We start from the raw sequence: 461373 nt of genomic DNA, 5'->3' as shown, positions 1-461373 counted from the left end.
CGGCCTGCACCTGCTGAACTGGCTGGCGCACGAAAGCGTCCTCTGCCAGGGACCCCGCCACGGCAAGCAGCCCACATTCGTGCTGATGGATGCGTGGGTGCCGCCCAGCGCACCGCTCGGCCGCGACGAAGCGCTGCACCGGCTCGCGCTGCGCTATCTGCAGGGCCACGGGCCCGCGACCGTGGCCGACCTGGCATGGTGGTCCGGACTGACGCAGAAGGATGCATTGCATGCGTTGAATCTGGCCGCACCGGAGCTGGGACACGAGATCCGGGACGGCGCGACATGGTGGTGGCGGGCCGATGCACCGGCCAAGTCGCGCTCGCGCGCCTTCCACCTGCTGCCGGCATTCGACGAATACCTGATCGGTTACCGCAACCGCACCCCGGTGCTGGATGCCGCGCACACCCGGCGCGTGTTCGGCGTCAACGGGCTCGTCGCCGCCACGGCGATCGTCAGGGGCCGCGTGGCGGCGACCTGGAAGCGCGAGGCCGACGGCGGCGTGGCACTCGACCCCTTGCGCACACTGGAAGATGCCGAGCATGCGGGCATCCAGCGCGCGGCGCAGCGCTGGCAACGCTTCCTCGCCGGCTGACGACACGACACGGACCGTCATTGCCGCACCGCGACCGGACCGATATCGTTTCCGTCTTCCTCGCAGGATCCCGACCATGCGCCACCGACGCTCGACGACCGCCCTCGCCCTGGGCATCGCCCTGTCCCTGCCCGCCCACGCCGACGAAGGCATGTGGATGCCGTCGCAATTGCCTGCGCTGTCGAAGACGTTGCGCGAGGCCGGCTTCAAGGGCGATCCGAAGACGCTGGCCGACGTCACTGCCGCGCCGCTGAGCGCCGTCGTGCGCGCGGGCGGCGGTACCGGCGCGTTCGTGTCGCCTGACGGCCTGATCCTGACCAACCACCACGTCGCCTACGGCGTGATCCAGTACAACAGCAAGCCCGGGCACAACCTGATCGACGACGGTTTCATCGCCGCCGACCGCGCAGGCGAACTGCCGGCGAACCCGGATTTCCGCGTGCTGGTGACGGTGGGCTACGACAAGGTCACCGACACCGTGCTGAAGGAGACGGCCGGCAAGACCGGACGCGACTACTTCGATGCGGTGGACCGCGCCAGCAAGGCCATCGTCGCCGAATGCGAAGCCGGCGGCGGCGTGCGCTGCAGCGTCGCCAACATGTACTACGGCACCGACTTCTACCGCATCACCCAGCTGGAACTGCGCGACATCCGCCTGGCCTACGCACCGCCGCGTGCGATCGGGAACTACGGCGACGAGATCGACAACTTCATGTGGCCGCGCCACACCGGCGACTTCACCCTGCTGCGCGCGTATGTCGGCAAGGACGGCAAGCCGGCCGCCTACAGTCCCGACAACGTGCCGTACACGGCGCCCGCGCACCTGAGGCTGGCCAAGGACGGGCCGAAGGCCGGCGACTACGCCATGCTCGCCGGCTATCCGGGCATCACCTTCCGCCACCGCACCGCCGCCGAGTTCGACGGGCAGGTCAACTGGACCCTGCCCACGCGCGTGGCGGTGTTCGACGAACTGATCGATGTGGTGGAGGCCGCCGGCGCGAAGGATGCCGATGCGAAAACCCGCTACGCCGCGCAGCTGCAGTCGCTGAAGAACAACCGCAAGCGCGCCGCCGGCGAACTGGAAGGCCTGCGCCGCAGCGATGCGGTGCGCGTGCGTGCCGATGACGAGCGCGGCATGCTGGCCACCGATGCGGCGGCCAGGGAACGCGCCGAAATCGACGCGCTCGCCGCCTCGATCGCCAGCGGCACGGCGGTACGCGAGCGCGAGCTTCTGCTGTCGTTGTTAGGTGCGCAGTCCCAGCTGATGCGCGCGGCGATCACGCTGGAACGGCTGCGCCTGGAATCGGCCAAGCCGGATGCGGAGCGCGAGAGCGGCTATCAGGCGCGCGACCACGCGCTGATCGAAGGCGTGCTGAAGCAGGTGCAGCGCCGCTATGCGCCGGAGGTGGAGAAAGCCCTGCTCACCGCGCTGCTGGTCCGCTACCAGCAGTTGCCGGACGCGCAGCGCCTGCCTGGCTTCGATGCCGCGTTCGGTCGTACGCCCGCGGCACTGAAGCAGGCCCTCGACACCCTGTACGGCGGCACGAAGCTGGGCGACGAAGCCGAACGCCTGTCGCGCTTCGCTGCCGCACGCGAGGGCAAGCCGCTCGCCGCCGATCCCCTGATCGACCTGGCGGTGACGCTGGTGCCCGAACAACTGGCGCTGGAACAGGAGCGCAAGACCCGCGAAGGCGAGCAGCTGCGCCTGCGCCCGGCCTACATGCGCGCCTTGTTCGCCTGGCGCACGCAGCAGGGGCGCGCCCTCTATCCCGATGCCAACGGCACGCTGCGCGTCAGCTTCGGCAAGGTCGACGGCTTCTCCCCGCGCGACGGCGTGCGCTACACGCCGGTGACGACGGTGGCCGGCATCGTCGAGAAGAACACCGGCACGGTGCCGTACGATGCGCCCACGCCCTTGCTCGACGCCATCGCCCGCGGCGACTTCGCCGGTACCGAAGATCCGGCGCTGAAGACGCAGACCGTCAACTTCCTCACCAACCTCGATACCACCGGCGGCAACTCCGGTTCGCCCGTGCTCAACGCGCGCGGCGAGCTGATCGGCCTGAATTTCGACAGCAACTGGGAATCGGTCAGCGCCAGCTGGATGTTCGACCCGCGCTACAAGCGCGCCGTGCACGTCGACATGCGCTACCTGTGCTGGCTCATGGGCAAGGTCTATCCGGCGCCGCACCTCTTGAAGGAGATGGGCGCACCGTGACGCCCGACGACGACCCGCGCCCCCTCGCCCCCGAGCCCCCGCTACCCAGCGACTGCTGCAACAGCGGCTGCCCGATCTGCGTGCACGACCTGTACGCGGAGCAGCTGCAGCACTACCGCGAACAGCTGGCGGCGTGGGAGCAACGACATCCATCCGCCGAGTGAACACTCTCTTGTGGGAGCGACGTGAGTCGCGATACCCGCCTCATGCAGCCGCCTCCCGATAGCCGGAACGCTGACACTCCCCTTCGCGACTTACGTCGCTCCCACAACAGCGCGGCGCTTACGCCACCCGCGTACGCCGCGCTCGCTCCAGATGCACCAGCAGCAGCGAGATGGCGGCCGGGGTCATGCCGGGGATGCGCTGGGCCTGGCCGATGGTCTCGGGCTGTACGCGTTCGAGCTTCTGCTGCACTTCGGCCGACAGGCCGCGCACGCCGGCGAAATCGAAGCCGGCCGGGATGGGCGTGGATTCGTTGCGCTGCTGGCGTTCGATCTCATCGCGCTGGCGGTCGAGGTAGCCGGCGTACTTCACGCCGATTTCCACCTGCTCGGCCACCTGCGCATCGTCCACGCCAGGGCCGATCGACGGCACGGCGACCAGCGTGGCGTAGTCCAGTTCCGGGCGCTTGATCAGGTCGAGCACGTTGGTCTCGCGACTGACCTGCACGCCGAGCGTATCGGCGACCTCGCGGCCCAGCGCATTCGCCGGCGTGGCCCACAGCGCGCGCAGGCGGCCGGTTTCGCGTGCGATGGCTTCACGCTTTTCTTCGAAGCGCTGCCAGCGCGCATCGTCGACCAGGCCCAGCGTGCGGCCGGTTTCAGTCAGGCGCAGGTCGGCATTGTCCTCGCGCAGCTGCAGCCGGTACTCGGCGCGGCTGGTGAACATGCGGTACGGCTCCTTGGTGCCGTGCGTGATCAGGTCGTCGACCAGCACGCCCAGGTAGGCCTCGTCGCGGCGCGGCGACCAGGCGTCCTTCTGTTGCACGAAACGCGCGGCATTGAGGCCGGCGAGCAGGCCCTGCGCCGCGGCTTCCTCGTAGCCGGTGGTGCCGTTGATCTGGCCGGCGAAGAACAGGCCCGCGACCGCCTTCGTCTCCAGCGAAGCCTTCAGCCCGCGCGGATCGAAGAAATCGTATTCGATGGCGTAGCCCGGTCGCGTGATGTGCGCGTGCTCCATGCCGCGGATGCTGCGCACCAGCGCCAGCTGCACGTCGAACGGCAGCGAGGTGGAGATGCCGTTCGGATAGATTTCGACGACGTCGAGGCCTTCCGGTTCGACGAAGATCTGGTGGCTGGCCTTCTCGGCGAAGCGCACCACCTTGTCCTCGATCGACGGGCAGTAGCGCGGACCGATGCCTTCGATCTGGCCGGAGTACATGGGCGAGCGATGCAGCGCGCCGCGGATGATCTCGTGCGTCTGCTCGCTGGTATGGGTGATCCAGCACGACACCTGGCGCGGATGGTCGGCGACGTGGCCCATGAACGACATCACCGGCAGCGGATCGTCGCCGGGCTGCTCTTCCATCACGGAATAATCGAGCGAGCGGCCGTCGATGCGCGGCGGCGTGCCGGTCTTCAGCCGATCGACGACGAAGGCGCCTTCGCGCAACCGCTGCGCCAGCGCGGTGGCCGGCGGATCGCCGGCGCGCCCGGCGGCGTACTGCGTTTCGCCGACATGGATCTTGCCGGCGAGGAAGGTACCCGCCGTCAGCACGACCGCGGGCGCATGGAAGGTCAGTCCCGTCTGCGTGACCGCGCCACGCACGGTGCCGTTCTCGATGACCAGATCATCGACCGCCGCCTGGAACAGCGTCAGGTTCTGCTGCGCTTCCACCGCGCGGCGGATCGCACTGCGGTACAGCGCGCGGTCGGCCTGGCAACGCGTCGCACGCACGGCCGGCCCCTTCGAGGCGTTGAGCGTGCGCCACTGGATGCCGGCGCGGTCGGCCGCCCACGCCATCACGCCGCCCAGTGCGTCGATCTCCTTCACCAGATGCCCCTTGCCGATGCCGCCGATGGCGGGGTTGCAGCTCATCGCGCCCACCGTCTCCACGTTGTGCGTCAGCAGCAGCGTGCGCGCGCCGGCCCGCGCCGACGCCAACGCGGCCTCGGTGCCGGCATGGCCGCCGCCGATGATGATGACGTCGTAGTGGTGGAAGCTCGGGCTCATGGGACGGGTTCGGTGGCGAAGACGGGAAGGCGTGGGATCGGGGGTGGCACCCGCACACGGCGGCGGGGAAGTTGGCACGCTTCCTGCTGTATCCCCCTGCACCCGTCGTGGCAAGCGACCAGGGGCGCCGGGCTGGTAATTGGAACAGGGGCCAGCCATGCGCACGCCGGGGATGCCGAGGGGCCGGTAGTCGGGGGACTGCCGGCCCCTTTTTTATGCGCGCAGGATACCAGAGCAAGAAAAAAGCCCGGCAAAGCCGGGCTTTTTGTTAGGCGCCGACGCCCGATGGGGCCGGAACAGGGGGGATCCAGATTTCCCCACCGGACGTCGACATTGAACCTTTAATTGCCGCTTACGTCAGAAAGCGACGCTACCGGTCAACTCAGGCTCGAAATCGCGTCAACGGCAGGGGAAAGGCGACGGACGGCGGTCAGCGGGCCCGGATCACCGTTCCAGCTGGCGGGTGCCGCCATCGTCGCGCGGGGCCGGACGGGAGGGCGGCGCGGGCCGTTCCATCCGCGGCGGCGGGGCGCGATGTTCGACGCGCGGCGGCGGGGCGCGATGTTCGACGCGCGGCGGCGGGGCGGCCCGCTCCATGCTGCGCGGCCGTTCGGCCGAGCGCGGCATCGAAGGGGACGGCATCACGCGCGGGGGTCGATACCCGCCTTCGCTCACACGGGGCTGGCTCGGCGACGGCGTGACCTGGCCGGGGCGCCCGGGGATCATCGGCTGCGCCCCGCCCTCGCGCCAGCGACCGGTCGGGTCGCGCCACGGCGGCGGACGATTGCCACCGCCACTGGTCGGCGGCGGACGGGGCGGCGGGTTGTGGTCGTCGGGACGCGGCGGGCGCGGCGGACGGGGTGGGTAGTAGGGATAGTGCGAACCGTAGTACCCGTAGTACGGATAACCGTAATAGCGGTCATAGCGGTAGGGACCGCCGTAGCCGCCATACGTGCCGTACACGCTGCCACCGTAGTAGCCGCCGTACGGATCGTAGTACTGCGTGCTGGGCCGGCCATGGTAGTAGCCGCCGGGCGCGGTATCGCCGACATAGTCGTACGTGGCGCAACCACCCAGGGTGAGGCTGGCGAAGGCGATGGTCAGAACAGCTGAGCGCTTCATGGCGGAACCCCGGTTACTTTGCTAAGGCAGCATCGGCCCGCTGCTTTGAATCCGTGCTTAACCCTGCCGCTCTGGGCCGCAACCACAAGCGGAGGTTCATCGCGGGACGATGCGCTAACCTTTCCCCATGCCGATGCTCCTGCCCACCTTCGACGACGTCCTCGCCGCCGCTGCCCGTATCGCCCCGCACGCCCATGCCACGCCCGTCCTGCGCTCCCGCGCCCTCGACGCGCTGGCCGGCTGCCAGCTCCACTTCAAGGCGGAGCCGCTGCAGCGGACCGGCGCGTTCAAATTCCGCGGGGCCTGCAACGCGGTGTGGGCACTGGATGAAGCCCTCGCCGCACGTGGCGTGGTGACCCACTCCTCGGGCAACCATGGTGCGGCCCTGGCGCTGGCCGCGCAGACGCGGGGCATCGCCTGCCACGTGGTCGTGCCCGAGGGCGCGAATGCGGCCAAGCTCGCCAACATCGCCCGTTACGGCGCCCACCTGCATACCTGTGCCGCCACCATCGACGCCCGCGAGACTGCCGCGGCCCGCGTGCAGGCCGACACCGGTGCCACCCTGATCCATCCGTACACCCATCCGCACGTGATCGCCGGCCAGGGCACGGCGGCGCTCGAACTGCTGAACGCGCAGGGCCCCCTCGACACCGTCGTCGCCCCGGTCGGCGGCGGCGGCCTGCTGTCGGGCACCGCGATCGCCGCAGCGGCCACCGCGCCGGGCTGCCGCATCGTCGGTGCCGAGCCGGAGGGCGCTGCCGACACCGCCAACTCCCTGGCGGCAGGCGAGCGTCGTATCGACTTCGTGCCCGACACTGTCTGCGACGGCCTGCGCGGCACACTGGGCGAACCGAACTTCGCCCTGCTGCGTGCGCATGGCGTGGAGGTGGTGACCGTCTCCGACGCCGACACGCTGGCTGCCATGCGCCTGCTGTGGCAATGCCTGAAGTTGCTGGTGGAGCCGTCCTCGGCGATCGCGCTGGCGGCGATCCTGCAACAGCCGGCACGCTTCGCCGGGCAACAGGTCGGCGTGCTGCTCTCCGGCGGCAATGTCGATCTGGCGGCGTTGCCATGGGAGCGCGCCGCATGAGCGCGCGGCGACGGAAGTCGGGGCGGGGCGTGGTCGGCTGGGCTTGGCGCCTGCTGCTGCTCGCGCTGGTCTGGCTGGTGGGCGTGGCGGCCTACATCATCTGGGTGGGACAGCGCGACGACGCCGCGCCGGCCGACGCCATCATCGTGCTGGGTGCCGCCGCCTACGACGCCAAGCCATCCCCGGTGTTCGAGGAGCGCATCCGCCACGGCATCGACCTGTACAAGCGCGGGCTGGCGCCGACGCTGATCTTCACCGGTGGCTACGGCGGCGTGGGCGCGCGCTTCTCCGAATCGCAGGTGGCGCGTCGCTACGCGCTGCGCCAGGGCGTGCCGGAGAAGGCGATCCTGATCGAATCGCTGTCGCGCAACACCCACGACAACCTGCGGCAGGCCCGCACGCTGATGCAGCAGCACCAGCTGCACTCGGTCATCATCGTCAGCGACCCGCTGCACATGGCGCGCGCGCTGCGGATCAGCCGCGACCTCGGCATCCGCTCGGTCGGCTCGCCCACGCCCACCAGCCGCTTCCGCAGTTTCGCCACACGCTGGCGTTTCCTGCTGCAGGAAGTCTATTTCTTCCACCGGGATCGACTTCCGCGTTGAGGGTGCGGCGTATCATCCGCCTGCCACCCACCCCACCGGATTCCACCATGAAGATCGACGGCACGCGCCGGCAGGACCGCGCCACCGAACTCGTCCTCAGCTACTACGCGGCCTTCAATCGCGGGGACTGGGAAGGCATGCTGGCCATGCTGACCGACGACGTGGTGCACGACCTGAACCAGGGCGCGCGCGAAACCGGACGCGAGGCCTTCGCGGCCTTCCTCGGCCGCATGAACGCCAGCTACCGCGAACAGCTCCGCGACATCGTCGTCATGGTCACCCAGGATGGCCAGCACGCGGCCGCCGAGTACATCGTGCAGGGCGAATACCACCACACCGACGAAGGCCTGCCGCCGGCGAACGGCCAGACCTACGTGCTGCCGGGCGGCGCCTTTTTCGACATCCGCGACGACCGCATCGCGCGCGTCACCAACTACTACAACCTGCAGGACTGGGTGCGGCAGGTGCGCCGCGATAGTCCCTGAGCCGGCGCCAAGCATCACGAGCCGCAGCGAGCCCGGGTGGCGAACAACCTGTTCTGCGCTATTCGCCTTTCCGCCTGATCGGAATCTTCGCCAGCGGCACGGTCGCGATGTCCTCGCCCTGTCCGCGGATGGGTGCCCCCGGCTGCGGTGCCCAGGCGTGCGCGTAGATGACGTCCCACGTGCTGGGCAGCTTGCCGTCCGCGCGCCGCAGGGGCTCGTACGCGGCCGCCGCGGCGGCGAAGCGCGCCCGCCCGGTCAGCGTGTGCCGGCGTCGCTGCAGTGCATTGGTCGCGCCCATCGCGCGCAGTTCGCGCATCAGCGCGGGCAGGTCGTCGTAGGTCAGGGTGAAGCGGTCGCGGTCGAGTACCGGGTCGCGGAAGCCGGCCAGCATCAGCGCATCGCCGAACTGGGCGATCGGGGGGAACGGACTGACATGTGGCGTGTCGTCGGCCTGTGCGAAGGCCTCGCGCAGTTCCAGCAGCGTCTCTGGGCCGAAGGTCGAACACACCAGCAGGCCGCCGGGCTTCAGCACGCGGCGGAAGCCATTGAACGCGGCGGGCAGGTCATCCACCCATTGCAGGCTCAGGTTGCAGAACAGCACGTCGACGCTGGCTTCCGTCAGTGGCAACGCACGCAAGTCGGCGCAGACGCGCTGGAACGGTTTCCACCAGCCGGCCTGCTTCTTCGCTTCGCGCAGCATTGGCAACGCCAGGTCCAGCGCGATCACCTGCGCCTTCGGCCAGCGCTTGCGCATGGCGGCCGCGGCGTGCGCGGGGCCGCAGCCGACGTCGAGCACCACCTTCGGATCGGCGGCGTCATCGCCCTGCCGCAAGCGGAAGTAATCCAGCGATTCCAGCAGGCGTTTCTCCACTTCGTGCTGCAACGCCGCCGCCGCGTCGTAGCCCGCTGCCGAACGCGAGAACGCGCGACGGATATGGCGCTGGTCGAAGGTGCTCATGCCAGCGCGTCCTGCGGCAGCGACTGCAGGAAGCGATCCACGTCCACCGCCACGCGATCGGCGTGGCCGAGGAACGGCGCATGGCCACCGCCGGCGATCTCGACGAAGTTCGCCTGCGGCGCGATCTCTGCCGCCGCACGCATCGCCTTCGACGGCACCAGCAGGTCGCGGCGTCCGCCCAGCCAGAGGCTCGGCACCGGCAGCGTGGACAGCGTCGCGCGCAGGTCGGTGTGTTCGAGCAGGTGCAGGCCGCGTTGCAGGGCGGCCGGTGCGGGCTCGCCGCGCGCGTACAGGTCGTGCTTCAGCGTGCGCAGTTCGCTGCGGGCGTGTTCGGACCCCATCGTATCCAGGGCGAGGAAACGCTCGAGCGTGCCCGCGTAGTCGTCGCGGAGATCGTCGCCGAACTGCGCGAACACGCGGGCCTCCACGGCATGCGGCCAGTCCGCGTCGCGCACGAAGCGCGGCGTGGCGGCGATCATCGCCAGGCCGCGCACCTGCGGCGACGAGGCTGCCGCGTGCAGGGCGAACAGGCCACCCAGCGACCAGGCCAGCCACGCGGCCGGCGGCGTGCGCGCGAGGATGGCGCCGACCGTGGCCTCCAGGGTCAGCGCGACCGCGCTGTCACGGCTGTGGCCATGCCCGGGCAGGTCGACGAGATGGAGTGTGTAGCGGTCGGACAGTCGCTGTACCAGCGGCGCGAACACGCCACCATGCAGCGCCCAACCATGCAGCAGCACCAGGGAAGGGCCGCTGCCGAGGGTTTCGATATGCATGCCGCGTATTGTCGCCGATCCCGCGCGGTCCGGAACCGCGGGCGTCGCCCTCAGGCCACGGCGCCATGCACGCGCTGCACCGCTTCCCACGAGCACGCCAGCGTCGTCACCAGTCCGTCCACCTCCTGCAGCGAATGCAGGGCCGACAGCGTCACCCGCAACCGCGCCTTGCCGTCCGGCACGGTCGGCGGGCGGATCGCCGGCACCAGGTAACCGGCGCTGTCCAGCGCAGCGGACAGCGCCAGCGCGGTGGCATCGCTGCCGCACAGCACCGGCTGGATCGGCGAATCGGACGCCATCAGCTGCAGGCCCGCGCGCTGGGCACCGCTGCGGAAGCGGTCCACCAGCGATTGCAGCTTGTCGCGGCGCCACTGGTCGCGACGCGCATGCTTCACGGCGGTGCGCGTGGCCGTGGCGAGCGCGGGCGGCATGGCGGTGGTGTAGATGTACGGCCGCGCGGTTTCGGTGAGGTGCTGGATCAGCGTGTCGTCGCCGACCACCACGGCGCCGTAGCCGCCCAGCGCCTTGCCCAGGGTGACCAGCTGCAGCGGCACGTCCGCCACGCCCATGCGCGCTTCGGCCACGCTGCCGCGGCCCTCGGGACCGCGCACGCCCACGCCGTGCGCGTCGTCGACGAAGAACAGCGCCTGCTGCATGCGCGCCACCAGGCTGAGCGCGCGTAGCGGCGCGGTGTCGCCATCCATGCTGAAGACACCGTCGGTGGCCAGCATCGCCGCGCCTTCGGGCTGCAGCTTCAGCTGGCGCAACGCGCCTTCGGGATCGAGGTGCGGGTAGCGGCGCAGCTTCGCACCGGCCAGGCGGGTGGCATCGAGCAGGCTGGCGTGATTGAGCCGGTCCTGCACGCAGACGTCGCCGTCTTCCAGCAGCGCCTGCTGCACGGCGAGGTTGGCGAGGAAGCCGCTGCCGAACAGCAGGGCGCGCGGGTAGCCCAGCCAGTCGGCGATGTCGCGCTCCAACGCTTCATGCGCCGCGTGGTGGCCGCTGACCAGGTGCGACGCGCCGGCGCCGGCGCCTTCGCGCGCGGCCGCGTCCTGCAGCGCATTGGTCACTTCGAACTGCTGCGCCAGGCCCAGGTAGTCGTTGCTGCTGAACTCGGTCAGCCAGCGGCCATTGACCTCGACGCGCACGCCGTCGCGGCGGGTGATGGTGCGGCGCGTCCGCTGCCGGCCCAACGCGATGCGCTGCTGGCGCTGGGCAAGGATGCGATCGTGCAGGTCGGTGCGGGTCATGTCGACGGGCCTGGCATGGGAGGGCGCCGGGGCGCATGGCGGGCAGCGACGACGACACGCCGGCCCGCGTTTCCGCGCCAGCGTGCTGCGTCCGCTACTGCCCCCTGTTGCCCCGACTTACGCCGCCCGGCCGCAGGACGGCTCGGAACGGGTGATGTCGGCATGCACCGTACCGCTGCCCGGGGCATCGGTTCTGTGATGGTCGTGCACGTTTTCCACCTGCACCGCCATCGGCCGCAGCCCCAGGCGGGCGAACAGCGCCTGGTCGCGCGCGGTATCCGGGTTGCCGGTGGTCAGCAGCTTCTCGCCGTAGAAGATCGAGTTGGCCCCGGCCAGGAAGCACAGCGCCTGCAGTTCGTCGCTCATCGCCTCGCGGCCCGCGGACAGCCGCACCATCGAGGCCGGCATGACGATGCGGGCGACGGCGATGGTGCGGACGAACTCGAACGGGTCCAGCTCGGCGGTGCCGTGCAGCGGCGTACCGGCCACCTGCACCAGCCGGTTGATCGGCACCGAATCCGGATGCGCGGGCAGGTTGGCCAGCGCCTGCAGCAGGCCGGCGCGCTGGTCGCGCGATTCGCCCATGCCGACGATGCCGCCGCAGCAGGTCTTCATGCCGGCGTCGCGCACGCGCGACAGCGTGTCCAGGCGATCCTGGTACTCGCGCGTGCGGATCACGTCGCCGTAGAACTCCGGCGCCGTGTCCAGGTTGTGGTTGTAGTAGTCCAGCCCGGCGTCCTTCAGCGCCTGCGCCTGCGGCCCGCTGAGCATGCCGAGCGTGGCGCAGGTTTCCAGCCCCAGCGCTTTGACGCCGCGGATCATCTCGGCGACCTTGGGGATGTCGCGGTCCTTCGGCGAACGCCATGCCGCCCCCATGCAGAAGCGTGAGGCGCCGGCGGCCTTGGCCTGAGCGGCCCTGGCCAGCACCTCGTCGGCATTCATCAGCTTCTGCGCATTCACGCCGGTGTCGTAGCGCTGCGCCTGCGGGCAGTAGGCGCAGTCTTCCGGGCAGCCGCCGGTCTTGACCGACAGCAGGGTCGAGACCTGGACCTCCGCCGGATCGAAATGGGCGCGATGCACCGTCGAGGCCCGATGCAGCAACGCGGGAAACGGCAGGTCGAACAAGGCCAGCAGCTCGTCGCGCCGCCAGTCATGGCGCACGACCGGCGGATCGGTGGAAATGTGTGCGGACATCGTGGCCTCGGCGGAATACAGTCGGGGAAGTCTGGAAACCGGGCCCTGCCCTGTCAACCGCATGGATGCATCGAGAGTTGACGGCGGATGGCGTCGTGCCATCCGCCTGCTGTTCCCGCCCCGCTGCCTGATCTGCCGCGAAACCGGCAGCAACGGCGCCGATCTGTGCCGTTCCTGCACCGAACGGCTGCCCTGGAATGCGAGTGCGTGCCCGCGCTGCGGGGTGCCGATGGCGGCCGCCGGCGACTGCGGCGATTGCCTGCGCAAGCCCCCGGTGTTGACGCGGACGCAGGCGGTCTTCGTTTACGGGTTCCCGCTGGACCGGCTGGTGCCGCGCTTCAAGTTCCATCGCGACCTGGCCGCCGGGCGGCTGATGGCCGAACTGATGGCGGGCACGCTGTCTTCGGCGCCGCGGCCGGACGCGATCGTGCCGGTGCCACTGCACGCCCGCCGCGTGCGCGAGCGAGGCTACGACCAGGCGCTGGAACTGGCCCGTCCGCTGGCGGCCCGGCTCGCCCTGCCGCTGCGGCCGGAGCTGCTGCAGCGCGTGCAACCGACCGCGCCGCAGTCCGAGCTCGACGCCGTACAGCGGCAACGCAATGTCGCTCGCGCTTTCGCGGTCCCGCCGCAGAGCGCGCCGCCGGGCCACATCGTGCTACTCGACGACGTCATGACCACCGGCGCCACCCTGCACGCGGCTGCCCGCGCCTTGCTGGGTGCGGGCGCGACACGCGTGGATGCCTGGGTCTGCGCGCGCGTGCCCTGAGGGCACGCACTACTTCAGGGAGTCAGACCGCTCGCGGTGACCCGGCACTGCAGCGTCAGCACGACCTGTCCGCCCGCGGGGAATGTCGGAATGCCCACGCCGGCGGATCCGGTCAGATTCGCCACCGGGACCGTGGCCCCCGGGCAACTCGCCCCGCCCGAGGCGGCACACACCGCCGTGGTCGCGGGATCGGCGCAATCCAGGCCGGTACCCGGCGTGTCGCGGATGATCGTTCCGTTGGCGGCGCTGGGGCCGGGATTGCTGGCAGTGAGGGTGTAGGTCACCACGCTGCCGGACCGGGCCGTCGTGGGACTGGCGGCCTTGACGATGGACACGTCGGTGCGCGGAATGCGCACGTTGCGGAAGACGCAGCTGAGCTGGTCGCCCGCCACCGGCGAAAAAGTGAAGGAGGTGGCGCTGCCGCTGGGTGCGGACCCGCCAGTGCGCGCGTTGCTGCAGGTGTAGGTCGTCGTGTAGTCGGCCAGGTTGGCGACGCCGGCCCCGGTTTCGGAAAAGGTATAGCTGGCGCCCGCCGTCGCCGGGCTGACGATGGCAGTCTGTGTCGGCGTGTTGGTGGCGCCCGTGGTCGTCACCGAAGCGCTGGCGCCTGCGCCGCTACCGGCGATGGCGAGCGTGAACTGGTCCGTGGCCAGCAGGCGGCCGTCGGGCAGTTCCTTGCTGAGCCGCAGGATCGGGCGCGCGGTATTGGTGATGGTGCAGACGATCTGGTCGTTGGCGGCCGGCGTGACGCTCCAGGTGGGCGATGCGCCGGCCGGCGTGAACGCCGTGCCATTGCGCGTGCAGCCGATCGACGCGGTGTACGCACCGGCCAGCGTCGACGCACTGCCGGTCGCCATGGTGTCGCGCAGGTAGTAGGTCGTCCCGGTGGTTACCGCCAGGGCCCCCGTGCTGGCCTGCTGGCCGACGCCGGCGCCGGATGTGGTGGCTTCACGCAGCGTGCCGCCCGTCGTCGTGGTGCCGATCTGTACGGTGAACTGGTCGCTGGCGGCGGCGCGCGGCGCGCCCAGCGCCTTGTTCAGCGTGAGGGTGGTGCCGTTGCCGGTGATGGAACCGTTGCAGCCGTTGGCGCTGGCAGCGGCGGCGGGATCGCGGAACGCGCTGGCCGGGATGATGACCGGGGTGGCGCTGCCGGGCGGCGTCCACCGCAACCGGGCGAAGTTGATGCCCCCGTGGTTCAGCCAGTACACGCGCACCAGCGCGCAGCTGTTGGCATTGGCGGCGGTGAAGTTCCCGAGGCTGACGTAGGTATTCTCGTTCGCCGTGTAGTCGTTGACCGTGCCGACGGGTACGTCGTAAGACGCGCTGCGGTAGGAGGTGTTGGCGTAGTCGCTGGAAAAGCCGACTTCCACATTGTCGTCGTTGGCGATGCTGACGTTGTAGGCGCCCGCGAGCGGGAACTGGATCAGCGCATACGACACGCGCCCCATCGCCTGCAGGCTGCAGGACGCGACGCTGGCGGCCGGCGAATCCATGTTGCAGAGATGGTTGGCGGCCTGCCGGTAGTTGATGTCCGCCGCCGTGCCGGTCCGCACGGCATTGGCCGGATTGCTGGCGATGGCCCGCAAGGCATCCAGCCGTGCCGCGCCGGTGCCGGTGTTGTTGGCGAACGTCGGCGCGCCTGCCGGGCCGGTGTACACCGCGCCGACACGGCTATCTCCCCGGTAGTCCTCCCACCGCACGGTCTGGGCAGCCGCGTTGAGCACGCACATCGCCAGCATCGCGCCGATCCACCAACGGCCGCCCCCGATCGAAGGGAATACGGCGATTCCCACGCCCCTGTCTTGTTTTGTCATGCCGTGCGATACGCGATGTCACATCAATAGTGTGAACGGTATCACACTCTTGCGCGGCCGCCATGAACGCGGCCGACCGCTCAGCGGGCGAGATCCCACGCCAGTCCGGCGAACACCGCCGCACCGATCCAGTTGTTGTGCAGGAAGGCGCGGAAGCACGCCTGACGCTCGCGATGACGCGCCATGACGAACTCCCACGCGGCCAGCATCGCCGCCACACACAGGCCCGCCCAGTAGTACGCGCCCAGGCCGGCCTGATCGCCGACCAGATACAGCGCCACCAGCACCAGCGCGTATAGCACGCCCTGGATCGCCAGGTCGAGATCGCCGAACAGGATGGCGGTGGATTTCGACCCGGCGCGGATGTCGTCCTCGCGGTCGACCATCGCGTACCAGGTGTCGTAAGCGGTCGCCCACAGGATGTTGGCGCCATACAGCACCCAGGCCACCGTCGGCACCTCGCCCTGCACGGCGGCGAACGCCATCGGGATGCCCCAGCCGAATGCCAGCCCCAGGTAGACCTGCGGCAGGTAGGTATGGCGTTTCAGGTAGGGGTAGCTGGCCGCCAGGAACAGGCCTACGACGCTCAGCCACATGGTCAGCCGGTTCATCGTCAGCACCAGCGCGAACGCCGCCAGCATCAACACCGCGAACACCGCCAATGCTTCGCGCCCGGAGACAGCGCCGGTCGCCAGCGGACGCCCGCGCGTGCGCTCCACCTGCGGATCCAGCCAGCGATCCGCGTAGTCGTTGATCACGCATCCCGCCGATCGCGTCAGCCACACGCCGGCGGTGAACACGAACAGCGTCCACGCCGGCGGCACGCCATCGGCCGCCAACCACAACGCCCACCACGTGGGCCACAGCAGCAGCAGCACGCCGATCGGCCGGTCGCCGCGCACCAGCTTCCAGTACTGGCCCAGCCGCTCCCGCCAGCGCGGCGCACCCTTCTCTTCAAAACGCTCGAGGTCCATGCGGGAAAGGGTAGCAGGCCGGTCCGCTGGCCCGGATCCTCGTGCGTGCGGGTGGAACTGGGCCATCCGCACCGGTTTGCGGCTAGAATGCCCGTCCCGTGCGCCTGTAGCTCAGCCGGATAGAGTAGTGGCTTCCGAAGCCATTGGTCGGGGGTTCGAATCCCTCCAGGCGCGCCACCCCTCCCCGATCTCCGCCACGGCGCGAAGCGCGATACCCTCACGGCGCAAGGCCATGCGGCCTCGCTGCCGGCATGTGTGACATCCCGCTTTCCACCGACCGTCGACGATGTCCGAACTGGAAGTCCGTGCGTTAGCGCTGTTCGACGAGTTCGCCGAGCTTGCGCCGCCGCAACGATCCATCGCACTCAAGCGCCTGCAGGCACACGAGCCCGCGCTCCACGACGCGCTGCTCAGGCTGCTGGCGGCGGATGCCGTGGCGCATCCGCTTGAGGACGTTGCCTTTGATGCGCTGCTGGAGTCGCCGACCGACGCCGACGCAGCGACAGACCGCATCGGCAACCGTCTCGGCCCATGGCGGATCGTCCGCGTGCTGGAGTCCGGCGGCATGGGAACGGTTTACGAGGCCAGCCGGGCCGATGGCCAGTACGAAAAACAGGTCGCGCTGAAGTGCATGCGCGCCGAGATGTCCACGCCGGCGCTGATCGAGGCCTTCACCCGCGAGCGCCACCACCTGGCCCAGCTGGACCACCCGCACATCGCCGCGCTGCTGGATGGCGGCATTGAGGACGATGGCCGGCCCTGGTTCGCCATGCGCCTGGTGCACGGTACGGCGATGGACGCGTATGCCAACCAGCAGCGCCTCCCGCTGGCCGCGCGCGTCCGCCTGCTGTTGCAGGCCTGCCAGGCGCTGCAGTACGCGCACGGCCGGCGCGTGCTGCACCAGGACATCAAGCCAAGCAATCTGCTGGTGTCCGCCGATGGCCGCGTGCACCTGATCGACTTCGGGCTGTCGGCGATGATCGATGGCCTGGATCGCGAGCACGTGCCGCGCCTCGCCATCACCAACGGCTACACGGCACCTGAAGTGCTCGCGGGCGGCATCGCCACGGCCACCAGCGACATCTATTCGATCGGCGTGGTGCTGTACCAGTTGCTGGTCGGGGACTGGCCGCGCCCGCTGCAACCGCTGCATGCCGGCCTGCTCGGCCGCCCGGCCCCTGCACTGGCCAGGGCACCCTCGGCGCTGGCGTCGACGGCCTCGGCCGATACTGCATGGCAACGCGCCCTGCGCAGCCCGCGCCGGCTCCAGGCGCGCCTGCGCGGCGACCTGGACGCCATTGCGCTGACGGCCGTGGCGCATGCCCCTGCGGACCGCTATGCCAGCGTCGATGCGCTGATCGATGATCTCCAACACTGGCTGGCACGACGCCCGGTGATGGCCCGCGGCGGCGGTCGTGCCTACGTGGCCGGGCGCTTCGTGCAACGCAATGCACTGGCCTGCATGCTCGCCGGTGGCGTGGTCCTGGTGGCGACCGGGGGCGCCAGCGTGGTCGGCTGGTCCTACGTCCGCGACCGCCAGGAGCTGCGCGACATGCAGGCCGTGTCGGCCGTGTTCGAGCAGACGCTGGGTGCGGTGACGCTGTCGGGCCTGGCCGATGCGCGCCCGTCCTCGCGCCACATGCTGCAACTCACCGAGCAGCAGCTGCGCGACCTGCCGCTGCGCTCCAACCCGGCGATCAAGGCACGGGCGATGGCATCCCTGGCGCGCAGCTATGCGGCGCTCGGCGACTACGCCCATGCCCTCGCGCTGGCCGGCGAAGCCCATCGCCTGCTGGCGGACGATCCCGCGGCATCCGCCGAAACCCAGGCCATGCTGGCGGTGCTGCTCAACCTCCAGGCCCGGCATGCGGAGGCGCGCGACATCGCCACGCGCGGCCTGGCGCAGTCGGCCGGAGCGCAATCGGCCGCCGACCCGGCCACGCTCGGCCTGCTGGTCGAGCTGGCCCGCGCGCACTGGGGGCTGGCCGAGTACGACACCGCCTTCAACACGCTCGCCTTCGCGCAGGAAAACACCGACGGCGCGTCGTCGCAAAGCGTGCTGGCAGCCCGCGCCACGCTGCTCCTGCTGCGCGCCCAGTGGCATCTGCAGCTGCTCGATCTGGCCGCCGCCGAGCGCGACCTGCAGGACGCCGCCGCCGCCGCGCCGCGGGAGGCGTCCCTCCTGGCCGACGACATCGACGAGGCACGCCTGTCGCTGTTGCTCCTGCAGCAGCGACCGCCGCAAGCCGCGCGCCTGGCCGCGTCATTGCTCGCCGACCGCCGCCAGCGCCTTGGCGCGACGCACCCCGACACCGCACGCAGCCTGCGCCTGCAGCTGGAGGCCGCTGAGCTGGGACCCGACCCCGAAGCGGTTAGCGACGCCGCACTGCAGGCGGCACGCCAAACCATCGCGCAGGCCTACGGCACCGGCCACCCCGAATACGCGCAGCACCTTTGGCTGGAGGCTCGCATGGCCATGCGCCGCGACGCACGCGAGGGCCTCGCGCTGGCCACGCAGGCGGTCACGCTGCTTGAGCGGACGCTGGGCCCGCGCCATCCCGCCACGCTCGGCGCCAAGGAAACACGGGCGCGCGCGCTGCTGGCCCTGGCCAACACGGCCACGGCAGATGGAGCACGCGCATTGCGGGAGGACGCCATCGGCCTGCTGCGGGAATCCGTGCATGCCGCGCGGCAGCGCCAGTGGCCCGCGCCCAGCGCCCGGTTCTGGCTGGCGCTGGCGTTGCTGGATCGCGCCGGATCCGTTCCGGCTACCGACCGGCGCCAGGCGGAAACCCTGCTGCAGGACGCGTTAGTGGAAGCCCGTCGCCAATTGGGTGCCGAGCACGCCACCACCGTGATGATCCGCGACGCGCTGATCCGCCATTACCAGCCGCCGGCAATGACGCCGGCCACAGCATCGCCAGGCGCATCACCGCCCTCATCGTCCTGACGCGAGGGCCGGCGTCGGCGCCGGCCGCGACACGGGCGGGATTACCCGCCCGCGGTGAACCTGTCAGTAGGTGCCGACCAGGTTGAGGAACCAGCCCTTGTGGTCGTAATCGAAGTCGGTCAGGTCGTCGCTGAACTCGGTGAAGTTGTAGCCCACGCCGATGCGGAAGTTCTTGCCGAGGTCGCGATCGACGCCCACCAGGAAACCCTGGCGCGTACCGCCATCGTCGACATCGAGCCAGCGGTATTCCGCCAGCGCGTGCCACTTCGTGCGCAGGTCGTAGCGCACCTGGGCTGCACCGAAGGTGGTGGCCGAATCCAGCCACACGCCGGTGCCGCGCCCCAGGCGCACTTCGCCTTCGCGACGCGCCAGCTTGCCGGCGAACTCCCAGCGCTGGTCCAGCTTGTACACGCCCTCGAACGAGAGGATCTGTGACTTCTGGTCGTAATCCGCGCCGCCCACCTGACCCAGCGTGGCCAGGTCGTACAGATAGGTGTAGCGACCGTACAGGCCCCAGCGCTGGTTGTTCCAGGGACGGTAGGCGAAGCCCACGTTGCCCTCGATGAAACGCGCGCTGGCCAGCGGATCGAGTTCGTCCTCGGTGTCGGCGTAATTCAGGCGCGCCGCGATGCGCCAGCTTTCGTTGATCTTGTGCGTCAGGCGGTGGGTGCTGACCCACTGCTCGCGCTGCTCGGCGCCCTGGTCTTCGCGCCATTCCAGCTTGCTCTGCCAGTCGGTGTCCGGTGAGGTGCGGCCGCCGGAGATGCTGATCGCGCGCCGGTCGATGGTGCCGCCGGCGGTGTTGGTGAGCTCGCCATCGGACAGCGTGAAGCCCAGGTTCCAACCCTGCGCGGGATAGAAATCCATGCCGAACGTGTGCGCCAGCCCCGACTCGTTGCGCTCCTTCAGGAACTGGCTTTCGTTGTACAGGTTGACCTGGTTGGACAGGCGCCAGCGCTGGCCCAGCGTCCAGCCGTTCTGCGCGCTGCGGTTGAACAGCGACTCGTAATCGGTGGTGTCGGTGGAGTAGGTGTAGGCGCCGTAGACCGAGTGCTCCGCGGTCAGGCGATGCTCGGCATTGACAGTGGCGCCTTCGCCGCGATCGCCGGTGGTGACTTCCGCACCCACCGACGACTGATTGCCATACAAGTACTTGCCGCCGAGCGTCAGCGCGTTGTTGTCGGCGTACTGGCCGCCGTCGTCGTCCAGCGTCACCTGCCCGATGCCATACAGTTCCAGCGCGCTGCCGAAGCGGTGCAGGTACTTCAGCGCGCCCAGCGTGCCGGCGGCATCGGCCAAGGTGCCTTCCTGGTCCACACGGCGCAGCTCGGCACTGAACGTGCTGGCGTCGTTGACGCGCCACTCCAGCGTGGCCTGTGCCTGCGCCAGCGATTCCGCACCGCTCTCGGCGCGGGTGTAACGCGTGTACAGGCCCAGGTTGGGCGTGAACTGGCCCAGCAGCTCGGCGCCGTACTCGGTCACCGGCCGGCCGGTGTCGTAGCGGGAGATGGAATAGCCGGCGCTGGTGTTGCGCCACCAGGCGCCCACGCTCCAGTCCTGCTCGGTCCAGCCCAGTTCCTTGAAGTTGGCGCGCGCTTCCAGCGACTTGGCCTCGCCCTCGCGGAACAGCGCGGTGTCGTTCTGCTGGATGAAGCTCAGGCCGCCGTTGTCGGAGAAGAACACCGGGGCGCCGAACGATTCGGTCTGCGCGTATTCGGCCTTGACGTAGGTGCCCTTGCCCGCCTGCAGCGTCAGGTCGCCGGCGGCCAGCGTGTAGTCCTCGCCCGCGCGGTTCTCCTGCACGTAGGTCGCGCCGACGCCGACATGGTTGCCGAACCAGTGCTTGCCGCGGAAGCCCGCGCTGACATCGTCGGCATCGAAGCCGGACGGCACCCATTCGTAGTCCACGATCAGCCGCTGCTCGAAGCCGTCCAGCGGCGCGTCGCGCGTCAGCGTGGGGATGTTCTCGCGGGTGATCTGCGCCAGCGGACGGGTCAGCAGCACACGCCCCTGCAGCTCGTCGATCTCGTAATCCGTACCGCGCTGCAGGACCACGCGGTTCTCGGTGCGGCCAGTGGTCAGGTCACGAATTTCCAGCGTCACCACGTCCGAGCCCGGCAGCAGGTCGGTATGGCGCAGGTAGTACAGGCTGCCGCCGGTGCCGATGAACTCGTTGTGGCCCGGTGCGGTTTCCGCCTGCGAGCCGAACACGCGCAGCTCGCTGCCCGGATCGCCCCAGCGGTTGGTCGCATTGGAGCGCCAGTTCAGCGCCGCACCGTACAGCGAGCGCTGGTACTGCGCGTACTCGGTGCCGGTGATGCCGGTGCTGTAATTGCCCCACAGCGCCTGGTTCTTGTCCCAGTCCACGCGCAGGTAGAAGCGACCCATGGTGTCCACGTCGCGGTACGTCGTGGAATCGTCGCCGTAGACCGGATAGTAGAGATCCGGGTCGAGGCGGCGGAAGATGTCCTGCGGATCGGCCTCGGTGAAGCCGTCGAACAGGCGCTCCAGGTCGCGCTGGGTGGTGTCGGCCTGGGCCGTGACCAGGTACTTGCCGGCGTACTTGGCCTTGCCGTAGAACGCCAGGCGGCCGTCGCTGATGACGTCGTCCTGGTACCGGGTGTCGTTGGCGAACGCGGCGCCCGAGCCGCTGACCTTGTTCTGCGCGATGGTCACGTCGGCCAGGCCCACGCCGAAGAAGTAGCGCCCGGTGACGTCGACGTCCAGCGTGTACCCAGGCGTGGCCGACGGCGCACCTTCGCCGCCGCCCACGCCGATGTCGAAGCGGTGCCGGCCGACCGGGACCAGATACTCGGCCACGAACTTGCGCTCCAGGTCGACCGGATAGCTTTCGCCATTGATCGTCAGCTGGTCACGCTCGGGAATGTTGCGACCCTGGATGCGGATGCGCGAGCCGTACAGCGGGATGTTCTGCTGGCGCAGGCCGTTGTCGGCAAACACATTGTCCAGCAGGCTCTGCGCCTGTGCCTGTTCACCGCTCAGCGCGGTGCCCAGCGAGCGCTCAACGCTGCCACGAAGCAGGTCGGTGCCGCGCTCGGCCTCTTCCGGCGACACCAACTGCAGCGTGCGCGGATAGGTCTCGTCGAAGCTGCCGCCTTCGCCATAGGCGCGCAGCACGTAGACCAGTTCATCGCCCTTGCGGAACGGGTACTTCGACGGCAGCGCACCGTCCCAGTCCGCATGGCTGACCGCCGCAACGTCCATCGGCACGGTGGCGATGGGCTCGATCAGGTCGGCGTCGCTGCTGCGGTAGAGCGAGATCTCCAGGCGCTGGATGAAGGCCGGATAGTTGCCGCGCACATAGAACTGCACCGGCTTGGTGATGCGCTGCCCATCGAAGGCGACCATCGTGGGTGCGGACACCGACAGCTCGGACTGGCCCAGCGTGGGATCTTCCGTCGCCCAGATGACACCGCCGCCCGGCAGGTCGATGGAGAACTTGCCCATCGCCGTCGCCTTGCCCGGCTGCTCGGTCGCCACGGTCACGCGACGATCGGGCTGCAGGGCGTCGGAAGACGATCCCGCATCGGTTCCCTGCGTTACCGGTTTGTCGTAGCTGCGCGTGCGCAGGCGGAACAGCAGCCCTTCCGCGCTGCTGCAACCCTCATCCTGGCAGTCGACCGACTTTGCGGCAGTGCCGCCGCCCTGCGCGGGCGGCGCCGACGTCTGCGCCGCGGCAAGGGGCGCGGTACCGGCAAGCAGGCCGATCAGCGTGTAGTCCAGCAGCTTCATCTTCATACGCTTCTTCATGATCGGCCCCCTCACTTGCGCACGCCGACAGGGGCGGTCGGATCGTTGCTGGCGTCCACGCGCACCTTGGCGCGCACCTCCGGGCTCAGACGCGTGGCGATGGCGTCGTAGACGGCCTTGGCGCGACGCATGCCCAGCGCCGTGTTGTACGCGTGGGAACCACGCAGGTCGGTGTGGCCGACGATGGCGATGCTGCCGCCACCGCGCTTCTCGAGCGACGCCGCGATCTTGTCGAGGAGGGGCGTGAACTCGGGACGGATCACCGCCTTGTCGGTGTCGAACAGCACGGTGCCCAGCAGGGCACCGCCCTCGTCGACGCCCACGACCAGCGAGCCCGGGTCGTCGACGTTGCCGCGTGCACTGACCACCAGCGCCTTCGCGGCCTGGTCGTCCAGCTTGGCCAGCAGCGCCGTCTTGACCGCTTCGGCACGCTGGAAGGCCAGGCCTTCGCTGTCGCCGTTGGCGTTGATCACCACTTCACCGCCCCGGTGCTTGCGCACCTGCGCGGCCATCGCGTCGATGACCGGCAGGTATTGCGCACGCACCTCGGCGCTGCCAGGGGCGAAGAACACGTCGCCCAGCTCCAGCTCCACCTGCTCGACGCCGCCTTCGATCACCTGCTCCGGCAACTTCACGCCGAAATCGAAGCGGACCGGCACACCGGGGGTGATCCGGCGCAGCAGCGGGTTGTCGGTGGTGAACTCGGCACCGGCCGGCAACGTGGACGGATCGACCTTCAGGATGAAGTTGCGACCGCGCTCCCACGCGCCGCCCGACATGCCGGCCAGGTGGTAGCGGCCGTACTGGTCGGTTTCGATCAGCAGGCCTTCCACCGAGGCGATGCGCACGCCGGGGATGCCGCGCTCGTCGATGCCGGTGTTGCGGATGATGTAGTCGACCACATAGCCACCCTCACCCTGCGACACGCGGCGCTCGACCGTCGGCGTGGCGGCATTCAGGCCCTTGGCCGCATCGCCGGACTGCTCGACGCGGGTATTGCCTGCCGCATCCATGCGCACGGTGACGCCCTGGTCGCTGGTCAGCACGAAGTCGTCGGTGAAGCTGGCCTCGCTCAGGCGCTGGCGGATCACCACGTCCTGCGCGTCGGCCGGCTCGGCCACCGACTGGCGGCCCGCAATCGCACCCACCGCGATGCCATGCAGCATCGGCGAGCTGGCATCCGGCTCCGGCTGCGGGCCGGCGCCACGGTCCACCGTGGTGGAGTTGGCGATGTAGGCGCCCGGCGCGAAGCCACCCTGCACCTTGACGCCACTCAACGCAGCGCTGTCCTGCCAACCGTCGCCATCGCGGTCGTTGAAGACCGTACCCATCAGCAGGCTGTCGTCGATCAGCGAATCCGCCGTCAGCACGACTTCCGCCGTGGCCACGTTGGAGACCGGATCATCAGTGCCCGAACGCGCCTGCGCCTGGTTGACGTGCGTGCCCGGGCGGACACCGGCACCGACGCGCATCACGTAGACCAGCGTGGCGGTTTCGCCCGCCCGCACGTCCACGCCTTCGATGCGGATCGGCTGGCTGCCCGACACCGTCGCCATGCGGTCGGCATCGCCGGCCACCAGCGAGCCTTCGACATAGCTGAAGCCTGCCGGCGGCGTGTCGGTGATGCGGCCGCCGACCAGGTCGGTACTGCCCACGTTCTCGACGGTCAGCGTGTAGCGGACGAGGTCGCCGATCTTCACTTCGCGCGCACCCGCCGTCTTGCTGAGGCGGATCTCGGGCAGGTCGACCTGGTGCTCGGTGCTGCAGCTCTGGCAGGTCGGCGGATCGCCGGTCGGGTCACCGCTGCTCGCCACGACCACGTTCGACACGCGACCGTTGGCCGAGGCATCGACGGTTGCGGTGTAGGTGAACGTATGCATGCCCACCGCAGTACCGGCCGGCAAGGTGCAGGTCAGCGTGGTGCCGCTGTACGCGCAGCCCGCAGGCATCGCGCCCAGCGTCAGGCCCGTGCCGGGAGTATCGACTAGCGTTACCGCCGCGCGGGTGGCCGCCTGGCCAACCTGGACGGACAGCACGTAGGTGATCACTTGGCCCGGTTCGACGGTGGTGCCATTGGCCGGATCGGCGCTCTTGTTGACCGTGATGATCGGCGCCGCGACTGGCGTCTCGACATCGCAATCCGTCGCACAGACCGGATTGTCGTCGCTGGTGCCCACCACGGCGTTACGGACCACGCCGGAGGCCTGTGGCGTCACTGTCGCGGTATAGGTCACCTCGTAGACGCCCGGTGCCGTGCCCGTCGGCAGCGTGCAGACCAGCGGCTGGGTGCCCGTGCACGCATAGGCCCCTGCGTTCGTCACTGCCCCCAGCACCAGGCCGTTGCCCAGCGTGTCGGTCAGCGTCAGCACGCCCGAGGTCGGCGCGGCCGCCACCGTCGTGGTCAGCGTGTAGGTCAGCACATCGCCCGCCACGACCTGGGTGCGACCTGCCGGTAACGTCACGGACTTGCCGTAGCTGATGATCGCCGGCAGCGGCTCGGTCACGATGGTGTCGGTCTGGCAGGTGCCCTGGCAGGTCGGCGCATCGTCGCCCGTCGCGACCACGGTGTTGCGCACGAAGCCCGTGGCCAGATCGTTGACGATCGCGGTGTAGGTGACCGCGTAGGTGCCCGGCACCGTACCGGCCGGCAGCGTGCAGACCAGCGGACTGCCCGCGCCACAGCTGAACGCGCCTGCGTTCACCGCACCCGGCGTGAGCCCCTGACCCATGGTATCGGTCAGTGTGACCGGCGCCGTCGTCGCCGCATCGGCCACCACCACCTGCAGCGTGTAGGTCAGCGTGTCGCCCACCGAGACTTCGGTCTGGCCTACCGGCAGGGTGACGGATTTGCTGTAGGACACGACAGGGTTGTCGACCGGAGTATCGATTGTCGTGATGCACGCCGGATCCGTGCTGCCCGCCGGGCAGATCGGAGTCGTCGCGAACGCGGTATTGCGGATGGTGCCCGCGTCGGCATCGGCCTGGGTCACGGTATACGTGCCGACCAGCTGGCAGGTCGCGCCCGACGCCACACTCGCGCAGGTAACGCTGCTCGGCGTGGTCAGCGGATCGTTCACCGTCACGTTGGTCAGGGTGGTGTTGCCGGTGTTGCTCAGCGTCACCGTGTAGGTCAGCACGTCGCCCACCGCGACTTCACCGCCCGTGCTGTCGCCGGTCAGTTCCTTCACCAGGGTCTGCGACGGGGTCTGCGCGATCGGCGTGCTCGTCGTGTCCGGCGGCGAGGTCACCGACGGACCCGTCGGCGGCGTGCCCGTCGCCGTCGCACTGTTGTTCACCACACCGGCATTNGCGATCGGCGTGCTCGTCGTGTCCGGCGGCGAGGTCACCGACGGACCCGTCGGCGGCGTGCCCGTCGCCGTCGCACTGTTGTTCACCACACCGGCATTCACTTCCGCCTGCGTGATCGTGTGCGTGCCCGTGCAGCTCGTGTTCTCACCCGGGGCCAGCGTCGTCACCGCGCACACGGCCGCCGCGTCAAGCTGCGCGTCGTCCACCACCACGCCCGTGATCGTCACGTTGCCCGTGTTGGTCACCACGAAGCTGTAGGCGATCGTGCTGCCCGCCGTGCTGCCCGACGGCGTACCGGCCGTCTTCTCGATCGTCAGACCAGGCGCCGAGGCGATCTTGGTCACCACGAAGCTGTAGGCGATCGTGCTGCCCGCCGTGCTGCCCGACGGCGTACCGGCCGTCTTCTCGATCGTCAGACCAGGCGCCGAGGCGATGATGACCGTCGCGATGGCGCTATCGCATGTCGGGGGCGTCGTGGCCGGGCTGGTGCAGATCTGGTACGGATAGCCGTAGGTGCCTGCGGTGGTGTTCGGCGCCACGCTGATGGTGCCATTGGCATTCATCGCGATGCTGCCGGCCGACGGCGTCGGCGCGGTGCCCGGCGTCAAGGTGACGTTGGTGCCGATGACGGCGGCTACATTGTTGGTGGTGTCGTTGACGATGACACTGGTTGTGGTACCGCCGGTGGCGGCCACGTTGTAGCTGTCGGCGATCGCATTGATGACCGGCTGGACAGGCGTCTGGACCGAACTCGTGCAGCGGGTGCTGGCCGGGCACGTCGGATCGCCACCTCCGGTAACGGTTGCGGTGTTCGTCAGACCGGGGGCCGGCGCTGGTGCCGTCGGCGTCACCGGAATCACGAAACTCCTGCTGGCATTGGCGGCCAAGCCCGCCGCCACGGTGCAGGTCACGGTCTGGCCGGATGCTGTACAGCCGGCCGGCAGCGTGCCAATGGTCAGGCCAGTGGGAACCGCATCGGTGATCGTCGCAACGGCTGTCGTGGCCGCAGTGCCCGTGTTGGACACCTGCAGCGTGTAGCTGGCTGCCACCTCAACCGTGAAGCTGGCGCTGCTCGCCGTCTTGGCCAGCGTCAGCTGCGGGCGGTTCACCGCATTGGTGACCGTGCTCGTGCAGCGCGCATTGGCAGGACAGGTGCTGTCGCCGCCGCCACTTATCGTGGCCGTGTTGGTAACGTTGGCGGCAGCTGCCGTGGTCGGCGTCACCGGAATCACGAAGCTGGTCGTGGCGTTGATCGCCAAGCCGGCGGCCACAGTACAGGTCACCGTCTGGCCCGAGGCCGTGCAGCCAGCCGGCAGCGTGCCGATCGTCAGGCCTGTCGGGATCGTATCGGTAATCGTGGCCACCGCCGTCGTGGCGGCCGTGCCCGTGTTTCGGACCGCCAGCGTGTAGCTGGCCGCGGCGCCCACCGTGAAGGCACCCGCACCCACACTCGCCGTCTTGGTCAGCGTCAGCTGCGGCGCCACCACGGGCGTGGGGCCGACACTGCTCGTGCAACGTGCCGCGGCCGGGCAGGTGCTGTCACCGCCTCCGGATACCGTGGCCGTGTTGGTCAGCGACGTGCCGTTCAAGCTGGCCTGCGGCGTCACCGGGATCACGAAGCTGGTGCTGCCACCGGCGGCCAAGCCGCTGGCCACCGTACATGTCACCGTCTGGCCCGAGGCCGTGCATCCGGCCGGTAACGTACCAATTGTCAGACCTGTAGGGATCGTGTCGGTGATCGTCGCCACGGCCGTCGTGGCCGAGGTGCCCGTGTTGGACACCTGAAGCGTGTAGCTGGCCGCCACGCCCGCCGTGAAGCTAGCGCTGCTGGCGGTCTTGGCGATCTGAAGCCGCGGCGCCACCACGGCGACATTGACGGTCGAGGTGTTGTTGGTCGTGTTGGTATCCACCACCGTCGCGGGCAGCGTCACGGTGGCGGTGTTGGTGACCTGGGTTTGCGCGAGGGACGGTGCCGCGAACGCGCCACAGAGAGTCAGTGCCCCCACAACAAGGGCAGAGCGGCTCTTCTGGGCCAAACGACGAAATGGAGTCGAGACGTACACGGTGGTCCCTTACGCTGGATCGGGAGTGAGGCCAGCCGGGACTGCCTCCCCCAAGGCTGTCTTGAAAGTCGTATCGCTCGCGGGCAGGCATCTAGGACCTGTCTGCGCGGGCATACGTCACAAATCGCGCTTCATTCCCTGAAGCGGACATCTCTCACACAAAAATGAGACGCCTATTACACATTCACTTTAATTTAACGTCAACTCGTTGGCGTCAAGAGGTAAACGCGTGAACTTCATCACAGAAGATCCGGACGTTGACGCCAGAATCCCGCCAGTCCCGACAAAAGGACCCTGACGACGGACCGGCGGCGCCCCTGATCGCGCATGACAAAGGGCACCCCGCCGGTCCGGATCAGGACAGGCAGGGGGCGGGAAGGGCGGAAATTGCCGGCCTGGCCGGCGAGGGATCAGTCGCTCTGCAGTTCGGCGACGAAGTCGTAGGCGTCGCCGCGGTAATACGACCGGGTGGATTCCACGACGCGGCCGTCCTCGAGGAAGGCCCGGCGCTCGACCAGCAGACCGGGCGCCCCGACCGGCAGGTCCAGATGGCGGGCCGCCTCTTCATCCAGGGCCACGGCACGCAAGCGCTGCAGGGCGCGACGCGGGCGGTGCCCGTGCGCATCCAGCGCTTCATATAAAGATGTGGTGACGCTCTCGGGGTCCGGCAGCAGGGCATAGGGCACGAGCGTGCGCTCGATGGCGATCGGGGCGCCGTCCACATGACGGAGGCGGTACATGCGCACCACCCCGCTGCCCGGCGACAGGTTCAGGGCCATCGATTCTTCGGGGGTGACTTCGCCGACCGAGCGCTCCAGGAACTTCACCTGCGGGTTCAGGCCGCGCTCGCGCAGGTCGTCGGTGAAGCTGGTCAGGCGCGAGAACTGCCGCAGGATGCGCTCGGCGACGAACGTGCCCGCGCCCTGGCGCTGCACCAGCAGACCACTTTCGATCAGCCCGGCCAGCGCCTTGCGGATCGTCACCCGCGACAGATCAAGCAGCTGGGCCAGGTCGCGCTCGCTCGGCAGCGCCTGTCCGGGCCGCAGCACGCCCGCATCCATCAGGTTTTGCAGCGCGCGACGCAGGCGCAGGTAGGCCACGGCGCGAGTGGACTCGCCCGTCTGCAGCCGCTGGTATTCCTCGAGCAGGTTCGTTTGCATGCGAATCAAGATACCAGTGAGGTACCAATGTCGCAACAATTCCTTTAGAACACCGGACCTGTTGGCATCGCCTGGTAACGCGGTGGTATTGTTGTCGCCTCACTCCTGCTGCACCGAGACGCCCGTGACCGCGAAGACCCTGCCCGTCGACACCTTCGATCTCGTCATTTTCGGTGGCACCGGCGACCTGGCGCTGCGCAAACTGCTGCCGGGCCTGTTGCGGCGCTACGCCGACGGCCAGATTCCCGAGGACAGCCGCATCCTCGGCGTGGCCCGCGACAAGCAGGGCGATGCCGAATACCAGGCCAAGGTCGGCGAAGCCCTGGCCCGCCTCGCCGCCAGCGACGAGACCCTCAAGGCCAAGCTGCCCGCCTTCCTGCAGAAGCTCGGCTACCTGGCGCTGGATGCCACCAAGGACGAAGGCTGGGACGATTTCGCCGCCCGCCTGCAGACCACCGGCGAGCGCATCCGCGTGTTCTACCTGTCCACCAGTCCCACCCTGTTCGTCGCGATCTGCGACCGCCTGCGCGCGCATGGCCTGAATACCGGCAACGCGCGCGTGGTGATCGAGAAGCCGATCGGCCACGACTCGGCCAGCGCCGCGGTCATCAACGACGCCGTCGGTAGCGCCTTCGCGGAGAACCAGATCTTCCGCATCGACCATTACCTGGGCAAGGAGACGGTGCAGAACCTGCTGGCGCTGCGCTTCGCCAACATCCTGTTCGAGCCGCTGTGGAACGCCAGCCGCATCGACCACGTGCAGATCACGGTGGCCGAGACCGTCGGCCTGGAGAAGCGCGCCGGCTATTACGACACCTCCGGCGCGTTGCGCGACATGGTGCAGAACCACCTGCTGCAGCTGCTGTGCATGGTGGCGATGGAACCGCCGGCCGCCCTGCAGGCCGATGCCGTGCGCGACGAGAAACTCAAGGTGCTGCGCTCGCTCAAGCCGATCCGCGGCGAGGACGTCGCCCACCTGTCCGTGCGCGGCCAGTACCGCGCCGGCGCCAGCAGCGGCGCCGCCGTGCCCGGCTATCTGGACGAACTGGGCAAGCCCGATTCGCGCACCGAGACCTTCGTGGCGCTGAAAGCCGAAGTCGACAACTGGCGCTGGGCCGGCGTGCCGTTCTACCTGCGCACCGGCAAACGACTGGCCGAGCGCGTGTCGGAGATCGTCATCGCCTTCAAGCAGATCCCGCACTCCATCTTCGAAGACAGCGCCGGCCCGGTGATGGGCAACAAGCTGGTGCTGCGCCTGCAGCCGGACGAGGGCGTGAAGCTGTGGATCATGATCAAGGATCCCGGCCCGGGCGGCCTGCGCCTGCAGCACGTACCGCTGGACATGAGCTTTGCCGAAGCCTTCGGCGTGCACCAGCCGGAAGCCTACGAGCGCCTGCTGATGGACGTGGTGCGCGGCAACCAGACCCTCTTCATGCGCCGCGACGAAGTGGAAGCCGCGTGGGCGTGGATCGACCCGATCCTGGCCGCGTGGGAGACCCAGCGCGACGCCCCCAAGACGTACACCGCCGGCTCGTGGGGGCCCAGCGCCGCCGTGGCCCTGGTCGAACGCGACGGCCGCACCTGGCACGAAGACACCGTCTGACGTTGCCGGCCCCGCCCTGCGGGGCCTTCATCCGGCACCCCGCGCCGGCCTGCCTTCCCCCGGGAAGCCCCCACTCCCGAGACCTGCCATGCCCCCCACCGATCTCTCGCTGCAGATCCAGCTGCACCCGTTCCCGGACGGCGACACCGTTGCCTCCGCGCTGGCGCAGGCGGTGGCCGACGACCTGCGCGCCGCGCTCGCCGAACGCGGCCACGCCAGCGTCGCGCTGTCCGGCGGCACCACCCCGCGCCGCTTCCTGCAGGCGCTCTCGCAGCAGCCACTGGACTGGCCGAACGTCACCGTCACCCTGGTCGACGAACGCTGGGTACCGGACGACCACGACCGTTCCAACGCACGCCTGGTGAAGGACCACCTGCTGCAGCATGCGGCCTCCGAAGCCCGCTTCGTCCCGCTCCATCGCGCCACCGCCACCCCGGACGAGGCCCTCGCGGACGTGGCGGCGGACCTGCCGCCGACACTGGATGTGGTCGTGCTGGGCATGGGCGGCGACGGCCATACCGCGTCGTTCTTCCCCGGCGGCGACCGGCTGGCCGAGGCGATGGACCCGGCCACCCCCGCCACCGTCCTGCCGATGCGCGCGCCCGGTGCCGGCGAACCGCGCATCACCCTGACCCTGCCGGTGCTGCGCGATGCCGGCCACCTCTACCTGCACATCGAAGGCGGCGAGAAGCGGCAGGTCCTGCAGCAGGCGCTGTCGGGCCAGGGCAAGGGCGCCGGCTATCCCGTCCGCGGCGTGCTGCAGGCCCTGCGCGCGCCACTGCAGGTCTATCTGGCGCAGTGACCGCCACGCCCCGGTGTTGAGGCAAAGACGGCCTCACTGCTTATAATGCGCCCTTGCCCGCGGCGTCCCGGCGCCCGGTCCCGCCCGGATCGCGCAGCGCGTTGTCCGTCGGCCCCCGTTTTCGTAGCCATGCACGGCCCCGCGGCCGTGCTGCCAAAGGTGGAAAGTGCGTAACTACGACCTGGAATTCCTCAAGCATTTCTCGATGGTGATCGGCTTCCTGATGCTGGTCACTGCCGGCCTGATCGTCGGTGCGTACTTCCTGCATGACAGCATTCCGCCGGAAGTGAACCCCAAGACCGTGCAGATCACCGAGGCGCGCATCGCCCCGGCCGGTTCGGTCTATGCCGGTGAAACCGGTGCCGCCGCACAGGCCGCCGCAGCGGCCGCCGCCGCTGCCGCTGCCGCCTCCCAGGTCGCCTACGGCGGCACGCTGGACGGTGGCGAGATCTACAAGAACCTCTGCGGCGCCTGCCACACCAACGGCGTGGGCAAGGCGCCGATGCTGACGGCCGCCGGCATGGGCGCACGCGCCAGCAAGGGTGTCGAGACGCTGTACAAGCACGCCATCGAAGGCTTCACCGGTCCGGACGGCGGCATCATGCCTCCGAAGGGCGGCAACCCGGCGCTCACCGACGAACAGGTGCAGGTCACCGTCGACTGGATGCTGGCCAACAGCAAGTAAGGCTTCCGGCCTTCGACGAAACGCCGCCTCCGGGCGGCGTTTTTGTTTACGCCTCTCCGTAATCCATCCGGTTTACCCTTGCTGCCTTGCTTCAACGGTCGCCCCACGATGACGTCCTCCCGCTCGCTGCTCACCCTCGCCCTGCTCGCCTCCCTCGCGCTACCTGCCTGCGCGGCCACGCCGAAGGAACGCGTTATCCCCATCGGCCGAGTACAGGGCGAAGGCGCGCGCAGCGCCCTCGATGGCCAAACCGTCACCGTCGAAGGCGTGGTCACCGGCGCCTTCATCGAAGGCCTCGGCGGGTTCTTCCTGCAGGACAGCGGCGACGGCAATCCGAAGACCTCCGACGCGCTCTTCATCGCGCTGGAAGAAGGCGCAACCCCGCCCACCCTCACCGCAGGCGATCGCGCCCGCGTCCGCGGCATCGTCGGCGAACGCAAGGCAGGCGGCGACGCCACATTGACCGCGCTGCATGCCCCCGTCATCCATGCACGCGGCAAGGGCAACGTCGCACCGACCGTGCTGACCGCACCGCCCACCGATTGGAAAGCACTGGAAGGCATGCACGTGCGCATCGACGCCCCGCTGACGCTCAGCGGCACGCACACGCTGGAGCGCTTCGGGGAGCTGATCGCCAGTTTCGATGGACGCCTCTGGCAGCCGAGCGAACTCGCCGCGCCCGGGAGTGAGAAAGCGAAGCGACTCGCCGCCGACAACGCGCGCCGCACCCTGCTGCTGGACGACGGCAGCACGCAGCGCGATCCCGCCACCGTCTGGTACGTGCAGAACGGCCAGCCTCTGCGCACCGGCACCGTACTGATCGGCGTGCAGGGCATCGTCGACCAACGCCCCGGCGGCTGGCGGCTGCAGCTCACCGCCGCGCCGAGGATCGCCGCGCCGCAACGCCCGGCCGCACCGCAGGTCGCCGGCAACGTCCGCGTGGCGGCGTTCAACCTGGAAAACCTGTTCAACGGCGACGGCAAGGGCGGCGGCTTCCCCACCGAGCGCGGCGCGAAGACACCCGAGCAGTTGAAAGCGCAGCTGGCCAAGCTCACCGCCACCATCCGCGGCCTCGATCCCGACATCGCCGCGCTGATGGAGCTGGAGAACGACGGCTACGGCGCCGACTCCAGCCTGGCGCAGCTGGTCGCCGCCCTCAATGCTGGCGGCGGCACCTGGCGTTTCGTCGATGCAAAGCGGGGTCCGGGCCCGGACAGCATCCGCGTGGGCCTCATCTACCGCAGCGACAAGGTCAAACCCACCGGCAAGCCCGCCACGCTGCAGGAAGGTCCGTTCGGCGAACGCAGCCGCAGTCCGCTGGCGCAGGCGTTCGTGCGCGGCAATGGCAAGCCGTTCGTGGTGGTCGCGAACCACCTGAAGTCGAAAGGCTGCTCGGAAGCCACGGGCCTGGATGCCGACCAGAAGGACGGCGCCGGTTGCTGGAATGCGCTGCGGCTGGATTCGGCCAGGCGCCTGGACGCATGGCTGAAGACCGACCCCACCCGCACGCGCAGCGACCGCGTGGTGATGCTGGGCGACTTCAACACCTATGCGATGGAAGATCCGATGCGCTGGCTGCGGGATGACGCCGGCTGGGTGGATGCATTCACGCAAGCGGGCGCCGAACAGCCCTACAGCTATGTGTACAGCGGCCTGAGCGGTCGCCTCGACCACGCCCTGCTCAGTCCGTCATTGGCCAAGCAGCTGCGTGGCGCGGCCGAATGGCATATCAATGCCGACGAACAGGACGCACAGGGCTACGCCGACGGCGATGCGTCCACGCCCTACCGCAGCTCCGACCACGATCCGCTGCTGCTGGGATTCGATCTCTAGGCATTACAGCAGCCGGCAATCTTGCCTGTAGGAGCGACGTCAGTCGCGATGAACCACCGCGGAGGGGTCTTCGCGACTGACGTCGCTCCCACAAGACAGCAAAGGTGGGCCGAGGCCCACCCTACGCACGCACTAACGCTGCCCCTCCTCCACCAGCGCCTGCAGCTTCTGCACGGTGGCCCAGTTGCGCGTGGTCGCCGCCTTCCCGACCTTGCCCAGCAACGCCTCCGCCGCCTTACTTTCCAGGATGCCGCTGGCGCAATGCAGGTAGGCGGCCTGCGAACCGATGTGGAACTGTTCCGGTGCCATGACGTGCGGCGTGATCGCCGACATCGCCGCGAGGACACTGGCGTCCGCCACGAAGGCCACCAGCAGGCGCGAGGGATCGTCTGCCGAAGCGAACGGATTTTCCCGGGCAATCAACGCCAGCGCCTTGGCCGACACCACGATGACGGGAACCTCGATACCCAGCCGCGACGCGATGGCGGCCGATATGTCGGTAGCCAGCTTCTTCGGTGTGCCCTTGCTTGCCTTGAAGACGACGTTCCCGCTGTTGAGCAGCGTAGCGACGTCGGTGTAACCCAATCCTTCCAGCAGCGCGCGAAGATCCGCCATCGCAATGCGCTTGGCCTTGCCGACGTTGATGCCGCGGAGCAGGGCGATGTAGGTGGTCATGTCGATGCCTTGGCTCTATCCATGTAATCGCGCGTGAGACATCGGAGCATCAAGAGTCCGACGAAAAATGTGCACGGACCACTTTCTCGGTCTCGGGACCCCATATGCGGCTCGCCGTGCACAGTCCGTAACGAGCCGGGCCACTCGATTCGGCGACCACCAGGATCGTATCGCCAGGCATCAATGTTGTGAGTTCGGAAAACTCCACGCGCCCCGTAGCTTTAGGATCGTTGTACTGCCAGGTGGAAAGCACGGCGCCCACGGTCAATGGATCGCCTTTGAACACGATCTCCGGCTGCAACGTGTGGCGCACTACGGCCAGGCATCGACGCTCGTGTGGATTCTCTGTGTTTCGGAGCTCATCCAGAGAGGGAATCAGCGCGGACTTCACCACCGTCCCAACGTACACCGTCTCAGCCACCAGCAACTTGGGCTCCAGCGGCTCGATGACGCAGACTGCACCGGCCGCCATCGGCAGCAAGGCCATGCAAGCACCCGCGATGGCGAGAAGTTTCATGCCGACTCTACCGGCGCGAACCGCCTCACCGCGCGCCCCTCCACCATCACGTCCTCGCAGAACATCGCGTAAGGCCGCACCCACAACCCGCCTTCGCCATACAGCGCGCGATACACCACCACCGGCTCCAGCGTCTCGCTGTGTCGTGCCACCGCGACGACTTCGTAGTCGTTGCCCTTGTAGTGGCGATAGAGGCCTGGGGGGAGTGCCGGGAGTGTGTCCATGATGATCTCGTCGATCCGTAGGGTGGGCCTTGGCCCACCGATGCGGACATTGTCCACGAACAAATGCGTAGGATGGGAGGAGCCGCAGGCGGCTTTCAACGGCGAAGCCGGTCTGCCCATCGCCACATGCTTGCAGATCACGTGATGGGTAGACCGGGTCCGCCGTTGGAAACCGCTTCGCTCAACCCATCCTACGGACTACGCGCCTCAACACGTCCAGTAGATCTTCCGCTGCAGATCGACGACTTCCGGGCCATCACTGCAGCCGCCCACCTCGATGGCGGTTGCGTCCGCCGGTTGCGCCGCGATGATCCATTGCCTGCTCGCCGCGTGCCACGCGACCCTGCCTTCCGCGATCACGCCCCGGGGGAATACATCATCGCGATCATGGTTAGTCAGTGTGATGCGCTCACCCTCGATGCGGGCCTCGAGCCGGATGCTGGGCAGGTCAGGATGTTCCGCGAACCGATGCTGGAAGGCATAAATGCCCGGCGGCAACGGCATCGCCGGCTCGGACGCCGACGCGGTGGGCATCGCGCCAAGTATCCCGGCCAACGAGACGATCAGCCTTCCCACGATCCGGACACGCATTCCGTTCTCCTGCGTGTGGCAACCTCGTCCATCGCATCGCACTGCGGCGACTCCCGGGGCTCCACTGCGTTCTTCGCGATAGGTTGGGGTGAGGTCACGCACCCCAATCTGTGGACCCCTCAGCATCACGGGCGTTGGGGTTCACTCCGTTCCCCTAAACCTATAAAAACACTCGCGCAACCGCTCAATACCCCGCCGCCTGCCCATCCTTGCGGCTCTCGCTGGCGCCGTAATACACCCCCGTCTTCGGGTCGCGCATGATCGCCTGGTAGCCGCCGTACGGGCCGAGTGCCCATTCCACGTGGTGGCCCTTGTCCATCAGCGCGCGCACGGTCTCGTACGGGAAGCCGGACTCCAGCTGCACCACGCCGCCGTCGGTCATCGCCTTCGCGCTGCCGACCGGTTCGGTGGAGCCGTCGTGCTGCACGCGCGGGGCGTCGCCGGCTTCCTGCAGTGTCATGCCGAAGTCGACCAGGTTCATCACGATCTGCACGTGGCCCTGCGGCTGCATGGCGCCGCCCATCACACCGAAGCTGACCCACGGCTTGCCGTCCTTGGTGATGAAGGCCGGGATGATGGTCTGGAACGGGCGCTTGCCCGGCGCGTAGCAGTTGGGATGCGGCGTGGCACCGTCGCAACCGTTGAGCACGAACATCTCGCCACGGTCCTGCAGGATGAAGCCCAGGCCGGTCGGCGCCATGCCGCTGCCCATGCCGCGGTAGTTGGACTGGATCAGCGACACCATCATGCCGTCCTTGTCGGCGACGGTCATGTAGATGGTGTCGCCCTCGTCCAGCTCCTTCGGCGTGCCGGGCTGCACTTCGCGCAGCACCTTGTCGGGCGAGATCAGTTTCGCTCGGTCGCGTGCGTACGGCTTGGAGATCAGCCGCGCGACCGGTGCAGGCTGGAAGGCGGGATCGGCATACCAGCGCGCGCGGTCGGCGAAGGCGAGCTTCTTGGCTTCCACCAGCAGGTGCACATGCTCGGGGCTGCCGAAGGGAATCCTGCTGAAGTCGTAGCCTTCCAGCACGTTGAGCATCTGCAGCGCGGCGATGCCCTGCCCGTTCGGCGGCAGTTCCCACACGTCGACGCCGCGATAGTTCGTGCTGACGGGCGTGACCCACTCGCCCTGGTGCGCGGCCATGTCCTCGTACGCCAGGAAGCCGCCGTTGGCCTTGAAGTACGCGTCGATCGTGCGCGCGATATCACCCTTGTAGAACGCGTCGCGGCCGCCGTCGGCGATTTTCTGCAATGTGTCGGCGAGGTACGGATTCTTCCACATCTCGCCGGTGCGCGGCGCGCGGCCATCGCTGGTGAACTGCTCCTTGAAGCCGGGGAACTTCGACAGCCGCGGCACCGATCGCTCCCAGTAGTAGGCGATGGTCTGGTGGACCGGGTGGCCTTCGCGCGCGTAGCGGATGGTGGGCGCCAGCACATCGCGCATCGGCAGCTTGCCGAAGCGACCGTGCAGCGCGAACCAGCCATCGACCGTGCCCGGCACGCTGACCGGCAGCGGACCGTGCGCGGGAATGTCGGTAATGCCCTGCTGCTTGAAATGCTCCAGGGTCAGCGACTTCGGCGAACGGCCGGAGCCGTTGTAGCCATGCAGCTGTTTCGTCTTCGGGTCCCAGACGATCGCGAACAGGTCGCCGCCGATGCCGTTGCCGGTAGGTTCCATCAAGCCGAGCGCGGCGTTGGCGGCGATGGCCGCATCCATCGCGGTGCCGCCCTGCTTCATCACGTCCAGCGCGATCTGCGTGGCCAGCGGGTGCGAGGTGGCCGCCATCGCGTGCGGGGCGATGACATCCGAGCGGGTGGCGAAGGCGCGACCGGTGATGCGGTCGGCGGCGGAAGCGGGAATACCGGCGGCGGCGGTCAACGCCGTCGCCAGGCACAGCGAAGCAAGGGTGCGCATCGTGGACAGGGAATGGCGCGCGGTGCGCGCCTTCACCCGCCGATATTACGCGTTACGGCCAGACCGGCGGATTCGTCTGCCAGGCGCCGAGCACTTCGGCCAGCGTGTCGCGGTCTTCCTGACGCCACCCGGGCAGCAACGTGGCGTAGTTGCGTGCGTCGGTCCACAGCAGGGGCTCGGTACGCACGGCCGCGCCGTACCACTGTACGGCCTCGTCCTTGCGCCCCATCTTCCACAACACCAGTGCCAGCGTCGGCGGCACCCACGAGGCCCCGCCCACCACCGCGATCAACGGCGTCCACTGCTGCAGCGCGGCCGGGTATTCGCCCAGGCGATACAGGTCCCACCCATAGTTCCAACTGACCGAACGCCACTGGGTGCCGCCGGTCTGGGCGCTGCCCAGCGCCTGCTGGTAGAGCTGGCGGCCAAGATCGACGCGACCATCGGTCAGCGCGATGTGCGCCAGCTGCGCGGTCGCTTCGATGGTCTTGCGACCCCGTTCGCGCGCCTTCACCAACTGGTCGACCAGGGCATCGCCCTCGACCCCGCTCACGGCGACCACGGGCACGGCCGCGCGGTCCTCGTCGAAATAGAACTCCTTGGGCTTCGGCACAGTCTGCGCCTGCGCGGAAAACACCACGGATGCCAGCACAGCGGCCAGCAGCATGCACTTACCGGATTTCACGTACGTCCCCCAGACTACCGATAACCCCCGGCGCCCATCCTAACCGCTGCAACGCACAACGGCGGAGTGATGACGGTCACAGAAAAAGCCGCTGTTACAATGCGCGCCTTCACGCCCGAGGGGTTTTCGGGCCACGCCAGCCGCTTTGGGCCCGCCATGACCAGCACCGCCGAACTCACCTCGCCCTCTTCCGCCAACATGCCGCAGATCGGGGTGATCGACAGCGACTACACGCTGGAACACAAATACACCCGCACCGACGGCCGCATCTACCTCAGCGGCGTGCAGGCGCTGGTGCGGTTGCCGCTGATGCAGCGCCTGCGCGACCAGGCCGCAGGCCTCAACACCGCCGGCTTCATCAGCGGCTACCGCGGCTCGCCGCTGGGCGGCTTCGACCTGGAGCTGTGGCGCGCACGCAAGCATCTCGAGTCGGCGGGCGTGAAGTTCACCCCGGGCCTCAACGAGGACCTGGGCGCGACCATGGTGTGGGGCACGCAGCAGACCAACCTCTTTCCCGGCGCCAAGGTCGATGGCGTGTATTCCATGTGGTACGGCAAGGGTCCCGGCGTGGACCGCTGCGGCGACGTGTTCAAGCACGGCAACGCGGCCGGCACCTCGAAGTTCGGCGGCGTGCTGGCGCTGGCGGCGGACGACCACAACTGCCGCAGCTCGACGCTGCCGCATGGCTCGGAAGACGAATTCGTCAGCGCGATGATGCCGGTGCTGAACCCGGCCGGCGTGCAGGACATCCTCGACCTGGGCCTGGTGGGCTGGGCGATGAGCCGCTACACCGGCCGATGGATCGGCTTCAAGACGATCGCCGAGACGGTGGAGTCGTCGGCGTCCGTGCAGGTGGATCCGTTCGCGCGGCAGATCGTGATGCCGGAAGATTTCGCCATGCCGGCCGGCGGCCTCAACATCCGCTGGCCGAATCCGCCGCTCGACCAGGAAATGCGCCTGCACAAATACGCGGTGGCGGCGGCGCAGGCGTTTGCGCGCGCCAACGGCGTTGACCGGATCGTGCTGGATTCGCCGCGTGCACGGCTGGGTATCGTCACCACCGGCAAGAGCTATCTGGACGTGCTGCAGGCGCTGGAATACCTGGGCCTGGACGAACAGGCCTGCGCCGACATCGGCATCCGCGTCTACAAGGTGGGCATGACCTGGCCGCTGGAACCGGTGGGCATCACCGAGTTCGCCAAGGGCCTGGAAGACATCGTCGTGGTGGAGGAGAAGCGGGCCTTCATCGAGCGGCAGATGAAGGAGTACTTCTACAACTGGCCGGCGAATGCGGGCACGCGCCCGTCCATCGTCGGCAAGTACGACGAGGCCGGCGAGTGGATCCTGCCGTCCACCGGCGAGCTGACCCCGGCGACGATCGCCGGCGTGATCGGGCGCCGCATCCAGCGCTTCTTCACGACGGAATCCATCGAACAGCGCCTGCGCTGGATGGAGGAGAAGGAAGCCGAAATGGCGCTGCCGCGCGCCAACTTCCCGCGCGTGCCGCACTACTGCAGCGGCTGCCCGCACAACACCTCAACGGTGGTGCCGGAAGGTTCGCGCGCGCTCGGCGGCATCGGTTGCCACTACATGGTCACGTGGATGGACCGCAACACCGACACCTTCACCCACATGGGCGGCGAAGGCGTGACGTGGTCGGGGCAGGCACCGTTCACCGAGACCGAACACGTCTTCCAGAACCTGGGCGACGGCACGTTCTTCCACTCGGGCTCGCTGGCGGTGCGCCAGTCGGTGGCCACCGGGGTGAACATCACCTACAAGATCCTCTACAACGACGCGGTGGCGATGACCGGCGGCCAGCCGGTGGACGGTACGCTGTCGGTGCCGCAGATCGCGCACATGATGCGGTCGGAAGGCGTGGACACGATCGTCGTGGTCAGCGACGACGTGCGCAAGTGGAGCAAGCGCGAGCTGTTCCCCAGCGGCGTGGAATTCTTCGACCGCGCAGAGCTGGACGACGTGCAGCGCCGCCTGCGCGAGGTGAGGGGCGTCTCCATCCTGATCTACGACCAGGTCTGCGCCACCGAGAAGCGCCGCCGCCGCAAGCGCGGCAAGCTGCCGGATCCGGCCAAGCGCACGATGGTCAACACGCTGGTCTGCGAAGGCTGCGGCGACTGCGGCGTGAAGAGCTTCTGCGTGTCGGTGCTGCCGAAGGAAACCGAGTTCGGCCGCAAGCGCGAGATCGACCAGTCGAACTGCAACAAGGACTTCCGCTGCGTCGACGGCTTCTGCCCCAGCTTCGTCACCGTGCACGGCGGCACGCCGCGCAAGGGCAAGAAGGCGAACGCCGCCGACCTGCTGGCCGCGCTGCCGGCGCCGACGTTCAAGTCCAACCTCGACCAGCCCTGGAACATCCTGATCACCGGCGTCGGCGGTACCGGCGTGGTGACCATCGGCGCGCTGCTCGGCATGGCTGGCCACCTGGAGGGCAAGGGCGCCAGCGTGCTCGACCAGACCGGCCTGGCGCAGAAGGGCGGCGCGGTGACCACGCACATCCGCATCGCGCGCACGCCGGAAGACATCCACGCCGTGCGCATCGCCGCCGGCGAGGCCGACCTGGTGCTGGGCTGCGACATGGTGGTGGTCAACGACTACTGGGTGCTGTCGAAGGTGCGCGGCGAGCGCTCGCAGGTGGTGCTGAACACCTACGAGGCCATGCCGGGCACGTTCACCACCCATCCGGACATGCAGTTCCCGGCCAACGACATCGTCGCCGGCGTGAAGGTCGCCCTCGGCGGCCGCGAACCGATGCTGGTCGACGCCACCCAGGTGGCGACCGCGCTGATGGGCGACGCGATCGCCAGCAACCTCTTCATGCTCGGCTACGCCTGGCAGCAGGGCCTGGTACCGATCTCCTACGACGCCATCATGCGCGCGGTCGAGCTCAACGGCGCCGCCATCGAGATGAACAAGACCGCCTTCGCCTGGGGTCGTCTGGCGGTGGTGAATCCGCTCGCCGTGCAGGAGGCCGCCGGCCTGATCCACAACACGCAGACCGAGAGCGAGCGCACCCCGGGCACCCTGCAGATCCTGCCGCCGGGCGAGTGGGAAAGCACCGAGTGGGGCGCCAATGCCGCGCCGCGCAACCCGGGCAACGAGAGCGAGCTGCGCGGCCTGCCGGACAACGGTGCGGGCAGCGGCGACAACGTCGCCTTCCTGCCACTGGACGACCTGCGGCTGTCGCGCTCGCTGGACGAACTGGTCGCGCGCCGCTCGGCCTTCCTCACCGAGTACCAGGACGCCGCCTACGCGCGCCGCTACACCGACCTGGTGGCGAAGGTGCGCTCGGCCGAGAACATCAAGGCACCCGGCTCGACCGCCCTGACCGAGGCGGTGGCCCGCTACTTCTTCAAGCTGATGGCGTACAAGGACGAGTACGAAGTGGCGCGCCTGTACACCAGCGGCGACTTCCAGCGCCGCCTGCAGCAGCAGTTCGACGGCGACTACCAGGTGCACTTCCACTTGGCACCGCCGCTGTTCGCCAAGAAGGACGCGCACGGCCGCCTGATGAAGAAGGAATACGGCCCGTGGATGTTCAAGGCCTTCGGCCTGCTGGCGAAGCTGCGCTTCCTGCGCGGCGGCACCTTCGACGTGTTCGGCTACACCGACGAGCGTAAGGGCGAGCGCCAGCTGATCGCCGACTACGCCAACACCATCGATGAGCTGCTGGCCGCGCTGGATGCGGACAAGCTGGGTCTGGCGGTGGAGATCGCCAGCATCCCCGAGCATATCCGCGGCTACGGCCACGTCAAGGAGAAGCACCTGCACGCCGCCAAGGCGCGCGAGGCGGAACTGCTCGGTCTGTGGCGCAACCCGAAGTCGCTGCACATCGTGCAGGCGGCATAACAACAAAACCCCGCTCCGGCGGGGTTTTTGTTTGCGTAGCGTGCGCCATGCGCACAATGCCCAGACACTTTCTGGAGTCCGTGGGAGCGACGTCAGTCGCGAACGCTACCCTGCAGAAACCTTTCGACACGGATCAGAGCGGACAAATGCCGATCAAGCACGTTGAGTGCGTTCGTTTTCGATCCGCTTCTTTCGCCTTTATTCGTGTCGAATGAAGGCGTCCGATCCGCGGTCGCGACTCACCTCGCTCCTACAGGAATTTCCGCCGGCGCCAGACCAGACAGCGGTTGTTGGCCGGCATGGCGTTGTCCTCGACGAGCACCAGGCCGATCTCGCGCGCCAGCGCATCGACGGCCTCGACGTCGCGGATGCCCGACGCAGGATCGCGGTCTTTCAGCCACTGCTCGAAGGCGCGGTTGCTGTCGCTGGTGAAGTCGCCGCCGTAGTTGAAGGGGCCGTAGACGATCAGCGGGCCGTCTTCCTGGAGCACCTTGCCGACGCCGGCGAAGAACGCCTCGACCTGCGGCCAGCCCATGATGTGCAGGCTGTTGGCGGTGAAGACGGTATCGAAGGTCGCGGCGGGCCAGCGGCCGTCGACATCCAGTTCCAGGGCGGCCGGCGTATTCCCCAACGCGGCTTCGTCGAGCCACAGCGCGATGCCGGGCAGGTTGTCCGCCCGGTCGCTGCACTGCCAGATCAGCCACGGCATCGCCACGGCGAAGTGCACCGCATGCTGGCCGGTGCCGCTGCCGACTTCGAGCACGCGCCGGCTGTCGCCGACGTGGCGTTGCAACACCTCCAGGATCGGTCCCTGGTTGCGCTCGCAGGACGGCGCGAACGGCTTGCTCATGCGACGTAGCGTGCGCCGCGCGCACGACCTCTCGATTCTTCCGGCACCCCGGTGTCGTGCGCGTGGCGCACGCTACGCGGCCCGTACATAGAAGCGCTTCGCGCCGCCCTCGCCCGCCCGCTCCTCGACGGTGAAGTGGCGCGGATGCGCCTTCATCAGGTCGCTGAGCTTCTTGTGGCCGTACAGCCGGGTGTCGAAATCGGGACGCACCTTGCTGAGATAGCTGCCGACGCTGCCCAGGAAGGCCCAGCCCTGGTCATCGCTGGCCTCCTCGATGGCCTGACGGATCAGCCGCAGCGGCAGCGATTCGTGCTTGCCCTGCTCCACCACCGGCGCGGCGGTCGGCTCGGCCTGTGCGGCCGGCTTCTTCGCTGCGGGCCTGGCCGTCTTCTTCGCCGGTTTCTGCGGCGGGGGCGGCGCAGACGATGCCGGCACTTCGCTGCGCAGCACTTCCACATAGATGAACTTGTCGCAGGCCTGCACGAAGGCATCCGGCGTCTTGCGCTCGCCGAAGCCGTAGACGGTCAGCCCCTCCTCGCGCAGGCGCTGGGCCAGGCGGGTGAAATCGCTGTCGCTGGAGACCAGGCAGACGCCATCGAAGCGGCGCGTGTACATCAGGTCCATCGCATCGATGATCAGCGAACTGTCGGTGGCGTTCTTGCCGCTGGTGTAGGCGAACTGCTGCACCGGGTTGATCGAATGCTTCAGCAGCGCCTGCTTCCACTGCGTCATGCGGGTGCTGGTGAAGTCGCCGTAGATACGCTTGACGCTGGCCACGCCGTACTTGGCCACCTCCGCCAGCAGGCCTTCGATGACGGCCGGCTGGGCGTTGTCGGCATCGATCAGCACCGCCAGCCGTGGCTGCTCTTCGTCGTTCTCAGGCCGTCCGAGCGGGCGCGATTTCATGCGGGGCGATTCCTGTGCGGGAAGAGCCGCATTGTGCACCACGTCTCCATGGCATGACCGGCGTCACTTGACCTTGCGGCGCGTGCCGACGACAGTCCGGGGGCTTCCGTTTCCGGACCCGATCCATGCAGCGACGCGACTTCCTTGCCTTCGGCGGCCTGACTATCGCCGGGCTGGCCCTGCCCGGCACGCGCGTGATCGCCGCCGAGGCCCTGCTGGAACCGGGTGACGCGGCAAAGAAGAAGCGTCTGGCCGACGCCGCGCTCGCCGCCGCAACGGCCGCGGGCGCGACCTACGCCGACGTGCGCATCGGCCGCTACCTGCGGCAGTCGCTGATCACGCGCGAGGACAAGGTGCAGAACGTGGTGAACACCGAATCCTCCGGCGTCGGCGTGCGCGTGATCGCACAGGGCGCGTGGGGCTTCGCGGCGACCCACGAGCAGACGCCCGACGGCGTGGCCGCGGCGGCACGCCAGGCCGTGGCCATCGCCCGCGCCAATGCGCGCATCCAGGGCAAGCCGGTACAGCTGGCGCCCTTGAAGGGCGTGGGCGAGGTAGCGTGGCGCACCCCGATCGTGAAGAACGCGATGGCGGTGCCGGTGGAGGAGAAGGTGGACTTGCTGCTGGGCGCCAACGCCACCGCGTTGTCGGCCGGCGCCAGCTTCGCCGCCTCGCGCATGTTCGTCATCAACGAGCAGAAGTATTTCGCCAGCACCGACGGCTCCTACATCGACCAGGACGTGCACCGCATCTGGGTGCCCTTCACGGTGACGGTGGTGGACAAGGCGACCGGCAAGTTCAAGACCCGCGATGGCCTGTCCGCGCCGATGGGCATGGGCTACGAGTACCTGGACGCGAATCCCGCCGACAAGATCGCGCTGCCCGGCGGCGTGGTCGCGTACGGCGCGTCGTACGACCTGCGCGAGGACATCGTGGCGGCGGCCAGGCAGGCGCGCGCCAAGCTGACCGCGCCGTCGGTCAAACCCGGCAAGTGCGACCTGGTGCTGGACCCGTCCAACCTGTTCCTGACCATCCACGAGAACGTCGGCCATCCGCTGGAGCTGGACCGCGTGCTCGGCTACGAGGCCAACTACGCCGGCACCAGCTTCGCCACGCTGGACAAGCGCGAGCAGCGCTTCCAGTGGGGCAGCCCGATCGTCACCTTCACCGCCGACAAGATCGAGCCGCGCAGTCTCGGTGCCGTCGGCTACGACGACGAAGGCGTGAAGACCCGCCGCTGGGACCTGGTGAAGGACGGCGTGCTGGTCAACTACCAGGCCACGCGCGACGAGGTGCATCTCCTCGGAGAAGACGCCTCGCACGGCTGCAGCTACGCCGATTCGTGGAGCAGCGTGCAGTTCCAGCGCATGGCCAACGTGTCGCTGGCGCCGGGTAAGACGCCGCTGACCGTGGCGGAAATGGTGAAGGACGTGGAGAACGGCCTCTACATCCACGGTCGCGGTTCGTATTCCATCGACCAGCAGCGCTACAACGCCCAGTTCGGCGGCCAGCTGTACTTCGAGATCAGGAACGGCGCAGTGACCCGCCAGGTCGAGGACGCCGCCTACCAGATCCGCACGCCGGAGTTCTGGAACGCCTGCACCGCCATCTGCGATGCGCGCGACTTCCGCCTGGGCGGCTCGTTCTTCGACGGCAAGGGCCAGCCCAGCCAGGTCTCGGCAGTCTCGCACGGGTCGGCGACCACGCGCTTCAACGGCATCAACATCATCAATACGGCGCGATCGCTGGGGTGATGGGTTGCCGTCATCCCAGCGTGGGCTGGGATCCATCTTGCTCTTTGCTCCGAATCAGACTGGAAGATCAAACCCAAATGGATCCCAGCGTGCGCTGGGATGACGGTTCGAGGTGCGCGCGCGAACCCAGGAGGGTGCGTTCGATCACGTTGACGGGCTTCATCTATGCCTAAAGTCATTTGACGCTGTCTCCACCCCGGCGCAAGAATCGGGGCTGACCCGCGCGGTGGACATGGCGCGGGGCTCAACGCGTCCGTCGCAGTCCCCGCCTGCCTGCGCAGGCCCCATGGTGGAGAACAGCCTTGCAACGTCGTGACTTCCTGGCCCTGACCGGCCTGACCGTGGGCGGCCTGATGGTGCCGTCCTACTTCGGCAAGGCGATCGCCGCCGAGCAACTCCAGTCCACCCTCGATGTCGCGCTGAAGAAGCGCCTGGCCGACGCCGCGCTGGCCGCGGCCAAGCAGGCCGGGGCGACCTACTGCGACGTGCGCATCGGCCGCTACCTGCGCCAGTTCGTGATCACCCGCGAGGACAAGGTGCAGAACGTGGTGAACACCGAGTCCGCCGGCGCCGGCATCCGCGTGATCGCCAACGGCGCCTGGGGCTTCGCCGCCACCAACACGCTGACCGCCGAAGGCGTGGCCAGTGCCGCGCGCCAGGCCGCCGCCATCGCCAAGGCCAACAGCAAGACCCAGACCGCGCCGGTGCAGCTGGCCAAGGCGCCGGGCTTCGGCGAGGTGGCGTGGAAGACGCCGATCAAGAAGAACGCGATGGAGGTGCCGATCAAGGACAAGGTCGACCTGCTGCTGGGCGTCAACGCCGCCGCGATCAACGCCGGGGCCGACTTCGTCAACTCGATGATGTTCCTGGTGAACGAGCAGAAGTACTTTGCCAGCACCGACGGCTCCTACATCGACCAGGACGTGCACCGCCTCTGGGTGCCGATGACGGTCACCGCGATCGACAAGGCGACGGGCAAGTTCCGCACCCGCGACGGCCTGTCCTCGCCGGTCGGCATGGGTTACGAGTATCTCGATGGCGATGCCTCGCAGAAGTACACCACGCCGAATGGGGTCATCAATTACGGCCTGTCCTACGACATGAAGGAGGACGCCATCGCGTCCGCCAAGCAGGCGCGCGCCAAGCTGACCGCGCCGTCGGTCAAGCCGGGCAAGTACGACCTGGTCCTGGATCCGTCGCACACCTGGCTGACCATCCACGAAAACGTCGGCCATCCGCTGGAGCTGGACCGCGTGCTCGGCTACGAGGCCAACTACGCCGGCACCAGCTTCGCCACGCTGGACAAGCGCAACGAGGCATTCCAGTACGGCAGCGGCATCGTCAACCTGTTTGCCGACAAGGTGCAGCCGGGCAGCCTGGGCGCGGTGGGCTACGACGACGAAGGTGTCAAGACCAAGCGCTGGGACCTGGTGAAGGAAGGCAAGCTGGTCGACTACCAGACCATCCGCGACCAGGCCCACATCCTGGGCAAGGACGCCTCCGACGGCTGCTGCTACGCCGATTCGTGGAGCAGCGTGCAATTCCAGCGCATGGCCAACGTGTCGCTGGCGCCCGGCAAGGACAAGCTGTCGGTGGCCGACATGATCAAGGACGTCGAGAACGGCATCTACATCATCGGCGACGGTTCGTTCTCGATCGACCAGCAGCGCTACAACGCCCAGTTCGGCGGCCAGCTGTTCTACGAGATCAAGAACGGCAAGATCACCCAGCAGCTCGAGGACGTGGCCTACCAGATCCGCACGCCGGAATTCTGGAACGCCTGCACCGCGATCTGCGACGAGAGCGACTACCGCCTGGGCGGCTCGTTCTTCGACGGCAAGGGCCAGCCCGGCCAGGTGTCCGCGGTCTCGCACGGGTCGTCCACCGCGCGCTTCAACGGCATGAACGTCATCAACACCGCCCGCTCGCTCGGCTGACCGGCGCTTAAGGAGATCACCAGAACATGAGCATCCTCACCGAAGCGCAGGCCAAGGCCATCCTCGACAAGGTCCTGGCGCTGTCCAAGGCCGACGAGTGCACCGCGTCCCTCACCGGCTCCGTCGACGGCAACATCCGTTTCGCGCTGAACAACGTCTCCACCAGCGGCATCGTCAGCAACACCGACCTGGCCGTGCAGGTGGCCTTCGGCAAGCGCACCGGCGTGGCGACCATCAACGAGTTCGACGACGCCGCGCTGGAGCGCGTGGTCCGCCGCGCCGAAGACCTCGCCCGCCTGGCGCCGGAAAACCCCGAGTTCATGCCGGCCGTCGAGAAGCAGACCTACAAGCCCTCGCCCACCTTCAGCGAATCGACCGCCGCCATCACGCCGGAATTCCGTGCGCAGGTCGCGGCCGATTCCATCGCGCCCTGCAAGGCCGAGAAGCTGATCGCCGCCGGCTTCCTGGAAGACGGCCAGAGCTTCGTCGCCTTCGCCAACAGCAAGGGCAACTTCGGCTACCAGAAGGCCACCGCGTTCAACTACACCTGCACCGTGCGCACCGAAGACGGCCGCGGTTCCGGCTGGGTCGGCCGCAACCTGAAGGATGCCAACGCGTTCAAGGCCGACAGCGATATCCGCACCGCGATGCGCAAGGCCAGCGAATCGGCCGAAGCCAAGGCGCTGGAGCCGGGCAAGTACACGGTCATCCTGGAACCGGCCGCAGCCGCGGGCCTGATCTCGTTCATGATGAACTTCTTCGACGCGCGCCAGGCCGACGAAGGCCGCAGCTTCCTGTCCAAGAAGGGCGGCGGCAACAAGCTGGGCGAGCAGGTCTACGATCCGCGCGTCAACATCAGCGCCGACCCGTGGCACCCCGGCGCGGAAGTGATGCCGTGGGACAACGAAGGCCTGCCGCGCGAGAAGATGGCCATCGTCGAGAACGGCAAGGTGGTCAACCTGGAGTACTCGCGCTTCTGGGCGCAGAAGCAGGGCAAGCGCGCGGTCGGTTCGCCGGGCAACCTGCTGGTCGCCGGCGGCACCAAGTCCACCGCCGAGCTGGTCGCCGGCACGCAGAAGGGCATCCTGGTCACCCGCACCTGGTACATCCGCATGGTCGATCCGCAGACCGTGCTGCTGACCGGCCTGACCCGCGACGGCACGTTCTACATCGAGAACGGCCAGATCAAGTACCCGGTGAAGAACTTCCGCTTCAACGAGTCGCCGGTGATCATGCTCAACAACATCGAGGAACTGGGCCGGCCGGTGCGCGTGGCCGGCGACGAGTCCAGCTTCGTGATGATGATCCCGCCGATGAAACTGCGCGATTTCACCTTCACCTCGCTGTCGGACGCGGTGTAACGGCGAGAAGCGAGTGGAGAGGAGTGAGGAGTGAGTAGAAGCGAGATGGATCGTGGGGCGGTGGGGGCAGCGCTCACTCCTCACTCCTCTTACCTCACTCCTCCCCCATGACCCGCGCCGAGTTCCTGAAGCTCATGGCCGGCGGCCTCGCCGGCGCGCTGCTGGCCGGCGCATCGCGCAGCGCACGTGCGGCGGGCAACTACGACTTCCGCTTCACCCGCCTGAAGTACGACTCCGGCGACTGGGACGTGGACGCGCGCATGCCGTCCAACCTCATCACCTCGCTGATCGACTACACCAGCCTGCGCGTGGACCCGAAGGAACACGTGCTGGCGCTGGCCGACCCGCGCATGCTAGCCGCGCCGTTCTGCTACCTGGCGGGGCACAAGCTGGTGGATTTCAACCCGGCGGAGAAGCGCAACTTCGAGCGCTACGTGCGCAACGGCGGCTTCGTCTTCGTCGACGACTGCAACCACGACATCGACGGCCTGTTCGCCAAGTCGTTCGAGGCGCAGATGGCCGCGATCTTCGGCGCAAAGACAATGAAGAAGCTGCCCAACACGCACGCGATCTACTCCTCGTTCTTCACGTTCGACGGTCCGCCCGCCACCAGCTTCGAGCTCAACGGCTGGGGCGACGACCTGGTGCACGAGTACCTGCAGGGCATCGAGATCAACGGCCGCCTCGGTGTGCTCTACAGCAACAAGGACTACGGCTGCGAGTGGGACTACGACTGGCGCAACAAGCGCTTCCTGGCCGAGGACAACACGAAGTTCGGTGTCAACCTCGTGATCTATGCGTTGACGACATGACCCTGTTCGCCCACCGCACTGTTTCCGGCGTCATCCCAGCGAACGCTGGGATGACGTTGCTCCTCACTGCAACCCGCTGCATTGAAAGCAGCAAGGAAACCCCATGACCGCCGCCCTCACCGAATCCGACCTCCAGCAGCAACTCGCGAAACTCGGCGAACTCCGCGCCGCCATCGGCCAGGCCATCGTCGGGCAGCAGGATGTCGTCGAGCAACTGCTGATCGGCCTGCTCGCCGGCGGCCACTGCCTGCTCGAAGGCGTGCCCGGGCTCGGCAAGACGCTGCTGGTGCGCTCGCTGGGCCAGGCGCTGCACCTGCAGTTCCGCCGCGTGCAGTTCACGCCCGACCTGATGCCCAGCGACATCCTGGGCACCGAACTGCTGGAGGAGGACCATGGCACCGGCCACCGCCACTTCCGCTTCCAGCCCGGGCCGATCTTCACCCACCTGCTGCTCGCCGACGAACTGAACCGCACGCCGCCGAAGACGCAGGCCGCGCTGCTGGAAGCGATGCAGGAGCGCACCGTCAGCTATGCCGGCACCACGCATGAACTGCCCTCGCCGTTCTTCGTGCTGGCCACGCAGAATCCGCTGGAACAGGCCGGCACCTACCCGTTGCCGGAAGCGCAGCTGGACCGCTTCCTGCTGCACATCCGCGTGGAGTACCCGAGCGAGCAGGAAGAACACGACATCCTGGCGCAGACCACCGGCCGTGCCGGCGGCGACGTGCCGCGGGTGATGGAGGGCGAGGCCGTGCTCGCGCTGCAGAAGCATGTCCGCGACGTGCACGTCAGCGACGACCTGTTGCGCTGGATCACCCGGCTGGTGCGCGCCAGCCGGCCCGGCGACGGCGTGCCCGACGAGGTCCGCAAGTACGTGCGCTGGGGCGCAGGTCCGCGCGCCGGCCAGTCGCTGGTGCTCGCCGCCAAGGCGCGCGCGCTGCTGCACGGCCGCCTGGCCGCCACGCGCGAGGACATCATCGCCCTGGCGCAGCCGGTGATGCGGCACCGCCTGCTGCTGTCGTTCGCGGCCGAAGCCGAACAGGTCAGTGCCGACGATGTGATCGCCGCGCTGCTGCGCGGCGTGCCGCTCGCCGCCTGATCGGGCTTCCATGGCGCACGACCTGATCCCCGCCGACGTCCGCAGCCGGTTGAAGGAGCTGCGGCTGACCGCGCGCCGCGCGATCGGCGCGCAGGGGATCGGCGTGCACCACAGCCGCAGCCGCGGTGCCGGGCTGGAGTTCGCGCAGTACCGCGCCTACGAACCGGGCGACGAGCTGCGCCAGATCGACTGGAAGCTGTACGCACGCTCGGACCGCTTCTTCGTGCGTGAGGCCGAACGCGAGAGTCCGCTGACGGTGTGGATTGTGCTGGACGCGACCGCCTCGATGACGCAACGCGATGGCGAACGCGGCACCCGCTTCGATGCCGCGCGGCGACTGGCCGCCTGCATCGCCGAGCTGGCGCTGCGCCAGGGCGACCGCTTCGGCCTGCTCGTGTTGCACGGCGATGGCGTGCGCCTGGTGTCCCCGGGCAATGGCGCGCGCCAGCGCGACCAGCTGCTGCTGGCGCTGCACGGGCTGAGCGCGGGCGGGACGTTTCCCGCGGCCGACAACCTCGCGCCGGTGTGGGAACGGATCGGTGCCGGCGATCTGGTGATGGCGCTGAGCGATGGGTTCGACGAGGCGATGATCGCGCTGATCGAACGCCTGGCCGCCGCCCGCCGCGAGGTGCTGGCGATCCAGCTGCTGACGGCGGACGAGCGCGACTTCCCGTTCACCGGCGGCCATCGCTTCCGCGATCCGGAGACCGCCGAGGAACTGCTGGGCGATGCCGCCGCGCTGCGCGCCGACTATCTGCAGCGTTTCGCCGAGGCGCAGCGCCTGCTCGATGCGCGACTGGATGCCAGCGGCATCCGCCATGCGCGCTACTACACCGATCAGCCGCTGGACCTGCCGCTGCGGCGGCTGTTCGGCGCGCGCGACGCGGCGGAGTACGCATGAGCCTGTCACTGCTGCTGCCCGCCGGACTGGCCGCGCTCGCCGCGTTGCTGCTGCCATTGCTCCTGCACCTGGCGCGCCGCCACGAACAGACGCCGACCGACTTCGCTGCGCTGCGCTGGCTGCGGCAGAAACCCAAGCCCCGCCACCGCATCCGCTTCGACGAATGGCCGCTGCTGCTGGTGCGCCTGCTGCTGCTGACACTGCTGGCGCTGTGGTTGGCCAAGCCCGTGCTGTCCGGCGCGGACGACACGCGTCCATGGATCATAGCTATCCCTGGCGTGGACGTTGCGGGCGTGCGCAGGCAGGCACCCGATGCCGAGGCCCGCCTGCACTGGTTGGCGCCCGGCTTTCCTTCGCTGGAGCAAGCCGCACCCGCCGGCACGCCCGCCATCGGCAGCCTGTTGCGCCAACTGGATGCAGAGCTGCCGCCGGGGGCGCCGCTGACCGTCATCGTGCCGGCGACGCTGCAAGGCGCGGACGCGGAACGCCCGCTGCTGTCGCGCGCAGTGACCTGGACCGTGGTCGAGGGCGCAATGGCGGCACCCCCCGCGTTCGTCTCGCCGCCGCCCACGCTCGCGGTGCGCCACACGGCAGGCAACGACACGGGGCTGCGCTATCTGCGCGCCGCTGCGCTGGCCTGGCAACCCGCGTCCTCGACGTCGTCGTCGCTGCAGGTCGGAACGGCTGACGAACCCCTGCCTGCCACCACGATGCCGCTGGTCTGGCTGGTACCCGGCCCGGTGCCGGCAACCGTCGTGCAGTGGATCGTGTCCGGCGGCACGTTGCTGCTGGCGAACGACAGCGCGCTCGACGGTTTCACCGCCGACACGACGCCGTGGCGCGATGCCGATGGCGCCGCGCTGGTCGAAGCGGCCAGACGCGGCAAGGGCCGCGTGCTGCGCTTCACCCGTCCGCTGCGGGCGGATGCGATGCCTGAACTGGTCGAGGCCGACTTCCCGCAACACCTGCGCGCGTTGTTCCATGCGCCTGGCGCTGCCCCAACTCGCGTGCTGGCGACCGACTACGCGCCGGCGACCGGGGGCGCGACGTATCCGGTCGCACCGCGCGACCTGCAGCCATGGCTGGCGCTGCTGATCGTCCTGCTGGTGCTGGTGGAGCGCTGGATGGCGACGCGCCGCATACGAGGCGTGGCGCCATGACGCCGTCCGCAAGCGACCGTCTGGGGCAGGCGCGCCGGCATGCGCTGCTAGGCCAGCTGCTGCTGGGCGCGGCGATCCCGGTGGCGGTGGGCGGTGTGCTGTGGCGGCTAACGTCGCCGGGCCTCGCGATGATGATCGCCGTCATCGGTTTCTCGCTGCTCGCGATCCTCGCGTGGCGACGGACGCGTGCGTTCGACACGCGCTGGCTGGTGCGGCAACTGGATGCGCGGCGCGCCGATCTCGACGACAGCACCGACCTGCTGCTGACGCCACCCGCGTCGTTGACGCCCCTGCAGCAGTTGCAGCAGGCGCGCGTGCGCGAACGCCTGCGCGCGCAGCCCGCGCCGGACCTTCGCACGCCGTGGCCGTGGGCACGCATCGTCGCACTGTGGATCGCGGCCGCCGTCGTGATGGCGACGGCGCTGTTATGGCCCGGTCGCGCGACCGGACCCGGCGCGCTCCAGCCTTCCGACGAGCCGGTCCCCACCGCGCCCGGCATCCCGCACCTCGTCGCGCAACGCCTGCACGTGGTGCCGCCCGCCTACACCGGCCTCGCCGCGCGCGACGAGGCCTCGCTCGACACCAAGGCGCCCGCCGGCTCGCGGCTGGCATGGACGCTGCGCTTCGAGCCGCAACCGTCCACGGCGGCGCTGGTCTTCCACGACGGCCAGCGCATCGGACTGCGCCGCACGGGCGACACCTGGCAGGCGACGCACGTGCTGGCGAAGTCGACGCTGTACCGCGTGGTCGCGGCCGGCACCGAAGGCCAGCCGCCGACGAAGCTGCGCCGGCTGGATGCGATTCCCGACCGTGTGCCGGAGGTGAAGGTCCTCGCGCCGGACCGCGGTCTCAGTCTGGTGACGGTCGGGCAGACGCGGTGGCCGCTGGCCTTCGAGGCGCGCGACGACTACGGCATCGCGCCGAGCGCGACGCTGAAGCTGACGCTCGCGCAGGGCAGCGGCGAGAACATCGCCTTCAAGGAACAGGTGATGACGCTGCGTGGCACCGGTCCGGCGACGGCACGCCGCTTCACCGCCTCGCTGGACCTGAAGGCGCTGGGCATGGCGGTGGGGGACGACCTGATCGCGCAGCTCACCGTGCAGGACACGCGTTCGCCCGCGCCGCAGCGCGCGCAGAGTCCCGGCCTGATCCTGCGCTGGCCGGCCGACCTTGGCCAGGAGAGCACAGGGCTGGAAGGGATGGTGAAGAAGGTGATGCCGGCCTACTTCCGCAGCCAGCGCCAGATCATCATCGACGCCGAAGCGCTGCAGAAGCAGAAGCGCAGCCTGGCAGCCGATACGTTCGTCACCCGCTCGGATGCGATCGGCGTGGACCAGCGCATCCTGCGCCTGCGTTACGGCCAGTTCCTCGGCGAGGAAGCCGAAGGCGAGCCGCAACCGCCGCCGACGAATGATGCCGAGGAAGCGCATGCGGACGGCGACGGCCACGACCACGCTGGCGAATCCGCACAGGCCGACGACGGCCACGGGCATGGCGAGGTCACCAGCGCGACCGGCGCCAGCTTCGGCCGCGAAGCCGACGTGCTGGAGGCGTACGGCCACACCCACGACCATGCCGAAGCCGCGACCCTGCTCGATCCGGAGACGCGCGCCACCCTGAAGAAGGCGCTGGACCAGATGTGGCAATCGGAACTTCACCTGCGCCAGGGCCATCCGGACCAGGCGCTGCCGTTCGCCTACAAGGCGCTGGAGTACATCAAGCAGGTACAGCAGGCGACCCGCATCTACCTGGCGCGGGTGGGGCCGGAACTGCCGCCGATCGACGAGACGCGCAGGATGGGTGGCGACCGCACCGGCATCGCGCCGCGCGCGCTGGGACCGCTCGCGCGCCAGCAGGACGACGATGCACCGGCACCCGCGCGTGCCTGGGCCGCGCTCGCGAACGACCGCGTGCCCGCGGATGCCGCCGACCTTGACGCGTTGCAGGCCTGGCTGCGCAACAACGAAGCGCGCGTGCCGGATGCGCTGGACCTGTTCGCGGCCATCGACGAAGTGCGTGGCGATCCGGATTGCGCGCCCTGCCGGCAGCGGCTGCGGTCGCTGCTGTGGTCCGCCTCGGCACAGCCGCCCGCGCAGGTGCCGCGACGCGGCGCGACCGACGACGTGGGGCGTCGCTACCTGGATGCCCTGCGGCAGGAGCCGGCGCGATGAACGCCATGTCCCTGTCGCTGCTGCTGGCCGGTCTGCTGACGCTGGCCGTCGTGATGGCGTGGCTGCGCCTCGCGTTGTGGCGTCACGGCGCACCGCATGACCGTCGCGGTTCGCCGACGCGCTTCGCGTTGCTGTGCCTGCTGCAACCCGTGGTCGCGCTGCTGCTCTACGTCACCCTGCTGCCGCCACGACAGACCACGACCACCGGCACGCTGGTGGTGATGACCGCACAGGCGGATCGCGTCGCTCTGCCCGCATCGCTGGACGGCCAGCCGCGCGTCGCGCTGCCGGAAGCACCGGCCGGTCTCGACGCCGAACGCGTCCCCGACCTCGGCACCGCACTGCGCCGTCGTCCGGAGGTCCGTGCGCTGTACATCGTCGGCGCCGGCCTGGAGCCGCGCGACCGCGATGCGGTGGATGGACGCGCACTGGCCTTCTCCGCGGCGCCGTTGCCGCGCGGCATCGTGCAGCTCTCACCCATCGCACCGGTCGCGACGGGCGCCGGCTTCGTCGCCAGCGGCCGCGTGCACGGCATTCCGCAGGCGACGGTGGTCCTGCGCGATCCGGCCGGCCAGCGGGTCGATGCGACGACGGTCGATGCGCAGGGGGGCTTTCGCCTCGACGGGCTGAGCCGTTTGTCGGGGCCAGCGCAGTTCCGCATCGAGGTGTTGGATGCGAAGCGTGCGGTCATCGACACCGCCACCGTGCCGGTATGGACCCAGCCCGCCTCGGCGCCGCGCGTCTGGGCCTTGGCCGGCGCACCGAACGCGGAATGGAAGTACCTGCGCCGCTGGGCCGCCGACGCCGGCATTCCGCTGCATCTGCAGATCAGCCTGGGCGGCGGCCTGCAGCTGGGCGATGCGCCGCTGCCGATGACGGCCGACACGCTGCGCCGCTTCGACCTGGTGCTGCTGGACGCGCGCAGCGCCGCCGCGCTCGGTGACGGACAACGTGCAGCCCTCGTGGCGGCGGTCCGTGACGGCCTCGGCGTGCTGGTGCGTGCCGATGGCGCACTGGCACCAGGCGTGCAACGCATGCTCGGCCTGGCGCTGACCGGCCGCGATGACGCGGAATTCCAGCTGCCGCGTCCTGCGCCCGACGACGACGCCTGGCGCGCTCGCCGCGGCGCCGGCACGGCGGACGCACCGGTCGATGCCGATGCGATACCGGCCGGCCTGTCGACGCTGACGCGACAGGCGCTGCGCACGACATCGCCGGACGCGATCCCGCTGCTGCGCGCGGCCGACGGCACGGCGGTCGCGTGGTGGCGTGCGGAAGGGCGCGGCCGCATCGGCGCGTGGACGCCGACCGACACCTACACCCTGGCCCTGACCGGCCATGCCGATACGCATGCCGTGCTGTGGTCTCAGGCGCTGGGAACGCTGTCCCGGACGGGCACAGAGATGGCGCTGTCGGCACCTGACGACGCCCGCGTCCCGCAGCGCGTGGCGCTGTGCGCTCTCGCCGGCGGCGCGCAGGTGAGCGCACCGGATGGCACTGTCACCCGCCTGCAGCGCGACCCGGCCACCGGCGCCGCGGGCTGTGGCGGCTTCTGGCCACGCATGGCCGGCTGGCACCAGCTGACCCTGGGCGATGCGACCGCACCGTTCCACGTGCGCGCGGCGGACGATGCACCCCAGCTGCATGCGATGGCGGTACGCGAACACACACGGCAACTGGCATCGCGCGCGCCGTCCAGCGTCGCGGCCTCGTCGAGAACGGAAGGCGCTCGCGGGCCGGCATGGCCCTGGTTCCTCGGCTGGCTGTTCGCAAGCGGCCTGCTTTGGTGGCTGGAGCGGCGGCGTCCCGCGGCGGGCTGAAAAGGTCCGAGGTTCCGGTCCGCTCGTAAGGTGTCCACGGCCGATCGACGGAACCGCTCGGACCGTGCTTAACGACTAGCGAATGTCGTATGCGTAATCTCTCCTTCAGACCCATTCTCCGGAGCTCCGCATGATCCGAACGGCGATCCCCGCCCTGCTGCTGACCCTCTCGCTGGCCGCGTGCAGCGCGCCCGAATCCGACGAGCAGACCGCCGCCGCCGAGCAGTCCCAGGCCGCCGCCAGCGAAGCCGCGGAGCCGGCGCCCGCGCAACCTGCACCCACGGAACTCGCCGGCACCTGCGACGACACCCAGGCGCAGTGGATCATCGGCAAGACGCCGACCGACCAGGAGATCGAGCAGGCCAAGACCGACAGCAAGTCGGAGGCCGTGCGCGCGCTCAAGCCCGGCGATGCCGCGACGATGGACTTCAACCCGAACCGCCTGAACATCATCCTCGACGACAAGGGCGCGGCGACCTCGGTCAACTGCGGCTGAGATTCCCAGCGACGCGTTTGGCCGGCGAGCCGCCTGTGTCCGCACAGGCGGCTTTTTCATGCGCGATGAACACGCTTGCACGTCCAGCAAAAAGTTGCCGTTGCAACCAACAAGTGGTGTGTCAGAGGTGTTGTTGCGGCATCGCAACAACTGTGATTTAGTCGGGTTTCCGGTGACATTTCGAAGTGCCGCTGCGCGGGCAGGGCACGGTGTCGCCGTCACTCCGGTTTGAGGCAACACATGGCCCCTCGCAATCGCCAAGGCGGCTTCGACCACGGTCTGTACGACCCGAACGACGAGCGCGATGCCTGCGGCTTCGGCATGATCGCGCAACTCGACGATCAGCCCTCGCGTGCGCTGGTGGATACCGCCATCGCCGCGCTGTCGCGCATGACCCATCGTGGCGGCGTCGCCGCCGACGGGCTGACCGGCGACGGCTGCGGCCTGCTGATCCGCAAACCGGACGCTTTCCTGCGCGCGCTGGCGAGCGAAGCCGGCATCGCGCTGGGCGCGCGCTTCGCGTCCGGCCTGGTGTTCCTGCCGCACGACGACGCGCAGGCCGCACAGTGCCGCGCCACGCTGGAAGCCGAACTGTTCCGTGCCGGCGTGGCGGTGAAGGGCTGGCGCGTGCCGCCGACCAACGACAGCGTCTGCGGCCAGCTGGCGAAGGACACGCTGCCGCGCATCGAGCAGCTCTACGTCGAGGCCGACGACGGCCAGAAGGACGAAGCGTTCTCGCTGGCGCTGTTCCTCGCGCGCCGCCGCGCCGAACAGCAGCTGCGCACGGCCGTGTCCGATTTCTACGTGGTCACGCTGTCGCCGCATGCCATCGGCTACAAGGGCATGGTGCTGCCGGACAAGCTGGCCGCGTTCTACCCGGACCTGCGACGCGCGGAACTGGCCAGCAGCGCGGTGGTGTTCCACCAGCGCTTCTCCACCAACACGCTGCCGCGCTGGCCGCTGGCGCATCCGTTCCGCCTGCTGGCGCACAACGGCGAGATCAACACCATCGAGGGCAACCGCCGCTGGGCGCAGGCGCGCAGCAAGGTGTGGAAGACGCCGTGGTTCGACATCGGCGAGTTCGACCCCGTCATCTCCATGCACGGCTCCGACTCGCAGAGCCTGGACAACATGCTGGAGCTGCTGGTCGCCGGCGGCATGGAGCTGATCCAGGCGCTGCGCATCCTGGTACCGCCGGCCACGCAGTCGCTGGAGTTCAAGGACGCCGACCTCGCCGCGTTCTACGAGTTCTACGGCCTGAACACCGAACCGTGGGACGGGCCGGCCGGCATCGTCTCGATGGACGCGCGCTACGCCGCCTGCACGCTGGACCGCAACGGCCTGCGACCGGCGCGCTGGATGCTGACCAGCGACCGCCACTTCATCGTCGCCAGCGAAGCCGGCGTGTGGGAAGTGCCGGCCGAGCGCGTCACCCGCAAGGGCAAGCTGGGCCCGGGCGAGATGATGGCCATCGACCTGCGCCGCGGCGACCTGCTCGACAGCGAAGCGGTGGACCGCATCAATCGCGGTCGCGCCCCGTACAAGCAGTGGCTGCAGCAGGGCGTCACCTACCTGCAGACCGAGCTGATCGATCCGTCGCTGGTCGAGGAGCCGTTCGATGAGAAGACGCTGCGCGGCTACCACAAGCTGTTCCAGCTGACCTCGGAGGAAGTCGAAGGCGTACTGCGCCCGCTCGCCGAAACCGAGCAGGAAGCCACCGGCTCGATGGGCGACGACACGCCGATGGCCGTGTTGAGCCGGCAGACGCGGCCGCTGTACGACTACTTCCGCCAGGCGTTCGCGCAGGTCACCAATCCGCCGATCGATCCGCTGCGAGAAGACTGCGTGATGTCGCTGACCACCCAGCTGGGCCGGGAGACCAACATCTTCCACGCCGGCGCGGAGACGGTGAACCACGTCATCCTCAATTCCCCGGTGCTGAGCCAGCGCAAGCTGCGGCAGCTGCTGAAGATGCCGCAATACGTCGAGAAGAACCGCCTGATCGACCTGTCGTACTCACCCGAGGAAGGCCTGAAGGCCGGACTGGAACGGATCTGCCGCGAAGCCGAGCAGGCCGCGCGCGACGGCGACATCATGCTGCTGTTGTCGGACCGCTATCCGCAGCCTGGCAGGCCGATGGCGCATGCGCTGCTCGCCACCGGCGCGGTGCATCACCACCTCTGTCGCGTGGGTCTGCGCTGCGATGCCAACCTGATCGTCGAAACCGGCACCGCGCGCGATCCGCACCACATGGCCTGCCTGATCGGCGTGGGTGCCACCGCGGTCTATCCGTACCTGGCCTACCAGACGCTGTTCGACCTGGGCCGACGCGGCATCCTGCAGATCAAGAAGGGCGGCGAGCAGGCGCAGATCGGCCGCAGCTACCGCAAGGGCGTCTACAAGGGCCTGTCCAAGATCATCTCGAAGATGGGCATCTGCACGATCAGCAGCTATCGCGGCGCGCAGCTGTTCGAGATCGTCGGCCTGGATCCGGACGTGGTGGACCTGTGCTTCGCCGAAACGCCTTCGCGCATCGGCGGCGTCGGCTTCGAGCGGCTCGACCTGGAAGCGCGCCAGCTCGACGCGCGCGCGTGGAACGACCGCGAATCGCCCGAGGTCGGCGGCCTGTTGAAGTACGTGCACGGTGGCGAATACCACATGTACAACCCGGATGTGGTGATGACGCTGCAACGTGCCACGCGCACCGGCGACGCCCGCGACTGGCAGGCGTATGCGGATGCGGTGAACACGCGTCCGCCCTCCGCGCTGCGCGACCTGCTGCAGCTGAAGAAGGCCGATACGGCGACGCCGATGGACGAGGTCGCCGGTGCGTCCGACCTGCTGCGCCGGTTCGACACCGCAGCGATCAGTCTCGGTGCGCTGTCGCCGGAAGCGCACGAAGCGTTGGCCATCGCGATGAACCGCCTGGGCGGCCGCAGCAACTCCGGCGAAGGCGGCGAAGATCCCGCCCGCTACGGCACCGAGAAGCGCAGCAAGATCAAGCAGGTCGCGTCCGGCCGCTTCGGCGTGACCCCGGAATACCTGGTCAATGCCGAAGTGCTGCAGATCAAGGTCGCGCAGGGCGCCAAGCCCGGCGAAGGAGGCCAGCTGCCCGGCCACAAGGTCAACGAACTGATCGCGCGGCTGCGCTACGCCCGGCCCGGCATCGGCCTGATCTCGCCGCCGCCGCACCACGACATCTATTCCATCGAAGACCTCGCGCAGCTGATCTACGACCTCAAGCAGGTCAACCCGACCGCGCTGGTGTCGGTGAAGCTGGTCAGCCATGCCGGCGTGGGCACCATCGCCGCGGGCGTGGTGAAGGCCGGCGCGGACCTGATCACCATCTCCGGCCACGACGGCGGCACCGGCGCCAGCCCGGTCAGTTCGATCCGCTACGCCGGCGTACCGTGGGAACTCGGCGTGGCCGAGGCGCATCACGCACTGGTGGTCAACCAGCTGCGCGACCGCACCGTGCTGCAGACCGACGGCGGCCTGAAGACCGGCCTGGACGTGGTGAAGGCGGCGCTGCTCGGTGCCGACAGCTTCGGCTTCGGCACCGGCCCGATGATCGTACTGGGCTGCAAGTACCTGCGCATCTGCCACCTCAACAACTGCGCCACCGGTGTAGCCACGCAGGACGAGCGCCTGCGCACGCAGTACTTCACCGGCCTGCCCGAGCGCGTGGAGAACTTCTTCCGCCTGCTCAGCGAAGAAGTGCGGCAGTGGCTGTCGTATCTGGGCGCGCGTTCGCTGGACGAGATCGTCGGCCGCACCGACCTGCTGCAACAGATCGAGGCGGCGCCGCGCGAGGGCGTGAACATCGACCTGTCGCGCCTGCTGAAGGGCGCGCAGGTCGACAACGGCAGCTGCGCGGCGCAGCGCCTGTATGAATCGCCGGACAGCCTGGCGACCCAGCTCGACGGCCTGCTGGCCGAGCCGATCCGCAGGAAGCGCGGCGGCGACCATCGCTTCCTGATCCACAACACCGACCGCAGCATCGGGACGCGCTTGTCCGGCACCATCGCCCGCGTGCATGGCAACCACGGCATGGCCGACGCGCCGATCACGCTCCGCTTCCGCGGTACCGCCGGACAGAGCTTCGGTGCGTTCAACGCCGGTGGCCTGCAGATGGAACTGGAAGGCGAAGCCAACGACTACGTGGGCAAGGGCATGGCCGGCGGCCGGCTGGTGGTGCGTCCGCCGCGCGGTGCGCGCTTCGAGGCACGCAACACGCCGATCATCGGCAACACCTGCCTGTACGGCGCGACGGGTGGCGAGCTGTTCGCCGCGGGACGCGCGGGCGAGCGCTTCGGCGTGCGCAACTCCGGCGCACTGGCCGTCATCGAAGGCGCCGGCGACCACTGCTGCGAGTACATGACCGACGGCATCGTGCTGGTGCTGGGCAAGGTGGGCCTGAACTTCGGTGCCGGCTTCACCGGCGGCCTGGCCTACGTGCTCGACCTGGACCGCGACTTCGTCGACCGCTACAACCACGAACTGATCGACATCCACCGCATCAGTCCCGAAGGCTTCGAGAGCCACCGCCAGCATCTGCACACCCTGGTCAGCCGCCACCGCGAACTGACCGGCAGCATCTGGGCGCAGCAGATCCTCGACGAGTTCCGCGACTACGTGGGCAAGTTCTGGCTGGTGAAGCCGAAGGCCGCGAGCATCGATTCGCTGACCGAGACTCTGCGGAGGGCTGCGTGATGGGCCCAGGGCCGTCATTCCGGCGAAAGCCGGAATCCATGTTGCTGTTGCATGTGACGGCGGCAGATGGAAGCAGGATGGATCCCAGCGTGCGCTGGGATGACGACGGGTATATCGCGATGAAGAGCCGCACCCCATGAGCAAGAAGCAGGTATTCCAGTTCCTCGACCTGCCGCGGACCATGCCGCAGCGGATTCCGCTGGAACTGCGCACGGGCGGCGACTGGGGCGAGCTGTACGGCAGGTTCGGCAAGGAGGAAGCGCAGTACCAGGCCGGCCGTTGCCTGGACTGCGGCAATCCCTACTGCAGCTGGAAGTGCCCGGTGCACAACGCCATCCCGCAGTGGCTGCAGCTGCTGCAGGAGAACCGCATCGAGGAAGCCGCCGAGCTCTGCCATTCCACCAATCCGCTGCCCGAGGTCTGCGGTCGCGTGTGTCCGCAGGACCGTCTGTGCGAGGGCAGCTGCACGCTGGAGGAATTCGGCGCGGTCACCATCGGTGCGGCGGAGAAGTACATCGTCGACACCGCGCTGGCCAACGGCTGGCGACCCGACCTGAGCGACGTGCAGCCGACCGGCAAGCGGGTGGCGGTGATCGGCGCAGGACCGGCGGGCCTCGGTTGCGCGGATCGTCTGGCGCGCGCCGGCATCCAGGCGGTCGTGTATGACCGCTACGAACAGATCGGCGGCCTGCTGCAGTTCGGCATTCCCAGCTTCAAGCTCGACAAAAGCGTCATCGCCACCCGCCGCGAGGTGCTGGAGGGCATGGGCGTGGAGTTCCGCCTGGGCGTGGACGTCGGTCGCGACGTCGCCCTGGCGCAGTTGTTGGACGACTACGACGCCGTCTTCCTCGGCACCGGCGCCTATCGCTACACCGATGGCGGGCTGCCGGGCCAGGACCTGGACGGCGTGCTGCCTGCCCTGCCCTTCCTGGTGCAGAACGGCCGCATCGTCGGCGGCAGCGATCCGTGGGGTCGACCGATCGCCGGCTGGGAAGACAAGTTGGCCTTGCCCGACCTGCACGGCAAGCGCGTGGTCGTTCTGGGCGGTGGCGACACCGGCATGGACTGCGTGCGCAGTGCGATCCGCCTGGGCGCGGCGAAGGTCACCTGCGCGTATCGGCGCGACGAAGCCAACATGCCCGGTTCCGCGCGCGAAGTCGCCAATGCGCGCGAGGAAGGCGTGCGCTTCCTGTTCAACCGCCAGCCGCTCGCCATCGTGGCGGGCGACGACGGCCGCGTGGCCGGCGTGCAGGTGGTGGAAACGACGCTCGGCGAGCCGGATGAGCGCGGCCGCCAAAGCGCGGTGCCGATCGAAGGCAGCGAGTCGCTGCTGGACGCGGACGTGGTGATCATCGCGTTCGGCTTCTCGCCCAGCGTGCCTGCGTGGCTGGCCGAGCTCGGCGTGGAAGGTACGCCGAACGGCCGCATCGTGGTCGGTGGCGGCGACCGCCTCGCCTTCCAGACGACCCACCCCAGGCTGTTCGCCGGCGGCGACGCGGTGCGGGGTGCGGATCTCGTCGTCACCGCGGTGGCGGAAGGCCGCGACGCCGCGGGCAGCATCGCGACGCTGTTGTTGCCGTAGAGCGGAGCTTGCTCCGCTGCGTTTGATTCGGCGATCCCCACGAGCCGAGCGAGCTCGGCTCTACGCTAGACTCGTCGCTCCGCCCTCATCCGATCGAACATGCGCCTCGGTCTTGCCGCCAACCGCCTGCACCACCACACCGAGGACGCTGCGTTGTTCCGCTGGCTGCGTGCCAGCGAACCCGGTATACGCGAGCTGGGCCTGGGACTGCACGTGGTGGGCCGCACGCACGACGCCATTGCCGCGGCCGGCATGCTGCGCGGCTACGCGGCGCTGAAACGCTATCCCTACGGCCGCGATGGCGGACTGATGAAGCTGGTGGCGGAAGTCGTCGGCCTGGAAGGCGCCGAACGTCACCTCGACGGCGCGATCTATTTCATCGATCCCGTCGATCCGTCCTCGATCTTTCCCGAAGCCATCGCGCTGAAGCGGCAGTGCGTGATCCACGGCAAGCCGTTCCTGTCCACGGTGGCCTCGGCGCGCGACTGGATCGAGATGGAACGCATCCACGCCGGTTTCGCACCGGACCGCGGTGCGGACCGTTTCCATGACCTGGCATCGCAGACGCTGGCGCTGATCGCACACGATGCGATGAAACCGCAGATGCTCGCCTTCGCCGATACGTACTTCGATGTGCTGTCGCGCTTCGGCCACCGCATGGCCACCGGCACCACCGGCCAGCGTCTCAACGAACTGGCATGGAGCCGCGGCTGGCCGCAGGACACGCCGTGGGTGGAGCGCTTCCAGAGCGGCCCGCTCGGCGGCGACGCGCAGATCGCCGACCGCGTGCTGGAGCGCCGCTGCCAGCGGGTGATCTTCTTCGAGGACCCGCACGTCGCGCGCCAGCACGAGGCCGACATCCAGCTGCTGGAGCGCGCAGTGACCACCGTCACCGATGAAGCGGTGTGCACCACCTCGCTGACGGTAGCCAAGCGGTGGTGCGAGGCGGTGACGAAGCGCCGACTCGCTGTTGTGGGAGCGACGTAAGTCGCGAAAGCACGAGGCAAGTCGGTGTCCACATGTAGTGCATCGTGGGAATGACGATCGGTGTTGGTTGAGAAAGCGTTCGCGACTTACGTCGCTCCCACATGAGGAACGGCTCCATGGACTCCACCCCACCCCGCCACCTGCTGAAAGACCTCTCCCTCTCCGCCATCGCCGCCGGCTTCGTCACCGTGCTGGTCGGTTTCGCGAGTTCGGCGGTGATCGTGTTCCAGGCGGCGCAATCGCTGGGTGCGTCGCCGGCGGAAATCAGTTCGTGGATGTGGGCGCTCGGCCTGGGCATGGGCCTGACCTGCATCGGGCTGTCGCTGCGCTACCGCATGCCGGTGGTGACGGCGTGGTCCACGCCTGGCGCCGCCATGCTGATCAGCAGCGCCGCCGGCTTGCCGCTGTCCGATGCGATCGGTGCGTTCCTGCTGTCGGCGCTGCTGATCGCGGTGTGCGGCTTTTCCGGTTTCTTCGAGCGGATGATCAGCCGCATCCCGGTGTCGCTGGCGTCGGGCATGCTGGCGGGCGTGCTGCTGCGTTTCGGCATCGATGCGTTCGCGGCGATGAAGACACAGCTGGGCATGGTGCTGACGATGTTCGCCGTCTACCTGCTCGCGCGTCGCCTGCTGCCGCGCTACGCGGTGATCCTCACGCTGCTGGTCGGCATCGCCTTCGCCGCGGGCCTTGGCCTGCTGCACGTGGATGGGCTGTCGCTGCAGCTGGCGACGCCGATCTTCATCGCACCGACGTTCTCGTTCGCGGCCGTGGTCGGTATCGCGCTGCCGTTGTTCATCGTGACCATGGCGTCGCAGAACGTGCCCGGCGTGGCGGTGATCCGCGCCTCCGGCTATCCAATCCCGATCTCGCCGGTGGTGGGCTGGACCGGCGTCGCCAACCTGCTGCTCGCACCGTTCGGTGCATTCGCGTTGAACCTCGCCGCGATCACCGCAGCGATCTGCATGGGCCGCGAGGCGCATGAGGACGCGTCGCGCCGCTACGTCGCCGCCATCGCCGCCGGCGTGTTCTATGTGGTGGTCGGCCTGTTCGGTGCGACGGTGGCGGCGCTGTTCGCGGCATTTCCGAAGGAACTGATCCTGGCCATTGCCGGCATTGCCCTGCTCGGCACGATCGGCAACAGTCTTGCCGCTGCGCTGCGCGAAGAAGGCGATCGCGAGCCGGCCCTGGTGACGTTCCTGGTGACGGCCTCGGGATTGTCGCTGGGCGGCATCGGTGCCGCGTTCTGGGGTCTGGTGGCGGGCGTGGTCACGCTGCTGGTACTGCGCCGTCGCTGAGCCGCGTTCGCGTTCGGCTCATGCAGGTGAACGTGGCGTGGAGTGTTCAGTTCCGCGGTGTCGAATTCACCTGCGGCTGATGCGGGCGTGGGCAGGATCTCCGCTCCATCCTTTCAGGAGATTCCCATGCGGACCATCCACCTTCGCCATCGTCTGTTGACCCTCGCCAGCTTGGCCGCCCTGTCGGGCGCCGCGTTCGCCCAGGCGCCCGCACCCACCGCCGGCAAGGATGCGATGAAGGAACCGCAGGTGCGCGCGCTGCTGACCGAGAAGGGCTACACCAACATCGATGACCTCGACTTCGAGGACGGCCAGTGGGAAACCGACGCCACCAGCGCCAACGGCGACCGCGTCGATGTGCGCATCAACCCAGCGTCCGGTGACGTGGTCGCCGAGAAGCTGGTGTCCAACCTCAGCGAGAACGACGTCAAGGCCAAGCTGGCCGCCGCCGGTTATTCCAAGATCCACGACGTCGACTTCGACGACGGCGTCTGGAAGGCCGAGGCCGAACGCGCCGACGGCAACGATGTGGAAATCCACCTGGCCGCCAACACCGGCGAGATCATCCACGTCGAGAACGATTGACCGGCACCCGCCATCGCCATGAAGAAGGCCGCCCTCGGGCGGCCTTCTCTTGTCAGGGTGTCGCCGACCGCGCCGGGCGGGCGAAGCGCCAGCCCACCAGCATGGCGCAGGCCAGCAGCGCGGCGGCCAGATACCAGGGCGCGCCCGGAATATGCGCCGGCGCGTCCGCACCGATGAAGACTGCGAAGGTGCCGGCGAACAGCAGCGGTCCGATCACGCCCGCCAGGCTGGCCAGACTCATCAGCGCGCCCTGCATGCGTCCCTGTTCGCGCTCGTCCACTTCACGGGTGATCAGCGCCTGCGTGGCCGGCGTTGCCAGCGCCCACAGCGCGCTGATCGGCAATCCGATCAGGAACGCCGCACCCACCGGTGCCCACCCATAGACGACGAAGCCAAGGGCGCCGCACGCCAGCCCGAGCAGCAGGGTGCGGCGTTCGCCGAGCCTCCTGACCACGCGCCCGACCAGCAGGGCATTGACGATCACGCTCAGCACACCCACCGCCGCCAGCACCCAGCCCACTTCCTTCGGTCCCCACTGGAAGCGGTAGCCGGCGAACAGCACGAACACGCTGGGATAGACGAAGTGCGCCAGATTGGCGATGAACACCACCGCGACCAGGCCAAGCACCTGCGGGTAGCGTTTCAACAGCACCAGTGAACCGAACGGGTTGGCATGCCGCCAGTCGATGCGGACGGTCCGCTTCTCCGGTGCCAAGGATTCCGGCAACACGAACCAGCCGTAGAGGAAGTTCAGCAGCGCCAGTGCCGCCGAGAACCAGAAGGGCAGACGCAGATCGATTTCGCCCAGCGCGCCGCCGATCAGCGGCCCGATCACGAAGCCCACGCCGAACGCGGCGCCGATCATGCCGAACGCCTGCGCGCGCTTCTCCGGGGGCGTGACGTCGGCGATGTAGGCATTGGCCGTGGTGAAGCTGGCCGAGAACATGCCCGAGAACACCCGCGCGAGCAGCAGCAACGGCAGCGTCCCGGCGACCGCCATCAGCACGAAGTCCACGCCCAGGCCCAGGCAGGAGAATAGGATCACCGGCCTGCGCCCGTAGCGATCCGACAGCGCACCCTGGATCGGCGAGCTGATGAACTGGATGGCATAGAAGACGGTGCCGAACACGCCCACCCACAGCGCCGCGCGGGCCGCATCGCCGCCGGTGAACTGCTTCACCAGGTCCGGCAACACCGGAATGATCACCCCGAACGACAGGATGTCGATCAGCACCGTAATGAAGATGAAGATCAGGGCGGCACGACGGCCGGCGTGGGCAGGAGCTTCGGCGTTCACGGACGGCACCGGCGAGAGGTGCGCAAGTGTAGGGCATGCCACCGGCCGTGGTGGAGGCTTCTTGTGGGAGCGACGTCAGTCGCGATCGCAACCCATGGCCGTCCCTGACGGCCGATTTCTGGAAGCCCTATCTCATCGTTGGCGACGTGCATAGCGGTGAGCATTCAATCGCGACTGACGTCGCTCCCACAGGTCGGTTCTACAGGACGGCCGCCGAGATCACGTGGCTCAGGCGATGGCGCTGGCCCGGCTCCAGTTCGATCGCATCGCTGCTGGCATTCGCGGCTTCCAGGCAGACGAAGCTGCGCCAGCCATCGTCCGGCATGTCGGCGATGGCGCGTGCGCCGGCGTCGCCCGGATTCCAGACCACCAGCGAGCGGCTGCCGAAGGTATCCAGCCGGATGCGGCGGCCACCGGCGGGATCGAGCAGGTCGAAGCGGTGGCCGGTGCCGGCATAGATGCGGTCGCTGCGGCCGGGGTCGCGCGGATCGTGCAGCGACCAGTCCCCCGCCTGCAGGTGCGTGCCGCCATCGTACTTGTCGTCGTAACGCAGGCCATCGAGTCCGGTAACCGTCACCTGCGCCGCATCGGCCACGCGGAAGTACGTATGCAGCGCCTGCGTCAGCCGATAAGGCGCATCGCCGCGATGCAGGGTGTCGATGCTCTGCCGCAGCTCGCGTCCGACATGGACCGACATCTGCAGTTCCAGCGGCACGCCATCGCGCAGCGGCAGCGCGAGCTTCAGCACGACAACGCCGTCCGTCTCGCGCTTCACCTCGGTCAACGGCCAGCGCGAGATGCGTGCATGGCCATGCTGGACCGCGTCGTCCACCTGTCCCTGCCTGCCGAAGTACGGCCAGCACACCGGCACGCCGCCGCGGATCGCCTTCGGCGGCAACGCGGTGTTGGGAGACACCCACAACAGATCGTCGAAGCCGGTCGGCACGAACGACAGCAGCTGTCCGCCGTGCAGGCTGATGCGCGCCACGGAGAACGGCGTCTCCACGCGCAGTACGTCGAGGTCGCGCCAGGTCTCGCGGGTCACGCCTTCGGGAAGGGCGTTCATGGCGGCGACGTCTCCGGCAACGCGACCGGCGGGCCGTCGGCCTTCAGCGCCGCCAGGATCTTCGTGCCCGCCCGACCGTCCGCCGGCTGCAGGCCCAGGCGCTGCTGTTCGATGACGATGGCGCGCCGCGTCTGCGTGCCGATCATGCCATCCACGGCGCCGATGGCATGGCCGCGCGCGAGCAGCAGCGTCTGCAGCTCACGCCGTTGCGGTCGGCCGATCCCCGGATCGTCGGTCGGCCAGCGGGCCACCAGTCCGCTGCCGCCGCGCAGGCGATCGGCCAGCAGCGCGATGGCCAGCGCGTAGCTTTCCGCGGCGTTGTACGAATAGATCGCGTCGTAGTTCTTGAACACGACGAAGGCCGGGCCCGCGGCGCCGGTCGGCACGAGCACGGCGGCGTTGCGGTCGTCGGCCGGCAACGGCTGGCCATCGATGCGGGCAATGCCCTGCGCCACCCACTGCGTCAGCGGTTTGCGGTTCGTACGGCCGGCCTGGGCAAGGTCGAAGCTGGCCGGCAGCGTCACTTCGTAGCCCCACGGCTCGCCGGTGCGCCAGCCGGACTTCACCAGGTAGTTTGCCGTGGACGCCAACGCGTCCGGGATGCTGTCGATCAGGTTGCGCCGGCCGTCGCCATCGAAGTCGACCGCAATGCGTTCGTAGGTGCTGGGCATGAACTGCGTATGCCCGAACGCGCCGGCCCAGGAGCCGTTCAATCCGTCGACCCGCACGTCGCCGGCCTGCAGCAGTTTCAGCGTGGTCAGGAATTCGCCACGGAAGAACGCCTGCCGCCGGCCGAAGCACGACAGCGTGGACAGCGACACCAGCAGCGGGCGCTTGCCGAACACGCGGCCGTAGTCACTTTCCACGCCCCACACGGCGACGACAGTGGCGGGGTCCACGCCATAGGCCTGCGACACGCGGCCCAGCAGTTCCGCATGCGTCGCCAGCATCGCCTGCCCGTCCGCCACGCGCTGGTCGTCGACCAACGCGGCCAGGTAGTCCCACAACGGCGTGGTGAACTCCGGCTGCGCATCCAGCAGGTCGAGCACGCTCATGTCGGCGGCCAGGTCGTTCGTGTAGGTATCGAAGCTGGCCGTCGTGATGCCCTGCTTCTCGGCAGCGCTGCGCAGGCTGCTCATGCAGGTGGTGAAGACGGGGTTGGCCCTAGGCGCCGTCGCCTCGGCGACTGGAACGGACACAGGGGGTTCCGTCGTCTGCGCGACAGCCGGCAAGGCCATCGCCATGGAGAACAACAGGGACAACGGACTGAGCCTCATCGCGGGCTCCTTGACTGTGGGGAAGCACCACTTTGCCCCGAGCCGACGAGGAAGCCAAGCCAGAATCAACGCGCCGAATCCGCGCCACGCGGAGCACCCTCGCGTAAAGACGGAGCGTCCGCCCATGATCAGCGAGGAGGGAGACTCCAGTAGATCTCCGTTTCCGGGGAGCAATAGAAGCCCTCCAGCACTTCATGCACCTTCAGATCGTGCAAGGTTTCCGTCGACGAACAGAGGAGCGTGAAATGGCTATCCCAGTGGACCGTCCACAGCAGGCTCCGGTCGGGCGTGTGGATGTTGCAGTGGGAGGGCAGCCTCGCCTTGCCGGCAAGCAGTTCACTGATCGTGCAAGTCTTGGACTCCTCCCCGAACTCATCCGTCACTACGACAACCGGGGACCCCGCCTTGTCTTCGAACATCCGCATTACCGTCGCGAACATGAGCTCGGGGTGATGTCCCTCGGCAGGAGGGACGATGCCGGCATCCTCAACGCAGGATGCCAGTTTTTGCGCCAGGTCCTTCCTCAGAAGGTGATCGCGAAGGCCAAGAATGGATGTCCTCAGCGCAATGTCGATCTCCTCGATCGACGCAAAGCCTCCAAGCTTCTGGACCTCGGCCCACGTGACCGGTGCGCACGCTGCCACAATCGTCGGGTGGTCCGGATAAGTCTCCGGACAGAACAGCTCAAGGGAGATGGACACCGGCCTGATGAAGGGCGAAAGCGCGACGTACACCGCCTCGTACTCGCCAGCATAGTGTTCGAGGATTCTTCCGTCCTGGGGGCACCACACTGACGAGTGAGAAATCATCGAGCGACTCATCCGACCACCTTGCCGTTCCGCAACAGGCTGGCCATGGCAACGGCCCGCAGGTTCATTCGACCACGACAACGTATTCCACCACCTCCACCGGCGGCACCGTCTCCCACGGCCGCCGGTAGACCATCCGCACGGTGGCCTCGCCCGGCTTCTCCGCGCGCAGCCACCAGCGCGCGAGCGCGGGCGCTCCGGGCATCGGCGGTTGCGTGTCCATCGGCGGCGGCGTGGCCGGGCCGGTGGTCCGGGCCAGCACGGGTGCCCCGTCCGACGTGAATTCCCACTGGTAGCCGGTGCTGGCATTGGCCATCAGGGCAATCTCGAACACCTGGCCCACCCGCATCGACACCGGGGCGTCTCCTTGTGGACGGACCAGCCCGTCATCCGGCAGCGCACCCGGCGGCGGACCGCTGCCGATGGCGGGCCCACTGGCGCAGGCGCACAGCAGCACGCACAGGCCGGTCAGCAGCAGTGATCGCATGGTCGTGTCCTTTCGGGAAACGCCGCCGTTATACACCTCGGCTTTAGGGCCCGTCCGTAAAATGACCGCATGAACAACACCCCCCAGGATTCCTCGCTGGGTCGCGAAGTCGCGTATCCCGCGCACTACGACCCCACCCTGCTGTTCTCGATCCCGCGCCAGGCCGCGCGGGACGAGATCGGCATCACCGCCGACGCCTTGCCCTTCGTCGGCCACGACCGCTGGCATGGCTACGAACTCAGCTGGCTCGATGCCCGCGGCAAGCCGCGCGTCGCCACGGCCACCTTGACCGTGCCGTGCACATCGCCGTGCCTGATCGAATCGAAGTCGCTCAAGCTTTACCTCAACTCGCTCAACAGCACCCGCTTCAACAGTGATGCCGCCGTGCTGGAACGCATCGCCACCGACCTGTCCGCGCGCGCGGGGGCGGACGTGCAGGTGGTGTCCGGACTTCCCCCGATGGCCAATGCGCCGGAGGGCGAATCGATCGATGGACTGGATGTCGAGATCGATCATTACGGTCCGCCGCGCGCCGAGTTCCTGGCCGCGGATCCAGAGGTGCAGGTCGAGGAAACGCTGTCGTCCGAACTGCTGAAGTCGAACTGCCCGGTCACCGGCCAGCCCGACTGGGCCACGGTGGTGATCCGTTATCGCGGCCCACGCATCGACCGTGTCGAACTGCTGCGTTACCTGGTGAGCTTCCGCGACCACGCCGAGTTCCACGAGCAGTGCGTCGAACGGATTTTTCACGACGTGCTGGCGCACTGCCGTCCCGCGTCGCTGTCGGTCGAAGCGCGTTACACACGCCGCGGCGGTCTGGACATCAATCCGTGGCGCGCGACGGCGGATCTGGAAGCGCCGCCGATGCAGCGCGACCTACGACAGTAAAGTTACTCACGTAACAATAGAGCTGTTTTCACATTCGCGCTATGGATTCTTAACAGAGCGCGTGCAAGGCTTGCGCATCCTACAGCCCGCCAGGAAGGGTGGTTGCAATGAGCACAGAAAAGAAGGCCGACTTCTCTGGCGTCACCGCCGGTGTGGACAGCACGGCTCCACAAGTTGAGAAAGCTGATTTCTCCGGCGTAACGGCTCGCGTGGACAGCACTGCCGAAATCGTGGGGGAGCAGACCTACACCATCGAGAAAGGCGACACGCTCTCCAAGATCGCGAAGGAACATCTCGGCAGCGCGAATGCGTGGAAGCAGATCTTCGAAGCCAACCGCGACACCATCGAGGATCCGGACCGCATTTTCCCCGGACAGGTCATCAAGCTGCCGCCCAAGCCCGCCGAAGCCTGATCGCCACTCCCCTTCATCCACAAGGATCGAACCCATGAAGCAGACCCGTATTTCCTACGCCCTGGCCATCGCGCTGGTCGGCACCATCGCCGTCGCCGGCTGCAAGAAGAAGGAAGAACCCGTCGTCGCGCCGCCGGCCGCTGTCGAGCCCGCTCCGGCACCGGCCGAGCCCGCTCCCGCCCCGATGCCGGTCAGCGCCACCAGCGTCACCGTCGGCAACACCGCTGCCGCGGACAAGTCGGTCGCCGCCGTTGGCATGTTTGGCGTGAAGGACAAGATCATCGTGTCGGTGAAGACCGATGCGGCGACGCCGGCCAACGCTGCGATCGACGCAAAGTTGACGTTCCAGGACGGTCAGGTGGCCGGCCAGCAGACGGCCACTGTCGTGGCAGGTGGCGTGGACACGACCAACATCGAATTCTCCAACACCAATGCCTGGCCCGCCGGCAAGTACAAGGTCGACGTGACCTTGAACGGTCAGCCGGTCGGTATGACCCAGGAAATCGAGGTCAAGTAATCGCGGTATCCGTCTCTCTCCCACGTGTGTGTGGGGCAAGCTCGGGCGTGGAGAAATCCACGCCCGCTTTTTTTGCGCGTCATCCGCGGGCGGGCCACTCCGTCCACGCGCGCCGCAGGCCCGCCGCGGCTGTCCCGGGACACGCATGGCGCCAGCGCCGGCATCCATACCCCTTCGTTTTGCCCTGCGTGCGATGGCGCGCGACAATGGCGCGCTGAATTCCCCGTCGCCCCTTGTCGAGAGTCCTGATCCCCATGTCGGATACGCCCCGCATCATCTACACCCTCACCGATGAAGCCCCGTTCCTCGCCACCCAGTCGCTGCTGCCGATCGTCGAGGCGTTCACCGCCCCCGCCGGCATCGCCGTGGAGACCCGCGACATCTCGCTGGCCGGCCGCCTGCTGTCGCAGTTCCCCGAATACCTGAGCGACGCGCAGAAGATCAGCGACGACTTGGCCGAGCTGGGCCAGCTGGCCACGCAGCCGGAAGCCAACATCATCAAGCTGCCCAACATCAGCGCCTCGGTGCCGCAGCTGAAGGGCGCGATCAAGGAACTGCAGTCGCAGGGCTATCCGCTGCCGGACTATCCCGACGAGCCGAAGGACGACAAGGAAAAGGACGCCAAGGCGCGCTACGACAAGGTCAAGGGCAGCGCGGTGAACCCCGTGCTGCGCGAGGGCAACTCGGACCGCCGCGCGCCGCTGTCGGTGAAGAACTTCGCCCGCAAGCACCCGCACCGCATGGGCGCGTGGAGCGCCGATTCGAAGTCGCACGTCGCGCACATGACGGCCGGCGACTTCTTCGGCAGCGAGCAGTCCGCCACGCTGGCCGCCGATGGCGCGCTGAAGATCGAACTGGTCGCCACCGACGGCACGGTGACCGTGCTGAAGGACAAGGTGAAGGTGAAGGCCGGCGAGATCGTCGATGCCGCGTCGATGAGCCGCAAGGCGCTGGCCACGTTCGTCGCCGCCGAGATCGCCGATGCCAAGGCCAAGGGCGTGCTGTTCTCGCTGCACCTCAAGGCCACGATGATGAAGGTCTCCGACCCCATCATGTTCGGCGTGGTGGTCAACGAGTTCTACAAGGCCGCGCTGGCCAAGCATGCCGCGGTGCTGGATCAGATCGGCTTCGACGCCAACAACGGCATCGGCGACCTGTACGCGCGCCTGGGTACGCTGCCCGCCGACCAGCAGGAGGCGATCAGGGCCGACCTGCAGGCCGTCTATGCCGACAGCGCCGCGCTGGCGATGGTGAACTCCGACAAGGGGATCACCAACCTGCACGTGCCCAGCGACGTGATCGTCGACGCCTCGATGCCGGCGATGATCCGCGACTCCGGCAAGATGTGGAACGCCGACGGCAAGCTGCAGGACACCAAGGCGGTGATCCCGGACCGCTGCTACGCCGGCATCTACCAGGCCGTCATCGACGACTGCCGTGCCCACGGCGCGTTCGACCCCGCCACGATGGGCAGCGTGCCCAACGTCGGCCTGATGGCGCAGAAGGCCGAGGAATACGGCAGCCACGACAAGACGTTCCAGATTCCCGCCGACGGCCGCGTGCGCGTTACCGACGACGCCGGCAAGGTGGTGTTCGACATGAAGGTGGACGCGGGCGACATCTGGCGCATGTGCCAGACCAAGGACGCGCCGATCCAGGACTGGGTGAAGCTGGCCGTCGGTCGCGCGCGTCTGAGCAAGACCCCCGCGATCTTCTGGCTGGACAAGGACCGCGCGCACGACGCGCAGGTGATCGCCAAGGTCGAGCAGTACCTGAAGGACTACACCATCGACACGCTCGACATCCGCATCCTGCCGCCGGTCGAGGCCATGAAGGTGTCGCTGGAGCGCACGCGCAAGGGCGAGGACACCATCTCGGTGACCGGCAACGTGCTGCGCGACTACCTGACCGACCTGTTCCCGATCATGGAGCTGGGCACCAGCGCCAAGATGCTCTCGATCGTGCCGCTGATGGCCGGGGGCGGCCTGTTCGAGACCGGCGCCGGCGGCTCCGCGCCGAAGCACGTGCAGCAGTTCGTGGAAGAGGACTACCTGCGCTGGGACTCGCTGGGCGAGTTCCTGGCGCTGGCGGCGTCGCTGGAACACCTGGGCCAGCGCTACCTCAACACGCCGGCCAAGGTGCTGGCCAACGCGCTGGACGTGGCCAACGGCCGCATCCTCGACGAGAACCGCTCGCCCGCGCGCAAGGTCGGCGAACTCGACAACCGCGGCAGCCACTTCTACCTGGCCCTGTACTGGGCGCAGGCGCTGGCCGCGCAGGACGAGAACGCCGAACTGAAGGCGACGTTCGCCCCGCTCGCGCAGGCGCTGGCCGACAACGAAGCGACCATCCTCGCCGAGTTGAACGGCGCGCAGGGCAAGGCGATCGACATTGGCGGCTATTACCATCCGGACCTGGCGAAGACCGCCGCCGCGATGCGTCCCAGCGAGACGTTCAACGACGCACTCGCGACGCTGTCGGCCTGACGCCAGGCGCACGGCGGCGGCATCCGACGCCCGGCACTTCGCCGGGCGTCGTGTTTCCGCCCCCCCCTTGTTAGGCACCGGTATCGACACGATGGACGACACCCGCGACATCCTGCTGTTCTCCTACGGCACCTTGCAGCTGGAGAGTGTGCAGCTGTCCTCGTTCGGCCGTCGCCTCGACGGCGAGCCGGATGCGATGACGGGCTATGCGCGGACGATGGTGGAGATCACCGATCCGGCCGTGCTGGCAGCAAGCGGCGAGCGCTTCCATCCCATCGTCAGCCCCAGCGGGAATCCGGCCGATGACGTCGCCGGCACGGTCTTCCGCATCAGCGCCGATGAACTCGCCGCCGCCGATCGTTACGAGGTCGCGGATTACCGGCGCGTGCAGGTGCGCCTGAAGTCCGGCCGTGATGCCTGGGCCTACGTGAAGGCGTGAGTGCTACATGGCAATCGGTGTGGGAGCGACGTCAGTCGCGATGGAACGTCGCGGTAGCCCATCGCGACTGACGTCGCTCCCACAAGAGAATACGCTCAGCGGAACAGCGACAGCGAGGTCATCGCGCGCAGGCGCCGCGCGGTCAGCCGCTGGAGAGCTTCGCGATGCCTTGCCTGACCTGCCGCGTCGTGCACGTGGTGCCGGGGCGCGGAGGCCGGCGGCGGCGAATCCGTCGGGACGACATGCCCCTGCAAAAACAGCATGCCCTGACTCATGCCGCCCAGCTGCTGCCACCACTGCTTTTTCGTATCCGACTGCATGACATCGCTCCGAGTCGCCGGTCTCCGGCTTGAAGGCTTACCAAGCTAGGCGCATGATCGGTCCCGAAAAAGCGAAAGCTCCGCAACCCAGCCTTGAGGGAGATTCAAGATGAGCAGGCTGCCCCTGGACCAGGTGGAGGCCTTCGTCACCGCCGCCCGCCTGCGCAACCTGACCCGCGCGGCGGAAGCCATGCACCTGACCGTCAGCGCGCTGAGCCATCGCATGCGGCTGCTGGAACAGCGGCTGGGCCACAAGCTGCTGGCACGTGGGCCACGCGGCGTGGAGCTGACGCCGGACGGTCAACGGCTGTTCGATGCGATCTCCGGCCCGCTCGACACCATCGACCATGCCCTGCGTCGCGCGACGCTGCGCAACGACCACACCGTCACGCTCAGCCTGATCCCGTCGATGGCCACCGCGTGGCTGGTGCCACGCCTGCCCGCCTTCCTCGCCGCGCATCCGGAACTCGGGCTCAACCTGCAGTCGAGCACGCACGTGGTCGATTTCGAGCGCGAACCCGTCGACCTTGCGCTTCGCCTCGGCAACGGCCGCTGGCCGACCGTGCACGCCGAGTTCCTGTTCCACGAATGGATCACGCCGGTGGCCAGCCCGGCGCTGGCCAGGAAGCACGGCAAGCCGGCGCCTGACCAGATGGCGAAGCTGCCGCTGCTCGGCGATCCGGCCAACCGCTGGAAGGACTGGTTCGAGCATTTCGGCGGGCAGCCGCCCACGCGCTACGTGGCGCAGTTCGACGACACCGAGACGTTGCACCAGGCCGCGGCGCAAGGGGTCGGCGTGGCGCTGGCGCGCTGGACATTGGCCGAGCCGCTGGTGAAGGCGGGCCGGCTGGTGACGCTGACGAAGAAGCGGCTGCAGGCGGACTTCGCGCATTACCTGGTCTATCCGGAGCGCAGCCTGGCGCATCCGGGCTTCCGCAAGGTGCGCGGCTGGCTGCTGGAGCAGGCGGGCATTGCGGTGGAGCGATGACTCCAGCGGGCGCCGGCTAACATCGCACGCATGGTCCACGACGATGCCATCGCCCGCCTGATCCACGACGCGTTCGCGGACTACCACGCGCGGTTCGCGGCGATCACCCGGCGCGCGAAAATCCGGTTCGAGACGATGGACTGGGCCGGCGCGCGCGCCGATGCGGTCGAACGCATCGAACTGTACGACCAGTGCATTGCCGAGTGTGCGTTGCGGCTGCAGTCCACGCTGCTGGGACGCGCGCACGAGCGCACGCCCTGGATCGCGGCGCGCGCCGCTTTCGAGCGGATGGTCGCCGGCCAGATCGACCGCGAGCTCTACAAGACCTTCTACAACACGCTGAGCCGGCGGTTCTTCCGCACGCGCGGCGTCGATCCGTCGCTGGAGTTCGTGGCGCTGGACGTGGAGCCGACCGACGCCATCACCCATCCGGTCGCGCGCCACAGTTATGCCGTGTCCGAACAACGGCCGACCGATACGTTCGCGCGCGTGCTCGGCGACTACGGGTTCGACGTGCCCTACGCCCACCGCACGCGCTGCGCTGCGGCGATTGCCGTGCGCCTGCAGGACGACCTGGCGCACTGGGGCGCCCATCCCGTGCGTGGCATCGAGCTGCTGGACACCGTGTTCTACCGCGAACGGCGCGCCTACCTGGTCGGTCGCGTCTACGGCGAACACCGCTTCTCGCCCTGTGTCATTGCGCTGGTCAACGACGGCGGGCAGCTGAAGGCCGAGGCCGTGCTGACCCATCGCGGCGACGTGGCGCACCTGTTCGGCACGTCGCGCAGCTACTTCCATGCCGACCTGGCAACGGTCGGCGATGCGGTGGTGTTCCTGCGTTCGCTGCTGCCGGGCAAGCCGATCGACGAGATCTACACCGTGCTCGGCCGCGCCAAGCAGGGCAAGACCGAGCGCTACCGCACCTTCTTCCACCACTTCGCCGCGCACCCGGACGAGCGCCTGGTGCATGCCGAAGGCACGCCCGGCATGGTGATGGCCGTGTTCACGCTGCCCAGCTATCCGCTGGTATTCAAGGTGATCCGCGACCGCTTCGCCTATCCCAAGGCGATGAGCCGGCAGGACGTGGAGGACAAGTACGACCTGGTGTTCCACCTCGACCGCGTGGGCCGGCTGCTGGACACGCAGGCGTTCCGCTTCCTGCGCTTCCCGCGCGCGCGCTTCGCGCCGGAACTCCTGCATGAGCTGCGCGAAAGCTGCGGCCAGAGCCTCAGCGAGGACGGCGAGGACCTGGTCATCCACCTGTGCTACGTGCAGCGCCGGCTGCGGCCGCTGAACCTGTACCTGCGCGAGCAGAAGGCCGACGCCGCCCGCACCGCCGCGCTCGACTACGGCCAGGCCATCAAGGACATGGCGCGCAACAACATCTTTCCCGGCGACATGCTGCTGAAGAACTTCGGCGTATCGCGGCATGGGCGCGTGGTGTTCTACGACTACGACGAACTGCGGCTGGTGACCGACTGCCGCTTCCGCGACTGGCCGCAGGCGACGACGTACGAGGAACAGATGGCGGATGGCCCGTGGTTCCACGTCGATGCCGGCGATGTCTTTCCCGAGCGCTTTCCGCAATTCCTCGGCCTGCCGGAGGCGCAGGCGAAGGCGTTGAAGGCCGCGCATGGCGAACTGTTCCGTCCGGCGTGGTGGCGCGACCTCCAGTCGCATCTCGCCGCCGGCGATTATCCGGATACTGCGCCGTACCCGGACGCCTTGAAGCTGGCGTGACCCCCCGCACGCGCGCGCAACACGCTCCGCGCTACCCTTGACGGCACCCGGAGAACGCCGTCCCGCCATGAGCACCTACCGCCTCGATTCGATCTTCCGACCGCGCGCCGTGGCGGTGGTGGGCAGCCAGTCGCGGCCGCGCTCGGTGGGCCGTGCGGTGATCGAGAACCTGCGCGCCGGTGGCTTCGAGGGCCAGATCGGGCTGGTGAACAAGCATCCGACGCCGATGGAGGGCGTGGCGACGGTGCGACATCTGCGCGACCTGCCGTGGACGCCGGACCTGGTAGTGATTGCCACGCCGGCGGCAACGGTGCCGCAACTGGCAGCCGAGGCGGCGGAGAAAGGTGCCGGTGCGGTGGTGGTGCTGACCGCGGCGATGGGCAGCGGACCCGGCTCGCCCGCCGGGCAGCTCGAAGCGCTCACGCGCGAGAAAGGCTTGCGCGTGCTCGGCCCGAACTGCCTGGGCGTGATCGCGCCGCACGCGCGCCTCAACGCCAGTCTGGCCAGCCGCTTCCCGAAGGCCGGCGACCTCGCGCTGATTTCGCAATCGGGTGCGATCTCCGGTGGGCTGGTCGAGTGGAGCATGAGCCAGCCGGTCGGCTTCTCCGCCGTGGTGTCGCTGGGCGATGCGCTGGACGTGGACTTCGCCGACCTGCTGGACTACTTCGCCACCGATCACCGTACCCGCGCGATCCTGCTGTACGTGGAAGCGATCCGCGACGCGCGCAAGTTCATGTCGGCCGCGCGCGCCGCCGCGCGTACCAAACCGGTCGTCGTGGTGAAGTCCGGGCACAGCGGCCGCGCCCAGGTCACGCCCGCCGGCAGCACGCATACGCAGAACCTGGCACGCCCGAATGCGGTGTACGGCGCCGCGTTCCGCCGTGCCGGCCTGCTGCGCGTGCGCTCGCTGCACGAACTGTTCGCCGCCGCGCGCACGCTGGGGCAGGTGCGTCCGTTCCGCGGCCGCCGGCTGGCGATCCTGACCAACGGCGGCGGCGTGGGCGCGCTGTCGGTCGATCATCTGTACGAACAGGGCGGCACGCTGGCCACGCTGTCCGATGCCACGCGCGATGCGCTCGACCGCATCCTGCCCGTCGGCTGGTCGCGCACCAATCCGGTCGACCTGCTGACCGACATCGATGCCGACCGCTACGCCGCCACGATCGAGGCGCTGATCGCCGACCCGGAAAACGATGCGCTGCTCGCGGTCAACGTGCCGACCGTGCTGTCGTCATCGTCTGAGGCCGCGCATGCGGTCACCCGCGTGCTGTCGCAGCGTCCGGCACAGGGCCCGCACAAACCGGTGTTCACCGTCTGGCTGGGCAACGACCCGCAGGCCGAAGCGCTGCTCGATGCCGCGCAGATCCCGCGCTATCCGAACGAGTCGGATGCCGTGGCCGGCTTCATGCACCTGGTGCGCCACCGCGAGGTGCAGGCGGCATTGATGGAAACGCCGCCCAGCCTGCCGGAGGATTTCAGCCCCGATGTCGGCGCTGCTCGCGCGCTCGTCGATACCGCACTGGATGCCGGCCAGGCCTGGCTGGATCCGCTCGCGACCACGCAGCTGCTCGCCGCCTACGGCATCCCGATGGCGCCCGTCTGGCGCGCGACCGATGCGGAGGACGCGGCCCGTATCGCGGCGCCATTGCTGGCGGAGGGGGTCACCGTGGCGGTGAAGATCCTGTCGCCCGACATTCCGCACAAGTCCGACGTCGACGGCGTGCGCCTCAATCTTCCCCATGCGAATGCCGTGCGCGAAGCGGCGGCCGGCATCCTGCAGCGCGCGCGCGAACGCCGACCGGACGCGCGGATCGAGGGCGTAATGGTGCAGCCCACGGTGCTGCGGCCGAAAGCGCGCGAACTGATCGCCGGCATCGCCGACGATCCGGTGTTCGGGCCGGTCATCGCCTTCGGTCGTGGCGGCACAGCGGTGGAAGTGATCAACGACCAGGCGGTCGCCTTGCCGCCGCTGGACCTGCGCCTGGCGCACGAACTGATCGCACGCACCCGCGTGTCGCGCGTGCTGAAGGCCTACCGCGACGTGCCGGCCGCCGACGAGCGCGCCGTCGCCCTGGTGCTGGTGAAACTGGCGCAGCTGGCCGCCGACATCCCCGAGATCCACCAGCTCGACATCAACCCGCTGCTGGCCGACCGCGACGGCGTGGTCGCCGTGGACGCACGCATCGCGGTGGCGCGCGGCCGTGCGCTGCACAAGGGTCGCGGCCATCCGCGCTTCGCGATCTTCCCGTATCCGACCGAATGGGAACGCACGATCCCGCTCGCCGATGGCCGGGCTGCGCTGGTACGGCCGGTGCGGCCGGAAGACGATGCGATGTTCCGCGCCTTCTTCACCCACGTCACCGATGAAGACCTGCGTCTGCGGTTCTTCCAGTCGGTGCGCCACTTCAGCCATGAATTCATCGCCCGCCTGACCCAGCTGGACTACGCCCGCTCGATCGCGCTGGTGGCGATCCATCCCGACACGCACGAGATGCTCGGCGCGGTGCGCCTGCACGCCGACGCCAACTACGAGAAGGGGGAGTACGGCATCCTCGTGCGCTCGGACCTCAAGGGCCACGGCATCGGCTGGAAGCTGATGCAGATCATGATCGAGTACGCGCAGTGGCAGGGCCTGAAGCTCATCGAAGGCCAGGTGCTGCGCGAGAACCGCACCATGCTGGCCATGTGCGAAAGCCTGGGCTTTCGCGTGAAGCTGGACCCGGAGGATCCCACGCTGATGCTTGTCAGCCTGCCGGTGCCGGCATGACGCGCCGTGCCACGCTCGTTGCGGTATCGGTGGCGCTGCTGGCGCTGGCTATCGGGATCAGCGTATGGCAGCGCACGCGTCCCGCGCCCCGCGTCTTGTCCGCCCCCGTACCGGCTGCGCGTATTCCGGAAGCGTCGACGCTGCTGCAGACGCCGCATTACCGTGTCCATAGCACCGCTACGCCAGCGCAGACGCAGCAGGTGGCGGAAGCGGTCGAGAGTTTGCATGCGGCATACATGGCACTGTTCGGCGACCATGTCCGCGCCTCGACTCGACCACTCACGCTCGTGCTGTACGCCGATCGCGAGGAGTTCCAGCGCAACAATCGCAGCCGGCCCTGGGCCGAGGCCTACTATCTGCGGCCGGCCTGCTACGCCTATTACGGTGGCGGCAGGGAGAACCCGCATCACTGGATGCTGCATGAGGCGGTGCATCAGTTGAACACCGAGGTCGCCGGCTGGCGGCTGCCCGCGTGGGCCAACGAAGGTGTCGCCGGCTACCTGGGCGCGAGCTGGCTGGAGGACGGCGTGCTGACGCCGGGTCGCAGCGATCCGGCGACCTATCCGATCTGGTGGCTGTCGCGCATGGGACTGACGGGAAGCCTGCAGGAGGATGCGGCCGCCGCCCGCTTCATTCGGTTGCGCGACCTGCTGGAGGGTCGGGGCCCGGGCATCGACCGGCACGTCAATCTGTACTACCTCCACTACTGGGACCTGACGCACTTCCTCTTCCACTACGAGAACGGCAGGTATGCAGCCGCCTACAAGCAACTGCTCGCTCGCGGCGCGTCGACACCCGACTTCGAGCGCCTGATCGGACCGATCGAAGAAATCGAAGAAGCCTGGTACGCGTACATGCTGGATGCCATCGCGACGATGCAGACCTACGAGGCCGATAACGGCATCGAGCGCTGAGTCGCAGCGCGCTACAGCTTCACCACCACCTTGCCGAAATTCTCGCCACGCAGCAGGCCGATCAGCGCACGCGGTGCGTTTTCCAGGCCCTCCACGATGTCCTCGCGGTAGCGGATCTTTCCTTCGGTGAGCCAGCCACCCATCTCGCGCAGGAACTGCGGGTACAGCGCGATGAAGTCGTGCTGGATGAAGCCGCGCACGGTCAGGTGGCGGGTGAGGATGTGGCTCATCAGCATCGGCATGCGGTCGGGCCCGGCCGGCAGCGCGGTGTCGTTGTAATGCGCGACCAGTCCGCAGACCGGGATGCGGGCGAAATCGTTGAGCAGTGGCAGGACGGCGTCGAACACCGCACCGCCGACGTTCTCGAAGTACACATCGATGCCGTCCGGACACGCGGCGCGCAGCTGGTCGGCGAAGTCGGGCGCGCGATGGTCGAGCGCGACGTCGAAGCCGAGTTCGTCGCGCAGGTAGACGCGCTTGGCCTCGCCTCCGGCGATGCCCACCGCACGCGCGCCCTGCAGCTTCGCGATCTGGCCGACGGTGGCGCCGACCGGGCCGCTGGCAGCGGCGACCACAACGGTCTCGCCGGGCTGCGGCTTGCCGATTTCGTGCAGGCCGACGTACGCGGTGAAGCCCGGCATGCCGTAGACACCCAGCGCGGTGGTCAGTGGCGCGACCTTAGCGTCCAGCTTTCGCTTCAGCAGCTTGCCGTCGGCCACTGCGTGCGTTTGCCAACCCCCGTGCGCCAGCACCATGTCGCCGACATGCAGATCGGGATGCCGCGAGGCGATGACCTCCGATACCGTGCCGCCGTCCATCACCTCGCCGATCTCGACCGGCTTGGCGTACGAGCGCCCGGCATTCATCCGCCCGCGCATGTAGGGGTCCAGCGACAGGTAGTGGTTGCGCAGCAGCACCTGACCTTCTGCAGGCTCGGGCAGGGGCGCGTGTTCGAGGCGGAAGTCGTCCGCGATCGGCTCGCCCCGCGGGCGCGCGGCCAGCACGATGCGGGTGTTGCGGTCAGCCTCGTGGTCGGCCATGTCGCGGCTCCGGTATCGACGATGCCTGCAGTCTAGCGACCGCGCGTGCGGATGCGATGAAGCGTGCGCGGCGTGCGGTGACCGCCATGCCCCCTGAACATGCTGCGTGCTAGGCTCCGCCCACCTTTCTGGAGGGCTGACGCATGACGATCCGCATTGTTCCGCTGTCCCTGGCGCTGATGGCTGCATTCGCTGCCGCCACGCCTTCGTTCGCCGCCTCGCCTGCCAAACCGGCCGGCACCGCTCACGCACTGACCGCGGCGGACGCCGCCGCACTCGATGCCGCCCTGAAAGGCGACTGGCGCGATCCGAAGAACGCAGCGCGCGATATGTACCGCCATCCGAAGGAGACCCTGTCGTTTTTCGGTGTGACGCCCACGCAGACGGTGGTCGAGATCACCCCCGGCGGTGGCTGGTATTCCGAAGTGCTCGCGCCCTATCTGAAGAACGGCGGCCAGTACGTGGCCGCGGTGGTGGATCCGGCGTCCGCGTCGGAGAAGAGCCGCGGCTACTACCAGCGCGGACTGGATGGTCTGCAGAAGAAGTTCGCCGACGCTCCCGCACAGTTCGACAAGGCCTCCGTGGTGAAGTACAACCCGACGAAGCCGGAGTTCGGTGCAGCCAACTCCGCCGACGTCGTGCTGACCTTCCGCAACGTGCACAACTGGCGCAGCGCCGGCCAGGCCGAGGGCATGTTCAAGGGCTTCTTCACCGCCCTCAAGCCGGGCGGCGTACTGGGCGTGGTGGAACACCGCGCGAACCAGGATGTGCCGGCCGACGACAAGAGCGGCTACATCAGCGAGGCGCAGGTGATCGCGCTGGCGGAAGCCGCCGGTTTCCGCCTCGACGCCAAGAGCGAGGTCAACGCCAATCCGAAGGACACCAAGGACCATCCGAACGGCGTGTGGACGCTGCCGCCATCCAACAACCATCCGGAAGCCGACCGCGCGAAGTACCAGGCCATCGGTGAGAGCGACCGCATGACGCTGCGGTTCGTGAAGCCGCGTTGAGTCCCGGCGGGTGCGGCCCGACCGGGGCCGCACCTGCGATCACCCGTTTTCCAGCAGGCGCGGCAGCGCGCGCGCCGCAGCGTCGGCGGCGTCGCTGACCAGGGCGAAGCTGGTGTCGCGATGCGACCAGTACTGCGCCAGCAGATCGCCATCGCGGCGTTGCCCGTCGCGCGCCAGACGGCCACGCGGCCGCAGGTAGAACCCCACCCGAGCACCCGACCCGTCCTGGTAGACCAGCATGGCGGCGGCGCCCTGTTCGGTGGACAGCAGGCGGCCGCCCATCAACCGGTAACCTGCCTGGCTGAGATCGGGCACCCGTCCTGCCTCGCCGAAGTGGCGCCGCAGCCAGCGTTGCAGGTCGTCCGCGCGGGCCGTATCGAATTCCATCGGCGGCGCATCGGCCTCGGCGAACTGGCGGTAGGCGGCCACGGCATCCGCCATCGGCAGCGCCGACGGCGCGGGGCGCAGCTCGCGCAGCTGCCAGCCGGCACCGCCGCCGATCACGAAGGCGAACACCCAGGAGGCGGCGATGCCCAGACGCCGGCGCCGGCGCGCCTGCAGGCCGCGCCGGACCTGTGCTGGCGCCAGCGTCGCGTTCGCCGGCCAGCGCTCGGGATTCGCGGCCAGCGCACGCAGGCGTTCGGCATCGCGCTTCCAGCCTTCCACCTGGGCCGCCTGTTCGGGATGCGCCTCCAGCCACGCGGCAACCGCGGCGCGGCGCGCGGGATCGAGCCGGCCGTCGACATAGGCGTGCAGTTCGTCGTCCGCAGGTGCTTCGCGCAGGAGCTTGATGTTCATCGGAAGGCCTTCAGGGTGGACGTGGGCGGCGTGTCCTCCTGCCTCGCGCGCAACGCTTGGCGCGCGCGCGACAGGCGCGACATCACCGTGCCCACCGGGATGCCCAGCGCGTCGGCGGCCTCGCGATAGGCCAGCCCCTCCACGCTCACCAGCATCAGCAGCGCGCGCTGCTCGGACGTCAGGCAGGCGAAGCCGGCCAACGAGGTGCGCGCGTCGAACACCTGGTCGGGCGTCGGCGGAGACGCGTCGTCCTCGGCCAAGAACAGCCGCGCGATGCGCTTCCAGCGTGCCGCGCGCCGATGTTCGTCCACGAAAGCGCGGTACAGCACAGAGAACAGCCAGGCCTGCAGCGCCGCGGGATCGCGCACCTCGGTGCCTCGCATCAGCGCGCGCTCCAGCGTGGCCTGGACCAGGTCGTCGGCGGCGGACGCATCGGACGCCAGCGAGCGCGCAAACCGGCGCAGGCGCGGGATCACCGCGTGCAGGGTCTCGTCATCCAGCGGAGGGGGGCGGGCGGGCATGGGCCGGTCTTGGCGGGGATAAGGGTGTGACGCGCGAACGCGGGGATTATTCCCCGTCGCGGCCCTCCGCCGGAGGGATCCGCGCGACGCGGGAATAAATCCGGCGTCCGGGCGTCCCACCGGCATCCACGACGCAGGAACCCGCCATGCCGACCCTCCCCGACGATCCATCTCCGCCCGCGCCCCGTCCCTGGCGCCCCTTGGCCACCATCGCCTGCCTGGTGTTGGCCGCGGGCCTGGCCTTCGCCTGGACGGCGGGATGGATCGGTCCGGCGGGGCGACTCACCGCACCGCGGCTGGTCGATGACATCGAGAACGGCAAGCCCTATCCGGGGTTCCGCCGTGCGCATAGCAAAGGTGTCTGCGTGGCCGGCCATTTCGCGCCCACTGCGCAGGGCGCAGCGCTGTCGCGTGCACAGGTGTTCCGGCAGGCCAGCACGCCGGTGCTGGGACGGTTGTCGATCGGCGGCGCCGACCCGTTCGGTGCCGAGGCGCAGGCGCGCGTGCGCAGCCTGGCGCTGTCGCTGCGCACGGACGACGGGCAGGAGTGGCGGATGGCGATGAACAGTTTCCCGTTCTTCGCCGTCGCCACGACGGCGGGTTTCCACGCGCAGATGCTGGCCTCGCGCCCGGACCCGGCCACCGGCAAGCCCGACCCGGCGAAGATGGCGGCGTTCCTGGCGCAGTATCCGGAAGCGGCTCGCTTCCAGGCCTGGGCGAAATCCGCGCCGTGGTCGAACAGCTGGGCCAACACCGAGTACAACGGCGTGAACACGTTCCGCTTCATCGATGCGCAGGGCCGGTCGCGGTTCGTGCGCTGGTCGATGCGACCTCAGGCGCCGTTCCAGCCGCTGCCGGAGGCCACGCGCCAGCAGGCCGAGGCGGACTATCTGCAAGAGGAGGTACGGCAACGGCTCGCGCAGGGCCCGCTGCGCTGGGACCTGGTGGTCACCGAGGCGGTCGAGGGCGATCCGGTCGATGATCCGTCGCAGCCGTGGCCGGCGGAGCGCCCGCAGCATGTCGTCGGCACGTTGGTGATCGAGCGCAGCGAGGCGCAGGCTACCGGCGCCTGCCGGGACGTGAACTACGATCCCACGGTGGTGCCGGACGGCGTCGCGCTGTCCAACGATCCCATCCTGGCGGCGCGCGCGGCGGCCTACAGCGTCTCGTTCAACCGGCGCGAGCGCGAGACCGCGCGCGGCGACATCGCGTCTCCCGCCACGCCGTCGGGACAGGAGGCAAAACGATGAACCGGCACGGCCATTTCGATGCGTTCGCCCGCGCACTGCACTGGAGCATGGCGATCCTGATCCTGGCGATGCTGTTCGTCGGCGTGGGCATGGTGGCGTCGCTGTCGCTGCGCCCGGTGCTGATCGACCTGCACCGCCCGCTTGGCATGGCGCTGCTGGTGCTGGCGGTGATCCGCCTGCTGCACCGCTGGCGCAGCCCGCCTCCGCCGCTGCCCGCGTCGCTGCCGCGTGCGCAGGCGTTCGCGGCCAAGGCCTCGCACGTGGCGCTGTATGCCGCCCTGCTGGCGATGCCGCTGCTCGGCTGGGCGATGCTGTCGGCGGGCGGTTATCCGGTGCGCATGACCTCGACGTTCTCGCTGCCGCCGCTCCTGCCGCAGGATCCCGCGCTGTACAGCCTGTTGCGGCAGGCGCACGGGTGGGTGGGCTATGCGCTGTTCGCGCTGATCCTGCTGCACGCGGCGGCGGCGCTGCATCATGCCTGGGTGCGGCGCGACGGCGTGTTCGAGGCGATGGCACGAGGACGGTCCGGCACGACGATGACGACGGCCGAGCCGGATCCCGGCACGCCACCGGAATCCTGACGGGAAACATGCGCTGGACGCGGCACGCCGATGCGGTTGCAATGCGGCCTGCCGACCTTGCGGACGTTCCCTGTGCTGATTGCGTTCAACAAGCCCTTCAACGTGCTCTGCCAGTTCACCGACCGCAGCGATCCACCGCGGCGGACGCTGGCGGAATTCGGGCTGCCGCCCGCCGTGTACGCCGCGGGCCGGCTGGACTACGACAGCGAGGGGCTGTTGCTGCTGACGGATGACGGCGCGCTGGCGAACCGGCTGACCGATCCGCGCCACAAGCAGCCGAAGACCTACTGGGTGCAGGTGGAAGGCACGCCGGCGGAAGAGCAGCTGGAGGCGCTGCGGCGCGGCGTGGTGTTGAACGATGGACCGACGCGGCCGGCGCGGGTCGAAAGGCTCGATCCGGCGCCGACGCTATGGCCGCGCGATCCGCCGGTGCGCGTCCGCAAGACGGTGCCCGACGCCTGGCTGTCGGTGACGATCACCGAAGGCCGCAACCGTCAGGTCCGCCGCATGACCGCCGCCGTCGGACTTCCGACCCTGCGGCTGGTGCGTGCCGCCATGGGCGACACACCGCTGGGCGATCTGGCGCCCGGCGCGTGGCGGGCGCTCTGAGGCGACGCGGGACCCGGGAAATCAGCTTTCGGTGGAGCGCGTGGTGCTGCGCGGCTTGCGCGGCGCACCGGTCTTGCGTGCGGTCGAGGTTTTGGCCGAACCGTTGACCTTGCGCGCTTCGACACGGCGCGACTTGCCTTCGATGGCACCCGTGGCCTGGTCCTGCTTGCGCTTGCGGTAGGCCACCAGCGCGAGCAGGCCGACGCCGATGCCCGTGGCCACGGCGACCGCAGGATTGCGGCGCACGAAGCTCACTGCCAACCTGCCGCCCGTCTTGGCGACGCCCAGTGCCGCGCCCGTCTGCAGCAACTTGTCCGCGCTCGGCACGGCATGCTTGAGGCTGGTGCCCGCCTGGCTGGCCAGCTCGAGGGCGCGGTCGGTGATGGTGGTCAGCTTGCTCATGGAATCTTCCCTGGTTGGAGATGGGTAGGAAGTCAGTGTCCGGCCGTGGATGTTTACGTGGCGTTAGTTCGGCCGCCGCCGCCTGAACGGAGACGTAGCGTGCGCCATGCGCACGACCGCGCGATGTGGATCCGGGCGACCTGCCGATGGACGCGCGGGACGGCGTCATGCGGTCTTGCGCACAGCGCACGCTACGTACCGCGCGGCTTGGCCCGATGCGTCGCCTGTGCACTCCACGGGTCGTCCGGCCACGGATGCTTCGGGTACCGCCCCTTCATCTCCTTCTTCACCTCGGCGTAGGTGGCGTTCCAGAAGTTGCGCAGGTCGGCGGTGACCTGCAGCGGTTTGCCGCCGGGCGACAGCAGGTGCAGCAGCAGCGGCACGCGGCCGTTGGCCACGCGCGGGGTGTCGGCCAGGCCGAACAGCTCCTGCAGCTTCACCGCCAGTACGGGTGGCTGACCGTACGTGTATTCGATGCGGCGCTCCATCCCGGACGGCACGGTGATGCGCACGGGCGCGAGCTGGTCGATGCGCTGCCGCAGCGACCAGTCCATGCCGGACTTCAGCGCATGCGCCAGCTCGTCCTCGCCCAGCGCATCGAGCCGCGTCTTGCCCGCGAACGCAGGCGTCAGCCAGTCGTCCAGCGTGGCCATCAGTGCGTCGTCAGACAGGTCGGGCAGGCCGAGGTCCGGCATCCACTCGCGCAGGCAGCGCACGCGTTCGCGCCACTGCTGCAGCGACTCCGGCCACGACAGCGCGTCCAGGCCGAGATCACGGACCGCGTCGGTCAACGCAGCGGCGGCGAGCGCGGGATCGACGCGGCCGGCGGGGCGGGCATCGAACACGATCTGGTCGAAGCGCGATTCCCGCTGCGCAGCCAGCGCGCGACGCGCGGCATCCCAGCGCACCGTGTCTTCGGTGACGAAGCGGTCGGCGAAATCGCGACGCAGACGCTGCTCGTCCACCGGCGCGCCACGCTGCACCAGGGCATCGCGGTTCTCATGGCGCAACTCGCTGACCACGATCCACGGTTCGCCGACCAGCGCGCTGTCATCGAAAAGCCGCGCACTGCGCCCGTTCGCCAGCAGATAGCGCCGCGCGTCCTGCGGATGCCGGAAGCCGATCCGGTCGGGGAAGGCATGCATCAGCACATCGCCCAGGCAGTGGGCTTCGACCGACGACGGCGGCGACGCGTTCTCGCGCAGGCGGCGACGCCATTGCTTCGCCGCGGCGTCGATGGCCGCCAAGCCGGAACGGTTGGCGTCGCCCGGTGCGCGCCCGGTGCGGAACGCGGCCAGTGCACGCCAGCGCGCGGCCAGTGCATCGCCGCCCATGCGCAGCGGATCGCGCGCTTCGACCAGCGCGGCGAGGTCGCACGCCAGCGGGCGATCCTCACCCCCGCCCGCCGACAACAGCATCGCCGCCAGCCGCGGATGCGTGCCCAACGCCAGCATGCGCTTGCCCAGCGGCGTGATCGCGTTCGACGAGGTCAAAGCGCCCAGCCGGCGCAGCAGGTCGCGCGCGGCATTCATCGCGCCGGGCGGTGGCGCATCGACGAAGCGCAGCGCCTCGCTGCCCCACGCCGCCAGTTCCAGCGCCAGCGCGCCCAGTTCGACCAGCGCGATCTCCGGGCGTCGCTGCGGATCCAGCCGCTGCGATTGCGGCCACAAGCGGTACGCCCATCCCTCGGCGACGCGGCCGGCACGCCCCGCGCGCTGGTCGGCGGACGCCTGCGAGATGGTGGTGACCTCCAGCCGCGAGAAGCCGCTGTTGGGATCGTACGACGGCTCGCGCGCCAAGCCGCTGTCGATCACCACGCGCACGCCGGGCAAGGTCACCGACGACTCGGCCACGTTGGTCGCCAGCACGACACGACGCCGGCCTTGCGGATCGGGCTGCAGGGCTTCGGACTGCTTCTCGACCGGCAGTTCACCGTGCAGCGCCAGCACGATGACATCGTCTTTCCCTTCTCCCCTCGGGAGAAGGGGCCCGGCGCGCCCTTCGACAGGCTCAGGGCGTGGGGGGCGCGCAGCTGCGTTGCCGGAAACCTCATTGCCCTCGTTGGCCCTCTCCCCAATGCCTCTCCCGGCGGGAGAGGGGCTCAGCATCGTCTGCACCCGCGCGATCTCGCGCTGGCCAGGGAGGAACACCAGCACGTCGCCGGGATGCGACTGGACCGCCTGTTCGACGGCGCGGCGCACCTGGCTTTCGAGCGACTCATCGCGACGGGCCGCGAAGTGCGCCACGTCCACCGGAAAGCCACGACCTTCGCTGCTCAACCGTGGCGCATCCAGGAAGCGCGCCAGCTTCTCGCCATCGAGCGTGGCCGACATCACCACCAGGCGCAGGTCTTCGCGCAGCTGCGCCTGGACGTCGAGCGCCAGCGCGAGGCCGAGGTCGCCGGCGAGGTGGCGCTCGTGGAATTCGTCGAACAGGATCGCGCCGATGTCTTCCAGCATAGGATCGTCCTGGATCATGCGCGTCAGGATGCCTTCGGTGACCACTTCGATCCGCGTATCGGGACCGACCTTGTTCTCGAAGCGGATGCGGTAGCCGACCGTGCCGCCCACCGCTTCGCCGTGCTGCTTCGCCATGAAACCGGCGGCGGCGCGCGCGGCCACGCGCCGCGGTTCCAGCATCACGATCTTGCGACCCTGCAACCACGGCTCATCCAGCAGCGCCAGCGGCACCTGCGTGGTCTTGCCCGCGCCGGGCGGCGCTTCCAGCACCAGGCGCGGGTGCTCGGACAGGCTGCGGAGGATGTCCGGCAGCAGCGGCGTGATGGGGAAGGTGGGCGACGGCATGCGGCGGAGAGGATAAGGCTTTCCCGCCCGAATCACTGAGGCTGTTCTGTGGGAGCGACGTAAGTCGCGATGGCTTTTACCGGGGGGCCTATCGCGACTTACGTCGCTCCCACAACCACAACGCATCGCTTCCACCGACTAAAATACCCGCCATGGACCTCATCGACATCGGCGCCAACCTCACCCACGAGAGCTTCGACCACGACCGCAACGCGGTGCTGCAGCGTGCGCGCCAGGCCGGCGTGGTGCAGCAGGTGGTTACCGGCGCCAGCCGCGAGCATTCGCCGACCGCGCTGCGCCTGGCGCAGGCGCATCCGGGCGAGCTGTTCGCCACCGCCGGCGTGCATCCGCACCACGCCAGCGAGTACACGGACGAATGCGATGCCGAGATGCGTGCCCTGCATGCACACCCGGAGGTGGTGGCGGTAGGCGAATGCGGGCTGGATTACTTCCGCGATTTTTCGCCGCGCCCGGCCCAGCGCAAGGCGTTCGAGCGCCAGTTGCAGATCGCCGTCGACACCGGCAAGCCGCTGTTCCTTCACCAGCGCGACGCGCACGACGACTTCGTCGCGATGATGAAGAACTTCGACGGCAAGCTCGGTCCGGCGGTGGTGCACTGCTTCACCGGCACCCGGAAGGAGCTGTTCGACTGCCTGGACCAGGACTGGCATATCGGCATCACCGGCTGGCTGTGCGACGAGCGCCGCGGCCTGCACCTGCGCGAGCTGGTGAAGAACATCCCGGCCGACCGGCTGATGATCGAGACCGATGCGCCCTACCTGCTGCCGCGCACGGTGAAGCCGCAACCCTCGCACCGTCGCAACGAACCGATGTATCTCGCCCACATCGTCGCCGAGCTGGCGCGCGACCGTGGCGAGGACATCGAACTAACCGCTGCCACGACGACGGCGACGGCACGGGCGTTCTTCCGGTTGCCGGAGACGGCACGTGGCTGAGTCAGGCGCTGCGGCTGCGACCTTCGCCGGCCTGCCAGAGCGCTTCCAGCCCTTGGCGGTAGTCCGGATAACGGGGCTGCCAGTGCAGGGCCTCATAGGTCGCGCATGCGTCGATGCGCTTGCAGCTGCCGTAGAAGCGCCGTTGCGCCGGTGACGCATGCGCAGGGTCATACGCTTCAGCGGGTGGCAGCGGCAGACCACTGACGGCTGCAGCGTGGCCCAGCACCTCCTGCGGAGGCGCCGGCTGCGTGTCGGCCACCAGGTAGATCGCATCGGAGGCGCGCGTCCGATGCAGCGAAGCGACCACCGCATCGCAGGCATCGTCGACGTGGATGCGGTTGAACACCAGGCCCGGCCTCACCACGTGGCGCGCCGTGCCTTCGGCCAGCTGTCGCAGCAGGTTGCGGCCCGGCCCGTAGATGCCCGCCAACCGGAACACGCCGCAGGCGATGCCGCGATGCTGGGCCAGCGCGTGCCACTGCGCCTCCGCCCGGCGTCGCGCCGCGGCGGTCGGGTCGATTCCGTCCGCGGGGGACGCCGCGTCCACCACGCCCCCTTGGCGGTCCGCGTAGACGCCCGTGGAAGAGAGATAGCCGAGCCAGCGCATCGGCGACGGTACGCAGCGCGGGATCGCCTTCCGCATCCGGCGGAACGGAGCCCAGGATCGCATCCGCCTGCGCAAGCGCCGTGTGCAATGGCGGATTGAGTAGCGCGTCGGCGGTGAAGCGGAGCCGCGTCGCGTCGCCCGCCTCCGCCGTGCGCGACGTGCCGATGCACTCCACGCCGTGCACGCGCAGGCGCTCGACCAGACGGGTCCCGGTGTAGCCCATGCCCAGCACGACCAGCCGCCGCAGCCACGGCGGAGGCGCGGGAGGCATCATGAGGTGCGCAGTCGCTCGTAGGCCTGCAGGTGCACCCATGCGGTGTGCAGGCGGGGAGCGGCGATGCCGTACAGGCCGGCGCGATGGACCATGTCGCCGACGATGTGCGCGGCTTCGACGCGTTGCCCGGCTTCCAGGTCGCGCAGCATGGAGGCTTTCATCGGCGAGCCGGCGGCGGTCAGGGTCTCGCGTGCGGTCGCTTGCGCAGACGCCGGCACCGGCTGGCCGCACGCGGCCGCTACGGCCAGGCATTCCTCATGCAACGCCGCCATGAAATCCACGCCGCCCTCGCCCGCCACGATGGTGCCGATCGGCGCACGCATCACGCATGTGCCGGCAGCCAGCGCGGTGAGGAAGCTGTACTTCGCCCACTGCGCCTGGGCGATGTCCGGCGTGTGCGCGTGGTCGATGCCGGCCTGCGCGCACGCGGCGGCGAGCGCCTGCAGGCGGCTGTCCGGCGCCTGGCCTGCGCGTTCGCCGAACGTCATCGATGCCGGCTTGCCCAGATGCAGGACCTCGCCATCGTCGCCCAGCGTTGCGCTGATGAAGCACAGGCCGCCCAGGACGCGCCCGAAGCCGAAATGCGCATCCAGTGCTGCGTAATGCCGCAGGCCGTTGAGCAGCGGCAGCACGCGGGCGCCTGCATCGACCGCGGGCGCGATGGCGTCCATCGCGCTGTCCAGGTCGTAGGCCTTGCAGCTGAGCAGCACCAGGTCGAACGGCGCGGCCTCCGCCAACGCGTCCGCCGTCAGCACCTGCACGGGCACGTCGGCATCGCCCAGCGGGCTGCGGATGCGCAGACCGCGCTCGCGCAACAGCGCTGCGCGTGCAGGCCGCACCAGGAAACTCACGTCGATGCCCGCCTGTGCGAGCCGACCCCCGAAATAACCGCCGGTCCCGCCGGCGCCCAGCACGAGCAACCGCATCAGCTGCGCAGCCCCACGCCCTTCTTCAGCAACCACAGGCCGAGCGCGGCCAGGCCGACCACGAACGCCAGCATCAGCGCGTAGGCGATCCACAGGGGCACGTCGCTGGTGCCGAGCAGGCCGTAGCGGAACGCGTTGACCATGTAGAAGATCGGGTTGGCGTGGGTCAGCGCTTCGGCCCAGGGCGGCAGCAGCTTGACCGAGTAGAACACGCCGCCCAGGTAAGTCAGCGGGGTGAGGATGAAGGTCGGCACGATGGCGATGTCGTCGAACTTCTTCGCATACGCCGCGTTGACGAACCCGGCCAGGGAGAAGATCGTCGCGCCCAGCAGCACGGTAGTGATGGTGACCAGCGGATGCGGCACCCGCACCTTCGTGAAGAACATCGCGATGATCAGCACGATGGCACCGACCATCAGGCCGCGCAGCACCGCACCGGCGACGTAGCCGAGCAGGATCACCCAGTTCGGCATCGGGCTGACCAGCAGTTCCTCCACGTGGCGTCCGAACTTGGCGCCGAAGAAACTGGAGCTGATGTTGCCGTAGCTGTTCTGGATGATGCTCATCATCACCAGGCCCGGCACGATGAACTCCATGTAGCTGTAGCCGCCCATGTCGCCGATGCGGCTGCCGATCAGGCCGCCGAAGATCAGGAAGTACAGCGTCATGGTGATGGCCGGCGGCACCAGGGTCTGGCCCCAGATGCGCAGGATGCGGTTCACTTCGCGGCGGACGATGGTGCCCAGCGCCACCAGGTTCTTGCGGAACGGCGTGCTGTCGGCGGCTGGCGGCATCTCGGTGGCGCTCATGCGGCCTGCTCCCGCTTGGCGGCGGCTTCGTCGCCGGTCAGGCGCACGAACAGCTCCTCCAGCCGGTTGCTCTTGGTGCGCATGGAGCGCACGCGGATGCCGGCGTCGCCCAGCGCGGTGAAGACACGGTTGAGGTCCATCGCGCGCGGCATGTCCAGGTCCAGGGTGTGGCTGTCGGTGGCGGACAGCGTGGTGCCTTCGATCACCGGCAGTTGCGCCGGCAGTTCGCCGTCGATGTCGAACAGGAAGCCCTCCACGTCCAGCTTGGCCAGCAGGGCGCGCATCGGTCCCTGCTCGACGATGACGCCGCGGTCGATGATGGCGAGGTTGCGGCAGAGGCTCTCGGCCTCTTCCAGGTAGTGCGTGGTCAGGATGATGGTGGTGCCGGCCTCGTTGATGTCCTTCAGCGTCTTCCACATGCCGCGGCGGATCTCGATGTCGACGCCGGCGGTGGGTTCGTCGAGGATCAGCAGCCTGGGCCGGGTCATCATGGCGCGGGCGATCATCAGCCGGCGCTTCATGCCGCCGGACAGCGTGCGGCTCATGACGTGGGCCTTCTCCCACAGCTGCGCGCGCTTGAGTTCCTCCTCGGCACGCACCAGCGCCTCGGCGCGCGGGATACCGTAGAAGCCGGCGTAGTTCACGCAGATGTCCAGCGGCTTCTCGAACATGTTGAAGTTGATTTCCTGCGGCACCAGGCCCAGCAGGCGCATGGCGCCGTCGCGGTCGCGATCGATGTCCACGCCGAACACGCCGACCTGGCCGCTGCTCTTGTTGACCAGCGAACTGACCACGCCGATCAGCGTGGACTTGCCGGCGCCGTTGGGCCCGAGCAGGGCGAAGAAATCGCCGGGCTCGACCTGCAGCGACACGCCCTTGAGGGCCTGCACGCCGGTGTCGTAGACCTTGCGCAGGTCGGTGATGGCCAGCGCGGGAACTGCCGCGGGAGCCGTTGTCGTGGAGGCCATGGGATACCTTGTGGCGCGGCGACGGCGCCTGGGGGGATGCGAGCGCTTATTATAGGCGTCCCGCCGGGGCCGCCCCGGGCCACACAGTGTTCCAGCCGCCTTGGCGATCGCGCATTTCCCGTTGAAGCTCGTCGGACGCCGCATGCTGGCGCCCAGCGTGGGCCACTACAGCTTCGTCCGCGACGACGGGCTGCCGCTGGATTTCATCCCCGGCCAGTTCATCCAGGTGCATTTCCACTACGCCGACGGCACCGCCACCAAGCGCAGCTATTCGCTGGCGACCATCCATGACCATGCGATCGGCCCGGGCGAAGCGGTGGAGATCGCGGTCAGCTACGTGCCCGGTGGCGCGGCGACCGCGCTGTTCGAGGGCCTGCCGGAGGGCGGTCACGTCGAGGCCAGCGGACCGTTCGGCCGCTTCTGCCTGATGCCCGGCGACCACAATGCGCGCTATCTGCTGATCGCCACCGGTACCGGCGTGACGCCCTACCGCTCGATGCTGCCGCAGCTGGAAGCGCTGATGGCCGAACGTGGCGTGGAGGTCGTGCTGTTGCAGGGCGCGCGCACGCCGGCCGAGCTGCTGTACGGCGACGACTTCCGCGCCTTCGCCGACGCGCACCCCGGTTTCCGCTACGTGCCCTGCCTGTCGCGCGAGCTGCCGGCCGAGCCGCATGCCGACGTGCGCCAGGGCTACGTGCAGCAGCACCTGGCCGAGTTCGCACCCGACGCCGCGCGCGACATCGCCTACCTGTGCGGCAATCCGGACATGGTCGATGCCTGCTTCGAGGCGCTGAAGGGACACGGCCTGCCGATCCCGCAGATACGGCGCGAGAAGTACGTCAGCAGCAAATAGGGCCGACGCCCGCCCGTCCCGTCCGTTGGTCACATCCGTCCCGCCGCAGCGTCATGGCATGCTGGGACCCGCCTCCAACGGAACTGATACATGGCACTTCTTCATCGATCACTCGCCCTCGCCTTGGCTGGCGCGCTGCTGGCCGGCTGCAGCGGCAGCGCTGCCGGCCCCGACCAGCAGGCCGTGCGCCACTACGGCGACATCGCCTTCAAGCCCTGCACCCTGACCGCGCCCTACCTGACCACCACGGTGGAAGCGCAATGCGCGACCTACGAGGTGGCCGAGGACCCGGCCAAGCCGGAAGGCCGCAAGGTGGCGTTGAACATCGCGTGGCTGCCCGCGACCAACGAAGGCGCGGCGACGGACGATCCGGTGTTCTTCCTCGCCGGCGGCCCCGGACAGTCGGCGGTGCAGGTGTGGCCGGCCATCGACGCCGCCTTCCGCGATGTGCGCAAGTCGCGGCACATCGTGCTGGTCGACCAGCGCGGCACCGGCAAGTCCAATCCGCTGGCCTGCAAGGACGGCGAGGGTCGCAACGCCTACACCGATCCGGACGACCTGAGCGACGCGGCGGCCATCGCCTTCGCCCGCGCCTGCGCGGCATCGCTGCAGGCCGATCCGCGCTTCTACACCACCACCGACGCTGTGCGCGACCTGGACAGCGTGCGCAAGGCGCTGGGCGCGGCCAGGATCAACCTGGTCGGCGGCTCCTACGGCACGCGCGTGGCGCAGCAGTACGCCATGCGCCACCCCGACAGCACGCGCAGCGTGGTGATCGACGGCGTGGTGCCGAACGACCTGGTGCTGGGCAGCGAACACGCACGCAACCTGGACGCGGCACTGGCGCTGCAGTTCCAGCGCTGCCAGGCCACGCCGACCTGCAAGGACCGTTTCGGCGACGACCTGCGCGGCCAGTTGCGTACGTTGATGACGCGGCTCGCGGCCACACCGGTGAGCACCGAGTATCGCGATCCGTCGACCGGCGAACTGGTCACCGGCGAGGTCACCGCCGGCACCGTCGCCGGCATCACCCGCATGTACTCGTACTACCCGCAGGGCGCCGCTCTGCTGCCGCTGGTGTTGAACGAGGCGCAGCAGGGCCGCTACGGCTCGCTGATGTCGCTGTCGAAACTGCTGGAAAGCCAGGTCGGCGACCAGTTCATGCACGGCATGCAGCTGTCGGTGATCTGCGCCGAAGATGCGGACCTGCTGAAGGCCGACCCGGCCGACGCCGATACCGTGCTGGGCAGCCTGCTGGGCGACACGCTGAAGACGCAGTGCACGGCATGGCCCACGGGCAAGCGGCCGGCCGACTTCCACACCGCCTGGACGTCCGACATTCCCACGCTGATCACCTCCGGCGAACTGGACCCGGTCACCCCGCCGCGCTACGGCGAGCAGGTGCTGCGCACGTTGTCGAACGGCCGCCATCTGACGCTGAAGGGCCAGGGCCACGGCACGTTCGCCGTCGGCTGCATGCCCAAGCTGCTGGGACGTTTCCTGGAAACGGCGAATGCCAAGGACTTGGACGCCACCTGCCTGGACAGCCTGGACTACGTGCCGCCCTTCACCAGCTTCAACGGCTGGGAGCCGTGAGCCGCGCCTTGTGCGCCCGCCACCTTCAATGGACATGACCGAATGATCATCGCCAACGACCTGCACAAATCCTTCAAGACCAAGACCGGCACGGTCACCGCCGTGGACGGCGTCAGCTTCACCGCCCACGACGGCCAGATCACCGGCCTGCTCGGCCCCAACGGCGCCGGCAAGACCACCACCATGCGAATGCTGTACACGCTGATGACGCCCGACCGCGGCGAAGTGAAGGTGGACGGCATCGACACCGCGCGCGATCCCGTCACGGTACGCCGCGCGCTGGGCGTGCTGCCCGACGCCCGCGGCGTGTACAAGCGCCTGACCGCGCGCGAGAACATCGCCTACTTCGGCGAGCTGCACGGGCTGTCGTCGAAGCAGATCGCCGAGCGCACGAAGGCGCTGTCCGAAGCGCTGGACATGGGCGACATTCTCGACCGCCAGACCGAGGGCTTCAGCCAGGGCCAGCGCACCAAGACCGCGATCGCGCGTGCGCTGGTGCACGACCCGCGCAATGTCATCCTCGACGAGCCCACCAACGGCCTGGACGTGATGACCACGCGCGCGATGCGCGGCTTCCTGCGCCAGCTGCGCGACGAGGGACGCTGCGTGATCTTCTCCAGCCACATCATGCAGGAGGTCGCCGCGCTCTGCGACCGCATCGTCATCATCGCCAAGGGCACGGTGGTCGCCGCTGGCACCGCCGACGAACTGCGCGCGCAGGCCGGCGAGGACAACCTGGAGGATGCGTTCGTCAAAGTGATCGGTTCGGAGGAGGGCCTGCTGGCATGAACATGTTCCGTACCGTCTTTACGGTGATGCGCAAGGAACTGCGCGACCTCTCGCGCGACCGCCGCACGCTGGCGCTGGCGCTGTTCCTCGGCCCGCTGCTGTATCCCGCACTGATGCTGGGCATGGGCTACCTGACCGAGAACCGCATCCGCACCCAGGTCGACAAGACCCTGGAGATTCCGATGGTGGGTGCGGAACACGCGCCCAACCTGGTGAAGTTCCTCGCCACCAACGGCATCACCGCCGGCAAGGCACCGGCCAACCTCGACACTGCGATCCGCACGCAGGAGATCGACGTGGCACTGCGCATCAGTCCCGACTACGCGGAGGACTGGCGCAACGGTCGTCCCGCGCTAGTGGAGATCATCCGCGACAGCACGCGACGCGACGCGGATATCCCCACCCAGCGCGTCAACGCCGCGCTCTCCGCGTACAGCCAGCAGGTCGGCGCCCTCCGCCTGCTCGCGCGCGGCGTGGATGCGTCGGTCGCGCGGCCGGTGAACGTCGGCATGCAGGACCTGGCCACGCCCGAGGCCAAGCAGGGCATGCTGCTGTCGGTGCTGCTGCCCTACCTGCTGATCCTCACCTCGTTCATCGGTGGCGCTTACCTGATCCTCGATGCCACCGCCGGCGAACGCGAACGGCAATCGCTGGAGCCGCTGCTGGCCACGCCGGCACCACGCAGCGCGGTGGTCAGCGGCAAGATCGCCGCCGCCTGCGTGATCGGCCTGACCACCCTGCTGCTCACGCTGCTGGCGTTCAAGTTCAGCGCGCAGTTCGCCGGCACGCTGGGACGGCAGTTGAACGTGTCGTTCCTGTCGATGGGCAAGATGCTGCTGATCCTGCTGCCGATGCTGTTCATCGGCACGTCGCTGCTGACCTATCTCGCTGCGTCGGCCAAGAGCATGAAGGAAGCGCAGAGCCACATGACCTGGCTGATGCTGCTCCCCATGATCCCGACGTTCGCGCTGATGGCCAATCCGCTGAAGAGCCAGCCGTGGCAGTTCGCCGTGCCGTTCCTGGCGCAGAACCAGTTGCTGCTGAAGGTCATCCGCAACGAGTACATCGGACCGCAGACCTGGGGCATCTACATCGCTGCGGCGTTCGGCGTGGCGGCGCTGCTGTGGTACGCGGCGGTACGCCGCTACCATCAGGAGAAGCTGGCCATCGCCGGCTGACGCAGGCGATGCATTGAAACGGAAACGGCCACCTCGCGGTGGCCGTTCTTCTTGCGGAACTCAGAAGCGGTATTCGTAGCCCAGCGTCAGCGTCTGCGCGGTGACATCGGCGTTGAACAGGTCGCCCTTGTTGTAGTCGTAGTTCAGGCTGAGGCCGTTGTTGTGGTCGAAGTCGTAGCCCACGCCCACGCCCACATACGGCTTGGTGGAACGCTCGCGCAGCGAAAGACCTTCGGTCGAGAGCTTGCTGTTGACGCTCTGCACGCCCGCGCGTCCGGCGATGAAGAAGCCGGTGTTGTCGGCGCCGAACGCCTTCTTGCCCACGACGCCCGCACCCACCGCATCCACGTCGAACGAAACGCCCTCGATGGAGCGGTCGCCGAGAATTGAATAGAAGCCTTCGACCGCGAAGTTCGGAGTGAAGTAGTGGCCGATGCGCAGGCCGTAGGCCGTGTCGGTGTCGTCGGCGCTCAGGTCGTCGACCTCGAGCTCCAGCTCGCTGTGTCCGATCTCGAGGCGTCCGTACCACTGGCCGGCCTGCGTGGCGGCGGCGGTGGAGGAGAGGGTGAGGCACGCCAGCGCAACCGCGCCGGCAACAGTGAATCGCTTCATGGAATCCTTCCGTGTTGTTGTGATGTTCGCCCGTCATGCGGGCGGCGGCACAGTAAGCGTCGCCCCTGCTTCCGTCCAGTGCTGATCGTCTTTTGTTAGACGAGAAGAGCGCGCACACGAAAACGCCGGCACGCGGCCGGCGTTTCGCTGGGTGCCGAGGTGGCGTCGATCAGCCCGGGCTGAAGCCGATCGTGCGACGCGTGGTGACCGGTGCATCGACCGGTTCGAAGCGCCAGCGGCGCACGGCGTTGAGCGCTTCGCGATCGAACACGCGCGCCGGCGTGGCGCGTACCACGCGGGCGTTGGTCACCGAGCCGTCGGTGCCCACGGTGATCTCCACCAGCACTTCGCCGCTGGTGCCCGAACGCAGCGCTTCCGGCGGGTAGCGCGGGGCCGGCGTGCTGACCGCGCGCAACGATTGCGCCTGCGCGGCGGCGGGAACCGCGGCACGGGCCGCCGCCGACTGGCGCTCGGCGGCTTCGCGCTGGGCCGCGGCCTGGCGCTCGGTTTCCTGGCGGGCCGCTTCGGCGCGGGCCGCTTCCTGCTGCTGGGCCAGCTGCTGGGCAGCCGCGGCCTCGTTGGCGCGCTGCTGCTCGGCCTGCTGGGTCAGGCGCTGCTGTTCCCTAAGGCGGGCGTCTTCTTCGGCCTTGGTCTTGGTGGCCTCGTCGGTGACGGCACGCTGGGCGACCGCCTGCTGGGCCGCGGCGATGCTCTGCTGCAGACGTGGCAGTGCGGGCGCCTTCGGATCGGCCTTCTCGATGATCGCCGACAGGCGCTGCGCTTCGGTGAACTCTTCGCGCGCGATGCTCTGCTCGGCGGCGATCAGCGTGTACGGCATCAGGTCGGTCAGCGCGCTGGTCACGCCCGGGTCGTTGGGCAGCTTGTCGCGCAGGGCCAGGTAGTACTCCATGGCGTTGTCGCCGCCGGGCGCGTAGATGCGGTTCTCGCGCAGCGCCTTGGTGGCGGATTCGCGCAGCGTGTCGGCGTCCATCGCCTGGACCTGCGCGGACACCGCCGGCGGCGGCGGTGCGGCGGGCGCGGCGGCCGGTGTCGCCGCCGGTGCGGCGGCCTCGTCCTGCTTGGAGCACGCCGCCAGCGCGACGATGAGCAGCAGCGGCGCGGCGTAGCGCAGGCGCCCGGTGGTCTGGATCAAGGACATCGTTTCAACTCCCCCAATACGTTTCTAATGGTGTCGACACGGCCGGCGACCCGCGCAGGAACGCAGAGCCGGAGGTCGCGAATCAGCGCGGGCCCGCCATCGTCCGGGCCCGTATGGGCCGGCAACGGCACGAAGCCATCCGGGTACCCCTACCCGGACGCCAGAGTACGTCGGCGCATCGAATGCAACACTTGATGGCGGTCACATTTTTGGCGGGCTGCGACCCGGTGCGGTCATTTGCCGATGCAGAACGTCGAAAAGATGTGGCCCAGCATGGCGTCGGCACTGACACGGCCGGTGATGTCGCCGAGCGCATCGTGGGCCAGACGCAGCTCCTCCGCGGCCAGTTCCAGCTGCTCGTGCCGCAGTTGATCGGCCGCGGCGGCGGCATGGGTGGCCGCACGCAGCAGCGCCTCCACGTGGCGCGCGCGGGCCGAAAACTCGCCGTCGCCACCCTCGCTGGCCGGTCCACCGGCGAGCGCTCGCAGGCGCACGTGCAGCCGCTCAAGGCCGATGCCCTGCGCAGCGGATACGAACACGCGATCGCCGTCATCCGGCGGCACGCTGGCCAGCAGGTCGGCCTTGTTGTGGATCCACAGCACGGTGGCGACAGCGTCGATGCTGTCGGCGATCGCCGCGCGGCCGGCGTCGGGTTCGCGCGCATCGATCACCGCCAGCGCCACATCGGCGCGCGCGAGTTCCGCGCGTGCGCGGCGCATGCCTTCGCGTTCGATCGCATCGCCGCCGTCGCGAAGACCGGCGGTGTCCACCAGGTGCAGTTCCAGTCCGTCGAGGCGGATCGTCTCGCGCAGCGTATCGCGGGTGGTGCCGGCGACATCGGTGACGATGGCGCGGTCGCTGCCGGCCAGCGCATTGAGCAGCGAACTCTTGCCGGCGTTCGGCGGCCCGACGATCACCGCATGCACGCCGTCGCGCAGCTTGCGTCCGCGTTCGGCGTCGGAGATCAGCGCCTCCAGCTGCTGCCGCGCCTTGCCCAGGCGCGCGCGGACCTGGTCACCGCCCAGGGTATCGATGGATTCGTCGGCGAAGTCGATGGCGGCTTCCACATGCACGCGCAACGCCAGCAGCGACTGGCCGATGTCGTCGACACGTTGGGAGAACACACCGTCGAGCGAACGCCGCGCCGCGCGGGCGGCGCGCGCATCGGCGGCGGCGATCAGGTCGGCGATGGCTTCGGCCTGGGCAAGGTCGAGCTTGTGGTTGAGGAAGGCGCGTTCGGAGAATTCGCCGGGACGCGCCATCCGCGCTCCCAGCACGCAGGCGCGCGCGACCAGTTGCTGCAGCACCACGGGACTGCCGTGCGCCTGCAGTTCCACCACATCCTCGCCGGTGAAACTCGCCGGACCGGGAAACGACAGCGCGATGCCGTCGTCGAGCGTGCTGCCGTCGGCGTCGCGGAAGCGCACGTGATGGGCGCGGCGCGGCGACAGCACGCGTGCGCAGAGGTTCTTCGCGATCGCCTGCGACGCCGGCCCCGACAGGCGCACGATGCCCACGCCGCCCGCACCGGGGGCCGTGGCGATGGCGACGATGGTGTCCTGGGTGTGCGTCATGCGGCGGACTCGGCGGATGAGGTTTCAGCGTAGCGGAAACACGAAGCCCGCCGGAGGGCGGGCTTCGTGGCGTCGCGGCGGGCGCGGATTACTTGGCGACGGCGGTCTTCGGCGGCGTGGCCGACTCGCCGTGGCGCTTGGTCATCCACCACTGCTGCAGCAGGCCCAGCGCGCCGTTGGTGACCCAGTACAGCACCAGGCCGGACGGGAAGAAGGCCATCATCACGCCGAACACCAGCGGCATGAACTGCATCATCTTCTGCTGCATCGGGTCCATGCCCGGCGCCGGCGTCAGCTTCTGCGTCAGCCACATCACCAGCATGTTGAGTACCGGCAGGATGAAGTACGGGTCGCGTGCGGTCAGGTCCTGGATCCAGGCGAACCACGGCGCCTGGCGCAGCTCGACGGTTTCCACCAGCACCCAGTACAGCGCCAGGAACACCGGCATCTGCACGAGGATCGGCAGGCAGCCGCCCATCGGATTGATCTTCTCTTTCTTGTACAGCTCCATCATGGCGACCTGGAACTTCTGCTTGTCGTCGCCGTAGCGCTCCTTCAGCTGCTGGATGCGCGGCTGGAACTTGCGCATCTTGGCGAAGCTCTTGTACTGCGCGGCGGACAGGGGATAAAGCGCCAGCTTGACCAGGATCACCAGGCCGATGATCGACCAGCCCCAGTTGCCGATGAAGCCGTGCAGGAAGTTCAGCACCCAGAACAGCCCCTGGCCGAGCATGGCAAGGATGAGGAACTGGCTGTAGTCGACCACACGGTCGATACCCTGAGCGTTGATCGCGTGGATCTTGTCGACCAGCTTTGGGCCCACCCACAGGCGCGCGGTGGTGGTGGCCTGCTGGCCGGGACCGACGTTGACGCCCGGGCCCATTTCGCGGATCAGCGCGCGCGTGCCGTTGTCGGGATTGTCGAGCGAGATGGTGGTGGTGTCGTCCGCCTGCGGGATCCACGCACTGAAGAAGTGGTGCTGCGGGATGGCGATCCAGCCGCCCTTCACCTGCGCGTTGACGCGGCCGTCTTCCAGGTAGTCCTCGTCGAACTTGCGGCGCTGGTAGCTGCCGTCCCACCAGGTGGCGCCGTTGAAGCTGAAGGACTCCGGATTGGTCATGCCACTCTTGACCACCGGCGGCGTGCGCAGCAACTGCCGGTAGACCGTGCCCTGCCACGTACCGGCGCCGGCATTGATGACCTGGTCGCGCACGTCGATTTCGTAGCTGGCGCGCTTGAAGGTGTAGGTACGGCGGATGGTCACGCCGTCCGGACCCTGCCAGATGAAGGGCACGCTGACGCTGTCGGCGCCGGTGGCCAGGGCCACCGCACCGGTGCCGTTCTCCGGCACGAAGGCGTGGTGGTCGGGCGCTTTCGATCCGCTGCTCACCCAGCCGCTTTCGGCGGTATAGAAGTGCTGCGGTTCCTGGCTGAAGAGGCGGACCGGGCCACTGCCCGGGGTCTTGCTCTGCGGGTAGTGCAGCAGGTCGGCTTCCAGCACGCTGCCGCCATCCAGCACCAGGCGCAGCACATCGGTGCTCACGGTGACCCGAGGTGCGGCCGCACCCGTGGCGCTGGCGGCCGGCATGGGGGCGACGGTCGGCGCACTGGGCACCGTGCCGGAGGTCGTGGCGCTCGGCGCGATCGCGGCGGGCACGGTGCTGCCGGGCGCGGTCGTCGTGTGCGCGGCAACGGCGGGGACGGCGGGGGCTGCCTTGTCCTTGCTCCATTCCAGCCATAGCAGGGTCGCCACCATCAGCCAGGCGAAGATCAGGAATACACGGGTCTGGTTCATCAGGCAGGCAGTCTCAACCGGCGTCGGAAACCGGTTTGGTCGGAGAAGAAGGAGTGGGAGGCGGCGCGGGGGAATTCAAGCCCGGCGGCATTGTGCCGCCCGCTGCCGGTGCCGGCAATGCGCCGGCCCGCGTCAGCACGCGCTCGAAGGTCGCGCGCAACTGGCCGGGATCGGCTTTCGCCGCAGGCGGACGGGCGACCACGACATAGTCGCCACCCGGGAGTGCGCCGCGGAGACGACGGAAATGTTCGCGCAGCTGGCGCTTGATGCGATTGCGGCCGACGGCCCGCGTATCGACCTTGCGCGACACCGCCAGGCCCAGGCGCGCGGCGCCCTCGCCCGGCAACCAGTGCAGGCTCATCAGCGGATCGGAGGTGCGGCGTGCCTGCTCGAACACGCGCGCGTATTCGGCGCTGGCGCGTACCCGCGCGCTGCGCGGGAAACTCGTGGTCATATCAGCAAGAAGCCCGCTCGTGGACGGGCGGGCTCCTTTTGATGCAGGGACAGCATGGGTGCCGGCCGTCGAGCGACGGCCAAGCCATCAGGCGGTCAGGCGCTTGCGGCCCTTGGCGCGGCGACGGGCCAGGATCTTGCGGCCATCGGCCGTGGCCATACGGGCCCGGAAGCCATGGTCGCGCTTGCGCTTGAGGTTGCTGGGTTGGTAAGTGCGCTTGGTGGCCATGGGGCCCTCGTGCGTGTTCGGGTGGAAAGAACCGGAAATTCTATAGGAACCGCCGGCTTACGGTCAACTCCCTTCATGCTTTCGATGGACGTGGCGTGTCAGGATCGCGGTCCCGGCGTCCGTTCGTTCCTTCATCCACATCTTATGCACAGGATCGTTGGCGGGTTCCGGCGCCGGTGGTAGTCTGGCCGACCCCATGGATTCCGCCCCGCGCTGCCCCCGGCAACGCGGGCTGGCCTGTTCCGCCCCCACTCGCGAGTTGTTCCACCTGATGGATGCCTGGCCCCGTTGCCTCGAACGCCTGGAAGCCGAACTGCCGGCCGAGGATGTACACACCTGGCTGAAGCCCTTGCAGGCCGAGCAGCGCAGCAACGCCATGGTGCTGTACGCACCCAATGCCTTCATCGTGGAACAGGTCCGCGAACGTTATCTGGGCCGCATCCGCGAGCTGCTGGACTACTTCGCCGGCCACGACGACGTGTCGCTGGAAATCGGTTCGCGCAGCCGGGTGGCGGACATGCCGGCGGCGATGCCGTCTCTGGGCAGCACCCACGCGGCAGCGGCGGTCGAACCGTTCGCCGGCAACATGGACCTGCACTACACATTCGACAACTTCGTCGAAGGGCGCAGCAACCAGCTCGGCCGCGCCGCCGCTTGGCAGGCCGCGCAGAAGCCGGGCGACCGCGCCCATAACCCCCTGCTGCTCTACGGCGGCACCGGCCTGGGCAAGACCCACCTGATGTTCGCCGCCGGCAACGAGATGCGCCGGCAGAGTCCGAATGCGCGCGTGCTGTACCTGCGCAGCGAGCAGTTCTTCAGCGCCATGACCAAGGCGTTGATCGAAAAGTCGATGGACCAGTTCAAGCGCCGCTTCCAGCAGGTCGACGCGCTGCTGATCGACGACATCCAGTTCTTCGCCGGCAAGGACCGCACGCAGGAAGAGTTCTTCCACACCTTCAACGCGCTGTTCGACGGCCGCCAGCAGATCATCCTCACCTGCGACCGGTATCCGCGCGAGGTGGAAGGCCTGGAGCCGCGCCTGAAATCGCGGCTGGCGTGGGGCCTGAGCGTGGCCATCGACCCGCCGGACTTCGAGACGCGTGCGGCGATCGTGCTGGCCAAGGCCCATGAGCGTGGCGCGCAGATCCCCGACGACGTGGCGTTCCTGCTGGCCAAGAAGATGCGCAGCAACGTGCGCGACCTGGAAGGCGCGCTCAACACCCTGGCCGCACGCGCCAACTTCACCGGCCGCGCCATCACCACCGAGTTCGCCCAGGAAACCCTGCGCGACCTGCTGCGCGCGCAGCAGCAGGCCATCAGCATCCCCAATATCCAGAAGACCGTGGCAGACTACTACGGTCTGCAAATCAAGGACCTGCTGTCCAAGCGGCGCACGCGTTCACTCGCGCGCCCGCGGCAGGTGGCGATGGCCTTGGCCAAGGAACTGACCGAACACAGCCTGCCGGAAATCGGCGACGCGTTCGCCGGTCGCGACCACACGACCGTGCTGCACGCCTGCCGACAGATCCGCACCCTGATGGAAGCGGACGGCAAGCTGCGCGAGGACTGGGACAAGCTGATCCGCAAGCTCAGCGAGTGAAGGCAACATCTCCGTCGCACGCAAGCACGAATGGCGGCGACGGTTGCGGGTCGGGCGTAAGCAGTGGCGGTGTCGGGATCGGAGGGGCTGGGCGGCGGGTCGTCGTGGAGGCGGGTGATCCTGTCAATGCGGGCGCCACGAGCCATCACCTCCCGGCGTGGCTGGCACTGTAAGCAAGGCGGAAACGGCCAGCAACGGACAACGTGGTGGGCAAGTGGGCGGGGCATCTGTGGATAAGATGTGCATGGATTCCCGGCCAAAAGTTGTCCACAGGTTCCACCACAGGCGCAGGCACCCCTGTCCACCGGGTTGCAGGAACAAAAAACAGAATATATTCATGGGGTTAGGTAGGTTTTCCCGGCTTTTCAGGCCTACCACCACCACCAGCTTTTAAGCTTTTAGTCTTAAAAATCCAAAGCGAAGGGGCTCCAACACTCATGCGTTTCAGTCTGCAGCGCGAAGCATTCCTCAAGCCCTTGGCCCAGGTGGTCAACGTGGTCGAACGCCGGCAGACGCTGCCGGTCCTGGCTAATTTCCTGGTGCAGGTACAGAACGGCCAGCTGTCGCTGACGGGTACCGATCTGGAAGTGGAGATGATTTCCCGCAGTGCCGTCGATGACGCGCAGGACGGCGAGACCACCATTCCGGCCCGCAAGCTGTTCGACATCATTCGCGCCCTCCCCGACGGCAGCAAGGTGACCGTCAGCCAGACCGGCGACAAGGTCACTGTGCAGGCCGGGCGCAGCCGCTTCACGCTCGCCACTCTGCCCGCGAACGATTTCCCGTCGGTGGACGAGGTCGAGGCGACCGAGCGGATCGAGGTGCCGGAAGCGACGCTGAAGGAGCTCATCGAACGGACTTCGTTCGCCATGGCCCAGCAGGACGTGCGCTATTACCTCAACGGCCTGCTGTTCGACCTCAGCGAGCGGACCCTGCGTTGCGTGGCCACTGACGGACATCGTCTGGCCATGTGCGAGTCGCAGCTGGAAGGCGCTGCGGTGGGCAAGCGCCAAATCATCGTTCCGCGCAAGGGCGTGACCGAGCTGCAACGCCTGCTGGAAGGCGGCGACCGGTCGCTGGAACTGGAAGTCGGCCGCAGCCATATCCGCGTGAAGCGCGACGATGTCACCTTCACCTCCAAGCTGATCGACGGCCGCTTCCCGGATTACGCAGCGGTGATTCCGATCGGCGCCGACCGCGAAGTGCTGCTGGACCGCGAAGTGCTGCGGGCCGCGCTGCAGCGTGCCGCCATCCTGTCCAACGAGAAGTACCGCGGCGTGCGCGTCGAAGTGTCGCCCGGCCAGCTGAAGATCAGCGCACACAATCCCGAGCAGGAAGAAGCCCAGGAAGAGATCGAGGCCGACACCAAGGTCGATGGCCTGGCGATCGGCTTCAACGTCAACTATCTGCTGGACGCGCTGTCGGCATTGCGCGACGAGCACATCGTCCTGCAGCTGCGCGACGCCAATTCGTCGGCCCTGGTCCGCGAAGCCAGCAGCGAGAAGTCTCGCCACGTGGTGATGCCGCTGCGCCTCTGACCGATCCTGTTCCACGTGGAACACGACCATCGCCCGGCCCCGAGCCGGGCGATGTCGTTTGTGGACACCGATAGTGCGCGAGAAGCCATGATTTCGAGCCTGCCCGTCTGCCCGCAAGCGTGCCGCAACGGACGGATCGGGCGCCTGGCCGCCGCAAGCTACAATGACCCCATGCCCACCCTCTTCTCAGGCTCCGCCGTCCGTCATCCGCTTCCGGTCGCCGGTTCCGGGGCCATCGAACCGGCGGCGGTGGCGCCCCGATGCAGGTGACCCGACTCGAGGCCAGCGGCCTCAGGCGTTTCGAGCATGTGGCGCTGGCGCCGGAACCCGGCCTCAACCTGATCACGGGCGACAACGGCGCGGGCAAGACCAGCCTGCTGGAGGCGCTGCACCTGATGGCCTATGGCCGCAGTTTCCGGGGCCGTGTGCGCGATGGACTCGTGCGGACCCGTTCCGATGCCGTGGAAGTCTTCGTCGAATGGCGGGAAGCGGCCCAGTCGCGCGTGCGCCGCGCGGGACTGCGGCACACCGGACAAGCGTGGACCGGACGCCTGGATGGCGAGAACGTTGCCCAGCTGGGTGATCTGTGCGCCGCACTGGCCGTGGTCAGCTTCGAGCCGGGCAGCCACGCGTTGGTGACCGGTGGCGGTGAGCCCCGGCGGCGTTTCATGGATTGGGGCTTGTTCCACGTGGAACAGGGACGCGACGGAGGGTTCCTCCCCTTGTGGCGCCGTTATGCCCGCGCCCTCAAGCAGCGCAATGCCTTGCTGAAGGCCGGTATGGCGGGTGCGCAGCTGGACGCCTGGGATCATGAGCTCGCCGATGCGGGCGAGCCCCTCACCGACCATCGCCAGCGTTATCTCGACGCCCTGCAGCAGGATCTTGCCGACGTGGTGGCCGAGCTGGCGCCGTCGCTGGGCGCCGCCACGCTGGTGTTCCTCCCCGGCTGGCGCCGGCAGGAGCTGTCGCTCGGCGATGCGTTGCTGCTGGCACGGGACCGGGATCGCGCAGCGGGGTACACCACCGTGGGACCGCACCGGGCGGACTGGCGGATCGAATACTCCCAGTTCCCCGACCGCGAAACCCTGTCCCGCGGCCAAGCCAAGCTCACCGCGTTGTCCTGCCTGCTGGCGCAGGCGCAGGACTTTGCCCGTCGGCGCGGGGAATGGCCGGTGGTGGGGCTGGATGACCTGGCCTCGGAGCTGGACCGTCATCACCAACGGCGCCTGCTGGATCGCCTGCTCGCCAGTGGCGCGCAGGTCTTCATCACCGGCACGGAACTCCCGGTTGGCCTGCAGGAAGGCACCCACCCAGGCACGCGGTTCCACGTGGAACACGGTGCCGTGCAGCCTGCCCCGATGCCTTGAGCCGAGGCTAAGTGCGCACCAGTGCTATAATTCCGCATTGATCCCTTGGCCCGCGCATTGCGCCCACCGACCCGGTGGCGCGGCGCCGGCCTTGCAGCCGACACGAAGCGAATGACCGACGAAACGACCTCTTCTGCACCGAACGGCAACACGTACGACGCCAACAGCATCACCGCACTGGAAGGTCTGGAAGCGGTCCGCAAGCGCCCCGGCATGTACATCGGCGACGTGCACGACGGCACGGGCCTGCACCACATGGTGTTCGAAGTCGTCGACAACTCCATCGACGAGGCGCTGGCCGGCCATGCCGACCACGTGGCGGTCACGATCCATGAAGATGGCTCGGTCTCGGTGTCCGACAACGGCCGCGGCATTCCGGTCGGCAAGCATGCGCAGATGAGCGCCAAGCTGGGGCGCGAGGTCTCGGCGGCCGAAGTCGTCATGACCGTCCTCCACGCAGGCGGCAAGTTCGACGACAACAGCTACAAAGTGTCCGGCGGCCTGCACGGCGTGGGTGTCAGCGTGGTCAACGCCCTGTCCGAGAAGCTGCAGCTGGACATCTTCCAGGGCGGTGCCCACTACCGCCAGGAATACAGCAACGGTGCGGCCCTGGTGCCGCTGACCCAGATCGAAAGCTCCACCAAGCGCGGCACCACGCTGCGCTTCTGGCCGTCGGTGACCGCGTTCCACGGGAATGTCGAGTTCCACTACGACATCCTGGCCCGCCGCCTGCGCGAGCTGTCGTTCCTCAATTCCGGCGTCAAGATCGTGCTGCTCGACGAGCGGGGCGAAGGCCGTCGCGACGATTTCCACTACGAGGGCGGCATCCGCAGCTTCGTGGAGCATCTGGCGCACCTGAAGACGCCGCTGCATCCGAACGTGATCTCGGTAAGCGGCGAGCAGAACGGCATCACGGTCGAGGTCGCCCTGCAGTGGACCGACGCCTATCAGGAAACGATGTTCTGCTTCACCAACAACATCCCGCAGAAGGACGGCGGCACTCACCTGATCGGCTTCCGTGCGGCGCTGACCCGCACGCTGACCAATTACATCGAACAGAACGGCATCGCCAAACAGGCCAAGGTCAATCTGTCCGGCGACGACATGCGCGAAGGCATGATCGCCGTGCTGTCGGTGAAGGTGCCGGATCCCAGTTTCTCCTCGCAGACCAAGGAGAAGCTGGTCAGTTCCGACGTTAGGCCGGTTGTTGAGAGCACGTTCGGCGCACGTTTGGAGGAGTTCCTGCAGGAACACCCCAACGAGGCCCGCGCCATCGCCGGCAAGATCGTCGACGCCGCCCGCGCCCGCGAAGCCGCGCGCAAGGCCCGCGACCTGACCCGTCGCAAGGGCGCGCTGGATATCGCCGGCCTGCCCGGCAAGCTGGCCGACTGCCAGGAGAAGGATCCGGCGCTGTCCGAGCTCTTCATCGTCGAGGGCGACTCGGCCGGCGGCTCGGCCAAGCAGGGCCGCAACCGCAAGAACCAGGCCGTGCTGCCGTTGCGCGGCAAGATCCTCAACGTGGAACGCGCGCGCTTCGACCGCATGCTCGCCAGCGCCGAAGTCGGCACGCTGATCACCGCGCTCGGCACCGGCATCGGCAAGGACGAGTACAACCCGGACAAGCTGCGCTACCACCGCATCATCATCATGACCGACGCCGACGTCGACGGTTCGCACATCCGCACGCTGCTGCTGACGTTCTTCTACCGGCAGATGCCGGAGCTGATCGAGCGCGGCCACATCTACATCGGCCTGCCGCCGCTGTACAAGCTCAAGCAGGGCAAGCAGGAGCTGTACCTGAAGGACGACGCGGCGCTCAACGTGTACCTGGCGAACAACGCCGTGGAAGGCGCCTCGCTGATTCCCGCCGATGGCGAGCCGCCGATTTCCGGCGAAGCGCTGGAGAAACTGCTGCTCGTGTTCACCACGGCGCGCGATGCGATCGCACGCAACGCGCATCGCTACGATCCGGTGCTGCTGGAGTCGTTGATCGACTTCACCCCGCTGGATGCCGCGCACCTGCAGCAAAATATCGACGAGCGCCACGAGCTCGACGCGCTGGAAGCCAAGCTCAACCGCGGCAGCATCGGCAGTGCGCGCTATGCGTTGACGCTGCAGCCGGCCACCGAGCAGCGGCCGGCCGCGCTGCTGTCCACGCGCCGGCACATGGGTGAGGAACTGTTGCAGGTGTTGTCGCTGTCGGCGTTCGAAACCGGCGAACTGCGTCCGCTGCGTGAAGCCGCCGCGCTGCTGCATGGGCTGGTGCGCGAGGGTGCGCAGGTGGTCCGCGGCAACAAGGCGCAGCCGGTGGCCACGTTCGCCGACGCGCAGGCGTGGTTGCTGGAAGAAGCCAAGAAGGGCCGCAGCATCCAGCGCTTCAAGGGCCTGGGTGAAATGAACCCGGAGCAGCTGTGGGACACCACGGTCAATCCCGAAACGCGCCGCCTGTTGCAGGTGCGCATCGAAGACGCGGTCGCGGCCGACCAGATCTTCAGCACGTTGATGGGTGACGTGGTCGAGCCGCGCCGCGAGTTCATCGAAGACAACGCGCTGAAGGTCGCCAACCTCGACGTCTGAGGCGGTGCGAGTGAGCGACGTGCGCACCCTGCCCGATCCCACGGCATCGACGCCGCCCGCCCTGCCCTTGCGCCGCGTGCTGCCGGCGTTCGTGCTCGACGTGGTGCTCGCCGTCACGCTGTCGTTTTCCACGCTGATGCTCGGCCTGTTCGGCTGGGCGGCGTGGCGCGGCGTCCAGCTGGCACAGCAGTCTGGCGGGACGCTGGATGCGGCGGCAGTACAGGCCCGGCTCGGCACGCCGCCGGTCCTTTTCCTGATCGTGATGACGCTGGTCGGCACGGGCGGAACGGCGCTGGTGTTGTACCTGTGGCGACGCCGTGCGGCGCCCGCCGAACGACGTGCATCCCTCGATCGCCTGCGCCTGCCCCGCACGTGGGGCTGGGCGCTGGTGGCGGGACTGGCGACGTTTCTGTTCAGCACCCTGATGAGTGCGGGTGGTCGCGCGCTGGGGCTGGACCTGCAGCCCAGCAACCTTGACCTGATCAAGGACGGATTCGCCCGGTTTCCGGTGTTTCTGACGCTGTTTGCCGTCGTGCTGGCGCCGCTGTACGAAGAGCTGCTGTTCCGGCGCGTGCTGTTCGGACGCCTGTGGGAGGCGGGCTGGCCGGTGCTGGGCCTGATCCTCAGCAGCATGGTGTTCGCACTGGTGCACGAACTGCCCGGGCTCAATGGCAAGCCGGCGGACAGCACCTTGTTCCTGATCCTGGTCTACACCGGCATGGGCGGGATCTTCGCCTGGGTCTACCGCCGGACCGGGACGCTGTGGGCGCCGATCGCAGCCCACATCCTGAACAATGCGATAGCGCTGGCGGTGATGCAGGTGTACGGCGACGTATCGGCTTAATGTGATTGACGAAAGTTTAAGACGCGCTTGCCCAGACTCGGGTGTCACGTAATGTTGCAGGGGGCGAGCATGAAACTCCGGATCCTCGGAACCGCCATGGTGTTGGGGCTGACCGCCTGCGCCACCACCACCTCGCCCACCGGGCGCACCCAGATGGTGGGCGGCGTCTCGCAGGCGCAGCTGGACCAGCTGGGCGCGCAGGCCTTCGCTGAGACCAAGGCCAAGGAAACCCTCAACCGCGATGCGCGGCAGAACGCCTATGTCACCTGCGTGGTCAACGCGCTGGTGCGGCAGCTTCCGCCGGCGCAACGCGGCGTGGCCTGGGAAACGGCGGTCTTCACCGACAAGGAACCGAACGCGTTCGCGCTGCCGGGTGGCAAGGTGGGCGTGAACACCGGGATTTTCACCGTTGCCAAGAACCAGGATCAGCTGGCGGCGGTGCTCGGGCACGAGATCGGCCATGTGATCGCGCGGCATCATGAAGAGCGCATCACGCGGCAGATGGGCGCGCAGACGGGAGTCGGCCTGGTAAGCGCACTGTTGGGCGCACGCTATGGTCAAGGCGCAGCCAATACGGCAAGTCAGATCGGTGGAATGACCGCACAAACCGTGTTCCTGCTCCCGGGCTCGCGCGAACAGGAAAGCGAAGCCGATGTCGTCGGCCAGCGCCTGATGGCGCAGGCGGGCTTCGATCCGCGCCAGGCCGTCGGCCTGTGGCAGAACATGATGGCGGCCAGCGGCGGCCGTTCGCCGCAGTGGTTGTCCACCCACCCCGATCCCGCCAACCGCATCCGCGAGTTGGAACGCGATGCACCGTCCCTCGTCCCCACGTACGAGGCGGCCAGGAAGGCCGGAAACGCGCCGAAATGCGGCTGACACACGCTCCGGTATTGCTGCTCCGCAACACCTGAAACGGTATCCGCCCTCCCCCGGTTTCTGATAGCTTTGCCGGCCCCGCACGCAGACGGTACGGATCATTCCTCCGCTGCATGGCCCCACGAGGTTTAGACATGAAGCAACGCACGTCCAAGAAAACCCTTCTCAGCCTGATGCTGCTGGCAGCGTTCGGCGGCGCCGTGGTGGCCGATGCCGTGGCGTACGACGCCCGCTCCGCCGATCGCGGTGGCCGCAAGAGCAGCGCCAAGCCCGAAGTGCGTTACCCCGACGCCACGCGTGAGGAGCCGAAGGTCAAGGCGTCCAGCAAGATGCAGGGCAAGCTGAGCAAGCTCTTCAAGGCCTACGAGAAAGAAGACAACGACGCCGAGACGCTGGCCCTGGCCAAGGAGCTGCTGGCCGAGCCGAACGCGAACGAGTACGACAAGGCGATGGCCGCGCAACTGGGCGGGCAGGCTGCATACAACCTCGACGACATGGCGACGGCCAAGCAGCTGCTGCAGCAAGTGGTCGACCTCAATGCACTGGACAACAACAGCCACTACCAGTCGCTGCTGATGCTCGCGCAGCTGCAGCTGCAGGACGACGAGTTCGAACCCGGCATGGCCAATCTCGACCGTTACCTGGCCGAGACCAAGTCCAACCGTCCGGAAGATCTGATCCAGAAGGGCCAGGCGCTGTACCAGATGGAGAAGTACGCCGACGCCATCCCGGTGCTGGAGAAGGCCATCGCCGCGACGCCGGAGCCCAAGGACAGCTGGTACAGCCTGCTGCTGGCCTCGCTGGTCGGCGCCGACCGCCCGGCCGACGCGGTGAAGATCGCCGAGCAGATGGCCGCCAAGGCGCCGACGGACAAGAAGGCCCAGCTCAACCTGGTCGCCACCTACCAGCAGGCCGACCAGTTCGACAAGGCCGCTGCGGCGCTCGAGAAGATGCGCGCTGCCGGCCAGCTCACCGAAGATAAGGAATACCGCCAGCTCTACGTGACCTACGCCAACATGGACGGTCGCGAGAAGGACGTCATTTCCGTCGTCAACGAGGGCCTGCAGAAGGGCGCGCTGAAGCCGGACTACCAGACCCAGCTGGCCTTGGCGCAGGCGTACTACTACTCGGAGCAGATTCCGCAGGCCATCGAGGCCTGGCAGAAGGCCGCTCCGCTGGCGCCCAACGGCGACACCTACCTGAACCTCGCGCGCGTGCTGTGGCAGGAGGACCGCATCCCGGAAGCCAAGACCGCCGCGCGCGCCGCGCTGGAGAAGGGTTTGAAGAAGCCGGAAGACGCGAAGAAGATCATTGCGCTGCCGTAACGGGATCGACTGACACCGAAGGCCAATAATCCATACGGATGATGGCACCGGAGCGTCGGATTGGTATAAGCTGGGGGTTCCGCCGGTGAAAATCACTGGCAGGGCCCAGAATCAACGAGGCGCCTCGGTGCCCGTATCAACCTTGAGTTAATTGGCGCATGGCTGAACAACTGGTCATCAACAGGTACCGGGAAGAGGAAGAGGACAACAGCCTCAACTGGCCCCGTATCATCGGCATTGCCTTCGTGATCGCATTGCATGCAGCGGCCCTGCTTGCGCTGTTGATTCCGGCGGTCGCCCCGCCGGCGGAGAAGGACAAGGAGCGCCGCACGTCGGTCGTGATCGTCGACGCCCCGCCGCCGCCTCCCCCGCCGCCGCCGCCGCCGCCGCCGCAGGATACGCCGCCGCCGCCGGTCAAGAACCTGGCGCCGCCGAAGACCACGCCGCTGCCGCCGCCGCCCGAGGCGCCGCCGGTCGATATCGCCGAGCCGCGTCCGACCGACATCGTGACGCCGCCGTCGCCGCCGGCCCCGCCGGCGCCGACGCCGGACATCGGCGCCAGCGTCGATATCTCGTCGAAGAACATGAACCCGCCGCGTTACCCGCCCGCCGCCGCGCGTGCCGGTATCGAAGGCACGGTCATCCTGATCATCGACGTCGATGCGAACGGCAACGTGACCAACGTGTCGGTGGAGAAGTCCAGCCGCAACCGCGATCTCGATCGCGCCGCCATGGACGCCGCACGCAAGTGGCGCTTCAATGCTTCCGTCGTCAATGGCCAGAAGGCTGCAGGCCGCGTCCGCGTGCCGGTGGACTTCAACATGGGCGGCTGATGCCATCGGGCATCGACAAAGTTCAACGTAACCCGCAACACTCTCAATCAACACTTATATAAAGGTAAGCGTCATGCTGCAGGAAACCCTTTTCGCCGCCGCCGCCGGGGGCAACAACGCCGCGAATGCCCTGTCGCAGATGGGCTTCGAGCACATGATCTCCGAGATGGTCAGCAAGCCTGGCGAGTTCATCGTCTCCTGGGTCGTGCTGCTCACCCTGGTCATCATGTCGGCCATGTCCTGGTACTGGACCGTCATCAACGTGCTGCGCAGCGGCCGCCTCAAGGGTCAGGCCGACCGCGTCACCAGCGCCTTCTGGGAAACCCCGAACGCGCAGGACGCCATCCGCCTGATGGAAGAACAGCCGAAGAACGAGCCGTTCTCCAAGATCGCGCTCGACGCCGCCCAGGCCGCCGCCCACCACCAGCGTTCGGAAGGTTCGGGCGAAACCCTGAGCCGCTCGGAGTTCGTGGACCGCGCCCTGCGCCAGGCCGTGACCCGCGAAAGCACCAACCTGCAGGGCGGCATGACGCTGCTCGCCACCGTCGGTGCGACCGCGCCGTTCGTGGGTCTGCTGGGTACGGTGTGGGGCATCTACGGCGCCCTGATCCGCATCGGTGCGACCGGCCAGGCGTCGATCGACGCGGTTGCCGGCCCGGTGGGTGAGGCGCTGATCATGACCGCCATCGGTCTGTTCGTCGCCATCCCGGCCGTGTTCGCCTACAACTTCTTCAGCAAGACGAACGCCGCGGTCATCGCCAAGTTCGACACGTTCGCGCACGACCTGCACGACTTCTTCGCCACCGGCTCGCGCGTTCGCTGAGCCGGCGGTACAAGCAGTCAACGCAACGTTCTAGACGGAGCCCGTCATGGCTTTCAGTAGTGGTAATAGCGGTGGCCCCATGGCCGAGATCAACGTCACGCCCCTCGTGGACGTGATGTTGGTGCTGCTGATCATCTTCATCATCACGGCGCCGCTGATGTCGCACAAGGTGAAGATCGACCTGCCCGAAACTCCCCAGATCGCGAAGGACGACGAGGACGGTCCGAAGACCCCGCCGATCACCATCTCCGTGAAAGAAAACGGTGACCTGTACTGGGGCGACGAGCCGGTCAGCAAGGAAATCCTCGAGTCGCGCCTGTCCAGCGCCGCCCAGCTGCAGCCGCAGCCGAAGCTCAACCTGCGTGGCGACAAGACGACCAAGATGGGCGTCATTGCCGACGTCACCAAGATCGCGCAGGGTCAGGGCATGCTGGACATCGGCTACGTGGCCACGAAAGAGAAGGGGCAGTAAGCCATGGCATTCAGCAGTGGTGGAAGCAAGGGCCCCATGGCCGACATCAACGTCACGCCCCTGGTGGACGTGATGCTGGTGCTCCTGATCATCTTCATCGTGACCGCCCCGATCATGACGTACCCGATCGAAGTGGCTCTGCCGCAGCGTGTGATCAACCCGCCGCCGCAGATCAAGGAACCGCCGCCGCCGATCGACCTGCGGATCAACGCCGACGGCACGATCTACTGGAACAACAGTCCGGTGAACGTGGCGGACCTGCAGACCCGCATGGAAAACGAAGTCCAGCGTGATCCGACCAACCAGCCCGAGCTGCGCATCGAAGCCAACTCGGAAGCGCACTACGAAGTGATGGCCAGGGTCCTGGCCGCCGCCAAGAATGCGCAGATGCTGAAGATCGGTTTCGTGCAGTAATCCTGACGCGCAACGCAGTTTTGAACGCCGCCCTTCGGGGCGGCTTTTTTGTTTGGTCGAAGCGAAACCCTCTTGCGGCGTTCCGGCGACGGGCGTAGCGTCCGGCTTACGGTCCCGACAGAAGGAGGTGTGCCATGGCGTTCTCCGCTCCCGCAAGCCGTTCCGAACTGGCCGAGATCAACATCACCCCGTTGGTGGACGTGATGCTGGTCCTCCTGGTGATATTCATGGTCACCGCGCCCATGCTGTCGCGGCCGATTGAGGCGATGCTGCCGCAGGCCACACCACCGGTGACGCGGATCGAGCCGCCCAACGACCTGGTGCTCGAGGTCGGCATGGCCGGCCACTACACGCTGGACGACCGGCCGGTGACGCTGTCGGAACTGCGCGTGCGGCTGGAGGATGCCCGCATCGCCGATCCCCGCACCGTGCTGCAGGTGGAAGCGGCCGATGACGCCGACTACCAGCAGCTGGTCAGTGCCTTGGCCCAGGCCGAAGCCAGCGGGATCGGCAACATCGCCATGAGGAACTGAGCCGCCCGCGACGCCGGGACCGGCGTCAGTGCCGGCCGGCAGCGGTGTCCAAGATGGACAGGTAACGGTGCACCGTCGCGTCCAGGCCGGCGTAAAGCGCCTCGCCGATCAGGGCATGGCCGATGGACACTTCCAGCACGTCGGGTACCGAGGCCAGGAAACGGCCCAGGTTTTCCTGGCTCAGATCGTGTCCGGCATTGACGCCCAGGCCCAGCGCCTGCGCCTGGCGCGCAGTGGCGACACAGCGGTCGAGTTCCCCGGCGGGCTCGCCCCGTACGGCCGCTTCGGCGTAGGGGCCGGTGTAGATCTCGATGCGGTCCGCCCCGAGCTGTGCCGCCTGCTCCAGCCCTTCGCAGCCGGCGTCGACGAACAGACTGACCCGGCATCCCATGGCCTTCAGGCCAGCCACCAGCGGGCGCAGGCGCTCGCTGTCGCGGGCGAAGTCGAAGCCGTGGTCGGACGTGATCTGCCCGTCGCCGTCCGGCACCAGAGTCGCCTGTGCCGGCCGCACCTCGTCGCAGAGGGCGAGGAAGCCGGGATAGCCCGCTCTCGGCGGCGCGAACGGATTGCCTTCGATATTCAGTTCCACACCTTGCGCGCGGGTCAGTAGCGACAGGGCGCGGACATCGTCGGGGCGGATGTGGCGCTGGTCCGGCCGCGGATGCACGGTGATGCCGTGCGCGCCGGCCGCCAGGCAGGTGCGTGCGGCGCGGACCACGTCCGGCTCGCTGCCGCCGCGGGAATTCCGGAGTACCGCGATTTTGTTGACGTTGACGCTGAGCAGGGTCACGGGGCCGGCGGCTCCGTCGGTGGCGGCGCCTGGCGGCGCGCCTCGGCCAGCTCGCGCAGGCGGCGCAGTTCGACTGGGTCGATCATCATCGACGGGTCGCGGCTGGTCTCGCCCAGGCGACGCGCATGCCGGCCCAGGATCCATGCGACGAACAGGCCGAGCGACACCAGCATCAGCACGACCATCAGCGGCATCGACGTGGTGCGCACGGCCATGAACATGCAGCCGATGGCCATCAACAGGAAAAGCCAGTGCATCATCCACCCCCGCAGCTTGGTGGCCGCATCTTACCGCTTCCCTCCGGCATCAAAAACGGCCGTGCTTCACAGCAGCGGCGACATCAGCCGGGCCAGTGCCTCGGGCAGCCGGTGCCGCCAGAGCGCGCGGCCACGCTGCATCCGCACGACCTGGCTGGCCGCGATCTCGCCTTCCATCCATTGCGCCAGGGTGCCGGCGACGCCGCGGTCGCGGAACATCATGGAGATCTCGAAGTTGAGCCGGAAACTGCGGTGGTCGAAATTGGCGCTGCCGACGATCGCCAGCGCGTCGTCGCACAGCAATGCCTTGCTGTGCATCATCCGCGGACCGTACTCGTAGACCTTCACGCCGGCCGCCAGCAGCTCGTCGAAGTAGGAACGCGCCGCCAGCGTGGCCAGCCGTGAATCGCTGACCTTGGGTACCACCAGGCGCACGTCCAGGCCGCCGAGCGCCGCCGAGGTCAGCGCCATGCGCGCCGCTTCGCCGGGCACGAAGTAGGGCGTCACCAGCCACACGCGCTGTTTCGCTTCGTGGATCGCGGCCACCTTGGCACGATGGATCGGCTCCCATGCCGAGTCCGGGCCGGAGACCAGCGCCTGCACCGCAATGCCGCCGCGCACGTTCGCGTCCTCCGCGCTCCACAGGCGCGTGCCCTGGAAGTCCTTGCGCTGCTGCCCCGTCGCATACACCCAGTCCTCGACGAACACCTGCTGGATGCTGCGCACGATCTCGCCTTCCAGGCGCAGGTGCAGATCGCGGAAGGCGTCGTCGCGCAGCGACTCGTCTTCCTCGTCGGTGACGTTGATGCCACCGGTGAACGCGATGCGTCCGTCCACCACCACGATCTTGCGGTGCGTACGCAGGTTCAGCCAGGGACGGGTGAAGGGTCGGAAGCGCGTGGGATGGAACCAGGCGTGCTCGCCGCCCGCGTCGATCAGCGCACGCAGCGCCCGGCTCTTCAACCGGTTCGAGCCCACGGCGTCCAGCAGCAGCCGCACCTTCACCCCCTCGCGCGCCTTCACCGCGAGCGCTTCGAGGATGCGCTGGCCGGTGCGGTCGCCGTTGAAGATGTAGTACTCCAGATGGATGTGGTTCTCGGCCAGCGCGATGGCGTCGAGGATGGCGCGGTAGGTGGCACAGCCGTCGACCAGTTGCTGTACCGACGTGGCGGTGGCGGGCGGCAGCCCGGTCGTCTTCTGCGCCAGCATCGGCAGCTCGGCGCTGTTGCCGTCGCTGGGCGCGAACACCTCGTAACTCTCCACGCCCTCGCGTGAGCGCGTGCGGCGCAGCTGGTGGCGCTTGATGCGCTGCGGGCCGAGCAGGAAATAGATCAGGTAGCCCACGTAGGGCAGCAGCGCCAGCGACAACAGCCAGCTGAGGGTGGCCACCGGCTCGCGTTTCTGCAGGACGATCCATGCGCACAGCGGCACCAGATACAGCAGCCACGCCAAGGTCACCCACGCCGCGAGATGGGGTAGGGAGGAAAAGTAGTCGCGCAAGGCGCCGAGCATGTCGTACATGGGAGGATTCTATGCGCTGTCGCGTCACCTGCGACGGACGCGGCGTATGCTCCCCGCATGACGACGAAGGGGCGAGCCGGCATCAAGGGACGCGGGTCCACCGGCTACCTGCCGGGCCGGTTCGCCGTGACCACGCCGGATGCGATCGACGATGGCTGGCACGACGCCGACACCGAGGGCGACATTGCGTCCGCGCCGCACACGCAGGTGATCGAGGAGTTCGCGCGCAGCGTCATCACCCGCAACCAGTCGCCGGACATTCCGTTCGACCAGTCGTTGAATCCCTACCGGGGGTGCGAGCACGGTATGGTTCTCTACTGAAATGTTCAGTCAATACTGTACTACTTAATCAATACGTCATCGCCTAATTGGTACATTCTTGACAGAATGAGGCTGAACAAAATAGCTTCCCGCCCTGCTTCTCGTTCGAACGTGTTCACTTCGCAGCTTTAGACCATCGCTGCGAATTGCACCCGACAACGAGCTGTGATTTTTTCCATCACGGTCGTAATCAGGGACACCACTTGGACATCTACCAACCGAAGGTCATCAAGGCCATTCCTATTCACGGAAAAGGCCAAGCAGCCCAGCTACTCGGAAAGTCCGCAATCCTCCCCGCGGGCTTTCACTTCATAGTCGACCGACGAACTCTTGAGCCGATACAAGACGCCTTTGACTTCCTGCTGGCAGAAAGCGTCAGCCCAATCGGCAAGCCACAGCTCCGCAATCAAGAGACCACCAGCAAGGCCAATGCTGAAGATCTCGTGGACCTGCTGCTCTACGCCAACAGCATTCGCGTTCCTCTTACGGACTTTACAGAGGAATTGATCCAGGGTTACGCCGACAGCATGTCGGAAACCATCAGTCCTCAGACTCAGAAGGTCTACTCAGCCGCGACCATTCTCAAGCGCGTTTCAACCGCCAAGAGATCCTTGGAGTACCTCCAGAACCAAGGGAGATTGAAGAACCGCATCGAAGTGCGGCACGTCGTAGTGAAGGCCGGATCCCAGTTGCTATTTGCTCCACGTGTGAAGTTGCCCAAAGCACCCGCCGTCGATGCCTTGGTGAAGCACATTCCGCCAGCCCTATTTGACGAAATGGCAGTGACGCTGGGGCGCATGCCGAGCGAGGAGGGTAATGGACTGAGTAGGGACAGGCTTCTCTTCACCTATCTCGCCAACACGGGTTGTCGCATCAGCGAAGGCTTGGCCGGCAGATGCAGTGACCTTCCCCTGTGGCAAATTGGAAAGAAGGATCCGCTCACGGCTTCCTTTATCAAGGTCAAAGCAAAGGGCGGCCATCAGCGCAACGTACGGCTGCCGATCTGGCTGCTGGAAGAGCTAGATCTCTACATAAGGACCGAGCGAGCGGCAGCCGTCGCGAAGCTTCCACCGGATCAAGTTCACGACAGGATATTCGTGAATCACCAGCATGCCCATCGCGGTGCGGGTTCTCCTCTGTCTGCCGCAAATTTCAGAAAGATCTTTCGACGTGCTGCGCTAAAGGCGGCAAAGCGGTTGGGCAGCCAATCTGTCCCGAGTCCGCACAGCTGCAGGCATTCGTTTGCGTTGTTCAACTACGCGGCGGAGAAGCTCAACGGTAATCCGGATCCCGGCAAGACCGTCCAGGCACTGCTTGGCCACCGAGACAAGGCAACCACAGACAAGATCTACCTCAACGCAAGCGTCGTCCTCGAAGAGGCGCTCTCCGAAGCAGACCAAAGCCACCTCACGAAAATCCTTAGCGAGCGTGGACTGTGAGGAAGAGCAGGTTCGACAACACCTCGGGCGGCAGTGAGGGTGGACAAAGCGCACCCCCGGAAGAGGGAAAGCTCAAGGTTACCTTCATCCGCCAGCCGCGACGCGGAAAAATTTACCTAAGGTCTGAGAATCCTAACCCTGAAGACGACAGGTGGTATCTGCTTGATCCTTGGTTGAGCCTGCCGGCACTCGGCGAGCAGCTCACCGAGGCGACCGTTGCGGTGATGTCCAGCGAGAAACAGACGACCAGGACCGCAACTCATCGTGACTTGCGCTACGGCTTTATTGCCTTTCTCAATGAGGTGAAACCCCAGGCTGAACTCAAGGATCTCTGTGCAGAGCTGTTTCGCGACTTCGTGAAGTGGCTTGATTCGCCCGGTCCCGACGGAAAACCAAAGCGCAGCTACTTCGACAAGCTGCACAAGCTGAGCTCACTCAAGAAGCTGATCGGGCGCCTCTCGCCAAAGCTCTCCGCGCTAGGAGTAGATCACGAGATTCCGGTGAACTCATGGTCGGGGCAAAACACACAACGAGGCAAGGGAAAAGAAACCATTCCGTTCGAGCAGTTTGTGGACCTGCTCGCGGCGGCCATCAAAGCCTACGAGGAGCAGGTCAAGGAGATCGATCCCCTACTCACAAAGGTAGACAAGAAGGTCGCCGCGCTTCTCGAAACAGGGCAGAAGGAGTTCGATACGGTCGAAGGGCTGTCCGCCGTGATAATCGAGCGCTATGACGGCATGCTCCCGGAGAGGGAGTGGTTGAAGAAGAAAGACAACAAGCTATTCGAAGCGATTGAAGGGTTCGGCTATACCGGCTTCGCACGCATCATCAATCCTCAGGTGAATGATCTCATTCCGGCATTCATCATTCTGCAGTGCTTCACGCACTGGAACGAGCAGCCCTTGTGCTGCCTGAGGATCACCGACATCGACAAGAATGCCGGAGTGCTTCACAACAAGTACAAGCTCTCATCGCACAAAGTACGTGCGAACAAGATGGTCTTCCGATCCTTTGCAAAGGGCGATGAGGTCTTCAATCCTTGCAATGTCGTCGACTTCATTGAGCGCTGGACAAAGCACATGCGACGGTCTGCTCCGGAGCGCATCAAACACGACCTCTTCCTCTATGCAAGCAAATTTAAGAACAGGAAGGTAGAGGCGGTCAGATCGTTGGCGCAACCATTGGGAGCACTGTACACCCTATCGCTTGACCGCAAGCTCAAGTTCTTCCAAGAACGTGGACTTGAGCCGGCGGGTGCCAATGCGCTGAGGCAAGCTGGTTCTGACCACCTGAGGGACCTTCTGAAGGACTCAGAGAAGGTGAGGATCTTGCTTAGCCACAGCAGTGTGACTACGACGGACGGGAACTACCGATCCAGTGAGGCGCAGCGCCATGACGAAGTGGCCTTGGCCGGTGCTATGGCGATGAAGGAACGCCATCAGGACAGCGCCGGCAAGATCGACCCTCGAGGTCACTATGAAGATCGCTCTGCCGCTACACCTGGTTACGACTGTCTGGATCCGTTTCAGAGTCCAATTGTTGGACAAGTTCCTGGCCGGATGTGCACCGCTTATGGGTTCTGTCCGGTCTGCCCAACAAAAGTGATGCGGCTGGATGATGTGTCTTGGGCCCGGAGGATCCAGCTCCAGCAAAGGTACAAGCAGGCCGCACTGACAATGGGCTCCGCGCGCTTCAACCAACGCTACGGTCCGGCATCCGAGGCACTCAACGCTTCGTTACTGCGTCTCACCGACTCCGACTTGGCCCGCATTGGCCGCCTCAACCTAAACCCTATCCCCGAGCTGGAGTGAGCTGTGGCCAAGAAGGCTGAGAACAATGCTTCCCTGAAGTTTGCTGAAGTCGACTTCGACGCAGACACATGGGTGATCAAGAACGAAACGCCAGGCCAGGTGAAGCCATACGCGACAATTCAGTGGGCGAAGCCGCTGAGCAATGGAGAGTCACTTACCAACCTGCAGCACAGGGCACTCCAATTCTCCCTCAAGTGCTTTGTCTGGTCGCTGGTATACGACCCACAGGAGTCAGCTGCAACTACGGCTGGAGGAATTGGTTCACTTTCGGCGGCGATTCGTGATCTTGCCTGCTTCCTCACGGATCAGGGAATCGAAGACCTCGACGATATTCAACCTAATGACACGTGGGCGTTTGCAGAGCAGGTGGTGGAGCTTCATCAGGAGGGTAGTAGAGATGGTGATCATGCAGGTCGAACACGTGCACCCACTCATGCCGGCGTCATTCGCTCGGTCAACATCCTGACCCTGATCTATCGGCAGCGGCGGGCTATAGCGAAGTTGGGTGGCAAGTCGTTGAAGATGGCTCCCTATGGTGGGGACAAGCCATTCAGTGTCGTCACTAAAGACCTTGGCCTCAAGCGAAGCTCCACTACCATCTCGCCGATTCCTGACCAGGTCGCCATTCCTATCCTCAATACCGCCATCAGAATGATCGACGAGTCTGCCGATGGTCTGATTACGGCTATGGAAGCACTGCTGGCGATCCGCGGCTTTGCCAAGGATTGGGAACAAATCAGGCCGGCAGATCGAATGGCTTTGTATGCCGAGCTCAACGAGCTCGCAACAAAGCTGAGCGTGCCGATGCCCAATGGTGTTGAAGCCGAGTTTCCTTTGAGTCAGCAAGTCACAAAAGTAGACGCTGACGGTCGTGAGTTCGTCCTGGATAGTCCGCTAGTGGTCCTTCGGTACTTGCTTACATCGTGTGTGGCGGCATGTTCTATCGTCCTTCAGGCAGGAACAGGCCTGAGGAGCCATGAACTCTTGAGCCTGAAAGCACTGCCCGTCAAGGACGACGGTTGGCCATCCTGCCTCTCAAGAAGAGTGAGCCGTGATGGGATGATCGAGCTCTTCTATGTGGAGGCCGTCACCTCAAAGCGCGGCAAGCCACGTACGGCCGAATGGATTGTGGGCGCACGTCCCGTTGGATCCAGTTACCTGCCACCGACGGTACGTGCAGTTCTCGCGGTAACGCGGCTCCTGGCAATGTTCCGTGAGCTCGGTGAGATCAGTGACCTGTTTGTCGTACTTAAGACTAACGGCGGACTGCCTGCCGCAGGGACTTCAGTCACTCCCATGACCAACGGATACCTCGCTCGGTTTCAGCGTGCCTTCGTGCTGAACTGGGTGGATCTCAGTGAGCTGAGCTCACCGGACCACGAAGGCTACAAGCAGGGCAAGCTCAGGCCCCACCAGTGGCGTCCGACCTTTGCCACGTTTGTATTTCGAACCAATCCCACGATGCTCAAGGCCATCAGTGAGCATTTCAAGCACGTGAGTGATGCGATTACCTCCAAGTACTATATCGGCAACGATCCGACATTTCTGGCCGCCTGTGACGATGCTCAGACCATGGCAGCCGTCCAGGTTCTACGATCAATCACCTTCAAAGGCGCGCCTGTGGTAGGCGGCTTTTCTCGTTACGTCGATGAGATGAGGAAAGAGCTCAAGCTTCATCTGGTGGATGAGCAAGCTAAGTTCGACGAGCAGGGGGCCCTTCGTTATGTGAGCGAAGAGGAGATTGTGATTTGGAACACGTCATACGGGAGGTGCTGGTCGTCCCAGCTGCCGACCAAGAGTCTATGCAACCAACGGGCAGGAGCCTCGGTCTTGGCATCGACCAGTCCAAATCTGGCCATTGCCCATGTCGAACTTTGTGCCGGCTGCAGTTGCCTTGAGATCAGTACCGAACACGCGGCGTACTGGATCGAGAGGCGCGATCAGAATGCGCTTCTAGTGGAGCAGGCGAAGCGTGCCAACGACCAGACGACGCTCGCAATTGTTCAAAAGAGACAAAGACAGGCCGAAGCCATGGTCAAGCATTTGGCTTCTTAGGGGGCCGCGCACGGAAGTTGACTCCTATCCGTTTGACGGTCGGATCGCCACCCAAATCGACCAATCGCGCCTTGGCGCGATCGAGCTCAGTCCGCAATGAAGCGCACACCGTGATCAGCTGGGCCTGTGTGTTCTTCAGCTCGGCAATCTCTCGCCTGAGCGCGCGGACCGTCTCGGCAGCCGGAGAGGCCTTCTTGGCCTTGAGGATCGCGTTGCGCACTTTAGGGTAGGCACAGTCGACGTGCCCGATCAGGGTGCGGCTGACACCAGCCTCCAAAGCGACGTTGGAGAAGGACACCAAGCCGTAGGGCTTGCCCGCAGCCTGCCGCTTCTCAAGCTTCGCGCGAACCTTTGGATGGGTGGGAGAGCCCTCGATGAGCCTCTGCAGGGCCTGAGAGAGCTTCTTTTCGGTCGGATCGCTCACACGTCGTCTGAACCTTGCGGACCAAGGCGCATCATCCCACGCGCACCCAATAGGGGCCCATTAGAGGGATCACACAGCCATCCTCTGTTAGTATTAATGCTAACAGAGGATGGAGCTTGCTGTGACTTGGGATAGCGAGGAGTCCAATGCCCTGAGGCCGACCGCCCCCATAAAAGGAAGGGGCGCCGCGTCCTATGTAACCGGACGCTTTGCATCGACAGCGGCGGTGGGTGTGGACGATGGCTGGGGTTCGGTCTACGAGGACCAGCCAGGGCGTCCACAGACCACGGTGACCGAGGAGCGGGCTAGAACCATCATCAGCCGGAACGATTCGCCTGATATTGGCTTTTCCCAATCAGTGAACCCCTACAAAGGCTGTGAGCACGGGTGCGTTTACTGCTTCGCCCGTCCGTCCCATGCGTACCTGGATCTCTCCCCAGGCTTGGACTTCGAGACCAAGATCTTCGCTAAGCCCAACGCGGCCGAACTCCTTCGAGCCGAGCTGTCCAAGCGGTCCTACCAATGCTCCCCGATTGCCTTGGGGATCAATACCGATGCCTATCAGCCGACAGAGCGGCGCTATGGCATCTCCAGGGCATGTCTGGAGTTGCTAGCGGAAACCAAGCACCCGGTCAGCGTAGTGACCAAGTCGGCGCTGATCGAGCGCGACCTGGATATCTATCAAGAAATGGCAAAGGAAGGTCTGGTGTCGGTGCACTTCTCGGTCACCACGCTCGACAATCATCTCTCGGCCAAGATGGAGCCGCGGGCCGCCGCCCCTCATGCCCGCCTACGCGCCATGAAAGCGCTTAGCAACGCTGGCGTGCCGGTAGGGGTGCTGGTGGCCCCGGTTATCCCCATGATCAACGATCACGAACTGGAGCAGATCCTACAAGCTGCGCGAGAGCAAGGTGCACAATCTGCTGGATTCGTTCTGCTGCGGCTACCGCATGAACTGACCCAGATCTGGCGGGAGTGGCTTGAGCTGCACTATCCCGATCGGGCCAAACACGTCATGAGCTTGATACAGCAAATGCGTGGGGGAAAGGATTACGACAGTCGGTTTGGCGCGAGAATGAGAGGGGAAGGGTCCTTCGCTATGCTCATACAGGCGCGATTTGAAAAGGCCCATCGACGACTTGACTATGGCCGAATGCCCGCGCTGGACTGCAGTCGCTTCATCCGGCCGGTAGTTGGTTCCCCGCAGGGTTCACTCTTCTAGGAGCGGCTCCGCAGGAAAGCGCGGCGAAGGCGTAGAAGCATTACTCTAGCGTTGCCTAACAAGGAATTACTGGCGTGTCTACTGATAAAACTGGCCCCTCTAAACCTCGAGCCAATAGCGGAGGGGCTGCAGCTGCAGCGGGCATTGTCTTTCAACAGCACGTAGGTGCTCTGGTCTCAACCTGGATGCTCTCGGGCGCCCCTCTCGATCGCATCTACGAGCTAGGAAATGCCCGCCCAATCTGGCTGAGGTTCGAAACCGAGGCACCTGTTGACGACATTCTGGTCGCAACCTCAGACGGTGGATACCTGGCATTTCAGGTTAAGACGACCCTTTCATCATCTTCCGAGCCAAGCACCACCTACGCAAAGACGGTGGATCAGCTAGTTAGGCATTGGCTCGCATGCCGCGATGGCGATGGGAGCATGGAGTGGAATCGTCCTCTGGATCCCAGTAAGGACCGACTCGTCATCGCTGTTGGGACGAAGGCTTCAGAGAAAGTACGCGTCGATCTCCCGAATGCGCTTCGGTCGCTATCGACTGGAGGAGGTGGCCCGAAGAACAGTGGGCAGCGAGCAGCTCTCGACGACTTCGAAGTGTGCGTTAGGCGCTCTTGGAGCAATGCAAGAACCGAACAGCTTCCTGAGCGTCTACTCGGTGAGCTCTCGGAGCTCATATCGGTCGTCACGGTCGACCCAAGCGAAAAGGAGGTCGTGAGCAATCTCGCGGCATTCACCAACCGCACAAACGCACTGAACCTTTCAGCCATCCTCGAAGTCTACTGCGGCGAAGAAATGTCGAAGCGGGGAGGCTTCGACAATAGTCTATTGAGACGCGCGCTCATTACTCGCGGTGCTGATCTCCCATCGGCCCCCGAGTTCCGATCAGATATCGCAAAGCTCCGGGCACATAGCTCAGCGGTACGCACTCAACTTGAGCGATATGAAAGGATCAAGTCAGGCGATGGAAAGCTCGTTGCCATTCGGCGGGACTGCCAGGCCAGAGTTGAAGCGGCAGCAGAGTCCGGCTCACTGCTCATAATCGGAGAACCCGGCGCTGGAAAAAGCGGTGTGCTTAATGCACTAGCACGGAGTCTAGCCAACAAAGGCGGGGACGTAATTGAGCTCGCAGTGGATCAGTTCTCCGTAGAGACGCTTGAAGGCATTGCATCTGAGTTGGGCTTGAGTCACGCACTCTTGGACGTGATCGCAGCCTGGGATGGGGCAGAACCAGGATGGCTAGTAGTAGATGCACTCGACGCCACAAGGGGCGGAAAAGGGGAGGGAGCATTCAGAACCCTCATAGAACGCGTAGTAGCCCTGGACGGCCGCTGGAGGGTTGTTGCTTCGATCCGTACTTTTGACTTAAGAATGGGTCGCACGTTTCGCGAGATCTTCAAGGGCGCCCCTCCCTCAGCGGATCTAAGTGAGCCCGAGTTTCGCGGAGTTAGGCATCTAAGAGTGCCGCCTTGGTCTGAGAATGAGTTGGAGGACTTGCTTGAGCAAGCACCGCCCATCAAGGCGCTTCTAGCACATGCCTCTACTCGCCTTCGAGAGCTGGCAGTTGTGCCATTCAATACGCGGCTTATTGGTGAGCTGCTCGAGGACGGGATATTCAGCGCCGAACTGTCGGAAGTTCAGACGCAAGCGCAACTTCTAGGTGTGTACTGGGATCACCGCATATCACGTCACGGCTACGAAGCCGAAGCCTGCCTGAAACGCGTTGTTGGGCAGATGATGGAGGCCCGGGCGTTGCGCGCTTCGAGACTAGATCTCATTGACGCCCATCCTCAGGCGCTGCAGTTGTTGGTCCAAGAAGGTGTTCTGATCGAGACCGAGTCCGAACGCTGGATACAATTCAGGCACCACCTGTTGTTCGACTATGTGACTAGTCGTGTGTACCTGAGACCGCTCTTGTCCAGTCACGACAATGCCGCCAAGGGACTGCAGGGGCTCGGTCTGATGCTCGCTCCGGCAGTGTCCTTCTGTCTACAGGAGCTGTGGTCGACGGAGGCCAATCGGCAGGAATTCTGGAACGTCGTGACACGCCTGGTAGCCGATGAGGAGACAGACCCCGTTATCAGAAGTGTGGCCAGTTGGATGCCAACAGAGCTGGCAGCCTCAAAACAAGACGTGGCAACAATCGGAAAGATGCTTGCCTTGGGCGAAGCCAATTCCGAGAAGGCGGTTCAGCACTTCGTCGGGGCGTTAGCCGTTCGCCTTGATGATAAAGAGATCGTATCGGTAGATCCCTGGATCTCCATATCTCTCGCCATCTCTTCACGGCTACCGAACCTAGCGCGTGTGGCTCGACTCCTGTGCGATCTCCTGATCAGCCGCACTGACTCACCTGAAGGACGTAGCGACTTAGGGGAAGTGTCGCGAAAGCTGCTTGGCTTCTCCCTTTCTCCGCGTTCGGACGAGTACCTGATCGAATCTTCGATCGGCTTCGTAATAGACACCTATGACACCAACCCAGAAGAGTCTCGAGATCTCATCCTGAAACTCTTCAGTCCGGCCAACTTCGGCGCGACGGGATGGAGCAGCGTGCCGGCAGTAGCGAGAAAGATCGAAACTCTCACAAAAAGCGACCCGGAGCTCGCCCGCTTCGTCTACGAGCAAACATACAAAAGAGACGTAGAGAGGGATCACGCTACAAACATTGGTAATAGCCAGATTCTTCCGCTTCGCTCGAGTGCAAGGCAAGACTATGAGCTTGCTCGATATGGTTTGGCTCAGTTCTTTCCCAAGTTCCTCCGAGCCCAACCTGATGTGGCGGCAAGTGCCCTCTCTAGTGCGCTTGAGGGTTTCGTTGCGCGCGAACACGCGACATCAACAGAGTTGGTACCTCATGAGATGGTTGTCAACGGCCAACTGGTGCGACTTCAGGAGGATTACAGCCACATCTGGGCCCATGATCCAGAAGGAAAGCACGCTCAAGATGCGGACTCACTGGTAGCGAAGCTCCTGCCCTATCTCCGAGAGGCATCGCAGGAAGATGCCATGTTGGTCATCAATGAGCTGTTGAGCGTCAGTAGCCTCGCTCTGCTATGGGCCAGAATGTTCATGATTGCCGCAGAGCGAAAGGACGCGGTTGCGCACCTACTCTGGCCGTTCGCTACCGAAGAGGCCTTCATCCTCGCGAGTGAGACCAGGAAGGATGCTGTAGATCTGATCTCGTCAATCTATCGGGAGCGGTCAACGACTGAAAGAATCGAGTTCGAGCACAGGGCTTTGAGCATTCGATTCTCCAAGTTCTCCGATTCAACGGCGGCACGCGCCACCATCCTCGCGCGGCTCTTCGGTGCTATCGGTAAAGAGAATCTCCTAACTCAAGAAGCTAGGGAAGCCTTGGGAGCGAAAGCCACAGGCCCCGAACAGGAGTCCAATGCGCGACTATTCTCAACAATGGCGACTTGGGCTAAGCCGTCGCCATATCATTGGCTAGAAGACCTAGAACAGGCTAGCCCAGCCAATGCCGCCCTAATCACGGCCATTGAAGCATTCAAGTCAGCTTTTGGGCTGGATCGCGGCAGTACCGCCACTGATGGCCTCACGTTGAGTGAAGGTGTTCGTCAGATTCACGTCCTTCGAGAGCTGGTCGACTCATCAGCTGATGCTCACCAAGGTCTCAAGCAGCATGCAACGGGTACTGTTGGCGAGGCGATAGCCAAGCTGGCAGAACGTGCGAGCAAGACCTCGGATGAAGAGGCAGCCTCCCAAGCACTACTAGATCTGATCGTATGGATTGCCGGCTCACCTTATCCAGAGTCGGACGAGGACACTGAGAAACAGTTTGCGGAGTCTGCCGCATGGGGATCACCAGCTCCACGCGTTGATGCGGCAGTGGCTATCTTTGATCTGATAGAGGGCTATCCTGCTCTCTATCAACGGCTACGCGCGCACATCGAGATCTTGCTCGGTGATAGGCATCCCGCTGTCCGTCTCCAGGCCATCGGGCGTCTTACAAACCTCTGGAGCATCGATCGTGATGCGATGTGGAGTCTGTTGCGTGACCGGGTAGACCGTGAGCGAAACCCAACGGTGATCCGTCAAGGTGTTTGCGATGTACTTACTCGTGTGCTTAATGCAGACGTTGCGCTCACGGAGGAGCTCGCCCTCCGCCTGCTTGCCCGCTACCAGGATGAATCAAACAGTGACGCAAAGGTCAGGGAGTCAGTGGCTACAGTACTCACCCACGCTTGGGTGGGCTATGGCCGACTCGAAGCTCAACAAGTCATTAGAGGTTGGATCCAGCGTCCCGAAGAGAATCGAAAAGAGCTCCGCACTGCCATCACAGACCTTCGGCAGATCTACGTATACGGATTGGACGGGCAGGGAGAGGAGAACGCATTAGAGATTAGACACCGCGCGCAGGCCCTGCTCCATGAGATCGTTGGACACCTACATTCCTTGGTGATTGAAGCTCTAGCATCACCTGAGCCTTCGGAGCTACACGAAACAGTCGGCAGGTACATTCGCATCATCGATTGCGCCTGCATGCAGCTGTACTTTGCAGCGGAATCTCTTGGCGAAGATGGTGCAAGTTCTGTGTCTCTGGACACTCTCTTGGATGAGATCCAGGAGACTCTGAGTCTCATTGGAGAGGTAGGGACCCCACATACCATCTACTACCTATTGCAGCTGTTGGAGAAGTTCATCCCGTTCGACGCTGGAAGAGTGTTCGATCTCATAGCAGCCTCACTGCTCGCGGGCGGTCGTCGCTTCGGATACCAGTATGAGCCGATGGGGGCAGATCTTCTGGTTCGTCTGATTGGTGTGTACTTAGCCGACTATAAGGAAGTCTTCGAGGACGAACGTCGCCGGCTTGCACTCGTACAGTGTCTCGAGGTCTTCATGGAAGCTGGCTGGCCCTCCGCGCGCCGGCTGCTATACCGCCTTCCTGAACTAGTCCAATGAACGGCTCAAGAGAGAGGTCGGACTTTCGAAACGCTCTCGCGGCCCTTCTTGACAACATGGAGGACGAGACGTCGGATCGTGGCACAAATTCCTACGACGGAGCGGCAGAGCCTGGCGTTCTTGAACATGTGACGCGAAGACTGTTCCTCGACGGCCTGTTGACAGAGCTTGGGTGGAGTCTGGGAGTCAGAGGAGATATGCCTGAGGAGGCGCGGGTACGCGCTGACACCACCCTCTACATCGACTACATGGGCGTGCATCCTGACGTCAGGACTCCGCTACTGGTTGTGGAAGCAAAGGCTTGGGACGTGCCGCTCATCAGTAGTCGAGGTCCAGGTCGCGTCGTCAGGCGCGAAGTCGATCTCGTGATACTCACTATTGAGCATTTCAAAGCCGGCAGCGCAAGAGAAGACTGCCCCGCAGCACTGGCTTGGTACGACTTTGTGGAACAGATTGCCGGATATGTCCGTGAGTTGAGAGATCGCCACGGGCACGACGTTCCGCGAGTCGTACTCACCAGCGGTCAGTGGATGGTGATATTCGTCTGCCCTACCAAGACGTTTCTGGGCCCCGCGGCCGTGGACGAAGAACAGATCATTGTTCTGAGGAAGGAAGACTACCTCGCAGAAGCGAGGACGATACTGGATTTGCTTGCACGGCGAGTGCTTGCCGGAGACAGTCAGTCCTTTCTTAGGCCAAGCCAGCTCCGTGGTTACATCGGGCCCGATACGTTGTCAGCAGCATTTCACGCGATACACGTGAAATACGAAGCGGCCGGATCATCTAGGTTTGCGCCAAAGCCGCGAATACTCGTCTATCCGGTGGTAGTCCTCCAGCGAACAGACAACACACTGCTACTGGCAATTGAGGATGCTGAGGTTCCACTCGACGAGCGCCAGGACTCGATCGTAGATCACTTAGGCGAAGTGAGTGACGCTGCTGAGCAGCTACTTCATCGATGCGGGGAAATGCTCGGACTCGAGCTCCAGGCCGCACCCCTAACTCAGTTTCCAGGCTTTCCAGTAAGACCTCGAAGGGTAGAAGTTGCGGCGCCTGATCGCGTGCTAGTAAACGATCTTCCAGAGCCGAATGAGTGGGTAATGGTGACCGGCAGCTCAAGGCACTACCTACGTCCAACGCCCGCCCAAGAGTGCAGATTTCATGCTTGGAGCGCATGCCACCAAGTAGGACAAGGATGTGGCGCCAACTCGATCGCGTCCAGGGTTGCAACATCGCCCAGATCCTTCTTCACCGACAACCAGCCGCACCACTGCGCGCATCAACATGTCATCGATGTGAGGGACGAGCGTTGTCACATAGCCGCGATCGATAGCAGAACCTGCTGTCAGGCATGTCACTACAGCCCAATCTGCTGGAGTCAGTCCGAGATGGCGGCGCTCCCATGTGGAACTTGAGCGCATCTCGCCCGGTGGGCAGGAGCTTTATTCCCGGTTGAGCAGACTACGTACGATCACCTGTCGTCCGCTATCAGTCGAGTAATGTCCGAATGCGAGGCTATTGGTACTAGTGACCCAATCGCCTGCCGAAGGGTCGCCAAGCTGGCTCCGTCACTTTCGATTGCTATAAAGAACTCGTGTGAGAGCTCAGCGCTCATTTGGTTGATGCTGGCTAGGGATAGCGGGGTAGTCTCTCGCGAACGGCGAGCTAAAACACAGCGAGTCGGTGAGATCGGTAGGTAGATCATTGACCTATCGACACCTTCCTCGATCGCACCTAGAGCAAGTCGCGACTTACCATCACTGAAGGTAGCGACCGGACCGCAATCGCCAAGGATAAAACGTTCATCCGGTCCGGACTCTAAGACCTCGAAAGTCATCTCAGCCATCATCTTCTGAACCCTCAATGGGCTTTCGGGGCCCTTCGACAGAGCTCCGAGAAAGGCTTTGCTCGCTATCTTCTCTGACTCGGACTCAAGTCGATCCATAAAGAGCTCGAGTAGGTGCTCTGCCTCCTCGATGAACTTATGCTCCTGTTCAAGAACAAAGGATTTCCATCTAGGAACCATCTGCGAATAGAGCCTTGCCTGCAGTTCCCGACTCAGATGACCATGATCCTTGCGAAGCTTCTCGTAGATTAGTTGCCGACGCTTCGCTGGGTCATGGAGGCTCCTGATAAGTTCACGTTGGACATACCTTTCCTTCTGAATTTTGGCCCGAATGCCCGCAATGAGTGCAGGAACCATTGTTGTGAGCGCCGATCTCATCGCCTTCGTGCGAATGCCAAGAGCACATACAAGCGTTGCCATCTCCGCGGAAGTGACTTGCTCGCCCTGATTGAGCTTATTGACCGTTATCGAAAGCTGTCTTTCACCTGCCGTTATCTTGTCATCCAATGACGGATCGTCGGGGCCTCCGTAGAAGTCGACCTCCTGGCCAAGCTCCATCACATTGGTTCCAAAGCTGCCGTGGGTCCTATGGTGGGCGTGGACGTAGAAATGCTTTCCCTTCTGATGAAAAGCGAACGGCCGCTGCAGGAAGCGAGGCAAGTAGTGATGTCGACGTCCGGCCATGATCCAGGTCCATTTGGCTTAGCGCTGACTATAGCGATGCTCACCAGCATGGGCGCACAAGCTGGCGTTCGGCTAAGCTTGGCGGAGTGGCAATAGCTGGTTCACTCCGTCGCGGCAAGCTTACGTGTTAGATCTCACAAGGAGACTTCATGAGTGACCTGATAGCTGCAGCATCTACCGCGATTCAACTAGTTGGCCGTCTGCGCGAGATCAACAAGAACGTAGAAAATGCCGAGTTTTCAAACGCTCTAGCTGACCTCGCTATTGAGCTATCAGAACTCAAGATCAAGGTCGCTGGTCTCCTTGGGGAGAACGACCAACTTAGGCGGCAACTCGCGCAGAGGCAAGCCATCGCCCTGGAGTTCAAGGACTTCGCCTACTACTCTGAGTCGGGTGATGGGCCGTTTTGCCCTGGCTGCTACGACGGCGCGACCAAGACCATTCGCCTCACCAAGCTCACGGAAGGGTTCACCGTATTCGGGAGCCATAGCTGCCCGGCATGCAAAGAGACTTTTGGCGAAGCCTAACAGTGGATCCAAGCCAGACCCGCTTCTAGGATCGAACTAGCTCGGAGTCAGCTAACCGAGGCATGGCGGGGGCGTGGCCTCGATGCGGACATCCAGATCGGCACCCTCCACGTCGTATCGGTCTATGAACTCAAACAGATAGGCGTGCACAACCGCGGCACTCTCTGGATTCTGTATTCGGCTGATCAGGCTTTGGAGTTCGTCATCGAGCCAGTCCAATTGCTCCCGCCGCGGCTTGCCGACCCACTCCTTCGAATGCAGCCTCGCCTTGATCGGCTCGAACACCTCAGTGATAGCCTCGGACACCTGGTAGTCGGCGGGGAGCTGGGCATACAGCTCGTCCATGGTCGTGTCACGGGAGTAGCTAGGGCCGTGCGAAATTCGACGCCACGGCTTGTCCTGGCTTTCTAGGAACTGGCCCATGTCGATGGATTCACCGAGGCTGTTGAGGGCATCGCTCAGGTCTTGCGGACAGTCCTCATGCTCGGTGGCATTGAGGAAGGCCTCAAGCTCAGGATCCTGTGCCGCGTAGTCGGCGTGGAACTGAGCGAAGGTGTTTGAGCGCGGGTAAAGGCACACCCACCGATCAAGCGCATGAATCCGGTCAATCGCCTCATCCATATTCATCATGCTGCCTTCGCCACTTGGTGTTCGTAATAGGCCTGCGGTCGGTCATCGAGAATTGCCTGTAGCTCTTCAGCGGATCGGCCCTCAGGAGTCAGCCAGGCCTCAATGTGCTCAGGCTTGATCTGGATGATGGTGCGATCATGACCCGCGGCGGCAACCTCGGGAGCAGGGTCATCGGTGATGGCAGCGAACGACAACAGCGCCTCATCTCCGTCAGGCGACTCGTTCCACAGGCAGGCAATCACCATGTCTTGCTCGGGCTTCGGCCGAAACTCCAGCACCACGTTCTCCGACTTCTCGCCCTCTGCTAGCGCGCGGTGCTCCATGTTGTGGCGCTCGACGTTCTCGTAGAACGCGCTGACCACGATGACTGCATGGCGATGCCCGAAGAGCGCTTGCCAGCTTGTCTCAATCTTGTCTCTGCGAGCGTTGTAGGTCGTGTCGTACTTCCGCTCGACTTCGGCAGTCCAGCCAGGGAGTCTGCATCGATACCGCATCGGCTTGATCACCTTTCTCCCGTTCTCCATGACGATGACAGGCGCATAGTTGCCGGGATAGAAGCGCCTATCACGCGCCAGCGGCTCGACTCGCTGCAGGTCATCTAGGTCCAACTTGAGCTTGCTGATCTTGTCCGTCGATATGCGCAAGTCCTCCTGCGCCTTCTTGGTGACCTTGGTCTGCAGGGCGCGCTCGGCATCGGCCTGGCGCTTCTTCTGCTTGAACAGCTCCTGCTGCAGCTCTGTCTCGCGCTCGGCGCGCTGGTGCTGGATCTCGTGCCAGATCTCCTGCGCCTTCGGGTCCCCCAAGTTGCGGAACCAGTCCTCCATGGCCTTCGGCCGGCGCCTCTTCTTCGCCCGATCGGGTGCCGACCACACGTTCATGACGAAGTCCTCGAGGCTCATCGTCGCGCCGTAGTGACGAACATACTTCTCGTAGTCGGCCTGGATCATCGCGGAGTAGCACATAGGCACAGTCCTCGGCAGTCGGCCCGAATATACCGCCGACCCTGTTAGCCGTTTGCAGCCAGCGGACGCTCAAAGCCACCGGTCAGCAGGACGATCGACTCCAGGCGTTCGAACAGCGCCATGTGGTGCTGGGGCTCCACCAGCTCCAGGATGGCATTCGCCTCCGCGGCGAATGCCTCCTGCCTATCAGATGGCGCGATCGTGGCGTACATGCCGGGAAGGCTGGCCTGAATGGCGTCGACCAGGACGTTGGCTTCGGAGGGCGTCAGGTAGGTAGGCATGGGCCCCATTCTTCGGCCGGCCGTCTCACCGGCTGCGACACGACCGGCGGTCTCAATCCGTGGGATGGCGGCTCGTACGATGGCTGCATGCCCCTCCCCGATGCCTATCGATGGTCCGACAGCGCAGATGGCAGCAGCCAGCTGTACTGGAACTACGGTTTCGTGGCGAGCATTGCTGCAGACGGGTCGACCCGGATCAAGCTCTGGGACAAGCGAGAGATCCACTCGAAGGCGGCGAGCGTTGCGCAGGGTAAGCGCTTATGTCGAACGATGGCTGCTAGCCCAGTCCAGCGAGCGGGCCCGCGAGTGCGCGCGATTGCGGGCGCGCTCCCGTGCAGCGTCCGCTCCTCAGTCCAAGAAGGCCGATGACGCCGCCCGCCTTCTGTGGCAGCAGACTCGGCCGGCGGGCGGGGGTCTTTCCTCCAGGATCATCAAGGTGGACAACGTCCTGCCCGACGACTTCGATTCCATCGCGGACGTAGGGGAACCCCTACAAGCATTCGCGCCACACGCCGACTATTCGCGGATCAGGCGCCGGCGCATGCTGGTCATGCCCAGCATGGGCTAGTACAGCACTCGTCCCGCCACGTTAAGCGCCATCCCTGGGATTGGTGGCACCGGGCATCGCCGGTGGGTGTGCTGTGCACAGCGCCACCCACCGGCACCTTCTCCGCACTTCCGTCTGATTGACTGCTGAAGGGTAGTGTCTGCGACCCAGAGCGGACACTGGAGAACGTGCGCTCTGATGGCTAGGAGAGTTGCTCCTGGGGCCCATTCAGGCCAGCGTACTGCCGTCAGCATTGTCGCTGGGGCCGGCTAAACGTCGGCTTGTTAGCCGGACCCAGCCACCCTAAGATCGAGCCGTCTCAAGGGGATAGTCGGCCCTACGGCGGACTTGGATTAGTCGTATAGGTGGGCCCATGGGTCCGGCTACTAGTTAGCTGGGCCCATCTTGGTCGATGCAAGGAGATGTCGTGCAGAACCCACATAACTTCAACGTCATATGCTCATGTGGATTTGAGATGTTGGAGCACAATCAATTTGTCGCTGCGGCAATCAATCTAGGTGTGAACCTTGAGATCCTGGACCAAATGGATCGGTACGAGGCTCAGTCGTACGAGATTGACGAGGACGCCATCCCTACGACAGTTGCAATCTGTGCGAAATCAGCCGGCACGTATCTTTCAATTGCACAGATTAGATTCTTAATTGATGTTGTTTGCCCACGTATCAAGGGTAAAGATTTCATAGTACTTGGATTCTTTGGGCCGCACGCGACAATCGATGAAGCACCAGCGCTAGCGATCAATTCAAACTCTGTCAGTGCAGGAATCTTTGGTGAACTCAAGAAACTAGCTAGCGTTGAGCTCAATCTCTTTATGCTCGAAGGGGCGCTTTCATAGGCCTAACAACTCATTCAAGCCGGCGCCGAATCACGGCGCGGCTTAGTTCAGGCGTTAGGTCTACCAGGAGAGTTCTTTGGATCTTTCTGCAATCACAAGCGCATATACCGCTCTCCAGTTCATGCGGGACTCAATGTCCCTAGCCTTGAACGCCAAGATCGATGAGGAAGCTCGAGCAAAAATCCATGCGGCAATGGATCAGATCACGCAACTTCAAGATGGCTTGTTCCATACGCAGCAGCAGCTACTTGCTCTGCAGCAGACAAATGAGGCCTTGCGCAAAGAGCTTGCTGCGACTTCCGCTTGGGAGGATCGCGCCTGCGAGTACAAGCTGGTGCAAGCTCCGGGAAGAGCTGTTGTGTATCAGTACTCTGGAGAACCACGGCACTACGCCTGTCCAACATGTTATGAGAGCCGCAAGATTTCTCCGCTTCAGGATATGAAACAGCCAAACGGGGACTTCTGGTGCGCGGCCTGCAACAAAAATTTCCCTGTAGATCCGGTTCGCGGCAGGGGCTATCGTGGGTAGCTCAAACAACTCACTCAAACCGACGCCGCTTCGCAGCGCGGACTAATTCAGGCGGAAGGTGCCACATGAAGCGTCTCGTAGCTCTATCAGCAGCCTGCCTGACCTTCACTGCCACCGCTGCGACCCCGTATCACTCCGAGAGCGTCATGCTGCTCCAGCCGGACTCAGTTCTCCAAGAACCAGTTCCCTCGGTGGATGCGCTAGCCAACTACATCAAGGCGGTTCAGGCCACTTCTGACCAGGCTCTGTCGGGGCAGGCACCAAGTCCAACCGGTGGCTATCTTGTGCTGGCCGTCCGTCCCGGCGGCCAATCGATGGTCTGGCTGGACTTCAAGCCTGCGCTGCCTGCCCCAACTGCAGCCAAGCTGCGCGCCGCCATCTTGGCCGTTCCGGCTTTTGAGGCACAGAACGGCGTGGTTGTTATTGCGCTCAACTCATCTCTTTGGGGAGGCCCCGCATCATCTACTTTCACCAGCCCGCAAGAGTGGACAGACGCCATGCAAGGGCATGACGGGCCGATGGAGGTTGGAGAGCTTGTCGATAAGGTGTGGCCCGGTCGGCCGGGCACTTAGCAAATCATTCAAGCCGAACCCGCTCGGCGGATCGGCCAAGTTTAGGCGTGATACGGCATTCGGAGTGCTCAATGACTCTTTGCATCGCATGGAAGCAGGACAATGCAATTCACTTAGCTGCGGACTCGCGGCTGACGATCGCTACAAATTCTTACGCTGACGTTGGCATCAAGGTACTAGCCCTTCCCTACAGAATCCTTCAGCCGGCACATCCGGATCCGTCAAGAGCTAGGAATGTGGCTTACCAGGGGCGGCTCGGGATGTGCTTTGCCGGTAGCGCGGTAAATTCGCTGATGATCAAAGAGTCCGTTGCCGCAGTGCTGCAGGATCTTCAGTATGCGCCAGGCTACACGGACGTGAGTCTGAAGGGGATATGCGAGTTCATCTTCAAAGCTTACAAACTAATCTCCATTGAGATCTGCAAAACCGCAGCAGGCCCTAAAGGAATCGCAAGCTTCATTGTGTGTGGTCAATGTCCATCCACCAGCCTGCTGAGAGCGTTCAAGTTCTCGACCAACAGCAACAATGTGCACTCGCTTGATGAGGTGCTCGTTTCGTCAAATCACGAGTTCCTAGGATCTGGAGCAGCACACGTGGATCCGAAGGCCGCCCTAGTTCGGAACAGAGACTATCTCTCGGTACTTCGCGACATGATCGATGATGAGTCGATAGAATCGGTTGGGGGAAACATCCAGTACGGAACGCTTCACAACAACGATTTCACCGTGTATGGAATCATCGAGTTCAAGGACGGCGTTCACCATTGGCGAGGCGCACTTGACATGAACAGCGACTACTTCATGTCCGCGCAATCCGATCTGATCTCGGGCATCTCCTACATTGACCCCTTCAACACCTTCGGGAGGTCGAGTGCGGTCTAACAATTCATACGAGCCGACGACGCTTCACGGCGCGTTTCAATTCAGGCGTTTGCGCCCATGACCAATGACTCCCTATTTGCATTGATACTTTCGCTGCCTATCGGCATCGTCAGCGGGCTGTATTCCAGCCTAATTGTGACCAAGTATGCGAGGTTCTCTGAGCTTCGCAGAGAAGCACTTCGGATCGTTAGGTCGATCAGCTACATCGGCGACGACATGCAGATGACGGTGCAGGAACCAGCCAATCTGAGCTCCTTGGCGCTAATCGCGAGTGACCTCTATGGACTCGGCCACCGGTCGGCTGGCGATACGGTCAACTCTTTGTATGACGCCATTCTTGGCGCCAACAGGGCGGTTATGTCCGGGGCAATAGACCCGAGAACTTACATGTCTCAGCACGATGATTGGCAGCGTCAAGCTAGAGAGGTCGACCCCGACAAGCGGATCTACTTGCCATGGGGATGGCCGTGAGAATGCGCTGCCTACGCGCCTAAAATTCATTCAAGCCAAAGCCGCTTCGTACCTCGGCCTAACTCTGGGTGTCCTAGATTGTTGTTCCAGCTAACAGTTTGGAGGCCGTTGTGCGAGACGCCGAGGGATTAGACATCTACCTGCAGTTGGCCGCTCACGACCGGGACTACGACCGAGACGTTCTGTTGCTTGCCCGTCTGTCCCAACTCGCTCGTGAAACAGAGCCTAATGGCGAATCGGGTCAGTACGGCACCATCGATATCGACAATAGCCTCCATGCCATCGTGCAGTCGCCCCTGCTGTTCCCCACCGCGCTTTCGCGCTGGCTGACGACCGACGCTGATGTCCGACTGGGCAAGGCGCTCTTAAACCATGCAAACATCACCCATCTCGATCAGCATTTTCCCCAGCCATACGACCTGACCCGGGTGCCGGAGGACGATGCAATTACAACGGCAAGGCGCTTATGCGCGCTAACAGCCGCACCTTCGGTGTCGCTCGGATGGACATTAAGCATGGCGCGTGACTTTCCCGACAGTACTGAAGTTCGCAATCGCGCGATTGAGCTGCTCAACTACCACGTGGAACAGTTGCTGGTCAGCACGGTTGAGCTTCTGGCCGCCGAAGAATCGAGCTTCCTGGACCTTGATGTCTCAACTGAGGCGCTTCGTAAGGCGCGCGACATGCAGCGGGTCCTAGATGACCTACCGCGACTTCGGGAACTGGAGATGACGGCGGACATGCGTCTCTTGCATTCTTCGCTCAAGCGAAGTGAGCACCGAGAAATCCATCGCCGTGCAGAGGAATCCTCTGCATTTCGCGGACTGTTGCATGAAGTGAGGCTCAAGTACGCTACTCGACCCGTCATTGAAGTCCGGAACGAGTTCGGTACGGAAGAGATGGCTTTGCCCATGTCATCGCACGAGCTTAGGGTCGAGCTTCCGCTTTCTGAGCTTACGGATCCCGTACTCGGACTCGTACGGCGCAACCAACTTTGGCGGAGTACCAGTCCATGAGCCTGCAGCTCGTCCTCCAGAACTACATAAGCAGTCTGAGAGAGCGGAACGAGCTAGACGCTCTTCTACCAGAGCTACTAACTGCGATGGGTCATTCGGTACTAAGTCGTCCGCAGACCGGTGTTCCGCAGGCAGGGGTCGACGTTCTGTCGAGCTTTCGAAATTCTGAAGGTAGGGAAGAGCTGTACCTGTTCATCATCAAGTTCGGTGACATCCGTCGAGAAGATCTCTTCACCGGCCAACAGGCCATCGAGCCATCCGCGCGTGAGGCGTGCACCGACTTCGCGCGCAATCGCCTAACAGAGGCTCAACGAGCGCTGACCAAGCACGTTGTGGTCGTCTCAAGTGGGGTCGTTAAGCAAGAGGCTGCAACTGGATTCGCGGGACTCGCGGACGAGGTCAATGCCCGTCCCGGCTTTACCTTTGGCTTCTGGGGTATTGACCAGCTCACGCCCCTGATTGAGAAGCACGTTTTCGACGAGTCACTGCTTCTGGGGCACGCACAGTCCGATCTCCGCGCGGCCCTGGCTGGGCTGAGTGACTCGAGTGCTTCGATCCAGCGCTTCGTACACTTCATTGAGAAGGTCATGACCGCGCCTGCGAATGAGGCTGACGATAGCCCAGCGCCAGCGCGCCGCAAATTCCTACGTCGTTGTGCAGCTGCGGCCATGGGCCATGGTGTGCTGGTGGTGTGGGGTGGCGCAGAGAACAACTTGAAGCCGGCTGTCGTGGCGGGCGAGTACCTTGCGCTAAGGATGTGGTCCGCATCGGTCAGCCTTGGGTTAACGGGTGATTCCGAGTTTCTGCGACGTCTGAATGCAACGATCGAACTTCACGTTCACACCTTGTCGACCTATTTCGACAAGACACTGCCAGCCCTAGGAAACGCACGAGCAATCGCACGGCACCGACCCAACCCAGTTTTCTATGCGGATCTCGTCTTCGATGAGCTGGGCCGGCTTGCGACACTGCTACTGCTTCTCCAGCGCGTCGAAGGGGCTGAAGATAGACGGCGCCAGGTGCATCAGGACATCGTGAAGGTAATCAATGCCAATAGCATTGTTGCAAGGCCCTTGTTGGACGGTCAGGGCATCGACCTGAGTCTTGTGTTTACGGCACTGTTGAAAGAAGGCGCTATCCAGTCTGTGCAGAATCTGGCAATGGGGGTTACGCAGCTCTTGAAGCGGTCCTTGACGACGAATGAGCGCTTGCCGGTCGATACAGATTTGCTTGAAGACGCCGTGGCGGTGCATTTCACCCGCGACGCGGGTGACCGCGACTTCTTCAAGACGACGACGCTCGTGCCCTTGCTGGCGACCATCTTTTCGGTAATGCAAGACGAAGCAGGATTGACGCTTCTGCGAAGTCTCACGCCCCACCTGTCCGGAGTTACCCTTGAGCGCTGGTACCACACCTCTGGCATTGAGACCTTTACCGGCTCAAACCGCGGTCTAGATGCGATTAGCGTCTCGAGGGTGATTGCAGGGTTAGGAGAAGATACTTCTTCGGAGCTTCAGGCATCTCTACGCATTCCAGAGGGTGCAGCAGACCCAACACAACTAGGTTGGTATGCGCAGCCCTGGAGCGTGCTTACTGCTCTGTCGGCGCGATTGCACCGCCACCCCCTGCCGACTTGGTACCTTGCCAGATGAGTTTGAACGAGCCTACGCGCACAGCTAGCGTGATCTCGACCAGAAAGCTGGTTCGATAAGAGTGCTGCCCAGCGCAGCCGACAGGCTAGGGTTCGTCACGGTCTGCTTCAACAATGCCGAGGGCAGAATCAGAGCCTAATGTGTTGGCCGACATCGCCGATACCTTTGAAGATCGCAACGCAAAGGAGCACTCGATGACCTTCAGAAGGGAAGCGGTACACGTAGGTGGGGCGCTAGGGCTGGCTTTGATCATTCTGGGTGTAGTGATCGTGGAGTCCATCATGGCTCCAGTGATCCGCGGAGTCCTGGACGGCGCATTTTGGTGCTGCATGTTCGCCCTAGCCGTCTCGATGCTGGTGCTCACCCTGATGTACCTCAAGCAGATCGGTACGACCAAGCGCATGCGTGTGGTCTTCAGCCTGTCCGTCATCGTGATGAGCATCCTCACGCACTCACTCTTTGGCCTCGTGATCAAGACGTTCGCACTCTATGATCCCGCTGCCAGTTCAGCACTAGTGATGTTCATCTACTCGCTTCTGGCGCAGCTCGTTGAGGCCTCGCAGCTCGTTGCTACCTTGGTAATGGCTGGACTGGCCGTCGGCCTGCTGATCAATACGTTTCCTGGTGTATCAGACGGTCCGTCGGAGTCAGCAGTGGCCACGGGTAGCTGATAGTCCATGTCTCAAGCGCACGATCCCGGCTCAGCTCGCCCTCCAAGCCCATAGCGGATTCGTAGGCCTAGACCCCGGAAGCGAACACCGGCATGGCACCAATCTCATCCAAAAAGCCCGGCTTGGCCTGCGCGATGTCAAACACCGCCACGTCGACAATGTCCTCTGGCCGTGGATCCAATGCCTGAACAACAGAGACAAGATGCCGTGCTCCGCGCTCCATCTGGCGAGCTTCCACGCCCGCATAGATGAGCAGACTTGGTCGGCTTGACCTCCCATCCACTGCGCGCTTCTCAAGGAGATAGATCTCCCTGATGAAGGGAGGCAAAGGTACGTTCCCGTCTAGCGCTCTGATCAAGTTGTCAGGCGCGGACGTGGCGGGGCGTACATCAACGGGCCCCTCGCCCAAACTGACTTTTTCGAACGTCTCTAGCGTCCCTGACTGCAGCAACGTGGCCACCTCCTCGGGAAACAGCACAGCGCCACCGTCGTTAGGGTTGACCATCAAGGTGGCCCCTCGCGTCTGCTCAAACAGCGTTGTGCAAGGAAGCCTGATAGTCCGCAAGCCATTGAAGCTAGATCGCGCGGCGCGTTGAGCCGAGGTGAAGAAGGGAATCGCGTCGTAGCCATCCGGGTGCCGAAACTGGATCAGCCTCACATTCTTGGAGTCATCGGAGACGGGCACATAGGCGTAAACCATGGCGCGAATGAGGCAAGAGAAGAAGCGCGACTCGTTGGTATAGCTCTGCATCCCTTGCTCGAACCAGTGTTCCAGCTCGCCCTCGCTTACGGTGGACATCTCTTAACCCCCAACGTGTGGACCATGCGTATAGCCGCGCAGCCATTCCGGATCGAACTCGGTCACAAGTAGGTTCGGACGAAGCGGTGACTTAGTGACCTCCTGCAAGCGTGCCTCGTTGGCGGCGATCGCTTCAACATCCGATATCGACGGGAAGTGTCTGAGCAATCGATACGCTTCCGTGCGTACCTGCTTGGGAAGGGCCATGTTGGCGGCAAGGTCGCGAAGAAAAGCACCTGTTTGGATGAGGTGTCGGGTTCGTTCAATTGGCATGGTCATAGAGATCTCTTCCGCACTTGGAAGCGCAGTGGAAACAGCCGAAAAGGGTCGCCTTCTGCAAGCATGCTTAGCGATATCGCGAGGCGGCCGGCGTCAGGCCTTGCCTGCCGCTTTGCTTTGTCCCAGTGCATCAGCTGATCGTCCAGGCCGGTCTGTCCAGTAGGAGAATCCGACAGGCAATAGGGATGAGAGGAAAACGTTCAAGAGGATAGGCTTCTTCCACTGAGGATCAGGTACAAACTGGTACTCCTCGGCAGACAGCTCATTGTTGGCCGACCTGGAGGCAAGCCAGCGCGATCGACGACGCATCTCCTCAAGCATTGCGGCGCGAGCCGCATCCTGGTCCATCCCAGTGCGAAGAAGGGTTGAGGCCGCGCCGCGCGCCGCATGCCAAGCCAGGTAGCGCTTACGAGCCAAACTCAAATCCGACCAGTCATCTTCAAGGGCATGCACGATGAAGGGGGCGCTTGCCGGATCCAAGGTGTGGCGACGTAGCAGGTGCGCTAGGTATGTCTCAATCTCGGCCGCTGACAATGCTTCCCAGAGCTCAAGGGTCGGTCGCACAGAGTCCTGATGGGATGCCAGATCTAGCATCACTGTCTGCAGCGTGGCTTGGAGATGGTTTCGCTCACCCCAATCGGTGAGGTAGCACCATCCCAGGGGTTCATAGAGCGCGCGACGGATGCCGGACTCCTGTCCTGACGCAGGACGCAGAACCTGACTTTCCTCCAACAGCCGGAAGAGCTTCTGGCTTAGCGCCGTCCCAGTGCTGAAAGGAGCCTCGACTGTCGTCGATAGCTCAAGCGCGTACCACGCACCAAGCCGCAGCAATCCTAGCGACTGTGCAAATGGCACGAGGTCGCGAGCGGCGGGCAGCAGAGTCGATTGGGTGCGGACACATGCCATTGCACCTCTCGCGGGTAGTCGGGGAGCTTATCAGTGGGCGGGCGAGTTTTCTACACAATTTTCATGTAATCGGTAGGTGCGCCATAGATTCCCCAGTCGTCCAGGACTGGCGGCGACCATGGCATCAAAGACAATCTATCGGGAGGAGTATCGACGGCTGGTCGAGAGTCTGAGAGGGCGCCGCGAGGAGCTGGGGCTGTCGCAGGGCGAGCTAGCTCGCCAGCTGGGGTGGCCCCAGCAGCGGATCTCTGCCGTCGAGGCGGGGGCCCGCAGGCTGGACGTGATCGAGTTCTTCGAGCTCACTTCAGCGCTCGGGTTTAGCCCAGCCCGTGCAATGAAGCTGGTGCTTCCAGCCGGTCAAGGATGACCTCCTACCAGCAGGCTCGGATGACGGCGCTGAAGTTCAATAAACACGCAGTGGGATGCAAAAGCGTCATTGGCGGCGTAGACAAGTTGGGCTGGTCTAAGGGGCCGCGCGCTCCAATTGGACAGTTGAACGGACTTGGATTTCCCAAGGCGTTGTCCCAAGACGATAGCCACGGAGGCCTGAAGGCCCACGCGCTGTCGGTAGCCAAGCTTGCGCACGACGGGAGCAAGATCTAAGGACCCCCTTAGCTTGATCTTGTACTTACCGTAGAGCGGCCTCCGATCATTTGCTAGGCCAAATCCAACTTTGAGAATGCCTTCGGACTCAAGGAGTGGCGCCAAAAGCTCCCTCGTCCACACGCCCTCCGCAGGAATGCAGTAGGCGCTATCGGAAGTGGCAAGTTGGATCAGGTGAGGTCCAGTCCTGACTTCACCGGCCACAAAGGTCGGCTTAGTCTCCGTGTCGAACCCGAGCGTTCGTTCAAGCTTGAGGACTTGGAGCGCGGCTGCAGCAGCCTGCTCGCTTTCAATCCAATGGACACTCCCTGCGTCCAGCCCGGCGAAGGGCGGTAGGGAAGCCATGAACTCGCGAGTCGGGTGAGCGAGCTTCGGTCTTGGCAGGTCTTGCATTGCTAGATCAGTGCGGCTGGTGGGAGTTTCCATTCTGCCGAGGTTTCGTGTGGCCATCCCACTGTTCATGTGCCGCGCGATGGCTAGGTAATCATGGCCTAGGCCTGGCCGTTGCCTAGAGACAATGCGGCTACCTCATCAGAAACCTGCTTTTCGCAAGTGCAGCTGATTCATCCGGCCGCAGCTTCGGGGCAATCTCAAATCCCCCCCCAACCTACCTTACGCGTCCCCCATGGGACCTCTAGGCTAGCCGCAAGCTCGGCCAATCTCGCGCACTTTGACCGAATGGCACTCCAGATCCCCGTTCCAGGCTCCCTCGAGCAAGTGAACAAAATTTGGAGGTTCCATAAAATGCTGGTGCAGTTACTGCTTCGCCCGTCCGTCGCACGCCTACCTCGATCTCTCGCCCGGGCTGGACTTCGAAACGAAGATCTTCGCCAAGACCAATGCACCGGAGATCCTGCGGCGTGAGCTGGCCAAGCGCGGTTACGAACCGCGTCCGATCTCGCTGGGCATCAATACCGATGCCTACCAGCCGGCCGAACGGAAACTGCAGCTGACCCGCCGCATCATCGAGGTGCTGGCGGAAACGAAGCATCCCTTTTCGCTGATCACCAAGAACGCGCTGGTCGAGCGCGACCTGGACCTGCTGGCGCCGATGGCGCGCGAGCGGCTGGTGCACGTGTACTTCTCGATCACCACGCTGGACAACACGCTGTCCTCGCGGCTGGAACCGCGCGCGTCCGCGCCTCACAGCCGGCTGCGGGCGGTGAAGCGGCTCAGCGAAGCGGGCGTGCCGGTCGGCGTGATGTTCGCGCCGGTGATTCCGTGGGTGAACGACCATGAACTGGAAGCCGTGCTCGAGGCGGCGCGCGAGGCCGGCGCGACCGCCGCCGGCTACGTGCTGCTGCGCCTGCCGCATGAAGTGGCGCCGCTGTTCCGCGATTGGCTGCAGACGCACCTTCCGGATCGTGCGGCGCACGTGATGAGCACGGTCCAGCAATTGCGCGGCGGCAAGGATTACGACAGTCGCTTCGGCACGCGGCTGCGCGGCGAAGGTGTCTATGCCGACCTGCTGGCGCGACGCTTCGCGCTGGCGCTGAAGCGGTATGGCTTCGCGGGGCGGCGGCATCCGCCGTTCGACGTGACGCGCTTCGTGCCGCCGCGCGCACCCTCGCCGCAGGGCGAACTGTTCTGACGCGCGTGCGGCTCAGCGACCTACCGCCGCCAACCCGCTTCAGCCGCCGCCGTACAGCCGTTCCGCGCGCTGGAACAGCACCCAGCTGGTGGCGATGTACTTGTCGCCGCCGAGCGGACGGTTGCCGCGGTGCGTGTGGGTGAAGGCGGTCGGCGCGATCAGCAGGCTGCCGGTGCGCGGCACGATCTTGCGGCCTTGGTGGAAGAACTCGGTTTCACCGGCCTCGAAGCCATCGTTGAGATAGAGCGTCCACAGCACATGGCGATGCAGCGTCTCGGCATCGGCGGCCTTCGGAAACAGCTCGCAGTGCCAGTACGGATAACCGCCTTCGCCGGCGGCATAGCGTTGCAGGTTGATCTTTCCCGGGACGAACACCTTCATCACCAGCTTCATCAGCGCGGCATCGTCCATGCCCGCAATGTCGTCGTGGCGCAGCCGCCGCAGCGTGCCGTCCGCATCCGGCTGCTGCAGCATCAGCGGTGCGATCAGACTGAAGGGGTAGTTGCGCAGGTACTGCTGCAGCCCGGCCAGCACTGCCAGGTTGAGGCGCTGTTCCACGTCGCGCCACTCGGCGACACCGCTGATGCTGATGTCGCGGCTATGTTTCAGGTCCGGATAGAGGCCGCCGCCGACCCGCCCCGGCTGGTCCTGCCCGCTGGCGTCGAAACGCGCCACGATGGCGCGGCAGGTGTCCGCGTCCAGCGCGTCGGGGTAGACCTCGATGAAGTCGGACGGATCGGGGCTTGGCGTCATGCCCGGATTCTAGCCGCCGCCCCGCGCATTGCCGTCACGCCGCCGCCGCGTCGTGCGCCCGGTGATAGCCGACGGCCGCTTCGACCTCCTGCTTCGAGCCCAGGAATACCGGCACGCGCTGGTGCAATTGCGTGGGTTGCAGCGACAGGATGTCCTCGCGCCCGGTGCTGGCGGCGCCGCCGGCCTGTTCGACCAGCATGCCCATCGGGTTGGCCTCGTACATCAGGCGCAGCTTGCCGGCCTTGCCCGGCTCCTTGCGGTCCCAGGGATAGATGAAGATGCCGCCGCGGGTCAGGATGCGGTGCACGTCGGCCACCATGCTGGCGATCCAGCGCATGTTGAAGTCCTTGCCGCGCGGGCCGTCCCTGCCGGCGAGCAGGTCGCTGACGTAGCCCTGCATCGGGGTTTCCCAGTGGCGCTGGTTGGACAGGTTGATGGCGAACTCCTTCGTCTCCTCCGGGATGCGCATGTCGCGCTGGGTCAGCACGAACGCGCCCTGTTCGCGGTCCAGGGTGAAGGCGTGCGTGCCGTTGCCGGTGGTCAGCACCAGCATCGTGCTGGGCCCGTAGATGCAGTAGCCGGCGGCGACCTGCTCGCGGCCGGGCTGCAGGAAGTGCTCGTCGCCCGGGGTGGTCACGCCGTCCGGACAGCGCAGTACCGAGAAGATGGTGCCGACCGAGACGTTGACGTCGATATTGGAGCTGCCGTCCAGCGGATCGAACAGCAGCAGGAAGCCGCCGCGCGGGTAGGCGTCCGGGATCGGCTGGCTGTGGTCCATTTCCTCCGACGCGCACGCAGCCAGGTGGCCGCCCCAGGCATTGGCCTCCAGCAGGATGTCGTTGCTCAGCACATCCAGCTTCTTCTGCGCCTCGCCCTGCACGTTGCCGGTGCCGGCGTCGCCCAGCACGCCGCCCAGCGCACCCTTGCTGACCGCGATGGAGATGCTGGTGCAGGCGCGGGCGACCACCGCGATGAGCTGGCGCAGGTCGGCGCTGATGCGGCCGGCGCGCTGCTCCTCGATCAGGTAGCGGCTCAGTGAGACGGCGGACGGAGCGGGAGCGGGCATGATGGGGTCCACGGCGAAGGTGCGCGCATTGTCCGGGTTGACGAGACCAATGCAAGACCACTCGCTATGCTGGCGGCCCTGGACGAGGAAGGCAGGATGGACGAAGCGACTCCCGGCACCTGGCTGGCCCTGTCCTCGGCGCTCGGGCTGGGCCTGTTGATCGGGCTGGTGCGCGAGCGCAGCCCCGGTCGTGCGCACGGCATTGCCGGGTTGCGCACGCATGCGCTGGTGGCACTGGGTGCCGCCGTCGCTGCATCGCTCGGGCAGCCGGTGGTGCTGGTCGCCCTGGCGGTGACCGGTCTGCTGGCGGCCATGGGCTACCGTGCGACCCGCCGCGACGACCCGGGTCTGACCAGCGAGGTGACGCTGGTGGTGACCTTCCTGCTCGGCGCCCTGGCGATGCGCACACCGGCGCTGGCGACCGCGCTCGCGGTGGTCGTCGCCGTGCTGCTGTACGCCAAGCAGCCGCTGCACGAACTCACCCGCGACACCTTCAGCGAGCGCGAGGTCTTCGACGGCCTGCTGCTGCTGGCGTCGGCCCTGGTGATCCTGCCGATCCTGCCGGACCGCCCGATCGGTCCGTTCGACGCGATCAACCTGGCGACGATCTGGACGCTGGTGGTGCTGGTGATGGCGGTCAGCGCGCTGGGCCATATCGTGCTGCGGCTGGTCGGCAATCGCTGGGGACTGGCGGCCGCCGGCTTCTTCGCCGGCTACGTGTCGTCGACCGCGGCGACCATCGGCTTCGGGCAACGTGCGAAGGAGACGCCGGCGCTGCTGCGCTCGGCGGTGGCGGCCGCGCTGCTGTCCAACCTCGCCTCGCTGACGCTGTGCGTGCCGATCCTGTGGACGGTGTCGCCGCCGCTGGTGCGCGACCTGCTGCCGGAACTGGGCGCGATCGGCGCGGTGCTGCTGGCCGGCGGCCTGCTGGGCCTGCATCGCAGCGAAGACGACGCGGTGAAGCCACCGACGTCGGAAAGCCGCATGTTCCGCTTCGGCCAGGCGCTGGGGTTCGCGCTGCTGGTGGCGGCGCTGACCTTCGTCGCGGCGGCACTAGCCGCCTGGATCGGCCCGCGCGGTGCGATGGCCGCAGCCGCGATGTCGGCGATGGCGGAGCTGCACGCCGCGGTGGCCACGCTGGCCACCCAGTTCGCACGGGGCGGACTCGCAGCGGACGAGGCGCGCTGGTGGATGCTGGCGTTGCTGGCGGCGAGCCTGATCGCCAAGTCGGTGATCGCCTGGGTCAGTGGCGGCGCGGCGTACGGCATGCGTGTCTCCGCAGGCCTGATGGCCGCGCTGGCGGCGGGTGCGGCGATGGTGTGGGTGTTCTAGGGTGCGGGTGATGGTGGGTGTGGGAGCGACGTCAGTCGCGATCAGCCATCCGCTGGAAAAGCATCGCGACCGACGTCGCTCCCACAGGAGGCATCAAGAACCCACAGCAGGCACCCCGAAGCCGGCGCCCTCAGATGATCCGCAGCGTGATCGCCTTCAGCACGGCGCGGGTGCGGTCGCGGGTGCCGAGCTTGTCGAGGATGGTGGAGACGTAGTTCTTCACCGTGCCTTCGGCGAGGAACAGCGTGCGGGCGATTTCCTTGTTCGAGTAACCGCCGGCGAGCAGGCGCAGGATCGCAACCTCGCGCTCGCTGAAGGTGTCGGTGGGCGCGGCCTCGTCGTGGAAGCGGTAGCGCGCGCGGACCGGATCGGTGCTGACCGGCTGCAGCAGCGTGTCGCCGGCGGCCACGCGCCGGATGGCGTCGTGCAGGTCTTCCGGCGCGGCGTCCTTCAGCAGGAAGCCCTGCGCACCCGCTTCGGTGGCCCGGAGCAGCAGGTCGCTGTCGTCGAAGGTGGTGAGCAGCAGCACCGGCGTGCGGTCGCCGCGTTCGCGCAGCGTGATCAGGGCATCGATGCCGTCCACGCCGGGCATGCGGATGTCGCTGAGCACCACGTCCACCGGTTGCGATGCCAGCTTTGCCAGCAGGTCGGCGCCGTCATCGGCTTCGAACACCACCTCCACCTGTTGCGCCTTCAGCAGCGCGCGCAGGCCGGCGCGCACCAGCGCCTGGTCGTCCGCCAGGGCGACGCGCACGCTCATACGGGCAGCCTCACGTCCAGGCGCAGGCCGCCGCTCGCGCTGCTGCCGAACTGCAGCTCACCACCCAGCCCAGCAACGCGTTCGCGGATGCCCGACACGCCATTGCCTTCGCGCATGCAGCCTTTCATGCGGCCATCGTCTTCGATCTGCAGGTGCATGCCTGCGTTCTCCTTCTTCAATGACACGGTCAGCGTCTGCGCACCGGCATGGCGTGCCGCGTTCGTCAGGCACTCCTGCACGATGCGCAACAGCGTTTCGGCAACGGCGGGGTCATCGACCTTCACGCCTTCCTGGATGTTCAACGCCAGCGCGGGGCGCGGCAACGGCGCTGCCAACGCGCGGATCGCCGTCTGCAGGTCCAGCCCGCGCGCATCGCGCAGGGCCTGCACCACGTTGCGGATGTCGTCCAGCAGTTCGGTGGACAGTTGCTGGGCCACGCGGACCTCGTCGCGCGCGGCGAACACGGGGTCGCTGGCCAGCGCGCGCAGGTTGAGTTTCATCGCAGTGAGCTTGTGGCCGGCCACGTCGTGCAGTTCGCGCGCCACGCGCAGTCGCTCGGCATCGCGCGCGCTGTCGGCCAGCAGGGCGCGCGTGGCCAGCAGGTCCGCGTTGACGCGGGCGAGTGCATCCCGGGAATCCTCCGCACGGCGCGCATAATGCACGCACAGCCCGGCGAGCGCCTGGAAACCCATGTTGATCAGTGTCACCGTCAGCGGCGCACCGAAATCGTTCTGCGCCATGAGCAGGTAGAACGCCAGGTTCAACACCAGCGTCGCGCCGATCACCCAGCGCGGCCCCAGCAGGTTCACGGCGCACGCAACCCAGATGACCAGCAGCACCTGGGCCGTGCCGATGCGCGGCGTCAGCGCGGCCAGCGACAGCGCCAGCAGCGCCATCACGCACAGCGATGCCAGCTTGGCGGGGCGCCATGCCTCCGGCCCGGTGGCCAGGAACAGGAATGCGGCGGCATAACCCGCCCACGCCGCCACCGCGAGCGGCAGCACGTCGTCCGGCATGAAGCGCAGTCCCAAGGCAACGGCCGCGAGCGTGAACACGCCGGCGAGCGTCATGGGTTCGCGAAGTCGGGTCAGGGCGGTCCACATGCGCCCATGCTGTCGCCTGCCCCGCGCCGAGGCAATGGCTTCGCCGCAAGTGGTGACTTCCGGCAGGTCAGCTGGATGTCGTCAGAACGCGTCGCCCGGCACGCGCACGGTGCCTTCCATCAACACGCGCGCGCTGCGGCTCATCACCGCCTTGGTCACCACCCAGGTGCCGTCCACCTGCTTGACGTCGGCACCGACGCGCAGCGTGCCGGAGGGATGCCCGAACACCAGCACCTCGCGCGTGCCGCCACCGGCCGCGGCATTGACCACGGTGCCCGGCACGGCGGCGGCGGTCGCGATGGCCACCGAGGCCGTACCCATCATCGCGTGGTGCAGCTTGCCCATCGACATCGCGCGCGCCAGCAGATCGATGTCCGCCGCGTGCACGGGCTTGCCGCTCGACGACACGTAGTCCTTCGGCGGTGCGACGAAGGCAACCTTCGGCGTCAGCGGACGCTTGGCCGCGGCCGCGACATCGGCGACCAAGCCCATGCGGACCGCACCCTGCGCGCGGATCGCGTCGAGCTTCTCCAGCGCCGCTTTGTCCTCGTTGATCGCGCCCTGCAGCTCAGTGCCGTCGTAGCCCAGCGCCGCCGCCTCGACGAACACCACCGGTACGCCGGCATTGATCATCGTGGCCTTGAACACGCCCACGCCGGGCACGTGAAGATCGTCGACAAGGTTTCCGGTCGGGAACATCGCGCCACCGCCGTCGCCATCGCCCTCGTCTGCCGGATCGATGAATTCCAGCTGCACTTCCGCGGCGGGGAAGGTCACGCCGTCCAGCTCGAAGTCGCCGGTTTCCTGCACTTCCCGGTTCGTCACCGGGACATGGGCGACGATGGTCTTGCGGATGTTGGCCTGCCAAATGCGGACGGTCACCACGCCGTTGTCGGGAATGCGCGCCGCGTCGATGAAGCCGTTGGCGATCGCGAACGGGCCCACCGCCGACGACAGGTTGCCGCAGTTGCCGCTCCAGTCGATGAAGGCCTGGTCGATCGGCACCTGCCCGTACAGATAATCCACGTCATGCCCGGGCTGCGAGCTGGCCGAGATGATGACCACCTTGCTGGTGCTCGATGTCGCCCCGCCCATGCCGTCGGTGTGTTTGCCATAGGGATCGGGTGAACCGATCACGCGGCACAGCAGCGCATCGCGCGCCGGTCCCGGCACCTGCGCGCGTTCGGGCAGGTCCTGCAGGCGGAAGAACACGCCTTTCGACGTGCCGCCGCGCAGGTAGGTGGCGGGGATGCGGATCTGGGACTTGGACGACATAGGAATCTTCCGTTCTCTGCTTAGGATGGCTGATCAAAACAGCAGTGGTTGCGTAACCGGCGGATCAAGTTCTGGCAGTAATGGCCAGCGCCCGATGACTTCGTAACCGTAGGGATCGCCGCCGCCTATCACGAGGCATAACTCATCAATCGTCCACGGGATAGTGGGATCAACGAGCGTGTTGGAAAAGGAGCGATCGGCGTTGTAACTCAAGGTGATGTGGGGTGTCACCCCGGTCGCAATCTGACCTAAGTCGTTAGAGACCAGCTGATTCTTCACCTGCAGTAACAGACGAGAGAAACCCTTGGGCGTCCCGAAAGCCCGCAACGTGCAATGTTTCCTGCCTACTGCGAGATCCGGACCTTCCACTCGATTGAAATCCAGCGTGCATGCATGTGCCGAGAGCTGATCACCCACTCTAAGAAGCGCGTCGCACTCGTCCTGCGTCGGATCGAAAAACCTTTCCGAGAGAGATTGATGCCAGTTTCCGGGACGGAACAGCCTGCTGCCCAACTTGTCAGTGACACCGAGCTGGTCGAGCTTAGCAAGTGCATGCTTCCGCCACGCTAGTGACGGAAGAGACGCGAGGAAAAGGCGCGGTTGTGCAGGTTTCTTCATGGGAGAAGGATCAAGTCCCGTCAGGAATCTCCGGCTCCACCAGCTTCGCCAGCAGCTCCAGCGACTCTTGCCAGCCCTGGTAGCAGAAGTCGACCGGGATGGCGGCGGGGATACCTTCCTGCATGACGTTAAGCTCGGTGCCGACGACGCTCTGCGTCAGCGTGACCGTGACCTGCATCTGGCCCGGCAGGCCGGGGTTGTCGAACTGATCGGTGTAGCGCAGCAGTTCGTTCTCCACCAGCTCCACGTAGGTGCCGCCGAAGGAGTGGCTGGAACCGGTGCCGAAGTTGGTGAACGACATGGTGTAGCCGCCGCCCACGCGGGCGTCCATCGAATGGACCTTGCCGGTGAAGCCGTGCGGCGGCAGCCACTTCACCATCGCGTCCGGGTCGAGGAAGGCGCGGTAGACGCGCGACGGGGGCGCGCGCAGCACGCGATGCAGGCGGACGGTACCTGGGGCGTTCTCGGACATGATCGGACTCCTGTTCGTGGATGTACCGGTACGACGAACGGGTCAGGCCGCTTTCGACGCGTCGAGGAAATCCTGCGCGAACCGCTGCAGGACGCCGCCCGCCTCGTAGATCGACACTTCCTCGTCCGAGTCCAGCCGGCAGGTCACCGGCACCTGCACGGTCTCGCCGTTGGCGCGGTGGATCACCACCGTCAGCTCGGCGCGTGGCCTGCGCTCGCCGACCACATCGACGGTCTCGGTGCCGTCGATCCCGTAGGTCTTGCGCGTCTCGCCAGCCTTGAACTCCAGCGGCAGCACGCCCATGCCGATCAGGTTGGTGCGGTGGATGCGCTCGAAGCCCTCGGCGACGATCGCTTCCACGCCGGCCAGCCGCACGCCCTTCGCCGCCCAGTCGCGCGAGCTGCCCTGACCGTAGTCGGCGCCGGCGATGATCACCAGCGGCTGCTTGCGCTCCATGTACGTCTCGATGGCTTCCCACATGCGCACCACCTGCCCGTCAGGTTCGATGCGCGCCAGCGAGCCTTTCTTGACCTCGCCGTCGATCACCGCCATCTCGTTGACGAGCTGCGGATTCGCGAAGGTCGCACGCTGCGCGGTCAGATGGTCGCCGCGGTGCGTGGCGTAGGAATTGAAGTCCTCTTCCGGCAGGCCCATCTTCGCCAGATACTCGCCGGCCGCGCTGGACGCGAGGATCGCGTTGGACGGCGACAGATGGTCAGTGGTGATGTTGTCGCCCAGCACCGCCAGCGGCCGCATGCCGCGCAGCGTGCGTTCACCGGCCAGCGCGCCTTCCCAATACGGCGGACGGCGGATGTAGGTGCTCTGCGGACGCCATGCGTACAGCGGCTCGACCTTCCCGCCATGTTCGACGCGGACGTTGAACATGGGGTTGTAGACGGCGCGGTACTGCTCCGGCTTGACGCTGGCCTTGACCACGGCGTCGATCTCCTCGTCGCTCGGCCAGAGGTCCTTCAGCGTGATCGCGTTGCCATCGGCATCGAAGCCCAGTGCATCCTTCTCGATGTCGAAACGCACGGTGCCGGCGATGGCGTAGGCGATCACCAGCGGCGGCGACGCAAGGAACGCCTGCTTTGCATACGGGTGGATGCGGCCGTCGAAGTTGCGGTTGCCCGACAGCACGGCGGTGGCGTACAGGTCGCGGTCGATGATTTCCTGCTGGATCTTCGGATCCAGCGCGCCGCTCATGCCGTTGCAGGTGGTGCACGCGAACGCGACGATGCCGAAGCCCAGCGTCTCCAGCTCGGGCAGCAGGCCCGACTCTTCGAGGTACAGCTGCACGGCCTTGGAGCCCGGTGCGAGCGAGCTCTTCACCCACGGCTTGCGCACCAGGCCCTTCGTATTGGCGTTGCGCGCCAGCAGCGCGGCGGCGATGACGTTGCGAGGATTGCTGGTATTGGTGCACGAGGTGATCGCAGCGATGATCACCGCGCCGTCCGGCATCAGGCCCTGCGCTTCTTCCACCCGACCCGAGGCCAGTTTGGTCTCGTCGGCGATGCCGCGTTCGGCCAGTGCGCTGGTCGGCAGACGCTTGTGCGGGTTGGACGGGCCGGCCATGTTGCGCACGACGGTGGACAGGTCGAAGTGCAGGGTGCGTTCGTACTGCGCGGTCGTCAGGTCGTCGGCCCACAGACCGGCGGTCTTCGCATAGGTTTCGACCAGCGCGACCTGTTCGTCGCTGCGACCGGTCAGGCGCAGGTAGTCCAGCGTGTTGTCGTCGATGAAGAACATCGCGGCGGTCGCGCCGTACTCCGGCGCCATGTTCGAGATGGTCGCGCGGTCGCCGATGGTCAGTGCCGCTGCGCCTTCGCCACGGAATTCGAGATAGGCACCGACCACCTTCGACTGGCGCAGGAATTCGGTCAGCGCCAGCACCACGTCGGTCGCGGTGATGCCGGGCTGCGGTCGGCCGCTGAGTTCGACGCCCACGATGTCCGGCGTGCGCATCCACGAGGCGCGGCCAAGCATCACGTTCTCCGCTTCCAGGCCGCCCACGCCGACGGCGATGACGCCCAGCGCGTCGACATGCGGCGTGTGGCTGTCGGTGCCGACGCAGGTGTCGGGGAAGGCCACGCCGTCCTGCACGTAGACGACCGGCGACATCTTCTCCAAGTTGATCTGGTGCATGATCCCGTTGCCCGGCGGAATCACGTCGACGTTCTTGAACGCCTGCTTGGTCCAGTCGATGAAATGGAAGCGGTCCTCGTTGCGACGGTCCTCGATGGCGCGGTTCTTCGCAAACGCATCCGGATCGTAGCCGCCGCACTCCACCGCCAGCGAGTGGTCGACGATCAGCTGCACCGGCACCACCGGATTCACCTGCGCCGGATCGCCGCCCATGTCGGCGATCGCGTCGCGCAGGCCAGCCAGGTCCACCAGCGCCGTCTGCCCGAGGATGTCGTGGCAGACCACACGCACCGGGAACCACGGGAAATCCAGGTCGCGGCGGCACTCGATGAGCTGGCGCAGATAGTCGTCGCGGCGCGCGGGATCGGCGCGGCGCACGATGTTCTCGGCATGCACGCGCGCCGTGTACGACAGCGTGGCCCAGGCGCCGGCCTGCAGGGCATCGACGGCGGCGCGCGCGTCGTAGTAGTCGAGCGTCGTGCCCGGGAGCGGGGTGCGGTAGTCGGTATTCATGGCGTGCCGTCGGCTGTGAACAGGGTGCGCGCGATGCAGGCCTGGCGCATGCCGACATGCTACCGGAGGCACGTGACCGCGACCGCGAGAGGCGCGCGCCGCTGGGCAGAAACCGGCGAAGCGTTGACGGAGACCATCAACATGCTCCGTTCACTCGACGATGAGCTTGCCCTTCATCATGTTCCAGTGGCCGGGGAACGAGCAGAAGAAGGTGTAGTCGCCGCCCTTGCGCAGGCGCGACATCGGCAACACCACCTCGGTCGTCTGCCCGCCGCCGATCACCGGCGTATGGGCCAGCACGCGCACACCGTTGCGCGGCACGTAAGCGTCGGCCAGCGTCATTCGCCCACCGGCCAGCCCGACCTCGCGGTGGTGGCGCGTCTCTGTCAGCACCCAGTTGTGCCCCATCGCTTGCGCCGGCATGCGACCCGTGTGCTTCAGCACCACCCGCAGTTGAGCACAGTCGCCGGGCACGCGGATGGTCTTCAGGTCGAAGGTCATCATGTCCGTCGCCTCGATCGTCACCACGCAGTTGCGGGCGAGAGCCGGGACAGTCACGAACGAGAACGCCAGCAGGGCGAAAAACGAAAGCGCTCGGGGCATGGCAGGACGTGCGAAGGAGGGACGGCGGATTGTAGAGCCGAGCCTGCTCGGCTGCGCTTCCATCCCGGGCCATGAGGGTGAATCCCTTCCGGAATCGATCACGCTCGAGGCAGCGGGCAGAAGCAGCGGAGCAAGCTCCGCTCTACGATGGCACACCCGTCAGACGTCGCCGCCCTCGGCCCAGCCCTCGCCGGTGCCGCGGGTGTAGACCGTGTCGCCCTGGAGCACGTTGCCGGCGGGAATCGCGTCCTGGCTTTCCAGGCGCGCATAGATGGGCGTGAAGTCCGGCGCGGTGGCGTTCATCAACTGCTCGAAGCTGTCGATGACGAAGTAGGTCTTCTGGAAGGTATCGATGCGGTAGCGCGTGCGCATGATCCGCTCCAGGTCGAAGCCGACGCGGTTGGGTGCGTCCGATTCCAGCGAGTACAGCGATTCGCCTTTGGAGGACACGATGCCGGCGCCGTAGATGCGCAGGCCGTCGGGCGTATCGATCAGGCCGAACTCCACCGTGTACCAGTACAGACGGGTCAGGTGCTGCAACGCCTCGGGGCCGATGCCGTGCGCCTTCACTCCGCCCTTGCCGTAGGCCTCCATGTAGTCGGCGAACACCGGATTCATCAGCAGCGGCACGTGGCCGAACAGGTCGTGGAACAGGTCCGGTTCGGCGATGTAGTCGATCTGGTCGGGGCGGCGGATCCACCAGGTCACCGGAAAGCGGCGGTTGGCCAGATGGTCGAAGAACTCCAGCTCCGGCAGCAGGCCTTCCACGCCCACCAGCGTCCAGCCCGTGGTGGCGCGCAGCACCTCGTTCAGCGCATCGAAGCGCGGGATGCGGTCCGGCGTCATGCCCATGGCGTCCTGCGCCCGCAGGAACTCGTCGCAGGCGCGACCCACCAGCAGCGCGCGCTGGCGTTCGTACAGCGCCCCCCAGGTGGCATGGTCGTCGGCCGGGTAATCCGCCGGCTGGTCGACGATCGCGGTCGTGTAGACCGGCACGTAGCCCTTGTCGGTCTGCTGGTGCTCGACGCGGCGCGGCTCGTTCATGGCGGTTCCCCCGGACGGACTGGTGAAGCAACGATGCTAGCGCCACTGCCGCGCAACAGGCTTGCAAAATTGCGCCTGTGCCGGCTGATGGCGCAATGATCGTGCATGAACAGGTTATCCTGCGCAGCAAATGGCCGAATCGACCGCCCTCGACCGTACCGACCTGCGCCTGCTGGCCCTGCTGCAGCGCGACGGCCGCGCCACCAACGCCGACATCGCCGCCCAGGTGAACCTGTCGCCGTCGGCCTGCCTGCGCCGCATCCAGCGGCTGGAGGCGACCGGCGTGATTGCCGGCTATGCGGCCCGCGTCGACCCCCAGGCCATCGGCATGGGCCTGCAGGCCTTCGTCCGCGTGCAGCTGGAGAAGCACGACCCGGCCAGCGTCCAGCACTTCGGCGACAGCGTGCGGGCCTGGGACGAGGTGGTTGCGTGCTACGCCCTGACCGGCGACATGGACTACCTGCTGCACGTGGTGGTGCAGGACCTGGAGCACTTCTCGCGCTTCCTGCTGGACAACCTGCTCAACGCCAGCGGCGTGGCCGACGTGAACTCCAGCTTCGTGCTGCGCGCGGTCAAGACCGACGCCGGTCTGCCGCTGCCGAAGGCCTGACGCGGACACCGGCTGTCCGCAACGCGTGCTACAACGCGTCCGCCCCTTTCGGAGATCCCCCATGTACGGACTGATCGGCAAGATGCGCGCCACGCCCGGCCAGCGCGACGCCCTGCTCGCGATCCTGCTGGACGGCACCGACGCCATGCCCGGCTGCCTGAGCTACGTCATCGCGCAGGACCCCGCGGACGCCGACGCGATCTGGATCACCGAAGTCTGGACCGATGCCGCCAGCCACAAGGCCTCGCTGTCGCTGCCCGCCGTGCAGCAGGCCATCGCGAAGGCACGGCCGATGATCGCCGGCTTCGATAGCCACATCGAGACCGTACCGGTGGGCGGGCAGGGGCTGCAGTCTCCGCAGTGAGAGGACGCAGCGTCGTTGTGGGAGCGACGTCAGTCGCGATGAACCATCGCGGATCTGTTTTCGCGACTGACGTCGCTCCCACAAACGCCATTTGTGCCGCGCTCGGCCTAGACTGCCGCATGGATCTTCTCTCACGCTCCTGGCAACGCGCATGGACCGGCATCGGCGCGGTGGGCGAGGGCAACGCATTGTTCGCGCGGCTGATGGCGGCGTATGCCGAGCCGCAGCGCCACTACCACACGCAGCAGCACCTCGGTGAATGCCTGTCGGCGTTTGACGCTGCGCGGGCGCTGGCCGAGCGCCCGGACGAAGTCGAAGTCGCGCTGTGGTTCCACGATGCGATCTACGACATCAAAGGACATGACAACGAGCAGCGTAGTGCCGACTTGGCGCGCACCGCGCTGGTCGACGCCGGCGTTGTGGCGGACATCGCCGATCGCGTGCACGCGCTGGTGATGGCCACGCGGCATACCGCCGTGCCCGCGGGTCGCGACGAGCAACTGCTGGTCGATGTCGACCTGTCCATCCTCGGTGCGGAGCGGGCCCGTTTCGATGAGTACGAACAGCAGATCCGGAAGGAGTACGCGTACGTGCCTGGCTTCCTGTTCCGACGCAAGCGGCGCGAGATATTGAAGGGCTTCCTCGACCGGCCCGCGATCTACTGCACACCGCACTTCCACGACGCGCTGGAGGCCAGGGCACGCAACAACCTGCACCGGGTAACGGCATGACGCGGGGCGATGGGATGGCCCTCGCGGTGCAGGGCGCGGGTGCGCTGGTGCTCGGGGCTTGGGCAGGGCATGCATCCGCGCCCGGGCTGGAAGGGGCGGCGGTTTATGGCGCCTGCCTGCTGCTCGCGGCGGTGGCCTGCGGACATGCCGCTGCGCGCGTTGTCGCGATGACGGTCCTGGCGCCCGTCGCGGCCGTGCAGCTGGTCCAGCGCATGCGCGAACCGCGGAACGATCCCGCTCCGACCACGCGTGGCGAGCGTGCCGTGGGCCTCGTGACCACGCTCGCCGCAGCAGGCGGACTGTTGGCCGCCGCGATCGCGGCAGCGGCCGTGCTCTGGCTGTTAGGCGACGCCTCGCTCATTGGCGCGTGCCTGCGTTTCGGCTTGGCCGCCGTCCTGCTGTTGCCGACGATGCCGCGCGCGCTGCGGGCGCTTGGCTGAAACGGATCAGCGCGACTTCACCGGCTGCCCGGCCGCGTCGCACTTCACGTCGCGGCCGAACAGACGGCCCAGCCGCGAGGGTTCTTCCAGGCAGCGCGGGTCCGGCTTCGGCGGTGCGTGCTTCGCCGCATGCGCGGCGGTGCGGGTGCGTTGCAGCTCGGCCATCTTCGCCTTGATCTGCGGCATCGCCGCCAGCGCGGCGCGCTCGCCTTCGAGGATGGCGGTGTTCTTCTGCTCGAAGTCGGCCGGGCCGATGTCGTTGACCCTCGGGCGGATGACGATGTCGGCGCGCGCCAGTTCCTGTTCGCCCAGCCGCTGGCCCATGATGCCGATGGACTGGTTGACGATACCGAGCATGCTGCCGGGCTTGGTGCCTGGCGCCTTGGTGGAGATGTCCACCGCGATGACGAAATCCGCGCCCAGCTGGCGCGCCGCATCCACCGGTACCGGGCTGACCACCCCGCCGTCCACGTAGCTGGCCTTGCCGATGACGACGGGCTCGAACACGCCCGGGATGCTGCTCGATGCGCGTACCGCCTGGCCGGTGTTGCCGCGCACGAACACCGTGCGCTCGCCGTTCTCCAGTTGCGTGGATACCGCGGCGAACGGCTTCTTCAATTGCTGGATGGTGCGCTTGCCGACAAGATCGTTGACGTAGTCCTGCAGCTTCTGGCCCTGCACCAGGCCGCCGGAGAACAGGCGCACATCGCGGATCTTCGCCTCGTCCAGCGCGAACGCCTGCTTCTGCATCTGGAACGGGTCCATGCCGCTGGCGTACAGCGCGCCGACCACGCTGCCGGCGCTGGTGCCGGAGACGACGACCGGTTCGATACCGTTGGCTTCCAGCATCTTGATCACGCCGATATGCGCGAAGCCCTTCGCCGCACCGCCACCCAGCGCAATGCCGACCTTCAGTTTGGGCGCGGGCGGCAACGTCGCGACCGCGACCGGCGGCGGCGCGGGCCTGACGTTGTCGCCGCCACACGCGGCCAGCAGCACGGCACAGCAGGCGAACAGGAAGGGACGCGAACGACGGATCAGGCGCATGGGGACGAGGCAGGGGAGGGCAACGAGCGGCGGAGCATACCGTGCGCGGTCGCAACCAGCGCCAACCGCGGCCACTGCCCAAGGCGCTCCGGTGCCGCGCGGCCGGCGCCACGTCCCCCGCGCCGAACGTACCCGGGAGGCCGCGGCCGTATGGAAAACCGCGGTTGCAGGGCGACTTCCCCGGCCTTCGTCGGAAGCGGGACTTCCGGCCATTGCTCCCCCTCTTGCTGTAATGCAACATTCGCGTGCTAGCGCCGCCCGGCGCCCGACTCCCACCCACTCGGAAAGCCACCACCATGTCTCCAGTCCGCCCGGCCGCCGTCCGGCCGCATCGCCTCGCCTTTGCCATCGCCGCGCTGCTGCCCTTCGGCACCGCCTTCGCCCAGGATGCCGCCACCTCGGCCGAGAAGGACGCCGCCACGCTCGACACCGTGCAGGTCACCGCGCAGCGCAAGGTCGAGAACATCCAGGACGTGCCGGTGTCGATCAGCACGATCAACGGCGAGCAGCTTGGCGTGCTGGCCTCAGGCGGCACCGACATCCGCTTCCTGTCCGGCCGCGTGCCCAGCCTGAACATCGAATCCTCGTTCGGCCGCGCGTTCCCGCGCTTCTACATCCGCGGCTACGGCAACACCGACTTCCGCCTCAACACCTCGCAGCCGGTCTCGCTGGTGTACGACGACGTGGTGCAGGAAAACCCCATCCTGAAGGGCTTCCCGCTGTTCGACCTGGAGCAGGTCGAAGTGCTGCGTGGCCCGCAGGGCTCGCTGTTCGGCCGCAATACGCCCGCCGGCGTGGTGAAGTTCGAGTCGGCCAAGCCGTCGCAGGAAACCAGCGGCTACGGCAAGGTCGGCGTCGGCAGCGACAACATGTGGAACGTCGAAGGTGCCGTCGGTGGCGCGCTGAGCGCGAACTGGTCCGCCCGCGCGTCGGTGCTCTACCAGCGCCGCGACGACTGGGTGGAAAACACCTATCCCGGCCCGAACGATGGCTTCGAGGGATACGACGAATCGGCCGGCCGCGTGCAGTTCCTGTACGAGGGCGACGGCTTCGAGGCGCTGCTCAATGCGCATGCACGCAAGCTCAACGGCACCGCGCGCCTGTTCCGCGCCAACATCATCGACCCGGGCACCAACAACTTCGTCCCCGGCTTCGACGAGGACAAGGTCTCGCAGGATGGCCTGAACTATTCCGAGCTGGAGTCGCAGGGTGCCAGCGCGCGGCTCAACTGGGACGTCGGCGACTACAAGCTGTACTCGATCACTGGCTACGAGAGCGTCGAGACGATCAACCGCGGCGACATCGACGGTGGCTACGGCGCGGTCTTCCTGCCGGACTCCGGCCCGGGCGTCATCCCGTTCGCCTCCGAGACCGCCGACGGCATTCCCGACCATTCGCAGTGGACGCAGGAATTCCGCATCGAATCCGAATACGCCGGTCCGTGGAACTGGCAGGCGGGCGTGTTCTATTTCAAGGAAGACTACCGCGTCGAAAGCTTCAGCTACGACTCGCTCGCCAACAGCGCGCAGGACGGCTACCAGCGCATCCGCCAGACCAACGATGCGTGGGCGGTGTTCGGCGCGGCGACCTGGCAGGCGACCGACAAGCTGGAACTGCGCGCGGGGCTTCGCTACACGGTCGACGAGAAGAAGCTGACGGTCGAGGACTACTGGAACACTGGCTTCGCCGCCTGCGTGCTGGCGAGCAAGTGCACGCTGGCGCAGCTGGCCGCGCTGGAACCCGATGGCGATCTTTCCGCATCTCCGGAAGACAAGAAATTCAACTGGGACCTGTCCGCCACGTATGCGGTCAGCGACGACGTGAACCTGTACGCGCGCGCCGCGACCGGCTTCCGTGGCAGCAGCATCCAGAGTGCGGGCGCGTTCAACGCCAAGTCCGTCGCCGGTCCGGAAACCGTCACCTCGGTCGAGACCGGCGTCAAGGCGGATTTCTGGGACAAGCGCGCCCGCCTGAGCGCCGGCGTGTACTACTACCGCGTCAAGGACCAGCAGCTGACCGCTGTCGGTGGCGCCGCCAACGCGAACATCCTGCTCAATGCCGAGAAGTCGGTGGGCAAGGGCTTCGAGCTTGATATGCAGGCGTACGTGCTCGACAACCTGCTGCTCACGCTGGGCAGCAGCTACAACGACACCGAGATCCAGGACAACGACCTGGCCGTCGCGGTCTGCGCCGCGTGCACCGTCACCGATCCGCGCAACACCGGCGGCCTGGCGCTGATCGACGGCAACCAGCTGCCGCAGGCGCCGAAGTGGGTGCACAACCTGACCGCCCGCTACAGCGTCGGCCTGGGCGATGGCAGCGAACTGTATGTCTATACCGACTGGGCCTATCGCAGCGAAGTGAACTTCTTCCTGTACGACTCCGTCGAGTTCACCGGCAAGTCGTCGCTGGAAGGTGGCCTGCGCGTCGGCTACGGCTGGGGCTACGGCGATTACGAAGTGGCCCTGTTCGGCCGCAACATCACCGACCAGCGCCGCATCGTGGGCGGCATCGACTTCAACAACCTGACCGGCTTCATCAACGAGCCGCGCACGGTGGGCGTGGAGTTCAGCGCGAAGTTCTGACGCACGACGCTCCTGTGGGAGCGACGTAAGTCGCGACAGGGGCATACATCATCCGGACAAAGAAAGGCAGGCCATGACGGCCTGCCTTTTCTTTTTTGTCCTCGATGCACCGGCATCCCGTCGCGACTGACGTCGCTCCCACAGGAATGCTCATGACGTCGGTGGCTCGCGAGGAGGGAATCGCAGCACCACGCCACGCTGCTCTTCTTCCGGCGATTCCGGCCGCACCCACAGCAGTGGGACTTCACGCGGCGCCGGCAGTTCGAGCTCGTCGTCGCTGCGCGCGGCGGCTTCCTCTTCCTCGATCTCCCAGCTGTATTTCTTTTTCGGCAACGCCGGGTCCAAACGACGGAACAGGAACGCTGCGATCAGTCCCGCCACCGCGCCGCCCAGGTGCGCCTGCCACGACACGCCGGCTTCGCGCGGCAGGATGGTCAGCACCATGCCGCCGTAGAACAGGAAGGCGATCATGCCGGCCGCGATCGCCGCGCGGTCGCGGCGCAGCAGGCCCAGCATGAAGATCATGAACATCAGGCCGTGGGTCAGGCCGCTGGCACCGAGCGTGTGCGTGCCCGGATCGGCCAGCAGCCACGGGCCGAGGCCCGCCCCCAGCCACACCAATGGGATCGCCCACAGCGTCGCTCTTGGATAGACCGCGCCGGCCAGCGTGCCGAGGATCAGCAGCGCCGATGCGTTGGCGGCGATGTGTTCCAGCGAGCCGTGCAGCAGCGGTGCGGTGAGGATGCCGAGCAGGCCCTCCACCGACAGCGGTGCGATGGTGAACGCCCGCACGTCGAAACTGTTCTGCGCGGAGTACACCATCGCCAGCACCAGCACGAAGGCCAGGCTCAGGTTGAGCGCGCGCAGCAGGCGCTGGCGGTCGTAGCGCTGCTGGGTGTCCGGGTCGAACGCCGGGTCGTCGGGGTGCAGGTCCATGGTCCAGTTCTGGCGACGCCCGGCGCGAATGCAAGTCCGGGCCACGATGGACAGACCATCCCGTGGGCGGGATGGTCTGCCGGTATCGCGTCAGGCGGCCGGGTCGGCCTTCTGCGGCCGCGCCAGGCTCAGCGCGACGGTGATGCCCAGGATCGCCGCCACCGTACCCAGCGCCCACGGCACCGGGATCTTGTACACGTCGATCAGCAGCATCTTTGTGCCGATGAAGCCCAGCACCACCGCCAGGCCGTACGGCAGCAGGTGGAAGCGGTCGGCCATGCCGGCCAGCAGGAAGAACATGGCGCGCAGGCCCAGCACCGCGAACACGTTGGAGGTCAGCACGATGAACGGGTCCGAGGTGATCGCGAAGATCGCCGGGATGCTGTCCACCGCGAAGATAACGTCGGTCACGCCGATCAGCACCAGCACCACGAACAGCGGGGTGAACCAGCGCACGCCGTTCTCGCGCACGCTCAGCTTGTCGCCGCGGTAACCATCGGTCAGCTTCAGGTGGTTGCGCATCCAGCGCAGCGCGGGGTTCTTCTCCAGGTCCGGCTCCTTGCCGGCGGCGAACCACATCTTGATGCCGGTCAGCAGCAGGAATGCACCGAAGAAATAGAGCAGCCAGTGGAACTTCGCCAGCAGCGCCGCACCGGCGAAGATCAGGATGCTGCGCAGGACGATGGCACCCAGGATGCCGATCACCAGCACGCGCTGGCGCTGTTCCTCCGGCACCGCGAAGTAGGTCATCACCATCAGGAACACGAAGATGTTGTCGACCGCCAGCGCCTTCTCGACCAGGTAGCCGGTCAGGAACTCCAGGCCCACGCGGTTGGCCTCGACCAGCCCCGCCGTCTCGTTGACGTACCACCAAAGCGCGCCATTGAAGACCATCGCCAGCGCGATCCAGCCCAGGCTCCACCAGGTCGCTTCCTTGAACGTCACCTTGTGCGCGCCGCCGTGGCGCATCAGCACCAGGTCGACCAGCAGCGCGATTACCACCAGGCCGCCGAAGCCGGCCCACAACCAAGGGTTGCCTATCGTTTCCATCGAGATTCCCGAAAAAAAGTGGAGGACAGCCGCGGGCGCGGACATCTCGGAACCGGGAAACGGGGATCCGGGGTATGCCTTCGCCATCGCGGCGAAGGTCTCGCTCACAGCCCGTCGGGCTGCCGTGGGACCGGAGCATCGCTGCTCGAAATGACGGCCGGCACGTTGGGAGCTACTCCCCTTCTGCGGCGAATTGTCCGGGCGGCGCCCGGCGCGGTCAACCGGGCAGGTAAAATGCCGTTCATGAATACGCCCAACCCGACCGTACGCCTGAAGAACGCCTGGCGTTCCAGCCACCCGTGGATCTTCCAGAAACTGGTCGAGAAGCCCGCCGCCAAACCCAAGCCGGGGACGGTGGTCGAGGTGGTCGGCGTGGATGGCGAGTGGATCGGCCGCGGCTTCTACAACGGCCATTCGCGCATCGCCGTGCGCATCCTGGAGACCCACCCGGACATCCCGGTCGACGCCGGCTGGTTCTCACGCAAGATCGCCGCCGCCGTCTCGCTGCGCCGCGACGTGCTGAAGCTGGACGCCATCAGCGATGCCTGGCGCGTGGTGCATGCCGAAGGCGACGGCCTGTCCGGCCTGGTCGTCGACCGCTACGGCGACCTGATCGTGGTGGAGTTCTTCGCTGCCGGCATGTTCCGCCATCGCGAATGGATCTACGAGGCGCTGCGCGAGCAGTTCCCCGGTTGCCGCTTCCACAGCTTCGCCGATGAGCACGTGCAGAAGCAGGAGAGCTTCGAGTTCCACGGCAACACCACGACCGAAGCGTCGGTGATCACCGAGTACGGCGTGAAGTTCCGCGCCGACCCGGCCGGCGCGCACAAGACGGGTTTCTTCGCCGACCAGCGCGAGAACCGCGAGTGGCTCAGCCGCCAGGTCGAGGGCAAGAGCGTGCTCGACCTGTGCTGCAACACCGGCGGCTTCGCGGTGTATGCCGCGGCGCGCGGCGCGGCCGAGGTGGTCGGCGTGGACATCGACCAGGACGTCATCCAGATCGCCAAGGGCAACGCCAAGCTCAACAACGCGCGGCCCAAGTTCGTCCAGGCCGACATCTTCCCGTACCTGCGCGACGCGGCGAACCGCGGCGAGCAGTACGACGTGGTGATCCTCGATCCGGCCAAGATGACGCGCGACCGCGAGCAGGTGATCGCCGCGCTGAAGAAATACCTGGACATGAACAAGCTGGCGCTCGGCGTGGTGAAGCCGGGTGGCCTGTTCGCCACGTTCTCGTGCACCGGCCTGGTCAGCGAGGAGCAGTTCCTCGACATGCTGCGCCGCGCCGCCTACTTCTCCGGTCGCACGATCCAGATCCTCAAGGTCGCCGGTGCCGGTCCCGACCACCCGTTCATGGCGCACGTGCAGGAATCGCGCTATCTGAAGGCGGTGTTCTGCCGCGTGGTGGACTGAGCATGCGCGGCCGGCGGATCGCATCGATCCTGCTGGCCGCACTGCTATCCGGCTGTGCCTCCACGCCGGCCGCCCCGTGGCAGTCGCTTGCGGATGCCGCGCAATGGCGCAGCGTCGGCGCATCCACGCTGGATGCGCGCTGGCAGGCGAGCGGCGGCGAGCTCGCGCTGACGACGGCCGGCGGTGGCGACATCATCAGCGTCGCGGCCTATGACGACTTCGAACTGGAACTGGAATGGCGCCTGCCTGCAGGCGGCAACAGTGGCCTGTTCTATCGCGCCGTCGATGCGTCACCGGTGTGGGCGCGCGCGGTGGAATACCAACTGCTCGACGACCGGGAAGCCGAGGACCGCGTCATCCCCAGCCATCGGACCGGTGCCGTGTACGACCTGATCGCACCGGCGCGCGACGTGTTGCGTCCGATCGATGAGTACAACGAAACGCGCATCGTCGCCTGCGGTCCGCGCGTGGAGCACTGGCTCAACGGCGTGCGCGTGGCGGCTTACGATCTGGACAGCGACGACTGGCGCCGGCGCGTGGCGGCGAGCAAGTTCGCCGACCAGCCGGAATTCGCCAAGGCGCGGCGCGGGCATCTCGCCGTGCAGGACCATGGCAACCCCGTGCACCTGCGCAAGATGCGTATCCGCGCGTTGGACCCAAAGTGCTCGTAGGCTTTACTGTGGGAGCGACGTAAGTCGCGAAGAAGTGTTCAAGATGTGCCATCGCGACTTACGTCGCTCCCACATGCGAGAGCAACGAAAAAAGGCGGGCCGAAGCCCGCCCTTTCCATGCGCCATGCGAAGAGCTCAGCTCTCCGGCGACAGTTCGATGCAGTCGAACTTCACGTCCGGGTCGACGTCGGCGTCGTAGTCCACGTCGCTGCGCTCGAAGCCGAACAGCTTGAGGAACTCGTGCTTGTAGTTTGCGTAGTCGGTCAGCTGGAACAGGTTCTCGCTGGTGACCTGCGGCCACAGCGCCTTGGCCTTCTCTTGCACTTCGGGCTTCAGTTCCCAGTCGTCCAAGCGCAGGCGGTTCTCGTCGTCGGTCTCGGCCGGCGCACCGTCGGCGCGGTACATGCGCTCGCGGTACAGGCGGTCCAGCTGTTCGATGGTGCCTTCGTGTAGGCCCAGTTCCTTCATCACCTTGAAGACGATGCTGATGTACAGCGGCATCACCGGGATTGCGGAGCTGGCCTGCGTCACCACCGACTTCAGCACGGCGACATTCGCGGTGCCGCCGGTCTTCTTGAGACGTGCATCCAGGCGCTGTGCGGTCTGGTCCAGGTCCACCTTGGCGCGGCCCAGCGCGCCGTGCCAGTAGATCGGCCAAGTGATGTCGGTGCCGATGTAGCTGAAGGCCACCGTGCGTGCGCCGTCGGCCAGCACGCCGGCCTGGTCCAGCGCATCGATCCACAGTTCCCAGTCCTGCCCGCCCATCACGGTGACGGTGTCGGCGATCTCCTGCTCGGTCGCCGGTTCGATCGTGGCCTGGGTGATCTGGTCCTTGTTGGTGTCGATGGCGGTGGACGTGTACGGCGCACCGATCGGCTTCAGCGCCGAGCGCTTCACTTCACCGGTCGACGGCAGCTTGCGCACCGGCGAGGCCAGTGAATAGACCACCAGGTCGACCTGGCCGCCCATCTCGTTCTTGATCAGCTCGATGACCTTGGCGCGTGCTTCGTCGGAGAACGCATCGCCGTTGATCGACTTGCTGTAGAGGCCGGCGTCCTTCGCGAACTTGTCGAACGCGGCCGAGTTGTACCAGCCGGCCGTGCCCGGCTTCTTCTCGCTGCCGGGCTTCTCGAAGAACACGCCCAGCGTATCCGCGCCGAAGCCGAACGCCGCGCTGATGCGCGCCGCCAGGCCGTAGCCGCTGGATGCGCCGATCACCAGCACCTTCTTCGGCCCGTCGCTGCGCACGCCCTGCGCGCGCGTGGCGGCGATCTGGTCACGCACGTTGAGCTCGCACCCGAGCGGATGAGTGGTAGTGCAGATGAAGCCGCGGACTTTGGGATGGATGATCAACGTGGTAACCCGGGGGATGGTGTGCCTGCGCGGCATCTTAGTGCCGCGGGCGCCGGGAATGAAGCACCGCGCCTGCACACGCAGGCGTATGGACGCGTAGCGTGCGCCACGCGCACGACCCGGATCGAATGAAGATCCCGAGGTCGTGCGCGCAGCGCACGCTACGCGATCAGGCGTCGCCGCCCTTGGCGAGCATGCTGTTGCGGCGGCTGTAGGCCAGGTAGACGATGATGCCGACCACGTTCCACACCAGGAACCACAGTTGCGTGCGGTGCGGCAGGCTCCAGAACAGGTACAGGCAGCCGAGGATCGCCACCGGCCCGACCACCCACGCCAGCGGCGTGCGGAACACGCGCGGACGGTTGGGCTCGCGGGTACGCAGCACCAGCAGGCAGACGCCGACCGCGACGAACGCCGCCAGCGTGCCGGCATTGGCGAGCGCAGCGATTTCGTCCAGCCGCGCCACGCCCGCGAGCGCCGCCACCAGCACGGCGGTGAACACGGTGATCGCCACCGGTGTGCCGGTGCGCGGATTGACCTTCGACAGGCTGCGCGGCAGCAGGCCGTCGCGCGACATCACGAAGAAGATGCGGCTCTGCCCGTAGAAGAACGCCAGCAGCACCGTCGGCAGCGCGACGATCGCCACGATGCCGATCACCAGCGCGGCGGTGCCATGGCCCAGTTCGCGCATGATCAACGCCAGCGGCTCGGCGCTCTGGCCGAACACGGTGTAGCTCAGCGCACCGACCGCCGCCACCGCGACCACCAGATAGATCAGCGTGCAGCCGACCATCGAGCCGATGATGCCGATGGACAGGTCGCGGCCGGGATTCTTCGTTTCCTCGGCGGCGGTGGAGATCGCATCGAAGCCGTAGAAGGCGAAGAAGATGATCGCCGCCGCCGCCATCACGCCGCGTTCGACGCCATCGGGTCCGATCGACTTCGGGAAGCCGTACGGCATGAACGGCTGCAGGTTGTCCGGGTTGAAGGCCGGCAGTGCGACCGCGATGAACACCGCCAGGGCGATCAGCTTGAGCACCACCAGGACGGCATTGAGCGTGGCGCTCTCGCGCGTACCGGCGATCAGCATGCCGGCGACGAGGAAGGTGATGACGATGGCGGGCAGGTTGATCACGCCGCCGGCATGCGGTCCGGCCGACAGCGCCGCGGGCAGGGTGACGTTCCAGCCGAAGTTCTGTTGCACCCATTCGAGGAAGCCGACGAAGTACCCCGACCAGCCGACCGCCACCGTGCTGACGACCAGCGAGTATTCGAGGATCAGGCTCCAGCCCACGATCCAGGCAATCGCTTCGCCCAGCACGCCATAGCTGTAGGTGTAGGCGCTGCCGGCGGCCGGCATCATCGTCGACAGCTCGGCATAGGCCAGCGCTGCGCAGGCACAGACCACGCCGGCGACGACGAAGGAGATCAGCACCGCCGGGCCGGCCTTCTCGGCGCCCACGCCGATCAGCGTGTAGATGCCGGTGCCGACGATCGCACCGATGCCCAGCGCCACCAGGTGCGGCCAGCTCAGCGTGGGGACCAGTCGACGGCCTTCTTCGTGCTCGGTGATCCGGTCGATGGATTTGCGCCGTAGCCAGGTCATGGAAACTCCTCGGGGTGCGTCAACGGAACTGCGCGCGGGCGGGGTGCCAGCGCTGGCGGGTCGGGGGATGGTCGGCGGCGTGTCGCCCGCGACCGCCCGCAGCCTAAGCGGCCCGGGCCGGCGCTGGCAATCGGCGGCGCACCACGCCGCGCCGGTGCGACTCAGAGATACGACGCGCGCGCAGGATCGAACACCGGCGGGTAGCGGTGCACGTCGAGCAGGTCGAGGAACACGTCCAGCCCTTCGTCCGAACGCACCAGGTCGTACTCGGCATCCGACAGCAGGTGCACCACCAGCGCTTCCACACCATGGCCGTGCAGGTGGAGGTTGTCGAACAGGTGCCGGTCGCTGGCCAGCGCGGGCGGCAGCAGCAGGAAGGTCGAGAACGGCGAGCCGTCCAGCGGCGGTGCCGGCAGCGGCACGGTGTGCCCGTAGCCCAGCCAGCTGCCTTCGGCGAACGGCAGTTTCGCCAGCCAGCGCAGCCGCTCGATGAAGGCCGGATGCGGTTCGCGCACGTACCAGAACAGCTCGCGCGCGGCCGACTCGTCGCCGTCGTAGCGGGCCGGCAGCGTCATCAGACGGTCGCTCATACCGCTGGTGGCCAGCACGTAGCCCTCGCCATCGCCTTCCGGGAACGCACGCGGGTACACATGCACGTCGACGCGGTGCTGGCGATCGCGGTCATGGTCGATGCGTTCGGGTTCGCCCCATGCGTCGCGCAAGGCGGCCGCACGCGCCGCCGCAAGGGCAGGCAACGGATCGGGCGCGGCGCCCATCAGTGTGCGGAGGCGTTGCAGCATGCCGGCTTTCCCCAAGCGGTCAGTGCGCCGCGACTGTGCGCTGGCGGAACCGGCGGGTCAATGCGCACCTGTGCATCCCGTGACGGTGCGCGCGCTTCCGTTGCGACGCCCTCGCCGCGGCCCCTGGCGCAGGCGGTGAGACGGCAGCGGCTACACTGTCGGCATGGATTCCCAGACCCTGCTCATCCTCCTGCTGGTCCTTGTCGCCGTCGCCGTGCTGCTGCTGGCGGTGCTGGTGCTGCGCCGCCCGGAAGCGCGCATCGGCGACCTGCTGGAGCGCGCGCTGCGCGACGAACAACGCGAAGGCCGCGGCGAGCTGCGCGAGCAGCTGGAAGGCCTGTCGCGCGCGCAGGAAGCGCGCATCGACGGTTTCGCCCGCAACCTGGCCGACCTGAGCACCCGCACCGACCAGCGCCTGGACGTGCTGCGCGATACCTTGACCGAAGACGCGCGCAAGGGCCGCCTGGAAGCGTCCGAGTCGCAGCAGCGCTTCGCCGATACGCTGGGCCAGCGGCTCAACGAACTGACCCAGCGCAACGAGCAGCGCATCGGCGAGATGCGCGCCACGCTGGAGGATCGCCTGAAGGAACTGCAGGCCGACAACGCGCAGAAGCTCGAGCAGATGCGTGCGACGGTGGATGAGAAGCTGCACGCGACGCTGGAAACCCGGCTGACGGAAAGTTTCGGCAACGTCACCCGCATGCTGGCGCAGGTGCACCAGGGTCTGGGCGACATGAACAAGCTGGCAGCCGATGTCGGTGGCCTGCAACGCGTGCTGACCAACGTGAAGAGTCGCGGCGTGTTCGGCGAAGTGCAGTTGGCGGGCCTGCTGGAACAGGTGTTCGCGCCCGACCAGTACGCCGGCAATGTGGCCACCGTGCCCGGCAGCGGCGAGCGCGTGGAGTTCGCCGTGCGGTTCCCCGGTTCCACTGGCGATGCGGTGGTGTGGCTGCCGATCGACGCCAAGTTCCCGCGCGAGGACTACGAGCGCCTGCTCGATGCGCAGGAGCGTGCGGACGCCGATGCCGTCAAGCAGGCCAGCGACGCGCTGGAGCGCGCCGTGCGCAAGCAGGCGCAGGAGATCCGCAAGTACATCTCGGTGCCGCACACCACCGAGTTCGCGATCATGTTCCTGCCCACCGAGGGCCTGTACGCCGAAGTGCTGCGCCGTCCGGGCCTGTTCGAGGCGATCCAACGCGACCTGCGCATCACCATCGCCGGACCCACCACGCTGCTGGCCCTGCTGACCAGCTTGCAGGTGGGGTTCCGCACCGTGGCCATCGAGAAGCGTTCGGCGGAGGTCTGGAACATCCTGGCCAACGCCAAGCGCGAGTTCGGCAAGTTCGGTGACGTGATGGATTCGGTGAAGACCAAGCTCGACCAGGCCAGCAAGCAGATCGACCAGACCGGCGTGCGTACGCGCGCCATCGAGCGCAGCCTGCGCGAGGTGGAATCGCTGCCCAGCGGCGATGGCACGAAGCTGCTGGGTGAAGACGAAGCCGAGTGAACCGAGTGATGTGGGAGCGACGTGAGTCGCGAGCTTTTCCTTGGGGCAAGCGCAAAGCATCGCGACTGACGTCGCTCCCACAACAGCCAAAGCAGAACGGCGCCCTGGGGCGCCGTTCCGTTGTCTGTCCGAAGTACCGCCTCAACCGCCGCCGCTGATCTCCGGCATCGGCATGGCATCCACCGGGACGGTCGGGTTGATCTCGTCGTCGCGCAGGTATTCCGGCAGCTCCTCGTCCGGCTGCTGCTGCGTGCGGTGGCTTTCGATCTGGTAGTTGCGGCGCTGCAGCCACGAGTCGCGGACCAGCGCGTAATCGTCCACCGCGCCTTCGCGCAGGCTGTCCAGAGACAGCAGCTGCGCACGGGTGTCCACCAGGTTCAGGCCCTGCAGGAAGATGCGGGTCTTGTCCTCTTCCACGTACCGGGTCGGACTGAGCGGCATGTCGCCGGCCAGGCCGAGCACGTCGCGCACGGTGCGCGGGCCGAAGAATGGCAGCTCCACGTAGCGCGAACGCTTCCAGCCCCAGGTACCGAGCGTCTGCCCGAAATCCTCGCTGCGGCGCTTCATCTTCAGGTCGCTGGCGGGGTCGAAGATGCCGCCGATGCCGATCGTGGAGTTCAGCAGGAAGCGGCCGAACGTCTGCGTGGCATCGCGCGGACGCCCCTGCAGCAACTGGTTCACCATCGTCAGCGGCTGGCGCAGGTTGTCGAAGAAGTTGCCCACGCCCAAGCGCACCGGTCGCGGCACTGCCGCCACGTAGGCACGGGCCAGGGGGCGTGCGACCGCGCGGTCGACGACGTTGTTGAACGCATGCACCTTGCGGTTGAACTTCTCCCACGGGTCGTACGAGGTCGGCAGCTGGGCGGGTGCAGGCAGGGTGGGGTCGGCGACCGGGTCGTAGGCGCCCTGGCCATAGATCGCCGCGAAGTCGTCTTCGGCGCCGGCCGCGGTTGCATCGATAGCGGGGGCGGCGTCAATCGTGGCGGGGTCGATCGGCGGCTCGGGCGGCAGCGAGGCTGCCGCGGTGGCCGTGCTGTCGACCACCACCGCCTCGGCGGGCGCATTCGCCGACGGTGACGGGGCCGAGGCGCATGCGGTCGTCAGGGCGGCCAGCAGGACCACGGTGCTGAGGCGGAACAGAGTCATCCTGATTCCTGGGAAACGGCGGGGAGGGGTCAGGCCGGGAAATCCAGTTCCGGCGTCAAACGGTAAGCGGCCTGCAGGTCGGCGAGACCCGCGGGCTGTCCTTCGAAACGCGGCGCGCTGCCGCCGGCGCGCAGCCGGGCGGCGAGCTCGGCCAACAGTGCCAGCCCGGCGCTGTCCACGGTAGTGACGTTGGTCAGGACAATGCGTTGCACGCCGGCCAGCTGCGCCGAGGCCTGCGGCCACAGCGTGGCGGCGGCGCTGCGGTCCAGCGCGCCCGTGAACACGAGCGCGTCGCCGTCGCGGCGGAGGCCGGCGTCAGTTGCCGCCGGCACTGCCGTTGACCTGCAGCCTGCCGGACTTCAGGTCCGCCGCCACCTGGGCGATGGACTTCTGCCGCAGCGGCGTGTCGAACTGGGTCTTGAACGTCTGCACGAAGGACACGCCTTCCGGCAGCACGTCGAACACCTTCCACTGGCCGCCGACATTGCGCGCGTAGAAGGTGATCGGGGTGACGGTCTGGTCGGGCTGCACGAATTCGGTGTCGACCTTCACGCCGCGGCCGCCGGGCAGCGGCGACTCCGACTTCACCCGCACTTTCAACCGCGCGTTGAAGTCCGAGAGGCGCGCGCCGTAGGCCGACAGCAGGCGCTCGGTCAGGGCCTGGCCGAACAGCTTCACGTCGGCCTCGGACGCACCGCGGCCGTGCACACCCAGCACCAGGCGGGCGGCGTAGTCGCCGTCGAACAGCGTGTTGAACTCGCTGGTGACGAACTGGCGCAGCGCGGCGGGATTGGACTTGAACTCGGCGCGGCGCTGCTCCAGCGTGGTCAGGATGCGCGTGCTGCTGCCCAGTACCACCTGGCTGGCGCTGGCCTGCCGGGTGGCGGCCGCCGGTGCGGCGGTCTGCGCCGACACGGCGACCGGCGCGGCGGCCAGCAGCGCGGCCGACAGCACGACGGACAGGAGGGAGGGCTTGATCGGGTTCTTCATGGCGTGGGTTCTTCCGTAACGGGGGGCGCGGCAGGTTCGCCGCTGGCCGGGGATTCCCCGGAGCCTGCGTCGGCATTGTTGGCGCCGCCGCTGAACATGTACTTGCCGGCCAGCTGCAGCAGGTCCACCGCTGGCTGGGTGAAGGCGATCTCCGCGCCGGGCTTCAGCACCTCCGGGTCACCGCCCGGCGAGAGGCCAATGTAGTTCTCGCCCAGCAGGCCGCTGGTGAAGATGCCGGCGGCGGTGTCGGCCGGCAGGTCCTTGTACTGGCTGTCGATCGACAGGGTCACCAGGGAATCGAACTTGACCGGGTCCAGCCGGATGTCGGCCACCTGGCCGATGACCACGCCACCGATCTTCACCGGCGCCTGCTTGCGCAGCTGTCCCAGGTTGGAGAAGCGCGCGGTCAGCTCGTAGCTGCCGCCGCCCACGCCGAAGCGCTTGTTGGTGGATGCCAGCGCCAGCACCAGCAGCGAGGCCAGGGCCAGCAGCAGGAAGGCGCCGACGGCGAACTCAAGACGGGGTCCACGGACGGACATGGGGTCAGCTCCTGAACAGCAATGCAGACATGACGAAATTGAACATCAGCACCAGCAGCGAGGCGTTCACCACCGCGCGGGTGGTGGCCACCGACGTGCCCTCGATGGTCGGTTCGGCGTGGAAACCCACGTACGCGGCGACCAGCGCGGCGGTGCCGCCGAACACGGCCGACTTCAGCAAGGCCACGCCGAAGTCGTCCCAGAAATCCACGCTGTTCTGCAGTGCCGACCAGAACGTGCCGTTGTCGAGGCCGAGCACGTGCACGGCTTCGAAGTAGCTGGCGCTGATCGCCAGCGAGCAGAAGAAGCCGGTCAGCAGCGGCACCGTCAGCACCGCCGCCCAGAAGCGCGGGGCCACCGCCTTGGCGACCGGATCGATAGCCATCAGTTCCAGCGCCTTGATCTGGTCGGTGGCGCGCATCAGGCCCAGCTCGGCGGCGATCGAACTGCCGGCGCGGCCGATGAACAGCAGCGCGGTCAGCACCGGGCCGAGTTCCCGGTACAGCGACAGGCCCAGCAGCGTGGACAGCGCATCGCTGGCGCCGAACGTGGTCAGCGTGCGGTAGCCTTGCAGGGTCAGCACCAGGCCCACGAACGCGCCGCCCACGGCGATTATGGGCAGCGAGCGCCCACCGATCTTGTAGATCTCGCGGGTCAGCTCGGCGAAGAAGTCGCGGGTCGGCTTCGAGGCGCGGAACACCGACAGCGAAAACAGGCCGGCGCGGCCGAGCGAGCGGGTGGCGGCGACGAAGGGCATCAGCACACCTCCCCAACCGCGCTTGGGCCGTCATTCCGGCGAAAGCCGGAATCCATAGTGCTCTTGCGATTGCTCCGGGCCTTGCGAGCGACATCAAGATGGATCCCGGCGTTCGCCGGGATGACGAGCGGGATGAACCGGGGCGCGCAAGACAGCATCACGCCGCCTCCCCGCGCTTCACCGTATCGAACGCGATCGGCCCATCCGGTTCGCCGCGCAGGAACTGCTTCACCAGCGGATCCGAGCTGGCTTCCAGTTCGGCCGGGGTGCCGGAGAACACCAGCCCGCCATTGGCGATCACCACCGCCTGGTCGGCGATCGGCAGGGTTTCGTGCACATGGTGGGTCACGATGATGCTGGTCAGCCCCAGGGTGTCGTTGAGGCGCTGGATCAGGCTCATGATCACGCCGCTGGCGATCGGGTCCAGCCCGGTCAGTGGTTCGTCGTAGATCATCAGCGGCGGGTCCAGCGCCAGCGCGCGGGCCAGTGCCACGCGGCGGGCCATGCCGCCGGACAGCTCGCGCGGATAGGCGTCGGCGGCGGCGCGCAGGCCGACCGCGTTCAACTTGAAGTCGACCAGCCGGCGGATCAGTGCGTCGGGCAGCTTCGTGTGCGTGCGCAGCGGCAGCGCCACGTTGTCGGCCACGGTCAGGTCGGTCAGCAGGCCGTTTCCCTGCAGCAGCACGCCGATGCCCTTGCGCATGTCCAGCAACGCGCGGCTGCGGTGCGGCACAGGTTGGCCGAAGATCTCGACCGTGCCCGCCGTCGGCGGCAGCTCGCCGGTCAGCGCGGCGAGCATCGTCGACTTACCGCTGCCGGACGGACCGAGCACCGCGGCGATGCTGCCGCGCGGCACGGTCAGGTCGATGCCGCGCAGGATCGTGCGGCCGCCGCGATCAAGGCGGAGGCCGGACAGGTGCACGGCAGGGGCGTCGGCGGGCGTCATGGGCGTCGTCGGCAGACCAGCAAGGAAGTTAACGGAAAAACAACGACGTAGCTTCGCGGCCAGCGGCTGAACATAAACCGTACCGCGCAGTTTGATTATTGTGGCATCGCACGGAGGCGTCGCGCATGCGCGTGCGCAGATCCGTCGACCGGTGCCGGGCTTCCCTGGCCCGCGATGCCACCGGTGCATGCTGGACCGACCACTTTAAGAAGGTCTTAAGCCCGCCGCCGCGTCGCCGATGTCTCGGCATTCGCGACAGGGCTGCGGCAAGATGGCGTGATGCCTGCCGCCTCCACGCCCGACTTCCGCCTGTATCCGTCCAACGTGCTGGGGCTGCTGGCGGCGCTGCTGGCCGATGAGTTGCGGCGACCGGTGCCGGGCCAATCGCCGCTGGCGCCGGATCTGGTGCTGATTCCGCAGGTCGCCATGCGCCGCTGGCTGCAGGCCACGCTGGCGGCCGAATACGGCATCGCCGCCAATCTGGAATTCCTCACCCCTGGCGAATTCGTCGCCCGCGCGCTCGAGGCCAACCTCGGGCCGGCCGGCGACGACGATCTCGATGCCGCCTCGCTGCAATGGCGACTTTATGGCGCGCTGGACGCACCGGCCCTGCGCCGCGATCCCGCCCTGGCCACGCTCGATGATTGGATGGCCGATGGCGATCCGCTGAAGCCCTGGCGGCTGGCCGGCGAGCTGGCCGGCGTCTACGAGAAGTACCAGGCGTGGCGCCGCGACTGGCTGCTGCGCTGGGAGGCCGGTGCCGACCGCGACGATCCGCAGGCGCGGCTGTGGCGCACCGTCGCTGCCGGCCGCGATTACCGTGCGCGCCGCATCGATGCCTACCTCGCGCGCTTCGGCCGCGACGACGGACCGCTGCCGCAGGGCCTGCCGCCGCGGCTGCTGGTGTTCGCCACGCTCAACATCTCGCCCGACGTGCTGCGCGTGCTGGCCACCCAGGCTCGCGTGGGTACGTTGCACTTCTACCTGCCCACGCCGGCGCGCGGCTACTGGGGCGACCTGCAGACCCTGCGCGAGCGCCGCCGGGAAGGCGAAACCGGCCTGTTCGCCGACGAAGTGCAGGAGAACCCGCTGCTGCAGGCCTGGGGCGCCGCCGGCCGCGACTTCATGTCGTTGCTCGGCGATTACGAAGTGGTGCATCCGCGCGCCGAGATCGACGTCTACGCCGATCCGCTCGGCGCCGACGGCGCGGATACCCTGCTGCGCCGGCTGCAGTCGGACCTGTTCCACCGTCGCGCGCCTGCCTTGCCGCCGCCGCGCGCTGTCGTCGACTTGGCCGATCCCAGCCTGCAGATCCACGCCTGCCACACGCGCCTGCGCGAACTGCAGGTGCTGCACGACCAGCTGCGCGCGCTGCTGGAGGATCCGCGCTTCGATCCGCCGCTGCAGCCGCGCGAGATCGCCGTGCTCGCGCCCGACATCGATCCCTACGTGCCGTATCTGGATGCCGTGTTCGGCGGCAGCGGACACGACGATGCCTTGCCGTGGGCGCTGGCCGACACCAGTCCGCTGGCGAGCGAGCCGTTGGCCGAGGTGTTCCTGCGCCTGCTGGACCTGCCGCTGTCGCGCTTCGGCCTGGACGAAGTGCTGGATCTGATCGCCAGTGCGCCGGTGATGGAAACGACGGGCCTCGACACCGATGCGATCGATCGCCTGCATGGCTGGCTGCGCGAGGCCGGCGCGCGCTGGGGACTGGATGCCGGCCACCGGGCCGCCTCCGGGGCGCCGGCCGACTATGCCTATACCTGGCAGTTCGCGCTCGATCGCCTGCTGCTGGGCCACGCCAGCGGTGCGGACGAGATGATCGGCGGCGTCGCGCCGTGGCCGGATCTGGAAGGCGGCGCCCTCGACGCGCTGGACACGCTGGTGCGCCTGCTGCGCGAACTCGCCCGCCAGCGCCGCGTGCTCGGCGAGGCGGCCACGCCCGCGCAATGGCGCGAACGGCTGCTGCACCTGCTCGCCGTGCTGCTGCCGGAACAGCCCGGCGCCCCGCGCGCGCAGCGCGCACTGGACCGCCTGCGCACGCTGATCGACCGCTTCGCCCGCGACGCGGCAACGGCTGGCTATGAGGGCGTCGTCCCGCCCGAGGTCGTGCGTGCGCACTTCGCCGATCAGCTGTCGCAGGCCGACACCCGCGCGCCTTTGCTGACCGGCGGCATCAGCGTGGGCCGGATGGTGCCGATGCGGTTGCTGCCGTTCCGCGCCATCTGCCTGCTCGGCATGAACGACGGCGATTTCCCGCGCCGCGATCCGGCCGCCGGCCTCAACAAGCTGACTGCGGAGCTGCACGCCGGCCGACGCAAGGCCGGCGACCGTTCCACCCGCGAAGACGACCGCTTCCTGTTCCTGCAGCTGTTCGCCGCCGCGCAGGACGTGTTCTACCTCAGCTACCTCGGCGCCGATCCGCGCGACGGCAGCGTGCGCGAGCCGTCCGTGCTGGTGAGCGAGCTGCTCGATGTCGCCGCGCGCTACCACGCCGATCCGGAAGCGAAGTCGCGACTGGTCGTGCGCCACACGTTGCAGCCGTTCGCGCCGGCGGCGTTCGGCAGCACCGACGAGCCGCGGCGTTTCAGCTATCGCGCCGCCTGGCGTCCGGCGGCCGACCGCGTCGACGCTGCACGTGGCGCCCTGCCACCATGGGCACCCGCGCCCCTGCCGGCGCCGGTCGAAGACGAGCGCGACGTGCCGCTGGAGGCGCTGCGCCGCTTCCTGCTCGATCCTGCGGGCGCCTTCCTCGCTTACCGCCCCGGCCTGCGCCTGCCCGAAGCGATCGAGACCGTCGAAGATGTGGAACCGCTGGCCGCCTCGTTGCGTGGCCGCGAGCGCGCACGGCTGCAGCGCGAGGTGTTCGACTGGCTGCTCCACCACGCGCCTGCGCCGCCTGCGCAAACGGCGGACGCGCTGTACGCACGTCTGCGGGCCCGCGGCCATGTACCGAGCGGTCCGCTGGGCGAACATGCCACGGCACGTGCCCTGGCCGATGTGGCGCCGTATGCGCAGGCATTCGCCGACGGGATCGGGAATACCGTGCCCCTGGAGGCGGCCGCAGCGCGCCACGAGGTGATGCTCGACGGCGTGCGTGTCCATGGCCGCATCGCGGACCTCCATCCCCATGGGCTGGTACGTGTGCACCTCGGTGCGCTCAACGGGCCTGCCGCGATCCGCCATGGCCTGGATGCGCTGCTGCTCAACGCCAGCGGCGTCCCGGTTCCGCTGGTGCAGATCCACGACGGCGAGGACGGCATCCGTGCCTACCTCACGCCTCCGCGTCCGGCCGACGAGGCGCGGGACGCACTGCGTGTGTTGCTGGGCCTTCGCCGTGACGGACTGCGCGCGCCGCTGCCGTTCGCGCCGCATACCGGATGGGCCATCCACACGGCCGAGCCGGATGCGCGCGCGGCCGCCGCACGCGAGGCCTGGTATCCGGGCGATTACCGCTGGGGCGAGAGTACCGGCGACGCGATCCAGCTCGCCTTCCGCGGCCGCGATCCGCTCGCCGACGCGGCCGGCATGCAGGACTTCATCGACACCAGCCTGCGCGTGTACGCGGCCGTGGTCGGCATCGGTCCGGAGGATGCCGCATGAGCGCGTTCGATCCTGCCCGCGAGCCGTACCTGGCGCGCGCCCTCGATGGCGTGCAACTGATCGAGGCCAGCGCCGGTACCGGCAAGACTTACACCCTCGCCACGCTGTTCACCCGCCTGATCGTCGAACAGCGCCTGCGCATGGGCCAGGTGCTGGCGGTGACCTATACCGAGGCCGCGACGCAGGAACTGCGCAAGCGCATCCGCGAGCGGCTGGCCCTGGCCGCCGACCTGGTCGGCACGCCAGCGCGCGAGGACGAGAAGCACGAAGCCGCACTGACACGCTTCCTGATCGAGCGCCAGCTCGCGCAAGGCGGCGAAACGGCGGCGCAGCTGGCGCGCCGCCTGCGCATCGCTGCCGAGGAAACGGACCTCGCTGCCATCTTCACCATCCACGGCTTCTGCATGCGCGTGCTGCGCGAACATGCGCTCGACGCCGGGCAGGGTTTCGACGCGGGCGAGCTGCTCGGCAATACGCGCGCGCTGCATGCGGAACTCGCCGCGGACCTGTGGCGCCGGTATGCGGCCGATCCCGCGACCGTCGATGCGCTGGTGGGCATGTGGAGCAGCCCCGATGCGCTGGCGGAAGACCTGCCTGCGCTGTGCGGTCCGTTGCCGCTGCTGCCGCCGGCGCCGTCCGGCGACGACAGCGAGCGTCAGGTCGCCGTGCAGGCCACGCGCACTGGTCGCGCCGCGCATCTGGTGGAGACGATCGGCCTGCACCTGGCCGACGCGCAGGCGGCGATCGCCGCTGCGTTCGACCACAAGGTCTTCGACGGTCGTCGCGCGCGGCGCCCCAGTTTCGACAAGGCGTTCGAGGAACTGCAGGCCGGTGCCGCGCTGGCCGAGTGGCCGCGCACCGACAAGACGCATGTGCAGAAACTGTTGCCGGACGCGCTGCGCGGCTTCTGCAAGGACACGGGCGATGCCCGTGTGCCCGCCTCGCCGCTGTTCGACGCCTGGCGCGACTGGTGCGAAGCCGACGATGCCTGGCAGCAGCTGCAACTACGCTTGCGCGCCGCTCTGCTGCACTGCCTGCGCGATGAAGCGCGCCGCCGGCTCGACGACCTCAAGCGCACGCGCCGCGTGCAGACCTACGACGACCTGATCGAACGCGTCGCCGTCGCACTCGACGGCCCGCGCCGGCAGACGTTGGTGGCGGCCCTGCGCGCGCAATACCGCGTCGCGCTGGTCGACGAATTCCAGGACACCGACGAACGCCAGTGGCGGATCTTCGCGCGCGTGTTCGGCGATTCCGACGAGGTCCGCGCGCTGGGCGAGACGCCCGCGCTGTTCCTGATCGGTGACCCCAAGCAGGCGATCTACGGGTTCCGCGGCGGCGATGTCGCCACTTATCTGCTCGCCCGGCGCGCGGCGGACGAAGCGCCGCGGCTGGCGCACAACTTCCGCTCGCGCCCGACCGTGCTGCGCGCGGTGCGCGCCCTGTACGACGGTGCCGCAGCGGCGGGACAGGAGGCGTTCGCGCATCCCGACATCCGCTTCGAGCCGGTCGAACCCGGGGGCAAGCGCGGCGACGACGATTACCGCCACGGCGACACGGTCGCGCCCGCGCTCACCCTGCGCCTGCTGCGCAGCGACGATGGCGCGCCGCTCGATGCCGATGGCTCGCGCGAGGCTGCGACCGCCGCCTGCGTGGCCGACATCCATCGCGTGCTCCGCGACGCGCGTGCGGGTCGCGCACGGATCGACGGGCATCCTGTCCGACCCGGCGACATCGCCGTGCTGGTGCGCAACCACAAGGAAGCCACTCGCGTGCAACAGGCTCTTGCGCGTGCCGGCGTGCCGGCTGTGGCCGCCGGCAAGCAGAGCCTGTTCGCCAGTACCGAAGCAGGCGAACTGCGCACGCTGCTGCTGGCGTTGCTGCATCCGTCCGACAACGGGCGCCTGCGCGCCGCGCTCGCCACCGTGCTGCTCGGCGAAGACGCCGGCACGCTCGCCGCGCTGGACGAAGACGGCGAGGCCCAGCGCCAGCACCAGGCGCGGCTGCTGCACTGGCGCGAACGCTGGCAGCGCAGCGGACCGTTCGCGCTGGTGTCCGAACTGTGCGCCGGGCAGGCCGAACGCCTGCTCGGGCTGCTCGACGGCGAGCGCCGCCTGACCAACTACCTGCAACTCGGCGAACACCTGCAGGAAGCCAGCGCGCAGACGCTGGGCCTGCACGGCCTGCTGGACTGGCTGCAGGCCCGCATGGCCGAGGCCGATGCGAACGATGAAACACAGCTGCTGCGGCTGGAATCCGACGCGCTGCGCGTGCAGATCGTGACCCTGCACAAGAGCAAGGGACTGGAGTATCCGCTGGTCTACCTGCCGTTCGCGGGCCTGGGCACCTCGCGTCCCGACAGCGGCCGCCATCGCGTGGTCCACGACGGCACGCAGCGCGTGCTGCAGTGGAAGCTCGACAAGGACGATCCGGCCTGGAAGGCCGCCGGCGACGCCATACGCCGCGAGGCCATCGCCGAAGATGCACGCCTGCTTTACGTCGGCCTGACCCGCGCCGAACACGCGCTGTGGATCGCCGCCGGCGACGTGGCCGACCTCGCCAGGAGCCGGCTCGCGCCGCTCATCGCCGACCTCGCGGTGCTGGGTACGCATGCCGACGTGCGCATCGTCGAAGGCCCGCCCGAACCCCCGCCGTCGCGGCTGCCACCGGAACGCGCCTCCGCTGTCGCTCCCGCGCGCATCGCCACGCGCCGCATCGCGCCCGACTGGTGGGTGTACAGCTTCACCCAGCTCGCGCATGCGGACGGCGGCGGTGATCCGCTGGCGGCCTCGACCCAGGCCGATCCCGGCGGCGAGGATGAAGCGCCGGCGTCCGACGTCGATGCGTTGCCGGACGACATCACCGTGCCTGCCGCCACCGTCGATCCGCGCTTCGCCGGCAGCCGCTTCGGCGTGGTGATGCATGCCGCGCTGGAACACGCCGACTTCGCCGCCTGGCGCGACTGGCGTCCCGGCGACGCCGCGCCAGAGGGACAGGACGCCGTCATCGCCGAGGCCTTGCGCGAGGGTGGTTATGCCGAAGCCGAAGTCACCGAGGGTCTGGCCGTGCTGGTGCCGCTGGTCGGCCACACGCTGGGTACCGCGATGCCCGAGGGCCTCCGCCTGGCCGAGCTGCCGGTCGAGCAGCGCCGTGCGGAAATCGAATTCCATTTCGCCATGCAGCCCACCCGCGTGTCCGACCTGCTCACGCTGCTGCACCGCCACGGCCTGCTGCGCCAGCGCACCGCCTTCGGTGCGCGCCAGCGGCTGGAAGGGCTGATGACCGGCCTGATCGATCTCACCTACGTCCACGACGGCCGCTGGTACGTGCTCGACTATAAGTCCAACCAGTTGCACGGCTACGACGTTGCGGCCATGCAGCAGGCGATGGCGCACAGCGAATACGACCTGCAGGCGCTCATCTACACGCTCGCCCTGCACCGCTGGCTGCGCTTCCGCCTGGGCGAGGCCTACGACTACGCGCGCGACGTCGGCGGCATCCGCTACCTGTTCTGCCGTGGCCTGGACCTGACGCGCCAGCCCTCGCCCGGCGTGCACGCGCAGCGCTTTTCGCCCGGACTGGTGCATGCGCTGGATGCGCTGTTCGCCGGCGCATCGTCGGGGGCCGCCGCATGAGCCTGCTCGATGCGCTCTACAAGGGCGGCCACCTGCGCACGCTCGACCATGCGCTGGCGCAGAGCCTGCGCCGGCTGGACCGCGACACGCCCGACGCCGTGCTCGCCGCGGCCGCACTGGCCTCGCTGGCGGTGGCCGAGGGACACGCCGGGGTCGCACTGTCGGCGCCATGGCAGCTGCTCGAGGGTGGCGCCGAACTTCCCTGGCCTGCCGAGGAGGCATGGCGCGCGCAGCTCGCGGCATCGCGCTGGGTCGGTACGCCGCGCGACGCCGTGGCGGCATCCGAACCGCAAGCGCCGCTGGTGCTGGAAGGCGACCTGCTCTACCTGCGCCGCTATCGCGAGTACGAACGCGCGCTGGCACTGGGCCTGCATCGCATCGCCACGCGCGCGCCCGTGGCGGGCGACATGGACGCCCTGGCGCCGCTGTTCGCCAGGCTCTTTCCGCAGGGCGGCCACGACGACCACCAGGCGCGCGCCGCCGCGCTCGCGCTGCGCCATGCCCTGTTGCTGGTTACCGGCGGTCCCGGCACCGGCAAGACCACCACCACCGCGCGCCTGCTGGTGCTGCTGGCGGCGCAGGCCGCGCAGGCGGGCGCCGCCGCGCCGCGCATCGCGCTGGCCGCGCCGACCGGTCGCGCCGCCGAGCGCATGGCCGAAAGCGTGCGCCATGCGGTACGGGCGCTGGCGACCGCCGGTGTGGATGCGTCGTTGCTGGCGGCGCTGCCGACCACCGGCACCACCCTGCATCGTCTGCTCGGTACGATTTCCGACTCGCCGCGCTTCCGCCACGACCACGACAACCCGTTGCCGTTCGACGTGGTGGTGGTCGACGAAGCCTCGATGATCGACCTGCCGTTGATGGCCAAGCTGGTCGACGCCATCGCCGACGGCACGCGGCTGGTGCTGCTGGGCGATCCCGACCAGCTGCCCTCGGTGGAAGCCGGCGACGTGCTGGCAGCGATCCTCGGCGCCGCCGGCGAAGACGATACGCTGTCGCAGGACGATGCGACGGCGCTGCGCCCGCTGCTCGGTGAATCCCCCGGCCGTCATCCCCGCGAAGGCGGGGACCCGGTGACGCTGCTCCCGACGTTCTCCGGCGTGCGCGTGCATCTGCAACGCGGCTGGCGCCAGAGCGAAGCCCTGCAACTCGCCCCGCTCGCCGCCGCCGTGCGCCAGGGCGAGGCCGACACGGCACTGGACCTGCTCCGCGGCAGCACGCTGTCGAACGTGCATTTCCACGAAGGCCTGGCAGACCCGCTCGACGCGCACCGCGAGGCCTTGCTCGCACACTGGCGCGCACTCGCCCATGCCGCAACCCCGGCCGAGGCGCTAGCGCAGTCCACGCGCCTGCGCCTGCTCACGGCAGTGCGCGAAGGCCCGCAGGGTGCGCGCACCTTGAACGCCCGCATCGAACGCCTGCTGGTCGATACCGGGGCCGGTACGCCACGCGGCAGTGGCGGCCGCTTCCACGGCCAGCTGCTGATCGTCACCGAGAACAGCTATCGCCACCGCCTGTTCAACGGCGACATCGGTATCTGCCTGCGCGACGACCGTGGTGCGCTGGTGGCGTGGTTCCCCGGCGAAGATCCCGCCCAGCCGCGCGCGTTCCATCCGGCCGCCCTGCCGGCGCACGAATCGGCCTTCGCCATGACCGTGCACAAGGCCCAGGGCTCCGAGTTCGACACGGTCTGGCTGCTGCTGCCCGCCCGCGGCAACCGCGTGCTCTCGCGCGAACTGGTCTACACCGGCATCACCCGCGCGCGCCGCGAACTGCACGTGGCCGGCAGCGACGCGGTCATCCGCGAAGCACTGGCCTGGCACGCGAGCCGCTGGTCGGGGCTGGGGTGGCGGTTGCGCGCGGGTGTATTGCGCTGAACCAGGCGGTACATCGCGCGACGTCTGCGGTCACGAGGCCTCCGACCATGCTCGCTACGCCGCAAGAATGGTCGATCTCGAGATGTCACCTCAAGCGGAAATGGAATCGGGTGTCCAGGACCCTCCCGGGTGCGCACGCGTTTGCGATAACCCCCCCAACCGCGTATACCTGTCCAGGCTGACTGGCAGTCGCCTCCGCCGCCTCCTGCGGGCTGACCTCTCTCCCTCTCGGCCTGACGACGCGATCGCGCGCGTGCCGACGAGGTGCATGTGTCCCACCAGCAGGTCCAGGTTTTCATTCTCCATCTCGGGCAGCAGCAATCCATCGGTCCGGACGATCTGCGGGTGATGTGGGCGACCGCGTGCGAGTCGATGGACATCGCCGTCTCGCGACGTCCCCCGGCTCACGGGCACCACGCCAGCGGCCGGCCGTGCTTCGGGTTGTGGGCGGGCCGGCAGTTCCATCGCGTCCCGGCGGAGAAGCGCATGCGCAGCCTGCTGGAAGCACGCGGTTTCCATTTCACGTTGACGCATACCGCCCTGTAGGAGGGTGCATGACTTTTGATGTCGGGATCGGCAAGTGCCGGTCGGTGCAATCGGATTCGGTGGATGTCTGGGTGGACGGCTCCATCGTCCGGCGCCTGGCACCTGAAACGAAGTGGCAGCGCGATGGCATCAGCGTGTTGCAGGTGCCGGTGAAGGTGTGCAGTGCGCGCCACCGCGTGGCGGTCGGCGAAGAGGTCTTCCTCGACACCGCCCTCATCAATCCCAACAGCGCCGGCAAGCTGGATGTCGAGGGCAGCGGCGACTACGCCAAGGCGCGTCTGTCGCTGCTGGTGCCCACCATCGATCCCGCCCCCACGCCGCCCACACCGTCGCGCAAGGCCAGCTGGCGCTGAGGCGTTCCGCGCGCTGCGCGATGCCGCAAAAAAAGAGAGCCCCTTGCGGGGCTCTCCTGCCGGTTCCTTCTGGCTCAGCGTTTCTGCTGGTCCTGCGCACGCTTGGCCGGTGCCGGCTCGCGCTCGGCGTCCTTCTTCTGGCTGGCATCCTTCGGCTTGCCCTGCTGGCCCTGCTGATCCTTCTGCGCATTGCGCGGCGGCTGCTTCTGGTCGGAGGTATTGCCCATCTGAATTTCTCCCACTCGACCGAATGCCGAGGTGGGACCACGCTGCGCTTTCATGCGTGAGTGTCATGTCCGTTTCGTCCTCGCGTGTCGCTCATGTGCGTGAACGCCGCGGGTACGCCCGTCACGCCGCCCGCACGACGCGTGTGCGAGGTTGAACCTCTTATTCGCCGGGGCATACCGTGAACACACGCATTTCCGCGCCGCTGCCGGAGGGATTCAGCTGGGATATCGGCGAGCGAACGCGCACGTTGGTCTGCCACGGCGTGCCGATCCTGGAGATCGGCCCTGAGCGCGAAGGCTGGATGGCGAAGATCCTGATCAGCGGCAAGGGCGTGCGCCAGGAGCAGATCGCCGTGCGGTCGCTGGACGCGGGTGCCGGGTGGGCCACGCGCTGGATGCTGGAACGCCAGGCCGCGCTGATCCGCGTGGTGGCCGAGCAGACGCCGCTGGCGTCGTGAGGGGGCGCCGGCCGGATGCCGGCGCTTCTGCTCAGGCGTCGGGCCGATAGCCGCCCGCCAGGAGCGCACGCACGATGGAATGCCTGCGTGTCTCCATGATCGTCGTTCCAGGCGCGGCGACGTGACCCGCACCGCACCCCCGTTCGCCCACGGCACGCTTCAGTGGCACGCCACCCTGGACCTGCGTGAGCTGTGCGAGGATGCATGCCGCGATATCCGGGATGCCTCGAACTGACGGCGACCACGACCTCCCCTCTGCCATCGGATCGAACATGCGCCTGCTGGCCGGATGCGAACTGACTGTCGAATCCATCGAGGACTGTGCGGTGGTCGCCATGCTGCGGCCGCGCAGCGGCGAAGCGCAGTGGCTGATCAGCGAAAGCTATGCCTTCGACCCGCACGTCCGGCCGACCGAGTTCGTCGACGTGTTCGGCAACCTGTGCCAGCGTTTCGTGGTGCGGCGTGGACGCATGCGGATCCGCGCCGAGCTCGAGGTCGAGACCGAGCGCGACATCGCCCTTGCGCCGTGGGTCGCGCCGGTGCCGGCCGCGCTGCTGCCTGATCACACGCTGCAGTACCTGCTGCCGAGTCGCTACTGCCCGAGCGATCGCACGTTCGACCAGGCACAGGCGATCATCGATGCGGCCGATCCCCGCAGCGGCCAGGTCGGGGCGATCGTGGAATGGATCCGCACCCATATCGCGTACCGGTACGGCGTGAGCGACGCCACCACGGATGCGCTCGGCACCATGGAGGCCGGGGCAGGCGTCTGCCGCGACTACGCGCATGTCGGCATCACGCTGTGCAGGAGCCTGCGCATTCCCGCCCGCATGGTGGTGGGCTATCTGTACGGACTGGAGCCCATGGACCTGCATGCCTGGTTCGAAGCGTATCTGGACGGACGCTGGTACACCTTCGATCCCACGCAGTCCGCACCCCGTGGCGGCCGCATCGTGGTCGCCTACGGGCGCGATGCGGCCGACGTGGCGTTCCTGACCAATCATGGTTGGCTGCAGACGTTGGACATGCAGGTGTGGGTCGGCGAGCGGATGGACGAAATGCCGCGTTGATCCACCGAGGGACGTCAACATCCGTCGAGCGGTTTTCCAACAGGTTTCACGCTTTCTGCCGCTGCATCAGGCGATTTCTTTCTGACGGACGGCCGACGCGTGAACATCATCTTCACAGTGTCTCTACGTACGCCAATTCCAGCTGAAGGCGGTTGGTGGCGACAACGAAAAGGCCGCTATATTCCGGTTCCCCCAGACGAAGGAGGATTGGAATGTTTCAGAACAAACAACACCTGACACTCGCCGTGGCACTGCTTGCCACGCTCGCCTTTTCCGGTTGCGCCACGTACGACGACGAGTTCGCCGGCATCAACTCGCGCCTCGACCAGCTCGACACCAAGGTGCAGGGCGCGGCCCAGAGCGCCGAGTCCGCCAACCAGTCCGCGCAGCAGGCCAACCAGCGGCTGGATCAGATCGAAGGCCGCGTCCAGCGTCTCGAAACGGCCCCGCGCCGCGTGCCGCGCGGTTAACCGCGCTCAGCGCAGGCCGCGACAGGCGGCCTGAGCCGGGACCCGGTGGCGTTGCCGCCACCGGACTCCCTGTCTTCACCACGTTTCGAAGGAACCGCCCCATCCTTACGCACAAGCACACTGCGATCCGAAAGGCATCCATCGCGCTGGCGCTCGCGCTTGCGTGCAGCAGCATCGGCGTGGCCAGCGCCAGGGACAAGAAGGTCGACGCGCCGCCCGTCGCGTCCGTCGACGAACTTCCGCAAGGGCAGGAGGTGTCGCCCACGGTGATCGAACTCGCCGGCTGGGTGGTCGCCGCCAAGGACACCCAAGGCTATCCGTTCGCGGTCATCGACAAGGCTGCCGCGCAGATCCTGGTGTTTGGCGGTGACGGACGGCTGCGCGGTGCGGCACCCGGGCTCTTCGGCTCGGCAAAGGGCGATCACACCGCCCCCGGCGTCGCCGGCCTCGCGCTGCGCGAGATTCCCGGGCGTGATCGCACCACACCCGCAGGCCGCTTCGTTGGCGGTTACGGCCCGTCGATCGATGCAGGACGCGTGCTGTGGGTGGACTACGAGTCGGCAGTTTCCATCCACCCGACCGCGACCGGCGTCCCGGCCGAGAAACGCGCCGAGCGCCTTGCGTCGGCGACACCGGACGACAACCGCGTCACTCACGGCTGCATCAATGTGTCGCCGACGTTCTACGAGCAGATCATCCGTCCGACGTTCGAGCGTGGCGGCGTGTTCTACATCCTGCCCGACGAGGACTCGATGGCAGAGACCTTCCCGGAGTTCGCGCAGGGCCGCGCGACAACGCAAGGCAACGACACCGGACGCGCACGATCCGCCCGTCGATAACGGGCGCGCAGGCAGGTTGCCTCGGCGTGTGACGCGGCGCAGCGGATCACGTTGCGCACGACCAGCCAGACGAACAGGCGAACGGTCACCAGAACATCCGTACGTGCGACGGCTCCATGTTCAGTCGCCGCGGCACAGATGCTGCTCTCGTCCTGACGGCGTGTCCACGCCGCCGCATCTGCTCGGCCAACCGCCCGCACGTCCTCAAAGATCGCGATCCAGCAGGCAGTCGATGAACGCACGGAGCGCCGGCAGCATGTAGCGCCGGCTCGAGTAGTAGAGGAAGAGGCCAGGCACGGTCGGCGACCAATCGGCGAGGACGCGCTTGAGGCGTCCGTCGCGCAACGCGTCGGCGATGTCACTGTCGTTGTACGCGTACAGGATGCCCAGTCCTTGCAGCGCAGCGGGCACGATGATGTCCTGGTGGTTCGAGATCACTCTGCCCTCGCCGAAGAACTCGACCGCCTTGTCCTTCTTCGCGAACGGCCAGCCCGCGATCTTGCCGCTGCCGGGAAAGCGCCAGTTGATGCAGGCATGACGCCCCAGATCGTCGGGCGTCCTCGGTTCGCCATGCCGGGCAAGGTAGTCGGGCGATGCGACAGCGAGCAGTTCGAAGTCCGGCGTGAGCCGGACCGCGACCATGTCTTTCTGCAGTCGGCCGCCCACCCGGATGCCGGCATCGAATCCCTCGCCGGCGATGTCGCTCAAGCCGTCCTCGATGACGATGTCGAGCACCACGTCGGGATGCGCGTGGGCGAACCGTCCCAGTCGGGGGGCGATCACTTTCTTCGCCGCCATGCTGAGCGTGTTGATCCGCAGCGTCCCCGCGGCACGCGCACTCGTCCCCGCGGCCTGCGCGACGGCCTCGTCCATGTCGCGGAGCAGCGGGGCCATGCGCGCGTGCAACTGCCGTCCCGGCTCGGTCGGCGACACGCTGCGCGTGGTCCGGTTCAACAGGCGCACGCCCAGTCGTGATTCCAGTTGCCGAATGGTCTGGCTGAGCGCCGACCGCGACAGCCCCAGGTGGTCGGCGGCGCGGGCGAAGCTGGCCCGGTCGACCACCGCCACGAAGGCCTTGAGTTCGGCGAATTCGGAGCCGCGCATTGTGTACTGATTCCTGCATAGCCTGATCGGATCATAGGTGATTCTCTAACCTGACAGAACGCTTCAAGCTGGCTCCACACCCCCAACCGGAGCATCGCAATGAACGCGCTGGACCTGCCCGAGCCGATCGCGGCCTACTTCGACGCCGATCGCCACGACGGCCAAGCCGTCGCCCGCTGCTTTACCCGGGACGGTGTCGTCCTGGACGAAGGCCACACCCATTCCGGTCTCGCCGCCATCGAGGCCTGGAAAACCGACGCGGCGTCCAAGTACACGTACACCGCAACCCCCCAGACGCTGGAGACGCAGGGACGCAGCTACATCGTGACCAGCCGGGTGTCGGGCGACTTCCCGGGCAGCCCGCTCGACCTGCGTTATCGCTTCACGCTGGAACGCGGCAAGATCGCCTCGCTGGAGATCGCGCCATGAGCTTCGACCTCCAGCTGGCGGGCAAGCGTGTTCTGGTCACGGGCGGTACGCGGGGAGTGGGTGCGGCCGTCGTCGACCTGCTGTCCCGGCTCGATGCACGGGTGGTGGCGACCGCGCGCTCGACGCCGGAACAGTCCACCGGGAATGTCCACTACGTGGCGGCCGACCTGGCCACCGCCGACGGGGTGCGCAAAGCGGTGGAGGCGGCTCGGCACCGGCTCGGCGGGATCGACATCCTGATCAACGTGGTCGGCGGCTCGTCCGCCCCCGCAGGCGGCTTCGCCGTGCTGGACGATGCGGAGTGGGCGAAGGCGCTCGACGTGAACCTGATGTCGGCCGTGCGGATGGATCGCGCACTGCTGCCCGCGATGATCGCGCAGGGATCCGGCGTGATCCTGCACGTGACGTCGATCCAGCGCGTGCTGCCGCTGCACGACGCCACGATCGCCTATGCCGCGGCCAAGGCCGCGCTGTCGACCTACAGCAAGGCGCTCTCGAAGGAAGTCACGCCCAAGGGCGTGCGTGTGGTCCGCGTCTCGCCGGGCTGGGTCGAGACGGAAGCCGCGGTCGATTTCCTCGGCGGCATCGCGGCCAATGCGGGCACCGATTACGAAGGCGCCAAACAGATGGTCATGGAGGCGCTGGGTGGCATTCCGCTGGGACGGCCTGCCCAGCCGAGCGAGGTCGCCGACCTCATCGCGTTCCTGGTGTCGCCGCGGGCGGCGTCCGTCTCGGGGTCGGAACACGTGATCGACGGCGGCACCGTGCCGACTGCGTAAGCCCCGCCCTCCGCGGACCTGTCTGCCCGCCGTTCATCCGGCGGGCAGCGCGCCCGGCAAGCACCGGCGGGAAAGTACGTTCAGTCAAGTTATCAGGACTATTCGTGACCGAAAGTTCCTGATGCGCCTGCAAAGTATCCCTGCCGGCCAACGCCGCACTCCGCACGCCGCCCACCACCTTCCCGAGGACACGACCATGTTCAAGCTCATCCCCGCCCTGCTCGCCGCCGCCCTGGCCACCAGCCTGTCCCCCTCCGCCCATGCCGACGATGCCGGCCGCGACAGCGGTCGGGTGAAGAACGTCGTGCTGGTGCATGGCGCCTTCGCCGACGGATCCGGCTGGCGCCCGGTCTACGACGACCTCACCGCGCGCGGTTACCGCGTGTCGATCGTGCAGAACCCGCTGACCTCCTTGGCCGACGATGTGAACGCGACGAAGCGCGTCCTCGACCGCCAGGACGGCCCGGCCATCCTGGTGGGACATTCCTGGGGCGGCACGGTCATCACCGAAGCCGGCGTGCACGACAAGGTGGCCGGCCTGGTCTATGTGTCGGCGCTCGCACCGGATGCCGGTGAAACCACGGCGCAGCAGTACACCGGGTTCGCACCGACGCCCGAGTTCGTGATCGAGACCAGCGCCGACGGTTTCGGCTTCATCAGCCCGGCCAAGTTCAAGGCGGGCTTCGCCCACGACACCACCGATGCCGATGCGGCGTTCCTGCGCGATTCGCAGGTGCCGATCAACATGTCGGCCTTCGGCACTACGCTGACGCACGCGGCCTGGCGCAGCAAGCCCAGCTGGGCGGTGATCGCGACCGAAGACAAGGCCTTCGACCAGGCCATGCTCATCCACATGGCCGAGCGCATCGAAGCCCGCATCACCAAGGTGTCTGCCAGCCACGCGGTCTTCATGACACAGCCGAAGGTCGTGGCCGACACGATCGATCGCGCCGCCAAGGAAGCCGGCCAGCCGGCCCGGTAAGCCTCGCCCGCGGACGTGCCTCTCCGGCGCGTCCGCAGGTTTCCGCTTCGCATCTTCTCCCCCACGACGGGCGGCCACCCCGGGCCGCCCGGCCGTCCCCCTGCGCCCGGAGTCCCTGCCGCCATGTCCCGTTCTCACCGTCCATTTCCTGTTTCCCATGCAAGCGATGCCCGCCCCCCGGGGCGCTACGACTTCATCGTCTGCGGCGCCGGTCCGGCCGGCTGCGCGCTGGCCGGCCGGCTGGCCGAGAATCCCGCCGTCCGCGTGCTGCTGATCGAGGCGGGCGGCCCGGATGAAGTGCCCGAGGTCCTGGAACCGACGCAGTGGCCGCTCAACCTCGGCTCCGATCGCGACTGGGCCTTCGTGGCCGAGCGCAATCCGCATCTCAACCACCGCGCCATTCCACTGAACATGGGCAAGGTGCTCGGCGGCAGTTCCAGCATCAACGTGATGGTGTGGGCGCGCGGCCACCAGGCCGACTGGGACCACATTGCCGAAGAAGCCGGCGATGACGCCTGGGGCTACCGCGCGGTGCTGGACATCTACCGTCGCATCGAAGACTGGCGCGGTCTCCCCGACGCCGGCCGTCGCGGCAGGGGCGGACCGGTGCACGTGGAAACGCCAGCGCATCCCCAGCCGGTGGCGATCGCCATGGTCGAGGCGGCGAAAGCCCTCGGCATGCCGACGTTCGACAGTCCCAACGGCGCCATGATGGAAGGCCGAGGCGGCGTCGCGCTCAACGACCTGATCGTGAAGGCGGGACGGCGCTCATCGCTGTTCCGCTCGTACATCTTCCCCAAGCTGGGGCAGCCCAACCTGACGGTGATGACCCACGCGCAGGTCAGCCGACTGCTGTTCACCGGGACCACCGTCACCGGCGTCGAAATCATCCGGGGCGGACAGCGCACGCGCATTCTGGCCGACCGCGAAGTGATCCTGTCGATGGGCGCGATCAATACGCCCAAGGTGCTGATGCAGTCCGGTATCGGCCCGGAAGAGGAACTGGCGCCGCATGGCATCCCGGTGATCCAAGCCTTGCCCGGCGTCGGGCGCAACCACCAGGACCACGTGTCCTTCGGCTGCCTGTTCGAGGCGCACGCACCGGTCGCCGTCGGCAACGGGGGCTCGGAGGCCACGCTGTACTGGAAGACCGATCCCGCGCTGGCCGCGCCCGATGTCTTCCACTGCCAGCTCGAGTTCCCGGTGCCCACCCCGGAAACCGCGCATCGCGGGGTGCCGGAGCATGGCTGGATGACCTTCGCCGGGCTGTCGCATCCCAAGAGCCGAGGCTCGGTGCACCTGACCGGCGCCGATGCCGACGCGCCCGTCCGCATCCAAGCCAACACGCTGTCGCATCCCGACGACGTGCGCGGTGCCATGGCGACCATCGCCCTGGCCCGCGAGATGGCGCACGCCTCACCCTTCAGGAAGCTGCTGAAGCGCGAAGCGATGCCGGGAAACCTGGGCCCGACCGAGATGGACGCCTACCTCCGCGACGCCGCGGTGACCTTCTGGCACCAGGCCTGCACGGCGAAGATGGGACGCGACGCCATGTCGGTGGTCGACGCCCACCTGCGGGTCTACGGCATCGACCGCCTGCGTATCGCCGATGCCTCCATCCTGCCGAACGTCCCGAGCGGCAACACGATGGCGCCGTGCGTCGTCGTCGGCGAACGCGCGGCGGACATCATCAGGCGTGCCCACCGACTCTGACGCACGCGTCCACCGGGTCACCGTGGCGGCGGTCGCTTCCCCGTCCTGGCCCAGTCGGTGAGCACGCGGAATGCGTCCCTGACCTGGTCTTCGGAAAACCGGCAGTGGTCGCCAGGCACGTCCGGCAGCGTCAGCGGCGCAACCGCTGCGCCCTGCGCCTTCCGCGCATACACCGGGCGGAAGCGAGGGCTGATCGTCGGGTCATCGGCGTTGTACTGCAGCACCAGTGGCTTCTGCGGTCGGCCCGACAATGCCGGCGACGACGCCACGTACTCCATCGCCGCCACATCGCCGGCATAGCGGGGTACGCGGCGGTTGAATGCCGCGTCGTCGCCGAAGCCGGTGTACTGCACCAACCGGTTGTCCACCGGCATGCCGCCGCTGCGCGTCATCAGGTCGCGGATCACCAAGTAGTGCAGGCCGAGCGTACCGGGCAGCGCGTCGACGGACACCTCCAGGTGGGCGGCCAGTCGCCGCGCCGCTGCGGGATCGCGCGGCAGGGCCACATCGATCCGCCCCATCACCGCGCCCTGCTCCAGGACCGGCGCGGCGGGATCGGACAGGCGGGACGCGGCTTCGTCCTCGCGCGGCGGGAACAGCGCATCGAACGCAACCAACGAGGTGAACAATGCGTTGGCGAGCACGTCACCCGGCAGGTTCGCGCCGCACAGCGACAGCGCGCCGTCGTAGTACGCGGCCTGCTGCTCCAGGGTGGCGATGGCGATGCCGCCGCCCATCGAGAAGCCCACCATCCACGTCTTTTCCGGTTGCCCATGCCGTTGCACGAAATGCGCGCGCAGGCGTTCGCTGTCCGCGATGGCGTCGCGCACCGCCCAGCCCTGCGTGGCGTAGCCGCTCTGCGCCACCGCATAGCGCGCCGAGGTGAACATGGACGTGGCGGGATCGGCCGGCCAGGGCGTTTCGCGCGGCACGCCGACCGGTTCGAAGCCGTGCGCCAGCATGACCAGCTCGCCGTTCCAGTCTGCCGGAATGTCGATGCGGTACGGCGCGTCGGCCAGCGTGCCGGTGTCTTCCACCGGTGGCGCTACCGCAGTGGAGACCTCCTGCGCAAAGGCGGACGACGCCAGAAGGGACAACATGAGCGACAGGCAGGTCAGGCGCATGCAATCTCCGTGGACGGCGAGGCGGTGGCGGTCGGCCTAGCCTACCGCGCCGTGCGTGCGCACCAGCCATGGATCATCCCGGCCTGGTGGAAGCGCAGCGGCGGCAGGAAGCCACCGGCCTGCGCGAGTGCGGCGACGCGGTCGGGCGGCAGGATGGCGACATCACGGGCGTAGTTGGCGCGGATCTGTTCCAGCGCGTCGGCATCGAGGCCGGCGCCGGACATGGTTTCCATCCACAGTTTCAGCATCGCCGGATAGTCGGGCGCGTCGGTGTCCCAGGCCAGGTCGGCCCAGGCCAGGGTGCCGCCCGCATGCAGGCGGCGTGCGATGGAGGCGAAGAAGGCAGTGCGTTCGAGCGGATCGAGCAGGAACTGCGAGACCAGCAGGCAGGTGGCGCCATCGAAGGCCGGCGCGTCCGGCAAGGTGTCGATCACGCCGGCATGGAATCCGCAGCGGTCGGCGAAGCCCTCGCGCTCGGCGCGCGCGCGGCAGGCGGCGATCATCTGCGTGGACGGGTCCAGCGCGAGGAAGCGCCAGCGCGGGAAACGCCGTGCCAGGTGCGCGATCTCCGCACCCGTTCCCGCGCCAACGCACAGCAGGCGAGCGTCCTCCGGCAGGTCCGCGAACACGGTTTCGATCAGGAACAGCAGGCTCTCGCGGATCGGCGACATGCGCACCCAACGTGCGTCGTAGCCGGCGGCCTGGCGGTCGAAGAGGGCATCGAGTTCGTGCTGCTGCATGGCGGTCTCCGCAGGGCTCTCATTCCACCCTACAGGCGCCGTCAAGCCCGGCCCGGCGGCCGGCCGTCACCACATCAGGTCGTCGGGGACCTTGAACTGGGCGTAGTAGTCGTCGTCCTCGGAGGTGGACGCAGTGGCGTCGGTCCCTTGACCATGGTCGAGCACGATCATGGCGGCGTCGCGCTCGCGCACCTTGTCGGCGGCCACGCGCGGCAGCAGTTCGTAGCGGTCGTCGATGTGCGCGATCACCAGCGTGCCCGCGGCCAGCTTCTTCTTCAGGTCCTCGTTGACCAGCAGGGTGCGGATGGCGCCGTTCGCGGTGAAGCGGTACTCCAGCTCGCCGCTGCGCGGCACCTTGCGGTCGGCGATGATCTGCCGCGCCTGTGCGCGCAGTTCGGCGCTGCGTGCCTGCGCCTTGCGCTCGGCTTCCAGCGCGCGGTCGCGCTCGGCCTTCTCGGCGCGTGCGCGTTCGGCTTCGCGCTGGATCTCGTTGGGTGCGGCCGCGCCCTTGGCGTGCCGGGCCTTGTTCTGCTCGCGCGCCACTTCGGCCAGCTTGGACTTTTTGACCAGGCCGGCCTTGAGCAGCTGTTCCTGCAGCGGATTTCCCTTTGCCATGTCGCGGTTTCTTGATCGGGTCTGACGGTCCATCATACCCGCCGTCCCCGACCCTCCGCGTCCGCGCAGCGCCCCATGGAACCCCTGAAGTACCTCGCCGGCTATCCGCAGGAACTGCAGGCCCGCGTCCGCGCACTGATCGCGCAGGACGGGCTGGGCCCGATGCTGGCGAAGAAGTACCCACAGCCGCACGCGGTACGCAGCGACGGCCAGCTGTACGACTACGTACAGGCGCTGAAGGAGCAGTACCTGCGGCGCTCGGTGCCGCTCGGCAAGGTGGTCTACGACAGCACGCTGCAGGTGATGAAGCACGCGCTGGGCACGCACACCGCGATCTCCCGCGTGCACGGCGGCAGGCTCAAGGCCAGCCGCGAGATCCGCATCGCCACCGTGTTCCGCGACGCCCCGGCCGACTTTCTGAAGATGATCGCCGTGCACGAACTCGCGCACATCAAGGAAGCCGAGCACAACAAGGCCTTCTACCAGCTCTGCACGCACATGGAGCCGGACTACCACCAGTTGGAGTTCGATCTGCGGCTGTACCTGACGCACCAGGAGAGGGTGCTACGAAGCAGGCCTTAGCCCGGGTACGGCCCACGGCCGCATCCGAGGGCTCGGACACCTTCCGTCGAAAGCCATCCCGGGTTTGCTGCACGGGCCCGGGCTACGGGTCCCGGACGTGTGCGGGGGTCGGCGCGCATTGACGGCCCCTGCACGCGCGGCGGTCGATGCTGCACGCCTCATCGGCTTCCGATCGGCGACATCATGAAATCCCGGCATCTCCGCATGGGCATCGGCTTTCTTCCGCTGTTCGAGGCGAACGGCGTGCAGGCGGCGCAGATGGTCATCGCGCCGGGCGACAGCGAAGGCGGACCGGACAACCGTCATCGCGGTGCGGACCAGTGGCTGTTCGTCGCCGAGGGGACGGGCATCGCCATCGTGGACGGTGCGCGTCGCGCGCTGAGGCCCGGCAGCCTGCTGCTGATCGAGCGGGGCGAACGCCACGAGATCCGCGCCACCGGCCGCACGCCGTTGAAGACGGTGAACTTCTACGCGCCGCCTGCCTACACCGCCGACGGCGATGAGCGGCCCGCCGGCAAGCCCTGAATGCAGACGAGGTGGCGATGATGGACGGTGTGGTGCGCAGCCTGTTCGAATTGGGAATGCCGTGGTGGGAGTTCGTACTGCGGGCCGTGGCGGTGTACGTCGTGGTGCTGGTGATGGTGCGGCTGAGCGGCAAGCGCACGGTCGGCCAGTTCACCCCGTTCGACCTGCTGGTGGTGGTGCTGCTGGGCACGGCGGTGCAGAACTCGCTGATCGGCGAGGACACCTCGTTGCTGGGCGGGCTGATCCTGGCGGCGACGCTGCTGGGCCTGAACTGGGGCGTCGGCAAACTGTCGTCGCGCTCCCGACGCTTCGACGAAGTGGTCGAAGGCAAGCCGGTCATCCTGGTGCGCCATGGCCATCTGTTCCGCGATGAACTGGCGCGGCAGTCGCTGAGCGAACACGACTTCGCCATCGCGCGGCGTTCGGCCGGTTACGCCACGCTCGGCGAGATCGCGCTGGCGGTGCTGGAGTCGTCCGGCGAGATCACCTTCATCCGCCGCAAGGACAGGGACGCGCCCGACGATCAGTGAACCAGCCGCGCGGCGACGCTTTCCAGATCGTAGGCGAAGCCACCATCGGCGCGCTGCACGATGTCCGCGCCGGCCGCCGCCTGCAGGAACGCGGGGGTGATGTGGTAGCCCGAGCCCGCCACGGCGACGTGACCGGCGATGCGGTGGTCGTGTTCGGCCTGGCCGATCAGTTCGCCGAATGCGACCACGCGCAGCACCAGCGCCGCTTCTTCCTGCGGCGTCAGTCCGTGACCGCTGACCTGCCGGGTGATTGCATTCATGCCCAGGCACGGCAGGTCGTCGCCGTCGTACTCGGCCACCGGCATGGCACCGGTCATCACCGCCTGGAAAACATCGATCCCGAAGGTCAGCAGGGCGGGATCGACGGGCGGCACATCGGTGGCGCGGTGCATGCCGGTGGCGGATGCATCGGGGCGTGGCATCGTGCGGCCGTCAGTGCTTGCGGCCCAGCATCTGATCGCGCGCCTGCTCGGCCCGCGAAGCGCCGATGGCGGTTTCGACCTGCTTGACCTCTTCCGGCGGCGGCAGCACGGCCGGCATGCCGAGCGATTGGATCCACAGTTCCCGACACCAGCCCATCGTGTGGTAGAGGTGGTGATCCTCGTCGCTTTCGACCGCCTTGTAGGCCGGTTCCAGCACCTTCGCCAGCTCGCCACCCTGTTCGGCGATCTTGCCGATCAGTTCCCAGTTCTGGTGGTCCTTGGTCTCGGCCAGCACCACGCACTCGGCGGCGACCAGTTCGGCCGCTTCGGGTGTACCGTGCTTCATGGCCATCTCGATGGCTTCCACCAGCGACGCGCCCTGGTGTGCGACGACGGCACGGCCAGGGGATGCCTCTTCGGTATCCATGCCGAGCTGCTCGAACACGCGCGTGAGCACCTGCTCATGGGTGCGGGTTTCGTCGAGATACTCGCCCCACTCTTTCTTCAGGTCCTTGTTCACCGCCGCCTTGATTGCGGTGGTGTAGATCTGGATGCCGCCGCGCTCGGTCTCGAGCGCCTGCAGCAGCAGTTCATGGACTTGCGCCTTGTTGACGTGGCCGGAACGTGCCATGGCTGGACTCCGTGATGGAAAAGAGCCTTGTTTTTAGGCGCACGGGAGGAAACACGAGGTGACGAACGTGCATGCACGACGTTCACAAGGTGGAACGGGCGCGGCGACGATCACGGCGCTGCGTGCACGCTTCAACGCCGCGCGCTAGCCGACGATCTACATGAACGAACACGTCGCGCGCTGGCAGGGCGGCTTCGACGATCTGCTGGCGGCCTGCCATGAAGCCGGCGGTGCGTCGGCCGCCATCGTGCGGCGCTTGCCGCCGCGCCCGCACGACGACCACGTGCTGAAGCCGAAGCGTTCCGGTTTCCTCGCCACGCCGTTGCCGATCCTGCTGGACAAGCTCGGCGTACGCCGGCGGGTGCTGACCGGGGTGTCGGCCGATTCATGCGTGCTGGCCACGGCGCAGGACGCCAACATGCGCGAGTTCGCGCTGTGCGTGCCGCAGGACGCGGTTGCCGCGATCAGTCCGGCGCGACGGCGTACGGCACTGGCGCTGCTGGCGCAGACGCTGGGCGCCAGCGTACGGTCGGTGCGCGCGCTGGAGGGCGTGTTCCCCGGAGCATAATGAAGACGGGCCGTGCGCAGCCGCCCTCCGTCGTCCAGCGCTACCATCACGCCATGACCCCGACCGCATCCATTCGTTTCACGGCGGTGCTGCATCGCCCCGCCGAACCGGATAACGCCACCTGGACCTTCCTGGTGCTGCCGAAGGCGGCCAGCGCGAAGTTGCCCGCGCGCAGCATGACGACGGTGGAGGGCACGTTCGCGGGCGCGCCGTTCCAGGCCACGCTGGAACCCGATGGCGAAGGCAGCCACTGGCTGAAGGTGGATAAGACACTGCGCGAGGCCGCCGGTGTCGCGGCCGGCGACAAGGTCGCCCTGGTGATCGCGCCGGTGAAGGAAGAACCCGAGCCGGCGGTGCCGCCCGACCTGCACAAGGCGCTCGCTGCCTCGCCCGCCGCCAAGGCGGTGTGGACCAGCCTGACGCCGGTGGCGCGTCGCGACTGGATCCACTGGATCACCTCGGGCAAGAAGGCCGAGACGCGCACCAAGCGCATCGCCACCGCCTGCGACATGCTCGCGTCCGGCAAGCGCCGCGCCTGCTGCTTCGACCGCTCGGGCATGTACAGCAAGGGCACCATGGGCGCGCCGGTCGCGGCGGAGTGAGTTGCCCCGCGACCGCTCAGCGGGCCTGCAGCAGATCCACCTGGCGATCGGCCAGCAGCGGCAGGATCCGTTCCACCACCAGCGCCCGGTAATGCGCCGACTGGCGATGCGCGTCCAGCGCGTCGGCGTCGCGATAGCGTTCGACCAGCAGCAGCGTGTCGGCCGCGTCCAGGGAGCGGAAGACCGCGTAGTGCAGGCAGCCCGGTTCGGCCAGCGACGCGGTGCGCAGCCCGGCGACGTGCGCGAGCACGTCGTCGAGGCGGCCTTCCTGCACGCGCCACTGCGCGAGCACGGTGATCGTGGTAGCCGTGTCCATCAGCGCCCGCTCCGCAGTGCCGCGACGATGGCTTCGCCGACCAGCGTGCCCGAGGCGGGATTCTGTCCCGTGATCAGGCGGCCATCGACCTTGAGGTGCGGCTGCCACGGGGTGGCGGCCTCGTAGACGGCGCCTTCCTCGCGCAGCGCGCTTTCCAGGTCGAACGGCACGTCGGCGCGCGCGTAGCCATCTTCTTCGGCGGTGGAGAACCCGGTGACCTGGCGACCACGCACCAGCGGCGTGCCGTCGGCGAGCGTGACGCCGAGCAGCGCCGCCGGGCCGTGGCAGACGGCAGCGACGATCTTGCCGGCGTCCCAGGCGCGGCGGACCAGCGCCTGCACCTCCGGATTGCCGGTGATGTCGACCATCGGGCCGAGGCCGCCGGGGAAGAACACCGCGTCATAGTCCAGCACGTCCACCTCGGACAGTCGGCGGCTGCGGTTGAGGCGGCGGAACGCGGCGCTGTCCAGGAACGTGGCTTGCGCCGGGTCGCTGCCGTCGAAGCCATCGTGTGGGGTCTGGCCGCCCTGCGGCGAGGCGAATTCGACCGCGATGCCGGCCCGGTCCAGCACCTCGAACGGGTGGGCGATCTCGGGGAAGAAGAAGCCGGTCGGGCGCTCGTGCGGCCCGATCTTGCCGGCGTTTGTCACAACAAACAGGACATGCTTGACACTCATGACACGCTCCTTGGGGTTCGATAGGCCCGGGGTTTCCGGGTGAAACGAACAGTAGGCGCATGCCGGCGGTGCCGGTAGCACCGCCGCGATTGACGCATTGTCACATCAGATAAGACAATCCCGCCGTGAGTCATCATCCGTCCCCGATCCTCGACGAACTGCGGGCCATGGCGGTCTTCGCCACCGTCGTGCGCAGCGGCAGCTTCGCCGCGGGTGCCCGCGCGCTGGGGCTGACCCGCGCGGTGGTCAGCCACCACATCCGCGTGCTCGAAACCAAACTCGGCGTGCCGCTGGCGCAGCGGAGCACGCGCAGCTTCAGCCTGACGCCGGCGGGCGAGGCCTTCCGCGTGCATTGCGAGCGCCTGCTCGACGAGGCGCACGACGGTATCCGCGGGATGGAGTTGCTGCGCGCCGAACCACGCGGCGAAGTGCGCATCACCTGTTCGCACCACTTCGGCAACAAGCGCATCCTGCCGGCGCTGCTGGAATTCCGACGCCGCTATCCGGCCATCCGCCTGCACGTGGCGATGAACGACGCCAACGTGGACCTGGTGCAGCAGGGCATCGAGCTGGCGGTGCGGGCCGGCCCGCTCGCCGATTCCGACCTGGTCGCACGTCGCCTGGTGCGCGAGCCGACCCTGCTGTGCGCTGCGCCGGCCTACCTGCGCCGTTACCGCGCACCGGCCACGGTGGCGGAGCTGGACCAGCACCGTTGGGTGATCTATCCGCCCAGCCTGCGCTCGGTGACGGTGCGCGAGAACGGCCACGCCGTCGATGTGCCGGTGCAGGGCGACCTGGTCACCGACAGCGCGGCGTCGCGGTTGGCCTTCGTGCTGGCCGGGGAAGGCATCGCGCGCTTGCCCGCCTACGATGCCGCCGCACCGCTGGCGTCCGGCGAACTGGTCCGCGTGCTGCCCGAGGTGGAGACCGCGCCGCTCGAGATCTTTCTGGTGCACGGCCGCCGCATCGGCCCCAGTGCGCGGCTGTTGCGCGATTTCCTGCTGGAAGATGCAGGTGAGAACGAGGCGGCGGTCTGAGCCCGCTCAGCGCCGCGTCGCGTAGCGCTCCACCAGGCGCACAGCGGTCGTGCAGCCGTCTTCGTGCTGCATGGCCTGGCCGATCGCCTTCGCGCTGTTACGCGCGGTTTCGCTGCCGGCGTAGGCAAGCGCGGCGCCCAGCGCATCGGCGGTGATCGTGGCGCCCTTCAGTGCGTGGTGCATCACGCCGGCAGCGCGCAGGCGCGCGTTCCAGAAGAACTGGTCGCCGGCGAACGGCACGATCACCGAGGGAATGCCGGCGCGGCAGGCGGAATGCGTGGTGCCGGAGCCGCCGTGATGGATGGCCAGCGCGCAGCGTGCCAGCAGCCAGTCGTGCGGCACGTGGCCGACGGCATGGACGTTGGCGGGCAACCGCGTCGTGTCGATGCCGCTCCAGCCCGCGTTGAACAGCGCGCGCCGGTCACCGACGGCGCCGGTCACAGCTTTCATCAGCCGCGTGTTGTCGAAGCCGGCCATGCTGCCGAAGCCGATGTAAACCGGCGGTTCGCCGGCATCGAGGAAGGCGCGCAGGTCATCGGGTGGCGTGAAGGTCGACGCCAGCGGCGGCACCCACTGCCCGCAGACGTGCGCGTTGTCCGGCCAGTCGACAGGGCGCGGCACCAGCGCGGGCGAGACACCGTAGAGCATCGGATGGTCGGTCCACAGTGACCGCCGCGGCGGCAGACCCGCCTGCGCACGTGCCCGGTTGGTCGCGGTGCGGAACACGCGCCAGCTGAGTTCGCCGAACAGGTGATGGCTGGCGCGATTGAACAGGCGCGGCGGCGTGAGCGGCAGGAACGGCGAGGCGAACGCAGCGGTCGGCGAGATCGGGATCAGCATCGCGCCGATCGCCGGCACGCGCAGCGCTTCCGCCGCCGACAGGCCGACCAAGCCCGCCAGTCCGGAAACGATGATCGCGTCGCATCCCCGGCCGGCCTCGATGGCCTGGCCCAGCCAGTCGCCACTGTGCGCGATGGTGAGGCGGGCGAGGTTGCGCGTGATGTCGCGCATCGCCCCGTCGGCGGCGATCGTCGCGCGGATGTCGCCGGCCACTGCGCGAGCCGGTATGTCCAGCGTTTGCGCGACGCCGAGCGTGCTGGCATCGCCGAGCAGGTCGACCTGATGCCCTGCCTGCATCAGCGCATGTCCCAGCGCCGCCAGCGGACGCGTATCGCCCTCGGTACCGTAGGTGATGATCAGCAGCTTCATGCGTGCAGGATACGCATCGCTGCATCCACGCTGCGTCGACACCTCGGATGCCGTTACGGAACGAGGGACTCCACGCCGTCGGCATGGATCACGATCAGACGTCTGCCATCGAGCGGCACGCGGACCTCCGTCGTGCGCCCGTCGCCGAGGCGCGTCCCCTTCGCCATCGTGATGCAGTCGCCGCGGATGGGGCAGCGGTCGATCACGACCTGCAGTTCATCGCGCCTCGCCCGGTAGGACACGCCGGCCGCGTAGTACAGGCTTTCCGGCGGCGAGGCGAAGCGGATGCGTGCCTCGCCGTCAGCGGCTGCCTGCACGACCACAGGCTGTACGGCCTCCCGGGCGTAGTCCGGTTCCAAGGCCTTGTCCGCGCAAGCGGTGAGTGTGGAAAGCACGAGCGCCATCAGGCTGCCTGGCAGACGATGATGAGGCACGTGCAGGCTGCTGGTTGATGCGTCCGTCATCACGTGATCCTTGGACAAGCACGGCTATCCGATGCCGCCGCACTCTAGTGCGTACACCCGTGTACGACAAACCATCCGTCCTCACTGAGGTGAATGCCTGTCGGCAAACAGAAAGCCCGCTTTCGCGGGCCTTCTCCGATATTGCGATTGCGGCGTGGTGCTACTTCAACCCGCGATGCTCCAGCAGCGGTTCGACGCTGGGGTCCTTGCCGCGGAAGTCGCGGTAGGCCGCAGCCAGGTCGCGCGAGTGGCCGATCGACAGCACCTTGTCGCGGAAGACTTGGCCGTTCTCGCGGGTCAGCCCACCGTGCTCGCGGAACCACTGGAAGGCGTCGTGGTCGAGCACTTCCGCGCCGAAGTAGGCGTAGTAGCCGGCCGCGTAGCCGCCGCCCCAGATGTGGCTGAAGTAGCTGGTGCGGTAGCGCGGTGGCACCGCCGCGATGTCCACCCTGTACTTCGCCAGCGCTTGCGTCTCGAACGCATCCACGTCCTGCTTGCCGGCGCCGGGCGGTTGCAGATGCCAGGCGAGATCCAGCAGCGCGGCCGACAGGTATTCCGTGGTGGCGTAGCCCTGGTTGAAGGTGCGCGCCTTGACGATCTTGTCGACCAGCGCCTGCGGCATCGCCTCGCCGGTCTGGTGGTGCTTGGCGTAGTGGGCGAACACCTTGGGGTCCAGCGCCCAGTGCTCGTTGAACTGCGACGGGAACTCGACGAAGTCGCGCGGCACGTTGGTGCCGGCCACGCTGGGATACTGGGTCTTCGAGAAGAAGCCGTGCAGCGCATGGCCGAACTCATGGAACAGCGTGGTGACGTCGTCGAAGCTGAGCAGCGCGGGCTGGCCGGCGGCGGGCTTGGTGAAATTCTCCACGTTGTAGACCACCGGGATGTCGCCGGTCAGGCCGTTCTGCTCGACGAAGTTCCCCATCCACGCGCCGCCCTGCTTGCTCTCGCGCTTGAACGGATCCAGGTAGAACAGCGCCAGCTGCTTGCCGTCGGCGTCGATGATGTCGAATACGCGCACATCCGGGTGGTAGACCGGGATGTCCTTGCGCTCCTTCGCGGTGATGCCGTACAGCTCGTGCGCGGCGAAGAACACGCCGTCCTTCAGCACGCGGTCCAGCTCGAAGTACGGCTTGATCTGCGATTCGTCCAGGTCGAACTCGGCCTTGCGGACCTGCTCGGCATAGAAATCCCAGTCGGCCGCGCCGGCGGTGAAGCCGCCCCGCTGCGCGTCGACCACGCCCTGGATCTTGGCCAGTTCCGCACGCGCACGCGCGGTGGCCGCGGGCACGGTGTCGGTCAGCAGCTTCAGCGCGACCTCGGGCGTGCCGGCCATCTGGTCGGCGATGCTGTAGGCGGTGTAGTTCGGGAAGCCCAGCAGCTGCGCCTTGCGCGCGCGCAGTTCGGCCAGGCGCTGGATGGTCGCGCGGGTGTCGTTGCCGTCGCCCTTCTCGGCGCGGCCCAGCGAGGCGGCCATCACCTGCTCGCGCAGCGCGCGGTCCTTCAGCGAGGCCAGCACCGGCTGCTGGGTGGTGTTCTGCAGGCTCAGCAGCCACTGGCCGTCCTTGCCCGCGGCCTTGGCCGCATCGGCCGCGGCGGCGATCGCGCCCTCGTCCATGCCATCGAGCTTCGCCTTGTCGCTAACGAACACGCCGCCCGCATTGCCCGCGGCCAGCAGCTTGGTGCCGGACGCCGTGGTCAGCGAGGATTCCTCGCTGTTGAGCTTGCGCAGCTCGGCCTTGTCGGCATCGGACAGCTGTGCGCCGGCACGCACGAAGCCGTCATAGGTGTGCTCGACCACGGTCTTCTGCTCGGGCGTCAGGCCGAGCGTGTCGCGGGCGTCGTAGACCGACTTCACGCGGGCGAAGAGCGTGGGATCGAGGTGGATGGCGTCGCTGTGCTCGGCCAGCTGGGGCGCCAGCGCCTCCTCGGCGGCCTGCAGCGTGGGATTGGTGTGGGCGCCCGTCATCGCGAAGAACACGCTGCTCGCACGCGTCAGCAGCATGCCGCTCTGTTCCAGCGCGAGGAAGGTGTTGGCGAACGTGGCTGGCTCGGGGTTGTCGGCGATCTTGCGTACCTCGGCCAGATGTCGCCGCATGCCTTCTTCAATCGCGGGCTGGTAGTGGGCGTCCTTGATCCTGTCGAACGGCGGCGCCTGGAACGGCAGGGCACTGGCGACGTAAAGGGGATTGTGGTCTTGGATAGCGGTGTCGGCGGGCATGGCGGATTCGGCAGCGGGGCGGTCGCCGCAGGCGGACAGGGCGACGGCGATGGCGGAGGAGAGCAACAGCGTACGCAGCATGGAGTGACTCCGGAACAGGCAGTGGAAAACGACGGGTGCACCCGTCGCGGTGGCCTGTCTAGCTTGCGCCGCCGTGCCCGGCTTGGCGAGTGCCGCGGCGGCGCGGGAGGCGCGGCCGCGCATCCCGCCACGTTGCGCAACGTGCGCGGACTGCATCCAGTCCTGCGGCGGCGCCGTAAGGGCTCGGCGAGACAGATGCGTTATCCTCCACGCCCCCCGCAGGAATCCACGCGATGAGCCAGTCCGACGACAAATCCGCCAAGGTGAGCCAGGCGCAGGCCGAGGACGCCGTGCGCGTGCTGCTCGAATGGGCGGGCGAGGATCCCACGCGCGAGGGTCTGCTGGACACGCCCAAGCGCGTGGCCAAGGCCTACCGCGACTGGTTCAGCGGTTACCAGATCGATCCGCGCGAGTACCTGGCGCGCACCTTCGAGGAAGTCGCCGGTTACGACGAGATGATCGTGCTGCGCGACATCGAGTTCGAGAGCCACTGCGAGCACCACATGGCGCCGATCATCGGCCGCGCCCACGTGGGCTACCTGCCCGACGGCAAGGTGGTGGGCATCAGCAAGCTGGCCCGCGTGGTGGACGTGTATGCGCGCCGCTTCCAGGTGCAGGAGAAGATGACCGCGCAGATCGCGCAGTGCATCCAGGACGTGCTGCACCCGCGCGGCGTGGCGGTCGTGGTCGACGGCGCGCACGAATGCATGACCACCCGCGGCGTGCACAAGCGCGGCGTCAGCATGGTGACCAGCAAGATGCTGGGCACCTTCCGCGAGGATGCGCGCACGCGGGCGGAATTCCTGCGCTTCATCGAGACGGGCAACGGAAGGCGTTGAGCAACGCGGTCGTGGGAGCGACGTAAGTCGCGATGAACGGCCGCGGCGGCGCCTTTGCGACTTACGTCGCTCCCACGAGAAGCAACCCCGCCATGAACCCCTGTCCCTGCGGCCCCGGTCGCGACTACGCCGCCTGCTGTGGCCGGTACCACGCCGGTGAGCCCGCGCCCGATGCCGAAGCGCTGATGCGCTCGCGCTACAGCGCCTACGTCCTCGGCGATGCCGCCTACCTGCGCGCCAGCTGGCATCCGGACACGCGTCCGGAGGAACTCGGCCTGGACACGCCGGGGTCGGCGAAAACCACCTGGCTGGGCCTGGCCGTGAAGGTGCATCGCGTCACCGGCACGGACACGGCCGAGGTGGAATTCGTGGCGCGCTATCGCATCGGCGGCGGCAGTGCGGTGCGCATGCAGGAGCGCAGCCGTTTCGTGCGGGTGGAGGGTCGCTGGTACTACCTCGACGGCGATCAAGCGTAAGCGGGTGCCCACGCTAGTTCAGCAGCGCGAAGGTGCCGGTTTCGCCCATCGCCTTTAGCGCATTGCGTGTCCTGACGGTACCGACGTGGTCGGGGCCGAAGGTGGACTCCATGTGCGCGACGGCCAGGGTGAGAAGTTCGTTCGCCGCCATCTTGTCGCCGCCATCGAGTGCGATCCGCGCGCGCAGCATCAGCACGTCGCGCAATATGAAGCGGTTGTTGGTGCTGTCCAGGTGCAGCCGCATTGGCGCGACCATGCCGGCCAGCAGGGTGTCGGCACGCGTGGTGTCACCTTCCACGTAAGCGGCCCGCGCCAGCAGGTAGCGGTTGTAGAAGGTCATGCTGTAGGCCGGAGGATAGGCACGCAGTGCGTGTTCGTTCTGTTCCAGCAGCTGCTGTGCTCGTGCCTGGTCGCCTTCGCCACCGCGGCGCGTCAGCGCCTGGGCCAATGTAATGCGGTGCAACGGCTGCAGCGGCAGGTGGCCCTCGGTATGGGCTGCGTGCACCGACTGCATCAGTGCGATGGCTTCATCCAGGGCCGCCCTATGCGATGCCGCATCGTGCTGGAAGATAAGGCGCCGGGCGAGCATCGTGCGGATGCGCGACACGGTTTCGTGCCGCTCTGGATAGCTGGCAGTGAGAAGCGCCTCCGCGCGGCGCACCAGCGTGATGCCCTCATCTGCCCTAGCCTGGCCGAACACACCCAGCAGCGAACGCACGCGGAGCACGTCGGCGAACTCAGGGTGCGTCTCACCGTAGTGGAGACGGACAATCCGTTCGGCCTGGGCGATGGATGCCGCGCAGGCATCGAGTTCTCCACCCGAGCACTGCAGGTTGGCGACCACCCGCCATGCACGGCCTACCAGCGGATGCGAATCGCCCAGCCGACGGCGGTAATCGGCGAGCAGGTCACTGGCGACCCGAGTGCCATCCTTGATGCGCTCCTGCAGCAGCAGGTTCTGTGCCCGGATGTGGCGTGCCTCGTTCGCGACCAGCGGAGACACCCGCAAGGTCAGGGCGATCGCGCGCTGCAGGTCGGCGTCGGCGTCGGCGAACTGAGCCAAACGTGTGCGCCAGTACCCACGCAGGATCAGCAGTTCGGCCTGTGCGATCGGAAGTGCGCTACGTTCGGCAAGCATCAGTGCCCTGTCCAGCGTACGCCGCGCGGTCTCCGGGTCGCCCAGGTCCCAATGGCTGCGCGCCAGTTCGGTCAGCAGCTGGAGGCGTGTGGCGGTGTCGTCCACGCCGCCCGGCGCGGCGAGGCCCTCGCGCGCCGCGGACTGCGCGTCGCGCGACTTGCCCTGCAGGTTGAGCAGCGCGGCCAGCGTGGCCTGTGCGCTGGCCTGCGCCAGCGCGTCCTCGCCTTGCAGTACGGTGGCCTCGTGCGCGAGCCGGGTCGCTTGCTGGTAGTCCCCGAGTACGCTGTAGTTGCGAGCCAGCATCGACAGGCCGCGGGCAAGTACGACAGGATGCTCGTCCAGCGGCAGGGAACGGACCTGGCGCTCGGTGTCCTGCAGCAGCGAGCGCGAGGACATCGGGGTATCGCCGAGGCCGGACAGTGTGGCGGTGCCCAGCATGTGTTCGAACACCTGCGACAGCGCGAGACTGGACGCGGTCTCCCGCGCCGCGCGGCGCTCCTGCCAAAACAGCACACCCAGGCTGCTTGCCAGCACTACGAGCGTCAACGCTCCCAGTGAGGCGACCAGCCGATGACGCGCCAGCAGGCGCGCGCTGCGGTAGAGCACGCCTCCGTTGCGCGCCTTTACCGGTCGGGTGTGCAGCCATGCCAGCAGGTCTTCGCGCAACGCGGCGACTGAGGAATAACGCGCATCGGGCGCCAAGGCGACGCTGCGGGCGACGATGGCATCGAGGTCGCCTGACAGCGCGCGCGCGAGCGTCTCGGCATGGTCGAACCCGCGCAGATGCGCCTCGGTCGCCGTGCCCCGCGCGGCGAGGTTCGACATGTACGGCGGTCCGTCTCCTTGCTCGCGCTCCAGTACGGTCGACAGCAAAGGGGAAGACACGCGTGGCAGCACGCCACTGAGCAGGCGGTACGCCAGCATGCCCAGGGACCAGACATCCATGGTTACCGCGGGCATGGCCCCGGCAAGGGCTTCGGGCGCCGTATAGCCATCGGAGGCGGCCAGGCGCGGCTGGCTTTCCCCGGCGACGAGCGATGCGGTCAGGCCGAAGTCGAGCACCTGCACCTGGCCGGTGTCGTTGACCATCAGGTTGGAAGGCTTGATATCCTGGTGCAGCACCTGTCGCTGATGCGCATAAACGAGGGCGTCACAGACCTGCACCAGCAACTCCACGCGTTGGCGCAGACCTGCCTTGCGGGTGTCGCACCAGGTATCGAGCTGCTCGCCCTGCACATAGCGCATGGCAAACCAAGGTTGGCCGTCGGGCTCAATGCCGCCGTCGAACAGCGTCGCGATGCCGGGATGGTCCAATGCAGCCAAGGTCTCGCGTTCGCGGCGGAAGCCCTCGACCAGGCGCGGCGAGGTCAGTTCAGTGCGGATGCACTTCAGTGCGACGCGCTGCTGGTACTGGCCATCGTCGCGCCAGGCTTCATACACCGTGCCCATACCACCGGAACTCAACATCCGCTTGATCCGCCAGGGGCCTAGCCGGCTGCCGACGCGCGCGTCAGCAGGGCCGTCGCCGCCGTCGGCCGTCATGGCGAAGGACCGACCGGGCAGGGCGTCGAAGTCCGCACGAGGTAGCAGGTCGTGTTCCCCCGCCCTCTGCAGGGCATCGTCCGACGCCAGCAGGCTCAGCAGCGCACGATGCGTGTCGGGGTCCTGGTGGGCGAGTTCGGCCAGCAGGACGCTCCGCTCCGCGGGCGACATCGCCACGCAGTCGTCGAACAGTGCCAACGCGCGGGTGAGGGCCGGGCTCATGTGAGGCGGGAAGTGAGGGGGCTGGGCGCGGCATTGTCGCCGCGCGCCTTGCTTGCGGCAACGGGGAGGGTCAGCCGTGCGATGCTCTCAAATAGTCCAGCGTCACCTGCAGCAGCGACCGCAGGCCGATGTCGAGCGAGCCCTCGTCCAGCATGAACTCCGGCGAATGGTTGCTCGGCGCGGTCACCGGATCCGTGCCCTTGGCCGTGCTGCCGACGAAGAAGAACATCGACGGCACTTCGCGCGCATAGAACGAGAAGTCCTCCGCGCCCATCTGCAGCGGCGGGGTGATGACGTTGTCGGCGCCGACCACGGCCTGCAGGCTGGGCAGCATGCGCGCGGTGAGTTCCGGGTTGTTGACGGTGACGGGATTGCCGTCGTTGTCCGGCACGCTGGCCTCCACCTTCGCACCGTGCGCGGCGCTGACGTGGCTGGCGACATTCTTCAGGTCGGCGAAGATCTTCTGCCGCATGCCTTCGTCGAAGGTGCGGATGGTGCCGACCACTTCCACGTCGTCGGGGATGATGTTGTAACGGATGCCGCCCTTGATGGCGCCGAAGCTGACCACCGCCGGCAGCTTGGAGATGTCGGTGCGGCGGCTGACGATGGTCTGGGTCGTGCCGATCACGTCGGCCATTGCGACGATGGGATCCACGCCGCCCCACGGGCGCGAGCCGTGCGTCTGCCGGCCGATGACCTTCAGCGTGAAGCTGTCCGACGCGGCCATCAGCGGCCCCTGACGCACGCCGATCTGGCCGACCGGGATCGACGAGAACACGTGCAGGCCGAACACCGCTTCCGGTTTGAAGTCCTTGAACACGCCTTCGGCCAGCATCAGCGACGCACCGCCCTCTTCGCCGGCCGGCGCGCCTTCCTCGGCGGGCTGGAACACCAGCAGCACTTCGCCCGGCAAGGTGTCCTTCATCCCGACCAGCGCCTTCGCCACGCCCAGCAGGATGCCGGTGTGCGCATCGTGGCCGCAGGCGTGCATCACGCCGACCGTTTCACCGCGGTACGTGGCGGTGGCCTTCGATGCGAACGGCAGCTCGTTGCGCTCGGTCACCGGCAGAGCATCCATGTCCGCACGCAGCGCGATGCGCGGGCCGGGCTTGCCGCCCTTGATCACCGCGGTGACGCCATGCCGGGCGATGCCGGTGCGCGGCTGCAGGCCCAGCTTTCGCAGCTCCTCGGCCACGCGCTTGGCGGTCTGCTCTTCGCGGTTGGACAGCTCCGGGTACTGGTGGAAGTGCCGGCGCCAGTCGATCACCTGCTGCTGCACGGCCTTGCCGGCGGCGGCGACTTCGGGACGCTGCGTGGTTGCGCCGTCCTGTGCGGCGGCAGGAAGGGCAGCCGCCAGTGCGGTGGTCAGCAGGGAAGCGGCAAACAGGCGTGCGTGGCGCATCGTGTCGGACTCCGGACGGGATAGGGCGATGCTAACCGCATTGGCCCTGTGGGGTTGGGACGTACATCGATGCTCGCGACCGGACACGAACGACCGCGTCGGCCAACGCGCCTGGATTCCGTTCGTGGTGAGCCTGTCGAACCACGCTGCTTGCTTTGAATCGAGGCACCAGAACGACCCGCTTTTCCGCGCGAGGCGTGGCTTGACAGGTTCACCACGAACGGAGCCCGAAGCTCACCACGAACGACGCCCGCGGTTCCGGTCTCCACTAGAATGAGCGCGCGTCGTGCCCGTCGGTCGTTGGGTGGACACGCATCGTCACCGCCCCGGAACCCCCATGCCCGACCTCGCCCTGCAGGTGCTCCTGCTGCTGTTCCTCGCCGCGATGCTGGCGGGCTTCATCGATGCCATCGCCGGTGGCGGCGGCATGGTGACTATTCCCGCCATGCTGCTGGCCGGCATTCCGCCGCTGCAGGTGCTGGGCACCAACAAACTGCAGTCGCTGTTCGGTTCCGGGTCCGCGAGTTGGGCCTATGCCCGGCACGGCCATGTCGATCTCAAGGGCCAGCTGCCGATGGTGCTGACCGCGGCGCTCGGTGCCGTTGGCGGCGCGCTGCTGGCGACGGTGATTCCGGTCGAATGGCTGAAGTGGGCGCTGCCGTTCCTGCTGGTCGGCATCGCCCTCTATTTCGGATTCAAGCCCGACATCGGCCACGTCGATCGGCACCAGCGCATGCGCCCGCAGGTGTTCGCGCTGACCTTCGTGCCGGCGATCGGCTTCTACGACGGCGTGTTCGGGCCCGGTACCGGCTCGTTCCTGATGCTGGGCTTCGTGGCGCTGGCCGGCTTCGGCATCCTCAAGGCCACCGCGCACACCAAGTTCCTCAACTTCGGCTCCAACCTCGGTGCATTCGCGGTGTTCCTCGCCCACGGCGCGGTGCTGTGGAAGATCGGCCTGCTGATGGGCGCAGGCCAGTTCCTCGGCGCGCAACTCGGCTCGCGCTTCGCGATGAAGCAGGGCGCCCGCATCATCAAGCCACTGCTGGTGACCGTCTCCATCGCGTTGGCGATCCGCCTGCTGGCGGATCCGCAGCATCCGCTGCGGGTGTCGCTCGGTCTTTGATCGGTTGTTGTGGGAGCGACGTGAGTCGCGATGCTTTTTCCCTTGCCCGAAGGAAAAGCTCGCGACTCACGTCGCTCCCACAACCAGCCTGGATCAAGGGGTGCGCAGGTAATCCAGCGCCACCTGCAGCATCGCCTTGCTGCCGGTTTCCAGCGCCTGTTCGTCGAGCAGGAACTGCGGCGAGTGGTTGATCGGCGCGGTGGCCGGATCGATGCCCTTGGACGTGGAACCGACGAAGAAGTAGAAGCCTGGCACAGTATTGGCGAACTGCGAGAAATCCTCCGCCACCGTCACCAGCGGCATCTCCACCACGTTCGCCGCACCGACCGCCTTCTCGAGCGACGGCCGCACGCGCTGCGTCAGGGCAGGCTGGTTGATCGTCGCCGGTGCGTTGTTGACCACCTGCAGTTCCGCGGTGCCCTCGCTGGCGTGCGCGTAGTCGGTGGCGATGCGCCGGAAACGCGCGATCACGTCCTCGCGCACCGCTGGATCGAAGGTGCGCAGCGTGCCCACGAGCTTCGCCTCGTCCGGAATGATGTTGAAGCGCACGCCGGCCTGGAACTGGCCCGCGGTCAGCACCACGGGGCTGGTGGCAATGTTGATCTGGCGCGCGATCATGCTCTGCGTGCCCAGCAGGATCTGCGCGCCCAAGGTGATCGGGTCCACGCCGTCCCACGGCCGCGAACCGTGCGTCTGCTTGCCGCGCACGGTCAGCGACCATTCGTCCGCTGCCGCCATCAGCGGGCCGCTGCGGTAGCCCACGCTGCCGACCGGCAGGCCCGCCCATACATGCAGGCCGAACACGGCGTCCGGCGTGAAGTCCTTGAACACGCCTTCCTTCAGCATCAGCGCCGCACCGAACACCTCGCCGGCGACCGGCGGACCTTCTTCGGCCGGCTGGAACACGAACATCACCTCGCCCGGCAGGTCGTCCTTCGCCGCGACCAGCGCCTGCGCCACGCCCATCAGGATGGCGACGTGCGCGTCGTGGCCGCAGGCGTGCATCACGCCGACCGGCTGGCCGCGGTACTCGGCCTTGACCTTGGACGCGAACGGCAGGCCGGTCTGCTCGGTGACGGGCAGTGCATCCATGTCGGCACGCAGCGCGATCCGCGGGCCGGGCTTGGCGCCTTTCAGCACCGCGATCACGCCGGTCTTGCCGACGCCGGTGCGCACGGTGAGGCCGAGCGAACGCAGGTGATCGGCCACGAGCTTCGCCGTGCGCGTTTCCTGTTCGCCGAGTTCCGGATGCTGGTGGATGTCGCGGCGCCACTGCACGAGGTTGGGCTGTGCCTGCTCCAGCGCTGCAACGGCGGTCGACTCTGCGGCATGGCCGGCCGGCGCCAGCAGCGTGGAGAGCGCGAGCAGGCAGGCCGCCTGCAGGGAACGTCGGTGGCAATGGGACATGGCAAGGGACGCAGCGTGGGCGGAGCCCGATGCTAGCCCGGGCGGCGCGCGCGTCCAATGGCGAATCGCCATGAGCGCATGCGGGCGCGCGGCTCGCATTCGACGCGTGCGCGTGGCAGGCTCGCAGGCCGCCGACCACCCCGCACGCCCATGACCCGCGACGCCGATCCCGCTCCCTCCCGCCCACTGCAGGGTGATGCCGCCTTGCTGCGCGCGGTCGGCAGCCTGGCGCTGGCGGCGGCGGTCATCAACATCATCGTCGGCGGCGGCATCTTCAAGATGCCGGCCGCGCTGTCGGCGCAGGTCGGTGCGGCCGCACCGCTGGCGTTGCTGGCCGGCGCGCTGGTGATGGTGCCGGTGGCGCTGTGCTTCGCCGCCATCGGCAGCCGCGCTTCCGCGACCGGCGGGCCGTACACCTACGTCAGCGCGGTGTTCGGCACGCTGCCGGGTTTCCTGGCCGGCGCGTTGATGTGGATCTGCAACGTAGCGTCCAGTGCCGGCGTCGCCGCCGCGCTGTCGCTGCAGGTCGCCAGCCTGTGGCCCGTGTTCGATGCGCCGCTGCCGCGCGCGCTGTTGCTGCTGGGCGTGTACGCGGCGATCTACGCGCTCAATGCCTTCGGCGTGAAGCTGGGCGCACGCGCGGTGATGGCGCTGGCCACATTGAAGCTGGTGCCGCTGTTCCTGCTGGTGGTCGTGGGGCTGGCCTTCGTCGACACCACGCAGATCAGCTTCGCGTTCGCCGATGTGCCGTCATGGACGGCGCTGGGCGCGGCGATGGTGATGGTGGTATTCGCCTACTCGGGCGTGGAAACGGCGCTGATTCCCGGCGGCGAAGTGCGCGATCCCTCGCGCAGCGTGCCGCGCGCCGCGCTCAGTGCGATCCTGCTGGTGGTGCTGCTGTACCTCGGCCTGCAGATCGTCTGCCAGGGCGTGCTGGGGCCGGCGCTGGCCAGCAGCAGCGTGCCGATCGCCGAGGCGGCAGGGAAGTTGTGGGATCCGGCGCGCATCGCCCTGCTGGTGACCGCCTGCGTGTCGATGGCCGGTTTCCTGCTCGGCAATCTGCTGGGCTCGTCGCGGCTGCTGTTCGCACTGGGACGCGATGGTTACCTGCCGCAGGCCTTTGGCCGGGTCAGCGCCGCCCACCGCGTGCCGCTGCTGGCGCTGGCCGCGCATGCCGGCATCGCCTGCGTGCTGGCGGTGCTGGGCAACTTCGAAGCGCTGGTGCTGATCTCCGGCGGCGCGGTCTGCCTGGTGTACGTGATGGTGGGCATCGCCGCCTGGCGCGCCCAGCGCACCGACCTGCGCGAGCGCGGCGAGCCGTTCGTGCTGCGCGGCGGTCCGCTGGTCCCCGGCCTAGCGGTGTTCGGCATGCTCGCCATCCTCACCACGCTGAGCGCACGCGAGTGGACGGCGATCGGCGTGGCCGTCGTGGTGCTGGCGGTGGTGTACGCGGTGCTGGTGGGGCTGCGGCGGCGCGTGGGGGCCTGAGCGGCAGGAATGGTGGGACAGCCAGTGGTGGGAGCGACGTAAGTCGCGAGCTTTTGGTGTTGCCAGAGGAAGAGCTCGCGACTTACGTCGCTCCCACAGGAAGCGGCCACGGCGCTCAGCGGAACACCACCGTCCGGTGCCCGTTCAACAGGATGCGGTGCTCCACATGGCGACGTACGGCGCGCGCCAGCACCAGCGATTCGATGTCGCTGCCCATCCGCACCAGTTCCTTCGGCGTCATCGCGTGGTCCACGCGGGCCACGTCCTGTTCGATGATCGGGCCTTCATCCAGGTCGCGGGTCACGTAGTGCGCGGTGGCACCGATGATCTTGACCCCGCGCTGGTGCGCCTGGTGGTAAGGCCTGGCGCCCTTGAAGCTGGGCAGGAAGCTGTGGTGGATGTTGATGGCGCGGCCGGCCAGCGCATCGCACAGGGCGGGCGAGAGGATCTGCATGTAGCGCGCCAGCACCACCAGGTCGATCTGCTCGCGTTCCACCAAGTCGACGATCTGCCGTTCCTGCGCGGCGCGGTTGTCGGCCGTCACCGGCAGGTGGTGGAACGCCACGCCGTACGACTGCGCCAACGCCGCGAAGTCGGCATGGTTGGAGGCGATGCAGGCGATCTCCACCGGCAGCTGCCGGCTGTGCACGCGGAACAGCAGGTCGTTGAGGCAATGGCCCTGCTTGCTGACCAGCACCATCAGCCGGGCCTTGCGGCGGGCGTCGTGGATGCGCCAGTCCATGCCGAACATCGCCGCCAGCGAGGCGAAGCCTTCGTGCAGCACGTCGATCTCGGTCGCGCCCGGCACGTCGAAATGCACGCGCAGGAAGAACCGTCCCGACTCCTCGTCGCCGAACTGCTGCGCGTCCAGGATGTTGCAGCCCGACGCGTACAGCAGGCCGGTGACGCGGTAGACGATGCCGGTGGTGTCCGGGCAGGAGAGGGTCAGGATGTGGTCGTGGCGCATTGGGGCGGCGTGGATTATTCGCAACGGGCGGCAGTGATGCGGTTCTGCGCGTCGATGTACACGCGCAGGCGGTCGGTCCGCGAGTCGTGCCTGACGGCGGTGGACGGTGCGATCGGATTCACCAGTCCTGCGCCGCTTTCACGCGACAGGCGCTTGAGCGTGGCCTCGTCCGCCGGCTGCCCGACCGCCCACCCCAGCGTCGCATCGCTGCACCGGCCGTCGCCGGCGACCTGCGGGCCCGGTGTGCTGACGCAGGCGGACACGCCCAGGGCGCCGGCGATCACGCCAAGGCCACGGAGGGATGAGCGACGGAACGAACGGGGGAAGGTCATGGCAGCGTCTCCGGTGCGGTGAGGATCGCTGTTTAGCACATCGCCGGTCCGCGTGGGCCGACGGCCGTGCCTACAGGTCGAACGCCAGCAGGTCGTGCCCGGTGGCCGCGCGCACTACGCGCCGGTACAGCACGTTGCCGCTGCCGCCGTTGGTCAGCGCCACCAGCGCGCGCTGGCCACGGGCGTCGCCCAGCGCGAAGTTCTTGAAGATGCCGCCGTTGCTGCCCGAGTGGTAGAAGACCGGCCCGCGCGGCGTGGATTCCAGATTCCAGCCCAGGCCCTTGTCGGTCCAGCGCCCGGGCACGTCGATCTGCCGCGTCAGCATCGCGGTGCGCGTGGCTTCGGTGATCTGCCAGGGCTCGCGCGGCACGCGCACCATCAGCGCCATGAAGCGGGCGTAGTCGGTCGGCGTGGTACGCAGGCTGGCCGCGGCGTTGGCGAGGACATCGCCGGGCCAGTTCACCAGCCCCTTCGGCGTGATCGCCTGCACCTCGGGCAGGGCGCGCTCGGCATCGGCATAACGCCATGACGAGAGCGGCTTGTTCCAGCGATCGGCGATCGTCTGTGCGGCGTTCCAGGTATCGCGCAGCATTTGCGGCGGCATGGCGGGGTCATCGTCGTCGACCGCACGGTGCCCGTATACCGAACGCGCGGCGAGCTCCCGGCTCCATGTATAGCTGCTGTCGCGCATGCCGGCCGGCCCGAACAGCAGGCGCTGCATGGATTCATCCAGGCTCTCGCCGGTCAGCGTCTCCACCACCAGCTGCAGCCAGAAGATCGCCTCGCCGGAATAGTCGATCCGCGTGCCCGGCTTCACTGCGGGCACCAGTGTTTCGTTCGCCGGATCCCTGCGCCAGTTCGGCAGGCCGGTGGAATGGCGCAGCACGTCGCGTGCCGTGACCAGATCCACCCACGGATGGCCGGCCAGGTAGTCCATCCGGCGATAGCGCACCAATGGCGCATCCAGATCGATCACGCCCTGGTCCGCCAGCTGCAGCACCAGATAGGCGAACACCGGCTTGCTCAGCGAGGCATCCTCGAACAGCGTGTCCTCCGCCACCGGCGCGCGCGTCTCCGCATTCAGCACGCCGAGGTTGCGCGACCACACCACCTCGCCCCGTTCCACCACCGCCATGCCGATCGCCGGCACGCTCAGCGCCTGCATCAGCCGCGGCAGATCGGCGAGGAAGGCGTCGGGCGGGATCCAGCCCGCGGCATCGTCGCAGGCGGCGGCGGACGTGAGGCGTGGCCAGGCACTGGCGGCCAGCGGCGTTGCAGCGAGCGCGGTCAACCAGCGGCGGCGGTGGGGGCAACGTGGAGCGGCTTCAGGCGTCATGGGGGCTGCACGAAGAGGGAGCTTGCAGAAGCATGACGAACGACCACGCCGAACCCCGCGCCGAGTCCGGAGCGATCTTCGATGCGATCGCGTTTAGCGCCTTTTCGCGCCATGGCCTGCTCCGGGACATGCACGGTGTCGTGGCGGCGGGCCCAGGCCCGCTCTACGTTTCCTTCGGTGCGAGCGGCGGCGCCTGGGTGGGCCGGCCCAGCGGGTCGAGTGCGATCATCACGAAGTGCCCGCGCGTACACAGCTTGCGCTCGCCGGTCAGCAGGTTCTCGGTGATGACTTCGACGTCGACGTTCATCGAGCTGCGCCCGACCTTGACCACGCGCGCCACCACTTCCACCAGGTCGCCCTTGTGGATGGGCTGGTTGAAGTCGACCTGCTCCGAGCGCGCGGTGACCACGGTGGTGCGCGCATAGCGCGAGGCGGCGATGAAGGCCGACATGTCCATCCACGCCAGCGCCTGGCCGCCGAACAGCGTGCCCAGGTGGTTGGTGTGGTCGGGGAAGACCATGTGCAGCAGGCGGGCCTCGACGGGGCGCGCTTCGGCGGTGGCCAGTTCGGTCATGGTGATGCTCCGGTGTGCGTGCTCCCGGCGGCAGCATAGCGCGCCGGGATGTCGGGCCGTCGTGAGGCTCGCGGAGCCCGATGTGGGAGCGACGTGAGTCGCGAACGCAGGAATGAAGAGTCCGGCCAGTCGCTGGGCCAAGGGCACCGCAGCCCTCGTCCTCAACATGGCATGCGACGCTGCAGCACCACGAGGCGCTAATCGCCGCGATCGCGACTTACGTCGCTCCCACATGTGTATCGTCAGCGACCCGATGTCTCAGAACGCGTGGTCGAAGCCCACTTCGCCCTGCACGCCCAGCTGGTAGGCGGAGACGCGGCGCTCGAAGAAGTTGGTCAATTCCTGCACGTCCTGCAGTTCCATGAAAGGCAGCGGATTACGCACGTCGTAGCGCTTGGGCATGCCGAGCTTGGCGAAATGCTGGTCGGCGCAGTGCTGCAGGTACTGCCGCATGTCGCGCGTCGAGATGCCGGCCACGCCGCCGGACAGCACATCCTCCGCGAACTGCACTTCGCACTCGATGGCCTCCTCCAGCATGTCGTAGACCTGCTGCTGCATGCGTTCGTCGAACAGGTCCGGCTCCTCCTCGCGCACGGTGCGTACGCACTCGAACGCGAACTCCATGTGGCAGCTCTCGTCGCGGAACACCCAGTTGGTGCCGCTGGCCAGACCCGGCAGCAGGCCGCGCGAGCGAAAGTAGTACACGTAGGCGAAGGCGGCGAAGAAGAACAGGCCCTCGATGCAGGCGGCGAAGCAGATCTGGTTGAGCAGGAACTGGCGGCGCTGGTCGCGCGTCTCGATCCGCTTCATGTCCTGGATGCTGTCGATCCACTTGAAGCAGAAGTCGGCCTTCTTCTTGATCGCGGGGATGTTCTCGACCGCGGCGAACGCCTTGAAGCGCTCCGACGGGTCGGGCAGGTAGTTGTCCAGCAGGGTCAGGTAGAACTGCACGTGCAGCGCTTCCTCGTACAGCTGGCGCGACAGGTACATGCGCGCTTCCGGCGCGTTGAGGTGCTGGTACAGGTTCAGCACCAGGTTGTTCGAGACGATCGAATCGCCGGTGGCGAAGAACGCGACCAGCCGGTGGATCAGGTGGCGATCGGCCGGCGTCATCTTCGCATGCAGGTCGGTGATGTCGATCTGGAAGTTGATCTCCTCCACCGTCCAGGTGTTCTTGATCGCGTCGCGGTACATGTCATAGAACTGCGGATAGCGCATCGGGCGCAACGTCAGTTCGAAACCAGGGTCGAGCAACATTTGTTTTGGTTGTGCAGACATGTATTGGATCTTCTTCTGTTTTCTTCCAAGTATTGGAAGATTGACTGATGTTTGACTTGGCGAGGTCGGCACGTCCTTGTGCCAAATCGCTTCCCTACTATTAGTGCTCGCGGTCTCGCGGTGGATTCGGATCGTTACCCGGAGAGATGGTGTCCTTGCTTCGGATCCTTCCGTCCACTCCCTTAGTGGTCAACTCACCGCCACCCTGATTGCCGAGCATTTGGCGGGCTGATTGCTCCGCCGCTTTCTGCGTGGAATGAACGCTGGAAGCTCTATCCGAATCATTCCTCTTGTTTGCCCAATTTCCGTCATCTCGGCGGAACACCGTGCGATCTCTACCCTTACTCATGGCTACCTCTGCTGATGAAGTGAGCGCTTGAGCTAAAACTTTGACCGGCTAGCAGCAATTTCACCTATAGAAGGTTATAGTTGCCGTACTTCTTAGCCGAAGTGCCGATCAAAGACATCCCGCTCAAGCTGTTTGGATGTTTTGGTGAAGCAACCAAGGGGCCGACCTGCAAGTCGGCCCCTTTTCTTTTTTACTGGCACGCCTCGCACGCTTCCGGATTTTCCAGCGAGCAGGCGATGGCTTCGGTCGGCGTGTACTCGCGCTGCGGCGCGGTGACCGCTGCGCTGCTGACCGTGGTCTTGGCGATGCGGGTGGCCGGGCGCGAGCGCAGGTAGTAGGTGGTCTTGATGCCCTGTTTCCACGCGTACATGTACATGGACGACATCGCGCCGATGTTCGGGCTTTCCATGAACAGGTTGAGCGAGGCCGACTGGTCGATGAAGGCGCCTCGGCCGGCGGCCATGTCGATCAGCGAACGCATCGGGATTTCCCACGCCGTGCGGTAGATCTGCTGCAGCGCGTCCGGCACCTGCGCCAGGCCCTGTACCGAGCCTTCGGACAGCTTGATCGCATCGCGCGTCTCCGCCGTCCACAGGCCCAGCTTCTTCAGTTCGTCCACCAGGTAGCGGTTGACCTGCAGGAAGTCGCCCGACAGCGTCTCGCGCTTGAACAGGTTGGACACCTGCGGCTCCACGCATTCGTAGCAGCCGGCGATCGAGGCGATGGTCGCGGTCGGCGCGATGGCGATCAGCAGTGAGTTGCGCAAGCCGTGTTCCTTGATGCGCGCGCGCAGCGCATCCCAGCGCTCCACGTTTTCCGGCACCACGTTCCAGGCATCGAACTGCAGTTCGCCGTTCGCCGCACGGGTGTCGGCGAAGGACGGATGGCGACCGCGTTCCTGCGCCAGTTCCACCGACGTCTCCAGCGCGTGGAAGTAGATGGTCTCGGCGATCTTCGCCGACAGCGTGCGCGCCTCGGCGCTGTCGAACGGCAGGCGCAGCTTGAAGAACACATCCTGCAGGCCCATGCAGCCCAGGCCGACCGGGCGCCAGCGCAGGTTGCCGCGGCGCGCGGTCTCGATGGGATAGAAGTTCAGGTCGATCACGCGATCCAGCTGGCGCACGGCCAGACGGACGGTTTCGGCCAGCTTGTCGAAATCGAACCAGACGCGGCCGGTGTCGGGGTCGCTGTCGAAATGGCGGGCCAGGTTGATCGAGCCGAGGTTGCACACCGCTGTTTCCTCGGCCGAGGTGACCTCGAGGATCTCGGTGCACAGGTTCGACAGGTGGATCACGTTGCCGGCGCGCAGGGTCTGGTTGCTGGCGGCGTTGCACTTGTCCTTGAACGTCATCCAGCCGTTGCCGGTCTCGGCCAGCGTGCGCATCATGCGGCCGTACAGCTTGCGGGCGGAGATGGTCTTCATCGCCTTGCCCTGCGTCTCGGCCTGCGTATACGCCAGCTCGAACGCGGCGCCGTACAGGTCGGTCAGCTCCGGCACCACGCGAGGATCGAACAGCGACCAGTCCTGGTCCGCTTCGACGCGTTTCATGAACAGGTCCGGCACCCAGTTGGCGAGGTTGAGGTTGTGCGTGCGGCGCGCTTCGTCGCCGGTGTTGTCGCGCAGCTCCAGGAAGTCCTCGATGTCGGCGTGCCAGGTTTCCAGGTACACGCAGGCCGCGCCTTTGCGCTTGCCGCCCTGGTTGACCGCCGCGACCGAGGAATCCAGCGTCTTCAGCCACGGCACGATGCCGTTGCTGTGGCCGTTGGTGGACTTGATCAGCGACCCGCGCGAACGCACGCGCGTATAGCTCACGCCGATGCCGCCGCTGAATTTGCTCAGCTGGGCGATGTCGCCGTACTTGGCATAGATCGATTCCAGCGTGTCCTGCGGCGAATCCAGCAGGAAGCACGAGGACAGCTGCTCGTGCGTAGTGCCGCTGTTGAACAGCGTGGGCGAGCTGGGCAGGTAGTCCAGATTGCCCATGCGGCGGTACAGCGCCAGCGCTTCCGGCACGTCCTCGCTCAGCGCGCAGGCGATGCGCAGGAAGAACTGCTGCGGCGTCTCGATCACCTTGCGGGTGTGCGGGTGGCGCAGCAGGTAGCGGTCGTACAGCGTGCGCAGGCCGAAGTAGTCGAAGTGCAGGTCCAGCGAGGCATCCAGCGCGTCGTTGAGCTTGCGCGCGTTGGTCTGCACGAAGTTCAGCAGGCGGTCGTTGATCAGGCCGACCTCGTGGCCGCGCGTCACCGACTGCGAGAACGCATGGATCTCCTGGCCGGTGACTTCCTTGGTGATGTAGCCGGCCAGCAGGCGTGCGGCCAGGCGGCTGTATTCGGGTTCCTCGCCGGTCAGCAGCGCGGCGGTGCGGATCGACAGTTCGTCCAGTTCGCGCGTGCTGGCGCCGTCGTACAGGCCGGAGATGGTGCGCGTGGCCACGCGCATCGGGTCGATGGCGTGCAGGCCTTCGCAGTTGCGCTGCACCGCGCGCACGATCTTGTTGAGGTCCACCGGCTCGCGGCCGCCATTGCGCTTGGTCACGCTCATCGCAGTGGCGGTGGGCGGCGGGGTCAGGGCGAACGCGTCCTTCTGGGACGGGGTGGTGCCGGCGTCGGCGACGACGGGGTCGGTCTGGGTCACGAGAGTCCTCCATGCGTGGTGCACGCGGCGGCCCGTCCCTCGCAGGGCTGCGCAAGGCCGGATGGAGGATCACAGTGGGGAAGCGGCGTCGCAGGAGACGCGACCACGCAGACGGACTGCGGGCGCCCTGCTTCGCCAGCCATCTCCCCCCGGAGAATCCGCGGCCGGCACCGCGCGGTGTGCATCGCGCGGCTGTCGGCAGGTCTTCGGACTCATGGGCTTGGGGCGAGGAGTGAGGGAAGAGGAGTGAGCGGAAGCCCCGTCCGGCTTCTCCTCACTCCTCACTTCTCCCCACTCACTCCTGCTCCACCTACATCCGCCGCTTCCCAAGGCATGGCGCCTCAGTGCTGGTGGCGGGGTCGTTCCCAATTACCGCTGCGGGGCAGTGCCGGAGTGGCGCGAACGCGTCACCGGCTTCCCTTTTCATCCGGAGGCTAGCCACCACCGGAACCGACGGCCACAAGATAGTGGGGGTGTCGGGAAGCGTCAACACCAAATGTTGTGTGGAACCGCGGATGTCGGTGCGAAGCGGGTTTCACGGATTCCAGCGGGGTAGAAGTGAGCGGGCAGGAGTGAGGAGTGAGGAAAAGCGCCTTTGCTCACTCCTCACTCCTACCCACTCACTCCTGCCGTCACGCGCGCAACGCGGTGATCGACGCGTCCTGCGCCCGCTGGTACAGCGCAAACGGGTCATGGATCGCCTTGCCCAGCGCGGCCTCGAACGCGTCCTGGTTGGCATGCGCGTCGTAGGCGCGCTGTTCGCCGCCGCCGAGGTTGGACTGGAAGATGCCCGCCGCGCTGACCGGCAGGAAGTCCTCGTAGACGATGGGATCGGCGGTGGCATGGCCGCCATCGACCAGCGCGTCAGGCGTCATCGCCGCGCGCTCGGCGGCCGGCAGTGCGGCACCCGCATCCGTCAGGCGATAACGGAAGTAGCCCAGGCCTTCGCGGCGCAGCGTGTCTTCGTCATCCGGAAACGCCGCGAACGTCTCGGCCAGCCGCTGCGGATAGTCCGCCGCGGTGTTGCCTGCCCCGCCGGCCTGGCGCACCTGCGCCAGCAGACGGTCGTAGAGTTCGCGACCGGCCGGCGTCAGCGCCATGCCGCGCTGTTCGATCTCGCCGAAGCGCGCGCTGTGGCTGCCGGGCACCAGCGTGCCGTTGGCATCGGGGAAGGCGACTTCCTCTTCCAGCGCCTTGAAGCTGGTCTGCCGCAGCAGGATGGGCACCGCGCGGCGCGGCGGGCCTTCGATCAGCGCCTTGGCCTGCAGGCCACGCGCCAGCATCGCCGCCTGCGCGGCGTCGATGTCCAGCGTGCGCGGGGTCAGGTGGTTGATGTGCGGGCCGCGGAAGCTGACCACGTCGGCGACCAGCCGGTGCAGACCGTGCAGCGCGCGGTAGGTCTCCCGCGGCACGGTCGCATCGCCATGCCAGCGGAACGTTTCCAGTACTTCCGCGACAAAGCGCTGCGCATCGGCCTCGTCCAGGCCGCCGTCGCGTTCGGCCTGCGCCTCCAGCGCGCGCGCGCCGGCGGTGAAGATGTCGCGCTTGGCCAGGATCGCTTCCGCTTCCGCGCCCAGCGCGGCATCGGCGATCAATTCCAGCCGCAGCAGTGAGGTGAAGATGCGGAACGGGTTGGCGGCCAGCGCCTCCTCGCTCAGCGGACGGAAGGCGGTGGCGTGCACCGGCACGCCGGCTACGGTCAGGTCGTAGTAGCCCACCGGGTGCATGCCCATCAGCGCGAACACGCGGCCCAGCATCGCCAGTTCGGCCGGCGTGCCGACGCGGATCGCGCCATGGCGCTCCAGGTCCAGCCGTTCGGTCTCGCCGCCACGCTGCAGGCGCTCGGCTAGCGCGGGATCGCGGCGCAGCGTCTCGGCGTTGATGTCGCCGACCAGTTCGATCAGATCGCCGTACAGCGGTACCTCGGCGCGGTACATGTCGGACATGGCCTGGGCGAACAGGCTGCGGATGCGGTCGGGCGTAACGAAAGCGGTCATGGGACTCGATGGACGGGCGGCGTGGGGCCGCGAGGGGCGCGTATTGTCGCCGGCCGCGCCGGCCCGGGCCACTCTCAACCCTTCGGACGACCGTCGTCCGTGCCGCCGGGTACATACCCGGGCGGGCCGAACAGGGTCATGCCCACCTGCCGCAGGCCACGCGCGCGCCGCAGGTCGCGCAGCAGCTTCACCCACGCGTGGAAGGCGATCTTCACCGGGTTGTAGCTGCGCACCGGATCCACCAGTCCGTAGCGGATCGGAACGCCGGGGCGTTCCTCGCGGCAGGTATCGAACAGGCGGTCGAACACGATCAGCACGCCGCCGTAGTTGCAGTCCAGGTACTCGGGATTGCTGGCGTGGTGCACGCGGTGGTGCGCCGGCGTGTTGAACACGAACTCGATGGGGCGTGGCAGGCGCGGCACCAGTTCCGTGTGCAGCCAGTACTGGTACAGCAGGTTCAGCGCCAGCGCGCCGACCACGTACGGCACCGGGAAGCCCAGCCAGACCAGTGGGCCGAAGAACACTGCCGCGCCGGTCAGCTTGCCGGTCCAGCCGAGGCGGTACGCCGTGGACAGGTTGTACTGCTCGGCCGAGTGATGCACCGAATGGTTCAGCCAGAACCAGCGCACGCGATGATCGGCCCGGTGCATCCCGTAGTAGCAGAACTCCTGGCCCAGGAAGAGCGCCAGCCAGTGCCACGGCTGGTCCATCGCGATCGTGGTCAGGCGGAACTCCCAGATCGCGAACAGCAGCACGCCGACAATGCCGCCATGGATCAGCAGGCCCGTCAGGGCGCGGCCGGCGGCGTCGCCGAAGGACGCCCAGTACGCCTTCCAGTCGTAGCGCACGCCGCGCCGTACGAGGCACGCGGCTTCCACCGCCGCGATCAGCGCGAACAGCAGCAGTGGCAGGCCGACGAAAGCACGCATGCCCTCCATGGCGCGGCCTTACCGCCCACGCCGCTCGGCCAGCTTTTGGCCTGCTGCGCGCATTTCGTCGGGTGAAAGCCTGCCGTCGCCGTTCGTATCCAGGGTGTCGAACCGCTTGGCGATGCGCGGCAGCTTCGCTTCGGCCTCGGCCTTGTCGATCAGGCCGTCGCCATTGGCGTCGGCGGCCTTCAGGCGTTCCTGCAACGTGGCTTTCTGCTCATCGGTCAGCGTGCGCTGCTGTGCGTGGGCGGGCGCCACCAGCGAAAACACGGACAGGACGGTGGCGAAGGGAAGCAGGACGGTTCGGGACATGGCGTTCTCCAGAAAGTGAAGGAAGGTGCAGGCGCGACAGGTGGGAGGGCGTCCATGCGGCATAGGGGGTGCCTGCCGTCGCGCCTGCGGAAAGGAGCGGTCGTCAGTGGCCGCGCGGGCAGGCGATGGTTTCGCCGCCGGCGTTGGTGCAGGTGCCGGTGTGCGAAACCGTGCCGCCGGACACCGTCGTGCTGCCGGTGTAGCCGTTGCCGCTCGCGCCGGTGGCGGTGGTGCTGCGTGCACCGGTCACGTTGCCGTCCGCGTCGCGGCTGATGCCGCCGCTGGTGCTGGCGGTCCCGCCGTTCGGTCCGTTGGCGTAGGCGCTGCCCTGGCGACCGGCGCTGCCGTCGGCGTTGCGGTAGGCGCTGCGGTCGTAGCCGGCATTGCCGCCGTTCGCGCCGCTGATGGCGCCGCTGCGCGCGGCGCTCGCATTGCCCTGGCCGTCGGCCTGCCAGCTGCGCTGGCGCTGGCTGTCATAGCGCGCATTGCTGCGCTCGACCGCCACGTTGCCACCCTGCGCGGTGCGCTGCACGGCGCGGCTGCGCTCGCGGGCTTCGGCGTGGGCGGCGAACAGGGTGGTGGCGCAGAGGGCGAAGGCGGTGGCGATCAGGAACGGGGTCTTGCTCATGGCGGAATCCTCGTCGGAGTGTGGGATGGCCGCACAGGGGAAGCGGCGGCAGGACCACGGTAGGGCGGGCAACGCCGGCAGGTGTGTCGCGGTTGACAGCAGATGTGTCTGCGGGCGGCGCGGGAAACATCTGCTTACAAAGGGGCCGCCGGCGGGGTTTGCCGGCCGTCGCGGCGGCGGGCGATAGTGGCTCCATGGAAGACGCCCTGCCCCGTGTACTGCTGGTCGACGACGACGTGCGGCTGCGCGAGCTGCTGCAGCGCTACCTGCAGTCGCAGGGCTTCGACGTGCGCGGCGTGGGCGATGGCGTGCAGCTGCGGCAGGCGCTGGACCGCGGCCACTTCGACCTGATCGTGCTGGACCTGATGCTCCCCGGCGAGAACGGCCTGGACATCTGCCGCCGCCTGCGTGGCCAGGGCGACGCCACGCCCATCGTCATGCTCACGGCGAAGGGCGACGAGATCGACCGCATCGTCGGGCTGGAGATCGGCGCCGACGACTACGTGCCCAAGCCGGTCAATCCGCGCGAACTGTTGGCGCGCATCCGCTCGGTGCTGCGGCGCACGCGTCCAACGCCCGGCGCACCGCAGGCTGACGGTGGCGAGGTGGTGTTCGGACCGTTCACCCTCGACCTCGGGCGGCGCGAACTCACCCGCGACGGCGCGCTGCTGCGGCTCACCAGCGGCGAGTTCGCCGTGCTGGCGGTGCTGCTGCGGCATCCGCGCCAGCCGCTGAGCCGCGATCGCCTGATGAGCCTGGCCCGCGGCCGCGAACACGAAGCCTTCGAGCGCAGCATGGATGTGACCGTTGCCAGGCTGCGCCGCCTGCTGGAAGAAGACCCGCGCCAGCCGCGCCTGATCCAGACCGTCTGGGGCGTGGGTTATGTGTTCGTGCCGCCGGAGGCCGCGGCATGAGGTCGCCGCTGCCGCGCAGCGTGTTCGGCCAACTGGTGCTGGTGATCGCGCTGGTGCTGATCGGCGCGGGCGTGCTGATGCTGCTATTGGGGCGCGAACTGGCCACGCGGCCGGCGGCGGACCAGTTGCTGCGCGCGATGCAGGGGTTCGCCGCCGTCGTCGAAGCGCTCGATCAACACCAGCCGCATGCGCGCACCGTCGAGCAGCTGCGTGAGGCCGGGCTGGAGGTACGCAGCACGCCGCCGGCCGACGCCCGACCGCGCTTCGCGCCGTTGCTGCGGGAACTGCGCGAACAGGCGGCGGACACGCTGGGCAGCGGGCGCGAGCTGCGGATGGAAGCCGGTCGCGGATTGCGGGTGATCTGGCTGAAACCGGCCACGCGCGAACCGCTGTGGGTGTCGTTCGCCTACGAGCGCCCGGGTACCGGCATGCGCCGGTTCTCGGTGTTCATGCTGATCGGCTGCGTGGTGCTCGTGTGGCTGGCCGCGGCGTACTTCGCCCGTCGCCTGGTGCAGCCGCTGCGCCAGCTCGCCGCGGCCGCGCCGACCATCGTGCGCGGCGATGCGCCACCGCCGGTGCATGCGCGTGGCCCGCGTGAGGTCGCCGACCTGGCGCAGGCGCTGGGCGATGCCAGCCGCGATGTCCGTGCCGCGGCGGATGAGCGCGCGCTGCTGCTCGCGGGCATCTCGCACGATCTGCGCACGCCCTTGACGCGCCTGCAGTTCGCGCTGGAGATGGTCCCCGATACCGATCCGGACCTGACCCGCAGCATGCATCGCGACATCGCCGAGATGGACGCCATCCTCGGCCAGTTCATCGCCTTCGCACGCGACGGGCGCGACGAAGGCAGCGAGACCGTCGACCTGGCCGCGATCTGCCGCCATGCCGTGGCCGCGTCCACGAAGGACTGGCGGGTGCAACTTCCCGACCACGCGCTGCTGCCCGGCAAGCCGATGGCGCTGTTGCGTGCGGTGGAAAACCTGCTGGTCAACGCCGAGCGGCATGGTGCGTTGCCGTTGTCGCTGCAGCTGTGGGCCGAAGGACCGGCCTGGGTGGTCGAGGTCGCCGATGGCGGCACCGGCCTGTCCGCTGAAGCTGCCGAACGTGCACGCCAGCCCTTCGTCCACGACCAGGCGCAGGGCGGCAGCGGCCTGGGTCTGCCGATCGTCGAGCGCGTGGCCCGCCAGCACGGCGGCGAGCTGCGGCTGCTGCCGAACACGCCGCACGGCCTGCGTGCGCAACTGGTGTTGCGCGCCGTCTGAACCGGATGTCCCCCCGAGGTGATGCGATGAAGATGCTGTTCCGAGCCGGCCTGCTCGCCGTCGGCCTGACCGTGATGCTGCCGCCGCTGGCGGCGCAGACCTTCCGCGAACGCCTGCAGCAGGCGCGCGAGGCCTCGCGCCAGCCCGCCGCACGTGCGCCGACGCTCCCTGCAGGCGCAAGCGCGCTGCGCGATGTCGCCTACGGCGACGATCCGCGCCAGCGCTTCGACGTCTACCTGCCGGCGCAACCGCGCAATGCGCCGATCCTGCTCTTCGTCCATGGCGGCGGCTGGGCCAACGGCAACAAGGACAATCCCGGCGTGGTCGAGAACAAGGCCGCGTACTGGCTGCCGAAGGGCTACATCCTGGTGTCCACCAACTACCGCATGCGGCCCGACACCGCGCCCTTGGATCAGGCGCGCGATGTTGCCCGCGCGCTGGCCGACGTACAGCGACGCGCACCGGAGTGGAACGGCGATGCATCGCGCGTGCTGCTGATGGGCCACTCCGCCGGCGCGCATCTCGCAGCGCTGGTCGGCGCCTCGTCCGCGCTGTGGCGCGAGGCCGGCGCCAAGGAGCCGCGCGGCGTGGTGTCGCTGGACAGCGGCGCGCTGGATGTCCCGCTGACGATGGAGAACCCCCCGCTGCGGCGCCTCTACGACACCGCCTTCGGCAGGAACCCAACCGACTGGGTCGCCGCCTCGCCGTACCACCAGCTCACGCGCGACGCGGTGTCGATGCTGTTCGTCTGCTCCTCACGCCGCAGGGACGCCTGTCCGCAGGGCCGCGCGATGGTGGAGAAGGCGAGGACGCTGGGCGTGGCGATGGAGGTGCTGCCGCAGGATCTCTCGCACGCCGAAGTGAATCGCGAGCTCGGGTTGCCGTCCGACTACACGAAAGCAGTGGATGCGTTCGTGCGACGCTACCTGCAGTAACCAACGCATCTTTGTGGGAGCGACGTGAGTCGCGATGGGCCATCGGTAACGCCTCATCGCGACTCACGTCGCTCCCACGCCCGCTTTGATCGCGCATCTTCGATTCCAAGCGCTCCTCCGCTGCGCGGAAGAAGGGGAAGCGCTCAATGCATGATCCGAACGGCGCTGAGGAGCTCTTGCAAGTACGCATGGACGTTCGCCTTCGCGCATCGAAATGAGCGTCCGCTCGAATCAAGGCTGCGCCGCTAAGCAGGGCCGTATCGAGGGCGCTGTCAGGCCTTGGCAAAGGGTGAACTCCCCTCTCCCTGCGTCAGCGGGGAGAGGGTGCCGAGGGCGGGTGAGGGGCGAACGGAGTCGCGTTGCTTGTGCGCCGCTACCGTCGCACCAGGCATGACGGTGAACCTCAGAGCTACGTATCCACCCACACCGTGCTCGCCCTCTTGCGCATCCCGCTGAACAACGCGGTGGGTTTGCATCCCTAGCGGGCCAACAAAGGCAACGCCACTGCCGCCGTCGCGCGCCACACATGGTCGGCGTCCGCGGACAACGCGGTCGGTTCCGGATTGATCTCGATGACGATGGCGCCCTGACGTCGTGCGACAGCGGGCAACCCCGCCGCCGGATACACCAGTCCCGAGGTACCCACCACCAGCATCAGCGTGCAGCGCGTCGCGGCTTCCGTGGCGGCGTCCCACGCATCGTCCGGCAGCGCTTCGCCGAACCACACCACGCCCGGGCGGATGCGGTCGCCGCAGGTGACGCACCGCATCGGTTCGACCCGCTGCATCCCGTCCACGTAATCGTCGAGCGGGCCGTCATGCGCGCGCCCGCAGGCGAAGCAGCGCAGGGCGAACAGGCTGCCGTGCACGTGCGCGTCGACGACGCTGCCGGCGCGCTCGTGCAGGTCGTCCACGTTCTGGGTGACCAGCGACAGCGGGATGCGCTGCGCGAGATCGGCCAGTGCGCGGTGCCCCGCATTCGGTTGTGCATCACGAACCAACTGCATCCGCCAGCGGTACCAGCCCCACACGAGCGCAGGATCCTCGCGCCACGCCTCGGCGGTCGCCAGCCGCATCGGGTCGAAGCGCGACCACAGGCTGTCGTGGGTGCCGCGGAAGGTGGGGATGCCGCTTTCGGCCGACATGCCGGCGCCGGTTAGCACGCAGACTTTGCCACCCTCGTCGATGGTCCGCTGCAGTGCGTCGGCGATCGCGGCGGGTACGCGCTGCATGGCTCAGGCCTTGTGCGGCGTGGCCAGGTACTCGGCGCTCTGCATCTCGATCAGGCGCGACGCCGTGCGCTCGAACGCGCCCTGCAGCCGCGTGCCGTCGTACAGCGCGGTCGGCGCGGCGGCGGCAGTGCAGACCAGGTTGACGTGGCGGTCGTACAGCTCGTCGATCAGGTTGACGAAGCGGCGCGCCGCGTCCTCGTTCATGCGGTCGAACGTCGGAATGCCGCCCAGCAACACGGTGTTGAACTCGTGCGCGACCTCGATGTAGTCCGTCGTCCCGCGCGGTCCCTCGCACAACGCGGCGAAATCGAACCACGCGATGCTCTTGCCGCGGCCGCGCACCGGGATCTTGCGGCTGTCGATCTCGATATTGCCGCCGTGCGCCGCTTCGCCACCGCTGAGTTCGCGCCAGCGCATCGCCAGCCAGTCGTCGGCCGCGCCGTCCAGCGGTGTGCGGTAGACCGGCGAGCGGGTGAGCGCGCGCAGGCGGTAATCCTCCTGCCCGTCCGAGCGCAGCACCACGCAGTGCTGCTGCAGCAGCTCGATGGCCGGCAGGAAGCCCGCGCGTTGCAGGCCGTCCTTGTACAGGTTCTCCGGCGCGGTGTTCGACGTGGTCACCAGCGCGATGCCCTCGGCGAACATGCGTTCCAGCAGCCGCGCCAGCAGCATCGCATCGCCGATGTCGGTGACGAAGAATTCGTCCAGCACCAGCACGCGCAGCTTGCCGCGCGCCTCGCGCACGATCTTCGCCAGCGGATCGCTCTCGCCCGCATGCAGGCGCAGGCGCTCGTGCACGCCGCGCATGAAGCGGTGGAAGTGCGTGCGGTACTTGCCGCCGCCTTCGCCATGCGCCTTGTTCTGCGACACCGAATAGGTGGGCAGCGGCAGGTTGTCGTAGAACAGGTCCACCAGGAAGGTCTTGCCGCGTCCCACCTCGCCCCAGTAGTACAGGCCCTTCACCGTTTCCGGCGGCTTGCCAAACAACCGGCCGAACAGGCCAGGCGTGCCGTCGTCCGCCAGCAGCGCCGCGTGGATGCGGTCCAGCTCCGCCAGCGCCGGATGCTGCGCGGGATCGTCCTGCCACTGGCCCTGCGCAGCGCCGCGCGCGTACACCTGCGACGGCGTCGGCGCCGTGCTGTTCGCTTCGTCCGCCATCACGCCGGCACGTAGCCTTTCATCGCGTGCTTGATGGCGCCGCGCAGGTCCATCAGCTTGCGGTGGAAGAAGTGGCTGGTCTCCGGCATGCGGATCAGTTCCGGCGGCTGCTTCAGGCTGTCGATCCAGTCATAGACCGCCTGCGGTTCGACGATCTCGTCCTGCTCGCCCTGGATCACCAGCCACGGACAGGTCGGTGCGGTGATCGCGGCGAAATCCCAGCGGCCGGCGGGCGGGGCGATCGACAGCAGCGCATCGGGCTGCAGCGATTCAGTCGCGCGCAGCGACACGTAGGCGCCGAAGCTGAAGCCGGCCAGCCACAGCTGCGTGCCGGGCCGTTGTTCGCGCACCCACTGCACCACCGCGCGCAGGTCGTCCACTTCGCCATCGCCATGGTCGAACAGGCCGCCCGATGCGCCCGTGCCGCGGAAGTTGAAGCGCACCGTCACCGCGCCAAGCTCGCGCAGGCTGCGCGCGGCCATCACCACGACCTTGTTGTGCATCGTGCCGCCTTCGGTGGGCAGCGGATGGCAGACCACGGCGGTCAGCGGCGCGACCGGCTCACCGTCTTCCGGCCAGTCGACATGCGCTTCCAGCGGGCCGTCGGGACCGTCGAGGGTGATCGGGGCGGACGCGGTGGGGAAGGCGGGATGGGTCATGGCGACATGATAAGCCCTGGGTGCGAAAGAGAATGTCGGCCCCCACGTTCCGTCATTCCGGCGGCTCGCAACAGCCGAACGGCGGGTCATCCCGCGATGGTTACCCATGGAGCGAGAAGAGCCACTGGGCCCCGGCCTGCGCCGGGGTGACGAGTAAGGAATGACGGTGTTGATCGCCTGCGACGAAGGTCCGACGGCGCGTCGCGCACCGCTATGCGATCCTGCCCTCCCCACGCCGCGCCCGCCGCACCATGGCATTCGATGCCTTCGCCCTGATCCTGACCCTGCTGCTGCTCGGCATGCTGTTCGCGCGCCTGCGCGTGTTTCCGGACAATGCCGCCGACGTGCTCAACCGCGTGGTGCTGTACGTCTGCCTGCCGGCGGCGGTGCTGACCTATGTGCCGCGGCTGCGGCTGGACATCTCGCTCACCGGCGTGATCGTCACCCCATGGCTGCTGACCGTGGCCACCGTCGCGCTGGTCGCGCTGGCCACGCGCGTGCTGAAGTTCCGTCGCGACGAGCACGCCGTGCTGCTGCTGTGCGTGGCCTTGTGCAACAGCAGTTTCATCGGCTACCCGATGGTGCGCGCGCTGCTCGGCGAGCAGGCGCTGCCCTATGCGGTGGTGTACGACCAGTTCGGCACCTTCATCCTGCTGTCGACGTTCGGCTTGTACGTGCTGGCCCGTTATGGCGGCGATGCGCCACCGACGGCACGCGAGATCGGGCTGCGCATCCTGAAGTTTCCGCCGGTGTGGGCGCTGCTGTTCGGCCTGACGCTGATGCCGGAACAGCCGCCGGCATGGATCGGCTCGGCGCTGCAGAAACTCGCCGATGCGATGCTGCCACTGGTGATGCTGGCGGTCGGCCTGACCCTGCAGCTGAAGCTCCCGCGCGATGAACTCAAGCCGCTCGCCATCGGCCTGCTGCTGCGCCTGCTGGTGATGCCCGCGCTCGCGGTGCCGCTGTCGCTGGCATTCGGCATGAGCGGGGAGATGCTGCAGGCGAACGTGCTGGAATCGGCCATGCCGCCGATGATCACCGCCGCCGCGCTGGCCATCGCGCACCAGCTCGCACCGCGGCTGGCCGCCGCCCTGGTCGGCTACGGCATCTTGCTGTCGCTGGTGACGCTGCCGCTGTGGGCGTGGGTAGTGGGACGGCTGGTGCTCTAGCGACGGCCCCAACAACCTCCGTCGTCCCCGCGGCTTTCACCAGACGCACGTCTGGTCAGGCGGGAAACGCGTCCCAACGGCCGAATGGCCGGTCACCCAGCGACTTTATGCCACGGCAAGCGGGGGACATCGGCTCACTGGCCATTCGGCCGCTGAGAAGCGCTTCACGTCTTCGCGGGAATGCCAGAGGCAGAGGTCGCTGGCGCAGGGCGCGGCGTTCGTGCGAACGTGGCCGCGGTTCCCGACAGGAGTGGGCAATGCGCAAGGCAATGCAGATCGGTGCGTGGCTGGTGGTGATGGCGTCGGTGTGGGTGGCATCGCCGTCCATCGCGCAGGAAGGTCCGCCACCGGAGGTGCCGGGACGGGTCGAATCCGATCCGCAGCTCGCGGCGGCCAGCCAGGCCTGGCACGACGCCTGGCGTGCGAATGTCGAAGCGCACCTGCGCACCGTCGCCGCGCGCGGCACGCCGCGTGACCTGCTGGTCGCTGGCTGGTTGTGGCCGCGGAGTGGCGACGATGTGGACATCCAGGCACGCGCCTGGGCCCAGTCCGGTGCATGGATCGAGGCCGCCTACGCCGCGTCCACCGGCGAAGATCCGCTTGTCGATTGGGCGCTGCTCAATGCCTGCCCGAAGAACGGCGTCCGCTGCGACCGCGGACGGCTGCTGCAACGCCTGATGACCGCCGATCCCGGCAACGCCGAAGTCCTGCTCGCCGCCTATCACGACGCCGTCGAACGCAAGGACACAGACGCCGCCGAGCGGTACTGGCAGGCCGCCGCCAACGCCACCCACTACCGCGGGCACTTCAGTGATGTCGGCCTGTTGATGGCCACCACACTGCGACAGGTGCGGGTTCCGCCGCTGGATCCCGCGTTGGCAGCCGCGATGGGCGAGGACTTCAGGATCGGCCGGGCCGCCACGCCGCAGGACCTTGCCGGCATGGCGGTGATGGGCATCAATGCGGCCATCGCCATCCCGAGTCTGTCGCCGATCACGCAGCGATGCCGGCCGCAGCTCGCTGAATTGCCGGCCGATGCGCGATCCACCTGCAAGCGCATCTACACGCTGATGGCTGACGACACGTCCATCGTGATCACGCCTGCCGTCGCGCTGCCGCAACTGGTGCAGTGGGCCGATACCGATGCCGAACGCGCGGCTGCCCGCGAGCGCCTGCGCCAGTTCGCCTGGGTGTACGAGAACGTCATGCAGCTGTACCAGCGCCCTGCGGATGCACGGCGCCTGCCGGACGATCATGTCGACGTATTCCTGCGCGAGGGCGAACTCGCCGCCATGCGCCACCAGTTGCAGGCTAACGGCATCGCCCTCGAACCGCCCGCTGGCTGGCAACCGGAAAACCCGCGCTATCGCGCCCTGCTGACCGGCACCCCGCCCACCGCCCCCTGACCACCTTCGCATCGCGTTGACCGCGCCGGTGGAAGCATCGGCGGCGGAGGTCACGCCATGTTCGAGGGATGGGAATCGCAGCTGTGGGTGGTCGCGCGCATCGCCTTCGCGATGCTGCTGGGCGGCCTGATCGGCCTGGAACGCGAGATCAAGGACCGGCCCGCCGGCTTCCGCACGCATACGCTGGTCGCCGCGGCCGCCGCCATGCTCACCGGCATGGGCGAGATGATGCTGGCGCAGGCGCAGCACAACGAAGATCGCGTGCAGATCGATCCGTTCCGGCTGGTCGAAGCGGTGATCGCCGGCGTCGCCTTCATCGGCGCCGGCACCATGATCGCGCAGCGCGGCCGCACCATCGCCGGCATCACCACCGCCGCCTCGCTGTTGATGGTGGCGGTGATCGGCGTGGCGGTCGGCTTCGGCCATGGCTGGCTGGCCCTGTTCGCCACGCTGCTGACGCTGGCCGTGCTGTCGGTGCTGGCGTGGATGGAGCGGCGCATGTCGCGAGGCAAGGCGCGCGCGGACGTGTCCGACGACTGAGCGACCGGCCGCGACAACGCCACGCCGCCGGCATCACGCGATCAGCCGCGTTCCGCGTCGCGGCGACGTGCCGGCATCGTGCGGGCGTGCCGACCACGTCTCCGCCATCACGCGCACCGCCTGCACCAGCTGCTCCTCCGGTCGCGCGAACGGAATGCGCAGCCACTGGTCCGCACCGCCCTCGACGCTGAAGACCGGTCCCGGCGCCAGCATCACGCCGTGGCGTTCCGCGTCCACGGCCAGTTGCGTCGCGCTGCCGTGCGGCATCCGCACCCACAGCGACATGCCGCCCTCGGGCAGGCGGAAACGCCAGTCGGGCAGGTGGTCGCGCAGGGCGCCGGCCAGTGCGTCGCGGCGTTGTCGCAGCTGCTCGCGGCGCGCGCACAGCACGTCGTCGGCATCCAGCATCTCGGTCACCACCAGCTGGTCGAACAGCGAGCTGCCCAGGTCCATCTGCACGCGCGCGGCGATCAGCCGGTCCACCGCCTCGCGCGGTGCGCGGATCCAGCCCACGCGCAGACCGCCCCAGCACAGCTTCGAGGCGCTGCCGACGGTATAGGTGCCTGGCGCATGCGACGCGAACGGCGCCGGCATGGCCGCGTCGCTCAGCCCGGTGGACTGCAGCGTCTCGTCGACGATCGCCACCGTGCGCGTGGCATGCAGCGCGGCGGCATAGCGCGCGCGTTGCGCGTCGTCCATCAGGAACCCGGTGGGGTTCTGGAAATCCGGAATCAGGTAGGCGATGCGCGGCGCGGTCTGCCGCAGCGTCGCCTCGATCGCCGCCAGGTCCCAGCCTTCGTCGCCCAGCGCATCGGCCAGCGGCGCACTGACGAGGCGTCCGCCGCCGAGCCGCAGCGCTTCGATCGCGTTCGAGTACACCGGCGATTCGATCATCACGCGGTCGCCCGGCCGGGTCAGCGCACGCGCGAGGATCGCCGTCGCCGACAGCGCGCCCGTGGTGATGACGATCTGTTCCGGCATGGTGGGCAGGCCGCGCTGCGTGTAGCCCGCGGCGACGCGTGCGCGCAGCGCCGGCAGTCCCGAAGGCAGGTAGCCGTCGCTGGCCAGGTAGGCGGGCAACGCCTCCATCGCGCGCGCATAGGCCGCCGCGACGCCGGGCGTAGCCGCACCGGCCGCGCAGTTGAGGTCGATCACCCCTTCCGCCGTTTGCGCGCTGTCGACGCTGTGCAGTGCATGGTCGTGCGCGCGGCGGCGGTCGATGGGCACGGTGGCGTAGGTGCCGGCGCCCTGTCGCGCGGTGGCGAAGCCGGCGGCCACCAGGTCCGCGTAGGCGCGGGTCACGGTGTTGCGCGACACGCCCAGGGCCCGGGTAACCGCGCGCTCGCTGGGCAGTCGCGTGCCCAGGGGAATGCGGCCGTCGCCGATCAGTTCCTGCAGCGCCTGGCGCAGGCCGCGATAGGCGGGCGAGCGGGGGAAGTCGCCGACCAGCGTGGCGAGGCGGTCAGGGGCCAATGAGCGTTCCATGGGGCCACTATCGCAGGATTGGCTCTGGAGAAAAGGGCCAATGTTGGTGATCGTGGCCCCATGAAACCACTCACCCCGCCCAACGGCCTCGCCAATCTCGGTCCCCTCGCCCAACTGAAAGCCGGCCGCCTGCCGGAACGCCTGCTGCGCCTGCTCGTCGGCCTGTGGCTGTACGGCCTGGCCATCGCGCTGATGATCGAAGGCGCGGTCGGCGCCTCGCCGTGGGACGTCTTCCACCTGGGCGTGTCGCGGCACGTGCCGCTGTCGTTCGGCATGGTGATGGTGCTCACCGCCGTGGGCGTGTTGCTGGCGTGGATTCCGCTGCGGCAGATGCCGGGCGTGGGCACGCTCGCCAACACGCTGCTGCTGGGTCCGTTCGCCGACCTCAACCTGGCTCTGCTGGGCACGCCGGAGGGCCTGCCGTTGCGCAGCGCCTACCTGGTCGCCGGCGTGGTGCTGTGCGCGATCGCCACGGCGATGTACATCGGCGCGCAGCTGGGGCCGGGTCCGCGCGATGGATTGATGACGGGCCTCGCGCGCCGCACCGGCTGGTCGATCCGCCGCATCCGCACGCTGATCGAAGTCACCGTGCTGATCATCGGCATGCTGCTCGGTGGCGTGGCCGGTGTCGGCACCGTGCTGTTCGCGTTCGGCGTGGGCCCGCTGACGCAGTTCTTCCTGCGCTATCTGGTGGTGCGCCTCGATCCGCCGGTGGCGGTCGCCGGAGAAACCCCATGACCGCTGCCGTGCTGCGCTACAGCGCCTTCACCACCGACCCGCAGGGCGGCAATCCCGCCGGCGTGGTGCTGGATGCGCGTGGCCTGTCGGCCGATGCCATGCAGCGCATCGCCGCCGAGGTGGGCTATTCGGAAACCGCGTTCCTGTCGCCGCGCACGGACGGCGATCTCGATGTGCGCTACTTCAGTCCACTGGCCGAAGTGAATTTCTGCGGGCACGCGACCATCGCGTCGATGGTCGCCCGGGCACATGCGCATGGCCCCGGCGATGTGCTGCTGCACACGCAGGCCGGACCCGTGTGGGTGACCATCGATGCCGGTTTCACCGCCACGCTGACCAGCGTCGCGCCACGCGTCGATGCGTTGTCGTCCGCCGATCTCGATGCAGTGCTCGCGACGCTCGGTTGGCGCCACGACGATCTCGATCCCGCACTGCCGCCCGCGCTGGCGTATGCGGGCGCATGGCATCCGGTCATCGCCGCCGCCTCGCGCGCGCGTCTCGCCGACCTGCACTACGACTTCGATGCGCTCGCCGCGCTGATGGCCGCACGCGGCTGGACCACCATCAACCTGGTGTGGCGCGAAGACGCGCACACCCTGCACGCACGCAATCCCTTCCCGCCCGGCGGCGTGGTGGAAGATCCGGCCACCGGCGCCGCGGCCGCCGCGCTGGGTGCGTATCTGGCATCGCAGGACCGGTTGACCGACGACCGCAGGTTCACCATCCACCAGGGGCACGATCTCGGGCGGCCGAGTGTGTTGCGGGTGGAGGTGCCGGTCGATGTAAGCGAGGGAGTGCGGGTGAGCGGGACGGCGGTGGAGATTGGGGTGGGGGATTGAGGTGAGCGTTGCCCTGGGTCGGAGGTAATTGCCTCCGGGCGAAGTATGTCGATGACGCTCGCGCGTCCCATGTGCCGCTAAATCTCCAGGACCCTGTGCGGTAATGCATCGTCTGCCTTGACGCGTGCTGGGCGAAACTCGAACATTCGTGTTACCACCACGGGGATGGGGTCTACTGGGCGTCAGGGCCCAAGACCGAACAGAATGGCTACTTCAAGAACGGTCGGCCCAATTCACTTCGAGGATCTGGAGCCAAAGCGCTTTGAAGATCTAGTTCGCCAACTCGCTTACGACTTCAAGGTCTGGCGAAGACTTGAGGCAACTGGTCGTGCCGGTAGCGATGATGGATTTGATGCTCGCGGCTACGAAATTGTTGCCGTTGAAGAATCTGCAGACAATGAAACAGAGGACGAGATTGCACCGCAGCAGGCAGATCGCCTGTGGCTAATTCAATGCAAGAGAGAAAAGATCATCTCACCGAAGAAGTTATCTACTTATCTTGACCAAGTGAGCCTTAAAGACTCCGAGTCCCTGCATGGATTGATCTTTGTCGCGGCTTGTGATTTCTCAAAAAAGTCGAGAGATGAGTTTCGACAGAAGTGTGAGAGTCTCGGGATTCAGGAGTGGCATCTCTGGGGAAAAGCGGAGCTTGAAGACCAACTCTTCCTCCCAAAAAACGACAATCTTCTTTTTGCATACTTTGGCATCTCGCTTAGCATCCGCCGAAGAAGCCGGAAAAGCGTACTGGGCCAGCTACTTGCCACAAAGCGTAAGGCGCATCGCTCCCTTAGCGGAAAGACACATGCCAACCTACTCCTGCGCGATGCAAGTGAAGATAGCTACCCGGACCCCCCTGAAGACCACAAAGAACGCCCACGATGGCTAACAGCGCGATTCCGCGAGTTCCACGCACGCGGACTGATTTTCCAATTTAATCGCTACTTCGCCTACCTCTCAAGAGACCCGCTCCAGTGGGACGCCGCGCTGTCTTTCAACGACGCACCTGACCACCATGACTATTGGAGCGACAGAAGCGACAGATTTGAGGTTAGAAGAAAGATATTTGACTTCTGGAGCACTCTCCCGGAAGAGAATCAAGCGTGGCTTGATGTGATGGCTCTCGTCCCTTACGAGAGCATCATCGCCATCGATGAGCTAGGGGACAACTATCATTCTGAGCCACATGTTTACGTTGACTTCGACCAGCATCTTGGTCCCTTCGCTGGTTACGCGGTAAATATTTCTGCGGGCGGACGTTGGAACAAGTTTGAGTTTTCCCCTGATTCATTGGGTGACCACCGGACTTCAATGTTTCCTGCCGAAATGAGGTCTGACATTGACGCCCACCCATACTCCCCCAAAAGGCTTCTTGGGCCCTGACATTTCATTCAAGCCGACGCTACTTCGCGGTGCGTCTTAACTCAGGCGTTAGACCTCTTATTCAACCTTCAAGGCGACTCGGTGGACATTGAAGACGAAATGTTGAAGTGGTCTCAAACTGTCTATGGGATCGCCCACTCATTGCACATCGCAGACTCTATAAAATTCGGAAATCTGACGACTCTAGTCACGAGCCTCAATGCAGCGGAGGGCTGGAACAGATCTGACCCAGGATTTACTTCAAATCTCCCGGTCAAACAGTTCAAGGATGGTTCAATTAACCTTGATGGCAAGGACTACAACGAGATCTTTCAGAGGTTGTCCGAGAACATTGTTAGGATGCTTTTTGTCAATCTCGCCGTTCTTGCGGACGAGTGCTTGGGGCAGCTAATTTTCAATGCTGGCGTGCAGCCACCCAACTACCTGACGAACAAAGTTGAGTGGGCAAAGGCAAGAATTGACGCAAAGTACGATTGGGCGACCAACGGGATGCTTGAACTGTGTGCTCTTCGCAACGCGCTCGTCCATAACGGTGGCCGCCTCAATGATTCAACAGTTTCCATACTTGAATCAGCAGGCGTTACAGACGCCGCCTCAGGCCATGAGGTTTCACTATCGTTTGGCGACCTGTTCCGGTACCGACGCGCACTTCGAACAACAATTGGTGAGCTACAGAAACTTCACGTGCGCGTAGGATAGGTTGAGCCGTAGGCGATACCCATCACCTTCGTTCCCATTCGTGGGAATGCATATTGGAACGGCGAAATCCTGGAGACCTCGTTCCTGCTGGGCTTCCAAGACTGCACGTAATGGGTATCGCCTGCGGCTCAACCCATCCTACAAATGCCGCGCCTCAGTCGTGCCGCAACGCCGCGGTGGGATCGAGAACCGTAGCCCGGATAAGCGCAGCGCATCCGGGGTCCGCGACGGGAGCGCATGCACCCCGGGTGCGGCTTTCAGCCTTACCCGGTCTACCTTCCCGACGGATGCGTTGCCTCAGTCATGCCGCAACGCCGCGATCGGGTCCAGCTGCGCGGCCTGCCGTGCGGGGTACACGCCGAAGCCCAGGCCGACCACGGCGCAGAAGCCGGCCGACAGCAGGATCGGCAGCGGCGCCCACGCGACCTGCCAGCCGGCGAAGGTGGCGATCAGGTAGGCCAGTACGCCGCCGAACACCAGGCCCAGCAGTGCGCCGGTGATGCAGATGACCGTGGCCTCGCGCAGGAACTGCGCGATCACGTCCCGCCGCCGCGCGCCGAGCGCACGCAGCAGGCCGATCTCGCGGCGCCGCTCCAGCACGTTGGCCAGCATGATGTTCATGATGCCGATGCCGCCGACCAGCAGGCTGACGCCGGCGATCGCGCCCATCACGATCTGAAAGATGCGCTGCGTCTGCTGGTGCTGCTGGAACAGCTGCTGCGGCACGATCAACTGGTAGTCCGCCATACCGGCGTGGCGCTGGTCCAGCACCGCCGACAGCACGCCGGCCCCGGCGGCCAGGCGCTGCGGATCGTCGAGGCGCAGCAGGAAGCGGTCCACCTCGTCTTCCTGCGGCTGGAAGCGGAAGCGCGCGCGCACGCTGGCCAGCGGCGCGTAGATGCGGTTGCTCTCCGAGCCCAGCTGCACGCCTTCGAAATCGTCCTGGCCCAAGTCGCGGTCGGCCAGCACGCCGATCACTTCCAGCCACACATGATTGACCTTGATCAATCCGCCCACCGCATCGCCTTTCGGAAACAGGTCGGCCGCCGCCTGATGGCCCAGCACCGCCACCGCCGCCAGCGCGGCCTCATCGTCGGCGGTGAACGCGCGACCCTGGGCGATCTTCAGCGAGGACAGTTCAAACCAGGTGGCGCTGACGCCGCTGGCCTGCGCATCGCTGCGGCCGGTATCGCTGAACACCGTGTGCGTGCGCACCTGCTTCTCGGCGGCGTGGCGTTCCGCGCCGGGCACCACGCTCAGTGCCGCATCCGCATCGGCGACGGTCAGGCCCAGGCTGCGCTCGCGGGTTTCCTTCAGCGTGTCCTCGTCCTGCGCCTTGGCCTCGGCGATCAGGTTGTGCAGGCCCAGGCCTTCGACCAGCCGCAGCGCCTCGCGCCGGCTGCCTTCGCCCACCGCCTGCATCGCCACGATGGCGCCCACGCCGAAGATCATGCCCAGCAGCGTCAGCAGCGTGCGCAGGCGGCGCCGCCACAGTTCCTCCACCGCTTCGCGCCAGACCGTGGGCAGGCGGTTGAACAGGCCGGTCATGCGGTCTTTCCTTCTGCGTCATCGGTGGCGGCGTCTTCGCCGTCGGTCGCGTCCTTGTCCTTCGCGTTGCCGTCGTCACCGGGCGCGGGCACCTCGACCTGCGACAGCCGCACCTGGTCGCCGGGCTTGAGGCCCGACAGCACCTGCGAACGCGCGGTGCCGCGCACGCCGAGCTTCACTTCGCGCGCCACGTAGTCGTTGCCCTGCTTCACCTGCACCCAGTGGCGGTCGTCGCGCTGTTCGATGGCCACGTTCGGTACCGCCATCGCGTCCTTGGCATCGAGCAGCACCACCGAGGCGGCGAAGCGCTGGCCCGGGATCAGCCGGTAGCGCTCGATCGCGTCGGCCGGAATCGGCGCGCGCATCGACAGGAACTTCACCGGGCTTTCGCGGTTGCGCACCTTGGCGGCGCTGGCCACCCACGAGAGCGTGCTGTCGATGCGCTGGTCCGGGCGGCCCAGCGGATGCAGCACCACCGCATCGCCGGCCTGCACGCCCTGCGCCTCGATCTGCGGCAGGTCGATCTCCACTTCCATCGCCGAGGTGTCCGGCAGGCTGCCGAACTCGAAGCCCGCGCGCAGGTTGGCGCCGACCGTGGGCTTGTCGCCCGACCAGTTGGCCGCCAGCAGCAGCACGCCGTCGTTGGGGGCGCGCAGTTCCAGCGCTTCCAGGTCGTCCTTGCGCGTTTTCGCGTTCATGTCGAAGGTGGCGCGCTGCGCGTCCAGCACCGCCAGTTCGGCGCCGCCGCGCACGCCGGACTGGTCGCGCTGCCATTGCAGCACGCCCTGCCGCACTTGCAGGTATTCCTTGTCCTCGATCGCATCCAGCACCTGGTTGCGCGCCACCGTGCTGAGGTCGGCATCGGCGTAGCGCTGGGCGATGCCCAGCTGCACGGCCACCCGCGACAGGTCCACTTCCACCCGGCCCTGGGCCGAATCCAGCCCGCTCTCCTTGGCCGCGCGCGCCAGCGCGTTGCGCTGCAGGTCGATCATCGCCTGCGCCAGCTGCTGCTCGCCCTCGGGCGAGACGAAGCGGGCCAGCACGTCGCCCTTCTTCACCAGGCTGCCTTCCGGCAGCATCCATTCGACCTGTCGCTGCGCCCAGTTCTTGCCGGGCACGTTCAACGGCGTGGGCTTGGCCGAACGCAGTTCGCCTTCGCCGCGCACATGGATCGTCACGGGTCCCTTCGCCACGGTCTCGCTGGCCACCGGCATCTCGTCGCTGCCGCAGGCGGCCAGCAGCAGGCCGACGCTCAGCAGCGCGGTGCATCGCATCCGCTGGATCATTTCGCACCTCCGGCGATATCGGGCACGGTCAGTTCCACGCGCACCGCCTGGCCAGGACGCAGCTTGGCCTTGGCGTCGTCCAAGCGGATCTCCAGGTCGAGCACCGGCACCGGCTGCACCTGCGACTTGCTGCGCACCGCGCGGCCGATGCCGGCCACCTTGCCGTGATACGCGCTGCCGCCGCCGCCTTCCACCACGATGCGCGCACGCACGCCTTCCTTCACCCGCTGCAGGTCGCGCTCGGGCAACTGCGCGCGTACCGCGAGGGTCGCGGGGTCGGGGATCTCGGCCACGGTCTGGCCGCGCCAGACCTGCGAGCCGACATCGAACTTCTCGCCGTTCCAGTTGCTCTTGTGCATGATCACGCCGTCGCGCGGCGCGGGCAGCGTGAGCGCGGCGATCGAGGTCTGCAGGCGGGTGACGTCGGCCTGCGCCTGTTGCAGTTCCGCGGTCACCAGGCGCAGTTCCTGCCGGCGCTGCTCGGCGGCGGCGCGCTCGGCCTGCTGCGCCAGCACGGCCAGGCGCTCGGTGCGGCGACGGTCCTCCACCAGCTTGTCGTAGTCCAGCGCGGCGATCAGCTCGCGCGGCTGCTGGGTCTTGCGCGCGGCCTTGTCGCGCTCGGCCTCGGCCTCGGCGGTGGCCAGGCGCTGGCTGCGCTCGCGCTCGGCCACGTCCAGGGTCAGGTTTTCCAGCTCGCGCTTCTTTTCCTGCAGCAGGCTCTGCTTCTCGGCCAGCTGGCGCACCAGTTCGTTGGTGTCGAAGGCGACCACGATCTCGCCCTTCTTCACCGTGCTGCCGTCGGGCGCCAGTTGGGTCAGGTTGAACTGCCACAGGCGGTCCACCGCCGGCGGCACCAGCTGCGCGCTGCGCTGCGCGTACACCTCGCCATCCACGCGCAGGGTGGCGGCGTGGGCCGCCGGCAGGACCGCCAGCAGCGCCAGTGAAAGCATGCAGACACGCGGGTTCATGGCGCCTTCCCCTGGCCGGCCGGCGTGTGTGCCGGGGGCGCGATCACGCGCACGCTCATGCCCGGCATCAATGCCAGCGTGTGCGCGTCGAGGGTGATGTCGAGGGTGAAGTAGCGGCCTTCGCCCCATTCCGGGCGACGCTCGGGCGCGCCGGAGATGAAGGCGATGCGGCCGCTCACCTTGCGTCCCGGCACCGCATCGAACGCCAGCGTCACCGGCTGGCCGACGGCCAGGCCGCGGCGGTCGGGCTCCAGCGCCCAGGCGCGCACGTTCATGCGGCCGCTGCTGACCACCTCGCCGGCCTTGCTGCCGGGCATGGTGGAGGAGCCCTCGTCGATGCGCCCGCCGATCCAGTTGTTGTTGAAGCCGTGCACCACCACGCCGTCGCGGTCGGCGACCACTTCCGAGGTGCGCACGAGGGCGGCGTGGTAGTCGCGTTGCAGCACCAGCTTCTCGATCTGCAGGCGGCCGTCCTGGACGCGCCGCTGCACGGCGGCGTTGGCGGCGGCCAGGTCCTTGCGCTTCAGCGCGACCTCACGGGTGGTGCGGTCCAGTTCGCCCTGGTGGCGGTCGTAGTCCAGGCCGGAGATCAGGTCGCGCGGAATGGTGGCGTCCAGTTTGGCGGCGGCCAGCTCCGCTTCGGCTTCCACCAGCGCCATCTCGGCCTGCACCGCCTTGACCTGCAGTTCGGCCACGTCCTTGGCGTCCTTGGCGCGGCCCTGTTCGATCTGCGCCTCCAGGTCGGGAATGCGGCTGGCGGACTGGCCGGGGTCGATGCGCAGTACCACCTCGCCCTTCTTCACCCGTTCGCCCTCGGGCACGTAGTAGCGGATCACCACCGGCGCGCTGTTCGACTGCGGGGTGAGGATCTGCTGCGCGTCGATCGCGCGCACTTCGCCGGTCAGCACCACCGCGTGCGCGGGAGCGGCGGCCAGGACCAGGGCCATCAGGACGGACTTACTGGAGCGCATCGGATTCCACCTTGCCGTCGCGCAGCTTCACCTGGCGCGGCGCGCGCCCGGCGATGTCGTTGTCGTGGGTCACCAGCACCACGGTCTGGCCGCCGGCGTGCACTTCGTCGATCAGCGCCAGCACGTCGGCGGCGCTCTTCGAGTCGAGGTTGCCGGTGGGCTCGTCGGCCAGCAGCAGCGCCGGTTGCAGCAGCAGGGCGCGGGCGATGGCGGCGCGCTGCATCTGCCCGCCGGAGAGTTCGCTGGGGCGGTGGTCGCGACGTTCGGCCAGGCCGACGCGGTCGAGCAGGGCGAGCGCGCGCTCGTGCGTGCCCGGCGGTGGCTGGCGGTGGAAGCGCAGCGGCAGCATCACGTTCTCCAGCACGGTCAGCCGCGGCAGCAGGTGGAAGCTCTGGAACACGAAGCCGATGCGACGGTTGCGCAGGTCGCTGCTGGCCTCGTCGTCGAAGGTGGCCACGTCGCGGCCCTCGAACCGGTAGGTGCCGGTGCTGGGACGGTCCAGGCAGCCCAGGATGTTCAGCAGGCTGGACTTGCCCGAGCCCGAGGCGCCGGTGATGGCGACGAATTCGCCCTGTCCGATGTGCAGGTCCACTCCGGCCAGGGCCCGCACGGTCTGTCCACTCATGGCGTAGTGCCGCTGTACGCCCTGCAACTCGATCATCGTGTCCCCTTCGTTCCTTCGTGGCTGTCGACCGCCCCGGTCCGCCAAGGTTCCCGACCGGTGGGTCGGGACGCGGGCGGCGGTCGAGTGTCCTGTGCGTCGAACCGAGAGCATCCCAGATGCCTGCGCGGGCGTGCAACCGCGGACGGTCGGGTGTGACGGTGCTGCGACCGGGTTCGGTGCGCGGCGCACCGGGTCGGTGTGCCGACACGCCGCGTGTTCGTCTGCAGGCATCGGGTCTTCTTCTCCGCATGCCGTGTCGCCAACGTGTCGCGCGGCGTTGCGCACCCGGCACGCGAGGGTGTCGAGCCGGGGTGCGGGGCAGTGAAGGCGGCGCTGCGGGTCGGGGACGCGAGGCGTGGGGTTCTGGCGTTGACGGTGCGTGTTCGGGACGTGGACGTTCGGGGTGTGCACGCGGAGGGCCGTGTTCGGAACCCGGTCCGTGATGCGATGAACGCGGCGTTCCGGGTTCTGAACTCGGCACGTGGTCCTGTGGACGCGGCGGATCGTGTCGGGAGCATCCCCTGTGACGCTCGCAACACGCACCTCCGTTTTCGTGACACGACGCGCCGTGTTTGAGAGGCCGACGCCGCGGCCTCGCGCGCGGCGCTCTCACATTATTGCGGCGCACACGCATCACCGCGCACCAGGCGTTAGCCTGTGCACGCCGCAGGACCGCGGCGGACCCTGACAGGGAATCAAGGAGCGACGATGCGTCAGAACCTGGTGGACATCCACTTCGCGGCCGAGGCCGTGGCCGATATCGAACGCGCGCTGGACACGCTGGATGCGCGCCTGACCGAACTGATCGCACTCACGCCCCGGCAGCGCCAGCGCATCACCAAGATGGGCAACAGCTCGCGGGGGTTCTGTGAGCGGGCGTTGCAGGCGGCGCAGCAGCACGCCGGCCTGATGCCGCGCGACTTCGACATCGATGGTTGCGTCCGTGATCTGGAAGCGATGGACCAGTTGTTCCGGTGGCGCCTGCGCATCGCCCACCTGCACCAGCGCCTGACCGACACCCAGACCGCCCTCGGCAGCGACGTGATGACCACCACCCTGGCGATCTACGCCGTACTCAAAGCGGTGGGCGCGCGCGAAGGCGTGGATGGGGAGATGAAGGAGTTGGGATCGCGGTTTGCGCGGCCGTCGCGCAGACGGACTGCAAAAGCAACGGAGCCGGCAGGAGAGGAGTAGCGAAACGGCGGTGCTGCGTTGTCGCTCGGGTGGGAGCAACACAGAAAGGCAGGATGCAAGTGACGCTGGGCTACCCCTTCAACATGGTGTGTTCCTGAGCCCATTGCGGCGAAGACTCGCATTGGCCTTGACGTCATTTAGCCTGAACACGAACATCCGCGCTACCGGCCCGGGTATGGGGTCTACTCGGCGTTAGGCCTTATGAAAGCTCGATCGCAAGAACTAGTGGACAAGAGCATCGCAGCAATGATTTCGGCGATTGAGATTTATAACAAACCCGACTTTAAGTACCGGGAAGAAACATTTTCCATTCTAGCCATCAATGCGTGGGAACTTCTCCTGAAAGCGAAATGGCTCAGAGACAACAACAACGCGATCCGTTCGCTCTACGTAACCGAGAAACGCCTGAGGCCCAATGGCAAGCCTTACAAGCATGCCAAGGTGAAAATGACCGGGTCAGGGAATCCCTTTACGCACAGCCTCGATTACTTGGCCAAGAAAATGACCGAGAAGAAGGCGCTGGCCGATGCCGCACATAAAAACATCATTGCTCTGTGCGAGATCAGGGACTCTTCCGTTCATTTCTACAACAAGAGCGGCGTCTTTGCTATCAGGCTTCAGGAGGTGGGAAGTGCTTCTGTTAAGAACTATGCGAAAGCCGCAAATTCATGGTTCGGTGTCGGCTTCTCGCAGTACAACTTCTACCTAATGCCTCTTGCTTTCGTTGCCCATCAGCAACCTGCCGATGCGTTTCTCCTGAGCAAAGAAGAGAAGAACGTTGCGTCCTTTATATCCTCGCTTGAGGCTGCAAACGACCCAAACGCTGACTATGCAGTGTCAGTGAACGTAGAACTTAAGTTCCTTAAATCAAAGGCCGATGATGCAATCAAGGTGCAAGTGACAAATGACCCAAACGCTCCGAAAGTGCAGCTCACAGAAGAGCACTTGAAAGACAAGTACCCCTTCAATTATGCGACGCTGACAGCTGCGTGTACTGCCCGTTACTCGAACTTCGTACAGAACAAGAAATACCATGACATACGCAATCCGCTAAAAGCAGATAAGCGCTACTGCCACGTCAAGAAGCTCGACCCAGATAATCCAAAGAGCGTCAAGCAGGAGTGGTATAGCCAAGCTGTTTTCAACGTGCTGGATAAGCACTACGTAGCTAAGGGCTAACAATTCGTTTAAGCCGAGACTATTTCGTGGCTCGGCTTAGGCGGTAAGCGCGTAACTCCGGTCACCGCCGTCGAGAGCCATGTTTGAGAGATGCAGCGCAGGACGCTTCGTTCTTGGCTTTTTTCTTCCGCGTGATGGGTAAACCGGCTTCGCCGTTGAAAGCCGCCTGCGGCTCAACCATCCTACTTGCTTCATATGCTGCGGTGCGCGCTAGCGTGATGCCGGGTGATCGATGAGGCGCCCCGGAACCAGCATGCAAACCTAAAGACTTGAGGCGACAAGGGAGAACAGGTGGACTTCAGCGATCTCGAAAAATCGGCACTGCAGTTGAACGCGCTGTACGAGCAGCTCGAGACGCTGCGGTATGGCCGGGTGTGGACGACGCAGGAACTCGCGCTGGGCTTCGTGGGGGATGTGGGCGATCTGGCCAAGCTCATCCAGGCCGAGGCGGGCGTCCGGACCATCGACGACCACAAGGCGAAGCTCGGCCATGAACTGTCGGACTGCCTGTGGTCGATTCTGGTCCTCGCCAACAAATGCGGCATCGACCTGGAGGCGGAGTTCGTAAAGAACACCCGGGAGATCGCGGCGCATGTGGCGGGCGAGCTCGAAGGTCAGACCAGCACCGGCTGACCATTCGCGCACACCGGCGTCGCTTGAAAGCCGGGCCTGGATCGCCGCATTCTGCAACCTCCATCCAGCACCACGCCACAGGGGGCACCAGCATGGCCAGGGAAGATCTCGTTGCCGTAGCCGTACGCATTTTCGCGGTGTTCCTGCTGGTGACCGTGGTGCGCTCGTTTCCGAGCGCGATGGCGCTGCTCGATCAGCCGGAGTCGCGACCCTCGCTGGTGCTGGTCGGCGTGGTGCTGATGGGCAGCCTGTCAGTGTGCGCGGTGCTCTGGTTCTTCCCGCTCACCATCGCCAGAAAGCTGCTGCCTGCCATGCGCGAGCCGCGCTCCGAGACCGCGATGAGCGGCTCGGTGGCGCTCTCTGTCGGGCTGACCCTGCTGGGCGTCTGGGTGTTGGCCTATGCACTGCCGGACGCGCTGTACTGGGCCACCCTGTTCCTGCTTTCCCGCCAGGTGGGCGCGGCGTACGTTCCGTGGGGTTACGAGCAGATCGCCAGTGTCGTCACCACGGTAGCGGAGCTGTCGCTCGCGGCCTGGCTGATCTTCGGCAGTTCGGGTATCAAGCGGCTCCTCCTCCGGTACCGTCAGGGGCCTCTTGCGGATGTGGCCTGATCGCCCGCCATGTATCCGCTGCCGGAGTCAGACCGCATGGCGGAATGCCATCATCGGGAAGAGAGATAAGCTGATCCCGGTCTCGGTAACGAGCGCGTAGGGCCGTTTGATGGAGCCACGATTCTCATGAAGATCATCTCAGCACTCTTCTACGTTGCGCTTGCCACGGGGCAACAGGCGGCCGACAAGGCGCCGCTCGAGCCTTCGCTCAGGGACGAGCTCCTTGCGATGCGAGCCGCGGATCAGGAAGCCCGGACACAGTCGTCGGTTACGGCGGAGGCAGGCGCGATGGTGGATAGACGCAATACCGCCCGCTTGAAGGAGATTGTCGATCGCCATGGTTGGCCGACATATTCGCTCGTCGGGAGGGATGGCGCAGACGCCGCCTTCTTGCTGGCACAGCATGCCGACATGGACCCTGCGTTCCAGAAGCGGGCGTTGAGTTTGATGGAGCCTCTGGTGGCTTCGGGCGAAGCGACCGCTTCCAACTACGCTTACCTGTGGGACAGGACGCATGCTCCGCAGCGATTTGGTACGCAAGGCCGATGCGTCGGTAAATCCGAATGGGCGCCACGGGAGATAGAGCAACCTGAGGAGGTCGATGTCCGCCGTGCCAGCGTCGGCCTTCCTCCCATGCATGAGTACGTCACCGTGGTATCGCAGTTCTGTGTCCGTTCCGAAGAATGATGTTTAGGGGCCTGGAATGGATCCTTCTGGTCACCGGATCAGGTTGTTCAAAGCACCTCTCGCCTTCGCGGGAATGCCGAACAGAAGCTGCGTTGTTTAAAGGATTCCCAAGACACCATGATCGCGATCTTGCTGCTGGTACTGCTGATCGGCCTCGGCGTCATGACGCTGATCTTCCTGCTTGCTGCGCGCGGCGCAACAAGGAAGGGCAAGTGGCTGGGCCTGGCGGCGATTATCCTGGCCGCGCCGTTCTTCTTCTGGCTCGGCGCGTTTTCCGAGCAGTTCACGGCGGGACAGTGCTATTCCAGCGCCATCCACGCGATCGCCAATGCCGTCGCCGCCACGGATGAACCGGCGGCGCTTGCGGAGAAGATCAGGGCGTTGCCCCTTCATGGTTATGAAACATCGTGTGTGCAGGTCGAGGCGGCCGCAGTGAAGCTTCCTCGCGCGGGCGTGCGCTGACGGCGTGCGGTCGCGACTGACGTCGCTCCTACCAAAGGGCGCAGACGTACCTGCCGATCAGCGGCGCGGCGTGCGCTTGCTCAGGCGGCGGTGGTTGGCCACGGCGATGCGACGGTAGGGCTGTACGCCGGCGGAGGCCATCGAGATCAGCGCGTCCTCGGCGGACGGCAGCGGCTTGGCGGCGAAGGCCCACGGCATCCAGAACGCCATCGCGGCCTGCGTGGCCGCGGTGTTCAGTGTCATCGCGTAACCGGCCATCGCACCCCACGACTCCCACGCCGCGGACACCTTCTCGCTGGACATGCGTTTGAACTCGCGGCGGTCGCGTGCGGAGGGGGTGGCGCCGGCGGTGGCCATCTGCATCAGGCGCCGCGATATGACGGGCGCGGACGCGGCTCCCAGATCGATCAATTGCGTGCCCAGGACACGTGAGGGGCTGCGCTTGCGGGGCATGGCGGTGTCTCGGTGGGAACGCCAGCATGCGCCGCTCACCGTATGCGGTGGGTGAAGTGGGTAGGATCCGTCACGACGGTCGATGGGATGGAAAGCGAGGACCCGGCATGGACAAGCGGCAGGCGTTGAGGTTCGGGGGACGATGGGGTGGCGTCATGTGCGTTGCCATGCTCGTTCTGGCGGGCTGTGGCGCGCGTCATCAAATCGCCGCGCATCCCGCGTGCGACGTCTCTTGGATCAAGGAGGACGGCAGGCTGTCTCCACAGCGGGTCTGCGAGCTGAGAGCGCTGTCCCTGCGGTGCGCAGTGTCCGATCAGTGTCAGATATCGTGCGAAGCGAACGGAGGTCTGCCCCATGTCGGAGGCGGCTGCGCCCACGTTTGCCAAGGTGGCGGGGCCGGCCAGACGGACGAGGATATAAGGCGTAACGGCGGCCCTTACGACACGGACGCGTCGACCGCCTGTTACAACCGCGCGCGCTGAACCGCGACGTCAAAAGCTCGCGACTTACGTCGCTCCCACACCAGGGATGGGGAGGGGCCGCTGGCCTTAGTCGGCGGGTACGGTGCGCTCCTGCGCCCAGTCGCGCAGGGCTTGCACCTGTTCGGCCATCAGCACGGACAGGGGGCGGGTGGTGCGGATCTCGTGCATGACCAGGTCGGTGTCGAGCGGTTTCTGTTCGGCGTGGGCGGCGTACAGGGCCGAGACGATGGCCTGTTCCAATTCGGCGCCGGAGAAGCCGTTGGCCGCGGCGGCCAGTGCGGGCAGGTTGAAGGCGTCCGGGTCCAACTGTCGGCGCGACAAGTGGACGCGCAGCACCTCGACGCGGGCGTCGGGCGAGGGCAGGTCGACGAAGAAGATCTCGTCGAAGCGGCCCTTGCGCAGCAGTTCCGGCGGCAGGTCCTGCACCTGGTTGGCGGTGGCGACCAGGAACACTTGTCCACTGCTGGCACCGGCCTTGCGCTCGGCCATCCAGGTGAGCAGGTAGCCGAGCACGCGGCGCGACACGCCGCCGTCCTCGCTGCCGCCGCTGGCCAGGCCTTTCTCGATCTCGTCGATCCACAGCACGCACGGCGCCAGCTGTTCGGCCGAGGCCAGCGCGGCGCGCAGGTTCTTCTCGGTTTCGCCATGGTACTTGTCGTACAGCGTGCCGAAGTCCAGCCGCAGCAGCGGCACGCCGAAGCCGGCGGCGGTGGCCTTGGCCAGCATCGACTTGCCGCAGCCCTGCACGCCGAGCAGCAGCACACCCTTGGGCAGGTCCAGGCCGGGTGGCGGATTGCCGGAGACGAACACCGCGCGGCGCTGCTCGATCCAGCGCTTGAGGCGTGAGGCGCCGGCGACGTCGGCGAACTTCGCGGTGTCGTATTCGTAATGCAGGTGGCCGCTGCGGTTGAGCAGCTCGAACTTCAGCTTGTTCAGCGCCGGCAGGTCACTGGCGGTCAGCGCGCCGTCGGCGAAGATCAGCTGGCGGGCGATGCGGCGCGCGTCGACCAGGCTCAGGCCCTGCAGGTTGCGCACGATCTGCTTGACTGCCTCGCCGTCGGCTTCCATGCGGCGGCCGCCGTGCTCGCGGGCGTAATGTTCGGCCTCTTCGCGCACCATCTTCAGCAGCGCGGCGCCGTCGGGCAGGCGCGGGTTGAAGCGCACGGCGAGGGCGTCCAGTTCGGCCGGCAGTTCGATCTTCGCCCCGACCAGCACCACCACGTGCGGCAGGCTGTGGCGGCGCTGCAGAATGTCGCGCAGCTGGCGCTGGCTGCTGGCGTAGCCCAGGTAGGGGTGGAAGTCGAGCAGCAGGTAGATGCCGCGCTGCTCGGCCTGCTTGATGGCCTGCAGGGCGGCGCTGGCGTCGGGCGGGCCGACGGCGTCGTCCTCGCGGTCCATGTCCAGCCGGCGCAGGCCCTCGGTGATGCTCCAGCGGAACAGCGCCCGCCACACCTGGCCCAGGGCCTGTCGGAACAGCTCCACCACACGGCCCTCGTCCTGGGTCTCGATGACGATCAGCGGGGTGTTGGCGCGGATCAGCGCGGTGAGGTCCTGCAGCTCGTTCATGGGGCATCCGGTCCGTGGGGACGGGAAAGATAGCAGGGGCGGGAATGGGGAATGGGGAATGGGGAATGGGGAAACGGGGATCGTGGCCTCAGCGGGAGCGAGCACGTGCCAGGACGAACGACGCTCATCGGGCGACCTAATCGGCAGGTCCACGCAGCTACCGGCCCCTGAACAATTCATTCCCTATTCCCCATTCCCCATTCCCGGTTTCCGCTTCACCGCCCCCGGTGTACCCTCCGGGTTCTCCAGCAACGAGGTGCGCGCATGAAGACGATTCTGGTCGCCAGCTCCAAGGGCGGCGCGGGCAAGACCACCCTGGCGACCAATCTGGCGGCGTATTTCGCACTGGATGGCAAACGTACCGTGCTGGTGGACGTGGATCCCCAGCATTCCTCCACCCGCTGGGCCGAGCGCCGGGCGGAACTGGAAACCGCCGTGCTGCCGATCGACGCCAGCGGCAAGCGCGCCTGGAAGGCCTGGCTGCCGGAAGACGCCGAGCGCGTGGTGATCGATGCCCCGGCCGGCGCCATGGCCGACGACCTGGAGAGCTTCCTGGAACAGGCCGACGCGGTGGTGGTGCCGGTGCTGCCGTCGGCGCTGGACATCGAGGCCACGGTCGGCTTCCTCAACACCATGGCCAAGGTGCCGCGCGTGCACAAGCGCAAGCTGCCGGTGGGGCTGGTGGTCAATCGCAGCAAGCCGTGGACCAACGCCTCGCAGCAGGCGGTGGAGATGCTGAATACCTGGCCCTACCCGGTCATCACCCAGCTGCGCGACACCCAGGCCTATGTGGTGATGGCCGGCCTGGGCCGCAGCCTGTTCGATTACCGCTCGGCCCAGGTGCGCGAGCACCAGGCCGACTGGGAACCGTTGCTGAAATGGATCAAGAAGGCCTGAGGCCTAAGGAGTCGTTGTCCCATGCGTGAACTGATCCTGCTGCGCCATGCCCATGCCGAGCCCGTCACCCCGGGGCAGTCGGACCTGGACCGTCCCCTGTCGCCGCAAGGCCTGGCCGAGGCGGAAGCCGCCGCACGCTGGCTGCTGGACAAGGGCCTGGTGCCGGATCGGGTGCTGTGCTCGCCCGCGCGCCGTGCCCGCGAAACCCTGGAGGCGGTGCTGGGCGCCGTGGGCTACGTGGAGCAGCGGCTGGAAGAGCGCATCTACGAAGCCACGCCCGGCACGCTGGCCGACCTGGCCGACCAGCACCGCGAGGCCGAGCGTCTGCTGATGGTGGGGCACAACCCGGGCTTCGAGCAGCTGGCGGCGCTGATGTATTCCGGTGTGACCAGCGAGTACCGCGGCATGCCGCCGGCCGGCGTGGTGGTGCTGACGCTGCCGGTGGACGCGGCGATCGAGCCGGGAGTGGCGCAGCTCTCCGCCTTCTGGTGGCCATGACGCCGTTCTTCCCCGGCGTGGTGCGGCTTGCCGTGCTGGGGGTGGGCGCGCTGCTGGCGGCGCCGGCCCTGGCGGACGGACGCAACGATTTCGATCCCGCGCACACGCGGCTGGGATTCGAGCTGCGCACGCGCTGGGGCCAGGTACTGGATGGCCTGTTCCCGCGCTACGAAGGCTCGGTGGAGCACCTGCCCGATGGCCGCCAGCAGGTGCGCCTGCGCATGTACACGCGCGAGGTGGAGATCGACGGGCACCCGCGCTACAGCGAGTGGGCGCGCGGTGGGCAGTTCTTCGACGCCGACCGCTATCCGGTGGTCACCTTTACCTCCAAACCCTATGACCCGATGCTGCTGTACGACGGCGGCACGCTGGAGGGCGACCTGAGCATCAAGGGCATCAGCCGGCCGCGCAGCCTGCAGGTGGCGCCGGCGGAATGTTCGCTGCCCGCGATCGGCTGCGACGTGGTGGCCACCGGCGCGGTGCGCCGCAGCGACTACGACATGGACGACTGGATGCTGGCCGTCAGCGACCGCGTGGTCTTCGTGCTGCGTGCACGCGTCCGGAGCGCCAAGACCCCGTGAAGCCCGATTTCCCCAAGCTGGCCGCGCGCTGCGTGGTGCTCTGCCTTGCGCTGCTGGGCACGGCCTGCGCCAGCCTGTCCGACCGCCAGCGCGAGCGCGCCGCCGGCATCGCCGCCGCCGCCCGCTCCACCGTGGTGGAGTGCACGCAGGCCGATGCCTGCGCGCTGCCGTCGCCGCTGTACGACCTGGCCGGCCAGGCCGAGGCCAGCTCCACGCCCACGGCGCCGCGCCACTACGCGGTGATCCTGGACCAGGGCTCGGACGCGCTGCTGGCGCGCCTGAACCTGATCCGCAGCGCGCGCCAGCGCATCGACCTGCAGACCTACATCTTCGACAAGGACGACAGTGCGCGGCTGGTGCTGGACGAACTGCTGGCGGCGGCGCGGCGCGGCGTGCAGGTGCGCGTGCTGATCGACCAGCTGTCGGCGATCGCCGACCTGGAGATCCTGGCCGCGCTGTCCGGATCGCACCGCAACTTTTCCATCCGCATCTACAACCCCAGCTTCGGCAAGGCCAAGCTGAACTACTTCGACTACGCGGGCAGCGTGCTGTGTTGCTTCCGCCGCTTCAACCAGCGCATGCACACCAAGTTGCTGCTGGTGGACGACCGCATCGGCATCAGCGGCGGGCGCAACTACCAGGACGACTATTTCGACTGGGACGCGGAGTACAACTTCCGCGACCGCGACGTGCTGGTCGCCGGGCCGGAAGCGGCGGCGATGGCGGTGAATTTCCAGGCGTTCTGGGATGCGCGGCGCAGCGTGCCGGCCGAACGCCTGAACGATGTCGGCCGGACGCTGTTGAAGACCGGCGTGCCGGCGATGCCGGTGCCGCGCTACCTGCGGCCCGAGCGGGTGCAGGCGGCGCGCGTGGAGGCGGGCGATCCCGAGGTGATGCGGACGCGCTTCGTCGAACCGGCGTTCGCGCTCGGGGCGGTGCGCTACATCGCCGACCTGCCGCAGAAGCACCGGCGCGAGCGGCGCGAAGACGATGCGCCGGCGGCGCCGGAGCTGGAGGCGCTGATCCGAAGCGCCCGGGACGAAGTGCTGCTGCAGACGCCGTACCTGGTCATGTCGAAGCAGGCGCAGGCGATGTTCCGCGACATGCGCCAGCGCCAGCCGCCGCCGCAGGTGATCGTGTCGACCAACAGCCTGGCCGCGACCGACAACCCGATCGTTTATTCGATGTCGTTCAAGTACAAGCGCCGCTACCTGCGCGAGTTCGGCTTCCGGATCCACGAGTACAAGCCGTTCCCGGAGGACGCACCGGTCGATTACGCCGCGCTGATGCCGGAAGGCCCGCCGGTGGCGTCGCCCGGTGATGGCGGGCGCGGCGGCAGTGGCGGTCTCCGCGGTCCGTCGGGCTCGATCGGACCGTCTTCCGGCGGGTCCTCCGGCACCGGCGGCGGCGAGACCACGCGTCGCCTGCAGCGTACCGAATCGCGACCGTCGTTCTTCAGCAGCGGCGCGGCGGCCGAGCCGTTGCCGCTGAAGCGCGCCGGCGTGCGCATGGGCTTGCATGCGAAGTCGATGGTGATCGATGGCCGGATCGCGGTGATCGGCACCCACAACTTCGACCCGCGCTCGGAGAACTACAACACCGAGGCGGCGGTGGTGATCGAGGATCCCGTGTTCGCACAGGCGCTGGCCGGCAGCATCCGCCGCGACATGGCGCCGGAAAACGCCTGGGTGATCGCGCCGCGCGCCAAGCCGCCGGTGTTCTCCGGTCTGGACTACAGCCTGGGCAAGGTGTCCGAGGCATTGCCGATCTTCGACATCTGGCCGTGGCGCTACGCCACCAGTTACGAGTTCCGGCCCGGTCCCGACTGCCCGCTGCCGGTGGGCCCGAAGGACCCCGCGTTCCATCGCTGCTACGTGGCGGTCGGCGACTTCCCCGAGGTCAACGTCGGGCCGAAGTGGCTGTACACGCGCGTGCTGACCGCGTTCGGCGCGGGGCTCGTACCGATTCTGTAAGGCAGGAGTGAGGGGAGAGGAGTGAGGAGTGAGCGAAGCTCGCACCCCTCCTCCTCACGCCTCACTCCTCTCCACTCACTCCTCGCTCCCAGAGAACCGCCATGGCCTTCCGCGCTCCCGTCGATCTCGCCGCCATCAACGCCCACGCCGCCGACACGCTGGTGTCCCACCTCGGCATCGTCATGACCGAGGCCGGGGACGACTGGCTGCGCGGCACCATGCCGGTGGATGTGCGCACCGTGCAGCCGTACGGGATCCTGCACGGCGGCGCATCGGTGGCGCTGGCCGAGACGCTGGGCAGCGTGGCCGGCAACCTGTGCGTGGACATCACGAAGGAGATGGTGGTGGGCCTGGAGATCAACGCCAACCACGTGCGCGCGATGCGCGGTGGCGTGGTCACCGGCACGGCGCGGGCGCTGCACGTGGGCCGCAGCACGCAGCTGTGGGAGATCCGCATCGAGAACGACGACGGCAAGCTGGTCTGCGTGTCGCGACTGACCCTGGCCGTCGTACCCAGGAGCTAGCGGGGAGCGGAGAGGAGTGAGGAGTGAGCGAAGCCAGAGCCTTTGCCTTCGCTCACTCCTCACTCCTCTCCCCTCACTCCTGTTATCTTGATGGCATGACGCCGCCCCCTGTTCATGTTGCTGGCGGCAGCGGCGTGGCGCGGGTATTCCGCTACGCGTACCGCGTGCCGTTGCTGCTCATCCACCTGCTGCTCTTCCTGCCGATCACCCTGCTGTGCCTGTCGCCGCTGCTGGTGTGGATGCGCGTGGGCGACGAAAGCCTGGGCGACGTGGCCGTGCGCCGGTGGTCCAGCGGGCTGATGCGCATCTTCGGCTTCCGCCTGCGCCGGGTGGGCACGCCGCTGCCGGGCGCCACGATGTTCGTGGCCAACCACGTGAGCTGGATCGACATCGAGGCGCTGCACAGCCAGCGCATGATGGGCTTCGTGGCCAAGCAGGAGATCCGCGGCTGGCCGGTGGTGGGCTGGCTGGCGGCGCAGGGGCAGACCATCTTCCACCAGCGCGGCAGCCAGGAATCGCTGGGCGGCGTGCTGCAGGCGATGATGCGGCGCCTGCGCGAGGGCCGCTCGGTCGGCGTGTTCCCGGAGGGCCGGACCCGCGACGGCCATGCGGTCGGGCCGTTCCATGCGCGCATCTTCCTGGCTGCGGTCGAAGCCGGCGTGCCGGTGCAGCCGGTGGCGCTGCGCTACGGCGCGAAGGGCAGCGCGCAGCCGGTGGTGGCGTTCGGGCCGAAGGAAAGCTTCTTCGCCAACTTCATGCGCCTGCTCGGCGAACCGGCGCGCACGGCCGACATCTGTTTCCTGGAACCGATCCGCGTGGCCGACGTCGAAGGCCGCCGGCGCATCGCCGAGCTGTCGCGCGAACGCATCGTGCAGGCGATGGCCGATGCCTGAGCGGCCGGCATGACGGCCTTGCGACGTATTGGAGGGAATACTCGGCCCGCCGGTGCCACCCTCGTGCCGACGCTGCCGCGATGACCCCATGATCACTGCCGCCGATTTCCGACCCCCGCGCTGGCTTCGCAACCCCCACCTGCAATCGGTGCTGGGGTCCAGTGCGCTGCGCCGCCGGCGTGCGCTGCGCGCGCTGGCGGGCAGCGGCGCGGTGACGCTGGAGCACATCGTGGACGGCGGCGATGGCGTGCGCCTGCAGGGCTTCCACAGCCAGGTGCCCGGCCGCGATGCGCGCGGGCTGGTGATGCTGCTGCACGGCTGGGAAGGCAGTGCCGATTCCAACTACATGCGGCTGACCGCCGCGCAACTGCTCACGCGCGGCTTCGACGTGTTCCGGCTGAATTTCCGCGACCACGGCGACACCCATCACCTCAACGAGGACCTGTTCCACTCCAACCGGCTCGACGAAGTGGTGCACGCGGCCCTCGACGTGTCGCGGCGGTTCGCCGGCGAGGCGCCGATGCGGGTGGCGGGGTATTCGCTGGGCGGCAACTTCGCGCTGCGGCTGGCGCTGCGCGCGCCGCAGGCCGGGCTGGCGCTGGCGCACGTGGCGGCGGTCTGCCCGCTGCTGGACCCGGCCATCACCATGGACCGCATCGAGAGCGGCCTGCCGTTCTATGACTGGTATTTCTCCCGCAAGTGGCGCCGCTCGCTGGAGCGCAAGCGCCGCCTGTTCCCACAGCGGCACGACTTCGACGACACCGTGCTGGCGCTGGACATCCGCGCGCTGACCGACTGGCTGGTGCAGCGGCATACCGCGTTCGGCACGCTGGACGCGTACTTCGACGGCTATGCGATCTCGGGCGACCGGCTGGCCGGCCTGACCGTGCCGGCGCACATCCTGATGGCCGAGGACGACCCGGTCATTCCCTTCGACACCTTCCGCGACTGGGTGCTGCCGACGCAGGCCACGCTGGAGATCGCGCCATGGGGCGGCCACTGCGCCTTCATCGAGAACGCCGCCGGCGACGGTTACGCCGAGCGCTGGGTGGCCGAGCGGCTGGCCGGCGGCGCCGCCTGAGCCGGTAAGCCCCGCTACAATCGGCGTTTGACCGAACGCTGGTAACCGCAATGTACGACCCGATTCTGGACGCCCTGCGCCGTGGCGCCGTGGCCGAGGCCCTGACCGCCGCCGACGCCCTGGTGGCCGAGCGCCCCGACGACCCACAGGCGCTGCGCTGGCTGTCCACGTCGCAGATGCAGGGCGGCCAGCCCGAGGCCGCGCTGGCGACCATCGACCGCGCCATCGCGCTGGCGCCGGACAACGCCGACCTGCACCTGGCCCGCGCCGGCGTGCTGGTGGGCAGCCGCCGCAACGAGGACGCGCAGGCGGCGCTGAGCCAGGCCACCGTGCTGGACCCCAACCAGTTCACCGCGTACGTGATCCAGGGCCAGTTGGCGCTCGGCCGCGGCGACCTGGACGAAGCCGAGCGCCTCAGCCGCCTGGCCGGGCGTGTGGCGCCGGACCATCCGCAGCTGGCCGCCATCGACGGCATGGTCGCCCTGCGCCGGGGCAACGCCAACGATGCGCTGAAGATCGTCTCGGCCGCGCTGCAGCAGGCGCCGGACGACGTGCAGCTGCGCTATGCGCTGGGCTTCATCCACATGGCGCTGGGCCACTGGGCATTCGCCGAGCAGGCCTTCCGCGGCGTGATCGAGAAGGTGCCCGGCTCGGACAACCTGCGCAGCCTGATTGCCGACCTGATCCGCCGGCAGGGCCGCCCCGCCGACGCGGCAGACGAGCTGGTGCCGCTGGTCGCGATCAACAACGCGCCGGCCCTGCACCGCTATATCGGCCATCTGCGCCTGGCCGCCGGCCAGAACGAGGAAGCGCTGGCGGCCCTGCGCATCGCCCTGGCCGGCCAGCCGCGCGACCGCGACACCGTGCTCGCCATCATCGAGGCCTGGCGCCGCCTGGGTGCGCAGGACGACGCCCGCAACACGCTCGACGCCGCCTTGGCCACCACCGCCGACGCGCACGACCTGTGGCTGGCCCGCCTGCTGTTCGAGGCTGTCGGCAGCGCCGAAGCCCGCGCGGTGGTCGAACGCTGGGTGGCGGCGATGCCGCAGCACGTGCCCGCGCTGGAAGCGCAGATGTCGGTGCTGGATGCTGCCGGCGACGACGATGCTGCCGAAGCCATCGCACGCCGGATCGTGGAACTGGACCCGGGCCGCGCCAGCGGCGAACAGCGCATCGTCGAAGGCCTGCTGCGGCGCGACCCGATGGCGGCGATCGCCCGTGTCGGCGAGCTGGCGAACAAGGCGACCGACAGCGACCAGCAGCGCAGCCTGCGTGGCTGGCAGGCGTTCGTGCGCGATCGCGCCGGCCGCCATGCCGAAGCGCTCAACAGCTGGGCCGCGCTGGCCCACGAACTGGCGCCGTCGCGCCTGCCCCTGTGGACCCAGACCGGCGCGACCGGTCCGTGGCCCGACCTGGGCGAGGTCGCCGCCTCGTCGCAGCCGCGCCCGATCCTGCTGTGGGGCCCGCCGGGTACGGTGGTCGAATCGCTCGCCGGTGTACTCGGGTTCGTCAGCGACCGCCTGCGCGGCGACCGCTTCCTGCCCGAGCCGCCGAAGGACGGCTTCCAGAGCTACTTCACCCCGGCACGCCTGCTGTCGGGCGAGCTGGCGGGCGAGGCCCTGATCGCCGAATGGCGCGGCATGCTGGCGCAGCGTTCCGTCGACACCGGCGTGATCGACTGGCTGATCTCGTGGGACAACGCGCTGCTGCATGCGCTGCGCCCGCACCTGCCGGAAGCGCTGCTGATCGTGGCGGTGCGCGATCCGCGCGATGCGCTGATCGACTGGCTGGCGTTCGGTTCGCCGGCGCCGCTGGCGCTGGACGACCTGGAGACCGGTGCGGCATGGCTGGCCGGCCTGTTCGCCCAGATCGCCGACCTGCACGAGCAGGATCTGTATCCGAGCCGCCTGATCAGGATGGACGCGATCAAGGACGACGCGGGTGCGGTGTCGCAGGTGCTGGGCCAGGCCCTGGGGGTGCAGTTGCCGGTGCCGCCGTCGTCCGGCGCGCGCCGCTTCCCCGAAGGCCACTGGCGCCACTACGCGCAGGCCTTGGCCGGCCCGTTCGCCGCGCTGACCCCGGTGGCGGTGCGCCTGGGTTATCCGGCCACCTGATTCCTCCCCCTTCTTGCAGGAGCGACCCATGCGTCTGTGGAGCGACAGTTTCGAGAACACCAAGCCCATCCCGGCGGAATTCGCGATGGGCCAGCCGGACGGCTTTGCCGCCAACCGCAACCCGCACCTGGCGTGGGATGAGGTGCCGGACGGGACGAAGTCCTTCGCCCTGCTGTGCATCGATCCCGATGCGCCGACCGTGCCCGAGACCGTCGGCCGTGACGACCTGCAGATCCCGGTCGAACAGCCGCGCGCGCACTTCATCCACTGGGCGATGGCCGACATCGCACCCGATGTGCGCGAGATCGCCGCCGGCAGCTGCAGCGACGGCGTCACCGCCAAGGGCAAGCAGCAGCCGGCCGGACCGTCCGGCGCGCGGCAGGGATTGAACGGCTACACCGGCTGGTTCGCCGGCGACGCGCAGATGGGCGGCGAGTACTACGGGTACGACGGCCCGTATCCGCCGTTCAACGACCTGCGCGTGCACCGCTACTTCTTCCGCCTGTTCGCGCTGGACGTGGCCACGCTAGCCCTGGCGGCGCGCTTCACCGCCGCCGATGTGGAGCGCGCGATGCAGGGGCATGTGCTGGGTGAGGCGCTGGTGCACGGCACCTACACGCTCAACGCGGCACTGCGTGATTGAACCCCATGGGGGGAGACAACCCGTACGAAAGCCCGCGCAGCGTCATCGACGAGCCGGTGGGCGAGCCGGTGGCGTTGACGCAGGCTACGAAGCTGCGCCGCTTCGTCCACTGGATGATTGACCGCGTCATCGTGCTTGGCCTCCTCTTCCTGGCGTTGGTGGTCGCAGCCATCGTCGGCGGCGACGAGGTGCTGGACTGGGCCGAACGCCTGGCGTGGTGGCAGGAACAGCTGATCACCTTCGCCCTGATCATCGTCTACTACACGCTGATGGAAGGCGCCACGGGCACCACGATCGGCAAGCTGGTGACCGGCACGCGCGTGGTCGACGAGGCCGGTCGCGGGATCACCTTCGGCCAGGCGCTGCTGCGCAGTGTCAGTCGCGTGGTGCCGTTCGAGGCCTTCTCGGTACTGCTCGCCGACGATGACGATCCACGCGGCTGGCACGATCGCTGGCCGCGCACGCGCGTGGTGCTGAAGCGTCGTCCGGCGGCGGTGCAGGAATGATGCGCAGGCGGCGGATCACTCCGCGGCGTGCCGCCAGCGCCAGCGTCCATCGGCCTCGATGACCAGGCAGGGGCCCGAGGACGGGCACTCCCGTGCCACGTGGATCTGCTCCGGCGGAAGGCCAAGTCGCCACGCCAGTCCCATCTGGCCGATGGCGTAGAAGCGCTGCTCGTCCGCGACGCTGACGTGCAGCGGCGTGGCGATGCGCTGCGGCTCCAGTGCCTGCAACGTCGCTTCCGCCCACTGCGCGCGGCCGATCAGGCCGGGATGGTCGAGCCGGCGCGTGCCTTCCACCGCGATCCATGACGACACCGCGATCAGTGCGGCGACCACGAGTGCAGCCTTGTCGGACGCGACGCAACGTGCCAGCACGACCACCGGCAGGATCACGGCGATGGCCGCGTAGTACTCGTAGCTGTTCCAGGCGAACAGGAAGTAGGGCGCGTACGCCAGCACGGCAAACGCGGCGATGCACAGCCATTGCCACCGTGTCAGCAGCGTGCGGCCGCGCCCGCCGGCGATCGCCCACGCGGCCAGCATGGGCAGTGCGGTAGCGGCGATCCAGGCCAGGCCGTGGAGCCGTTCACCTGCCACCGCCATGCGCATCGCCTCGCGCGGCACGTTCAGCAGCCATGCCCCGAAAGAGGCGGCGTTGCGCACCACATTGCTGCCCAGTGTCAGCTCATAGGAGGCGTCGGTGTTGGCGGTGAAGCGTGCACGCAGCACCAGCCACAGAGCGACAACGGCGACGCAGGCCAGCCAGGCGAACAGCTCGCCACGGTCCAGCCGGCGGACGGCGACGAAGGCGGCGACCACCAGCATCAGCGCCGGTGTCAGCGCCGCGGATTCCTTGCTCAGCAAGGCCAGCGCCAGCACCACCGGCAGCGATGCCAGCAACGCCGGGCGCAGGAGCGGCCTGGCGTCGCGCGCGCTGACCCAGGCGGCCAGCAGCAGCGTGGTGAACAACGTCAACATGGCGTTGTTGGCCGCCGCCGCCCAATGCACGGGCAACAGGTGCATCGTCAGTCCGCCGTACACGGCGCCGGCGAGCGCGGCGATACGGCCAGCGTGCGACCAGCGGCAGGCACGCGCCAGGCGGAACGCGAACAGGGCGACCCCGAGCGCGGCCAGCACGTGCAGCAGCAGGCTCATCGCGTGCGCGGCATGGGCGCTGCCGCCGAGCGAGGCGTCGATCCAGCGCCAGTAGCCCTCCTGCGACAGCGGCCGCCAGAAGCGCGGTGGCGACGAGGGCCAGACATCCGACCACCACGGCGCGCCGGTCGCGTTGGTCGCATGCGCGGCGTGCAGGAACGCGTAGTCGTCGCCCCAGAACGGCGTGGTCAGCGCCGGCCACCACATCAGCAGCGACGACACCACCAGCAGGGCGGTGGCGATCCAGAAGAAAGGCGTGGCGTTCCTTGCGGCGTGGGTCATCGATTGCGCGTCGAAACCGGTGGCGCGCCACTATAGCGGCTGGCCTGCCGCATCGATGCGCGCCGCGGTGCCCCGGCGCGCATCGCGTGACCGTTCGTTACGGCGTCTCGTTCGCCGACTCCACCACCATGTCCAGCACGTACGCCTGCGGCGACGCATCGGCGGGCGGGTTCTTCACCGTGTAGCGGTCCACGCGCAGCACGTTGCGGATGCCGGGCTGGTGCGTGTAGCCCTCGATGCTGTCGTGGAAGGGCTGGAACTCGCCGGGCGTGCCGACTTTCAGGCCCTTGTCGTCGTACGCGATCTCGCGCACCTGCAGGCACTGCTTGTCGGGGATCAGTGGGTGGCTGCAGGGTTTGGTCTCGGCGGCGACTTCCAGGAACACGCGTTCGCTGGGGCCGCCGTAGCGGGTTTCGGCGGTCGGGTTGCCGGCGAACACGAGGGTGTCGCCGGTCGCCGTGGTGAGCTTCAGCTGGGCGACGCCGTCCTGGGTGGCGGCGATCTTCAGCGTGCCTTCCAGCCGCTTGCCCGCTTCCTGGTCCAGCGCCATCAATGCGGTGTCGGTGCAGGCCATCATGGTGGACGTCAGGCGGCCGATGGTGAGGCTGGCGTCCGACAGCGTGTAGGTGCCGCCCATCCGGTTGCAGGTATTGGCCACACCCAGGCGGCCGTCCTTGAAGTCGAGCTGCAATGGCTTGTCGGCACGTGCGAACAGGGCATCGATGCGCTTGCCCTGCGCGTCGGTCGCGTCCATGAGCTGCCAGTGGTACTGCGGGAGCAGCGTCGCAGCATCCGCGGACGGGGTCGCAGGCGCTTCCGGGGCGGCGGTCGTCACCGGCGCAGGCGCGTCGGTCTGTTCGGCCGGCTTGGGGCAGCCGGCCAGCGCCAGCGGCAGGGCGAGCAGCAGCAGTCGTTTCATGGCGTTCTCCATCAGGGTGGCGGTATGCAAACGCGTGGCGGGTTGGAACGGGGTGAAGGCCTGACATTGCGCTTGTCGCAGGAGCGACGTCAGTCGCGACCGCACGGCCAGCATCAACGCGGAAAGCCGGTCGTTCTGCGTGTGGGCGCACTGCGGCGCGGTTTGATCTCGCAGAGGGGACGGCTGTGGGGGCGCGGTCGCGACTGACGTCGCTCCTACAGGGAGCAGAGACGGGGCGGGTCAGCTCCCCGCCGGCATCAGCAACAGCAACAACGCGCCCAGCACGATCCGGTAGATCGCGAAGCCGGTGAAGCGGTGCGCCTTGATGAAACCGAGCAGCCACTTCACCACCACGAAGCCGGTGGCGGTGGCGGCGGCGAAGGCCAGCGCCACTTCGCCCCAGTTCTCCGAGCCGAGCGCATCGTCCTGGACCAGCTCCAGGAAGGCGTAGCCGCTGGCCGCGAACATGGTGGGGATGCCGAGCAGGAACACGAATTCCGCCGCCGACGAGCGCCGGCTGGTGCCGGCCAGCATCGCCATGAAGATGGCCGCCGCCGAGCGCGAGGTGCCGGGGAACACGCCGGCCACCACCTGCGCCAGGCCCACCAGGATGGCCACCTTCCAGGTGATCGTGGCGACATCGCCGCGCTTCTCGGCGACATGTTCGGCGAAAAGCATCCACACGCCGCCGAGGATCAGCGCCCAGGCGATGGGGGTGACGGTTTCCGGCAGCTCCCAGCCGGCCAGGCGTACCGGCAGGCCGACCAGCGCGGTGACCAGGAAGGCGGCGGCCAGCTTCATGGCGTAGTCGCGGGCTTCGGCATCGCGCCAGCAGCCGGTCGTCAGTTCCCAGATCCGGCGGCGGAACACCAGCGTGGTGGCGAGGATGGCGCCGGCCTGGATGACGATGTTGAAGAAGTCCGAGCGCTCGCCCAGCCAGTGCTGCGCGATCAGCAGGTGGCCGGTGCTGGAGATCGGCAGGAATTCGGTCAGGCCTTCGAGGATGCCGAGCAGCAGCGCGGCGAGCAGGTCGGTCATGGGGCTCGCGTGAGGGGCGGCGGAGAGCGGCAAGGATAGTGGAAAGCCGGATGCGCCGTAATGGTGCGAGATGCGTGAATTACGCCCCATCGTGGTGCAGATACGTGAGAGCTGCGTGATGGAGATGCTTGAAAATCAACGGCTTGCGGCCCAGGAAAGGTTGGCACGACGATTGCTGTAACCCGTCACACACTTATCCAACCCGAGGTTCCGAGATGTCCCTGGACAACGTTGAGAAGCTGATCAAGGAGCACAAGGTCGAGTTCGTCGACCTGCGCTTCGTCGACATGCGTGGTGTCGAACAGCACGTCACCTTCCCCGTCAGCATCGTCGATGCGTCGCTGTTCGAAGACGGCAAGATGTTCGATGGCTCGTCGATCTCGGGCTGGAAGGGCATCAACGAGTCGGACATGGTGCTGCTGCCCGACCCGACCACGGCCTATCTCGATCCGTTCTACGCCGACCCGACCCTGGTGCTGGTCTGCGACATCCTCGACCCGGCCACCATGCAGGGCTACACCCGCGATCCGCGCGGCATCGCCAAGCGTGCGGAAGCCCACCTGAAGGCCAGCGGCGTGGCCGATGTGGCGTTCTTCGGTCCGGAACCCGAGTTCTTCATCTTCGACTCGGTGCAGTTCGCCAACGACATGGGCAACACCTTCTTCAAGATCAATTCCGAAGAAGGCGCCTGGAACAGCGGCAAGAGCTACGACGGCGCCAACAGCGGCTACCGCCCGGGCATCAAGGGCGGTTACTTCCCGGTGCCGCCGACCGATTCGCTGCACGACCTGCGCGCCGAGATGTGCAAGACGCTGGAACAGGTCGGCATCGAAGTCGAAGTGCACCACCACGAAGTCGCCACCGCCGGCCAGTGCGAGATCGGCGCCAAGTTCAACACGCTGGTGCAGAAGGCCGACGAGCTGCAGCGCATGAAGTACGTGGTGCGCAACGTCGCCCACCGCAACGGCAAGACGGCGACCTTCATGCCCAAGCCGATCGTCGGCGACAACGGCAGCGGCATGCACGTGCACCAGTCGCTGGCCAAGGGCGGCCAGAACCTGTTCTCCGGCGACGGCTACGGCGGCCTGTCGCAGATGGCGCTGTGGTACATCGGCGGCATCTTCAAGCACGCCAAGGCGATCAATGCGTTCGCCAACTCCGGCACCAACAGCTACAAGCGCCTGGTGCCGGGCTTCGAGGCGCCGGTGATGCTGGCCTACTCGGCGCGCAACCGGTCGGCGTCGTGCCGCATTCCGTGGGTGGCCAATCCGAAGGCGCGCCGCATCGAGATCCGCTTCCCCGATCCGCTGCAGTCCGGCTACCTGACCTTCACCGCGCTGATGATGGCCGGCCTGGACGGCATCAAGAACCAGATCGATCCGGGCGCGCCGAGCGACAAGGACCTGTACGACCTGCCGCCGGAAGAAGAGAAGAACATCCCGCAGGTCTGCTCCAGCCTGGACCAGGCGCTGGACGCGCTGGACAAGGACCGCGACTTCCTCAAGGCCGGCGGCGTGATGACCGACGACTTCATCGATGCCTACATAGCGCTGAAGATGCAGGAAGTGACCAAGTTCCGCGCGGCCACGCACCCGCTGGAATACCAGCTGTACTACGCCAACTGATGCCGGCGTACGCGCACATCGCGATGCATGCGGAGGGCCGGGTAACGGTCCTCCGCGACGCAGCGGGCGCGCACTGAGTTATCGCGGCGATGGCGACGGATCTCCCCTCCCACCCGTCGCCATCGCCGCACCTTACTGGACGCATCGCCCTGCGCTGCGTCCGACCGGTTGGGGAACCGGGGCACCACCCGTCTTCGATTTCCGGAGATCGCCGCAACGCTGTACCAGGGGAAACACAGGAGAGGTCCATGAACCGCAGCTCCCTCCCACGTCATCCGCTCCTGCCGCATGTGATCGCGGCAGGCACGGATGCGGTTCATGCATCGCTCCACACCGATCACGTGCGCGCGGCCAGGGGGTTGCGTGCGCCGGTGACCTGAAACCGCCGGCCGGCTCCGGTCGGCCGGTTCCATCCACCATCGGGGTATGCGCATGAAACTGATCACCGCCATCATCCGGCCGTTCAAGCTCGACGAGGTCCGAGAGTCCTTGTCGCAAGCGGGCGTGTCCGGCATCACCGTGACCGAAGTGAAAGGCTTCGGCCGGCAGAAGGGCCACACCGAGCTGTACCGCGGCGCCGAGTACGTCGTCGATTTCCTGCCCAAGATCAAGATCGAAACCGTCGTCACCGACGAGCGACTGGAGGCCGTCATCGAGGCCATCCAGCAGGCCGCCGGCACCGGCAAGATCGGCGACGGCAAGATCTTCGTCACCACCATCGACCAGGTCATCCGCATCCGCACCGGCGAAGTCGGCGCGGACGCGCTCTAACACTCGGAGCCCCCACATGAAGACTCGACTGTTGTCCGGGTGGAAGACCCGTGCGCACGTACTCTGCCTGGCCGCGCTGTGCGGCGTGATGACGGCGGGCGTCACCGCCACCGCGTTCGCTGCGCAGGACGCTGCAGCGCCGACCACCGAAGCTCCCGTTGCCGACACCGCGCCCGCGCCGGTCGAGGCTGCCGCTGTCCCGGCGGAGGCCACGGCGGCGTCTGCTGAAGCCGTCGCTGCGCCCGCCGAAGAAGCCCCGGCCGAGGAAGCCCCGGCACCGACGATCAGCAAGCCCGATACCGTCTGGGTGCTGGTCTCTGCCGTCCTGGTGATCTTCATGACGCTGCCCGGCCTGGCGCTCTTCTACGGCGGCCTGGTGCGTTCGAAGAACGTGCTGTCGATCCTGATCCAGAACCTGGCCGTGTTCTCGCTGGTAGCGGTGCTGTGGGCGCTGTACGGCTACAGCTTCGCGTTCACCGAGGGCAATCCGTTCATCGGCGGCACCGACCGGCTGTTCGCAGCGGGCCTGGATGCGTCCTCGATCGGCGCCACGTTCACCAAGGGCGTCTACATCCCGGAACTGGCGTTCTTCGTGTTCCAGGGCGCGTTCGCCTGCATCACCTGCGCGCTGATCGTCGGCGCCTTCGCCGAGCGCGTGAAGTTCGCCGGCGTGATGCTGTTCACCGTGCTGTGGTTCACCTTCGCCTACCTGCCGATGGCGCACATGGTGTGGTTCTTCCCCGGCCCGGATGCGTTCACCAGCACCGATGCGGTGGACGGCGTGCTGGCCAAGTCCGGCTACCTGTGGGCCAAGGGCGCGCTGGACTTCGCGGGCGGCACCGTCGTGCACATCAATGCCGCTATCGCCGGCCTGGTGGGCGCCTACGTGATCGGCAAGCGCACGGGCTACGGACGCGAAGCCATCAAGCCGCACAACCTGACCCTGACCATGGTCGGCGCGTCCATCCTGTGGGTGGGCTGGTTCGGCTTCAACGCCGGTTCGGCGCTGGAAGCCGGCGGCGTGGCCGCGATCGCCTTCGTCAACACCTTCCTGGCCACGGCCGCGGCGGTAGTGGCGTGGCTGCTGGTGGAGTGGGTCACCAAGGGCAAGCCCTCGTTGCTGGGTGCGGCGTCGGGTGCGGTGGCCGGCTTGGTCGCCATCACCCCGGCGGCTGGCCTGGTGGGCCTGAACGGCGCGCTGGCCATCGGCGCCATCGCGGGCGTGCTGTGCCTGTGGGGCGTCAGCGGGCTGAAGAAGCTGCTGGGCGCGGATGACAGCCTGGACGTGTTCGGCGTGCACGGCGTCGGTGGCATCACCGGTGCGCTCCTGACCGGCGTCTTCGCCGCGCCCTCGCTGGGCGGCGCGGGCATCTGGGACTACGTCACCGAGACCGCTGTGGCTGAGTATTCCATCGGCTCGCAGGTGTGGATCCAGGCGCAGGGCGTGCTGATCACGGTGGTGCTGTCCAGCGTGGTGGCCCTGATCTCCTTCCTGATCGTGAAGTACACGGTCGGCCTGCGCGTCTCCGAAGACGCGGAGCGCGAGGGGCTGGACATCACCTCGCACGGCGAATCGGCCTACGAGGCCTGAGGGCATGCCGGGAACGGCTTTGCACTAAACTGGTGCAATGTCGTTCCCGGTCCCATCCCCCATGCCATCCGAGCCCACCACCGACGCGCTGAGCACGCCGGTGGCCTGGGCGGACGCGGGCGGCCTGATCCGTGGCGTCAACCCGGCCTTCGCCCGTTGGCTGGGCGTCAGTACCCGCCGCCTGATCGGGCAACCGCTGGCGGCCCTGGAGATCGAAGGCGACGCCATGGCGCGGTTCCTGGACAACACCGACCGCGACGTTCTGCGGCTGCACCGCATGGCGCTGGGCATGCCCGGCGAGTCGCCGTGCTTTGCCGAGGGTTGGCTGTCGCGGCTGGAGGGCGGTGGCTGGCTGCTGGAGGCTCACCCGGTCGACGAATTCCCCGCGCTGGACCCCACCCACGTGCTGCCGAATGCCTTGAGCGCGGCGCTGAAGGGGTTGGCGCACGAGCTGCGCAATCCGCTGGCGGGACTGAAGGGCGCCGCCCAGCTGCTGGCCCGCCGGGCCGCGCACCGCAACGACAATGACGACGAGCGCGAACTGATCGAACTGATCGAATCCGAGATCAACCGCCTCAACACCCTGCTCGAACAACTGCTGTCGCCCTCGCCGCAGCGGCCGCACGCGGCGCTGAACATCCACACCGTGCTGGAACGCGTGCTGCGCCTGGCCGAAAACGAGGGCGGCTGGTCGGTGCGCCTGCAGCGCGACTACGACCCCAGCCTGCCGGAACTATCCGGCGACGCCGACCGCCTGACCCAGGCGGTCTGGAACTTGGTCCGCAACGCCCTGCAAGCGGGTGCGGCCAACATCATCCTGCGCACCCGGGTCGAACACGGGTCGCGCATCCACGACCACCTGCACGCGATGGCGCTGCGGGTGGAGATCGTCGACGACGGCCGCGGCGTGCCCGAAGCGCTCGCCGAGCACCTGTTCCTGCCGCTGGTCAGTGGCCGCGCCGAAGGCAGCGGTCTGGGCCTGGCGCTGTCGCAGCAGGTGGCGCGCGAACACCGGGGGTCGCTGACCTACCGCTCGCGCCCCGGCCACACGGTCTTCACCCTTTTGCTGCCGCAATCGCCGCACGACTCCGACGAGGAACGTCATGTCCATTGACCGCCTGGCGGCCACCGCCGCCGACGCACGCCGCATCTGGGTGGTCGATGACGACCGCTCGGTGCGCTTCGTGCTGGCCACCGCCCTGCGTGACGCGGGCTATGCGGTGGACGGCTTCGACAGCGCGGCCGCCGCCCTGAGCGCGCTGGGCGCCCGCGGCGCGCCCGACCTGCTGTTCACCGATGTCCGCATGCCGGGCGACGACGGCCTGGTGCTGCTCGACCGGCTGAAGGCCACGCATCCGCAGCTGCCTGTCATCGTGATGTCGGCCTACACCGATGTCGCCAGCACCGCCGGCGCCTTCCGCGGCGGCGCGCACGAATTCCTGTCCAAGCCGTTCGACCTGGACGACGCGGTGGCCCTGGCCGCGCGCACCTTGCCCGATGCGGAAGAAGCGGCGGACGCGGTGCCGGAGGGCGAGGCGGCCACGCCCACGCCGCAACTGATCGGCGACACGCCGGCGATGCGCGCGCTGTTCCGCGCGATCGGCCGGCTGGCGCAGGCGCCGCTGTCGGTGCTGATCACCGGCGAGACCGGCACCGGCAAGGAACTGGTCGCGCACGCGCTGCACCACGAGTCGCCGCGCTCGCGCAAACCGTTCGTGGCGTTGAATACCGCGGCCATCCCGTCGGAACTGCTGGAGAGCGAGCTGTTCGGCCACGAGGCGGGCGCGTTCACCGGCGCGCAGAAGCGCCACATCGGCCGCTTCGAACAGGCCGATGGCGGCACGCTGTTCCTCGACGAAATCGGCGACATGCCGCTGCCGCTGCAGACGCGCCTGCTGCGCGTGCTGGCCGAAGGCGAATTCTTCCGCGTCGGCGGGCGCGAGCTGATCCGCGTGGACGTGCGTGTGATCGCCGCCACCCACCAAGACCTCGATGGCCTGGTGGCCGAAGGCCGCTTCCGCGCCGACCTGCTGCATCGGCTCAACGTGGTGCGCCTGCAACTGCCGCCGCTGCGCGAGCGCCGCGCGGACGTGCCGCAACTGGCCGAAAACTTCCTCGCCATGGCCACGCGCAAGCTGGACATCGCGCCCAAGCGTTTCAGCAACCCCGCGCTGGACCTGCTGCAGGCCCACGACTGGCCCGGCAACGTGCGCGAGCTGGAAAACGTCTGCTGGCGGCTGGCCGCGCTGGCGCCGGCCGACGTCATCAACACCACCGACCTGCAGGGCGCGCTGTCGCATGCCCCCATCGCCGGCGGACGCGGCGAATGGGACCACGCGCTGGGCGAATGGGCACGCCGCCGCCTGCTGGAAGGCGCCGAGTCGCTGCATGCCGAAGCACGCGAGCGGCTCGACCGCACCTTGCTGGAAGTCGCGCTGGAACTGACCCACGGCCGCCGTGCCGAAGCCGCGGCGAAACTGGGCGTGGGCCGCAATACGGTGACACGCAAGCTGGGGCCTGGCCGCAAGCGCGGATGAGCGACCGCCGCTTTCATTGAACGTGAAGGTAGCGCTGGTTACGGTAGCGGGCCACGACCTGCACCCGGAGCTTCCCCATGCGCATTGCCCTGCTGGCCGCCGCGACCGTCACTGCCCTCACGCTCACCGCGTGCGGCACCACGTCCTCGCCCTCTTCGTCGCCGACGTCCGCTACGCCGGTCGTACCCACCACCAGCACCGCCAAGCAGGCGGTCGCCGTGCTGGCATCGGCCTCGGGTAGCCTGGTCAGCGGCAGCGTCACCCTCACGCCGATGGGCAAGGGCCTGCACCTGACCGGTGAAGTCGGTGGCCTGCCCGCCAACGGCACGCACGCCTTCCACATCCACGAGAAGGGCGACTGCAGCGCCGCCGACGCCAGCAGCGCCGGTCCGCATTTCAATCCGTTCAATGCCGCCCACGGCAAGGCCGGCGGTGGCGCGCACCACGCCGGCGACATGAACAACCTGACCGCCAACGCCGAGGGCGTGGCCAAGGTGGATGCGCATATCGAAGGCGTCACCCTGGGCGGCGCCGCGATCAACGATGTCGCCGGCCGCGCCCTGATCGTGCACGCCGCCCCGGACGACTACGCCAGCCAGCCCGCCGGCAACGCCGGCGCCCGCGTGGCGTGCGGCATCATCAAGGTCACCCAGTAACAACGACCCTGTGCGTAACGTGCGCTATGCGCACGACCGCACGACCGCACGATCCGTACTTCCTCGTGGTCGTGCGCGTGGCGCACGCTACGACTGCAGGGTTTCCCGTGCGTCGGTCTTGCCCGGGCAATGCGCGAAGGTCACCGGGATGCCGTGCGCCTCCAGCACGGCGGCGATCTGCTGCTGGCGGGCCTGGAAGTGCTGGTAGGTGCGTTCCAGGCGTTCGTCGGTGGCTTCATGCGGCGCATAGCGTGCGCGCCATGCCAGCGGCTCGAACAGCGCGATGTGGACTTCGCCGTTCGCATAGCGCAGCAACGGTTCCGGCGGCGCGTCCAGCCATTGTTCCTCCGTAGGCGCCATCAGCGCGGTCTCGATCACCGGCCACAACGCACCCAGGCCGCCATGCTCGTACTGCATGGCGGTCATCGCCGCCAGGTCGTGCAGGGTCATGTAGCGCGCGTGCTCGATCTGCGCACCGAACGCGGTCTGCGCGAGCAGCGCGGTGTCGGCCTGGGCCATGCCGGTTTCCAGCAGCACGCTTTCCAGCCGTTCGCCCACGGCAGCGACCGTAGGGTCATCGCCGCTGAGCAGGAAGGGCACCACGCGCAGCAGGCCGCCGCGCAGGCCATCGTCGGCCCGCAGCGGCATCGGGATGTCACCGGTTTCATCGGCCCCGAAGGCGATCAGGCGCGCGCCTTCGCCGCGGCCCGGCGCGCGCTGGTGCAGTTCGCGCAGGCGCTGGTGCAGCGACCAGCCGGGTCGCAGCGCCTCCGCCGGGTCGAAGTGTGCCGCTGCAAGGACGAGATCCAGGTCACGGACCTGCGGGGCGTGCGCGGCGAGATCGCGACCCAGCTTCTCCGCCAGCTCACTGGCCTCGGCGGCCGCCAGCGCCGCGCGCTGCGGCGGATGGCCGGCAGCGAGCTCCAGGGCGATCACGCCCATGACGACGGGGCCGGTTGGGGATCGAGTCATGTCAGCGGTTGGAGGCGATGGAGGGGCGCATTACACTCCCCCATTATGCCTGCCGTACGCAGGCGCATCTTCACCCACCCATCATCGCCATCCGCACCGAGGTCCCCATGCCCGCTCCCCGTCCCGTCGCCATCCTCGGCGGCGTCCGCATTCCGTTCTGTCGCCAGAACACGGCCTACGCGGATGTGGGGAACCTGGGCATGTCGGTGCGCACGCTGGGCGCGCTGGTCGAGCGCTTCGGCCTGCACGGCCAGCAGCTGGGCGAAGTGGCGATGGGCGCGGTGATCAAGCATTCGTCCGACTGGAACCTGGGCCGCGAAGCCGCGCTGTCGTCCGGCCTGTCGCCGCTGACGCCGGGCATCACCCTGCAGCGCGCCTGCGGCACCAGCCTCGACACCATCATCCACATCGGCAACAAGATCGCGCTGGGCCAGATCGAGTCCGGTATCGGCGGCGGTTCCGACACCACGTCCGAAGTGCCGATCGTCTACGGCAAGAAGTTGCGCGCACGCCTGCTCGCCGCCAATCGCGCCAAGACCACGCAGGACAAGATCAAGGCGCTGGTCAGCGGCTTCAAGCTCGGCGAGCTCAAGCCCGAGTTCCCCGGCGTGGCCGAGCCGCGCACCGGCAAGAGCATGGGCGAGCACTGCGAGGACATGGCGAAGGAGTGGAGCATCTCGCGCGATTCGCAGGACGAGCTGGCGGTCGCCTCGCACAAGAAGCTGGCCGCGGCCTACGAGCGTGGCTTCTTCGACGACCTGATCGCCCCGTTCCGCGGGCTGGAGCGCGACAACATCCTGCGCCCCGACACCTCGCTGGAAAAGCTGGCCACGCTGAAGCCGGCGTTCGACAAGACCTCCGGCCGCGGCACGCTGACCGCCGCCAACTCCACGCCGCTGACCGATGGCGCGGCTGCCGTGCTGCTGGCCAGCGACGAGTGGGCGAAGGCGCACGGCCATGAGCCGCTGGCGTACCTGAAGGATGCGCAGGTGTCCGCCGTCGATTTCGTCCATGGCGAAGGCCTGCTGATGGCGCCGACGGTGGCCGTGCCCGAGATGCTCAAGCGCCACGGACTGACGCTGCAGGATTTCGACATCTACGAGATCCACGAAGCCTTCGCCGCGCAGGTGCTGTGCACGCTGCGCGCGTGGGAGAGCGAGGACTACTGCCGCAACCGTCTGGGCCTGGATGCGCCGCTGGGCAGGATCGATCCCGCCAAGATGAACCCCAACGGCTCCTCGCTGGCGACCGGCCACCCCTTCGCCGCCACCGGCGCGCGCATCGTCGCCACCGTGGCCAAGGAACTGCAGCAGCGCGGCGGCGGCCGCGCGCTGGTCTCCATCTGCACCGCGGGCGGCATGGGCGTAGTGGCGATCATCGAGCGTTGAAGTTCGTTCGGCTGTTTGGCAAGGAGGCTGCATGACAGTTCCGACCTACGATCAATTGATGCTGCCTCTTCTGAGGCTGGCGGGTGCTCGACTCGCAAACGATCTTCCAACAGCCGAGAAGCTGTTAGGCGATGAGTTTGGACTGACGTTGGACGAGCGCACGACAATGCTGCCAAGTGGGCAGCAAACGGCTCTCAGAAACAGAACCGGCTGGGCCAGCTTCTATCTGATGAAGGCGGGCTTGCTGGCGAAGCCGAAACGAGGGTACTTCGAGATCACTGAGCGGGGTCGAGAGGTACTCAAGGCACCACCCGCCAGTATCGACAAGACCTTCCTCGCAAGCTTTCCGGAGTTCAGAGAGTTCCTGATGGGCTCGCCCGGAGATTCGTCTGAGAACGTCACTCAAGTGCTGGCCCAATCCACGGCACCAGACCAGGTGACGCCCGACGAGGCGTTGCAGGGTGCCTACCAGCAGTTGCGTAGTGAACTCGCATCGCAAGTGCTTGAGCGGCTGCTGCAAGTAAGTCCGGAGTTCTTTGAGCAGATCGTCGTAGAGCTGCTGGTCGCCATGGGGTATGGCGGATCCAGGCGAGACGCAGGGGAGCGTATTGGGCGATCCGGTGATGGCGGAATCGACGGCATCATCAAGGAAGACCGTCTTGGTTTGGATGTTATCTATATCCAGGCAAAGCGCTGGCAAGGAACCGTGGGTCGTCCGGAAATCCAGAAGTTCGTCGGTGCGCTGCACGGTCAGCGTGCGCGTAAAGGTGTGTTCATCACGACCAGCGCTTTCTCTGCTGAAGCAAGGGACTACGTCTCGCACATCGATGTCAAAGTTGTGCTCCTGGACGGCATCCAGATCGCCAGCTTGATGATTGACCATGGCGTAGGCGTGACACCCGTGGCGACATACGTGGTCAAGCGGCTCGACTCGGACTATTTCGAAGAAATCTAGATCACCGGCGTTGCGGGGCCTATTCGGCTACTTCGACGTTGAGCAATCGAGACTCTACCCGCGCCGGTCACCGAGCAGGCTTCTGCACCTGCGCACTTCCCACGCCATGCCGGTGGCCTTCGCTCACCGCTGTCACCGTGCCGTCCGCATTGAACACCAGCGCGTTCGCCGCGCCGATTTCCTCTGCCTGCGCTGACCAACGCTGCCCGCGATCCGTCAGCGCCTTCGCCTGCCCGCTGTCCGCATAGCCCGGCTCGATGTCCGTCGTGGCGCCGTTGCGCTGCGACAGGCGCGGGGCGTCGATGGCCTGGTCCATCGGCATGCCGAGGTCGATGTGGTTGACGATGGTCTGCAGCACCGTGGTGATGATGGTCGATCCGCCGGGACTGCCGATCGAGAACGCCGGCCTGCCATCCTTCAGCGCGATGGTCGGCGTCATGCTGCTGCGCGGACGCTTGCCGGCTTCGGGAATGTTCGGGTGAGGCGGAATGAAATCGAAGTCGGTCAGTTCGTTGTTCAGCAGGAAGCCGTAGCCCGGCACCACCATGCCGCTGCCGCCCCAGTCCTCGATGGTGAAGGTGTAGGCGACGACGTTGCCGTCCTTGTCGGACACGGTGAGGTGCGTGGTATGCGCGCTTTCCGGCTGCAGCGTGCGCGGCGCCGGACGCACTGGAGGGCTGGGATCGTGCTGGAACGGGTAGGGATCGCCGGCCGCGACAGCGCCCGTCGCGGCGCGCTCCGGATCGATCAATCCACGGCGCCGTGCCGCGTAGTCCTTGCTGAGCAGACCCGCGACGGGCGCGTCGACATATTCGGGATCGGCCAGGTAGGCGTCGCGGTCGGCGAAGGCGAGGCGGCTGGCTTCCAGGTACAGGTGCTCGACCTCCGCGCGGGACATCGAGCCGAGCTCGTAGCCTTCCAGCATGTTCAGTGCCTCGAACACGGTCACGCCGCCGCTGCTCGGCAACGGCATGCCGTAGAGGTCGTAGCCGCGATAGGTCGAATGCACCGGCAGGCGCACGCGCACTTCGTAGTTCGCCAGGTCCGCCAGCGTCATGCGGCTGCCGTGCACCGATACGCCGGGTGCGGTCGGCGGCCGGTTGACCGTATCGACAATCGCGCGCGCCATCGGTCCGGCATAGAACGCATCCACGCCGCCATCGGCCAGTGCGCGATAACTGCGGGCCAGGTCGGGGTTGCGCAGCGTCGTGCCGGACGGAAGCGCCTTGCCATTGCGAAGGTACAGCGCGGCCGTGGCGGGGAAGCGGTTGAACTTGCCCTCGTTGCGCGCGACCAGCTGCGAGAAGTTGGCGTCCACCACGAAGCCCTGTTCGGCCACCGCAATGGCAGGCGCCAGCACCTGCGCAAACGACATCGTGCCGTAGCGCTGCAGCGCCTCATGCCAGCCGCGGACGGTGCCGGGCACGCCGACAGACAGTCCACTGGCGACGGCGGTATCGACATCCATCGCCTTGCCGTCCTCGACGAACAAGGTCGGCGGTGTGGCCGCCGGCGCGGTCTCGCGATGATCGAGGGTGATCACGCGTTTGTCCTTCGCCAGGTACACCACCATGAAGCCGCCGCCGCCGATGCCGCAGCTGAAAGGGTCGGTGACGCCGAGCGTGGCGGCAGCCGCGACGGCGGCATCGACGGCATTGCCGCCCTGGTCCAGGATCGCGATCGCGGACTGCGTGGCCTGCTCGCTGATCGTCGCGGCGGCGCCTCCGGTGCCCCGGGCGACCGGCGTTTTCGCCTGCGCGATCGGCGCGACCAGGAGGAAGACCAGCAGCGAAACGCGAAGGAGTCGGTTCATTCGGGGTCACCGCGTGGCAGTCCGGCGGATTGTCACACGAGTGCGGGCAGCCGATGACGGCCTGTCGGACGTTGCCCGGTCATGGAATGATGCTGGCCAACCCCGGACGACGGTGCCGCGCGTTGGATGTCGGACCGGCCGCCCGGCCACCGTCTTCCCGCCCGGAGTTTCCATGCGCATGCACAGGACATATCGCGTCGTTTCCTTGTTGGCTCTGCTGTTCCTGATCGCGTCCTGCAGCAAGCGGGAGATGTCGTCGCACGAGGCGGAGGTCGCCGCCGCCGCCCCCGCGATGGATGAAGCCGCCGATGCGGCGGCGGCACCCGCACCCGCGGAGAGTCAGGAAACGTCCGCGCTGCAGGCCCCCGGCGTCACCGCCGCGCAACTGGCATCCGACGTGGTGGTGCAGACCGACCCGCAGCGCCGCTTCATCCGCACCGCGCAGGCGGATTTCCAGGTCAAGGACGTGTACCGCACGGCGCTGGCGATCGAGGACGAGGTCGCGAAACAAGGCGGTTTCGTCGTCGACAACGACATCCAGTCGCAGGTGCAGCGCGTGCAGAGCCGGCCGCTCGGCAACGGCAAGCGGCTGGAGCTGGCCGAATACCGTCTGCAGGGTGCGCTGACGGTGCGCGTGCCGAGCGAGCGCACGCAGGTGTTCCTGCGCGCCATCGCGTCGCAGATGGAGTTCCTGGATCGTCGCCACTTCACCGCCCGTGACGCGCAGTTCGACCTGTTGCGGCAGCAGCTGGCGCGGCAGCGTGCGCAGGACGAACAGCAGGAACTCGGCGATGCCGTGCAGGGCGGCGGCAAGCTGGGCGACAAGGCCGATGCCATCCACGCACGCGCCGAAGCGCGGACGAGCCGCGACGAGGCCGTGATTGCGCAGAAGGAATTCGAGGACCGCGTGGCATTCAGCACCATCACGCTGTCGCTGAATCAGGACGTGCAGGTACGCCGCAGCGAGCGCGTCGACGTGGATGCGGTGTTCCGCGACAACGGTCCCGGCTTCTTCCGCCAGCTGGGCGATGCGCTGGCGGTCGGCTGGCGTGGTGGTCTGCAGGCGGTGGTGGCGCTGGCCACGCTGTGGCCGCTGTGGCTGGTCGTGCTGGCGATGGTGATCGGCTGGCGGCGCTGGCGCAGGAAGCCGGCCGCCCGCTGAGCTCAGTCCCGCAGGCGCGGCAATCCGTGCGCGTCGCGCTCCTCGACGACGGCGGCGTCATGGATTTCCTGCCGCATGTCGCGCGCCGGCAATGTCACCGGCGTTTCGCCGCGCGCCGCCTTGACCGCGTTGGCGTGGCATTGCTGCGCCGAGGCGGTGTCGCCGGCTTCGTTGAAGCCGGTCGCCAGTTCCTCCCACGCCTCCGCGCCCGCGCCCTGGGCGACGGCGCGATGCAGGAACTCCTGTGCCGCCGTCCACTGGCCCTGCTGGCGCGCGAGCCGTCCCAGTGTCACCAGCAAGGCCGGGCTGGCGGGATGGGCGTGCAGCCAGTGCTGGGCACTGGCACGGCGCGAATCCAGCTTGCCCACCGGCAGCCGCCCATACAGCGCCACCAGGCTTTCGTCCCAGCGCGATTCCAGCGCCTGCTCGATGCTGCGCGTCGCCGCGTCTTCCCAGCGCAGCGCGGCGGCGCGTTCGGCATAGGCCGCCACGACCGACGGTTGCAGGCGCAGCGGTTTGGTCAGCGCTTCCCAGCGCTCGGCCAGCACGTTGGGATCGGTAGCCTCGCGCAACGATTGCGTTGCCAGCCGGATCTCCAGCGCCTCGAACGCGGCGGGCGCCAGGGCCTGCTGCTGCTTCAGCGCGCCCAGCAGTCCGTAGGCCTCGCCTGCGCGTGCGCTGCCGGCGAGGGCGTCGGCGCGCAGCGCCAGGCCGCGCGGCGGCAGCGGCTGCGCCTCGGCCGCATCCAGCACGGTCAGCGCCTCCTGCGGCCGGCCGGCATCGAGTGCGATCTGCGCCGCGGTGATCGCATGGGCCTGGGCGGAGCGTTCGCGCAGGGCGAGCAGATGGCGCTGCACCGCCGCGTCGTCGTCACGCGCCTGGGCGGCGCGCACGGCGGCGACACGCGCGATGGTGCCGACCTCGGTGTCCTCCGACGCGCGCTCCAGCAGTTTTTCGGCCTTCTGCCAGTGCCCGGCGTGCAGCGCATCCAGACCGTCGATGAGCCTTGCCCGCGCCTGCTTGCGACGATGGCGACCCCACGCGCGGAACGGCAGGCTGAGCAGGCGCCAGGCAACCCAGAACAGCGCCACGACCAGCAGCAGCGAAAGCAGGGCGCGCGGCACGTTGGTGTGCAGGTCGTAACCGGCGAACCGGATGAAGACCTCGCCCAGATCGCGCGTGGTGGTGGCCATCCACTGCGATGCCAGCACGCCGGCGAGCAGCAGCACCAACAGCACCACGACAGTACGGAACGGCTTCATGGCGTGACCTCCGGCGTCTCCAAGGATGGCGTCGGCGCCTGCAGTCGCAGGCCGGCGCTGCGCAACATGCGCAGCTGTTGGAGTGTGCTGCCCAGCTCCGTGGGACGAGGCGGTGCCGACATCGTCTGCAATGTGCGCACCTGCGCGTGAACCTGCCGTCGTTCGGGTGAATCCGGCCACAACCGCGGCAACCAGCCATCGATGCGCGCCAGCGCGGCGCGCCAAGCCGCCTCGTCGCGGCGCTCCAGCGCGGCGCGCGCCAGGCTGATCTCGATCTGCAGCGCCGCGTCGGCGGTGGTACGTTCGTCCGGCGCCACCAGGGTGGTGTCGCGTGTGGGGCGGACATCGACCAGCGGCGCCAGCCAGCGCTGCCAGGTCGGGCGTGGCGAGGCGCCGACCGGCTCGCCCGGTTCGCGCGGCAGGCCGGGCAGTGCGGCGACGATCGCCTCCAGGCGCTTCGATGCATCGGCCTGCGGACCGTCACCCAGGGCATCCAGCGCCGTCCGTTCCTGCGCCAGCGCCTGTTTCAGGTTGAGCAGGCGATGGTCGTCGATGCCGTCGAGCGCGCCGGCCGCCAGGGCATACGCGCGCCGCGCGCCGGCGAGGTCGTGGGCGATGTCCAGCCGCTGCGCGGCCTGCGAGAGCAGCAGTTCCACCTCGTCCAGACGCAGCGCCTGCGCGCCATGCCGGGTGGGATCGGTGAGCTTGGCGACGCTCTCTTCCAGCAGTGCGCCGCGCTGGCCGAGACCGAGGACTTCGTCGCGCAGCACGCGGTTGGTGGCTGCGACATCGAGCAGGCGCTGCGCCTGCGCGCGCTGGTCGCGGCGCAGCCCGTCGGTGCGGGACTCCAGTGCCTCCAGGCGCAGCTCGGTCGCCGACTGTTCCGTCTGCGCGTGCGCACTGCGCGCTTGCCACCACGCCCAGCCACGCCAGGCGCCGATGCCGACGACGATCACCGCCAGCGCGACGGCCACGAGTCGTGCCCCAGGGCCGGGGCGGGGCGAAGCAGAGGGCTGGTCGTTCACAGGCTTCCTTGGCTGCAGGCAAAACGTGATGGGCGCCGCAGATGCTACCGGATGCCCGTGGGTCCGATCGTGCACGCCGCCTTCATCAGTTGCGCGGGGCGCGGGCCGTCGGCGAGGACGACACGCGCAAAGCCGGCCTCTTCCGCCGCCCGCGCCAGGCGTTCGCTGGCGGCCACGACCGGCATCGCCCTGAACCGTCCGGCCAGCGGCGGCGGCAGCTGCGCCAGTACCTCCTGCAAGGCGCCGCCGCTGCTGAGCAGCAGGCAGGCCGGTGCCTGCAGCGCGGCCAACCCCTCGAGGGCGCGCGCCGTCAAGGGAAGGGATTGGCGTCGGTACACCTCGGCGCGATCCACCGTCGCGCCGCGGGCTTCCAGCGTGGGCACCAGCAGATTGCGTCCGTCCGGTGCGGTGATGAAACCGAGCCGCCTGCCGCGCAGGTCGGCCAGCCCGGGCAGGGCGAGCAGCCCCTCGCTGTCCATGCGGGCGGGGAACTCGACCTGGTCCACGCCGGCCCGCCGCAACGCCGCCGCCGTGCCGCTGCCGACCGCCAGCCAGTGCTGTCCCGCACGCGCCGCCAGCGGCTGCAGCGCCCGGGCCGCGGCGACGGCGGCGGGGCTGGTGACGACGACGATGTCGCAGTCCAGTGCGGCACGCAGGGCGGCGCGCGTGGCATCGTCGTCGCAGTGGCGGATGCGCCATGGCGAGAGCGCCAACAGGCCCGCACCGTGTCGACGCGCGGCACGCCTCAACGCATCGTGGCCGCCCTGGGGCCGCAGCGAGATGACGTACCATGCCGGCGGCGTTGGATGTCCCATGCATGGATTATGAGTGATGCGTCCGGAAGAAGCCCTGCAGGAACTGCGTGAGTACTGTCGCGGCATGCCGCCCGTGGCGGCGATGGGCGTGGAGGTCGACGGCTTCCACGACGAGGTCCTGCGGCTGACCGCGCCGCTGTCGGCCAACGTCAACGACAAGGGCAACGCGTTCGGCGGCAGCCTGACCTCGCTGATGACGGTGGCCGGCTGGGGCCTGGTGACGCTGAAGCTGCGCCTCGCCGGGCTGAAGGCGGAGGTGTACGTGGCCGACAGCCAGATCCGCTATCTCGCCCCGCTGTACGGCGACTTGGTGGCCGACGCGTCCTTCGCCGATGGCCAGTCGCCGGAGACCTTCGTCGACACGCTGGTGCAGCGCGGCCGCGCACGCATCCAGGTGGAGGCCTGCATCCGGCTGCCTGAAGGCGGCATGGCGACCACGCTGAGCGGGCGCTTCGTCGCCATCGCGAAGCGGTAGCATGTGGCCATGACGAAGGGGACGGGCATGCATCGGATCGGGAAGTGGCTGCTGGCGATGGCTCTGTTGTCGGTGCTGGTACCGGCCGCCGCGCAGAGCCGGCTGCAGCGCGGCAAGCTGCAGCCGTTGCAGGATGCCTACGCCGCGGCGATCCGCTGGGGCGATTTCGAGACCGCCTGGCAGCTGGTCGATCCCGCCTACCAGGCCGAGCACCCGATGACCGAGCTGGAGTTCGAGCGCTACCAGCAGGTGCAGATCTCCGGCTACCGCGACCTCACCACCAGCGGCGGCCCGGACGGCACCGTCGAGCGGGTCGTCGAACTGCGCGTCATCAACAAGCACACCATGGCCGAGCGCACGATGCGCTACCGCGAGCGCTGGCGCTGGGACCCGGAAGCCAAGCGCTGGTGGCTGGTCGTGGGCCTGCCGGACCTGTGGAACGGCGAGTAGCCGTCCGGCGCCGCGTCGGCGTCCTGTGCGACAATCGCGGCCCGCTCGAAGATCGCCAACCCTGTGAATTTCGAAGAAGTCCTGGCCTTCGCCACCCGTTCTCCCTACAACCAGATCCTGTCGCTCGGCCTGGTGGCCCTGACGATCGGCCTCGTCTACACCGAAGTCGCGCGCCTGTTCCGTGGGTACAAGGCGCTGCGCCCGGCCGAGCTGACCCATCTGATCAACAGCGAAAACGCGCTGGTCATCGACCTGTCGGCGAGCAACGACTTCGAAAAGGGCCACATCGCCGGCAGCCGCAACGTGCTGCCCAGCGCCTTCGACCCCGAGAGCAAGCTGCTGGCCGGGGCCAAGTCCCAGCCGGTGGTGCTGGTCTGCCGTACCGGGCAGGCCTCCGGCGCCGCCGCCAATCGGCTGAAGAAGGCCGGCTTCGAAAAGGTTTACGTGCTGGAAGGCGGCATCGCCGCCTGGCAGCAGGCCGACCTGCCGCTGATCAAGGGCCGCTGAGCCCCCGGGTGGCCGCGGACCCGCCCTTGAAGCGGGCCACGCGTGTCGCCATGACATACTTTCCATTCACCGCCGCAATCCAGATTCCGGAGTCAAAGAAATGTCCGACGAGACCACCAACGGCGCGGTTGCGCCTGCCGCCGAAGCCGCTGGCCCCGCTTTCACTGTCGAGAAGATCTACGTCAAGGACGTTTCCTTCGAAGCCCCGGGCGCGCCGGCCGTGTTCGCCGAGAACGTGCAGCCGGAACTGCAGCTCAACCTCAACCAGCGCGTGCAGCGCCTGGGCGAGAACGCCTTCGAAGTCGTGCTGGGCGTGACCCTGACCTGCAAGGCCGGCGACAAGACCGCCTACGTGGCGGAAGTGCAGCAGGCGGGCATCTTCGGCCTGATCGGGCTGGAAGCGCAGGCCGTGGACGTGCTGCTCGGCACGCAGTGCCCGAACATCCTGTTCCCGTACGTGCGCCAGCTGGTCAGCGACCTGGTGCAGGCCGGCGGCTTCCCGCCGTTCTTCCTGCAGCCGATCAACTTCGAGGCGCTGTACGCCGAATCGCTGCGCCAGCGCGCCGCGCAGGGAGGCGACGCCGCCCTCGCCAACTCGGAACCGGTCGGCAACGCCTGATCGCCGGTGCACGGTCCCGTCAGGGCGGCACTGCCGCACACAGGGGTGACGGATGTCTGAAGACCTGAAATCCGCCGACGTGCTGAAGATCGCGGTGCTGGGCGCCGGATCCTGGGGTACCGCCCTGGCCGCGCTGATGGCGCGGCACGGGCACCACGTGACGCTGTGGGGTCGCGACCCGGTGGTCGCGGCCGCCATCGACGGCCAGCACGAGAACACCCGCTACTTGCCCGGCATCGCCTTGCCGGACACCTTGCGCGCCACCACCGACCTGGTGGCGGCACTTGTCGATGCCGACCAGGTGCTGGTGGTCGTGCCGTCGCACGCCTTCACCGAAACCCTCCGCACGCTGGCGCCGTTGCGCCCCGCCAAGGCGGGCGTGGCGTGGGCGACCAAGGGCTTCGAGACCGGCTCAGGCCGTTTCCTGCACGAGGTCGCCGAAGAAGTCCTCGGCCCCGACGTGCCGGTCGCGGTCGTCACCGGCCCGTCGTTCGCCAAGGAAGTCGCGCTGGGCCTGCCCACCGCCGTCACCGTGCACGGTGCCGATCCGGTGTTCGCGCAGGCGGTGGCCGACGTGATGCATGGTCCGGCATTCCGCGCCTACACCGGCGACGACATGGTCGGTGCCGAACTCGGCGGCGCGATGAAGAACGTGCTCGCCGTGGCCACCGGCGTCTCCGATGGCATGCAGCTGGGCCTCAACGCCCGCGCCGGCCTGATCACGCGCGGACTCAACGAAATGCTGCGCCTGTCCGCCGCCATCGGCGCCAAACCGGAAACGCTGATGGGCCTGGCCGGCTTGGGCGACCTGGTGCTGACCTGCACCGGCGACCTGTCGCGCAACCGCCGCCTGGGCCTGGCGCTCGGCCGCGGGCAGTCGCTGCAGGATGCGGTGCGCGAAATCGGCCAGGTGGTCGAGTCGGTGCAGACCGCCGACGAAGTCATGCGCCAGGCGGAACGCCATGGCATCGACCTGCCCATCTCCAGTGCGGTGCGTGCGGTCCTGCACGGCGACCTGACCCCGCGCGATGGCCTGCAGCATCTGCTGTCGCGCGAACAGAAGCCGGAGTATCCGGAAACGCTGTTCAAGTAGGACGGTCCGCCCGCCATCACGACAAAGCCCGGCTTCGCGTCGGGTTTTTTCTTTGCGGCGCCCGTGCAGCGGGCAAAGAAAAGCCCGGCCTTGGGGCCGGGCTTTGGGGTGCGACGCGGGGAGAGAGGGGGACGCGTCGCGGGGAACGCTGTTGCGGATTACCAGCTGAAACGCGGACCCACGAACCACTGGGTGTCGCCGTCCACCAGCTTGACGTCGGCCGAGGCGCTCCAGTTCGGGGTGAACTTCACTTGCGCGCCGAGACGGCCGTAGAACTCGCCATCGTAGTCGTCGCCATCTTCATAGCCGGCCAGTGCATAGCCGTTGAGGCGGCTGGTCAGCGCGCTGTTCACGCCGACTTCCACGCTGTAGCCATCCGCGCTGAAGCTGGGCACGCGCACACCGGACGGCGTGCTGAAGCTGTCGGTCTTGGCCTTCTCGTAAGCCACGCGGGTCAGCAAGTCCACGCGCTGCGACAGTTCGTGGTTGTAGCCGAGGCCGACGCGCCACTGGTCGAAATCGACGTTGACGTCGTCGACTTCCTGCGAGCTGTAGTCGGCGAAGACGTGGAAGTTCGGGTGGACAGCCACGGAGCCCTTCAGCGCCCAACCATCAGCGTCGGGACCTTCGATGTTCGTCGCGGTGTAACCGCCTTCCACGTAGTTGTAGGAAACGCCCTCGGCGGCCGAAGCAGCGAACGGGGCGGCAGCCAGCAGGGTCAGGGCAAGCAAGGACTTCTTCATGGGACGTCTTTCTCTCTTGTTGTTGTGTGTCCGCAGCCTCGGGGAAGCGGCGGTGGGCGAAGTATCCGCCTCAGCTCACAACAACTCCTGAATACCAAACTGACCAGTACATAAATTGGCCGGACGTGATGGGAACTTCTGGCACAGGCGTGATCGCGGACATGGTCAACGCATGACCGATGTCCGCTTTCTCCGCCGCGCGGCGATGCAAGCAACAAAGCGGATGGATTTCGCAGCGCGTGGATACGCGCAGGTTTTTTCCGGGCGTCAGGAGATACGCGATGATGGAAGAACGGAGCTGGGAGCAGGGGGTCGTTGCCGCCGAAGCGGAGATGGTCGATGCGTTCGCGGCGGTGCAGCTGGACCAGGCGCGCTGGGACGCGATCGTCGCGACGCTGCCGCCGCTCGTGCGTGCGCGTGCCGTCAACGGTGAGCGAACACGGGCCTTTCTCGAAGCGGTGCTGTGGGTGGCCGTTACCCGGCAACCCTGGGGGCGTCTGCCGCGGATGTGGGGGCCATGGCACAGCGTCTACGTCCGCTTCACGCGATGGGCGCAGGAAGGCATCTGGGACGAAGTGATCGCGTCGCTGCACGCGCATGCGGACATCGCCGATCCGCTGCAGCGGCTTGTCGCCACCTATCTGGATTCGCGGCACCCTGCCTCGGTCGCCCGACGCGAAGGGCCTCGATTCACTCCGTTCTGAGGATCAAGCCCTGTTGGGTTATGCGGTCAATCGACCCGATTGCTGCTGATCGGCGTGCGAAATTGTCGTGCTCAGCCAATCGGTGGGCGCATCCGATCGTGGGCACACCACATCTTGCGCGAGCAGTAGGTCGGCACTCGATACATCGTGGTTCGCGTTGACGCGTTGCGCGCCGTCGCAACACCAGGCCGCGACGGATCAAGTGCCGACGATCAGTCGCAAACCGGTACGCCGATGCCGCCGGCGCTCACCCGGCGTCTCCATCGCCATCGCGTGCATCCGGCGACTGGCGCGCGACGATGCTGGTGGCGGTGAGATCGCCGGTGACGTTGCCGGTGGTGGCGAACACATCGGGAATGGTGTCCACCGCCAGCAGCAGGCCCAGCGGTTCGATGGGCAGGCCCATCGACTGCGTCACCGGCATCACCGTGGCCATGAAACTCACCTGCCCCGGCAAGCCGATCGAGCCCAAGCTGATCACCACCGCCAGCGCCGCACCGGCGGCCAGCGTCACCGCGTTCACGTCGATGCCGTACGCCCACGCCACGAAACAGGCGGCGACGATGTACTGGATCGGGCTGGTGATGCGAAACAGCGTCACCGCCATCGGCAGCACCAGTGCCGCAACGGCGCGCGGATGACCCAGGCGGAAGCGTGCGCTTTCCACCATCGCCGGCAACGACGCCAGCGAAGACTGCGTGCTCGCGGCGACCACCTGTGCCGGCAGGATGGCTTTGGCGAAGGCGAGCGGCGACTGCCGCGCGAACACGGCCACCAGCACGTAGCAGATCAGCGTCGCGCCCAGGTACATGCCGCATTGCAGGGCGATGTAGCCCGCAAGCGCACCGATCACCCCGATGCCGGCCTGCGCGCACACGGCGAGCACGAGTGCGAACACGCCGATCGGCGCGGCCAGCAGCATCCAGCGCACGATCACGATCATGGTGTCGGCGATGCCGTGGCAGAAGCCGATGACCTGCGCGTGGCGATCCTCCTGCACGCGCGTGAGTGCGAAGCCGAAGAACAGGGCGAACACCACCACCGGCAGCATCGCGCCCTGCGCCGCCGCCATGATGGCGTTGCTCGGCACGATGGAGCCGATCCAGTCGGCAAGTCCCGGTGCGGCCACGTCACCCGCGGCCGGCAGCGTGCCGTGCAGGGTGGCCTTCAGCGCTTCGCTGGGCGGCACCATCGCCAGCACCAGCGGCGCCACGATGGCCGCATAGGCGGCGAACAGCGACAGCAGCGCAATGAACACCACCATCGCCCGCCGCGCCACGCGTCCGGAGGCGGCGGCATCGCTGGCGGTCGCCACACCCAGGATCACCAGCGACAGCACCAGCGGCACGACCGTCATCTGCAGCCCGCTGAGCCACAGCTTGCCGATCGGCTGGGCAATGGAAACGGCAGTCGCGGCCGAGCCCGGCGACCCCTGCGCCAGCGACAGGCCGACGACGGCGCCGGCCGCGAGACCCAGCAGTACGCGCGCGGTGGCGCCCGGCCACCTCATCGAGCCGCCTCCGGCAACTGCCACTCACGGGCAAGGCGGGCGTACTCGGTGCGCGGCAGCAGCACGAAGACCGGACGCGCGTCCGGACGCAGCCACGCCAGCACACCGTCCATGGTGTCAGCCGCCATCGCCGTGCAGCCGGCGGTCGGCTCGCCCGGCGTGCGCCACAGGTGCGCGAAGATGCAGCTGCCGGCGCGCGGCGTCGCGGTCGGGTTGTGGCCGATCACCAGGCCTTCGCGGTAACGGACATCGCCGTTGTTGTGGAGATCCAGGCGCATGGGTTCGGTCGATCCCTTCGCGGCGGCCTCGCCTTCCGTGCGTGTGTCGATGATGCGGTTGTAGAGCGGCGAGTCGGGCACGTCGATGCAGTAGCTGGTCGCCTGCATCGGGCGGTAGGGCATGGCGGTATCGGCCTTGTCCGCGTAGCCGAACGCCTCGCCCAGCGTGAACACACCTGCCGGCGCGCGGCCATCGCCCTCCTGCTTCTGCGGACCCTGCGGCTGTGCCGCATGCAAGCCCAGGCCCCATGCCGCGCCGTTGCGTCCCACCGAGACCGGCGCCGCCGTCGATGCGGCCTGCCAGTGTCCGTCGCGCATCTCGAAGCGCTGCAGGGTGCCGGCCGTGGCATCCCAGTTCTCGGTCACCACCAGCACCAGTTGTCGCGCGTCGCGCCAGGGGTGCGGCTTCGGCGGTTCGAGCGCCTGTGCGTTGATGCCGCAGGCGAGCATCACGGTGGCGAGGGCGAACGAGCGCAGCGGGACGCGCGTAAACAACGGTGTGGACATCACGACTCCAGCAGGTGATGGATGCGCTCGAGGTTGATGGCGAGCTGGCGGTTACGGTCCGGATTGGTGTGGCATAGCAGGACGAAGACGAAATCCAGCAACGACTGCAGCGAGGAGCGGTACAGCAGCTGCTCCACGTGCGGCGCGGGATCGTGCGCCGAAATCACCAGCGCGGCGTCGGCATGCGCGCGCAGCGGATTGGCGGTGTGCCGGGTGATCGAGATGACCTTGCCTTCGCAGGCCTGGAACTGGCGGCTGACCTGCGACAGCTCGGGCAGCTTGCCGAACTCGGAGAACATCAGCAGCACGTCGCCGGGTCGCGTGGCCGACAGGTTGGCCATCATCAGTATCGGGTCGGTATGGTGCACCGTCAGCACGCCCAGCAGCGAAAGCCGCATGGCGAACTCGCGCGCGAACAGGCCATCGTCGCCCAGGCCGCAGACGAACACCTTGTCGGCCCGGTCGATCAGCTCGACGATCGGCTCGATATGCGTGCGCGGGTTAAGGCTGCGGGTTTCCTCCTCAGCGGCCATCTTGCTGCGACGCAGACCGTCCTGCAGCTGCTGGTAGGCATCGCCGGCCTCCTCCTTCTCCGCATCCGGCGGTCGCGTATGGCCGTTGCCGTTGCGGGCGACCGCCTCGCCGATCGTGTACTTGAGGTCCGGATAACCCTTGAAGCCGAACTTCTGCGCGAACTTCACCACGCTCGACTGGCTGATGCCCAGCGCGCTAGCCAGCTGCTGCGAGGAGTAGTCGCGCAGCAGGTGCGCGTTGTCGAGGATGAAGTCGGCGATGCGGCGCTCGATGGCCGACATCTGGTCGCGTTCGGAACGGATCTTCACCAAGGGTGCTGTCATGGCATGAGTGTGATGGCGGTGGACGGGACTGACAACGGGCCATCGCCACCGGGCTCAGCCCGGCAGCATCTCCAGGCCGCGGATCTCGCGGATGCCCAGGCCGGGGGCGTCGGTAATGGTGATTTCCGACTCGTTGAAGATCACACCGCCCTCGACCGGGTTGAACTGGCCCAGCGACGGCCCGTCCAGGTCCACCTTGGTGATGACGTTGGCTTTCGCCGCCGCCACATGCACGGCGGCGGCCACGCTGATGCTGGTTTCGATCATGCAGCCGATCATGCATTCCACGCCATACAGCGACGCGATGTCGGCGATGCGGATGGCGTTGGAGATGCCGCCGGTCTTCATCAGCTTGATGTTGATGATGTCGGCCGCGCGCATCTTGATCAGGTCAATGACCTCGGTCGGCCCGAACACGCTCTCGTCCGCCATCACCGGCGTATGCACGCGGTCGGTGACGTACTTCAGGCCGTCCAGATCGCGCGCCTTGACTGGCTGCTCCAGCAGTTCCAGCACTACGCCGGCGTCTTCCAGGTGCTGCATGGCGAAGACGGCCTGCTTGGCGGTCCAGCCCTGGTTGGCGTCCAGCCGCAGCAGCGCGCGGCCTTCCACCGCGGAATAGATGGCCTTGACGCGTTCGATGTCCAGACCGATGTCCTTGCCCACCTTGATCTTCAGCGACTCGAAGCCGCGCTCCACCGCGCTGATCGAGTCGGCCACCATCTTGTCGATGTAGTCCACGCTGATGGTGATGTCGGTGGTGATGACCGGGTCGCCGCCGCCCAGCATCTTGTACAGGGGCGCGTCGTACAGCTGCGCCCACAGGTCGTAGACCGCGATCTCGACCGCTGCCTTGGCGCTGGTATTGCGCTCCAGTGCGGTCTGCACCAGCTCGGTGATGTGGTTGAGGTTCGCGACGTCCTGGCCGATCAGCCGCGGACGGATGAACTTGCCGATCGCCTCGATGATCGAGCCGTGGGTGTCGCCGGTGATCACCGCCGTGGCGGGCGCTTCGCCGTAGCCGACATGGCCGGTGTCGGTGTGCACGATCACCACGATGTCCTCCACCGTATCGACGGTGCGCAGCGCGGTCTTGAACGGGGTCTTCAGCGGCACGCGCAGCATGCCGAATTTGATGTCGGTGATCTTCATGGTGCCCCTTGGGGACGGATGCGCTGGATGGCGGTGATGCGGTCGACGGTGGACTGCTCGCTGTTGAACAGCAAGGGTTCCAGTGGCGTGACGGCGACCGAGTTGAGGGTGGTCCGCACGGCCTTGCCGTCCGTGCCCCGGTAGGTGATGCCGGTGGTGTCGTGGATGGTGTAGGTGATGCCGTTGTCGTGGCCGATCACCATCATCACGTGGCCGGGAATATAGACCAGGTCGCCGACCTGCAGGGTCTGCAGCACGGCGAGCCGCTTCTCGTGGCTGTCGCCCGGCGCGAAACCGATCCGTTCCAGCGCCGGACTCACCGCCTGCGCGCTCGTGTTACGCGGCAGCACGATGCCCATGCTGCGATACACCTCGGACACGAAGCCGCTGCAGTCGCGGCTGTCGTAGCTGTGCCCCCAGCCGTAGCGCTCGCCCAGGAACTTGAAGCTCTGGCGTAGCAGGTTGGCGGGCGTGTACGGCAGGTAGTCGGGTGCGACATCGGCGGTGCGCGGCAGCAGCGCCGGCAGCAGCGCGAGCGCACCATCGGCACGGCGCACCGGCAGCTGGATGACGTGCGAGGTGTAAGGATGCTGCCCGTTCACCGGTTTGTCGGCCGGCCAGTCGGCCAGCACGGGCACCCGCACGCCCATGTCCAGCTGCAGCGCGGACAGGCCCGGTTCCTCGGGGTTGTAGACGGTCCTGGCGGTGGCGCCGGTCACCACCAGCGACGGAGAAGCGTGCCCATAACCGAAGACCGTGTCATGCGTACCCAGGGCGACAGCATCTCTTTCGATCCAGGCCGAGTAGAGCGCGCTCACTACGAAATACCACGCGCCATCCGCGCTGACGTGCGTGATCACGACGGCGGTGCCGGGGAACAGTGCGCTCTCCTGGAAGCGATCTATATCGCTGTCGTCCAGGTTGCTGAAGACGCGCTGGCGGGTCGGGAACGTGCGCAGGTCGGCCCGCCGCACAACCAGCGCCGGACGCGCCATCACCTGCGCGGGCACAGCCTCGATGGCCACGTTCGCTGCGAGCGCGGCAAGACGGTCCTTGCCGATGACCTCGCCTTGTTCGTCATACAGCGTGCGGGACGGTGTCACCGAAAGCTTGGCAATCACGTCGCGGACCCATGTTCCTTCGAGCCGGGATGGCAATGCGGCCGGGTCCTGCACCTGCGGGTCCAACCTCAGCATGCGCGCGTTCTGCGCGGCGACGGCAGGCGCATCGAGCAGCGGCTTGCCGGCAGCCGGGAGCCTATCGATCCAGTACTGCGCGGCGAGATGCCGTGGCTCGATGCCGACCACCCCATGTCCCGCGGCCGCGGCCGCGGCCTCGTGGACTGCCTCGCGCGCAACGGCGGTGGAGGCGACAAAGGCGAACAGGCACAGCGCGAACAGCCGCAGCCGCAGCCGCAAGCGGCGCCGCTGGCATGGTGTGCGTGATCTCATCCCTCTCCCTCCGCGTGGCGGCGTCACCATGCGCTAACGGGGAATATTTATTTCTAATAGCAAAAAAAGCAAGAATAAATTATTGACCGCTATTTGCCGCCATGGTACACAGGCCCACGGGTCGGCTTGGGGCGCATGACGTGGGACGCAACCTTACGAACGCGGTAGGCACGCGGGGTCTCCCATCCCGCAAGGGCGAACGCCATCGCCCCGTCAACGGAGGGCTTCCGCGACAAACCCTGATCCGCCTGATGCTGGCGTGTGCTGTCCTCCTGCTCGGCGCCTGCGCCCATTCCGGTCCGCGCAATCCGCTCGCCACCTGGGTGCCGTCGAAGAACTTCGACGAGCGGCGTCCGGTGGTCATCGTGCTGCATTACACCGAGCAGGACTCGGTGGAGCAGTCGCTGGATACGTTGCGCAGCCGCAACAGCGGCGGACGCGTCAGTTCACACTATCTGTTGGGCAAGGACGGCAAGGTCTACCAGCTGGTCAGCGATTCGCGGCGCGCCTGGCATGCCGGTGCCGGTCGCTGGGGTGCGATCACCGACGTCAACAATGCGTCCATCGGTATCGAGATCGACAACGACGGCAAGAGCCCGTTCCCTGACGCGCAGATCGACAGCCTGATCGTGCTGCTGCGCGACCTGACGCAGCGCCTGCGCATCCCGCCGACGCAGATCATCGGCCATTCCGACCTCGCGCCGTCGCGCAAGATCGACCCGGGTCCGCTGTTCCCGTGGAAGCGCCTGGCCGACTCCGGTTTTGGCCTGTGGCCGCGCGAGGGCATGGGCGAGCCGCCACCCGGTTTCGATCCGTGGCTGGCGCTGCAGGCCCTCGGCTATTCCACCGACAACCGGGCCGACACCGTGCGCGCCTTCCATCACCGCTTCCGCGGCAGGGAAGGCACCGAACTGGATGCGGAAGACCTGCGCATCCTGCATGCGTTGACGGCGCCCGCGACCGCAACACCGCGATGAACAGGAATATTCAAGTCGATTTTTTTACGACGCAAGAATAATTTATTGACTGCGGTCATGGTGCGTGCTACACCGCCATGACAGGGGTTTGGCCGGCAGGGGTGCCGGTGTGGTTCCGTTTCAACAGGCAATCTGTGGTGCGCATCCGGGATGGAATGCGCAGCAAGGCGCGAATGGGGAGCCATCCGGGCCGGGGATCGACGAACGATAGCGACGCCGTCCTGCGCAAGCGAAGGTGTCGCACCCGGAACGGCGCGTCGAGCGCATCGCAGTGCAGTACATCCGTCGCGCGCACCGCGCGTTCCAGACTTCAGAGGAGATCCGCATGTCCGCTCGACGCCGTTCGCCCAGGCCCACCCATCTCGCCACCGCCATCCTGCTGGGACTGGCCATTCCGGGCGTGGTGTTCGCGCAGGAAGAGGCCCCGGCCACCGGCGCCCGCACCCTGGACACGGTGACCGTCACCGGCTCGCGCATCAAGCGCACCGACGTGGAAGCGGCGCTGCCGATCACCATCATCCAGAAGGCCGAGATCGAAGCGCAGGGCATCACCTCGGCCGAGCAACTGCTGCAGTTCCTGAACATCGCCAGCAACGGCTCGGACAGCCTGGCCTCCAATGCCGGCATCGCGCCGGCGGACCTGCGCGGCAACAACGGCGTGTCCGGCGCCAATCTGCGCGGCCAAGGCGCCGATGCCACGCTGGTGCTGCTCAATGGTCGTCGCGTCGCCACCCATGGCCTGCGTGGCCAGGCGGTCGACCTGAACTCGATCCCGTTCGCCGCCATCGACCGCGTCGAAGTGCTGCGTGACGGCGCCTCGGCGGTGTACGGCACCGACGCCATCGGTGGCGTGATCAACTTCATCACCCGCAGCGACTACCAGGGCATCACCGTCAACGCCGGTTTCGACATCACCCAGGAAGGTGGCGGCAACATCTACACCTACAGCGTGCTGGGTGGCATGGGCGACATCGACACGGACGGCTGGAACGTCTGGGGCACGATGAACTATCGCGAGAACGAGATCCTGCTGGGCACGGATCGCGACTTCTCCAACACCTTCCAGCCCGAGCGTGGCCTGTCGCCGGATACGCGCGGCACGCCGTTCGCCACCGTCACCAACATCGCTGGTGGCATCATTACCGGCAGCCTCGTGGACCCGGCCGGCGGCGGCAACCAGGGACTCATCAACATCCTGAACCTGCCGGGCGCGGCCGGCTGCGAAGCCGGCGGCGACCTGATGGGCCCGTATGCCTACCGCCTGTGGGGCGTGGCGAATTCCAAGTACGCCTGCGCCTGGGACTACCCGGCCGCGCAGGTCATGCAGCAGCCGCAGGAAAGCATGCAGGCGCTGGGTCGTGCCACCTTCAAGATCAGCGACAACCACCGCTTCTACGCCGAAGCGATGGCGTCGCGCTCCGAGTCCAACCGCCAGTTCGAGGCGCAGCAGATCACGTCGAGCACATCGACAGCGGCATCGGCGCTGGGACCGAGCACGTGGTACCCGTTGAACGGGAACACCACCGCGACCTACAACATGATCTACAACGCGCTGGCCAGTTACTTCGGTCCTGCCAACCTGGTCTATGGCCGCCCGATTCCCTACCGCTGGCGGTGCGAGGTCTGCGGTCCACGCCAGATCGAGACCACCACCAAGGCGTACCGCTTCCTGGTGGGCGTGGACGGCACCATCGGCAGCTGGGACTACGATGTGGGCCTGTCGCGTGCATCGAGCGAGGCCGAGTCGGTGCTGGGCAGCGGCTACTACTTCACGCCCGCCTTCAAGGCGGTGCTGGGCAGCGGTCTGCTCAATCCCTTCCTGATGCCCGGCCAGCAGCATGATCCGGCGGGTGTGGCGGCCTTGCAGGCCGCATCCGCGGCGGGCGTCCGCCTGTACGGCGGCGAATCCACCGTCACCACGCTGGATGCGGCATTCTCCGGCGGCCTGGGTTTCAACCTGTGGGGCGGCGAAGTGATGGCGGCGGTCGGTGTCGACCTGCGTCGCGAAGAGTTCGAGTTCGGTTCGACCGCGGATGGCATCGTGCTGGACAACAGCTACATCTTCGGTGCGCCGTTCGATGCCACCAATAACCTGCCCAAGGTGTCGCGCGACGTCAAGGCGGTCTATGCCGAAGCCTTCCTGCCGGTGTTCGACAGCCTGGAAGTGAGCCTGGCGGTACGCCGCGACGATTACGACGGTTTCGGCAGCACGATCAACCCGAAGTTCTCGTTCAAGTGGCAGCCCATCGATTCGCTGGCCTTCCGTGGCGCCATCAGCGAAGGCTTCAAGGTGCCGGAGTTCACCAAGCTGTTCAGTGGCGTTACGGAAAGTCCGTACACCGGCTTCGACCTGGCCGATCCGGCAACCTGTCCTTCCGGCGCAGCGAACCCCGCCGTGCCGGGCTGCGAAGCCATCCAGCCCGCCATCCTCACCGGCGGCAAGGCCGACCTGCAACCGGAAACGTCGGATCAGAAGAGCTTCGGCGTGGTGTTCGCGCCGAGCGACTGGTTCAACATCAGCCTCGACTGGTGGGAGATCGAGCGGACCAACACCATCCGCACACCCAATCAGGCCACGCTGATCTCCAACTACGACCTCTTCGTCGACAACTGGATCCGCGATGCCAGCGGCGAAGTGGTGGCGATCGACCGTCGCTTCATCAACTCGGGCGGCACCCTGATCAGCGGCGTGGAAGTGGATGCCAACCTCACCGGCGAACTGGCCGGCGGCATGTGGCGCCTCAACCTCAATGGCAGCTACATCGACAGCTTCCAGGAGAAGGCGCTGGAGAGCTCGCCCTACGGCAACAACCTGGTGGGCGAGTACGTGCGCTACTACAGCCTGCCGCTGAAGTGGAAGCACACGCTCGGCTTCAGCTGGGCCAAGGGCGACTGGTCGCACACGCTGACCCAGATCTACCGCGACGGCTACAAGGACGAGCTGCCGGTCAGTGTGCGGAACGGGAGCTTCATTCCGGAAGACTGGAATCCGGATGTGGACGACTACATCACCTACAACTACAGCGTGGGCTGGACCGGCCTGGAGAACGCCAAGTTCACCCTCGTCGTCCGCAATCTGCTCAACGAGGATCCCCCGTTCACCGCCCACCAGAACGACTTCGCCTCGGGCGCGGCGTGGGAACCGCGTGTCGCCGATCCGCGCGGCCGCTCGTTCGCGCTGATGGTCGAGTACAAGTTCGACTGACCTGATCCGCCCTCGGATCGCCCGGACGTCAGGGCCGTCGCCGGCATTCGGCGGCGGCCCTCCTGCTTGCGGGCGCCCGCGCCTGCCGTCGCGCAGAACACCGAGCCATGCCATGAAGCGTCTTCTTGTCCTGCTTGCGCTGTCGTCGCCCACCGCGTACGCGGCGCCCGACACCGACACGTTCGACACGGCCGTGCAGCAGACGTTCGACCGCTACCAGCTGCCCGGTCTGGCGGTGGGCGTCATCCGCGATGGCGAGGTCGTCTACACGCGCACCCTTGGTGAGCTGAAGGCTGGCGGCGGCGACAGGATCGACAACGCCACACTGTTCAAGATCGCCTCCAACAGCAAGGCGATGACCGCAGGCGTGCTGGCGCGCCTGGTCGATGCCGGCAAGCTGAAGTGGGACGACCCGGTCACCAAGCATCTGCCGCAGTTCCGCATGCACGACCCGTGGGTCACCCAGCAGATGCAGGTGCGCGACCTGCTGATCCACAACAGCGGGCTCGGCCTGGGAGCGGGCGACCTGATGCTGTGGCCGGAGCCCAACCGGTTCACCCGCGACGACATCATTGCCGGCCTGCAACACCTCAAGCCTGCCCACAGCTTCCGCTCGACCTATGCCTACGACAACCTGCTGTACGTGGTGGCCGGCGAAGTCGCGGCCGCCGCCGGCGGCGCATCGTACGAGGCGCTGGTGACGCGCGAACTGTTTCAGCCGCTCGGCCTGTCGCGCTGCCAGGTGGGCGAGTGGAAGTCTGCCGAGATCGGCAACGTCGCTCAGCCGCACATGCGAACGCCGCAGGGAAACCACGTCATCCGGGAGGACGGCGAGATCGTTCCCAATGTCACCTCCATGGCGGCCGGCGGCATCCGCTGCAGCCTCGACGACATGCTCGTCTGGATGCGCATGTGGCTGTCGCCGGACGCGTCCCCCGCATGGCTGTCGCCGGCGCAGCGCAAGGCTGTCTGGACGGCCCACATGCCGATGCCGGTGAGCGCGCGGATGCGCGCTTGGGACAACAGCTATTTCTCGGCGTACGGATATGGCTGGCGCCTGTCGGATGTCGACGGCGCATGGAAGGTCGCGCACACAGGCACCCTCGCGGGCATGTACTCGTCGGTCATCCTGTTGCCCGACCAGCGCGCCGGCATCGTCATCCTCATCAATGGCGAAGGCGAAGCCGCGCGCACGGTACTGGGGCAGGTGCTGACCAAGCAGTTCACCGCACCGCAGTCATCGCCCACGGTGGCGCACTACGCCGATCTGCTGGATCGGGAAAACGCTGGCGATCAGGCCGCCAGGCCCAAGCCGGATACGAGCGCCCGCGAAACCGCCAGCGTGCGATCGCTGTCGGGATGGACCGGACACTATCGCGACCCGTGGTTCGGTGACGTGGCGTTGTGTCCCGATGGCGATCGCGTCCGTTTCCTCGCCGCACGCTCGCCGATGCTCAGCGGCACGTTGATGCAGGTAGGCGAGCAGTGGCTGGTGGACTGGGACGATGACAGTGTGGATGCGGAGCCGTGGCTGCACTTCGCGGCGGCGAAGGCGGGCGGCGACGCCGGACTTACACTGTCGCATGTCGATCCCGACGCCGACTTCAGCTACGACTATGCCGACCTCGACTTCCACCGCACGCAGGCCTGCCGCTGACATGCGCGGTGCCTGGCTGCTGTTGGTGTGCGCGTTGCCCTGGCTGGGTGCCTGCGCGTCGTCGCCAGGCGTGCAGGTCTCTCCTGCGCAGGCCGCGGCCGAGGTGGACCTCGTCGACGCCGCCAGCGTCGTGCCGGGATTGAAGCAGGACATCCGCTATGCCGGTGCGGACAACTTCGTCGGCGCGCCCGTCACCGGCTACGAGGCACCGAAATGCCTGTTGCTGGCGCCGGTCGCACAGGCGCTGGCGGGCGTGCAGCAGGACGTGCAGCGCGAGGGTCTGTCGCTGAAGGTGTTCGATTGCTATCGCCCGGTCCGCGCGGTGCAGCACTTCGTCCGCTGGGCGCGCGATCCGGCCGACCAGCGCACCAAGGCCGCGTACTATCCGAACCTCGAAAAGGCGAGCCTGCTGGACGGCTACATCGCCGAGACGTCCGGGCACAGCCGGGGCGCGACGCTGGACGTGACACTGGTGCGTTGCGCCGACGGCGACTGCGTTGAACTGGACATGGGCACGCCATTCGACTTCTTCGATCCGCGCGCCAACACCGCGCATGCGTCCCTCACCGACGAACAGCGGCGCCACCGCGAGCAGCTGGTGCAGGCGATGGCGCGGCACGGTTTCCAGAACTATGCGATGGAATGGTGGCACTTCACCTTTCGTCCCGAACCCACTCCCCGCACCGCCTACGACGTTCCGATCCGATGAGCGCTTCCCCTTCTCCCCTCTCGCCGCGGATCTGCGATGTCGCGGTGATCGGCAGCGGCATCGTCGGTCTGTCGACGGCGCACCACCTGATCGATCGCGGGCTGTCCTGCACGCTGATCGATGCCAAGGGCCCCGCCGGCGAGACCTCGTTCGGCAACGCCGGCTCCATCTCGGTCGGCAACGTGATGCCGCAGTCCACGCCGGGCATCGTCGTGAAGGCGCTGCGCATGCTGGCCAACCCGCTGGCGCCGCTGAAGCTGGACTGGGGCGTCAGCCCGTCGTACGCGCGCTGGCTGCTGCAGTTCCTCAACCAGGGCCGGCTGCAGCATGTGCTGCCGATCATCGATGCGTTGAATGCGATCAACACCGCCTCGCGTGGCGCCTGGCTGGACCTGGGCGAACGGATCGGCGCGAGCGGACTGATCGCACATACCGGGTATCTGCATGTCTACAGCGAGGACGCGACGTTCGCGAAGGGCGAGTGGGAACGCGGACTGATGCGCGAGCGCGGGGTGGCGTTCGACGTGCTGGATGCGGCCCAGCTTCGCGAGCTGGAGCCTGGCATCGGCCAGGGCTTCCAGCGCGCGGTGTTCCAGCGCGAATCGCTGGCGATGCGCGATCCAGGCGCGTTCTGCCGGCGCCTGTTCGATGATCTGGTCGCGCGCGGCGCGGACGCGCTGATCGCGCGCGTGTCGGCGATCGTGCGGCAAGGCGATGGCTATCGGGTGGAGACGGACCGCGGCCCGGTTCACGCCGGTCGCGTCGTCGTGGCCGCCGGAGCATGGAGCAACGCGCTGCTGCGGCCGTTCGGCCTGAAGATCCCGGTGATCCCGGCGCGCGGCTACCACCTGATGTATCCGCACTCCGCGTCCGTGGTGCAGCGCCCCACGCTGTGGGCCGAGCGTTACATGGTGGTGTCGCCGATGCAGACGGGCATCCGCATGACCAGCATCAAGGAACTGACCGCGCTCGGCCGCGATCCGCACTATGCGCTGATCCACCGGCTCGACCCGGAAGCGCGCACGCTGTTTCCCGGCATCACCGGCGAACCCGTCTCCGAGTGGGCCGGCAACCGGCCGTGCACGCCTGACTCGCTGCCGATCATCGATCGTGTGCCGGGTGAAGGCATCTTCGTCGCCACCGGCCACGGCCACTTGGGACTGACGCAGGGGCCGGTGACCGGCAGATTGATCGATCAGATGATGGCGGGCGAGCCGACGGAGATTCCGCTGGCGCCGTACGCGCTGGCGCGGTTCGGGTGAGCGGCGTGGTGATGGGTGTGGGAGCGACGTGAGTCGCGATCGCACGGCTCGGTGATCAGTGCGTCTCGCTCAGGACGGGCGTTCACTGCGATGAGGAAGCCTTCTTCACCCTGATCGGCGCTCAGCCGCTTACACGGCGTCTTCGGGTTCGCGTTCGCGACTGACGTCGCTCCCACAAGGGCGACTGCGCGTCACGCGCCGCCGACGAACCCCGCCTGCCGCCACGCTTCGAACACCACCACGGCGACCGTGTTCGACAGATTGAGGCTGCGGTTGTCCGGGCGCATCGGCAGACGGATGCGCTGGTCGTCCGGCAGGCCGTCCAGCACCTCCTGCGGCAGGCCGCGCGTTTCGGGGCCGAACAGGAAGGCGTCGCCCGGCTGGTAGGCGGGCCGGTCGTGGCGGACGGTGCCGCGGGTGCTGAGGGCGAACACGCGCCGGGGGCGGATGCGCTGCAGGGCCGCATCGAGCGAAGCGTGGACCTGCAGCGTGGCGTATTCGTGGTAATCCAGGCCGGCGCGCTTGAGCTGCTTGTCTTCCAATGCGAACCCGAGCGGTTCGATCAGGTGCAGCCGCGCGCCGGTGTTCGCGCAGAGGCGGATGGCATTGCCGGTATTCGGGGGAATTTCCGGCTGGTACAGCAGGACGTCGATGTCCAGGGTGTCGGTCATGGCGCGCATTCTACGCGGCGCTGCATGGCCTCACGGGCGGGTGATGCGGTGGAACTCCGGCCGCCGCCGGCTTGCGTGACGACGCAGGGGGAACGTGTACCGCCTGCGACTCAGCGCGAAGCCAGCTGGCCGGCCAGCACGCCCGCCTGCACCGCGATCTGCTGCATGTCCTCGGCCGAGGGACGCACGGTGACCACCGGCATGTCGACCACGCGGACCGCCTGCTGGGCGATGAACTGGGCCAGGTCTTCGGCCGCCGGGGTTACGGTGATCGTGGCCAGGTCGACGATCCTGGCGTCCTTGTAGAGGTTGTAGTGGGCCAGGTCCGCGGCGTCCGGCGTCACGGTGACGGTCGGCAGGTCGACGATGCGTTCAGCCTGCGCCACGGCGCCCTGCGGGTTGTCGGCGTGGGTGGCGGAGACGACCATGGCACCGGCGCACAGGGCGAACACGGCGGCGGCGGTCAGCGGGAGGAGGTTCTTGGCGTTCATTGTCATGCCTCTGTAGTGATGTTGTTGGGTGGTGTGGTAGTAAGGTAGTACACCTAAACGCAGTGATCAAGCAAAACCTGCTGTTTTGGTGAGTTGATTCAGGCTTCAGTCAGTTTGAGTGGGGTGCTGCGCGTTCTTGTTATGGGTTACGCAGAAACCGTGCCAGTCTTAAGTAGTTGATTCGCTTGTGTTTCGTGGTGCTTCCTGCGTGTCCGCTGTCCGGGGTCGCTGTCCGTACGGCTGTCCGTCCTGCGTGAACCGGGACGTGCCGGGGCATCCGATGTGACCTCGAACACGCCGCTTCGCCCCACGTCCGGTCATTCCGGTACGTAGGGGTTTGGATGCCGTTCAACTCGGAAGCGTTGCGCTGCGCAGGGAGAGGCGCAGCGAACGTTCAGCTTCACCAGGGCAGCGGGTCGCCCTGCCAGTCGAGGAAGCGCCCGCTGTCCGCAGGCGTCAGGTGGTCGATCACCCGCAGCAGGCCGCTGACGGATTCCGCCACGGAGAGGGCGGCGTTGTCGCCGCCCATGTCGGTGCGCACCCAGCCGGGATGCAGGGCCACGACCTTGATGCCTCGCGATGCCAGCGCCTGCGACAGCAGCGAGGTCACCATGTTCTGTGCCGCCTTGCCGATGGCATAGCTGGGTGTGCGGAATTCCTGCCGCAAGGCGATCGAGCCGATCTCGGAGGAGATGTTGGCCACCACGGCGCTATCGGCAAGCTGGGGCGCCAGTGACTGCGTCAGCAGGAACGGTCCTGCGGCGTGGGTGTGGAAACTGCCGTCGAGGTCGGCGGCGGCGACCTGGCCGAAGCGTTCGCCCCCGCGCAGTACGCCGGCATTGTTCACCAGCAAGTGCAGCGGCTGCTCATCGGTGACCAGGGGCAGCTCGCGCAGCAACGCATCGCGGCTGCGGGCATCGGCCACGTCCAGTGGCAGCACGTGCAGGCGGCCCGGGTGTTCGGCGGCCAGCCGGTTCAGCGCCGTCGCCTTGCCGGGATGGCGGCAGGTCGCCACCACATGCCACCGGCGGGCCAGCAGCTGCGAGGCCAGTTCCAGGCCCAGGCCGCGATTGGCCCCGGTCACCAGGCAGTGCTTGCGGTCCATGTTCGCCTCCACGCAGGGGTCGGGGGCATCGGCACGGCGGCGCCCATGCCGTCGGTCATGCCTTGTGGCCTAGTGTAATGACCACCGGCGGCGGCTAGGATCGGGGGTTCTGCAGGCCCATTCAGTATCAAGGAGTGTCCATGTCCGTTTCCCGCCGGCCCCGCGCCGCCCTGCTCGCTGTCGCCCTGTCCGCCGCCCTCGGGGGCCTGGCGTACGCCCCGGCTTCCACGTATGCGAAGCCGGCCGCCGGTGCGGACATCGTGATCCCGTATGAAGAGTTCACCCTGCCCAACGGCTTGCGGGTGATCGTGCACACCGACCGCAAGGCGCCGATCGTGGCGGTCAATATCTGGTACCACGTGGGCAGCAAGAACGAGACCCCGGGCCGTACCGGCTTCGCCCACCTGTTCGAACACCTGATGTTCCAGGGCAGCGAAAACCACGACGGCGAGTTCTTCACCCCGTTCGAGCTGGTCGGCGCCACCGACCAGAACGGCACCACCAACCAGGACCGCACCAACTACTTCCAGAACGTGCCCACCACGGCGCTGGACATGGCGCTGTGGATGGAGTCCGACCGCATGGGCCACCTGCTGGGCGCGATCGACCAGAAGGCGCTCGACGAGCAGCGCGGCGTAGTCCAGAACGAGAAGCGCCAGGGCGAGAACCAGCCCTACGGCCGCCGCATCAGCGCGCGCATGTTCGAGGCGCTGTATCCGGCCGGACATCCTTACAGCTGGCAGACCATCGGCTCGATGGCCGACCTCGACGCCGCCACGCTGGACGACGTGAAGACCTGGTTCCGCAGCTGGTACGGCCCCAACAATGCGGTGCTGGTGCTGGCCGGCGACATCGACGTCGCCACCGCCAAGGAGAAGGTCGCCCGCTACTTCGGCGACATCCCGGCCAGCGCCACGCTGGCGGACATGAAGACGAACATCCCGACGCACGCCAAGGACACCCGCGAAACCATCCCCGACCGCGTGCCGCAGGTGCGGGTCTACCGCGCTTGGCCGGTGGCCGAAATGGGCACCAAGGACGCCACGCTGCTGGACCTGTTCGCGCAGGTGCTCGGTGGCAGCGCGGCCTCGCGCTTCGACACGCGGCTGGTGCACGGGGACAAGATCGCCGACCAGGCGACCGCCTACCAGTGGAGCAGCGAGATCAGCGGTACGTTCTTCCTGATGTCCACGGTCAAGGAAGGCGTCGACCCGGCCAAGGTCGAGGCCGCGCTGGACGAAGAGCTGAAGCGCCTGATCACGCAGGGCCCGACGGCCGAGGAGCTGGAGCGCGCCCGTGTTTCGGGCGTGGCCGGTTTCGTGCGCGGCATCGAGCGCATCGGCGGCTTCGGCGGCAAGTCCGACGTGCTGGCCTCGTGCGCCGTCTACCAGAGCAAGCCGGATTGCTACAAGGACGACCTGGCCATCTACGCCAGCGCCACGCCGGCCGAGGTGCAGGCGGCGGCGAAGAAGTGGCTGAGCGGCGGGTCGCACACCATCCTGGTGCAGCCGAGCGAGACCCCGGCGTCGGCATTGCCGGAAACCGTGTTCGCAGCACCGGCCACCACGCCGGCCGCTACCCCGAAGGTGGATCCGAAGTTCAAGACGATCGCCAGCACGGTCGACCGCAGCGCCGGCGTGCCGAAGACCACCACCTTCCCCGACCTGAAGTTTCCGGCCGTGCAGCGCGCCACGCTGTCCAATGGTATGCAGGTCACGCTGGCCGAGCGCCACGAGACCCCGGTGGTGCAGATCAACGTCGAATTCCCCGGCGGTTACGCCGCCGACGTCGGCAAGAAACTCGGTACCGCCAGCTTCGCGCTGCAGATGATGGACGAAGGCGCCGGTGAGTACGGCGCGCTGGATTTTGCCGCCCGCAAGGAAGCCCTGGGTGCCGAGCTGACCACCGGCGCCGGCCTGGATTCGGCCTCGGTCGGGCTGTCCGCCCTGACCGACAAGCTGGCGCCCTCGCTGGACCTGCTCGCCGACGTGCTGCGTCGCCCGACCTTCGCCGCGGCGGAAATCGAGCGCGTGCGCGCCACCTGGATCGCCGGCATCAAGCAGGAAAAAGCACGCCCGCAGACCGCCGCGCTGCGCACGCTGCCGCCACTGCTGTACGGCGCCGGCCACCCGTACGCGATTCCGTTCACCGGCTCGGGCACCGAAGCCTCCATCGCGTCGCTGACCCGGGACGACCTGGTTGCCTTCCACCGCGACTGGCTGCAGCCGTCGCAGGCGCGCATCACCGTCGTCGGCGATACCACGCTGGGGCAGATCATCCCGCTGCTGGAAGCGCGCCTGGGCGACTGGAAGGCCGCACCCAACGCACCCAAGCCTGCGGCCGTGCCGACGGTGGCCAATCCCGCCAAGCCGCGCGTGTTCCTGATCGACCAGCCGGGCGCCATCCAGTCGAACGTCTACGCCGCGCAGCTGGTACCGCCTACCGGTGACGCGGGCACCATCGACTTCGACTTCGCCAACGGCGTGCTGGGCGGGCAGTTCAGCTCGCGCCTCAACATGAACCTGCGCGAGAACAAGCACTGGGCCTACGGCTCCTACAGCGGTGCCCGCAATACGCTCGGCCAGCGTCCGTGGTGGGCCAGCGCCGCGGTGCAGAGCGACCGCACTGCCGATTCGATGAAGGAGCTGCAGAAGGAAATCAGCGAGTTCGCCACCGGCCAGGCCCCCGCCAAGCCGGACGAGATCGCCAAGATCCGCGCCGCCAACACGCTGGAACTGCCGGGTGCGTACGAAACCGCGGCCGCCGTGCTCGGCCAGATCGCCTCCAACCAGCGCTATGGCCGGCCGGACGACTACATCGTGCAGTACAAGGCCCGCAACGAGGCCATCGGCGCCGCCGATGTCGCCAAGGCCGCGGCCACGCTGTCGCCGTCCGCGCTGACCTGGGTGGTGGTCGGCGACCTGTCCAAGGTCGGCGAATCGGTCCGCGCGCTGCAGCTGGGCGAGGCGGTCGAGCTGGATGTCGACGGCAACATCAAGAAGAAGTAAGCCGCGCTCCCTGCGGTGAATCGAAGGACAGGGCGCCGGGCACGCCGCAAGGCGCCCCGGGTTCTCGCGGGCCGGCCCCTGTTCCCCGCACGTGGCGGGGAGCAGGGCTAGCCTGCGGCCCGGATCGATTCATAAGGCATCGGCCAGAATGGCCGCGACTCACACTCCAAGGTGACCCCGATGCGTCTCGTCCTGCTGGCTGCCGTCGTCTCCCCCCTCCTGTTGTCCGCCTGCACCTGGGTGCACCTGGCACCGAGTGCCCGGGACGTGCGCGTGGTGGCGCCGGGTGCCGCACCCGCCGGTTGCGAAAAGCGCGGCGAAGTGTCGGTTTCGGTCAAGGACAGCGTGGCGTTCTATGAACGCAACACCCTGCGGGTACGCGATGAGCTGGAAACGCTGGCCCGCAACGAAGCCCCGGGACTTCAGGCCAATACGCTGCAGGCCCTGGGCGATCCGGCCAACGGGGAACAACGGTTCGCGGCCTATCGCTGCGGCCGATAAAGTGTGAATCAAGTCACACTTAACGCCGGGCCGGGCTGACGCTGCGTGCCCGTAAAGATGCGGTGAAGGCGGGAAGCCGTTACCCTTGTCGGCCCCCTCGCCTGAGCCTTGGCGCTAACCTCGATGCTCTTCCAGAATGTCTCCATCGCGGGACTGGCGCATATCGATGCGCCGCACACGCTGACGTCGGCCGAAATCAACGCCCGCCTGCAGCCCACGCTCGACCGCCTGGGCATCAAGACCGACGTCCTGAACGATGTGGCCGGCGTGCATTCCCGCCGCTTGTGGGACGCTGATACGCAGGCCTCCGACGCCGCCACGATGGCCGCGCGCAAGGCCCTGCTTGACGCCGGCATCGGTGCCGACAAGGTCGGCCTGGTGGTCAACACCTCGGTCAGCCGCGACTACCTGGAGCCGTCCACGGCCAGCATCGTCTGCGGCAACCTGGGCGTCAGCGACCACTGCCAGACCTTCGACGTCGCCAATGCCTGCCTGGCCTTCATCAATGGCATGGACATCGCCGCCCGCATGCTGGAGCGCGAGGAGATCGATTACGCCCTGGTCGTCGACGGCGAGACCGCCAACCTGGTCTATGAGAAGACCATCGAGCGCCTCAACGCCCCCGACGTGACCGAGCAGCAGTTCCGCGACGAGCTGGCCGCGCTAACGCTGGGCTGCGGTGCGGTGGCGATGGTGCTGACCCGCCGCGCGCTGGCCCCCGAGGCGCCGCGCTACAAGGGCGGCGTGACCCGCTCGGCGACCGAGTGGAACAAGCTCTGCCGCGGCAACCTGGACCGCATGGTCACCGACACCCGCATGCTGCTGATCGAGGGCATGAAGCTGGCCACCAAGACCTTCGCCGCCGCCAAGATCGCGCTGGGCTGGGCGGTGGACGAACTGGACCAGTTCGTCATCCACCAGGTCAGCCGTCCGCACACGCAGGCGTTCGTGAAGTCCTTCGGCATCGACCCCAAGAAGGTCATGACCATCTTCACCGAGCACGGCAACATCGGCCCGGCCAGCGTGCCGATCGTGCTGAGCAAGCTGAAGGAACTGGGCAAGCTGAAGAAGGGCGACCGCATCGCCCTGCTCGGCATCGGCTCCGGTCTGAACTGCACGATGGCCGAGGTGGAGTGGTAAGCCCACCCGGCATTCGCATTCCAGGGGCCGGTTCGCCGGCCCTTTTCTTTGACGGCGGCGACGCGCGATGAACCTTCCCTGCTATCCCTCCCATCCGAAGCGCTTCGAAGTGCGCCCCGGCCTGTCGATGAACTACCTCGACGAAGGTCCGCGCGACGGCGAGGTGGTGGTGATGCTGCACGGCAATCCGTCGTGGAGCTATTACTGGCGCACGCTGGTGGCCGGGCTGTCGGATCGCTATCGCTGTATCGTGCCCGACCACATCGGCATGGGCCTGTCCGACAAGCCGGACGACAGCCGCTATGAGTACACGCTGCAGTCGCGCGTCGACGACGTCGCCGCGCTGCTGGAGCATCTCGGCATTACCGGCCCGGTGACGCTGGCGGTGCACGACTGGGGCGGCATGATCGGCTTCGGCTGGGCGCTCTCGCATGCCGCGCAGGTGAAGCGGCTGGTGGTCACCAACACCGCTGCGTTCCCGATGCCGGCCGCGAAGAAGATGCCGTGGCGGATCGCGCTGGGCCGCGACTGGACCGTGGGCGAGTGGATCGTCCGCGGCTTCAATGCGTTCTCTGCCGGCGCCTCCTGGATCGGCGTGAAGCGCCGCATGCCGGCCGACGTGCGCCGCGCCTACGTGGCGCCGTACGACACCTGGGCGAATCGCATCTCCACCATCCGCTTCATGCAGGACATTCCGCTGGGCCCGCAGGACAAGGCGTGGCCGCTGCTGGAGGCGTCAGGCAAGGCCCTGCCGTCGTTCGCGGACCGCCCGGTGTTTCTGGGTTGGGGCCTGCAGGACTTCGTGTTCGACAAGCACTTCCTCGACGGCTTCCGCGCCGCGCTGCCGAACGCCGAAGTGCATGCGTACGAAGATGCCGGCCACTACGTGCTGGAAGACAAGCACGAGATCCTGGTGCCGCTGATCCGCGACTTCCTGGATCGCCATCCGCTGGGTTGAACCTTTCTCCTCACGGGGCTGATCCCTTCTCCCTGCGCCAGCGGGGAGAAGGTGCCGAAGGCGGATGAGGGGCGCTCTTGCCGTTGCTTTATTTGACGGATGTCCGAGCGGCTCGCTGCGCTCGCATCCCTCATCCGGCGCTGCGCGCCACCTTCTCCCGCAAGGGGAGAAGGCTTAAAGCTCAGGTAACGGATTCTTCTCGGCGTCCACCACGCCAACCCAGTCCGCCTCCACCAGCAGCGGCAGGCCGTGCGCCAGCCGCGCCTTGTCGCACTGCGCGCTGCGCTCGCCGAACTCCAGCGACGCCGGCACCAGCGCGCAGACCGAGGGCCGCCGGTCGTGGATGGTGCAGCGGCTGTAGTGGCCGATGTCGGCGTCCAGCGCCACGCAGCGTGGGTCCTTCTGCGAGGTGCCACGCATCACCCGCTCGTGCACGCGCAGCGGCTCTGTCAGTGCGATCGGCACCACGCCGCCCTGCTCGGGATCCGCCTCGCTCCAGTGGAAGCTGACGCGGAAATGGGCGCAGCAGGCGCCGCAGGTCAGGCAGGGGTGCATCGGCGTGGGCGGGCGTCAGGGCGCGGGCGGGACGCGCATTCTGCCTGCGCCGGCGGCTGACGCAAGTACCGTCCAGCGGCGACAATGGCCGCATGACCGATCCGTGCAACATCGCCGCCAGCCTTCCCCGGCTGGCCCGCGACCAGCCCGACCGCGTGGCCATGCGCTGCCCCGATGGCGCAGGCCACTACACCCGCGAGCTCACCTACGCGCAGCTGGACGCGCGCAGCGACGCCATCGCCGCCGGCCTGGGCGCGTACGGCATCGGCCGTGGCGCGCGCACGGTGGTGATGGTGCGGCCGACGCCGGAGTTCTTCCTGCTGATGTTCGCGCTGTTCAAGGCCGGCGCCGTGCCGGTGCTGGTCGATCCGGGCATCGACCGGCGTGCGCTGAAGCAGTGCCTGGATGAAGCCGAACCCGCCGCGTTCATCGGCATCCCGCTGGCACAGTTCGCGCGCCGTGTGCTGGGCTGGGCGGGATCGGCGGAGAAGATCGTCACCGTCGGCACGCGCTGGGCCTGGGGCGGCACCACGCTGGCGAAGATCGAGGCGCGTGGTGCCGGTGCGGGTCCCCAGCTGGCCGACACCGCGCCCGACGATATCGCCGGCATTCTGTTCACCAGTGGCTCCACCGGCGTGCCGAAGGGGGTGGTGTACCGCCATCGCCATTTCGTCGCCCAGATCGAGCTGCTGCGCAACGCCTTCGGCCTGCAACCCGGTGGCGTCGACCTGCCGACGTTCCCGCCGTTCGCACTGTTCGATCCCGCGCTCGGGCTGACCTCGGTGATCCCCGACATGGATCCCACGCGCCCGGCCAGCGCCGATCCCGAAAAACTGCATGCCGCCATCGCACGCTTCGGCGTCACCCAGCTGTTCGGTTCGCCGGCGCTGATGAAGGTGCTGGCCGACCACGGCCAGCCGCTGCCGACCGTGCAGCGCGTGACCTCCGCCGGTGCGCCGGTGCCGCCGGACGTGGTGGCGAAGATCCGCACGCTGCTGCCGGACGAAGCGCAGTTCTGGACGCCGTACGGCGCCACCGAGTGCCTGCCGGTCGCGGTGGTCGAAGGCCGCGAGCTGGAAGCCACGCGTGCGCAGACCGAAGCCGGCGCCGGCACCTGCGTCGGTCGCGCGGTACCGCCGAACGAGGTCCGCATCATCCGCATCACTGATGACGCCATCGCCGACTGGGCCGAGGTCGAGCTACTGAAGGATGGCGAGGTCGGCGAAATCACCGTCGCCGGTCCCACCGCCACCGACACCTACTTCCGCCGCGATGCCGCCACCCGCCTGGCCAAGATCCGCGAGGCGCTGCCCGATGGCGGCGAGCGCACCGTGCACCGCATGGGCGATGTCGGCTGGTTCGACGGCAACGGCCGCCTGTGGTTCTGCGGCCGCAAGACGCAGCGTGTGGAAACCGCCGACGGCCCGCTCTACACCGAGCAGGTCGAACCCGTCTTCAACACCCATCCGCAGGTGCGTCGCACCGCGCTGGTCGGCATCGGCGAACCCGGTCGTCAGCAGCCGGTGCTGTGCTACGAACTGCAGCCCGGCGCCAGCGTCGATCGGGCGCAGCTGGAAACCGGGCTGCGCGCCATCGCCGCGCGCCATCCGCACACCGCGCCCATCACCGCCTACCTGCCGCACCCGGGTTTCCCGGTCGACATCCGCCACAACGCCAAGATCGGCCGCGAGAGGCTGGCCGCGTGGGCGACAAACCAGCTGGAGCAACCCGCATGAAGATCCTCGTCACCGGCGGCGGTGGTTTCCTGGGACAGGCGCTCTGCCGCGGACTGGTCGAGCGCGGGCATCAGGTCATCAGCTTCAACCGCGCACACTACCCGGTACTGCGCGAGCTCGGCGTAGGGCAGGTGCAGGGCGACCTCGCCGATGGCCATGCGGTGATGCATGCGGCGCAGGGCGTCGATGCCATCTTCCACAACGCCGCCAAGGCCGGTGCGTGGGGCAGCTACAAGAGCTACCACGACGCCAACGTGGTCGGCACGCAGAACGTGCTGGATGCCTGCCGCAGGCACGGCATCGGCCGTCTGGTCTACACCTCGACGCCCAGCGTCACCCACCGCGCCACGAACCCGGTGGAAGGCGGCAGCGCCGCCGACGTGCCGTACGGCGAAGGCTTCAAGGCGCCGTACGCCACCACCAAGATGATCGCGGAGAAGGCGGTGCTGGCCGCCAACGACGCCGCACTGGCGACGGTGGCGCTGCGCCCGCGGCTGATCTGGGGTCCGGGCGACCACCAGATCCTGCCGCGGCTGGTGTCGCGCGCGCGCGCCGGACGGCTGCGCATCGTCGGCAGCGGCGAGAACCGGGTGGACACCACCTACATCGACAACGCCGCGCAGGCGCACTTCGACGCCTTCGATCATCTCGCGCCGGGTGCGGCCTGCGCCGGCAAGGCCTACTTCATCTCCAACGGCGAGCCCTGGCCGATGCGCAGGCTGCTGGATGCGCTGCTGCAGTCGGCCGGTGCGCCGCGCGTGGACAAGCACCTGTCCTTCAAGGCGGCCTACCGCATCGGCGCGGTCTGCGAGACCTTGTGGACCGTACTGCCGCTGAAGGGCGAACCGCCGATGACGCGCTTCCTCGCCGAACAGCTGAGCACCGCACACTGGTACGACATGGCACCGGCAGGCCGCGATTTCGGCTATGTGCCGCAGGTGTCGATGGAGGAAGGCTTCGAGCGACTGCGCGCTTGGCTGCGCGACCATCCCGTGTAAAACCGGCCAGCCGTCCCGGGCAACCTTCACGTCCGGGTCACGACGCTGAAGCGCGTCCATATCGCGCCGCACGACACTCACGCGGCGATGACTCCCGGCATTCCAGCATGGCGCACGCCACTACCGGCTGCACCACTGGCCATTGCCAAAGGGAGTTTCCATGCTGCGCTACGCCATCATCTTCTTCGTCATCGCGCTGATCGCCGCCGTGCTGGGTTTCAGCGGCATCGCCGGCGCCGCCACCAACATCGCGTGGGTGCTGTTCGTCGTCTTCGTGATCCTGGCGATCATCTCGCTGCTGCGCGGCAAGCGCGTCTGACGCATCACCGTCTCTCTCCGCCGGGACGGCAGGACGCCGTCGAGCCCGCCCCGAGCCCGCACGAAGCGGGCAGAAGGGCGGGCGGGGCGTACAGGCCCTAGAATGGCAGCATGGACCTGTCCCCGTTCGATGCCCTGAAACCCCTCGCCGGCCGCGCGCTGGAAGCCGCACTCAATCAGGCGCTGACGCTGGATCCCGACACCGCCGCGGCCCTGTTGCCGCTGGAAGGACGCCGCATCCAGCTGCAGGTCGATGCACCGCCGCTGGCGATGGACATCACCGTCGGCGGCGGCCGCCTGCAGGTAGGGCCCGCCAGCGAAGTGCTTGAAGCCGATCTCGCCGTGCGCAGCACGCTCGGTGGCCTGCTCGGGCAACTGCCGTTCTTCCGCCGCGACCACGGCACGCCCGTGGGCAAGGTCAAGGTGTCCGGCGATGCCGATCTCGCGCGCCGGCTGCAGACGCTCGCCACGCGCTTCGATCCGGACTGGTCATTGCCGTTCACCCGTGTGTTCGGCGACGTGATCGGCGTGCAGGTCGCCAACGCGGTGCGCGCCGGCCTGCAGCAGGTCCGCGCTGCCGCCGGCAACCTGGCCGAGAGCGCCGCCGACTACGTCACCGAAGAATCGCGCGACGTGGTGGGCCGGGAAGAACTCAATGCGTTCCACGACGATGTCGACGCGATCCGCGACGACGTCGAGCGCATCGCCGTGCGCGTCGGCCGCCTGGCCGCCCGCGTGGAGCACCGCGCATGAAGTCGGTACTGCGGGCCAGCCGCATCGGCCGGGTGCTGCTCCGTTACCGCCTCGACGACCTGCTCGATGGCACGCCGGTCGAACGCTGGTTGAAGCTTGGCCGTCCGTTCGTGCCGCGCGCCTCGGCCGAGATCGCCGCGCAACCGCGCGGTGCGCGCCTGCGGCTGGCGCTGCAGGAGCTGGGCCCGATCTTCGTCAAGTTCGGGCAGATCCTGTCCACGCGTCGCGACCTGATCCCGCCCGACATCGCCGAAGAACTGACCCTGCTGCAGGACCGCGTCGCGCCGTTCGACGGCGACCGCGCGCGTGCACTGGTCGAAGCGGAACTCGGTCGCCCGATCCATGAGGCCTTCGAGCATTTCGACACCACCCCGCTCGCCTCCGCGTCCATCGCCCAGGTGCACGCCGCCACGCTGCCCGGTGGGCGCGAGGTCGTGGTGAAAGTACTCCGCCCCGACATCCGCCAGCAGATCGCCGGCGACATCGCGCTGCTGGAAAGCGTCGCCGCCATCGTCGAACGCGCACACCCCAACGCCGACAAGATCCGTCCACGCGAGATCGTCGCCGAGATCGAGAACACGCTGGCGGCGGAACTGGACTTGCAGCGCGAGGCCGGCAACGCCAGCCTGCTGCGGCGCAACTGGGCCGACTCGCCCGACCTGTACGTGCCCGAAGTGATCTGGTCGCACACCGCCGAGCGCGCGATGACGATGGAGCGTGTGCGCGGCATTCCGTCCGACGACATCGGCGCGCTCGACGCTGCCGGCATCGATCGCCGGGCGCTGGCCGCCAAGGGCGTGCGCGTGTTCTACCAGCAGGTGTTCCGCGACAACTTCTTCCACGCCGACGCCCATGCCGGCAACATCTGGGTCGATCCGGAGCGGAAGACCGATCCGCGCTTCATCGCGCTGGATTTCGGCATCATGGGCCAGCTTTCGCGCGACGACCAGTACTGGCTCGCCGAGAACTTCATGGCGATCTTCAACCGCGATTACCGCCGCATCGCCGAGCTGCACGTACAGGCCGGCTGGATGCCGTCGCACATCCGCATCGACGAACTGGAAGCCGCCGCGCGCGCCGTCTGCGAGCCGTACTTCACCCGCCCGCTCAGCGAGATCTCGCTGGCCGAGGTGCTGGCCAAGCTGTTCCGCACCGCGCAGCGCTACGAACTGACCCTGCAGCCGCAGCTGATCCTGCTGCAGAAGACGCTGCTCAACATCGAAGGCGTGGGTCGCCAGCTCGATCCGCAGATCGACATCTGGGCGGTGGCGCGGCCGGTACTGGAGCGCATCCTGCTGGAGCGCTACAGCCCGCAGCGCGCCGCGCAGGAATTCCGCAAGCGCCTGCCGGAAATCATGACCCACGCGCCGGACATGCCGCGGCTGGTGCACGCCTGGTTGAGCCAGCAGGTAGACGGCCGGCACGAGCTGTCGCTGCGCTCGAAGGATCTCACCGACCTCGCGCATACGATGAAGGGCATGCAGCGGCGCGTGGTCGCCGCCATCCTCGGCGTAGGCCTGCTGATCGTCGCGGCGGTGCTGTACGCGCTGGAGGCGGGCGGGCCCCGCCTGTTCGACATTCCGGCGGCGGCATGGATCGCCGGCATCGGCGGGTTGTGGGCGCTGCTGGCAGCGTGGCCGAGGCGGTAAGGCAGGAGTGAGTGGGGAGGAGTGAGAAGTGAGGTGGCGGCACTTGCTTTCACTCACTCCTCACTACTCTTCGCTCACTCCTCGCCTCATTTACGCGACGGCAACGATTCCTTCGCGTGTCGTGCGCATGGCGCACGCTACGGTGGCGGCTCATTCGCACGGGAACTCCACCATGAGCCATCTGACTGGAAAACGCGTCGCCATCCTCGCTACCGACGGCTTCGAGCAGTCCGAACTGACCGAGCCGATGCGCGCGTTGAAAGAGCATCAGGCGCAGGTCGACGTCGTGTCGCTGGAGAGCGGGCGCATCCAGGGCTTCAAGCACTTCGACAAGGGCGACCAGGTCGACGTCGACCACGTACTGTCCGAGGTCAGCGCCAAAGACTATGACGCGCTGGTGATTCCCGGCGGCCTGTTCAATCCGGATGCGCTACGTGTCGACGATCAGGCACTCGCCTTCACCCGCGACTTCTTCGAGGCCGGCAAGCCGGTCGGCGCGATCTGCCACGGCCCGTGGGTGCTCGCCAATGCCGACGTGCTGCGCGGCCGCACCGTCACCTCGGTGCCGAACATCCGCAAGGACCTGGAGAACGCCGGTGCCACCTGGAGAGACGATGAAGTCATCGTCGACAAGGGCCTGGTCACCAGCCGCACGCCCAAGGATCTGCCTGCGTTCTGCGCGAAGCTGGTTGAAGAGATCGCCGAGGGCAGGCACGGCGGCCAGCGTCGCTCGGTATAAGCAAATAGCCAGCGCCGTCGCTCAGCGCGGCGACGCCGGTTCTTCCCGGCTATCGGAGCGCGAGGCGCACTGCGGCAGCGGCAGTGGGCCGTAGACCTTGAAGGTGCCGGCAAAGCCGCCCTGCTCGACCACGTAGACCGCGCGCGCCTCGGCATCGACATGGAGGAACTGCTGATAGCCATCGGCGACCATGCCGGTGTCGGAGAGGGGCGTCCCCAGGGTGTGATGCAGCTCCTTGGGCGGTGATGCCATCACGGGCCATGCCTGCTGCACGCCGTAGGGACCAACGAAGGGTTTGAGGCGATCGGCAACACAGGCGGTCACCGGATCCGCCACGGGCGACGGTATGCCGCTGTCCACGGTCAGGGTCACGGGGGGCGGAGGACGCTGGCCAGACGCAGCGGCGACCAGCATCGCCATGAGGGCAGTCGCAGACATGGAGCTTCCTTTTCCTGTTCGTAGGGAGACATCTTGCATCAGCCCACGTCGCGGAGGTGTGGCCGCTCCGCGCGCGTTCCCTCGCTGTTCAACGGCCGCCTGCGCGACAATGGCGGCCCACCTTCGTGGAGCTGTTCATGAGCTATTGGAGTCCGATACTGGCGATCCTGCTGGGTATCGCATCGCTACCGGCGCACGCTGGCGACCTCCCGCTGCGCATCATGAGCTTCAACATCCGCCTGCCGGTGGAGAGCGATGGCGTCGACTACTGGGAGACGCGCAAGCCGCTGGCGGTGAAGGTGCTGCGCGAGCAGGAGCCGGACGTGATCGGTCTGCAGGAGCTGGTGAAGTCGCAGGCCGATTATCTGGCGGCGGAACTACCGCAGTACGCCTGGTTCGGGCGCGGGCGCGAGGCCGACGGCGGCGGCGAGCGCATGGGCGTGTTCTATCGCAAGGACCGATTTGCCGTCATCGAGTCCGGCGACTTCTGGCTGTCCGACACGCCGGAGGTGCCCGGCAGCATTACCTGGGATCATCTTCATCCGCGGCTGGTGACGTGGGCGCTGTTCGAGCAGCGCAGCGACGGCAAGCGCTTCTACCTGTTCAACACGCACCTGCCGTACCGTGACCAGGACGAGGCTGCGCGGGTGAAGGGTGCGAACGCCATCGCCCGATATCTGTCCACGCTGCCCGCCGATGTGCCGGTCGTGTTGACGGGCGACTTCAACACCACGCCCGAGAGCGGGGTGCATGCGGTACTCGCCGGCACGCTGCAGGATGCGTGGACAACTGCGCCGCGTGTGGAAGGCATCGACGCGACGTTCCACGGGTTCACCGGCAAGGCGGACAGGCGCATCGACTGGATCATGGTGAAAGGCGTGCAGCTGGACTCGATCACGTCGGTGACGACGCGTTGGAACGGTCGCTATCCGTCCGACCACTTTCCGCTGGTGGTGACACTACGGTTGCCGTAGTTCCCCTGATGGCAGATCGCGCTCGGAAAGCCAAGCGCAGGGCGAAAATTGCCATCGATGGCAGGGGAGAGCTCGATCCTTCGCATTCTGAGCACCATCGTCTGGATGCCGGGCTCCATTGATGGGGCTCCGAGCGTTGCGCTTGGAGCTCGATGCGAGACCGGGGAGGCTCGCGATGCGTTCCCTTCGCCCCGCCAGGCGGGGAGAAGGTGCTCGAAGGGCGGATGAGGGGCATGCGCGATGGCGGGACATAGGGAATCGGTCGGCATATCCGCCTCTGGCTAAAGCACGGGCGCGTTCCAGGCCACCTCTCCGTTCGCCCCTCACCCGCCTTCGGCACCCTCTCCCCGCTGCGCAGGGAGAGGGGAGCTGTGGAAGATTTCCTCCTGCCGTTGCGCCTGAATCAGGACAACTGCTCTCCCCGCAAGCGGGGATAGCGCGAGCTGTTGCGTGGTGCTGGAAACGAAAACGGCCCCTTTGCGGGGCCGCTCCGTCCCGCACATGCGCTGCTTACTTCTTCGGTGCCGCGACGGGCGCACCCGCTCCTTTGGCAAAATCCCCCGCCACGAACACGCTCAGCATTTCCGGCTTCAGGTGCTTGCGGATCGCCGCATTGACCTGGTCCCGTGTCAGCGCGGCGTACTTCGCATCCAAGTCTGCGGTGAACTGCATGTTGCGGCCGAAGTAGAGCTGGTCGGTCAGCATGCCGGCGATGGTGCCGTCCTCGGCGCGGGCCTGCTGGCGCTCGGTCAGCGTGCCGGCCACGGCGTCCTTCAGTTCCTCGGCGGTGATGCCGTCCTTCAGCAGTTTGTCCAGTTCCTCACGGACCAGCGCTTCTACCTTCGCCATGTTCTCCGGTGCGGCGATGGCCTGTACGGTGAAGCTGCCGGCATCGTCCTTGCCGCTGCGGCTGTCGTCGGCGCGAATGCCGCTGGAGACGCCGTAGCTGAGCCCCTCCTGCTGGCGGATGCGGTCGCCCAGGCGCGACTTCAGCGCGCCGCCGCCGAAGATGCGGTTGGCGACGATCATCGCGGGGTAGTCCGCATCGGTCACGCGCAGCGACAGGTTCTGCCGCGCCAGCAGCACCGCGTTGGGCTTGTCCGGCGTCTCGAAGCGCGCCTGCTTCGCGGCGACGTCGGTGTAGCGCGTATCGATGGACGCGTACGGCGTGCCCGCCCGCCAGCCGGCGAACAACTGCTCCAGCTGCGTGCGCACGGCCACCGGATCGAAGTCGCCAACGATGGCGATCTCGCCCTCGGACGTGCCGTAGAGATCGCGGTGGAACGCGCGCACCTCATCCAGTGTCAGTGCCTTCATCATCGCGATGGATTCGTCGAGCGTACGGTTGCGCAGCGGATGGCCGACCGGCCACGGGTCGAAGTACTGCGCCAGCGCACGACCGGCGATCGCGCCGGGCTCCTGGCGCGAAGCCTCCATGCCGGTCAGTGCCTGCACGCGCAGCTGCTCGAACTCGTCCTGTGGGAACGCCGGGTTGCGCAGCACCTCGGCGGCAAGGGCCAACGCATCGGCCAGGTGCTCGCGCCGCGTCTGCAGGCCGATGGCCGCGCCCTGCAGGCTGCCGCTGATGTTGCCCTGCGTCTTCAGCTGTTCCAGGCGCTGGTCGATCTGCGTGCGCGTCATGCTTTTGCTGCCGCGCATCAGCATGGCGCCGGCCATGCCGGCGGCGCCTTCGCGACCGGTCAGCGCGGCTTCGTCGGCGAAGCGGAAGTTGGCGTCGACGATCACCGTGCCGCCGCGGGTCTTCTTCGGCAACAGCGACACGCGCAACGCCTTGCCCAGGGTGAAGGTCTGCGTGCGCGACTCGATGTTCTGCGGCGATGGATCGAACTGCTCGCCTGCGCTGACCGCGGTGCGGCCGGTGTAACCGTCGACCAGGGTGGCGACGGCCGGCGCGGCGGGAATCTCCACGCGGTCGGGGGTCTCGCTGGGGATGAAACGGCCCAGCGTGCGGTTGCTGGATTTCAGGTACGCGGCGGCGACGCGGTTGACATCGGCGGCGGTGACCTTCTCGATCGCGTCGCGGCTGGTGAACAGCAGGCGCCAGTCGCCGGCGGACTGGAACTCGGACAGGCCCATGCCGACCGCGTTGACGTCGGTGAAGTACAGCTCGTAGGCGTTGCCGATGCGCTGCCTGGCCTCGTCCACTTCCGCCTGCGTCACCGGTTGTGCGGCGATCTGTTCGAGCTGCTTCAACAGTTCGGCTTCGGTCTTCGTCGCATCACCGTCGTTGGGGATGACGGCGACGGCGGTCAGAAGACCGGGGTCGCGCATGGACTCGCTGCTCGCGCCGCTGCCGGCGGCCAGCTTGCCTTCCACCAACGCCTTGTGCAGACGGCCGCCGGGGGTGTGGCCCAGCACATTGGCCAGCACGCTCAGCGGTGCGCTGTCGGCGTGCGCGACAGCGGGCACGTGGTAGGCGGCGGCGACCAGGCGCAGGTTGCCGACCCGGCGCACGGTGACTTCGCGCTCGCCGTCCTGGGCGGGCTCCACGGTGTAGGAGAGCGGCAGCGTGCGCGTGGGCTTTTTCAGTGGGCCGAAGTGGCGTGCGATGCGCGCCAGCACGTCGGCGGTGTCGACACGGCCGGCGATGATCAGCGTGGCGTTGTCCGGCTGGTACCACTGGCGGTAGAACGCCTGCAGCCTGTCGATCGGCACGCCTTCCACGTCGCTGCGTGCGCCGATGGTGGTATTGCCGTAGTTGTGCCAGAGGAATGCGGTGGAGCGGATGCGCTGGAACAGCACGCCGCCGGGGTTGTTCTCGCCGGCTTCCAGCTCGTTGCGCACCACGGTCATCTCGCTGTCGAGGTACTTCTTCGCCACGTTGGAATGGACCATGCGGTCGGCTTCCATCTTCAGCACCCACTCCAGGGTGTCGGCGTTGGCCGGGAACGAGGCGAAGTAGTTGGTGCGGTCCAGGCCGGTGGTGGCGTTGAAGTCGATGCCGCGTTTCTTCATCTCGCCGCTGATGTCGGACTGCGTGGGCGTGCCCTTGAACAGCAGGTGCTCCAGCAGATGCGCCATGCCGGTCTCGCCGTAGTTCTCGTGCACCGAGCCGACGTTGTAGACCAGGTTGACGGTCACGGTGGGCTTGGTGGCATCGGGGAACAGCAGCACGCGCAGGCCATTGGACAGGGTGTATTCGCTGATGCCTTCGATGCTGGGGCCGGCGGCGACGCCTTTCGGCAGCGCGGTCTGCGCCTGCAGCGCGGCGGGATGGCCCAGCGCCAGCGTGACCGCCAGGCCGAGTGCGACAATGAAACGGGGTGACTTCATCCACAATCCTCCATCATGGCCGCGGGCGTCCATCGCCGGCGGCATGGCACGAGTTTCGCAGATTCGGAAGGGACGTAGATTCATGGATTACCGTGAGACAGGGGCGGATGCCGCCGCATTGCCGGTGCTGTATGCCGATGCGCAGATCGCGGTGGTGAACAAGCCTGCCGGCGTGATGGCGCACGACAGCAAGCTGGCGCGCGGCGAGACCGACTTCGTCGCCGATCGCCTGCGCGCGCAGTTCGGCAAGCCGATCTTCCTGATCCATCGCCTGGATCGCGCGACCAGCGGCTGCCTGCTCGTGGCGTTCGACCGCGACAGCGCGTCCACGCTCGGCAAGGTGCTGATGTCGCGCGAGGTGGAGAAGGATTACCTGGCCATCTGCCGCGGCTGGCCGGAGCCGGATTTCGTCGTCGACCATGCGATCGATGGCGGCCCGGGCAAGCCGGAGAAGAAGCCGTCGCTGACGCGCTTCATGCGGCTGGCGACCGGCGAACTGCCGCTGCCGTCGGGCGGCTTCGAGACCTCGCGCTATGCGCTGCTGCGCTGCCAGCCGGAGACCGGCCGCTTCCGGCAGATCCGGCGGCATCTGAAACACGCGTTCCATCACCTGATCGGCGACACCAGCCACGGCGATGGACGCCACAACCGCCACTTCCGCATGCAAGGCGTGCACCGCATGCTGCTGCACGCGGTGCGGCTGTCGTTTCCGCATCCGCTCACCGGCGAGCGCATCGAGGCGGTGGCACCGCTGGATGCGGAGTTCCGCAAGGCGTACGCGCTGTTCGGGTGGGAAGCCGATCTGCGTTAGGCGATCGGGATGTCAGGCGTGGGAGCGACGTAAGTCGCGATGGACCACCGGTAATGCTTCATCGCGACTTACGTCGCTCCCACAACCCGCTACACCGGCCAACAAGGGCCTTATGCCACCCGCATCGCCGCCAGCACCATCAGCGCCACGGCGCACAGCATGCCCACCAGCCAGACGAGGCTGCGCAGCGACTGCTTATCGGCCAGGTAGAAGACGCCATGCAGCACGCGTGCGATGACGAAGGCGATGGCGAGCGGGGTGATCGTCTCTGCCGGCACGCCGGCCAGTTGCGCCATCAGCACGCCGGCGACGAAGGCGGGAAACGCCTCGAAGCCGTTGAGGTGCGCCGCATTGGCGCGCTGCACCTTGTAGTTGCCGTCCTGCTTGGCCACCCACGCGCGCGGGTTGCGGTTGTTGTAACGCTCGCCCGAGCGCTTGGCGATGAAGACCCACAGGTACGGCAGCAGCGCGGTGATCAGGATGCACCAGTAAGCGATGGCCATGAGCGTTTTCCTCCGAGGATGGCGTAGGGTAGTGGGTGTGCAGGGTGGGCGTCCATGGCTTTGAGAAGCTCCCTCTCCCCCGCACGGAGGAGAGGATTGGGCTGAGGGGGCGATGAAACGAGGGTGTGGGAGCGACGTAAGTCGTGATGGGCCACCGGTAAAGCTTCATCGCGACTTACGTCGCTCCCACAAGAACGATGGCCGGTCGCTTCATCACGACTTACGTCGCTCCCACAAGAGCGATGACCGCTCGATCACAGGGCCAAAAAAGAAGACGGCGCCTCGCGGCGCCGTCCTCGTATCGCATTGCAGTCCCCGGCTTACTTCTTCGCCGGTTCCGTCTTCATCATCTGGTCGCGCGCAGCCTTGAACGGGTTGCCGTCGTACCAGTTCGGCCAGGCGCCTTCGACCGCGAGGTCCTTGCCCACGCCGTACAGCGCCTGCAGGTCCTGTACCACGCCGTCCAGCTTCCAGCCGTCGTGCACTTCGTCGCTGGCCTGGTGGTAGCGCTTGGCGTATTCCTCGCTCGCTGCCTTGCCGGCTTCGACGCCGCCGTCCAGCAGGTCGTTGCCGCCCTTGGCGTACAGCGCGGGCACGCCGGCCTTGGCGAAGTTGAAGTGGTCGCTGCGGAAGTAGTAGCCGCCGGCCGGGTTGCCTTCCTCGGCGAGCACGCGGCCCTGCTGTTCGGCATAGACCTTCAGCATGTCTTCCAGTTGCGAGTTGCCCTTGCCGGTGACGACGAAGTCGCGGGACTTGCCGCCCACGCTCATCGCGTCGAGGTTGATCACACCGGCGATCTTGTTGAGCGGGAAGGTCGGGTGCGCGACGTAGTACTTGGAGCCGAGCAGACCGGATTCTTCCAGCGTCACCGCCACGAACACCACCGAGCGCGCGGGCTTGGGATCCTGGTGGGCGAACGCTTCGGCGATCTCCAGGATGCCGGCCACGCCGGTCGCGTTGTCGACCGCACCGTTGTAGATGTTGTCGCCCTCTTCGCCTTCATGCTTGCCCAGGTGGTCCCAGTGCGCCATGTACAGCACAGCCTCGTCGGGCTTGCTGGCGCCCGGCAGCACGCCGATGACGTTGCGCGAGGTCTTCTCGGTGATGGTGCTCTTCACCGCGGCGGACAGCTGCGCCTTCAGCGGTACCGGCTTGAAGCCGCGCTTGCCGGCGCTGGCGTAGGCGGCCTCGAGGTCGAGACCGGCATCGGCGAACAGTTGCTTGGCGGCCTCGGCGCTCAGCCAGCCCTGCAGCGGGATGCGCTTCTCCGGATCGTCCTTGGCCGGCAGGTCGTACTGCGCACCGGACCAGGAGTTCTTCACCACGTCCCAGCCGTAGCTGGCGCCGTCGGTGTCGTGCACGATCAAGGCGGCGGCGGCGCCCTTGCGGGCGGCTTCCTCGAACTTGTACGTCCAGCGGCCGTAGTAGGTCATGCGGTTGCCGCCGAACAGCGTCTCGTCCTTGCTGTGGAAGCCCGGGTCGTTGACGAACATCACCACGGTCTTGCCGGTCCAGTCCTGGCCGGCGTAGTCGTTCCACTGCTGCTCCGGCGCGTCGACGCCGTAGCCGACGAACACCAGGTCGCTGGCGTCCAGCTTGACCTCGGTCTGGCCGGTGCGGGTGCCGATGACGTAATCGGTGCCGAACTTCAGGTCGCGCTTGCCGGTGGACGTGGTCAGCGACAGCGTGGTCGCGACCTCGTCGGCGGTGGTCTCCACCATCGGCACATCCTGGAAATAGCTGCCGTTGTTGCCCGGCTGCAGGCCGATGCGCTTCATCTGCGCTTCGAGATAGGCGGCGGTCTTCTCTTCGCCGACCGAGCCAGGCGCGCGGCCTTCGAACTCGTCCGAGGCCAGCGTGTTCACCATGTCGGCGAAGTCGCCCTCGGTGATGTCGGCGGTGAAGGTGTGCGCCGCGGCGGGCGGCGTGGCGGCTTCCGGCGCGACGGCGGGCGCCTCGGGTTCGCGCTTGCACGCGGCCAGGGCGGCGGCGGTGGCAAGCACCAGCATCAACTTGCGGGACATCGGGATTCCTCAACGGACGGAACCCCGATTCTAGCGGCAATGGGTGGGTCCGGCTTTGCGCGAACAGCGCCCCCACCCCAACCCTCCCCCGCGCGCGGGGGAGGGGGCAGAAAGACTTACTCGGCCGGTGCGGTGTCGGTGCTGAACGGCTTGGCGGTGGCACCGGTGATCGTGCCGACCTTGGCGCTGGTGTGCACGTACAGGGTGACGGGGCGCTCGAACACCAGCGGGCCTTCGACCACGGCATTCGGTCCGATGATGATGCGCGGGTCGCGCTTGGGCTTGATGCTCCAGCCCTGCGGCTTCTCGACCTTGATGCCGCCCTTCACCTGCGAGCCGATACCGACCGTGATGTCGCCGTTGACCGTTTCGATGCCGCCGGCCAGTTGGGTGGCGACCAGGCCGATGGCGCCGTTGACGGTCTCGATGCCGCCGCCGACGGTGGTGCCGCGGTCGGTGAAGATGCTGCCGTTGACGGTCTCCACGTCCTTGCGGACCTGCACGTCCTTGCCGACACGGATGGAGCCGTTGACGGTTTCCAGCGAATCGACGCGTGCCTTGTCGCCGACGTTGATGCTGCCGTTGACGGTGCTGGCGTCCTCGGCGGTGGCGCCTTCGGCGATGCGGATGCTGCCGTTGACGGTGTCCAGGTCGCCATAGGCCTGGCCGGCGTCGGCGGTGATGCTGCCGTTGACCTTGGAGATTTCCTGCTGGGCCAGGGCAGGCGTGGTGGCCAGGGCCAGGGTCAGCAGCAGCGCGGTACGGGGACGGATCATGGGGTTGCCTCTCGGGTGGTCTCGTATCGGTCTGATGCGCCAGTGTGGACGAGGGTTTAAACGCTGGCGTGCGGACAAGGATGGCACCATGCTTGGCTACAATCGTCACCTGCCTGAAGTCACTGGAATCCTGCCGTGTCCGCATCCCCTGCGTCCGTGAAGCGTCCCAAGCCCGTCGTGCTGCTGATCCTGGATGGCTGGGGCCATCGCGAAGACCCCACCGACAACGCGCTGGCGCAGGCCGAGTTGCCGAACTGGCGCCGCCTGCTGGCCACCGCGCCGCACACGCTGATCCACACCGAGGGACGCCACGTGGGCCTGCCCGACGGGCAGATGGGCAACTCCGAAGTCGGCCACATGAACCTGGGCGCGGGCCGCATCGTCTACCAGGACCTGACCCGCATCGACGCCGCCATCGAAGACGGCAGCTTCTACACCAATGCCGAGCTCGTCGCCGCCTGCGACGCAGCCAAGGCCGACGGCAAGACGCTGCACGTGTTCGGCCTGCTGTCGCCGGGCGGCGTGCACAGTCATGAGCTGCACATCTTCGCGATGCTGGAGCTGGCCAGGCGCCAGGGCGTGCCGCGGGTGGCGGTGCATGCCTTCCTCGATGGCCGCGACACGCCGCCGAAGTCGGCCGAACCCAGTCTGCGTGCGCTGCAGGACCTGTGCGCGAAACTCGGTAATGCGCACATCGCCTCGGTCAGCGGCCGCTACTACGCGATGGACCGCGACAAGCGCTGGGACCGCGTGCGGCTGGCGTGGGACGCGATGGTCGAAGCCAGCAGCGACCACCATGCCGCCAGTGGCATCGCCGCGCTCGAGGCCGCGTATGCGCGCGGCGAGAACGACGAATTCGTGCTGCCCACCGTCATCGACGGCGCGCGGCCGATGGCCGATGGCGATGCGGTGGTGTTCATGAATTTCCGCGCCGACCGCGCGCGCCAGTTGAGCGCGGCGTTCGTGTCGCCGGCGTTCGACGGATTCGACGCGCGCGTGCCCACGCTCGCCCGCTACGTCTGCCTGACCGAATACGACGCGAAGCTGCCGGCGCCGGTGGCGTTCGCGCCGGATGACCTGCGCGAAACCTTCGGCGAGCTGCTGACCGAGCACGGCCTGACCCAGCTGCGCATTGCCGAGACGGAGAAGTACGCGCACGTGACGTTCTTCTTCAGCGGCGGCCGCGAGGACGTGTTCGCCGGCGAGGAGCGCATCCTGATCCCCAGCCCCAAGGTCGCCACCTACGACCTGCAGCCGGAGATGAGCTGCCCGGAGCTGACCGAGAAGCTGGTCGACGCGATCGGCTCGGGCCGCTTCGATGCCATCGTCTGCAACATCGCCAATCCCGACATGGTCGGCCACAGCGGCGACCTGCAGGCCGCGATCCTGGCCGCGCAGGCGGTGGACAAGGCCGTGGGCGCGATCGATGCCGCCGTGCGCCAGGCGGACGGCGCGATGATCATCACCGCCGACCACGGCAATCTGGAGATGATGCGCGATCCGGCCACCGGTCAGCCCCATACCGCGCACACGGTCGGCCCGGTGCCGCTGGTGCTGGTGCAGCCGGCAGGCGCGCCGGTCGTCACGCTGCGCAGCGGCGGCGCGTTGCGCGATGTCGCGCCGACGCTGCTGCAGCTGCTGGGCCTGCCGCAACCGGCCGACATGAGCGGCCGCAGCCTGATCGACGCCTGATGCCGCATCGCGTCCGGCTCGCATGCGGCGTGCTCCTGCTCGCAGGGTTGTCGCTGATGGCGCCTGCGCCGGCGCAGTCCTCGCGCGAGGCCGAGCAGAAGCTGCAGCGCGTGCGCAGCGAGCTGAAGTCGATCGCGCAGGAGCGCCGCAAACTGGAAGGCGAGCGCGGCGCCGCCTCGCGCCAGCTGCGTGACGCGGACGAACAGGTCGGGCGGACCACGCGCTCGCTGGCCGAGACCGAAGCGGCGCTGCGCCGCGAAGCCGCCGCACTGGAAGACCTGCAGCGCCAGCGCGATGCGATGCGCGCACAGCAGGCGGCCCAGCGCGCGCAACTGGCGGGACTGGTGCGCGCGGCGTACCAACGCGGCGACGATGCGCCGCTGAAGGTGCTGCTGTCGCAGGAGCGTGTGGCCGACGCCAACCGCCTGCTCGCCTACCACCGCTACGTGCAGCGCGACCAGGCACGCCGCATCGAATCCCTCAACACCGAACTGGCGGCGCTGGACCAGGTGGAGCAGGACATCGCCGCCCGCCGCGCCGAACTGGATGCGGCGCGCGCGAAGCAGCGCGAGCAGGTGTCGCAACTCGAGAAGGACCGCAAGGCGCGCGCCAGCCTGGTGGCCGATCTGGACCAGCGTTACCAGGATCGTGCGAGCAAGGAAAAGGCGTTGGGACAGGATGCGCGTTCGCTGGAACGCCTGCTCGCGAACCTGCGTGCCGCCGCCGCCCGGGCCGAGGCCGAACGTCGCGCCGCTGCGCGCCGCGAAGCCGCTGCCGCCGCGGCGGCACAGAAGCGCGAGGGCGGCGGCGCGACCGCGCGTACGCCGCGCGCCCCGCCGCCGCGTCCGTCCGTGGCATCCGCACCGCCGTTGAAAGTGGGTGGCTTGGGCTGGCCGGTCTCGGGCAACCTGCTGGCGCGCTACGGTGGCCGCCTGCCGGATGGCCGCGCCAGCACCGGCGTGCTGATCGGTGCGCCGTCCGGCACCCCGGTCACGGCGGTGGCCGACGGCACCGTGGTGTTCTCGGAATGGATGACCGGCTACGGCCTGATCCTGATCCTCGACCACGGCAACGGCTACATGAGCCTGTATGCGCACAACGACAGTCTGCTGAAGGACAGTGGCGAGCGGGTGAAGCGCGGCGATGCGGTCGCCCGCGTCGGCACCTCGGGCGGGCAGGGCCAGGCCGCGCTGTACTTCGAACTGCGCCGCAACGGCCAGCCGGTCGATCCGTCCTCGTGGCTGCAGCGGCGATGAACGGCGCCGCCGGCCATAACCCGGCTTGAACATCCGGTCCGCACGGCTTCACGCATAATCCGGATGAACTCCGCGGGCGTTCGCGGTGTCCATCGTCCGCCCTATCCGGAGCTCCGCGCATGCTGCAGCGTCTTCCCCTGGCTCTCCTGACCGTCGCCCTGCTCGCCGCGCTGCCGGCCTGGGCGCAGCAGCAGGCCCCGCTGCCGGAGACGCCCCCGGTGGTCGCGCCCAGCGACGATCCCGACGCCGCGGAGAACGCGCCGAAGGTGCCGCTGGAGGAAATCCGCCGCTACGTGGCGGTGTTCAACGCGGTCAAGGAGGCCTACGTCGAACCGGTCGAGGACAAGAAGCTGATGCAGTCCGCGATCCGCGGCCTGCTGCTCGACCTGGATCCGCACAGCACCTATTTCGACAAGGCCGATTCCGAAGCCTTCGACGAGCAGGCCAACGGCGCCTACGAAGGCATCGGCGTGGAACTGATGCAGCAACCCGACCGCACATTGCTGGTGGTCTCACCCATCGACGACACGCCCGCCGCCAAGGCCGGCATCAAGTCCGGCGACCTGATCACCGCGATCGACGGCAAGCCGATCAGTGCCGAGGACGGCATGGAACCGCTGCGCGGCGCGCCCGGCAGCAGGATCGTGCTGACCATCGTGCGCGAGGGCACGCCCAAGCCGTTCGACGTCAGCCTGGTGCGCGACACCATCCGCGTGGCCAGCGTGCGCAGCCGCGTGCTCGAACCGGGCTACGGCTACGTGCGCATCAGCGCCTTCCAGACCGACACCGCCGCCGACTTCCAGAAGCAGGTCGACAAACTGCAGGAGACCGGCACGCTGCGCGGCCTGGTGCTGGACCTGCGCAGCAATCCGGGTGGCCTGCTGCTGGCGGCCGTGCAGATCGCCGACGACCTGCTGGACACGGGCAACATCGTCAGCACGCGCGGACGCCTGTCGATCAGCGATTCCAAGTTCGACGCCACGCCCGGCGACCGCCTGGACGGCGCGCCCGTGGTGGTGCTGGTCGATGCCGGTTCGGCCAGCGCATCGGAAGTGCTGGCCGGTGCGCTGCGCGACAACCAGCGCGCGCGCGTGGTCGGCAGCCGCACCTTCGGCAAGGGCTCGGTGCAGACCGTGCTGCCGCTGGACAACGGCGACTCGGTCAAGCTGACCACCGCGCGTTATTACACGCCCAGCGGCAAGTCGATCCAGGCCAGCGGCATCGTGCCGGACGTGGTGGTGAAGCCGGAGACGGGCGGCAAGCCGGGTTCCGTAGTGGAACAGGACGGCCAGCTCTTCATCACCGAGGCCACGCTGCCCGGCCATCTGCGCGGCGACGAAGAAGGCGCCGCCGGCTACGTGCCCGGCGACGTGCTGGATGGCGAGGCGCCGATCACCGCCGCATTGGCGGAACTGAAGAAGGTCGCGGCAACGGCGCGGACAACGTCGGATCGGCAGCGGCGCTGAGCACGACGGTGTGGGAGCGACGTCAGTCGCGATACCGGCTTCGGCAATTCGCGACTGACGTCGCTCCCACAGGATGATCGACTTTCCCGTTTAGCGCGGCTTGGCCGGCATCGGGAACGGCGTGACCACTTTCTCGCCGGTGGCCGCATCGCGGATCGCCGACTGGCCTTTCCGCTCGACTTCCTCGACCCGGATGATGCTCTGCATCGGCAGGTGCAGCACCCGGGTGTTGCCGAACTCGTCGCGCAGCCGCTCTTCGGTGGGATCCACCACCAGTCCCTCGTGCACATCGAAGACCAGGTCGGCGACTTCGGTGAAGCCCCACAGTCCACTGGCGGCCACCTTGTGTGCGTACAGCTCGTAGACCTTGGTGTGGTTGTGGAAGGTGATCTTGTAGAGCGTCTTCTTCATACGGGGATTATAGGAGTGAGGGGAGAGGAGTGAGGAGTGAGGAGTGAGCGAAAGCACGGCCGCCTTTTCTCACTCCTCACTTCTCTACTTCTCTCTCCTCACTCCTGCCTTCAATACCCTTGCCGCTGGCGCATCCGCCGCGCGATGGCGGCGCGCACGAACAGGGCGAACACTACGCCGAACAGGAAACCGGCGATGTGCGCCCACCACGCCACCGCACCGAAGGCCGGGCCGGTGTAGGCGAACACGACCTGCAGCAGCGCCCAGATGCCGATCAGCAGCGAGGCGGGCGCCTTGACGAATTCTAGGAACAGGCCCAGCGGCAGCACCACGCCGAGCTTGGCGGTGGGGAACAGCGCCAGATAGGCGCCGATGACCGCCGAGATCGCGCCGCTGGCGCCGATGATGACGCGGTCCGGTGTGCCGATGCTCAGCACGGCGGCCACGTTGGCCACGGCACCGCCCACCAGGAACAGCAGCAGGAACCGCCACGGTCCCATCGCGCGCTCCGACGGCAGGCCGAAGATCAGCAGGAACACCAGGTTGCCCAGCAGGTGCGCCCAGTCCGCGTGCAGGAACAGCGCCGTGAACAGCCGCAGCACCGTGCCGCTCTGCAGCGAGGCCAGCCACACCTCCGGCGCCACCATGCCCCCGGTCAACGCACCCCACCGGGTCAGCAGGTGGCCCTGCGCGGCGTCCCCGAGCGTGAGCGCCCAACAGAAGGTGGCGGACAACAGGACCAGCAGGGCGGGCGTGGCCCAGCGGACGGGGGGTTTCCGGCGGGAAGGCAGTGAGACGAACATGCGCGCGCACTGTAGCCGGTCCCTGCCGCACTGCCCATGGTGCAGCGCAACGAAACTGAATAGGGGCAATGACTTACAGCGGATTGTTAGAGTTTAGTTAGCGGGTATACTGCATACGGCGTCGTATGTCGGGAGGGGCTTCCGGCAGGTCGAACGGGTGGAATACAACACCCGCGACCGGATCGGCGCAGGTACTCATTACCCACGTCTCCGGAGACACTCCATGGAATTTGCTAAGCACCTCACCCGCGTCTCGGCGCTGGCCCTCGGCATCGCCGGCGTCCTCGCCTATGGCGACGTCCACGCCGCCGCCTTCCAGCTGAAGGAAAACAGCGTCAAGGCCCAGGGCCGCGCGATGGCCGGTTCGGCCTCCGCCAAGGGCGACGCCTCGGTGGTGGTCAACAACCCCGCCGTCATGTCCACCTTCACCGAGCGCACCCTGCAGGCCGACGTCACCGCGATCGACCTGTCCTACGAATTCACCGGCAACGGCACCGCCGCCACCGGCACCCCGTTCCAGCAGCCGCTGACCGGCGGCAACGGCGGCGACGCCGGTGACGTGGCCGCCGTGCCGGCCGCGTCCTTCATCCTGCCGCTGAGCGGCGATTTCGAATACCTGACGCTGGGCATGATGATCAGCGCGCCGTTCGGCCTGAAGACCGAATACGACGCCGGCTGGAAGGGCCGTTACCACGCGCTGGAATCGGACGTGAAGATCGTCGACCTGACCCTTGCCGCCTCGCTCGAGCTGAGCGACAGCTTCTCGGTCGGCGCCGGCCTGATCTACGAACACGCCGACGTGACCCTGTCCAACGCCGTCGACTTCGGCACCATCATCTGTGGCCGCAGCCCGGCCGCGTGCGTGGGCCCGACCGCGCAGTTCGGTCCGCAGCGCAACGACGGCTTCGCCAGCATCAACGGCACCCACAATGGCCTGGGCTGGATCGTCGGCGTCAACTGGCGTCCGACCGACAAGCTGTCGCTGGGCTACTCGCACCGTTCCGAGGTCGACCATGAACTGGATGGCGACTCGGTGTTCGAAGTGCCGGCCAACGTGCGCGCCGCGCTGGGCAACAGCGTCTTCATCAATGGCGGCGGTGGTGCCGACCTGACCACGCCGGCCGTCGATGCATTCAGCGCCACCTACTACGCCACCGACCGCTTCACCGTGATGGCCGAAGCCACCCGCACCGAATGGTCGTCGCTGCAGGAAATCCGCATCGAGTTCGACAACCCCGCGCAGCCCGACTCGGTCGAGGACTACAACTGGGACGAGAACTGGTTCTATTCGATCGGCGGCGAGTACAAGTTCAGCGACAAGTTCACCTTCCGCGCCGGCGTGGCGCGCGACGACTCCCCGGTCAGCCGTCCGTACCGCACCCCGCGCCTGCCCGACCAGGATCGCATGTGGTACTCGCTGGGCATGACCTGGAACGTGTCCGAGCACTTCGAGCTGAGCGCCAGCTACGTGAAGATCGACATCGTCGACACCCCCGAAGTGGACCTGACCACCAGCACGCGCGCGCGCCTGGTCGGCGACTTCGAAGGCGGCGCCGACCTGTTCGGCGTGTCGATGCAGTACAAGTTCTGATCGCGGCACGGATCCGGACCACGAAAAACCCCGCTTCGGCGGGGTTTTTCTTTGCTGCGCAAGCGTGGGCGCGACCCACGTAGCGTGCGCCGCGCGCACGACGCGCGCACGACGCCCGATGACGGGTTCATGTGTCGTGCGCATGGCGCACGCTACGCAATGGCGATCTTCAAGCCCCTCTCCCACGGGGAGAGGGGTTGGGGTGAGGGTCGGCGAAGTGGCGAGGGTTCGGCGGCGCGCACACCCTCATCCGGCACTGCGCGCCACCCCGTATCGCGTACGGGGCAGGCTCTTCTCCCGAAGGGAGAAGGATTCAGCACACGCGCGGTGGCGGCACATCCATGCGTCGTGCGCGCAGCGCACGCTACGCCGTCAGTACGGCAAGCCCGCCACGTCCAGGTCGATCGACCACAGGCTGGCCGCGCCGGTGAGGAACAGCGTGCGACGGTCCTGGCCACCGAACGCGGCGTTGGTGATGTTGGCGTCCACGCGGATGGTCGCCAGCACCTCGCCGGCGGGCGAGAACACGCGCACGCGCCGTTCGCCGTGTTCGGTGACGTATACGTTGCCCAGGCAATCCACGGCCAAGCCGTCGCCGCCGTTGATGCGGGCGAGGTCGCGGCCGGGTCCCGGTACACCGTCGCGCAGTGCGTACGCGCGCAGCACGTCGCCCTCGTCGGTGCCGCCCGCGACGTACAGCGTGTCGCCATCCGGCGACAGCGCGATGCCGTTGGGATTACGCAGCGTATCGTCCACCACGGTCGTCTTCCCTTCGTGATGACGGTACACGCGCGTGAGCGGTTGTCCGCCGGGCGCGGCCTTGCGCTGGTAATCCGGGTCGGTGAAGTAGAGCGTGCCGTCGGCCGCCATCACCAGGTCGTTGGGCGAATTGAACGGCGCGCCATCGAAGCTCGACACCAGCGCCGTGCGCGAACCGTCCTCCAGGTCCACGCGCGCCACCTGCTTGCGGTCGTGCGTGGCGGCGATGAGGTGGCCCTCGGTATCCAGCGCCAGTCCGTTGCTGCCGCTGTCCCCGACCACGGTTTCCCAGCGGTCGGGTGGCGTGAAGCGGCGGATGCGCGACGGAAAGCGTCCGCTGTGCACGAAGTCCGACAGGTACAGCGCGCCATCCTTCCACACCGCACCCTCGTACAGCCGGTCCTGGTCGTCGTCGACCTTGGCCGCGGCGACGCGGGTGGCGGTCAGTTCCCCGGTGGGCGCCTGTCCCGGATCGGCAGGGCAGACCGAGCGATAGGCCGAGGCGTGCGCGAGCGGTGCAGCACCACACAGGAACAGGGCGAGGGCGAGGCGATGGCGGCGTGGCATGCGGGGGTCTCGGGATCAGGCGGGGTGCCAGCGTACCTCGATCCGGTTGCGACCCTTGTGCTTGGCTGCGTACAGCGCCTCGTCGGCCAGCCGGATCAGGACGTCGTAGGGCGCGTGGCGGTCGGCGGTGAAGGAAATGCCCAGACTGACGGTGACGCGGATGGTGCGGCCGGCGGGTGCGAATTCCAGCGCCATCACCTGCTGGCGGATGCGCTCGGCCAGCGCCTGCGCGGTATCGGCCTGGGTGTCGCGCAGCACCAGCATGAACTCCTCGCCGCCCAGGCGGGCGAACACGTCCTCGCTGCGGATGCAGCTGCGCACCACGTCGGAGAACCGCTGCAGCACGCGGTCGCCGGTCTCGTGGCCATGGTCGTCGTTGACGGCCTTGAAGTGGTCCAGGTCCAGCACGATCACGGCCAGCCCGTGCTCTGTCGCAGACCGCGCGCCATGCGATTCCAGTTCGTTGTCCAGGCCGCGCCGGTTCAACGCGCCGGTCAGCGGATCGAACAGTGCGCTGCGCCGCAACGGCTCCGCCGCACGGAAGCTGGCCAGCATCAGCATGCAGAAATTGAGCATGAACCAGATCGACAGGTCCAGGTTCACCCACATGGGGTTGGGGCCGTAGCGCCCTGTCAGCGCGGCCAGCAGGTCGCCGCCGTACAGCCACAGCAGCACCAGGCAGCCGACCATCATCAACCGCGCCGGCACGTGGTCCGGCGCGCTGCGCAGCGCGAACAGGTGCCGCAGCATCACCAGCAGCACGATCACTTCGGTGGCGCTCATCGCGGCGCCCTGCGCATCCACGCCGCCGCCCATGAGCATGCCTATCAGCGAAAAGCCCAGGCACAGCGGCAGCAGTGCGCGTTCCCACCGCAGCAGCGCGCGCTGCTGCACGAACTGGATGATCGACCACGCCAGTCCCACCAGGCCCGCGCACGCCAGCACGCCGCCCACGCCGGCGATGCCATTGGCAAGCGACGGATCGCCCGCACGCACGAGGGTCTGCGCGGTGCCGTCCAGCATCGCCGCACCCAGCGAGTACAGGAAATGCGCCACGCCCCAGGTCGCAATGCCGCGCACGCCGCGCGAGATCCTGCCCACGTAGAAGAACAGCGCCAGCAATACGGCCGCAAGGGCGCAATCGCTGAGCAGCAGGTTGTAGAAATCGGTCGTCATGCGTGATGGAGCCCTGCTGGACGTGGAACGGCCAGTCGATGCCAGAACGCAGGATACGGTGCAATCCGGCAGTGACGTGCGCGCGCGCGTCCGAACGCCAGCGACGGTGGCCGCGCTGTCCGCAGGATCGCCGCGTGTCGCCACCCGTGTCAGTGCCGTGGGTCACGGACAAAAAAAGCCCCGCCGGAGCGGGGCGTGGTGAGGCAGCGTCCTGCGAGCGCCGTCGGGCGCGTTACTCGCCCAGCGTCAGCAGCGAGGCGTTGCCGCCGGCCGCCGTGGTGTTGACGGTGACGGTCTTCTCGGTGGCGAAGCGCGGCAGGTAGTGGGGACCGCCGGCCTTGGGGCCGGTGCCGGACAGGCCCTGGCCACCGAACGGCTGCACGCCGACCACGGCGCCGATCTGGTTGCGGTTGACGTAGACGTTGCCGACCTTCACGCGGGCAGCGATGCGGTCGATGGTCTCGTCGATGCGCGAATGCACGCCGAGCGTCAGGCCGTAGCCGGTGGCGTTGATCGCATCGATCACCTTGTCCAGATCGTCGGCCTTCCAGCGCACCACATGCAGCGCCGGTCCGAAGATTTCCTTGTGCAACTGGTCCAGCGACGTCAGTTCCCACGCGCGCGGCGCGAAGAACGTGCCGTGCGCGGTGTCCTCGCCGGCGTTGGCCTGCTTGATCAGGCGTGCTTCCTTGGCCATGCGTGCGGCGTGGTCGTCGAGGATCTTCAGCGCATCGGCGTCGATCACCGGGCCGACATCGGTCGACAGCAGGCCGGGATCGCCGATCTTCAGTTCGTCCATCGCGCCGGCGAGCATCGTCATCACCTTGTCGGCGATGTCGTCCTGCACGAACAGGACGCGCGCGGCCGAGCAGCGCTGGCCGGCGGAGGTGAACGCGGAACCCATCGCATCCTTCACCAGCTGCTCGGGCAGCGCCGAGGAGTCAGCGATGAAGGCGTTCTGGCCACCCGTTTCGGCGATCAGCGTGGCGATCGGGCCGGCGTCGCGGCCGGCGAGCGCGCGGTTGATCGCACGCGCGGTCTCGGTGGAGCCGGTGAACGCCACGCCGGCCACGCGCGGATCCTTCGTCAGCGCGGCACCGACGGTGGCGCCGTCGCCGGGCAGGAACTGCAGCACGGCATCGGGAATGCCGGCTTCGTGCAGCAGCTTCACCGCGGCGTGGCCGATCAGGTTGGTCTGCTCGGCCGGCTTGGCGATCACGCTGTTGCCGGCGGCAAGCGCGGCGCTCACCTGGCCCAGGAAGATCGCCAGCGGGAAGTTCCACGGGCTGATGCAGACGAACACGCCGCGGCCCTGCAGCTGCAGCTGGTTGGATTCGCCGGTCGGGCCGGGCAGCTGTTCCGGCGCGCCGAACTGGGCGCGCGCCTGCGCCGCGTAGTAGCGCAGGAAGTCGACCGCCTCGCGCACTTCCGCGACGCTGTCCGGAATGGTCTTGCCGGCTTCCTTCACGCACAGCGCGATGTAGTCCGGCAGACGCTGCTCCAGCAGGTTCGCGGCGTGTTCGAGGATCGCGGCGCGGCTGGCGGCCGGCGTGCGGTCCCAGGCCGGTTGCGCGGCCAGGGCGTTCGCCAGCGCCTTCTCCACGGTACCGCTGTCGGCCGGCTGCCATTCGCCCACGGTCTGGCGGCGGTCGGCCGGGTTGGTCACCGGCAACGCCGCGCTGGACACGACGGCGCCCGGCACCAGCGGCGCGGCGCGCCACGGTTTGACGGAGGTGTTGATGCGCTCGGCCAGCGCGCGCAGGTCGTTGTCGTTGGCGAGGTTGGCGCCCATGGAGTTGTCCCTGTCTGAATTCTGGATGGGAGCCGGCTGGCTCCGGAAAAGGTCGACCGGCAGCGGAATCCGCGGGTGCGGGATGCTGTCGAATTCCGAGACCGTCTGCACCGGGTCGCGCACCAGGTCCTCGATGGCCACGTTCTCGTCGGTGATGCGGTTGACGAAGCTGCTGTTGGCGCCGTTCTCGAGGAGGCGGCGCACCAGGTACGGCAGCAGGTCCTCGTGCGAGCCGACCGGCGCGTACACGCGGCATGGCGTGTCGAGACGGTGCTTGGGCACGACTTCGGCGTACAGGTCGTCGCCCATGCCGTGCAGTTTCTGGTGCTCGTACGCGCGGCCGTCGGCGATGAAGCGGATCGCGGCGATGGTCTGCGCGTTGTGGGTGGCGAACATCGGATACAGCGCGTCGCCGTGGTCGAACATGCGGCGCGCATTCGCCAGGTACGAAACGTCAGTGTTCGGCTTGCGGGTGAACACCGGGTAGCCCGGGTGGCCATCGATCTGCGCGCGCTTGATCTCGGCGTCCCAATAGGCGCCCTTCACCAGGCGCACCGGCATGCGCCGGCCGACGCGGCGGGCCAGGTCGGCAAGGAAGTCGATCACGTACGGCGTACGCTTCTGGTAGGCCTGCACGGCCAGGCCGTAGCCTTCCCAGCCGTCGAGCGAGGCGTCGGCGAAGGTCGCCTCGATCAGGTCCAGCGACAGTTCAAGACGGTCGGCCTCTTCGGCGTCGATGGTGAAGCCGATGCCGTAGGACTTGGCCAACTGCGCCAGTTCCAGGATGGCCGGGGCCAGGTCCTTCATCACGCGGGCGCGCTTGGCGTGCTCGTAGCGCGGGTGCAGCGCCGACAGCTTGATCGAGATGCTCGGCGCGGCGAACACGTCCGCGAACGGGCCGGTGCGGCCGATCGCGTGGATCGCCTGCCGGTAGGCCTCCAGGTAGCGGGCCGCGTCCTTGGTGGTCAGCGCGCCCTCGCCCAGCATGTCGAAGGAGTAGCGGTAGTCGGCGTTCTCGCCCTTGCGGCTGCGCGCCAGCGCCTCGTCGATGGTGCGGCCCATGACGAACTGGTGGCCCATGATGCGCATGGCCTGGCGCACGGCCAGGCGGATGACGGGTTCGCCCACCCGGCCGACCAGGCGCTTGAAGGCGCCGGGGACGTCGGCGCGGGTCAGGTCATTCAGGTTGACCAGCTTGCCGGTCAGCATCAGCCCCCAGGTGGAGGCGTTGACGAGTACCGAGTCGCTCTGGCCCAGATGCTTCTGCCAGTCCGCCTCGCCCAGCTTGTCGCGGATCAGCTTGTCGGCGGTCTCCTGGTCCGGGATGCGCAGCAGCGCTTCGGCCACGCACATCAGCAGCACGCCTTCCTCGCTGCCCAGGTCGTATTGGCGCATGAAGGCCTCGATGGCGCCCTGGTCCTGGGCGCGGGCGCGCACGCGCTTGACCAGATCCACGGCCAGCCGCTGGGCCTGGATCTGCTCCTCGGCGGGCAGGCGGGCCTGTTCCAGCAGTTCGCGGACGTGCTCGGTCTCGTCGCGCAGCCAGGCGGCCGTGATGGCGGCCCGCAGGGCGGACGGCGGCGCGGGAAGCTCGGGGGAGACGATGGCGCCGGCCACGGGTGCGGCGGGCGACGGGACGGGCGAAGGGGTCGACATGACGGCGGGGCAGTCCAAAGGCAGTCCATTAGTTTAGGGCCGCGCGGCCAGCCCGGATATGCCCGCCGTGCCGTCTCGACGGGCCTGCGGAGCCCGCATCCACCGGGCGGTGACGGCAGTCGCGGAATCCCCGCGTGAAGACGATCTCCGGCCCGCGTCTGCGGCATGCGCGCGTTGTGCCGGATCAATGCAACTTGCCGCGCCATGTGCCCGGGGGCTACCATTTAACGGTTTTCCGCAGCCCGGAGCGCGTGGCGGGCGACATGATCGAAGTGGTGCCGTCATCGTGGGACGGGCACGGCGCGCAGCTCAGGCTGCGGCCGCCGCGGGCGCTGACGCGCCGCCAGTTCGTGATGTTGTTCGGGGCGCTTTCGGGTGCGATGTGGATCGTCGCCATGCTGGGCTGGTGGGGAGGCAATGCCTTCGCGCCGGCTTTTGCATTGCTCCATTCGGCCATCGTGGCCACGGCGCTGCGCGTGCTGTGGCGCAGCGGCGAGCGGGGCGAGGAGATCCGCATCGGTCCCGACGCGGTGGAGGTGACCACCTCCGGCGCCGGGGTCGTGTTCCGGGCGCACCCGTACTGGGTCCGCCTGGGCATCGAGCGGGGAGGCGAAAGGATTTCGCTGGCATCCAGCGGCAGGCAGGTCCGGGTGGGCGACTTCCTTGGACCGGCCGAGCGCCGGGAGCTGGCGGACACGTTGCAGGATTTACTGGCGGCCGCGAGTGGCCGCAACCGATGACGCATTGGGGTCTAGGCAATGACGCAAGTGAATGGGATGTGGAAGCGGTTGGTGACGGCGTGCACGCTGCTGGCGATGCCGGCGCTGGCCTGGGCGCAGTCGGCGGATCCGAAGCCGTGGCAGCTGAACATGGGCAAGGGCGTCACCGCGTCCTCGCAGCATGCCTACGACGCGCACATGATCGCGCTGTGGGTCTGCATCGTGATCGGCCTGATCGTGTTCGGCGCGATGGGCTACGCGATGTTCAAGTTCCGCCACTCCAAGGGTGCGGTGGCCGCGCAGTTCAGCCACAACACCACCGCCGAGATCATCTGGACCGTCATCCCGGTGCTGATCCTGGTGGTCATGGCCTGGCCGGCGACCGCCAAGCTGATCGCCATGTACGACACCCGCGATGCCGAGATGACCGTCAAGGTCACCGGCTACCAGTGGATGTGGAAGTACGAATACCTGGGTGAGGACGTGTCCTTCACCAGCCGCCTGGACCGCGAGTCCGACCGCCTGCGCCAGAACAAGAAGGCCACGCAGGAAGAGATCAAGGCGCACCCGCACTACCTGCTCGACGTCGACAACCAGCTGGTGCTGCCGACCGACACCAAGATCCGCTTCGTGATCACCGCCGACGACGTCATCCACGCGTGGTGGGTGCCGGCGCTGGGCTGGAAGCAGGACGCCATCCCGGGCATCGTCAACGAGGCCTGGACCGACATCAAGGAACCGGGCATCTACCGCGGCCAGTGCGCCGAGCTGTGCGGCAAGGACCACGGCTTCATGCCGATCGTGGTGAAGGCGGTGCCGAAGGCCGAGTTCGCGCAGTGGCTGGCCTCGAAGAAGCCGGCCCCGGTCGCCGAACCCGCGCCGACCGCGCCCGCTGCGGAGGCCGCTCCGGCCGACGCGGCCGCGACGCCGGCGGTCGACGCCGCCCCCACCGCCGAGACCCCCGCGCCGTCGGCGCAGGGCTGATCGATCGTCCGCTTTAGCTGCAAGAGAGCAAGCACATGGCCAACTCCACCGTCGCCCACGACTCCCATCATGACGGGCACGACGATCATCACGGTCACCAGCAGGGCTTCATCGACCGGTGGTTCTTCTCCACGAACCACAAGGACATCGGTACCCTCTACCTGATCTTCAGCTTCATCATGTTCATCATCGGCGCGGGCATGTCGGTGATCATCCGTGCCGAGCTGATGGTGCCGGGCCTGCAGCTGGTCAGCCCCGAGTTCTTCAACCAGATGACCACGGTGCATGCGCTGGTCATGATCTTCGGCGGCGTGATGCCGGCGTTCGTCGGCCTGGCCAACTGGATGATCCCGCTGCAGGTCGGCGCGCCGGACATGGCGCTGCCGCGCATGAACAACTGGTCCTTCTGGATCATGCCGTTCGCGTTCACCCTGCTGCTGATGTCGCTGTTCCTGCCGGGCGGCGCGCCCGCCGGTGGCTGGACGCTGTATCCGCCGCTGTCGCTGCAGGGCGGCTACAACGTCGCGTTCACCATCTTCGCGATCCACATGATGGGCATCAGCTCGATCATGGGCGCCATCAACATCATCGCCACCGTGCTGAACATGCGCGCGCCGGGCATCGACCTCCTGAAGATGCCGATCTTCTGCTGGACCTGGCTGATCACCGCGTTCCTGCTGATCGCGGTGATGCCGGTGCTGGCGGGCGCGGTGACCATGCTGCTGACCGACAAGTTCTTCGGTACCAGCTTCTTCAACGCGGCCGGCGGCGGCGACCCGGTGATGTACCAGCACATCTTCTGGTTCTTCGGTCACCCCGAGGTCTACATCATGATCCTGCCGGCGTTCGGCGTGGTGTCGGAAATCATCCCGACCTTCAGCCGCAAGCCGCTGTTCGGCTACCAGGCCATGGTGTACGCGACCGCCTCGATCGCCTTCCTGTCGTTCATTGTGTGGGCGCACCACATGTTCACGGTGGGCATGCCGCTGGGCGGCGAGATCTACTTCATGTTCGCCACCATGCTGATCGCGATCCCGACCGGCGTGAAGGTGTTCAACTGGGTCAGCACGATGTGGAAGGGCTCGCTGTCCTTCGAGACGCCGATGCTGTGGGCCGTGGGCTTCGTCATCCTGTTCACCATCGGCGGTTTCTCCGGCCTGATGCTGGCGATCGTGCCGGCGGACTTCCAGTACCACGACACCTACTTCGTGGTGGCGCACTTCCACTACGTGCTGGTGACCGGCGCGCTGTTCTCCATCATCGCCGCCACCTACTACTGGTGGCCGAAGTGGACCGGCCGCATGTACAACGAGTTCTGGGGCAAGTTCCACTTCTGGTGGACCATCGTGTTCGTCAACCTGCTGTTCTTCCCGCAGCACTTCCTGGGCCTGGCCGGCATGCCGCGCCGCATCCCGGACTACAACCCGGTGTTCGCGGACTGGAACCTGATCAGCTCGATCGGCGCGTTCGGCATGTTCGTCACGCCCTTCATGATGGCGGCGATCCTGTGGGCCTCGCTGCGCAACGGCAAGAAGGCCGAAGCGCGCGCCTGGGAAAACGCCCGCGGCCTGGAGTGGACCGTGCCGTCGCCGGCGCCGCACCACACCTTCACCACGCCGCCGGTCATCAAGGACGGCGACCTGGCGCACGGCGACGTGACGCACTGAGACGCCTGAGCGCCTTCGCATGAACGTGCCCGCCTTCACCCCCGAAGAACTCGCGCGCCGCCGCAGGGCGGTGCTGCGGACGGCGTGGGTGATCGGCGGCATCGCCTTCGCGATCTTCGCGGCCTTCATCGGCCGCGCGGTGCTGAGCGCATGACGGCCGCCAAGTCCAACTCGGCGGGCCTGTTCAAGCTGGTCGGCGTGGCGATGGCGGTGTTCGTGCTGACGTTCTCGCTGGTGCCGCTGTACCGCATCGCCTGCGAGAAGGTGTTCGGCATCCGCCTGGAGCAGGGTCCCGGGCAGGCGGCAGCCGTCGCGGCCGCCAAGGCCGTGCGCACCGTCACCGTGCAGTTCGACGGCGGCGTGAACTCCAAGCTGCCGTGGGCGTTCAAGCCGGAACAGCTGACCATGCAGGTGGTGCCCGGCGAGCTGTACGAGGCCAAGTATTTCGCCCGCAACGACAGCGACAAGGCCGTGGTCGGCAGCGCGGTGCCGTCGGTCGCGCCGGCGCGCGCGTCGGGCTACTTCACCAAGACCGAGTGTTTCTGCTTCACCGCCCAGACCCTGCAGGCCGGCGAGAGCCGCGACATGCCGGTCCGCTTCATCGTGGACCAGGACCTGCCGGCGGAAGTGAAGACCATCACCCTGTCGTATACCTTCTTCAAGAACGACGCCCTGACCGCGCAGATCGGCACGGGCACGGCGTCGCCTTCGCCGCTCGCGGCACCCTGACTTCGCCTTAGCAACCGGAAGCATCGCCATGGCAAACGCCCCATCGCCAGACGCCAACGTCTACTTCGTGCCGCACAGTTCCAAGTGGCCGTTCGTGGGCTCCATCGCCATGTTCATCACCATGATCGGCGTGGCCAGCTGGCTCAACGATCTGTCGTTCGGCATGTGGACGTTCTACGCCGGCGTCGCCGCCCTGTGCGCCACGCTGTTCATGTGGTTCGGCGACGTGATCCGCGAATCGGTGAGCGGCCAGTACAACCGCCAGGTGGACGTGTCGTTCCGCATGGGCATGGTGTGGTTCATCTTCTCGGAAGTGATGTTCTTCGCCGCCTTCTTCGGCGCGCTGTTCTACGCCCGCACGCTGGCGCTGCCGTGGCTGGGTGGCGAGGGCGATGGCGTGATGACCAACAGCCTGCTGTGGGAAGGCTTCTCGGCGGCATGGCCGAGCGCCGGTCCGGGCCAGGTGGGCGGTCAGTTCCAGACCATCCCCGCCTGGGGCCTGCCGCTGCTCAACACGCTGATCCTGCTCACCTCGGGCGTGACCATCACCATCGCGCACCATGCGCTGAAGGCCGGCAACCGCAGCCAGCTGCTGATCTGGCTGGGCGCCACCGTGCTGCTGGGTTGCGTGTTCCTGTTCTTCCAGGTCGAGGAATACATCCACGCCTACAAGGAACTGAACCTGACCCTCGGCTCCGGCATCTACGGCTCCACGTTCTTCATGCTGACCGGCTTCCACGGCCTGCACGTGACGCTGGGTACGATCATGCTGGCGATCATCTGGTTCCGCTGCGCCAAGGGCCACTTCACCAAGAACGACCACTTCGGCTTCGAGGCCGTGGCGTGGTACTGGCACTTCGTCGACGTGGTGTGGCTGGGCCTGTTCCTGTTCGTCTACGTGGTGTAAGGCCGGGATTGGGATTCGGGATTGGTGATTCGCAAGTGCGAATCCCGGGTACAGAAAGAAAGAGCGACGGTCGCCCGTCGCTCTTTGCTTTTTTACGAATCCCGAATTCCCGATCCCGCCCGGCGTCAGCCGGGATTGACCCCATGCGGCTGGATCCAGCCCATCTTGATGGCCAGTACCACCAGCAGGATCAGGCCCACCGACAGCGCGATGCGGCGGGTCAGGGCATTGACCGTACGCTTGCTCTCGCCCTTGTCCACCAGCATGTAGTACAGGCCCGCGCCCAGGTTCCAGACGATGAGGATGAGGAAGGCGATGATCAGCAGGGTTTTCAGCGAATCGTTCATGGTGTCCTCGAGGGGACCGGGGCGGTGAGGGGCGCATTATCGCCCCAGCGGCGTGAGCCGATGGTGGGTGCGACATTCGGACGCAGTCCGTGAGCCGGCGCATGCCGCTGCCGATCGGCTGGACCCTGGCCGTGCTGGCGATGTCGCTGTTCGGCAGCCTGGCGGCGTGGCAGTGGGGTCGGGCGGAACAGAAGGAAGCGATGCTGGCTGAGACCGCGCGCGTACTGGCCGAACGCCGGGCGCAGCCGCTGGCCTCGGCCGGCGACGCCGCGCGCGCGCAGACCTACGACTGGGCCGCCGGCGACGGCGAATTCCTGCCGGCCCCGGCCATCCTGCTCGACAACCAGACGCGCGACCGCCAGCCCGGCGTGCGCGTCTTTCGCGTCTTCCAGCCCGTCGACGGCGCCCCCCTGCTGGTGGAGCTGGGCTGGCTGCCGGTCCCGGGCAACCGCGCGATGCCGACCGTGGCGCCGGTGACGGGCCGCCAGCACCTGTCGGGACTGCTGGTGCCGCCGCCGTCGGAAGGCATCGCGCAGGCAGCGCCCGCGGAGCAGGCCGATGGCAGTCTGCTGGTGATCGCGCTGCAGCCGGATGAACTGGCGCAGGCACTGGAACTGCCGACGTTGGCGCCCCGCCTGCTGAAGCTGGATCCGGACCAGCCGCTGGGCTATGCCCGCGACCTCGATGTCCTGCCCAACACGCTGCCGCCGGAGCGCCATATCGGCTACGCGGTGCAGTGGTTCGGACTGGCCGGTGCGGTGCTGGTCACCGCGCTGCTGCTGACCTGGCGCAGCCGGCGAGGTGCGCGGAACGGTCGCTGAGCGGCCACGGGTCAGGCACTAAGTCCCGTAACCCCGTTCGTGGTGAGCCTGTCGAACCACGCGCTCTGCGCTGGATCGGCATGTCACGATTCCCTTGCCTTGCCCTCGAAAGGCGTGGTTCGACAGGCACACCACGAACGAAACCCCGCCGTCATGCCTCCCGATGGGAGTCCGGTCGGGTCGCCATAGCGGCAATGATCGTCCGGGCGTGAGAAAATGCACGCATGGACCCCAAACCATTCGATCCCGCCCAGCGGCGTCGCGGGCGGTGGATGCTCGTCGGCCTGTTCGCCCTGTTCTTCGGCACCGTGTTCGGCGCTGGCATCCTGCGTTTCTCGGGCTGGCAGCCGGCCACGCACAAGAACCATGGCGTCATGCTGCAACCGCCGGTGGACGCACGCGACCTCTCGCTGTCGCTCGCCGAGGGCGGCCGCTACGACTGGACGCCCGCCGAGCGCCGCTGGCGCATCGTCGCCGCGCCGTCGCCGGGCTGCGCGCAGGCCTGCACAGCGCTCGCGCAGGACCTGGACAAGGTCTGGCAGCTGTTCGGCCACAACGCCGACGAAGTCGACATCCTCTGGATCGGCGACTACCCGGCCGACGCGCCCCGCCACGCGGCATTGCGCCAGGTGCGTGCCGACGATCCGCTGCGCGCGCGCCTGCCGCAGGTGGACGACGCGGCGGGCACGCCGGTCTACGTGATCGACCCCCACGGCTTCATCATCCTGCGCTATGCCCCGGGCTTCGATCCCGGTGGCCTGCGCACGGATGTGTCCAAGCTGATCAAGCTCATCTGAGCCCTCGCCCGACCTGCAGACGATGATGAACTCCGTAGCGCGTCCTGTCATTTACCGGCATTTCCACCGCATCGCCTGGCTGGCGGTCGCACTGACGCTGTGCGTGGTGGTGTTCGGCGCCTTCGTGCGCCTGTCCGACGCCGGCCTGAGCTGCCCCGACTGGCCGACCTGCTACGGTCGCGCCGCGTGGCCGAAGGCGATGGATGAGGCCGCGTCCCACGTCGCCAGTGAGATCCGTCCGTTCGAGACGCACAAGGCGTGGCGCGAACAGGTCCACCGCCACATCGCCGCCGTGTTGGGCGTGCTGGTGCTGGTACTGGCGTTGCTGGCGGCGCGCCGCCGCCGCTGGGGCATCGCGCAGATCCTCGTCGCCGCCGGTCTGGTCGGTGCGGCGATTCCGCTGTACATGCATGGCGAACACGTGCAGGCGTCGGTGCTGGCGATCATCGGCGAAGCGATCCTGCTGTTCGCCGCATTGCGCTGGACGAACATCGACCTGGCGCGCGCGGGCGCGCTGACGCTGGCGGTGATCATCTTCCAGGCGCTGCTGGGCATGTGGACGGTGACGTGGCTGCTGAAACCGATCGTGGTGATGGGCCACCTGCTCGGCGGCCTGACCACGTTCTCGTTGCTGGTGTGGATGGCGTGGCGCGCCACCGACCGGCCGATCCGGCTGGCCGACGCCATCGTGCTGCGGCGCTGGCTGATCGGTGGCCTGGCATTGCTGGGTATCCAGATCGCGCTGGGCGGCTGGGTCAGTGCGAACTACGCGGCGCTGGCGTGCGGCCTGGATTTCCCCAAGTGCGTGGGCCAGTGGGCGCCGCCGGCGGACTTCCGCGAGGGCTTCGTGCTGTGGCGGGGGATCGGCGTGGATTACGAGGGCGGCGTGCTCGATGGCGCGGCGCGCATCGCGATCCAGCTGGCCCACCGCGTCATGGCGGTGGTGGTGGCGCTGTACGTGCTGGCGCTGGCGCTTCGTCTGTTCCGCACGCCGGGCATGCGCAGCTGGTCTCTGACGCTGGTCGTGCTGATCGTCGCCCAGGTCACGCTGGGCATCCTCAACGTCAAGCTCAACCTGCCGCTGCCGGTGGCCGTGGCGCACAACGCCGGCGCGGTGCTGCTGCTGTTCACCCTGGTGTCGCTGACCGCACGCCTGCGCAGGCCGGACTGATGGCCTCGACGTTCCGCCAATACTGGGACCTGACCAAGCCGCGGGTCGTGGCGCTGATCGTGTTCACCGCGATCGTCGGCATGTTCCTCGCCATCGACGGCCTGCCCGATGGCGCCGAGTTGCTGCGCGGTGCGCTCGGCTTCCTCGGCATCTGGTTGGCCGCGTCCAGTGCCGCCGCGATCAACCAGCTGCTCGACGCGCGCATCGACGCCAAGATGGCGCGCACCTCGTGGCGCCCGCTGGTGCAGGGCCAGCTCAAGCCGTGGCAGGCGCTCGCGTTCGCGCTGGTGCTCGCGGCGCTGTCGATGACGGTGCTGGTGGTGTGGGTCAACACGATCACCGCGATTCTGACCTTCGCTTCGCTGATCGGCTACGCGGTGATCTACACCGTGTTCCTCAAGCGCGCCACGCCGCAGAACATCGTCATCGGCGGCATCGCCGGCGCCGCGCCGCCGCTGTTGGGCTGGGCCACGATGACAGGCATGACCGGCGAGTGGGACTGGCCGCATGCGCTGCTGCTGGTGCTGATCATCTTCGTCTGGACGCCGCCGCACTTCTGGGCGCTGGCGATCTTCCGCCGCGAGGACTACGCCCGCGCGCTGGTGCCGATGCTGCCGGTGACGCACGGCGTGACCTACACGCGCTGGCAGATCCTGTTTTACACGGTGCTGCTGGTCGAAGTGACGGTGTTGCCGGTGGTGTTCGGCATGAGCGGCTTCTTCTATCTGGGCGGCGCGCTGGTGCTCGGCGCGGTGTTCCTCTGGTACGCATGGCGCCTGCTGGATCCGCCGGACGAGTTCTTCCCGATGCGCGTGTTCAACTACTCCATCGTCTACCTGATGGCGCTGTTCGCCTTCCTGCTGGTGGACCACTGGGTGACGCCGCTGCTGCGGCCGGCGGCTTCGGTGGCTGGCATCGAGTTCGTGCCGGCAGGTTAACTGTTGGCTTTTGTGGGAGCGACGTCAGTCGCGATGCCGAAGACAGATAATCCGCGGCGATAGAGAGATCCGGTCAAGAGCGATCGCGACTCACGTCGCTCCCACAGGGGAGATCAGTCGCCCGTCGTACTCTTTGTCGGTTCCGGTGCTGCCAACCGCTCCACCACCACCGGCTCCAGCGATGTCAGTCCCGCCGCGCGACCGAGCGTCAGCGCGTCTTCCTGGGACGCGCCGTCCAGTGCCGCCCCCAACGCGAGCAGCGCGCCCACGCGATTGCCCGAAGCGCAATGCAGCAGCACATCGCCTTCCTGCGCCTTCAGCAGATCCTGCAGCGCCCTGGCGTTGGCCGGGGTGATGTCGTCCTTGCCGGTGATCGGCAGCGCCACGTAGGCCATGCCGAGACGGCGTGCTTCGGCGGCTGCATCGTAGCCCCGGTCTTCCTGCGCGCCGCGCAGGTCGATCACGGTGCGCACGCCTTGCGATTCCAGTCGCGCGAGGTCTTCCTGCGACGGCTGGCCACCGGTATGCAGGCGGGCCTTGGGTTGGGTGAAGTCGGTGGCGTGCGCGGTGAGCGAGAAGCAGCTGGCCAGCAATGTGGAAAGCAGAAGCGCGAAACGTGTCATCACGGACTCCTCAGTGGCGGCCGATGCGGGCCTGCAGCAGGGAGCGCAGTTCGTACTTGTCTGTTTCATCCAGGCCCATGCTGCGCTGCTTGGCCTGCAATTCGTCGAGACGTTGTTGCAGCATCTGTTTCTCCAGCTGCACGGCGGCGTCTAGCACCTCCATGCGCCAGCTGTCCTCATCGCCCGGGAGTGCCTGCATCGCCAGCTTCTGCAGCGCGCTGGCTTCCTCGCGCTCGGCGAAGTGCTCCAGCAGCACGCCGGTGGTGATGTCGGGGCGCGCATGCACCAGCGTGATCAGTTCCAGCAGCAGGTCCATGCCGGCCAATCGCAGTGCGGAAAAGCCGTGCGTGGATTCGATGGACAAGGCCAATGCCGGTTTGTGCAGCAGCCGCACGATGAGGCTGCGGACGAGGCTGGGCTTCTGCCCTGCCTGCGACGGCGCCGCACGCCGCGCCGGTGTTGGCGCGGCCGACGGTGCGTTGGCGTTGCTTGCGCCAACGCCGGTGATCTCGGTCAGGCGCTGGCGCATCAGGTCGCCGAACGCCCCATCCGGGATCTGAGCGAGCAGCGGCCGCGCGCGCTCGGCCAGTCGCGCCTTGCCATCGAGCGTGGACAGTTTGATGTCCTTGGCCAGTTCGTCGAAGAAGAACTGCGACAGCGGCGTCGCCTGCTGCAGGCGCGCGTCGAACCCTTCCGCGCCTTCCTGCCGCACGATGGTGTCCGGGTCTTCGCCGTCCGGGAGGAACAGGAAGAACGCCTGGCGTCCGTCCTTCATGCGCGGCAGCACCGACTCCAGCGCCCGCCACGCCGCGCGCTGGCCCGCGGCATCGCCGTCGAAGCAGAAGTACACATCGGGCGCATTGCGGAACAGCAGTTCGGCGTGTTCCGGCGTGGTCGCCGTGCCCAGCGTGGCGACCGCCTCCTTCACGCCGAACTGGAACAGCGACACCACGTCCATGTAGCCCTCCACCACCACCAGCCGCGCGATCTTCTGGTTGGCCTGCTTCACCTGCCACAGGCCGTACAGCTCGCGGCCCTTGTGGAACAGCGCGGTCTCCGGCGAGTTGAGGTACTTCGGGCCATCGTCCTTCTGCAGCACACGGCCGCCGAAGGCGATCACCCGGCCGCGGCGGTCGTGGATCGGGAACATCACCCGGTCGCGGAACTTGTCGTACACGTGGCCGCGATCGTTCTTCGAGAACAGGCCGGCGCGATCGAGCAACTTCATCCGGCGCTCGTCGGTGCCCAGTGCATCCTTCAGCGCGGAATAGCCATCCGGCGCGTAGCCGATCATGAACTGCGTGCGGATCGCTGCGTCCACGCCGCGTCCATCGAGATAGAGCTTCGCCTTGTCGCTGCCATCCAGGTTGCGCTGGAAGAAGCGGGCCGCCGCTTCCAGTGCGTTGAACAGGTCGCGGGTGTCGTTGTTCTCGTTGCGCTGCTGCGTCTCGCGCGGCACTTCCATGCCGGTGCGCCGCGCCAGCTCTTCCACCGCATCGAGGAACTCGAGGCGGTCGTAGTTCATCAGGAACGACAGCGCCGTGCCGTGCGCACCGCAACCGAAGCAGTGGTAGAACTGTTTGGTCGGCGACACCGTGAACGACGGCGAGCGCTCGTCGTGGAACGGACAGCAGGCCGAATACTCCTTGCCCTGCCGCTTCAGCGGCACGCGCCCGCCCACCACCTCGACGATGTCCGTCCGGGCGAGCAGTTCGTCGATGAAGGCGTCGGGGATGCGGGCCATGGGACGCATAGGATGCCATGCGGACGCCATGCGCGCCCTTGGTGCCAAGCTTTGACTGCAGGAGTGGTTCGCTGCGATGACAGCCCGGTCCCGTGCTGTCGGTTGCTGCAGTCCCACCGACGGGGTGCCCGAGTACTGCGACCGCAACAGTGGATTACAGGCAGGCGTATCCGCTTTCGAAGTTGATGGACGCGCGGCGCTGGATCAGGAGCGGCGCTCCCAGGATGGCGTCCACATTGGTGCGTTCCCCCTGGACAACGCTGGCCTGTATGGACCGGGCCGAGAACGAGCCGCTCGCGAGCGAAACCGAAGCACTGCTGACCTCGACGCGTGCGGGCATGCCACCGACCGTTGCGCTGACAGCACGACGCGGATTGCCAGCGAACTGACGCGCCGCATGGCCCACGACTGTCAGCGTTGGACCGGCGCCCGTATCCAAGGCGAGTCGTGCGCTCTGTCCGTTGATGGTTGCTGGTATCGTGAATTTCCCGTGGAACTGGTTGCCCGGCAGGAACCGGAGGGGTACGTCGGCAGTGCAGCGGAGCGGTGCATGTCCCGGCTGCTTCAGCTCAAGGAATCCGTCACCAAAGGTCACTTCACCGAACAAGGACAGCAACTCGTTGCCGATCACCACGCGTGCGAGCGGACGATCCGTGACGAGCACAAGCACATCCTTGCCGATCAGGTTGCCGATCGTGAAATCGGCCAATGCGTAGCCATCCCAGCCCTTCGTCTCGTTGCTGCGATCAATCGAGGGTAGGGCGTGCTGAAGGACGGTGAGGCCCGTGGCGATCTGCTTCATGGAAAGGTCCGACACCATCGTACGAGGCACAATCAGCGTAGCGCTGGCGCCAGTATCGACGAGGGCGCGCACCTGTTTTCCGCCGATCGTGACCATGACCTGCGGCGTGGCGTCATGCAGTTCGGCGGGCAGCAGATCCAATCGGGCAGCAGGTGACGCGAACCGGAATCGGGACGTCGGCGCGCTGGCTTTGATGGACGCGAAATCGATCTCGTCGAACCCCTTGCCCAACGATCCCTTGCCGGTACCGTTGGTCAGCAGGTGAACGCCGGACGTGCGGAGCCAATGCCAGGCGTTCGCCCATGACGGCGCGTCGCCCTTGGCGGCGTTGAGTCCCGCGAGTTGGAGTGCGCATGCAATGGCGTCGTTCGCATCACGGGCCGTTTCGCCGGATGCGCGGCACGCGACCAACGCGTCCTCCATTGCCGCGCGGTCCGGTCGCGAGGACGCTTCGACGAACTTCACGACCTCGGTGCCAACGCGCCCCTGCTGCCGCATTTCCGCGACGGCACGGTCATTGCCGGTGTTCAGCGGCCCTGTGACGTCACGGGCGCCTTCGTGCGGAGCCTGCGCGAGGGAGGGTAGAGACGTGAACAGCCATGCGGCTACGAGCACCTGCTTGATCATGGTCCCGACCTCCCTGTGATTGCCGCGTCCCAAAGCACGATGATGGGTCGGCCCCGTCCCGCTATCGGCCACCGACCGCATACGCATTGCCCGTACAAGAGCGTGCCCCGACGTGTTGTGCCGCGCAAGGGGCTGGTCGATGATGAGGCACGTGCGAGGCCAGAATCCCGAAAACGACGTGAGGAACGATGCCAAGCTGCTGGCGCAGCTGCGCGATGCCGTGGGCCGCGCGCATGTGCTGACCGGCGACCGCGCCACGCGCCGCTATCGCAAGGGCTACCGGTTCGGCGACGGGCCGGTGCTCGCGGTCGCATGCCCGGGCACGTTGCTGGAGTTGTGGCGGGTACTGCAGGCCACGGTGGCGGCGGGGCGGATCGTGCTGATGCAGGCGGCCAACACCGGCCTGACCGGCGGTTCCACACCGGATGGCGACGGCTACGACCGCGGCATCGTGCTGGTCAGCACGCGGCGGTTGACCGGCGTGCACGTGCTCGATGGCGGGCGCCAGGTCGTCTGCCTGCCGGGGGCGACATTGGACGTTCTGGAACAGCGATTGGCGTCGCTGGGCCGCGAGCCGCATTCGGTCATCGGATCATCGTGTATCGGCGCGTCCGTGCTGGGGGGCGTCTGCAACAACTCCGGCGGTGCGCTGGTGCGGCGCGGGCCTGCGTATACCGAGCTGTCGCTGTACGCGCAGCTGGACGAAGACGGGGTGCTGCGGCTGGTGAACCATCTCGACATCGCGCTGGGTGATACCCCGGACGAGATCCTGTCGCGGCTGCAGGCCGGCGACTACGGCGCGGACGCCATCGGCCACGATCCGGCGCAGGCGGCGTCGGATCCGCACTACGCCGAACACGTGCGTCATGTCGATGCGCCCACGCCGGCCCGCTACAACGCCGATCCCTCGCGCCTGCACGAAGCCTCGGGCTGCGCGGGCCGGTTGGCGGTGTTCGCGGTGCGGCTGGATACGTTCGAGAAGGAGGCGGCGTCGGTCTTCTACATCGGCAGCAACGATCCGGACGATCTCACCGCCGTGCGCCGCCACCTGCTGACCGCGTTCGAGCGGCTGCCGATCGCGGGCGAGTACCTGCATCGCGACGCCTTCGACATCGGCGACCGCTACGGCAAGGACACCTTCCTGCTGATCGACCGTTTCGGCACCGGCAGGGTGCCCGCGGTGTTCGCGTTGAAGAGCCGCCTGGACGGCTGGTGCGAACGGTTCGGCCTGCCCGGACTGGCCGACCGCATGCTGCAGTCGCTGACCGCGATGCTGCCGGACCACCTGCCGCCGCGGCTACGCGCGTATCGCGACCGTTACGAGCACCATCTGCTGTTGAAGATGTCGGCCGTCGATGCGGAGGCCACGCGCGCGTTCCTCGACACCTTCTTCGGCGGCCGCGAGGGCGACTTCTTCGCCTGCGATGACGACGAAGGCCGCAAGGCCTTCCTGCTGCGATTCGCCGTGGCCGGGGCGGCGGTCCGCTACCGCGCCGTGCACGCGGACGAGGTGGAAGACATCGTCGCGCTGGATGTGGCGCTGCGGCGCGATGATCGCGCCTGGGTGGAACAACTGCCGGCCGACGTCGCCACCACGATGGTCGCGCGGCTCTACTACGGCCACTTCTTCTGCCATGTCTTCCATCAGGACTACATCGTGAAAAAGGGCGCCGATCCGCTGGCGGTGGAGCATCGCCTGTGTGACCTGCTCGATGCCCGTGGCGCCGAGTATCCGGCCGAGCACAACGTCGGCCATCTCTATCGCGCCAAACCGGCGCTGGCCGCGTTCTATCGTGCGCTGGACCCGACCAATACGTTCAATCCGGGGATTGGCCAGACCAGCAAGCGGGCGGCTTGGGAAGGGCAGGAGTGAGTGGAGAGGAGTGAGGAGTGAGAAAAGGCGGCTTTTGCTCACTCCTCACTCCTCACTTCTCTCCCCTCGCTTCTCGACCCCCGCGCTCGTCGATCACTGCGGTGATCAGTGCGCCGACGAAGAACACCACGCTGGCGTAATAGATCCACACCAGCAGCAGGACCAGCGCGCCCATCGAGCCATACGCGCTGCCGGGTGCGGCTTCCGACAGGTAAAGGCCGATCAGGTAGCGGCCGGCGGCGAACAGCAGTGCGGTGATGGCGCCGCCCAGGAATGCCTGCTTCCACGCCACCCGCCGGTCCGGCAGGTAGTGGTAGAAGAACGCGAACGCCAGTGCGTACAGCAGCAGCGTGGTGGCATAGCCCAGCACCGGCAGCAGCGAGGGCAGGCGCGCGAACACCACCTGCAACGCGGTCGTGGCGACCATCGAGACCACCAGCAGGAAGCCGATGGCCAGCACCACGCCGAGCGAGAACACGCGCTTCTTCAGCCATGCGGCCAAGCCGTTGAGCCGCTGCGCATCGGTGCGGAAGATCAGGTTGAGCGCGCCCTGCAACTGGGCGAACACGACGGTGGCGCCGATGAACAGCAGCGCGGTGCTCCACCATCCGGCCAGCGATCCCACATCCGGCCGATCGCTGGCGTTGCGGATCACCGTTTCAGCCACGGTGCCGGCACTGGGGCCGGCGAGTTGCTGGATCTGGTCCAGCAAAGACTGCTGCGCCGGCGGATACAGCGAGGCGGTCAGCCACAGCAGCAGGATCAGCAGGGGTGCCAGCGACAGCAGCGCATAGAACGACAGCGACGCGGCCTGGGTCATCAGGTCGGTTTCGACGAAGCGTCGTACCAGGGCAGCGGGCAGGCTGCGGTTGACGCGGTCGCCCGCGATGCGTGCGCGGGCGCGCAGGAGGCGGAAGCGGCTTCGATGTTGCATGCGTCGAGCCTGCCGCGTGCGGCGTCAGCGGTTCGTTATGGCAATGTGGTCGTGATGTTCACGCGTCGCCGCGGGCCAGCGCCTGCAACGCATCGCCGGTGACGCGCTGCACGGTCCATTCGTCCAGGCCGACGGCGCCGAGACGGCGATAGAAGCGGATCGCGGGTTCGTTCCAGTCCAGTACCGACCACTCGAAGCGGCCATAGCCGCGCGACACCGCCAGCTGCGCGAGATGCACCATCAGCCGCTTGCCGAGACCGAGGCCGCGATGGTGCGGCAGCACGAACAGGTCTTCGAGATACAGGCCCGGCTGGCCGAGGAAGGTCGAGAACGAAGTGAAGAACAGGGCGAAGCCGGCGGGCTGGCCATCGACGTCGGCAATGACGACCTCGGCGGCGGGGCGCGGGCCGAACAGGTGCTGCTCCAGCAGGGCGGGCGTGGCGACGGCCTCGTGGGCGAGCTTCTCGTACTCGGCCAGCCCGGCGATGAAAGCCAGGATCTGCGGGATATCGGCGCGGGTGGCCGGGCGCAGGCTGATGGCGGGCGTATCCATGACGCAAGGATGCCATGGATGACGCGCGGCGCCGGAGACGTCCGGCACCGCGCCGCGCGGGCTCAGCCCGCGAGCTTCTTCTTGATCAGCGCGGACACCTGGCCCATGTCGGCCTGGCCGGCGAGACGTGGCTTCAGCACGCCCATCAACTTGCCCATGTCGGCCGGACCGGTGGCGCCGGTTTCGGCAATCGCTGCGTCGATGGCGGCCAGGATCTCGGCTTCGCCCAGCTTGGCCGGCAGATAGGTGTCGATCACCGCCAGCTCGGCGCGCTCGATGGCGGCCAGGTCCTCGCGGTTGGCAGCCTCGAACTGCGTCACCGAGTCCTTGCGCTGCTTGACCATCTTTTCCAGCACGCCCAGCACGGCCGCGTCGTCCAGCTCGATGCGCTCGTCGACTTCGCGCTGCTTGATGGCGGCGTTGATCAGGCGGATGACCGCCAGGCGGTCCTTCTCGCCGGCCTTCATGGCGGCCTTCATGTCATCGGTGAGCTGCTGTTTCAGGGACATGGCGGTTCTCGGGACAGGTGATTCGGGATTCGGGATTCGGTCGCAGGAGGGCGGGCGCGGTCGCGAATCCCGAATCCCGCGCCAAAACAAAAAGCCGGCGACGCTCGCGCGTGCCGGCTTCTTGCGAAGCGACGCGGCTCAGTACAGGCGCTGGCGCTTGGTGACGTCGCGCGAGCTGCGGCGCAGCTGGCGCTTCACCGCAGCGGCGGCCTTGCGCTTGCGCTCCTGGGTCGGCTTCTCGTAGAACTCGCGCTTGCGGGTTTCGGCCAGGACGCCGGCCTTTTCGCAGGTGCGCTTGAAGCGACGCAGCGCAAACTCAAACGGCTCGTTTTCGCGGACTTTGACGCTGGGCATACGTAATCTCGGTGAAGTAAACGGCCCGGGCAGACCGGGTGAGCCCCGTATTATAGCGGCAGTCTCCGGCGCTGCAACCCACCCCCGGCGGGTCCCCGGCTTGTCCCCGCCCTCCAGGAACCCCAGATCCCCGTCATGAAAGTCCTCGGCATCGAAACCAGCTGCGACGAAACCGGCGTGGCCGTCTACGACACCGGTATCGCGGGTGCGGCCGGACTGCGCGCCCATGCGGTCTACAGCCAGATCGCCCTGCACGCCGAGTACGGCGGCGTGGTGCCCGAACTGGCCAGCCGCGACCATGTCCGCAAGCTGCTGCCGCTGATCCGCCAGACCTTGGCCGAGGCGGCGCTGACCACCGATGACTTGGATGGCGTGGCCTACACGGCCGGCCCCGGCCTGGTGGGGGCGCTGCTGGTCGGTGCCGGCGTGGCTCGCTCGCTGGCCTGGGCGCTGGACGTGCCCGCCGTGGCCGTCCACCACATGGAAGGCCACCTGCTGGCGCCGCTGATGGAGGACGATCCGCCCGAGGCGCCCTTCGTCGCCCTGCTGGTCTCCGGTGGCCACACCCAACTGGTCGCCGTGGAGGCGATCGGCCGCTACCGCCTGCTCGGCGAGACCCTGGACGATGCCGCCGGCGAGGCCTTCGACAAGACCGCCAAGATGATGGGGCTGCCGTATCCCGGCGGTCCCCAACTGGCCGCGCTCGCGGAACAGGGCACGCCCGGCCGGTTCCGGTTCGCCCGGCCGATGACCGATCGCCCGGGGCTCGATTTCAGTTTCTCCGGCCTGAAGACGCAGGTGCTGCTGGCCTGGCGCGACAGCGACCAGTCCGGACAGACCCGCGCCGACATCGCACGCGGATTCGAGGATGCGGTGGTCGACACGCTGGCCCTCAAGTGCGAACGCGCGCTGGACGCTGCCGGCAGCGACGTCATCGTCATCGCCGGGGGTGTGGGCGCCAACAAGCGGCTGCGCGCCAAGCTGCAGGCGATGGCGGCGAAGCGGGGTGGCCGCGCGTGCTTCCCGCGTCCGTCGCTGTGTACCGACAACGGCGCCATGATCGCCTTCGCCGGCGCGCTGCGCCTGCAGGCCGGCCAGCACGAAACGGCCGAAGTGAAGGTCACGCCGCGCTGGGACATGGCCACCCTGCCGGCCGTCGCAACGGTCGACTGACAGCCGCGGCGGGCAAATTCCGTTCAGGTTCAAGGCGGTGTGGCTAGGCTCTCCGCTCCGCCAACCGACGCGCCCTTCTGTGCAATACAGAGGCTAGGGCGCGCATGAACCACCTCAAGGGGTAACGGAATGACCGAACACCTGGACGCGCTGCGCGCGAGCCTCGCGCCGTATCCGTGGGCCTATACCGTCGTCGTCGCCGGCACGTTGGTCCTGCTGGCGTGGCTGGCGAACTGGATCACCCAGCGCGTGCTGCTGCGTGGCCTGCGCCGGCTGCTGGCGACCCTGCCGCTCGGCCAGGGCGACCAGCAGGTGCGCCTGCGGGTGATCCCGCGGCTGGCCAACGTGGTGCCCGCGGTGGTGCTGGCCGCCGGCGTCGCCCTGGTGCCGGACTTGCCGGCGCTGCTGGTGACGGTGGTCCGCAACGTCTGCTTCGCCTTCATCATCCTCACGGTGGCGCTGGCCATCGCCGCGGCGCTCGACCTGGCCAACGAGGTCTACCAGCGTCGTCCCGATGCGGCCGACAAGCCGATCAAGGGCTACCTGCAGTTGCTGAAGATCATCGTGTTCGTCGTCGCGGCGGTGCTGATGGTCGCCGCGCTGATCGACCGGTCGCCGGTGATCCTGCTGTCCGGCGTGGGCGCGATGATGGCGGTGCTGATCCTGGTGTTCCAGGACACGCTGCTGTCGCTGGTGGCCAGCGTGACCATCAGCTCCAACGACATGGTGCGGGTGGGCGACTGGATCGAGATGCCCAGCCAGAACGCCGACGGCGATGTCATCGATATCGCGCTGCACACGGTGAAGGTGCAGAACTGGGAAAAGACCATTACCACCATTCCCACCAAGAAGCTGATCAGCGATTCGTTCAAGAACTGGCGCGGCATGAGCGAGTCCGGCGGCCGGCGCATCAAGCGCGCGCTGCACCTGGACCAGAACAGCGTGCGCTTCCTGGGCGGCGACGAGCAGGCGCGGCTGCGCCGGTTCCGCCTGCTCGGCGACTACCTGCAGCGCAAGGACGGCGAGCTGGATGTCTGGAACGCCCGCCTGGCCGACCATGGCCGCGAGCCGGTCAACCAGCGCCGCACCACCAACCTCGGGACTTTCCGTGCCTACGTCGAGGCCTACCTGCGCGCGCACGCCGACATCCACGACGGCATGACGCTGCTGGTGCGCCAGCTGTCCCCGGGACCGACCGGGCTGCCGCTGGAGATCTACTGCTTCACCCGCACCGTGGAATGGGGGCCGTACGAAGCCATCCAGTCCGACATCTTCGACCACCTGCTGGCGATCCTGCCGGAGTTCGGGCTGCAGGTGTTCCAGCAGCCGGGCGGTGCCGACGTGCGCCCGTTGCAGGGACAGGCGGCGACCAGGGTCGCGGCCGCCGCGGGCTGAGTCTGTACATCGATTGCGCGTACCATTCCCGCACCCGGATTCAGAGCTCCCCATGGATATCGTTTTTATCGAAGACCTGCGCATCGAGACCGTCATCGGCATCTACGACTGGGAGCGCGGGATCCGCCAGACCGTGGCGCTGGACGTGGAAATGGCGTTCGACAACCGCGTACCGGCGGCGAGCGACGACATCGCGCTGACGCTCGACTACAAGGCGGTATCGAAGCGGCTGATCTCGTTCGTCGAAGCGTCGAACTTCGGCCTGGTCGAGACGCTGGCCGAACAGTGCGCGGCGATCATCCGCGAGGAATTCGGCGTGGCCTGGGTGCGGCTGAAGCTGAGCAAGCCGGGCGCGGTGACCGGCGCGCGCAATGTCGGCGTGCTGATCGAACGCGGCGTGCGCCCGGCCTGACGCCATGGGAACCGCCTATCTCAGCCTGGGCAGCAACGTCGAGCCCGAACGGCACCTGCGCGCCGCGGTGGCGGCACTGCGCGAACGCTTCGGCGACGTGCGCCTGTCGCCGGTCTACCGCACGCGCTCGGTCGGCTTCGACGGCACCGATTTCCTCAATGCGGCCGCGGTGATCGACAGCGACCTGGACCCGTTCGCGTTGAACGACTGGCTGCATGCGCTGGAAGATGCGCATGGCCGTGATCGTAGTGGGCCGCGCTTCTCGGACCGCACGCTCGATATCGACATCGTGCTGTACGACGACCGGGTGATGGAGGGCCCCGGCAATCTGCGCCTGCCGCGCGACGAACTCAAGCACGCCTTCGTGCTGCTCCCGCTGGCCGAGATCGCGCCGGACACGATCGAGCCGCGCAGCGGACGCACGCTGGCGGCGCTGTGGCGCGAGCACCCGGACCACGCCACCCCACCCCAGGCGGTACCGTTCCCGTAGCGTGCGCTGCGCGCACGACCTCCGGGACCTCCATCATCGTGCCGCACCACCGTATGACCGGGCGGTGCTGCGGTCGTGCGCCTGGCGCACGCTACGCCATGCGCGCGCTAAGCGATGTGCCGGCCGCCGTCCACGTGGAGCATCTGGCCGGTGACATAGCCGGCGGTGTCGCCGAGCAGCCACGCCACGGTACCGGCGATGTCGGCGGGTTCGCCGACGCGGCCCAGCGGGGTCTGCGCCAGCAGGCGCGATTGCACCTCGGGATCGATCCCGCCATCCGGCCACAGGATGGCGCCGGGCGACACCGCGTTCACCCGCACGTCCGGTGCCAGCGACACCGCCAGTCCGCGCGAGACCGCGAGCAGCGCGTCCTTGGACGCGGCGTAGACCGCCAGGTCCGCGCGCGGCTTCTCGGCATAGATGTCGGCAATGTTGACGATGGCGCCGCGGGCGGCGCGCAGGTGCGGTGCGGCTGCCTGCGCCAGGAAGAAGGGCGCGCGCGCATTGACCGCGAACAGTTCTTCCCACTGCGCCGGCGTGGTGGTGCCGGCAGGCGTGGGATAGAACGCGGAGGCATTGTTGACCAGCGCATCCAGGCGGCCGAAATGCCCGACGGTCTTCGCCACCAGTTCCGGCAGCCGGTCGAACACCGCCAGGTCGGCCTGCAGCATCAGCGTACTGTCGGGACGCAGCGCGTCCAGTTCGTCGGCCAGCGCATGCATGTCGGCGGACGAACCACGGTAGTGCAGCGCGAGGTCGTAGCCGTCGGCATGCAGGCGACGTGCGATCGCCGCGCCGATGCGGCGTGCGGCGCCGGTGATCAGAACGACACGACGCGGCGTAGACATGGTGGGCTCCGGGAGACGAGCGCGCATTGTCCATTGCTTTGCACCGAAATGGCGCACGCGACGGGGAAAAATGTGAGGCGAACGTCGTGTCGCGCCGACGCTTGACGGCGTGCGCGTCGACCATGCATGTTGCAACGCATTACCCCGCGCCGGATGTGCCGGCCGGGGACAGCAGGATGGCGAATGGACTGGGCGAAGTACCGCACCACGACCTTTGACGAACTGATCCAGGCCGATGGCCGGCCGCGTCCGGCCGCACGCCGGCTGGTCGAATACCTGGCCGGACTGTCCGGTCGCGAACTCGCCGAACGCCAGCTCGCCGCCGACGTGGTGGCGCGCGTGCAGGGCATCACCTTCACGGTGTATTCCGACGGCCGCAACGTAGACCGCACGCTGCCGTTCGACCTGATCCCGCGCATCATCCCGCTCAGCGAATGGCAGCGCACCGAAGCCGGCCTGAAGCAGCGCATGCGTGCGCTCAACCTGTTCATCGGCGACATCTACGGCAAGCAGCAGATCGTCAAGGACAAGGTGTTCCCGGCGATGCTGCTGAAGGATTCGGTGAACTTCCGCGCGCAGTGCGTCGGAATCACCCCGCCGCTGGGCGTGTGGGCGCACATCTGCGGCTCGGACCTGGTGCGCGACGGCGACGGCACGCTGTACGCGCTGGAGGACAACCTGCGCATCCCCTCCGGCGTCAGCTACATGCTGGAAAACCGCATGGTGGCCAAGCGCGTGTTCCCGGAGCTGTTCGAGACCAGCTCGATCCTGCCGGTGGACGAATACCCCAGCCAGCTCTACGACACGCTCGCCGCGCTGTCGCCGCGCCCGGGCGACACACCGGTGATCGCGCTGCTGACGCCGGGCGTGTTCAACAGTGCCTACTTCGAGCATGCCTACCTCGCGCAGTCGATGGGCATCGAACTGGTCGAAGGCAGCGATCTGTTCGTCGCCGACGACGACTGCACCTACATGCGTACGGTCTACGGGCCCAAGCGCGTGGATGTGATCTACCGCCGCGTCGACGACCTCTTCATCGATCCCGAGGTGTTCCTGCCGGAGTCGGTGCTCGGCGCGCCCGGACTGATCCGCAGCTGGCGCGCCGGCAAGGTGGCGCTGGCCAATGCCCCCGGCGCGGGCGTGGCCGACGACAAGGTGGTGTTCGCCTACGTGCCGAAGATGATCAAGTACTACCTGGATGAGGATCCGATCCTGCCCAACGTGCCGAGCTACCTGTGCCACAACGCGAAGGAGCGCCGGTACGTGCTGGACAACATCGAGAAGCTGGTAGTCAAGCCGGCCAACGAGTCCGGCGGCTACGGCATGCTGATCGGGCCGCGTTCGACCAAGCGCCAGCGCGAGAAATTCAAGGCGCTGATCGAAGCGAACCCGCGCAACTACATGGCGCAGCCCACGCTGGCGCTGTCCACCGCGCCCATCGTCACCAAGCAGGGGCCGTCGCCGCGCCACATCGACCTGCGCCCGTTCGTGCTGTCGCGGCAGGACACCTACGTCACCACGGGCGGGCTAACCCGCGTGGCGATGGTGAAGGGGTCGCTGGTGGTGAACTCGTCGCAGGGGGGCGGCGCCAAGGACACCTGGGTCGTGGACCTGTCCGACCATGAAGGGGAGGACGCCTGATGCTGTCGCGTGTCGCCGACAACCTGTACTGGTTCAGCCGCTACGTGCGCCGCGCGGAGAACACCGCGCGCCTGGTCGGCGTGGGCAGCCAGCTGCAGCTCGACATGCCGCGCTCGGTGCGCTTCGCATGGCGGCCGATGATCGACACGGTCGGCGCGGGCGAATGCTTCGAGCAGTGCCATCCGGACACCGGCGATACGGTCGGTGACGTCGAGATGATCCGCTTCCTGCTGCTGGACGAACGCAATCCCTCGTCGCTGCGGACCTCGGTCGATTCGGCGCGCGAGATCCTGCGCGGCATCCGCGACACCCTGCCGCAGGACGTGTGGGAAGCGATCAACGACCTGCACCTCTACATCGGCGCGCACGGCGAGCGCAGCCTCAGCCGTCGTTACCGCATCGAGTTCCTCAACCGCATCATCGACGGTTGTCTCAAGGTGTCCGGGCTGCTCAGCGCCAACGTCAGTCGCGACATCGGCTACCAGTTCCTGCGGCTGGGCACGGCGCTGGAACAGGCGGACATGACCACGCGCATCATGGATGCGGGCGCCTCCGGCCTGGTCACGCCGCGCAACGAGGACGACCGCGAAGCCTTCCAGAACATGCAGTGGATGAGCGTGCTGCGCTCCGTCGCCGGCTACCAGATGTTCCGCCGCCACGTGCGCCAGCGCGTCACTGGGGAACTGGCGCTGCGTTTCCTGCTGCAGAACAACGAGTTCCCGCGCAGCGTGCACTTCTGCCTGACCCGCGCGCAGAGCGTGCTGCCGACGATGCCGCCGCGCCCGGGCGTGGACCGGCATCTCAACCGCGTGATCGGCATGACCCGCAACGCCGACCCCGCGGTGCTGGCGGCGCGCAACCCCGCGCAGTTCATGGACGAGATCCAGACGCACCTGGGTTCGTTGCATACGGCGATCGCGGAAGGCTACTTCCACGGCTGAGCGGGCTCAGTTCCTACGTTCGCGCCAGGCGGCGGCGGAGACGGCGGCAAGCTTGCTGGCGATCAGGATGCCGGCCGCAGCCGCCAGGATGCGCCAGGCCGGGGCTACCCACAGGGCCACACAGAGGGCGGTGACGCCGCTGCCGAGGCAGAACACCAACAGTGCCACGGCCCATGCTTTCATCGGGCGGGCGACGTCATCGCCGGCTACTGCTGCTGTCCCTGGGCATCGCCCGGGTCCTGCCGCGAGGGCACACGCCGGGGTGGCATCGCGGGCAGGCCTGCAGGCGGTGCTTCGCGTTCCTGCGGCGGCTCCCACGGGAAACGCGGCAGGCTGTGCACGGCGGCTTCCAGCTTGCGCGACCAGGTGTCGTGGATCTCGGCGTACAGCGGCGTGTCCGCCTCCATCCGCATCTTCTGGCTGATCTTCAGGTCGCCGTTGCGCAGCAGCGCCATGTCCACCGGCATGCCGACGGACAGGTTGGAGCGGATGGTGGAATCGAGCGACACCAGCGCGCAGCGTGCCGCGTCTTCCAGCGAGGTCTCCGGGCGGATGATGCGGTCGAGGATCGGCTTGCCGTATTTGGACTCGCCGATCTGCAGGTAAGGCGTCTCCGGCGAGGTGGCGATGCAGTTGCCGAGCGGATAGACCATGTACAGGCCGGGACGCTCGCCGGCGATCTGCCCGCCCAGGATCAGCGTGGACTGCACATTGACGCCGCTCTGCTGCGCGTCGTCGACCACGCGCGCCTGGCTGGCGACGAGCATCTCGCCGACATATTCGGCCACTTCGTACAGGTGCGAGAACGTACGCAGGCTGCGCGACGCATTCGGATCGTCCACGTCGCGCTGCAGCTTGGACAGGGTGAGCTGGGTGGTGGCCAGGTTGCCGGCCGACATGATGACGAACACGCGTTCGCCCGGCCACTCGAACACGTGCATCTTGCGGTACACGCGCACATCGTCGAACGAGGCGCTGGTGCGGGTATCCGCGGCGAAGACCAGGCCTTCGTTGACTTCGATGCCGACACAATAGGTCATGGCGTGTCCGTTGTTGCTGTGCATCACGATTCTATGCGTGGCCCCGGGGGTTGGCTAGGGCCGGCGTCGCAGTGTGAAACGACACGTACAATGACGCGCTATCCCGCTTCTGGTGCGCCATGCAGGCCGAACTCCCCCTTCCCGACGCCGCCGCGCTCGCTCACAGCGACGATCTCGCTGCCGCGATCCGCGCGGAGATCGCCGCCGAAGGCGGCAGCCTGCCGTTCTCGCGGTTCATGGAGCGCAGCCTGTATGCGCCCGGATTGGGCTACTACAGCGCCGGCAGCACCAAGTTCGGCGAGGCGGGCGATTTCACCACCGCGCCGGAGTTGGGGCCGTTGTTCGCCAGTTGCGTGGCGCAGGCGGTGGCACCGGTGCTGCAGCAACTTGGTCCCGATGCCGAATTCCTGGAAATCGGCGGCGGCAGCGGCGCGTTCGCCGAGATCATGCTCAAGCGCCTGCTGGAGCTGGACGCGTTACCGGCGCGCTACGCGATCCTGGAACCCAGCGCCGACCTGCGCGAACGCCAGCGCGAACGGCTCGGGCAACGGCTGATTCCGCCGGTCTTCGACCTGGTGGAATGGCTGGACTGTCCACCGACCGACGTATGGAACGGTGTGCTGTTCGCCAATGAAGTGGTGGATGCGCTGCCGACACCGCGCTTCACGCTGCGCGACGGCGAGGTGTTCGAGGAAGGCGTGGCGCTGGATGCCGAAGGTCGCTTCGTCCGCAACGACCGGCCGGCCGACGCACTGCTCGCGGCCGCCGTGCGCCATGTCGAGCGCTATCTCGGCCAGCCGTTTCCCGACGGTTATCGGTCGGAACTGCTGCCGCAACTGCCGTACTGGATCCAAGCGGTGATGGGCGGGCTGGATCGCGGCGCGATGCTGTTCGCCGATTACGGCTACACGCGGCGCGAGTACTACCAGCCCGATCGCGACACCGGCACGCTGCGCGCGTATTACCGGCACCGCGTGCACAACGATCCCTATCTGTGGCCGGGGCTGCAGGACATCACCGCCTCGGTGGATTTCACCGCGCTGGCCGAAGCCGGTACCCAGGCGGGATTCGATCTCGCCGGCTATACCACGCAAGCCAACTTCCTGCTCGGCAACGGGTTGCAGGAGCGATTGAACGAAGCGGAGACGCGCGCGGACGAGACCACGCTGCTGCGCCTGCGCAACGAGGCCAAGCGGTTGACGCTGCCCAGTGAAATGGGCGAGCGCTTCCAGGTGATGGGCTTCTCCAGCGAGGTGGAGTTCGGCACCGCGTTCCTGTTCAACGACCTGAGCTGGCGCCTGTGAGCGGCGGCGTGTTGAAGCCGTTCCGGTGGCCGCGCCTGTGGGTGGGTCTGTGGTGCCTGGCCATCGTCGCGGTGGCCGTGCTGTCGCTGGTGAACCTGAGCGGCCTGCCGCCGGTGCCCGAGGGCGGCGACAAGGTCGAGCATTTCCTGGCGTATGCGCTGCTGTCGGCGTCCGCCATGCAGCTGTTCGCCACGCGTCGTGCATGCATCGTGGTCGCGCTGCTGCTGGTGGCGATGGGCGTGGTCTTGGAGTTCGCGCAGGGCACGTTGACCGCCACGCGCATGGCCGATGCGCACGATGCACTGGCCAACACGCTGGGCGTGCTGGCCGGGTTCGCCACGCGTTTCACGCCGGCGAGTGATCTGCTGCTGGCATTGGATGCGCGGCTCACGCCGGCACGCAACCTGTAGGAGCGCCCTGCGGGCGCGATGCCTGTCCACGAGGCAGGCCGCAAGGCGAAGCGCATCGCGCCCCTGGAGCGCTCCTGCGAGGTGGGCAACAGCACGTGCCCACCCCGTGACCGCGATCAGCGCGGCTGCAGCGTGATCCGGTCCAGCACCCACATCTGCGGACGGGTGTCGCCGGTGAAGCGCACGCACAGATCCTGCTTGCCGGTGGTGCCGGCCGGCAGCGTCGCCTCGAGGTCGAGGAAGCCATCGGCGTTCGGTGCGGCTGGCAGCGGCACGGTGGCGAGCGTATGCCCCTTGCAGCCGCCGCCCAGGATTTCCAGTTCGCCCAGCGGCGACTTCGCCTGCTCGAAGGTGCGGTGCGGCTCGTCGTGCGCCAGCTGGAAGTAGTACGGAATGCGGCCGGCGCGCACCGTGATCGACGCGATGCCCTCCAAGTCCGCTTGGTTCCATTGCCAGCACGGATAGAAGATCGTCGTGTTGAAGATGGCGCGCTCGCCTTCCAGCGGACCATCATCTTCCAGCCGCAGCAGCAGGCGCCCGGCATCCGGGCACACCGACATCGCCTCGTCCGTGCGGCTCAGCAGCGACGCCTGCGTCAGTTCGAACGTGGACACCGGCGCCAGTGCGCGACCGTCGGCGAACGCGGCCGCACGCACGGTGGCAGGCAGCTTCACGTCCAGCGGCGTGCGGAAGGCCGGCGAGGCTGGCGTCGGTTCGCTGCCATCGGTGGTGTAGTGCACGGGATAGTCGAGCGGGTTGGACAGCGTGACCTTCGCGGTGCCGGCCTTGCGGTCGTTCTCGGTGGCGATCAGCGGCTCGAACGGTGTCTTCGCGTAGCCCAGGCCGATGGCGTCGTAGCGCTTCAGCAGCGTGGGCAGGCGGGCGCTGAAGCTGGCGAAGTCCTTCTTCGCCGCCGGCGTCCAGCCAGTTTCCGCGACTGCCGCCAAGCGCGGGAACGCGTTGTGCTGCAGGCGGGCGAACGTGCGCGTGTGCTCGGTCCACAGGTTGGCCTGGATGCCGAGGATGTGGTGGCGCTGGCCTGCTTCCAGTTCCGGCGGAACCGGGTCGAAGCCATAGACATCCTGCAGCGTGATCAGTGCGGGACGGCCAGGGGGTTCGTTCGGTGAGGCGGTCTGCAGATAGTCGAGGTAGGTCTTGTTGGATGGCGACATCACCACGTCATGGCCCTGGCGCGCGGCCTGCAGCCCACCCTCGATGCCGCGCCACGACATCACCGTCGCTTCCGGCGGCAGCTTGGCTTCCAGGATCTCGTCCCAGCCGATCAGGCGCTTGCCGTGCGAGGCGAGGTACTTCTCCAGGCGCTCGACCAGATAACCCTGCAGGTCCATCTCGGTCTTCGCGCCGACCTGGCGCATGCGCGACTGTTCGCGCGCGGAAGCTTCCCACTGGTCCTTGACCGCTTCGTCGCCGCCGATGTGCACGTAGGTGCCGGGGAACAGCGTGACCACTTCGCCCAGCACGTTCTCGAAGAACGTGATCGTCGGTTCTTCCACGTTGACCAGGTTGGGGAACACGCCCCATTCGTTCGACGGCACCAGCGGCGTGTCGATCGAGCCCAGCTCGGGATACGCGGCGATCGCGGCCGTGGCATGGCCGGGCACGTTGATCTCGGGCACCACGGTGATGTGGCGTTCGGCGGCGTACTTCACCACGTCGCGGATCTGGTCCTGGGTGTAGAAGCCGCAGTACGGGCGCGGCTCGCCGGTCTGCGGATCCCTGCCGCCGTCGCCGGCGGGAATGCGGCAACCCCCGATCCCGGTGAGCTTCGGATACTGCTTGATCTCGATGCGCCAGCCCTGGTCGTCGGTGAGGTGCCAGTGCAGCGTGTTGAGCTTGTGCAGCGCCATCGCGTCGATGATCTTCTTGACCTCAGCGACCTGCTGGAAGTGGCGTGCCGGATCCAGCATGAAGCCACGCCAGCCGAAGCGCGGTGCATCTTCAATGTGCAGTGCCGGCAGCGTGACGCGCCCCTGGTCGCCCTGGGTGACCAGTTGCCACAGCGTCACCGCGCCGTAGAACAGGCCGCGCTCGTCGCCGGCCTTCACCGTGACGCCATCGGCCGTGACGTCGAGCGTGTAGGCCTCGGGATTCGTCGCCGCGGCGGTGGAGGGTTCCAGCACGAAGCGGATCAGCCCCTTGCCGTCGTCCTGCGTGGTGGCCAGCGCGGGCCCGCCCGCCGATTGCAGGTAGGCCGCGAACTGCTGCGTGACGCGCGTGGCCGCCTCGCCACTGGCGGACAGGCGCGTGTCCGCGCTGATGACGAAGGAGCCTTCACCTGTCTTCAGTTCGGCGGGCGCCGGAATCAGTGAAGGCGTGATCGGCGCGGATGTGGCGGTATCCGCCGCCGTATCGCCGGATGGCTTCTTGCAGCCGGACAGCGCCAGCAGGGTGAAGGCCAGTCCGGCCAGGGCGCGATGGGCGAAGGGTCGTTTCATCGGGGTCCTCGATAGCGTGGGCACAGCATGCCCAAAAAAAAGCGGGCCAGGAGGTCTCCGGGCCCGCAGAGGGAGAGTGTTCCCTTACATCGTGGTGCTTAGAACTTGAAGCGGAAGTTCAGGTAGTACTGGCGGCCGTTGCTGTAGAACGCGTGCGGCAGGTAGCCGGGAACGGCGTCGTTCTCGGTGTAGTACTTCAGCTTGGGATCGTTGAGGTTCAGGCCGTCCAGGCTGATGGTCAGCCAGTCGGTGGCCTTGAAGCCCAGCGACGCCGATACCGTGGCGAAGTCGTCCTGGTAGAAGTTGTCGGCGCGGCTGACACCGGCATAGAACGAGCTGCGGTAGCTGTAGTTGACGCGAGCGTTGAAGCGCGCGTTCTCGTACCACGCCGAGAAGTTGTAGGTGTTCTCGGAGGTGCCGTTGAGCGGCTTGCCGCCATCCGCCTCGCCGTCCACGTAGGTGTAGTTGGCGTTGATACCGAAGTTCTCGCCGATCGGCTGTTCGTAGGTCAGCTCCACGCCCCGGGCCTTGCCGTTCGAGTTGACCGGGATAGCCACCAGGTAATCGCTGTACACGTCGGTGCCGGCCGCCTGGCTGGCCTGCTGGTCCTTGTACTGCACGATGACGTTGCCGAAATCGACGTAGCCGTCCAGGTCCATCGAGAACACGCTGGCGGCCAGCAGGGCGCGCGGGGCGAAGTACCACTCGAGCGAGGCGTCGAAGTTGGTCGAGACCAGCGGATCGAGGTTCGGGTTGCCGCCAATTCCTTCATGCGTCAGGTCGTTCAGCGTCAGCGAGCCGGCCAGCGCGGAGAAGTCCGGACGGGTCATGGTCTTGCTGCCCGACACGCGCGCCACCAGGTCGTCGGTCAGTTCGAACTTGAAGTTCACGCTGGGCAGCAGTTCGTTGTAGTCGTTGTTGACCACGACCGGCAGGTAGTCGCCGAAGGCCGAACCCACCACCGCGCCGGGAATGCCGGAGTTGGGTGCCAGTGCCTGGTTGTAATGCACATCCGTCTGCGTCCGCACGTAGCGCAGTCCGGCGTTGCCGCTCCAGCGGTCGCCGCGGAAGTTCAGCTGCGCGTACACCGCGTTGATGTCCTCCTCCACGCCGTACACGTCGGAGAAGTAGAAGCGCTCCGGATTGTTGCGGTTGGCGAAGTCGGCGTTGATCTGTGCCAGTTGCCCGGGCGTGTAATACCAGATGCCGGACGGGACGTTGCCGCCGACACCGAAATCGCCGGGATAAAAGCCGCCCGCCGCCGGATAGGCGGTGATGTCCTGCCAGTTGCTGGCCCAATTCGGTCCCTGCGCAAGCGAGAAGTCGTTGCTGCGCTCATGGGTGGCGTAGCGGTAGCCGAAGTCCAGCGAGGACAGCACATCGGACTGGAAGAAGAACTGGCCGTCGACCTGGGCCCAGTCTTCCTTGTCCAGCACGTCGATGCCCTGTGCCCCGAAGATCCAGCCGCTCTGCGGCAGGTGGTTCGCCGCCGTGTTGGTGCCTCCCAGCGACCAGTCGATGGGATTGCTGACGCCGTTCATGCGCCAGCTGGCGCCCGCATTGCCGGCGATGCCGGTTTCCAGCACGTCCTGGGTCGGGCTGCTGCCATTACCCTTGGTGGTGCCGAGCTGGAAGACGAACTTCAGCGCGTCGCTCGCATTCCATTCCGCATCGAGTGCGATGTACTTCGACGTCGACTCCGCACCCGGGCGGGAGATCATGTCGTACACGCCGTACGGGGTGACGCTCGTGCCGCCGGTTACCGGCGAATATGTAGCGCTGGTCAGCACGCCGTTCTCGACGGTATAGCTGCTGGGCGTGCGGTTGACGAACTGGCTGGCCCACATCATGTAGTTGCGGTTGTAGTTGTCCGCTTCCAGCTTCGAGTAGAACGCGTTGACGTTCAGGGTCAGGTTGTCGGTGACCTTGGCCTCAATGTTGGCCACGCCACCCTTGCGCTTGCGCACCTGTTCGAACAGCGCCGCACCGATCAGGTTGGGGTACAGCACGCCCACCAGTTCCGGGTTGCTGAGCGAAACTTCGGTCGGCAACCCATTCGCGGTCCCGGGGATCGCGCTATAGCCGCCCACGACTTCCTGTCCATCGCGGCGCAGGCTGCGTTCCTCGTTGAACACCTGCACCAGGAAGCCGGCGGTGCCTTCGTCATTGCGCCAGTTCAGCAGCGCGTCGAGCTGGGGCTTGGTGTCGCCCGGCAGATCGGAGTGCACTGCGCCGATGGAGCCCTGGATGGTGAGCGGCTCGGCGAACTGCAGCGGGCGACGGGTGATGATGTTGACCGAGCCGGCGGTGCCGCCTTCGACCAGCTTCGCCTCGGAGGTCTTGTGCACGACCACGCGGTCGACGATCTCGGACGGATACAGCGAGTAGCTCACGCTGCGGCCGACGTTGCCGACCTGGCTGAGCACGAACCAGTCGCCGGTGCCGATGGTGTGGCCGTTGACCAGCGTCTGGGTGAGGCTGGGATTGGTGCCGCGCAGGCTGACGCGGTCGGCTTCGTCGAAGCCGCCTTCGCTGGCGCTGGAGGAGGCGATGTTGACGCCGGGCAGCTGGCGCAGCGTGTCGGCCACGTTCTTGGCCGGCAGCTTGCCGACATCTTCGGCGGTGACGACTTCGACGTGCGTGGCGGCGTCGCGCTTGGCATCGAGGGCTTTCTCGATACTGCCGCGGATGCCGGTGACGACCACGGTGTCCAGATCCGTCGCGTCGGGGGTGGTGGATTCCTGTGCGCTGACCTGCATCGAGAACGCGAGCCCGGCGGCGATCGAGGCCGAAAGGATCGAGGTGCGGTACTTCATGATGTCTCTCCCATCATTGTTTTAGAGTTCCGGCAGCCGTCGCTCGCGCTGTTCCGCCGTGCTTGGTACTTCGTTGTCGCCTGGCGTTGCACGTATCCCCTGCACCCCGCCCCTTGTTGCGCGCGCCTGTACCGGCGCTTTCCTTCAATTGCCTTCGTCGCGATCCAGATACCACCGGGCCGCACCGATCACGCCCAGCTGTCCGTGTTCCACCAGCTTCACGGGAATGCGTTCCAGCGCCTCGCGCATCGAGCCCTTGTTGAGGAACCGCGACACGAAGTGACTGCCGATCAGCACATCGCGGATCTTCGGCAGGATGCCGCCGGCCAGGTAGACGCCGCCCTGCACGCCGTACAGCAGCGCCATGTCGCCGACCACGCTGCCGAGCAGGCCGCAGAAGACCTCCAGGCTTTCGCGCGCCAGCGCGTCGTCGCCCGACTGCGCGGCGGCGGTGATCTGGCCCGGGTGGGTGTACGACGACGGCGCTGCGCCACGCACGGCGCAGAGCGCGGCGTGCAGGTTCATCAGGCCGGGGCCGGACAACGCCTGTTCGACCGGCACGTGGGTGCGGGTCTTCAGCATCTCGGCCAGCAGCGCCATTTCCAGCGCGTTGCCGGCAGTCAGGGCGGCCTGGCCGGCCTCGGTCGCCAGCACCACGGCGCGCTTGCCGGAGGGAATCCAGACCGCGGCGCCCAGCCCGGTGCCGGGTCCGAGGATCAGGGTGGGGCCGTGCTTCGGCGCGATGGCTGGGCCGGTCAGCTGCAGCACCTCGCTGGCGCCCATCTGCGCGACGGCATGCGCCACGGCCTCGAAATCGTTGACCAGGCGCACGTCATCGAAGCCCAGCTGCGCGCGCAGCTCGGCCAGCGACAGTCGCCACGGCAGGTTGTTGGTGATGACGGTGCCGTCTTCCAGCGCATACCCGGCGCTGGCGATCACCGCGCGGGTCACCCGGGTCGAGCCCAGGCCGGCGAGGAAGTCCGCGACGATGTCGCCCAGGCCGGCGTGGTCGGCGCAGGCGTACTTGCGGTACTCCAGCATGCGGACCGGCTCGCCCGGATCGTGGCTGCCCCGGACCAGGCCGATGCGGACGTGGGTGCCACCGACGTCCGCCGCGATGAAGGCGTCGTGCGCCCCGCTGATGGCATCCGTCGGCATTGGATTCGCTATGGCGACCACACGTCTCCCCACATGTTCGCGGCCGGGACTCCCGCATCCCGATATGGCCGGAGTGTGGAAAGGGTTTGACAACGTTGTCAAGACTCTGTCATGAAATAGGCGTCCAGCAGCCGAGAGACCGTCATGAAATGGAAACAATCTCCGTATTCAGCTGCTAATTACCGACACAGGTGCCGTCAATGAGCGCTCCGGTGAAGCAGATTCCGCCAAGTCCCATAGGACTTTATGCTGCAGTGCACGAGCCGTGGGCCTCACAGAACGGCGACCAGGGCAGCCGCGCGCCTCATCCGGCGGGGCCTTGCCAGGAGGTCTCTGACAACGTTGTTCCCGAGTGCCGGCAGGCGGATGCCGGCCTTCAACAGACCCGGGGGACGGCATGACCACCGCGCCAACCGCCAGCGCCATGCGCTCGCTCGCCATCGTCGGCGTGCTGTTCTTCATCATCGGCTTCTTCACTTGGATCAATGGGCCGCTGATCACCTTCGTCAGGCTGGCCTTCGATCTGGACGAGGTGAACGCCTTCCTCGTGCTGATGGTGTTCTACCTGTCGTACTTCTTCCTGGCCCTGCCGGCGGCCGCGTTGCTCAAGCGCACCGGCATGAAGAAAGGCCTCGCGGCCAGCCTGTTCGTGATGGCGGCGGGCGCGGCGATGTTCGGCGAGTTTTCCACGCAGCGCTGGTATCCGGGCGCACTGGCCGGCCTGTTCGTGATTGGCGGCGGCCTGGCCCTGCTGCAGACCGCGGTGAATCCCTACGTCAGCATTCTCGGTCCCATCGAGCGCGCGGCGCAGCGCATCGCGCTGATGGGCATCTGCAACAAGGTGGCCGGCATCCTGGCGCCGATCGTGATCGGCACGCTGGTGCTGCAGGGCGTGGGCGATCTGGCCGCGCAGGTGGAGGCGGCCGATGCGGCGGGCAAGGCGGCGCTGCTGGAAGCGTTCGCGGCGCAGATCCACCTGCCGTACCTGGTGATGGCGGGCGTGCTGGTCGTGGTCGCCGTCGGCATCCTGTTCTCGCCGTTGCCGGAGGTGAAGCCCGCGGAGGTCAATGCCGCTCCCGCGGCCGATGCGGCCGACGGCGGCCGCGGCCTGTCGCAGTATCCGCACCTGTGGCTGGGCGTGCTGTGCCTGTTCGTCTACGTGGGCGTCGAAGTGCTGGCGGGCGACGCGATCGGCGCGTACGGCAACGGCTTCGGGCTGTCGCTGGACCAGACCAAGTTCTTCACCTCGTTCACGCTGGCGGCGATGCTGCTGGGCTACCTGGCCGGGCTGGTGGCGATCCCGCGCTTCGTCGCGCAGGAACGTTACCTGGCGATCTCCGCGGTGCTGGGCGTGCTGTTCGCCCTCGGCGCGCTGCTGACGCACGGCTACGTGTCGGTCGGTTTCGTCGCGGCGCTGGGCTTCGCCAACGCGATGATGTGGCCGGCGATCTTCCCGCTGGCGATCAAGGGGCTGGGCCGGCATACCGAGACCGGTTCCGCGCTGCTGATCATGGGCATCGCTGGCGGCGCCATCCTGCCGCAGGCCTTCGCGGTGCTGAAGCAGCACTACGACTTCCAGGCGGTGTTCGCCGCGCTGGCCATTCCCGGCTACCTGTACATCCTCTACTACGCGCTGGCCGGCCACCGGGTGGGGGCCGCGAAGCCGTCGGCGACGGCCGTCCCGGAACGCGGCATCATGGCGGACTCGCCTCCATGACGGAAACGCCCATGCGCCGACCCACCATCAAGGACGTCGCCGAACGCGCGAAGGTCTCGCTGAAGACCGTGTCCCGGGTCATCAACAACGAACCGTCGGTGCTGCAGGGCACGCGTGCGCGCGTGCTGCACGCCATCGCCGAGCTGGACTACGAACCGGACCAGTCCGCGCGCAACCTGCGCAGCGGCACGCCGTTCGTGATCGGGTTGGTCTACGACAACCCCAACCCGTACCACATCATCGGCGTGCAGAACGGTGTGCTGGCGGCGTGCAAGGAAACCGGCTTCGGCCTGCAGATCCATCCGGTGGATTCCACCTCGCCGCTGCTGGCGGAAGAACTGGTGGAGTTCGTGCAGCGCTCGCGCCTGGCCGGGCTGGTGCTGACCGCGCCGATGTCCGAGCGTGCCGACCTGGTCACGGCGCTTGCCGCGCGCGGGGTCAAGCTGGTGCGCATCATCGCCGCCACCGAAGATCCGGACGACGGACTGCCGTGCGTCTACGTGGACGACCGTGATGCCGCGTACCAGATCACCGAGCACCTGATCCAGCTCGGCCACCAGCGTATCGGCTTCCTCTGGGGCGGGCTGGCGCACCGGTCGAGTACCGAGCGCTACGCCGGCTATGAGAAGGCGCTGAAGGATTACGGCATCACCCTCGACAAGCATCTCGTGGTGCCGGGCGACTACACCTTCGACGACGGTTTCCGCGGCGCACGCCGGCTGCTGGCGCTGCGCGAACCGCCGACGGCGATCTTCGGTTCCAACGACGAGATCGCCGCCGGCGTGCTGGCCGCCGCCAAGTCGGCCGGCATGAACGTGCCCTACGACCTGTCCATCGCCGGCTTCGAGGACAGCCCGTTTTCCAAGCAGTCGTGGCCGCCGCTGACCACCGCCAAGCAGGCCACGCAGGACATCGCCAAGCAGGCCGCGCGCCTGCTGATCGCCGGCCTGCGCACCGACGCTTACGACGACCACCCCACCCCCGTGCACAACCAGGGCTTCGTGCCGCAACTGGTGGTGCGTGGCTCCACCGCGCCGGTCCGGCCGCGCACGGAACGACCCGAATCCACTTCGCCATGACCCCATCGCTCCCCGCCCCCGCCGACACCCTGATGCACCAAGAGGCCGCCCAGGCCTCTGCGATCATCGCCGACCAGTACGCGCGCAACGCCGATACCGTGCAGGCGCTCGCCGCCGACCTGCGTCGCACGCCGCCGCCGTTCGTCGTGACCTGCGCGCGTGGCAGTTCCGATCATGCCGCCACCTACGCCAAATACCTGTTCGAGACGCAGCTGGGCGTGGTGACCGCGTCCGCCTCGCCGTCGGTCGGCTCGGTGTACGAAGCGAAACAACACCTGGCGGGCGCGCTGTACCTGGTGATCTCGCAGTCGGGCAAGAGTCCCGACCTGCTGCGCAATGCGAGCGCCGCGAAGGACGCCGGTGCGCGCGTGGTGGCCATCGTCAACGTCGCCGATTCGCCGCTGGCGCAGCTGGCCGACACCGTGCTGCCGATGCACGCAGGGCCGGAGCGCAGCGTGGCGGCGACCAAGAGTTATCTCGGTTCGCTCGCGGCGATCCTGCAACTGGCCGCGTACTGGAAGGACGAGGCGCCGCTGCACGATGCCGCGCTCGCCTTGCCCGACGCGCTGCAGCGCGCCTGGCAGGCCGACTGGTCGCCGCTGACGGAAGGTCTGGTCGGTGCGCACAATCTTTTCGTGCTGGGCCGCGGCCTGGGCCTTGCGGCAGCGCAGGAAGCCGCGCTGAAGTTCAAGGAAACCTGCGGCCTGCATGCCGAAGCCTACAGTTCGGCGGAAGTGAAGCACGGGCCGATGGCGCTGGTCGGCCCCGGGTTTCCGGTGTTGTGCTTCGCGCAGCCGGACGAGACCGAAGCCGGCATGCTGGCGCTGGCGCAGGAGTTCCGCGGCCGTGGCGCGCAGGTGTGGGTGGCGTCGCAACAGGGCGATCTTCCGCTGGTGGAAGCGCCGCATCCGGCCTGCGCGCCGCTGCTGACCATCCAGAGTTTCTACCGCGCGATCAACGCGCTGGCGCTGCGCCGGGGTTACAACCCCGACGTGCCGCCGCACCTCAACAAGGTCACCGAGACGGTATGAACGCCACGCACCCCGCCACCGCCCTGTGCCATGCGCGTGTGCTGACGCCCGACGGCTTCGTCGAGGGCCTGGCGGTGCTGATGCAGGACGGCCTGATCGCCGACCTCGTCGCGGTCGAGGCGCTCTCCGCCGATGTCGTCCGCCACGACCTGCAGGGCGCCACGCTGGTGCCCGGCTTCATCGACGCGCAGGTCAACGGCGGCGGTGGCGTGCTGTTCAACAACGACACCAGCGTCGAGGCGATCCGCACCATCGCGCAGGCGCATCGCCGCTTCGGCACCACCGGCCTGCTGCCGACGCTGATCAGCGACGATGCCGAGGTGATGGCGCGCGCCATCGAGGCGACCCGCGACGCCATCGCGCAGGGCGTGCCCGGCGTGCTCGGCATCCACCTGGAAGGGCCGTACATCGCCCCTGCGCGCAAGGGCACGCACGATGCGGCGAAATTCCGCGTGCCGGGCGCGGACGAAGTGGCCATGGCCACCTCGCTCGACAATGGCGTGACGCTGCTGACGCTGGCGCCGGAACAGGTGCCCGCCGACACCATCCGCACGATGGTCGCGCGCGGCGCCATCGTCGTCGCGGGCCACACGGCGGCGACGTACGAACAGATCCGTGCCGGCATCGACGCCGGCGTCTCCGGCTTCACCCACCTCTACAACGCGATGTCGCCGTTGCAGGGGCGCGAGCCCGGTGCCGTCGGCGCCGCGCTGGAAGACGATGGCTGCTGGTGCGGCGTGATCGTCGATGGCGTACACGTGCATCCGGCCAGCCTGCGCGTGGCGCTGGCGGCCAAGCCGCGCGGCAAGGTGTTCCTGGTGACCGATGCGATGCCGATGGTCGGCTCCGACGATCCCGCCTTCGACCTGTACGGCGAAACCATCACCGCCGTCGATGGCGTGGTGCGCAATGCCGCCGGTGCGCTGGCCGGCTCCGCGCTGGACATGGCCACCGCCGTGCGCAACAGCGTGCGGCTGATCGGTCTGCCGCTGGAGGAAGCCGCACGCATGGCCTCGACGTATCCGGCCGAGTTCCTTGGACTGGGCGATACGCACGGCCGCATCGCGCCGGGCTATCGCGCCGACCTGGTGGCGCTGGATGCCGACCTGCAGGTGATCGGTACGTGGATCGGCGGCGAGTGAACGCCGCCGAATGAGCGTCGTGCCGGCCCGGTTCGCGTCCGTCGACGCGCTGCGTGGCCTGACGGTCGCCGCGATGCTGCTGGTCAACACGCCGGGCGACTGGTCGCATGTGTACGCGCCGCTGCTGCACGCGCCATGGCATGGCGTCACGCCGACCGACTTGGTGTTCCCGTTCTTCCTGTTCATCGTCGGTGTGTCGATCGCACTGGGCGTGGTGCCGCGGGCGGAAGCGGGCGTGCCACGGTCGGTGCTGGTGCGTGCCGTGCTGTGGCGGGCCACCAAGATCGTCGCGCTGGGGTTGGCGCTGCATCTGCTCGCCTTCCTGCTGCTCGATCGGCCTTCGTTCCGGCCCTGGGGTGTGCTGCAACGCATCGGCCTGTGCTTCGCCATTGTCGGCGTGGTCGTGCTGTACCTGCGGCCGCGCGCGCAGTGGGCCTTGATCGTGGCGCTGCTCGCCGGCTACTGGGCGGTGATGGCGCCCTGGGGCTACGCGCCGTTTAGCCACCTGGCCGCGCGCGTGGATACCTTGCTGTTCGGACCCTGGCTGTATGAGTGGGATGCCGCCACGATGCGCGGACAGGATCCGGAAGGGTTGTTAACCACGCTGCCCGCCATCGCCACCACCTTACTCGGCGTGCGTGCCGGCGGCTGGTTGCGCGCGGGCGCGACCCGCACGCTCGGTGCCGCCGTCGTCGCCATGATCCTGCTCGGGCTAGCGTGGTCTCCGCTGTTCCCGTTGAACAAGGCGCTGTGGACCTCGTCGTACGTGCTGTTCACGGCAGGCTGCGCGGCGCTCGCGCTGACGCTAGCGCATGCGCTGGTGGACCGGCGGGGCTGGCCGGCGATCGGTCGCCGTTTCGGCGCCAACGCGATCGCGGCCTACGTGGGTGCTGCGGTGATGACCTACGTGCTGCTCGGCCTGGGCTGGATGGGGCCGCTGTACCAGCAGGGCTTCGCCGACTGGATGACGCCGCGCTTCGGCGCCTACGTACCCTCGTTTGCGTTCGCACTGGCCTTCGTCGGCGTGTGGTGGGTGCTTCTGGCGATCTTGGACCGGCGTGGGTGGTATCTTAAAATCTGAATCTTGACGAAGCGCGGATGATGGACAAGCGCGCTTGGCCTGATATGGGATCTCGCAAGGAGTGAAGAATGGCTAATCGGATGCTGGCTTTCTTGGTCGTGGGGCTCTTGCTGGCGGCGTGCTCTGCAGAGCCTTCTGGTGACGACAAGATCAGGGCGCTGGTCACAGAGCCAGTTGACGGGGCTGCGATGCCCGCGCATCTTCCCTCGCGGCTTCCTCGATTCGATGCGGGCACGACCGTGGCGGCCGAGCAGCCGGTGTTGGCTACAGAGCAAGAGGTCAGAGTCACGGGCGGAAACTCACCGGTGATGGCGATGCCGGATTCGCGATTCTCAATGACTGAAAAAGGGCGATTCAGGCAGCCCAGGGCAATGGCGTTCCTTAACGAGGATCTGTTGCTGGTAGCGGAATTTCCGCGGACCCTGAAACTCATGCGCGTCGCCGATGGTAGCGTGCACAGAGTGACGGGGGTGCCCGACGAGTACTTCATAAACTCGCTTGCCGATGTCGTGGCGCACCCCAATTTCTCGGAAAACGAGACTGTTTATCTGTGTACGATCGTACGCGGCGCGAGTGGTCGCGACTCCCTTGGAGTTAAGCGAGCGCGGCTAATTCTTGGCCAAGACGGGATTTATTACTTGGTCGGCCTGCAGGATGTTGTGGCAAGCATCGCTGGATTCCCTTCTCAAGAGTACGGCTGCCGCATGGCGTTTGGCCGCGACGGAAAGCTGTATATATCCGGGCCATTCCGGGGCGGAACCCAATCCCTGACATTGGACGACGGCAAGATATTCCGCGTAGAAGACGATGGACGAGTTCCTGCGGACAATCCGTTCATCGAACTTAATGACTATTACGCGAAGTACTTTTGGTCGCTGGGTCATCGTCGGCCCGATGCAATGGCGGCGGACGCAACCGGACGTGTCTGGGTGCTGGAGCATGGTGGAAATGCTGCAGATGAATTGAACCTCTTGGAACGCGCGGGAAATTACGGATATCCGATAGCAGCCAAGGATAGTCCGACGCTGCCCCAGCACGAGACCCAGCCATCCTTCATTGCGCCGAAACTCTGGTGGAGGGACCGTATTGGTCCTGCGAGCATGATTGTACACTCGGGAAGAATGTTCCCTGAGTTGCAGGGGAATGCACTGATAAGTGGCGAGCTGGTTTCCAGCATCATCCATGTGAAGTTGAGCGGTGATGAGGTGAGTGAGATATCCCGTATCGGGATGCTTAGGCCAATCAAAGAGATCGAAGAGGCGCCGGACGGATCTGTATGGGCCATGGAGTCTGGGGCTGAAGCACGGTTATGGAGATTGGCTCCGTCCCTTAATTGAGTGCATGAACGCGCGTCGGTTTTCTGGGCTTCCCGGATATCACGTCTTCTTCGCGTCGTTGGAGTAAAAAGGCGAGGACCCCTTCGGAGTTCCCCCGATGAGAATTTCTTCGTTGTTGGCTTGCTGCCTACTGCTGACGGCCTGCCAACGGGCGACCGTGGACCAGGAGGGAATCAACGCCGTCGTGGCGGCGAGGACCGCGACCGCGGTGGTGGGCGGATCACCGGCGCAGCGGTCGCCCGTGTCGACACCGGCCGCAGAGCCCGATGGCGGCCGGGTCATGGCGGGTCTTTCACGCGCCCGAGCAGTGCCAGACCCGCCGTTCACCAGCACCCCGGTGGCCACGTTCAACGAACCGTGGGCGATGACCTTCCTGCCCGATGGCCGGCTGCTGGTGACCGAAAAGTCCGGGAAGCTGCGCCTGGCGAACGTCGCCACCGGCCAGGTGGGCGAGATCATCGGCGTGCCGGCCGTGGCGTACGGCGGACAGGGCGGACTCGGCGACGTGTTGCTGCATCCGCGCTTTGCCGACAACCGTCTGGTCTACCTCAGCTATGCCGAGGCCGGCAGCAACAGCACACGGGGCGCGGCGGTGGCGCGTGCGACCTTGCAGCTCGACGCCAGCGGCAATGGCGGCAGCCTGTCGAACCTGCAGGTGATCTGGCGCCAGCTGCCCAAGGTCAACGGCGAGGGTCATTACGGCCATAGGCTGGCCTTCGGCGGAGACGGCAAGCTGTGGATCACCTCGAGCGATCGCCAGGTGATGACGCCGGCGCAGGACCTGCAGTCCTCGCTCGGCAAGCTGATCCGCCTCAACGACGACGGCAGCGTGCCGCCGGACAATCCGTTCGCCGCGCAGGGCGGCATCGCGGCGCAGGTATGGACGCTGGGCCACCGCAACCTGCTGGGCATCGCCTTCGACAATGGTGGCCGGTTGTGGACGCACGAGATGGGACCGGCGGGCGGCGACGAACTGAACCTGATCGAGCGCGGCAGCAACTACGGCTGGCCCGTGGTCTCCAACGGCAACCACTACGACGGCACCAACATCCCCGACCACCCCACGCGTCCCGACTTCAATGCGCCCGAAGCGTGGTGGACCCCGGTGATCGCACCGGCGGGCTTCGTCATCTACTCCGGCAACCTGTTCCCGTGGTTCCGCGGCAAGGGGTTCATCGGCGGACTGGCGTCGCAGGCGCTGGTCGAGATCGAGTTCACCGGCACGCAGGCGCGCGAGTCGCGGCGTTACCCGATGGGCAGGCGCATCCGCGAAGTCGAGCAGGGGCCCGATGGTGCGTTGTGGCTGCTGGAGGATGGCGGCGGCGGACGCCTGCTGAAGCTCACGCCGAACCGCAGTTGATCAGCGCGCCGGATGCGCCGCACTGTCATGGGCGGCGAGCTTCTGCTCGTGGCCATGGCGGACGTCCAGGAACAGGCTGTAGGCGGCGGTGAACGCCGGCAACAGGTTCTGCAGCACGCCCACCGCATCCTGCTTCGACGAGAACAGGAAGTAGCTCAGCGCCATCAGGCTGCCGGCCAGGCTCATGTACCAGAACAGCCGCGGAATCACCGGGCGCCGGGCGCGCCGCGAAGCGACGAACTGCACCACCCAGCGCGCGCCGAACATGCCGGCGCCGGCCAGGCCGATCAGCTTCCACGGCGTCATGTGCAGGCCGGTCCAGCCCAGCCACAGCAGTTCCTTGTCCATCGCGCTCATGGCGTGCGCCCGGTGTTGAGCTCGCTGATCGGCGTCACGTGGCTGCGCTGGATCAGCCACGACACGCCCATCAGGTCGCGGATGCCGACCAGGGCGCGCCCGAGGTTGGTGTACTTGGACTGCCCCGAACGGCGCGGACGGTGCGAGACCGGCACGCTGACGGTCTTCCAGCCGGCACGTTGCATCAGTGCCGGCAGGTAGCGGTGCATGTGGTCGAAGTAGGGCAGTTCGAGGAACGTGGCGCGTTCGAACAGCTTGATGCCGCAGCCGGTGTCAGGGGTGTCGTCGCGCAGCAGGTACTGGCGGATGCGGTTGGCCCAGCGCGATGCCCAGCGCTTGCTGGCGGTGTCCTTGCGGTCGACGCGCCAACCGGCGAAGAGCCGGGTCCGCGGGTCGGCGGCCTCGCGCGCGGCCAGCAGCTTGAGGATGTCGGCCGGGTCGTTCTGGCCGTCGCCGTCGAGCGTCGCAATCCACGGCGACAGCGCCTGCTTCACGCCGGTGCGGATCGCCGCGCTCTGGCCGCTGCGCTGCAGGTGCAGCAGCACGCGCAGCTCCGGCACCTCGGCCTTCAGCGCCGCCAGCACGTCGCGGGTATCGTCCTCGGAATGGTCGTCCACGCAGATCACGTCGAACGCGACGCGGCCGCGCAGGTGCTTCACCACTTCATGCACCAGCGGGCCGATGTTGTCGCGTTCGTTGAAGACGGGAATAACGACGGACAGACTCATGGCAGACGAAGGTGATGGAAGAATCATCAGCGTGCGCTCCGGCAGGTCAGGAAAATGTCGTGGTCCGGGCGGTAAAGCGTGGTTTTCACGTCGGTGAGGCCCAGGACGGTGTGGAACAGATCGTCGTGCGTGTGTTCGGCTGTCGCCTGCCGTCGCAGGCAGCGGTCGTCCAGATGCGTGGACTGGCGCCATCCCGCCGAGAACCAGGCAACCATCGGCACCTCCAGCTGTTCGCGGGGCGCGATCGAATAAGGCATGCCGTGCAGGAAAAGGCCTTTCTCGCCCAGCGACTCGCCGTGGTCGGAGACGTACAGCAGGGCGGTGTCGTAGCCTTCCAGGCCCGTCAACTGGTCGATGGCGGACGCGAGCACGTGGTCGGTGTAGCGCAGGGCGTTGTCGTAGGCGTTGGTGATCTCGGCGCGCGTGCAGCGTTCCAGGTCGGAGGTGGTGCAGACGGGGGAGTAGACGCCGAAGTCCGGGGGATAGCGCTCGGAGTAGGTCGGCCCATGGTTGCCCAGCATGTGCAGCACGATGACCTGGTCGCCTTTCTGGCGGTGCGCCGCGTCCGCCAGGCCCGCGAGCAGGATGCCGTCATGGCAGCGCTTGCCGTTGCACAGGCCTGCATCGCTGCGCGCATGCAGGTCCTCGACCGGCAGGCCATCGCAGACGCCCTTGCAGCCCGACTGGTTGTCGCGCCAGAGCGTGGCCACGCCCGCGCGCTGCAGGACGTGCAGCAGCGACTGATGGCTGCGGATCTCCTTCTCGTCGTACCGCTCGCGCCCCCAGGGCGAGAACATGCAGGGCAGCGACACTTCGGTGCTGCTGCCGCAGGCGGCCACATGCGGGAAGTTGAGGACATCGCGCTTCGCCAGTTCCGGCGTGGTCTGGCGTGCATAACCGTTGAAGCCCCAGTTGGCCGCACGCGCGGTCTCGCCCACGACCAGCACCAGCAGGCGCGGCCGCCGCATGGTGGCGGCGGGCGACTGCACGGCATCCTCGCCGATGGGCAGCAACGCGCGCTTGTGGCCGGGCGGTTCCTCGCTCACCACCTTGGCCAGCGACACCAGCACGTTCGCCGGCGTGACCAGATAGCGGACCTCGCGCTGGTTGCGCAGGAACGCGGTCAGCTGTTGGGTGGATGGCAGGATGCCGAGCACACCCACGCCCATCATGGCCATGAGGAACAGTGCCCGTGCGGACAGCGTCCGCGTCCAGCGCCGCTCCCGTACGCGCACGCGCCAGATCACCAACAGCGCAGGAACAGCCGCCAGCAACGGCAGCAGGAAGTCGGCACCCACCAGGTCGCTGGCCTCGCGCCAGTCGGTGTGCAGCACGTTGCGGACCATGTCGGCATCGATGTAGATGCCGTACGCCGACATGTAGTGGCCGGCCATCGCAGCCGTCAGCACCAGCAGCGACAGGACGATCCGCGCCGTGCGCCGCCAGACCAGCAGGGAGAGCCATACGCCATGCACGGCGGTCACCAGCAGGAACAGCGACAACGTCCATCGCCCTTGCTGCCAGGGCTGCGGCGCGGCCGCCCGCCAGAACTCCGGGTTGGCGAACAAGGTGAAATACAGGCAAGCGAGCAGGATGAGCGCTTCCGCCGACATCCACGGGCGGACAGCCAGCAGCGCGCAGAGGCGCCGCCAGCGGGATGGCAGCGCGGCATGGTCGAGAACCGAGGCACTCATGCGCGATCCTGCCCCTGGCTGCGCGATGCGAGCCATGTCCCGATGCGATCGACGCCGCAGGCCACCGCCCAGCAGATCGTCAGGCTGGCGATGTCGTGCGACAGGAAGTGGGCGCCCCGGAGCTGTTGCGCAAGGCCGAAGACGATGCCAGCGAGCAAGCCTGCGCCCAGTCCGGCATGGCGCCAGCGCGGCGCGGCATGCAGGAAGAAGAAGTACAGCGCCACCCACGCGTAGCCACCGGCCGCATGCGCGGCAGGAAAGCAGGCTGGCGTGCCGAGTTCGACGCGACGGGGTGCGAACAGGGGAACGAAGGGACGTTCGCCGCCGAAGCCGACGAGATCCCATGGACAGTCCATGTGCGTGGTAGCTTTCAACCAGGCCACGCACGCGGTGGACGCGAGCACGGATATCAGCAGGCGCGCCGCAGGGCGTGTCCAGGCGTGCGCCGAGGGTGTGCGCCAGTACACCAGCGTCGCCATCAACACGCCGGCCCATGCCAGTTGGCTCACCAGGCGGCCCCCGCGGTGAAGCACCGTCTCCAGCATGAAGTCGCGCTTCAGCGACCACGCATCGCCCTGCTGGTGGAACAGCCACGATGCCCACGGCTGGTCGAGCGATTGCGCGGCCATCCACGCCGCCGCCAGCAGGATCACCGAAACCGGCATCAGGCCGGGCAAGCGCTTCGCGGGAAAAACGGAAAGGGACGTCGGAGAGGCGGACATGCGGAGCGCGCGACACAGGGTGCGCGCATGCTCGCCGCCGCGTTGTCGTAACGCGGTCGGACCGGTGTCGGAGCCGCGTTAAGCGCGGTGCGCGTCGACGTTTGGGCGTGGTGATGTTGTGCGGTATTCAGTCTTCGCCGACGTCGGCGGACCAGGTGGCCGGCACGTCGCAGCCGGCGATCCACGCGGTGCCTGGCGCCAGGATCCACGCGCGGCGATTGGACGCGCCAATGTCGATGACCCGCGCCGGATCCAGGCATGGACCCATGGCGTCCTTGCGCAGGAACAGCCAGCGCCGGTCCGGCGCTTCCAGCAACCACGCATGCGCGTGCTGCCACTGTTCTACCCAGGGCCGCTTGAAGCCGAACTCGGTGACCGGCCGGTCGGCCTGCAGCAGGTGCTGTTCGCGCCAACCCAGCAGGGCGAGTTCCGCGTCCGGACCGATGCGTTCACCGACGCGCTGCATCAGCGCCCTGGCCGAACTGTCCGGACTGAGCGCCGGCATGAAGCCCATCCCGTACGCGGTCCACAGCGCCGCCGTCACCGCGACCAGCGCCACCGCCACCCGCCGACGCGCGACGATCATCACGACCATCGCGATGGCGGCGAAGCCGATCAGCCACCGGCCCAGCTGCGCCACCGTATCGATGTCCATGCCACGACCGTCGACCAGCGCCTGCACGCGCTCAGGCGACGCTGCCAGCAGCCATCCGCCCAACACGCCGGCGACCGTCGCGAGCACCGCCAGGTAGACCCACAGCACCACGCGCACGGCGCGACGCCGCAGCAGACCGGACAGCAACGGCGCTGCCGCCACCGCCAGTGCCGGCAGCATCGGGAAGATGTAGACCTCGCGCTTTCCCGGGCTGGCGCTGAAGAACAGCAGCACCAGCAACGCCCAGCCGAGCAGCAGCGCGTATCGCGGATCGGCGCGGCGCAGCCGTCGCCACCACGCCGGCAGCAGCCACGGCGCCAGCAGCACGCCGGGCAGCCACAGCGTCAGCATGGTCTGCAGGTAGTACCAGGCGGGCTTCACGTGATGCCAGGCGTTGGCGTAGCGCGTGCCGGTCTGCTTGAACAGCATCTCGCGCGCATAGGCGTGCAGGGCGGGGTCGGACGACGACAGCGCGACCGCCAGCATCGGCACCAGCCAGACGCCCGCGCCCGCGATGAAGCCCGCCACGCCGGCCAGCGCATGCAGGCCGCGATGGGCCGGCAGCGCGCGTCGGGACGCCACGCGCACCCACAGCCACGGCAGGAATACCAGCAGCGGCAGGAAGCCCACGCCCTTCGTCACCGTCCCCAGTCCGGCGGCGAACGTGCCCAGCGCCAGCAGCCACGCGCTTGGCTTCTCCAACAGGTAGCGCAGCAGCGCCCACAGCGACAGCGTGGTCATGCCCACCAGCACCATGTCGATCTGCGCGCGCTTGGCCTGCAGCGCGAACTGCAGGCAGACGAACAGGCCGAACACCGCGTACGGCACGGCACGGCGCCCCCACAGCCGGCGCGCGAGATCGCCCGACAGCCACAGCGTCAGCAACGCCGCCAGCAGCGACGGCAGCAGGAAGGCCACCTGCCAGTCGCGCACCAGCCGATAGCTGGCGGCCTGCAGCCACATGAAGGTCGGCGGCTTCTCGGCGTACAGCTCGATGCCGCGATGGGGGAACAGCCACTGCCCGGTCTCGATCATGGTCCGCGCGGCCAGCACGAAGCGTGGCTCGTCGGCCGGCATCGGCTCGCGCAGGCCCAGGCCGGCCAGCAGCGCCCACACCAGCAGGAGGGCCAGCAGCGGCGTCTGCCAGCGGGGGGCGTGTCGGAACGGCGTCGGTCGCATCGGCGGCATGACCGTCTGCAGTCGGGCGCATGATCGTGGATGATGCGGCGTAGGAGTTTCGTCGGAGCTCCGACGTCGCTTCGACGTCCGGCCGGCGATGCTGCCGGTCCCTCTTCCTGGCGCGGGTCCTGCCGATGCGGCTGCTGGTGATCGAAGACAACCGGAACCTGGTGGCGAACCTGTTCGATTACTTCGAGGCGCGCGGCCACACGCTGGACGCCGCGCCCGATGGCATTACCGGGCTGCACCTGGCCACCACCCAGGCCTACGACGCCATCGTGCTGGACTGGATGCTGCCGCGCATGGAAGGGCCGGAAGTGCTGCGCCGCCTGCGCGAGGACCACGACGTCAACGTGCCGGTGATCATGCTGACCGCACGCGACGAACTGCCCGACAAGATTTCCGGCTTCCGTGCCGGCGCCGATGACTACCTGACCAAACCGTTCGCACTGCCCGAACTGGAAGTGCGGCTGGAGGCGCTGCTCGCGCGCGTGCACGGCCGGCAGCGGCGCAAGGTGCTGGAGGTGCACGACCTGACGCTGGACCTGGCGACGCTGGAAGTCACCCGCGCCGGCCAGGCGCTGCACCTGTATCCGGCCTGCCGCAAGCTGCTGGAGACCTTGATGCAGGCCAGTCCCGCCGCGGTCACCCGCCAGCAACTGGAGCACGCCCTGTGGGGTGACGATCCGCCGGACGGCGACATGCTGCGCTCGCATATCTACGAACTGCGGCGCAGCATCGACGGCCCGTTCCCGGTCAAGCTGATCCAGACGCTGCCGCGTACCGGCTATCGGCTGGCGGTGCCGCACGAGGCGCGGCAGGCATGACGCCGCGCCGCAGCCTGCACGCGCAGATCCGGCGCTTGCTCGGTGGCTACGCCGCGTTGCTGGCGGTGGTCATCGTGCTGGTCTTCGCCGACGACTTCCTCGAGGACCGGATCTGGAAGTCGCTGCTGCAGCGGGAAATCGTGCAGCACCTGCAGCGGCAGGATGCCGACCCGCAGCACGTCTGGCAGGACACCGCGTCGATGCAGCTGTACCAGGTGCCCGGCCGTCCACCGCCGCCGGGGCTGTCGATGCTGCCGCAGGGCGTGCACGACGACTTCTGGTTCGGCGGGCGCGAGAACGTGGTGCTGGTCAACCGGGTGCGCGGCGTGGACTACTTCGTCGTGCGCGACATCACCGGCATCGAGACCGTGGAGGAGATGCTGATCGCCGGTTCGCTGCTGCTGGCGCTGGTGGCCCTGGCGGTCATCGGCGTGCTGGCCGCCCGCGGCGTGCGCAAGGCGCTGCGCCCGTTGTCCGACCTGGCCGGCGACATCGGCGCGCTGTCGCCGGACCACGCCGGCCAGCGCGTCGTCGTGAGTCCGGGCGCGAGCTCCGAGCTGCACGTCATCACCAGCGCCCTGAACGACTACCTGCGCCGGCAGGACGCCTTCGTCGAGCGCGAGCGCGTCTTCATCGACACCGCGAGCCACGAACTGCGCACGCCCATCGCCATCATCGCCGGCGCCAGCGAACTGGCGCTCGACCAACCCGCGCTGCCGGCACCCGCGCGCCAGCAGGTGCAGCGCATCCACCGCACCGCGCGCGATGTCGAGCGGCTGATCGCCCTGCTGCTCGCGCTGGCGAAGGATCCCGCGCGCCTGTCGCGCAGCAACGAACTCGTGCACCTGCACGAGTTGCTGCCCGACATCATCGAGGACCACCGCCATCTGATGGCGGGCAAGGACCTGCAGGTGGTCGTGGAAACGCTGGCGCCGTGCAGCGTGTCCGCGCCGCTGCACATCGTGCAATCGGCGATCGGCAACCTGCTGCGCAATGCCATCGAGAACAGCGACAGTGGCGAGATCCGCGTGGGGCTGGATGCGGACGCGACCGTCACCGTGCAGGATCCCGGCCATGGCATGACGCCTGAAGACATCAGCCGCCTGTACGCGCAGATGGCGCGCGGCGGTGGCCGCGAGGGCGGCGGCATCGGCCTGGACCTGCTGGCACGGCTGTGCGAACACCTCGGCTGGACATTGTCGATCCAGTCGGCGCCGGGACGCGGCACGATCAGCCGCCTGCGGATCGCGCGTTGACGCCGCCTTTCGCCCCGCCGGCGTTAGCATCCGTCACGCCCCACGAGGACATCACCATGAAGCGGTCGCTCGCCTGTCTGGTCCTGATTCTGTTGGCGGCCTGCAAGCCCGCCACGCCGCCGCCCGCGCCGGCGATCGCCGAGCCGCCGGCCACCGTCGCACCGGAGGCATCGCCCCGGCCGGTGGCGAACGCCCCCGCGATGGCACCACCGTCCTTCGATTGCGCCAAGGCCGAGAGCGCCGCCGAGAAACTGGTGTGCGGCGACGCCGAACTCGCAGCGCTGGATCGCCAACTGGCCACACGCTATGCCGAACGAAAAGACGTCGACCCGGCGGTGCAGCGCGGCTGGGCCAAGGGCCGCGACGACTGCTGGAAGCAGCAGGACCAGCGCCTGTGCGTGCTGGAGGCCTACCGCACGCGCCTGGTCGAACTGGCCATCGGGACGCCGGGCATGGTGGTGCCGACGCCGGTCGAGTACCGCTGCAGCGACAACCGCCTGCCGTTCACGATGGTTTATTACAACGACATCGATCCGCCCGCCGCCGTCATGACCTGGGGCAATGACCAGGCGATCGTGTTCCCGCAGCCGGCCGCCAGCGGCGCCAAGTACGGGCGCGTCGGCATCGAATACTGGGAACACCAGGGCGAAGCCTCGGTGGATTTCTTCGGCAACAAGCTGAGCTGCAAGCCGGTGCCGTGACGCCGTGGCAGGTGCGGTCGCCGCGAGGGCGGCCGCGCCTGCGCCAGACGACCGCCTCAGCGCACGCGGCGGTAGCGGACTTCGTTGTGGCGGTCGCCGACCTGGGTGGTCACCAGTCCGTCGCGCGACTGGTCGATGTCGAACGAGGTGTTGCCCACATTGAGGCGGCCGTCGTTGATCCAGCCGCTGACGGTCTGGTCGCGCGTGCGCGCGGTGGCGCGTCCGTCGGCGCTGACGGTCAGGGTGACGTCGCGGTCGTACACCGGGTTGTAGCCCTCGAACGTCCCGATCATCCACGACGGCACGTACGAGCTGTGCCGTGCGCCTTGGTAGCGGTCGTCTTCGTACTTGTCGTCGTTCTTGTTGGCGTTGTGCGCGATGGCGCCGAGGATGGCCGCGCCGATCAGCACGCCGGCCGCGACCTTGGCGTCGTGGTTGTCGTCGTGGTGGCCCGACGAGCTGGTGTGCACGCGGAACGTGGCGCGGCAGCCGTCGTCGACCCAGATCTCGCGGCGGTTGTAGTCCCAGGTGCGGCCCTGCGTGCACGCCGTGCCGGACAGCTGGCGGTCCAGCGTCACGTAGCCGGCGGTATCGATCGGACAGCTCTGGTAGCGGTCGTTGCGGCTCTCGCAGGTGACGTAGTCGTCGGCGCGGGCGTCGGCGGCCCAGAGGCCGGCACCGGCGAGGCAGGCGGACAGGAAGATGCGCGTGGGTTCCATGACGGGTCCTTCGGATGGCGGCGGGAGGGCGCGGCCTGTCCGGCCGCGCGGCCACGATACTGCGGGACGCCGCCAAATGTGAGGCGAGACCTCAGCCGTCCGTCTGCCGCTGCTGCCTGACCGCCACCACCCGCGCCGCCTGCAGCGCCTCCCCGATCTGCACCCCGGTCATGCCCTCGCGCACCACCTCGCGCGCGCTGACCTGCAGCGCGGCCTGGTGCAGGCGCACCAGCGTCCGTCCTTGCGGATAGTCGGCTTCCTGCTGGCCGCCGCGGCCGCGCTTGTCGGCCTCGCAGACGGTGGCCAGCCACGGGATGCGTTCCGGCCGGCGGAACGCATCGCAGCGGGTGAGCAGCTCAACCACGGTCGCATCGCGCAGCTCGGCCAAGCGATGCACATTGAGATGCTCGCGGCAGGCCATCACCGCGAGCTCGCGATGATCGAGCGGCACCTTGAGGCGTTCGCACAGCGCGATCACCGGCGCCACGCCCGCGTGTTCGTGGCCAATGTGCTTGGGCAGTACGTCGGCCGGCGTCAACGCCTTGCCCAGGTCGTGCACCAGCGCGGCAAAGCCGATGCGCGCATCGCCGGGCGCGAGCCGCGCCGCCATGTCGCTGACCATTTCCTGATGCAGGCCGGTATCGACCTCCGGGTGGTATTCCGCGCGCTGCGGCACGCCGTACAGCGCATCGACTTCCGGCAGTACCACCGCCAGCGCCCCGCAGGCGCGCAGCGTGGCGAGGAAGGCCGACGGCGTGGCCGATGCCAGCGCGCGGCGGAGTTCCTGCCAGACGCGTTCGGGCACCAGCGTGTCCAGCTCGCCGCTGGCGACCATGGCGCGCATCAGCGCCATCGTCTCCGGCGCGACGGTGAAACCCAGCGAGGCGAAGCGGGCCATGAAGCGTGCCGCGCGCAGCACGCGCAACGGATCTTCGGAGAAGGCCGGGCCGACGTGGCGCAGCACGCGCGCCTCGATGTCGCGCGCGCCGCCGCAGGGATCGACCAGGGTGCCGTCTTCGTCCTGCGCGATGGCGTTGACGGTGAAGTCGCGGCGCTGCAGGTCCTCTTCCAGCGTCACCGAGGGATCGGCATCGACGACGAAACCGCGATAGCCGCGACCGCTCTTGCGCTCGGTACGCGCCAGCGCGTACTCCTCGCCGGTGTCCGGATGCAGGAACACCGGAAAGTCGCGCCCGACCGCCTTGAACCCCTGCGCTTCCATCTGCGCCTGCGTGGCGCCGACCACGACCCAGTCGCGGTCACCGGGCGCCAGGCCCAGCAACCGGTCGCGTACCGCGCCGCCGACGAGATAGATCTTCATGCCGGCATGATGCCGGATCGGTAACGTCACTGTCTGCGCCGAGCGCTGTGGGCGCGACGTAAGTCGCGATGGCGTCACGCGAACCTGATTCGCGACTTACGTCGCTCCCACAGGAAAGCGCCACCCTCGGCCCTCAGCTTTTCGGCATATGCGCCGTCGGGCAGGTGAAGGCTTTCCGCTTGGCCTGCACGCGGCCCATCAGGCGGTCGCTGACCGGCAGCGCGGTGCCGTTGAGTCGCCAGTCGTAGATCACGCTGAAGGCCAGTACGCGTGCCACGTATTCGCGGGTTTCCTTGTAGCTGATCGTCTCGATCCAGATGTCCGGATCGAACCCCGGCCGCTGCGCCTGCCAGCGCGCGGTCGGTGCCGGTCCTGCGTTGTAGGCGGCGATGGCCACGTACGGCACCGCGTACTTGTCTTCCATCTCGCGCAGGTAGGCAGTGCCGATGGCGATGTTGGTGTCGGCGTCGTACAGGCTGGCCGCGCCGGCGTAAGGGATGTCCCATCGCTTGGCGACGCCCGCACCGGTGGACGGCAGCACCTGCATCAGGCCCATCGCATTGGCGCCGGAGCGCGCCTTCGGATTGAAGATGCTCTCGGCGCGGATCTCGGCGGCGACCCAGGCCGGGTCGATGTCGTGCTTGGCCGCCTCGCGCCGGATGGTGTCGCCGTGGTGCAGCGGGAAACGCAACTGGTACAGGCGCTGTTCGTCCGGCTGCTTGCCCAGCGAGAACACCGCGCGGTCGAACCAGCCGTTGTCCTGCGCCACGCCCACCGCGATGCGGCGCTGGGTGTCGTCGAAGCGCGACAGCGCCTCGTTCCATTCCGCCGTCGCCCAGCCCGGCCGCTCCAGCTGCCACAGCTCCATCGCGCGCACGATGGCGGGGTCGCGGGCGACGGCCTGCTTGGCGGTAGCGGCGTCGTTGGGAATCCAGGCGCACAGCGCATACGGCTGTTCCAGCCGGTCCGCGGCGAGGAAGCCGTGGAAGGTGGGGCTGGTCGCGGTTTCGCGGAACAGCCGCTGCGCGCCGGCGCGATCGCCGGTCTTCTCGCTCATGCGCGCTTCGAAGTAGCGCCAGCGCGAATCATTGCGCTGCGTCGCCGGCATCTTCCTCAGCGCGGCCAGCGCCGCGGGCCAGTCGCCGCGCGCCAGCGCGTCGCGCACGCGCCATTCGTGCAGGCGCTCGTCGTACGCCGACTCCGGCACGTTGCCGAGCCGGCGTGCGGAATCGGGTCCGTACGAGGCGACCGTCCACAAGGCGACTTGGTACAGCACCTGGCCACGCTCGCTTTCGCCCATGGCCAGCGCGTCGGCGTACTGCGGCAACAGGCGTTCGGCCGTGTCGGGATCGTTCTGGGCGAGCTTCGCCAGGCCGTGCGCGGCCATCCGGCGGCTGCGGTCGGTCTTGGGCCAGTTCAGCGCGCGCGGATGGACGGCGTCGATGAAGGCGGCGTAGTCGTTGGCCAGGGCGGCGTCATCGCCCGGCAAGCCGCGGGCGGCACTGCGCATCACCCCGGTCTGGCGCTCGGCGGCCGCGGCCTCGATGCGTTCCCAGCGCAGGGCCGGTGTCAGTCCGCCTTGGCTGGCGAGCACGTTGAACACCGGGTCGCAGCCGTCGGGCAGCGACTTGGCACCCTTGCGCCAGAGGGTTTGCGCCTGCTCCGTCCACGCGGGATCGGTGCGACCTGTCGCCTGCCGTGCCTGCAGGTGCGCGCATTGCAGGGCGACGCTGTCGGTCGGCTTCCACGCGGCGAGGAAGGTGGGCCAGTCCTGGCGCCGCGCGAGTGCGGCCAGCCAGAGGTTGCGGAACTGCACGGCGACGGCCTGGCCGTCGTAGCGCGTCAGGAAGGCCTGCGCCTGGGTGGTCGTGACGGCATCCGGATCGCGGCGCAGCGCGGCCAGTTCCAGCCAGCCGTACAGCGGGTGGCGGGCAAGCGAGGAAGAGGTGGCGGCGTCGAACCGGCCAGCTTCTGCGGCCGCGAGCGCATCGCGCATCGCGGGTCGCTGGGTGTCGAGGGATTGCGCATGCAGGGTCGGCGCGGAGCACAGGCCGGCGAGGGCAACGAGTACGATGAAAGCTGAAGGACGGATCATGCCGGGACTATACCCAAGCCGGCTGAACCGACCTGTAGACAAGGCATGACAACGAGGTGGCGCGTGGAAGGTGTGTGGATGTTTCCGTTGCTCGGCGTACTGGCCGGCCTGCTCGCGGGCTTGCTGGGCATCGGTGGAGGCCTGGTGCTGGTCGCGGCGCTGGCCTGGCTCCTGCCCATGCATGGGATTCCGAAAGAGGCCGCGATGCATGCCGCATTGGCGAGTTCGCTGGCGAGCATCGTGCTGACGGCCACGTCATCGGCGTACGCGCACCACTGTCGCGGCAGCGTGCTGTGGCCGACGGTGGCCTGGATGGTGCCGGGCCTGCTGCTCGGCGGCTGGCTGGGCAGCGGCCTGGCGGTCCACCTGGATGACGGGGTGCTGCGCTGGATCGTGGCGGGCTACTGCTTCATCGCGGGTGCGCAGATGACGCTCGGCGGCCATGCGCATCCGGAAGGACGGGGCGTGCCCGCGCCGCGCGGACCGGGAATGAGCGTGGCCGGCTCCGCCATCGGTGCCGTGTCGGCCGTCGTCGGGATCGGGGGCGGCAGCATGACCGTACCGCTGCTGGTGTGGCGTGGCGTGCAGCCGGTGCGCGCGGTGGGAACATCGAGTGCCTGCGGCGTGGCGATCGGGATCGCCAGCGCGGTGGGGTATGCCGTGCATGCGCCCCCGGGCGCGTTGCCGGCGCACGCGGTGGGCTACATCTATCTGCCGGCGGCCATCGGGGTCGCCATCGCCTCCGTACTCGCGGCGCCCTATGGCACCCGGCTCGCCCACCACATCGGGGGCAAGGCGCTGAAGCGCGTGTTCGCGGTCTTCATGGTGGTGATGGGGATCGCGATCATCACCAGCGGCTGAGTCCCATGCGTGCTACACGCATTTAGTTGTTAATCCCCGTGACGATGGCGTGCATAAACTCCAGGTAATCGTATTTACCCGCAGATAATCAGCGTTACCATCTTCAAAAGGGTGACTTGTTTCCGTTGTGGCCCTTTTACATATTCTTTACAACGAAGGGCAAGCCGCTTTAGGCGTTGGCCGTGCGGTCCCACACCCTTCGGAGAGAGAATCATGAAAGCGCGCCGCCGTACTCTGGCTTCGGCCATTCGACTTGCCGTGCTCCTCGCCCTGCCTGCGACTGTCATGGCGCAGGAGGCCACCACCCTGGACACGCTCACCGTCACCGGCAGCCGCATCAAGCGCGCCGAAATGGAGGGCCGCGTGCCGGTGCAGACGCTGTCGCGCGAAGAGATCGAGCGCACCGGCCTGACCTCGATCGGCGACATCCTGCAGGAGCTGACAGGGTCCGGTTCGGCGCTCAACACCAAGTTCAACTCGTCGGGCAACTTCGGCTTCTCGCCCAATGGCGACGGCGTGGGTGCGGGCTCGGCGCAGGTCGACCTGCGCAACCTGGGGCCGAAGCGCGTGCTGGTGCTCGTCGATGGCATGCGCTGGGTCAACGAGTCGTCCGCCTCCGGCGTCAGTGCGGCGGTCGACCTCAACACGATCCCGCTGGCGCTGGTTGAGAGGATCGAAGTGCTGGAGGACGGCGCATCGTCGCTGTACGGCTCCGACGCGATCGCCGGCGTGGTCAACATCATCACGCGCCGCAATTTCGACGGCGGCCAGGTCACGCTGAATTACGGCCAGTTCGACAAGGGCGATGGCGAGGTCACCGGCGCCGATCTGGCGTGGGGCTTCGACAACGAGCGCAACAACCTCTTCCTCAGCCTGAGCTACACCGAGCAGAAGGAAGTCAGCTCCGCCGACCGCGACATCTCGTCCATCCCGATCCAGGGCGGCAGCTCGCGCATCCTCGGCGGCCGCTTCTCGTTCACCGATCCGAATGAGGTCGCGTACGACCTGTCGGTGAAGCCAGGCCAGACCAATCCGGTCTATACGCCCGGCCAGCCCGCCTGCGGGCCCGGGGTGGTGCGCAGCGACGGCTTCCAGTGCTTCGACTTCAATCGCGACGCCTTCAACTACGCGCCGTTCAATCTGCTGATGACGCCGTCCAAGCGCATGGGCGCGTTCGCGCAGTACCGCTTCTCGATCACCGACGAGCTCAACTTCTACGCCAAGGCGCTGTACAACCGGCGCGAATCCACCAACCAGGCTGCGCCCGAGCCGATCGACCTGGGTCCCGGTGCAGGCACCAGCTACACCGCCGATCTCGTCATTCCCGCCAACCACCCGTTCAATCCGTTCGGCTTCGACCTGATCGGCAGTGGTCCGAACGCCAATATCGGGACCATCCGCCGCCGGCCGCTCGAGGGCGGGCCGCGCATCTTCGAGCAGGAAGTCGACACGCAGTACATCGCCGCAGGTCTGGAAGGATCGTTCGGCGGCGAGCGCACGTTCTTCTGGGACGTCAACGCGGCCTTCAGCAAGAACGAGGCCGAGCAGACCAACCGCGGCAGCTACAACGCGCGCAACATCGCCATCGCGCTGGGCGATCCCGCCGTCTGCGCCGCGACGAGCGGGTGCACGCCGCTGGACATCTTCGGCTTCGACACCATCACGCCGGCGATGCTGGCCTACATCAGCCCGCTGTTCCGCGACCGCAGCGAGCAGAAACTGACCCAGGTGACCGCGAATCTCAGCGGTGCACTGTTCGAAGCGTGGGCGGGCGATGTCGAGTTCGCCGCTGGTTACGAGTACCGCAAGTACGAAGGCAGCTATAACCCGGACCCGCAGACCGTTGCCGGCGAATACAACGGCGTGCCCTCGCAGCCGACCTCCGGCGAGTATGACGTCAACGAGGTCTATCTTGAGTTGAACGTGCCGCTGTACGCGCAGCAGGACGGGCCGGGTAAGTTCGACCTGAGCCTGGCCGGCCGCTACTCCGATTACTCCACCTTCGGCGGGGAGTTCACCCCGAAGTACGGCCTGCGCTGGCAGGTCGCCGAAGAGCTGCTGCTGCGCGCGACGTACGCCGAAGGGTTCCGCGCGCCGTCGATCGGCGAGCTGTACGGCTCGCAGAGCCGCTTCGACGCGCAGTTGGTCGATCCCTGCCTGGTGCCGCCGGGCGCGCCGGCCGGCTCGCTCGCGCCGATCGCCTGCCCGGGCGTGCCGGTCGGTGCGCGCCAGAACGATCCCCAGATCCCGGTGCTGACCGGCGGCAATCCGGCGCTGCAGCCGGAAACCGCACGCAGCTTCAGCGCCGGTCTGGTGTTCAGTCCGTCGTTCGCCGAGGACGTGGCCTGGTCGGACAAGCTGGATTTCGAACTGACCTTCTACCGGCATGACCTGGAGGGACCGATCCAGGCCATCAACGCGCAGGCCCAGCTCGACCTGTGCGCGACCACGCAGGATCCGCAGTACTGCGCCGGCATCAACCGGCTGGCCTCGGGCGAGATCGACACGTTCGCCAACTTCCTGATCAACCTGGGCTCGATCAAGACCGACGGCTGGGATGCGGACGTGTTCTGGACCCTGCCGGAATCCAGGCTGGGCCGCTTCAAGCTGAGCTGGCAGAACACCTTCGTTACCCGCTACGAAGCGCGCGGTGCCGGTGGTGAGTTGCAACCTCAGGGACCGGGACTTGTGGTGACGGATACCGCGATTCCGGAATGGACTTCGAACGCAACGCTCGACTGGAAGCTCGGCAACTGGAATGCAGCTTGGAGTATTCGCCACCTATCCGAGATGGAGGAAGACTGCCTGGCGATCGATCCGGCGGCCTACTGCAGCACCGCCACCACCAACACGCTGGCCGCGACGACGTACCACGACCTGCAACTGGGCTACGAGTTCGAGTGGTTCAAGGGCCTGCAGCTGACCGGCGGCGTCAACAACGTGTTCGACGAGGATCCGCCGGTCTGCACCTCGTGCTCGCTCAACGGCTACGAGGCGTCGACCTACGACATCCCGGGCGGCCGCTTCTTCTACGTGCGGGCGAACCTGCGGTTCTGAGTTCGCGGGCAGGACACACGGGAAGCCGGCGCAAGCCGGCTTCTTCGTCTGCGGGGTCCGGAGTGCGCGCGGGCCTGACAGCAGGCAGGTCCGGGGAGCCGGCGCGACGATCGGTCGCGGGGCGCGAAGCTCTCCTGTGACTTGAAAAACAAGAATCATTCGCATTTAATAGGCGCTTGGCGGCAGGGCCCTCCGGCCCTCGACCGCGTGCATCGCCGCATGGCCGGCGTGCCCTCGTGGTGCCTCGCCGCCCTGCGGCACTGCATGCCGCCTTCCTCCTCCACGTCCTCCCCCAGGTCCCTCCATGCGTCGTCTGCCGTCCCTGCCATCCTCCACCTTCGTCCGGTCTGCCTTCCTGTCCCACCGCCTGCCTGCCGCCATCGGCCTGGCGCTGCTGTGCCTGACGGGCACGGCGCTGGCGGCGCCGCAGGAAGCCGCGCCGGCTGCTGGCGAGGCCAGCGCCACCGATCTGGACAAGGTGCTGGTGGTCGGCCAGCGCGCCAACCGCGTCAGCAACGGCGCCACCAACCTGGACCTGGCCATCAAGGAAACCCCGCAGTCGATCAGCGTGGTGAGCAGCGAGCAGATGGCGCAGTTCGGGGCCGACAACCTCAACGATGCGCTGCGGCTGGCCACCGGTATCCAGGTGGAGGAGTGGGAAACCAACCGCACCAACTACCTGGCGCGCGGTTTCGAGATCAAGAGCACGCAGGTCGATGGCGTAGGCATGCCCAACGACTGGGGCATCGCCACCGGCGCGATGGACGCGTTCGGCTACGAGAAGCTGGAAGTCATCCGCGGCGCGAACGGCCTGCTGACCGGCGTGGGCAACTCGGCCGGTACCATCAACTACGTGCGCAAGCGTCCGACCAACGACGCCGAGGGATCGGTGGGCGTGAAGGTCGGTTCTTGGGGCGAGCGTCGCGTGGAGTACGACTACTCCACGCCGTTCACCGACAACGGCACCTGGGCCGGTCGCGTGGTGGTGGCGCGTGAGGAAGCCGATTCCTACCTGCGCGACTTCGAGAGCGAGCGCACCTTCGTCTATGCGGTGATCGATGGCCAGGTGGGCGAGAACGGCACGTTGACCTTCGGCTACTCGTGGCAGCAGGCCGACACCACCGGCAACATGTGGGGCGCGCTGCCGTTCGTGAATACCGACGGCACGCAGCCGTCGTGGGACGTGGGTGCGTCGACCACGGTGGACTGGGCTTATTGGGACACCAACACGCAGGCCGCGTTTGTCGAATACACGCACCAGCTGGGCCAAGACTGGCAGCTGAAGGCGACCTACAACCACCGCAAGGGCGAGAACGACGACCAGCTGTTCTTCGCGTACTCGTTCGCTGGCCTCGATCCGGTCACCCGCACGGGCCTGCTGGGATGGGCGTACAAGGGGCAGGACGAACTGACCTCGGACCTGGTGGACCTGAGCCTCAACGGCCGCTTCCAACTGTTCGGCCGCGAGCACGAGGCGATGTTCGGCGTCAGCCAGGCGGAAAGCGAGCAGACGTATTCGTTCAATCCGTCGCTGTCGGTCTTCGATTCGCTGCCTGCGTTCCCGTACGCGGGCAACGCCGTGCCCGAGCCGACCTGGGGTCCGCGCGAACGGTCGAGTTTCTTCAACCAGCGCCTGCGACGCGCATTCGGCGCGACCCGCCTGTCGCTGACGGAAGACTTCAAGGCGGTCCTCGGCGTCAACTACGCCGAATACCACCGCGACGGCGCCAACGGCCCGGATCCGTTCGACGAGACCGAAAGCAACACCAGCCCCTACGCCGGCCTGACCTACGACTTCACCGACGACCTGCTGGGCTACGTCAGCTACTCGGACATCTACCAGCCGCAGGACCAGCGCGACTTCGACGGCTTCTATCTGGCGCCGTCCAAGGGCGTGAACTATGAAGTGGGCGTCAAGGCCGAGTGGCTGGACAAGCGCCTGCTGACCACGCTGGCTTACTTCACCGCCAAGCAGGAAGGGCTGGCGACGTTCGCCGGCTACAACGCCGACACACTGTTGAACTACTACGTGCCCAAGGATGTCGAGTCGAAGGGTTGGGAATTCGAGGCCACCGGTAGGCTCAACGCGTACACCGACCTGGTGTTCGGCTACACCCATCTGAAGATGGACGGCGAGGAAGGTACGCTGACCTACAACTGGGTGCCGCGCCGCACCGCGAACCTGATGCTGAGCGCGCGCCTGCCCAGTTACGAAGCGCTGTCGTTCGGCATCGGCGGCCGCTGGCAGAGCGCCATCTCCAACACCGAGAGCTACAGCGGCCAGACCGTGCGGCAGGGCAGCTATGCGGTGGTGAATGCGTTCGCCGCGTGGGACTTTCTGGAGAATGCCACGCTGCACGCCAACGTCGGCAACCTGACCGACGAAAAGTACATCAACACGCTGTACCAGATCGGCTACTACGGCGCGCCGCGCCACTGGTCGCTGAGCCTGGAATACCGCTTCTGATGTCGTCCCGCCCTGTCCATCCCTGGTAGCCGCCGCCACCATGTCCACGATCCCGCATTCCGCCGCTCCCCGTTCGCCACGCCTGCATCTGGCGGCGCGCATCGTCGCCGCCATCTTCGGCGGCTACGGCTTCGCCTGGGGCATCGTCGCCGCCGGCGCCAGCCTGATGTTCGCCGCCGGCATGGACTTCCACGATGCCGAGTTCCTCGCCAGCCTGTTCGGCGTGCTGGCGTTCCTGGCGGTGTTCCTGTGGACCTTCGCGGCGCGCCGGTTGTGGGTGGTGTGGACCGTGCTCGTGGGCGGTGGCGCGTTGCTGGCCGCCGTCGGTTCGTTCGTGCAATCGCGGCTGGTCTGAGGCGGAGGACGTCATCATGATGCAGAGCTTCCGCCAGGCGATGGCCTGGCTGCATACCTGGTTCGGCCTGGTCCTCGGCTTCGTGCTGATGGCCGCGTTCTTCTTCGGCGCGTTGTCGGTGTTCGACCGCGAGATCGACCGCTGGGCGATTCCGTCCACGCGCTTCGAACCGCAGCCGATGCCATCGTACGAAAAGATCCTCCGCCCGGCGTTCGAGCGCATGCAGCCGCTGCCGGCCACCGTGGAGGCGATGCGCCCGCGCGTGGACGGCCCGATGCCCGAGCGCTTCGACACCGTGGTCAGCTGGAGTGCGTACACCACCCACCGCGATCCGGTGCTGCAGCTGTTCGCCGGCTATGAGGTGCCGAACGCGAAGGATCCGGAAGAAGCCATCTGGGCCGACGCCACCATCGATCCGCGCGACGGCACGCCATTGCCGAACGACCGCCTGAAGGTCGGCAGCGGCTTCTTCTATCCGATGCACTACGGCCTGACCCTGGACTGGAAGAACCTGGGCATCTGGATCGTCGGGTTCTCCGCGCTGATGATGCTGGTGGCGCTGGTCACCGGCGTGGTGATGCATCGCAAGATCTTCCGCGAATTCTTCACCTTCCGGCCCGCCAAGGGCGGGTTGCGCAGCGTGCTGGACCTGCACAACCTGACCGGCGTGGTGGCACTGCCGTTCCACTTCTTCTTCGCCTTCACCGGTCTGCTGATCTTCGCGGCGACGTACTACTTCCCGGTCGGGCACACGCAGCTGCACGACCTGCATGATCTGCACGCGGAAGTGGAAGCCCGCGAGACCGGCCTGCCGCACACGCGTGCGGGCGTGCCCGCCGGACTCGCCAACGTCGATGCGATGGTGGCGGACGCGCAGCGGCGCTGGCAGGCGCAGGACAAGGCCGGCGATGTCGGCTTCCTGGTGCTGCAGCATGTGGGCGATGCGAACGGCTATGTCAGCGTGTATCGCGCCGGTACCGACCGCATCGCGCTGGTCGGCGATGGCATCCACTACAAGGCGGCCACCGGCGAGCTGATCCACGAGGACCCGGCGCCCAGCGCCGCGGGCCGCGTCGCCGAATTCCTCACCGGCCTGCACCTGCAGCATTTCCGCCACTGGCTGCTGCGCTGGATGTACGTGCTGGGCGGACTGCTCGGTGCGGTGTGCATCGCGACCGGCTTCCTGTTCTTCGTCGAGAAGCGCAAGCGGCAGCACGCGCGGCAGGGCCAGCAGGGCGCGCGCGTGGTCGATGCGCTGGCGGTGACCACCGTGACCGGCATGGTGCTGGCGGCACTGGGCATCCTGGTCGCCAACCGGCTGCTGCCGGAAGACCTGCCGGCACGCGGCGACTGGGAACGCTATGCGTTCTGGGGCACCTGGCTGCTGGCGATGCTGCACGCGGCATGGCGCAGTGCGCCCGTCGCGCGTGGCCTGGCCAATCCGGCATGGCGCGAGCAGTGCGCGATGATCGGGCTGCTGGCGCTGGCGGCGGTGCTGCTGAACTGGATCACCACCGGCGATCACCTGCTGCGCACGATCGGTGCAGGTTATTGGCCGGTCGCGGGCGTGGACCTGACGCTGCTGGCGGGCGGTGTGGTGGCCGCCTTGACGGCGCGCAGGCTGAAGCGCCGCGCGGCGACCGCCTCGGCCTCGCCGCTGGCGAGCGCGGAAACGACCCATGCATGAGGCCGTGCCTACCGCCCTGCTGTTGCTGGCCGCGCTGGTGGCGAGCGTGGCCGGCATGGGATGGCTGGCCTTGTCGATGCCCGTCCACGCCCAGCAGGTGTGGGGCGAACCACCCACCGCGGCGACGCGTCGCGGGCTGAGGATCGCCGGCGTCCTGGCCTTGCTGGTGGCGCTGGTGCTATGCCTGGTCGTCGATCACGCCACCATGGCCAGCCTGGTCTGGGTGATGGGCCTGACTGCCGCGGCGGTCGGCGTGGGCATGACGCTCGCCTGGCAGCCGCATTGGCTGCGGGTGCTCTCGCCGTGGGTGCGCACGCGCCGGGGTTGAGCCGCGCATCACGTCCGCGCTCCACGCCCTGACGTCCGCACCGCGATGCCTTCCACGACCTGCCGTGACTTCCGCCAAGGCGGGAGTACGATGCGGGCAGGCGGAGGGAGGCCCATCGGATGGATGCGCCAGTGGACAACGCGCACGGCGTGGGGTGGTCCGGGATGATGGAGCGCCGGCGTCGGCGGCGCGTGTTCCATCTGCTGTTGGCGATCGGTCTGGTCATGCTGTCGCTGGGCCTGGGATGGGGTGCGTTCTTCGCCTGGCGCGGGGCATGGACGGTGGCGGCGGTGGAGCTGGCGATCGCAGCCTTGGGCGTGGTGGTGATGGTGATGGCCCGCCTGCGCCGGCCACGCGCCGCGTCGTGGGTGGCGCTCGTCGGCATGGCGGTGCTGCTGTGCTTCTTCTCGGCGTTCCTCGACGTCTCGACCGACGCAGTGCCACGGACGAGCCATGTCTTCCTGCTGGTGCTCGCGCTGTGCGCGCACCATGTCTTCCGCGATACGAACGCGTGGCTCCGCTACGGCGTGGTCGTGGTGTTGCTGGTGGCGTTCGCGGTGTTCGCGGCGGCACCGGTGCGGGCGCCGTATCCCTTCGCCATTGCCGACGACGTGCGGCGGGTCGGTATCTGGGTCAACCTGGCAACGGCGGTGGCCAGTTTCCTGATCGTGCTGAGAGTGGCCGAAACCGATATCGCCGAACACCGCGCGCTGCACCGCGCGTTGCGTGATGCGTTGTCGCATCGCCGCTTCGAGTTGTTCTACCAGCCGCAGGTCGATGCGCAGGGGCACGTCGTCGGCGCCGAGGCGCTGCTGCGATGGCGGGATGCACGGCGCGGCCTGGTCCGCCCCGCCGATTTCATGCAGGCGGCGGAGGACACCGGCTTCATCCTGCCGCTGGGACAGTGGGTGCTGCACGAGGCTTGCCGGCAGCTGGCGGACTGGTAATCGGACTCCGCACTGCGCCACCTGCGGCTTTCGGTCAACATCAGTGCATTGCAGCTGCGGCAACCTGATTTCGTGCAGCAGGTGGATGACGCGGTGGCACGCAGCGGTGTCGACGCCGGTCTGCTGACGCTCGAACTGACCGAAAGCGTGCTGGTGCACGACATGGACGATGCCGTCGGCAAGATGCGCGCCTTGCACGCGATGGGCGTGCGCTTGTCGCTCGATGACTTCGGTGCGGGCTACGCCTCGCTGTCGTACCTGCGGGAGCTGCCGTTCGCCGAGATGAAGATCGATCGCGCCTTCACCCGCGGGATCGTCCGCGACGCACACGCGGCCACGATCACCCGCAACCTGCTGCAGCTGGGCCGCGACCTGGGCATCGACGTGATCGCCGAAGGCGTCGAGCAGGACGATCAGTTCGCGCTACTGGGAGAACAGGGATGCCAGCTGTTCCAGGGCTACCTGTTCGGACGGCCGATGGAGGCCGCCGCGTTCCGCCAGCGCCTCGTGTCACCGTAGGCGGCCGGCGCCGGCAATTCAGCGCAGCGCACTGTCCGGCACGTCGATGTCCATCGCCAGCGCCAGATGATCCGAGTTGGCCGCCGGCATGGCGCGGGCGTTGTCGCCGCGCAGGCCTTCGCTGAGCAGGATGTGATCGATCGCCCGCTGTGGCCGCCAGCTGGGGAACGTGGGCACGCAGAACGCCGGCGGTCGCAGGCGGGTGCGCTTGTAGAGCAGTTCCATTTCCGGCGTGTCGGGCACGCAGTTGAAGTCGCCCATCAGCACCGCGTGCGGGTGGTCCGACAGCAGTTCGCCGATGAAGGCCAGCTGCGAGCGTCGCGAGTTGGCGCCCAGCGACAGGTGCGCCACCGCCACGGTCAGGCCTTCGTCGCCGTCGCCGAAGCGCGCCATCAGCACGCCACGGCCGCCGATGCGGCCGGGCAGGCTGTGGTCGGTCACTTCCACCGGTTCCAGCTTGCTGAGCAGGCCGTTGGCGCTGCCCGCCACGCGTGCGACGTTGCGGTTGGGCTGGTGCGTCCAGTAGTCGAAGCCGGCGCGCTCGGCCAGGTAATGCGTCTGGTTGGTGAAACCCGAACGCAGGCTGCCGGGATCGGCTTCCTGCAGGCCGACGATATCGTGCCCGCCGGCCAGCTGCGCGATCGCATCCAGGCTGCCGCGCTTGTTGCCCGCCGGCAGCGCATGCGACCAGCTGCGGGTCACGTAGTCGCTGTAGCGGCGGGTGCTGGAGCCGGCCTGGATGTTGGCGCTGAGCAGGCGCAGGCGCCGCGTGGCCGGGGTGTCGGTCATCGACGTGGGGGCTTCGCGGCGACTCAGCGCTGCGCGCGCTCCATCGCGACCAAGTGATCGGCGATGCGCAGCACGTCGGCGTAGGTCTGGCCGCCGGTGACGCGGTACTTGCCGTTGACGATGATGGTCGGGGTGCTTTCCACGCCGCTGCTCTTGGCGAACTGCATGCCGCGGGCGATCTGCGAGTTGGTGCCGAAGCTGTTCATCAGCGACACGAATTCCTTCGCGTCCACGCCGTACTTGGCGTACCACTGTGCGATCTGCGCCGGGTCCGCCGGCGGCTGGCCCTCACCCGGCAGCGCGCGCTGCAGGTGGATGGCGGCGAAGACGGCGTCGTGGGTCTTGTCGACCAGGCCCTTGGCCTGCGCAGCGTAGAACGCCTTGCCGTAGGGCTCCCAGGTGTCGCGGAACACCACCGGCACGTAGCTCACGCGCACGTCCGCCGGTTGCTTCTTCTTCCATGCGGCCACCTCGGGCGCGAAGCGCGCGCAGCCGGGGCAGACATAGCCGAACACCTCGACCACTTCGATCTGGCCGTTGAGCGGCGCGTACGGCTGGCCGTTCGGGATGACGACATAGTCGGTGCCGGCCACCGGTGCCGGGCCCTGCGGCGGCACGACCGGGTTGGTATTGGCGGCCGCGGCGCTGTCGGTGCCCTCGGCCGGCGTGGCCGTGCCGGCGTCGGCAGGCGCAGCCGATGCGTCCGTTGCCGGCGCGGCGGTGGCGTCGGTCGTGGTGGCGGCGGGCGTCTCCGCCGCCGGGGTGGCGTCGGTGGCCGGCTTCGGACCACAGGCGGCCATCAGCGGCAGCAGCAGGGACAGCATCAGGACGTGGCGGGATTTCATCGCGCGAACTCCAATGGATCAGAGGAAAGAGGTGCCGGCATGGCCGGTTGAATCACATTCTGCATGGCGGCCGTGGCGGTCGCCATGACGGAATCGTCACTTGCGGCCGCGCTCGCGGGCGACCAGGCGTTCGGCGATCGCCAGCCTGTCGCTGTAGTTGCCGCCGCCGGTCACCCGGTACTTGCCGTTGACGATGAGCGTGGGCGTGCCTTCCACGCCGGCAGCGGCGACCCAGTCGCGCGCCTTGGCCAGCTGCGCGTCGACCTCGGGGCCGCGCAGGGCGGCCATGAACTTCGCCCGGTCCACGCCCTGGCTGGCATAGAAGCTGGCGATCTCGTCGGCGGACGCGTTCTGGATGGGCAGGCTGCCGGTCGCGTGCAGGGCGTCGAACACGGCCTGGTGGGTGCGTTCCTGCACGCCCAGCTGCTGCGCGGCGAAGAAGGCGCGGGCATACGGGATCCAGTAGCCACCGAAGGCCGCCGGGACCGGCGTCAGCTTGACGTCGCGCGGCAGGGTCTTCTTCCACGTGGCGAGGATGGGCTCCAGGTGGGCGCAGTGGATGCAGGTGTAGCCGAACACTTCGGCCACCTCGATCCTGCCCTTGGCCGGCGCGAACGGTTTGCCGTCCGGGATCACCTCGTAATCCCGCCCTTCGACCAGCGGGGTGGGCGCCGGCGGGGCGGCGAGCGTGGCGGCCGGCAGCAGGGCCACCAGGGTGATCAGCACGGGCAGCAGACGCGACACCATCGGCACTCTTCCTCTGCGTGCGACGCCCGGCGATCGGGCCTCGCGGAAAAAAGAAACGCCGGCCATGGTGGGGCCGGCGCGATGAACAGGAGCTTGAACGTGTGGCCGCGCGTGCGGCCGACGTCCGCGATTACTTGCTGCCGGCCTTGGCGGCGGCGATATCGTCGGCACGGGCATGCAGACCCTGCAGGTAGCTGGCCAGCGCCTGGATCTCCTGCTCGGTCAGCGGTCCGGCGACCTGCGCCATGATGTTGAAGTGCGCGGCGTCCTTCAGCGTGGTGGTGCCGGCCTTGTACTCGGTCAGGCGGCGCACGGTGTAGTCCTGCATCTGCCCGCCGATGTGCGGATAGGCCGGGCCAGGGTTGCCGGCGCCGGTCGGGCCGTGACAGGCCAGGCAGGCCGGCACGCCGCGCGCGGCGTCGCCGTTGCGGTACAGCTGCTGGCCGACCTGGTAGAACTTCATGCCCTTGTACGGACCGTCGGCGACGACGCTGTCGTCGGCCAGGCCGGCGCCGGACTTCTGGGTGGCGAAGTAAGCGCCGACATCACGCATGTCCTGCGCGCTGAGGGTCTGCGCGAACGGGATCATCACCGCGGCCATGCCGGTGTTGCGCTCGCCCGAGGCGAACAGCGCCAGCTGCTGGGCGACGTAGCGCTCGCTCTGGCCGGCGATGCGCGGGTACTGCGGGTCGGTCGGGTTGCCGTCGGCGCCGTGGCAGGCCGCACAGGCGGCCGCCTTGGTCTGGCCGGCCTTGGCGTCGCCCCAGGTGGTCTTGGCCAGGTTGATGTCCAGCGGCGCGGTTTCGACCGGCGCGTTGTCGGGCACGGGAACGACCGTGGTCTGTGCAAAAGCGACTGCGCCCACGGCCAACACGGCCAGTCCGGCAAGTCCCATAACGCGAGCGTGGCGCATGCTAAAGCTCCGAAACCCTTGACTGAGGCGGCACCCGGAGGGGCCGCGAAACCCGCGAATTATCGTCGCGGCGGCCGCTTGCGGTCAATTCAGCACTGCGGGCGGCCCGGCCCGTGCGATCCTAGTGCCATGTCGAACCCCCTGAATACCGCCACCTACCTGCTCTCCGCCCACACCCCGCGCCAGTTGCCGGAGGATGGGGGATTCGAGGTGGCCTTCGCCGGCCGTTCCAACGCCGGCAAGTCCAGCGCCCTCAATGCGCTGGTCAACCACAACCGTCTGGCGCGGGTGTCCAAGACCCCTGGCCGCACCCAGCAGCTGGTGTTCTTCCAGGTCCAGCCCGAGCGCTACCTGGTCGACCTGCCCGGCTACGGCTACGCCAAGGTGCCGCAGGACCTGCAGGCGCACTGGCAGGCCTTCATCGATCGCTACTTCCGCACCCGCGAGGCCCTCAGGGGGCTGGTGGTGGTGATGGACATCCGCCATCCGCTGAAGGACTACGACCGTCAGATGCTGGGCTACGCCGTGCAGCGCGGCCTGCCCGCCCACGCGCTGCTGACCAAGGCCGACAAGCTGGGCCGCGGCCAGCAGGGCAACGCGCTGCAGGCGGTGAAGAAGGAGCTGTTCTCCGCCTTCGGCGACACCGTCAGCGTGCAGACCTTCTCCGCCGAGTCCAAGCAGGGCGTGGACGAAGCCCGCATGGTCGTGGGCAACTGGCTGGAGCTGTCCTGAGCTGATGCTCAGACACTGACGTGGAACAGGCGGCCGACCAGCGCCGCCGCCGCCATGGCCATGGCGCCCCAGAAGCCAACCCGCCAGGCGCCCCGCAGCACCGGCGCACCGCCCACCCACGCGGCCACGCCACCGGAGGCCAGCAGTCCGGCCAGCGTCGCCACCGTCGTGACCAGTACCACGCGGTCCGGCGGGGCCAGCACGGTGGTGGCGATCGGCAGCAGCGCGCCCACGGTGAAGGCCGTCGCCGACGCGAGCGCCGCCTGTAACGGCCGTGCGCGCAATGCCTCGGTGATGCCGAGCTCGTCGCGCAGGTGGGTGGCCAGGGCATCGCGCGCAGTAAGTTGCTCGGCCACCTGCCGCGCAAGACCCGGTTCCAGGCCGCGCTCCGTATAGATCTGTGTCAGTTCCGCCAGTTCGCTATCCGGCATCTCCTGAAGCTCGCGCGTTTCCACGGCCAGGTCAGCGGCTTCGGCATCGGCCTGCGACTGCACGGACACGTACTCGCCCGCCGCCATCGACATGGCGCCGGCAACCAAGCCGGCGACGCCCGTGATCAGGACCGTGGACGCCGACGCGCCACTGGCGGCCACGCCCACCACCAGGCCCGACACCGAGACGATGCCGTCGTTGGCGCCCAGCACAGCGGCACGCAACCAGCCGACGCGATCGGTGCGGTGGCGTTCGTGATGGCGCAGCGTGGCGTTGCGGGGATGGCGAGGCATGCGTGCAGCGTACGCCTCCGGTGCCGCAAGCGTGCCCCTTCGCCTCCATGGATGGGATGCTGCGGCGTTCCGATGGCGATGAACGCGTGCGGGTGGTCACGCTATAGTGCCGGCCTTGCGACGCAGGGCCGCCGGCCCGGCACCGCACCCCCCTCGCGAGCCCCGCCCTTGTCCAGTCCCAGCCACGTCGCCGACACGCTGATCACCGACCGTACCCAACTGGTCGATTACATCGCGTCGGGCGAGAAGCCCGCGCAGGACTGGCGCATCGGTACCGAGCACGAGAAGTTCGGCTTCCGCCTCGACGACCTGCGCCCGCCCACCTTCGACGGCGACCGCGGCATCGAGGCCCTGCTGAAGGGCCTGACCCGCTTCGGCTGGGAGGCGATCGAGGAGAAGGGGCGCGTCATCGCCCTGTCCAAGGACGGCGCCTCGGTCACGCTCGAACCGGCCGGCCAGCTGGAACTGTCCGGCGCGGCGGTGGAAACCCTCCACGAGACCTGCGTCGAAGTCGGCACGCACCTGAAGGAAGTCAAACAGGTCGCCGACGAGCTGCAGGTCGGCTTCCTCGGCATGGGCTTCCAGCCCAAGTGGCGGCGCGACGAGATGCCGTGGATGCCCAAGGGCCGCTACCAGATCATGAAGGCGTACATGCCCAAGGTCGGCCAGCTCGGCCTGGACATGATGACGCGCACCTGCACCGTGCAGGTCAACCTGGACTACGCCAGCGAAGCGGACATGGTGAAGAAGTTCCGCGTGTCGCTGGCGCTGCAACCGATCGCCACCGCGCTGTTCGCCGATTCGCCGTTCACCGAAGGCAAGCCGAACGGCTACCAGAGCTACCGCTCGCACATCTGGACCGATACCGACGGCGACCGCACCGGCATGCTCGACTTCGTGTTCGAGGACGGCTTCGGTTACGAGCGCTACGTCGACTACCTGCTCGACGTGCCGATGTACTTCTCCTACCGCGACGGCATCTACCACGACGCCAGCGGGCAGAGTTTCCGTGATTTCCTCAAGGGCGAGCTGCCCGTGCTGCCCGGCGCGCTGCCGACGCTGCGCGACTGGTCCGACCACATGACCACCGCCTTCCCGGAAGTGCGGATGAAGAAGTTCCTGGAGATGCGCGGCGCCGACAGCGGCCCCTGGAGCCGCATCTGCGCGCTGCCGGCGTTCTGGGTGGGCCTGCTGTACGACGATGCCGCGCTCGACGCGGCATGGGACCTGGTGAAGGACTTCTCGCTGCAGGAACGCCACGCGCTGCGCGACGGCGTGCCGACGCACGCGCTGAAGTTGCCGTTCCGCGGCGGCACCGTGCGCGACCTGGCGCGTGAGGCGGTGAAGATCGCCATCGGCGGCCTGCAGCGCCGCGCGCGCCTCAACAGCAAGGGCGTGGACGAAAGCGGCTTCCTCGACGCGCTGGTCGAGATCGTCGAGGCGAACGAGACGCCGGCCGAGCGCAAGCTGGCCCTGTTCCATGGCGAGTGGAAGGGCGACATCGACCGCGTGTTCCGCGAGTTCGCCTACTAGGGCAGGGTACCAGCGTCGACGCTGTCCCGGGTCGCCGCACTTTCGCGTTGTTCCCCTGAAAGCCACCGTGCAGGCCCCGGCCTGTCCGGCCACAGGGGGCTGCGGCGGGATGCCGTGGCATACAGCGGATCTCGCGAGCGACGCATGGATCAGGTACCGGTCACCCAGTTGCTGAAACGCGCGCGCGAAGGCGACGTGCGCGCCGCCGATGCGGTGTTCGCCAGCCTGTACGACGAACTCAAGCGCGCCGCGCACCTGCAGTTGCGCCGGCACCACGACCCGCTCGATACCACCGTGCTGGTGCACGAGACCTATCTGAAAATGGCCACCGGCGAGCGCCTGGCCGCCAACGACCGTGCGCACCTGCTGGCGATGTCGGCCCGCGCCATGCGGCAGGTGCTGGTGGACCACGCGCGCATCGCGCACGCGCAGAAGCGCGGCGGCGGCGTCGACGCGCTGACCCTGACCGCGCGCCTAGGCGGGGACGAGCGGGCGGTGGTCGAAGTACTGGCGCTGGACGAACTGCTGGACGCGCTTCAACAGGCCGACGCGCGTGCCGCGCAGATCGTCGAGCTGCGCTACTTCGGCGGCTATGAGGAAACCGAGATCGCCCAGATGCTGGGCCTCAGCGAGCGCACCGTGCGGCGCGACTGGCGCACGGCGCGGGCCTTCCTGCTGGCGGAACTGGGCAAGTGAGCGACGCCGGCATCGAGCGCCGTCGGCGCGCGCTGGCCCTGTTCCGCGAGGCCGTCGAGATCGCGCCGGCCGAACGCGAGGCCTGGCTGGACCATGCCTGCAGCAACGACAACGCGCTGCGCGCAGCGGTCGATGCGCTGCTGGTGGCGGATGCGAGCGGCACCGAGCCGTTCGCAGGCGATGCGCTGGCGTGGGGGCGCGCCTTCCAGGACGACCATGGCGACGTCGCGCGCGACGCCCTGGTCGGCCGCAGCATCGGGCCGTGGCGCATCACCGGCATTCTCGGGCATGGCGGCATGGGCGCGGTGTACCGCGTCGACCGCGATGATGGCGCGTACACGCAACATGCCGCGCTGAAGCTGATCCGCGCCGGCACCGATTCGCAGGCCGCGCGCGAACGCTTCCTGCGCGAGCGGCAGATCCTCGCCCGCCTGCGGCATCCCAATATCGCCACCCTGCTGGATGGCGGCATCAGCGGCGACGGCGATCCGTGGTTCGTGATGGAACTGGTCGACGGCCAGCCGATCGACCGCTGGTGCGACGCGCGGCAGCTGGGCCTGCGCCAGCGCATCGTGCTGTTCCTGCAGGTGGTCGATGCGGTACGCCATGCGCACCGCAACCTGGTGGTGCACCGCGACCTCAAGCCGTCCAACCTGCTGGTGGACAACGAGGGCAGGGTGAAACTGCTGGACTTCGGCATCGCCAAGGAACTCGCCGACACGCGCGCCATGACCGTCGACCGCGCGCTGACGTTCGAGTACGCCTCGCCGGAGCAGCTGCTCGATGCGCCCATCACCACCGCCACCGACCTGTGGCAGCTGGGCGTGGTGTTGCACCGCCTGCTGACCGGCGCGCATCCGTTCGGGGTGACGCGGGAAACGCCGGTGGCGCACCAGCTGCAGCAGCTCGAGCGCGAACCCGAGCCGCTGACGCGCGCCGCAGCGCAGGCCAGCGACGACCAGGCGTCGCAGCGAGGTGGGCATTCCCCGGCATCGCTGGCGCGCGCACTGCGTGGCAGTCTGGCGCAGATGGTGCAGGCCTGCCTGCGTCGCGATCCGGGCGCGCGCTATGCCTCGGCCGACCTGCTGGCAAGCGATCTGCGCGCGTGGCTCGATGACCGGCCGATCAGCGCAGTACCGCAGCCGCGTGCCGATCGCGCGCGGCTGTGGCTGCGACGCAACCGTGGCCTGGCCGCTGCGGCCGGCATGGTCGTGCTGGCGCTGTTCGCCGGCACCGGCGTGGCGCTGTGGCAAGCGCATGAGGCGCGCGTACAGGCGCGCATCGCCGAGCGCGAGTCGGAGAGTGCGCGTGCGACCCTGGCCTTCCTCGCCGACACCTTGGCAGCGGCCGCACCCGAACAGGCGATGAGCACCGAAGTCAGCGTGCGCCAGCTGCTCGACCAGGCGCGCGCCAAACTCGACCAGCGTGCCCTCGATCCGCAGGTGAGGCAGCCGCTGCAGCGGATGCTGGGGCGTCTCTACCGCTCGCTGGGCGACGATCAGCAGGCCGTCGTCCTGTTCTCGGCAGGTCTCAAGGGGGTCGCGCCGCAGACGCGCGAGGAGGCCCTGGCGTTGGCGGACGACCTGGTCGCCTATTCCGACGAGTTGGGGGATCTGGAGCGCACCGCCGAGTCGCTGGCCGCCGCCGAGCAGGCCGTTGCGTTGCGCCAGCGCTTCGCACCGGACGACGCCGAACAGCAGCTCCGATCGATGGCGCACCTGACGCTGGGTCATGTGGAGAAGTACGGCCTGGAGTGGTGCCGGAAGCGGGCCGAATCCTCGCTCGCCTTCGCCAAGCGCATGCCGTCGCCGCCTGCGGACGTGGTGCTGGATATCTATTCGGACATCAGTACTGCCGCCAATTTCCAGAACGACCGGCGGCGTCTGTTGTCGGTGAGTCGCGAGGGGCTTGCGTACGCGGACGCGCACGGCATCGCGGCGGACTCGCCGGTGCGACGGACGCTGGTGCGGAGCCTGGTGTCCGGGCTGATCCTGGAGGGCAAGCCGGCCGAGGCAGAGCGCGTGGTCCGCCAGGCCATCGCCGCCGCCGAGAAGACCGGCGGCTATGGCGGCACCAGTGCGACGGTGTGGTACCAGACCCTGGCTGACACGCTGATCGGCCAGGGTCGCTACCGGGAGGCGCGTGAGGCCACCGATCGCAGCTATGCGCTGTCCAGCCAGCATGGCGAGGGGCCGCGCAACCTGGCGATGGCGCTGGCCAACATCACCGCCATCGACATCATGTACGGCGACTATGCGGCTGCGCTGGTGCGCTCCACCCAGGGCATCGCACGCCTGGACGAGGCGGGGGTCTCGCCGGATGACAACTTCCGCCGCACGATCGAACGCGTGCATGCGCGCGCACTGGTGGCGAATGGTGGGTTCAAGGAGGCGGCGACGCGGCTCGACGATCTGCTCGCACGTGCGAAGCGGCTGGATGGCGAGGCCTCGGACGAGTACGCGCAGGTGCTGGGCGACCAGCTGAACCTGTCCCTGCGCACGCGGGACGCCGCGCGGGCGGCGCCGCTGCTGGCGGAGCTTCGCACGCGCACGGCCCAGCGCGGGGTTCCCGACAACCACGAGCAGTTCGGGTACTTCTCTGCGATGGAGGCCACGCTCGATCGTCTGCGTGGCGATGCCGCCGCCGCCGAGCAGCACCAGCGGGACGCGCTCCAGCGATTGCAGGCCAGCGCCAGTGACGTCGATGTGGCGATCGCGCGTGCGACCCTGGCCGGCGATGTCGCGGCGCGCGGCGACCGAAAGGAGGCGCGCCGGCTGCTGGACCAGGCACTGCCGGTGATGCGCGAGACGCTGCTGCCCGCCGAACGGAACCGTCTCGACGCGGAGGCGCTGTCGTCGCGCCTGCAAGGCTGACGCACCGCCGGACGTTGCGCTATTCGGCGCAGGGCGCGATCGGCGTCAGCGTGTAGCGCTCCGTGCCGTTGTTGCAGCGCGTACCCATCGGCGTCTTCACGCAGCCGTTGCCGGTGCCGGTCATGCGGCCACCGTTCTCGTCGGCGGACACGGAGTACGTGCCGCTGCCATACACCCCGACGCCACCCATGTTGCCCTGGTAGGTGTAGGAGCCGCCCTCGTCGCTGCCGGGCGTGAAGGTCACCGTATTGCCGCTGCCGCTGATGGTGAACGTCTCGGCGAGGTTGCAGATGGTGCCGGTGCCGTGGAAGTAATCGAGACCGCCTTCCGCGGAGTAGGCCTGCGGACGCTTGGTGTCGAACTCCAGCGTCGCACGGCCGACGCCGCGCTTGCTGCGCGCTTCGAACGCGATGGTGGCCTCCTCGTTCTTCTTGTCAGGACCCGCATAGGCGTACTTTGCGTCGGCCGGCACCTTGCCGCCCGCTGGCTGCAGGCTGGAACCGCCGCTCAGGGTGGCTGTTACCGTACCGCCGGCCGGCGCGCCGTCCGACTTCGCGCGCGGAATCGCTTCCAGATCGAACGCGGTGCTAGGGCGGATGCCCTTGCGCTTGCCGGGATTGCTGGTGACCTTCAGCTCCACGCAGCGGCCGCTCTCCCACGGTCCTCCGCCCTGGCCGACACCGCGCAGCATCATCTCGGCGACCATCTGCAGGTAAAGGAAGGACTGCTCGGCCAACTGCGCCGCGTGCTTCACCTCATCCATGCGGAAGATGCTGAAGCCGCTATGGTCGCCGAAATCCTCGTAGCCGCTGCCGGGCGCGCGTCCATAGCCCATCCTGACGTCGAAGGACTGCGGCTTGCCGCCGACCGTGCCGCCGGCGGACATCGTCATGCTCGCCGTCGATCCACCGTTGTCCTGGATCAGGTGCGCGTCGTTGTCGAGGAATCGCTCGAGCTTGAATTCGCTGCGCACATGTCCGCCGGCCCCGGCCTGGCCGACGACGTTCATCTGCGAATCCACGTTCAGCGTCACCGTCAGCTTGCCTTCCGCATCCGGACAGGCGTCGATGTGCACCTTGATCTTCATCTTGCCGGACAGGCCGTCGGTGGCCTTGCCCTCGAATTCCAGCGTCTGGTCCAGCGAGCCGTCCGCACCGAAGTGCAGTTCCGCACCGCCCTTGCCGTCCTTGTCGGCGCCCAACTTCACCGGCCCGGCCTTGGCCAGCTCGGCCAGCTGTTCGTCCGACATGGTCTGCACCGCGCCATTGACCATGCCGCCGGCGATCAGGCCACCGAAGGCGCCCACCGCCAAGCCGGTGAATCCGGCATCCAGGCCGCTGCCATCGAACGCCGCGGGGATCATCCGCGGCACATCGGCCTGCGCGCCGCGCAAGGCGCGCTCATTCTGTTCGCCCCATGCCTTGAGCGCCGCAACCGCTTTCGCTTCGCCACCCAGTGCATCGACCATGCCCGTGGCTTCCATCACGCGGTAGTGCACCAGGTAATCGAACAGCGTCATCTTGCGAAGCGTCGTGTCGGGGTCCGAGGTGCGGAACGCATCCATCTGCGCGCGTGTCGGCATCAGCCTGGCACGATTGTCGGCGACGCCTGCGCCGCCGGATTCCGCCTCCGGGCGCGAGCAGGCGGCGACCATGCAGACCGTGAACGTGAGGCAGGCGAGGAGGCGGGTCTTCATGAGCGTATACCGGCAGGGGTCAGCGTTCGGAGGTGGTGGCGAGCAGCGTGCGGGTGTCGGCTGCTCTGAGCTTCAGCAGCGCCACCCAGTCCTGCCGGTTGAGGTTGCAGTGCACGGGTGCGTCGGGGCTGCACGGTGCATCGCCCGCGACGCGCGTGGGCAGGTCGGCGAAGCGTCCCTGCGCATCCAGCCGCAGCATCCGCAATGCGACGGACTGCTGCACGTTGCCGCCGACCAGCCAGGCCATGCCGTCCTTTGCGGCCACCACGATGTCGCAGTGCATCGGCAGCCCTGCGGCATCGCGGTCCAGTACGCCCAGCAGTCCCGGGTGACCCATCGCACGCGGTTGCCCGCGCACGTAGCACAGCAGATCGCCAGGTGCGGGAGGCGCCTGCTGCGGCGCGACCAGGCGGTAGGGACCGGAGGACGATCGCGCAGCCGCGCGCACGTAGTCCACATGCCTTGATGACGCGGTGAAGCCCGGTATCCCCGCCTGCCGCATCACCCACGACACGAACGCCGCCGACCACGGCGTGTCGACCACGAAGCTGCGGCATGCCGCGCCAGCGTTGCCACAACCACCCGCCAGCCCACTGCCGTTCCAGTACGTGGCGACCTTGCGCCAGGCCTGCGTGCCATCGGCCAGGGCATCGTTCTCGGCCTCGTACACCGCCTGCCCACCCGCCCGGCCATCGGCGTCGATGAACGTGCGGAACCACGCATGGTTTTCCTGGCAGGCGATGGCGGCGATGCGGGTGGCGACATCGGTCGACGCCGTCTGTGTGCGCAGCTGCGGACAGGGATCGGTGGCACCGGCGGTCGGCGGGTACCCGAGGAGGGCCAGGGCGAACAACAGCAAGAGCGTGGGTTTCATCGGGTGTCATCCATGGCGGAGGCCGGCAGGCGCACGGCCTGCCGATGTCGGGATCAGAAGTTGCGCAGCAGGCCGCGCAACAGCTTCTTGGCGCCACCTTCTTCCTTCTTCTCGGGGTCCTGCTTGCCGTCGCCTTCGTCATCGCCGGTCGGCATGCCGCCCATGTCGCCGAAGTCCATGCCCAGCATCGCGACGGTGGTCGCCTTGGTGCGCACGCGCACGTTCCATTCCGGATCCCAGGGCTGCTTCGGATCCGCGGGCTTGGGAGGCCACACGATGTTGGTTTCAGGGCCGTAGGCGATCATGTTGAGCGAGGCGAATCCGCCCTCTTGTCCGCTCTTGGCGGTAGCCTTGAAGATCCCCTGTGGAATCGCGCAGTTCGTCGTGCCTGGCGCGAGCAGCACTTTCTGCTTCAGCCATTTGTCGATGTACGACCCGGTCAGATAGTTCACCAGTTCGTGTCCCGCTCCGGGTACCTCGGCGCTGCTCCACACGGTGAAGTTGCGCTCGTCCTGCATCGCGATCGCGTTGAGGAAATAGGCCCTGGCGCGATCGACCGGTTGCCAGCTCAGGGCGATGCTGTCGGTCAGTTCGCCCCGCGTCTGCAGCGCGATCTTCGGCATGAAGTCCGCGTTCTGCCCCAGATCGAACTGCAGGGAGGCGGGCACGCCGTCGCCGGTGATGCGGTGCTGGCCCACCATCGACGACCGCTCGCCGACGCGGCGGCTGTTCTTCTGGTTCGGCCACAGCGCGTAACTCGGATTCACATCGATGTCGCGGTCGGGAACGAACAGGCCCGGTGCGATCGCGCCGTCCTGCTGGAACTGCCCGTTCCTGATCTTCAGCGTCATCACCTTCGGCTGGCCGGGGCGCACGGTGGCGCTGCAGCCCCAGTACTGGCGGATGGTCACTTCGATGTCGTGCATCTCGGGATTCTTCGGATCCTCGACGTCCTTGCCCGGCGGCGGCGGCAGCAACGACAGCAACTTGCCCACGCCCAGTCCTGCCGGCACCGCCTGCTCGGCCGGCATGCCGGGCTTGAGCCGGTTGTGCAGGGCGATGTCGAGCACGCGGCCCTGGGTGGCCGGGATGTTCCGAGACTGCGGATAACCCTGCGGCCCCTTCTCGCCGCCCATCATCCGGCCGGCCAGGCCGCCCAGTGCGCCCAAGTCCGGCATGCCGGCCATCGAGTGCGTGGCGACATCGATCCAGACCTGGGTTTCAGGACCGGCGGGCGGCGCGCTGCTGGCGGGCAGGGCGACGATCAGCGCGGTGGCGAGGACGGGTTTGAGTGGCGGTCGGCGCATGGCGGCAAGTTCCTGATGAAGGCGATGGGGTGGTATGCGAAGGAAGGCATCCACAGGGGACACGCACCGGGCACGCCGCGCCGGTCGCCGTGCCGCTTTGCCCCGACGGACGGACCCGCATATACTCCCCCCCACTATCAGGAAGGCCGCCGTGCCCCACTCGCCCGACGACAAGAAGAAGGCCCTGACCCGCGTGCGCCGCATGCGCGGCCAGCTGGACGCGCTGGGGCGCGCCCTGGAAGAGGGCGCCGACTGCGGGCCGGTGCTGCAGCAGCTCGCTGCCGTGCGCGGCGCGGTCAACGGGCTGATGTCGGACATCCTGGAAAGCCACCTGCGCGAGGAGTTCGCGCATCCGGCCTCGACCCCTGAACAGCGCGAGACCGGCATCGATACCGCCATCGCGCTGGTCCGTTCCTATCTCAAGTAAGCAGGAGTGCCTCCGATGAAGTCCCGTGCCGCTGTCGCCTTCGCCGCCGGCGAACCGCTGAAGATCGTCGAGATCGACGTCGCCCCGCCCAAAGCCGGCGAAGTGCTGGTGAAGATCACCCACACCGGTGTCTGCCATACCGACGCGTTCACCCTGTCCGGCGAAGATCCGGAAGGCCTGTTCCCTGTCGTGCTGGGTCACGAGGGCGCGGGCATCGTCGTCGAGGTCGGCGAAGGCGTGACCAGCGTGAAGCCGGGCGACCATGTGATCCCGCTGTACACCGCCGAATGCGGTGAATGCCTGTTCTGCAAGAGCGGCAAGACCAACCTGTGCACCTCGGTGCGCGCCACCCAGGGCAAGGGCGTGATGCCCGACGGCACGTCGCGCTTCTCGTATGAAGGGCAGCCGCTGTACCACTACATGGGCTGCTCGACCTTCAGCGAGTACACCGTGGTCGCCGAGGTGTCGCTGGCGAAGATCAATCCTGACGCGAACCCCGAACACGTCTGCCTGCTCGGCTGCGGCGTCACCACCGGCATCGGCGCCGTGCACAACACCGCCAAGGTGCAGCCCGGCGATTCGGTCGCCGTGTTCGGCCTGGGCGGCATCGGCCTGGCGGTGATCCAGGGCGCACGCCAAGCGAAGGCCGGTCGCATCATCGCCATCGACACCAATCCTTCCAAGTTCGAGATGGCCAGGCAGTTCGGCGCCACCGACTGCGTCAACCCGAAAGACTTCGACAAGCCCATCCAGCAGGTCATCGTGGAGATGACGGGATGGGGCGTCGACCATTCGTTCGAGTGCATCGGCAACGTCAACGTCATGCGCGCGGCGCTGGAGTGCGCGCACCGCGGCTGGGGCCAGAGCGTGATCATCGGTGTCGCTGGCGCGGGGCAGGAGATTTCCACGCGTCCGTTCCAACTCGTCACGGGGCGCAAGTGGATGGGCACCGCGTTCGGCGGCGTGAAGGGCCGTTCGCAGTTGCCGGGCATGGTGGAGGATGCGATGAAGGGCAAGATCGAACTCGCGCCGTTCGTGACCCACACCATGCCGCTGGACGGCATCAACGACGCCTTCGACCTGATGCATGAAGGCAAGTCGATCCGCTCGGTGGTGCATTACTGATGTCAAAGCCCCTCTCCCGCCGGGAGAGGGGTTGGGGTGAGGGTGCGGCGTCATCCCGATGATCGGACGCCGCGCTTCTTGCAGCATCCGCATCCGGTAGGCTACCCCGCTTCGCCGAACCCTCATACGGCGCTTTGCGCCACCTTCTCCCGGCGGGAGAAGGGAACACGGAAATCACCATGACACTCCAACGCATCGAACACCGCGCCTGCGTCGGCGGCTGGCAGGACGTTTACGAACATGCCTCACGCACGCTCGGCTGCACCATGCGCTTCGCCGTCTACCTGCCGCCGCAGGCCGCGACGCAGACGCTGCCGGTGCTGTACTGGTTGTCCGGCCTGACCTGCACCGAGCAGAACTTCATCACCAAGGCCGGCGCACAGCGGTATGCCGCCGAACACGGGGTGATCCTGGTCGCGCCGGACACCAGTCCGCGCGGCGACGACGTGGCTGACGCCGACGGCTACGACCTGGGCAAGGGCGCGGGCTTCTACGTCAATGCCACGCAGGCGCCGTGGGCGACGCACTACCGCATGTACGACTACATAGTCGACGAACTGCCGGCGCTGGTCGAGGCGGACTTCCCGGTCAACAACGCGCGTGCGATCAGCGGCCATTCGATGGGCGGGCACGGCGCGTTGACGATCGCGCTGAAGAATCCCGGTCGCTACCGCAGCGTCTCGGCGTTCTCGCCGATCGTGGCGCCGTCACAGGTCCCGTGGGGCGAGAAGGCGTTCGGTGCCTATCTGGGCGAAGATCGCGACACGTGGAAGGCGTACGACACCGTCGCCCTGATCGCCGGTGCGCAGGAGCGCTTGCCGCTGCTGGTCGACCAGGGCGATGCGGACGAGTTTCTGGAGACGCAGTTGAAGCCCGAACGGCTGCAGGCGGCCGCCGAGGCCACGGGTCATCCGCTGACGCTGCGCCTGCAGCCCGGCTACGACCACAGCTATTACTTCATCGCCAGCTTCATCGGCGACCACATCGCGCATCACGCGAAGGCCCTGCATCGATGAGCCTCGACCACGCTACCGACACGCCCGTTCCGCTGGTGTTCTACGTCCGCCTGCGGGTGAAGCCGGAACGGGTCGACGAATGGCTGCGGGCGGTGCACGACATCGTCGGGGCGATGTCGAAGGAGGACACCTTCCTCTCGTGCGCCCTGCACCGCGACGCGAACGATCCAACCCTGTTCACGCTGTACGAGCGCTGGGCCGAACCCGATGTGGCGACGTTCCTCGTGCGACAGGACAAGCCCTACCGGCGCGACTACGAAGCTCGGTTGCCGGATCTGCTGCAGGGACCGCGCGAACCGCAGGTGCTGGTCCCGTTGGCCAACTGGCCGGCGGCGGGTCACACCGGCAACGCGTAGTCGGTGTAGGCGAAGCGTCCGTCGCGCAGTTCGGTGTCGCCCTTCAGCAGCGCGAGCGGCGCGTCGAACATCGGTCCGGACCATACGCAGGTATGGAACTCGCCATTCTCGCCGCAGGGATCGATGCCGGTCGGTAACGCGGCGAGCAGCGTGGCGTCGAACGCGCTTCCTGCGAAACGCGCATCGAGCTGCTGCGTATCCACGCAGCACAGGTTCGCACGCAGGCCGCCGTCGAGCATCTCCCGCGCCAGCCTGGCGGTATCCGCACCGAACAGCGGCGTTAGTACCTCCCAGCCGATCTTCGCCAGGTTCTCCACGCGCCAGGCACGGATGTCTTCCAGAAACAGGTCGCCGAACGCGACCGTGTGCAGGCTCGGCCAGCGTCGCGCGGCGTCCGCCAGCGCGGCCGCCATCGCCTGCTCGTAATCGTCGTTGACGCAGCGCGCAGGAATCATCGCTTCGATCAGCGGCAGGCCGGTGGCGCCGGCCTGCGCGTGCAGCACGCTGCGGCGGATGCCCTGCATGGAGATGCGGTCGTACTCGCGGGTGATCGTGGTCAGCAAACCGACCACCTCAACCTCGGCGCGCTGGCGTAGCACGTGCAACGTCCACGCTGCGTCCTTGCCGCCGCTCCACGCCATCAGTACCGGCAGGCGGGTCGTCATCGGCAAGCGACGCGGGTGCGGGCCGTGGGACGGCTACGCCGCGGAAACGTCACGCAGCTCCCAGGCGCTGCCGGCCAGCAGGCGCAGGCGGTGCTTCAGCACCTGGCCGGGAATCGACGACGTCGCCACCAGCAGGATGCTCAGGTCGTCTTGCTGGCCACGCACGGTGGCATCGTCGTCGGTCACGCCGAGGCCGGGATCGACTTCATCGGGTTCATCCTGGCGCGCGCGCCAGCGCTCGAACAGGCTGCTGGTGCGCAGTGCATGCTGCAACTGCGCGGCGAATTCGTCCGCGCCGTGCGCATCGAAGCTGAAAGCCGGATCGCCGCCGCGCGCGCGGCGCGGATCCGGCAGGCTGATGTAGTAACGGACGGCCATGGCACCCCCGCAGACTCTGGACGCGTAGCGTAGCCAACCGGGGTGTTAGCCCGACGTTATGCCATCGTCGAACGCATGCGGCCCCGCCGCGAAGCCGACGCCCAGCGCGCCGTAGCCCAGGTCGGCCAGGCTGGTGAGGCTCAGGCTGCATTCCGTCATCACCACGCCCGCCGCAATGCAGGCGTTGCGCAGCGCCTCATGGCCCGGCAGCGCGCGCAGCTCGGACAGTTCGCCGCCGTAGCCCACGCACAGCACCGGCGCCAGCAGGCCGCTCTCGATGCGGCGGCGGGTGAAGTCGAACAGCCGCCGTACCGCCGATTCGAAGCCGCGCACCATCGCGACGGCAGTTTGGGTGCCGCGATGCGCACGGATCAGCGGCTTCATGTCCAGCAGGCCGCCGACGATGGCGCCGGCCATGCCCACGCCGCGCTCGATCCGATCCTGGCTGCGTGCGGCGAGATAGCGCGGGTCGCGCGGCACCACATAGGCGTAGGTGTGGGCCGCCAGCAGTTCCAGCCGCGCGCGCAGCCGCGCCACGCTCTCCCCCGCGCCGCGCAGGCGCACCGCCTCGTGCGCGGTGATGCCCTGGCCGACCGACAGGCTGTGGGTATCGATGACGCGCAGCGCGAATGGCGACGCGTGCCCGGCGGCCTGACGCAGCGGATGGTAGTCGTTGAGGATGGCGAAGCCGGCCTGCATGACGTTGTGGTGCAGGCGGCTGCGTCGCCCGGAGGTGGTCAGGCAGAAGAGGTGGTCGTAGTCGATCACCCAGCGCTCCAGCAGCAGGCGGCGCACGTCGTCCACCGTGGGCGGCAGCGTTTCGATGCTGCGCTCGTGCACCAGCGACCGGCTCGCCAGGCAGTGCCGGCGCTCGTCGTCGTCATGCCGGTCGCGGAGCAGGGCATCGCCAATCCTGACCTGCTGCGGCAGGATCTCGATGCCATGCCGGCGGATGAATTCCGCCGGCAGGTCACAGGCGGAGTCGACCACGATGCCGATGCGCATGCCGCCGCTCCCTTCCGATGTCCCATCCCCGGAGCGAACGCTAGGCAATGCGCGGGCGGCTGTCTTGGCACATTGGCGGGAACTGCGGGCGGTGTCGCAGCCCTGCCGGTCTCGAGCTGCGGAATCGCGCACGCGTTCCGCGACGACTGTGCGCGGTGTCGTGCACCAATGTGATTGTGTTCTGAGCGCGCGCTGCGGCGCGCCCGTGCAGGATCAGACCTTGAACGGCGCCGGCGGCGCGGCGAAGGCGGCCACCACCGCGCCCTTGCCCACGTTGACCATGCCGGTCAGGCTCATCACGCTCTCGAACACCTCGACCTGATTGTTCTCGCAGATGTCGCGCAGGCGCTGGTAGCCGGGCAGGGCGCGCAGTTCCGCCAGTTCGCCGCCGTAGCTCAGGCACAGCGTCGGCGTCATCAGGCCGGCCATCACGCGGTTGCCGGTGAACTTGAACATCTGCTCCACCGCGTTCTCGAAGCCCTTGATCTTGGCCACGGGCTCGGTGTTGCCGGCGTGGCCGTACAGCACGGGCTTGATGTCCAACGCGCTGCCCAGCGCGGCGCTGAGCAGACCGACGCTGCGGTCGCCCTTGGTGCGCGCGCGGTTGCGCAGGTAGTACAGGTCGCGCGGGATCATGTAGCCGTGCGTGTGGTTGGCCAGCTCCTCCAGCCGCACGCGGATCTGCTGCACGTTGGCACCGGCATCGCGCATGCGCACGGCTTCGACGGCGGTGATGCCCTGCGCGGCGAACAGGTTCTGCGTGTCGATCACCCGCAACGCGAACGGCGAGTTGTGGCCCGCAGCCTGCCGCACCGGCTTGTAGTCGTTGAGGATGGCGAAGCTGGCCTGCATCGCGTTCTCGTGGATCGGCGACCGCGTCTTGGTGATCGTCATGCAGAAGACGTGGTCGTAATCGATCACCAGGCGGCCCAGGAACAGGTCGCGGATCTGGTTGACGGTGAACGGCGTGGTCTCGGCCTCGTGGCCGCGCTCGGCCACGTGCGCGTGCAGGAAGCTCAGCGTGGCCTGCTCGTCGCGGTGGTCGGCCAGCACGGCCTCGCCGATGCGCACCGTGATCGGCAGGATCACGATGTTGTGTTGTTCGAGGTATTCCAGCGGCAGGTCGCACGCCGAATCGACGACTATCCCAATGCGCATTAGCCCCTCCCGGCATCGTCGCATTTGTATCTATCTCCGGAAAACTAGCGGAGAACGGCACTCAAGTCGCTGGATAAACGCATGAAGTGTGCGTTGCGTCACTCTTTTGTGACGTGATCCGGCCGGCAAAACGGGGCCGCGGTCAGATGGACGTCGGGGTCCCGTGCGCACAAGTTATGTGAATCAAGTCACAAATCGGCCCGGATGCGGCTTGTCCCGCTCCAGGCCCGGCCCGACACTCGCCGCATAGGGAAGGGGCAACATGACACAGCGGTGGGGGTCGTTACTGCTGCTGCTGGCCCTGCTGCCGGTAGGCGCGCGTGGGGAGAACATCGCGCGGATCGACCGCCTCCAGCCAGTGGCGCTGGAACAGCAGGCCGGACAGCGCGCGGGACTGTTTTCGGAACGTCGCTTCGAGGGCGACGCCGGGGGCATGCGCGTGATCGGCAACGGCACGTGGCGGGTGCACCCCACGCCGGGCGTCTCGCAGCCACTGCTGGTGTTCTACCACCCGTACACCGCGCGCGTGACCGTGAAGGACGGCAGCGGCGCCGCGCCACGCCGGCAGGACATCTTCAGCGCCGGTCTCGAGCCGCAGTACAGCCGGCGTGCCCTGGTGTTCCCGCTGACCGGCGATGGCCCGGTCGACGTGAAGGTCGAGGGCGCGCGCTATCCGTTGCGGGTCGCCGTGGAATCCGCCCCGGCCTACGCCGCCGCCGATCTCTGGCATGTGCGGCTGGTGCTGCCGGCGATCGGCATGGTGCTGGGCGTGTCGCTGGCGGTGCTGCTGTTCTGGGCCATGCTGCGCGACCGCGTCTACCTGCTGTACGCCGGCGCCATGCTGTTCCAGCTGCTGTACGCCCTGTGCTCGTACGGCGAAGCGTACGCGTGGCCGGGCTTGTCGGTGCTGGCGCGCTTCGGTGCGCAGGGCATCTGGCTCTCCGGCTCGCTGGCCACCATCCTGCTGGTCCTGCTGTGGCTGGACTACGCCGGCCTGCGCCAGGCCACGCCGCGGCTGGCGCTGGCGATGCGCGCCGTCGGCGTCTACGGCTGCGGCGCGACCCTTGTTCTGCTGCTGTCGCCCTGGCCGGCCGACAAGGCGTGGTTCCCCGACATCGCCAATGCCCTGTTCCTGCTGACCAACGCCATCACGCTCGCCACGCTGGTGGTGGCCTGGTTCCGCGGCCAGCGCCATGCCGCCTATGTGCTGATCGCCTGGGTGCCGCTGCTGGTGTTCACCATGATGCGCGCGTTCCGCTTCAGCGGCGGCGAGCGGCCGGAGCCGTGGCTGGAATACGGATTGCCGTGGGTATTGGCGTTCACCGCCGTCGTGCTCGCGCTGGGCCTGGCCGACCGCATGCTGACCTTCCGCCGCGAGCGCGACCGCGCCAAGGCGCATGCCGAGCGCGATGGCCTGACCGGCATGCTCAACCGCGCCGCCATCGAACACCGCCTCGACTGGGCGCTGATCGAACGCCCGCGCGAACACATTCCCGTGTCGCTGCTCTTCATCGACCTGGACCACTTCAAGCAGGTCAACGACCGCCATGGTCACGCCATCGGCGATGCCTGCCTGCGCGCGGTGACGCGCGTGGTCAGCCAGCAGTTCCAGTACGGCGACCAGCTCGGCCGGCTGGGTGGCGAGGAGTTCGTGCTGGTGCTGTCCGGCGTCGAACTGCACACCGCCATGCGCATCGGCGAAGAGGTCTGCGCACGCATCCGCCACGACTGCGCGCAGGTGGAAGGCGTGGCCGTAGGCGTGACCGCCAGCATCGGCGCCGCACAGGCGCGCGACGGCGATACCGTGGCCTCGCTGATCGCGCGCGCCGACCAGGCGATGTACGTGGCCAAGCGGGCCGGCGGCGACCGCATCGTCGCCGAAGAGGCCCCGTGCGAGGGCGCAGGACTGACGGAGGCGCCCGCGGGCGCCTCCGTGGAATGACGCCGCCCGGCGTCGCTTACTTTGAATACGCGCGCGGCAGCGGACCGGCCTGCTGAAGGTAGCGGTCGCGCAGTTCGGTCTGGCGCGAGCGCATCGGGATCGCCCGTCCACCCAGCCACAGCTGTTCCGCCGTGTGGGCCACGTCCAGCGGATCGCCGCTCCACAGCACCAGGTCGGCCAGTTTGCCCGGCGCGATGGTGCCCACGCGGTCGCCCACGCCGAACGCCTCCGCCGGCACGCGGGTCAGGCCGGCCAGGCCGTCTTCCCACGGCAGGCCGTTGGCCACCGCGTTGCCGGCCAGCTGGCGGATCTTGCGCGCATTGTGCGAGGCATCGCCGGCCTGCGAAAAGCTGACGCTCACGCCGGCGCCGTCCAGCCGCGCCGCGTTCTCCAGCGACGCGCCGATCTGGTCGAAGTCGGCCGGCAGCGCGGCCAGCGCATCCACGAACACCGGCACCTTCGCCTGCGCCAGCTGCGGCGCCAGCTTCCACGCTTCCGCACCGCCGACGATGGCGATGCGCACGTTCTCGCGCTGGGCCCAGCGCAGCAGCTGGCGGATGTCGGCGGCCCGGTGCACCTGCACCACGATGCGGCCATTGCCGGCCAGGTAGCGCGCCAGCGTGGCGCGACCGGCCGGCGTCAGCAGCGCATGCGGCGAATCGGCCGGCACGCGGCCACGCGCCTCGGCCACCATCTGGTCCAGCAGCATCCACTGCGCCGCCCGCGACTTGCCGGCCAGTTCCGCGCCGCCACTGCCCAACCGCACGAACAGCGCGCGCGGACCGACCGGATCGGCGCTGCCGTCCAGCCGCATCACGCCGCCCTGGCCGGCGATGAAGGAACCGCCGGTCGACGCGGCCAGCAAGGTGAAGCCGATGCCTTCCACCCGCGTCACCGGAATCAGCACCGAGGCCGGGTTGTAGGCCAGCGTCACGTCGAACTCCGGCCGCATCGGCTGGTCTTCCAGCGTCACCGCCGCATCGACCGTCGAGGATTCACCCGACACCTCCTCGATGCCGATCTCGGTGATGCCACCGAAGAACGCCGGCGTCAGCGGCCGCCCGTTGGCCTCCACCACCGTCGCGCCGGGCGCCGCGATGCCGCTGCCGACGGACTGGATCACGCCATTGCGCACCAGTACGTCGGCGTTCTGCAGCGTGCCCTGCGCGCCGGCGGTGTGCACGGTGGCGTTGCGGATGAGGATGTCCTGAGCGAATGCGGTGAGCGAGGTCGACGCCAGTGTGATCGCGATTGCCAGCGTTCTCACCGTCATCCCGGCGAAGGCCGTGACCCAGTGCCTCTTGCTGTCGGTATCGCGGGGCTCATCGAAAGTCGCTGGGTCCCGGCGTTCGCCGGGATGACGGAAGGAAACTTTACTGATGCGCTTCACGGCATCACCTCCTGGCCCAGCATGAAGTCCGACACCGGTTGCCGGCTGCGGTCGTGGCGGTCGTAGATGCGGGCGCCGTCGATGTAGACCTGTTCGGCCTTGGCGTACACGCTGAAGGGGTTCTGATTCCACACCACCACGTCGGCCATCTTGCCGGCCTCCAGCGTGCCGGTGCGCTCGGCGATGCCCAGCGACTTGGCCGCGTTGCTGGTCACCCAGCGGATCGCGCGCTCCGGCGCGATCTCGCCCATGCCGGCGCGGCGCGCATTCGCCATCACCTTCGCCGCTTCCTGGTTCAAGCGCTGGATGCCTTCGTCCGAATCCGAATGCACGATCGCGCAGCCGTTGGCCGGGCGGTCGACCAGTGCGATGTTCTCCTGGATGCCGTCGAAGGCCTCCATCTTGAAGCCCCACCAGTCCGCCCACAGCGCGCCGCAGACGCCGTCCTGCGCCAGCCGGTCGGCCAGCTTGTACGCCTCCACACCATGGTGGAACGCGGCGACCTTGAAGCCGAACTCCTTGGCCAGGTCCAGCATCGTGGTCATTTCATCGGCGCGGTAGCAGTGGATGTGCACCAGGATCTCGCCGTTGATCGCGCCCGCCAGCGTGTCCAGCTTCAGGTCGCGCTTGCCGCCGGCATCACCACCACTGTCGGTGCCCTCGCCACCGCTGGCGCGGTCCCACCAGCGTTTCTTCTTCGGCTGCTGCGGCTTGGGTGCGTTCTTCTTCAGGTACTCGCTGGCATCGATGAAGGCCGCGCGGTAACCGGCCACGTTGCCCATGCGCGTGGCCGGACCGGCCTTGCCGCCGTACACGCGCTTGGGGTTCTCGCCGCAGGCCATCTTCAGCCCCCACGGCGCACCGGGGAACTTCATGCCCTGGTAGCTGGTGGACGGCACGTTCTTCAACGTCACCCCGCGGCCGCCCACCAGGTTGGCCGAGCCCGGCAGGATCTGCATCGAGGTCACGCCGCCGGCCAGCGCGGTGTGGAAGCCCGGGTCCTGCGTCCAGATCGAATGCTCGGCCCACACGTTCGCCGTTACCGGCGCGGTGGCCTCGTTGCCGTCGCTGTGCGCCTTCACTCCGGGGCTGGGATACACGCCCAGGTGCGAGTGCACGTCGATCAGGCCCGGCGTCACCCACTTGCCGGTCGCGTCGATGCGGATAGCGCCCTCGGGTGCGGACAGGCCGCGGCCCACGGCCGCCACCTTGCCCTCGGCCAGCAGCACGTCGGCGCCGTCCAGGCGTTCGCCGGTGCCGGTCAGCACGGTGGCGTTGGCCAGCAGGACCGGTCCGCCCGGCAGGGCGCGGTAGGTGCTGGGGTAAGGGTCCTGCGTGAAGCGGGACGCGGGCGTGGCGGCGTGCGCGCCGCTGCCCAGCGCGGCCAGGACCAGCCCGGCCAACAAGGTCATTCGCATCGTGTATCCCCCGGAACAGACCCGAAACCTAACCGGCCGCGACGCGCCTTGCCAAGTGCGTGCGTCGCAGTCGTGCCAGAATCGCGACACAACAACAAGAAAAAGAGGCTTCCATGAAGGACAAGAGCGAGATCGTCGACAACTGGCTGCCGCGCTACACCGGCGTGCCCCTGGATCAGTTCGGCGAGCATGTGCTGCTGACCAATTTCGGCGGCTACCTCAACGTGTTTTCGCAGCTGACCGGCGCGCCCATCGTCGGCCTGGACCGGCCGATGGCCAGCGCCACCGCCGACGGCATCACCATGATCAACTTCGGCATGGGCAGCCCCAATGCCGCCACCATGATGGACCTGCTGTCGGCCATCATGCCCAAGGCGGTGCTGTTCCTCGGCAAGTGCGGCGGGCTGAAGCGCAAGAACCAGCTGGGCGACCTGGTGCTGCCCATCGCGGCGATCCGCGGCGAGGGCACCAGCAACGACTATCTGCTGCCGGAAGTGCCGGCGCTGCCGGCGTTCGCGCTGCAGCGCGCGGTCTCCACCATGATCCGCGACCTGGGCCACGACTACTGGACCGGCACGGTCTACACCACCAACCGCCGCGTGTGGGAACACGACGTCGCCTTCAAGGAGCGCCTGCGCGCGATGCGCTGCATGGCCATCGACATGGAAACGGCCACCGTCTTCGCTGCCGGTTTCGCCAACCGCATCCCCGTGGGGGCCCTGCTGCTGGTCAGCGACCAGCCGATGATCCCCGAAGGCGTCAAGACCGAAGCCAGCGACGCCAAGGTCAGCTCGTCATTCGTGGAGAACCACATCACCGTCGGCATCGAAGCGTTGAAGCTGATCCGCCGCAACGGGAAGTCGGTGCGGCATTTGCGGTTTGATGAGTAGTAGCGTCGAACACCGCCAATGACACGAGGTCGCATCGGCGAATGAGGAACAGGGTGGTGAAGAATGACGATGTCAGCGTGATGTTCCTTTGCAGACATGCCGTCATGGCGGGATTGCTTCTGTGCGGGGTGCTTCCCGTGAAAGCGGGCAGCACCACCGGCATGGAATCCCGCACCCCTGTCGACGGGTCCGCAACGATGAGTGAGTCCGCGTCGTTGGCGACCCCAGCCAAGCACTGGGAACCGGGCAAGGAGCAAAGACAGGTGAACGCCTCTACGCAATCCGAAGCCGGGAGCGGCGAAAATCAGCAGTGGCTTCTGCTCCGCTCGCTGACGGAGAGCCGCCCCCATTTCGTGGGCGTCATGCCCGCGCTTCCACCGGCCGACGTGCGGGCCGCGTTCCCGCATCGCATCACGATCGTAGTCGCCTACGAAGAGGATGAGAAGGGCTTGCCCCTCTACGCCGACGATCTTGAGGCGCTGAACGGACTGGAGGACGACATCCGTGAATGGGATCCGGACCGGCGCGTGTTCCTCAATGCAGCGCGAAGCACCGGGCTGGGAGAACGGCGCTGGATTCTGTACGCCTCGGATGTCGCTGCGATGGAAGCGCTGGTGCCGGAGAACGACTTCATGGATATCTCCGCCGAGCACGATCCGGAATGGTCGGAGATCGCGGCCATCCTCGCCGGGATTCCGAAGGCCCATTGATCCGGTCGAACGTCGTGCATTATCCGTGAACCAGACAGCAGGGCAGGCCGGATGAACCTAGACACGATCGAAATGAAAGCCTTCGTCCCCGCGAAGGATCTCGCGGAGTCGATCGCCTTCTACGAAGCGCTGGGCTTCGAGGCGATCAGGGAGTCGGACGAGCTGGCCTATCTCCGCCATGGCAGCACGGCCTTCCTGCTGTCGCGGTTCTACCTACGCGAGCATGCGGAGAATTTCGTGATGCACCTGCTGGTCGAGAACGCGGATGACTGGCACCGGAATGTCGAGGCCTCAGGCGTGGTTGCCCGGTTCTCCGTCCGCCTCAGCACGCCGGATGACAGGCCATGGGGCATCCGTGACTTCACCCTGATCGATCCGACCGGCGTGCTATGGCGCATCGGGCATGTCCTTCCGGGCTGAGGCCCGATCCCCCAGCCCGAACACGAGGCAGCGCATGAACGAATCCAACGACGTCATCACCTTCTGGAAGAACGCCGGCTACGAGAAGTGGTTCGCCAATGACGATGCGTTCGATGCCGAGTTCGACCAGCGGTTCCGCGGGCTGCATTTCCGCGTGGCGCGGCGCGAACTGGAAGGCTGGATGGGCGATGCCGAGGGCGCGCTGGCGCTGGTGCTGCTGCTGGACCAGTTCCCGCGCAACTGCTTCCGGGAGAGCGCGCATTCGTACGCCACCGACGGGCTGGCGCGGCACTACGCCGCGCGTGCCATCGAGGCGGGCTTCGATGCGCAGGTCGATCCGGCGCTGAAGATCTTCTTCTACATGCCGTACGAGCATTCCGAGATGCTGGAGGACCAGCAACGTTCGGTGGACCTGTTCCGCGCCACCGGTGACGAGAACTACATCAAGTACGCGCAGCTGCACTACGATCTGATCGCCCGCTTCGGCCGCTTCCCGCATCGCAACGAGGCGATGGGGCGCACATCGACGCAGGAAGAGCGCGACTACCTGGCGGCGGGCGGATTCGCCGGGTGAAGTAAGGTGGGCCCCGGCCCACCGTTGCCGTGTGTCACGGCCGCGTCCGTGGCGATAACCCGGCGCGCGCGGCGCGGCCGGAGGTTCACGAAGGTGGGCCAGGGCCCACCCTACGAGGCATATTTCCGGTGTGGGAGCGACGTCAGTCGCGACCGGGGCGAACGGTGGGGCCGTCGCGACTTACGTCGCTCCCACACCTGCCAAGCTCCTACACCTTCCAAGGTGCCGCGCCCAACAAATGAAAAGGCGGGCCGGAGCCCGCCCTTCCGGGTCCTGTCCGACGCGACTCAGTACTTGCTGATCGTGCCGTCCACGTCGTCGGCCCAGGCATTGATGCCGCCGGTGATGTTGGAGACGTTGGCGAAGCCGAGCGCGCGGAATTCTTCCGCGGCCTGCTGGCTGCGGCCGCCACTGCGGCACAGGAAGGCGATGGCGGTGTCCTTCGGCAGCGCTTCCAGCTCGGCACGGCCGTTGCCGTCGAAGGTCTTGAAGGGCAGCTTCACCGAGGCGATGGCGCGCTCGTCGGCCGGGCGCACGTCGACCAGCAGCACTTCGCTGGCGCGGACCTTGGCATCGGCGTCCATCGGCGACAGCGCCTGAACCGGCTTGGGCGCGTTGGGGTTGTCGATGGCCAGGCCCTTGCCGCGGATGTCGTCCACCCAGTCGATGGTGATGCCGTCGGCGCGGCGCGCGCTGGCCAGGTCGAACTGCACGCGCACGCCATTGGATTCGCTGGCGATGGCGTTGGCGTCGAACTGCGCCAGCTGGAAGTTGGGCTGGAACTGCGCGTTGATGCCCAGCGCCAGCGCAGCGCCCGGGCCGGCGTCGGCCACGGCGTTCTGCAGCATCTCGGCGGCGGCGGGGGTGATGGTGATCGCCGGCGGGGTCCGGTCGGGGGCCTGCAGGCCCAGCACGGTGGCCAGTTCGCCGGAGTTGGTCATCTGCTCGATGATGTCGCTGCCGCCGACCAGTTCGCCGTCGATGTAGAGCTGCGGGATGGTCGGCCAGTCGCCGTAGACCTTGATGCCTTCGCGGATTTCCTGGTCGGCCAGCACGTTGACGTGGGCGTAGTCCACGCCCAGCGCCGACAGCGCACCCACCGCCTTGGCCGAGAAGCCGCACTGCGGCATGGTCGGCTGGCCCTTCATGAACAGCACCACGCGGTTGGACTGCAGGAGGGATTCGATGCGCGAGCGCAGGGCGGGATCAAGGGACATGAAAGGCACCGGTAAGCGGAAGGACAAGCGGAGGGGGATTTTACGCCCCGTGGCATCATGGGGCATGAGCACGACAGGAACACTGCATCGTCCGCCGCGCCGTCCCGGACTGATATTGGGCCTGCTGGCGCTGTCGCAAGTGGGCGTGGCCTGGCTGTGGTGGCGGTTCGGCTGGACCGTCGGCCTGCCGGCGATGATGGCCACGCACCTGCTGGTGGTGTGGGCCACGCTGTATCCGCGCGCCACCGTGTTCTGCCCGGCGCTGTCGCGTCTGCCCACTCATGAGCGCCTGGTATGGCTGACCATCGACGACGGTCCCTCGGCCGACACCCCGGCGATCCTCGACCTGTTGGACCGCCACGGGGCGAAGGCGACGTTCTTCCTGGTCGGCGAACGCGCGCTGGCGCAGCCGGCGGTGGTGCAGGCCATCCGCGACCGCGGCCACGGCATCGGCAACCACAGCGCGAGTCATCCGGATACGCGATTCTGGCGGCTGGGACCGGGTGCGATGGAAAACGAGATCGGCCGCAACCAGTCGATCCTGACCGCGATCACCGGCGACACCCCGCGCTGGTACCGCAGCGTGGTGGGCATGACCAACCCCTTCGTCGGCCTGTCGCTGAAACGCCACGGCCTGGCCCGCGTGGCATGGAGCGCGCGCGGCTTCGACGGCGTCGACTGCCACCCCGATCAGGTACTGGCGCGCATCACCCGCGACATCGCCCCCGGCGCCATCGTGCTGCTGCATGAAGGCGCCGCGCACGGCCACAACGTGGCCATCCTGGCGCAGCTACTGGCGTGGCTGGATGCACAGGGCTATCGCACCGTGTTGCCCGAATCGGATGCGGCGCCGGCGGCCGCCATCGCCGCCGCGTAGCGTGCGCTGTGTGCGCGAGGCATGGATCCGTCGCCACTGCGCGTGGACTTATCACCGCGCGTCGTGCGCATGGCGCACGCAACGTTGGCAATCGCGCAGCCCGTGGGTTTAATCCTTCTCCCGCCGGGAGAAGGTGGCGCGCAGCGCCGGATGAGGGTGTGCGGGCCGCCGAACTGTCGCTACTCCGCCGACCCTCACCCCAACCCCTCTCCCGGTGGGAGAGGGGCTTGAAGCGCGACGCGGATGTAGCGTGCGCTGCGCGCACGATGCATGGATCTGTCGCCACTGCTCCTGGATCCATTGCACGCTGAATCCTTCTCCCTCCGGGAGAAGGTGGCGCGCAGCGCCGGATGAGGGTGTGCGAGCCGCCGAACCTTCGCCACGCCGCCGACCCTCACCCCAACCCCTCTCCCGCTGGGAGAGGGGCTCAAGCGAGCAAATGATGCGCGATCGGAAACGCCAGCCGCGTCCATTCGGTGTACATGGCGGCGGACGGATGCAGGCCGTCGTCGGCGAGCATCGCCGGGTCCGCACCGCGTGCACGGCTGACAGAAGTGATGTCGACGAAAGAAACGCCGCGCTGCGCGCAGACCTCGCGCGCGGTCAGGTTGTAGGCATCCAGTTCGCGCGCGATCTGTGCGGTATCGCGGCCGGATTGCCCGGCGAACGGGGTGACACCCCAGTCGGGGATGGACAGCACCAGCACACGGTCGGGGCGGTTGCGGGCGAAGCCGATGGCGCGCCACAGCAGGGCGGCGAACTGGGTGCGGTATTCCTCCACGCTGCGGCCGCGGTACTGGTTGTTCACGCCGATCAGCAGGGTGACGAAGTCGTGCTCGCCGAGCGGCTCGGCGGCGGTGATCGCGGCGTCCAGTTCGTCGGTGGTCCAGCCGGTGGTGGCGATGATGCGCGGATCGCCGAGCAGGATGCCCTCCATCCGCAGCAGGCGCGCCAGCTGCATCGGCCAGCGGCCGGCTTCGTCCACGCCTTCGCCGATGGTGTAGGAGTCGCCGAGCGCCAGGTAGCGCAGCTCGGCGGTGAGGGCGGTGGTGTGGGGGGCGGAGAGCGTCGTCATGGACGCATGATGCGCCCTTCCGGCCCGTTGTAGGAGCGACGTGAGTCGCGACCGGGAATTCAACCCTGCAGCGAAATATCGGTCATCCTAGGCGCAGGGTCACGGCTGCCCTTGGTTGTCCCCCGATGGGGTTCAACAGGCACTTTGTAGCGTGGGGTCGCGACTTACGTCGCTCCCACAGGGGCCACACGCTCGATCTCGTCTGCGAACAGCGTCGCCAGCCAGCGGGTGTGACCGTCGGGGTCGACACACTCGACCTCATACGCGGTACGCGCCTCGGACGCGGCCAGAGCCATAACGATCGCCCCCATGTCGCCGACACGGACGTCCTTCGCTCTGGATGCGCTTGCGTCGACCCGCTCGGAGGGTATCGGCGCTATCACGCGGACGATGTCATACATGTTCAAGGTCATCCGCGTTCCCCTGCCTGCCTTAGGGATGGAGCCTGAATGTGGGAGCGACGTAAGTCGCGATGGGCCATCCGGATGCCGTCTCGCGACTTACGTCGCTCCCACGCCATCCCCACAACCGACATCCGGCTTACGCCGCCGCCGGTCGCGACTTGCCCTTGATCGGCACCACCTTGGTGGCTGCTTCCGCCCGGCGCGTCAGGGCGCGGTCGATGCGGGCGAAGACCTCGCGCATCGTCGCGGCTTCCGGCAGCAGGGTGACGCGGAAGTGGTGGCGGTAGGGCACGTTGAAGCTGGAGCCGGGCACGACCAGCACGCCTTCGGTTTCCATCAGTTCGAGGGCGAACGTGTGGTCGTCGAAGTTCTTCGCCGCATCGCCGACCACCGCCGGGAATGCGTACAGCGCGCCGGCCGGGTTCACCAGCTGCAGGTGCGGGCTGGCCTCGCAGGCCTCGATCACCGCGCGGCGGGTTTCGTACAGGCGGCCACCGGGCGCGCACAGCGCGCTGATCGTGTCCGGGCCGTTGACCGCGGCGTCGATGGCGTACTGGCCCGGCACGTTGGCGCACAGGCGCAGCGCGCTGAGCAGGTCCATCGCGTGCAGGAAGTCGCGCACCACGTCGCCGTGGCCGGACACCACGCCCCAGCCCACGCGCCAGCCGCAGGCGCGGTGCACCTTGCTGAGGCCGCTGAAGGTGATGCAGGGCACGTCGCCGGCGAGCGGCGCGACCGGCACGAAGGTGGCGCCGTCGTACAGCACCTGGTCGTAGATCTCGTCGACCATCAGCAGCAGGCGGTGCTTGGCGGCGATGGCGACGATGCGTTCCAGCAGCTCGCGCGGATAGGTGGCGCCGGTCGGGTTGTTCGGATTGATCAGCACGATCGCGCGGGTGCGCGAGCTGACCAGTTGCTCGATCTCGCTGGGATCGGGCAGGAAGTCATTGTCCGGATCGCAGCGGTAGTACACCGGGCGGCCGTCGTTGAGGATGGTCGCGGCCGACCACAGCGGATAGTCGGGCGAGGGCACCAGCACTTCGTCGCCGGGGTTGAGCAGGGCGCGCAGCGACAGGTCGATCAGTTCCGACACGCCGTTGCCGACGAACACGCGGTCGGGGTGCGCGTCGGGCGTGCCGCGCTTGGCGTACGCCGCGGCGATGGCATCGCGCGCCGAGGGCAGGCCCTGCTGGTGCGTGTACGGATCGGTGCGGCCCATGTCGTCGGCGATCGCGCGCTGCAGGTGTTCGGGCGCGCGGAAACCGAATGCGCCCGGATTGCCGATGTTGAGCTTGATCAGCTTCTGCCCCTGCGCTTCCAGCTCGCGGGCTCGCCGTGCCAGTTCGCCCCGGATCTCGTAGCGGACTTCGGACAGGCGTTCGCGCGTGGCGAGCGGTTTGACGGGCGGAGTGGACATGGCGGTGACCGCAGGGGCGGAAAAACGGAAGGACGGGCAGCTTAACGGATATTTCGCCTGCCCGGCCCCGCTGGCGCCAGCCCGCGTCTAGAATGCGCGCCATGCCCGAAACCCCCCTCCCCAGCGTGTCCGACGTCACCCTTCTGCGCGCCATCGGCTGGCCGTACACGGAGGAACCGACGGATGCGGCATGGCGCGAGGCGCTGGCGGCGCATCCGCAGGCCACCCCGGCGCGGGTGATCGAACAGCACCGCTCCGGTTACGTGGTCGCCGATGCGCCCGGCGTGGGGGTGAAAGCCGAATCGCTGCCTGAATGGCAGCGCCCGCGTTTTCCGGCACATGAACGTCCCGCGGTCGGCGATTGGGTGCTGCTGGAAGACGCCACCGGCAAGCGGCCGCGCATCGTCGCGCTGCTGCCGCGGCATACCGGCATCAAGCGCGGCGCGGCCGGCGAGCATTACCACCAGCAGGTGATCGCGGCGAACATCGACACGGTGTTCATCGTCTGCGGCCTGGATGCCGACTTCAATCCGCGCCGCATCGAGCGTTACCTGCTGCTGGTCGGCGGCGGTGGCGCGCAGCCGGTGGTGGTGCTGACCAAGGCCGACCGCACCGAGTACGCCGACGACGCCGTCGAGGTGCTGGCCGACCTCACCGCGCAGGGCGTGCCGGTGTTCACCGTCAACGCGAAGGATCCGGACAGCGTCGCGCAACTCGAACCTTGGCTGGAACCCGGCCACACGGTGGTGCTGGTCGGCTCGTCGGGTGCAGGCAAGTCGACGATCACCAACACGCTGCTCGGCGACGAGCGAATGAAGACCGGTGAAGTGCGCGAGAGCGATTCGCGCGGGCGCCACACCACCACGTACCGCGCACTGATTCCGTTGCCGGCGGGCGCGTGCCTGATCGACACGCCCGGCATGCGCGAGCTGAAGCCGACCGGCGAGGAAGACCTGGCCGACGGCGGCTTCGCCGACATCGAGGCGCTGGCCGCGCAGTGCAAGTTCCGCGACTGCTCGCACGACCGCGAGCCGGGCTGTGCGGTACGCGCGGCCATCGACAGCGAAGAGCTGGACGAAGGCCGCTTCCTCAACTACCTCAAGCTGCGCGATGAAGTCGCCGCCGCGGCCGACAAGCTCGCTTCGCGCCTGGCCGACAAATCGAATGCCCGTGTGCAGGGCAAGGCGCTGAACAAGCGGCTGACGGACAAGTACGGGAAGCGTTAGCAATACCCCGCACCGTCATCCCGGCGCAGGCCGGGACCCAGCGTCTTTCTGCACGTCTACCGTCATCCAAACATCGAAGTCACTGGGTCCCGGCCTGCGCCGGGATGACGGTGGATAGATCGTGACGGCTGATAGGTTCCAGCGTTCGATCAATCCCACAGATTGATGAACCCCGTGATGATCAGCGCATTGCTGAAGTCGATGAAGAAGGCGCCCACCAGCGGGGCCACGAGGAAGGCGCGCGGGGCCATGCCGTAGCGTTCGACCAGCGTGCGCATCACTGCCATCGCGTTGGCGGTGGTGCCGAGCATGAAGCCGATGAAGCCGCCGCCCATCACCGCGGCGTCGTAGTCGCGGCCCATCACCCGGAACACCACGCCGCAGAACAGCGCCACCAGGGCGACCTGCAGCGCCAGGTTGACCAGCAGCGGCGCGGCCAGGCCGGCCAGTTCCCACAGTTTGAGGTTCATCAGCGCGACGGCGAGGAACAGCGCCAGGCAGACGTTGCCGATCAGGTCGGTGGTCGCGACCGGCAGGCCGATCCAGCCGGTGCGGTCGTCGAGATAGCGGATCGCTGCGCCGACCATCATCGCGCCGACGGTGGCCGGCAGGGTCAGGCCGAGCGCGGCCAGGCCCTGGCTGACGCCGGCGCCGGCCCACATCGCCACCAGGATCACCACGATGCTCTTCAGCGCCGCATGTTCGCGCGAGGCGAAGTCCACCGTGTCGCGCGCGCCGGCGGGCTCGGCCGAGGATTCGTCCGGCGCGCCCAGGCGCACGCCGCCGTACAGCTTGTGGCGGCGGATCAGCACCGTGGCCACCGGTCCGCCAAGCAGGCCACCGCAGAGGATGCCGGCCATCGCCGCCGCCACCGCGATCGAGGCGGCGCCTTCCACGCCGGCTTGTTCGAACAGCGGTGCGAACGCCAGGCCGGTCGCCGGCCCACCGGTCAGCGTGGTGGACCCGGCCAGCACGCCGAACAGCGGATGCAGGCCGAAGCCCATCGCCACCGCCATGCCCAGCAGGTTCTGCGCGACGGCGAACGCGGTGGCGAGCAGCAGGAAGATCACCACCTGGCGCCCGCTGAGTTTGAGCAGCGCCACGCTGGCGTTGACGCCGATGGTGGTGAAGAAGGCGATCATCAGCGGCGTCTGCAGACTGGTGTCGAGGGTGAACAGCGTCACCTCGTAGCGGCGCGCGACCAGCACGGCCAGCGCGACCACCAGGCCGCCGATCACCGGCGCCGGCAGGTTGTACTTGGAGAACAGCGGGACCACGCGGCAGAGCGCATAGCCGAGGAACAGGGCGAGGCCGGCGAAGGCCAGTGTCTGTACGGCATCGAGCTCCAGCATGCTGCCCCCGCAACTGTTGGAAGAGCCCCGAGCATAGTCGAGCTTCCACCGCTTGTGCGGACCGGCGCGCTAGAGTGTCGGCAGGGAGGAGCCCCATGCAGCCTGACATCGCCCATCACGCCGCGCTCGATGCGCGCCTGGTCAAGGCCGTGCGCGGCATCAAGCTGCTCAGCCTGGCGAGCTGGCCGGCGGACGTGCAGGCGCCGTTCCTGGACGGGTTCGCGCGCGGACAGCCGCAGCTGCCGGTGATCGCGTATCCGCGCCTGGACTTCGGCGAGGCGCGCCGCGAACTGGCCTCCATCGCCGCCGCGGCCGACGAACACCATCCCCTCGGCGGCTACCTGCGCGCGTCCGTGCACAGCTGGGATATCGCGGCGCAGCTGCTGGAGGCCCTGGGCACGCCAGCGGTGACCACGCACTCGATCGCGCTGTTCGGCACGCCGGAGGAATGCCTGCCCGGCGACGGCCCGACCACGCGCGATGCCGCCGGCCACTTCATCGCCATCGCCAACGAACTGGACCACGAGCTGCTGGCGCCGGAAGAACAGGTGCCGGTGTCGGCCACCGCGCTGCAGTTGCAGTTGCAGGCGGACCTGGACGATTTCTTCGATGGCCGCGTGATCACGGTGGAACTGGACCGCCAGCTGATCGCCAAGGCCGCCGCCGGGGCGACGCGCATCCGCCTGCGCCACGGCGCCGCCTTCAGCGACTACGATCGCCGCCAGCTGCTGCAGCACGAGGCGCTGGTGCACTCGCTGACCGCGTTGAACGGACGCGAGCAGACCGTGCTGCCCAGCCTGGCGCTGGCCTCGCCGCGCGTGACCGCCACTCAGGAAGGACTGGCCACGTTCGCCGAGCAGATCACCGGCAGCATCGACATAGAACGGATGAAGCGCATCAGCCTGCGCATCGAGGCGGTGGCGATGGCGCTGGCCGGCGCCGACTTCATCGAGGTCTTCCGCTACTTCACCGACGCAGGGCAGAACCCGGCCGAGAGCTTTTCCTCCGCGCAGCGCGTGTTCCGCGGCGTGCCCACCACCGGCGGCGCGGCGTTCACCAAGGACACCGTGTACCTGCGCGGGTTGATCGGCGTGCACACGTTCTTCCGCCATTCGCTGCAGCAGGACCGCCTGCGCCTGTGCCGGCGCCTGTTCGCCGGCAAGATGACGCTGGACGACGTGGCCACGTTCGAGCCGATGTTCGAGGCCGGCGTGCTGGCGCCGCCGCGCTGGCTGCCGCGCTGGGTCAGCCGCGCCAACGGACTGGCCGGCATGCTGGCGTTCTCGCTGTTCGCCAACCGCATCCGCCTGGACAAGCTGTCGGAAGACGCGCCCACGCTGTCGTGAGCCGCATCGCGCGTTGCGGACATTCCCGCTGACGCGGCAGGCACCGACGGGGCCCTAGCCACAAAGTGCTACCCGCCGTCGCGCGCGCCGATGGCACACTGGCGGCATGAGCGCGCCCGCCATCCTCGTTGCCGACGACCATCCGCTGTTCCGCACGGCGGTGATCCATGCGCTGCGCGAGGCGTTGCCCGGCGCGACCGTGACCGAGGCGGCCAGCGCCGCCAGCCTGGGGCAGGCGCTGGAAGCGCGGCCCGACACCGACCTGGTGCTGCTGGACCTGACCATGCCGGGCGCGCACGGGTTCTCAGCGCTGCTGCATGTGCGCGGCGAACATCCCGAGGTGCCGGTGGTGGTCATCTCGTCGAACGAACACCCGCGGGTGATCCGGCGCGCACAGCAGTTCGGCGCGGCGGGCTTCATTCCCAAGTCCTCGCCGGCCGAGACCATCGGCGAGGCGGTGGCGGCGGTGCTCGATGGCGGCGCGTGGTTTCCGCCGCTGACCGTCGAACGCTCGGAGCAGGATGCCGCGCTCGCCGCGCGCCTGGCGCAGCTGACGCCGCAGCAGTTCCGCGTGCTGCTGTGCCTGGCCGACGGCCTGCTCAACAAACAGATCGCGCACGAGCTGGGCCTGGCCGAGAACACGGTGAAGGTGCACGTCACCGCGATCCTGAAGAAGCTGGAATGCCACAGCCGCACGCAGGCGGCGGTGCTAGTGAAATCGCTGGAACCGGAAGGCCCGCCGGTCGAGTGAGCCGGCTCAGCGCGCGCGGCGCACGTGCAGCTGGGTCATCAGTGCGCGCAGCGCCGCGGGTTTCACCGGCTTGGCCAGGAAGCCCCAGCCGCGCTCCAGCGCCAGCGCGCGCATCGCCTCGTCGCGCTCGGCGGTCACCAGGATCACCGGCGGCGCACTGCCCCAGCGTTCGCACAGGCGCGTGTAGAGCGTCGGTCCGTCGGTGTCGCCCAGCCGTACATCGAGCAGCAGCAGGTCGGGCGATCCGCCCGGTGTCGCCGCCGCCATCGCAGCCTCCGGCCCGGCGGCCAGGCCCACGTCGCATTCCCAGCGCTCGAGCAGCGCCCGCGTGGCGTCGCAGACGCGCGGGTCGTCGTCCACGCACCACACGTGGCGGCCGCGCAGCGGCGAACCGTCGTCGACCTCGGCCGGTGGCGATGTCGCATCGGCGATGACGGCGCCGGCGACGCCACGCGGCAGGTCCACCCAGAACACGCTGCCACGCCTCAGCTGCGAGCGCAGGCCGATGCGGTGCCCCAGCAGTCGGCCGATGCGTTCCACGATGGCCAGGCCGAGACCTGCCCCGCGATCGTTGGCCACGCCGTCGTTCAGGCGGCGGAACTCCTCGAAGATCTCCGCCTGCAGGCTCTCGGGAATGCCCGGTCCCTGGTCGTGCACCTCGACGCGCACGCGCTCGCCCTGGCGGCGCACGCCCAGCAGCACCCGTCCGCGCGGCGTGTAGCGGATCGCGTTGGAGAGGAAGTTCTGCAGGATGCGGCGCAGCAGCGCTTCGTCGCTGCGGACGACCAGACGCGTGGGCACGTTGTCGAGGGCGAGGCCGCGCGCTTCGGCGACCATGCCGAACTCGCGAACCAGCGTTTCCAGCAGCGGCGCCAGCGCGAAATCGCGCACGCGGGTCGGCAGCGCGCCGGATTCCAGCCGGGCGATGTCGAGCAGGCTGTTGAGGATGGCGTCCTGCGCGGCGAGGGCGTTGTCGACGTGGTCGGCGATGCGGCGTGCCTCGTCGTCGTGCAGGCGGCCGCGCAGCGCCGAGACGAACATGCGCGCGGCGTTCAGCGGCTGCAGCAGGTCGTGCACGGCCGAGGCGACGAAGCGGGTCTTGTAGCGGTTGGCGTTCTCGGCGGCGCGGGTGGCGTCGGCCAAGGCGCGTGTGCGTTCCTCGACCCGGTGCTCCAGCGCATCGGCCAGCGAGCGCAGTTCGCGCGCGGCGTTCTTGTAGCTGGTGATGTCGGCGTAGCTGGTGACGAAGCCGCCATCGGGCAGCGGGTTGCCGCGGATCTCCAGCACCACGCCATCGTCCTTCTCGCTCTCGCGCATGTGCGGCTTGCCGCTGCGCAGGTGGTCGAGACGACGCTGGATCGCGTCTTCCACCGGGCCGGGACCGAGCAGGCCGCGCCGCGCGTTGTGGCGGAACACGTCCTCGATCGGCCGGCCGACATGGATCAGGTCGGGCGGGAAGCGGAAAAGCTCCATGTAGCGCGAGTTCCACGCCACCAGCCGCAGGTCGGCGTCGATGATGACCACGCCTTGGGGCAGGTGTTCCAGGCTGCGGCTGAGGCCGGCGTCGGCCGAGCGCGCGGCTTCGACGATGCCGTCCTGCGCGGTGCGCAGTTCCTGTGCGTGCTGCTGCAGCACCGCTTCCAGTTCCTCGCGGCTGCGCCGCTGCAGCAGGGCGATGCGGCGGCGCTGCTGCATGAAGAGTGCGAGGAACGCCAGCGCCAGCCAGCCGCCGCCGGCCGCCAGCGCGGCGCTGCGTCCGGCGGCGGTGATCGCCGACGCGTCGTGCAGCAGGTGCAGCTGCCAGCCTTCTTCCGGCAGCGCGATCGACTGCCACAGCACGGCGCCGGGCAGCAGCGGATCACGCAGCTGCACGCGCCGCGCGCCCTCGCCCGGCGCCGACAGGTCCTGCACCTGCAGCGGACGCAGGGTCTGTCGCGCGTACTGGCGCGTGGCGGTGAGCTCGCGGCGGTCGGCGTCGCTCAGCGGCCGCAGCGTGCGATAGCGCCAGGCATCCTGGCTGGCCAGGAAGATCACCCCGTGCGCGTCGCTGACCAGCACGATGTCCGGGGTCTGCAGCCATTCCTGTTCCAGCGCGTCGAGTTCGATCTTGATGACGACCAGGCCGGCGACCGCACCGTCGTCGCCGGTGATCGCCTGCGAGAGGAAGTAGCCGGGCTCGCCCGTGGTCAGGCCGATGCCGTAGAACTGGCCGCGCCCGTCGCGCAGCGCCTGCTTCACGTACGGCCGGAAGCTGTAGTCCTCGCCGACGTTGCTGGTGGGCTCGCGCCAGTTGCTGGCCGCCAGCGCGATGCCGTGGCGGTCGATCAGCGTCAGCGTGGAGGAGCGGGTGACGCTGTTGGCGTCTTCCAGGCGCTGGTTGAGCGCAGTGCGGCGCGCGTCGTCCACCGGCGAGGTCAGCGCCGCGCGCAGGTCGGGGTCCTGCGCCAATACTTGCGGCAGCGTGCGGTAGCGATCGATGCGCTGCTGCAGTGCCTGCGCGTGCAGGTCGAGCTGGCGTGCCAGCTGCGCGGTCTCGGCGCGCTGCGCGCGTGCGCCCGCCCAGTGATAGGCCAGCGCCATGACCACGCCGGCACCGCCGAGGATCGCCAGTGCGACGAGCAGGATCAGGCGGTGGCGGCGGACGCGCGGCATGGGGCAAGTCTACGGGCGTGCCGCTGCATCCGCGCCGGCTAGTACCAATAGGTTATCGGTGCCGCGGCGATGCGGGGGTACAACATGTCGGCCCCGGTTCCGTGGGCGACGCCATCCGCCCCGGAGTCCTGCCATGCATCTGGCCGATACGCCCTTCGTGCCGCCGCCGCGCCAGCCGCTGTACAGGCAGCTGTACTTCCAGGTGATCGTGGCGATCGTGCTGGGCGCGCTGCTGGGGCACTTCGAGCCCGCGCTCGCCGAATCGATGAAGCCGCTGGGCGATGCCTTCATCAAGCTGGTGAAGATGATCATCGCGCCGGTGATCTTCCTGACCATCGTCACCGGCATCGCCGGCATGACCCACCTGCGCACCGTGGGCCGCGTGTTCGCCAAGGCGATGGCCTACTTCCTGTTCTTCTCCACGCTGGCGCTGGTGATCGGCATGGTGGTGGCGCACGTGGTGCAGCCCGGCGCCGGCATGAACATCAACCCGGCCGACCTGGACCAGTCCGCGGTGCAGGACTACGTGCAGAAGTCGCACGAGCTGTCGTTGGTCGGCTTCCTGATGGACATCATCCCGAAGACGCTGGTCAGTCCGCTGGTGGGCGACAACATCCTGCAGGTGCTGTTCGTGGCGGTGCTGTTCGGCCTGTCGCTGGCCTTGGTGGGCGAGAAGGGCCGGCCGGTGCTGACCCTGCTGGAGGCGCTGACCACCCCGGTGTTCCGGCTGGTGCACATCCTGATGCGCGCCGCGCCGATCGGCGCATTCGGCGCCATCGCCTTCACCATCGGCAAGTACGGCGTGGGCATGCTGGTCAACCTGGCGTGGCTGGTCGGTTCGTTCTACCTCACCTCGCTGCTGTTCGTGATCGTCATCCTCGGCCTGGTGTCGTGGTGGTGCGGGTTCTCGATCTTCCGCCTGATCCGTTACCTCAAGGCCGAACTGCTGCTGGTGCTGGGGACGTCGTCGTCCGAATCCGCGTTGCCGTCGCTGATGGAGAAGATGGAGCGCGCCGGCGCGTCGAAGTCCGTCGTCGGCCTGGTCGTGCCGACCGGCTACTCGTTCAACCTGGACGGCACCAACATCTACATGACGCTGGCCGCGCTGTTCATCGCGCAGGCCACCAATACCGAACTGAGCCTGGGCCACCAGATCATGCTGCTGCTGGTGGCGATGCTGAGCTCGAAGGGCGCCGCGGGCGTGACCGGCGCCGGCTTCATCACGCTGGCGGCGACGCTGGCGGTGGTGCCGGAAGTGCCCGTCGCCGGCATGGCGCTGATCCTCGGCATCGACCGCTTCATGAGCGAGTGCCGCTCGCTGACCAATTTCACCGGCAACGCGGTGGCCACGCTGGTGGTCGCGCGCTGGGAGAACGCGCTGGACCGCGATGCGCTGGCGCGCGCGCTGGGCGGGCCATCCGCCCCGATCGCCGCCGCGCCGGATCCGGCCGCGGGTCCGGGCGACCCGACACGACTTACGGCCGACTGACGCCGGCCACACCACGTCTTCAGAGGAGGGACTGAAAGATGCATACGTTCAACCGACGCTCCGCCCCGTTGCGGAGCGGTCTGACCCTGGCCTTGCTTGCGGTGATCCATGCCGCCGCGGCGCAGGACGCCACGCCGCCGGCCGAACCGGCGCCGCAGTCGGCACCCGCCGAGGAGCCCACCACGCTCGACAAGGTCACCGTGGTCGGCTCGCACATCCAGGGCGCGTCCACCACCGACGCGCTGCCGGTGATGGTGGTCGGCGCCGAACAGATCGACGCCGCCGGCGCGATCTCCGGCGACGAACTGATGCGCACCATCCCGCAGATGGGCGACGTGCTGTTCGACGCGTCCAACAACCCGCAGACCAGCAACGCCGCGCGCGGCGACGTCAACTCGGTCAACCTGCGCTCGCTGGGCGTCGGCAATACGCTGGTGCTGCTCAACGGCCGCCGGCTGGTGCAGCACCCGACCAGCCAGGGCACCTCCGACACCGGCACGGTGCCGGTGCAGAGCTTCAATTCCAATGCGATCCCGGTCTCGGGTCTGGACCGCATGGAGATCCTGCTCGACGGTGCGGCCGCCATCTACGGCGCCGATGCCGTGGCCGGCGTGGTGAACACCGTGCTGCAGACCGACTTCGACGGTGTCAGCGCCAGCACGCGCTACGGCGGCGCGGAAGGCACCGGCATGAACGAGTTCGAGGTGAACCTGTTCGCTGGCCGCAACTACGACCGTGGCAACGTCTCGCTGTTCCTGAACTACACCGACCGTTCCGAGCTGATGGCGGACGACCAGGACTTCACCGCCACCGACGACCTGCGTGCGCTGTTCGCCGACTATCCGGATTTCGCCGGCCTGGCCGCGCTGGATGGTCGTTCCTCGCATACGCCGTGGGCGCGCCTCACCGTCGGTCCGCGCGCGGTGATCCGCTCCAACGGGACGGCGGTGACCAACACCGCCGGTGCGTTCCGCGTGCAGCCGTCGAGCTTCGGCTGCGGCGTCAGCCTGGGCAACGACCTGTGCCTGGCCAGCGGCAACCACAACTTCAACACCACCAACCGCGAGATGCGCTACGACACGCGCCACGGCACCAGCGTGCGGCCGTCGGTGGAGCGCATCAACCTGTTCCTGACCGGCCATTACGACGTGGCCGACAACATCGAGGCCTTCGGCGAGATCGGCTTCTACCATGCGGTCAGCGAGGCCACGCAGCCGCCGGTGGTCAACCTCAACAGCCTGTGGATTCCCGCGACCAACTACTGGAACCCCTTCGGCGCCGCCACGCTGCCCGACGGCACGCCCAACCCGAACCGCCTGCCCGGCCTGACCGGCGTGCCGGCGGCCGGTCTGCCGGTGCAGATGAGCAACTACCGCTACGTCGACGCCGGCTTCCAGCGCGTGCGCGTGGAGAACTACCAGGCGCGCGTCCTCGCCGGCCTGCGCGGCGACTGGCACGGCTGGAACTGGGAGACCGCGCTGCTGTATTCCGAGGCCGAAGCCGAGGACCGCTCGCCCAACATCAACATGACGCTGTTGCAGCAACAGCTGGCGCTCGCCACGCCGGATGCCTACAACCCGTTCAGTGGCGGCTGCGTGTCCACGCCGACCTATGGCGACTGCTCGCCGAGTTCGCAGGCGGCGATCGACGGCATCGTGTTCGACCTGGTGCGCGAATCGCGTACCACGCTGACCATGGCCGATTTCAAGATGAGCCGTGGCGACCTGTTTGCGCTGCCGGCCGGCAGCGTCGGCATGGCGTTCGGTGCGGAAGCGCGCCGCGAGACCCAGCGCGACGACCGCGATGCCAACCTCGACGGCACCAACACCTTCACCGACCTGGTCACCGGCGAGACCAACCTCAGCAACGTGGCGGCGGTCAGCCCGAACCCCGACACGCGCGGCTCGCGCAACGTCGGCTCGGCGTATGTCGAATTCGCCGTGCCCCTGGTGTCGGAGGACATGGGCATTCCGCTGGTGCATCGCCTGGACATGCAGCTGGCCGGCCGCTACGAGCATTACTCCGACTTCGGATCGGTCGCCAAGCCCAAGGTGGCGCTGGCGTGGGACCTGGTGGAGGGCGTGCGCCTGCGCGGCTCCTACTCCGAAGGCTTCCGCGCGCCGAACCTGGAGCAGACCAACGCCACCCAGTACGCGCGCCTGGCCAGCGGCGTGGACCACATCCGCTGCGAGGCCGACCTGCGCGCCGGCCGCATCGCGTCGTTCAGCGCGTGCGGCCAGAACACCGCGGGCGCGTCGCTGCTGGTGGCGGGCAATCCGGACCTGGAACCGGAGGAGAGCACCAACACGTCATTCGGCCTGGTGTTCCAGCCGACCTTCATCCCCGAGCGCTTCGGCAACTTCACCTTCACCGTCGACCGGTGGAAGATCAAGCAGGAACAGATCGTCGGCCTGCTGGGGGCGCAGACCGCGCTGACGGTGGACTACCTGGCACGCGTGGGCGGCGGCAGCAATCCCCTGGTGGTGCGCGAGGCGCCCACGCAGGAAGACATCGATGCCTTCGCCGGCACCGGCATCGATCCGGTGGGCCGCGTGGTCGCCATCAACGACCGCTTCATCAACCTGCAACCGCAGACCGCCGGCGGCCTGGACTTCGGCGTGGACTGGTCGCTGCGGCGCACGCGCTTCGGCTCGTTCTCGGTCAACCTCAATGCCACGCGCCTGCTGGAGTTCACCCGCGATCCGGGCGACATCGTCAACGCGCTGTATGCGGCGCGTGCGGCCGGCACGATCGATCCGCTGACTCCGTTGCCGGACTCCACCCAGCTGATCGGCCAGAACGGCCGCCCGGAATGGCGTGCCAGCGGCTCGCTGACCTGGAACACGTCCGCCTGGCGCGTCGGCTACTCGGCGCAGTACATGAGTTCGTTCGAGCAGCCGCAGCTGCTGGGTATCTCGGGCGATCCGTGGGTGGTCGACCAGCGCCTGACCCACAACCTGTACGGCCAGTACCGCTTCGCCGACGGCACCGCCGTGCGCCTGGGCGTGCGCGACCTGACCGACGAGGGCCCGTCGCTGGCCGACGGCGGTTACCGCGGATCGCTGCACAATCCGTGGGGCCGCTACTGGTACGTCAACATCGCCCGTTCGTTCTGAGGAGTCTGCACCCGCGATGCGAAGCATGAGCCGCCGCTGGATCGTCGCTGCATTGGCCGTGCTGGGCACGGCCGCGCTGCCTGCCAGCGCGGCCGGGACGGAAGCCGAACCGGCTTTCGCGCCGATCGCATGCCCGGCGTCCGCCAGTCCGCAGATCGACTGCTACGAAGCCCGCGATGCGAACGGTGCCTGGATGATGGTGGCGATGCCGCGCACCTGGAACCGGCGGCTCATCGTGCATGCGCACGGCGGGCCGCGGCTCGGCGCGCCGGAGGCAGGCGATTCCGCCGAAGACCTCGACCGCTTCGCGGTGATGGTGCGCGAGGGTTATGCATGGATCGGCACGACCTACCGCCGCGGCGGCTATGGCGTGCGGATGGCGGCCGCCGACGTGGACGTCAGTCGCCGCGCCTTCTGGACGCGCTGGGGCCGGCCGGAGCGCACGCTGCTGCATGGGCAGTCGTGGGGCGGCAACGTGGCGGCGAAGGCCGCAGAGCTGTACGCGCTCGACATCGACGGACGCCCGAACTACGACGGCGTGCTGACCACCAACGGCCTGCTGTTCGGCGGCACGCGCGGCTACGGCTTCCGCGCCGACCTGCGCGCGGTCTATCAGTACTACTGCCGCAACCATCCGGCGGCCGATGAAGCGCAGTACCCGGTCTGGCAGGGGCTGCCGGCCGGCATGACGATGACGCGCGACGGGCTGCGCAGGCGCGTGGATGCGTGCACCGGCGTCGATCAGCCGGCCGCGAAGCGCACACCGGCGCAGGCGGCGACGCTGCGCGACATCCTCGCGGTCACCGGTGTGGCCGAGAAGCAGCTGGTCGCGCACCTGGCGTGGGGCACGTTCCACTTCCAGGACGTGGTGCAGAAGCGGCTCGGTGGTCGCAATCCGTTCGACAACGCGAAGACGGTGTATCGGGGCTCGCAGGACGATACGGCGCTCAACGCAGGCGTCGAGCGTTTCAGCGCCGATCCCGCCGCCGTCGCCGCGCTGGCCTACGACGCCGACCTGTCCGGACTGATCGTGCTGCCGACGGTCACCGTGCATGCGCGCCATGATCCGACCGTGTCGTACGAGGCCGAAGCGGCCTACAAGGCCACGGTCGATGCCGCCGGTCGCGGCGACCTGCTGCTGCAGGCGTTGACCGACGAAAGCGACCACAGCCGCCTGCAGGATGCGACGTACGCAAGCGCGTTGCAGGTGCTCGAACAGTGGCTGGATAGCGGCACGCGTCCCGCCGTGACCGCGTTCGCCGAGACCTGCGGCCGCGTGTCGCAGGTGCGTGGCGAATGCCGCTTCATCGCGCCCTGAGCCTGCGCTGCATGTGCATGGCGTGATGCAGCGCCGCAATCGGCCGGGTCCGGCCCCGGCGGGGAAGGGGTAGAATCGCCACTCCCCCGCCTTCATCACAGGCACCGTTTCCGCAATGACGAACGACGATTTCAAGCAGGCCGCGCTGGAATACCACCGCGTGTCTCCGCCCGGCAAGATCAAGGTCGCACCGACCAAGCCGATGCTGACCCAGCGCGACCTGGCGCTGGCCTACTCGCCGGGCGTGGCCTACGCCTGCGAGGCGATCGTCGAGGACCCGAAGGCCGCCAGCGAGCTCACCGCGCGCGGCAACCTGGTGGCCGTGGTCACCAACGGCACCGCCGTGCTGGGCCTGGGCAACATCGGTGCGCTGGCCGGCAAGCCGGTGATGGAAGGCAAGGGCGTGCTGTTCCAGAAGTTCGCCGGCATCGACGTGTTCGACATCGAGATCGACGAGACCGATCCGGACAAGCTGGTCGACATCATCGCCTCGCTGGAGCCGACCTTCGGCGGCATCAACCTGGAAGACATCAAGGCGCCGGAGTGCTTCATCGTCGAGCGCAAGCTGCGCGAGCGGATGAAGATCCCGGTGTTCCACGACGACCAGCACGGCACGGCGATCATCGTCGGCGCGGCGGTGGTCAACGCGCTGGAAGTGATCGGCAAGAAGATCGGTGACGTGAAGCTGGCCACCAGCGGCGCCGGCGCCGCCGGCATCGCCTGCCTGGACATGCTGGTGGCGCTGGGCCTGAAGCCGGAGAACATCCTGGCCTTCGACCGCGATGGCGTGATCTACACCGGTCGCCCGAACCTGGACCCGGACAAGGCGCGCTATGCGCGCGACACCGACAAGCGCACGCTGGCCGAGATCGTGGAGGGCGCGGACATCTTCCTGGGCCTGTCGGCCGGCGGCATCCTCAAGCCGGAGATGGTCGCCACGATGGCGGACAAACCCGTCATCCTGGCGCTGGCCAACCCGAATCCCGAGATCTCGCCGGCCGATGCCAAGGCCGTGCGCCCGGACGTCATCATCGGCACCGGCCGCAGCGACTATCCGAACCAGGTCAACAACGCGCTCTGCTTCCCGTACATCTTCCGCGGCGCGCTCGATGTCGGCGCCACGGTCATCAACGAGGACATGAAGGTCGCCTGCGTGCACGCCATCGCCAAGCTGGCGCGGCGCGAGGCCTCCGACCTGGGCAGCGCCTACGGCGACGACGTGCCGTGCTTCGGTCCGGAATACCTGATCCCGCGTCCGTTCGATCCGCGCCTGCTGGTGGAAGTGGCGGCGGCGGTGGCGCAGGCGGCGATGGACAGTGGTGTCGCGCTGCGTCCGATCGCCGACATGTGGTCGTACCGCGAGAAGCTGGGCCAGTTCGTCTACCGCACCAGCCTGATGATGAAGCCGGTCTACGACCGCGCGCGCGCCGACAAGAAGCGCGTGGTCTACGCCGAGGGCGAGGAAGAGACCGTGCTGCGCGCCGTGCAGACGGTGATCGACGAAGGCCTGGCGTTCCCCATCCTGATCGGCCGTCCGGACGTGATCGAGGCGCGCCTGCAGCGCCTGAGCCTGCGCATGCGCGCCGGCGTCGACTTCGAGATCACCAACCAGGACGACGATCCGCGCTTCAACGACTACTGGCAGCACTACCACGCGCTGACCTCGCGCCGCGGCGTGACGCCGGCGGCGGCGAAGAACCTGATGCGTTCGCGGCCCACGCTGATCGCGGCGGTGATGGTGGCGCGCGGCGAAGCCGACGCGATGATCACCGGCCTGGTCGGTCGCTTTCACAAGAAGCTGGGCTACGTGCGCAGCGTGATCCCGCTGGACCCGGGCGTGCAGTCGACTTCGGCGATGACCGGCGTGATCAACAACCAGGGCGCGTATTTCTTCCTGGACACCCACGTGCAGGACGACCCGACCGCCGAGCAGATCGCCGAGGCCACGCTGCAGGCGGCTTACCGCCTGAAGCTGTTCGGCATCGAGCCGCGCATCGCGCTGCTGTCGCATTCCAACTTCGGCAGCCACGAAACGCCGGGCTCGCTGAAGATGCGCAAGGTGCGCGAGCTGCTGTTGAAGCGCAAGCCCGACCTCAACGTCGACGGCGAGATGCAGGGCGACACGGCGTGGGACGAGATCCTGCGCAACCGCATCATGCCGGGCAGCACGCTGAGCGGCCGCGCCAACCTGTTCGTGCTGCCCAATCTGGACGCGGCCAACATCGCCTACAACATGGTGCGCGTGGTCACCGACGGCGTGGCGATCGGCCCGATCCTGATGGGCATCTCGCGGCCGGTACACATCCTGACCACCAGCGCCACCCCGCGCCGGGTGATCAACATGACCGCCATCGCCGCCGTCGATGCGCAGATCCGCCTGCAGCGCGAAGCCGAGCGCAACGGGCCGGGTTGAGCGGCGGCGGGACGACAGGCATGGAGAACGCCCCGCATGCGGGGCGTTTTTCTTTGCGGGTGGCCGGGAGTTGAGGTGTGGGAGCGACGTAAGTCGCGATGAAGCGTTACCGGTGGTCCATCGCGACTTACGTCGCTCCCACATCCCACATCTCTACGCCTGCTAGCTTTCTTCCTCGCCATCCAGGATCCGCCGTTGCAGCGCATCCAGGTAGGCATCGGCGTCGGCGCTGGATTCGAAGATCTCGTCCATCGGCACGGCCTGCACGATCTCGATGACCTTGCGGATCTGTTCCTGCGGGTGCACCACCAGCAGGCGGCCTTCGTGCGGGGCCAGTGCCTTGCGCGCCTTCAGGATGCTGCGTACGCCCGCGCTGCTGATGTAGTCCAAGTGCGCCAGGTCGAGTACCAGAGCCTGCGGGCGGGCGGCGAGCATCGGCGCCAGCGCGTCGTCGAGCTGGGCATGGCTCTGCGTGTCCAGCCGGCCGCCGAGCAGCACGTACTGGTTGCCGTTGACCGGCGGATAGACCTCAATCTCCAGCGTCATCAGGCATCTCGTCGTCGCGGGTCTGCCGGAGGTGGTGTCCGGCGCGGCATTGGCATGACGCTGGATCGTAAATCAAATGTGAGACGAAGTGCGGTGACCGTGGCGCGGACGGCTCAGTCGTCGTCCTCGGCGGCATCCAGTACCCGGCGCTGCATCAGGTCGAGATAGGCATCGGCTTCGGCGGTGGACGAGAAGATCTCGTTCAGAGGCACCGCCTTGACCATGTCCAGCACCTTCTGGATCTGCGGCTGCGGATTGACCAGCAGCACCTTGCCGCTGTGTGGGGCCAGTGCCTTGCGCGCCTTGAAGATCGAACGGATGCCGGCGCTGCTGATGTAGTCCAGCCCCGACAGGTCCAGCACCAGCGAGTGCATCTGGCGATTCAGCAACGGCGCCAGGGCTTCGTCCAGATCCTCGTAGGTGTGCGTGTCGAGCCGTCCGCGCACCGACACGCGCTGGCTGCCCGTGCCCGGGGGATGGAAGGTGATGTCCAGGCTCATGCGGAGGTCTCCTCGGTGGGGATGCGCAGGGACAGGCGCAGGATGTTGTAGTTACCTATTCGCTGATACGTGGCCATTTCGGCCACCTGCCGGATCATGTGCAGGCCCAGGCCGCCGATCGGGCGGTCCAGGATGTCGACATCCAGGTCGGGCGCAGGCTGTTCCAGCGGATTGAAGGCGGCGCCGCTCTCGCGGAATTCCAGGGTCAGCACCTGCCCGCGGATGGCGATGTCCACGCGCAGCTCGCGTTCCTCATCGTCCAGGCCCTGCGGCACGCCGTGCTCGATGGCGTTGCTGGCCAGTTCCTCGACGATCAGCCGCACGTCGCCCTGGATCGCGCGGCTGACGCCGTTGTTGGCCAGCACGGCCTCCAGCGAAGCATTGAGGTCGTCCACGCGCGCGTGCTCACGCGGGATGAACAGTCGCATCTGCATCTGCGTTCTCCTGGGTTGGCGGAGCTTCGGGGGAAGCGGCGCCGCTGTCCAGCCGGCGACGGATGGCCAGGGCGGTGATGTCGTCCGATTGCGGGGCGGGATCGGTAAACGCATGAACCCGGGCGATCAGTGCCTCGCACTGTTCGCCGGCGGTGACACCGGGCTGCAACGCCTCGGGAATGCGTTCCGCGCCGAAGGCGATGTTGCCGACGTCGAAGGCCTCGGTGATGCCGTCGGTCCAGGCCAGCAGGGTGGCGCCCGCCGGCAGCTGTCCCGACCACAGCGGGAAGGCGTCTTCCACCTCGAAGCCCAGCGGCGGGCCGGGCGGCACCGGCAGCAGTTCGTGGTGGCCGTCGGCATGCAGCAGCAGCGGCGCGTCGTGGCCGGCGCTGGCCAGCACGCAGGCCCCGCTGCGCACGTCCACGCGCCCGCACAGCACGGTGGCGAACATGCAGGCGTCGTTGCCCTGCACCAGCCGGCGCGAGGCTTCGGCCAGCACGCGTTCCGGCGAGGGATGGGTACTGGCCGCCACTTCCAGCACGGTGACGGTGCGCGCCATGAACAGCGCCGCCGGCACGCCCTTGTCGGAGACGTCGCCGATGGCGAACCACAGGCAGTCCGGATCGGTCTGGATGAAGCAGTAGAAGTCGCCGCCGACCGCCTTGGCCGGTTCCAGCCGCGCGTAGGCTTCCAGGTGCGCGTGTTCGCGGTCGATCACCAGGCCGGGCGGCAGCATCGCCTGCTGGATCTCGCGCGCGATCGACAGTTCGCTCTCCAGCTTCTGCCGGGCTGCGGTCATGTCCTCGATCTCGCGCAACTGCTGCCGGATCGAGCCACGGGCCTGCTCCAGCGTGCGCGCCATCTGGCCCACCTCGTCGCGCCGAGCCAGGTGTGGCACGGGCACGTCGTAGTCGCCATGCGCCAGTCGCGCTGCGGCCGACGACAGGCCTTCCACCGGCTGGCTGATGTGGCGCGCCAGCTTGCTCACCACCAGCATGCAGACCAGTGCCAGCAGCGTGCCGATCGCCACCAGCAGCCACAGCGCCTGCGCCAGACGATCGGTGATCAGGTCGTACGACTGCGCGACCAGCAGGCTCCAGCCGCTGTCGCCGATCGGCTCCACCACCGTGTAGCGTCGCTCGCCGCTGACGGCGTCCACGTGCACGTGCTGCAGGTGCCCGCGCACGCGCACCGCCTGCGCGGCGTCGCGCAGGTCGATGCGGCCGGCGCGGGCGATGTACTCGTCCAGCGTCTCCAGGCGCTCGACGCCGACTTCGGGATTCAGGGCCAGCGTGCCGGCGGGTGCGACCAGCGACACCCGCCAGCCCGGCAGGTGGGCCAGCGAGTCGATCGGGTCGGTCAGGCTGGCCAGCGGGAGGTCCAGGCTGACCATGCCGCGCGTGCGCGCGCCACGGCCGGGTTCGCGCAGCGGCATGTTGTAGGTGACCATCCACACCTGGCCGGCGGTCTGGCTGAGATAGGGTTCGGACCACCAGCCGCCGGGCGAGGCGACGGTGCGCTGGTACCAGCCCTGGTCGCGGAACGGATAGCCGTCGGCAACGAAATCGCGGTCGCGTCCGTTGCGGGCCACGTAGCGGGCGAAGGGCGCGTCGCCGCGTTCGCGGGGTTCCAGGATCAGCAGCCCCCCGGCGCAGCCCGGCGTGGCCTTCACCATCGCGCGCAGCGTGGTGACCAGTTCGTCGGGCGACAGTTGCGCACTGCCGACCAGGTCGGACATGCCCTGAGTGGTGATGGTCACCACGTGCAGCGCGCCGTCGAGCCGCTGCGCCGCCTCCTGCGCGGTCGCATGGGTGTCGCGGCGCGCATCCTCCAGGATCATGCGGCGCGCGAACCACGCCGTCGCCAGCACCAGCAGCACCAGCAGCACCACGTTGACCAGGCCCGCCCACAGGGCGATGCGCGTGCGCAGGCTGCTG

406 protein-coding genes, 1 tRNA gene, 6 pseudogenes and 1 riboswitch (2 of these 414 only partly in view) are annotated in these 461373 nt (G+C 67.7%); of the genes and pseudogenes, 229 read left to right on the top strand and 184 right to left on the bottom strand.

The features are described from left to right. From ASD77_RS06445 to ASD77_RS06435, 3 genes are all read left to right on the top strand, one after another. A protein-coding gene (locus ASD77_RS06445) for a winged helix DNA-binding domain-containing protein (protein WP_055938995.1) crosses the window boundary here: on the top strand, positions 1–595 show its 3' portion. The gene continues 452 nt to the left of window position 1, outside the view; only the last 595 of its 1047 coding nucleotides appear in the window; its start codon lies off the left edge, out of view; its stop codon occupies positions 593–595. Positions 596–671: 76 nt separating this feature from the next. Continuing rightward, positions 672–2813, top strand: coding sequence for a S46 family peptidase (locus ASD77_RS06440; protein ID WP_055938993.1), 2142 nt, complete (start codon positions 672–674; stop codon positions 2811–2813). Beyond that, entirely contained in the window at positions 2810–2977 is a 168-nt protein-coding gene (locus ASD77_RS06435; protein ID WP_055938991.1) for an oxidoreductase-like domain-containing protein, read from the top strand. The genes ASD77_RS06440 and ASD77_RS06435 overlap by 4 nt, the downstream gene beginning before the upstream one ends. 118 nt (positions 2978–3095) lie before the next feature. Here the strand turns inward: ASD77_RS06435 and mnmG are convergent, their stop codons facing one another. Continuing rightward, the gene (gene mnmG / locus ASD77_RS06430; RefSeq protein ID WP_055938989.1) at positions 3096–4985 is read right to left on the bottom strand and encodes a tRNA uridine-5-carboxymethylaminomethyl(34) synthesis enzyme MnmG; all 1890 of its coding nucleotides are present in this window, start codon (positions 4983–4985) and stop codon (positions 3096–3098) included. Between the two features lie 444 nt (positions 4986–5429). Then, the gene (locus ASD77_RS06425; protein ID WP_055938985.1) at positions 5430–6107 is read right to left on the bottom strand and encodes a hypothetical protein; all 678 of its coding nucleotides are present in this window, start codon (positions 6105–6107) and stop codon (positions 5430–5432) included. Positions 6108–6234: 127 nt separating this feature from the next. Here ASD77_RS06425 and ASD77_RS06420 point away from each other — a divergent pair, with 127 nt between their 5' ends. Genes ASD77_RS06420 through ASD77_RS06410 form a run of 3 tightly spaced genes read left to right on the top strand, consistent with a single transcriptional unit; the run spans position 6235 to position 8287 of the window. Continuing rightward, positions 6235–7197: a pyridoxal-phosphate dependent enzyme gene (locus tag ASD77_RS06420; protein ID WP_055938983.1), complete on the top strand. Its 963-nt coding sequence runs from the start codon at positions 6235–6237 to the stop codon at positions 7195–7197. Continuing rightward, a complete protein-coding gene (locus ASD77_RS06415) occupies positions 7194–7802 on the top strand; it encodes a YdcF family protein (protein ID WP_156383493.1) in 609 nt (202 codons plus the stop codon). The genes ASD77_RS06420 and ASD77_RS06415 overlap by 4 nt, the downstream gene beginning before the upstream one ends. Before the next feature lie 47 nt (positions 7803–7849). Further along, positions 7850–8287, top strand: a complete 438-nt coding sequence (locus tag ASD77_RS06410) for a ketosteroid isomerase-related protein (RefSeq protein WP_055938977.1) — start codon at positions 7850–7852, stop codon at positions 8285–8287. Between the two features lie 58 nt (positions 8288–8345). Here the strand turns inward: ASD77_RS06410 and bioC are convergent, their stop codons facing one another. From bioC to bioB, 4 genes are all read right to left on the bottom strand, one after another. Next, positions 8346–9245: a malonyl-ACP O-methyltransferase BioC gene (gene bioC / locus ASD77_RS06405; RefSeq protein WP_055938974.1), complete on the bottom strand. Its 900-nt coding sequence runs from the start codon at positions 9243–9245 to the stop codon at positions 8346–8348. Beyond that, positions 9242–10018 (bottom strand): pimeloyl-ACP methyl ester esterase BioH, encoded by a 777-nt coding sequence (gene bioH / locus ASD77_RS06400; RefSeq protein WP_055938971.1) that lies wholly within the window; start codon positions 10016–10018, stop codon positions 9242–9244. Before bioH ends, bioC begins: the two co-directional genes overlap by 4 nt. Positions 10019–10068: 50 nt before the next feature. Then, a complete protein-coding gene (gene bioF / locus ASD77_RS06395; protein WP_055938969.1) occupies positions 10069–11268 on the bottom strand; it encodes an 8-amino-7-oxononanoate synthase in 1200 nt (399 codons plus the stop codon). A 117-nt stretch (positions 11269–11385) separates the two neighbouring features. Continuing rightward, entirely contained in the window at positions 11386–12462 is a 1077-nt protein-coding gene (gene bioB / locus ASD77_RS06390; protein WP_055938964.1) for a biotin synthase BioB, read from the bottom strand. 61 nt (positions 12463–12523) lie between these two features. Between bioB and ASD77_RS06385 the strand changes: the two genes are divergently transcribed. Beyond that, positions 12524–13228: a ComF family protein gene (locus ASD77_RS06385; protein ID WP_055938962.1), complete on the top strand. Its 705-nt coding sequence runs from the start codon at positions 12524–12526 to the stop codon at positions 13226–13228. A gap of 14 nt (positions 13229–13242) precedes the next feature. On the opposite strand, the gene ASD77_RS06380 is transcribed toward ASD77_RS06385, so the two are convergent. Together ASD77_RS06380 and ubiA are read right to left on the bottom strand one after the other, a co-directional pair. Further along, entirely contained in the window at positions 13243–15021 is a 1779-nt protein-coding gene (locus ASD77_RS06380) for a DUF11 domain-containing protein (RefSeq protein ID WP_162247603.1), read from the bottom strand. A gap of 101 nt (positions 15022–15122) precedes the next feature. Continuing rightward, a complete protein-coding gene (gene ubiA / locus ASD77_RS06375; protein ID WP_055938956.1) occupies positions 15123–16016 on the bottom strand; it encodes a 4-hydroxybenzoate octaprenyltransferase in 894 nt (297 codons plus the stop codon). 100 nt (positions 16017–16116) lie between these two features. On the opposite strand from ubiA, the gene ASD77_RS06370 reads away from it, so the two are divergent. Next, positions 16117–16193, top strand: a tRNA-Arg gene (locus tag ASD77_RS06370). A 109-nt stretch (positions 16194–16302) separates the two neighbouring features. Continuing rightward, positions 16303–18966 (top strand): serine/threonine-protein kinase, encoded by a 2664-nt coding sequence (locus ASD77_RS06365; RefSeq protein ID WP_055938953.1) that lies wholly within the window; start codon positions 16303–16305, stop codon positions 18964–18966. Positions 18967–19029: 63 nt separating this feature from the next. Here ASD77_RS06365 and ASD77_RS06360 read toward each other — a convergent pair whose 3' ends face one another. Then, positions 19030–22737 (bottom strand): TonB-dependent receptor, encoded by a 3708-nt coding sequence (locus ASD77_RS06360; RefSeq protein WP_200947363.1) that lies wholly within the window; start codon positions 22735–22737, stop codon positions 19030–19032. Positions 22738–28519: 5782 nt separating this feature from the next. Further along, a complete protein-coding gene (locus ASD77_RS06350) occupies positions 28520–29269 on the bottom strand; it encodes a GntR family transcriptional regulator (RefSeq protein ID WP_055938945.1) in 750 nt (249 codons plus the stop codon). A gap of 124 nt (positions 29270–29393) precedes the next feature. Here ASD77_RS06350 and zwf point away from each other — a divergent pair, with 124 nt between their 5' ends. From zwf to ASD77_RS06330, 4 genes are all read left to right on the top strand, one after another. Further along, positions 29394–30872 carry a glucose-6-phosphate dehydrogenase gene (zwf, locus tag ASD77_RS06345; RefSeq protein ID WP_055938942.1) on the top strand — a complete coding sequence of 493 codons (1479 nt, stop codon included), beginning with the start codon at positions 29394–29396 and terminating at the stop codon, positions 30870–30872. An 88-nt stretch (positions 30873–30960) separates the two neighbouring features. After that, a complete protein-coding gene (pgl, locus tag ASD77_RS06340) occupies positions 30961–31674 on the top strand; it encodes a 6-phosphogluconolactonase (protein WP_082563150.1) in 714 nt (237 codons plus the stop codon). A gap of 166 nt (positions 31675–31840) precedes the next feature. Further along, positions 31841–32359: a c-type cytochrome gene (locus tag ASD77_RS06335; protein WP_055938939.1), complete on the top strand. Its 519-nt coding sequence runs from the start codon at positions 31841–31843 to the stop codon at positions 32357–32359. Between the two features lie 108 nt (positions 32360–32467). After that, positions 32468–34192, top strand: a complete 1725-nt coding sequence (locus ASD77_RS06330) for an ExeM/NucH family extracellular endonuclease (RefSeq protein WP_055938936.1) — start codon at positions 32468–32470, stop codon at positions 34190–34192. A gap of 132 nt (positions 34193–34324) precedes the next feature. On the opposite strand, the gene ASD77_RS06325 is transcribed toward ASD77_RS06330, so the two are convergent. From ASD77_RS06325 to ASD77_RS06300, 6 genes are all read right to left on the bottom strand, one after another. Further along, positions 34325–34867: a DUF1697 domain-containing protein gene (locus tag ASD77_RS06325; protein ID WP_055938931.1), complete on the bottom strand. Its 543-nt coding sequence runs from the start codon at positions 34865–34867 to the stop codon at positions 34325–34327. A 49-nt stretch (positions 34868–34916) separates the two neighbouring features. Further along, positions 34917–35384, bottom strand: coding sequence for a hypothetical protein (locus ASD77_RS06320; RefSeq protein ID WP_055938928.1), 468 nt, complete (start codon positions 35382–35384; stop codon positions 34917–34919). Further along, on the bottom strand, positions 35381–35608 hold the full coding sequence (locus ASD77_RS06315; protein WP_055941109.1) for a DUF1653 domain-containing protein: 228 nt from the start codon (positions 35606–35608) through the stop codon (positions 35381–35383). Before ASD77_RS06315 ends, ASD77_RS06320 begins: the two co-directional genes overlap by 4 nt. A 207-nt stretch (positions 35609–35815) precedes the next feature. Next, on the bottom strand, positions 35816–36199 hold the full coding sequence (locus tag ASD77_RS06310) for a hypothetical protein (protein WP_055938925.1): 384 nt from the start codon (positions 36197–36199) through the stop codon (positions 35816–35818). A gap of 184 nt (positions 36200–36383) precedes the next feature. Next, positions 36384–38114 (bottom strand): gamma-glutamyltransferase, encoded by a 1731-nt coding sequence (ggt, locus tag ASD77_RS06305; RefSeq protein WP_055941106.1) that lies wholly within the window; start codon positions 38112–38114, stop codon positions 36384–36386. A gap of 52 nt (positions 38115–38166) precedes the next feature. After that, positions 38167–38781: a tetratricopeptide repeat protein gene (locus tag ASD77_RS06300; protein ID WP_055938922.1), complete on the bottom strand. Its 615-nt coding sequence runs from the start codon at positions 38779–38781 to the stop codon at positions 38167–38169. A gap of 174 nt (positions 38782–38955) precedes the next feature. Between ASD77_RS06300 and ASD77_RS06295 the strand changes: the two genes are divergently transcribed. Next, positions 38956–42666 carry an indolepyruvate ferredoxin oxidoreductase family protein gene (locus tag ASD77_RS06295; protein WP_055941105.1) on the top strand — a complete coding sequence of 1237 codons (3711 nt, stop codon included), beginning with the start codon at positions 38956–38958 and terminating at the stop codon, positions 42664–42666. Between the two features lie 250 nt (positions 42667–42916). Here the strand turns inward: ASD77_RS06295 and ASD77_RS06290 are convergent, their stop codons facing one another. Further along, entirely contained in the window at positions 42917–43516 is a 600-nt protein-coding gene (locus tag ASD77_RS06290; protein WP_055938919.1) for a DUF938 domain-containing protein, read from the bottom strand. A 72-nt stretch (positions 43517–43588) separates the two neighbouring features. After that, entirely contained in the window at positions 43589–44422 is an 834-nt protein-coding gene (locus ASD77_RS06285) for an NYN domain-containing protein (protein ID WP_055938916.1), read from the bottom strand. Positions 44423–44547: 125 nt separating this feature from the next. Between ASD77_RS06285 and ASD77_RS06280 the strand changes: the two genes are divergently transcribed. From ASD77_RS06280 to ASD77_RS06210, 15 genes are all read left to right on the top strand, one after another. Then, positions 44548–46176, top strand: coding sequence for a TldD/PmbA family protein (locus ASD77_RS06280; protein WP_055938913.1), 1629 nt, complete (start codon positions 44548–44550; stop codon positions 46174–46176). Positions 46177–46478: 302 nt separating this feature from the next. Then, on the top strand, positions 46479–48113 hold the full coding sequence (locus tag ASD77_RS06275) for a TldD/PmbA family protein (protein WP_055938910.1): 1635 nt from the start codon (positions 46479–46481) through the stop codon (positions 48111–48113). Positions 48114–48139: 26 nt separating this feature from the next. After that, positions 48140–49474 (top strand): TldD/PmbA family protein, encoded by a 1335-nt coding sequence (locus ASD77_RS06270; RefSeq protein WP_055938907.1) that lies wholly within the window; start codon positions 48140–48142, stop codon positions 49472–49474. A 134-nt stretch (positions 49475–49608) separates the two neighbouring features. Continuing rightward, the gene (locus ASD77_RS06265; protein WP_235578513.1) at positions 49609–50286 is read left to right on the top strand and encodes a DUF4159 domain-containing protein; all 678 of its coding nucleotides are present in this window, start codon (positions 49609–49611) and stop codon (positions 50284–50286) included. Positions 50287–50389: 103 nt separating this feature from the next. Further along, complete coding sequence (locus tag ASD77_RS06260) at positions 50390–51385, top strand: MoxR family ATPase (RefSeq protein ID WP_055938901.1); 996 nt, start codon at positions 50390–50392, stop codon at positions 51383–51385. 10 nt (positions 51386–51395) lie between these two features. Continuing rightward, positions 51396–52286 carry a DUF58 domain-containing protein gene (locus tag ASD77_RS06255; RefSeq protein ID WP_055938898.1) on the top strand — a complete coding sequence of 297 codons (891 nt, stop codon included), beginning with the start codon at positions 51396–51398 and terminating at the stop codon, positions 52284–52286. Continuing rightward, positions 52283–53446 (top strand): BatA domain-containing protein, encoded by a 1164-nt coding sequence (locus ASD77_RS06250; protein ID WP_055938895.1) that lies wholly within the window; start codon positions 52283–52285, stop codon positions 53444–53446. The genes ASD77_RS06255 and ASD77_RS06250 overlap by 4 nt, the downstream gene beginning before the upstream one ends. Continuing rightward, the gene (locus tag ASD77_RS06245; RefSeq protein ID WP_055938892.1) at positions 53443–55617 is read left to right on the top strand and encodes a hypothetical protein; all 2175 of its coding nucleotides are present in this window, start codon (positions 53443–53445) and stop codon (positions 55615–55617) included. Before ASD77_RS06250 ends, ASD77_RS06245 begins: the two co-directional genes overlap by 4 nt. Then, the gene (locus ASD77_RS06240) at positions 55614–57437 is read left to right on the top strand and encodes a carboxypeptidase-like regulatory domain-containing protein (RefSeq protein WP_055938888.1); all 1824 of its coding nucleotides are present in this window, start codon (positions 55614–55616) and stop codon (positions 57435–57437) included. The genes ASD77_RS06245 and ASD77_RS06240 overlap by 4 nt, the downstream gene beginning before the upstream one ends. Positions 57438–57567: 130 nt before the next feature. Beyond that, positions 57568–57933, top strand: coding sequence for an I78 family peptidase inhibitor (locus ASD77_RS06235; RefSeq protein WP_055938885.1), 366 nt, complete (start codon positions 57568–57570; stop codon positions 57931–57933). Positions 57934–58173: 240 nt separating this feature from the next. After that, positions 58174–62646 (top strand): glutamate synthase large subunit, encoded by a 4473-nt coding sequence (gene gltB, locus ASD77_RS06230; protein WP_055938883.1) that lies wholly within the window; start codon positions 58174–58176, stop codon positions 62644–62646. Between the two features lie 136 nt (positions 62647–62782). Then, entirely contained in the window at positions 62783–64228 is a 1446-nt protein-coding gene (locus tag ASD77_RS06225) for an FAD-dependent oxidoreductase (protein ID WP_055938881.1), read from the top strand. A 99-nt stretch (positions 64229–64327) separates the two neighbouring features. Then, a complete protein-coding gene (locus ASD77_RS06220; RefSeq protein ID WP_055938878.1) occupies positions 64328–65215 on the top strand; it encodes a methylglyoxal synthase in 888 nt (295 codons plus the stop codon). A gap of 116 nt (positions 65216–65331) precedes the next feature. Next, positions 65332–66510, top strand: a complete 1179-nt coding sequence (locus ASD77_RS06215; protein ID WP_055938874.1) for a benzoate/H(+) symporter BenE family transporter — start codon at positions 65332–65334, stop codon at positions 66508–66510. Positions 66511–66636: 126 nt separating this feature from the next. Further along, a complete protein-coding gene (locus ASD77_RS06210) occupies positions 66637–67095 on the top strand; it encodes a PepSY domain-containing protein (RefSeq protein ID WP_055938872.1) in 459 nt (152 codons plus the stop codon). Between the two features lie 52 nt (positions 67096–67147). Here the strand turns inward: ASD77_RS06210 and ASD77_RS06205 are convergent, their stop codons facing one another. The 4 genes and pseudogenes from ASD77_RS06205 to ASD77_RS06185 all read right to left on the bottom strand — a co-directional run bounded on the left by ASD77_RS06205 (position 67148) and on the right by ASD77_RS06185 (position 72031). Further along, positions 67148–68401, bottom strand: a complete 1254-nt coding sequence (locus ASD77_RS06205) for a TCR/Tet family MFS transporter (protein ID WP_156383491.1) — start codon at positions 68399–68401, stop codon at positions 67148–67150. Positions 68402–68591: 190 nt separating this feature from the next. Continuing rightward, positions 68592–70696: pseudogene (locus ASD77_RS18445) on the bottom strand (lytic murein transglycosylase). A gap of 167 nt (positions 70697–70863) precedes the next feature. Next, complete coding sequence (locus tag ASD77_RS06190) at positions 70864–71556, bottom strand: DUF2711 family protein (RefSeq protein ID WP_055938866.1); 693 nt, start codon at positions 71554–71556, stop codon at positions 70864–70866. A 52-nt stretch (positions 71557–71608) separates the two neighbouring features. Further along, positions 71609–72031, bottom strand: coding sequence for a protease inhibitor I42 family protein (locus ASD77_RS06185; RefSeq protein ID WP_055938862.1), 423 nt, complete (start codon positions 72029–72031; stop codon positions 71609–71611). Between the two features lie 69 nt (positions 72032–72100). Between ASD77_RS06185 and queF the strand changes: the two genes are divergently transcribed. The 5 genes from queF to ASD77_RS06160 all read left to right on the top strand — a co-directional run bounded on the left by queF (position 72101) and on the right by ASD77_RS06160 (position 76774). Then, on the top strand, positions 72101–72919 hold the full coding sequence (queF, locus tag ASD77_RS06180; RefSeq protein ID WP_055938859.1) for an NADPH-dependent 7-cyano-7-deazaguanine reductase QueF: 819 nt from the start codon (positions 72101–72103) through the stop codon (positions 72917–72919). 107 nt (positions 72920–73026) lie between these two features. Continuing rightward, on the top strand, positions 73027–73332 hold the full coding sequence (locus ASD77_RS06175; RefSeq protein WP_055938856.1) for a LysM peptidoglycan-binding domain-containing protein: 306 nt from the start codon (positions 73027–73029) through the stop codon (positions 73330–73332). 34 nt (positions 73333–73366) lie between these two features. Next, positions 73367–73849 (top strand): hypothetical protein, encoded by a 483-nt coding sequence (locus ASD77_RS06170; protein ID WP_055938853.1) that lies wholly within the window; start codon positions 73367–73369, stop codon positions 73847–73849. A gap of 254 nt (positions 73850–74103) precedes the next feature. Further along, positions 74104–76335: an NADP-dependent isocitrate dehydrogenase gene (locus ASD77_RS06165; protein ID WP_055938850.1), complete on the top strand. Its 2232-nt coding sequence runs from the start codon at positions 74104–74106 to the stop codon at positions 76333–76335. A 91-nt stretch (positions 76336–76426) separates the two neighbouring features. Further along, entirely contained in the window at positions 76427–76774 is a 348-nt protein-coding gene (locus ASD77_RS06160; protein ID WP_055938848.1) for a gamma-glutamylcyclotransferase family protein, read from the top strand. A gap of 95 nt (positions 76775–76869) precedes the next feature. Here ASD77_RS06160 and ASD77_RS06155 read toward each other — a convergent pair whose 3' ends face one another. After that, positions 76870–77094 (bottom strand): hypothetical protein, encoded by a 225-nt coding sequence (locus ASD77_RS06155; protein WP_055938845.1) that lies wholly within the window; start codon positions 77092–77094, stop codon positions 76870–76872. A gap of 109 nt (positions 77095–77203) precedes the next feature. On the opposite strand from ASD77_RS06155, the gene ASD77_RS06150 reads away from it, so the two are divergent. From ASD77_RS06150 to ASD77_RS06135, 4 genes are all read left to right on the top strand, one after another. Then, positions 77204–78082: a LysR substrate-binding domain-containing protein gene (locus tag ASD77_RS06150; protein WP_055938842.1), complete on the top strand. Its 879-nt coding sequence runs from the start codon at positions 77204–77206 to the stop codon at positions 78080–78082. Between the two features lie 30 nt (positions 78083–78112). Continuing rightward, a complete protein-coding gene (gene aceK, locus ASD77_RS06145) occupies positions 78113–79822 on the top strand; it encodes a bifunctional isocitrate dehydrogenase kinase/phosphatase (protein WP_055938838.1) in 1710 nt (569 codons plus the stop codon). 67 nt (positions 79823–79889) lie between these two features. Beyond that, complete coding sequence (locus tag ASD77_RS06140) at positions 79890–82589, top strand: bifunctional acetate--CoA ligase family protein/GNAT family N-acetyltransferase (protein ID WP_055938836.1); 2700 nt, start codon at positions 79890–79892, stop codon at positions 82587–82589. Further along, positions 82586–83503, top strand: a complete 918-nt coding sequence (locus ASD77_RS06135; RefSeq protein WP_055938833.1) for a hypothetical protein — start codon at positions 82586–82588, stop codon at positions 83501–83503. Before ASD77_RS06140 ends, ASD77_RS06135 begins: the two co-directional genes overlap by 4 nt. Positions 83504–83514: 11 nt before the next feature. Here ASD77_RS06135 and ASD77_RS06130 read toward each other — a convergent pair whose 3' ends face one another. Continuing rightward, positions 83515–84543 (bottom strand): NADP-dependent oxidoreductase, encoded by a 1029-nt coding sequence (locus tag ASD77_RS06130; protein ID WP_055938830.1) that lies wholly within the window; start codon positions 84541–84543, stop codon positions 83515–83517. A gap of 179 nt (positions 84544–84722) precedes the next feature. On the opposite strand from ASD77_RS06130, the gene ASD77_RS06125 reads away from it, so the two are divergent. Next, positions 84723–85553 carry a class I SAM-dependent methyltransferase gene (locus ASD77_RS06125; RefSeq protein WP_082563233.1) on the top strand — a complete coding sequence of 277 codons (831 nt, stop codon included), beginning with the start codon at positions 84723–84725 and terminating at the stop codon, positions 85551–85553. A gap of 39 nt (positions 85554–85592) precedes the next feature. On the opposite strand, the gene ASD77_RS06120 is transcribed toward ASD77_RS06125, so the two are convergent. Together ASD77_RS06120 and ASD77_RS06115 are read right to left on the bottom strand one after the other, a co-directional pair. Further along, entirely contained in the window at positions 85593–86336 is a 744-nt protein-coding gene (locus ASD77_RS06120; protein ID WP_156383578.1) for an anti-sigma factor, read from the bottom strand. An 11-nt stretch (positions 86337–86347) separates the two neighbouring features. Then, positions 86348–86872 carry a sigma-70 family RNA polymerase sigma factor gene (locus tag ASD77_RS06115; RefSeq protein WP_055938820.1) on the bottom strand — a complete coding sequence of 175 codons (525 nt, stop codon included), beginning with the start codon at positions 86870–86872 and terminating at the stop codon, positions 86348–86350. 146 nt (positions 86873–87018) lie between these two features. Here ASD77_RS06115 and ASD77_RS06110 point away from each other — a divergent pair, with 146 nt between their 5' ends. The 3 genes from ASD77_RS06110 (at position 87019) to ASD77_RS06100 (ending at position 89312) form a co-directional block, all read left to right on the top strand. Beyond that, a complete protein-coding gene (locus ASD77_RS06110; RefSeq protein WP_055938818.1) occupies positions 87019–88122 on the top strand; it encodes a catalase family peroxidase in 1104 nt (367 codons plus the stop codon). Beyond that, positions 88119–88703 carry a cytochrome b/b6 domain-containing protein gene (locus tag ASD77_RS06105; RefSeq protein WP_055938816.1) on the top strand — a complete coding sequence of 195 codons (585 nt, stop codon included), beginning with the start codon at positions 88119–88121 and terminating at the stop codon, positions 88701–88703. The genes ASD77_RS06110 and ASD77_RS06105 overlap by 4 nt, the downstream gene beginning before the upstream one ends. Positions 88704–88775: 72 nt before the next feature. Beyond that, on the top strand, positions 88776–89312 hold the full coding sequence (locus tag ASD77_RS06100; protein ID WP_055941098.1) for a pseudouridine synthase: 537 nt from the start codon (positions 88776–88778) through the stop codon (positions 89310–89312). 21 nt (positions 89313–89333) lie between these two features. Here ASD77_RS06100 and ASD77_RS06095 read toward each other — a convergent pair whose 3' ends face one another. Both ASD77_RS06095 and hrpB read right to left on the bottom strand, forming a co-directional pair. Further along, entirely contained in the window at positions 89334–89714 is a 381-nt protein-coding gene (locus ASD77_RS06095; protein ID WP_055938813.1) for a hypothetical protein, read from the bottom strand. 191 nt (positions 89715–89905) lie between these two features. After that, positions 89906–92518, bottom strand: coding sequence for an ATP-dependent helicase HrpB (hrpB, locus tag ASD77_RS06090; protein ID WP_055938810.1), 2613 nt, complete (start codon positions 92516–92518; stop codon positions 89906–89908). 152 nt (positions 92519–92670) lie between these two features. Between hrpB and ASD77_RS06085 the strand changes: the two genes are divergently transcribed. Next, positions 92671–93474 carry a TatD family hydrolase gene (locus ASD77_RS06085; protein ID WP_055938807.1) on the top strand — a complete coding sequence of 268 codons (804 nt, stop codon included), beginning with the start codon at positions 92671–92673 and terminating at the stop codon, positions 93472–93474. Between the two features lies 1 nt (position 93475). On the opposite strand, the gene ASD77_RS06080 is transcribed toward ASD77_RS06085, so the two are convergent. The 4 genes from ASD77_RS06080 to ASD77_RS06065 all read right to left on the bottom strand — a co-directional run bounded on the left by ASD77_RS06080 (position 93476) and on the right by ASD77_RS06065 (position 97058). Beyond that, the gene (locus ASD77_RS06080) at positions 93476–94117 is read right to left on the bottom strand and encodes an epimerase (RefSeq protein ID WP_327194183.1); all 642 of its coding nucleotides are present in this window, start codon (positions 94115–94117) and stop codon (positions 93476–93478) included. A 234-nt stretch (positions 94118–94351) separates the two neighbouring features. After that, entirely contained in the window at positions 94352–95281 is a 930-nt protein-coding gene (gene panE / locus ASD77_RS06075) for a 2-dehydropantoate 2-reductase (RefSeq protein WP_055938804.1), read from the bottom strand. Then, positions 95281–96090 carry an ABC transporter permease gene (locus ASD77_RS06070; RefSeq protein ID WP_055938801.1) on the bottom strand — a complete coding sequence of 270 codons (810 nt, stop codon included), beginning with the start codon at positions 96088–96090 and terminating at the stop codon, positions 95281–95283. The genes panE and ASD77_RS06070 overlap by 1 nt, the downstream gene beginning before the upstream one ends. Continuing rightward, the gene (locus tag ASD77_RS06065; protein WP_055938798.1) at positions 96087–97058 is read right to left on the bottom strand and encodes an ABC transporter ATP-binding protein; all 972 of its coding nucleotides are present in this window, start codon (positions 97056–97058) and stop codon (positions 96087–96089) included. Before ASD77_RS06065 ends, ASD77_RS06070 begins: the two co-directional genes overlap by 4 nt. A 100-nt stretch (positions 97059–97158) precedes the next feature. Between ASD77_RS06065 and ASD77_RS06060 the strand changes: the two genes are divergently transcribed. The 4 genes from ASD77_RS06060 to ASD77_RS06045 all read left to right on the top strand — a co-directional run bounded on the left by ASD77_RS06060 (position 97159) and on the right by ASD77_RS06045 (position 101474). Continuing rightward, complete coding sequence (locus tag ASD77_RS06060; protein ID WP_156383490.1) at positions 97159–97911, top strand: ferredoxin--NADP reductase; 753 nt, start codon at positions 97159–97161, stop codon at positions 97909–97911. A gap of 90 nt (positions 97912–98001) precedes the next feature. Then, positions 98002–99507 carry an alpha/beta hydrolase gene (locus ASD77_RS06055; protein WP_055938794.1) on the top strand — a complete coding sequence of 502 codons (1506 nt, stop codon included), beginning with the start codon at positions 98002–98004 and terminating at the stop codon, positions 99505–99507. A 42-nt stretch (positions 99508–99549) separates the two neighbouring features. Then, positions 99550–100296: an ATP-binding cassette domain-containing protein gene (locus ASD77_RS06050; protein ID WP_055938791.1), complete on the top strand. Its 747-nt coding sequence runs from the start codon at positions 99550–99552 to the stop codon at positions 100294–100296. Beyond that, positions 100293–101474 (top strand): ABC transporter permease, encoded by a 1182-nt coding sequence (locus ASD77_RS06045; protein WP_055938787.1) that lies wholly within the window; start codon positions 100293–100295, stop codon positions 101472–101474. Before ASD77_RS06050 ends, ASD77_RS06045 begins: the two co-directional genes overlap by 4 nt. A 60-nt stretch (positions 101475–101534) precedes the next feature. Here ASD77_RS06045 and ASD77_RS06040 read toward each other — a convergent pair whose 3' ends face one another. The 6 genes from ASD77_RS06040 to rpmH all read right to left on the bottom strand — a co-directional run bounded on the left by ASD77_RS06040 (position 101535) and on the right by rpmH (position 107296). Then, a complete protein-coding gene (locus ASD77_RS06040) occupies positions 101535–102086 on the bottom strand; it encodes a porin family protein (RefSeq protein WP_055938784.1) in 552 nt (183 codons plus the stop codon). Between the two features lie 169 nt (positions 102087–102255). Then, positions 102256–103245, bottom strand: coding sequence for an energy transducer TonB (locus ASD77_RS06035; RefSeq protein WP_055938779.1), 990 nt, complete (start codon positions 103243–103245; stop codon positions 102256–102258). A gap of 233 nt (positions 103246–103478) precedes the next feature. Continuing rightward, positions 103479–104819, bottom strand: coding sequence for a tRNA uridine-5-carboxymethylaminomethyl(34) synthesis GTPase MnmE (gene mnmE / locus ASD77_RS06030; RefSeq protein ID WP_055938775.1), 1341 nt, complete (start codon positions 104817–104819; stop codon positions 103479–103481). Positions 104820–104907: 88 nt separating this feature from the next. Next, complete coding sequence (gene yidC / locus ASD77_RS06025) at positions 104908–106614, bottom strand: membrane protein insertase YidC (RefSeq protein ID WP_055938772.1); 1707 nt, start codon at positions 106612–106614, stop codon at positions 104908–104910. Positions 106615–106627: 13 nt separating this feature from the next. Beyond that, on the bottom strand, positions 106628–107068 hold the full coding sequence (gene rnpA, locus ASD77_RS06020) for a ribonuclease P protein component (RefSeq protein WP_055938767.1): 441 nt from the start codon (positions 107066–107068) through the stop codon (positions 106628–106630). An 87-nt stretch (positions 107069–107155) separates the two neighbouring features. After that, positions 107156–107296, bottom strand: a complete 141-nt coding sequence (rpmH, locus tag ASD77_RS06015; RefSeq protein ID WP_027083663.1) for a 50S ribosomal protein L34 — start codon at positions 107294–107296, stop codon at positions 107156–107158. Between the two features lie 271 nt (positions 107297–107567). Here rpmH and dnaA point away from each other — a divergent pair, with 271 nt between their 5' ends. The 12 genes from dnaA to ASD77_RS05955 all read left to right on the top strand — a co-directional run bounded on the left by dnaA (position 107568) and on the right by ASD77_RS05955 (position 120498). After that, positions 107568–108896 carry a chromosomal replication initiator protein DnaA gene (dnaA, locus tag ASD77_RS06010; protein ID WP_055938758.1) on the top strand — a complete coding sequence of 443 codons (1329 nt, stop codon included), beginning with the start codon at positions 107568–107570 and terminating at the stop codon, positions 108894–108896. Between the two features lie 437 nt (positions 108897–109333). Further along, complete coding sequence (gene dnaN, locus ASD77_RS06005; RefSeq protein ID WP_055938746.1) at positions 109334–110434, top strand: DNA polymerase III subunit beta; 1101 nt, start codon at positions 109334–109336, stop codon at positions 110432–110434. A gap of 260 nt (positions 110435–110694) precedes the next feature. Next, a complete protein-coding gene (gene recF / locus ASD77_RS06000) occupies positions 110695–111801 on the top strand; it encodes a DNA replication/repair protein RecF (RefSeq protein WP_055938743.1) in 1107 nt (368 codons plus the stop codon). Between the two features lie 111 nt (positions 111802–111912). Continuing rightward, on the top strand, positions 111913–114378 hold the full coding sequence (gene gyrB / locus ASD77_RS05995; RefSeq protein ID WP_055938740.1) for a DNA topoisomerase (ATP-hydrolyzing) subunit B: 2466 nt from the start codon (positions 111913–111915) through the stop codon (positions 114376–114378). Positions 114379–114388: 10 nt separating this feature from the next. Beyond that, positions 114389–115222 carry a CPBP family intramembrane glutamic endopeptidase gene (locus tag ASD77_RS05990; protein ID WP_235578486.1) on the top strand — a complete coding sequence of 278 codons (834 nt, stop codon included), beginning with the start codon at positions 114389–114391 and terminating at the stop codon, positions 115220–115222. 69 nt (positions 115223–115291) lie between these two features. Then, on the top strand, positions 115292–116098 hold the full coding sequence (locus tag ASD77_RS05985) for a M48 family metallopeptidase (RefSeq protein ID WP_055938734.1): 807 nt from the start codon (positions 115292–115294) through the stop codon (positions 116096–116098). Positions 116099–116232: 134 nt separating this feature from the next. Beyond that, positions 116233–117423 (top strand): tetratricopeptide repeat protein, encoded by a 1191-nt coding sequence (locus ASD77_RS05980; protein ID WP_055938729.1) that lies wholly within the window; start codon positions 116233–116235, stop codon positions 117421–117423. Between the two features lie 158 nt (positions 117424–117581). Continuing rightward, positions 117582–118256, top strand: coding sequence for an energy transducer TonB (locus tag ASD77_RS05975; protein ID WP_055938725.1), 675 nt, complete (start codon positions 117582–117584; stop codon positions 118254–118256). A 73-nt stretch (positions 118257–118329) separates the two neighbouring features. Further along, entirely contained in the window at positions 118330–119079 is a 750-nt protein-coding gene (gene exbB / locus ASD77_RS05970) for a TonB-system energizer ExbB (protein WP_055938723.1), read from the top strand. Positions 119080–119125: 46 nt separating this feature from the next. Then, complete coding sequence (locus ASD77_RS05965; protein WP_055938720.1) at positions 119126–119551, top strand: biopolymer transporter ExbD; 426 nt, start codon at positions 119126–119128, stop codon at positions 119549–119551. A 3-nt stretch (positions 119552–119554) separates the two neighbouring features. Further along, complete coding sequence (locus tag ASD77_RS05960) at positions 119555–119965, top strand: biopolymer transporter ExbD (RefSeq protein ID WP_055938717.1); 411 nt, start codon at positions 119555–119557, stop codon at positions 119963–119965. Positions 119966–120099: 134 nt separating this feature from the next. After that, complete coding sequence (locus tag ASD77_RS05955; protein WP_055938713.1) at positions 120100–120498, top strand: biopolymer transporter ExbD; 399 nt, start codon at positions 120100–120102, stop codon at positions 120496–120498. Between the two features lie 25 nt (positions 120499–120523). Here the strand turns inward: ASD77_RS05955 and ASD77_RS05950 are convergent, their stop codons facing one another. From ASD77_RS05950 to cls, 3 genes are all read right to left on the bottom strand, one after another. Beyond that, a complete protein-coding gene (locus ASD77_RS05950) occupies positions 120524–121288 on the bottom strand; it encodes a pyridoxine 5'-phosphate synthase (protein WP_055938710.1) in 765 nt (254 codons plus the stop codon). Further along, the gene (locus ASD77_RS05945) at positions 121285–121545 is read right to left on the bottom strand and encodes a hypothetical protein (RefSeq protein WP_055941094.1); all 261 of its coding nucleotides are present in this window, start codon (positions 121543–121545) and stop codon (positions 121285–121287) included. Before ASD77_RS05945 ends, ASD77_RS05950 begins: the two co-directional genes overlap by 4 nt. A 66-nt stretch (positions 121546–121611) precedes the next feature. Beyond that, positions 121612–123057: a cardiolipin synthase gene (gene cls / locus ASD77_RS05940; RefSeq protein ID WP_156383575.1), complete on the bottom strand. Its 1446-nt coding sequence runs from the start codon at positions 123055–123057 to the stop codon at positions 121612–121614. A 66-nt stretch (positions 123058–123123) separates the two neighbouring features. On the opposite strand from cls, the pseudogene ASD77_RS05935 reads away from it, so the two are divergent. The 4 genes and pseudogenes from ASD77_RS05935 to ASD77_RS05920 all read left to right on the top strand — a co-directional run. After that, a pseudogene (locus ASD77_RS05935) lies at positions 123124–123378 on the top strand (radical SAM protein); the annotation flags it as partial. Between the two features lie 212 nt (positions 123379–123590). Beyond that, positions 123591–124826, top strand: coding sequence for a tyrosine-type recombinase/integrase (locus ASD77_RS05930; protein ID WP_055938702.1), 1236 nt, complete (start codon positions 123591–123593; stop codon positions 124824–124826). Positions 124827–124999: 173 nt separating this feature from the next. Next, entirely contained in the window at positions 125000–126637 is a 1638-nt protein-coding gene (locus tag ASD77_RS05925) for a hypothetical protein (protein ID WP_055938699.1), read from the top strand. A 3-nt stretch (positions 126638–126640) separates the two neighbouring features. Then, positions 126641–128692 carry a hypothetical protein gene (locus tag ASD77_RS05920; RefSeq protein WP_156383489.1) on the top strand — a complete coding sequence of 684 codons (2052 nt, stop codon included), beginning with the start codon at positions 126641–126643 and terminating at the stop codon, positions 128690–128692. Here the strand turns inward: ASD77_RS05920 and ASD77_RS05915 are convergent. Next, entirely contained in the window at positions 128673–129116 is a 444-nt protein-coding gene (locus ASD77_RS05915; RefSeq protein ID WP_055938694.1) for a hypothetical protein, read from the bottom strand. The genes ASD77_RS05920 and ASD77_RS05915 overlap by 20 nt on opposite strands. 109 nt (positions 129117–129225) lie before the next feature. On the opposite strand from ASD77_RS05915, the gene ASD77_RS05910 reads away from it, so the two are divergent. From ASD77_RS05910 to ASD77_RS18070, 3 genes are all read left to right on the top strand, one after another. Continuing rightward, a complete protein-coding gene (locus tag ASD77_RS05910; protein WP_055938691.1) occupies positions 129226–130338 on the top strand; it encodes a PA0069 family radical SAM protein in 1113 nt (370 codons plus the stop codon). 185 nt (positions 130339–130523) lie between these two features. After that, positions 130524–135257, top strand: coding sequence for an ATP-binding protein (locus ASD77_RS05905; RefSeq protein WP_162247602.1), 4734 nt, complete (start codon positions 130524–130526; stop codon positions 135255–135257). Further along, a complete protein-coding gene (locus ASD77_RS18070) occupies positions 135254–136672 on the top strand; it encodes a hypothetical protein (protein ID WP_156383487.1) in 1419 nt (472 codons plus the stop codon). The genes ASD77_RS05905 and ASD77_RS18070 overlap by 4 nt, the downstream gene beginning before the upstream one ends. Before the next feature lie 56 nt (positions 136673–136728). Here the strand turns inward: ASD77_RS18070 and ASD77_RS05895 are convergent, their stop codons facing one another. Then, complete coding sequence (locus ASD77_RS05895) at positions 136729–137787, bottom strand: DUF4238 domain-containing protein (RefSeq protein ID WP_082563148.1); 1059 nt, start codon at positions 137785–137787, stop codon at positions 136729–136731. Positions 137788–137936: 149 nt separating this feature from the next. On the opposite strand from ASD77_RS05895, the gene ASD77_RS05890 reads away from it, so the two are divergent. Continuing rightward, the gene (locus ASD77_RS05890) at positions 137937–138314 is read left to right on the top strand and encodes a hypothetical protein (RefSeq protein ID WP_055938679.1); all 378 of its coding nucleotides are present in this window, start codon (positions 137937–137939) and stop codon (positions 138312–138314) included. 51 nt (positions 138315–138365) lie between these two features. Here ASD77_RS05890 and ASD77_RS05885 read toward each other — a convergent pair whose 3' ends face one another. From ASD77_RS05885 to ASD77_RS05875, 3 genes are read right to left on the bottom strand one after another with little or no spacing between them, the layout of a single operon-like run. Further along, positions 138366–138941, bottom strand: a complete 576-nt coding sequence (locus ASD77_RS05885; RefSeq protein WP_235578485.1) for a hypothetical protein — start codon at positions 138939–138941, stop codon at positions 138366–138368. Further along, positions 138941–139891 carry an SOS response-associated peptidase family protein gene (locus ASD77_RS05880; protein WP_235578484.1) on the bottom strand — a complete coding sequence of 317 codons (951 nt, stop codon included), beginning with the start codon at positions 139889–139891 and terminating at the stop codon, positions 138941–138943. The genes ASD77_RS05885 and ASD77_RS05880 overlap by 1 nt, the downstream gene beginning before the upstream one ends. 59 nt (positions 139892–139950) lie before the next feature. Then, positions 139951–140187, bottom strand: coding sequence for a hypothetical protein (locus tag ASD77_RS05875; RefSeq protein WP_055938670.1), 237 nt, complete (start codon positions 140185–140187; stop codon positions 139951–139953). 974 nt (positions 140188–141161) lie between these two features. Between ASD77_RS05875 and ASD77_RS18065 the strand changes: the two genes are divergently transcribed. The 8 genes from ASD77_RS18065 to ASD77_RS05845 all read left to right on the top strand — a co-directional run bounded on the left by ASD77_RS18065 (position 141162) and on the right by ASD77_RS05845 (position 147382). Beyond that, positions 141162–141590 carry a hypothetical protein gene (locus ASD77_RS18065; protein ID WP_162247601.1) on the top strand — a complete coding sequence of 143 codons (429 nt, stop codon included), beginning with the start codon at positions 141162–141164 and terminating at the stop codon, positions 141588–141590. A gap of 145 nt (positions 141591–141735) precedes the next feature. Next, positions 141736–142119, top strand: coding sequence for a hypothetical protein (locus tag ASD77_RS18060; RefSeq protein WP_156383485.1), 384 nt, complete (start codon positions 141736–141738; stop codon positions 142117–142119). 65 nt (positions 142120–142184) lie between these two features. Beyond that, the gene (locus ASD77_RS18055; RefSeq protein ID WP_156383484.1) at positions 142185–142691 is read left to right on the top strand and encodes a hypothetical protein; all 507 of its coding nucleotides are present in this window, start codon (positions 142185–142187) and stop codon (positions 142689–142691) included. Positions 142692–142762: 71 nt separating this feature from the next. Beyond that, complete coding sequence (locus ASD77_RS05865; protein WP_156383483.1) at positions 142763–143572, top strand: hypothetical protein; 810 nt, start codon at positions 142763–142765, stop codon at positions 143570–143572. A 57-nt stretch (positions 143573–143629) separates the two neighbouring features. Further along, a complete protein-coding gene (locus ASD77_RS05860; protein ID WP_055938661.1) occupies positions 143630–144043 on the top strand; it encodes a hypothetical protein in 414 nt (137 codons plus the stop codon). A 110-nt stretch (positions 144044–144153) separates the two neighbouring features. Further along, positions 144154–145059, top strand: a complete 906-nt coding sequence (locus tag ASD77_RS05855) for a hypothetical protein (protein WP_162247600.1) — start codon at positions 144154–144156, stop codon at positions 145057–145059. Further along, positions 145056–146711 (top strand): hypothetical protein, encoded by a 1656-nt coding sequence (locus tag ASD77_RS05850; RefSeq protein WP_055941093.1) that lies wholly within the window; start codon positions 145056–145058, stop codon positions 146709–146711. The genes ASD77_RS05855 and ASD77_RS05850 overlap by 4 nt, the downstream gene beginning before the upstream one ends. Before the next feature lie 143 nt (positions 146712–146854). Next, positions 146855–147382 carry a hypothetical protein gene (locus ASD77_RS05845; RefSeq protein ID WP_156383481.1) on the top strand — a complete coding sequence of 176 codons (528 nt, stop codon included), beginning with the start codon at positions 146855–146857 and terminating at the stop codon, positions 147380–147382. A gap of 67 nt (positions 147383–147449) precedes the next feature. Here ASD77_RS05845 and ASD77_RS05840 read toward each other — a convergent pair whose 3' ends face one another. The 3 genes from ASD77_RS05840 to ASD77_RS18050 form a co-directional block, all read right to left on the bottom strand. Next, entirely contained in the window at positions 147450–148181 is a 732-nt protein-coding gene (locus tag ASD77_RS05840; protein WP_055938652.1) for an SseB family protein, read from the bottom strand. A gap of 3 nt (positions 148182–148184) precedes the next feature. Then, on the bottom strand, positions 148185–148460 hold the full coding sequence (locus ASD77_RS17685; RefSeq protein WP_082563146.1) for a BPSL0761 family protein: 276 nt from the start codon (positions 148458–148460) through the stop codon (positions 148185–148187). 93 nt (positions 148461–148553) lie between these two features. Continuing rightward, the gene (locus tag ASD77_RS18050) at positions 148554–149291 is read right to left on the bottom strand and encodes a formate dehydrogenase accessory protein FdhE (protein ID WP_162247599.1); all 738 of its coding nucleotides are present in this window, start codon (positions 149289–149291) and stop codon (positions 148554–148556) included. Between the two features lie 193 nt (positions 149292–149484). Between ASD77_RS18050 and ASD77_RS05835 the strand changes: the two genes are divergently transcribed. Further along, positions 149485–149733, top strand: coding sequence for a helix-turn-helix transcriptional regulator (locus tag ASD77_RS05835; protein WP_055938649.1), 249 nt, complete (start codon positions 149485–149487; stop codon positions 149731–149733). On the opposite strand, the gene ASD77_RS17680 is transcribed toward ASD77_RS05835, so the two are convergent. Beyond that, on the bottom strand, positions 149724–150362 hold the full coding sequence (locus ASD77_RS17680) for a 3'-5' exonuclease (RefSeq protein ID WP_162247598.1): 639 nt from the start codon (positions 150360–150362) through the stop codon (positions 149724–149726). The genes ASD77_RS05835 and ASD77_RS17680 overlap by 10 nt on opposite strands. A gap of 358 nt (positions 150363–150720) precedes the next feature. On the opposite strand from ASD77_RS17680, the pseudogene ASD77_RS05825 reads away from it, so the two are divergent. Then, positions 150721–151560 (top strand): annotated as a pseudogene (locus ASD77_RS05825) (PA0069 family radical SAM protein); the annotation flags it as partial. A 39-nt stretch (positions 151561–151599) separates the two neighbouring features. Here the strand turns inward: ASD77_RS05825 and ASD77_RS05820 are convergent. Next, the gene (locus ASD77_RS05820; protein WP_055938644.1) at positions 151600–152313 is read right to left on the bottom strand and encodes a 2OG-Fe(II) oxygenase; all 714 of its coding nucleotides are present in this window, start codon (positions 152311–152313) and stop codon (positions 151600–151602) included. A gap of 34 nt (positions 152314–152347) precedes the next feature. Further along, positions 152348–153379 carry a class 1 fructose-bisphosphatase gene (locus ASD77_RS05815; protein WP_055938641.1) on the bottom strand — a complete coding sequence of 344 codons (1032 nt, stop codon included), beginning with the start codon at positions 153377–153379 and terminating at the stop codon, positions 152348–152350. Between the two features lie 96 nt (positions 153380–153475). On the opposite strand from ASD77_RS05815, the gene ASD77_RS05810 reads away from it, so the two are divergent. Next, a complete protein-coding gene (locus ASD77_RS05810) occupies positions 153476–154711 on the top strand; it encodes a DUF4010 domain-containing protein (protein ID WP_162247597.1) in 1236 nt (411 codons plus the stop codon). A 130-nt stretch (positions 154712–154841) separates the two neighbouring features. On the opposite strand, the gene ASD77_RS05805 is transcribed toward ASD77_RS05810, so the two are convergent. The 8 genes from ASD77_RS05805 to phhA form a co-directional block, all read right to left on the bottom strand. After that, on the bottom strand, positions 154842–155471 hold the full coding sequence (locus tag ASD77_RS05805; protein WP_055938635.1) for a response regulator transcription factor: 630 nt from the start codon (positions 155469–155471) through the stop codon (positions 154842–154844). Further along, on the bottom strand, positions 155468–156574 hold the full coding sequence (locus ASD77_RS05800) for a histidine kinase (protein WP_055938632.1): 1107 nt from the start codon (positions 156572–156574) through the stop codon (positions 155468–155470). Before ASD77_RS05800 ends, ASD77_RS05805 begins: the two co-directional genes overlap by 4 nt. A gap of 81 nt (positions 156575–156655) precedes the next feature. After that, on the bottom strand, positions 156656–157849 hold the full coding sequence (gene prpF, locus ASD77_RS05795) for a 2-methylaconitate cis-trans isomerase PrpF (protein WP_055938629.1): 1194 nt from the start codon (positions 157847–157849) through the stop codon (positions 156656–156658). A gap of 33 nt (positions 157850–157882) precedes the next feature. Beyond that, a complete protein-coding gene (locus tag ASD77_RS18045; RefSeq protein ID WP_156383479.1) occupies positions 157883–158467 on the bottom strand; it encodes a hypothetical protein in 585 nt (194 codons plus the stop codon). 10 nt (positions 158468–158477) lie between these two features. Then, positions 158478–158939 carry an SRPBCC family protein gene (locus ASD77_RS05790; protein WP_055938626.1) on the bottom strand — a complete coding sequence of 154 codons (462 nt, stop codon included), beginning with the start codon at positions 158937–158939 and terminating at the stop codon, positions 158478–158480. A 42-nt stretch (positions 158940–158981) separates the two neighbouring features. After that, positions 158982–161597, bottom strand: coding sequence for a Fe/S-dependent 2-methylisocitrate dehydratase AcnD (gene acnD / locus ASD77_RS05785; protein WP_055938623.1), 2616 nt, complete (start codon positions 161595–161597; stop codon positions 158982–158984). Between the two features lie 150 nt (positions 161598–161747). Then, positions 161748–162200: an azurin gene (gene azu, locus ASD77_RS05780; RefSeq protein WP_055938620.1), complete on the bottom strand. Its 453-nt coding sequence runs from the start codon at positions 162198–162200 to the stop codon at positions 161748–161750. 159 nt (positions 162201–162359) lie between these two features. Continuing rightward, complete coding sequence (gene phhA / locus ASD77_RS05775) at positions 162360–163244, bottom strand: phenylalanine 4-monooxygenase (protein WP_055938617.1); 885 nt, start codon at positions 163242–163244, stop codon at positions 162360–162362. Positions 163245–163374: 130 nt separating this feature from the next. Here phhA and ASD77_RS05770 point away from each other — a divergent pair, with 130 nt between their 5' ends. From ASD77_RS05770 to ASD77_RS05755, 4 genes are all read left to right on the top strand, one after another. Then, positions 163375–163854 carry an Lrp/AsnC family transcriptional regulator gene (locus tag ASD77_RS05770; RefSeq protein WP_055938612.1) on the top strand — a complete coding sequence of 160 codons (480 nt, stop codon included), beginning with the start codon at positions 163375–163377 and terminating at the stop codon, positions 163852–163854. A 61-nt stretch (positions 163855–163915) separates the two neighbouring features. Next, complete coding sequence (locus tag ASD77_RS05765; protein ID WP_055938609.1) at positions 163916–164218, top strand: putative quinol monooxygenase; 303 nt, start codon at positions 163916–163918, stop codon at positions 164216–164218. A gap of 119 nt (positions 164219–164337) precedes the next feature. Further along, a complete protein-coding gene (locus ASD77_RS05760) occupies positions 164338–164949 on the top strand; it encodes a hypothetical protein (RefSeq protein ID WP_055938607.1) in 612 nt (203 codons plus the stop codon). Continuing rightward, complete coding sequence (locus ASD77_RS05755) at positions 164946–165389, top strand: hypothetical protein (protein WP_156383478.1); 444 nt, start codon at positions 164946–164948, stop codon at positions 165387–165389. Before ASD77_RS05760 ends, ASD77_RS05755 begins: the two co-directional genes overlap by 4 nt. A 6-nt stretch (positions 165390–165395) precedes the next feature. On the opposite strand, the gene ASD77_RS05750 is transcribed toward ASD77_RS05755, so the two are convergent. Next, the gene (locus ASD77_RS05750) at positions 165396–166436 is read right to left on the bottom strand and encodes a patatin-like phospholipase family protein (protein ID WP_055938596.1); all 1041 of its coding nucleotides are present in this window, start codon (positions 166434–166436) and stop codon (positions 165396–165398) included. 296 nt (positions 166437–166732) lie between these two features. On the opposite strand from ASD77_RS05750, the gene ASD77_RS05745 reads away from it, so the two are divergent. Next, on the top strand, positions 166733–169021 hold the full coding sequence (locus ASD77_RS05745) for a TonB-dependent receptor (protein WP_055938594.1): 2289 nt from the start codon (positions 166733–166735) through the stop codon (positions 169019–169021). A gap of 150 nt (positions 169022–169171) precedes the next feature. On the opposite strand, the gene ASD77_RS05740 is transcribed toward ASD77_RS05745, so the two are convergent. Beyond that, on the bottom strand, positions 169172–169957 hold the full coding sequence (locus tag ASD77_RS05740) for a rhomboid family intramembrane serine protease (RefSeq protein WP_055938592.1): 786 nt from the start codon (positions 169955–169957) through the stop codon (positions 169172–169174). Positions 169958–170047: 90 nt separating this feature from the next. Then, complete coding sequence (locus tag ASD77_RS05735) at positions 170048–171007, bottom strand: TerC family protein (RefSeq protein WP_055938589.1); 960 nt, start codon at positions 171005–171007, stop codon at positions 170048–170050. Positions 171008–171250: 243 nt separating this feature from the next. On the opposite strand from ASD77_RS05735, the gene ASD77_RS05730 reads away from it, so the two are divergent. Then, positions 171251–172420, top strand: coding sequence for a class I SAM-dependent rRNA methyltransferase (locus ASD77_RS05730; protein ID WP_055938587.1), 1170 nt, complete (start codon positions 171251–171253; stop codon positions 172418–172420). 2 nt (positions 172421–172422) lie between these two features. Beyond that, positions 172423–173091: a DUF1080 domain-containing protein gene (locus ASD77_RS05725; protein ID WP_055938584.1), complete on the top strand. Its 669-nt coding sequence runs from the start codon at positions 172423–172425 to the stop codon at positions 173089–173091. 135 nt (positions 173092–173226) lie between these two features. Here the strand turns inward: ASD77_RS05725 and fabV are convergent, their stop codons facing one another. The 3 genes from fabV to ASD77_RS05710 all read right to left on the bottom strand — a co-directional run bounded on the left by fabV (position 173227) and on the right by ASD77_RS05710 (position 176850). Next, positions 173227–174444: an enoyl-ACP reductase FabV gene (fabV, locus tag ASD77_RS05720; RefSeq protein WP_055938581.1), complete on the bottom strand. Its 1218-nt coding sequence runs from the start codon at positions 174442–174444 to the stop codon at positions 173227–173229. Between the two features lie 169 nt (positions 174445–174613). Next, entirely contained in the window at positions 174614–176050 is a 1437-nt protein-coding gene (locus ASD77_RS05715; RefSeq protein WP_055938580.1) for an amino acid permease, read from the bottom strand. A gap of 161 nt (positions 176051–176211) precedes the next feature. Beyond that, a complete protein-coding gene (locus ASD77_RS05710) occupies positions 176212–176850 on the bottom strand; it encodes a suppressor of fused domain protein (RefSeq protein ID WP_055938576.1) in 639 nt (212 codons plus the stop codon). A 163-nt stretch (positions 176851–177013) separates the two neighbouring features. Here ASD77_RS05710 and rmuC point away from each other — a divergent pair, with 163 nt between their 5' ends. After that, positions 177014–178357, top strand: coding sequence for a DNA recombination protein RmuC (gene rmuC, locus ASD77_RS05705; protein ID WP_055938573.1), 1344 nt, complete (start codon positions 177014–177016; stop codon positions 178355–178357). A 141-nt stretch (positions 178358–178498) separates the two neighbouring features. Here rmuC and ASD77_RS05700 read toward each other — a convergent pair whose 3' ends face one another. The 6 genes from ASD77_RS05700 to ASD77_RS05675 form a co-directional block, all read right to left on the bottom strand. Further along, positions 178499–179503: a VacJ family lipoprotein gene (locus ASD77_RS05700; RefSeq protein ID WP_055938570.1), complete on the bottom strand. Its 1005-nt coding sequence runs from the start codon at positions 179501–179503 to the stop codon at positions 178499–178501. Between the two features lie 29 nt (positions 179504–179532). After that, positions 179533–179835 (bottom strand): STAS domain-containing protein, encoded by a 303-nt coding sequence (locus ASD77_RS05695; RefSeq protein WP_055938567.1) that lies wholly within the window; start codon positions 179833–179835, stop codon positions 179533–179535. Next, on the bottom strand, positions 179819–180481 hold the full coding sequence (locus tag ASD77_RS05690) for an ABC transporter substrate-binding protein (protein ID WP_055941090.1): 663 nt from the start codon (positions 180479–180481) through the stop codon (positions 179819–179821). Before ASD77_RS05690 ends, ASD77_RS05695 begins: the two co-directional genes overlap by 17 nt. 8 nt (positions 180482–180489) lie before the next feature. Next, positions 180490–181032, bottom strand: a complete 543-nt coding sequence (gene mlaD / locus ASD77_RS05685; protein WP_055938564.1) for an outer membrane lipid asymmetry maintenance protein MlaD — start codon at positions 181030–181032, stop codon at positions 180490–180492. A 4-nt stretch (positions 181033–181036) separates the two neighbouring features. After that, the gene (locus ASD77_RS05680) at positions 181037–181789 is read right to left on the bottom strand and encodes an MlaE family lipid ABC transporter permease subunit (RefSeq protein ID WP_055938560.1); all 753 of its coding nucleotides are present in this window, start codon (positions 181787–181789) and stop codon (positions 181037–181039) included. A 157-nt stretch (positions 181790–181946) separates the two neighbouring features. Beyond that, the gene (locus tag ASD77_RS05675; RefSeq protein WP_055938557.1) at positions 181947–182735 is read right to left on the bottom strand and encodes an ATP-binding cassette domain-containing protein; all 789 of its coding nucleotides are present in this window, start codon (positions 182733–182735) and stop codon (positions 181947–181949) included. A gap of 279 nt (positions 182736–183014) precedes the next feature. Between ASD77_RS05675 and recC the strand changes: the two genes are divergently transcribed. The 5 genes from recC (at position 183015) to ASD77_RS05650 (ending at position 192749) form a co-directional block, all read left to right on the top strand. Beyond that, entirely contained in the window at positions 183015–186338 is a 3324-nt protein-coding gene (gene recC / locus ASD77_RS05670) for an exodeoxyribonuclease V subunit gamma (RefSeq protein ID WP_055938554.1), read from the top strand. Next, positions 186335–189973: an exodeoxyribonuclease V subunit beta gene (locus tag ASD77_RS05665; protein ID WP_055938551.1), complete on the top strand. Its 3639-nt coding sequence runs from the start codon at positions 186335–186337 to the stop codon at positions 189971–189973. Before recC ends, ASD77_RS05665 begins: the two co-directional genes overlap by 4 nt. Next, positions 189970–191850 carry an exodeoxyribonuclease V subunit alpha gene (gene recD / locus ASD77_RS05660; RefSeq protein WP_055938549.1) on the top strand — a complete coding sequence of 627 codons (1881 nt, stop codon included), beginning with the start codon at positions 189970–189972 and terminating at the stop codon, positions 191848–191850. The genes ASD77_RS05665 and recD overlap by 4 nt, the downstream gene beginning before the upstream one ends. A gap of 270 nt (positions 191851–192120) precedes the next feature. Next, positions 192121–192396, top strand: coding sequence for a hypothetical protein (locus tag ASD77_RS05655; protein ID WP_055938546.1), 276 nt, complete (start codon positions 192121–192123; stop codon positions 192394–192396). A gap of 8 nt (positions 192397–192404) precedes the next feature. Continuing rightward, positions 192405–192749 (top strand): hypothetical protein, encoded by a 345-nt coding sequence (locus ASD77_RS05650; protein WP_055938543.1) that lies wholly within the window; start codon positions 192405–192407, stop codon positions 192747–192749. A gap of 74 nt (positions 192750–192823) precedes the next feature. Here the strand turns inward: ASD77_RS05650 and ASD77_RS18040 are convergent, their stop codons facing one another. Beyond that, positions 192824–192976, bottom strand: coding sequence for a hypothetical protein (locus ASD77_RS18040; RefSeq protein ID WP_156383477.1), 153 nt, complete (start codon positions 192974–192976; stop codon positions 192824–192826). A 179-nt stretch (positions 192977–193155) separates the two neighbouring features. Here ASD77_RS18040 and ASD77_RS05645 point away from each other — a divergent pair, with 179 nt between their 5' ends. From ASD77_RS05645 to ASD77_RS05625, 4 genes are all read left to right on the top strand, one after another. Further along, the gene (locus ASD77_RS05645) at positions 193156–193434 is read left to right on the top strand and encodes a hypothetical protein (RefSeq protein ID WP_055938541.1); all 279 of its coding nucleotides are present in this window, start codon (positions 193156–193158) and stop codon (positions 193432–193434) included. Between the two features lie 272 nt (positions 193435–193706). Continuing rightward, positions 193707–194504 carry a transglutaminase family protein gene (locus ASD77_RS05635; protein WP_055938535.1) on the top strand — a complete coding sequence of 266 codons (798 nt, stop codon included), beginning with the start codon at positions 193707–193709 and terminating at the stop codon, positions 194502–194504. Positions 194505–194716: 212 nt separating this feature from the next. Next, on the top strand, positions 194717–194974 hold the full coding sequence (locus ASD77_RS05630) for a hypothetical protein (protein WP_055938532.1): 258 nt from the start codon (positions 194717–194719) through the stop codon (positions 194972–194974). 146 nt (positions 194975–195120) lie between these two features. After that, on the top strand, positions 195121–195813 hold the full coding sequence (locus ASD77_RS05625; RefSeq protein ID WP_055941088.1) for a L,D-transpeptidase: 693 nt from the start codon (positions 195121–195123) through the stop codon (positions 195811–195813). Positions 195814–196017: 204 nt separating this feature from the next. Here the strand turns inward: ASD77_RS05625 and ASD77_RS05620 are convergent, their stop codons facing one another. After that, complete coding sequence (locus tag ASD77_RS05620) at positions 196018–196917, bottom strand: LysR family transcriptional regulator (protein ID WP_055938529.1); 900 nt, start codon at positions 196915–196917, stop codon at positions 196018–196020. Between the two features lie 99 nt (positions 196918–197016). Here ASD77_RS05620 and ASD77_RS05615 point away from each other — a divergent pair, with 99 nt between their 5' ends. The 4 genes from ASD77_RS05615 to ASD77_RS05600 all read left to right on the top strand — a co-directional run bounded on the left by ASD77_RS05615 (position 197017) and on the right by ASD77_RS05600 (position 200820). Then, on the top strand, positions 197017–197346 hold the full coding sequence (locus ASD77_RS05615; RefSeq protein ID WP_055938526.1) for a nuclear transport factor 2 family protein: 330 nt from the start codon (positions 197017–197019) through the stop codon (positions 197344–197346). Next, a complete protein-coding gene (locus ASD77_RS05610) occupies positions 197343–198125 on the top strand; it encodes an SDR family oxidoreductase (protein ID WP_055938523.1) in 783 nt (260 codons plus the stop codon). The genes ASD77_RS05615 and ASD77_RS05610 overlap by 4 nt, the downstream gene beginning before the upstream one ends. A 196-nt stretch (positions 198126–198321) precedes the next feature. Beyond that, positions 198322–199107, top strand: coding sequence for an alpha/beta hydrolase (locus ASD77_RS05605; RefSeq protein ID WP_055938520.1), 786 nt, complete (start codon positions 198322–198324; stop codon positions 199105–199107). 123 nt (positions 199108–199230) lie between these two features. After that, entirely contained in the window at positions 199231–200820 is a 1590-nt protein-coding gene (locus ASD77_RS05600; protein ID WP_055938516.1) for a GMC family oxidoreductase N-terminal domain-containing protein, read from the top strand. 17 nt (positions 200821–200837) lie between these two features. On the opposite strand, the gene ASD77_RS05595 is transcribed toward ASD77_RS05600, so the two are convergent. The 3 genes from ASD77_RS05595 to ASD77_RS05585 form a co-directional block, all read right to left on the bottom strand. Next, positions 200838–201944: a hypothetical protein gene (locus ASD77_RS05595; protein WP_055938513.1), complete on the bottom strand. Its 1107-nt coding sequence runs from the start codon at positions 201942–201944 to the stop codon at positions 200838–200840. A gap of 41 nt (positions 201945–201985) precedes the next feature. Then, positions 201986–202684 carry a class I SAM-dependent methyltransferase gene (locus ASD77_RS05590; protein ID WP_055938510.1) on the bottom strand — a complete coding sequence of 233 codons (699 nt, stop codon included), beginning with the start codon at positions 202682–202684 and terminating at the stop codon, positions 201986–201988. 66 nt (positions 202685–202750) lie between these two features. Continuing rightward, complete coding sequence (locus ASD77_RS05585; protein ID WP_055938507.1) at positions 202751–203299, bottom strand: DUF2058 domain-containing protein; 549 nt, start codon at positions 203297–203299, stop codon at positions 202751–202753. A 75-nt stretch (positions 203300–203374) separates the two neighbouring features. Here ASD77_RS05585 and ASD77_RS05580 point away from each other — a divergent pair, with 75 nt between their 5' ends. From ASD77_RS05580 to ASD77_RS05570, 3 genes are all read left to right on the top strand, one after another. Then, the gene (locus tag ASD77_RS05580; RefSeq protein WP_055938504.1) at positions 203375–203881 is read left to right on the top strand and encodes a M48 family metallopeptidase; all 507 of its coding nucleotides are present in this window, start codon (positions 203375–203377) and stop codon (positions 203879–203881) included. A 183-nt stretch (positions 203882–204064) separates the two neighbouring features. Next, positions 204065–204406 carry a cupin domain-containing protein gene (locus ASD77_RS05575; protein ID WP_055938501.1) on the top strand — a complete coding sequence of 114 codons (342 nt, stop codon included), beginning with the start codon at positions 204065–204067 and terminating at the stop codon, positions 204404–204406. A gap of 32 nt (positions 204407–204438) precedes the next feature. Further along, complete coding sequence (locus ASD77_RS05570; RefSeq protein ID WP_156383574.1) at positions 204439–204936, top strand: YetF domain-containing protein; 498 nt, start codon at positions 204439–204441, stop codon at positions 204934–204936. On the opposite strand, the gene ASD77_RS05565 is transcribed toward ASD77_RS05570, so the two are convergent. Both ASD77_RS05565 and ASD77_RS05560 read right to left on the bottom strand, forming a co-directional pair. Further along, on the bottom strand, positions 204930–205358 hold the full coding sequence (locus ASD77_RS05565; protein WP_055938492.1) for a hypothetical protein: 429 nt from the start codon (positions 205356–205358) through the stop codon (positions 204930–204932). The two genes, ASD77_RS05570 and ASD77_RS05565, sit on opposite strands and share 7 nt — an antisense overlap. Before the next feature lie 10 nt (positions 205359–205368). Next, positions 205369–205989, bottom strand: coding sequence for a hypothetical protein (locus tag ASD77_RS05560; protein WP_055938490.1), 621 nt, complete (start codon positions 205987–205989; stop codon positions 205369–205371). A 160-nt stretch (positions 205990–206149) separates the two neighbouring features. On the opposite strand from ASD77_RS05560, the gene ASD77_RS05555 reads away from it, so the two are divergent. Both ASD77_RS05555 and ASD77_RS05550 read left to right on the top strand, forming a co-directional pair. Then, positions 206150–206557, top strand: coding sequence for an isochorismatase family protein (locus ASD77_RS05555; RefSeq protein WP_055938487.1), 408 nt, complete (start codon positions 206150–206152; stop codon positions 206555–206557). Between the two features lie 53 nt (positions 206558–206610). Beyond that, positions 206611–207159, top strand: a complete 549-nt coding sequence (locus ASD77_RS05550; protein WP_055941086.1) for a YdeI/OmpD-associated family protein — start codon at positions 206611–206613, stop codon at positions 207157–207159. Positions 207160–207175: 16 nt separating this feature from the next. On the opposite strand, the gene ASD77_RS05545 is transcribed toward ASD77_RS05550, so the two are convergent. Both ASD77_RS05545 and ASD77_RS05540 read right to left on the bottom strand, forming a co-directional pair. Next, positions 207176–207475: a putative quinol monooxygenase gene (locus ASD77_RS05545; protein WP_055938484.1), complete on the bottom strand. Its 300-nt coding sequence runs from the start codon at positions 207473–207475 to the stop codon at positions 207176–207178. After that, complete coding sequence (locus tag ASD77_RS05540; protein ID WP_055938481.1) at positions 207475–208152, bottom strand: type 1 glutamine amidotransferase domain-containing protein; 678 nt, start codon at positions 208150–208152, stop codon at positions 207475–207477. The genes ASD77_RS05545 and ASD77_RS05540 overlap by 1 nt, the downstream gene beginning before the upstream one ends. 125 nt (positions 208153–208277) lie before the next feature. Here ASD77_RS05540 and ASD77_RS05535 point away from each other — a divergent pair, with 125 nt between their 5' ends. Beyond that, complete coding sequence (locus ASD77_RS05535) at positions 208278–209189, top strand: LysR family transcriptional regulator (protein WP_235578482.1); 912 nt, start codon at positions 208278–208280, stop codon at positions 209187–209189. A gap of 6 nt (positions 209190–209195) precedes the next feature. On the opposite strand, the gene ASD77_RS05530 is transcribed toward ASD77_RS05535, so the two are convergent. The 3 genes from ASD77_RS05530 to dcp form a co-directional block, all read right to left on the bottom strand. Continuing rightward, positions 209196–210398 (bottom strand): glycosyltransferase, encoded by a 1203-nt coding sequence (locus ASD77_RS05530; RefSeq protein WP_055938470.1) that lies wholly within the window; start codon positions 210396–210398, stop codon positions 209196–209198. Positions 210399–210451: 53 nt separating this feature from the next. Next, positions 210452–210862 (bottom strand): hypothetical protein, encoded by a 411-nt coding sequence (locus tag ASD77_RS05525; protein ID WP_162247596.1) that lies wholly within the window; start codon positions 210860–210862, stop codon positions 210452–210454. A gap of 160 nt (positions 210863–211022) precedes the next feature. After that, a complete protein-coding gene (dcp, locus tag ASD77_RS05520) occupies positions 211023–213164 on the bottom strand; it encodes a peptidyl-dipeptidase Dcp (RefSeq protein WP_055938465.1) in 2142 nt (713 codons plus the stop codon). 233 nt (positions 213165–213397) lie between these two features. Here dcp and folE point away from each other — a divergent pair, with 233 nt between their 5' ends. Further along, the gene (gene folE, locus ASD77_RS05515; RefSeq protein WP_055938462.1) at positions 213398–214003 is read left to right on the top strand and encodes a GTP cyclohydrolase I FolE; all 606 of its coding nucleotides are present in this window, start codon (positions 213398–213400) and stop codon (positions 214001–214003) included. Between the two features lie 92 nt (positions 214004–214095). Beyond that, complete coding sequence (locus ASD77_RS05510) at positions 214096–214479, top strand: YchJ family metal-binding protein (RefSeq protein WP_055938460.1); 384 nt, start codon at positions 214096–214098, stop codon at positions 214477–214479. Between the two features lie 13 nt (positions 214480–214492). On the opposite strand, the gene ASD77_RS05505 is transcribed toward ASD77_RS05510, so the two are convergent. Both ASD77_RS05505 and ASD77_RS05500 read right to left on the bottom strand, forming a co-directional pair. After that, positions 214493–217381: a serine/threonine-protein kinase gene (locus ASD77_RS05505; RefSeq protein WP_055938457.1), complete on the bottom strand. Its 2889-nt coding sequence runs from the start codon at positions 217379–217381 to the stop codon at positions 214493–214495. A gap of 70 nt (positions 217382–217451) precedes the next feature. Beyond that, complete coding sequence (locus tag ASD77_RS05500; protein ID WP_055938455.1) at positions 217452–218783, bottom strand: M20 family metallopeptidase; 1332 nt, start codon at positions 218781–218783, stop codon at positions 217452–217454. A gap of 337 nt (positions 218784–219120) precedes the next feature. Between ASD77_RS05500 and ASD77_RS05495 the strand changes: the two genes are divergently transcribed. After that, a complete protein-coding gene (locus ASD77_RS05495; protein WP_055938452.1) occupies positions 219121–219906 on the top strand; it encodes a TSUP family transporter in 786 nt (261 codons plus the stop codon). A gap of 93 nt (positions 219907–219999) precedes the next feature. On the opposite strand, the gene ASD77_RS05490 is transcribed toward ASD77_RS05495, so the two are convergent. Next, positions 220000–221313, bottom strand: a complete 1314-nt coding sequence (locus ASD77_RS05490; protein ID WP_055938449.1) for a M20 family metallopeptidase — start codon at positions 221311–221313, stop codon at positions 220000–220002. A gap of 150 nt (positions 221314–221463) precedes the next feature. On the opposite strand from ASD77_RS05490, the gene ASD77_RS05485 reads away from it, so the two are divergent. After that, positions 221464–222801, top strand: a complete 1338-nt coding sequence (locus ASD77_RS05485; RefSeq protein WP_162247595.1) for an APC family permease — start codon at positions 221464–221466, stop codon at positions 222799–222801. 115 nt (positions 222802–222916) lie between these two features. Here ASD77_RS05485 and purU read toward each other — a convergent pair whose 3' ends face one another. The 11 genes and pseudogenes from purU to ASD77_RS05435 form a co-directional block, all read right to left on the bottom strand. After that, on the bottom strand, positions 222917–223768 hold the full coding sequence (purU, locus tag ASD77_RS05480) for a formyltetrahydrofolate deformylase (RefSeq protein WP_055938444.1): 852 nt from the start codon (positions 223766–223768) through the stop codon (positions 222917–222919). Positions 223769–223782: 14 nt separating this feature from the next. Next, complete coding sequence (locus ASD77_RS05475) at positions 223783–224100, bottom strand: hypothetical protein (RefSeq protein ID WP_055938440.1); 318 nt, start codon at positions 224098–224100, stop codon at positions 223783–223785. A gap of 70 nt (positions 224101–224170) precedes the next feature. Further along, a complete protein-coding gene (locus ASD77_RS05470) occupies positions 224171–225436 on the bottom strand; it encodes a serine hydrolase domain-containing protein (RefSeq protein ID WP_156383475.1) in 1266 nt (421 codons plus the stop codon). Positions 225437–225599: 163 nt separating this feature from the next. Continuing rightward, positions 225600–226010, bottom strand: a complete 411-nt coding sequence (locus tag ASD77_RS05465) for an acyl-CoA thioesterase (RefSeq protein ID WP_055938434.1) — start codon at positions 226008–226010, stop codon at positions 225600–225602. Positions 226011–226268: 258 nt separating this feature from the next. Continuing rightward, positions 226269–227288, bottom strand: coding sequence for a ribonucleotide-diphosphate reductase subunit beta (locus tag ASD77_RS05460; protein WP_055938432.1), 1020 nt, complete (start codon positions 227286–227288; stop codon positions 226269–226271). Between the two features lie 100 nt (positions 227289–227388). Then, positions 227389–227637, bottom strand: a complete 249-nt coding sequence (locus ASD77_RS17675; RefSeq protein WP_082563143.1) for a DUF2188 domain-containing protein — start codon at positions 227635–227637, stop codon at positions 227389–227391. A gap of 190 nt (positions 227638–227827) precedes the next feature. Further along, positions 227828–230179, bottom strand: a complete 2352-nt coding sequence (locus ASD77_RS05455; RefSeq protein ID WP_082563230.1) for a ribonucleoside-diphosphate reductase subunit alpha — start codon at positions 230177–230179, stop codon at positions 227828–227830. 272 nt (positions 230180–230451) lie between these two features. Next, positions 230452–230742: riboswitch (cobalamin riboswitch) on the bottom strand. 162 nt (positions 230743–230904) lie between these two features. Then, complete coding sequence (locus ASD77_RS05450; protein WP_055938424.1) at positions 230905–232269, bottom strand: VOC family protein; 1365 nt, start codon at positions 232267–232269, stop codon at positions 230905–230907. A gap of 74 nt (positions 232270–232343) precedes the next feature. Continuing rightward, positions 232344–233198: a sterol desaturase family protein gene (locus ASD77_RS05445; RefSeq protein WP_200947362.1), complete on the bottom strand. Its 855-nt coding sequence runs from the start codon at positions 233196–233198 to the stop codon at positions 232344–232346. A 60-nt stretch (positions 233199–233258) separates the two neighbouring features. Further along, a pseudogene (locus ASD77_RS18605) lies at positions 233259–233510 on the bottom strand (hypothetical protein); the annotation flags it as partial. 103 nt (positions 233511–233613) lie between these two features. Continuing rightward, entirely contained in the window at positions 233614–234138 is a 525-nt protein-coding gene (locus ASD77_RS05435) for a hypothetical protein (RefSeq protein ID WP_055938415.1), read from the bottom strand. Between the two features lie 194 nt (positions 234139–234332). Between ASD77_RS05435 and ompR the strand changes: the two genes are divergently transcribed. From ompR to ASD77_RS05420, 3 genes are read left to right on the top strand one after another with little or no spacing between them, the layout of a single operon-like run. Beyond that, the gene (gene ompR, locus ASD77_RS05430; protein WP_055938412.1) at positions 234333–235052 is read left to right on the top strand and encodes a two-component system response regulator OmpR; all 720 of its coding nucleotides are present in this window, start codon (positions 234333–234335) and stop codon (positions 235050–235052) included. Next, the gene (locus tag ASD77_RS05425; protein ID WP_055938410.1) at positions 235049–236314 is read left to right on the top strand and encodes an ATP-binding protein; all 1266 of its coding nucleotides are present in this window, start codon (positions 235049–235051) and stop codon (positions 236312–236314) included. Before ompR ends, ASD77_RS05425 begins: the two co-directional genes overlap by 4 nt. 26 nt (positions 236315–236340) lie before the next feature. Continuing rightward, positions 236341–237249, top strand: a complete 909-nt coding sequence (locus ASD77_RS05420; RefSeq protein ID WP_055938407.1) for an alpha/beta hydrolase — start codon at positions 236341–236343, stop codon at positions 237247–237249. Between the two features lie 478 nt (positions 237250–237727). Here the strand turns inward: ASD77_RS05420 and ASD77_RS05415 are convergent, their stop codons facing one another. Genes ASD77_RS05415 through ASD77_RS05405 form a run of 3 tightly spaced genes read right to left on the bottom strand, consistent with a single transcriptional unit; the run spans position 237728 to position 240294 of the window. Continuing rightward, positions 237728–238480 carry an NAD-dependent deacylase gene (locus ASD77_RS05415; RefSeq protein WP_055938404.1) on the bottom strand — a complete coding sequence of 251 codons (753 nt, stop codon included), beginning with the start codon at positions 238478–238480 and terminating at the stop codon, positions 237728–237730. Between the two features lie 3 nt (positions 238481–238483). Next, positions 238484–239635, bottom strand: coding sequence for a cell division protein ZapE (zapE, locus tag ASD77_RS05410; protein WP_055938401.1), 1152 nt, complete (start codon positions 239633–239635; stop codon positions 238484–238486). Then, a complete protein-coding gene (locus tag ASD77_RS05405; RefSeq protein ID WP_055938399.1) occupies positions 239635–240294 on the bottom strand; it encodes an alpha/beta fold hydrolase in 660 nt (219 codons plus the stop codon). The genes zapE and ASD77_RS05405 overlap by 1 nt, the downstream gene beginning before the upstream one ends. Positions 240295–240545: 251 nt before the next feature. Here ASD77_RS05405 and ASD77_RS05400 point away from each other — a divergent pair, with 251 nt between their 5' ends. From ASD77_RS05400 to ASD77_RS05390, 3 genes are all read left to right on the top strand, one after another. After that, positions 240546–241463, top strand: a complete 918-nt coding sequence (locus ASD77_RS05400) for an AEC family transporter (RefSeq protein ID WP_055938396.1) — start codon at positions 240546–240548, stop codon at positions 241461–241463. Between the two features lie 257 nt (positions 241464–241720). Next, positions 241721–242869, top strand: a complete 1149-nt coding sequence (locus tag ASD77_RS05395; RefSeq protein WP_055938393.1) for a hypothetical protein — start codon at positions 241721–241723, stop codon at positions 242867–242869. Between the two features lie 57 nt (positions 242870–242926). After that, positions 242927–243409: an MgtC/SapB family protein gene (locus ASD77_RS05390; protein ID WP_055938390.1), complete on the top strand. Its 483-nt coding sequence runs from the start codon at positions 242927–242929 to the stop codon at positions 243407–243409. A gap of 33 nt (positions 243410–243442) precedes the next feature. Here the strand turns inward: ASD77_RS05390 and ASD77_RS05385 are convergent, their stop codons facing one another. Beyond that, positions 243443–244894 (bottom strand): PLP-dependent aminotransferase family protein, encoded by a 1452-nt coding sequence (locus tag ASD77_RS05385; RefSeq protein ID WP_055938387.1) that lies wholly within the window; start codon positions 244892–244894, stop codon positions 243443–243445. A gap of 60 nt (positions 244895–244954) precedes the next feature. On the opposite strand from ASD77_RS05385, the gene ASD77_RS05380 reads away from it, so the two are divergent. The 4 genes from ASD77_RS05380 to ASD77_RS18030 all read left to right on the top strand — a co-directional run bounded on the left by ASD77_RS05380 (position 244955) and on the right by ASD77_RS18030 (position 248550). Further along, positions 244955–245632: a membrane protein gene (locus ASD77_RS05380; RefSeq protein ID WP_055938385.1), complete on the top strand. Its 678-nt coding sequence runs from the start codon at positions 244955–244957 to the stop codon at positions 245630–245632. After that, complete coding sequence (locus ASD77_RS05375; protein WP_055938382.1) at positions 245629–246471, top strand: PhzF family phenazine biosynthesis isomerase; 843 nt, start codon at positions 245629–245631, stop codon at positions 246469–246471. Before ASD77_RS05380 ends, ASD77_RS05375 begins: the two co-directional genes overlap by 4 nt. A gap of 204 nt (positions 246472–246675) precedes the next feature. Continuing rightward, positions 246676–247851 (top strand): hypothetical protein, encoded by a 1176-nt coding sequence (locus ASD77_RS18035; RefSeq protein WP_156383474.1) that lies wholly within the window; start codon positions 246676–246678, stop codon positions 247849–247851. An 81-nt stretch (positions 247852–247932) separates the two neighbouring features. Beyond that, positions 247933–248550 carry a hypothetical protein gene (locus ASD77_RS18030; protein ID WP_156383473.1) on the top strand — a complete coding sequence of 206 codons (618 nt, stop codon included), beginning with the start codon at positions 247933–247935 and terminating at the stop codon, positions 248548–248550. A 297-nt stretch (positions 248551–248847) separates the two neighbouring features. On the opposite strand, the gene ASD77_RS05370 is transcribed toward ASD77_RS18030, so the two are convergent. Genes ASD77_RS05370 through ASD77_RS05350 form a run of 5 tightly spaced genes read right to left on the bottom strand, consistent with a single transcriptional unit; the run spans position 248848 to position 253984 of the window. Continuing rightward, a complete protein-coding gene (locus ASD77_RS05370; RefSeq protein WP_055938379.1) occupies positions 248848–250098 on the bottom strand; it encodes an ABC transporter permease in 1251 nt (416 codons plus the stop codon). Then, positions 250095–251384 (bottom strand): hypothetical protein, encoded by a 1290-nt coding sequence (locus ASD77_RS05365; protein WP_200947361.1) that lies wholly within the window; start codon positions 251382–251384, stop codon positions 250095–250097. Before ASD77_RS05365 ends, ASD77_RS05370 begins: the two co-directional genes overlap by 4 nt. Then, entirely contained in the window at positions 251381–252352 is a 972-nt protein-coding gene (locus ASD77_RS05360) for an HlyD family secretion protein (RefSeq protein ID WP_162247594.1), read from the bottom strand. The genes ASD77_RS05365 and ASD77_RS05360 overlap by 4 nt, the downstream gene beginning before the upstream one ends. Then, positions 252349–253299, bottom strand: a complete 951-nt coding sequence (locus ASD77_RS05355) for an HlyD family efflux transporter periplasmic adaptor subunit (protein WP_055938374.1) — start codon at positions 253297–253299, stop codon at positions 252349–252351. The genes ASD77_RS05360 and ASD77_RS05355 overlap by 4 nt, the downstream gene beginning before the upstream one ends. Positions 253300–253309: 10 nt before the next feature. Then, a complete protein-coding gene (locus ASD77_RS05350) occupies positions 253310–253984 on the bottom strand; it encodes an ABC transporter ATP-binding protein (protein WP_055938371.1) in 675 nt (224 codons plus the stop codon). A 711-nt stretch (positions 253985–254695) separates the two neighbouring features. Between ASD77_RS05350 and ASD77_RS05345 the strand changes: the two genes are divergently transcribed. From ASD77_RS05345 to ASD77_RS05320, 6 genes are all read left to right on the top strand, one after another. Next, on the top strand, positions 254696–255181 hold the full coding sequence (locus ASD77_RS05345; protein ID WP_055938368.1) for a hypothetical protein: 486 nt from the start codon (positions 254696–254698) through the stop codon (positions 255179–255181). Between the two features lie 225 nt (positions 255182–255406). After that, positions 255407–256360: a DUF3644 domain-containing protein gene (locus ASD77_RS05340; protein WP_200947360.1), complete on the top strand. Its 954-nt coding sequence runs from the start codon at positions 255407–255409 to the stop codon at positions 256358–256360. Positions 256361–256651: 291 nt separating this feature from the next. Beyond that, on the top strand, positions 256652–256993 hold the full coding sequence (locus tag ASD77_RS05335) for a nucleotide pyrophosphohydrolase (protein ID WP_055938362.1): 342 nt from the start codon (positions 256652–256654) through the stop codon (positions 256991–256993). A 92-nt stretch (positions 256994–257085) separates the two neighbouring features. Then, positions 257086–257604 carry a hypothetical protein gene (locus ASD77_RS05330; protein ID WP_055938359.1) on the top strand — a complete coding sequence of 173 codons (519 nt, stop codon included), beginning with the start codon at positions 257086–257088 and terminating at the stop codon, positions 257602–257604. A gap of 126 nt (positions 257605–257730) precedes the next feature. After that, positions 257731–258291 (top strand): DUF6624 domain-containing protein, encoded by a 561-nt coding sequence (locus ASD77_RS05325; RefSeq protein WP_055938357.1) that lies wholly within the window; start codon positions 257731–257733, stop codon positions 258289–258291. Between the two features lie 117 nt (positions 258292–258408). Beyond that, on the top strand, positions 258409–258753 hold the full coding sequence (locus ASD77_RS05320) for a hypothetical protein (RefSeq protein ID WP_055938354.1): 345 nt from the start codon (positions 258409–258411) through the stop codon (positions 258751–258753). Positions 258754–258810: 57 nt separating this feature from the next. Here ASD77_RS05320 and ASD77_RS05315 read toward each other — a convergent pair whose 3' ends face one another. Then, positions 258811–259206 (bottom strand): hypothetical protein, encoded by a 396-nt coding sequence (locus ASD77_RS05315; protein WP_055938351.1) that lies wholly within the window; start codon positions 259204–259206, stop codon positions 258811–258813. Between the two features lie 548 nt (positions 259207–259754). Continuing rightward, positions 259755–261254, bottom strand: a complete 1500-nt coding sequence (locus tag ASD77_RS05310) for an AAA family ATPase (protein ID WP_055938348.1) — start codon at positions 261252–261254, stop codon at positions 259755–259757. Positions 261255–261518: 264 nt separating this feature from the next. On the opposite strand from ASD77_RS05310, the gene ASD77_RS05305 reads away from it, so the two are divergent. The 10 genes from ASD77_RS05305 (at position 261519) to ASD77_RS05260 (ending at position 270964) form a co-directional block, all read left to right on the top strand. Beyond that, positions 261519–262151 (top strand): ParA family protein, encoded by a 633-nt coding sequence (locus ASD77_RS05305; RefSeq protein WP_055938343.1) that lies wholly within the window; start codon positions 261519–261521, stop codon positions 262149–262151. Positions 262152–262172: 21 nt separating this feature from the next. After that, positions 262173–262649 (top strand): histidine phosphatase family protein, encoded by a 477-nt coding sequence (locus tag ASD77_RS05300; protein ID WP_055938341.1) that lies wholly within the window; start codon positions 262173–262175, stop codon positions 262647–262649. Continuing rightward, positions 262646–263230, top strand: a complete 585-nt coding sequence (locus tag ASD77_RS05295; protein WP_082563228.1) for a YceI family protein — start codon at positions 262646–262648, stop codon at positions 263228–263230. The genes ASD77_RS05300 and ASD77_RS05295 overlap by 4 nt, the downstream gene beginning before the upstream one ends. A gap of 35 nt (positions 263231–263265) precedes the next feature. Next, positions 263266–265203, top strand: coding sequence for a phospholipase D family protein (locus ASD77_RS05290; protein WP_055941082.1), 1938 nt, complete (start codon positions 263266–263268; stop codon positions 265201–265203). A gap of 101 nt (positions 265204–265304) precedes the next feature. Further along, the gene (locus ASD77_RS05285) at positions 265305–265727 is read left to right on the top strand and encodes a hotdog fold thioesterase (RefSeq protein WP_055938338.1); all 423 of its coding nucleotides are present in this window, start codon (positions 265305–265307) and stop codon (positions 265725–265727) included. A 95-nt stretch (positions 265728–265822) separates the two neighbouring features. Then, the gene (locus ASD77_RS05280) at positions 265823–266620 is read left to right on the top strand and encodes a lysophospholipid acyltransferase family protein (RefSeq protein ID WP_055938336.1); all 798 of its coding nucleotides are present in this window, start codon (positions 265823–265825) and stop codon (positions 266618–266620) included. Between the two features lie 91 nt (positions 266621–266711). Continuing rightward, entirely contained in the window at positions 266712–267701 is a 990-nt protein-coding gene (locus tag ASD77_RS05275) for an alpha/beta fold hydrolase (protein ID WP_156383572.1), read from the top strand. A 50-nt stretch (positions 267702–267751) separates the two neighbouring features. Further along, a complete protein-coding gene (locus ASD77_RS05270) occupies positions 267752–269815 on the top strand; it encodes a tetratricopeptide repeat protein (RefSeq protein ID WP_055938328.1) in 2064 nt (687 codons plus the stop codon). Between the two features lie 28 nt (positions 269816–269843). Continuing rightward, positions 269844–270458: a YbhB/YbcL family Raf kinase inhibitor-like protein gene (locus ASD77_RS05265; RefSeq protein WP_055938324.1), complete on the top strand. Its 615-nt coding sequence runs from the start codon at positions 269844–269846 to the stop codon at positions 270456–270458. Between the two features lie 5 nt (positions 270459–270463). Beyond that, a complete protein-coding gene (locus tag ASD77_RS05260; RefSeq protein WP_055938321.1) occupies positions 270464–270964 on the top strand; it encodes an RDD family protein in 501 nt (166 codons plus the stop codon). 15 nt (positions 270965–270979) lie between these two features. Here the strand turns inward: ASD77_RS05260 and ASD77_RS05255 are convergent, their stop codons facing one another. The 3 genes from ASD77_RS05255 to ASD77_RS05245 form a co-directional block, all read right to left on the bottom strand. Then, a complete protein-coding gene (locus ASD77_RS05255; protein ID WP_055938318.1) occupies positions 270980–272398 on the bottom strand; it encodes a hypothetical protein in 1419 nt (472 codons plus the stop codon). Between the two features lie 97 nt (positions 272399–272495). Next, positions 272496–273317 (bottom strand): META and DUF4377 domain-containing protein, encoded by an 822-nt coding sequence (locus ASD77_RS05250; RefSeq protein ID WP_055941080.1) that lies wholly within the window; start codon positions 273315–273317, stop codon positions 272496–272498. A 240-nt stretch (positions 273318–273557) separates the two neighbouring features. Next, a complete protein-coding gene (locus tag ASD77_RS05245) occupies positions 273558–274355 on the bottom strand; it encodes an undecaprenyl-diphosphate phosphatase (RefSeq protein WP_055938316.1) in 798 nt (265 codons plus the stop codon). 215 nt (positions 274356–274570) lie between these two features. On the opposite strand from ASD77_RS05245, the gene glnA reads away from it, so the two are divergent. The 7 genes from glnA to ASD77_RS05215 all read left to right on the top strand — a co-directional run bounded on the left by glnA (position 274571) and on the right by ASD77_RS05215 (position 281535). Continuing rightward, entirely contained in the window at positions 274571–275980 is a 1410-nt protein-coding gene (glnA, locus tag ASD77_RS05240) for a type I glutamate--ammonia ligase (RefSeq protein WP_055938313.1), read from the top strand. Positions 275981–276228: 248 nt separating this feature from the next. Next, positions 276229–276360: a hypothetical protein gene (locus ASD77_RS18600; protein WP_268793363.1), complete on the top strand. Its 132-nt coding sequence runs from the start codon at positions 276229–276231 to the stop codon at positions 276358–276360. A 52-nt stretch (positions 276361–276412) separates the two neighbouring features. Further along, on the top strand, positions 276413–276751 hold the full coding sequence (locus ASD77_RS05235) for a P-II family nitrogen regulator (RefSeq protein WP_055941078.1): 339 nt from the start codon (positions 276413–276415) through the stop codon (positions 276749–276751). Between the two features lie 16 nt (positions 276752–276767). Continuing rightward, the gene (amt, locus tag ASD77_RS05230; protein WP_055938310.1) at positions 276768–278342 is read left to right on the top strand and encodes an ammonium transporter; all 1575 of its coding nucleotides are present in this window, start codon (positions 276768–276770) and stop codon (positions 278340–278342) included. A 61-nt stretch (positions 278343–278403) separates the two neighbouring features. After that, positions 278404–279456 (top strand): ATP-binding protein, encoded by a 1053-nt coding sequence (locus ASD77_RS05225; protein WP_055938308.1) that lies wholly within the window; start codon positions 278404–278406, stop codon positions 279454–279456. A 4-nt stretch (positions 279457–279460) separates the two neighbouring features. Next, positions 279461–280879, top strand: a complete 1419-nt coding sequence (gene ntrC / locus ASD77_RS05220; RefSeq protein WP_055941076.1) for a nitrogen regulation protein NR(I) — start codon at positions 279461–279463, stop codon at positions 280877–280879. A gap of 77 nt (positions 280880–280956) precedes the next feature. After that, the gene (locus ASD77_RS05215; protein WP_055938305.1) at positions 280957–281535 is read left to right on the top strand and encodes a superoxide dismutase family protein; all 579 of its coding nucleotides are present in this window, start codon (positions 280957–280959) and stop codon (positions 281533–281535) included. Positions 281536–281622: 87 nt separating this feature from the next. Here the strand turns inward: ASD77_RS05215 and ASD77_RS05210 are convergent, their stop codons facing one another. Then, positions 281623–282507 carry a hypothetical protein gene (locus ASD77_RS05210; protein ID WP_055938302.1) on the bottom strand — a complete coding sequence of 295 codons (885 nt, stop codon included), beginning with the start codon at positions 282505–282507 and terminating at the stop codon, positions 281623–281625. Positions 282508–282614: 107 nt separating this feature from the next. Here ASD77_RS05210 and ASD77_RS05205 point away from each other — a divergent pair, with 107 nt between their 5' ends. Both ASD77_RS05205 and ASD77_RS05200 read left to right on the top strand, forming a co-directional pair. Beyond that, on the top strand, positions 282615–283895 hold the full coding sequence (locus ASD77_RS05205; protein ID WP_055938301.1) for an acetyl-CoA C-acetyltransferase: 1281 nt from the start codon (positions 282615–282617) through the stop codon (positions 283893–283895). Positions 283896–283926: 31 nt separating this feature from the next. Continuing rightward, positions 283927–284850 carry a restriction endonuclease gene (locus tag ASD77_RS05200; protein ID WP_055938297.1) on the top strand — a complete coding sequence of 308 codons (924 nt, stop codon included), beginning with the start codon at positions 283927–283929 and terminating at the stop codon, positions 284848–284850. A 67-nt stretch (positions 284851–284917) separates the two neighbouring features. Here ASD77_RS05200 and ggt (ASD77_RS05195) read toward each other — a convergent pair whose 3' ends face one another. Next, positions 284918–286663, bottom strand: a complete 1746-nt coding sequence (gene ggt, locus ASD77_RS05195; RefSeq protein WP_055938295.1) for a gamma-glutamyltransferase — start codon at positions 286661–286663, stop codon at positions 284918–284920. 205 nt (positions 286664–286868) lie between these two features. Between ggt (ASD77_RS05195) and ASD77_RS05190 the strand changes: the two genes are divergently transcribed. Continuing rightward, positions 286869–287825, top strand: a complete 957-nt coding sequence (locus tag ASD77_RS05190) for a DUF4349 domain-containing protein (protein WP_162247593.1) — start codon at positions 286869–286871, stop codon at positions 287823–287825. A 2-nt stretch (positions 287826–287827) separates the two neighbouring features. Here the strand turns inward: ASD77_RS05190 and ASD77_RS05185 are convergent, their stop codons facing one another. The 3 genes from ASD77_RS05185 to ASD77_RS05175 form a co-directional block, all read right to left on the bottom strand. After that, positions 287828–289087, bottom strand: a complete 1260-nt coding sequence (locus tag ASD77_RS05185; protein ID WP_055938289.1) for a heme biosynthesis HemY N-terminal domain-containing protein — start codon at positions 289085–289087, stop codon at positions 287828–287830. Then, positions 289084–290061: a hypothetical protein gene (locus tag ASD77_RS05180; RefSeq protein WP_235578481.1), complete on the bottom strand. Its 978-nt coding sequence runs from the start codon at positions 290059–290061 to the stop codon at positions 289084–289086. Before ASD77_RS05180 ends, ASD77_RS05185 begins: the two co-directional genes overlap by 4 nt. A gap of 95 nt (positions 290062–290156) precedes the next feature. Then, on the bottom strand, positions 290157–290927 hold the full coding sequence (locus ASD77_RS05175) for a uroporphyrinogen-III synthase (RefSeq protein WP_055938281.1): 771 nt from the start codon (positions 290925–290927) through the stop codon (positions 290157–290159). A gap of 16 nt (positions 290928–290943) precedes the next feature. On the opposite strand from ASD77_RS05175, the gene ASD77_RS05170 reads away from it, so the two are divergent. From ASD77_RS05170 to ASD77_RS05150, 5 genes are all read left to right on the top strand, one after another. Then, positions 290944–291402 (top strand): YiiD C-terminal domain-containing protein, encoded by a 459-nt coding sequence (locus ASD77_RS05170; RefSeq protein ID WP_055938279.1) that lies wholly within the window; start codon positions 290944–290946, stop codon positions 291400–291402. A 9-nt stretch (positions 291403–291411) separates the two neighbouring features. Further along, positions 291412–291852 (top strand): hypothetical protein, encoded by a 441-nt coding sequence (locus tag ASD77_RS05165; RefSeq protein WP_235578480.1) that lies wholly within the window; start codon positions 291412–291414, stop codon positions 291850–291852. Between the two features lie 63 nt (positions 291853–291915). Beyond that, the gene (locus tag ASD77_RS05160) at positions 291916–292359 is read left to right on the top strand and encodes a rhodanese-like domain-containing protein (RefSeq protein ID WP_055938273.1); all 444 of its coding nucleotides are present in this window, start codon (positions 291916–291918) and stop codon (positions 292357–292359) included. Positions 292360–292459: 100 nt separating this feature from the next. Beyond that, positions 292460–292978, top strand: a complete 519-nt coding sequence (gene secB, locus ASD77_RS05155; RefSeq protein WP_055938270.1) for a protein-export chaperone SecB — start codon at positions 292460–292462, stop codon at positions 292976–292978. A 52-nt stretch (positions 292979–293030) separates the two neighbouring features. Further along, positions 293031–294071, top strand: a complete 1041-nt coding sequence (locus ASD77_RS05150; RefSeq protein ID WP_055938267.1) for an NAD(P)H-dependent glycerol-3-phosphate dehydrogenase — start codon at positions 293031–293033, stop codon at positions 294069–294071. Between the two features lie 158 nt (positions 294072–294229). Here the strand turns inward: ASD77_RS05150 and ASD77_RS05145 are convergent, their stop codons facing one another. After that, positions 294230–294814 carry a diffusible signal factor-reguated Ax21 faimly protein gene (locus ASD77_RS05145; RefSeq protein ID WP_055938264.1) on the bottom strand — a complete coding sequence of 195 codons (585 nt, stop codon included), beginning with the start codon at positions 294812–294814 and terminating at the stop codon, positions 294230–294232. 179 nt (positions 294815–294993) lie between these two features. Here ASD77_RS05145 and ASD77_RS05140 point away from each other — a divergent pair, with 179 nt between their 5' ends. Further along, positions 294994–295518 (top strand): transposase, encoded by a 525-nt coding sequence (locus ASD77_RS05140; RefSeq protein WP_082563136.1) that lies wholly within the window; start codon positions 294994–294996, stop codon positions 295516–295518. 247 nt (positions 295519–295765) lie between these two features. Here ASD77_RS05140 and ASD77_RS05135 read toward each other — a convergent pair whose 3' ends face one another. The 5 genes from ASD77_RS05135 to ASD77_RS05115 are packed head-to-tail and all read right to left on the bottom strand — an operon-like array spanning position 295766 to position 301273. Further along, positions 295766–297028: a dicarboxylate/amino acid:cation symporter gene (locus ASD77_RS05135; RefSeq protein ID WP_055938258.1), complete on the bottom strand. Its 1263-nt coding sequence runs from the start codon at positions 297026–297028 to the stop codon at positions 295766–295768. After that, a complete protein-coding gene (locus ASD77_RS05130) occupies positions 297025–297813 on the bottom strand; it encodes a hypothetical protein (protein ID WP_055938254.1) in 789 nt (262 codons plus the stop codon). Before ASD77_RS05130 ends, ASD77_RS05135 begins: the two co-directional genes overlap by 4 nt. Beyond that, positions 297813–298670 carry a MurR/RpiR family transcriptional regulator gene (locus tag ASD77_RS05125; RefSeq protein WP_055938251.1) on the bottom strand — a complete coding sequence of 286 codons (858 nt, stop codon included), beginning with the start codon at positions 298668–298670 and terminating at the stop codon, positions 297813–297815. Before ASD77_RS05125 ends, ASD77_RS05130 begins: the two co-directional genes overlap by 1 nt. Positions 298671–298724: 54 nt before the next feature. After that, complete coding sequence (locus ASD77_RS05120) at positions 298725–299822, bottom strand: dipeptide epimerase (protein ID WP_055938250.1); 1098 nt, start codon at positions 299820–299822, stop codon at positions 298725–298727. Beyond that, positions 299819–301273 carry an SH3 domain-containing protein gene (locus tag ASD77_RS05115; protein ID WP_055938244.1) on the bottom strand — a complete coding sequence of 485 codons (1455 nt, stop codon included), beginning with the start codon at positions 301271–301273 and terminating at the stop codon, positions 299819–299821. Before ASD77_RS05115 ends, ASD77_RS05120 begins: the two co-directional genes overlap by 4 nt. 251 nt (positions 301274–301524) lie before the next feature. Here ASD77_RS05115 and ASD77_RS05110 point away from each other — a divergent pair, with 251 nt between their 5' ends. From ASD77_RS05110 to ASD77_RS05090, 5 genes are all read left to right on the top strand, one after another. Beyond that, complete coding sequence (locus tag ASD77_RS05110) at positions 301525–302250, top strand: N-acetylmuramoyl-L-alanine amidase (RefSeq protein ID WP_055938242.1); 726 nt, start codon at positions 301525–301527, stop codon at positions 302248–302250. A gap of 325 nt (positions 302251–302575) precedes the next feature. Beyond that, entirely contained in the window at positions 302576–305455 is a 2880-nt protein-coding gene (locus ASD77_RS05105) for a TonB-dependent receptor (protein WP_055941074.1), read from the top strand. Positions 305456–305567: 112 nt separating this feature from the next. Next, complete coding sequence (locus ASD77_RS05100; RefSeq protein WP_055938239.1) at positions 305568–307112, top strand: serine hydrolase; 1545 nt, start codon at positions 305568–305570, stop codon at positions 307110–307112. Position 307113: 1 nt separating this feature from the next. After that, positions 307114–307821 (top strand): M15 family metallopeptidase, encoded by a 708-nt coding sequence (locus tag ASD77_RS05095; protein WP_055938236.1) that lies wholly within the window; start codon positions 307114–307116, stop codon positions 307819–307821. Continuing rightward, the gene (locus ASD77_RS05090) at positions 307818–309083 is read left to right on the top strand and encodes an FAD-dependent oxidoreductase (RefSeq protein WP_162247592.1); all 1266 of its coding nucleotides are present in this window, start codon (positions 307818–307820) and stop codon (positions 309081–309083) included. The genes ASD77_RS05095 and ASD77_RS05090 overlap by 4 nt, the downstream gene beginning before the upstream one ends. A 191-nt stretch (positions 309084–309274) precedes the next feature. Here ASD77_RS05090 and trmL read toward each other — a convergent pair whose 3' ends face one another. The 3 genes from trmL to ASD77_RS05075 form a co-directional block, all read right to left on the bottom strand. Then, the gene (gene trmL / locus ASD77_RS05085; protein ID WP_055941072.1) at positions 309275–309754 is read right to left on the bottom strand and encodes a tRNA (uridine(34)/cytosine(34)/5-carboxymethylaminomethyluridine(34)-2'-O)-methyltransferase TrmL; all 480 of its coding nucleotides are present in this window, start codon (positions 309752–309754) and stop codon (positions 309275–309277) included. A 110-nt stretch (positions 309755–309864) separates the two neighbouring features. Then, the gene (locus tag ASD77_RS05080) at positions 309865–310251 is read right to left on the bottom strand and encodes a hypothetical protein (RefSeq protein WP_162247591.1); all 387 of its coding nucleotides are present in this window, start codon (positions 310249–310251) and stop codon (positions 309865–309867) included. 394 nt (positions 310252–310645) lie between these two features. Further along, complete coding sequence (locus ASD77_RS05075) at positions 310646–311350, bottom strand: SDR family oxidoreductase (RefSeq protein WP_055938228.1); 705 nt, start codon at positions 311348–311350, stop codon at positions 310646–310648. 140 nt (positions 311351–311490) lie between these two features. Here ASD77_RS05075 and ASD77_RS05070 point away from each other — a divergent pair, with 140 nt between their 5' ends. The 4 genes from ASD77_RS05070 to ASD77_RS05055 all read left to right on the top strand — a co-directional run bounded on the left by ASD77_RS05070 (position 311491) and on the right by ASD77_RS05055 (position 316957). Further along, positions 311491–314358 (top strand): pitrilysin family protein, encoded by a 2868-nt coding sequence (locus ASD77_RS05070; RefSeq protein WP_055938226.1) that lies wholly within the window; start codon positions 311491–311493, stop codon positions 314356–314358. Positions 314359–314538: 180 nt separating this feature from the next. Further along, complete coding sequence (locus ASD77_RS05065) at positions 314539–314859, top strand: DUF4156 domain-containing protein (RefSeq protein ID WP_055938224.1); 321 nt, start codon at positions 314539–314541, stop codon at positions 314857–314859. A gap of 123 nt (positions 314860–314982) precedes the next feature. Beyond that, positions 314983–315999 carry a 3-oxoacyl-ACP synthase III gene (locus ASD77_RS05060; RefSeq protein WP_055938221.1) on the top strand — a complete coding sequence of 339 codons (1017 nt, stop codon included), beginning with the start codon at positions 314983–314985 and terminating at the stop codon, positions 315997–315999. Positions 316000–316066: 67 nt separating this feature from the next. Continuing rightward, positions 316067–316957: an alpha/beta fold hydrolase gene (locus ASD77_RS05055; RefSeq protein ID WP_055938217.1), complete on the top strand. Its 891-nt coding sequence runs from the start codon at positions 316067–316069 to the stop codon at positions 316955–316957. A 174-nt stretch (positions 316958–317131) separates the two neighbouring features. Here ASD77_RS05055 and ASD77_RS05050 read toward each other — a convergent pair whose 3' ends face one another. Beyond that, complete coding sequence (locus ASD77_RS05050; protein WP_055938214.1) at positions 317132–317512, bottom strand: YkgJ family cysteine cluster protein; 381 nt, start codon at positions 317510–317512, stop codon at positions 317132–317134. Between the two features lie 92 nt (positions 317513–317604). On the opposite strand from ASD77_RS05050, the gene oleC reads away from it, so the two are divergent. The 6 genes from oleC to ASD77_RS05025 all read left to right on the top strand — a co-directional run bounded on the left by oleC (position 317605) and on the right by ASD77_RS05025 (position 323705). After that, positions 317605–319248 (top strand): olefin beta-lactone synthetase, encoded by a 1644-nt coding sequence (gene oleC / locus ASD77_RS05045; protein WP_055938211.1) that lies wholly within the window; start codon positions 317605–317607, stop codon positions 319246–319248. Then, positions 319245–320246 (top strand): 2-alkyl-3-oxoalkanoate reductase, encoded by a 1002-nt coding sequence (gene oleD, locus ASD77_RS05040; protein ID WP_055938208.1) that lies wholly within the window; start codon positions 319245–319247, stop codon positions 320244–320246. The genes oleC and oleD overlap by 4 nt, the downstream gene beginning before the upstream one ends. 160 nt (positions 320247–320406) lie before the next feature. Next, positions 320407–320565 (top strand): DUF1328 domain-containing protein, encoded by a 159-nt coding sequence (locus ASD77_RS17670; RefSeq protein ID WP_082563134.1) that lies wholly within the window; start codon positions 320407–320409, stop codon positions 320563–320565. Positions 320566–320675: 110 nt separating this feature from the next. Beyond that, positions 320676–321317, top strand: coding sequence for an SCP2 sterol-binding domain-containing protein (locus ASD77_RS05035; RefSeq protein WP_055938203.1), 642 nt, complete (start codon positions 320676–320678; stop codon positions 321315–321317). Beyond that, positions 321314–322966 (top strand): ubiquinone biosynthesis regulatory protein kinase UbiB, encoded by a 1653-nt coding sequence (gene ubiB, locus ASD77_RS05030; RefSeq protein WP_055938200.1) that lies wholly within the window; start codon positions 321314–321316, stop codon positions 322964–322966. The genes ASD77_RS05035 and ubiB overlap by 4 nt, the downstream gene beginning before the upstream one ends. Before the next feature lie 172 nt (positions 322967–323138). Then, positions 323139–323705: a type 1 glutamine amidotransferase domain-containing protein gene (locus ASD77_RS05025; RefSeq protein WP_055938198.1), complete on the top strand. Its 567-nt coding sequence runs from the start codon at positions 323139–323141 to the stop codon at positions 323703–323705. A 21-nt stretch (positions 323706–323726) separates the two neighbouring features. Here the strand turns inward: ASD77_RS05025 and ASD77_RS05020 are convergent, their stop codons facing one another. Further along, complete coding sequence (locus ASD77_RS05020) at positions 323727–324143, bottom strand: hypothetical protein (protein ID WP_156383471.1); 417 nt, start codon at positions 324141–324143, stop codon at positions 323727–323729. Between the two features lie 137 nt (positions 324144–324280). Between ASD77_RS05020 and ASD77_RS05015 the strand changes: the two genes are divergently transcribed. Further along, the gene (locus tag ASD77_RS05015; protein WP_055941070.1) at positions 324281–325117 is read left to right on the top strand and encodes an endonuclease/exonuclease/phosphatase family protein; all 837 of its coding nucleotides are present in this window, start codon (positions 324281–324283) and stop codon (positions 325115–325117) included. Between the two features lie 510 nt (positions 325118–325627). On the opposite strand, the gene ASD77_RS05010 is transcribed toward ASD77_RS05015, so the two are convergent. After that, entirely contained in the window at positions 325628–328411 is a 2784-nt protein-coding gene (locus tag ASD77_RS05010; protein ID WP_055941068.1) for a pitrilysin family protein, read from the bottom strand. 82 nt (positions 328412–328493) lie between these two features. Here ASD77_RS05010 and ASD77_RS05005 point away from each other — a divergent pair, with 82 nt between their 5' ends. Continuing rightward, positions 328494–329222, top strand: coding sequence for a pseudouridine synthase (locus ASD77_RS05005; protein ID WP_055938192.1), 729 nt, complete (start codon positions 328494–328496; stop codon positions 329220–329222). 110 nt (positions 329223–329332) lie between these two features. Here the strand turns inward: ASD77_RS05005 and ASD77_RS05000 are convergent, their stop codons facing one another. The 3 genes from ASD77_RS05000 to ASD77_RS04990 all read right to left on the bottom strand — a co-directional run bounded on the left by ASD77_RS05000 (position 329333) and on the right by ASD77_RS04990 (position 332522). Further along, a complete protein-coding gene (locus ASD77_RS05000; protein WP_055938189.1) occupies positions 329333–329725 on the bottom strand; it encodes an MAPEG family protein in 393 nt (130 codons plus the stop codon). Between the two features lie 320 nt (positions 329726–330045). Then, entirely contained in the window at positions 330046–331749 is a 1704-nt protein-coding gene (locus tag ASD77_RS04995; RefSeq protein ID WP_055938186.1) for a M28 family metallopeptidase, read from the bottom strand. A 116-nt stretch (positions 331750–331865) separates the two neighbouring features. Then, positions 331866–332522 (bottom strand): hypothetical protein, encoded by a 657-nt coding sequence (locus ASD77_RS04990; RefSeq protein ID WP_200947386.1) that lies wholly within the window; start codon positions 332520–332522, stop codon positions 331866–331868. A gap of 159 nt (positions 332523–332681) precedes the next feature. Here ASD77_RS04990 and gpmI point away from each other — a divergent pair, with 159 nt between their 5' ends. From gpmI to ASD77_RS04975, 3 genes and pseudogenes are all read left to right on the top strand, one after another. Beyond that, positions 332682–334217, top strand: coding sequence for a 2,3-bisphosphoglycerate-independent phosphoglycerate mutase (gene gpmI, locus ASD77_RS04985; RefSeq protein ID WP_156383570.1), 1536 nt, complete (start codon positions 332682–332684; stop codon positions 334215–334217). Between the two features lie 56 nt (positions 334218–334273). Then, positions 334274–335473 (top strand): peptidoglycan DD-metalloendopeptidase family protein, encoded by a 1200-nt coding sequence (locus tag ASD77_RS04980; RefSeq protein WP_235578512.1) that lies wholly within the window; start codon positions 334274–334276, stop codon positions 335471–335473. A gap of 119 nt (positions 335474–335592) precedes the next feature. Next, positions 335593–336936: pseudogene (locus ASD77_RS04975) on the top strand (S41 family peptidase); the annotation flags it as partial. Between the two features lie 93 nt (positions 336937–337029). On the opposite strand, the gene ASD77_RS04970 reads toward ASD77_RS04975, so the two are convergent. Continuing rightward, a complete protein-coding gene (locus tag ASD77_RS04970; protein WP_055938175.1) occupies positions 337030–337350 on the bottom strand; it encodes a DUF1820 family protein in 321 nt (106 codons plus the stop codon). 110 nt (positions 337351–337460) lie between these two features. Further along, positions 337461–338153, bottom strand: a complete 693-nt coding sequence (locus ASD77_RS04965; RefSeq protein ID WP_055938172.1) for a rhomboid family intramembrane serine protease — start codon at positions 338151–338153, stop codon at positions 337461–337463. A gap of 223 nt (positions 338154–338376) precedes the next feature. On the opposite strand from ASD77_RS04965, the gene ASD77_RS04960 reads away from it, so the two are divergent. Next, positions 338377–339744, top strand: a complete 1368-nt coding sequence (locus ASD77_RS04960) for an outer membrane protein transport protein (RefSeq protein WP_055938169.1) — start codon at positions 338377–338379, stop codon at positions 339742–339744. Between the two features lie 372 nt (positions 339745–340116). Here the strand turns inward: ASD77_RS04960 and ASD77_RS04955 are convergent, their stop codons facing one another. The 3 genes from ASD77_RS04955 to putA form a co-directional block, all read right to left on the bottom strand. Continuing rightward, a complete protein-coding gene (locus tag ASD77_RS04955; protein WP_055938166.1) occupies positions 340117–341070 on the bottom strand; it encodes an SMP-30/gluconolactonase/LRE family protein in 954 nt (317 codons plus the stop codon). Positions 341071–341085: 15 nt separating this feature from the next. Beyond that, the gene (locus ASD77_RS04950) at positions 341086–342246 is read right to left on the bottom strand and encodes a GGDEF domain-containing protein (protein WP_055938164.1); all 1161 of its coding nucleotides are present in this window, start codon (positions 342244–342246) and stop codon (positions 341086–341088) included. 232 nt (positions 342247–342478) lie between these two features. Next, positions 342479–345694: a bifunctional proline dehydrogenase/L-glutamate gamma-semialdehyde dehydrogenase PutA gene (gene putA, locus ASD77_RS04945; protein ID WP_055938160.1), complete on the bottom strand. Its 3216-nt coding sequence runs from the start codon at positions 345692–345694 to the stop codon at positions 342479–342481. Positions 345695–345957: 263 nt separating this feature from the next. Between putA and ASD77_RS04940 the strand changes: the two genes are divergently transcribed. Genes ASD77_RS04940 through ASD77_RS04920 form a run of 6 tightly spaced genes read left to right on the top strand, consistent with a single transcriptional unit; the run spans position 345958 to position 350700 of the window. Next, on the top strand, positions 345958–346434 hold the full coding sequence (locus ASD77_RS04940; RefSeq protein WP_055941066.1) for a DUF2244 domain-containing protein: 477 nt from the start codon (positions 345958–345960) through the stop codon (positions 346432–346434). 18 nt (positions 346435–346452) lie between these two features. Further along, entirely contained in the window at positions 346453–347397 is a 945-nt protein-coding gene (coxB, locus tag ASD77_RS04935; protein WP_055938157.1) for a cytochrome c oxidase subunit II, read from the top strand. 35 nt (positions 347398–347432) lie between these two features. Further along, positions 347433–349064, top strand: coding sequence for a cytochrome c oxidase subunit I (ctaD, locus tag ASD77_RS04930; protein WP_055938154.1), 1632 nt, complete (start codon positions 347433–347435; stop codon positions 349062–349064). 19 nt (positions 349065–349083) lie between these two features. Further along, positions 349084–349218 carry a hypothetical protein gene (locus tag ASD77_RS18595; RefSeq protein WP_268793362.1) on the top strand — a complete coding sequence of 45 codons (135 nt, stop codon included), beginning with the start codon at positions 349084–349086 and terminating at the stop codon, positions 349216–349218. Next, the gene (locus ASD77_RS04925; RefSeq protein ID WP_055938151.1) at positions 349215–349793 is read left to right on the top strand and encodes a cytochrome c oxidase assembly protein; all 579 of its coding nucleotides are present in this window, start codon (positions 349215–349217) and stop codon (positions 349791–349793) included. The genes ASD77_RS18595 and ASD77_RS04925 overlap by 4 nt, the downstream gene beginning before the upstream one ends. A 28-nt stretch (positions 349794–349821) precedes the next feature. Next, positions 349822–350700 (top strand): cytochrome c oxidase subunit 3, encoded by an 879-nt coding sequence (locus ASD77_RS04920; RefSeq protein WP_055938148.1) that lies wholly within the window; start codon positions 349822–349824, stop codon positions 350698–350700. A gap of 125 nt (positions 350701–350825) precedes the next feature. Here the strand turns inward: ASD77_RS04920 and ASD77_RS04915 are convergent, their stop codons facing one another. Next, a complete protein-coding gene (locus tag ASD77_RS04915; RefSeq protein ID WP_055938145.1) occupies positions 350826–351047 on the bottom strand; it encodes a twin transmembrane helix small protein in 222 nt (73 codons plus the stop codon). A gap of 101 nt (positions 351048–351148) precedes the next feature. Between ASD77_RS04915 and ASD77_RS04910 the strand changes: the two genes are divergently transcribed. The 4 genes from ASD77_RS04910 to cyoE all read left to right on the top strand — a co-directional run bounded on the left by ASD77_RS04910 (position 351149) and on the right by cyoE (position 354774). Then, on the top strand, positions 351149–351868 hold the full coding sequence (locus ASD77_RS04910) for an SURF1 family protein (RefSeq protein WP_055938142.1): 720 nt from the start codon (positions 351149–351151) through the stop codon (positions 351866–351868). Positions 351869–352092: 224 nt separating this feature from the next. After that, complete coding sequence (locus ASD77_RS04905) at positions 352093–352665, top strand: hypothetical protein (protein ID WP_055938139.1); 573 nt, start codon at positions 352093–352095, stop codon at positions 352663–352665. 25 nt (positions 352666–352690) lie between these two features. Further along, a complete protein-coding gene (locus ASD77_RS04900; RefSeq protein WP_055941063.1) occupies positions 352691–353836 on the top strand; it encodes a COX15/CtaA family protein in 1146 nt (381 codons plus the stop codon). Next, the gene (gene cyoE / locus ASD77_RS04895) at positions 353836–354774 is read left to right on the top strand and encodes a heme o synthase (RefSeq protein WP_055938136.1); all 939 of its coding nucleotides are present in this window, start codon (positions 353836–353838) and stop codon (positions 354772–354774) included. Before ASD77_RS04900 ends, cyoE begins: the two co-directional genes overlap by 1 nt. 113 nt (positions 354775–354887) lie before the next feature. On the opposite strand, the gene ASD77_RS04890 is transcribed toward cyoE, so the two are convergent. The 3 genes from ASD77_RS04890 to ASD77_RS04880 all read right to left on the bottom strand — a co-directional run bounded on the left by ASD77_RS04890 (position 354888) and on the right by ASD77_RS04880 (position 358570). Next, positions 354888–355397 (bottom strand): sulfur transferase domain-containing protein, encoded by a 510-nt coding sequence (locus ASD77_RS04890; protein WP_156383470.1) that lies wholly within the window; start codon positions 355395–355397, stop codon positions 354888–354890. A gap of 10 nt (positions 355398–355407) precedes the next feature. Then, positions 355408–357141 (bottom strand): DNA primase, encoded by a 1734-nt coding sequence (gene dnaG, locus ASD77_RS04885; RefSeq protein ID WP_055938130.1) that lies wholly within the window; start codon positions 357139–357141, stop codon positions 355408–355410. Between the two features lie 154 nt (positions 357142–357295). Beyond that, complete coding sequence (locus tag ASD77_RS04880) at positions 357296–358570, bottom strand: pepsin/retropepsin-like aspartic protease family protein (protein ID WP_055938127.1); 1275 nt, start codon at positions 358568–358570, stop codon at positions 357296–357298. A gap of 178 nt (positions 358571–358748) precedes the next feature. On the opposite strand from ASD77_RS04880, the gene dld reads away from it, so the two are divergent. Continuing rightward, positions 358749–360443 carry a D-lactate dehydrogenase gene (dld, locus tag ASD77_RS04875; protein WP_235578479.1) on the top strand — a complete coding sequence of 565 codons (1695 nt, stop codon included), beginning with the start codon at positions 358749–358751 and terminating at the stop codon, positions 360441–360443. Positions 360444–360495: 52 nt separating this feature from the next. Here the strand turns inward: dld and ASD77_RS04870 are convergent, their stop codons facing one another. The 4 genes from ASD77_RS04870 to rpsU form a co-directional block, all read right to left on the bottom strand. Further along, positions 360496–361377, bottom strand: a complete 882-nt coding sequence (locus ASD77_RS04870; protein WP_082563131.1) for a YihY/virulence factor BrkB family protein — start codon at positions 361375–361377, stop codon at positions 360496–360498. Between the two features lie 58 nt (positions 361378–361435). Then, entirely contained in the window at positions 361436–361930 is a 495-nt protein-coding gene (locus tag ASD77_RS04865; protein WP_055938121.1) for a GNAT family N-acetyltransferase, read from the bottom strand. A 62-nt stretch (positions 361931–361992) separates the two neighbouring features. Then, positions 361993–362439 (bottom strand): GatB/YqeY domain-containing protein, encoded by a 447-nt coding sequence (locus ASD77_RS04860; RefSeq protein ID WP_055938118.1) that lies wholly within the window; start codon positions 362437–362439, stop codon positions 361993–361995. Between the two features lie 138 nt (positions 362440–362577). Next, positions 362578–362793, bottom strand: a complete 216-nt coding sequence (gene rpsU, locus ASD77_RS04855; RefSeq protein ID WP_002808376.1) for a 30S ribosomal protein S21 — start codon at positions 362791–362793, stop codon at positions 362578–362580. A gap of 135 nt (positions 362794–362928) precedes the next feature. Here rpsU and tsaD point away from each other — a divergent pair, with 135 nt between their 5' ends. The 4 genes from tsaD to folK all read left to right on the top strand — a co-directional run bounded on the left by tsaD (position 362929) and on the right by folK (position 366263). Then, positions 362929–363966 (top strand): tRNA (adenosine(37)-N6)-threonylcarbamoyltransferase complex transferase subunit TsaD, encoded by a 1038-nt coding sequence (gene tsaD, locus ASD77_RS04850; protein ID WP_055938116.1) that lies wholly within the window; start codon positions 362929–362931, stop codon positions 363964–363966. A 129-nt stretch (positions 363967–364095) separates the two neighbouring features. After that, complete coding sequence (locus ASD77_RS04845) at positions 364096–365361, top strand: mechanosensitive ion channel family protein (protein ID WP_082563130.1); 1266 nt, start codon at positions 364096–364098, stop codon at positions 365359–365361. Between the two features lie 52 nt (positions 365362–365413). Further along, on the top strand, positions 365414–365773 hold the full coding sequence (gene folB, locus ASD77_RS04840; protein ID WP_055938113.1) for a dihydroneopterin aldolase: 360 nt from the start codon (positions 365414–365416) through the stop codon (positions 365771–365773). A gap of 4 nt (positions 365774–365777) precedes the next feature. Continuing rightward, the gene (gene folK / locus ASD77_RS04835) at positions 365778–366263 is read left to right on the top strand and encodes a 2-amino-4-hydroxy-6-hydroxymethyldihydropteridine diphosphokinase (protein ID WP_055938110.1); all 486 of its coding nucleotides are present in this window, start codon (positions 365778–365780) and stop codon (positions 366261–366263) included. A 107-nt stretch (positions 366264–366370) separates the two neighbouring features. Here folK and ASD77_RS04830 read toward each other — a convergent pair whose 3' ends face one another. Continuing rightward, a complete protein-coding gene (locus ASD77_RS04830; protein ID WP_055938106.1) occupies positions 366371–367111 on the bottom strand; it encodes a pteridine reductase in 741 nt (246 codons plus the stop codon). A 183-nt stretch (positions 367112–367294) separates the two neighbouring features. Here ASD77_RS04830 and ASD77_RS04825 point away from each other — a divergent pair, with 183 nt between their 5' ends. Continuing rightward, positions 367295–368752 (top strand): circularly permuted type 2 ATP-grasp protein, encoded by a 1458-nt coding sequence (locus tag ASD77_RS04825; RefSeq protein ID WP_055938103.1) that lies wholly within the window; start codon positions 367295–367297, stop codon positions 368750–368752. Next, on the top strand, positions 368752–369693 hold the full coding sequence (locus ASD77_RS04820; protein WP_055938100.1) for an alpha-E domain-containing protein: 942 nt from the start codon (positions 368752–368754) through the stop codon (positions 369691–369693). The genes ASD77_RS04825 and ASD77_RS04820 overlap by 1 nt, the downstream gene beginning before the upstream one ends. A gap of 6 nt (positions 369694–369699) precedes the next feature. On the opposite strand, the gene ASD77_RS18025 is transcribed toward ASD77_RS04820, so the two are convergent. After that, the gene (locus tag ASD77_RS18025; protein ID WP_156383469.1) at positions 369700–369876 is read right to left on the bottom strand and encodes a hypothetical protein; all 177 of its coding nucleotides are present in this window, start codon (positions 369874–369876) and stop codon (positions 369700–369702) included. A 23-nt stretch (positions 369877–369899) separates the two neighbouring features. After that, entirely contained in the window at positions 369900–370733 is an 834-nt protein-coding gene (locus ASD77_RS04815; protein WP_055941060.1) for a 20S proteasome subunit A/B, read from the bottom strand. 119 nt (positions 370734–370852) lie between these two features. Between ASD77_RS04815 and ASD77_RS04810 the strand changes: the two genes are divergently transcribed. Together ASD77_RS04810 and ASD77_RS04805 are read left to right on the top strand one after the other, a co-directional pair. After that, positions 370853–372037 (top strand): class I SAM-dependent methyltransferase, encoded by a 1185-nt coding sequence (locus ASD77_RS04810; protein WP_055938094.1) that lies wholly within the window; start codon positions 370853–370855, stop codon positions 372035–372037. Continuing rightward, positions 372025–372447, top strand: coding sequence for a VanZ family protein (locus tag ASD77_RS04805; RefSeq protein WP_055938091.1), 423 nt, complete (start codon positions 372025–372027; stop codon positions 372445–372447). The genes ASD77_RS04810 and ASD77_RS04805 overlap by 13 nt, the downstream gene beginning before the upstream one ends. Before the next feature lie 116 nt (positions 372448–372563). On the opposite strand, the gene ASD77_RS04800 is transcribed toward ASD77_RS04805, so the two are convergent. The 3 genes from ASD77_RS04800 to ASD77_RS04790 all read right to left on the bottom strand — a co-directional run bounded on the left by ASD77_RS04800 (position 372564) and on the right by ASD77_RS04790 (position 378877). Then, entirely contained in the window at positions 372564–374903 is a 2340-nt protein-coding gene (locus tag ASD77_RS04800) for a family 20 glycosylhydrolase (RefSeq protein ID WP_055938088.1), read from the bottom strand. A 98-nt stretch (positions 374904–375001) separates the two neighbouring features. Then, the gene (locus tag ASD77_RS04795; protein WP_055938085.1) at positions 375002–377719 is read right to left on the bottom strand and encodes a TonB-dependent receptor; all 2718 of its coding nucleotides are present in this window, start codon (positions 377717–377719) and stop codon (positions 375002–375004) included. A 144-nt stretch (positions 377720–377863) separates the two neighbouring features. Further along, the gene (locus tag ASD77_RS04790) at positions 377864–378877 is read right to left on the bottom strand and encodes a glucokinase family protein (RefSeq protein ID WP_055938082.1); all 1014 of its coding nucleotides are present in this window, start codon (positions 378875–378877) and stop codon (positions 377864–377866) included. A gap of 397 nt (positions 378878–379274) precedes the next feature. Here ASD77_RS04790 and ASD77_RS04785 point away from each other — a divergent pair, with 397 nt between their 5' ends. From ASD77_RS04785 to ASD77_RS04760, 6 genes are all read left to right on the top strand, one after another. Further along, entirely contained in the window at positions 379275–380594 is a 1320-nt protein-coding gene (locus ASD77_RS04785; RefSeq protein WP_055938079.1) for a sugar MFS transporter, read from the top strand. A gap of 11 nt (positions 380595–380605) precedes the next feature. After that, positions 380606–381673 (top strand): LacI family DNA-binding transcriptional regulator, encoded by a 1068-nt coding sequence (locus ASD77_RS04780; protein WP_055941057.1) that lies wholly within the window; start codon positions 380606–380608, stop codon positions 381671–381673. Then, positions 381670–382704, top strand: a complete 1035-nt coding sequence (locus ASD77_RS04775; RefSeq protein WP_055938077.1) for an SIS domain-containing protein — start codon at positions 381670–381672, stop codon at positions 382702–382704. Before ASD77_RS04780 ends, ASD77_RS04775 begins: the two co-directional genes overlap by 4 nt. Continuing rightward, complete coding sequence (gene nagA, locus ASD77_RS04770; protein WP_055938073.1) at positions 382701–383846, top strand: N-acetylglucosamine-6-phosphate deacetylase; 1146 nt, start codon at positions 382701–382703, stop codon at positions 383844–383846. Before ASD77_RS04775 ends, nagA begins: the two co-directional genes overlap by 4 nt. A 10-nt stretch (positions 383847–383856) precedes the next feature. Further along, entirely contained in the window at positions 383857–384927 is a 1071-nt protein-coding gene (locus ASD77_RS04765; RefSeq protein WP_055938070.1) for a DUF5009 domain-containing protein, read from the top strand. 68 nt (positions 384928–384995) lie between these two features. After that, entirely contained in the window at positions 384996–386264 is a 1269-nt protein-coding gene (locus ASD77_RS04760; protein WP_082563129.1) for a PQQ-dependent sugar dehydrogenase, read from the top strand. A gap of 39 nt (positions 386265–386303) precedes the next feature. Here ASD77_RS04760 and ASD77_RS18020 read toward each other — a convergent pair whose 3' ends face one another. After that, positions 386304–386546 (bottom strand): hypothetical protein, encoded by a 243-nt coding sequence (locus ASD77_RS18020; protein ID WP_156383468.1) that lies wholly within the window; start codon positions 386544–386546, stop codon positions 386304–386306. Between the two features lie 25 nt (positions 386547–386571). Between ASD77_RS18020 and ASD77_RS04755 the strand changes: the two genes are divergently transcribed. After that, on the top strand, positions 386572–387624 hold the full coding sequence (locus ASD77_RS04755; protein WP_268793361.1) for a PQQ-dependent sugar dehydrogenase: 1053 nt from the start codon (positions 386572–386574) through the stop codon (positions 387622–387624). On the opposite strand, the gene ASD77_RS04750 is transcribed toward ASD77_RS04755, so the two are convergent. From ASD77_RS04750 to ASD77_RS04730, 5 genes are all read right to left on the bottom strand, one after another. Further along, a complete protein-coding gene (locus ASD77_RS04750) occupies positions 387625–387981 on the bottom strand; it encodes a lipid-A-disaccharide synthase N-terminal domain-containing protein (protein WP_055938058.1) in 357 nt (118 codons plus the stop codon). Then, complete coding sequence (locus ASD77_RS04745; RefSeq protein WP_235578478.1) at positions 387978–388709, bottom strand: glycosyltransferase family 2 protein; 732 nt, start codon at positions 388707–388709, stop codon at positions 387978–387980. Before ASD77_RS04745 ends, ASD77_RS04750 begins: the two co-directional genes overlap by 4 nt. A gap of 26 nt (positions 388710–388735) precedes the next feature. Continuing rightward, positions 388736–390403 (bottom strand): phosphoethanolamine--lipid A transferase, encoded by a 1668-nt coding sequence (locus ASD77_RS04740; protein ID WP_055938050.1) that lies wholly within the window; start codon positions 390401–390403, stop codon positions 388736–388738. Beyond that, positions 390400–391068: a phosphatase PAP2 family protein gene (locus ASD77_RS04735; RefSeq protein ID WP_055938048.1), complete on the bottom strand. Its 669-nt coding sequence runs from the start codon at positions 391066–391068 to the stop codon at positions 390400–390402. The genes ASD77_RS04740 and ASD77_RS04735 overlap by 4 nt, the downstream gene beginning before the upstream one ends. Before the next feature lie 184 nt (positions 391069–391252). After that, positions 391253–392959, bottom strand: coding sequence for a glycosyltransferase family 39 protein (locus ASD77_RS04730; RefSeq protein WP_055941054.1), 1707 nt, complete (start codon positions 392957–392959; stop codon positions 391253–391255). A 134-nt stretch (positions 392960–393093) separates the two neighbouring features. Here ASD77_RS04730 and ASD77_RS04725 point away from each other — a divergent pair, with 134 nt between their 5' ends. From ASD77_RS04725 to ASD77_RS04715, 3 genes are read left to right on the top strand one after another with little or no spacing between them, the layout of a single operon-like run. Continuing rightward, the gene (locus ASD77_RS04725) at positions 393094–393786 is read left to right on the top strand and encodes a response regulator transcription factor (RefSeq protein WP_055938045.1); all 693 of its coding nucleotides are present in this window, start codon (positions 393094–393096) and stop codon (positions 393784–393786) included. After that, entirely contained in the window at positions 393783–395042 is a 1260-nt protein-coding gene (locus tag ASD77_RS04720) for a HAMP domain-containing sensor histidine kinase (protein WP_055938042.1), read from the top strand. Before ASD77_RS04725 ends, ASD77_RS04720 begins: the two co-directional genes overlap by 4 nt. 56 nt (positions 395043–395098) lie before the next feature. Further along, on the top strand, positions 395099–395743 hold the full coding sequence (locus ASD77_RS04715) for an MliC family protein (protein ID WP_055938039.1): 645 nt from the start codon (positions 395099–395101) through the stop codon (positions 395741–395743). 56 nt (positions 395744–395799) lie between these two features. On the opposite strand, the gene ASD77_RS04710 is transcribed toward ASD77_RS04715, so the two are convergent. From ASD77_RS04710 to ASD77_RS04700, 3 genes are all read right to left on the bottom strand, one after another. Continuing rightward, positions 395800–396462 (bottom strand): DUF3011 domain-containing protein, encoded by a 663-nt coding sequence (locus tag ASD77_RS04710; RefSeq protein WP_055938036.1) that lies wholly within the window; start codon positions 396460–396462, stop codon positions 395800–395802. 91 nt (positions 396463–396553) lie between these two features. Then, a complete protein-coding gene (locus ASD77_RS04705) occupies positions 396554–397783 on the bottom strand; it encodes a multifunctional CCA addition/repair protein (RefSeq protein ID WP_055938033.1) in 1230 nt (409 codons plus the stop codon). Between the two features lie 133 nt (positions 397784–397916). Continuing rightward, positions 397917–399878 carry a transglycosylase SLT domain-containing protein gene (locus tag ASD77_RS04700; protein ID WP_082563127.1) on the bottom strand — a complete coding sequence of 654 codons (1962 nt, stop codon included), beginning with the start codon at positions 399876–399878 and terminating at the stop codon, positions 397917–397919. Positions 399879–399956: 78 nt separating this feature from the next. On the opposite strand from ASD77_RS04700, the gene ASD77_RS04695 reads away from it, so the two are divergent. The 7 genes and pseudogenes from ASD77_RS04695 (at position 399957) to ASD77_RS18435 (ending at position 410099) form a co-directional block, all read left to right on the top strand. Beyond that, on the top strand, positions 399957–400739 hold the full coding sequence (locus ASD77_RS04695) for a sulfite exporter TauE/SafE family protein (RefSeq protein ID WP_235578477.1): 783 nt from the start codon (positions 399957–399959) through the stop codon (positions 400737–400739). Between the two features lie 213 nt (positions 400740–400952). Beyond that, positions 400953–403796 (top strand): TonB-dependent receptor, encoded by a 2844-nt coding sequence (locus tag ASD77_RS04690; RefSeq protein ID WP_055938030.1) that lies wholly within the window; start codon positions 400953–400955, stop codon positions 403794–403796. Positions 403797–404100: 304 nt separating this feature from the next. After that, positions 404101–406263 (top strand): TonB-dependent siderophore receptor, encoded by a 2163-nt coding sequence (locus ASD77_RS04685; protein ID WP_082563126.1) that lies wholly within the window; start codon positions 404101–404103, stop codon positions 406261–406263. A gap of 40 nt (positions 406264–406303) precedes the next feature. Beyond that, complete coding sequence (locus tag ASD77_RS04680; RefSeq protein WP_055938026.1) at positions 406304–406618, top strand: hypothetical protein; 315 nt, start codon at positions 406304–406306, stop codon at positions 406616–406618. 16 nt (positions 406619–406634) lie between these two features. Beyond that, positions 406635–408305, top strand: coding sequence for a PepSY-associated TM helix domain-containing protein (locus ASD77_RS04675; protein ID WP_055938023.1), 1671 nt, complete (start codon positions 406635–406637; stop codon positions 408303–408305). A gap of 4 nt (positions 408306–408309) precedes the next feature. Further along, the gene (locus tag ASD77_RS04670; protein WP_235578476.1) at positions 408310–408633 is read left to right on the top strand and encodes a DUF3325 domain-containing protein; all 324 of its coding nucleotides are present in this window, start codon (positions 408310–408312) and stop codon (positions 408631–408633) included. Between the two features lie 119 nt (positions 408634–408752). Continuing rightward, a pseudogene (locus ASD77_RS18435) lies at positions 408753–410099 on the top strand (EAL domain-containing protein). A gap of 18 nt (positions 410100–410117) precedes the next feature. Here the strand turns inward: ASD77_RS18435 and ASD77_RS04660 are convergent. From ASD77_RS04660 to ASD77_RS04645, 4 genes are all read right to left on the bottom strand, one after another. After that, positions 410118–410888 carry an endonuclease/exonuclease/phosphatase family protein gene (locus ASD77_RS04660; protein WP_055938015.1) on the bottom strand — a complete coding sequence of 257 codons (771 nt, stop codon included), beginning with the start codon at positions 410886–410888 and terminating at the stop codon, positions 410118–410120. Positions 410889–410911: 23 nt separating this feature from the next. Then, entirely contained in the window at positions 410912–411733 is an 822-nt protein-coding gene (locus tag ASD77_RS04655; protein ID WP_055938012.1) for a thiol:disulfide interchange protein DsbA/DsbL, read from the bottom strand. A gap of 96 nt (positions 411734–411829) precedes the next feature. After that, positions 411830–412480: a thiol:disulfide interchange protein DsbA/DsbL gene (locus ASD77_RS04650; RefSeq protein ID WP_156383467.1), complete on the bottom strand. Its 651-nt coding sequence runs from the start codon at positions 412478–412480 to the stop codon at positions 411830–411832. A gap of 130 nt (positions 412481–412610) precedes the next feature. Further along, entirely contained in the window at positions 412611–413393 is a 783-nt protein-coding gene (locus tag ASD77_RS04645; RefSeq protein ID WP_055938005.1) for a c-type cytochrome, read from the bottom strand. A gap of 129 nt (positions 413394–413522) precedes the next feature. Here ASD77_RS04645 and yihA point away from each other — a divergent pair, with 129 nt between their 5' ends. Further along, entirely contained in the window at positions 413523–414125 is a 603-nt protein-coding gene (gene yihA, locus ASD77_RS04640) for a ribosome biogenesis GTP-binding protein YihA/YsxC (protein ID WP_055938002.1), read from the top strand. 8 nt (positions 414126–414133) lie between these two features. Here the strand turns inward: yihA and ASD77_RS04635 are convergent, their stop codons facing one another. Beyond that, positions 414134–414823, bottom strand: a complete 690-nt coding sequence (locus ASD77_RS04635; protein ID WP_200947385.1) for a VIT family protein — start codon at positions 414821–414823, stop codon at positions 414134–414136. Between the two features lie 195 nt (positions 414824–415018). On the opposite strand from ASD77_RS04635, the gene ASD77_RS04630 reads away from it, so the two are divergent. The 3 genes from ASD77_RS04630 to ASD77_RS04620 all read left to right on the top strand — a co-directional run bounded on the left by ASD77_RS04630 (position 415019) and on the right by ASD77_RS04620 (position 419952). Beyond that, a complete protein-coding gene (locus tag ASD77_RS04630) occupies positions 415019–416383 on the top strand; it encodes a glutamate--cysteine ligase (RefSeq protein WP_055937996.1) in 1365 nt (454 codons plus the stop codon). Between the two features lie 144 nt (positions 416384–416527). Further along, positions 416528–417079: an ECF-type sigma factor gene (locus ASD77_RS04625; RefSeq protein ID WP_055937993.1), complete on the top strand. Its 552-nt coding sequence runs from the start codon at positions 416528–416530 to the stop codon at positions 417077–417079. Further along, positions 417076–419952 carry a serine/threonine-protein kinase gene (locus tag ASD77_RS04620; protein ID WP_055937989.1) on the top strand — a complete coding sequence of 959 codons (2877 nt, stop codon included), beginning with the start codon at positions 417076–417078 and terminating at the stop codon, positions 419950–419952. Before ASD77_RS04625 ends, ASD77_RS04620 begins: the two co-directional genes overlap by 4 nt. Before the next feature lie 19 nt (positions 419953–419971). Here the strand turns inward: ASD77_RS04620 and ASD77_RS04615 are convergent, their stop codons facing one another. The 3 genes from ASD77_RS04615 to ASD77_RS04605 are packed head-to-tail and all read right to left on the bottom strand — an operon-like array spanning position 419972 to position 423829. Next, entirely contained in the window at positions 419972–421648 is a 1677-nt protein-coding gene (locus tag ASD77_RS04615) for a hypothetical protein (protein WP_055937986.1), read from the bottom strand. 19 nt (positions 421649–421667) lie between these two features. Continuing rightward, entirely contained in the window at positions 421668–422522 is an 855-nt protein-coding gene (locus ASD77_RS04610; RefSeq protein WP_055937981.1) for a DUF2272 domain-containing protein, read from the bottom strand. A 53-nt stretch (positions 422523–422575) separates the two neighbouring features. Continuing rightward, on the bottom strand, positions 422576–423829 hold the full coding sequence (locus ASD77_RS04605) for a hypothetical protein (RefSeq protein WP_055937979.1): 1254 nt from the start codon (positions 423827–423829) through the stop codon (positions 422576–422578). Between the two features lie 151 nt (positions 423830–423980). Here ASD77_RS04605 and frmR point away from each other — a divergent pair, with 151 nt between their 5' ends. From frmR to ASD77_RS04585, 4 genes are all read left to right on the top strand, one after another. Continuing rightward, positions 423981–424256 (top strand): formaldehyde-responsive transcriptional repressor FrmR, encoded by a 276-nt coding sequence (gene frmR, locus ASD77_RS04600; protein ID WP_055937975.1) that lies wholly within the window; start codon positions 423981–423983, stop codon positions 424254–424256. Positions 424257–424271: 15 nt separating this feature from the next. Continuing rightward, on the top strand, positions 424272–425381 hold the full coding sequence (locus tag ASD77_RS04595; protein WP_055937973.1) for an S-(hydroxymethyl)glutathione dehydrogenase/class III alcohol dehydrogenase: 1110 nt from the start codon (positions 424272–424274) through the stop codon (positions 425379–425381). 179 nt (positions 425382–425560) lie between these two features. Further along, positions 425561–426397: an S-formylglutathione hydrolase gene (gene fghA / locus ASD77_RS04590; protein WP_055937970.1), complete on the top strand. Its 837-nt coding sequence runs from the start codon at positions 425561–425563 to the stop codon at positions 426395–426397. After that, complete coding sequence (locus ASD77_RS04585) at positions 426394–426753, top strand: putative quinol monooxygenase (RefSeq protein ID WP_055937967.1); 360 nt, start codon at positions 426394–426396, stop codon at positions 426751–426753. Before fghA ends, ASD77_RS04585 begins: the two co-directional genes overlap by 4 nt. On the opposite strand, the gene ASD77_RS04580 is transcribed toward ASD77_RS04585, so the two are convergent. The 4 genes from ASD77_RS04580 to ASD77_RS04565 form a co-directional block, all read right to left on the bottom strand. After that, positions 426735–427418, bottom strand: coding sequence for an ATP-binding protein (locus ASD77_RS04580; protein ID WP_055937965.1), 684 nt, complete (start codon positions 427416–427418; stop codon positions 426735–426737). The two genes, ASD77_RS04585 and ASD77_RS04580, sit on opposite strands and share 19 nt — an antisense overlap. 33 nt (positions 427419–427451) lie before the next feature. Then, positions 427452–427796 (bottom strand): hypothetical protein, encoded by a 345-nt coding sequence (locus ASD77_RS04575; RefSeq protein WP_055937962.1) that lies wholly within the window; start codon positions 427794–427796, stop codon positions 427452–427454. A gap of 45 nt (positions 427797–427841) precedes the next feature. Further along, on the bottom strand, positions 427842–428801 hold the full coding sequence (locus ASD77_RS04570; RefSeq protein WP_055937959.1) for a DegV family protein: 960 nt from the start codon (positions 428799–428801) through the stop codon (positions 427842–427844). Between the two features lie 213 nt (positions 428802–429014). Further along, entirely contained in the window at positions 429015–429959 is a 945-nt protein-coding gene (locus ASD77_RS04565) for a DegV family protein (protein ID WP_055937955.1), read from the bottom strand. Positions 429960–430221: 262 nt separating this feature from the next. On the opposite strand from ASD77_RS04565, the gene ASD77_RS04560 reads away from it, so the two are divergent. After that, complete coding sequence (locus ASD77_RS04560; RefSeq protein WP_055937952.1) at positions 430222–431901, top strand: diguanylate cyclase; 1680 nt, start codon at positions 430222–430224, stop codon at positions 431899–431901. 16 nt (positions 431902–431917) lie between these two features. Here the strand turns inward: ASD77_RS04560 and ASD77_RS04555 are convergent, their stop codons facing one another. After that, positions 431918–433174: an amidohydrolase family protein gene (locus ASD77_RS04555; protein WP_055937949.1), complete on the bottom strand. Its 1257-nt coding sequence runs from the start codon at positions 433172–433174 to the stop codon at positions 431918–431920. A gap of 113 nt (positions 433175–433287) precedes the next feature. Continuing rightward, positions 433288–434709 carry an amidohydrolase gene (locus tag ASD77_RS04550; RefSeq protein ID WP_055937946.1) on the bottom strand — a complete coding sequence of 474 codons (1422 nt, stop codon included), beginning with the start codon at positions 434707–434709 and terminating at the stop codon, positions 433288–433290. Positions 434710–434822: 113 nt separating this feature from the next. Here ASD77_RS04550 and ASD77_RS04545 point away from each other — a divergent pair, with 113 nt between their 5' ends. The 4 genes from ASD77_RS04545 (at position 434823) to ASD77_RS04530 (ending at position 437303) form a co-directional block, all read left to right on the top strand. Then, positions 434823–435599, top strand: a complete 777-nt coding sequence (locus ASD77_RS04545; RefSeq protein ID WP_055937943.1) for an AMP nucleosidase — start codon at positions 434823–434825, stop codon at positions 435597–435599. A gap of 56 nt (positions 435600–435655) precedes the next feature. Next, a complete protein-coding gene (locus ASD77_RS04540; RefSeq protein ID WP_162247589.1) occupies positions 435656–436309 on the top strand; it encodes a DUF695 domain-containing protein in 654 nt (217 codons plus the stop codon). Positions 436310–436381: 72 nt separating this feature from the next. Continuing rightward, positions 436382–436729 (top strand): VOC family protein, encoded by a 348-nt coding sequence (locus tag ASD77_RS04535; RefSeq protein WP_235578475.1) that lies wholly within the window; start codon positions 436382–436384, stop codon positions 436727–436729. A 34-nt stretch (positions 436730–436763) separates the two neighbouring features. After that, a complete protein-coding gene (locus ASD77_RS04530; RefSeq protein ID WP_055937935.1) occupies positions 436764–437303 on the top strand; it encodes a DUF924 family protein in 540 nt (179 codons plus the stop codon). A gap of 287 nt (positions 437304–437590) precedes the next feature. Here ASD77_RS04530 and grxD read toward each other — a convergent pair whose 3' ends face one another. Then, positions 437591–438520, bottom strand: a complete 930-nt coding sequence (gene grxD / locus ASD77_RS04525) for a Grx4 family monothiol glutaredoxin (RefSeq protein ID WP_055937931.1) — start codon at positions 438518–438520, stop codon at positions 437591–437593. Positions 438521–438569: 49 nt separating this feature from the next. Between grxD and ASD77_RS04520 the strand changes: the two genes are divergently transcribed. Beyond that, positions 438570–439397 carry a polysaccharide deacetylase family protein gene (locus ASD77_RS04520; protein ID WP_200947359.1) on the top strand — a complete coding sequence of 276 codons (828 nt, stop codon included), beginning with the start codon at positions 438570–438572 and terminating at the stop codon, positions 439395–439397. Positions 439398–439824: 427 nt separating this feature from the next. Here ASD77_RS04520 and ASD77_RS04515 read toward each other — a convergent pair whose 3' ends face one another. The 3 genes from ASD77_RS04515 to ASD77_RS04505 form a co-directional block, all read right to left on the bottom strand. After that, a complete protein-coding gene (locus ASD77_RS04515; protein WP_055937925.1) occupies positions 439825–440472 on the bottom strand; it encodes an SGNH/GDSL hydrolase family protein in 648 nt (215 codons plus the stop codon). A 164-nt stretch (positions 440473–440636) separates the two neighbouring features. After that, positions 440637–440885: a DUF4926 domain-containing protein gene (locus ASD77_RS04510; protein WP_055937922.1), complete on the bottom strand. Its 249-nt coding sequence runs from the start codon at positions 440883–440885 to the stop codon at positions 440637–440639. A gap of 127 nt (positions 440886–441012) precedes the next feature. Further along, the gene (locus tag ASD77_RS04505) at positions 441013–442293 is read right to left on the bottom strand and encodes a pyridoxal phosphate-dependent aminotransferase (RefSeq protein ID WP_055937918.1); all 1281 of its coding nucleotides are present in this window, start codon (positions 442291–442293) and stop codon (positions 441013–441015) included. Positions 442294–442385: 92 nt separating this feature from the next. Between ASD77_RS04505 and rsgA the strand changes: the two genes are divergently transcribed. Next, the gene (gene rsgA, locus ASD77_RS04500; RefSeq protein WP_082563123.1) at positions 442386–443519 is read left to right on the top strand and encodes a ribosome small subunit-dependent GTPase A; all 1134 of its coding nucleotides are present in this window, start codon (positions 442386–442388) and stop codon (positions 443517–443519) included. Between the two features lie 149 nt (positions 443520–443668). On the opposite strand, the gene gltS is transcribed toward rsgA, so the two are convergent. Then, complete coding sequence (gltS, locus tag ASD77_RS04495; RefSeq protein WP_055937914.1) at positions 443669–444871, bottom strand: sodium/glutamate symporter; 1203 nt, start codon at positions 444869–444871, stop codon at positions 443669–443671. A 95-nt stretch (positions 444872–444966) separates the two neighbouring features. Between gltS and ASD77_RS04490 the strand changes: the two genes are divergently transcribed. Next, positions 444967–446217, top strand: a complete 1251-nt coding sequence (locus ASD77_RS04490) for a flavohemoglobin expression-modulating QEGLA motif protein (RefSeq protein WP_055937911.1) — start codon at positions 444967–444969, stop codon at positions 446215–446217. Positions 446218–446323: 106 nt separating this feature from the next. Beyond that, the gene (locus ASD77_RS04485; protein ID WP_055937908.1) at positions 446324–446968 is read left to right on the top strand and encodes a response regulator transcription factor; all 645 of its coding nucleotides are present in this window, start codon (positions 446324–446326) and stop codon (positions 446966–446968) included. 6 nt (positions 446969–446974) lie between these two features. Here ASD77_RS04485 and ASD77_RS04480 read toward each other — a convergent pair whose 3' ends face one another. Next, positions 446975–449620 carry a PAS-domain containing protein gene (locus ASD77_RS04480; protein ID WP_055937905.1) on the bottom strand — a complete coding sequence of 882 codons (2646 nt, stop codon included), beginning with the start codon at positions 449618–449620 and terminating at the stop codon, positions 446975–446977. Between the two features lie 133 nt (positions 449621–449753). On the opposite strand from ASD77_RS04480, the gene ASD77_RS04475 reads away from it, so the two are divergent. The 4 genes from ASD77_RS04475 to ASD77_RS04460 all read left to right on the top strand — a co-directional run bounded on the left by ASD77_RS04475 (position 449754) and on the right by ASD77_RS04460 (position 457956). Next, the gene (locus ASD77_RS04475) at positions 449754–451109 is read left to right on the top strand and encodes a dicarboxylate/amino acid:cation symporter (protein WP_055937902.1); all 1356 of its coding nucleotides are present in this window, start codon (positions 449754–449756) and stop codon (positions 451107–451109) included. 38 nt (positions 451110–451147) lie between these two features. Continuing rightward, entirely contained in the window at positions 451148–454225 is a 3078-nt protein-coding gene (locus tag ASD77_RS04470; protein ID WP_055937900.1) for a TonB-dependent receptor, read from the top strand. Between the two features lie 25 nt (positions 454226–454250). Beyond that, entirely contained in the window at positions 454251–455543 is a 1293-nt protein-coding gene (locus ASD77_RS04465) for a hypothetical protein (protein WP_055937897.1), read from the top strand. A gap of 115 nt (positions 455544–455658) precedes the next feature. After that, positions 455659–457956: an NADP-dependent malic enzyme gene (locus ASD77_RS04460; protein ID WP_055937893.1), complete on the top strand. Its 2298-nt coding sequence runs from the start codon at positions 455659–455661 to the stop codon at positions 457954–457956. A 162-nt stretch (positions 457957–458118) separates the two neighbouring features. On the opposite strand, the gene ASD77_RS04455 is transcribed toward ASD77_RS04460, so the two are convergent. The 4 genes from ASD77_RS04455 to ASD77_RS04440 all read right to left on the bottom strand — a co-directional run. Then, positions 458119–458505 (bottom strand): STAS domain-containing protein, encoded by a 387-nt coding sequence (locus ASD77_RS04455; protein ID WP_055937889.1) that lies wholly within the window; start codon positions 458503–458505, stop codon positions 458119–458121. A 110-nt stretch (positions 458506–458615) separates the two neighbouring features. Continuing rightward, the gene (locus ASD77_RS04450; protein ID WP_055937886.1) at positions 458616–459002 is read right to left on the bottom strand and encodes an STAS domain-containing protein; all 387 of its coding nucleotides are present in this window, start codon (positions 459000–459002) and stop codon (positions 458616–458618) included. Then, on the bottom strand, positions 458999–459436 hold the full coding sequence (locus ASD77_RS04445) for an ATP-binding protein (protein WP_055937882.1): 438 nt from the start codon (positions 459434–459436) through the stop codon (positions 458999–459001). Before ASD77_RS04445 ends, ASD77_RS04450 begins: the two co-directional genes overlap by 4 nt. Continuing rightward, positions 459408–461373 carry the 3' portion of a SpoIIE family protein phosphatase gene (locus ASD77_RS04440; RefSeq protein WP_162247588.1) on the bottom strand. 62 nt of this gene lie beyond the right edge of the window, so the window shows 1966 of its 2028 coding nt (coding positions 63–2028); its start codon lies off the right edge, out of view; it ends in the stop codon at positions 459408–459410. The genes ASD77_RS04445 and ASD77_RS04440 overlap by 29 nt, the downstream gene beginning before the upstream one ends.

The sequence above is a fragment of the Pseudoxanthomonas sp. Root65 genome (assembly GCF_001427635.1).
In the GTDB taxonomy this organism is placed as follows: domain Bacteria; phylum Pseudomonadota; class Gammaproteobacteria; order Xanthomonadales; family Xanthomonadaceae; genus Pseudoxanthomonas_A.
Note: the sequence above shows the minus strand (reverse complement) of the source record. Positions and strands in the feature narration are given on the sequence as shown.

Coding starts and splice junctions, on each gene's coding strand:
- ASD77_RS06440 (WP_055938993.1), top strand. CDS start 672: ATGCGCCACCGACGCTCGACGACCGCCCTCGCCCTGGGCATCGCCCTG.
- mnmG (WP_055938989.1), bottom strand. CDS start 4,985: ATGAGCCCGAGCTTCCACCACTACGACGTCATCATCATCGGCGGCGGC.
- ASD77_RS06425 (WP_055938985.1), bottom strand. CDS start 6,107: ATGAAGCGCTCAGCTGTTCTGACCATCGCCTTCGCCAGCCTCACCCTG.
- ASD77_RS06420 (WP_055938983.1), top strand. CDS start 6,235: ATGCCGATGCTCCTGCCCACCTTCGACGACGTCCTCGCCGCCGCTGCC.
- ASD77_RS06415 (WP_156383493.1), top strand. CDS start 7,194: ATGAGCGCGCGGCGACGGAAGTCGGGGCGGGGCGTGGTCGGCTGGGCT.
- ASD77_RS06410 (WP_055938977.1), top strand. CDS start 7,850: ATGAAGATCGACGGCACGCGCCGGCAGGACCGCGCCACCGAACTCGTC.
- bioC (WP_055938974.1), bottom strand. CDS start 9,245: ATGAGCACCTTCGACCAGCGCCATATCCGTCGCGCGTTCTCGCGTTCG.
- bioH (WP_055938971.1), bottom strand. CDS start 10,018: ATGCATATCGAAACCCTCGGCAGCGGCCCTTCCCTGGTGCTGCTGCAT.
- bioF (WP_055938969.1), bottom strand. CDS start 11,268: ATGACCCGCACCGACCTGCACGATCGCATCCTTGCCCAGCGCCAGCAG.
- bioB (WP_055938964.1), bottom strand. CDS start 12,462: ATGTCCGCACACATTTCCACCGATCCGCCGGTCGTGCGCCATGACTGG.
- ASD77_RS06385 (WP_055938962.1), top strand. CDS start 12,524: ATGGATGCATCGAGAGTTGACGGCGGATGGCGTCGTGCCATCCGCCTG.
- ubiA (WP_055938956.1), bottom strand. CDS start 16,016: ATGGACCTCGAGCGTTTTGAAGAGAAGGGTGCGCCGCGCTGGCGGGAG.
- ASD77_RS06365 (WP_055938953.1), top strand. CDS start 16,303: ATGTCCGAACTGGAAGTCCGTGCGTTAGCGCTGTTCGACGAGTTCGCC.
- ASD77_RS06360 (WP_200947363.1), bottom strand. CDS start 22,737: ATGAAGAAGCGTATGAAGATGAAGCTGCTGGACTACACGCTGATCGGC.
- ASD77_RS06350 (WP_055938945.1), bottom strand. CDS start 29,269: ATGCAAACGAACCTGCTCGAGGAATACCAGCGGCTGCAGACGGGCGAG.
- pgl (WP_082563150.1), top strand. CDS start 30,961: ATGCCCCCCACCGATCTCTCGCTGCAGATCCAGCTGCACCCGTTCCCG.
- ASD77_RS06330 (WP_055938936.1), top strand. CDS start 32,468: ATGACGTCCTCCCGCTCGCTGCTCACCCTCGCCCTGCTCGCCTCCCTC.
- ASD77_RS06325 (WP_055938931.1), bottom strand. CDS start 34,867: ATGACCACCTACATCGCCCTGCTCCGCGGCATCAACGTCGGCAAGGCC.
- ASD77_RS06320 (WP_055938928.1), bottom strand. CDS start 35,384: ATGAAACTTCTCGCCATCGCGGGTGCTTGCATGGCCTTGCTGCCGATG.
- ASD77_RS06315 (WP_055941109.1), bottom strand. CDS start 35,608: ATGGACACACTCCCGGCACTCCCCCCAGGCCTCTATCGCCACTACAAG.
- ASD77_RS06310 (WP_055938925.1), bottom strand. CDS start 36,199: ATGCGTGTCCGGATCGTGGGAAGGCTGATCGTCTCGTTGGCCGGGATA.
- ggt (WP_055941106.1), bottom strand. CDS start 38,114: ATGCGCACCCTTGCTTCGCTGTGCCTGGCGACGGCGTTGACCGCCGCC.
- ASD77_RS06300 (WP_055938922.1), bottom strand. CDS start 38,781: ATGCTGCTGGCCGCTGTGCTGGCATCCGTGGTGTTTTCCGCGCAGGCG.
- ASD77_RS06295 (WP_055941105.1), top strand. CDS start 38,956: ATGACCAGCACCGCCGAACTCACCTCGCCCTCTTCCGCCAACATGCCG.
- ASD77_RS06290 (WP_055938919.1), bottom strand. CDS start 43,516: ATGAGCAAGCCGTTCGCGCCGTCCTGCGAGCGCAACCAGGGACCGATC.
- ASD77_RS06285 (WP_055938916.1), bottom strand. CDS start 44,422: ATGAAATCGCGCCCGCTCGGACGGCCTGAGAACGACGAAGAGCAGCCA.
- ASD77_RS06280 (WP_055938913.1), top strand. CDS start 44,548: ATGCAGCGACGCGACTTCCTTGCCTTCGGCGGCCTGACTATCGCCGGG.
- ASD77_RS06270 (WP_055938907.1), top strand. CDS start 48,140: ATGAGCATCCTCACCGAAGCGCAGGCCAAGGCCATCCTCGACAAGGTC.
- ASD77_RS06265 (WP_235578513.1), top strand. CDS start 49,609: ATGGCCGGCGGCCTCGCCGGCGCGCTGCTGGCCGGCGCATCGCGCAGC.
- ASD77_RS06260 (WP_055938901.1), top strand. CDS start 50,390: ATGACCGCCGCCCTCACCGAATCCGACCTCCAGCAGCAACTCGCGAAA.
- ASD77_RS06255 (WP_055938898.1), top strand. CDS start 51,396: ATGGCGCACGACCTGATCCCCGCCGACGTCCGCAGCCGGTTGAAGGAG.
- ASD77_RS06250 (WP_055938895.1), top strand. CDS start 52,283: ATGAGCCTGTCACTGCTGCTGCCCGCCGGACTGGCCGCGCTCGCCGCG.
- ASD77_RS06245 (WP_055938892.1), top strand. CDS start 53,443: ATGACGCCGTCCGCAAGCGACCGTCTGGGGCAGGCGCGCCGGCATGCG.
- ASD77_RS06240 (WP_055938888.1), top strand. CDS start 55,614: ATGAACGCCATGTCCCTGTCGCTGCTGCTGGCCGGTCTGCTGACGCTG.
- ASD77_RS06235 (WP_055938885.1), top strand. CDS start 57,568: ATGATCCGAACGGCGATCCCCGCCCTGCTGCTGACCCTCTCGCTGGCC.
- gltB (WP_055938883.1), top strand. CDS start 58,174: ATGGCCCCTCGCAATCGCCAAGGCGGCTTCGACCACGGTCTGTACGAC.
- ASD77_RS06225 (WP_055938881.1), top strand. CDS start 62,783: ATGAGCAAGAAGCAGGTATTCCAGTTCCTCGACCTGCCGCGGACCATG.
- ASD77_RS06220 (WP_055938878.1), top strand. CDS start 64,328: ATGCGCCTCGGTCTTGCCGCCAACCGCCTGCACCACCACACCGAGGAC.
- ASD77_RS06215 (WP_055938874.1), top strand. CDS start 65,332: ATGGACTCCACCCCACCCCGCCACCTGCTGAAAGACCTCTCCCTCTCC.
- ASD77_RS06210 (WP_055938872.1), top strand. CDS start 66,637: ATGCGGACCATCCACCTTCGCCATCGTCTGTTGACCCTCGCCAGCTTG.
- ASD77_RS06190 (WP_055938866.1), bottom strand. CDS start 71,556: ATGAGTCGCTCGATGATTTCTCACTCGTCAGTGTGGTGCCCCCAGGAC.
- ASD77_RS06185 (WP_055938862.1), bottom strand. CDS start 72,031: ATGCGATCACTGCTGCTGACCGGCCTGTGCGTGCTGCTGTGCGCCTGC.
- queF (WP_055938859.1), top strand. CDS start 72,101: ATGAACAACACCCCCCAGGATTCCTCGCTGGGTCGCGAAGTCGCGTAT.
- ASD77_RS06175 (WP_055938856.1), top strand. CDS start 73,027: ATGAGCACAGAAAAGAAGGCCGACTTCTCTGGCGTCACCGCCGGTGTG.
- ASD77_RS06170 (WP_055938853.1), top strand. CDS start 73,367: ATGAAGCAGACCCGTATTTCCTACGCCCTGGCCATCGCGCTGGTCGGC.
- ASD77_RS06165 (WP_055938850.1), top strand. CDS start 74,104: ATGTCGGATACGCCCCGCATCATCTACACCCTCACCGATGAAGCCCCG.
- ASD77_RS06160 (WP_055938848.1), top strand. CDS start 76,427: ATGGACGACACCCGCGACATCCTGCTGTTCTCCTACGGCACCTTGCAG.
- ASD77_RS06155 (WP_055938845.1), bottom strand. CDS start 77,094: ATGCAGTCGGATACGAAAAAGCAGTGGTGGCAGCAGCTGGGCGGCATG.
- ASD77_RS06150 (WP_055938842.1), top strand. CDS start 77,204: ATGAGCAGGCTGCCCCTGGACCAGGTGGAGGCCTTCGTCACCGCCGCC.
- aceK (WP_055938838.1), top strand. CDS start 78,113: ATGGTCCACGACGATGCCATCGCCCGCCTGATCCACGACGCGTTCGCG.
- ASD77_RS06140 (WP_055938836.1), top strand. CDS start 79,890: ATGAGCACCTACCGCCTCGATTCGATCTTCCGACCGCGCGCCGTGGCG.
- ASD77_RS06135 (WP_055938833.1), top strand. CDS start 82,586: ATGACGCGCCGTGCCACGCTCGTTGCGGTATCGGTGGCGCTGCTGGCG.
- ASD77_RS06130 (WP_055938830.1), bottom strand. CDS start 84,543: ATGGCCGACCACGAGGCTGACCGCAACACCCGCATCGTGCTGGCCGCG.
- ASD77_RS06125 (WP_082563233.1), top strand. CDS start 84,723: ATGGCTGCATTCGCTGCCGCCACGCCTTCGTTCGCCGCCTCGCCTGCC.
- ASD77_RS06115 (WP_055938820.1), bottom strand. CDS start 86,872: ATGCCCGCCCGCCCCCCTCCGCTGGATGACGAGACCCTGCACGCGGTG.
- ASD77_RS06110 (WP_055938818.1), top strand. CDS start 87,019: ATGCCGACCCTCCCCGACGATCCATCTCCGCCCGCGCCCCGTCCCTGG.
- ASD77_RS06105 (WP_055938816.1), top strand. CDS start 88,119: ATGAACCGGCACGGCCATTTCGATGCGTTCGCCCGCGCACTGCACTGG.
- ASD77_RS06095 (WP_055938813.1), bottom strand. CDS start 89,714: ATGAGCAAGCTGACCACCATCACCGACCGCGCCCTCGAGCTGGCCAGC.
- hrpB (WP_055938810.1), bottom strand. CDS start 92,518: ATGCCGTCGCCCACCTTCCCCATCACGCCGCTGCTGCCGGACATCCTC.
- ASD77_RS06085 (WP_055938807.1), top strand. CDS start 92,671: ATGGACCTCATCGACATCGGCGCCAACCTCACCCACGAGAGCTTCGAC.
- ASD77_RS06080 (WP_327194183.1), bottom strand. CDS start 94,117: ATGCGGAAGGCGATCCCGCGCTGCGTACCGTCGCCGATGCGCTGGCTC.
- panE (WP_055938804.1), bottom strand. CDS start 95,281: ATGCGGTTGCTCGTGCTGGGCGCCGGCGGGACCGGCGGTTATTTCGGG.
- ASD77_RS06070 (WP_055938801.1), bottom strand. CDS start 96,090: ATGAGCGCCACCGAGATGCCGCCAGCCGCCGACAGCACGCCGTTCCGC.
- ASD77_RS06065 (WP_055938798.1), bottom strand. CDS start 97,058: ATGGCCTCCACGACAACGGCTCCCGCGGCAGTTCCCGCGCTGGCCATC.
- ASD77_RS06055 (WP_055938794.1), top strand. CDS start 98,002: ATGGCACTTCTTCATCGATCACTCGCCCTCGCCTTGGCTGGCGCGCTG.
- ASD77_RS06050 (WP_055938791.1), top strand. CDS start 99,550: ATGATCATCGCCAACGACCTGCACAAATCCTTCAAGACCAAGACCGGC.
- ASD77_RS06045 (WP_055938787.1), top strand. CDS start 100,293: ATGAACATGTTCCGTACCGTCTTTACGGTGATGCGCAAGGAACTGCGC.
- ASD77_RS06040 (WP_055938784.1), bottom strand. CDS start 102,086: ATGAAGCGATTCACTGTTGCCGGCGCGGTTGCGCTGGCGTGCCTCACC.
- ASD77_RS06035 (WP_055938779.1), bottom strand. CDS start 103,245: ATGTCCTTGATCCAGACCACCGGGCGCCTGCGCTACGCCGCGCCGCTG.
- mnmE (WP_055938775.1), bottom strand. CDS start 104,819: ATGACGCACACCCAGGACACCATCGTCGCCATCGCCACGGCCCCCGGT.
- yidC (WP_055938772.1), bottom strand. CDS start 106,614: ATGAACCAGACCCGTGTATTCCTGATCTTCGCCTGGCTGATGGTGGCG.
- rnpA (WP_055938767.1), bottom strand. CDS start 107,068: ATGACCACGAGTTTCCCGCGCAGCGCGCGGGTACGCGCCAGCGCCGAA.
- rpmH (WP_027083663.1), bottom strand. CDS start 107,296: ATGGCCACCAAGCGCACTTACCAACCCAGCAACCTCAAGCGCAAGCGC.
- dnaA (WP_055938758.1), top strand. CDS start 107,568: ATGGATGCCTGGCCCCGTTGCCTCGAACGCCTGGAAGCCGAACTGCCG.
- dnaN (WP_055938746.1), top strand. CDS start 109,334: ATGCGTTTCAGTCTGCAGCGCGAAGCATTCCTCAAGCCCTTGGCCCAG.
- recF (WP_055938743.1), top strand. CDS start 110,695: ATGCAGGTGACCCGACTCGAGGCCAGCGGCCTCAGGCGTTTCGAGCAT.
- gyrB (WP_055938740.1), top strand. CDS start 111,913: ATGACCGACGAAACGACCTCTTCTGCACCGAACGGCAACACGTACGAC.
- ASD77_RS05985 (WP_055938734.1), top strand. CDS start 115,292: ATGAAACTCCGGATCCTCGGAACCGCCATGGTGTTGGGGCTGACCGCC.
- ASD77_RS05980 (WP_055938729.1), top strand. CDS start 116,233: ATGAAGCAACGCACGTCCAAGAAAACCCTTCTCAGCCTGATGCTGCTG.
- ASD77_RS05975 (WP_055938725.1), top strand. CDS start 117,582: ATGGCTGAACAACTGGTCATCAACAGGTACCGGGAAGAGGAAGAGGAC.
- exbB (WP_055938723.1), top strand. CDS start 118,330: ATGCTGCAGGAAACCCTTTTCGCCGCCGCCGCCGGGGGCAACAACGCC.
- ASD77_RS05965 (WP_055938720.1), top strand. CDS start 119,126: ATGGCTTTCAGTAGTGGTAATAGCGGTGGCCCCATGGCCGAGATCAAC.
- ASD77_RS05960 (WP_055938717.1), top strand. CDS start 119,555: ATGGCATTCAGCAGTGGTGGAAGCAAGGGCCCCATGGCCGACATCAAC.
- ASD77_RS05955 (WP_055938713.1), top strand. CDS start 120,100: ATGGCGTTCTCCGCTCCCGCAAGCCGTTCCGAACTGGCCGAGATCAAC.
- ASD77_RS05945 (WP_055941094.1), bottom strand. CDS start 121,545: ATGCACTGGCTTTTCCTGTTGATGGCCATCGGCTGCATGTTCATGGCC.
- cls (WP_156383575.1), bottom strand. CDS start 123,057: ATGCTCGGCGCCTTGCGCGACTACTTTTCCTCCCTACCCCATCTCGCG.
- ASD77_RS05910 (WP_055938691.1), top strand. CDS start 129,226: ATGGAGCTTGCTGTGACTTGGGATAGCGAGGAGTCCAATGCCCTGAGG.
- ASD77_RS05905 (WP_162247602.1), top strand. CDS start 130,524: ATGCTCTCGGGCGCCCCTCTCGATCGCATCTACGAGCTAGGAAATGCC.
- ASD77_RS18070 (WP_156383487.1), top strand. CDS start 135,254: ATGAACGGCTCAAGAGAGAGGTCGGACTTTCGAAACGCTCTCGCGGCC.
- ASD77_RS05895 (WP_082563148.1), bottom strand. CDS start 137,787: ATGGCCGGACGTCGACATCACTACTTGCCTCGCTTCCTGCAGCGGCCG.
- ASD77_RS05890 (WP_055938679.1), top strand. CDS start 137,937: ATGAGTGACCTGATAGCTGCAGCATCTACCGCGATTCAACTAGTTGGC.
- ASD77_RS05885 (WP_235578485.1), bottom strand. CDS start 138,941: ATGAATATGGATGAGGCGATTGACCGGATTCATGCGCTTGATCGGTGG.
- ASD77_RS05880 (WP_235578484.1), bottom strand. CDS start 139,891: ATGATCCAGGCCGACTACGAGAAGTATGTTCGTCACTACGGCGCGACG.
- ASD77_RS05875 (WP_055938670.1), bottom strand. CDS start 140,187: ATGCCTACCTACCTGACGCCCTCCGAAGCCAACGTCCTGGTCGACGCC.
- ASD77_RS18055 (WP_156383484.1), top strand. CDS start 142,185: ATGAAGCGTCTCGTAGCTCTATCAGCAGCCTGCCTGACCTTCACTGCC.
- ASD77_RS05865 (WP_156383483.1), top strand. CDS start 142,763: ATGACTCTTTGCATCGCATGGAAGCAGGACAATGCAATTCACTTAGCT.
- ASD77_RS05860 (WP_055938661.1), top strand. CDS start 143,630: ATGACCAATGACTCCCTATTTGCATTGATACTTTCGCTGCCTATCGGC.
- ASD77_RS05850 (WP_055941093.1), top strand. CDS start 145,056: ATGAGCCTGCAGCTCGTCCTCCAGAACTACATAAGCAGTCTGAGAGAG.
- ASD77_RS05840 (WP_055938652.1), bottom strand. CDS start 148,181: ATGTCCACCGTAAGCGAGGGCGAGCTGGAACACTGGTTCGAGCAAGGG.
- ASD77_RS17685 (WP_082563146.1), bottom strand. CDS start 148,460: ATGACCATGCCAATTGAACGAACCCGACACCTCATCCAAACAGGTGCT.
- ASD77_RS05835 (WP_055938649.1), top strand. CDS start 149,485: ATGGCATCAAAGACAATCTATCGGGAGGAGTATCGACGGCTGGTCGAG.
- ASD77_RS17680 (WP_162247598.1), bottom strand. CDS start 150,362: ATGCAAGACCTGCCAAGACCGAAGCTCGCTCACCCGACTCGCGAGTTC.
- ASD77_RS05820 (WP_055938644.1), bottom strand. CDS start 152,313: ATGACGCCAAGCCCCGATCCGTCCGACTTCATCGAGGTCTACCCCGAC.
- ASD77_RS05815 (WP_055938641.1), bottom strand. CDS start 153,379: ATGCCCGCTCCCGCTCCGTCCGCCGTCTCACTGAGCCGCTACCTGATC.
- ASD77_RS05810 (WP_162247597.1), top strand. CDS start 153,476: ATGGACGAAGCGACTCCCGGCACCTGGCTGGCCCTGTCCTCGGCGCTC.
- ASD77_RS05805 (WP_055938635.1), bottom strand. CDS start 155,471: ATGAGCGTGCGCGTCGCCCTGGCGGACGACCAGGCGCTGGTGCGCGCC.
- ASD77_RS05800 (WP_055938632.1), bottom strand. CDS start 156,574: ATGTGGACCGCCCTGACCCGACTTCGCGAACCCATGACGCTCGCCGGC.
- prpF (WP_055938629.1), bottom strand. CDS start 157,849: ATGTCGTCCAAGTCCCAGATCCGCATCCCCGCCACCTACCTGCGCGGC.
- ASD77_RS18045 (WP_156383479.1), bottom strand. CDS start 158,467: ATGAAGAAACCTGCACAACCGCGCCTTTTCCTCGCGTCTCTTCCGTCA.
- ASD77_RS05790 (WP_055938626.1), bottom strand. CDS start 158,939: ATGTCCGAGAACGCCCCAGGTACCGTCCGCCTGCATCGCGTGCTGCGC.
- acnD (WP_055938623.1), bottom strand. CDS start 161,597: ATGAATACCGACTACCGCACCCCGCTCCCGGGCACGACGCTCGACTAC.
- azu (WP_055938620.1), bottom strand. CDS start 162,200: ATGCCCCGAGCGCTTTCGTTTTTCGCCCTGCTGGCGTTCTCGTTCGTG.
- phhA (WP_055938617.1), bottom strand. CDS start 163,244: ATGAACGAGCCGCGCCGCGTCGAGCACCAGCAGACCGACAAGGGCTAC.
- ASD77_RS05770 (WP_055938612.1), top strand. CDS start 163,375: ATGGCCGAATCGACCGCCCTCGACCGTACCGACCTGCGCCTGCTGGCC.
- ASD77_RS05765 (WP_055938609.1), top strand. CDS start 163,916: ATGTACGGACTGATCGGCAAGATGCGCGCCACGCCCGGCCAGCGCGAC.
- ASD77_RS05760 (WP_055938607.1), top strand. CDS start 164,338: ATGGATCTTCTCTCACGCTCCTGGCAACGCGCATGGACCGGCATCGGC.
- ASD77_RS05755 (WP_156383478.1), top strand. CDS start 164,946: ATGACGCGGGGCGATGGGATGGCCCTCGCGGTGCAGGGCGCGGGTGCG.
- ASD77_RS05750 (WP_055938596.1), bottom strand. CDS start 166,436: ATGCGCCTGATCCGTCGTTCGCGTCCCTTCCTGTTCGCCTGCTGTGCC.
- ASD77_RS05745 (WP_055938594.1), top strand. CDS start 166,733: ATGTCTCCAGTCCGCCCGGCCGCCGTCCGGCCGCATCGCCTCGCCTTT.
- ASD77_RS05740 (WP_055938592.1), bottom strand. CDS start 169,957: ATGGACCTGCACCCCGACGACCCGGCGTTCGACCCGGACACCCAGCAG.
- ASD77_RS05735 (WP_055938589.1), bottom strand. CDS start 171,007: ATGGAAACGATAGGCAACCCTTGGTTGTGGGCCGGCTTCGGCGGCCTG.
- ASD77_RS05730 (WP_055938587.1), top strand. CDS start 171,251: ATGAATACGCCCAACCCGACCGTACGCCTGAAGAACGCCTGGCGTTCC.
- ASD77_RS05725 (WP_055938584.1), top strand. CDS start 172,423: ATGCGCGGCCGGCGGATCGCATCGATCCTGCTGGCCGCACTGCTATCC.
- ASD77_RS05715 (WP_055938580.1), bottom strand. CDS start 176,050: ATGACCTGGCTACGGCGCAAATCCATCGACCGGATCACCGAGCACGAA.
- ASD77_RS05710 (WP_055938576.1), bottom strand. CDS start 176,850: ATGCTGCAACGCCTCCGCACACTGATGGGCGCCGCGCCCGATCCGTTG.
- rmuC (WP_055938573.1), top strand. CDS start 177,014: ATGGATTCCCAGACCCTGCTCATCCTCCTGCTGGTCCTTGTCGCCGTC.
- ASD77_RS05700 (WP_055938570.1), bottom strand. CDS start 179,503: ATGACTCTGTTCCGCCTCAGCACCGTGGTCCTGCTGGCCGCCCTGACG.
- mlaD (WP_055938564.1), bottom strand. CDS start 181,032: ATGTCCGTCCGTGGACCCCGTCTTGAGTTCGCCGTCGGCGCCTTCCTG.
- ASD77_RS05680 (WP_055938560.1), bottom strand. CDS start 181,789: ATGCCCTTCGTCGCCGCCACCCGCTCGCTCGGCCGCGCCGGCCTGTTT.
- ASD77_RS05675 (WP_055938557.1), bottom strand. CDS start 182,735: ATGACGCCCGCCGACGCCCCTGCCGTGCACCTGTCCGGCCTCCGCCTT.
- recC (WP_055938554.1), top strand. CDS start 183,015: ATGCCTGCCGCCTCCACGCCCGACTTCCGCCTGTATCCGTCCAACGTG.
- ASD77_RS05665 (WP_055938551.1), top strand. CDS start 186,335: ATGAGCGCGTTCGATCCTGCCCGCGAGCCGTACCTGGCGCGCGCCCTC.
- recD (WP_055938549.1), top strand. CDS start 189,970: ATGAGCCTGCTCGATGCGCTCTACAAGGGCGGCCACCTGCGCACGCTC.
- ASD77_RS05650 (WP_055938543.1), top strand. CDS start 192,405: ATGACTTTTGATGTCGGGATCGGCAAGTGCCGGTCGGTGCAATCGGAT.
- ASD77_RS18040 (WP_156383477.1), bottom strand. CDS start 192,976: ATGGGCAATACCTCCGACCAGAAGCAGCCGCCGCGCAATGCGCAGAAG.
- ASD77_RS05635 (WP_055938535.1), top strand. CDS start 193,707: ATGCGCCTGCTGGCCGGATGCGAACTGACTGTCGAATCCATCGAGGAC.
- ASD77_RS05630 (WP_055938532.1), top strand. CDS start 194,717: ATGTTTCAGAACAAACAACACCTGACACTCGCCGTGGCACTGCTTGCC.
- ASD77_RS05620 (WP_055938529.1), bottom strand. CDS start 196,917: ATGCGCGGCTCCGAATTCGCCGAACTCAAGGCCTTCGTGGCGGTGGTC.
- ASD77_RS05615 (WP_055938526.1), top strand. CDS start 197,017: ATGAACGCGCTGGACCTGCCCGAGCCGATCGCGGCCTACTTCGACGCC.
- ASD77_RS05610 (WP_055938523.1), top strand. CDS start 197,343: ATGAGCTTCGACCTCCAGCTGGCGGGCAAGCGTGTTCTGGTCACGGGC.
- ASD77_RS05605 (WP_055938520.1), top strand. CDS start 198,322: ATGTTCAAGCTCATCCCCGCCCTGCTCGCCGCCGCCCTGGCCACCAGC.
- ASD77_RS05600 (WP_055938516.1), top strand. CDS start 199,231: ATGTCCCGTTCTCACCGTCCATTTCCTGTTTCCCATGCAAGCGATGCC.
- ASD77_RS05595 (WP_055938513.1), bottom strand. CDS start 201,944: ATGCGCCTGACCTGCCTGTCGCTCATGTTGTCCCTTCTGGCGTCGTCC.
- ASD77_RS05590 (WP_055938510.1), bottom strand. CDS start 202,684: ATGCAGCAGCACGAACTCGATGCCCTCTTCGACCGCCAGGCCGCCGGC.
- ASD77_RS05585 (WP_055938507.1), bottom strand. CDS start 203,299: ATGGCAAAGGGAAATCCGCTGCAGGAACAGCTGCTCAAGGCCGGCCTG.
- ASD77_RS05580 (WP_055938504.1), top strand. CDS start 203,375: ATGGAACCCCTGAAGTACCTCGCCGGCTATCCGCAGGAACTGCAGGCC.
- ASD77_RS05575 (WP_055938501.1), top strand. CDS start 204,065: ATGAAATCCCGGCATCTCCGCATGGGCATCGGCTTTCTTCCGCTGTTC.
- ASD77_RS05565 (WP_055938492.1), bottom strand. CDS start 205,358: ATGCCACGCCCCGATGCATCCGCCACCGGCATGCACCGCGCCACCGAT.
- ASD77_RS05560 (WP_055938490.1), bottom strand. CDS start 205,989: ATGGCACGTTCCGGCCACGTCAACAAGGCGCAAGTCCATGAACTGCTG.
- ASD77_RS05555 (WP_055938487.1), top strand. CDS start 206,150: ATGAACGAACACGTCGCGCGCTGGCAGGGCGGCTTCGACGATCTGCTG.
- ASD77_RS05550 (WP_055941086.1), top strand. CDS start 206,611: ATGACCCCGACCGCATCCATTCGTTTCACGGCGGTGCTGCATCGCCCC.
- ASD77_RS05545 (WP_055938484.1), bottom strand. CDS start 207,475: ATGGACACGGCTACCACGATCACCGTGCTCGCGCAGTGGCGCGTGCAG.
- ASD77_RS05540 (WP_055938481.1), bottom strand. CDS start 208,152: ATGAGTGTCAAGCATGTCCTGTTTGTTGTGACAAACGCCGGCAAGATC.
- ASD77_RS05530 (WP_055938470.1), bottom strand. CDS start 210,398: ATGAAGCTGCTGATCATCACCTACGGTACCGAGGGCGATACGCGTCCG.
- ASD77_RS05525 (WP_162247596.1), bottom strand. CDS start 210,862: ATGACGGACGCATCAACCAGCAGCCTGCACGTGCCTCATCATCGTCTG.
- dcp (WP_055938465.1), bottom strand. CDS start 213,164: ATGCTGCGTACGCTGTTGCTCTCCTCCGCCATCGCCGTCGCCCTGTCC.
- folE (WP_055938462.1), top strand. CDS start 213,398: ATGAGCCAGTCCGACGACAAATCCGCCAAGGTGAGCCAGGCGCAGGCC.
- ASD77_RS05510 (WP_055938460.1), top strand. CDS start 214,096: ATGAACCCCTGTCCCTGCGGCCCCGGTCGCGACTACGCCGCCTGCTGT.
- ASD77_RS05505 (WP_055938457.1), bottom strand. CDS start 217,381: ATGAGCCCGGCCCTCACCCGCGCGTTGGCACTGTTCGACGACTGCGTG.
- ASD77_RS05500 (WP_055938455.1), bottom strand. CDS start 218,783: ATGCGCCACGCACGCCTGTTTGCCGCTTCCCTGCTGACCACCGCACTG.
- ASD77_RS05495 (WP_055938452.1), top strand. CDS start 219,121: ATGCCCGACCTCGCCCTGCAGGTGCTCCTGCTGCTGTTCCTCGCCGCG.
- ASD77_RS05490 (WP_055938449.1), bottom strand. CDS start 221,313: ATGTCCCATTGCCACCGACGTTCCCTGCAGGCGGCCTGCCTGCTCGCG.
- ASD77_RS05485 (WP_162247595.1), top strand. CDS start 221,464: ATGACCCGCGACGCCGATCCCGCTCCCTCCCGCCCACTGCAGGGTGAT.
- purU (WP_055938444.1), bottom strand. CDS start 223,768: ATGCGCCACGACCACATCCTGACCCTCTCCTGCCCGGACACCACCGGC.
- ASD77_RS05475 (WP_055938440.1), bottom strand. CDS start 224,100: ATGACCTTCCCCCGTTCGTTCCGTCGCTCATCCCTCCGTGGCCTTGGC.
- ASD77_RS05470 (WP_156383475.1), bottom strand. CDS start 225,436: ATGACGCCTGAAGCCGCTCCACGTTGCCCCCACCGCCGCCGCTGGTTG.
- ASD77_RS05465 (WP_055938434.1), bottom strand. CDS start 226,010: ATGACCGAACTGGCCACCGCCGAAGCGCGCCCCGTCGAGGCCCGCCTG.
- ASD77_RS05460 (WP_055938432.1), bottom strand. CDS start 227,288: ATGTCTGCACAACCAAAACAAATGTTGCTCGACCCTGGTTTCGAACTG.
- ASD77_RS17675 (WP_082563143.1), bottom strand. CDS start 227,637: ATGAGTAAGGGTAGAGATCGCACGGTGTTCCGCCGAGATGACGGAAAT.
- ASD77_RS05455 (WP_082563230.1), bottom strand. CDS start 230,179: ATGAGCGTGACCAAGCGCAATGGCGGCCGCGAGCCGGTGGACCTCAAC.
- ASD77_RS05450 (WP_055938424.1), bottom strand. CDS start 232,269: ATGACCGCTTTCGTTACGCCCGACCGCATCCGCAGCCTGTTCGCCCAG.
- ASD77_RS05445 (WP_200947362.1), bottom strand. CDS start 233,198: ATGCGTGCTTTCGTCGGCCTGCCACTGCTGCTGTTCGCGCTGATCGCG.
- ASD77_RS05435 (WP_055938415.1), bottom strand. CDS start 234,138: ATGAGCAAGACCCCGTTCCTGATCGCCACCGCCTTCGCCCTCTGCGCC.
- ompR (WP_055938412.1), top strand. CDS start 234,333: ATGGAAGACGCCCTGCCCCGTGTACTGCTGGTCGACGACGACGTGCGG.
- ASD77_RS05425 (WP_055938410.1), top strand. CDS start 235,049: ATGAGGTCGCCGCTGCCGCGCAGCGTGTTCGGCCAACTGGTGCTGGTG.
- ASD77_RS05420 (WP_055938407.1), top strand. CDS start 236,341: ATGAAGATGCTGTTCCGAGCCGGCCTGCTCGCCGTCGGCCTGACCGTG.
- ASD77_RS05415 (WP_055938404.1), bottom strand. CDS start 238,480: ATGCAGCGCGTACCCGCCGCGATCGCCGACGCACTGCAGCGGACCATC.
- zapE (WP_055938401.1), bottom strand. CDS start 239,635: ATGGCGGACGAAGCGAACAGCACGGCGCCGACGCCGTCGCAGGTGTAC.
- ASD77_RS05405 (WP_055938399.1), bottom strand. CDS start 240,294: ATGACCCATCCCGCCTTCCCCACCGCGTCCGCCCCGATCACCCTCGAC.
- ASD77_RS05400 (WP_055938396.1), top strand. CDS start 240,546: ATGGCATTCGATGCCTTCGCCCTGATCCTGACCCTGCTGCTGCTCGGC.
- ASD77_RS05395 (WP_055938393.1), top strand. CDS start 241,721: ATGCGCAAGGCAATGCAGATCGGTGCGTGGCTGGTGGTGATGGCGTCG.
- ASD77_RS05390 (WP_055938390.1), top strand. CDS start 242,927: ATGTTCGAGGGATGGGAATCGCAGCTGTGGGTGGTCGCGCGCATCGCC.
- ASD77_RS05385 (WP_055938387.1), bottom strand. CDS start 244,894: ATGGAACGCTCATTGGCCCCTGACCGCCTCGCCACGCTGGTCGGCGAC.
- ASD77_RS05380 (WP_055938385.1), top strand. CDS start 244,955: ATGAAACCACTCACCCCGCCCAACGGCCTCGCCAATCTCGGTCCCCTC.
- ASD77_RS05375 (WP_055938382.1), top strand. CDS start 245,629: ATGACCGCTGCCGTGCTGCGCTACAGCGCCTTCACCACCGACCCGCAG.
- ASD77_RS18035 (WP_156383474.1), top strand. CDS start 246,676: ATGGCTACTTCAAGAACGGTCGGCCCAATTCACTTCGAGGATCTGGAG.
- ASD77_RS05370 (WP_055938379.1), bottom strand. CDS start 250,098: ATGACCGGCCTGTTCAACCGCCTGCCCACGGTCTGGCGCGAAGCGGTG.
- ASD77_RS05365 (WP_200947361.1), bottom strand. CDS start 251,384: ATGATCCAGCGGATGCGATGCACCGCGCTGCTGAGCGTCGGCCTGCTG.
- ASD77_RS05360 (WP_162247594.1), bottom strand. CDS start 252,352: ATGAACCCGCGTGTCTGCATGCTTTCACTGGCGCTGCTGGCGGTCCTG.
- ASD77_RS05355 (WP_055938374.1), bottom strand. CDS start 253,299: ATGGCCCTGGTCCTGGCCGCCGCTCCCGCGCACGCGGTGGTGCTGACC.
- ASD77_RS05350 (WP_055938371.1), bottom strand. CDS start 253,984: ATGATCGAGTTGCAGGGCGTACAGCGGCACTACGCCATGAGTGGACAG.
- ASD77_RS05345 (WP_055938368.1), top strand. CDS start 254,696: ATGCGTCAGAACCTGGTGGACATCCACTTCGCGGCCGAGGCCGTGGCC.
- ASD77_RS05330 (WP_055938359.1), top strand. CDS start 257,086: ATGGCCAGGGAAGATCTCGTTGCCGTAGCCGTACGCATTTTCGCGGTG.
- ASD77_RS05325 (WP_055938357.1), top strand. CDS start 257,731: ATGAAGATCATCTCAGCACTCTTCTACGTTGCGCTTGCCACGGGGCAA.
- ASD77_RS05320 (WP_055938354.1), top strand. CDS start 258,409: ATGATCGCGATCTTGCTGCTGGTACTGCTGATCGGCCTCGGCGTCATG.
- ASD77_RS05315 (WP_055938351.1), bottom strand. CDS start 259,206: ATGCCCCGCAAGCGCAGCCCCTCACGTGTCCTGGGCACGCAATTGATC.
- ASD77_RS05310 (WP_055938348.1), bottom strand. CDS start 261,254: ATGAACGAGCTGCAGGACCTCACCGCGCTGATCCGCGCCAACACCCCG.
- ASD77_RS05305 (WP_055938343.1), top strand. CDS start 261,519: ATGAAGACGATTCTGGTCGCCAGCTCCAAGGGCGGCGCGGGCAAGACC.
- ASD77_RS05300 (WP_055938341.1), top strand. CDS start 262,173: ATGCGTGAACTGATCCTGCTGCGCCATGCCCATGCCGAGCCCGTCACC.
- ASD77_RS05295 (WP_082563228.1), top strand. CDS start 262,646: ATGACGCCGTTCTTCCCCGGCGTGGTGCGGCTTGCCGTGCTGGGGGTG.
- ASD77_RS05285 (WP_055938338.1), top strand. CDS start 265,305: ATGGCCTTCCGCGCTCCCGTCGATCTCGCCGCCATCAACGCCCACGCC.
- ASD77_RS05280 (WP_055938336.1), top strand. CDS start 265,823: ATGACGCCGCCCCCTGTTCATGTTGCTGGCGGCAGCGGCGTGGCGCGG.
- ASD77_RS05270 (WP_055938328.1), top strand. CDS start 267,752: ATGTACGACCCGATTCTGGACGCCCTGCGCCGTGGCGCCGTGGCCGAG.
- ASD77_RS05265 (WP_055938324.1), top strand. CDS start 269,844: ATGCGTCTGTGGAGCGACAGTTTCGAGAACACCAAGCCCATCCCGGCG.
- ASD77_RS05260 (WP_055938321.1), top strand. CDS start 270,464: ATGGGGGGAGACAACCCGTACGAAAGCCCGCGCAGCGTCATCGACGAG.
- ASD77_RS05255 (WP_055938318.1), bottom strand. CDS start 272,398: ATGACCCACGCCGCAAGGAACGCCACGCCTTTCTTCTGGATCGCCACC.
- ASD77_RS05250 (WP_055941080.1), bottom strand. CDS start 273,317: ATGAAACGACTGCTGCTGCTCGCCCTGCCGCTGGCGCTGGCCGGCTGC.
- ASD77_RS05245 (WP_055938316.1), bottom strand. CDS start 274,355: ATGACCGACCTGCTCGCCGCGCTGCTGCTCGGCATCCTCGAAGGCCTG.
- glnA (WP_055938313.1), top strand. CDS start 274,571: ATGTCCCTGGACAACGTTGAGAAGCTGATCAAGGAGCACAAGGTCGAG.
- ASD77_RS18600 (WP_268793363.1), top strand. CDS start 276,229: ATGAACCGCAGCTCCCTCCCACGTCATCCGCTCCTGCCGCATGTGATC.
- ASD77_RS05235 (WP_055941078.1), top strand. CDS start 276,413: ATGAAACTGATCACCGCCATCATCCGGCCGTTCAAGCTCGACGAGGTC.
- amt (WP_055938310.1), top strand. CDS start 276,768: ATGAAGACTCGACTGTTGTCCGGGTGGAAGACCCGTGCGCACGTACTC.
- ASD77_RS05225 (WP_055938308.1), top strand. CDS start 278,404: ATGCCATCCGAGCCCACCACCGACGCGCTGAGCACGCCGGTGGCCTGG.
- ASD77_RS05215 (WP_055938305.1), top strand. CDS start 280,957: ATGCGCATTGCCCTGCTGGCCGCCGCGACCGTCACTGCCCTCACGCTC.
- ASD77_RS05210 (WP_055938302.1), bottom strand. CDS start 282,507: ATGACTCGATCCCCAACCGGCCCCGTCGTCATGGGCGTGATCGCCCTG.
- ASD77_RS05205 (WP_055938301.1), top strand. CDS start 282,615: ATGCCCGCTCCCCGTCCCGTCGCCATCCTCGGCGGCGTCCGCATTCCG.
- ASD77_RS05200 (WP_055938297.1), top strand. CDS start 283,927: ATGACAGTTCCGACCTACGATCAATTGATGCTGCCTCTTCTGAGGCTG.
- ggt (WP_055938295.1), bottom strand. CDS start 286,663: ATGAACCGACTCCTTCGCGTTTCGCTGCTGGTCTTCCTCCTGGTCGCG.
- ASD77_RS05185 (WP_055938289.1), bottom strand. CDS start 289,087: ATGAAGCCGTTCCGTACTGTCGTGGTGCTGTTGGTGCTGCTGCTCGCC.
- ASD77_RS05175 (WP_055938281.1), bottom strand. CDS start 290,927: ATGGGACATCCAACGCCGCCGGCATGGTACGTCATCTCGCTGCGGCCC.
- ASD77_RS05170 (WP_055938279.1), top strand. CDS start 290,944: ATGCGTCCGGAAGAAGCCCTGCAGGAACTGCGTGAGTACTGTCGCGGC.
- ASD77_RS05165 (WP_235578480.1), top strand. CDS start 291,412: ATGACGAAGGGGACGGGCATGCATCGGATCGGGAAGTGGCTGCTGGCG.
- secB (WP_055938270.1), top strand. CDS start 292,460: ATGTCCGACGAGACCACCAACGGCGCGGTTGCGCCTGCCGCCGAAGCC.
- ASD77_RS05150 (WP_055938267.1), top strand. CDS start 293,031: ATGTCTGAAGACCTGAAATCCGCCGACGTGCTGAAGATCGCGGTGCTG.
- ASD77_RS05145 (WP_055938264.1), bottom strand. CDS start 294,814: ATGAAGAAGTCCTTGCTTGCCCTGACCCTGCTGGCTGCCGCCCCGTTC.
- ASD77_RS05140 (WP_082563136.1), top strand. CDS start 294,994: ATGTCCGCTTTCTCCGCCGCGCGGCGATGCAAGCAACAAAGCGGATGG.
- ASD77_RS05135 (WP_055938258.1), bottom strand. CDS start 297,028: ATGAGGTGGCCGGGCGCCACCGCGCGCGTACTGCTGGGTCTCGCGGCC.
- ASD77_RS05130 (WP_055938254.1), bottom strand. CDS start 297,813: ATGTCCACACCGTTGTTTACGCGCGTCCCGCTGCGCTCGTTCGCCCTC.
- ASD77_RS05125 (WP_055938251.1), bottom strand. CDS start 298,670: ATGACAGCACCCTTGGTGAAGATCCGTTCCGAACGCGACCAGATGTCG.
- ASD77_RS05120 (WP_055938250.1), bottom strand. CDS start 299,822: ATGAAGATCACCGACATCAAATTCGGCATGCTGCGCGTGCCGCTGAAG.
- ASD77_RS05115 (WP_055938244.1), bottom strand. CDS start 301,273: ATGAGATCACGCACACCATGCCAGCGGCGCCGCTTGCGGCTGCGGCTG.
- ASD77_RS05110 (WP_055938242.1), top strand. CDS start 301,525: ATGCTGGCGTGTGCTGTCCTCCTGCTCGGCGCCTGCGCCCATTCCGGT.
- ASD77_RS05105 (WP_055941074.1), top strand. CDS start 302,576: ATGTCCGCTCGACGCCGTTCGCCCAGGCCCACCCATCTCGCCACCGCC.
- ASD77_RS05100 (WP_055938239.1), top strand. CDS start 305,568: ATGAAGCGTCTTCTTGTCCTGCTTGCGCTGTCGTCGCCCACCGCGTAC.
- ASD77_RS05095 (WP_055938236.1), top strand. CDS start 307,114: ATGCGCGGTGCCTGGCTGCTGTTGGTGTGCGCGTTGCCCTGGCTGGGT.
- ASD77_RS05090 (WP_162247592.1), top strand. CDS start 307,818: ATGAGCGCTTCCCCTTCTCCCCTCTCGCCGCGGATCTGCGATGTCGCG.
- trmL (WP_055941072.1), bottom strand. CDS start 309,754: ATGACCGACACCCTGGACATCGACGTCCTGCTGTACCAGCCGGAAATT.
- ASD77_RS05080 (WP_162247591.1), bottom strand. CDS start 310,251: ATGACAATGAACGCCAAGAACCTCCTCCCGCTGACCGCCGCCGCCGTG.
- ASD77_RS05075 (WP_055938228.1), bottom strand. CDS start 311,350: ATGGACCGCAAGCACTGCCTGGTGACCGGGGCCAATCGCGGCCTGGGC.
- ASD77_RS05070 (WP_055938226.1), top strand. CDS start 311,491: ATGTCCGTTTCCCGCCGGCCCCGCGCCGCCCTGCTCGCTGTCGCCCTG.
- ASD77_RS05065 (WP_055938224.1), top strand. CDS start 314,539: ATGCGTCTCGTCCTGCTGGCTGCCGTCGTCTCCCCCCTCCTGTTGTCC.
- ASD77_RS05060 (WP_055938221.1), top strand. CDS start 314,983: ATGCTCTTCCAGAATGTCTCCATCGCGGGACTGGCGCATATCGATGCG.
- ASD77_RS05055 (WP_055938217.1), top strand. CDS start 316,067: ATGAACCTTCCCTGCTATCCCTCCCATCCGAAGCGCTTCGAAGTGCGC.
- ASD77_RS05050 (WP_055938214.1), bottom strand. CDS start 317,512: ATGCACCCCTGCCTGACCTGCGGCGCCTGCTGCGCCCATTTCCGCGTC.
- oleC (WP_055938211.1), top strand. CDS start 317,605: ATGACCGATCCGTGCAACATCGCCGCCAGCCTTCCCCGGCTGGCCCGC.
- oleD (WP_055938208.1), top strand. CDS start 319,245: ATGAAGATCCTCGTCACCGGCGGCGGTGGTTTCCTGGGACAGGCGCTC.
- ASD77_RS17670 (WP_082563134.1), top strand. CDS start 320,407: ATGCTGCGCTACGCCATCATCTTCTTCGTCATCGCGCTGATCGCCGCC.
- ASD77_RS05035 (WP_055938203.1), top strand. CDS start 320,676: ATGGACCTGTCCCCGTTCGATGCCCTGAAACCCCTCGCCGGCCGCGCG.
- ubiB (WP_055938200.1), top strand. CDS start 321,314: ATGAAGTCGGTACTGCGGGCCAGCCGCATCGGCCGGGTGCTGCTCCGT.
- ASD77_RS05025 (WP_055938198.1), top strand. CDS start 323,139: ATGAGCCATCTGACTGGAAAACGCGTCGCCATCCTCGCTACCGACGGC.
- ASD77_RS05020 (WP_156383471.1), bottom strand. CDS start 324,143: ATGTCTGCGACTGCCCTCATGGCGATGCTGGTCGCCGCTGCGTCTGGC.
- ASD77_RS05015 (WP_055941070.1), top strand. CDS start 324,281: ATGAGCTATTGGAGTCCGATACTGGCGATCCTGCTGGGTATCGCATCG.
- ASD77_RS05010 (WP_055941068.1), bottom strand. CDS start 328,411: ATGAAGTCACCCCGTTTCATTGTCGCACTCGGCCTGGCGGTCACGCTG.
- ASD77_RS05005 (WP_055938192.1), top strand. CDS start 328,494: ATGGATTACCGTGAGACAGGGGCGGATGCCGCCGCATTGCCGGTGCTG.
- ASD77_RS05000 (WP_055938189.1), bottom strand. CDS start 329,725: ATGGCCATCGCTTACTGGTGCATCCTGATCACCGCGCTGCTGCCGTAC.
- ASD77_RS04995 (WP_055938186.1), bottom strand. CDS start 331,749: ATGTCCCGCAAGTTGATGCTGGTGCTTGCCACCGCCGCCGCCCTGGCC.
- ASD77_RS04980 (WP_235578512.1), top strand. CDS start 334,274: ATGGCGCCTGCGCCGGCGCAGTCCTCGCGCGAGGCCGAGCAGAAGCTG.
- ASD77_RS04970 (WP_055938175.1), bottom strand. CDS start 337,350: ATGAAGAAGACGCTCTACAAGATCACCTTCCACAACCACACCAAGGTC.
- ASD77_RS04965 (WP_055938172.1), bottom strand. CDS start 338,153: ATGTTCGTCTCACTGCCTTCCCGCCGGAAACCCCCCGTCCGCTGGGCC.
- ASD77_RS04960 (WP_055938169.1), top strand. CDS start 338,377: ATGGAATTTGCTAAGCACCTCACCCGCGTCTCGGCGCTGGCCCTCGGC.
- ASD77_RS04955 (WP_055938166.1), bottom strand. CDS start 341,070: ATGCCACGCCGCCATCGCCTCGCCCTCGCCCTGTTCCTGTGTGGTGCT.
- ASD77_RS04950 (WP_055938164.1), bottom strand. CDS start 342,246: ATGACGACCGATTTCTACAACCTGCTGCTCAGCGATTGCGCCCTTGCG.
- putA (WP_055938160.1), bottom strand. CDS start 345,694: ATGTCGACCCCTTCGCCCGTCCCGTCGCCCGCCGCACCCGTGGCCGGC.
- ASD77_RS04940 (WP_055941066.1), top strand. CDS start 345,958: ATGATCGAAGTGGTGCCGTCATCGTGGGACGGGCACGGCGCGCAGCTC.
- coxB (WP_055938157.1), top strand. CDS start 346,453: ATGACGCAAGTGAATGGGATGTGGAAGCGGTTGGTGACGGCGTGCACG.
- ctaD (WP_055938154.1), top strand. CDS start 347,433: ATGGCCAACTCCACCGTCGCCCACGACTCCCATCATGACGGGCACGAC.
- ASD77_RS18595 (WP_268793362.1), top strand. CDS start 349,084: ATGAACGTGCCCGCCTTCACCCCCGAAGAACTCGCGCGCCGCCGCAGG.
- ASD77_RS04925 (WP_055938151.1), top strand. CDS start 349,215: ATGACGGCCGCCAAGTCCAACTCGGCGGGCCTGTTCAAGCTGGTCGGC.
- ASD77_RS04920 (WP_055938148.1), top strand. CDS start 349,822: ATGGCAAACGCCCCATCGCCAGACGCCAACGTCTACTTCGTGCCGCAC.
- ASD77_RS04915 (WP_055938145.1), bottom strand. CDS start 351,047: ATGAACGATTCGCTGAAAACCCTGCTGATCATCGCCTTCCTCATCCTC.
- ASD77_RS04910 (WP_055938142.1), top strand. CDS start 351,149: ATGCCGCTGCCGATCGGCTGGACCCTGGCCGTGCTGGCGATGTCGCTG.
- ASD77_RS04905 (WP_055938139.1), top strand. CDS start 352,093: ATGGACCCCAAACCATTCGATCCCGCCCAGCGGCGTCGCGGGCGGTGG.
- ASD77_RS04900 (WP_055941063.1), top strand. CDS start 352,691: ATGAACTCCGTAGCGCGTCCTGTCATTTACCGGCATTTCCACCGCATC.
- cyoE (WP_055938136.1), top strand. CDS start 353,836: ATGGCCTCGACGTTCCGCCAATACTGGGACCTGACCAAGCCGCGGGTC.
- ASD77_RS04890 (WP_156383470.1), bottom strand. CDS start 355,397: ATGACACGTTTCGCGCTTCTGCTTTCCACATTGCTGGCCAGCTGCTTC.
- dnaG (WP_055938130.1), bottom strand. CDS start 357,141: ATGGCCCGCATCCCCGACGCCTTCATCGACGAACTGCTCGCCCGGACG.
- ASD77_RS04880 (WP_055938127.1), bottom strand. CDS start 358,570: ATGATCAAGCAGGTGCTCGTAGCCGCATGGCTGTTCACGTCTCTACCC.
- ASD77_RS04870 (WP_082563131.1), bottom strand. CDS start 361,377: ATGCAACATCGAAGCCGCTTCCGCCTCCTGCGCGCCCGCGCACGCATC.
- ASD77_RS04865 (WP_055938121.1), bottom strand. CDS start 361,930: ATGGATACGCCCGCCATCAGCCTGCGCCCGGCCACCCGCGCCGATATC.
- ASD77_RS04860 (WP_055938118.1), bottom strand. CDS start 362,439: ATGTCCCTGAAACAGCAGCTCACCGATGACATGAAGGCCGCCATGAAG.
- rpsU (WP_002808376.1), bottom strand. CDS start 362,793: ATGCCCAGCGTCAAAGTCCGCGAAAACGAGCCGTTTGAGTTTGCGCTG.
- tsaD (WP_055938116.1), top strand. CDS start 362,929: ATGAAAGTCCTCGGCATCGAAACCAGCTGCGACGAAACCGGCGTGGCC.
- ASD77_RS04845 (WP_082563130.1), top strand. CDS start 364,096: ATGACCGAACACCTGGACGCGCTGCGCGCGAGCCTCGCGCCGTATCCG.
- folB (WP_055938113.1), top strand. CDS start 365,414: ATGGATATCGTTTTTATCGAAGACCTGCGCATCGAGACCGTCATCGGC.
- folK (WP_055938110.1), top strand. CDS start 365,778: ATGGGAACCGCCTATCTCAGCCTGGGCAGCAACGTCGAGCCCGAACGG.
- ASD77_RS04830 (WP_055938106.1), bottom strand. CDS start 367,111: ATGTCTACGCCGCGTCGTGTCGTTCTGATCACCGGCGCCGCACGCCGC.
- ASD77_RS04825 (WP_055938103.1), top strand. CDS start 367,295: ATGGACTGGGCGAAGTACCGCACCACGACCTTTGACGAACTGATCCAG.
- ASD77_RS04820 (WP_055938100.1), top strand. CDS start 368,752: ATGCTGTCGCGTGTCGCCGACAACCTGTACTGGTTCAGCCGCTACGTG.
- ASD77_RS18025 (WP_156383469.1), bottom strand. CDS start 369,876: ATGAAAGCATGGGCCGTGGCACTGTTGGTGTTCTGCCTCGGCAGCGGC.
- ASD77_RS04815 (WP_055941060.1), bottom strand. CDS start 370,733: ATGACCTATTGTGTCGGCATCGAAGTCAACGAAGGCCTGGTCTTCGCC.
- ASD77_RS04810 (WP_055938094.1), top strand. CDS start 370,853: ATGCAGGCCGAACTCCCCCTTCCCGACGCCGCCGCGCTCGCTCACAGC.
- ASD77_RS04800 (WP_055938088.1), bottom strand. CDS start 374,903: ATGAAACGACCCTTCGCCCATCGCGCCCTGGCCGGACTGGCCTTCACC.
- ASD77_RS04795 (WP_055938085.1), bottom strand. CDS start 377,719: ATGAAGTACCGCACCTCGATCCTTTCGGCCTCGATCGCCGCCGGGCTC.
- ASD77_RS04790 (WP_055938082.1), bottom strand. CDS start 378,877: ATGCCGACGGATGCCATCAGCGGGGCGCACGACGCCTTCATCGCGGCG.
- ASD77_RS04785 (WP_055938079.1), top strand. CDS start 379,275: ATGACCACCGCGCCAACCGCCAGCGCCATGCGCTCGCTCGCCATCGTC.
- ASD77_RS04780 (WP_055941057.1), top strand. CDS start 380,606: ATGCGCCGACCCACCATCAAGGACGTCGCCGAACGCGCGAAGGTCTCG.
- ASD77_RS04775 (WP_055938077.1), top strand. CDS start 381,670: ATGACCCCATCGCTCCCCGCCCCCGCCGACACCCTGATGCACCAAGAG.
- nagA (WP_055938073.1), top strand. CDS start 382,701: ATGAACGCCACGCACCCCGCCACCGCCCTGTGCCATGCGCGTGTGCTG.
- ASD77_RS04765 (WP_055938070.1), top strand. CDS start 383,857: ATGAGCGTCGTGCCGGCCCGGTTCGCGTCCGTCGACGCGCTGCGTGGC.
- ASD77_RS04760 (WP_082563129.1), top strand. CDS start 384,996: ATGGCTAATCGGATGCTGGCTTTCTTGGTCGTGGGGCTCTTGCTGGCG.
- ASD77_RS18020 (WP_156383468.1), bottom strand. CDS start 386,546: ATGACCCGGCCGCCATCGGGCTCTGCGGCCGGTGTCGACACGGGCGAC.
- ASD77_RS04750 (WP_055938058.1), bottom strand. CDS start 387,981: ATGAGCGCGATGGACAAGGAACTGCTGTGGCTGGGCTGGACCGGCCTG.
- ASD77_RS04745 (WP_235578478.1), bottom strand. CDS start 388,709: ATGAGTCTGTCCGTCGTTATTCCCGTCTTCAACGAACGCGACAACATC.
- ASD77_RS04740 (WP_055938050.1), bottom strand. CDS start 390,403: ATGAGTGCCTCGGTTCTCGACCATGCCGCGCTGCCATCCCGCTGGCGG.
- ASD77_RS04735 (WP_055938048.1), bottom strand. CDS start 391,068: ATGCCGGTTTCGGTGATCCTGCTGGCGGCGGCGTGGATGGCCGCGCAA.
- ASD77_RS04730 (WP_055941054.1), bottom strand. CDS start 392,959: ATGCGACCGACGCCGTTCCGACACGCCCCCCGCTGGCAGACGCCGCTG.
- ASD77_RS04725 (WP_055938045.1), top strand. CDS start 393,094: ATGCGGCTGCTGGTGATCGAAGACAACCGGAACCTGGTGGCGAACCTG.
- ASD77_RS04720 (WP_055938042.1), top strand. CDS start 393,783: ATGACGCCGCGCCGCAGCCTGCACGCGCAGATCCGGCGCTTGCTCGGT.
- ASD77_RS04715 (WP_055938039.1), top strand. CDS start 395,099: ATGAAGCGGTCGCTCGCCTGTCTGGTCCTGATTCTGTTGGCGGCCTGC.
- ASD77_RS04710 (WP_055938036.1), bottom strand. CDS start 396,462: ATGGAACCCACGCGCATCTTCCTGTCCGCCTGCCTCGCCGGTGCCGGC.
- ASD77_RS04705 (WP_055938033.1), bottom strand. CDS start 397,783: ATGAAGATCTATCTCGTCGGCGGCGCGGTACGCGACCGGTTGCTGGGC.
- ASD77_RS04700 (WP_082563127.1), bottom strand. CDS start 399,878: ATGATCCGTCCTTCAGCTTTCATCGTACTCGTTGCCCTCGCCGGCCTG.
- ASD77_RS04695 (WP_235578477.1), top strand. CDS start 399,957: ATGTTTCCGTTGCTCGGCGTACTGGCCGGCCTGCTCGCGGGCTTGCTG.
- ASD77_RS04690 (WP_055938030.1), top strand. CDS start 400,953: ATGAAAGCGCGCCGCCGTACTCTGGCTTCGGCCATTCGACTTGCCGTG.
- ASD77_RS04685 (WP_082563126.1), top strand. CDS start 404,101: ATGCGTCGTCTGCCGTCCCTGCCATCCTCCACCTTCGTCCGGTCTGCC.
- ASD77_RS04680 (WP_055938026.1), top strand. CDS start 406,304: ATGTCCACGATCCCGCATTCCGCCGCTCCCCGTTCGCCACGCCTGCAT.
- ASD77_RS04675 (WP_055938023.1), top strand. CDS start 406,635: ATGATGCAGAGCTTCCGCCAGGCGATGGCCTGGCTGCATACCTGGTTC.
- ASD77_RS04660 (WP_055938015.1), bottom strand. CDS start 410,888: ATGACCGACACCCCGGCCACGCGGCGCCTGCGCCTGCTCAGCGCCAAC.
- ASD77_RS04655 (WP_055938012.1), bottom strand. CDS start 411,733: ATGAAATCCCGCCACGTCCTGATGCTGTCCCTGCTGCTGCCGCTGATG.
- ASD77_RS04650 (WP_156383467.1), bottom strand. CDS start 412,480: ATGGTGTCGCGTCTGCTGCCCGTGCTGATCACCCTGGTGGCCCTGCTG.
- ASD77_RS04645 (WP_055938005.1), bottom strand. CDS start 413,393: ATGCGCCACGCTCGCGTTATGGGACTTGCCGGACTGGCCGTGTTGGCC.
- yihA (WP_055938002.1), top strand. CDS start 413,523: ATGTCGAACCCCCTGAATACCGCCACCTACCTGCTCTCCGCCCACACC.
- ASD77_RS04625 (WP_055937993.1), top strand. CDS start 416,528: ATGGATCAGGTACCGGTCACCCAGTTGCTGAAACGCGCGCGCGAAGGC.
- ASD77_RS04615 (WP_055937986.1), bottom strand. CDS start 421,648: ATGAAGACCCGCCTCCTCGCCTGCCTCACGTTCACGGTCTGCATGGTC.
- ASD77_RS04610 (WP_055937981.1), bottom strand. CDS start 422,522: ATGAAACCCACGCTCTTGCTGTTGTTCGCCCTGGCCCTCCTCGGGTAC.
- ASD77_RS04605 (WP_055937979.1), bottom strand. CDS start 423,829: ATGCGCCGACCGCCACTCAAACCCGTCCTCGCCACCGCGCTGATCGTC.
- ASD77_RS04595 (WP_055937973.1), top strand. CDS start 424,272: ATGAAGTCCCGTGCCGCTGTCGCCTTCGCCGCCGGCGAACCGCTGAAG.
- fghA (WP_055937970.1), top strand. CDS start 425,561: ATGACACTCCAACGCATCGAACACCGCGCCTGCGTCGGCGGCTGGCAG.
- ASD77_RS04585 (WP_055937967.1), top strand. CDS start 426,394: ATGAGCCTCGACCACGCTACCGACACGCCCGTTCCGCTGGTGTTCTAC.
- ASD77_RS04580 (WP_055937965.1), bottom strand. CDS start 427,418: ATGACGACCCGCCTGCCGGTACTGATGGCGTGGAGCGGCGGCAAGGAC.
- ASD77_RS04575 (WP_055937962.1), bottom strand. CDS start 427,796: ATGGCCGTCCGTTACTACATCAGCCTGCCGGATCCGCGCCGCGCGCGC.
- ASD77_RS04570 (WP_055937959.1), bottom strand. CDS start 428,801: ATGCGCATCGGCATCGTGGTCGACTCCGCCTGTGACCTGCCGGCGGAA.
- ASD77_RS04565 (WP_055937955.1), bottom strand. CDS start 429,959: ATGCGCATTGGGATAGTCGTCGATTCGGCGTGCGACCTGCCGCTGGAA.
- ASD77_RS04560 (WP_055937952.1), top strand. CDS start 430,222: ATGACACAGCGGTGGGGGTCGTTACTGCTGCTGCTGGCCCTGCTGCCG.
- ASD77_RS04555 (WP_055937949.1), bottom strand. CDS start 433,174: ATGACGGTGAGAACGCTGGCAATCGCGATCACACTGGCGTCGACCTCG.
- ASD77_RS04550 (WP_055937946.1), bottom strand. CDS start 434,709: ATGCGAATGACCTTGTTGGCCGGGCTGGTCCTGGCCGCGCTGGGCAGC.
- ASD77_RS04545 (WP_055937943.1), top strand. CDS start 434,823: ATGAAGGACAAGAGCGAGATCGTCGACAACTGGCTGCCGCGCTACACC.
- ASD77_RS04535 (WP_235578475.1), top strand. CDS start 436,382: ATGAAAGCCTTCGTCCCCGCGAAGGATCTCGCGGAGTCGATCGCCTTC.
- ASD77_RS04530 (WP_055937935.1), top strand. CDS start 436,764: ATGAACGAATCCAACGACGTCATCACCTTCTGGAAGAACGCCGGCTAC.
- grxD (WP_055937931.1), bottom strand. CDS start 438,520: ATGTCCCTTGATCCCGCCCTGCGCTCGCGCATCGAATCCCTCCTGCAG.
- ASD77_RS04515 (WP_055937925.1), bottom strand. CDS start 440,472: ATGACGACGCTCTCCGCCCCCCACACCACCGCCCTCACCGCCGAGCTG.
- ASD77_RS04510 (WP_055937922.1), bottom strand. CDS start 440,885: ATGACCTTGAACATGTATGACATCGTCCGCGTGATAGCGCCGATACCC.
- ASD77_RS04505 (WP_055937918.1), bottom strand. CDS start 442,293: ATGTCCACTCCGCCCGTCAAACCGCTCGCCACGCGCGAACGCCTGTCC.
- rsgA (WP_082563123.1), top strand. CDS start 442,386: ATGCGCGCCATGCCCGAAACCCCCCTCCCCAGCGTGTCCGACGTCACC.
- gltS (WP_055937914.1), bottom strand. CDS start 444,871: ATGCTGGAGCTCGATGCCGTACAGACACTGGCCTTCGCCGGCCTCGCC.
- ASD77_RS04490 (WP_055937911.1), top strand. CDS start 444,967: ATGCAGCCTGACATCGCCCATCACGCCGCGCTCGATGCGCGCCTGGTC.
- ASD77_RS04485 (WP_055937908.1), top strand. CDS start 446,324: ATGAGCGCGCCCGCCATCCTCGTTGCCGACGACCATCCGCTGTTCCGC.
- ASD77_RS04480 (WP_055937905.1), bottom strand. CDS start 449,620: ATGCCGCGCGTCCGCCGCCACCGCCTGATCCTGCTCGTCGCACTGGCG.
- ASD77_RS04475 (WP_055937902.1), top strand. CDS start 449,754: ATGCATCTGGCCGATACGCCCTTCGTGCCGCCGCCGCGCCAGCCGCTG.
- ASD77_RS04470 (WP_055937900.1), top strand. CDS start 451,148: ATGCATACGTTCAACCGACGCTCCGCCCCGTTGCGGAGCGGTCTGACC.
- ASD77_RS04465 (WP_055937897.1), top strand. CDS start 454,251: ATGAGCCGCCGCTGGATCGTCGCTGCATTGGCCGTGCTGGGCACGGCC.
- ASD77_RS04460 (WP_055937893.1), top strand. CDS start 455,659: ATGACGAACGACGATTTCAAGCAGGCCGCGCTGGAATACCACCGCGTG.
- ASD77_RS04450 (WP_055937886.1), bottom strand. CDS start 459,002: ATGAGCCTGGACATCACCTTCCATCCCCCGGGCACGGGCAGCCAGCGC.
- ASD77_RS04445 (WP_055937882.1), bottom strand. CDS start 459,436: ATGCAGATGCGACTGTTCATCCCGCGTGAGCACGCGCGCGTGGACGAC.